This is a genomic window from Bradyrhizobium sp. CIAT3101, assembly GCF_029714945.1.
GTDB lineage: Bacteria > Pseudomonadota > Alphaproteobacteria > Rhizobiales > Xanthobacteraceae > Bradyrhizobium.
Genome location: NZ_CP121634.1, coordinates 6,463,820 through 6,925,192, shown reverse-complemented (window position 1 = coordinate 6,925,192; position 461,373 = coordinate 6,463,820). Strand labels below are relative to the sequence as shown.

Annotated in this window: 363 protein-coding genes, 1 tRNA gene and 3 pseudogenes (2 of these 367 only partly in view); 203 read left to right on the top strand and 164 right to left on the bottom strand. The window is 62.1% G+C overall.

Annotated elements, in window-relative coordinates:
* The 9 genes from QA645_RS32265 to QA645_RS32225 form a co-directional block, all read right to left on the bottom strand.
* Positions 1–218, bottom strand: partial view of a hypothetical protein gene (locus tag QA645_RS32265; protein ID WP_283045313.1) — the 5' end (the start) only. Its footprint begins 250 nt before the window's first position; only the first 218 of its 468 coding nucleotides appear in the window; the start codon lies at positions 216–218; its stop codon lies off the left edge, out of view.
* Positions 219–1,157: 939 nt separating this feature from the next.
* Positions 1,158–1,358, bottom strand: a complete 201-nt coding sequence (locus QA645_RS32260; protein WP_283045312.1) for a hypothetical protein — start codon at positions 1,356–1,358, stop codon at positions 1,158–1,160.
* Between the two features lie 469 nt (positions 1,359–1,827).
* Complete coding sequence (locus tag QA645_RS32255) at positions 1,828–2,568, bottom strand: SDR family oxidoreductase (protein WP_283045311.1); 741 nt, start codon at positions 2,566–2,568, stop codon at positions 1,828–1,830.
* 3 nt (positions 2,569–2,571) lie between these two features.
* Positions 2,572–3,897, bottom strand: coding sequence for an FAD-binding oxidoreductase (locus QA645_RS32250; RefSeq protein WP_283045310.1), 1,326 nt, complete (start codon positions 3,895–3,897; stop codon positions 2,572–2,574).
* Entirely contained in the window at positions 3,884–4,375 is a 492-nt protein-coding gene (locus QA645_RS32245; RefSeq protein ID WP_283045309.1) for a hypothetical protein, read from the bottom strand. The genes QA645_RS32250 and QA645_RS32245 overlap by 14 nt, the downstream gene beginning before the upstream one ends.
* Positions 4,376–4,418: 43 nt before the next feature.
* A complete protein-coding gene (locus QA645_RS32240) occupies positions 4,419–4,607 on the bottom strand; it encodes a hypothetical protein (protein ID WP_283045308.1) in 189 nt (62 codons plus the stop codon).
* A 407-nt stretch (positions 4,608–5,014) separates the two neighbouring features.
* Complete coding sequence (locus QA645_RS32235; protein WP_283045307.1) at positions 5,015–5,308, bottom strand: hypothetical protein; 294 nt, start codon at positions 5,306–5,308, stop codon at positions 5,015–5,017.
* A gap of 655 nt (positions 5,309–5,963) precedes the next feature.
* Positions 5,964–6,581 (bottom strand): NYN domain-containing protein, encoded by a 618-nt coding sequence (locus QA645_RS32230; RefSeq protein WP_283045306.1) that lies wholly within the window; start codon positions 6,579–6,581, stop codon positions 5,964–5,966.
* A gap of 821 nt (positions 6,582–7,402) precedes the next feature.
* Positions 7,403–7,651, bottom strand: a complete 249-nt coding sequence (locus tag QA645_RS32225; protein WP_283045305.1) for a hypothetical protein — start codon at positions 7,649–7,651, stop codon at positions 7,403–7,405.
* 2,105 nt (positions 7,652–9,756) lie between these two features.
* Here QA645_RS32225 and QA645_RS32220 point away from each other — a divergent pair.
* Positions 9,757–10,830: a hypothetical protein gene (locus tag QA645_RS32220; RefSeq protein ID WP_283045304.1), complete on the top strand. Its 1,074-nt coding sequence runs from the start codon at positions 9,757–9,759 to the stop codon at positions 10,828–10,830.
* A gap of 25 nt (positions 10,831–10,855) precedes the next feature.
* Here QA645_RS32220 and QA645_RS32215 read toward each other — a convergent pair whose 3' ends face one another.
* A complete protein-coding gene (locus QA645_RS32215) occupies positions 10,856–17,317 on the bottom strand; it encodes a type I polyketide synthase (RefSeq protein ID WP_283045303.1) in 6,462 nt (2,153 codons plus the stop codon).
* A 441-nt stretch (positions 17,318–17,758) separates the two neighbouring features.
* Here QA645_RS32215 and QA645_RS32210 point away from each other — a divergent pair, with 441 nt between their 5' ends.
* Together QA645_RS32210 and QA645_RS32205 are read left to right on the top strand one after the other, a co-directional pair.
* Complete coding sequence (locus QA645_RS32210) at positions 17,759–23,323, top strand: MupA/Atu3671 family FMN-dependent luciferase-like monooxygenase (protein WP_283045302.1); 5,565 nt, start codon at positions 17,759–17,761, stop codon at positions 23,321–23,323.
* A 429-nt stretch (positions 23,324–23,752) separates the two neighbouring features.
* On the top strand, positions 23,753–26,389 hold the full coding sequence (locus QA645_RS32205) for an Ig-like domain-containing protein (protein ID WP_283045301.1): 2,637 nt from the start codon (positions 23,753–23,755) through the stop codon (positions 26,387–26,389).
* A 3,360-nt stretch (positions 26,390–29,749) separates the two neighbouring features.
* Here the strand turns inward: QA645_RS32205 and QA645_RS32200 are convergent.
* Positions 29,750–29,923 (bottom strand): hypothetical protein, encoded by a 174-nt coding sequence (locus QA645_RS32200; protein WP_283045300.1) that lies wholly within the window; start codon positions 29,921–29,923, stop codon positions 29,750–29,752.
* 485 nt (positions 29,924–30,408) lie between these two features.
* Between QA645_RS32200 and QA645_RS32195 the strand changes: the two genes are divergently transcribed.
* Positions 30,409–31,182, top strand: coding sequence for a 2OG-Fe(II) oxygenase (locus QA645_RS32195; protein WP_283045299.1), 774 nt, complete (start codon positions 30,409–30,411; stop codon positions 31,180–31,182).
* Between the two features lie 1,515 nt (positions 31,183–32,697).
* On the opposite strand, the gene QA645_RS32190 is transcribed toward QA645_RS32195, so the two are convergent.
* Genes QA645_RS32190 through QA645_RS32180 form a run of 3 tightly spaced genes read right to left on the bottom strand, consistent with a single transcriptional unit; the run spans position 32,698 to position 40,814 of the window.
* Complete coding sequence (locus QA645_RS32190; protein WP_283045298.1) at positions 32,698–33,624, bottom strand: alpha/beta fold hydrolase; 927 nt, start codon at positions 33,622–33,624, stop codon at positions 32,698–32,700.
* Positions 33,612–34,385, bottom strand: a complete 774-nt coding sequence (locus tag QA645_RS32185; protein WP_283045297.1) for an alpha/beta hydrolase — start codon at positions 34,383–34,385, stop codon at positions 33,612–33,614. The genes QA645_RS32190 and QA645_RS32185 overlap by 13 nt, the downstream gene beginning before the upstream one ends.
* Before the next feature lie 9 nt (positions 34,386–34,394).
* A complete protein-coding gene (locus QA645_RS32180) occupies positions 34,395–40,814 on the bottom strand; it encodes a non-ribosomal peptide synthetase (RefSeq protein ID WP_283045296.1) in 6,420 nt (2,139 codons plus the stop codon).
* Positions 40,815–41,181: 367 nt separating this feature from the next.
* Here QA645_RS32180 and QA645_RS32175 point away from each other — a divergent pair, with 367 nt between their 5' ends.
* Together QA645_RS32175 and QA645_RS32170 are read left to right on the top strand one after the other, a co-directional pair.
* On the top strand, positions 41,182–42,585 hold the full coding sequence (locus QA645_RS32175) for an oligosaccharide flippase family protein (protein ID WP_283045295.1): 1,404 nt from the start codon (positions 41,182–41,184) through the stop codon (positions 42,583–42,585).
* Between the two features lie 777 nt (positions 42,586–43,362).
* Positions 43,363–43,620, top strand: a complete 258-nt coding sequence (locus QA645_RS32170; RefSeq protein WP_283045294.1) for a hypothetical protein — start codon at positions 43,363–43,365, stop codon at positions 43,618–43,620.
* Between the two features lie 1,456 nt (positions 43,621–45,076).
* Here the strand turns inward: QA645_RS32170 and QA645_RS32165 are convergent.
* The 5 genes from QA645_RS32165 to QA645_RS32145 form a co-directional block, all read right to left on the bottom strand.
* On the bottom strand, positions 45,077–45,391 hold the full coding sequence (locus tag QA645_RS32165; protein WP_283045293.1) for a hypothetical protein: 315 nt from the start codon (positions 45,389–45,391) through the stop codon (positions 45,077–45,079).
* 161 nt (positions 45,392–45,552) lie between these two features.
* Positions 45,553–46,674 carry a GNAT family N-acetyltransferase gene (locus QA645_RS32160; RefSeq protein ID WP_283045292.1) on the bottom strand — a complete coding sequence of 374 codons (1,122 nt, stop codon included), beginning with the start codon at positions 46,672–46,674 and terminating at the stop codon, positions 45,553–45,555.
* 12 nt (positions 46,675–46,686) lie between these two features.
* Positions 46,687–47,514 (bottom strand): glycosyltransferase, encoded by an 828-nt coding sequence (locus QA645_RS32155; protein ID WP_283045291.1) that lies wholly within the window; start codon positions 47,512–47,514, stop codon positions 46,687–46,689.
* Between the two features lie 1,681 nt (positions 47,515–49,195).
* Entirely contained in the window at positions 49,196–50,740 is a 1,545-nt protein-coding gene (locus tag QA645_RS32150; RefSeq protein ID WP_283045290.1) for a hypothetical protein, read from the bottom strand.
* Between the two features lie 295 nt (positions 50,741–51,035).
* Positions 51,036–52,499: an undecaprenyl-phosphate glucose phosphotransferase gene (locus tag QA645_RS32145; protein ID WP_283045289.1), complete on the bottom strand. Its 1,464-nt coding sequence runs from the start codon at positions 52,497–52,499 to the stop codon at positions 51,036–51,038.
* Positions 52,500–52,961: 462 nt separating this feature from the next.
* On the opposite strand from QA645_RS32145, the gene QA645_RS32140 reads away from it, so the two are divergent.
* Both QA645_RS32140 and QA645_RS32135 read left to right on the top strand, forming a co-directional pair.
* Complete coding sequence (locus tag QA645_RS32140) at positions 52,962–54,005, top strand: glycosyltransferase family 2 protein (RefSeq protein ID WP_283045288.1); 1,044 nt, start codon at positions 52,962–52,964, stop codon at positions 54,003–54,005.
* A gap of 385 nt (positions 54,006–54,390) precedes the next feature.
* Positions 54,391–55,584 (top strand): polysaccharide biosynthesis/export family protein, encoded by a 1,194-nt coding sequence (locus QA645_RS32135; protein ID WP_283045287.1) that lies wholly within the window; start codon positions 54,391–54,393, stop codon positions 55,582–55,584.
* Between the two features lie 191 nt (positions 55,585–55,775).
* Here the strand turns inward: QA645_RS32135 and QA645_RS32130 are convergent, their stop codons facing one another.
* The 4 genes from QA645_RS32130 to QA645_RS32115 all read right to left on the bottom strand — a co-directional run bounded on the left by QA645_RS32130 (position 55,776) and on the right by QA645_RS32115 (position 59,475).
* Entirely contained in the window at positions 55,776–56,597 is an 822-nt protein-coding gene (locus QA645_RS32130) for a heparin lyase I family protein (protein ID WP_283045286.1), read from the bottom strand.
* Positions 56,578–57,432, bottom strand: coding sequence for a 4'-phosphopantetheinyl transferase superfamily protein (locus QA645_RS32125; protein ID WP_283045285.1), 855 nt, complete (start codon positions 57,430–57,432; stop codon positions 56,578–56,580). Before QA645_RS32125 ends, QA645_RS32130 begins: the two co-directional genes overlap by 20 nt.
* A 101-nt stretch (positions 57,433–57,533) precedes the next feature.
* Complete coding sequence (locus QA645_RS32120; protein ID WP_283045284.1) at positions 57,534–58,376, bottom strand: hypothetical protein; 843 nt, start codon at positions 58,374–58,376, stop codon at positions 57,534–57,536.
* 175 nt (positions 58,377–58,551) lie between these two features.
* Positions 58,552–59,475: a cupin-like domain-containing protein gene (locus tag QA645_RS32115; RefSeq protein WP_283045283.1), complete on the bottom strand. Its 924-nt coding sequence runs from the start codon at positions 59,473–59,475 to the stop codon at positions 58,552–58,554.
* A gap of 268 nt (positions 59,476–59,743) precedes the next feature.
* Here QA645_RS32115 and QA645_RS32110 point away from each other — a divergent pair, with 268 nt between their 5' ends.
* From QA645_RS32110 to QA645_RS32065, 10 genes are all read left to right on the top strand, one after another.
* Complete coding sequence (locus QA645_RS32110; protein WP_283045282.1) at positions 59,744–60,844, top strand: glycosyltransferase family 4 protein; 1,101 nt, start codon at positions 59,744–59,746, stop codon at positions 60,842–60,844.
* Positions 60,845–61,011: 167 nt separating this feature from the next.
* Positions 61,012–62,325 (top strand): nucleotide sugar dehydrogenase, encoded by a 1,314-nt coding sequence (locus QA645_RS32105; RefSeq protein ID WP_283045281.1) that lies wholly within the window; start codon positions 61,012–61,014, stop codon positions 62,323–62,325.
* Positions 62,309–63,628, top strand: a complete 1,320-nt coding sequence (locus QA645_RS32100; protein ID WP_283045280.1) for a glycosyltransferase family 4 protein — start codon at positions 62,309–62,311, stop codon at positions 63,626–63,628. Before QA645_RS32105 ends, QA645_RS32100 begins: the two co-directional genes overlap by 17 nt.
* 224 nt (positions 63,629–63,852) lie before the next feature.
* Entirely contained in the window at positions 63,853–64,281 is a 429-nt protein-coding gene (locus QA645_RS32095; RefSeq protein ID WP_283045279.1) for a serine acetyltransferase, read from the top strand.
* A 262-nt stretch (positions 64,282–64,543) separates the two neighbouring features.
* Positions 64,544–66,484, top strand: a complete 1,941-nt coding sequence (locus tag QA645_RS32090; RefSeq protein WP_283045278.1) for an amino acid adenylation domain-containing protein — start codon at positions 64,544–64,546, stop codon at positions 66,482–66,484.
* Positions 66,481–74,601, top strand: a complete 8,121-nt coding sequence (locus QA645_RS32085) for a non-ribosomal peptide synthetase/type I polyketide synthase (RefSeq protein ID WP_283045277.1) — start codon at positions 66,481–66,483, stop codon at positions 74,599–74,601. The genes QA645_RS32090 and QA645_RS32085 overlap by 4 nt, the downstream gene beginning before the upstream one ends.
* A gap of 8 nt (positions 74,602–74,609) precedes the next feature.
* A complete protein-coding gene (locus tag QA645_RS32080; protein ID WP_283045276.1) occupies positions 74,610–78,515 on the top strand; it encodes a condensation domain-containing protein in 3,906 nt (1,301 codons plus the stop codon).
* An 80-nt stretch (positions 78,516–78,595) separates the two neighbouring features.
* Positions 78,596–80,113 (top strand): hypothetical protein, encoded by a 1,518-nt coding sequence (locus QA645_RS32075; protein WP_283045275.1) that lies wholly within the window; start codon positions 78,596–78,598, stop codon positions 80,111–80,113.
* Between the two features lie 115 nt (positions 80,114–80,228).
* Positions 80,229–81,035, top strand: coding sequence for a TIGR04325 family methyltransferase (locus QA645_RS32070; RefSeq protein WP_283045274.1), 807 nt, complete (start codon positions 80,229–80,231; stop codon positions 81,033–81,035).
* Between the two features lie 290 nt (positions 81,036–81,325).
* A complete protein-coding gene (locus QA645_RS32065) occupies positions 81,326–82,588 on the top strand; it encodes a lipopolysaccharide biosynthesis protein (RefSeq protein WP_283045273.1) in 1,263 nt (420 codons plus the stop codon).
* 575 nt (positions 82,589–83,163) lie between these two features.
* On the opposite strand, the gene QA645_RS32060 is transcribed toward QA645_RS32065, so the two are convergent.
* On the bottom strand, positions 83,164–85,410 hold the full coding sequence (locus tag QA645_RS32060) for a polysaccharide biosynthesis tyrosine autokinase (RefSeq protein WP_283045272.1): 2,247 nt from the start codon (positions 85,408–85,410) through the stop codon (positions 83,164–83,166).
* 278 nt (positions 85,411–85,688) lie between these two features.
* Between QA645_RS32060 and QA645_RS32055 the strand changes: the two genes are divergently transcribed.
* The 3 genes from QA645_RS32055 to QA645_RS32045 all read left to right on the top strand — a co-directional run bounded on the left by QA645_RS32055 (position 85,689) and on the right by QA645_RS32045 (position 89,442).
* Positions 85,689–87,008, top strand: a complete 1,320-nt coding sequence (locus tag QA645_RS32055) for a hypothetical protein (protein WP_283045271.1) — start codon at positions 85,689–85,691, stop codon at positions 87,006–87,008.
* Between the two features lie 181 nt (positions 87,009–87,189).
* Complete coding sequence (locus tag QA645_RS32050; protein WP_283045270.1) at positions 87,190–87,987, top strand: methyltransferase domain-containing protein; 798 nt, start codon at positions 87,190–87,192, stop codon at positions 87,985–87,987.
* 165 nt (positions 87,988–88,152) lie between these two features.
* Positions 88,153–89,442, top strand: a complete 1,290-nt coding sequence (locus QA645_RS32045) for a hypothetical protein (RefSeq protein WP_283045269.1) — start codon at positions 88,153–88,155, stop codon at positions 89,440–89,442.
* Here QA645_RS32045 and QA645_RS32040 read toward each other — a convergent pair.
* Both QA645_RS32040 and QA645_RS32035 read right to left on the bottom strand, forming a co-directional pair.
* On the bottom strand, positions 89,439–89,837 hold the full coding sequence (locus tag QA645_RS32040) for a GtrA family protein (protein ID WP_283045268.1): 399 nt from the start codon (positions 89,835–89,837) through the stop codon (positions 89,439–89,441). The two genes, QA645_RS32045 and QA645_RS32040, sit on opposite strands and share 4 nt — an antisense overlap.
* 12 nt (positions 89,838–89,849) lie before the next feature.
* A complete protein-coding gene (locus tag QA645_RS32035; RefSeq protein ID WP_283045267.1) occupies positions 89,850–91,307 on the bottom strand; it encodes a UbiA family prenyltransferase in 1,458 nt (485 codons plus the stop codon).
* A 760-nt stretch (positions 91,308–92,067) separates the two neighbouring features.
* On the opposite strand from QA645_RS32035, the gene QA645_RS32030 reads away from it, so the two are divergent.
* Both QA645_RS32030 and QA645_RS32025 read left to right on the top strand, forming a co-directional pair.
* Positions 92,068–98,802 (top strand): heparin lyase I family protein, encoded by a 6,735-nt coding sequence (locus QA645_RS32030; RefSeq protein WP_283045266.1) that lies wholly within the window; start codon positions 92,068–92,070, stop codon positions 98,800–98,802.
* A 66-nt stretch (positions 98,803–98,868) separates the two neighbouring features.
* Complete coding sequence (locus QA645_RS32025) at positions 98,869–100,632, top strand: caspase family protein (protein ID WP_283045265.1); 1,764 nt, start codon at positions 98,869–98,871, stop codon at positions 100,630–100,632.
* Between the two features lie 5 nt (positions 100,633–100,637).
* Here QA645_RS32025 and QA645_RS32020 read toward each other — a convergent pair whose 3' ends face one another.
* Complete coding sequence (locus QA645_RS32020; protein ID WP_283045264.1) at positions 100,638–102,062, bottom strand: HlyD family type I secretion periplasmic adaptor subunit; 1,425 nt, start codon at positions 102,060–102,062, stop codon at positions 100,638–100,640.
* A gap of 250 nt (positions 102,063–102,312) precedes the next feature.
* Here QA645_RS32020 and QA645_RS32015 point away from each other — a divergent pair, with 250 nt between their 5' ends.
* Both QA645_RS32015 and QA645_RS32010 read left to right on the top strand, forming a co-directional pair.
* Entirely contained in the window at positions 102,313–104,454 is a 2,142-nt protein-coding gene (locus QA645_RS32015; RefSeq protein ID WP_283045263.1) for a type I secretion system permease/ATPase, read from the top strand.
* Positions 104,455–104,567: 113 nt separating this feature from the next.
* Positions 104,568–104,966, top strand: coding sequence for an H-NS histone family protein (locus QA645_RS32010; protein WP_283045262.1), 399 nt, complete (start codon positions 104,568–104,570; stop codon positions 104,964–104,966).
* A 680-nt stretch (positions 104,967–105,646) separates the two neighbouring features.
* Here QA645_RS32010 and QA645_RS32005 read toward each other — a convergent pair.
* The gene (locus QA645_RS32005) at positions 105,647–106,102 is read right to left on the bottom strand and encodes a hypothetical protein (RefSeq protein ID WP_283045261.1); all 456 of its coding nucleotides are present in this window, start codon (positions 106,100–106,102) and stop codon (positions 105,647–105,649) included.
* A 276-nt stretch (positions 106,103–106,378) separates the two neighbouring features.
* Here QA645_RS32005 and QA645_RS32000 point away from each other — a divergent pair, with 276 nt between their 5' ends.
* Positions 106,379–107,938, top strand: coding sequence for a hypothetical protein (locus QA645_RS32000; protein WP_283045260.1), 1,560 nt, complete (start codon positions 106,379–106,381; stop codon positions 107,936–107,938).
* 587 nt (positions 107,939–108,525) lie between these two features.
* Here QA645_RS32000 and QA645_RS31995 read toward each other — a convergent pair.
* Positions 108,526–109,692: an acyltransferase gene (locus QA645_RS31995; protein ID WP_283045259.1), complete on the bottom strand. Its 1,167-nt coding sequence runs from the start codon at positions 109,690–109,692 to the stop codon at positions 108,526–108,528.
* A 564-nt stretch (positions 109,693–110,256) separates the two neighbouring features.
* Positions 110,257–111,228: a cupin-like domain-containing protein gene (locus tag QA645_RS31990; RefSeq protein WP_283045258.1), complete on the bottom strand. Its 972-nt coding sequence runs from the start codon at positions 111,226–111,228 to the stop codon at positions 110,257–110,259.
* 1,730 nt (positions 111,229–112,958) lie between these two features.
* On the opposite strand from QA645_RS31990, the gene QA645_RS31985 reads away from it, so the two are divergent.
* From QA645_RS31985 to QA645_RS31975, 3 genes are all read left to right on the top strand, one after another.
* Positions 112,959–113,510, top strand: coding sequence for an NYN domain-containing protein (locus QA645_RS31985; RefSeq protein WP_283045257.1), 552 nt, complete (start codon positions 112,959–112,961; stop codon positions 113,508–113,510).
* Positions 113,511–114,094: 584 nt separating this feature from the next.
* Entirely contained in the window at positions 114,095–114,310 is a 216-nt protein-coding gene (locus QA645_RS31980) for a hypothetical protein (protein WP_283045256.1), read from the top strand.
* 90 nt (positions 114,311–114,400) lie between these two features.
* Entirely contained in the window at positions 114,401–114,643 is a 243-nt protein-coding gene (locus QA645_RS31975; protein ID WP_283045255.1) for a PilZ domain-containing protein, read from the top strand.
* A 78-nt stretch (positions 114,644–114,721) separates the two neighbouring features.
* On the opposite strand, the gene QA645_RS31970 is transcribed toward QA645_RS31975, so the two are convergent.
* A tRNA-Thr gene (locus QA645_RS31970) sits at positions 114,722–114,797 on the bottom strand.
* A 380-nt stretch (positions 114,798–115,177) separates the two neighbouring features.
* Here QA645_RS31970 and QA645_RS31965 point away from each other — a divergent pair.
* Complete coding sequence (locus tag QA645_RS31965; protein WP_283045254.1) at positions 115,178–116,599, top strand: glycosyltransferase family 4 protein; 1,422 nt, start codon at positions 115,178–115,180, stop codon at positions 116,597–116,599.
* A 585-nt stretch (positions 116,600–117,184) separates the two neighbouring features.
* On the opposite strand, the gene QA645_RS31960 is transcribed toward QA645_RS31965, so the two are convergent.
* Positions 117,185–117,535 (bottom strand): VanZ family protein, encoded by a 351-nt coding sequence (locus QA645_RS31960; RefSeq protein ID WP_283045253.1) that lies wholly within the window; start codon positions 117,533–117,535, stop codon positions 117,185–117,187.
* 732 nt (positions 117,536–118,267) lie between these two features.
* Between QA645_RS31960 and QA645_RS31955 the strand changes: the two genes are divergently transcribed.
* A complete protein-coding gene (locus QA645_RS31955) occupies positions 118,268–118,423 on the top strand; it encodes a hypothetical protein (protein ID WP_283045252.1) in 156 nt (51 codons plus the stop codon).
* Positions 118,424–119,026: 603 nt separating this feature from the next.
* Here QA645_RS31955 and QA645_RS31950 read toward each other — a convergent pair.
* Positions 119,027–119,197: a hypothetical protein gene (locus tag QA645_RS31950; protein WP_283045251.1), complete on the bottom strand. Its 171-nt coding sequence runs from the start codon at positions 119,195–119,197 to the stop codon at positions 119,027–119,029.
* 1,624 nt (positions 119,198–120,821) lie between these two features.
* The gene (locus QA645_RS31945) at positions 120,822–121,016 is read right to left on the bottom strand and encodes a hypothetical protein (RefSeq protein ID WP_283045250.1); all 195 of its coding nucleotides are present in this window, start codon (positions 121,014–121,016) and stop codon (positions 120,822–120,824) included.
* Positions 121,017–121,207: 191 nt separating this feature from the next.
* Here QA645_RS31945 and QA645_RS31940 point away from each other — a divergent pair, with 191 nt between their 5' ends.
* Positions 121,208–121,366, top strand: coding sequence for a hypothetical protein (locus QA645_RS31940; protein WP_283045249.1), 159 nt, complete (start codon positions 121,208–121,210; stop codon positions 121,364–121,366).
* 215 nt (positions 121,367–121,581) lie between these two features.
* Positions 121,582–122,427 carry a TM0106 family RecB-like putative nuclease gene (locus QA645_RS31935; protein ID WP_283045248.1) on the top strand — a complete coding sequence of 282 codons (846 nt, stop codon included), beginning with the start codon at positions 121,582–121,584 and terminating at the stop codon, positions 122,425–122,427.
* A gap of 265 nt (positions 122,428–122,692) precedes the next feature.
* On the opposite strand, the gene QA645_RS31930 is transcribed toward QA645_RS31935, so the two are convergent.
* The 7 genes from QA645_RS31930 to mdcA are packed head-to-tail and all read right to left on the bottom strand — an operon-like array spanning position 122,693 to position 128,707.
* Positions 122,693–123,613 carry an acyltransferase domain-containing protein gene (locus tag QA645_RS31930; protein ID WP_283045247.1) on the bottom strand — a complete coding sequence of 307 codons (921 nt, stop codon included), beginning with the start codon at positions 123,611–123,613 and terminating at the stop codon, positions 122,693–122,695.
* The gene (gene mdcB / locus QA645_RS31925; protein ID WP_283045246.1) at positions 123,613–124,461 is read right to left on the bottom strand and encodes a triphosphoribosyl-dephospho-CoA synthase MdcB; all 849 of its coding nucleotides are present in this window, start codon (positions 124,459–124,461) and stop codon (positions 123,613–123,615) included. Before mdcB ends, QA645_RS31930 begins: the two co-directional genes overlap by 1 nt.
* Positions 124,458–125,105: a malonate decarboxylase holo-[acyl-carrier-protein] synthase gene (mdcG, locus tag QA645_RS31920; protein WP_283045245.1), complete on the bottom strand. Its 648-nt coding sequence runs from the start codon at positions 125,103–125,105 to the stop codon at positions 124,458–124,460. Before mdcG ends, mdcB begins: the two co-directional genes overlap by 4 nt.
* Positions 125,098–125,838 carry a biotin-independent malonate decarboxylase subunit gamma gene (gene mdcE, locus QA645_RS31915; protein ID WP_283045244.1) on the bottom strand — a complete coding sequence of 247 codons (741 nt, stop codon included), beginning with the start codon at positions 125,836–125,838 and terminating at the stop codon, positions 125,098–125,100. The genes mdcG and mdcE overlap by 8 nt, the downstream gene beginning before the upstream one ends.
* The gene (locus QA645_RS31910) at positions 125,825–126,739 is read right to left on the bottom strand and encodes a biotin-independent malonate decarboxylase subunit beta (RefSeq protein ID WP_283045243.1); all 915 of its coding nucleotides are present in this window, start codon (positions 126,737–126,739) and stop codon (positions 125,825–125,827) included. The genes mdcE and QA645_RS31910 overlap by 14 nt, the downstream gene beginning before the upstream one ends.
* Entirely contained in the window at positions 126,736–127,053 is a 318-nt protein-coding gene (mdcC, locus tag QA645_RS31905) for a malonate decarboxylase acyl carrier protein (protein ID WP_254129761.1), read from the bottom strand. The genes QA645_RS31910 and mdcC overlap by 4 nt, the downstream gene beginning before the upstream one ends.
* A 7-nt stretch (positions 127,054–127,060) precedes the next feature.
* Positions 127,061–128,707, bottom strand: a complete 1,647-nt coding sequence (gene mdcA / locus QA645_RS31900; RefSeq protein ID WP_283045242.1) for a malonate decarboxylase subunit alpha — start codon at positions 128,705–128,707, stop codon at positions 127,061–127,063.
* Positions 128,708–128,901: 194 nt separating this feature from the next.
* Between mdcA and madL the strand changes: the two genes are divergently transcribed.
* From madL to QA645_RS31880, 4 genes are all read left to right on the top strand, one after another.
* The gene (madL, locus tag QA645_RS31895) at positions 128,902–129,336 is read left to right on the top strand and encodes a malonate transporter subunit MadL (RefSeq protein WP_283045241.1); all 435 of its coding nucleotides are present in this window, start codon (positions 128,902–128,904) and stop codon (positions 129,334–129,336) included.
* Positions 129,333–130,097, top strand: coding sequence for a malonate transporter subunit MadM (gene madM / locus QA645_RS31890; RefSeq protein ID WP_283045240.1), 765 nt, complete (start codon positions 129,333–129,335; stop codon positions 130,095–130,097). Before madL ends, madM begins: the two co-directional genes overlap by 4 nt.
* A complete protein-coding gene (locus tag QA645_RS31885) occupies positions 130,098–130,826 on the top strand; it encodes a GntR family transcriptional regulator (RefSeq protein WP_283045239.1) in 729 nt (242 codons plus the stop codon).
* Positions 130,827–131,076: 250 nt separating this feature from the next.
* Entirely contained in the window at positions 131,077–133,236 is a 2,160-nt protein-coding gene (locus tag QA645_RS31880; protein ID WP_283045238.1) for an exonuclease domain-containing protein, read from the top strand.
* 18 nt (positions 133,237–133,254) lie between these two features.
* Here the strand turns inward: QA645_RS31880 and QA645_RS31875 are convergent, their stop codons facing one another.
* Genes QA645_RS31875 through dinB form a run of 3 tightly spaced genes read right to left on the bottom strand, consistent with a single transcriptional unit; the run spans position 133,255 to position 135,809 of the window.
* Complete coding sequence (locus QA645_RS31875; RefSeq protein ID WP_283045237.1) at positions 133,255–134,133, bottom strand: CoA ester lyase; 879 nt, start codon at positions 134,131–134,133, stop codon at positions 133,255–133,257.
* A complete protein-coding gene (locus QA645_RS31870) occupies positions 134,126–134,659 on the bottom strand; it encodes a redoxin domain-containing protein (RefSeq protein WP_283045236.1) in 534 nt (177 codons plus the stop codon). Before QA645_RS31870 ends, QA645_RS31875 begins: the two co-directional genes overlap by 8 nt.
* 49 nt (positions 134,660–134,708) lie before the next feature.
* Positions 134,709–135,809: a DNA polymerase IV gene (dinB, locus tag QA645_RS31865; RefSeq protein WP_283045235.1), complete on the bottom strand. Its 1,101-nt coding sequence runs from the start codon at positions 135,807–135,809 to the stop codon at positions 134,709–134,711.
* A 155-nt stretch (positions 135,810–135,964) separates the two neighbouring features.
* On the opposite strand from dinB, the gene QA645_RS31860 reads away from it, so the two are divergent.
* The 7 genes from QA645_RS31860 to QA645_RS31830 all read left to right on the top strand — a co-directional run bounded on the left by QA645_RS31860 (position 135,965) and on the right by QA645_RS31830 (position 143,436).
* Positions 135,965–136,717, top strand: a complete 753-nt coding sequence (locus tag QA645_RS31860) for an IclR family transcriptional regulator (protein ID WP_254192483.1) — start codon at positions 135,965–135,967, stop codon at positions 136,715–136,717.
* Positions 136,648–137,748, top strand: a complete 1,101-nt coding sequence (locus QA645_RS31855; protein WP_283045234.1) for an amidohydrolase family protein — start codon at positions 136,648–136,650, stop codon at positions 137,746–137,748. Before QA645_RS31860 ends, QA645_RS31855 begins: the two co-directional genes overlap by 70 nt.
* Positions 137,745–138,668 carry an SMP-30/gluconolactonase/LRE family protein gene (locus tag QA645_RS31850; RefSeq protein ID WP_283045233.1) on the top strand — a complete coding sequence of 308 codons (924 nt, stop codon included), beginning with the start codon at positions 137,745–137,747 and terminating at the stop codon, positions 138,666–138,668. The genes QA645_RS31855 and QA645_RS31850 overlap by 4 nt, the downstream gene beginning before the upstream one ends.
* A gap of 184 nt (positions 138,669–138,852) precedes the next feature.
* Entirely contained in the window at positions 138,853–140,217 is a 1,365-nt protein-coding gene (locus QA645_RS31845; protein ID WP_283045232.1) for an MFS transporter, read from the top strand.
* Complete coding sequence (locus QA645_RS31840; RefSeq protein ID WP_283045231.1) at positions 140,218–141,132, top strand: NAD(P)-dependent oxidoreductase; 915 nt, start codon at positions 140,218–140,220, stop codon at positions 141,130–141,132.
* A gap of 67 nt (positions 141,133–141,199) precedes the next feature.
* Positions 141,200–142,480: an MFS transporter gene (locus QA645_RS31835; RefSeq protein ID WP_283045230.1), complete on the top strand. Its 1,281-nt coding sequence runs from the start codon at positions 141,200–141,202 to the stop codon at positions 142,478–142,480.
* A complete protein-coding gene (locus QA645_RS31830) occupies positions 142,477–143,436 on the top strand; it encodes an amidohydrolase family protein (RefSeq protein ID WP_283045229.1) in 960 nt (319 codons plus the stop codon). The genes QA645_RS31835 and QA645_RS31830 overlap by 4 nt, the downstream gene beginning before the upstream one ends.
* An 87-nt stretch (positions 143,437–143,523) precedes the next feature.
* Here the strand turns inward: QA645_RS31830 and QA645_RS31825 are convergent, their stop codons facing one another.
* The 7 genes from QA645_RS31825 to QA645_RS31795 all read right to left on the bottom strand — a co-directional run bounded on the left by QA645_RS31825 (position 143,524) and on the right by QA645_RS31795 (position 151,708).
* Positions 143,524–144,201, bottom strand: a complete 678-nt coding sequence (locus QA645_RS31825; protein WP_283045228.1) for an RraA family protein — start codon at positions 144,199–144,201, stop codon at positions 143,524–143,526.
* Between the two features lie 155 nt (positions 144,202–144,356).
* Entirely contained in the window at positions 144,357–145,421 is a 1,065-nt protein-coding gene (locus tag QA645_RS31820) for a beta-eliminating lyase-related protein (RefSeq protein WP_283045227.1), read from the bottom strand.
* A 17-nt stretch (positions 145,422–145,438) separates the two neighbouring features.
* Positions 145,439–147,076, bottom strand: coding sequence for an iron ABC transporter permease (locus tag QA645_RS31815; RefSeq protein ID WP_283045226.1), 1,638 nt, complete (start codon positions 147,074–147,076; stop codon positions 145,439–145,441).
* On the bottom strand, positions 147,073–148,134 hold the full coding sequence (locus tag QA645_RS31810; RefSeq protein WP_254129773.1) for an ABC transporter ATP-binding protein: 1,062 nt from the start codon (positions 148,132–148,134) through the stop codon (positions 147,073–147,075). Before QA645_RS31810 ends, QA645_RS31815 begins: the two co-directional genes overlap by 4 nt.
* A gap of 5 nt (positions 148,135–148,139) precedes the next feature.
* Positions 148,140–149,147 (bottom strand): extracellular solute-binding protein, encoded by a 1,008-nt coding sequence (locus tag QA645_RS31805; RefSeq protein WP_283045225.1) that lies wholly within the window; start codon positions 149,145–149,147, stop codon positions 148,140–148,142.
* A gap of 29 nt (positions 149,148–149,176) precedes the next feature.
* The gene (locus QA645_RS31800) at positions 149,177–150,355 is read right to left on the bottom strand and encodes an alanine--glyoxylate aminotransferase family protein (RefSeq protein WP_283045224.1); all 1,179 of its coding nucleotides are present in this window, start codon (positions 150,353–150,355) and stop codon (positions 149,177–149,179) included.
* An 84-nt stretch (positions 150,356–150,439) separates the two neighbouring features.
* The gene (locus QA645_RS31795; protein ID WP_254129776.1) at positions 150,440–151,708 is read right to left on the bottom strand and encodes an ROK family protein; all 1,269 of its coding nucleotides are present in this window, start codon (positions 151,706–151,708) and stop codon (positions 150,440–150,442) included.
* Positions 151,709–151,964: 256 nt separating this feature from the next.
* Here QA645_RS31795 and QA645_RS31790 point away from each other — a divergent pair, with 256 nt between their 5' ends.
* The 5 genes from QA645_RS31790 to QA645_RS31770 all read left to right on the top strand — a co-directional run bounded on the left by QA645_RS31790 (position 151,965) and on the right by QA645_RS31770 (position 156,345).
* The gene (locus QA645_RS31790; RefSeq protein WP_283045223.1) at positions 151,965–152,930 is read left to right on the top strand and encodes a sugar-binding protein; all 966 of its coding nucleotides are present in this window, start codon (positions 151,965–151,967) and stop codon (positions 152,928–152,930) included.
* 74 nt (positions 152,931–153,004) lie between these two features.
* Positions 153,005–154,531: a sugar ABC transporter ATP-binding protein gene (locus QA645_RS31785; RefSeq protein WP_283045222.1), complete on the top strand. Its 1,527-nt coding sequence runs from the start codon at positions 153,005–153,007 to the stop codon at positions 154,529–154,531.
* Positions 154,528–155,568: an ABC transporter permease gene (locus tag QA645_RS31780; RefSeq protein WP_283045221.1), complete on the top strand. Its 1,041-nt coding sequence runs from the start codon at positions 154,528–154,530 to the stop codon at positions 155,566–155,568. The genes QA645_RS31785 and QA645_RS31780 overlap by 4 nt, the downstream gene beginning before the upstream one ends.
* A gap of 169 nt (positions 155,569–155,737) precedes the next feature.
* The gene (locus QA645_RS31775) at positions 155,738–155,953 is read left to right on the top strand and encodes a CCRG-2 family RiPP (RefSeq protein WP_254129780.1); all 216 of its coding nucleotides are present in this window, start codon (positions 155,738–155,740) and stop codon (positions 155,951–155,953) included.
* Positions 155,954–156,156: 203 nt separating this feature from the next.
* Positions 156,157–156,345: a hypothetical protein gene (locus QA645_RS31770; RefSeq protein WP_254129781.1), complete on the top strand. Its 189-nt coding sequence runs from the start codon at positions 156,157–156,159 to the stop codon at positions 156,343–156,345.
* A 151-nt stretch (positions 156,346–156,496) separates the two neighbouring features.
* On the opposite strand, the gene QA645_RS31765 is transcribed toward QA645_RS31770, so the two are convergent.
* The gene (locus QA645_RS31765) at positions 156,497–157,105 is read right to left on the bottom strand and encodes a hypothetical protein (protein WP_283045220.1); all 609 of its coding nucleotides are present in this window, start codon (positions 157,103–157,105) and stop codon (positions 156,497–156,499) included.
* 62 nt (positions 157,106–157,167) lie between these two features.
* On the opposite strand from QA645_RS31765, the gene QA645_RS31760 reads away from it, so the two are divergent.
* The 3 genes from QA645_RS31760 to QA645_RS31750 are packed head-to-tail and all read left to right on the top strand — an operon-like array spanning position 157,168 to position 163,479.
* Positions 157,168–158,433 carry an NHLP bacteriocin system secretion protein gene (locus tag QA645_RS31760; RefSeq protein WP_254192497.1) on the top strand — a complete coding sequence of 422 codons (1,266 nt, stop codon included), beginning with the start codon at positions 157,168–157,170 and terminating at the stop codon, positions 158,431–158,433.
* Entirely contained in the window at positions 158,426–160,585 is a 2,160-nt protein-coding gene (locus tag QA645_RS31755; RefSeq protein ID WP_283045219.1) for an NHLP family bacteriocin export ABC transporter peptidase/permease/ATPase subunit, read from the top strand. Before QA645_RS31760 ends, QA645_RS31755 begins: the two co-directional genes overlap by 8 nt.
* Entirely contained in the window at positions 160,582–163,479 is a 2,898-nt protein-coding gene (locus QA645_RS31750) for an NHLP bacteriocin export ABC transporter permease/ATPase subunit (RefSeq protein WP_283045218.1), read from the top strand. The genes QA645_RS31755 and QA645_RS31750 overlap by 4 nt, the downstream gene beginning before the upstream one ends.
* 111 nt (positions 163,480–163,590) lie before the next feature.
* On the opposite strand, the gene QA645_RS31745 is transcribed toward QA645_RS31750, so the two are convergent.
* Entirely contained in the window at positions 163,591–163,815 is a 225-nt protein-coding gene (locus QA645_RS31745; RefSeq protein ID WP_254129786.1) for a hypothetical protein, read from the bottom strand.
* 124 nt (positions 163,816–163,939) lie between these two features.
* The gene (locus QA645_RS31740) at positions 163,940–164,827 is read right to left on the bottom strand and encodes a hypothetical protein (protein ID WP_283045217.1); all 888 of its coding nucleotides are present in this window, start codon (positions 164,825–164,827) and stop codon (positions 163,940–163,942) included.
* Positions 164,828–165,000: 173 nt separating this feature from the next.
* Between QA645_RS31740 and QA645_RS31735 the strand changes: the two genes are divergently transcribed.
* The 5 genes from QA645_RS31735 to QA645_RS31715 all read left to right on the top strand — a co-directional run bounded on the left by QA645_RS31735 (position 165,001) and on the right by QA645_RS31715 (position 171,563).
* On the top strand, positions 165,001–166,188 hold the full coding sequence (locus tag QA645_RS31735) for a CoA transferase (RefSeq protein ID WP_254129788.1): 1,188 nt from the start codon (positions 165,001–165,003) through the stop codon (positions 166,186–166,188).
* A 416-nt stretch (positions 166,189–166,604) separates the two neighbouring features.
* A complete protein-coding gene (locus tag QA645_RS31730) occupies positions 166,605–169,712 on the top strand; it encodes a DEAD/DEAH box helicase (RefSeq protein WP_283053439.1) in 3,108 nt (1,035 codons plus the stop codon).
* An 81-nt stretch (positions 169,713–169,793) separates the two neighbouring features.
* Positions 169,794–170,435: a glutathione S-transferase family protein gene (locus QA645_RS31725; RefSeq protein ID WP_283045216.1), complete on the top strand. Its 642-nt coding sequence runs from the start codon at positions 169,794–169,796 to the stop codon at positions 170,433–170,435.
* An 81-nt stretch (positions 170,436–170,516) separates the two neighbouring features.
* Positions 170,517–170,801 (top strand): hypothetical protein, encoded by a 285-nt coding sequence (locus tag QA645_RS31720; RefSeq protein WP_283045215.1) that lies wholly within the window; start codon positions 170,517–170,519, stop codon positions 170,799–170,801.
* Positions 170,802–171,041: 240 nt separating this feature from the next.
* Entirely contained in the window at positions 171,042–171,563 is a 522-nt protein-coding gene (locus tag QA645_RS31715; RefSeq protein WP_283045214.1) for an ankyrin repeat domain-containing protein, read from the top strand.
* Positions 171,564–171,719: 156 nt separating this feature from the next.
* On the opposite strand, the gene QA645_RS31710 is transcribed toward QA645_RS31715, so the two are convergent.
* From QA645_RS31710 to QA645_RS31675, 8 genes are all read right to left on the bottom strand, one after another.
* Entirely contained in the window at positions 171,720–172,400 is a 681-nt protein-coding gene (locus QA645_RS31710) for an SDR family oxidoreductase (protein WP_283045213.1), read from the bottom strand.
* A gap of 15 nt (positions 172,401–172,415) precedes the next feature.
* Entirely contained in the window at positions 172,416–173,624 is a 1,209-nt protein-coding gene (locus QA645_RS31705; protein WP_283045212.1) for an exo-alpha-sialidase, read from the bottom strand.
* Entirely contained in the window at positions 173,621–175,048 is a 1,428-nt protein-coding gene (locus tag QA645_RS31700; RefSeq protein WP_254129792.1) for a sodium:solute symporter family protein, read from the bottom strand. Before QA645_RS31700 ends, QA645_RS31705 begins: the two co-directional genes overlap by 4 nt.
* Before the next feature lie 449 nt (positions 175,049–175,497).
* The gene (locus QA645_RS31695) at positions 175,498–176,646 is read right to left on the bottom strand and encodes a caspase family protein (RefSeq protein ID WP_283045211.1); all 1,149 of its coding nucleotides are present in this window, start codon (positions 176,644–176,646) and stop codon (positions 175,498–175,500) included.
* 68 nt (positions 176,647–176,714) lie between these two features.
* On the bottom strand, positions 176,715–177,863 hold the full coding sequence (locus QA645_RS31690) for an amidohydrolase (protein ID WP_283045210.1): 1,149 nt from the start codon (positions 177,861–177,863) through the stop codon (positions 176,715–176,717).
* Between the two features lie 101 nt (positions 177,864–177,964).
* Positions 177,965–179,053, bottom strand: coding sequence for a mandelate racemase/muconate lactonizing enzyme family protein (locus QA645_RS31685; RefSeq protein ID WP_283045209.1), 1,089 nt, complete (start codon positions 179,051–179,053; stop codon positions 177,965–177,967).
* Between the two features lie 121 nt (positions 179,054–179,174).
* On the bottom strand, positions 179,175–180,380 hold the full coding sequence (locus QA645_RS31680; RefSeq protein WP_283045208.1) for a M20/M25/M40 family metallo-hydrolase: 1,206 nt from the start codon (positions 180,378–180,380) through the stop codon (positions 179,175–179,177).
* Positions 180,381–180,479: 99 nt separating this feature from the next.
* Positions 180,480–181,739, bottom strand: coding sequence for an MFS transporter (locus QA645_RS31675; RefSeq protein ID WP_283045207.1), 1,260 nt, complete (start codon positions 181,737–181,739; stop codon positions 180,480–180,482).
* A 291-nt stretch (positions 181,740–182,030) separates the two neighbouring features.
* On the opposite strand from QA645_RS31675, the gene QA645_RS31670 reads away from it, so the two are divergent.
* The gene (locus QA645_RS31670; protein WP_283045206.1) at positions 182,031–182,768 is read left to right on the top strand and encodes a metallophosphoesterase family protein; all 738 of its coding nucleotides are present in this window, start codon (positions 182,031–182,033) and stop codon (positions 182,766–182,768) included.
* A 48-nt stretch (positions 182,769–182,816) separates the two neighbouring features.
* Here the strand turns inward: QA645_RS31670 and QA645_RS31665 are convergent, their stop codons facing one another.
* Positions 182,817–183,101 carry a hypothetical protein gene (locus tag QA645_RS31665; RefSeq protein WP_283045205.1) on the bottom strand — a complete coding sequence of 95 codons (285 nt, stop codon included), beginning with the start codon at positions 183,099–183,101 and terminating at the stop codon, positions 182,817–182,819.
* A 383-nt stretch (positions 183,102–183,484) separates the two neighbouring features.
* On the opposite strand from QA645_RS31665, the gene QA645_RS31660 reads away from it, so the two are divergent.
* Positions 183,485–184,702, top strand: a complete 1,218-nt coding sequence (locus QA645_RS31660) for an efflux RND transporter periplasmic adaptor subunit (RefSeq protein WP_283045204.1) — start codon at positions 183,485–183,487, stop codon at positions 184,700–184,702.
* A 1-nt stretch (position 184,703) separates the two neighbouring features.
* Entirely contained in the window at positions 184,704–187,886 is a 3,183-nt protein-coding gene (locus QA645_RS31655) for an efflux RND transporter permease subunit (RefSeq protein WP_283045203.1), read from the top strand.
* A gap of 66 nt (positions 187,887–187,952) precedes the next feature.
* Here the strand turns inward: QA645_RS31655 and QA645_RS31650 are convergent, their stop codons facing one another.
* The 4 genes from QA645_RS31650 to QA645_RS31635 all read right to left on the bottom strand — a co-directional run bounded on the left by QA645_RS31650 (position 187,953) and on the right by QA645_RS31635 (position 189,647).
* Complete coding sequence (locus QA645_RS31650) at positions 187,953–188,237, bottom strand: hypothetical protein (RefSeq protein ID WP_283045202.1); 285 nt, start codon at positions 188,235–188,237, stop codon at positions 187,953–187,955.
* A gap of 88 nt (positions 188,238–188,325) precedes the next feature.
* Positions 188,326–188,682 carry a response regulator gene (locus QA645_RS31645; RefSeq protein ID WP_283045201.1) on the bottom strand — a complete coding sequence of 119 codons (357 nt, stop codon included), beginning with the start codon at positions 188,680–188,682 and terminating at the stop codon, positions 188,326–188,328.
* 9 nt (positions 188,683–188,691) lie between these two features.
* Positions 188,692–189,054, bottom strand: a complete 363-nt coding sequence (locus QA645_RS31640; protein ID WP_283045200.1) for an HGGxSTG domain-containing protein — start codon at positions 189,052–189,054, stop codon at positions 188,692–188,694.
* Positions 189,051–189,647, bottom strand: a complete 597-nt coding sequence (locus QA645_RS31635; protein WP_283045199.1) for a hypothetical protein — start codon at positions 189,645–189,647, stop codon at positions 189,051–189,053. Before QA645_RS31635 ends, QA645_RS31640 begins: the two co-directional genes overlap by 4 nt.
* 417 nt (positions 189,648–190,064) lie before the next feature.
* On the opposite strand from QA645_RS31635, the gene QA645_RS31630 reads away from it, so the two are divergent.
* The gene (locus QA645_RS31630) at positions 190,065–191,048 is read left to right on the top strand and encodes a tripartite tricarboxylate transporter substrate binding protein (RefSeq protein WP_283045198.1); all 984 of its coding nucleotides are present in this window, start codon (positions 190,065–190,067) and stop codon (positions 191,046–191,048) included.
* 3 nt (positions 191,049–191,051) lie between these two features.
* Here QA645_RS31630 and QA645_RS31625 read toward each other — a convergent pair whose 3' ends face one another.
* The 4 genes from QA645_RS31625 to QA645_RS31610 all read right to left on the bottom strand — a co-directional run bounded on the left by QA645_RS31625 (position 191,052) and on the right by QA645_RS31610 (position 196,791).
* Positions 191,052–193,592 carry a branched-chain amino acid ABC transporter ATP-binding protein/permease gene (locus tag QA645_RS31625; RefSeq protein WP_283045197.1) on the bottom strand — a complete coding sequence of 847 codons (2,541 nt, stop codon included), beginning with the start codon at positions 193,590–193,592 and terminating at the stop codon, positions 191,052–191,054.
* Positions 193,589–194,464, bottom strand: coding sequence for a branched-chain amino acid ABC transporter permease (locus QA645_RS31620; RefSeq protein WP_283045196.1), 876 nt, complete (start codon positions 194,462–194,464; stop codon positions 193,589–193,591). Before QA645_RS31620 ends, QA645_RS31625 begins: the two co-directional genes overlap by 4 nt.
* Positions 194,465–194,492: 28 nt before the next feature.
* Positions 194,493–195,737, bottom strand: coding sequence for an ABC transporter substrate-binding protein (locus QA645_RS31615; RefSeq protein ID WP_254129811.1), 1,245 nt, complete (start codon positions 195,735–195,737; stop codon positions 194,493–194,495).
* A gap of 142 nt (positions 195,738–195,879) precedes the next feature.
* On the bottom strand, positions 195,880–196,791 hold the full coding sequence (locus QA645_RS31610; RefSeq protein WP_254129812.1) for an IclR family transcriptional regulator: 912 nt from the start codon (positions 196,789–196,791) through the stop codon (positions 195,880–195,882).
* Between the two features lie 229 nt (positions 196,792–197,020).
* Here QA645_RS31610 and QA645_RS31605 point away from each other — a divergent pair, with 229 nt between their 5' ends.
* The 3 genes from QA645_RS31605 to QA645_RS31595 are packed head-to-tail and all read left to right on the top strand — an operon-like array spanning position 197,021 to position 199,963.
* On the top strand, positions 197,021–198,820 hold the full coding sequence (locus QA645_RS31605) for a thiamine pyrophosphate-binding protein (protein ID WP_283045195.1): 1,800 nt from the start codon (positions 197,021–197,023) through the stop codon (positions 198,818–198,820).
* 43 nt (positions 198,821–198,863) lie between these two features.
* Positions 198,864–199,568 carry an SDR family oxidoreductase gene (locus tag QA645_RS31600; RefSeq protein WP_283045194.1) on the top strand — a complete coding sequence of 235 codons (705 nt, stop codon included), beginning with the start codon at positions 198,864–198,866 and terminating at the stop codon, positions 199,566–199,568.
* 11 nt (positions 199,569–199,579) lie between these two features.
* Positions 199,580–199,963, top strand: coding sequence for a cupin domain-containing protein (locus QA645_RS31595; protein ID WP_254129815.1), 384 nt, complete (start codon positions 199,580–199,582; stop codon positions 199,961–199,963).
* A gap of 1 nt (position 199,964) precedes the next feature.
* On the opposite strand, the gene QA645_RS31590 is transcribed toward QA645_RS31595, so the two are convergent.
* The 4 genes from QA645_RS31590 to QA645_RS31575 form a co-directional block, all read right to left on the bottom strand.
* Entirely contained in the window at positions 199,965–200,921 is a 957-nt protein-coding gene (locus tag QA645_RS31590) for a lytic transglycosylase domain-containing protein (protein ID WP_283045193.1), read from the bottom strand.
* Between the two features lie 211 nt (positions 200,922–201,132).
* Positions 201,133–201,408 carry a hypothetical protein gene (locus QA645_RS31585; protein ID WP_254129817.1) on the bottom strand — a complete coding sequence of 92 codons (276 nt, stop codon included), beginning with the start codon at positions 201,406–201,408 and terminating at the stop codon, positions 201,133–201,135.
* A gap of 79 nt (positions 201,409–201,487) precedes the next feature.
* On the bottom strand, positions 201,488–202,345 hold the full coding sequence (locus QA645_RS31580; RefSeq protein WP_283045192.1) for a VOC family protein: 858 nt from the start codon (positions 202,343–202,345) through the stop codon (positions 201,488–201,490).
* A 152-nt stretch (positions 202,346–202,497) separates the two neighbouring features.
* Positions 202,498–203,691 (bottom strand): urate hydroxylase PuuD, encoded by a 1,194-nt coding sequence (locus tag QA645_RS31575; RefSeq protein WP_283045191.1) that lies wholly within the window; start codon positions 203,689–203,691, stop codon positions 202,498–202,500.
* A 182-nt stretch (positions 203,692–203,873) separates the two neighbouring features.
* On the opposite strand from QA645_RS31575, the gene QA645_RS31570 reads away from it, so the two are divergent.
* The gene (locus QA645_RS31570) at positions 203,874–205,199 is read left to right on the top strand and encodes a sorbosone dehydrogenase family protein (protein ID WP_283045190.1); all 1,326 of its coding nucleotides are present in this window, start codon (positions 203,874–203,876) and stop codon (positions 205,197–205,199) included.
* Positions 205,200–205,303: 104 nt separating this feature from the next.
* Here QA645_RS31570 and QA645_RS31565 read toward each other — a convergent pair whose 3' ends face one another.
* Genes QA645_RS31565 through QA645_RS31555 form a run of 3 tightly spaced genes read right to left on the bottom strand, consistent with a single transcriptional unit; the run spans position 205,304 to position 207,486 of the window.
* Entirely contained in the window at positions 205,304–206,104 is an 801-nt protein-coding gene (locus QA645_RS31565; RefSeq protein ID WP_283045189.1) for an SDR family NAD(P)-dependent oxidoreductase, read from the bottom strand.
* A gap of 1 nt (position 206,105) precedes the next feature.
* Positions 206,106–206,660 (bottom strand): carboxymuconolactone decarboxylase family protein, encoded by a 555-nt coding sequence (locus QA645_RS31560; RefSeq protein WP_283045188.1) that lies wholly within the window; start codon positions 206,658–206,660, stop codon positions 206,106–206,108.
* A 13-nt stretch (positions 206,661–206,673) separates the two neighbouring features.
* Positions 206,674–207,486 (bottom strand): SDR family oxidoreductase, encoded by an 813-nt coding sequence (locus QA645_RS31555; RefSeq protein WP_283045187.1) that lies wholly within the window; start codon positions 207,484–207,486, stop codon positions 206,674–206,676.
* 232 nt (positions 207,487–207,718) lie between these two features.
* Here QA645_RS31555 and QA645_RS31550 point away from each other — a divergent pair, with 232 nt between their 5' ends.
* From QA645_RS31550 to cyoD, 4 genes are read left to right on the top strand one after another with little or no spacing between them, the layout of a single operon-like run.
* Entirely contained in the window at positions 207,719–208,552 is an 834-nt protein-coding gene (locus tag QA645_RS31550) for a cytochrome ubiquinol oxidase subunit II (protein WP_283045186.1), read from the top strand.
* Positions 208,542–210,542, top strand: coding sequence for a cytochrome o ubiquinol oxidase subunit I (cyoB, locus tag QA645_RS31545; RefSeq protein WP_283045185.1), 2,001 nt, complete (start codon positions 208,542–208,544; stop codon positions 210,540–210,542). Before QA645_RS31550 ends, cyoB begins: the two co-directional genes overlap by 11 nt.
* Entirely contained in the window at positions 210,542–211,183 is a 642-nt protein-coding gene (locus QA645_RS31540; RefSeq protein WP_283045184.1) for a cytochrome (ubi)quinol oxidase subunit III, read from the top strand. The genes cyoB and QA645_RS31540 overlap by 1 nt, the downstream gene beginning before the upstream one ends.
* Entirely contained in the window at positions 211,180–211,569 is a 390-nt protein-coding gene (cyoD, locus tag QA645_RS31535) for a cytochrome o ubiquinol oxidase subunit IV (RefSeq protein ID WP_283045183.1), read from the top strand. The genes QA645_RS31540 and cyoD overlap by 4 nt, the downstream gene beginning before the upstream one ends.
* 218 nt (positions 211,570–211,787) lie before the next feature.
* Here cyoD and QA645_RS31530 read toward each other — a convergent pair whose 3' ends face one another.
* Complete coding sequence (locus tag QA645_RS31530) at positions 211,788–212,576, bottom strand: thermonuclease family protein (RefSeq protein WP_254192523.1); 789 nt, start codon at positions 212,574–212,576, stop codon at positions 211,788–211,790.
* Between the two features lie 197 nt (positions 212,577–212,773).
* Between QA645_RS31530 and QA645_RS31525 the strand changes: the two genes are divergently transcribed.
* From QA645_RS31525 to QA645_RS31510, 4 genes are all read left to right on the top strand, one after another.
* Positions 212,774–214,375 carry a GMC family oxidoreductase gene (locus tag QA645_RS31525; protein WP_283045182.1) on the top strand — a complete coding sequence of 534 codons (1,602 nt, stop codon included), beginning with the start codon at positions 212,774–212,776 and terminating at the stop codon, positions 214,373–214,375.
* 7 nt (positions 214,376–214,382) lie between these two features.
* On the top strand, positions 214,383–214,832 hold the full coding sequence (locus QA645_RS31520; protein WP_283045181.1) for a hypothetical protein: 450 nt from the start codon (positions 214,383–214,385) through the stop codon (positions 214,830–214,832).
* 105 nt (positions 214,833–214,937) lie between these two features.
* Positions 214,938–215,957 (top strand): trypsin-like peptidase domain-containing protein, encoded by a 1,020-nt coding sequence (locus QA645_RS31515; protein ID WP_283045180.1) that lies wholly within the window; start codon positions 214,938–214,940, stop codon positions 215,955–215,957.
* Positions 215,958–216,015: 58 nt separating this feature from the next.
* On the top strand, positions 216,016–217,746 hold the full coding sequence (locus QA645_RS31510; RefSeq protein ID WP_283045179.1) for an FAD-dependent oxidoreductase: 1,731 nt from the start codon (positions 216,016–216,018) through the stop codon (positions 217,744–217,746).
* 161 nt (positions 217,747–217,907) lie between these two features.
* Here QA645_RS31510 and QA645_RS31505 read toward each other — a convergent pair whose 3' ends face one another.
* Complete coding sequence (locus QA645_RS31505) at positions 217,908–221,384, bottom strand: indolepyruvate ferredoxin oxidoreductase family protein (RefSeq protein WP_283045178.1); 3,477 nt, start codon at positions 221,382–221,384, stop codon at positions 217,908–217,910.
* A gap of 165 nt (positions 221,385–221,549) precedes the next feature.
* Here QA645_RS31505 and QA645_RS31500 point away from each other — a divergent pair, with 165 nt between their 5' ends.
* The 3 genes from QA645_RS31500 (at position 221,550) to QA645_RS31490 (ending at position 225,084) form a co-directional block, all read left to right on the top strand.
* Entirely contained in the window at positions 221,550–222,506 is a 957-nt protein-coding gene (locus QA645_RS31500) for a hypothetical protein (RefSeq protein WP_283045177.1), read from the top strand.
* Positions 222,507–222,710: 204 nt separating this feature from the next.
* A complete protein-coding gene (locus QA645_RS31495) occupies positions 222,711–223,409 on the top strand; it encodes an isochorismatase family cysteine hydrolase (RefSeq protein ID WP_283045176.1) in 699 nt (232 codons plus the stop codon).
* Between the two features lie 10 nt (positions 223,410–223,419).
* Positions 223,420–225,084 (top strand): regulator, encoded by a 1,665-nt coding sequence (locus QA645_RS31490; protein WP_283045175.1) that lies wholly within the window; start codon positions 223,420–223,422, stop codon positions 225,082–225,084.
* 32 nt (positions 225,085–225,116) lie between these two features.
* Here the strand turns inward: QA645_RS31490 and QA645_RS31485 are convergent, their stop codons facing one another.
* The 11 genes from QA645_RS31485 to QA645_RS31435 all read right to left on the bottom strand — a co-directional run bounded on the left by QA645_RS31485 (position 225,117) and on the right by QA645_RS31435 (position 236,400).
* On the bottom strand, positions 225,117–227,084 hold the full coding sequence (locus QA645_RS31485) for a S9 family peptidase (RefSeq protein ID WP_283045174.1): 1,968 nt from the start codon (positions 227,082–227,084) through the stop codon (positions 225,117–225,119).
* Positions 227,085–227,255: 171 nt separating this feature from the next.
* Entirely contained in the window at positions 227,256–228,080 is an 825-nt protein-coding gene (locus tag QA645_RS31480) for a carbohydrate ABC transporter permease (RefSeq protein ID WP_254129836.1), read from the bottom strand.
* Positions 228,077–229,015, bottom strand: a complete 939-nt coding sequence (locus QA645_RS31475) for a sugar ABC transporter permease (protein WP_283045173.1) — start codon at positions 229,013–229,015, stop codon at positions 228,077–228,079. The genes QA645_RS31480 and QA645_RS31475 overlap by 4 nt, the downstream gene beginning before the upstream one ends.
* Positions 229,012–230,337: an extracellular solute-binding protein gene (locus tag QA645_RS31470; RefSeq protein ID WP_283045172.1), complete on the bottom strand. Its 1,326-nt coding sequence runs from the start codon at positions 230,335–230,337 to the stop codon at positions 229,012–229,014. Before QA645_RS31470 ends, QA645_RS31475 begins: the two co-directional genes overlap by 4 nt.
* Positions 230,338–230,412: 75 nt before the next feature.
* Positions 230,413–231,192: a sulfur oxidation c-type cytochrome SoxA gene (gene soxA / locus QA645_RS31465; protein ID WP_254192534.1), complete on the bottom strand. Its 780-nt coding sequence runs from the start codon at positions 231,190–231,192 to the stop codon at positions 230,413–230,415.
* Positions 231,189–231,506 carry a thiosulfate oxidation carrier complex protein SoxZ gene (soxZ, locus tag QA645_RS31460; RefSeq protein ID WP_283045171.1) on the bottom strand — a complete coding sequence of 106 codons (318 nt, stop codon included), beginning with the start codon at positions 231,504–231,506 and terminating at the stop codon, positions 231,189–231,191. Before soxZ ends, soxA begins: the two co-directional genes overlap by 4 nt.
* Complete coding sequence (locus QA645_RS31455; RefSeq protein WP_283045170.1) at positions 231,506–231,973, bottom strand: SoxY-related AACIE arm protein; 468 nt, start codon at positions 231,971–231,973, stop codon at positions 231,506–231,508. Before QA645_RS31455 ends, soxZ begins: the two co-directional genes overlap by 1 nt.
* An 8-nt stretch (positions 231,974–231,981) precedes the next feature.
* Positions 231,982–232,431 (bottom strand): sulfur oxidation c-type cytochrome SoxX, encoded by a 450-nt coding sequence (soxX, locus tag QA645_RS31450; RefSeq protein WP_283045169.1) that lies wholly within the window; start codon positions 232,429–232,431, stop codon positions 231,982–231,984.
* Complete coding sequence (locus QA645_RS31445; protein ID WP_283053437.1) at positions 232,424–233,707, bottom strand: NAD(P)/FAD-dependent oxidoreductase; 1,284 nt, start codon at positions 233,705–233,707, stop codon at positions 232,424–232,426. Before QA645_RS31445 ends, soxX begins: the two co-directional genes overlap by 8 nt.
* 44 nt (positions 233,708–233,751) lie before the next feature.
* Positions 233,752–235,938: a molybdopterin cofactor-binding domain-containing protein gene (locus QA645_RS31440; RefSeq protein WP_283045168.1), complete on the bottom strand. Its 2,187-nt coding sequence runs from the start codon at positions 235,936–235,938 to the stop codon at positions 233,752–233,754.
* A 12-nt stretch (positions 235,939–235,950) separates the two neighbouring features.
* Positions 235,951–236,400 carry a (2Fe-2S)-binding protein gene (locus QA645_RS31435; protein WP_254129843.1) on the bottom strand — a complete coding sequence of 150 codons (450 nt, stop codon included), beginning with the start codon at positions 236,398–236,400 and terminating at the stop codon, positions 235,951–235,953.
* A 314-nt stretch (positions 236,401–236,714) separates the two neighbouring features.
* Between QA645_RS31435 and QA645_RS31430 the strand changes: the two genes are divergently transcribed.
* From QA645_RS31430 to QA645_RS31420, 3 genes are all read left to right on the top strand, one after another.
* Positions 236,715–238,331, top strand: a complete 1,617-nt coding sequence (locus QA645_RS31430) for a B12-binding domain-containing radical SAM protein (RefSeq protein ID WP_283045167.1) — start codon at positions 236,715–236,717, stop codon at positions 238,329–238,331.
* 177 nt (positions 238,332–238,508) lie between these two features.
* Positions 238,509–240,014 carry a hypothetical protein gene (locus QA645_RS31425; RefSeq protein ID WP_283045166.1) on the top strand — a complete coding sequence of 502 codons (1,506 nt, stop codon included), beginning with the start codon at positions 238,509–238,511 and terminating at the stop codon, positions 240,012–240,014.
* 57 nt (positions 240,015–240,071) lie between these two features.
* Complete coding sequence (locus tag QA645_RS31420; protein ID WP_283045165.1) at positions 240,072–240,704, top strand: hypothetical protein; 633 nt, start codon at positions 240,072–240,074, stop codon at positions 240,702–240,704.
* Positions 240,705–240,711: 7 nt separating this feature from the next.
* Here the strand turns inward: QA645_RS31420 and QA645_RS31415 are convergent, their stop codons facing one another.
* Entirely contained in the window at positions 240,712–242,100 is a 1,389-nt protein-coding gene (locus QA645_RS31415; RefSeq protein ID WP_283045164.1) for an MFS transporter, read from the bottom strand.
* A 172-nt stretch (positions 242,101–242,272) separates the two neighbouring features.
* On the opposite strand from QA645_RS31415, the gene QA645_RS31410 reads away from it, so the two are divergent.
* The 4 genes from QA645_RS31410 to QA645_RS31395 all read left to right on the top strand — a co-directional run bounded on the left by QA645_RS31410 (position 242,273) and on the right by QA645_RS31395 (position 248,095).
* Complete coding sequence (locus tag QA645_RS31410; protein ID WP_283045163.1) at positions 242,273–243,334, top strand: isocitrate/isopropylmalate family dehydrogenase; 1,062 nt, start codon at positions 242,273–242,275, stop codon at positions 243,332–243,334.
* 215 nt (positions 243,335–243,549) lie between these two features.
* Positions 243,550–244,242 carry a M20/M25/M40 family metallo-hydrolase gene (locus QA645_RS31405; protein WP_283045162.1) on the top strand — a complete coding sequence of 231 codons (693 nt, stop codon included), beginning with the start codon at positions 243,550–243,552 and terminating at the stop codon, positions 244,240–244,242.
* A 15-nt stretch (positions 244,243–244,257) separates the two neighbouring features.
* Positions 244,258–244,878, top strand: a complete 621-nt coding sequence (locus QA645_RS31400; RefSeq protein ID WP_283045161.1) for a peptidase dimerization domain-containing protein — start codon at positions 244,258–244,260, stop codon at positions 244,876–244,878.
* A 316-nt stretch (positions 244,879–245,194) separates the two neighbouring features.
* Positions 245,195–248,095, top strand: a complete 2,901-nt coding sequence (locus tag QA645_RS31395) for an autotransporter domain-containing protein (RefSeq protein WP_283045160.1) — start codon at positions 245,195–245,197, stop codon at positions 248,093–248,095.
* A gap of 135 nt (positions 248,096–248,230) precedes the next feature.
* On the opposite strand, the gene QA645_RS31390 is transcribed toward QA645_RS31395, so the two are convergent.
* The 4 genes from QA645_RS31390 to QA645_RS31375 form a co-directional block, all read right to left on the bottom strand.
* Positions 248,231–249,142: an MBL fold metallo-hydrolase gene (locus tag QA645_RS31390; RefSeq protein ID WP_283045159.1), complete on the bottom strand. Its 912-nt coding sequence runs from the start codon at positions 249,140–249,142 to the stop codon at positions 248,231–248,233.
* 36 nt (positions 249,143–249,178) lie between these two features.
* On the bottom strand, positions 249,179–250,384 hold the full coding sequence (locus QA645_RS31385) for an NAD(P)/FAD-dependent oxidoreductase (protein WP_283045158.1): 1,206 nt from the start codon (positions 250,382–250,384) through the stop codon (positions 249,179–249,181).
* A gap of 47 nt (positions 250,385–250,431) precedes the next feature.
* The gene (locus QA645_RS31380) at positions 250,432–251,421 is read right to left on the bottom strand and encodes an alpha/beta hydrolase (RefSeq protein ID WP_283045157.1); all 990 of its coding nucleotides are present in this window, start codon (positions 251,419–251,421) and stop codon (positions 250,432–250,434) included.
* A gap of 98 nt (positions 251,422–251,519) precedes the next feature.
* Entirely contained in the window at positions 251,520–252,464 is a 945-nt protein-coding gene (locus QA645_RS31375; RefSeq protein ID WP_283045156.1) for an AraC family transcriptional regulator, read from the bottom strand.
* A gap of 503 nt (positions 252,465–252,967) precedes the next feature.
* On the opposite strand from QA645_RS31375, the gene QA645_RS31370 reads away from it, so the two are divergent.
* Positions 252,968–253,897: an AraC family transcriptional regulator gene (locus tag QA645_RS31370; protein ID WP_283045155.1), complete on the top strand. Its 930-nt coding sequence runs from the start codon at positions 252,968–252,970 to the stop codon at positions 253,895–253,897.
* Positions 253,898–253,921: 24 nt separating this feature from the next.
* Here QA645_RS31370 and QA645_RS31365 read toward each other — a convergent pair whose 3' ends face one another.
* Complete coding sequence (locus tag QA645_RS31365) at positions 253,922–254,665, bottom strand: SDR family oxidoreductase (protein WP_283053436.1); 744 nt, start codon at positions 254,663–254,665, stop codon at positions 253,922–253,924.
* A gap of 144 nt (positions 254,666–254,809) precedes the next feature.
* On the opposite strand from QA645_RS31365, the gene QA645_RS31360 reads away from it, so the two are divergent.
* The 6 genes and pseudogenes from QA645_RS31360 to QA645_RS31340 all read left to right on the top strand — a co-directional run bounded on the left by QA645_RS31360 (position 254,810) and on the right by QA645_RS31340 (position 262,315).
* On the top strand, positions 254,810–255,580 hold the full coding sequence (locus QA645_RS31360) for a methyltransferase domain-containing protein (protein ID WP_254129855.1): 771 nt from the start codon (positions 254,810–254,812) through the stop codon (positions 255,578–255,580).
* Positions 255,581–255,797: 217 nt separating this feature from the next.
* Positions 255,798–256,799, top strand: coding sequence for a DctP family TRAP transporter solute-binding subunit (locus QA645_RS31355; protein WP_283045154.1), 1,002 nt, complete (start codon positions 255,798–255,800; stop codon positions 256,797–256,799).
* A gap of 236 nt (positions 256,800–257,035) precedes the next feature.
* Positions 257,036–257,356 (top strand): annotated as a pseudogene (locus QA645_RS43375) (TRAP transporter small permease subunit); the annotation flags it as partial.
* A 288-nt stretch (positions 257,357–257,644) separates the two neighbouring features.
* Complete coding sequence (locus QA645_RS43370) at positions 257,645–258,928, top strand: TRAP transporter large permease subunit (protein WP_349253193.1); 1,284 nt, start codon at positions 257,645–257,647, stop codon at positions 258,926–258,928.
* 179 nt (positions 258,929–259,107) lie between these two features.
* Positions 259,108–260,256, top strand: a complete 1,149-nt coding sequence (locus QA645_RS31345; RefSeq protein ID WP_283045153.1) for a GGDEF domain-containing protein — start codon at positions 259,108–259,110, stop codon at positions 260,254–260,256.
* Between the two features lie 127 nt (positions 260,257–260,383).
* Positions 260,384–262,315: an alkyl sulfatase dimerization domain-containing protein gene (locus QA645_RS31340; RefSeq protein ID WP_283045152.1), complete on the top strand. Its 1,932-nt coding sequence runs from the start codon at positions 260,384–260,386 to the stop codon at positions 262,313–262,315.
* Positions 262,316–262,488: 173 nt separating this feature from the next.
* Here the strand turns inward: QA645_RS31340 and QA645_RS31335 are convergent, their stop codons facing one another.
* Positions 262,489–263,559, bottom strand: a complete 1,071-nt coding sequence (locus tag QA645_RS31335; RefSeq protein ID WP_254129859.1) for a glycosyltransferase family 4 protein — start codon at positions 263,557–263,559, stop codon at positions 262,489–262,491.
* Positions 263,560–263,833: 274 nt separating this feature from the next.
* Between QA645_RS31335 and QA645_RS31330 the strand changes: the two genes are divergently transcribed.
* Genes QA645_RS31330 through QA645_RS31315 form a run of 4 tightly spaced genes read left to right on the top strand, consistent with a single transcriptional unit; the run spans position 263,834 to position 269,739 of the window.
* Entirely contained in the window at positions 263,834–265,597 is a 1,764-nt protein-coding gene (locus QA645_RS31330; protein ID WP_283045151.1) for an ABC transporter ATP-binding protein, read from the top strand.
* 59 nt (positions 265,598–265,656) lie between these two features.
* Positions 265,657–267,861 (top strand): amylo-alpha-1,6-glucosidase, encoded by a 2,205-nt coding sequence (locus QA645_RS31325; protein WP_283045150.1) that lies wholly within the window; start codon positions 265,657–265,659, stop codon positions 267,859–267,861.
* Positions 267,862–267,883: 22 nt separating this feature from the next.
* Entirely contained in the window at positions 267,884–268,405 is a 522-nt protein-coding gene (locus QA645_RS31320) for a PRC-barrel domain-containing protein (RefSeq protein ID WP_254129862.1), read from the top strand.
* Positions 268,406–268,428: 23 nt separating this feature from the next.
* Positions 268,429–269,739, top strand: a complete 1,311-nt coding sequence (locus QA645_RS31315; protein ID WP_283045149.1) for an MFS transporter — start codon at positions 268,429–268,431, stop codon at positions 269,737–269,739.
* 39 nt (positions 269,740–269,778) lie between these two features.
* On the opposite strand, the gene QA645_RS31310 is transcribed toward QA645_RS31315, so the two are convergent.
* The 4 genes from QA645_RS31310 to fixL form a co-directional block, all read right to left on the bottom strand.
* Positions 269,779–270,489: a helix-turn-helix domain-containing protein gene (locus QA645_RS31310; RefSeq protein WP_283045148.1), complete on the bottom strand. Its 711-nt coding sequence runs from the start codon at positions 270,487–270,489 to the stop codon at positions 269,779–269,781.
* A 479-nt stretch (positions 270,490–270,968) separates the two neighbouring features.
* Positions 270,969–271,388: a response regulator gene (locus QA645_RS31305; RefSeq protein WP_283045147.1), complete on the bottom strand. Its 420-nt coding sequence runs from the start codon at positions 271,386–271,388 to the stop codon at positions 270,969–270,971.
* Between the two features lie 73 nt (positions 271,389–271,461).
* On the bottom strand, positions 271,462–272,079 hold the full coding sequence (fixJ, locus tag QA645_RS31300) for a response regulator FixJ (RefSeq protein ID WP_254129866.1): 618 nt from the start codon (positions 272,077–272,079) through the stop codon (positions 271,462–271,464).
* Positions 272,080–272,082: 3 nt separating this feature from the next.
* Positions 272,083–273,600 carry a sensor protein FixL gene (gene fixL / locus QA645_RS31295; RefSeq protein ID WP_283045146.1) on the bottom strand — a complete coding sequence of 506 codons (1,518 nt, stop codon included), beginning with the start codon at positions 273,598–273,600 and terminating at the stop codon, positions 272,083–272,085.
* A gap of 202 nt (positions 273,601–273,802) precedes the next feature.
* Between fixL and QA645_RS31290 the strand changes: the two genes are divergently transcribed.
* From QA645_RS31290 to QA645_RS31235, 12 genes are all read left to right on the top strand, one after another.
* Positions 273,803–274,636: a universal stress protein gene (locus QA645_RS31290; RefSeq protein ID WP_283045145.1), complete on the top strand. Its 834-nt coding sequence runs from the start codon at positions 273,803–273,805 to the stop codon at positions 274,634–274,636.
* Positions 274,637–274,673: 37 nt separating this feature from the next.
* A complete protein-coding gene (locus QA645_RS31285) occupies positions 274,674–275,099 on the top strand; it encodes a CBS domain-containing protein (protein WP_254129868.1) in 426 nt (141 codons plus the stop codon).
* Between the two features lie 310 nt (positions 275,100–275,409).
* Entirely contained in the window at positions 275,410–277,059 is a 1,650-nt protein-coding gene (gene ccoN, locus QA645_RS31280) for a cytochrome-c oxidase, cbb3-type subunit I (protein ID WP_254129869.1), read from the top strand.
* Positions 277,060–277,069: 10 nt separating this feature from the next.
* A complete protein-coding gene (gene ccoO / locus QA645_RS31275) occupies positions 277,070–277,804 on the top strand; it encodes a cytochrome-c oxidase, cbb3-type subunit II (RefSeq protein WP_254129870.1) in 735 nt (244 codons plus the stop codon).
* Positions 277,805–277,817: 13 nt separating this feature from the next.
* Positions 277,818–277,982: a cbb3-type cytochrome c oxidase subunit 3 gene (locus QA645_RS31270; protein WP_283045144.1), complete on the top strand. Its 165-nt coding sequence runs from the start codon at positions 277,818–277,820 to the stop codon at positions 277,980–277,982.
* Between the two features lie 6 nt (positions 277,983–277,988).
* On the top strand, positions 277,989–278,864 hold the full coding sequence (ccoP, locus tag QA645_RS31265) for a cytochrome-c oxidase, cbb3-type subunit III (RefSeq protein ID WP_283045143.1): 876 nt from the start codon (positions 277,989–277,991) through the stop codon (positions 278,862–278,864).
* A gap of 214 nt (positions 278,865–279,078) precedes the next feature.
* On the top strand, positions 279,079–280,545 hold the full coding sequence (ccoG, locus tag QA645_RS31260; protein WP_254129872.1) for a cytochrome c oxidase accessory protein CcoG: 1,467 nt from the start codon (positions 279,079–279,081) through the stop codon (positions 280,543–280,545).
* Between the two features lie 28 nt (positions 280,546–280,573).
* Positions 280,574–281,059: a FixH family protein gene (locus tag QA645_RS31255; protein WP_283045142.1), complete on the top strand. Its 486-nt coding sequence runs from the start codon at positions 280,574–280,576 to the stop codon at positions 281,057–281,059.
* Between the two features lie 9 nt (positions 281,060–281,068).
* Positions 281,069–283,258, top strand: a complete 2,190-nt coding sequence (locus QA645_RS31250; RefSeq protein ID WP_283045141.1) for a cation-translocating P-type ATPase — start codon at positions 281,069–281,071, stop codon at positions 283,256–283,258.
* Positions 283,258–283,428 (top strand): cbb3-type cytochrome oxidase assembly protein CcoS, encoded by a 171-nt coding sequence (gene ccoS, locus QA645_RS31245; RefSeq protein ID WP_283045140.1) that lies wholly within the window; start codon positions 283,258–283,260, stop codon positions 283,426–283,428. The genes QA645_RS31250 and ccoS overlap by 1 nt, the downstream gene beginning before the upstream one ends.
* A 128-nt stretch (positions 283,429–283,556) precedes the next feature.
* Positions 283,557–284,693, top strand: coding sequence for a patatin-like phospholipase family protein (locus QA645_RS31240; RefSeq protein ID WP_283045139.1), 1,137 nt, complete (start codon positions 283,557–283,559; stop codon positions 284,691–284,693).
* Between the two features lie 84 nt (positions 284,694–284,777).
* Entirely contained in the window at positions 284,778–285,728 is a 951-nt protein-coding gene (locus tag QA645_RS31235; protein WP_283045138.1) for an oxygenase MpaB family protein, read from the top strand.
* Positions 285,729–285,893: 165 nt separating this feature from the next.
* On the opposite strand, the gene glgA is transcribed toward QA645_RS31235, so the two are convergent.
* On the bottom strand, positions 285,894–287,309 hold the full coding sequence (gene glgA / locus QA645_RS31230; protein ID WP_254192568.1) for a glycogen synthase GlgA: 1,416 nt from the start codon (positions 287,307–287,309) through the stop codon (positions 285,894–285,896).
* 195 nt (positions 287,310–287,504) lie between these two features.
* Between glgA and QA645_RS31225 the strand changes: the two genes are divergently transcribed.
* The 9 genes from QA645_RS31225 to QA645_RS31185 all read left to right on the top strand — a co-directional run bounded on the left by QA645_RS31225 (position 287,505) and on the right by QA645_RS31185 (position 296,946).
* Complete coding sequence (locus QA645_RS31225) at positions 287,505–288,701, top strand: CoA transferase (RefSeq protein WP_283045137.1); 1,197 nt, start codon at positions 287,505–287,507, stop codon at positions 288,699–288,701.
* 127 nt (positions 288,702–288,828) lie between these two features.
* The gene (locus QA645_RS31220) at positions 288,829–290,373 is read left to right on the top strand and encodes an ABC transporter substrate-binding protein (RefSeq protein WP_283045136.1); all 1,545 of its coding nucleotides are present in this window, start codon (positions 288,829–288,831) and stop codon (positions 290,371–290,373) included.
* A gap of 7 nt (positions 290,374–290,380) precedes the next feature.
* Entirely contained in the window at positions 290,381–291,331 is a 951-nt protein-coding gene (locus QA645_RS31215; protein ID WP_254192571.1) for an ABC transporter permease, read from the top strand.
* Complete coding sequence (locus tag QA645_RS31210) at positions 291,318–292,187, top strand: ABC transporter permease (protein WP_283045135.1); 870 nt, start codon at positions 291,318–291,320, stop codon at positions 292,185–292,187. Before QA645_RS31215 ends, QA645_RS31210 begins: the two co-directional genes overlap by 14 nt.
* Positions 292,184–293,176: an ABC transporter ATP-binding protein gene (locus tag QA645_RS31205; protein WP_283045134.1), complete on the top strand. Its 993-nt coding sequence runs from the start codon at positions 292,184–292,186 to the stop codon at positions 293,174–293,176. The genes QA645_RS31210 and QA645_RS31205 overlap by 4 nt, the downstream gene beginning before the upstream one ends.
* On the top strand, positions 293,176–294,144 hold the full coding sequence (locus tag QA645_RS31200) for an oligopeptide/dipeptide ABC transporter ATP-binding protein (protein ID WP_254196180.1): 969 nt from the start codon (positions 293,176–293,178) through the stop codon (positions 294,142–294,144). Before QA645_RS31205 ends, QA645_RS31200 begins: the two co-directional genes overlap by 1 nt.
* Before the next feature lie 79 nt (positions 294,145–294,223).
* A complete protein-coding gene (locus QA645_RS31195; protein WP_283045133.1) occupies positions 294,224–295,291 on the top strand; it encodes an alcohol dehydrogenase in 1,068 nt (355 codons plus the stop codon).
* A 129-nt stretch (positions 295,292–295,420) separates the two neighbouring features.
* Positions 295,421–296,500 carry an isocitrate/isopropylmalate dehydrogenase family protein gene (locus QA645_RS31190; RefSeq protein WP_283045132.1) on the top strand — a complete coding sequence of 360 codons (1,080 nt, stop codon included), beginning with the start codon at positions 295,421–295,423 and terminating at the stop codon, positions 296,498–296,500.
* 47 nt (positions 296,501–296,547) lie between these two features.
* Positions 296,548–296,946, top strand: a complete 399-nt coding sequence (locus QA645_RS31185; RefSeq protein ID WP_283045131.1) for an ASCH domain-containing protein — start codon at positions 296,548–296,550, stop codon at positions 296,944–296,946.
* 86 nt (positions 296,947–297,032) lie between these two features.
* On the opposite strand, the gene QA645_RS31180 is transcribed toward QA645_RS31185, so the two are convergent.
* The 3 genes and pseudogenes from QA645_RS31180 to QA645_RS31170 all read right to left on the bottom strand — a co-directional run bounded on the left by QA645_RS31180 (position 297,033) and on the right by QA645_RS31170 (position 299,318).
* Entirely contained in the window at positions 297,033–297,320 is a 288-nt protein-coding gene (locus QA645_RS31180; RefSeq protein WP_254192576.1) for a hypothetical protein, read from the bottom strand.
* 143 nt (positions 297,321–297,463) lie between these two features.
* Positions 297,464–298,348: pseudogene (fusA, locus tag QA645_RS31175) on the bottom strand (elongation factor G); the annotation flags it as partial.
* A 223-nt stretch (positions 298,349–298,571) separates the two neighbouring features.
* On the bottom strand, positions 298,572–299,318 hold the full coding sequence (locus QA645_RS31170) for an acyl carrier protein (protein WP_283045130.1): 747 nt from the start codon (positions 299,316–299,318) through the stop codon (positions 298,572–298,574).
* Between the two features lie 212 nt (positions 299,319–299,530).
* On the opposite strand from QA645_RS31170, the gene QA645_RS31165 reads away from it, so the two are divergent.
* The gene (locus tag QA645_RS31165; RefSeq protein WP_254129892.1) at positions 299,531–301,411 is read left to right on the top strand and encodes a peroxidase family protein; all 1,881 of its coding nucleotides are present in this window, start codon (positions 299,531–299,533) and stop codon (positions 301,409–301,411) included.
* 41 nt (positions 301,412–301,452) lie between these two features.
* On the opposite strand, the gene QA645_RS31160 is transcribed toward QA645_RS31165, so the two are convergent.
* The 4 genes from QA645_RS31160 to QA645_RS31145 all read right to left on the bottom strand — a co-directional run bounded on the left by QA645_RS31160 (position 301,453) and on the right by QA645_RS31145 (position 305,541).
* Positions 301,453–302,268 carry an enoyl-CoA hydratase gene (locus QA645_RS31160; RefSeq protein ID WP_283045129.1) on the bottom strand — a complete coding sequence of 272 codons (816 nt, stop codon included), beginning with the start codon at positions 302,266–302,268 and terminating at the stop codon, positions 301,453–301,455.
* Positions 302,269–302,376: 108 nt separating this feature from the next.
* On the bottom strand, positions 302,377–303,726 hold the full coding sequence (locus tag QA645_RS31155; protein ID WP_283045128.1) for a L,D-transpeptidase family protein: 1,350 nt from the start codon (positions 303,724–303,726) through the stop codon (positions 302,377–302,379).
* 364 nt (positions 303,727–304,090) lie between these two features.
* Entirely contained in the window at positions 304,091–304,462 is a 372-nt protein-coding gene (locus QA645_RS31150) for a helix-turn-helix transcriptional regulator (protein WP_020608151.1), read from the bottom strand.
* A 29-nt stretch (positions 304,463–304,491) separates the two neighbouring features.
* Complete coding sequence (locus QA645_RS31145; protein WP_254129895.1) at positions 304,492–305,541, bottom strand: LysR family transcriptional regulator; 1,050 nt, start codon at positions 305,539–305,541, stop codon at positions 304,492–304,494.
* Positions 305,542–306,012: 471 nt separating this feature from the next.
* Here QA645_RS31145 and QA645_RS31140 point away from each other — a divergent pair, with 471 nt between their 5' ends.
* Positions 306,013–306,279, top strand: coding sequence for a hypothetical protein (locus QA645_RS31140; RefSeq protein ID WP_027528892.1), 267 nt, complete (start codon positions 306,013–306,015; stop codon positions 306,277–306,279).
* Positions 306,280–306,487: 208 nt separating this feature from the next.
* A complete protein-coding gene (locus QA645_RS31135; RefSeq protein ID WP_254129897.1) occupies positions 306,488–307,219 on the top strand; it encodes a cytochrome c biogenesis protein CcdA in 732 nt (243 codons plus the stop codon).
* A 9-nt stretch (positions 307,220–307,228) separates the two neighbouring features.
* Here the strand turns inward: QA645_RS31135 and QA645_RS31130 are convergent, their stop codons facing one another.
* Positions 307,229–308,440 carry a 3-hydroxybenzoate 6-monooxygenase gene (locus QA645_RS31130; protein ID WP_283045127.1) on the bottom strand — a complete coding sequence of 404 codons (1,212 nt, stop codon included), beginning with the start codon at positions 308,438–308,440 and terminating at the stop codon, positions 307,229–307,231.
* A 16-nt stretch (positions 308,441–308,456) separates the two neighbouring features.
* A complete protein-coding gene (locus tag QA645_RS31125; RefSeq protein WP_283045126.1) occupies positions 308,457–309,002 on the bottom strand; it encodes a MarR family transcriptional regulator in 546 nt (181 codons plus the stop codon).
* A gap of 176 nt (positions 309,003–309,178) precedes the next feature.
* On the opposite strand from QA645_RS31125, the gene QA645_RS31120 reads away from it, so the two are divergent.
* Genes QA645_RS31120 through QA645_RS31110 form a run of 3 tightly spaced genes read left to right on the top strand, consistent with a single transcriptional unit; the run spans position 309,179 to position 312,065 of the window.
* Entirely contained in the window at positions 309,179–310,246 is a 1,068-nt protein-coding gene (locus QA645_RS31120; RefSeq protein ID WP_283045125.1) for an amidohydrolase family protein, read from the top strand.
* Complete coding sequence (locus tag QA645_RS31115; protein ID WP_283045124.1) at positions 310,215–311,573, top strand: MFS transporter; 1,359 nt, start codon at positions 310,215–310,217, stop codon at positions 311,571–311,573. The genes QA645_RS31120 and QA645_RS31115 overlap by 32 nt, the downstream gene beginning before the upstream one ends.
* A 27-nt stretch (positions 311,574–311,600) precedes the next feature.
* The gene (locus tag QA645_RS31110; RefSeq protein WP_283045123.1) at positions 311,601–312,065 is read left to right on the top strand and encodes a DoxX family protein; all 465 of its coding nucleotides are present in this window, start codon (positions 311,601–311,603) and stop codon (positions 312,063–312,065) included.
* A 13-nt stretch (positions 312,066–312,078) separates the two neighbouring features.
* Here the strand turns inward: QA645_RS31110 and QA645_RS31105 are convergent, their stop codons facing one another.
* The 3 genes from QA645_RS31105 to QA645_RS31095 all read right to left on the bottom strand — a co-directional run bounded on the left by QA645_RS31105 (position 312,079) and on the right by QA645_RS31095 (position 315,382).
* Positions 312,079–313,221, bottom strand: coding sequence for a mandelate racemase/muconate lactonizing enzyme family protein (locus QA645_RS31105; RefSeq protein ID WP_283045122.1), 1,143 nt, complete (start codon positions 313,219–313,221; stop codon positions 312,079–312,081).
* Between the two features lie 16 nt (positions 313,222–313,237).
* Positions 313,238–314,695 (bottom strand): sensor histidine kinase, encoded by a 1,458-nt coding sequence (locus QA645_RS31100; protein WP_283053430.1) that lies wholly within the window; start codon positions 314,693–314,695, stop codon positions 313,238–313,240.
* Positions 314,696–315,037: 342 nt separating this feature from the next.
* Positions 315,038–315,382, bottom strand: coding sequence for a DUF1236 domain-containing protein (locus QA645_RS31095; RefSeq protein ID WP_283045121.1), 345 nt, complete (start codon positions 315,380–315,382; stop codon positions 315,038–315,040).
* 138 nt (positions 315,383–315,520) lie between these two features.
* Here QA645_RS31095 and QA645_RS31090 point away from each other — a divergent pair, with 138 nt between their 5' ends.
* Positions 315,521–315,754, top strand: coding sequence for a hypothetical protein (locus QA645_RS31090; protein WP_283045120.1), 234 nt, complete (start codon positions 315,521–315,523; stop codon positions 315,752–315,754).
* Positions 315,755–315,972: 218 nt separating this feature from the next.
* On the opposite strand, the gene QA645_RS31085 is transcribed toward QA645_RS31090, so the two are convergent.
* On the bottom strand, positions 315,973–317,247 hold the full coding sequence (locus QA645_RS31085) for a serine hydrolase domain-containing protein (protein ID WP_283045119.1): 1,275 nt from the start codon (positions 317,245–317,247) through the stop codon (positions 315,973–315,975).
* Positions 317,248–317,416: 169 nt separating this feature from the next.
* Here QA645_RS31085 and QA645_RS31080 point away from each other — a divergent pair, with 169 nt between their 5' ends.
* From QA645_RS31080 to QA645_RS31025, 12 genes are all read left to right on the top strand, one after another.
* On the top strand, positions 317,417–318,334 hold the full coding sequence (locus QA645_RS31080; RefSeq protein ID WP_283045118.1) for an intradiol ring-cleavage dioxygenase: 918 nt from the start codon (positions 317,417–317,419) through the stop codon (positions 318,332–318,334).
* 345 nt (positions 318,335–318,679) lie between these two features.
* Positions 318,680–319,990 (top strand): CmpA/NrtA family ABC transporter substrate-binding protein, encoded by a 1,311-nt coding sequence (locus QA645_RS31075; RefSeq protein ID WP_283045117.1) that lies wholly within the window; start codon positions 318,680–318,682, stop codon positions 319,988–319,990.
* A gap of 57 nt (positions 319,991–320,047) precedes the next feature.
* On the top strand, positions 320,048–320,944 hold the full coding sequence (ntrB, locus tag QA645_RS31070) for a nitrate ABC transporter permease (RefSeq protein ID WP_283045116.1): 897 nt from the start codon (positions 320,048–320,050) through the stop codon (positions 320,942–320,944).
* Between the two features lie 13 nt (positions 320,945–320,957).
* A complete protein-coding gene (locus QA645_RS31065; protein ID WP_283045115.1) occupies positions 320,958–321,752 on the top strand; it encodes an ABC transporter ATP-binding protein in 795 nt (264 codons plus the stop codon).
* 335 nt (positions 321,753–322,087) lie between these two features.
* Complete coding sequence (locus QA645_RS31060; protein ID WP_283045114.1) at positions 322,088–323,479, top strand: MFS transporter; 1,392 nt, start codon at positions 322,088–322,090, stop codon at positions 323,477–323,479.
* 122 nt (positions 323,480–323,601) lie between these two features.
* Entirely contained in the window at positions 323,602–324,030 is a 429-nt protein-coding gene (locus tag QA645_RS31055; RefSeq protein WP_254129911.1) for a globin family protein, read from the top strand.
* A 10-nt stretch (positions 324,031–324,040) separates the two neighbouring features.
* Positions 324,041–325,258, top strand: coding sequence for an FAD-dependent oxidoreductase (locus tag QA645_RS31050; RefSeq protein WP_283045113.1), 1,218 nt, complete (start codon positions 324,041–324,043; stop codon positions 325,256–325,258).
* Between the two features lie 15 nt (positions 325,259–325,273).
* Positions 325,274–327,979, top strand: a complete 2,706-nt coding sequence (locus QA645_RS31045) for a nitrate reductase (protein ID WP_283045112.1) — start codon at positions 325,274–325,276, stop codon at positions 327,977–327,979.
* Positions 327,980–328,241: 262 nt separating this feature from the next.
* Positions 328,242–329,138, top strand: a complete 897-nt coding sequence (locus QA645_RS31040) for an SMP-30/gluconolactonase/LRE family protein (protein ID WP_283053428.1) — start codon at positions 328,242–328,244, stop codon at positions 329,136–329,138.
* A gap of 18 nt (positions 329,139–329,156) precedes the next feature.
* The gene (locus QA645_RS31035; protein ID WP_283045111.1) at positions 329,157–329,996 is read left to right on the top strand and encodes an aldo/keto reductase; all 840 of its coding nucleotides are present in this window, start codon (positions 329,157–329,159) and stop codon (positions 329,994–329,996) included.
* 188 nt (positions 329,997–330,184) lie between these two features.
* Complete coding sequence (locus tag QA645_RS31030; protein ID WP_254196183.1) at positions 330,185–331,123, top strand: DMT family transporter; 939 nt, start codon at positions 330,185–330,187, stop codon at positions 331,121–331,123.
* Between the two features lie 61 nt (positions 331,124–331,184).
* Positions 331,185–332,264 (top strand): zinc-binding dehydrogenase, encoded by a 1,080-nt coding sequence (locus QA645_RS31025; protein ID WP_283045110.1) that lies wholly within the window; start codon positions 331,185–331,187, stop codon positions 332,262–332,264.
* Here the strand turns inward: QA645_RS31025 and QA645_RS31020 are convergent.
* The 3 genes from QA645_RS31020 to QA645_RS31010 all read right to left on the bottom strand — a co-directional run bounded on the left by QA645_RS31020 (position 332,242) and on the right by QA645_RS31010 (position 335,219).
* Positions 332,242–333,669 (bottom strand): TAXI family TRAP transporter solute-binding subunit, encoded by a 1,428-nt coding sequence (locus QA645_RS31020; RefSeq protein WP_283045109.1) that lies wholly within the window; start codon positions 333,667–333,669, stop codon positions 332,242–332,244. The two genes, QA645_RS31025 and QA645_RS31020, sit on opposite strands and share 23 nt — an antisense overlap.
* 47 nt (positions 333,670–333,716) lie before the next feature.
* Positions 333,717–334,637 carry a polyphosphate kinase 2 gene (gene ppk2 / locus QA645_RS31015; RefSeq protein ID WP_254129918.1) on the bottom strand — a complete coding sequence of 307 codons (921 nt, stop codon included), beginning with the start codon at positions 334,635–334,637 and terminating at the stop codon, positions 333,717–333,719.
* 120 nt (positions 334,638–334,757) lie between these two features.
* On the bottom strand, positions 334,758–335,219 hold the full coding sequence (locus tag QA645_RS31010; RefSeq protein WP_254129919.1) for an Lrp/AsnC family transcriptional regulator: 462 nt from the start codon (positions 335,217–335,219) through the stop codon (positions 334,758–334,760).
* A 131-nt stretch (positions 335,220–335,350) separates the two neighbouring features.
* Between QA645_RS31010 and QA645_RS31005 the strand changes: the two genes are divergently transcribed.
* Positions 335,351–337,714: a transketolase gene (locus tag QA645_RS31005; RefSeq protein WP_283045108.1), complete on the top strand. Its 2,364-nt coding sequence runs from the start codon at positions 335,351–335,353 to the stop codon at positions 337,712–337,714.
* Positions 337,715–337,916: 202 nt separating this feature from the next.
* Positions 337,917–339,347, top strand: coding sequence for an aldehyde dehydrogenase family protein (locus QA645_RS31000; RefSeq protein WP_283045107.1), 1,431 nt, complete (start codon positions 337,917–337,919; stop codon positions 339,345–339,347).
* A gap of 199 nt (positions 339,348–339,546) precedes the next feature.
* On the opposite strand, the gene QA645_RS30995 is transcribed toward QA645_RS31000, so the two are convergent.
* Positions 339,547–340,524, bottom strand: coding sequence for an SMP-30/gluconolactonase/LRE family protein (locus QA645_RS30995; protein ID WP_283045106.1), 978 nt, complete (start codon positions 340,522–340,524; stop codon positions 339,547–339,549).
* 89 nt (positions 340,525–340,613) lie between these two features.
* Between QA645_RS30995 and QA645_RS30990 the strand changes: the two genes are divergently transcribed.
* Positions 340,614–341,438 (top strand): NAD(P)-dependent oxidoreductase, encoded by an 825-nt coding sequence (locus QA645_RS30990; RefSeq protein WP_254129923.1) that lies wholly within the window; start codon positions 340,614–340,616, stop codon positions 341,436–341,438.
* Between the two features lie 65 nt (positions 341,439–341,503).
* Here QA645_RS30990 and QA645_RS30985 read toward each other — a convergent pair whose 3' ends face one another.
* On the bottom strand, positions 341,504–342,334 hold the full coding sequence (locus QA645_RS30985) for a potassium channel family protein (protein ID WP_283045105.1): 831 nt from the start codon (positions 342,332–342,334) through the stop codon (positions 341,504–341,506).
* A gap of 33 nt (positions 342,335–342,367) precedes the next feature.
* Positions 342,368–343,273: a transglutaminase family protein gene (locus tag QA645_RS30980; protein ID WP_283045104.1), complete on the bottom strand. Its 906-nt coding sequence runs from the start codon at positions 343,271–343,273 to the stop codon at positions 342,368–342,370.
* 192 nt (positions 343,274–343,465) lie between these two features.
* Here QA645_RS30980 and QA645_RS30975 point away from each other — a divergent pair, with 192 nt between their 5' ends.
* Complete coding sequence (locus QA645_RS30975; RefSeq protein WP_283045103.1) at positions 343,466–343,726, top strand: GlsB/YeaQ/YmgE family stress response membrane protein; 261 nt, start codon at positions 343,466–343,468, stop codon at positions 343,724–343,726.
* Positions 343,723–344,127, top strand: coding sequence for a hypothetical protein (locus QA645_RS30970; protein ID WP_283045102.1), 405 nt, complete (start codon positions 343,723–343,725; stop codon positions 344,125–344,127). Before QA645_RS30975 ends, QA645_RS30970 begins: the two co-directional genes overlap by 4 nt.
* Positions 344,128–344,169: 42 nt before the next feature.
* On the opposite strand, the gene QA645_RS30965 is transcribed toward QA645_RS30970, so the two are convergent.
* Together QA645_RS30965 and QA645_RS30960 are read right to left on the bottom strand one after the other, a co-directional pair.
* Positions 344,170–344,853: a nitroreductase gene (locus QA645_RS30965; RefSeq protein ID WP_283045101.1), complete on the bottom strand. Its 684-nt coding sequence runs from the start codon at positions 344,851–344,853 to the stop codon at positions 344,170–344,172.
* A 163-nt stretch (positions 344,854–345,016) separates the two neighbouring features.
* The gene (locus tag QA645_RS30960) at positions 345,017–345,694 is read right to left on the bottom strand and encodes a GntR family transcriptional regulator (protein ID WP_283045100.1); all 678 of its coding nucleotides are present in this window, start codon (positions 345,692–345,694) and stop codon (positions 345,017–345,019) included.
* 176 nt (positions 345,695–345,870) lie between these two features.
* Here QA645_RS30960 and QA645_RS30955 point away from each other — a divergent pair, with 176 nt between their 5' ends.
* The 4 genes from QA645_RS30955 to QA645_RS30940 all read left to right on the top strand — a co-directional run bounded on the left by QA645_RS30955 (position 345,871) and on the right by QA645_RS30940 (position 350,719).
* A complete protein-coding gene (locus QA645_RS30955) occupies positions 345,871–347,589 on the top strand; it encodes an IlvD/Edd family dehydratase (protein ID WP_283045099.1) in 1,719 nt (572 codons plus the stop codon).
* A 57-nt stretch (positions 347,590–347,646) separates the two neighbouring features.
* Positions 347,647–348,654, top strand: coding sequence for a TRAP transporter substrate-binding protein (locus tag QA645_RS30950; RefSeq protein WP_254129930.1), 1,008 nt, complete (start codon positions 347,647–347,649; stop codon positions 348,652–348,654).
* 149 nt (positions 348,655–348,803) lie between these two features.
* Positions 348,804–349,382 carry a TRAP transporter small permease gene (locus QA645_RS30945; RefSeq protein ID WP_254129931.1) on the top strand — a complete coding sequence of 193 codons (579 nt, stop codon included), beginning with the start codon at positions 348,804–348,806 and terminating at the stop codon, positions 349,380–349,382.
* Positions 349,379–350,719 (top strand): TRAP transporter large permease, encoded by a 1,341-nt coding sequence (locus QA645_RS30940; protein WP_283045098.1) that lies wholly within the window; start codon positions 349,379–349,381, stop codon positions 350,717–350,719. Before QA645_RS30945 ends, QA645_RS30940 begins: the two co-directional genes overlap by 4 nt.
* A 31-nt stretch (positions 350,720–350,750) precedes the next feature.
* Here the strand turns inward: QA645_RS30940 and QA645_RS30935 are convergent, their stop codons facing one another.
* Positions 350,751–351,332, bottom strand: coding sequence for a histidine phosphatase family protein (locus tag QA645_RS30935; protein WP_283045097.1), 582 nt, complete (start codon positions 351,330–351,332; stop codon positions 350,751–350,753).
* Positions 351,329–352,123, bottom strand: coding sequence for an enoyl-CoA hydratase-related protein (locus QA645_RS30930; RefSeq protein WP_283045096.1), 795 nt, complete (start codon positions 352,121–352,123; stop codon positions 351,329–351,331). The genes QA645_RS30935 and QA645_RS30930 overlap by 4 nt, the downstream gene beginning before the upstream one ends.
* Positions 352,124–352,364: 241 nt before the next feature.
* Between QA645_RS30930 and QA645_RS30925 the strand changes: the two genes are divergently transcribed.
* Complete coding sequence (locus tag QA645_RS30925) at positions 352,365–353,585, top strand: FAD-dependent oxidoreductase (RefSeq protein WP_283045095.1); 1,221 nt, start codon at positions 352,365–352,367, stop codon at positions 353,583–353,585.
* A gap of 167 nt (positions 353,586–353,752) precedes the next feature.
* Here QA645_RS30925 and rbsK read toward each other — a convergent pair whose 3' ends face one another.
* Entirely contained in the window at positions 353,753–354,658 is a 906-nt protein-coding gene (gene rbsK, locus QA645_RS30920) for a ribokinase (protein ID WP_283045094.1), read from the bottom strand.
* A gap of 20 nt (positions 354,659–354,678) precedes the next feature.
* Positions 354,679–355,572, bottom strand: coding sequence for a sugar kinase (locus tag QA645_RS30915; RefSeq protein WP_254129937.1), 894 nt, complete (start codon positions 355,570–355,572; stop codon positions 354,679–354,681).
* Between the two features lie 208 nt (positions 355,573–355,780).
* Here QA645_RS30915 and QA645_RS30910 point away from each other — a divergent pair, with 208 nt between their 5' ends.
* The 12 genes from QA645_RS30910 to QA645_RS30855 all read left to right on the top strand — a co-directional run bounded on the left by QA645_RS30910 (position 355,781) and on the right by QA645_RS30855 (position 369,355).
* A complete protein-coding gene (locus QA645_RS30910) occupies positions 355,781–356,629 on the top strand; it encodes a VOC family protein (RefSeq protein ID WP_283045093.1) in 849 nt (282 codons plus the stop codon).
* A gap of 200 nt (positions 356,630–356,829) precedes the next feature.
* A complete protein-coding gene (locus QA645_RS30905) occupies positions 356,830–357,543 on the top strand; it encodes a TetR/AcrR family transcriptional regulator (protein WP_283045092.1) in 714 nt (237 codons plus the stop codon).
* Positions 357,544–357,845: 302 nt separating this feature from the next.
* A complete protein-coding gene (locus QA645_RS30900; RefSeq protein ID WP_283045091.1) occupies positions 357,846–358,655 on the top strand; it encodes an ABC transporter permease in 810 nt (269 codons plus the stop codon).
* Positions 358,656–358,709: 54 nt separating this feature from the next.
* Positions 358,710–359,702, top strand: a complete 993-nt coding sequence (locus tag QA645_RS30895; RefSeq protein ID WP_283045090.1) for an ABC transporter substrate-binding protein — start codon at positions 358,710–358,712, stop codon at positions 359,700–359,702.
* On the top strand, positions 359,699–360,547 hold the full coding sequence (locus tag QA645_RS30890) for an ABC transporter ATP-binding protein (RefSeq protein WP_283045089.1): 849 nt from the start codon (positions 359,699–359,701) through the stop codon (positions 360,545–360,547). Before QA645_RS30895 ends, QA645_RS30890 begins: the two co-directional genes overlap by 4 nt.
* A 3-nt stretch (positions 360,548–360,550) precedes the next feature.
* A complete protein-coding gene (locus tag QA645_RS30885) occupies positions 360,551–361,948 on the top strand; it encodes a hypothetical protein (RefSeq protein WP_283045088.1) in 1,398 nt (465 codons plus the stop codon).
* Complete coding sequence (locus QA645_RS30880) at positions 361,945–363,096, top strand: Gfo/Idh/MocA family oxidoreductase (protein WP_283045087.1); 1,152 nt, start codon at positions 361,945–361,947, stop codon at positions 363,094–363,096. The genes QA645_RS30885 and QA645_RS30880 overlap by 4 nt, the downstream gene beginning before the upstream one ends.
* 11 nt (positions 363,097–363,107) lie before the next feature.
* Positions 363,108–364,298 carry a dihydrodipicolinate synthase family protein gene (locus QA645_RS30875; protein ID WP_283045086.1) on the top strand — a complete coding sequence of 397 codons (1,191 nt, stop codon included), beginning with the start codon at positions 363,108–363,110 and terminating at the stop codon, positions 364,296–364,298.
* Positions 364,298–365,161 carry a sugar phosphate isomerase/epimerase family protein gene (locus QA645_RS30870; protein WP_283045085.1) on the top strand — a complete coding sequence of 288 codons (864 nt, stop codon included), beginning with the start codon at positions 364,298–364,300 and terminating at the stop codon, positions 365,159–365,161. The genes QA645_RS30875 and QA645_RS30870 overlap by 1 nt, the downstream gene beginning before the upstream one ends.
* Before the next feature lie 454 nt (positions 365,162–365,615).
* Complete coding sequence (locus tag QA645_RS30865) at positions 365,616–367,415, top strand: adenylate/guanylate cyclase domain-containing protein (protein WP_283045084.1); 1,800 nt, start codon at positions 365,616–365,618, stop codon at positions 367,413–367,415.
* A gap of 30 nt (positions 367,416–367,445) precedes the next feature.
* Positions 367,446–367,802 (top strand): hypothetical protein, encoded by a 357-nt coding sequence (locus QA645_RS30860; protein ID WP_283045083.1) that lies wholly within the window; start codon positions 367,446–367,448, stop codon positions 367,800–367,802.
* 71 nt (positions 367,803–367,873) lie between these two features.
* Positions 367,874–369,355: a hypothetical protein gene (locus QA645_RS30855; RefSeq protein ID WP_283045082.1), complete on the top strand. Its 1,482-nt coding sequence runs from the start codon at positions 367,874–367,876 to the stop codon at positions 369,353–369,355.
* A gap of 157 nt (positions 369,356–369,512) precedes the next feature.
* On the opposite strand, the gene QA645_RS30850 is transcribed toward QA645_RS30855, so the two are convergent.
* Positions 369,513–372,377: a hypothetical protein gene (locus QA645_RS30850; RefSeq protein WP_283045081.1), complete on the bottom strand. Its 2,865-nt coding sequence runs from the start codon at positions 372,375–372,377 to the stop codon at positions 369,513–369,515.
* A gap of 1,127 nt (positions 372,378–373,504) precedes the next feature.
* Here QA645_RS30850 and QA645_RS30845 point away from each other — a divergent pair.
* A complete protein-coding gene (locus tag QA645_RS30845) occupies positions 373,505–374,689 on the top strand; it encodes a cytochrome P450 (RefSeq protein ID WP_254135321.1) in 1,185 nt (394 codons plus the stop codon).
* 270 nt (positions 374,690–374,959) lie between these two features.
* Here QA645_RS30845 and QA645_RS30840 read toward each other — a convergent pair whose 3' ends face one another.
* The gene (locus tag QA645_RS30840) at positions 374,960–376,123 is read right to left on the bottom strand and encodes a L,D-transpeptidase (RefSeq protein ID WP_283045080.1); all 1,164 of its coding nucleotides are present in this window, start codon (positions 376,121–376,123) and stop codon (positions 374,960–374,962) included.
* 357 nt (positions 376,124–376,480) lie between these two features.
* On the opposite strand from QA645_RS30840, the gene QA645_RS30835 reads away from it, so the two are divergent.
* A complete protein-coding gene (locus QA645_RS30835) occupies positions 376,481–377,614 on the top strand; it encodes a transglycosylase SLT domain-containing protein (protein ID WP_283045079.1) in 1,134 nt (377 codons plus the stop codon).
* Positions 377,615–377,909: 295 nt separating this feature from the next.
* Here QA645_RS30835 and rocD (QA645_RS30830) read toward each other — a convergent pair.
* Positions 377,910–378,050: pseudogene (rocD, locus tag QA645_RS30830) on the bottom strand (ornithine--oxo-acid transaminase); the annotation flags it as partial.
* A 174-nt stretch (positions 378,051–378,224) separates the two neighbouring features.
* Between rocD (QA645_RS30830) and QA645_RS30825 the strand changes: the two are divergent.
* Complete coding sequence (locus tag QA645_RS30825) at positions 378,225–379,382, top strand: diphosphate--fructose-6-phosphate 1-phosphotransferase (RefSeq protein WP_283045078.1); 1,158 nt, start codon at positions 378,225–378,227, stop codon at positions 379,380–379,382.
* Positions 379,383–379,755: 373 nt separating this feature from the next.
* Here QA645_RS30825 and rocD (QA645_RS30820) read toward each other — a convergent pair whose 3' ends face one another.
* The 3 genes from rocD (QA645_RS30820) to QA645_RS30810 all read right to left on the bottom strand — a co-directional run bounded on the left by rocD (QA645_RS30820) (position 379,756) and on the right by QA645_RS30810 (position 383,031).
* Complete coding sequence (rocD, locus tag QA645_RS30820; RefSeq protein ID WP_283045077.1) at positions 379,756–380,970, bottom strand: ornithine--oxo-acid transaminase; 1,215 nt, start codon at positions 380,968–380,970, stop codon at positions 379,756–379,758.
* A gap of 156 nt (positions 380,971–381,126) precedes the next feature.
* Positions 381,127–381,804 carry a potassium channel family protein gene (locus QA645_RS30815; RefSeq protein ID WP_283045076.1) on the bottom strand — a complete coding sequence of 226 codons (678 nt, stop codon included), beginning with the start codon at positions 381,802–381,804 and terminating at the stop codon, positions 381,127–381,129.
* A 6-nt stretch (positions 381,805–381,810) separates the two neighbouring features.
* Positions 381,811–383,031, bottom strand: coding sequence for a cytochrome P450 (locus QA645_RS30810; protein ID WP_283045075.1), 1,221 nt, complete (start codon positions 383,029–383,031; stop codon positions 381,811–381,813).
* 106 nt (positions 383,032–383,137) lie between these two features.
* Here QA645_RS30810 and QA645_RS30805 point away from each other — a divergent pair, with 106 nt between their 5' ends.
* The 10 genes from QA645_RS30805 to QA645_RS30760 all read left to right on the top strand — a co-directional run bounded on the left by QA645_RS30805 (position 383,138) and on the right by QA645_RS30760 (position 395,610).
* Positions 383,138–383,680: a phosphonopyruvate decarboxylase gene (locus QA645_RS30805; protein WP_254192626.1), complete on the top strand. Its 543-nt coding sequence runs from the start codon at positions 383,138–383,140 to the stop codon at positions 383,678–383,680.
* Positions 383,677–384,267 carry a thiamine pyrophosphate-dependent enzyme gene (locus QA645_RS30800; RefSeq protein ID WP_283045074.1) on the top strand — a complete coding sequence of 197 codons (591 nt, stop codon included), beginning with the start codon at positions 383,677–383,679 and terminating at the stop codon, positions 384,265–384,267. The genes QA645_RS30805 and QA645_RS30800 overlap by 4 nt, the downstream gene beginning before the upstream one ends.
* Positions 384,268–384,404: 137 nt before the next feature.
* Positions 384,405–385,106 (top strand): TetR/AcrR family transcriptional regulator, encoded by a 702-nt coding sequence (locus QA645_RS30795; RefSeq protein WP_254196185.1) that lies wholly within the window; start codon positions 384,405–384,407, stop codon positions 385,104–385,106.
* Positions 385,107–385,108: 2 nt separating this feature from the next.
* Positions 385,109–386,302: an efflux RND transporter periplasmic adaptor subunit gene (locus tag QA645_RS30790; RefSeq protein WP_254135323.1), complete on the top strand. Its 1,194-nt coding sequence runs from the start codon at positions 385,109–385,111 to the stop codon at positions 386,300–386,302.
* 68 nt (positions 386,303–386,370) lie between these two features.
* Positions 386,371–389,466: a MexW/MexI family multidrug efflux RND transporter permease subunit gene (locus tag QA645_RS30785; RefSeq protein ID WP_283045073.1), complete on the top strand. Its 3,096-nt coding sequence runs from the start codon at positions 386,371–386,373 to the stop codon at positions 389,464–389,466.
* Positions 389,467–389,588: 122 nt separating this feature from the next.
* Positions 389,589–390,572, top strand: a complete 984-nt coding sequence (locus tag QA645_RS30780) for an ABC transporter substrate-binding protein (RefSeq protein ID WP_283045072.1) — start codon at positions 389,589–389,591, stop codon at positions 390,570–390,572.
* A gap of 54 nt (positions 390,573–390,626) precedes the next feature.
* The gene (locus QA645_RS30775) at positions 390,627–393,221 is read left to right on the top strand and encodes a cache domain-containing protein (RefSeq protein WP_283045071.1); all 2,595 of its coding nucleotides are present in this window, start codon (positions 390,627–390,629) and stop codon (positions 393,219–393,221) included.
* On the top strand, positions 393,218–393,607 hold the full coding sequence (locus QA645_RS30770; RefSeq protein WP_254129960.1) for a response regulator: 390 nt from the start codon (positions 393,218–393,220) through the stop codon (positions 393,605–393,607). Before QA645_RS30775 ends, QA645_RS30770 begins: the two co-directional genes overlap by 4 nt.
* On the top strand, positions 393,604–394,854 hold the full coding sequence (locus QA645_RS30765) for an adenylate/guanylate cyclase domain-containing protein (protein WP_283045070.1): 1,251 nt from the start codon (positions 393,604–393,606) through the stop codon (positions 394,852–394,854). The genes QA645_RS30770 and QA645_RS30765 overlap by 4 nt, the downstream gene beginning before the upstream one ends.
* A 9-nt stretch (positions 394,855–394,863) precedes the next feature.
* Positions 394,864–395,610: a hypothetical protein gene (locus tag QA645_RS30760; RefSeq protein ID WP_283045069.1), complete on the top strand. Its 747-nt coding sequence runs from the start codon at positions 394,864–394,866 to the stop codon at positions 395,608–395,610.
* On the opposite strand, the gene QA645_RS30755 is transcribed toward QA645_RS30760, so the two are convergent.
* The 12 genes from QA645_RS30755 to QA645_RS30700 all read right to left on the bottom strand — a co-directional run bounded on the left by QA645_RS30755 (position 395,607) and on the right by QA645_RS30700 (position 409,305).
* Positions 395,607–396,491 (bottom strand): ABC transporter permease, encoded by an 885-nt coding sequence (locus tag QA645_RS30755; RefSeq protein ID WP_283045068.1) that lies wholly within the window; start codon positions 396,489–396,491, stop codon positions 395,607–395,609. The two genes, QA645_RS30760 and QA645_RS30755, sit on opposite strands and share 4 nt — an antisense overlap.
* Before the next feature lie 3 nt (positions 396,492–396,494).
* Positions 396,495–397,436 (bottom strand): ABC transporter permease, encoded by a 942-nt coding sequence (locus QA645_RS30750; protein ID WP_254129964.1) that lies wholly within the window; start codon positions 397,434–397,436, stop codon positions 396,495–396,497.
* Positions 397,437–397,446: 10 nt separating this feature from the next.
* A complete protein-coding gene (locus QA645_RS30745) occupies positions 397,447–398,955 on the bottom strand; it encodes an ABC transporter substrate-binding protein (RefSeq protein WP_283045067.1) in 1,509 nt (502 codons plus the stop codon).
* A 22-nt stretch (positions 398,956–398,977) separates the two neighbouring features.
* Positions 398,978–400,084, bottom strand: a complete 1,107-nt coding sequence (locus tag QA645_RS30740; RefSeq protein WP_283045066.1) for a dipeptide ABC transporter ATP-binding protein — start codon at positions 400,082–400,084, stop codon at positions 398,978–398,980.
* A complete protein-coding gene (locus QA645_RS30735) occupies positions 400,084–401,073 on the bottom strand; it encodes an ABC transporter ATP-binding protein (RefSeq protein ID WP_254192634.1) in 990 nt (329 codons plus the stop codon). The genes QA645_RS30740 and QA645_RS30735 overlap by 1 nt, the downstream gene beginning before the upstream one ends.
* A complete protein-coding gene (locus QA645_RS30730; protein WP_283045065.1) occupies positions 401,070–401,780 on the bottom strand; it encodes a DUF1028 domain-containing protein in 711 nt (236 codons plus the stop codon). The genes QA645_RS30735 and QA645_RS30730 overlap by 4 nt, the downstream gene beginning before the upstream one ends.
* 9 nt (positions 401,781–401,789) lie before the next feature.
* Complete coding sequence (locus QA645_RS30725) at positions 401,790–403,595, bottom strand: gamma-glutamyltransferase family protein (protein ID WP_283045064.1); 1,806 nt, start codon at positions 403,593–403,595, stop codon at positions 401,790–401,792.
* An 82-nt stretch (positions 403,596–403,677) separates the two neighbouring features.
* Positions 403,678–404,667 carry an oligopeptide/dipeptide ABC transporter ATP-binding protein gene (locus QA645_RS30720; RefSeq protein ID WP_254129970.1) on the bottom strand — a complete coding sequence of 330 codons (990 nt, stop codon included), beginning with the start codon at positions 404,665–404,667 and terminating at the stop codon, positions 403,678–403,680.
* Positions 404,664–405,650 carry an ABC transporter ATP-binding protein gene (locus QA645_RS30715; RefSeq protein WP_283045063.1) on the bottom strand — a complete coding sequence of 329 codons (987 nt, stop codon included), beginning with the start codon at positions 405,648–405,650 and terminating at the stop codon, positions 404,664–404,666. Before QA645_RS30715 ends, QA645_RS30720 begins: the two co-directional genes overlap by 4 nt.
* Before the next feature lie 13 nt (positions 405,651–405,663).
* The gene (locus QA645_RS30710) at positions 405,664–406,623 is read right to left on the bottom strand and encodes an ABC transporter permease (protein ID WP_254129972.1); all 960 of its coding nucleotides are present in this window, start codon (positions 406,621–406,623) and stop codon (positions 405,664–405,666) included.
* A gap of 1 nt (position 406,624) precedes the next feature.
* Positions 406,625–407,605, bottom strand: coding sequence for an ABC transporter permease (locus QA645_RS30705; RefSeq protein WP_212297955.1), 981 nt, complete (start codon positions 407,603–407,605; stop codon positions 406,625–406,627).
* 101 nt (positions 407,606–407,706) lie between these two features.
* Positions 407,707–409,305 carry an ABC transporter substrate-binding protein gene (locus QA645_RS30700; RefSeq protein WP_283045062.1) on the bottom strand — a complete coding sequence of 533 codons (1,599 nt, stop codon included), beginning with the start codon at positions 409,303–409,305 and terminating at the stop codon, positions 407,707–407,709.
* A 376-nt stretch (positions 409,306–409,681) separates the two neighbouring features.
* On the opposite strand from QA645_RS30700, the gene QA645_RS30695 reads away from it, so the two are divergent.
* From QA645_RS30695 to QA645_RS30670, 6 genes are all read left to right on the top strand, one after another.
* Positions 409,682–409,939 (top strand): DUF6489 family protein, encoded by a 258-nt coding sequence (locus tag QA645_RS30695; RefSeq protein WP_254129974.1) that lies wholly within the window; start codon positions 409,682–409,684, stop codon positions 409,937–409,939.
* A complete protein-coding gene (locus QA645_RS30690) occupies positions 409,939–410,739 on the top strand; it encodes an alpha/beta hydrolase (protein ID WP_283045061.1) in 801 nt (266 codons plus the stop codon). The genes QA645_RS30695 and QA645_RS30690 overlap by 1 nt, the downstream gene beginning before the upstream one ends.
* A gap of 46 nt (positions 410,740–410,785) precedes the next feature.
* A complete protein-coding gene (locus QA645_RS30685; RefSeq protein ID WP_283045060.1) occupies positions 410,786–412,336 on the top strand; it encodes a wax ester/triacylglycerol synthase family O-acyltransferase in 1,551 nt (516 codons plus the stop codon).
* A gap of 22 nt (positions 412,337–412,358) precedes the next feature.
* A complete protein-coding gene (locus QA645_RS30680) occupies positions 412,359–413,354 on the top strand; it encodes an alpha/beta hydrolase (RefSeq protein WP_283045059.1) in 996 nt (331 codons plus the stop codon).
* A 31-nt stretch (positions 413,355–413,385) separates the two neighbouring features.
* Complete coding sequence (locus tag QA645_RS30675; RefSeq protein ID WP_283045058.1) at positions 413,386–416,622, top strand: cytochrome P450; 3,237 nt, start codon at positions 413,386–413,388, stop codon at positions 416,620–416,622.
* Between the two features lie 124 nt (positions 416,623–416,746).
* Positions 416,747–417,421 carry a spermidine synthase gene (locus QA645_RS30670; protein WP_254192643.1) on the top strand — a complete coding sequence of 225 codons (675 nt, stop codon included), beginning with the start codon at positions 416,747–416,749 and terminating at the stop codon, positions 417,419–417,421.
* On the opposite strand, the gene QA645_RS30665 is transcribed toward QA645_RS30670, so the two are convergent.
* Together QA645_RS30665 and QA645_RS30660 are read right to left on the bottom strand one after the other, a co-directional pair.
* On the bottom strand, positions 417,418–417,882 hold the full coding sequence (locus tag QA645_RS30665) for a nuclear transport factor 2 family protein (protein ID WP_283045057.1): 465 nt from the start codon (positions 417,880–417,882) through the stop codon (positions 417,418–417,420). The two genes, QA645_RS30670 and QA645_RS30665, sit on opposite strands and share 4 nt — an antisense overlap.
* A gap of 127 nt (positions 417,883–418,009) precedes the next feature.
* Positions 418,010–418,924: an alpha/beta hydrolase gene (locus QA645_RS30660; protein WP_283045056.1), complete on the bottom strand. Its 915-nt coding sequence runs from the start codon at positions 418,922–418,924 to the stop codon at positions 418,010–418,012.
* A gap of 178 nt (positions 418,925–419,102) precedes the next feature.
* Here QA645_RS30660 and QA645_RS30655 point away from each other — a divergent pair, with 178 nt between their 5' ends.
* The 16 genes from QA645_RS30655 to QA645_RS30580 all read left to right on the top strand — a co-directional run bounded on the left by QA645_RS30655 (position 419,103) and on the right by QA645_RS30580 (position 433,200).
* The gene (locus QA645_RS30655) at positions 419,103–419,483 is read left to right on the top strand and encodes a hypothetical protein (RefSeq protein WP_254129982.1); all 381 of its coding nucleotides are present in this window, start codon (positions 419,103–419,105) and stop codon (positions 419,481–419,483) included.
* A complete protein-coding gene (locus QA645_RS30650) occupies positions 419,480–420,562 on the top strand; it encodes an alpha/beta fold hydrolase (protein ID WP_283045055.1) in 1,083 nt (360 codons plus the stop codon). Before QA645_RS30655 ends, QA645_RS30650 begins: the two co-directional genes overlap by 4 nt.
* On the top strand, positions 420,559–421,152 hold the full coding sequence (locus QA645_RS30645; RefSeq protein ID WP_254129984.1) for a GNAT family N-acetyltransferase: 594 nt from the start codon (positions 420,559–420,561) through the stop codon (positions 421,150–421,152). The genes QA645_RS30650 and QA645_RS30645 overlap by 4 nt, the downstream gene beginning before the upstream one ends.
* Before the next feature lie 244 nt (positions 421,153–421,396).
* On the top strand, positions 421,397–421,852 hold the full coding sequence (locus tag QA645_RS30640; RefSeq protein ID WP_254192645.1) for a phasin: 456 nt from the start codon (positions 421,397–421,399) through the stop codon (positions 421,850–421,852).
* Positions 421,853–422,022: 170 nt separating this feature from the next.
* Positions 422,023–423,309 (top strand): DUF445 domain-containing protein, encoded by a 1,287-nt coding sequence (locus QA645_RS30635; RefSeq protein WP_283045054.1) that lies wholly within the window; start codon positions 422,023–422,025, stop codon positions 423,307–423,309.
* Between the two features lie 202 nt (positions 423,310–423,511).
* A complete protein-coding gene (locus QA645_RS30630; RefSeq protein ID WP_283045053.1) occupies positions 423,512–424,282 on the top strand; it encodes an alpha/beta hydrolase in 771 nt (256 codons plus the stop codon).
* 213 nt (positions 424,283–424,495) lie between these two features.
* Positions 424,496–425,362 (top strand): phenylacetic acid degradation operon negative regulatory protein PaaX, encoded by an 867-nt coding sequence (gene paaX / locus QA645_RS30625; RefSeq protein WP_283045052.1) that lies wholly within the window; start codon positions 424,496–424,498, stop codon positions 425,360–425,362.
* Positions 425,363–425,438: 76 nt separating this feature from the next.
* Positions 425,439–426,431, top strand: a complete 993-nt coding sequence (paaA, locus tag QA645_RS30620; protein ID WP_283045051.1) for a 1,2-phenylacetyl-CoA epoxidase subunit PaaA — start codon at positions 425,439–425,441, stop codon at positions 426,429–426,431.
* 11 nt (positions 426,432–426,442) lie between these two features.
* A complete protein-coding gene (gene paaB / locus QA645_RS30615; RefSeq protein ID WP_283045050.1) occupies positions 426,443–426,730 on the top strand; it encodes a 1,2-phenylacetyl-CoA epoxidase subunit PaaB in 288 nt (95 codons plus the stop codon).
* Positions 426,730–427,506, top strand: coding sequence for a 1,2-phenylacetyl-CoA epoxidase subunit PaaC (gene paaC, locus QA645_RS30610; RefSeq protein ID WP_283045049.1), 777 nt, complete (start codon positions 426,730–426,732; stop codon positions 427,504–427,506). The genes paaB and paaC overlap by 1 nt, the downstream gene beginning before the upstream one ends.
* On the top strand, positions 427,500–428,003 hold the full coding sequence (paaD, locus tag QA645_RS30605) for a 1,2-phenylacetyl-CoA epoxidase subunit PaaD (RefSeq protein WP_283045048.1): 504 nt from the start codon (positions 427,500–427,502) through the stop codon (positions 428,001–428,003). The genes paaC and paaD overlap by 7 nt, the downstream gene beginning before the upstream one ends.
* A 2-nt stretch (positions 428,004–428,005) precedes the next feature.
* Positions 428,006–429,088 (top strand): 1,2-phenylacetyl-CoA epoxidase subunit PaaE, encoded by a 1,083-nt coding sequence (paaE, locus tag QA645_RS30600; RefSeq protein WP_283045047.1) that lies wholly within the window; start codon positions 428,006–428,008, stop codon positions 429,086–429,088.
* A 55-nt stretch (positions 429,089–429,143) separates the two neighbouring features.
* The gene (gene paaI, locus QA645_RS30595; protein ID WP_283045046.1) at positions 429,144–429,593 is read left to right on the top strand and encodes a hydroxyphenylacetyl-CoA thioesterase PaaI; all 450 of its coding nucleotides are present in this window, start codon (positions 429,144–429,146) and stop codon (positions 429,591–429,593) included.
* 32 nt (positions 429,594–429,625) lie between these two features.
* Positions 429,626–430,957, top strand: coding sequence for a phenylacetate--CoA ligase PaaK (gene paaK / locus QA645_RS30590; protein ID WP_283045045.1), 1,332 nt, complete (start codon positions 429,626–429,628; stop codon positions 430,955–430,957).
* Between the two features lie 177 nt (positions 430,958–431,134).
* Complete coding sequence (locus QA645_RS30585; protein ID WP_283045044.1) at positions 431,135–432,139, top strand: zinc-binding alcohol dehydrogenase family protein; 1,005 nt, start codon at positions 431,135–431,137, stop codon at positions 432,137–432,139.
* A 2-nt stretch (positions 432,140–432,141) separates the two neighbouring features.
* Positions 432,142–433,200: a YeeE/YedE family protein gene (locus QA645_RS30580; protein WP_283045043.1), complete on the top strand. Its 1,059-nt coding sequence runs from the start codon at positions 432,142–432,144 to the stop codon at positions 433,198–433,200.
* On the opposite strand, the gene QA645_RS30575 is transcribed toward QA645_RS30580, so the two are convergent.
* Positions 433,179–434,096 carry a DMT family transporter gene (locus QA645_RS30575; RefSeq protein WP_283045042.1) on the bottom strand — a complete coding sequence of 306 codons (918 nt, stop codon included), beginning with the start codon at positions 434,094–434,096 and terminating at the stop codon, positions 433,179–433,181. The genes QA645_RS30580 and QA645_RS30575 overlap by 22 nt on opposite strands.
* Positions 434,097–434,196: 100 nt before the next feature.
* Between QA645_RS30575 and QA645_RS30570 the strand changes: the two genes are divergently transcribed.
* A complete protein-coding gene (locus QA645_RS30570; RefSeq protein ID WP_283053423.1) occupies positions 434,197–435,627 on the top strand; it encodes a PLP-dependent aminotransferase family protein in 1,431 nt (476 codons plus the stop codon).
* A gap of 4 nt (positions 435,628–435,631) precedes the next feature.
* On the opposite strand, the gene QA645_RS30565 is transcribed toward QA645_RS30570, so the two are convergent.
* From QA645_RS30565 to QA645_RS30545, 5 genes are all read right to left on the bottom strand, one after another.
* A complete protein-coding gene (locus QA645_RS30565; RefSeq protein ID WP_283045041.1) occupies positions 435,632–436,855 on the bottom strand; it encodes a bifunctional alpha/beta hydrolase/OsmC family protein in 1,224 nt (407 codons plus the stop codon).
* Positions 436,856–436,881: 26 nt separating this feature from the next.
* A complete protein-coding gene (locus tag QA645_RS30560; RefSeq protein ID WP_254129999.1) occupies positions 436,882–437,541 on the bottom strand; it encodes a sulfite oxidase-like oxidoreductase in 660 nt (219 codons plus the stop codon).
* Positions 437,542–437,559: 18 nt separating this feature from the next.
* The gene (locus QA645_RS30555; protein WP_283045040.1) at positions 437,560–438,882 is read right to left on the bottom strand and encodes an MFS transporter; all 1,323 of its coding nucleotides are present in this window, start codon (positions 438,880–438,882) and stop codon (positions 437,560–437,562) included.
* A gap of 33 nt (positions 438,883–438,915) precedes the next feature.
* A complete protein-coding gene (locus QA645_RS30550; protein WP_283045039.1) occupies positions 438,916–440,136 on the bottom strand; it encodes a cytochrome P450 in 1,221 nt (406 codons plus the stop codon).
* A 71-nt stretch (positions 440,137–440,207) separates the two neighbouring features.
* Positions 440,208–440,417, bottom strand: a complete 210-nt coding sequence (locus QA645_RS30545; protein ID WP_148774408.1) for a ferredoxin — start codon at positions 440,415–440,417, stop codon at positions 440,208–440,210.
* Between the two features lie 155 nt (positions 440,418–440,572).
* Here QA645_RS30545 and QA645_RS30540 point away from each other — a divergent pair, with 155 nt between their 5' ends.
* Entirely contained in the window at positions 440,573–441,220 is a 648-nt protein-coding gene (locus QA645_RS30540; RefSeq protein ID WP_283045038.1) for a TetR/AcrR family transcriptional regulator, read from the top strand.
* Here the strand turns inward: QA645_RS30540 and QA645_RS30535 are convergent.
* From QA645_RS30535 to QA645_RS30520, 4 genes are all read right to left on the bottom strand, one after another.
* Positions 441,217–441,855 carry an aspartate/glutamate racemase family protein gene (locus QA645_RS30535; protein WP_283045037.1) on the bottom strand — a complete coding sequence of 213 codons (639 nt, stop codon included), beginning with the start codon at positions 441,853–441,855 and terminating at the stop codon, positions 441,217–441,219. The genes QA645_RS30540 and QA645_RS30535 overlap by 4 nt on opposite strands.
* Before the next feature lie 238 nt (positions 441,856–442,093).
* The gene (locus QA645_RS30530; protein WP_254130005.1) at positions 442,094–443,107 is read right to left on the bottom strand and encodes an amino acid ABC transporter substrate-binding protein; all 1,014 of its coding nucleotides are present in this window, start codon (positions 443,105–443,107) and stop codon (positions 442,094–442,096) included.
* Between the two features lie 12 nt (positions 443,108–443,119).
* Positions 443,120–444,469 carry an aspartate aminotransferase family protein gene (locus tag QA645_RS30525; RefSeq protein ID WP_283045036.1) on the bottom strand — a complete coding sequence of 450 codons (1,350 nt, stop codon included), beginning with the start codon at positions 444,467–444,469 and terminating at the stop codon, positions 443,120–443,122.
* A gap of 3 nt (positions 444,470–444,472) precedes the next feature.
* The gene (locus QA645_RS30520) at positions 444,473–445,345 is read right to left on the bottom strand and encodes a MurR/RpiR family transcriptional regulator (protein ID WP_254130007.1); all 873 of its coding nucleotides are present in this window, start codon (positions 445,343–445,345) and stop codon (positions 444,473–444,475) included.
* A gap of 87 nt (positions 445,346–445,432) precedes the next feature.
* On the opposite strand from QA645_RS30520, the gene QA645_RS30515 reads away from it, so the two are divergent.
* The 3 genes from QA645_RS30515 (at position 445,433) to QA645_RS30505 (ending at position 448,065) form a co-directional block, all read left to right on the top strand.
* Positions 445,433–446,620 (top strand): ABC transporter permease subunit, encoded by a 1,188-nt coding sequence (locus QA645_RS30515; protein WP_283045035.1) that lies wholly within the window; start codon positions 445,433–445,435, stop codon positions 446,618–446,620.
* Positions 446,621–446,622: 2 nt separating this feature from the next.
* Entirely contained in the window at positions 446,623–447,732 is a 1,110-nt protein-coding gene (locus tag QA645_RS30510) for an amino acid ABC transporter permease (protein ID WP_283045034.1), read from the top strand.
* Between the two features lie 120 nt (positions 447,733–447,852).
* Complete coding sequence (locus QA645_RS30505) at positions 447,853–448,065, top strand: hypothetical protein (RefSeq protein WP_283045033.1); 213 nt, start codon at positions 447,853–447,855, stop codon at positions 448,063–448,065.
* A gap of 106 nt (positions 448,066–448,171) precedes the next feature.
* Here the strand turns inward: QA645_RS30505 and QA645_RS30500 are convergent, their stop codons facing one another.
* Positions 448,172–449,590: an amidase family protein gene (locus QA645_RS30500; protein WP_283045032.1), complete on the bottom strand. Its 1,419-nt coding sequence runs from the start codon at positions 449,588–449,590 to the stop codon at positions 448,172–448,174.
* A gap of 46 nt (positions 449,591–449,636) precedes the next feature.
* The gene (locus QA645_RS30495) at positions 449,637–450,413 is read right to left on the bottom strand and encodes an SDR family oxidoreductase (protein WP_283045031.1); all 777 of its coding nucleotides are present in this window, start codon (positions 450,411–450,413) and stop codon (positions 449,637–449,639) included.
* 156 nt (positions 450,414–450,569) lie between these two features.
* Here QA645_RS30495 and QA645_RS30490 point away from each other — a divergent pair, with 156 nt between their 5' ends.
* The gene (locus QA645_RS30490; RefSeq protein ID WP_254192666.1) at positions 450,570–451,643 is read left to right on the top strand and encodes a tartrate dehydrogenase; all 1,074 of its coding nucleotides are present in this window, start codon (positions 450,570–450,572) and stop codon (positions 451,641–451,643) included.
* Between the two features lie 184 nt (positions 451,644–451,827).
* On the opposite strand, the gene QA645_RS30485 is transcribed toward QA645_RS30490, so the two are convergent.
* Genes QA645_RS30485 through QA645_RS30470 form a run of 4 tightly spaced genes read right to left on the bottom strand, consistent with a single transcriptional unit; the run spans position 451,828 to position 456,036 of the window.
* Positions 451,828–452,901 carry a malate/lactate/ureidoglycolate dehydrogenase gene (locus tag QA645_RS30485; RefSeq protein ID WP_254192667.1) on the bottom strand — a complete coding sequence of 358 codons (1,074 nt, stop codon included), beginning with the start codon at positions 452,899–452,901 and terminating at the stop codon, positions 451,828–451,830.
* An 11-nt stretch (positions 452,902–452,912) separates the two neighbouring features.
* A complete protein-coding gene (locus QA645_RS30480; protein WP_254192668.1) occupies positions 452,913–453,824 on the bottom strand; it encodes an NAD(P)-dependent oxidoreductase in 912 nt (303 codons plus the stop codon).
* A gap of 12 nt (positions 453,825–453,836) precedes the next feature.
* Positions 453,837–455,087, bottom strand: a complete 1,251-nt coding sequence (locus QA645_RS30475) for a Zn-dependent hydrolase (protein WP_283045030.1) — start codon at positions 455,085–455,087, stop codon at positions 453,837–453,839.
* Between the two features lie 31 nt (positions 455,088–455,118).
* A complete protein-coding gene (locus QA645_RS30470; RefSeq protein ID WP_148774422.1) occupies positions 455,119–456,036 on the bottom strand; it encodes a LysR family transcriptional regulator in 918 nt (305 codons plus the stop codon).
* Positions 456,037–456,155: 119 nt separating this feature from the next.
* On the opposite strand from QA645_RS30470, the gene QA645_RS30465 reads away from it, so the two are divergent.
* The 6 genes from QA645_RS30465 to QA645_RS30440 all read left to right on the top strand — a co-directional run.
* Entirely contained in the window at positions 456,156–456,971 is an 816-nt protein-coding gene (locus QA645_RS30465; RefSeq protein WP_254130017.1) for a putative hydro-lyase, read from the top strand.
* Positions 456,972–457,063: 92 nt separating this feature from the next.
* Positions 457,064–458,308 (top strand): ABC transporter substrate-binding protein, encoded by a 1,245-nt coding sequence (locus tag QA645_RS30460; RefSeq protein ID WP_254130018.1) that lies wholly within the window; start codon positions 457,064–457,066, stop codon positions 458,306–458,308.
* A gap of 196 nt (positions 458,309–458,504) precedes the next feature.
* Positions 458,505–459,338 carry a branched-chain amino acid ABC transporter permease gene (locus tag QA645_RS30455; RefSeq protein WP_254135326.1) on the top strand — a complete coding sequence of 278 codons (834 nt, stop codon included), beginning with the start codon at positions 458,505–458,507 and terminating at the stop codon, positions 459,336–459,338.
* Positions 459,338–460,321 carry a branched-chain amino acid ABC transporter permease gene (locus tag QA645_RS30450; protein ID WP_254130019.1) on the top strand — a complete coding sequence of 328 codons (984 nt, stop codon included), beginning with the start codon at positions 459,338–459,340 and terminating at the stop codon, positions 460,319–460,321. Before QA645_RS30455 ends, QA645_RS30450 begins: the two co-directional genes overlap by 1 nt.
* A complete protein-coding gene (locus QA645_RS30445) occupies positions 460,318–461,049 on the top strand; it encodes an ABC transporter ATP-binding protein (protein ID WP_254130020.1) in 732 nt (243 codons plus the stop codon). Before QA645_RS30450 ends, QA645_RS30445 begins: the two co-directional genes overlap by 4 nt.
* Positions 461,033–461,373 carry the 5' portion of an ABC transporter ATP-binding protein gene (locus QA645_RS30440; protein ID WP_254130021.1) on the top strand. The gene runs 364 nt beyond the window's last position, so the window shows 341 of its 705 coding nt (coding positions 1–341); it begins with the start codon at positions 461,033–461,035; its stop codon lies off the right edge, out of view. The genes QA645_RS30445 and QA645_RS30440 overlap by 17 nt, the downstream gene beginning before the upstream one ends.

Here is a 461,373-nt window from a genome sequence, read left to right as displayed (position 1 = left end):
TCAACCGAAGCAAATTGTACTGGCCTCTCGCTGCTCAAAGCGGCGACTTCGAGGCGATCGGCCTTTGCCAACACGCCATGTGACTCTGAAATATCTTGGCTTGGCTTGGGGGGCGGGACGATCGCGATCGCGCTGCACGGTGGAGTTCTGAGCTCCATTGCTGACAACACTCCCATGCATAACGGGATAAGCAGGCCCAACAACATCATCCTCAGCATGATGCGCCTCTAAACTCAGTTTGTGCCGTCAGAGAACTCTCCGCTCCAATGACGCAGCTTCTCGGCGACGCCCGAATCATTTGTCGACAGGGTTAATGTCGGGGATGCCCCCAAAACGTACCGAGACTCCGGCTGCCGATGTCGGTTCGTGGGGCAGACAGTTTCCGGCGAGTGATCTGGACCTGGTTGGGTTCATGGCGCAGGATCTGTTCGTGACCCGTTGCGGTGCTGCGGTGATTGATCACGGTAGATCAATTGCCGCCAAACTTGGATGGATCATGTAGGCAGGAGGGGCGTCGTGATCGATTCGCAGACTTCCCGGGACAGGGTCGCTGCGATAGATGCGCCCAGCACCAGCGCCGCACCGTAGCCGAACCCCAGTCCGGCTGGCCTCTGAAATGGTCTTACTCCTTTAATGAATAACCGGGTTGATCGGAATAATCGGGTTACTAACAAGCGCACAACCGCTTGGGGTGGGCCCCTACATGGCAGGGCGGCGGCATACGCTCCAGACGTGCGGTGTGGCCCGTGGGGCGTTTGAGGGCTTGGTCGGCGCTGGGTGAAGCTCACTGCCAATAACACGCTTTCAGCCCTTCTGACGAAGGCAACGAAACCATTTTCCGCCTCTCACGAAATAAAGCGGAAGCATCCAGGGCGGATCGTAACGGGTAGTGTTAGCTAGGAGGCTGTTCCCATGGATGACTTCCAGCAGGATTGCGCTCACATCGCGAGCAGGCTTCTGCCAGAGCCAGCGAACGGTACGTCTGAAGACAGGGTCACTCGTAAGCGTTGGGCGCGCGGCCTTACCGCATTTTACGCCTGCGTTCTTCTGGCCGGTGCGGTCGCGATTGCGGTCACACAGAACGTAAACTCGCCAGAGCAGCACGCGTCGATTCAGGCTAGCGCGCGGTAAAGGACCGTAACGACCGGCTAGCAGCTTCAGTTCATCGCGAAACCGCTGCACGCCCAGCAATTCCGAGCAGATAACGTCGCCAAAAGCGTGATCGGATAGCTTGCGGCTCTCGCATTTGCCTCCTGCGCAAGCAAGATGTCGTCGGCATCATTCTTGGTGAATTCTGCCTTCAGGTCGACCTTCGGTTTTTCGAGCCGTTCCAGTCGATGCGCTTTCTTCTCTATCATGAGCTAATCGAGCGAAGTGAATCTTCGGGTGCATCGCAATCGCTTCCCAGAAATTTGCGGCTGACAAGCTTGCCTCTCGCCGTCACCGAGCCTGCGTGGAGCTAATAAATGAAACACAGCCGGTATCGTGGTGGAGAATAGCACAAGAACTTCGCAGGGGCCGGGAGGGCCGGACTGAGGTCGGCGGCTAGGTCGCGGCGACCAGTAGAAGGAAACATCCGGCCGGAGTGCAGCGTGAATGACTTCAGGCATGGGCGGCATTTGGCGAGGTACTTCACGGATCACCGCCTCTTCGGGGAGATGGAGTATCTTTCCTCGGTGGAGCCGGACCTAAGCTCCCTACAGTTGATAAGCGCTCGTTATTGACCTCACATGCTGGTTGCGATTTGAAGCTCTGCGAGCTGCAGGATGCAGGACTTTGCAATTTTTAGTGCTATTCGCCGGTTTGAGCGGTTGCGCCGCGCAAAAGTTAGAACTTCAACTTTTTGAACACCGCCTCGGGCAGCGTCTTGATGATCAGCATCACGAGACGCCATTTGCCGCTGACATAGACGACGTCGGCCTTCTTCTCGACGGCGTTGAGGATCGCATCGCCAACCACTGGTGCATCGACGGTGAGCGGGCCGATCAGCTTCATGCCTTCGGTCATCTTGGTGCGGACGAAGCCGGGCTTCACGGTGACGACGTGGACACCGCCTCGGCTGGCGCGGGCGCGCAGGCCGGACAGGAAGGCGGAGAAGCCGGCTTTCGCCGAGCCGTAGACATAGTTCGAGGCGCGGCCGCGATCGCCGGCGACCGACGACACGCCGACGATCGTGCCATTGCCGCGGCTTAAAAACTTTTCCGCGAACAGGCCGAGGATCAGCGACGGGCCCTCGTAGTTCGAGCGCATGATGGTGGTGGCGTGCGCGAGATCGCTCTCGGCGTTCGGCTGCACGCCCAGCAGGCCGATGATCGAGACGACGACATCGGGCAACGCCGGAAGGCCTGCGACAAAGCCATCGAATGAGGCGGTGTCGAGCACGTCGAACGTTCGCGTGCTCACTTCGATATTGTAGCGCGCGCGCAGATCGGCGGCGTCAGGCTCGAGCGCGGCGGCATCGCGGCCGGCGAGGCCGACATCGTAACCAGCCTTGGCAAAGGCGCGTGCCGCAGCGCGGCCGATATCGGAGGAGCCACCGAGCACCAGAACGGTCTTGCGTGACGTCACGGTTCAAACCTCATCGAACAGGCGTTGTGAAAGTTTCGAGCGGATGTTTTGGGCGGGATCGAGCGATTTGCGGATCGCGTTGAAGCGTGCCAGCGCGGGGTAACCGGCCTCGAACGTCGCACGCGACTGGCGCGCATCCTTGGCAAGATAAAGCCGCCCGCCAGCAGCGACGACGAGGCGGTCGATCTCGTCGAGGAAATTCAGGATGTCGCCCTTGACCGGGAAATCCAGCGCCAGCGTGTAACCGGGCAGCGGGAACGACAACAGACCGTCGCCATGGCCTAGCTTCTTCAGCACCGCGAGGAACGAGGCATCGCCGCGCTTCGCAACACGATCGAGGATATCACCGAGCACGGCGCGCGCACTGGCTTGGGGAATCACGCATTGATGCTGGAGGAAGCCGCGCCGCCCATAGATGCGATTCCAGTCGGCAATGCTGTCGAGCGGAAAGAAATACGGATAGAGCGAGACCACATGGTCGCCGCCGGCGCGCCTGGCGCCCATGCGGTAATAGAGCTCGTTGAAGGCGCGGATGCTGATGCGATTGAGCGTCATCGACGGCAGATCGATCGGCACCGCGAGCCCGGGATTTTTACCCACGGGAAAGCGATCGGCGCCCTCGGAGAGCTCGTCGGTGCGGGCGTGCTCGCCGAGATAGATCAGCGAACGGCCGAGATCGTTGCCGCGCGCCACGCAATCGATCCACGCCACCGAATAGGTCGCGGAGTCACCGGCCTCGAGCGCGCGCATCGCAGCGTCGAGATCGGACGCCGAAATCACGCGCTCGCGGATCCAGCCGGTCTCGACCGGGCGCAGTCGCATCGTGGCTTCGAGGATGATTCCGGTGAGGCCCATGCCGCCGACGGTCGCGAAGAAGGCATCGGAATTCTGCTCGCGCGAGATCTCGATGGTCTCACCCTGCCCGGTGCGGAGCAGGATGCTGTCGACATAGCGGCCGAAACCGCCCTCGCCATGATGGTTCTTGCCGTGCACGTCGGCAGCGATAGCGCCGCCAACCGAGACGAACCGCGTGCCCGGCACCACGAACGGCAGGAAGCCGCGCGGGCCAAAGGTATCGATCAGGTCGGACAGCAGCACGCCGGCTTCCAGGCGGATGCGGCCAGTTGCCGGATCGAACGACCTGACCCGGTCGAACCCGGTCATCCCGATCGTCCTGACGGCACCGATCGCGGCATCGCCATAGGCGCGGCCGTTGCCGCCCGCCACGGAACCGGTCACCACGGCTTCGCCCACGGCCTCGAACGACCGCGGCCGCAGCACTTCGCTATCGACGACCGGGAAGCGCCCCCAGCCGCTAACGAGGGTCATCGTTCAGCTCCGCCCGCGGGCCATCCCGCTCCGGAAACTGCCTACCGGTCAAAAGCTGATATTGCGTCGAAGCCCACTTTTCGAAAGTAAACGTCAAACAGAGCAGCGTGGCTGATAGATCTCGTCGAGGAAAGCTCCGCGAGCCGATAACCTCAGTACCCCCGAAACTAGGGGTTTTCCCTTTTGGAAACGGCGGCAAGCTGTTGAAATTGCTAGGGTACATCGTTAGTTTTTCAAAGGACCATTTGAATAATTTGGCAGATTTTAATTCCGCTGTTCTTGAGTTCTCTAAGACAAACGGCGCCAAAATCGGGGAAGGCCGTCCATTGGAAAGGGCGCTCTGGTTGGCATCCGTAGCCATGGCTAACCGTTGCGGCAAGCCGATCAGAACGAAAAAGCTCGCTCTTGGAGGTAGAGGTTCCTGGAGAGAGCGGGCCTTCAGATAGTTTTTGTGCAGGCTTACTTCTACGGTTTTCATGCAGCGGAACTCTCGGAGAGAGGTCAATCCCATAGCTGTTGAACTACGTCCATTCGATCGGCGGCGCATAGAGATTTCGGCGCTCGATTTCTCTGCGAAGGTCCGCAGCTTGTTGTTTGGCTGCTTCACCTAGGAAATGATATCGATCATTGCTGTTGTCGGCAGCGACTTGCTGCCTGATGTTCTCGTAAAGACGAAGAACGCTGATATCGCTTAACTTCTCAAATTTCATGGCGGCAAAAAACGTCTCGAGTAGTAGTCGGATGCAAATGCCAGGACTGTGTCAAGAGAAATAGTGGTGCCGGTTGAGAGGAATTGAGCCTCCGACCTCTGCCATACAGGGACGGAGCTCTACCACTGAGCTAAACCGGTTTTGAATATACTCAGTGAAACAGCTTGCGCGCGGTCTTGCTCTGAGCGGCGTTGTTTTCGAGTTGTCGCTGCATCTTAGTAATTTACACAAGGCGCTCCTAAATCACTTCAGCAGAAACTCAAATGGAAATCACGGCGGATGCGACTTAGTCACCGATTCATCGTATGTGAGTAAGGTTAGCAGGCATGTTCCTTCAGCTGGCGCAAGTTTGCGGTCTAGCGAGCTGGACCTCAGCCAAATTTACGGGTGCATCCGCTGGCTGAGCCTTAGCCGTCACTGCACGGAACGCCGAAGTTGTCGCAGGTCAAGGCGAAGGCTTCCTTCGCCTTTGCATCTTCAAAGCAAAAACGAGTACCGATAACTGCACGATCGGTCCACCAGCCTAACTTGCTGCCATTTGCGATGCGTGCGGCTTCCCCGCGCAGCAGATCCAACTGTCTTCCAGCCGCGCGGACGATTAGGCAATGGTCCTTGGACATTAGGTTAAGTCCTTTAAAATAAATATAGGCGATCAGTAGAAGAAAGGCCGGGTTAAATTGGAAAGTGAAATATTCAGCCAAGCCCGGTAAGAAATCCTACCATAATTCTCCAATGTATTTTAAATCCGCCTGCGTCGTAAAGTATTTAATCTCTTCGTCTGTCGGCGGGCGGATGAAGGAAGGTTAGTTGGCAGCTGCTTGCGGCTCCAACCTTGGAACCAAGGGCGGAGTATTCACTATCCCGCTAAGACTCATGGCATTAACGTTGAGCTGAGCGCACGGTCGCGTTGGCGGACCGTTGTGCTACACATGCCAGAGCGACAGGTGTCCGCCTCTCGCTATCTGCAACTCCCCGTCGGCCCGCAAGGTCGGCGGGTTCTTGTTTTGCAACAGAAGTCCTCGAAGCGTCTGCGTACGCTCTGCGAGATCGCAGGCTCTAACTTATTTTATCTACGATCAAGACTTCACCTTTCCCAACGCCGGATTGTCTCCTTGACGACGCTGCGAGAGTAAAGGCGGAACATTCTCTTCACGATCGCACTTCCTCGACGAACGCTTCCCAAAGGCTGTTGCCGTGACCAGCCGATCGAGCTCGCTGGGAACGCCAGCGTGCCACCACAATGCGATGGCGAAGCGCATAGAATGTTTTCCGGAGCTGCGGCGTGATCGTGGATGACGATGCTTCGATTGAGACCAGTGTATCCGAACTCGCTGACTGGGCGTCCGTCTCAACAGTCTAGCCTGGAGGGTCGTTTCCCTTCGGCTCGTGCATGAATTTCGGCGCAGGTCCTCGCGCTTCACGATTTCGCGGGGCGGGGCGTTCGGACGGGTCGCGGCCAAGCTTGGACTGCAACTCGACGAGGTCGGTGAAGACGTCGGCCTGGCGGCGCAACTCGTCGGCGATCATCGGCGGCTGGCTGGCGATGGTGGAGACCACGGTCACCCGCACGCCGCGGCGCTGCACAGCTTCGACCAGCGAGCGGAAGTCGCCGTCGCCCGAGAACAGCACCATCTGGTCGATGTGCTCGGCGACCTCCATGGCATCGACCGCGAGCTCGATGTCCATGTTGCCCTTGACCTTGCGGCGGCCGGAGGCGTCGATGAATTCCTTGGTCGCCTTGGTGACGACGGCGTAGCCGTTGTAGTCGAGCCAGTCGGTCAGGGGACGGATCGAGGAATACTCCTGATCCTCGATGATCGCTGTGTAGTAGAACGCCCGCAGCAGCGTGCCGCGGCTCTGAAATTCCTTCAGAAGGCGCTTGTAATCGATGTCGAAGCCTAGAGTTTTCGCCGTTGCGTAAAGATTGGCCCCGTCGATGAAGAGCGCGATCTTGTTGGTAGGGTAAGGTGACATTCAGTGCGGTCCTTAGGAGCGGACGTAGTGGCGAAGGCCACCGAGTCGACGACGCAAAGTAATTTGGTACGCAATCAATTTTTTGTAACGGTCTACGTGGTCGCTTTCGCGTAAAGGTTCAACTCTCAATGAAATTATGTCGCAAAATAACATGCTCGTGGAACCTTGCCCGCCGCCACAAGTTGTCAGGGTAAATTTGTCACATATTTTGCTTATTTTAAATAAGCTTATTTCCAGATGCGGGGCATGTCATGACCGCCGACGAGTTTGCTCGTTTTGATTGCGTGGTAATTAAGCGAGGCCGCGTTTGGCGGTGGGCCGTCTCAGACCAAGCGGGAGATTTTATAATGGTCGGCACTGGGCATAGCCGGCTTGAGGCAAATTACAGGTCCACTAGGGCCATGTTCCAATTGCTGCTGACGGCTCCCTATCGCATTAGAACTTCTGCATATTGAATCGGAACGGGTCCGCAGGTTGCTCATTCGCAGCATTGGATCCTGATTACTCCCAATCCCGGCTACATACCTAGACGTAATACTTTGCCGGTAGCCGATTGACACCGCAGTCTCACGGTTCGCGTTGCCGCGCAATATTGGCAGAGTTGGCATCGGCCGCAGCGCAAATAGCTCCAGACGTGGAAGATGCTGCTTTGGCTCTCATCATTTCCACGTTGCTCACCCCGAAAGAGCGATGCGAATATCTATGCCACATCGACGACATGCCACTTGATGAATTCGCTAACAGATTTACTTGCCGAGCACACTGTTCGTCGGCGATGCCAGCGGAAATTGCGTCGACGATACAAATCAGCTTTTTCGAGTTTATGCGGCCTGCGAGGTCGACCTCGAGCGCCTTTCCAAGACCTCGATCGTTGATACGAGATTGTCTCGCCGCGCTCTGAGATTTAGCGCGAGCAGTGAGTACGTCGGTTGGCGCGCATCAAAGACGCCGGCCCGGGCCTCTTCCTCAAGGATGTCGGAGTTCATAAGATCAACGCGCCACCATAGATCCGCAATCAGCGCGCTGAGCTGTAGTTCTCCGGTGATGCCGGATCGGGACACTTCTTGCATCGTTGCCTCAACTTGAAACAGCCCTTCGACCTTGGGGCGTTGTGTTGAGCCATGGAGCAAAGAGAGTGCCAGTCCATTTGGGACCGGGCATTAACCCTCGGTCGGGACATCAAGCTTAATTTCGGAGTTTGGTGGGCGCCAATTGGGTCTCAGAGTAGATTGGCATCACCTGATAATCTTCCTCCGACACCCTTAGTCCGAGTTTACCCAAGACGGAACCGGCGCACCAACATACTTGGGATGTCAGCTTGTTTTTTCGGACCCAATATTCAGTTTGTCGCGGTCGGAAACCATCGGTCTTTTGGGACGTATTTTTCCAACAGGCAGAAAATCGCTTCCGGGCTCAGTGCCAATGAACCTCCGCCGCCGCATCAAGACCAACAAAACACAGACTCGCGGGGACAAGATGAGTGCGGATGTAGCAAACGTGGCACAACCGAGCGGAAACCGCCTCCGGACTGTCCGCGTGATCTGGGCCATCTCATGCGGAGTAGCAATGCTTGGATGGATAAGCGCGCTCGCATGGGTGTCCTGGAAGATGCTGGGCTGGCTCGCAAATTTGGGGTAAGGCCGTTCAAAAGCAAACCTGCGCCAGCTTTATTGCCGCGCAAATTATCATTCCCCAAAGCGCTAGGTTGATTTGTATTGTTTTGACCATGGACCACCTGTGGCGGGACCGCCTGCTTTTGCTGGCTTCAAGGTTGCCATCACAATGTCAATGATTCGATAAAGTTCCGTCATTAAGCAGGTTTGTGCGGTGCACGCACAAGCGGTCGAGCAAAATTTTTCTCGCGCCTCGGCGGTATTCTAGCGGGCGGCGTTTTTAATCCCTGAAAACGTTGGAAGCAGGCGACGAGGCCCTTCCGCGGTCGAGTTACCCAATGCAATTCGTCGCATTCAGTCGTGCCAAGATATTGGTGTCGGCGGCGATGTGTCTCTATTCTTAAGGCCATAATATCGGCGAATCGCGCTTTTTTTGGTCGGTCCAGTCCCTCTCGCCGTTTCAGATGCACAGCGTCCAACACGGTCGTATAGCAAATCATCGGATATCCCAAGGCGGTGTTGAAAGGCGTCGGTAAGCAGTTCGCCAACGATTGACTGGCAATGAGATCCCCAAAGTACCGTTTGTCGGGCATCGTTTGGAGATAAGGCGGTGTTAGGGGCGGAACCTTGCTTCGATTGCCTTCGCCTCGAGCGTGCGGCGCTGGCTTCCGAATCGTTGCCGCCCGGCACGGGCAGCTGCCTGTTCTAGGGCGGCAACTCGAGGGGGGAACTGAGGGCGGCCCATGGTGCGAATTCCGTCTGCCGTGCGCCCCGGATAATTGCGACTCCTTCACAGGGGACACCGCCGCCAATCCTCACGCTGCTTCAGTCCGATGCGCTACTTGCTTTCGGGAGGGGCGATTGGCAGCGTACCAGTGACGCACCCTCGATGGGTTGGGCGGTAACCGGGCGTCAAGCGATTTCGGCGTAGCGTCTTCCATCGCGGATTGGTGACGAGTACCGCGGTACGCATGGGCATTGAGGACCCGCTGGCTGCCGAGCCAGCGGGTTTTTTTGGGGGGCGTTAGCTGCTTGCAGAATAGGCTCCCCGGCGTGAATGACAGGAGTTAGGGGGCACCGGCAGTCGGTCGGCTGTAATCTGCAGTCCAAATGAGATCGCCGATGGCTCGCAAAGTTGGTGGGCGTTTCTTGAGGCCAGGAGGCCTTGCCTTAACCAATTCGTAACAAGGCGTGCTCGGGCGCTCTGGCCAATTCCGAGCCCCAGAAGTCTGGTTTGGATCAGGATTGTCCTGCGGTACTGCCCGGTCGTGACAGAATTAGACGACCCTCAATACTTGCGCTCGATATCAGCGCGCGTCGCGCAGACCGCTTCAGTTGGCGGCTTCCAGCAGTCGGCGGGGATCAAGCCGCCGACCATATCGTGTCGTCATACTCAAACCACGATGAGCGCAACGGGATACGATCAAATTGATACCGCTCGAAAAATGTCACATTTGAAGCGCGTACGCAAAACTGCTGCATTTGTTGTATCTTGGGATCAGGAGTTACATCGCAGAGATATGGCTTGCAGTGATTGCGGCGGCGGCGAGGGAGTTATTGCGATGAGCGAGCAAACGCGTGATGCTGCCGGCATGTCGTCGTGGCCTCGTAGGAATCACGTCCGCGCCTTCTACTCGGGTCATAGTCTCACCGAGGGAATTCCGGAGATCGCAGCGCAGATTGCAGGCTCGCTTGGTAGTCAACTCGATTTCGAGACGCAGGTCTTAAGTTACTCGCTTCTGCGCCAGCGCACTAAAGGAGAGGTGGCTTCGGCTTCCGATTGGCCGGGCTATCGTTCCGGTCAGAACCGCGAAGGCGCCGGTCTGGACGTCGCCGAGGAGTTACGCCAACCCCGACGACTGGCGCCCGGCGACATCTATGACGTCCTTGTCGTCACCGAGCGACACGACCTACCTGCCATCGCGCGCAAAGAGCGCACAGCGTTCTATCTGATCGAGATGGCAAAACACCTTATGGCAGGCAATCCCGACGCGGAGGTATTTCTCTATCAATCCTGGCTTCCCGTGAATCTCGAGGCGCCCCGACGCTGGATCGACTACGAGCGGGCGGTCTTGCCGATGTGGGAATGCATCGCCAGTCGATCGAACCTCGAGCTGCCGCCGCTTGGCAATATGCCGCGCGTTCGCATCCTACCCGGGGGAAGTGCGCTCGCCGAGCTAGCTGCGGCGCTGTGGGAAGGCAGCGTGCCCGGCGTTGCGAGCGTTTCCCCGGCTGAGCGCGTGGGCCTGCTGTTTTCTGACAACGTGCATATGAGCGAATTCGGTCGCTACTTCGTCGCGCTGGTGAACTATGCGGTCCTCTTTGGTGGCTGTCCTGAGGGCGCAGCAATCTCTGAGGGAATATCGCCGGTGACAGGACGGCATCTGCAAACGTTGGCAGGGCAATTTGCTTTCTCATACGGTCGGCGGGCGGATGCCGTCGTGGGTCGAGATATGGCGGCTTGCCGGGAGTTGATGCAGAAGGGCGTCTGCCCGGCCTATGTAGCCTTGCGGCACGGCGACAGTGCGCCGATTCCTGGCGCAATTAAGCGCCTGGTCAAAACCTATTCCTGCTGCCGGGACTACGCTAATGCGTATGATCGTGATAATCCGTTTGCTTCGCTAGAAAAACGATGAAGATTTGGGGTGAGCCGCCAACAGGTCAGACGCTCGAGCGCTCGCTCCGTAGAGACTGTTCAGTCTTCCGCGATCCAGCCTCGTCGAGAGCTGCGTTCAATGGACCCATCAAAACCTTAGCGTTGGCTCCGAGCAGCAGCGTGTCATGATTGCCGGGAATCATGATTGTCTTTAATCCGTCCATGATCACGCTATCCCACCCATAGCACGGCCCTCCGCCACCATAGATGTAAGGAACAGTTTTTGCCCGAAAGAGAATCGCTTTTCCCTGCCACGGCTGGGGCCGATAGCATGCGGCCGCTTGGCCAAAATTGTCAGTAAGCTGGCGATCCCGCAGCGCATGCGGCACGGTTTTGTTTCCACGAACATACATTCTGATTTGCAGCCGCTCGCGCGCCACATCAGCGCGCTCGCTCCTTTTGCGGATGATCTCTTTGATGTACTCGAGGCCTTCGTTGCGCAAACGGAGGAACATTTGGTCCGGTGAAACTTTGCGGATCGGCATCTGAGGGTGGAACGTGTCGAAGAACACCAGGATTGGGACCTGTTCACCCTGAGCGGTCAGTTGCTGTGCCATCTCGAAAGCCACGACACCGCCACCAGAATAGCCAGCCAGCAAATAGGGGCCGTGTGGCCTCAACGTGCGGATCTCCTCAATATAGGCCCGGGCCATATCCTCGATCGATGTATGCAAGCTGCTCGTGCCGTCTACACCACGGGCCTGCAGTGCGTAGAAAGGCTGATCATGGTGCAGTCCCCAGGAGAGATCTCGAAAGTTAAGGACGTTACCTCCAGCGCCATGTACACAAAACAATGGCGGCCGATCGCCGCCGCGCGCGATCTCGACCAACGATCGCGGCGCGATTGGAGGCTTCGTGGAGGAGATATCCGCTGCGAGCCGGACTTCGTGGGCCTCATGCTCTATGGTTGCCAATGCGCCATGTGACGAAGGCAGATTCTGAGCGTCCACCTCTGGGAGCGCTCCGGTACCAACCGCCGAAGGATCGATCGCGGCCAAGCCCTTGGCCTCTCGCAATAGTACCGCGGTGGCAGCAATGGTCGGCGCCTGAAATAACACAGAAAGCGGCAGTTCGACTCCATGCTCTTTGCGGATCCGGTTGAAGAGCCGCATCGCGATGAGCGACTGCCCGCCCAGTTCGAAGAAGTCATCGTCAATCGAGACCCGATGAATGCCGAGCATCTCCTGCCAGATAGCGGCCAGATCACGCTCGGTTGCATCTCGGGGGGCTTTGAGGTCGGCATTTCCCCCAGGGCGAACGAGGCCTGGCTGTCCAATGGACCAATTGACCTCCTCCGCCGGTGTCCCGCGACCGCCATGGTCCAGCCGCTCCAGCCAGAGGTCGAGGTCGAGGGTAGAGGCCACGATTTGCGGCGAAACATCGTAGGCAAGAATTCGATCCAGCGCTTCAAGACCTTCCGCAGTGGTCATGCCCTCGCGCAGGAAGCTTTCTTCGGCCGTCTCGAGACTATCTGGCCGCACTGAAGTGCGCGAAGCCAAAGTGGTAGCAAACGCCTCGACCCGACGCATGACGAACCGTTCGATCGAGACCAGCTCATTGCCTTCATCGTCGAGCAGCGTAACATCGAAAACTGCGCTTTTGCCGTCCGCAGCCTTCAGGCGCACGTGACTGGAGAACGTCGCCGGTACCGGTCGCCTTACCAGCACGCGGCCGAAAAAGAATGGAACATAGAAATCGCTATGGCCTGAAAACCCCGGAATTAGCTGCTGAGCCGCACCAGTCGCCATGTCGAGCAACGCCGGGTGCAGCGAATAGGTTGCGAGATCGGAGGCGAAGGTAGTTGGCAGCGCGAGATCGATTAGCGCTTCGCCATCGCCGAGATTGATCGCCCGGAGGTTGGCCCAACGCGGGCCAAAATCCATGAAATTCTGGACCAGTCGCCCGTTTATCACCTCGCCACGCCCGCGGCAGCGTCCGCGAATGGCTGACACAGACCGTCTCGAAACGGTTGGAAGATCGACATAAGTGGCGCGCGCCGTGACGTAGGGCTGCTCGCTGGAATCACCGTAGATCACGAGGCTATGGTCGCCTTCGCGATTCAACTTAATATTGATCGCGCGGGCTTCGTTAGGCCCAACGACAAACGGCTGGAGGAAGGTAAGGTCTCGAATGTCGATTGGCCGGTCTTCGGCCCGGTACGCAAGCGCCGCGCGAGCAAGCTCCAGAAAGCCCGTGCCTGGAATGACTGCTTGGCCTTCCTTAACGACGTGCTCGCCCAACGGCCAATGTGTTTTGGGATGTAGCAGCGATCGAAACACGGTCTCCTTGATACTGTCGCGCACACAATTGCCAAGTAGAGAGCTGGCGCTGGTGAAATCGCCAACAGCCGTGCCGTGGTGCGCGTGGACCAAGGTCGCGAGCATGCCCACCTCTTTCCAAGCATTCCAATTGATGCTTACGATACGCGTCCGGCTGCCCCGCGCTGTGCGAGCCTTGGCCATCGCGTCCAGAACAGCATTGGCAGCAGTATAGTCGGCCTGTCCAGCCAACCCAAGGATCGAGCTGACCGATGAGAAATTGATTAGGACATCCAGCTCGCCATCGCGGAACAACGATTGCAGGATTAGAGCACCCTTGGCCTTGACCGAAAGCACGGCTGATTGAGGCTCGGGCGCGCGAAGCGCGATCAGCTGATCTTTGAGCACGCCAGCGCAATGGAAAACACCGTTGATGCGGCCGAAGCGTCGCGTCGCGTCGGCCACCACATTGGCCATCGCGTCACGATCGGTGACGTCGGCGGCCGCGAGCATCACTTCGGCACCAAGCGCCCGCAATGCCCGCACCTTCTCGATTTTTCGAGACGTGTTATCGTCCGCGCCGCGATCCTGGAGCCATTGATCCCACGCAGATTCCGTCGGCATTTTCGTCCTGCCAACGCACACAAGGCGAGCTTTGGCGTGCAGCGCTAGATGCTGCATCAGTTCGAGACCTATGCCGCCCAGTCCGCCGGTGACGAGGTACACCCCACCGGGGCGCAGCCAGCTGCGCACCTCCGGTGCGGAATTTAGCACCAGTGGATCGAAACGCTGTACCCAGCGTCCACCGTCGCGCAGGATCACAAGTGGATCGCGTTTGCTGGCGTAGAGTTCGTCGATCAACCGATTTGCCAGAAGCGCTTCCTTGTCAGATCCGGCCTGTGGCATGACCACGTCGAGGACCGAACATGTCGCGCCTGGCATCTCGCGCGGCAACACGCGGCAGACGCCCATCAAATTCGACTTTTCGGGGTGTACCTCGCGTTCGCCGGGGAGCGCCTCGATCGCGGTACCGATCGCGGTAAGGCGGACCCGATCAACCTCAAATGTCAGGGCTTGCAACAGAAACAGAAGGCCGTAAAAATTTCGAACCGCTCCGTCGTCGAAAGCAGCAAGGTCGGCGTCACCCGACGAACCAAAGAATCTCCTCGGCCTCGGAGCGAGCGCCCAAAGGTGAACAATGTGCGCCGGCAGTGCGTCCTGTCTTCGAAGGCCCTCCATCAGTCTGGAGTAATCGGTAGCGCGAGCGGGATCGATCGTGAAACTCAGCGCGCCGTGCTCCGCAAATTGGGATCCGGCGGTGATCGTGGCAACCCGTGCGCCGGACGCACGCAAGCGTTTGACGATTGCGGTGGCCAATGGTGAATTATCGGTGATAACCAGCCAAGGCTTGCGAAGCTCTTCTTCAGAAAGCTTTTCGGAGGGCGCTGAACGCACGAATGTGGGAGCGGAGAACCATCGACCCACTTCAGGCCGGCGTGTAAGAGAGGTGGTCTGAGTGGCCTGCGCTCCCTTTTCGATCCAATATCGCTGCCTTTCGAAGGGATACGTCGGCAGCGGTAGGCGGCGCTGCGAATCCCGCGCAAAAAATTTGAAGGGATTGATCTCGATGCCGACAACCCAGAGTCGGCCAACCGCCTCCTTCAGGAAGGCGACGTCTGACGCCGCTTCGTTGGGATGGCGGAGCGAGGTAGTCACCACCGCGGCTTTGATGGGCTGCTGCCGGCAGAGGCTGGCAAGCGTGCGGCCGGGGCCTACTTCTAACAACGCTCGGCTGCCACTCCCCAGCACTGTCCGGGCGCCTTGGTCGAAGCGCACAGTGTTTCGAAGATGACGGACCCAGTAGCCAGAGTCCATCGCTTCGGCGTCGGTGATCCAGGTCCCGCTCAGATTGGACACGAAAGGTATTGTTGGCTTCTGAAACCGAATAGTTCGGCAGAAGTGTTCGAATTCCGACAGGATCGGCTCGAGCATCGATGAGTGTGCAGCGACGTTGATGTGGATGCGGGTATGGTCGATATGTTCCGCAGCAAGCTCGGCCTCGAGCCGCGCGATCGCATCTACCGGGCCCGACGCGACGCATAGCGAAGGCCCGTTCACGGCGGCAAGCGAAAGCTCGTCACCAAGCCGCGGCCGTACCTGCTCTTCGGATAGCGCGACCGACAGCATAGCGCCGCAGGGCAGCGTTTCAAATAATTTGCCGCGTAGCGCAACCAGCGACATCGCATCCGGCATTGTGAGTACGCCTGAAACACAAGCCGCGGCATACTCGCCGGCGCTGTGCCCGATCAAAGCGGTGGGAACCAGGCCCCACGATTGCAGAAGCGTCGCAAGAGCGTACTCAACCGCGAACAGTGCTGGAAGCGCCAAAGAGGGGGCCTCCAGCTGCTTGTCGGCCTCGGCCACGGTGCCGGGTGACGGGAAGATTAAACTGCGCAGATCGACAGTGAGGCGGGGTTGAACTACGGCAAGGCAGGCATCTATTGCTTCGCGGAAAACCGGTTCCTTCTGATAGAGCTCGGCGCCCATGCCGGCGTATTGCGCTCCGCCGCCTGGGAAAAGGAACACGGTCGAAGCATGTTCGCGCGCGGCCTTGCCAGTGACGACGCGCTGTGGATCGCAGGTGTCCAATTGAGCTGCCGCCGAGGCCGGATCGTAGGCCACCAACGAGCGGCGAGCCTCGAAGGCCTCGCGACCTGCCATCAGAGTGAATGCGACCTCATTAAGCGGCTGACTAGTACTCGTCCGCAGGTGGTTGGCCAAATTCCGTGTCGCCTCGTCGAGAGCTACGCTGGTTCGCGATGACAGCAGAATCAATTGCGGTCCCATGTCCCGACGACTTTGCGAGGACCGGGGCGGGGCCTCCTCCAGGATGAGGTGAGCGTTTGTGCCCCCGGCGCCAAGGCTCGTGACACCCGCGATCCGCTTCCTGCCGAAGGCCGCCGGCCATGGCCGCAAGCTTGCGTTGACGAAGAATGGTGAATCGGAAAAGCCGACCTGCGGATTTGGGGTCTGATAATGCAGCGTGGCCGGCAACTCACGATGCTCGAGCGCGCAAATCGTCTTGATCAGGCTGCACATGCCTGCTGCCTCACCGGCATGGCCGATGTTGGATTTGACCGAACCGATTGCGCATGACTGTCGTTGGGCGTCAGGCCCGAAAGCCTCAATTAGTGCCGCGATCTCGATGGGGTCGCCGATCAGCGTGCCGGTGCCGTGCGCCTCGATATAAGACACCTCTTCGGGCGTGATACCGGCGAGGTCTAGAGCCTCGGAAATGACCCGAGCTTGCCCGCTGACGCTGGGGGCGAGGTATCCGACCTTGTCGGAGCCATCATTGTTGATTGCCGAGCCGCGGATTACTGCACGGATACAGTCACCATCGCGCAGGGCGTCCGAAAGCCGCTTGAGAACGACACAGCCGACGGCAGATGCCATTACCGTACCGCCGGCCTGGGCATCGAATGGACGACAGTGTCCATCGGGAGAGAGAATTTCTCCTGGTCTGTATAAGTAGCCTCGCTGGTCGGGATAAATGGTGGATGCGCCAGCCAGCGCCACATCGCATTCGCCATTGAGCAGACTCTGGCAGGCGAGATGAACCGCAACGAGCGATGACGAGCAGGCCGTCTGCACATTCATGCTGGGGCCGACGAGGTCGAGTTCGTAAGATACGCGCGTTGCGAGGAAATTTGGATCGTTGCCCATGTGACGCAGCAGCCAAGCGCCGATCGAGCGCATGACCTCTTCATTGCTCGCGAGATTGTAAGTAAAATATTCGCTCGCACCTGACGCGGCAAAGACGGCAACGGGCCCGCCGATCTTTCCACTGACGTAGCCCGCATCCTCGAAGGCTTCGGATGAGCATTCAAGAAACAGGCGATGCTGCGGGTCGAACACTGCCGCGTCGCGGGGAGAGATGCCAAAAAATGCTGCATCAAACTGATCGATGCCATCCAAATAGCCGCACGCCTTGACATAGGACGCGTCGCGCAGCAATTCGGGGGACTCGCCGACGGCAAGTAGCTCCTGCTCGGTGAAGATACGAATGGTTTCACGACCTTCGCGGATGTTCTCCCAGAACGTCGCCACGCTGGGAGCGCCGGGAAAACGTCCGGCCATGCCGATAATTGCGATTGAAGACGCTTCGCGCTCGCTCTCGCCTGCACTTGACATCATTTGATCTTGCACTGGGCTCGCTCCAAGAGGCCAAAATCAGCGGCTGAGCACTGAGTAATCAAACTAGAGAATGCGAAGACGATCTAAGTTGACGACTGCTAGGCGACGGCGGCCGAGCCAACTGACGACATTTCGTCAAGATGCATTTTGATCAGGGCTCCGCTGGCTGCGGTGGGATTGCGATCGTTATCTAATGGTCTAAGGAAATTAGAAATTCCATCTTCGCGAAACAATAACAGTAATACAAATGCACTACTGACGCCCTTTTGCCATCAGCGTTAATGCCAATCGAAAACCCAGGCATTTTTTAATTGCATCTGACCATAGCGGATATAACAGTATTGTTGGCTCTGATTTAAAGTATGATTTTTGGTATTTGAGATAACTAAGTATTGAGGCCCTGCCGCTTAAATTTGCGCCTACGCGGTAGCCCGCGATGACGTTGGGAGTACCATGATTCAGGAAAGCTATCCTCTTTCGCCGCTCCAGCAAGGCATGCTGTTCCATTATCTCGAGGCGCGTACCCAAGGCGTGGATGTCGAGCAGCTTGAGATGCGGTTCAACGAGCCGATCGACACCAAATCCCTTTCCGATGCGTGGGCTGTGGTCGCGAACCGGCACCCCACTTTGCGCACCCGGTTTCGATGGGAAGGCCTGGAAATTCCGCTACAGGAGGTTGTGGACGAGGTCGCGGTGCCGTTCGAGACGCGGGACTTGGCGGGGATGACGCACGGGCAACAGGATGAGGCATTGAAGATATTCCTGGCCGCGGATAGATCTCGTGCCTTCGCCCTCGACGTGGCGCCGCTCTGGCGCGTGACGGTGCTGCATTTCGGCGCGGATTGCCACAGCCTCATTTTCACATATTCGCACGCCATTTTGGACTCCTGCTACGCCTTCGTCGTGAAGGAAGTGCTCGAAGTTTATGCAGCTATGGCATGCGGTGCGGAGCCGCTGTTCGAGCAGCGTCCGGCCTATCGCGAACACATCGCTTGGCTCCGACGGCACTTGGCAACGAATGCTCCCGCAGCCGAGGCATACTGGCGCAATATCCTGACCGGCTTCCGGACTCCAACCAATCTCGAGGCGTTGCGGATCGCCGCTTCGGATGCACGTCCCGCCGCAGGTCACGCCACTCTAAAATTTGCGTTATCTCCAGCCGACACGGGCAAGCTACATGATCTCTCCGCGCGAACCTCATTGCGCACGTCCGTCCTTGTGGAGGCGGCCTGGTCGCTGGTGCTTTCGGCGTTTTCCGCCCAGGAGGATGTCGTCTATGGACTGACTAGGGCCGGCAGGCGGTCGTCGATCGAAGGCGCAGATCGCGTTATCGGGCTGTTCATCAATACCGTGCCGATTCGGGTCAAATTACCCTCCGAATTGCCAGTGCTGGAATTGTGCCGCCAACTGGGCGAACAGCACGTGGAGTTGCGCCAGTTCGAACACACGCCGCTCGTCGACATCCTTCGCGTCAGCGAGGTGCCTCGCGGACAGTCGCTTTTTGACTCTATCGTCGTTTTCAATTCGCAAACCGATGATGCGCGACTGAAGTCTTTCGGTCAGGAATGGCAGCGTCGCGACTTCACGCTACACGACCAGACCAATTTCCCGTTCAATGTGATGGCCTATGACGGTCCTCAATTGACTTTCAAATTGTCATACGACGCGAACTGTTTTGCGCTGGCCGCCGTTGAGCGCATCGCCGATTTGTTGCAAGCGATCCTAATCGCGATTGCCGACCGGCCAAAGGCCAATCTCGGCGATCTGCCTCGGCTGCCTTCGCAGGACACCGGTTCGATATTTCAGATCTGGAACAACACTGAGAGACCGCTATCGGGACCGCACTGCGTGCATGAGGCCTTTGAAGCGCAGGTCGACCGTACACCTGATAAGGTGGCGCTGGTCGACGGCTCCCGTTCGCTCACCTACCGCGAACTTGATCGGCGCGCAAACCATGTCGCCCAAGCACTGATCGCTGACGGTGCGAAACCCGACCAGATGGTCGGAATTTACGTCGAGCGATCGGCCGAAATGATGATCGGTTTGCTCGGTATCCTCAAGGCCGGTGCAGCCTATGTGCCGATGGATCCTTCATACCCCGATGAGCGGATCGCGCTCATGCTCGAGGACTCCCGCGCTGGCGTGGTGGTTACCACGACCAATTTAGCTACCGCGCTGCCCCGGCACACACCGATTGTGTGCGTTGACGCGGAGGACGGCGAAGCGGATCGACCGCACGTGGCTCTTTCAGGTGAAAGCCTTGCCTATGTCATTTTCACGTCCGGCTCCACCGGTCGTCCGAAGGGGGTGATGCTCGAGCATCGAAACGTCGCCAACTTCTTCGAGGCCATGGATCAGGCATTGGGGACGGAGCCAGGCGTCTGGCTCGCGACCACCAGCATCTCGTTCGACATTTCTGTATTGGAATTGTTCTGGACGCTGGCGCGAGGTTTTAGGGTGATCATCCAGCATGAGCCCGAGCGGCTGGCGCGCGGAGCGGCGAGCAAAGCATTGAGCGCTAGACCGATCGATTTCAGCCTGTTCTACTTCGCCGCTGATGCGGCCGAAGTTAGCGGCGACAAATACCGCCTGTTGCTCGAAGGCGCGAAGTACGCTGATGAGCACGGCTTCTCTGCCGTATGGACGCCGGAGCGCCACTTCCATCCCTTCGGTGGCCTGTATCCGAATGCAGCGCTGACTAGCGCGGCAGTCGCAGCTGTCACCCGGCGCATAGGCATCCGGGCCGGCAGCGTGGTGCTGCCGCTGCACAACCCCATCCGCGTCGCGGAGGAATGGTCGGTCGTCGACAACCTGTCCAATGGCCGCGTCGGACTAAGCTTTGCATCCGGTTGGCACGCTCGTGACTTCGTGCTGCAGCCGGAGAACTACACGAACCGCCGCGAACTCATGGCCAGTGGCATCGAGACAGTGAAGGCGCTCTGGCGCGGCGAGGCGGTTAAGACCGTCGGCGGGGATGGCCAGCCGGTCGAAGTGAAGACTTTCCCGCTTCCGGTGCAGCGCGAACCTAAAATGTGGGTGACCGCGAGCTCACATCCCGACACGTTCGCGCTGGCCGGTCGGCTAGGCGCCAATGTGCTGACGAATCTGCTGGTGATGAAGTCAGAGGAGCTTGTCGCGAACATTGCAGTCTATCGCAAGGCTCGGATCGACGCGGGGTACGACGGGGCAGGAGTCGTTACGCTCATGCTGCACACATTTGTAGGCCCTGATGCGGAAACGGTCCGCAGCAAGGTGCGAGGCCCGTTCCTGGAATACCTCAAGACATCGACCGACCTCATCTCCAAAATGCGATGGGAGTTAACCGCATTCGCCAAGGGCGACGATCGGCAAGCATCCGCTGTGCAACAAATGAACCTCGCGGAGCTAGACGTCGAGGAACTCAACGTCATTATGGAGCACGCGTTCGAGCGATACTTCAACACCGCGGGCCTTTTTGGGTCGCCGAGCTCGTGCTTGGCGACGATCGATAAGCTGAAGCAGTTTGGCGTCGACGAGATCGCCTGCTTGATCGATTTCGGCGTTTCGGCCGACGATGTGCTGGCCAGCCTTCCCCATCTGGATGAATTGCGTCGCCTCGCCAATCTGCCTTTCACACAGATCCTAACAGAGCCCGATCAGGATATTGCCTCGCAGATTCGTCGTCATGGCGTTTCTCACCTCCAGGCCACACCGTCGCTGGCGAGCATGCTGGTGTCCGACGATGCTTCGCTCGATGCGCTGAGCTCGTTGCGCATGCTTCTCCTGGGTGGCGAGCCATTGCCGCAGACACTGGTCGAGCGGTTGAGGCAGCGCTATCAGGGCGCAATACTCAATATGTACGGCCCGACGGAGACGTGTATATGGTCAACGGTCAGTCCGGTGGAGAGGGCAGGCGACACCATCACGATCGGAAGACCAGTTGCGAATACCAGAGTGTATGTCGTCGATCGTGCGCTCCGATCGTTGCCCGTCGGCGTACCAGGCGAGATCGTGATTGGCGGCGCCGGTTTGGCCCGAGGCTACCTGGAACAACCGCAGCTAACCAAAGAGCGCTTCGTACCTGATCCTTTCAGCGATTCTGAGGCTCGTCTGTATCGAACTGGCGATCTTGGGCAGTGGTTGCCCGATGGCACGCTTGCGCACCTCGGACGTCTCGACCATCAGGTTAAGATCCGTGGTCACCGGATCGAACCGGGCGAGATCGAGGCAGCATTGAACCGTCATCCGTCAGTGCAACAGAGTGTGGTTGTGGCCAAACCAGATGCGACTGGCGTGCAGCAGCTCGTCGCTTACATCGTCGCGCCCACCAAGAGCAATGCTCCAACAATTGGTCACTGGGGAACCATCTGGGATGAGACCTATCAGAATGATGGTAACTCCGAGACTGCGGGGTGGAGGAGTAGTTATACCGGCGATTTAATTCCCGAAGCGCAAATGAGCGAATGGATCGCGTGCACAACCGAGAGAATACTGCAACTGCGGCCCCGCCGGGTACTTGAGGTCGGCTGTGGGACGGGCATGATCCTCTTCCGCGTGGCGCCGAACTGCGAACTTTATCACGGCATCGATCTGTCTGCTGCAGCCTTGGCACGAGTAAAGGCCGAAGCTGAGCGGCGCGGTCTGGTCGGTGTGGTATTGGAGCAGAGGGCCGCCGATACGCTGGCTGCCGTCGAGGGCGACTCCTTCGACACGATCGTCATCAACTCGGTCGCCCAGTACTTCCCGAGTGTGGCATATCTCATGGACGTGCTGGCGGTCGCGCTGAAAAAGTTGATTCCAGGTGGCTCGATCTTCGTTGGCGACGTGCGCCACCGCGCGCTGCTGGAGGTGATGCTCTGCGAGATCGAATTGCAGAAGGCGACCTCCGAGGTTTCGGCAGGCGAACTTCGGGCCCGCCTGCGCAAGCGGCTCGAAGAGGAGCCGGAACTAGTGTTGGATCCCCACCTATTCTTGTCGCTTCGACAGCGACTTCCTGACATCGAGGACGTGCGGGTCGAACTCAAGTGCGGCCGCGAGCCGAGCGAGATGACTCGCTTCCGCTATGATGTGGTGATCAGCAAGCGCGGCGGGATGCCCCGACGGCCGATGGCCGTGGACACCGAGAAGGCGACCGAGCCGTGTGGGCTAGAAAACTTGAGGACGATGGTGCGCTCCAGGATGACGCCGCTCCGCATTATCGGCATCCCCAACGCACGAGTCGCGGGGGCGCTCTCCGCGTTGCTCGAGTTGCAGACACGCTTTCCTTCCGATCGGCTGGGCGAGTTCACTGTAGTCCCGTCGTCGGGAGTTGATCCCGAGGACGTGCGTGGTCTCGACGCAAATTATGACGTGGCGATCGAGTGGTCTGCCGCTGGACCGGGATATTTCGATGCCATCTTCAGACCTTCACAGGTGACAGGGGCGGTCGAGGCGGCTGCGGACGTTGCGGTGACGGACGAGGCTCCCGCCATGGCTGACTTGTCCGCTTACGCCAATAATCCCGTGCTCCGGCTCGAATCAGGAACCAATTTCCTGGCCGTGCTGCGGCAGCATTTGCGAGGCACCTTACCGGAGTACATGATTCCTTCGGCATTCCTGCTGCTGGAAGCGCTACCGCTGACCCCCAATGGCAAACTAGACCGCCAGGCCTTACCTGAATCTGGTGGTTTGCGTCATGAGACCACGACGCCCTTCATTCCGCCGGCGACAGACGTGGAATGCAAGCTTGCAGCCATTTTCCAGGAACTGCTTGGCGTGATCGAGATCGGGGTGGATGACAACTTCTTCGAGATGGGCGCGAATTCCCTGATGATGGTACGAGTGGTCGAGAGGGTCCGTGCGGAGTTAGGACTGAAGATGTCTGTTGTTAGTGTGTTCCAGTATCCAACGCTAGGTAGCTTGGCTGCATCGATCGCCAGGTCCGGGAGCGATGCCGGTCACGTCGCGGGGCCGCCGGAGCAGAGCCGTGGCCAGCTTCGCAGAGACATGATGCAGCGCAGGCGCGAGACGCGGGGCAGCTCCAGGGCCATCCAGACTTGAACGTCATTGATGCGCCGTCAGCTGGCGCCGCGGTGATCAAAGCATTATCGTTGTGCGACGCGGGAGTACTACGAGCGATTAGTTAGGTTCGCCGAGGGCTACCCATCATCGCCTCGCCCTCGCTATCTATCGGCCCGAGCTACTCACCCCATCGGTGCCCAAGCATTACTCCCGGACCTCAGGCATCTTGGAGTGTGTCGGCGTGAAAGCCGATCGAGGAGAAAATGGCCGGCCGATTTATATTCATTATGGTCGGATGCCGCTCACAAGAGCGGCGGTTCCAATTGCACATCTCAGGCACAAATTAATCACAGCACCACCTTTATTGAATCAATTAGTGGTCCCGTAAGGTGATTATGACTGGGACACCGCCACGCTTGCCGTGAAAACGGCGCTTCACTTAATTAAATCTCAGAAAGAGAGCCGTCGATGACAACTCAAGCTCCGACCATTGCACAATTTTCGGCGGACAGCGGTGCGCGCGGTGATGGTGTCACTGATTCCAACGTTATTACGTTGTGGGGGCAAGCCGAGGCAAATACGACCGTAACGATTTATGATGGTACGACACGTTTGGGGACGGTTGTCACGAACAGCTCAGGTTCCTGGGCATTCACGACGCCAAAGCTCGCGGACAGCACCCACAGCCTCACGGCTACGGCGACTGATGCATCGGGCACCAGCGCGGCATCACCCGCCATGTCAATTAAGGTCGTGCCAAGCGTGACGAAATTCGTGTCCGGGACGGACAATTGGAGTAATCCGTCCACGATCGACGGCCAGGGTTGGTACAGCGAAAATGCTGGGCAACCGTGGAGCCTGACAACACCGGACTCTCACACAGTTCGAATGGAGTTGCGCGCTGGCGACTACTGGGCGGACGGAGGCAACAGCTCTCGTTCAGAGATCTTAGCTGCAAATTCGGTGGCCAATGGCGACGTCTTCAACGCCACCTACCAGATGACAATCGAGCCTGGCACCTCGAACGTGAATTCGGGTCTCTCCTGGCTCTCGCTCACTCAGATGTATGGCGCAAGCGGAGCCACATTCTCCATTCAGCTCAAGGGCGAGCAAATGGCGGTCGTGGTCAATCTCAACGAGGCGAGCGAAAAACAAGTATATCTTGATTCGAACCCAATCCAGCGCGGCCACGCCTACAGCATTCAAATCCAAGCGCGCTTTGCCTCGGATTCAACCGGCTATCTCGAGATGTGGCGAGATGGTGTCCAGATCGTCAACTATCACGGGGTGCTGGGAGACCCGGGAGCAAACTACAATCTGAAGCTCGGAATTTATCGGGGAGAGCCGACGGCTGCAAACTACACAATGGCGGCCGATTACAGCAATATCGTCACCTCGACCGACCCCACCTTCCCGACACCCCCCTTCGGCGGGACGGGCACCGGTCAGACGCCTGTGCCTCCAACATCTCCTACGATCAGTTCGTTCTCCAACGACAGCAATGTTGTCGGCGATGGAATCACGAACGACAATACTTTGGTGCTCAGTGGAATTGCCTCCGCAGGCAATACCGTCAAAGTCTATGACGGAACAACCTTGCTCGGTTCTGCAACGGCAAACAGCAACGGAAACTGGACTTTCACGACAGGCACGCTCGCAAACGGAAAGCATAGCTTCTCCGCGTCCGCGACCTCCGCGAGCGGCACCAGCGCTTTGTCGAAATCGCTTGCCGTCACTGTCGATACCGTCGCCCCGGCGGCTCCGGCGATCATTTCCTCCTCTCCCAAGGCTGGCCAGAGTTCGGTGTTGACGCTGACAGGCTCAGCCGAGGCAAACAGCAAGGTGAACGTTTACGATGGAAAGACCCTACTGGGATCGGTAACGGCAAACGGAAGTGGGGCGTGGAGTTTCACCACGACTGCTTTGTCAACCGGGACGCATCAGCTTACGGCGACGGCTTCGGACGCGGCCGGCAACAAGAGCGTGAGTTCGTCTGCCTTCAACGCGACCATCAAGGCGCCCTCGAGCGCGCCAACAGTAGTGTCAGTCTCGACATCCGGTGCCGGAATTTTGTCAGGGACTGGAAATCTTGCCGCCGGGAAGACAGTCACTCTAGCTCTCAAATTGAGCGAGGCTGTGACGGTCACGGGCGGTATTCCCACACTGAAGCTCAACGATGGCGGCACGGCAACCTACAGCGGCGGCTCCGGCACGAATGTATTGTCGTTTACCTATAAGACTGTGGCCGGCCAAAACACCTCTGACCTGACGGTGACAGGCGTCAATTTGGGCACGGCAACCGTGAAGGATAGCGCTGGCGGCACGACCAATCTTGCGGGTGCAGTCTCGAACCCTGCGGGCACGCTGCGGATCGATACGACGAATCCGATGGTGATGTCTGTTTCGGCGTCCGGTGCAGGAATAACGGCAGGCTCGGGCGTCGTTGGGGTTGGTGGGGTTGTCAACCTGACGCTCAAGTTGAGCGAAGCGGTCACCGTAACCGGCGGTACGCCTACGCTCAAGCTCAACGATGGCGGGACGGCGACTTACGTGTCGGGCTCGGGCAGCGACACGTTGATCTTCAAGTACACGGTCGCAGCTGGTCAAAGGACCAAGGATCTTGCCGTGACGGCGGTCAATTCAGGCACGGCAACGGTGCGTGACGGCGCGGGCAACGGCGCCAATCTTGCGGCCGCGATCTCAAACCCCGCAGGCTTGCTGCAGGTCAACACGACAGCCGCGGCAACAAATTCGCCAATTCCGATTGTAGGGAGTGGTGGAAGCCACACGCCGCATGACTGGCAGGGGCATTTTGCTGCCTTCGGCGACGGTGCCCGCACAACAGTCGGCTCGGCCGGTGCGGTTAGTCAAACTGCCAAAGCGCCGGATACATTTGTGGGCGATACGGCGAACGTGATGGGGGCCTCGCTGGATCACCGCCTAGCGCTGTTCGCGCAGCATATCGCGTCGGCTTTTCCGTCTTCGTCATTTGCTGAAACGAGTACATCGCCGATCAGTCAAGCTACATGGAAGGGTTCAGAGTTGCCGCACCTAGCGCAGCCCATCGCAAACCAGCAGCACGCTCCAATGACGGGATCAGTCTAAGCCGTTCGGTGGAGCATTGGCTTTCCCAACAAAGCTGCGACCGAGCGGCTCCAAGAGCATGCTGACGTCGGAGCGATTACCTTCCAATGAGGCAAGCCGATCATTTTCGCGGGGCCGGTTCGCTCGCTACAGCCGGATGTGGACCCGGCGTTACGCCGGTTCCTCGTCGCGTTAGGCGTCGAGGGCGAACCTTTATGAGCTTAAGTTTGCTATCCGACATCGCATCCGCGATACAGATCGACATATCTGTCGGCAACGATCGTATCGGCGAATAGAACCCCCATCGGGACCAAGCGCGCGCGATTGCGCAGGAATGCTGGGGTCGGCAACGAACCGCTGTATCGTCCGTGTGAGACGGGTCTTGTCTTTCTGTTCGACGATGAAGCCGTCACACCGCCATCAATTAAGTTCGTGTGCCGATCGCTGGGAGGTCGAGCATCATATCAGGCCGAGCGCCCGGTTGAGCTTCGCCCCGCTGGCAGATCAAAGGCCGCAGAGGGGCGCGACTACATTCACATAGTTGTCACGACTCATTCATGGCCTTGTCATGCGACGGAAGCCGGCGCACATCTCTCCGTCCGAATTCGGATCGCGATGACTCGTCAAGCTGGCAAGCCATTCATCTTCATTAAATTGTTGCGTCGGCTATTCCGGAAACAATAAAAAACGGCTAACGTGACGCTATTGCCGGGTTCAAAAGTTCTTTTCGTATTCCATTTGTGAGGGCGGACCAATGGATTCATTTAACGTCAGGCGCGAACGTATTTTCGCGGAACGCCAAAAACTGAACGACATCATGATGGAAGTCCAGAGGCTGCGCGGGCTAGTTGCGCTAGCAGAGGCCAAAGCATTAAGAAGACAACAATCGAAGATAGTGTCTACCAAGAAAAGCAATCTTAGGCCTATATTCGGAGCGAGCGCCGAACGGGGCGCCATTCTCGCGTAATCTCAGTTTAGGAGATTCCGATGAGTATGTGTCTGCCATATCTCGGTATTGCGATTTGTTTTACGGTGTCGGCTTGGCTGACATTTGCTTACATGTTTTAGAGCGCCCGGCCAAACGGTGTCGGCGCTCTACGAGGATATTCCTCTTTAGCTTGTGCTATCGCGAGTGCGGTTTCTTGCCCTTCGGGTCAAGTTCCGGACGTGGTGACGGTTCAAGCCAGCATGACGCCGATTCGGACGACCATCGTCGCTCGACCGCATTCCGCAACCAGCATTAGCATCTGCATTGCGGCCTGCCGTTTCGGCGCCGAACGCTTTCTCATCGGCGATACCGTGATGCCCTCGGCGGCATCCAGCAGCGTCTCCGGCGTTCGGTCGTTCGGCAGAACAACGGGCTCGTCAAACCTGCGCGACCAGGTCGTCACTTTGTTGGTCCGTTCGCAACCTAAATCAGCGATATGGGCTCCGTCGCCTTTGGTCAGCGTGTGCTGCTTTGAGGCCGTGCTGCGGACTGGCGCTCTGGCTCGGCAACTGCTTGCGGAGCAGGATGACTTCCTCCGTCAGCCGTCGAAGGTGCGTACGGACGGATGAGAGAGGTTTAGAGCCTACCTTGTTGGCGGGGGCTGTGAGGCTTGCGTTACTTTGCCTCGATACTAACGCGTGCGCGCCGTTGATGACGAGCGCCAAGCACATGCCGTGCAGTTTCGCGCCGGTTCCCTCGGTCTTAAGTTGGGTCGTTGCGCAAGACGCACCACGAAACCGGCAGGGCCTAAGTTTCCCCATCACTTTTTGCAACGACGCGAACCTCTGAGGGGCGTGAGGCATCTAGTTAAGACAGGAGGAAAGGATGCATTTCCTGAAGTTGCCTTTTTTCTCACGTTCTCCGCGGTTGTCGGAGGACGAAATAAAGAAAGCTATGGAAGATCTTCAGAAATTGCGCGTCGAGGTGGCGGTAATTGAGCTGGAGTCTGCGCTTCACCGTTCCAATGTGCGAGTGCTCCGCCCAAGAGATAATTATGGCTCCAGGCCTCATCCACTTCGACCATCCGCAGGTCCCAGAGATAAGTGAAGGTATCGGCACCCGTCGCGGCTGTAGGACGAAGACCGCAGCAGGTACTGCTGCGGTCCGCGCCGTGTCAAAAAACTGCCGGGTGAGAAAAGATCTAGGTGAAATATGCAGCCAGCCCCGGTGAAAGGATCGTAGCGGGCGCTTGAGCGTCTGCAATATGATTTGGATCACAAATCAAATTAGCAATTAATCTAAGCCATGTGCGGCCGAGGGAGAGCGCCGCTGGGGCTGGTTGGCTGGCGGGCTCTCCCGAGCACAAGCGGCACCGGCCCAAGATCCGCCACGACTGATTCGAGCGAATAAGGGGCAAAGATTTCAACCGTTCGGTTGAACGTGTGCAACGCCATGCCGTTCATGGATGTGGAAGAGCCGCCAACTGAAGCGGCGTTATTTTCTTTTGGTCTGTTCGGATGCGTCCATCATGCGGAGCGCGTGCGAAAACTGCTCCAACCTCTTTTGCTGCTCAGGCGGCCAAGATATTCTGGCGCAGTTCAACTGTCGCTAAACCGAACCGATCAGCCCGGTTGGCGGTAGTGCCGGAATATTCGCCAGAGTCGTTTGGCAGGCCGGAGCCCCGATCACCGCGGGCGTTCCTAACGCGCTGGCAGCTAATTAGAACACTTGGAATATTGAATTGGAACAAGTGTTTTGCCACGATTTGGCAGCAATGGGCCGCGCGCAGCGAGTAAATCAGATGTGAAGAGCGTTAGGTTCGCCAGCCCCAGATTGAGGTCCTTTCGCTTATGGCGATTAGAAACGCCGCCTGCTTAAATGGAGCGCAGGCGGCGGCTTACCAGCCCCGAGGGGGATGACGCAAAACCCCGGTAAAGATTAGTCCATTTGGATTAGAAAGGGTTCAATGTTCGGTGATGCCCAAGTGGACGTCCGCCACGATCTCAGCCTGGAATGGGGGGCTTCGACACACGCAACATTAGGTATTTAAATACCGCTTGCCGTCGCGGAAGAGGGCTTTCGGTGTAATCGTCCTAGCATTGCTGCAACTGGCCCTCGACGAGAGAGTTTTGCTCGGAAATCCTCAAGGGGCAACGTCGATGCTAAATCTCCCCTTCAACTTCACCGGTCGGGCAGCAAGTTCGGGCGCAAGAAATCTGGCAAGGGTCACGGGCGAGTACAGCGCTGCGCAGCTAGGCCGGATTCTCGTTCGACGCAGAGCGGTCTCCTCTCGCCTAGCGACAATTTCGCTGGTGCAGAGGGACGGGGGCCCATGGATCGACAGTCGTGGGTGACGCGTCGTCGGTTGGGTGCCGAATACAAGACCTCTCGATACACGCTGGCCGCGCTCGTGTTAAGTTGGCAAGAAATGACCGTGTGGTTTAAGCTTTCCTTCAACTTCCGCCAGCCCTGGGGGGCGGCGGGGTTGTATTTTCACCTTGTGCATCGTCTTTCTGCGCCAGCTCTTCGACGAGCATTATGACTGCACGGCGCGTGCCTCTGCTTCTAATTTCCTTGAAGGCGGTGAGCAATCGAAGCGCTTCACGTTCGGCATCTGAATCAGCCATTGCGCCTCCCGAGACGCCAAAAACGCAGCGAAAGAACTGCTGCGGCCTCGATAAAGCCGGGCAAAACGATTTAAGTGAACTAATGCAACCCCGGTAGGTAACCTTTAAATCGTAACCTGTGTTTTTTTGCCTGCAAGCTGATTATTCGGTATTGGAATTAAACTAATTCTTTTTCTAACGCACCTGGTTCATTTCTGAGGTCAGCGAGGGCGGGTTGGGAGCTGGCCGGCTTTCAACCTCGGGCCCAAGCCGCGAATGTCCTTCCGTCGCTCCCTCCCAAGGCGCCGGTGATGAAACCGCTAGAGGTGCTTAAAAGCCCGGAAGTTCAAGTCCGACTGAGAATAGGCAGGCGGCTGGGGTAGAACAGTAGTTGAATTTAATATTAAATATAAGATCCGCCTTTAGCAGGGGCGGCGCCGCTTGCCATGAATCGAGCCACCATTTAACAGAGGGCTTTACTCGATAATAACCCTGCGGGCGACAGTATGCTTATGCGTTCAAATATTGAGCGATCAGATTTTGCATTAGATGGCAAGCATTTCGCTGCCGCCTATCGGCAAGCTCGCCCCTTCCCGCACATCGCCCTTAAGAATTTTTGGGATCCGGAGCAAATTGCCGAGGTCTCGAGGCAAGTTAAGAGGTTTTCGTTCTTTGACGGGGAAAAGGATTTTTACGCTACGCAGAAAAAGCGATACTGCGGGACGTACGAGAAAATGCCACCCGCTGTAAGGAACCTGATTGATACCTGTCACAGTTCGGGCTTCGTCAAGTTCTTGGAGGACATGACTGGAGAAAGCGATCTGGTCGGCGACCCTCAACTAGCTGGAGGCGGTATTCATAGTTCGACGACCAGCGGGTTTCTGAAGGTGCATGCGGATTTCAATTGGAACGAGCAACTCGGTTTGTACAGACGTCTCAATTTGCTTGTCTATTTGAATTCCGGCTGGGAAGCGGCTTGGGGCGGATCTCTTGAATTGTGGTCGAGAGACATGAGCCGAAAGGAAGCTTCGATCGTTCCCGATTTGAATACGGTTGCGATCTTTTCAACTGACGAAAGCAGCTATCACGGGCATCCGGACCCGTTGAGTTGTCCGGAAGGTGTGACGAGGGACTCAATCGCGCTGTATTACTACAGCCCTGCCAAGCCAACCGATGCGGGGAGAGCCAAACGCGGTATCAGCGAATATCGCTCTAGAGGCATTTCCGACCTTTTGTCGTCTGTCAAATTCAAACTAATCGATAAATTCAGGGGGCTGTAAACGTGAATCTGAATGCGCGAGCCTTAGGAATGAACAGTCAGGAATAACCCAATGGAGATATTTAGAGCCAAGAAAATTGCCGAGACTGAAGCTAGTTCAAGCCGAGATTGCCGCGTTTGCGGCGAAACTCTAAAGTTGATCAAGATCGTCCATTTCCCAGACGAGCAGGCAGTCATTCGAGCGTTCGAATGCAATTGCGGTGAGCGTGTTTGGGACGAGTAAGAAACATCTTAGTCGGCAACTGCTCTTTCTTTTGGAGAGACTACATTGTAATCCGCCTCTGCGGGTAAAAGACGGCCCCGGCGCGCGAGCGCGCAGCAGGGCGACTGCAAGAAAGCTGGGTGAGCGTAGTCATCGAGGTCGCCCGCAGGCCTGCTATACATCGCTCTCGTTAATCCCTGTTTTGCCTATACGGTTTTCCGAATCAAGGAACGCTAGCCTTTGATTGATGCGTCCCTGTTTGTCAGGATGCGTTGGGTCGACAGGGCGGCGACTCTGTCTTTGAGATCGTTCAGGTCGGCGTTCATCTGCGGATATGCTCGGCCGCTGAGCCGTCGGAAGTGCCTGGCGAGCCTTCAGCACTCCGTGCGTTCTTCGAGTATCTGCTGGGCCCGCATGAGTACATCACCTATGCAGCGCTAGCCCCACATCATGTGTGAAACGCCTCATGGAGGCGAAATATCTTCCAAATTAATCGAAGGGGCGGGCATAGGGCTTGTGTGAGTTGACGCTCAACAAGTAAAGGCTCGCCCAAGTGACCACCCCCAAGTTAAGCAATTAATCGATTTCAGTTTGATGCCGCCTTTAAACAAGCGCATTGTTTCACCCACCGAGGCTGGTCTGCATATTCACTTGGAACGTTTTCGCCCGGTAGTTTCTTTTGGTTCGCTGCGGGGTCGCTGAGGCCTACGTGTTTGCGGAGTGACAATGAGTAACGATCGCGACGTGCTCCGGCGGGTGAGCGCGCTTAGTAAAATCAAGACTAAAGGACACGCGAGCGCAATTTTCATGCTGTTGCAGGAGTTCGCCCGGAAAACGGTTCAATATAACCTCTTGAAAAGGTATTGACGGTCGTGTGGTGGTGGCTGGCTCCGATCGCGCTCGTCATTTTTGGCGCCTTAGCGCTCGTCTATTTTGCGTTCGCTTCATTGCCTGAAGACGATAGGTTTTTCCCCTTTGATGAATGAAGTAGGTCTGCCCAGCGGGAGCTATCACCGGTATCGATAACGGCTGGTCCAGTGGTCACGAGCTATATGGATGCTAGCGGTGTTGGAGTCAGTCGAGGAGTTGTGACGATCGAAGGGCATCGATCGTGGTCTTCCAGCTAGCTAACCCGCGACTACTTAAAGGTTTGTCGTTGCTAGCCAAGGATCGTTCATCGACGAAGGCTCGGAGAACTCGCACAATTGCGTGCCGTTCCTGCATCGACAGGGGTGGATGGAGGACATGTCGGCTCCGGCGTCGCCAGTTGTTCCATTTCTCGCAACAGTTGACAAGGAGGGATTCCAAATCGCTCTATGCGCTCCAAAGCGCCGCGATCTCCTCTGTGGTCGACAACTGAAAGGGCGATCGTTCGAATGATGTTGTTTCGCACCAACGCGTCACCGACTCGTCAAGTTCAGTTCTCGATTTCACGGAGCTGAATGTATGATCAGCGTCTTTGAAGAACTCTAGACGTAACGATGTCTCGAAAGAAACTCTTGAAAATGCGCTAACAAATTGCTCGCGGTAGGTCTGGCGAGGCGCGTGATGTCTACCCGTGCAAATGACGAGCATTTTCACCCCTGCCTGCGCAGTCGCCTCGTAAGCCCTCTCGAGCGAGGCCCGCACGTTCATTCCCTGATATACGAGGTGTTGTGGTCCGCCTTCCCTGCGAAGGGTCTGTGACAGATGTTCGAAGAACCGCCGCAGAAGCTTACTCTTATGCAGACGAACGTGTCTCCAGTTCCTCACGTCACGCAAACGTCGAGAAAAATAATCGATGAAATACCGGGTAGTTGGCGGGACATAGGGATCAATCAATACCAGACCGACAATACGGGTATCGGAAAACCCATACAGGATCGCGTGGTCTGCACCCGAGCACAGGCCAATCAGAACGGCCCGAGAAACACCACGCGTCGTCTGAAGCCATTTCAGAGCATGTCCAATATCCGCGAAATTAGATTGGAGGAGGGGCTGATCCGATAGCTGAGACAAGCTGTCGCCGAGACCCGAAAAGTCAAATCGCAGAACAGTGTGGCCGGCGCGAGCGAGTTTTCGGGCCATTGATACATACATGCGGTGATGGCCGACGCGGTGAACTGTGCCAGTGTTGAGTATGACAACGGCGGGCTTGATTTGGTTGGATAGTTCGGCAGGTTCCGCGACGACGCCAACTAGACCCTTCTCGGGGCCAAATTGTGCAACGCGTTCGACGAATTTGCTTCCTATCGTAGCCATTTGAGAATCCGATCAAATACCTCGACAGGCAGGCGCTCTTCCTGTTCTGTAGATTCCTTCCACGGTGAGGGGGCTCTTAAGATTGCCACCTCGCTGCGGGAATCCGGCGAGCAGCCGATTTCAAAGCCTCGATGCTGGTTCTCAGTGAAGATTGTCAGCACATTCGCGGGAATCGTCACTTTGCTCGAAAACAAATCAATGGATTTCAGTTCATCAACGAAAGCGTTCGAAACAAGGAGGCCTCCAAGCTCTGAAGTAAGCGCAATACCTGGCGAAATCGATTCGATAAAACTGGACCCTTCATTTTGGCAGTGTTGCTGATCCAAGAAAATATCGAGATAGCTTGCTCCGTCCAATATTGGGTCCCATAGGACAACGCCGTCGGCCTTGACGGAGAGCCGTTGTGCCGATTGGGCGACGAGCGTAGCACCCAGCCGCAGGCCAATGATGATGAGGCGCGGCTTCCCACTCATGTCCTTCAATTCCTTCAACGCCGTCGAGATATCTTCCCTCCAGCCGTCGAGGTGTGCGTCGACGGTTTCGCCGCCGGAATCGCCCGCGCCAAAATAGTCAAACCTTAGGGTGTCAAAGCCGACAGCGCGGAGGCGCTTCGAGAGAAGACGCATTGCTCGGTGTGCACTGCCATATTCCGTGCCCCACGAATTGCAGAGCAACGCCGCGCCAACGGCCGCCTTGCCCGCTGCCGTCTCATAGATCCCGAACAGGCGCCGTTGGCCTGACCCGAAGAAAAACGGTAACATCCGCAAAACTCACTTTGCACGCCCAACGGTCTCGGCGATCTGTCGCAGGGTCTTGAAATACAGAGTTCGAGGATCCAAGGTCCGTCCCGTGCGTTGCTTGATCATTCCTACCATTCTCACGGCAAGAAGCGAGTGGCCGCCCAGCTCGAAAAAGTTGTCGCTTCTACCGACGCTTCCAATCTGGAGCAAATCTTGCCAGATGTCCGCCACCAGCCGCTCCATTGCTGATGCCGGTGGAACGTATTCTGAAGCCGCTTGAGCCGAAGCGGTGAATGGGTCCGGCAGTGCGGATCGATCGATTTTTTTGTTGGGCGTCATTGGAATGGTATCAATCGCCACGATGACGGCAGGAATCATGTAGTCGGGGAGGTGATTTCGAAGGAAATTTCGCAGTTCGCTCGCTGTTGCTTCCTCCTGCCCATATTGGACGTATGCGATCAAGCGACTATCGGCTGCACTGAGTTCTCGAGCTATAACGACGGCCTCCGCCACAGCAGGATGCTGTCTAAGCACGAATTCAATCTCGCCGATCTCGATTCGAAAACCTCGCATCTTGATCTGACTGTCGATGCGGCCGAGATGAAAGAGCTCGCCGTCAGAACTCCATTTCCCGAGATCGCCGGTCCTGTAAACTCGCCCACCTTGACGGTCAACGAAGTGGTCTAGTTGAAATCGCTCTGCTGTTCGTTCCGGCTGTTCGTGATAACCGATCGCAACACCTTTGCCCGCGATCAAAATCTCGCCAGGAACGCCGATTGGTGCTAGTTCGCCATTTTGGTCTACAATGTAGACACGAGTATTTTCGATCGGTCGCCCTATCGAAATGGGTGACTGGTCGGGTTCGATGCGCGCCGCCGTCGACCAGATCGTAGTCTCCGTTGGCCCATACAAATTCCAGAGCTCACCGACTCGGTCGAGTAAGGCATCTGCCAAATCGCGGGAAAGTGCTTCGCCACCGCTGAGGGCGCGGAGGCGACCGTCACCTTTCCAGCCGCTATCGATGAGTAGACGCCAAGTCGCGGGCGTCGCCTGCATAATTGTCGCCCCGCTCTTGGCAAGCAGGTGGGAAAGAGCGGCGCCATCGGACGCAGTATTTTTGGATGCCAGTTCGACACACGCTCCGACGCTCAGGGGCAGGTAGAGCTCCAGTCCTGAAATATCAAAGGAGATAGTCGTCACCGCGACCATTGTATCCTTGTCCGTTAAGCCGGGACGGCGGGCCATTGACTGCAAAAAATTGGACAGTGACGAATGCCCGACTACCACACCTTTCGGAAGGCCCGTCGACCCAGACGTATAGATGATATAGGCAATGTCCTCCCCAGACGATTTACCACAGAATTCATCATTATGATGCGTGGCTTCGCTTCCGGCAGTCAAAGTTGAAGCATCGATACCGAGAACGCCGTCAGGTGCAACAAGATGGTCCCTCGAGGTCGAATCCGTAGCCACAGCGCGAGCCTTGCTATCGGCCAGCATGTAGGAAAGCCGCGCTTTAGGAAACGAAGGATCAAGAGGAATGTAGTAGAACCCTGCCTTTTGGATGCCGAGCAACAACACCACAAGATCAATTGATCGCGACATGCAAACTGCCACACCTTCACCCGGTTTGATCCCGAGCCCAACGAGGGCTTTTGCCGCGGCGTTGGCGCGCATGTTGAGTGTGGAGTAGGTGACTACTTGTCCATCAAATGATAATGCAGGCGCGTCCGGCGCTCGGGCAACCTGTTGCTCAAACATTGCAATGAAATGAGATAGTTCTCCGGCAGGGGATCCTGTGGCGTTCCAGGACTCCAGGAGCTGGCGTTCGGTGGCTGGCAACATCGGTGTCGATGCGACGCTCTGCGTTGGGTCGCTCACGATCTGCTCGAGAATATAGAGATATTGCTCTGAAAAACGTTTGATCGTTCGACGATCAAATAGATCAGTGTTGTATTCGAAGGTGATGCTGTTCGAGATTTGGGCATCTACAGATAAACTCAATTCGAACTGAGCGCCGCCTCTGTCAAGAGGGATCGGTTCCCACTCCAATCCGTCGAACAGGGCCCCGTAGAACGGAGCGTTCTGCATATTGAACATGACTTGCACAAGAGGCGCCCTGCTGTTGTCTCGCGTCTCCGCAATGTCGTGCACCAACTTGTCGAAGGAAACATCCTGATTCTGGTAGCCATCAAGAGCGACAGCGCGGATTCGCTTGAGCAGGGTGAGAAAGCTCGGCTCGCCAGATAAATCGACGCGTAAGGCTAGCGTATTTACGAAGGTCCCGACGAGAGTTTCAAGGTCGCTATTGGTGCGGTTGGCGATTGGTACGCCAATCGCGAAATCTTCTTGTTGGGTCAAGCGGTACAAGTGAAGGGCGAACGCCGTCAGCATCGTCATGAAGAGGGTGCTTCCCTCGCGCTTGCTCAAATCATCCAGCTTCAAAACCAGCGATGCATCGAGCGGCGCTAGATGGCAGGCGCCATTTAATCCCCGCATTTGCGGGCGGGGGAAATCGCATGGAAGTTCGAGCGAAGCCAGCCCATTTAGTTGCTCTCGCCAGTACGATAGTTGCCTGTCGGAAAGGTGCTGATGTTGTCGTTGCCAAGCTGCGTAGTCTTGGTAACGGAGCTTGATCGGATCCAAGGCGACCTGTTTTCCAGCGCGCAGCGCATTGTACGCCATGGCTAGTTCGCGGGCGACGATTCCTACCGACCACTGATCTCCCGAAATATGATGAACAGTCAATTGAAGCAGATGTTCTTCCTCGGCGATGCGATAGAGCGCTGCTCGAAAGACAGGACCGCGGATCAAGTCGATGGGTGTCCGCGCCTCGGCCTGGGCCATGCGTAGGCCCTCCGAGAATGCCGCATCTCCAAACTGCCGCAGATCGATTGCGATAAGTGGTTGAGGGTGCCACGGCTGGATCTGTTGCAGGACCTCGCCGTCCGACTCATGGAACGTGCTGCGCAAACTTTCATGCCGGCGACGAACTTCATCTAGGGCATTCGAAAAGACATCAGCGTCAAAGTGGCCTAGGAAACGTACCGCACCGCTTAGGTTGTAGGCGCAATTATCGGGGTCGAGAGACTGAATGAGCCACATTCGTTGTTGCGAATGAGACAGTGCCGGCTGAGAGTCCTCCGTACGTGGGGCTATCGGCGCCCTGACTGGCTTTAGCGAATTTTCCCTCGTATGCGCGCGGTCTGGTCGCATTGAGATGTAATCCGCCTGATCGCGTGTCGAAGCGGCGAGCTGCTTGCCAGTTCCGTGAACTTCATCAATTCGCCGCGCCAGAGCTTCCAAGGTTTGGGCCTCGAAAATCGTGGTTAGGGCCAATTCGACGTCGAAAACGCGAGATATGCGAGAGGCAACCTGCGTCGCCAGCAGAGAATGGCCGCCCAAATCGAAGAAGTTATCGAACCTGCCGAAGTGTTCAATCCTCAATACGTCTCGCCAAATCGCGTGAAGAGCTGATTCGGTTCTCCCCAACGGTGCGAAGTCGAAGGCAGCTTGCGTCCTTGGCCAACCGCGCGCAGCAAGCGAGGCTCGATCGACCTTTCCGTTGACGGCTAAAGGAAAGGTTGTGACGGGCAGATATAATGACGGTTGCCATTGATTGGGCAATCTCGCAGATGCGGCCGTCCGCATGTTTGCGATCAAAGCGGAAGTTTGCTTGTTGGACGGATCGAAAGTTTCGCTCGCGGTAAAGTAAGCGAGGAGTTGTGGCTTGGAAGCGGCATCTTCGCATACGACAACCGTGACTTCCTTTACCCCCTCGATCTGCTTCAGGAATAGCTCGATATCGTTCAGGTCGATACAAACGCCATAACACCGTATTTTAAGGTCATGCCGGTGGCCGAGAAACTCTACGCGCCCGTCGGGGCGTTGGCGTCCGAAGTCCCCTGTCCTGTAGAGACGTGCTGCTGGATCGGTCGGATCAAATGGTGATCGAACAGACCCGTCCGCGATGAACTCCGGTCGGTGGGAATAACGACGCGCGATCCCAACTCCTCCTATGTAGATTTCGCCCGAGGTACCCATTGGCACCGGATGCATCGAGTCATCTAGAACGTGAATCTCGGTATTTGCGATCGGGTGGCCGCTCATGACGAGACCGGGCGATTCACCAGGAGAATACTCGCAGTAGGCGGCCTCGAAAGCACCGTTGGTCGGTCCATACAAATAACAAAGGCGCCCGCCCGGCAGACGATCAAGAAGCCGTCGCGATAATTGTGGTGACAATTGCTCGCCACTGCAGAAGACTATACGCAATGAGCGGCACTCATCGATGCTTCTCGTACTAAGCAACGACGGAAGCGCCGATGGAAAAAAGTGGGCGGTGGTGACGCCGAACGCGCCGATTAACTGTGCTAGATATTCCGGTTCGAGGTTTCGGTGAGGTTTAGCTATGACGAGCTTCGCGCCGACTCCAAGTGGCCAGAACAATTCCCATACCGACGGGGAAAGCTGAAATGGGGTACTCTGCAGAACACAATCGTCGCCGGTGAGGGAATATTGGCTCTGCATCCACTGTAATCGATTGACGACACCCCGATGCTCAGTTGGTGTTCCCTTTGGTTGGTCCGTGAGATCCAGGCCGAAGATAACGTAGGCCAGGTTATTGGGAGTCAAGCCGATCGGCTGAACATCAACGTCGGTGCAGACTGTTGGTGCGAGAGTAGCATGTTCGTGGCCTACATGGATGACTTTGCACCCAACGCTCGGTAATCGCGCTCTCGCGACATCGGTGGTCAAGATCAGCAAAGGCTTTATTGTTTGTAGCAGCAGTTCAATTTCGCTCCGTGCCAGAGCAGAATTTATCGGCACATAAGCTCCGCCGGCTTTCAGTACGGCAAGAAGCGCGACTAGCATCTCGACAGATTGATCGAGGAAGACAGGAACAAGTACCTCTGGACCGACACCTTCCGCACTCAGACATCTCGCGAGCTTGTTTGCACGACGGTTCAATTCCGAATATGTCAGGTTGACGTCGTGGAAGGAAACCGCGACCGCGTCAGGAGTAGCTTTCACTTGCTTTTCGAAGAGACGATGAACGAGCATGTCGGGCCGGTCATCGTTGACATGGTTGATGCTGGCCAAAGGCTGCTCGCGATCCGAAGTGGATTCGAGCACGAATCGGCCGCAAATAGTGTTAGGCCTTGTGGCGCACTCGCTTACCAGGGCACATAAGTTGTGCAAATGCTCATCAAGCTGCTCGGGAGCGTATTTCGCGGAGTTTGCGACAGCGTCGATACGATATCCGGCATCGGCCGAACCACCATAGTAGACAAATTGTATGTCCTCTACACGCCAATTGCCCAACGGGAAACGACGAACGGTATGGTCAGAAAAGCGGATGCCGTCATCAAGCGGCATATAGTTCGCAAAGACCGAGAAGATGTCGGGGGTTTGGGGCGATAGTCCTAAGTCGCGGCGTAGGTCTTCAATCCGATACAACTGGTGACGAAAAGCGTCGCGCATTGCGCGAGCGGTTCGGCGCAACAAGGTATCGAAATCTTCATCCGGCGTTACGGTAAGCCGAAGAGGTATCACGTTGGCAGCCATGCCGACCGCGCGTTTTGACGCGTTGCCGATCCTGGCGGAGACCTGCATTCCCAACACGATATCGTGGGATCCGGTCACGCGGTGAAGATACAATGCGATCCCTGCCATCACCACGGCTGCCGCGCTCGATCCGTAAGCGCGACCGAGTGACTCTATTTCGACATTGCCCGGAAGCAAACCGGTGATCTGGCGGACGCCAGCCTTTGATTTAACGGCCGGTGTGGAAATGGAAAGGGTTGAGACCTCGGAGCGATCCTTCAGAACCTGCAACCAATAATTGCGATCCCGCGCGTAGTGCTGCGAACGACGATAGGTTTGTTCCGCTTTGATGAGATCGTCTTGGGATGCAAAACGTTCAAACGCGCAAGATTGTCCATTAGAGAGCCGGCTGTAGCACTCGGCGACGCGCCTGAGCAGGAGCGTCCATCCAAAGCCGTCGTTCACCAAATGGTGGTTTACGGAATACCAGAAATAGCAATTAGCGTTGATACAAAGCAAGGCGAAACGAAACAGCGGGCCGCGAGCAAGATCGAAGGCCTGAGACATATCCTCACGCATCCAAGTCTCGGCGGCTGTGCGCGGGTCACTGTGTGACGAGAAGTCGACAACTGACATTGTCCAGCGATCGTCATTGCCGATATACTGTCGAGGCCCATCAGGGGTTTGGACAACTCTGAGGTGAAGGGTGTCGGCCTCCTTCACCGCCTGTCGCAGAGCCTGCTCAAATCGTTCGTTGTTGAGAGCTCCGCATATTTCGACGTACTCCCCTATATTAAACGCAGGGTCGCTGGAGTCCAGAAGTTGGGCGAGCCAGATGCTGACTTGGCCTAGCGTCAGAGGAAGGAGATTCGGATTTTTCAAATCGGAGGGTTCAAAGTCCAAGGGAAAATCTGCTCCTCACCATTTTCGAAAATATTTTTCTTCAAACTAGGGGTTTGATAGCTAAGCTGTTGCAGTACCACAGATTGCATATTACTGGAATATTCTGGGGCCATATTGGCATCTCTTTCATAGGATTAACGCGCCGCATACGGGGAACCGGGTGGGGTTTATCGAGGCTGCGGAAGGCTTTGGGCTGGTGTGTCGATTTGCCGCCGGCTCCAGTCCGTACGGGCGGCGCGCGCGTCAGGGCAGAGACATCTTGGCAGGGCGATGCCACGACCGGGGCCATGCTCGCGGGTTCCACGGAGGAGGCGGGATGGGCGTGAGGAGGGCGTTTCTCTGGGCCACAGTCGGGCGATATTTCGCCATGCTGATTAATCTCGCGGTGGCGATCATTGTCGCAAGGCTGATAGGACCTGCCGCCTTCGGTGTTTCAGTTCTCGGCAGTTCTACTTTTGCGATCGCTGAAGCCCTGCGAGAGCTCAGCGGGGGAGCGTATTTGATCCAGCAAAATGAACTGACACGGAGGCAAATCCGCACGAGCATCACCGCGAGTGTGCTTGTTTCGATCGTGATATCGCTTGTCTTGTATCTTTCCGCATCTCGGATCGGCGTTTTTTTTAGCCTGCCCGAAGTCGGCCACTACATCAGGGTCGCGGCACTCGGATATCTTCTCGGGCCCTTTATTTTTCCGATCTTTGCACTCATGAGCCGGGACATGGCTTTTGGGTCCCTTGCGATCATCAACACTTCGATGGCCAGCGTCAGTGGGCTTGCAAGCATTTGGCTGGCGCACCTGGGCTTCGGGTACGTAGCGCTGGCTTGGGCGACGGTTGCGGCTGCAGTCGCAGGTACCATCTTGTGCTTTTTACTTTATGCCGATCGCTCAATCTATCTACCTTCATTGAGTGAGTGGCGCGGCGTATTGGGCTTCGGAGCCTTCGATAGTGCAGCAGCGTTGGTTGCTGCGATCGGCGAATATGTCCCCTATCTTGTGATCGGAAGAGCGCTTGATGCCACAAGTGTAGGGATTGCGCAGCGGGCAGTCTTGCTTTCCGTGTTTCCCGAGAGAGTGATACTTGCCGGCGTCGGTGCTATTGCCCTTCCAGTTTTTTCGCGAAGCGTACGCGAAAACTCAGATACCAGGGCCCTCTATCTTAATGCGCTCGAATTGATTTCCGGAGTACATTGGCCCTGTCTCCTCCTGTTGGGGGCACTTTCGACGCCTTTGGTCCGTATTGTGCTGGGGCCTCAATGGCTGGAGGTTGCCCCTTTGGTAAGAATCCTTTGCCTCGCCGCCGTCTTTTCCTTCCCTTGGGCGCTGCAGTACCCGGTTCTCGTTGCGGTTGGCGCAATTAGGTCGCTGCCGCTTCTAGTGGGGGGGCAGGCGATCATGAACACTGCGGTAATAGCCCTTGCTGCAAACCATGGTCTATCGGTGATTGCGTGGTGTTTGGTCGGTGTCGTACCGCTAAACGCCCTGATCGCTGTCGCGGTGGTTCGTCGGTATCTCAACTTTTGTTGGGGCGACTTCTTCGCCGCGCTTCGAAAGAGCGCTTTGCTTTCCTTGATCAGCGCCCTCGGACCATTTTTTTTGATCCATATGAAGGGAGGACCAGATGGGCTCTCCATCGAGGCAGGGCTGCTCGGCGCATTGTTGTCGCTCGCCGGATGGAGCATCGGCTTGGTCGTTACGCGCCATCCGCTTCGTCGTGAATTAGTTCGAGGGGCAAAGGTCGTCAAAAGAAAGATCGATGGGCGAATGTTATGACATCTACAAATGAGCAGCGCGTCAAAACCAAGCTGCTCTCTTGAACATGTAAATCTTTATGCCATGCGAGCTGCCGGAATCTCGCTGGCTGCTGTCGACATCGGAGATCCTTAGGGTCCCCGGTGCTGCAAGTAGACGTTTCTCCACCGGTTATGATTTGCACAGCCTTCAGATTTGTGCAGTTCGCATTTGATTTGTGCAGTTCGCATTTTAGGTTAGGCAACTACAGCCCGGATCTCGCGAGCCAAATACTGCACGGGAGGTGGGCTGCTCATCGTGCCGATCCGCTCGGCTCTCTTCAAGCGCGATGCCAAAGCGGGATTTAAGTCCGGTGAGCTATCCGATGCAACGAATGGGTCGGCTGCGAAACAGACTTTGATGCGCCGGGGTCATCGCCAGGTAACATCGTAACCCGAGCTCTTCGCTCGGCTGGAGCGCGAGCGATCATTGCGCTTGCGTAGATTGCAAGACCAAGGAATGTAACTGCAAAGGCGCCCGCGCCCCCAATGAAGACCCATATGACCGGCATTCGGCTTTCCTAGAATTCTCATTCCGCGACGGAACGCTGCTTATCGAGCGCGTTAAGCGAATCGCGTGCTCCACCATCCACCAGATTGAATCGTGTAGCGAGAATCAGGCAACTTGTAGGCGCGCGCTACTCGCGGCGCTGCCCGAATGATTGGCAAAAGTATGTCGCTTGGAGTGCGCCAGCGCGATTGGCCCGCTTCGGCATAGCAAAATGCGGGAACTGCGGGGCGCATTATACGTTTCGTTAGGATGTCTACCGGCGAATCCAGCAAACTTGCGCAATTGTTGCATGAGGCCCGGCTCGGCTTCGGAAATGGAATTGATTTCGACTTGCTAAAAGAAGCGCGAATTGCGAAGGGCTGGATTTCTCAGCGCGCCGTTATCGAAGAATATTATCGCTTGGTCGCGGCGCAACTTAAGGAGGATCAGCCCCCGCATCCACGCGCGCTGCAGCGCCGAGACATAATGGGATGGCTTGCTTCGTTTATGGGGCGGCGCGCCAACTGATCGTCTTCCCTTCTGATTGTCTTATAGTTCAGTACAATCATAGATTGTATTTCTCTGACGAGACACTCATCGAGCCTCTTGCAATTGCTGGATCGTTATCTGGGATCCGGTCTAACTAGGCACCAGCGGCCGGGCAGCGCGTGCGCAACCGCGCGATAACTCCAATAGCCGAATGCAGTTGATACCGATTGATTGAAAAATGTGCTCGTTGCGGCGACCGGATAGGGGAGGGTATCGTTCTGACAACTCGCGTAGAGTGGTCTGTTATAGTAGTGAAAGTCTGGGCCCCAGGAATAGCCAAAAGTTGCTCCGTACGAGTCCAGGCTTGGAATGCGACGTTCTCGCGCGTCCACGGGAGCCAATGGAGCTAACAGAAGCAGCGCCACCGTGCCGGCCGCAAACAAATGAACGGCGCTTTTCATCCTTGAACTCCCCTGTCGCTTGCTGCGGCCTGCTGTGTCTGATGCAACCTAACACAATTGTCGAGTTGATCTGCCAATTCCCACCGCCATTGCAAAAGGTCGTGGCGCGATCAATGGAACAGTTCATCTGCGGTGAGAGCCGTCAGCTTGCAGATAATTCAATATTTTAATAGGTTGCGATATATTTATTTTATCTTTCGGTCTCGGGCTAAATGTATACTTTAGGGGTTCTCCTCCTGATTGCGGGCTTCCTGCTATGCATTTCGATAGCTTGGGCGGCCGTCGGATTTGTTGCGATGGGCGGAGGCCTCATTTGCCTCATGGTTGCCGAGAATAGTCAGGCTACTTCACGAAGGGACATTAAGAGCACGACAGTTCGGGCGGCGCATTCGGATCCATTGCTCATCCGGCATCGAACTCCCGCGAGCGATGCCCGTAGCGTTGAGCATGAGGAAAGATGGAAACGGGCCGTTGAGTCTGACGCGGAACTTGCCAACGTGGTCACAATTCTAAAGCAATTTGGACCGAGGTACGTAGACCAACTGGCCGAGGTGTACACTGTCTTCGAGAGGAAGGATTTCCTTCCTGTTATACTCGAGATGATCGTTGACGCGGCGAGGCACCATGGCGTTGCGGAGGACGCTGCAACGGGGCTATGCGCGCGATCGCACGACCTTGATGATCGACCCATGGGCATTGGGCGGGAGTTATTGGCAGGCGTTCTACCTCCCCCATCCTTGCCTATAGCATGCACAGATGATGCGAAGGAGAGAGAAGAAACTCTTCTCCGCGAGCGAGCAGGTGCTGACTCTGCTTGTGAGCGAAGGACAGAAGCCGTTCCTGCAATTGACGTCGATGATCAGGAGAGCCTCAAGCGGCTGTTCGAAAGATTGGCCTCAGTTGAGGAGGAGGCTGATCCTCCCCAAACTGTGGGAACAGAAGGATGACTGTGGGGCTCTGAAAAATTACTACCGTGAGCGTCCAGGACTGGAATTCTCCGATGGTCGAGTCCAGGTGCTTGCGAAGCCTGAATCTCATGGCGGGGCAGTCGCAGAAATCAGATTTTCGATCGCAAAACGTTCCTCCGCCAACCGACGTTCGACGAATTCGCTCTCCGCTCTAGTTAGCGATGTCGTCTGTATATCACGATAACGACGAATGTTGTTGTAGTGCGCACACAGCCGCATCGTGCCCTCGTCAATCCTGGCGTCCCTGACCGGGATGCGTTCTCGCCCCTCACCAACTCTCGTCGTCAGATGTCTCCTAACCCGTTCAAGCAGTTCTTGGATGGGTTGTTGCGCCTGGTTCTGATGGAGGGCAAGGGTGCTTGCTTTGTCCTGATCGATCATTTGAGAAAGCTCTCACCGAAGAAAATTGATAGAGCTAGCAGGCTGACGGAGCGAATATTTGGGGTGAGCCGAATATTGCTGTTTGGGAAGTCTCAAAAACTGCGATGTGCGTGCCTTGCGATCTTGAACATGCGGGTGTGCTGCGGCGACTTCCAAAGATCCTAGGACAGCTCTTTGAGTGCGCCCCGCCTCCAAAGTTCAGATCTGGCTATAAGCTGGCTACGTACGGATTCTGTCGACTGAACAATGTCGTGGAGAACCGTCTCTGTCGGTAACCAACGCAACTTTGATTGGTCTCTCCCGGTAGAAAGGTTGAGGGTATTAAAGCCGCGTTCGATTGCCCATTTGATGATCTCTACAACTAGAGTCGTCATCACTCCATATTTCTTCCAACTGGGTTCAAAGCCGGAGAAGTACAGATAAATATCGCGACCTAGACCAAAGGCGATCCGGGACGCTACAATCTCTCCGCTCACCTCGAGCTCGAAAATACGAACCAGTCCGCGCGATCCCATCGTACCGATAACGTCATCGAGAAAACGGCGGCTTTGAGCCGTATGAAAATTGTCACGATGCTGCTTCATATCTTCAGCTGAAGATCGAGCCTGATGAAGGCGAAAGAAGCGGCGCAATATTTCATCATCGCCGGCCAACGATTCGGCCACGCGGAGGGAGGGCTGGTGACCGTCGCGCTCGAGGAATTCATACCCTTTCCTGATGCTCTTGCGAGTGTTGTTGGAAAGAGTTGAGTGGAGGTCTTGCCAGCGTCCGGGCAGATTGACGATGTAATCGGGTAATAGGCGTTCGGTTCTCAGCTTGCCTAGAGGGAGTTGGACGACGGCTTCAGCACGCACGCCGCTCCACTTGAAGACATCCCAATTGTTTTCCTTCTCGCTAAAGTGCTTCGCGAGGGCAGATAATGCGTCACGTTGATGCTCTGCCTTGGAAATGATGCCTCGGATCTCAGTAAGACTCGGATCTGTGCCGAAAAACTGCACCTTGCGCGCACGAATTGGGCCGAGATTGGGTTCGCAAGTGCGCATCAACGGAGCGATCGCGAAAAGCTCCCCATTCGGCTTCCGAACTTCGTGGATGAAAAACTCGTCATGCCGTAACAGGCCCGATCGGGAGAAGTGCTTCCACCACAACTCGTTCCAGATGGGCGATGTAAATGGCGTGCGATTTGTCAGGCCGCTGTCAAGCTCTTCCCATTCTCGCCGCAAGTTCTGAAACGCGGCCGAGTGCGATAGCCTGTTGACTATTAACGACATTAATTCAGCCACACAAAAATCGGTTTACGAAAAATTCAAAATGGTGCGAGCAAAAAGTTTCAGGGCGTAAAATTCGAAACTGCCCCAGGTCGACTTGTACCTTGCATTCGTTCGGCGTTGCGCTGCACGAAGATCGTCAAGGTCGCATTGAGTAAGCTCAGGCGCATGCATAAGCGACGGGCTTCCAATACGGTATTTAAGTCCAACGCGATCGAGAAAGCACACGCCAAATTGTCGCATCGCTCTCGCATACAGATCCACGTCTTCGCGGAGACGGAGCTGGGGGTCGAACCCGCCGAGGTGCTCAAGGCACTGTCGGCGCAACATCGCTGCACTGCAAACTAACAAAGCCCAATGGAACAATAGGCATGCCACGTAGGCACGTGCTGAGCGAAGACGACCACAAAACATTGCCAACCGGGCGGCCTTTTCGAAGTAAAGCTGCTCGTGTTGCAACTGAGAAGGTGAGCAATTGCCGAAGGGCTCAATTCGACAAAACACAACGCCTACATTGGGGTTCTTGGCAAAGGTTTGTTTGACCTCGGCATAATACCCGGCCGGGATTATATCGTCGTCGTCAAGAAAGTGCACAAACTCCCCGCGCCCAGGCGGCCAACCGAGGTTTCTTACCGCACTGGGGAAGCCTCCCGAGGGCCTAGGATTGGCCAGATAAGTGATCCGCGAGTCGTTGATGCTTGCGATGATTGGCTCCGCAGATCGCTCCGGGCTATCATCAACCACAATGATTTCGATCTCCACGTCGTGTTGACCAATCACACTCGTGACTGCCTCGCGCAGTTCGTTTGGTCGACGGAATGTCGGAATTACCACCGTAAAATCAATTGGTTTCACTGTTCATCACCAAGATTCGATAAGCTCAGAAACGCAAATGAAATATGTATTTATTAACACGGCATGCGCCGGACTTGTATGCCTAAGCGTACCGTTGGTTAGCGCCCGCGGTATGGGCTGCGGGCTTGATAGTGTGTTGCGACGCCTGTAAGGGGCCGGCTCTTTGGGGTCGGCGAAGACCTCAGAATCCGGAGGTTTCCTGAGGACTCGCAAGTTTCGCGTAGAAGTGTAGGATTAAGGCGCGTGGAGGATATCATGCGGTTCATTCTTGCGGTGCTGCTAGTATGGGCGTCTTCGGCCCAAGCTCAGAACTGCCAATCTGCCTCTGGGCAGGCCCCTTGTGTATCGGGCGGCCTACCAAGCACACGCAGCGGCGGCATCACCTATTGGAGTGATGGGGATGTCTCGCGGCGATTTGGGAGCACGACCTATAATAGCGACGGAACAAGTTTCCAAAGCTACGGCAACAGCACATATTTCAGCAATGGCGGGACGGCACAGACATACGGGAACACGACGATCTTCAGCGATGGTCGTTCTTGCCAACGATACGGTAATCAATTGTTCTGCTACTAATGCGGTCGGTAGCGTTTTTTGGCTCCCGTGCCCTCGTCCAGGCAGTGTCACAGTCTAGCCGGGCTGACACTTGCCGAGATGTGATCACCCGGAGCAAAGCCTACGACCCACGCCAAGAGATCCACGTGTGAAGAGTTCAGGGGGTTTGACAGGCTTCGATTATGAAGACCTTCCGGCAAGATCTTTGTCGCCTTGGGGCTATGATTCTATCGAGAGTCTAGGAAAAGGGCGCGTGGTGCCATGAACGGAAATGCTTCCCACGACAGATTCCCTTGTATCTATCGTTGGACCAACGGAGGTCGGCAAGGTCAACGATGTCGTGTGCTCGCGGTCGGCGCCATGTACGCCTGTCTTGTCGAGTTTACGGATGGGTTTAAGATGATAAGCACTGTCAACGCCCTGCGAGGAGATGTCTCGGCCGCAAGCCAGATTGACTCCAATCGCGATCCCTACCTGGATTTTAATCAAGATCCAAACGCTCAACGTTAGCAAATTCTAGTTGCTGGTAGCGACCAGCGGCAACGATAAGCTGATTGCGGCGGTATGATCACGGTGAAGTAATTAAATATTTACCATATTGGCATCAGATACAAACCATAATCCGGCAAATCGGGCCGCGCCGCTATGGCCAGATATCTTTTAGTGCTTCTTATGGCCTCAAATCTCTGCGGATGTTGCGGAGACGCTACGAACTTCGTGAAGCAGTCCGTGAATGCCAACTCCAATCAGGACCGGCATTCTCACCTTTCGGGGCGATCTCCCTTTGGCAAACGCCGCAATGCAGATGGCGCGAGGACTCCGGCTGCTACTTCGCCGCGGATGAGTTCGGACGAGGTGCTCACTGACGATGATCTTGCCAAGCTCAGGCCTTATTCGAAGGAGTGGGTGGTTACTCTTGAAGCAATCAATCGTGCCGCCGACGAAAGATTGAACAAGAAACTCATCATTTGCCGTGGCTGTTTGCCCCCTGCGGCCCGCGATCAAACAGGGGCGATTGATCAATCCGACCCTACGAGAAGCGCCCGGAGAGGCTCGGCCGAGCCGTTCGTGTCAAACACTGGCATCGTTCGATGAAATTCGCGGTCGTCGCATCGGTCTTGAAACCCTAGGCTCCGGATCGGGAAGTCTCGACGACGAGCAAATGATTTTGCCGAGTGGTCGACCGTAGCACGTTCCATAGCCAATCCAGCAGCGCCAACAGCAAGAGAACCGAGACTGGTGCGTACAAGGCTGCGCCGTTGAGTTCAATGATGCCATGTCGGAAAAGCATGACGACCAGTACGGCGCATAAATACATAAGCATATTTGCGACCAAAAGCGAAGTTGCAGTCCGGAGCGGATTTATCAACGCCAAGAGTATGAAGAACGAGGCGTAGTAGCAGCCCGGACTTGTCATGATCGTAATTGCGGCAACGCCTGACGCAAATACCGTGACGATATCGCGGGTTAGCCAAGCCACTCGTAAATATGCGGTCGTCATAGCGAGACTTGCCACGATGATGAGCCACAAGTGTTCACGTTCAGTCTTGGCGACGTCTGTTGCAATACGCGTATAAACGTACAAACTCGACGGATCGACCAACTCACCTCGCATGTTGGCGACACTGGAGCTGAAAGGGACTTTAAGCCCGACCGCGTTGGGGCCTATGACACCGCCAAGAAGCCACAGACGGCGCAGCGATTCCAGCCAGCCTTCCGCTCCGCGCCCCGCCAGACAGCCAGCAATAAATAGCAGAGCAGCAACCCCCGCAAATCCCAGCGCAAACTGAACTGCGCGTTCCCCCTCTTTGCGCCAGTGAAAGGCGGCAAAGGCCGTCAAAGGAAGTAGCATGAAGAAGGGAAACACGCGGCAACAAGTTGCATAGGCCAACAATCCGCCGGCGAGCCTCATGCGACCGGTGGCCAAGCTTGCGGCGCATAGCAACAGGGCAGTGATTACATCCTGCCGTAAAAACGCGCCACCGATCCAAAAGTAACGCGAGCAATAGCCCAAGCCAAACGACAGCGAGATGGCTGCCAGGACAACCAAACCGAATGTCCGATATACCACTAACCCTGCCAACGCGAGCAGCAAGAAATCCAGCGACGCATATAGAGCGACGCTAAGTCCTCGGAATGGAAGCCAGGCGGTGAAGAGACGCTCGATTGCCGCCCGGCACGGAGGTGGATTGTAACCGTGGTCAAGGAAGATGTCCTCCCGCATCCGATAGTGTGTTGCATCCTCGCGGAACGCGGCCCACCGAGGATCGGAAAAGCGCATCCGAACTTGTTGTTGCAACTCTGCCAGTTGCTCTCGTGGAACCACGTCGTTTGTTCTTAAGTCGCGGATTCGAGATGGCGGGACAAACGTCGGATCTTTCTCTTCAAACGCCTCGATCGTGGCAACGTAGATACCGTCGTAGCCAAGCTCGGGAAAGTACTTGGAACCTAGCACATAATGATACTGGTCCCAGATGTGGAACGGTGTGCCATCTATATGGAAGCCTCCGAAATTTATGTAACCCAGTGCGCCAATTGCCACCAAGCACCACAAAAGATGCTCCCGAAGCGGCTGCCGCCGATCCCATCGCGCGCGCTGAAGCGCCCACAGAATAAACAGCGACACAGAGATCGCTATGACCTTGATAAGTGCTTCTTTCGGTTCGCTCATGTTGGATCGCAATAGTTGGATCAAGGTGGTCTGGAGCAATACACGTTGTGCCATCACTCAAGCGTATCCGAAGCGCCGCAAAGATTTTTCGGTAGCTGTTTCTCCGTCCTTCCGCGCAGACGCACGCTTTGCGTTTTGCCGTGTTTCTGCGGAGCCCGAGTTTCGGTTACATGTGGCCGTGGATTATTGGGCTTCGGCTCGCCACGAGATCTTGCCGATGCGTGCCCGAACAATGCAGGAGAGCTAAAATTGCTGCGAGCGAAGCCGGCCCAACTGATGATCTGTGGTAGGGGCGCTAATAAGCGTTGCGTTGTTTCAATACCTCGGAGAGCGTCTTGACGAGGATTTTTGCGTCAAGCTTCAGACTCCAGTTATTGATATACCAGAGGTCCAGTCGAACTCTTTCGGCAATGTGATCCACCGATGGAGTGGCGCCCCTTGCGCCGTTACATTGGGCCCAGCCGGTGATGCCAGGCTTGACGTGCTGGCGAACGGAATAGTCGCTCAACATTTGTTCAAACTGATCGTCGTGCGCCAATGCGTGAGGGCGAGGTCCGACCAGCGACATATCCCCCCTCAACACATTGAACAATTGCGGCAGCTCATCCACACTCATCGATCGCAATATTCGTCCGAGCTCCGTCACACGAGGATCGTTCCGTGTAGCTTGTGCTACTGTTGGACCATTTTCCTGCACTGTCATTGTTCGAAATTTGAGGATCGTAAAGCGCCTCTTGTTGAAGCCTTTCCGATCCTGTCGAAAAATGATGGGGCCGGTGCTGTCCAGCTTGATGGCGACAGCCGTGATGAGCATGATTGGCGAGAAGAACAGCAGCGCTAGGGCCGCTAGGATGATGTCAGCCGTGCGCTTGATTAAGCACTGGGTGTCGTTGAGAGGAGCGCTCTGGATATGAACGGCCATGGTGCGGAGGCGCTCTGACGCAGCGTTCTGCGTTAGCGAGCGAACATTGACGTCAGGTAGAAGCCGCGCGGCGATTGGAAGGTTCTTTAGATGGCTTCGGATGAGATCGAGTTGGGCGGCGTCTGTCCAGGGCAATGCGACCAGAATCTCGCGGCAATCGTAGCGTCGAGCGAATTCGCAGGCCGAAATCAGAACGCTTGCGTCGGGATGGACAGTGCCTGAGATGTTCGTGTTGCTCAGCAAAAATATCTTGATATTTCCCTCGTCAAACTGAGGCAGCAAACGTTGTTCTCTCAATGAGGTAACCTCGCTCTGTGAGCCGATCAGCACAACAGGGCGCCATCCAACGACCTTGCGAGAGGCCGCTGCAGCCAGAAATGCTTTCGAGAGACTGCGTGCCGCAAGCAATAGCAGCGGCGCGAGGATGCTGAAGACGATGAATGCGCCGCGGGAGTAACTGGGGCCAATCTTAAGCAGGAAAGCAAGGAGTGCCAGCAGTAAGGCCGTCACGCACCAACAAGAGATTATCGCACCGGTTTTGCGACGTGGTTCAATCGCGTTTGGAAAGCTGTAGTAATCTCTACCGCTCATTCGCAGGACGTATAACAATCCCGCCAGCATCCCGATAGCACAATAAGGAAGCAGATTCGGCGTATCGTGGCCGACCAGAACCTGATAAGCGGCGCCCGCAATCGCGCTCGATAGCAATATCGCGGCCATGTCGAGCATGCAGAGCAAATAGGGAATTACGCTTTCCGAGATACGAAAGGATGTTCCGATGAAGGCTCCGCGCCCTAGCCGATCGATCCGGCCATGAATATCTGAGCTGTCTGCCAAATCAGCACCAAAGCAATTGATTGGGGTTGATAAATTAAATTTCTGGTATTTAATGTGTAATTAACTATCTCACTATAGCTGAAAATATGGCTGCGTAAATATTAAATATCGAAGATCGAGTGCCGGCGCTGTGGTTGGTTGCGGCTGATTGAATGTGTCGGCGTCGCCACGATCGTCTCGGCGTAGCCAGTCGGTGGCAAGAAACGGACAATGTCACGTTGATCATCGGATGCAGTTTGCGATGATTCGATGCCCTGACTTGGCGTAAGTCTTTTGTTGCGCCTTTCGGTCCTTGTTGATGCGGCTTCCGTCGCCCGGACGACATGCGCGAATATGAGGCACCCGATGTCGGTCGGAGGGCGTTTAGGATGTCGTTTGAGAATCCGGGCCTCACGTTGGATTCGAATTGAAACCCTTGCTAGGGTGTTATTTTTGGTCCGGTCTCGGACGCATAGGTCGCAAATGATAAAGATCAGCATTATTATCAAGACGCTCAATGAGGCAGCCAATATTGCGAGATCCATCGAGACGGCGCTGGCTGCGATCGCGGGGTATGACGGCGAGGTCATTATTGCTGATAGCGCCTCGACGGATGAGACGGTGGCTATCGCTAAGCTGTTCCCGACAACCGTGGTGGTACTGGAAAACGTGTCCGAGAGGCGCTGCGGGGTCGGGCCCCAACTGGGCTATCAGTACTGCAAGGGGGAATACATCTACATCCTAGACGGTGACATGGAGCTCGATGCAGGCTTCATTCGCAAGGCTATCGCAATCCTGGACCATCAAAAAGAGGTTGCGGGTGTCGGTGGATACATCCATGAGATGCGTGCCGACAATTTGGAGCTCCAAGGCCGGATCAAGCGCTTCCAGCGGGAGAGCAGGGGTGAATCCCGCGATGTCGAGTGTCTCAATGGAGGGGGTCTTTATCGGCGCGCCGCGATCTCCCAGGCCGGATACCTTTCTGATCGAAACCTTCATGCGTTTGAGGAGTACGATCTCGGGGCACGTCTTCGAGCAAAGGGCTGGCGATTGGTGAAGCTCGAGGACAAGGCCGTGGATCATTACAGCTATGCCATGGGAACGTGGCGGTTACTTTGGCACCGAATCTTGAGCGGTCGTTTTCTAAGTGCCGGCGAACTTTTTCGCGGCGCAATGGCAGGCTCGTACGTTGCACGGGTCATGCAAGAGGTAAGGATTGTCCCAATTTCGATAGGTGTTTGGGCATACTGGGCCTGTGCGATCCTGATAGGTCAATTAACGCTGCCAGTATTGACGCTATTAATGGCTCTGGGGCTGCCAGTCGTCGCGATGGCGATCAGGACAAGGTCATTGAACCTGGGACTCTTCAGTGTTCTGACTTGGCATCTCTCGGCGTGGGGGTTTGCCCTCGGTGTCGTCAAAAGACGTTGCCCTCCGGAGGAGGTTATTCGGAGCAATCTTGTTCATTCAACTGCTCATGATGTTGCTCGTGCTGCAGCCGTGTCCGGAAGCGTACCCGCAGTTTAGGCTGCGCAAAATCGATTGCCCGGATGGTCGCGGTAAAACTATAGAGCTGCCGCCGTGGCTGGCAGTGCGCGCCCGTTCCGCTTAGCCTCGACTTCCCCGCGAGGGTGCGCAAATCTTAGAGCTGGTGATTCGGCCGATCGGCCCGAGCGCCGGGTAGCAAGGCGGGTGGCTATAGGGGACCATTTACTTAAATCGGCTAAAAATCGAAAAGGCAGAGGGCCTGACGCCGGGTCTGAACTGGCCGGCGCCCCCATTCACCGGCGCTTTGGGTTTTTGCTGTGCTTTTCAGGAAACAGTTGTCTGAAAATATTAAATTACCAGCCGCTGGCACATCCTACTCGATTGCTCCGACGTGTTAGAGCGGAAGTAAGACGAGGGTAGGGGCATGCATTTCCGGCTAATATTTTTGACGGCACTGATTTCTTTGCTGGTAAGCGGGTGTGGGCTAATGCCGGTGGCTGGTCCGCAAAGTTGGGACATCACATCCGGTCAAAGCGACTTTCCTTACGCTCTCGTTCGGCTCAGGCCGGAAATGCTCAATGTCCTTGCGGCAAATACACCCAGGATCGCGGGCAGGATCGCCGACAGGCGAGGGCCCCAGCGGGTTGTGGTGGAGATTGGGGATGTTCTGGGGGTAACGGTGTACGAGACGGGCGCTGGCCTTTTTGTGCAGAATGATTTGGGCGTGCGTCCGGGCAATTTCTTTACCGTTCCTCCCCAGATGGTCGGACCAGACGGTAACATCACGGTGCCGTCGGCAGGGCCAATATCCGCTAAGGGACGGACGACGGCGGACATAGAACGCGAGATCGTTGCTGCGCTGAAAAAGCGTTCACTGGAGCCCAATGCTGTCGTAACCCTGCTGGAACAGCGTTCATCGGCATTTACGGTGCTTGGAGACGTCCGCACAGCGGGGCGATATCCAGCGAATGTCGGCGGAGAGCATCTGCTGGAGGCCATCGGGCGGGCCGGAGGCCTCGTGGGGGCCGGCAACGAATCTTGGGTCGTTCTCGAGCGAAGCGGCAAGAAGGCAGTTGCCCCGTTCGGAGCTCTGGTCGACGAACCCGCAAACAATATTTTTGTCCGGCCGCGAGACATGATTTACGTTTATCGGGAACCGCAGACGTTTCTGGCCTTCGGAGCGTCGGGGCGCCAAGGCCAGTTTCCGTTCGACGCATGGCGCGTTTCGATGTCCGAGGCTATCGCTAAGGCCACTGGCTTGAGCGATCAACTGGCCGATCCAGCTTCCGTGTTCCTCTACCGCGGCGAAACCCGGGAAGTTGCTGCTCAACTTGGGGTCGACATTTCTCGCTTTGATGGAGCTGTCATACCGATTATTTATCAGGCAGATCTGCGCGACGCCGGAGGTTATTTCCTTACGTCCAGGTTCGAAATGCGAAACAAGGACGTTATTTACGTCTCGAACGCGGCCGCCGTGGAATCTACCAAGTTCTTGAATTTTGTCCGTACCATTGTGGCAACGGCCCAAGACCCGGTCACGCTGGCAAATTCAGCAAAAGCACTGAGCGCTGGCACAGGGACTACTATCGTGACGCAACCCATATCCGCAGGTAACTGAGCTGCGGTAGCCTGTCGCCGGGCAAGTGGTGAGGACCTGGATTATTTGAGGGGGAGTCGGGTCGTGTGACCCGACTTTTCAGCCTTCATTTGGCTAACTGACGAATGTTTGCGGGCGGCTGCCGACCAAACGATGAAACTAGTCGGCCACGAGTCTACAGAGCATCGTTGTTCCCATTCGCCGGGCTGCTCCTATTTGACGGGCAGCGGAGCCGTTACTCTTGAGGACAACTCGGATGTGCCGACTTCCATATTCGCGAATTGTATTGCAAGCGGCGTAGAGATCGGTCCATAGCCACGGTAAATGCCATATTTCCAGTACGCCTGATTGCCGGGCGCGCCGATCATTCCCGAGAAGTCCACGGCCTTCTTGCCATCTAGCCAGATTTCGAGTTGGCCATCGGGAACGCCCTCACGCAAATGAAATACAAGGTGGTGCCATTCGTTGCGGCTCAATGTTCCATTGTAGAGCGTGCTTGTTTGCGAGCGCGTGCCCAAGGCTTCGGCGTAGATAACTAAGCGCCCTAATTTGAAATGTAAGTGAAAGGGTCTGATCTTGGATCCGTGCATCTGGCTGATGGCCGTCCAGTCGGACTGATAGTCGGCGCCCGGTTCAATCAGAAACGAGTATGCGCCCCAAACATCAGAGCCGTACTCAAAACGGCGCTTGTAACCGTCGAGCTCGGAGCGTTCCTTGTTTTCGCCGGAGGCGCGGTCTTCGCTCCAGATGTCTCCTGCACGGACCTCGAAGCGCACTATGTCGATTGCGCCTGCAGACGCTCGGCGGATGCTCCAGTCACTACCGACGGATTCGGCTACGTACGGAGTGTTTCGTACGACAATAACTTTCCCGGAGTTTGCGACGGCCGCCCAGTCCGGTGGATTGGTGTTTTGAGCCTTAGATGTACAATTCGCGGACAGCAAAGCGGAGACCAATATCGTCGCTGCAGCCGTCCCGACGCTGTCTGCAATTCGCATCTTTGAGCCTTTCCCTTCAAGAAATTGGGTTGCCATTGTCGGAACACTCGGTGAATCCCCGATGGCGGAACTCGAACTGCCGCACCGGCCCTAAGATCACCGGAGCTGCGACCGCTGCCGCATAATCGCCGTCGGACAAATCGGCCATCTGGAAGGTAGACGGAGGGGAGCGATGATTAGGGCGCCATTGAACACTCCACCTTTCAAGATCGTCTATCGGCACCTCGAACTCATTAAGCTTTGTAAGGAGGCCTAATCCAACCGCCTTCAGCAATGCCTCCTTTCGGGTCCAGCAGCGAAGAAAGGAACGTTGCCCGCTTTCCCGCGCCTGCGCCTTGATCGCCTCGGCCTCGCGGTCGCTAAGGAGGCCTTCAACCAACGTACTCACGTCGAGGTTGCTGCAGCTGGCAATGGCTTCAACGTCGATCCCCACTGGCTGGCCAGTCGTGACTGCGAGCATCGCCACATCGCGGCTATGACTCAAGTTGAACTGCAGGTCGTGAGATGAGATCGCTGCATCCAATTGCGGCTTCCCATGTTGTCCCACTACAACGGGTACCTTGTCAGGATATTGTCTGAGATATCCGCCCAGTACACTTCGAAGCAAAAGCCTGCTTTGACAGTAACGCTCTCGATCCGGCATGAATCGAAACGACTCGGCGCGCTTCCGTTCCTCGTCTGTCATCACCTGCCAGCCCTGTTTCGCAAGCCCAGTCGAAGAAAAACACAACTGCCATACATGAACTTCGCCGTAGGCCAATTGGGTCGGTGCGCCGCGCCAAGATTGCGTCGCGCTACATCCGAACGCATCGGGTCCGACGGCCGGAAGCCGCGCCACCTTCGATCCGTTGCAATGCGAGGGTACTCTCATAGCCTCCTCTGCGTCATGGGTATGCGCGACAATGACCTGCGCGGCTGAAACAAGATGCCTCTGGAGTTCGAACTCTTGAAGCTCGCTTCCGCGCTTGAGATTTACCGATGGGGGATGCAAGCACGGTTGGCAGCATTGCCCTCGATCCATCGGCCCACGTCGATAAACTCCACAGCTTCATGTGACCTGAGGAAGTCGAGTATCCCATCTATGGCGTGCCAAACAGGCGGATCGTGCGCTAAGTGGTGCGTCAGCAATCCAATGGGAGAGTCGGAGGGCACAACACCCAGTCTTCTGCCCCGCAACTGTTGGACAAGGAGATCCGACACAACTTTGGTTCGTTGAGCTGTTCCTGCTCTCCAATCTATGACATCCAGATGAACGTCGATCCGAAGGCCATCTTTGAACTCAGGTAGTTTGATCATTCCGCCCCATTGTACCCGAGAATTCAGCTGCAGGAGTTTGCGCTCGAGATAGCTCGGCATGAGGGAAACCCCGGCGAATCCTACGCGCGGCAAGCTTTTGACCAGTGCAGGCGTGATGCGGTTAAAGGGTGGAACAAATATTGGCTGCGATAAGTCAAAACACTCTTTAAACAAATGCAGCGCGGACTTTGTGTCGGCGATCATGCTGGAGATCGGCCGGTCGGGCCCAAATTCAGCAGGTTTTTTTCCGGCGTTATAGTTGATGTGCCTCCACCCGTGACACATCGGATAAAATTGACGAGCATTCTCGGCAAGAAACTCTTGTAGACCTCGGGTGATCTTTCCCGGGATAATCGCTAGCCCGATCCTGGTATCGAACCGAACGGCAACGTCGCGCAGGCGCTCAAGGCCAAGCGATGTCTCAAAGGCATCGTCATCGCGAATCCAAAATCTCGCCTTCAGCTTCGAAGCCGCCCAGATATCCAATTCTTGGCGTGCGTTGTCCCACGAATTTATCACGAGCAGAGTCTCACTCTCTTACCAACCGGCTCTGCGAGAGGCGCGGCGCGAAAACGAAGTAAAGCGCCGCGCAAGGCCCGTACGCCTCGACGCGCCGCTGCGTGAACAGCCTCCCAACAGCGAATAAAGCCACGGTGGACGGCAGCCTGGTGTCGGTTGGTCTCCCGAAAGCACTCTACGCGCTCTCGGCACGAGCGTACGTCGCAGTCTCCTCACCAACCCGTCTTCCCGTCGCACGGTAGGCGACGCGCGTCGCTACACGTGCGGCACGTGCGCCAAGATACAAGGCGCCATCAAGGGCACCTGCGCCTTGCGAAGAGGGGACATTGATGCCGATCTCCGCCAGACGACCTCGAATTTTATGAATCAAACTGTCACGCCGGGTGCTGTCGGTGTAGTAAGTGAAGCTAACCGTCGTTGAAGGTTCGTCTCCGACCTCAACCAGATGCGGACTGGTGGATGGCATGTAGGCTCCTTGTCCCGGGCCGAGCTTGAAACAATGAGCCCTCTCTCGAAACTCTTCTCGCCATGAAATTAGTTCTCGATCATGTCGCGAATGAAAGCGGTCGCGAGCCTGCTGACTGACCACCCGGAGATCGTTGGGCTCCCAGACATAGATCGTTTTCTGCCCTTTGATTTGCAGTATGAAGTTGTGCTCCTTATCGATATGGAACGGCGTGACCGTCATCGGCGAGCTGACAAAAATCCACCCGCCACGGTAGCCCATGCCAGGGTCTTTGAGTTCGACACTTGGGCGCACGCTATCCAGTACCTCGTCGACCAGTCCGCGATAGACGGGGTCGGTCTGGACGTTGAGAAGGGACATCCAAGCCTTTGCGGCCTGGATATGCTCCATCGTGTGCACTAAATCGTCTTTGACCGGATGGAGCTCCGGCGCGTTGGCAAACGAAGTTCCGGCTCCAGCGGCGTTTGTGTGAGCCCGGACCCGTCCTTTACTGCCCAGACGTTTGGCGAGCTCGACGAGTTCCTCGATACGAAACCGCGGATCGTTCGAGATGCGGTGCGTGACCGGCGTAACCGCCCAGGGATCAAACGTATTCCAATCAAGATCGATAAGAGGAGTAGGTTTCGAAGGCATGACGGTCACTCCGCACCTAGTGAAAATTCGTAAAATACGACTGTCTTAATAGCGTAAAAGCGGTCGAATGGAATTATAAAATAACCGCTTCGTGTGTTGACCTTAACGCCTATTTTTATGCCAGCTAGGCGGCGATATAACCCAACTCCGGCGGACGCGGACGGTCGAATTTAACCGTCACTGCAGTTGGTCAATCACTTTCCGCTGAATTTGCCTTGCCTTGCTCAATACTGCAAGGGCATGATTATTAAATGAGTGAGGTGCTTAAATGGTTCTAGCTCGACCGCTCAAAGTATTGATTGCAACCCCTTTCGGGGAGCATCAAAGAGGCGGCATAGACCGATTGACGGATTTAATTGTTGCTGAGATTAACCGAGATCCCTCGGGGCACGTGAGAGCTTCCAGGCTCGTTACGCGCGGCCCCGGCCCTCGAATTTTGGGGCCGTTCTTTTTCCTTTGGTCGTTGTTTCAGCTCTGGATCGCGAAGCGACGCGGTCATGTCGATCTGTTGCACATCAATGTCGCTGCCGACGGAAGTGCTATTCGAAAGGCGTTCCTGGCGCGTTTTGCACGGGGACTAGGCGTTCCCTACGTTGTTCATCTTCACGGATCTCGGTTCCAAGAGTTCTGGCCGGCGGCCGGTCCTCGCGTTCGCGTGTGGGTGGATCGCCTCTTTGCGGAAAGCTCGGCTGTAATCGTGCTCGGAAGTGTTTGGTCGGAGTTGGTCCGAGCTCATGTCCCTCAAATTGAGAACAGGATCATTATCCTCCCAAATGCAACGGCTTCAGCGGATTTCAAGCGTGACACGGCTTCGAACGGGCCTGTCAGGATTTCGTTTCTTGGTGAACTTGGGAAGCGTAAAGGGACGCCCCAACTCGTTGAAGCGCTGGGACAGCTCAACAGCGGTTTGAATTGGACGGCAACGATCGCTGGGAATGGTCAGATTCAGGAAACGAAAGCCCGCGCGGACCAGCTTGGTATCGGGGATCGCGTGAAGGTGCCTGGCTGGCTCGATTCCCAGGCGACAAATGAGGTTCTGCGAACCTCCGACATCTTTGTCCTGCCCTCCTTTGCCGAAAATCTCCCGATGTCAATTCTGGAGGCTTTCGCCTACGGTCTCGCCGTCGTTGCCACGCCGGTCGGGGCGGTTGCCGACGTCATCAGGGATGGCGCGAACGGCATACTGGTGCCGGCGGGAAACGTGGAAGCCCTGGCATCAGCACTCCGGAGGTTGATTGCGGACAGTCAGTTCCGAGCCGCCCTTGGCGCCGCTGCCAAGGTTGAGCATGCGGCAAAATATGAAATCGGTGGGTATATTAGCCGAATAACCGAAATCTGGCAGGGGGCGTTAGTTCCTCGGCAAATGTAAGTTCCCTCGCTGAATTGTGTGCGTTGTTGGGCCAGCCGCGCAATGACTTGGTCTGCCCATCATTTAAAAGGTTCAGTCATTAAACATGTTGCATTAATTGTGTGGCCTGACGTATTTTAAGCGATGTAATTGCAAAGTCGGTTCATTTATTTCAGTGATTTAAAAACATGAGAGTCAGCGTTTTCGGTTTGGGGTATGTAGGTGCTGTTACCTCCGGGTGTTTCAGCTCGTTCGGCCACTCGGTCGTCGGAGTAGATCCCGCAGAGGCCAAGGTATCCCTCATAAATCAGGGCAAGTCGCCTGTCATTGAGAAGGGACTGGGCGAGACGATTTCCGATGCTGTCGCTAACGGTCGGCTTAGAGCTACCCGCGAAGCTCGGGATGCAGTTCTCTCAACTGACTTATCGCTTATATGCGTCGGAACTCCGAGTAGGCGAAACGGTGACCTGGACACATCTGCACTCAAGCTCGTTTGTGCAGAGATTGGCGCAGCACTTAGTGAAAAGCCGTCGCGCCACTCGGTCATCGTTCGGTCTACCGTGCTGCCCGGGACTATCCGAAACGTCATCATCCCGGAGCTTGAGAAGGCGAGTGGGAAGAAAGCCGGTCTCGATTTCGGCGTAGGTTCGAACCCCGAATTTCTTCGCGAGGGAACCGCGCTTGAGGATTTTTTTTCGCCGCCCAAAACGGTGATCGGCGCCGAAGACGATCGAACCGCGAGCGAACTCGAGGGGCTGTACAGCGCGATTAAGGCGCCTCTCGTTCGAACGTCGATCGAAGTCGCGGAGATGATCAAATACTCCGACAACGTTTGGCATGCGGTGAAGGTCGCATTCGCCAACGAAATCGGCGTCATCTGCAAGGGCCTCTCCATTGACAGTCACGAGGTCATGGAAGTCTTCTGCAAAGACACCAAGCTCAATTTGTCCAGCTACTACCTCAAGCCCGGCTTCTCGTTTGGAGGATCGTGCTTGCCCAAGGACGTTCGGGCTCTGGTTCACAAGGCGCGCTCGCTGGATCTGGACCTTCCTCTATTGGCGTCTGTACTGCCGTCCAACGAGCGGCATACCAACCGTGGCCTTGAAATGATCACGCAGTTGGGAAAGCGGAGAGTAAGTATACTCGGCATGAGCTTTAAGGCCGGAACAGACGATCTTCGTGAGAGCCCGATACTTGAAATCGTCGAGCGTCTGATCGGGAAAGGTTACGACGTCCGGATATTTGATCGCAATATTAGCCTGTCCAAGCTCGTTGGGGCGAACAAGGATTATTTGCTGCGCATGATTCCTCACGTGTCGTCGTTGCTTGTGGAGTCTCTGGACGATGCTCTTTCGCACGCCGAGATCGTCGTCGTAGGAAACGGGGATTCCGAGTTTCGGACGATTGGTGATCGCGTACGATCGGATCAGTTCGTGGTCGACCTGGTACGCATCAGGGATCATTCTCGATTGAAGGAAAATTACAATGGTATTAGCTGGTAATCCATTGATACCCAAGCGAATCCTAATAATCGTCGAGAACCTTCCCGTGCCATTCGATCGGCGCGTATGGAATGAAGCCACAACGTTAGTCAGGGCTGGCTACGAGGTAAGCGTAATTTGTCCAGTGGGGCATGGCGCTACTGCTCGCCGCGAAACTATCGATGGCGTTCACATCTATCGACATCCAATCGTTGAAGCGCGTAGCGTCTCCTTCTATTTCGTGGAGTACGCGGTTGCGCTGTTCTGGGAGTTTTTCCTGGCTTGGCGCGTCCTTTTTGAGCGAGGATTCGACGCCATTCACGCATGTAACCCGCCCGATCTTATCTTCCTTATCGGCGGCTTCTTCAAACTATTGCTCGGGAAAAAGTTTGTTTTCGATCATCACGATATCAATCCTGAGCTGTTCGAAGCAAAGTTCGGCAAGCGAAACATACTCTATCGCGTCGTGGTCGCTCTTGAGCGCCTCACCTTCGCTGTTGCCGATATCTCCATAGCGACCAATCAATCTTACCGCGAGATCGCCATTGAGCGCGGTAAGATGGACTCTGGGCGTGTCTTTGTGGTGCGTTCCGGCCCCAATCTCGAGCGGCTCAAGATCGTCCCACCGGACCCGTCTGTGAAAAAGGGGCGGACATACTGCGTCGGCTACGTGGGTGTTCTGGGCGCGCAGGAAGGGATCAATTACCTTCTTGAATCCGTCCGGCACATTGTTCGGGATCTCGATCGCCACGACATTCAATTCTGTATCGCCGGCGGCGGCCCTGAGCTTGAGCGGCTCAGAACACTTGCAGTCGAGTTGGGAATTGCCGACTACGTCACGTTCGCGGGGCGCGTCACCGACGATGAGTTGCTTCGGATACTCAACACCGCTGACGTCTGCGTGAACTCGGACGAGTGTAACCCGATGAACGACAAGTCGACCATGAACAAGATCATGGAATACATGGCGCTCGCCAAGCCAATCGTTCAGTTCGACCTTACTGAGGGACGGTTCACGGCGCTTGACGCTTCGCTCTACGCAAAGCGCAACGATTCGATAGATTTTGCCGCCAAGATTCTTGATCTGCTGGGCGACCCCCATCGTCGGGAGCAACTCGGGATATTCGGTAGGGCCAGGGTCGTTGAGCAACTCGCCTGGCCTCATGAGGCCCCGAAGCTTCTCGGCGCGTATGAGGCCTTGTTTGAGGGAAACCGAGCCGCGCGAGTGCAGCCGAGGGGGCAGGTTACGAGAGCCGAGCGCGCCGATCTAGTGACAGGAAGCCTGGTACGGCGACTCCTGAGCCCGCTAGCATCCAGGAAGTGAGCCCCATGAAGAGCTCGTTCTTGACTAAGATCGAAGCTGACGCTTACCGAGTCAAAGGCGAGAGGCTATCGCTGGGATCAATATTGTTGCTTGCTTTCTCTAATCGCACTTTTCGTCCCGTGTGGACGCTTAGGCTCTGCCAATGGTGTACGGAGCGCTCTTCCTTCCTGAGATTGCTGGCCAGAGGACTACATCGGTACGCTTCAGCAAAGGCGGGGATCGATATGCCCTCGGTCGTCCGGGCTGGGCCTGGTCTTGTGATCGTGCACGGCTGGGGGCTCGTTGTGAACCGGGAAGCCATCATTGGCGCCAATGTAACGTTGTTCAATGGTGTCGTCATTGGCCGCAAAGATAGGATTATGAAGGACGGCCGGCATACCGAATACCCTGTGATCGGGGACGACGTTTGGATTGGGCCGCAGGCCATCGTACTTGGCGGTGTCAAGATTGGAAGTGGTGCTATTATTGGAGCGGGCAGCGTCGTCACCAAGGACGTTCCTCCACATAGCGTGGTCGCCGGAAATCCGGCCAGAATTCTCAAGACTGACGTGCTTCCCGATGTGATGAATAGAGCCCCGCTAGGCTACGACTCTGCAGGGGAAGATTATGTTGCGGTGCGGGATCGGGACGTAGCGTACATTCGACGACCCTGATTTTGCATGGAATAGTGAGCTCTCAAGCTAGAGCATTTTGCCGCGGAATTCCTCCCATTTTCGTCGCCTTAATGCGCGGCATTTGCAGAGGTGGAACGTTCTGTTGATTAACCAACGAAACTAGCAAGCCTTATTGATTCAGTAAATTGGCTGACGATAAACGATCGATTGTTTATACTACCATTTAGAGTTTCTGCAATTTCAGCGTGCCGTCCGACCCGTTATTTATTGTCCAGGGAGGCGCACGGAGGCGATATAAAAGATGGCACAGGCAGGTGTTAATTTGCTGGCCAACGGAATAGGGGCGCAGGCATTGCCGCCAGTTTCCGGCGAAACGTTGAGCCGGTTGTTTGAGCGACAAGCAGCGCAAACTCCTGACAGTGTGGCGCTCCAGCTAGGCCGCGACCGACTGACGTACCGAGAACTAGATGAGCGCTCAAACCAGCTTGCGCGGCATCTTCGCAAACTTGATCTGCAGGCCGATGACTTGGTGGCGCTCTGCTTCGAGCGCTCTTTTGACCTGATCATATCTATGCTTGCTGTCCTTAAAGCGGGCGCAGGATACATCCCAATCGACCCATCATACCCGGTCGAACGTATTGCGATGATCCTGGACGATGCTTGTCCATCCGTGATCTTAACATGGGAGAGTCTCGCCGAGAGGCTGGGGCAGAGATCAAGCAGCTCGATCATCTGTGTCGACCGCGACAGTCAATCGATTGCCTCGCTCGACCCGTCTGTGGTGAATGAAATCGCCTCATCTGAAAGTCTTGCCTATGTGATCTATACTTCGGGATCGACTGGCAGACCGAAGGGCGTGTTGGTGACTCACCAGAACGTTTGCCGACTTCTTTCCGCCACTGCGGATTGGTTCAAGTTCGATCCGACGGACGTTTGGACGCTATTTCATTCGGCTGCTTTCGATTTCTCGGTGTGGGAGATATGGGGATGCCTCCTGAGTGGCGGGCGCCTTGTCTGCGTACCTCAGTGGATCACCCGTTCACCGAGAGACTTCTATAAGCTGTTGGTAGAGGACGGAGTTACGGTACTCAACCAGACACCGGCGGCGTTTTATCAGTTGGTTCAGCTCGAAGAGGCTGGCGCCGTCGGGGCATTGAAGCTCCGCTACGTGATTTTCGGCGGCGAGGCGCTCAATTTCGCGAATCTCCGCCCCTGGTTTGAGCGCCATGGCGATCAGGCGCCTCAACTGATCAATATGTATGGCATTACAGAGACGACGGTTCACGTTACCTATAGGCCTGTTTCTGCAGACGATTCTAGAAATGAGGTGAGAAGCCTCATTGGCATTCCGATTCCCGATCTGCATCTCTACTTGCTCGACTCGGACTTGAAGCCTGTCGCTATCGGCGAAGTCGGTGAGATCTATGTTGGCGGCGCCGGTGTTGCGCGCGGTTATCTTAATCGACCCGAGCTTACCGCGGAGCGCTTTGTTCGGGATCCGTTTGCGAGCGAGCAGTCGATGCGGATGTACAAATCGGGTGATCTCGCGCGAGCCACCGAGCATGGAGATATCGAATATCTCGGGCGGGGCGACTTGCAGGTCAAGATTCGCGGCTACCGCATCGAACTCGGTGAGGTCGAGGCAACGCTCGCCGATCATGCTTCCGTCGCGCAAGCCGTGGTCCTTGCGCGCAGCGACGGGCCCGGCGAGCCAAAGCTGGTGGCCTACATTGTCGCTAAACCATCTGCTTCTCCGACAAGTTACGAGTTGCGCGAGTTTCTCAAGTCTCGGATACCCGAATACATGGTGCCATATGCCTATGAGCAAATCGGCACGCTACCGCTGACGATAAACGGAAAAGTCGATCGCGCCGCATTGCCTGCACCACGAGCGTTGGTCCGGGGCGAGCCGCCGCTTGCATCGACAATATTGGAGAGAGAAATCAAAGAAATCTGGTGCGAGGTTTTGGCAATCGACGCCCTTGGCCTTGACGATAACTTCTTCGATGTTGGCGGTGACTCTCTCCTGCTTGCCAATGTCCATGGGCGCGTGCAGGCGCGATTGAGCCGCGAAATTCCAATCACGGATTTGTTCGAGTTTACGACAATTCGTGGGCTCGCGCGCCACCTGGATGCGCGCGCCGCTATGAAGGCGTCACCAACGGACACAAGCGAGAGGGCGCAAAGACAACGCGCGGCATTTGGCCGGAGGAGATTACTTCGTGGGGGAGATGCTTCGTGACTGATGCGCAAGCCGATAGTGCGGTTACGGAAAGCATCGCGATCGTCGGCATGGCCGGACGCTTTCCGGGCGCGCGCAGCGTCGCTGAGTTCTGGCGCAATCAGCTTGCGGGGATTGAGTCGATCTCCCACTTCCGCGATGTCCCTCCGAACGAGGTCCAAAAAAGCGACGCAGCCGCGGGCGTTCGTCAGGTGTACGCTCGGTCGGTCATTGACGAGATCGAACATTTTGACGCGGAATTCTTTGGAATCTATCCGCGCGAAGCGGAGTTGATGGATCCACAACAGCGACTGTTCCTCGAATGCTGTTGGGAAGCCCTCGAGAACGGCGGCTATGTTCCGGATTCGTATCCCGGGATGATCGGTGTGTATGCCGGGTGCAGCCTCTCCTCGTATTTTCTCTCGCGTCTCTGTGCAACGCCCGGCTTCATCGAGAAATTTACCGCGGGCTACCAGGTGTCGAACTACGTCGAGATGATGGGAAATAGCCTCGACTTCCTATCAACGCGTGTCTCGTACAAGTTGAACCTCCGCGGACCTAGTTTCACCCTTCTGTCGGCGTGTTCTACGTCGCTGTTGTCGGTAACGCAGGCGTGCCAAGCATTGTTGACTTATCAGACCGATATGGCGTTGGCCGGTGGAGTGTCGATCACACTCCCACAGGAGCGGGGCTATCCGTATCAGGATGGGGGGATGGTCTCGCCCGACGGACACTGTCGGGCATTCGATGCGGCTGCGCAAGGAACGGTCTTCGGCAGCGGAGTCGGCGTCGTGTTGCTGAAGCGACTTGACGATGCGCTCCGCGATGGTGATCAAGTCCACTCCATCATTCGGGGTTTCGCCGTCAACAACGATGGTTCGGCGAAGGTAGGCTACACTGCGCCCAGCGTAGAGGGGCAGGCAGCTGTTATCGCAATGGCGCATCAGGCTGCTGGAGTCGACCCGGACACGATCGGCTACATCGAAGCGCACGGCACGGGCACCCCGATGGGAGACCCGATAGAACTCGCTGCGTTGACCAGAGCATTTCGCGCGTCGACTGAACGCCGGCAATTTTGCACGATCGGAACAGCGAAGACCAACGTTGGGCATCTAGATATCGCCGCAGGCATAACTGGACTGATCAATGCGTCACACATTGTCAAACACGGTGTATTTCCGCCGACGCTGCATTTCAAAAGGCCAAATCCTAAGTGCGACCTGGAGAGTAGTCCGTTCCGGGTTGAGACTGCTCGTTCGGAATGGAAGAATGATCAGGGACCCCGTCGTGCTGGGGTAAGCGCATTCGGCGTCGGAGGAACTAACGCGCATCTCGTGCTCGAACAAGCACCGGCGCGAGCTGAGGTGCCGGCGACAAAGTCCAGCCATCTGCTCGTACTGTCCGCACGTTCGTTGACAGCGCTTGAGCGAGCGACCGACAATCTGGCGGAACACCTTCGTTCGAATCCAGAGCTGAACATTGCTGACGTTGCCTGGACGCTCCAGGAAGGCAGGCGGGAGTTCGATCATCGCCGGATCGTCGTCGCCGGTAAGGTCGATGAAGCTGTGCAGATGCTATCGAAACGCGAGAAAGTGCAGACGCGGTCGAGGTCTGGCGAAGCCCCAGAGATCTATTTCATGTTTCCTGGGCAGGGATCACAACACGTTGATATGGCGCGTGAGATCTACGAGTCCGAGCCAGTCTTTCGAACCGCTGTCGATCGCTGCGCCGAGATACTTCACCCGCATCTTGGCGTCGACCTTCGGACGCTCCTCTACCCGCCGGCAGGAGCAGGAGAAGATGCAAGGCGCGCCGTAAGTGACACGATCATTGCGCAGCCGGCAATCTTTACGATTGAGTACGGCCTTGCCCAACTCTGGATGAGTTGGGGTATTCGCCCAAAGGCAATGGTCGGCCATAGCGTTGGAGAGTTCGTTGCAGCATGCCTAGCCGGTGTGATGTCCCTGGAGGATGCGCTGAACCTGGTTGCTTTGCGGGGACGAATGATGCAGCAGCTGCCCGCGGGGGGCATGCTCTCGGTTCGGCTTCCGGAGGCGAGTCTGCGTGAGATTCTGCGAGAGCCACTGTGTATCGCTGCAATCAACTCTCAATCGCTTTGTGTCGTGGCGGGTCCATTCGACGCACTCGCTAGATTCGAAAGCGAATTAGAAGATAAGAAGGTCGTCTGCAGGCGATTGGTGACGTCACACGCGTTTCATTCGTCGATGATGGAACCTCTCATTAATCCGTTGGCTGCGGCATTCGCGAAAATAAAAATCAGCTCGCCACAAATTCCGTACATCTCCGGTGTCACCGGTGACTGGATCACTGACGATGAAGCGACAGATCCGCTTTATTGGGCGCGGCATGCACGCGACCCCGTGCGGTTCGCGTCGGCAGTTGAGTTGATGCGAAGGAACCCTGACGCAATTCTTTTGGAGGTTGGTCCTGGCAATGTGCTGGCCACGCTCTCGCGTCAGAAGCCCGGCGGTTCAAATAATCAGGTAATCGTCTCGTCGCTCTCTGATGGATTTTCCGGCGAACGAGACAGCGAAGCGCTTCTAAGCGCCGTGGGGGCGGTGTGGCTTGGTGGGGGGCGACCGCATTGGAAGAGCATGTTGAATGGTGAGCATCGCCAGCGCGTTGCACTGCCGACTTATCCGTTTGAACGTAAGCGCTACTGGCTCGAGGTCGCTCCAGATGCGAGCGACAAGTCGATCCCGATAGCCGCTTTGTCTCCCACGACGTCGCCGTCATATATAGTGAATTCACAGTCCGGACAAGAAGCGGAAGTCGCGAACATGGCGCCCAACATTAAGTCTCAGTCGGTCTCGAATTCGCGAGAGAATCGTAGGGCAAAGATTCAGGCCGCACTCGCCGATGTATTGCACGAGTTGTCCGGGCTGGACGTTGGCTCCGCCGATGAGACGGCAACATTTCTGGAACTCGGTTTCGATTCCCTGTTTCTAACGCAAGTTGCGCAGGCCTTGCAGCAGAAGTTCGAGATCAAGATCACGTTCCGCCAACTACTCAACGACATATCAAGCCTTGCCGCGCTCACCGATTATGTTGAGGGCAAGCTGCCACAGGAGATGTACGCTGAGCCCCTACACGCACCATCCCACGCTCCCGCGGTCGCCCCTGAGGGTGCGATAGGGACGCCTTCCGCCCCCATCCGAGTCACGCAAGTTGTCTCGGCAGAGTTGCAGGAGCGAAGTCCCGTTGCGGAAAACACATTGGCGCAGCTTATGCGGGAGCAACTGCAGGCAATGAACGAGCTGTTCACCAAGCAGCTTGAGACCATGCAGGCCAAGGTTTCCGGACCATCCGTCTCGTCAGCAGGCACTTTGATAGCCCCAGCGCGACCAGCTCGGTCCGCGGAACCGGTGGTGGCGTCTCCCCAAGTCACTTCGCCTGTTTCCGTGAGCAAACCCCACGGTCCATATAAGCCGCCGCAGGTGGGAACATCGCTGGATTTGACCGATCAGCAACAAAGCCATCTGGCGCGGCTCATCGAACGCGTTACGCGGCGCACCGCGAAGTCCAAAGGACTTACCCAGCAATACCGAAACGTGCTGGCTGATCCAAGGGTCGTCTCGGGCTTTCGCGACCGGTGGAAGGAGATGGTCTATCCAATCGTGACCGACCGCTCAAAGGGGCCGCGGATCTGGGACATTGATGGCAACGAGTACATTGACCTTGTAAACGGCTTTGGCCCAATCATGCTTGGTCATCGCCCGGATTTCGTCGAGAAGGCAATCGAAGCGCAGCTTCATGCGGGATTTGAGACGGGGCCGCAAAGTGCGCTCGCCGGCGAGGTCGCAAAGATGTTTTGCGATATGACGGGCAATGAACGCATGGCGTTCTGCAACACGGGCTCCGAGGCAGTTCTTGCGGCATTGCGCGTGGCGCGTACGGTCACTGGTCGGAGCAAAGTCGTCATGTTTAATGGCGACTATCATGGCTTGTTTGACGAAGTTCTCGTTAAGGGCATCAGGGATAGAGCCGGCGAGCCCGTTGCCGTCCCCATCGCCCCCGGGATTCCACGACAAAACACATCGAGCATGGTCGTGCTGGACTATGGCACCGAAGAAGCTATTGATTGGATACGGAAAAATGCCGACGATCTGGCGGCGGTTCTTATTGAACCCGTTCAAAGCCGTCACCCAGCATTACAACCCACCAAGTTCCTGAAGGATATCCGGGAGATCACGGCAGCTTCCGGCACTGCAATGATCTTCGATGAGGTCGTTACTGGATTCCGGGTCCACCCGGGCGGTTGCCAGGCGTTGTTCGGAATCCGTGCGGACCTCGTGACCTACGGAAAAGTCATAGCGGGTGGCATGCCTGTGGGCGTGCTTGCTGGTACCCGTCGATTCATGGATGCTCTGGACGGCGGCGCGTGGCAGTTCGGAGATGAATCCTATCCTGAGGTTGGTGTCACGTTCTTTGCCGGCACGTTCGTTCGCCATCCGCTCGTCGTAGCCGCGATGCATGCAGTGTTGGTGCATCTCAGGGATCAAGGCGCCGTTCTCCAGGAGCGATTGAACGAGCGGACGGCTGACCTCGTCCAGCGACTCAACAAAGTGCTGAAGTTGGAGAGGGTGCCAACGCAGATTGAGAGCTTTGGCAGCTTCTTCTATTTCAGCTTCGCTGCCTCAGAGCGGCTTGCAAGCCTCTATTACTTCTATCTTCGCGACAAGGGTATTCATATTCGCGAAGGATTTCCTTGCTTCCTCACGACATCCCATAGCGACGCGGACCTGGATCTCATCGTGCGAGCGTTCAGAGATAGCGCCGTGGAGATGCGGCAGGCCGGCTTCTTCTCCGATGTGGCAGGATCACCGTTTTCCGTTGCAGTTCCAGCAAAATCGCCCAACGTCGGTCCGAAGGAGCAGGAGCCGATTCAACTGACCGAAGCGCAGCGCGAGATATTTCTTGCAACCGTTTTGGGAAGCGACGCATCCTGCGCGTTCAACGAATCGTTCAGCATTGGCCTGAGGGGTGAGTTGCAAATCGAAGCGTTGCGCGAAGCAGTGAACGAACTGATCGCTAGACACGAGGCTCTTCGAGCGACCGTCGAATCAGATGGTCGCTTGATGCATGTGAAGCCTAAGCTTGGACTTGAGATCCCAATTCGTGATCTAGCGAGTCTCGAGCCCTCGGAACGCGAAGCAGAGCACTCACGTATTCTTGCTGCGGATGCGCGCGTTCCGTTCGATCTCATCAATGGGCCGCTTATCCGGGCTGAAGTCGTCCGGTTTGAGCCCAGTTATCATCGATTGGCGATTACGTCGCACCATATCGTTTGCGATGGTTGGTCGACCAATGTGCTGGTCGACGAGTTGGCGACGCTCTATTCCGCGAAAATTGAAGACAGAATTCCGGACCTTCCTGAGCTCGTTGGGTTCGGCCAATATGCACGCGCGCAGCACGAACTAGAAAGCTCCGGCAAGAATCGTGATGTCGAGGCATATTGGGTGAGCCGATTTCGGGAGTTGCCTGAACAGCTCGCGCTGCCGATCGATCGTCCGCGATCTTCGGTGAAGACGCACGCGGGTGCGACGGCGCGGTATCAAATTGATATCGATACCTATCGCAAGATAAAGCAAATGGGGGCGAGGAGCAGCTGCACGCTATTTGCGACGCTGCTTGCGGGATTCTACGTGCTATTGCATCGGCTGAGCGGGCAGAGCGATATTGTTGTCGGTGTTCCGGCGGCCGGCCAGAACCTCGCCGATACCGGCAGTCTCGTCGGACACTGCGTCAATTTCCTGCCTTTGCGCGCCCAGCTTGATCCGGACTCCTCGTTCTCACAAGCATTGAGCCATACCAAGCAGCTATTGCTCGATGCGTATGATCATCAATCCTATACGTACGGAACGCTTATACGAAAGCTTGGCGTCCCCCGAGATCCGGCACGAATGCCGCTTATGGACGTCCAATTCAATCTCGAGCGCCTTGGAGCGGGCGCTAGGTTTGCGGGACTTGAGACGGTCGTCGAGCCAAATCCAAAAGCTTCGGTCATCCTGGATCTCTTTTTCAACGTGATCGAGTCGGATCGGGGTCTGGTAATCGATTGCGATTACAATTCCGACCTTTTCGACGAGGCAACAATCTCGCAGTGGATGGAGTACTATAAAGCGATCTTGCTTGACGCGTCCTCCGGGGCAGACAAGGCGATCGGCTATTTGGCGTTGATGAACGAGGAGCAGGTCTCATCAATTCTCGCCAAACTCAATCCGAATCCGATCGAGGTGGCGCCGACGCGTACTATCGTGGAGACGTTCGAGCGTCGAGCCACTTTGTCACCGGACAAGGTAGCTGTGCAGATCGGCGAAAAGCGCCTTACGTATCGCGAGCTTAACGTGCGGGCAAACCAGCTCGCGCGGTACCTGCGACGAATCGGGGTACAGCCTTCCTCGAGGGTGATGACGAGCTTTGAGCGTTCGATCGACATGGTCGTGGCGATGCTGGCGATCCTGAAGACTGGAGCCGCCTATGTGCCGCTCGATTCGTCGTATCCTCTTGAACGACTGAGCATGCTTGTTGAGGACGCCAAGCCTACTGTGTTGCTCACCCAACAATCGCTCGCGGCCGGGCTTCCAACGACTCCGGCAAGGATTATTTGCCTTGACAACGATGGTCCGGATATCGGTCGGGAGGACGTGGAAAATCTGCCCGCTTACTGCGCGCCCGATATTCCCGCATACGTGATCTACACCTCCGGCTCTACAGGCAAACCGAAGGGCGTGGTTATCAGCCATCACAACGTGGTGCGGCTGCTTGAGTCGACACGTAATTGGTTCAATTTTGGCGAGACCGATGTATGGACGCTATTTCATTCCTCGTCGTTCGACTTTTCGGTTTGGGAAATTTGGGGCTGCCTGCTGACTGGCGGACGTCTCGTGATCGTCCCGTATCTCGTCACTCGCTCTCCTCAGGACTTCTATAACCTCTTGGCGGAGGAGCAAGTCACGATTCTCAACCAGACTCCAGCCGCTTTCTATCAACTGATCCAGGTCGAAGAAGCTGGCTTCGTGAAGCCATTGTCTCTCCGATACGTGATCTTTGGCGGTGAGGCGCTGAATTTCGCCAGCCTACGACCTTGGGTAGAGCGACATGGAGATCAGAGTCCGCGGCTCGTCAACATGTACGGCATCACGGAGACGACGGTCCACGTTACCTACCGGCCCCTGAACAAGGACGATATTTTTTCGGAAGCTCGTAGCCTAATTGGAACACCGATCCCGGATCTTCGTCTCTACGTCCTGGATGCGAAACAGCGTCCCGTGCCTCCCGGCGTGATTGGCGAAATATACGTCGGAGGGGCGGGGGTCGCGAATGGCTATCTGAATCTTCCCGAACTGAGTGCGGAGCGTTTCGTCCCCGACCCCTTCAGCAAAACTCCGAATCGTCGGATGTATAAGTCGGGAGACCTTGCTAAAGTGCTTTCGACAGGCGACATCGAGTACATTGGTCGGGCCGACAACCAACTAAAGATACGCGGTTTCCGTATTGAAGCGGGTGAGATCGAAGCTGCTCTGGCTGAGCACCCCGCGGTACAGCAGGCCGTGGTCGTCGCGCGCAAGGATGACGGAGGAAGTCCCAAAATCATTGCGTACTACGTAGCCAAGGAAGGCGATCCAATCGCTCCGGCCGAGTTGAGGGAGCATCTTCAAAACAAGCTGCCGCCGCACATGATCCCGCACGCGTTGATGGCTATCGACTCCGTGCCTCTGACGATTAATGGCAAGGTGGATCAAAAGAGGCTGCCTACGCCAGAATCAGGTTCCGCATTTCAATCCCGCAACTATGTGGCGCCCACGTCTCCGCAAGAGTTGAGCTTAGCCGGGATCGTCCGCGAAATATTGAAGATTGAGAAGATTGGCATCACAGACAACTGGTTCGAACTCGGGGCGGACTCGCTTCATGTGTTCCAAATCACATCACGCGCGGTCAAGGCAGGCCTGCCAATTACGCCAAAGTTGGTACTTCAACAGCGCACGATCAGCCGCATTCTAGCCGAACTGAGCCAAAATCAGCCGGCGGCGCAAGCGCAGGTCATTACTCCGCTAGCACGGGACATGTACCGCGTGAAACGCGAAATAGTCAGAGGCAGGAAGGCTCACGACTGAGAGCGAGAATGACCGTTCTAAATCCTATGCAGGGAGGTCGAGGTGCTCCTGGGGCGTCCGCCAGATCGGACGGCGACGTATTTGCGTTTCCGGTTTCGCCCGCACAAAGGCGAATCTGGATTGCCAATCAGAAGCGACCGGCGAGTTCAGCATACAACGCCTCATTCCGCTGGAGTCTTCAAGGCTCACTCGATCTCTCTGCGCTGCAGCGCAGCTTCAACGAAATTGTCGCCCGGCACGAGGTTCTCCGGGCAACATTTGCGTCCGTTGATGGAGACATTTGTCAGCTGATTGCACCCTCGCTCAGTTTGCTAATTCCGGTGGTCGATCTTCGGCATCTGTCCGGCTTGCGACAAGAGGCCGAGATAGACAGAATCTGTGCGGCAGAGGCGGCGCGTCTGTTCAATCTCGAGAGAGGCCCGCTGATTCGTGTCGGGCTTCTGCGTACCGACGAGTTTCGATATGTCCTGATGTTGACCCTTCATCACATCATCTGTGATGGCTGGTCGATTGGCGTCGTCATGCGCGAGTTGCAGAAGCTCTACATCGCCATTTCTGAGGAACGAGCGTCAGATCTGCCCTCCCTTTCAATTCAGTTTCCGGACTATGTCGTCTGGAGCGACGAACGAGCCGAGGAAGCGCACGAGAGAGAGCTGGGCTACTGGAGCCGCAAGTTTCATGGCTACCGACCATTCAGATTGGAGCCGGATCCGCAGGCGAAAGCTGAGCGCACGATCGATAGCGCGATAGTCTCGCGTCTCTTGCCAAAGAGCATGGCCAGTTCGCTGAAGATGTTCAGCGACCAGTACGGCGGCACGATGTTCAGCACGACGTTTGCTGCATGCCTTGCGATGCTGCATCGGTTCACGGGGGCATCGGACATTGCGATGTGGACACCTCTGGCGGGCCGGAACCAGCCCGAACTCGAGTCTCTGGTTGGGCTATTTGTGAATCAGGTGGCTCTTCGGGCTGACTTATCAAACGACCCGAGCTTGAAGCAATTAGCAGTTCGCGTCCGTGATGATATCTGGGACGCCCTTGCGCACAGTGTGGTTCCGTTCGAGAGCATTATGGAAGCGCTGCCTGACGATGCTAAGCCGCGCGACGGACAGTTTTGCTTCGTCAACTTCGTGTGTCAGCGAGCGTTCGGCGGAGCCGTTAACTCGGAGTTTGATTGGGCGGACGTTCGGGTTGCCCCAATTCCATCAGTGTCACCCGGCGCTCTCTACGATCTTAACTTTTTCTTGGTCGAGCGAGCTGAGGGGTGGCGGTTGTCGCTCGAGTACAGTACCGATCGCTACAGCGCGGCGACAGGTGATCGGCTGATTGATGGTTTCGAACAGACGCTTCGAGCCATTGTTGCAAACCCCGATATGAAGCTCTCCGAGCTGCCTTCCGCAGGGGATCACTCTCAAAACATCTCGGCGTGTCCGCCGTGCGAGTTGACGACTTCCCTCGAACCTTCGACCGCGGATGCGGGTTCGCTTGATGACGGCAGCGAATTTCCGGCCAGTGCCAGTCAGAAGCGATTTTGGAATCTCTCGCGGCTAAGACCTGACGATGCTGCGTTCAACATGCCGTCCGCGGTGCGAATTGCAGGCCCTCTTGTGGCCGAATTGCTCGAGAGAAGTCTGATCTCTCTCGTACAAAGGCACGAAGGTCTTCGTACGACGTTCCGAGAGCAGGATGGCGAACTAAGCCAGATTATTTGGGCCCGTGGAAATTGTGAGCTGCATTTCTCCGATCTGAGCGAGGTATTGCCCCAAGGGAATTCTGATCTGGATAAATTGCTACGTGATGAGACGCAAAAGCCGTTTGACCTCGAGTGTGGGCCTCTGGCGAGAGTACGACTACTCCGCCTCAGCCCGGAGGATCACGTTCTGGTTGTTGTTGTGCACCACATCATCTCCGATGGATGGTCTCAAAGCATTCTGCAGCGTGAGTTCTGGGCCATGTACGAGGCGTTCGCCGGAGATCGGGCTGCCGCCCTTGCGCCATTATCTGTCCAGTATGCGGATTTTGCAGTTTGGCAAAACCAATGGCTTGAGTCTGACGAGGCCAATCAGCACTTGGCATATTGGATCAAGTCGCTCGCTGGACCTCTTCCCGTGCTGGATTTTCCGAGCGATCATCCTCCTGGTCAGCGGCATCAGGTTCGCGGCGCAATCGAGAGAGTTCGATTGGAAGGAAGGTTGGTCGAGCGGCTGAAGGAGCGGAGCCGGTCGGCGAATGTCACGATGTACATGCTAACTTTGGCAGCATTTGCGATTTTGCTGGAGCGCTACACAAATCAGCAAGACTTGACGATAGGATCCCCAAGCGCGAACCGTAGCACACAGACAGAGTCTGTAATCGGCCCGTTCTCCGGACCAATCGCAATTAGGCTTAATCTGGCGGACGATCCGCGGTTGAGCGATGTTCTGGAATACGTTAGCGGCGTCGTTATGGATGCGCTCGATCACGCCGTTTTGCCATTCGAGAGCATACTGGCGCAACTCAAAATGCGATCTGTGCGGGGCAGAAATCCACTGTTTCAGTTCTACTTTCTATATCAATCCGCATTTTTGCAGCGGCGTGAGGCGGGGAATCTCGCCATTACGCCGGTTCCGTCGATCAGCGTCGGAAATCCGTTTGAGCTTCAACTCGCAATCATCGAGCGCGAGGGCGAGGTGTGGTTGACCGTTGAGTATGATCAGGGTCTCTTTGAGCCGGTCTCAATACGCAACATCATATCCTACTATCGATCAATACTCGAGGAAGTTGCAGAGAGGCCAGGCAAGCGAATTTCCCAGCTGATTCCGCCGATTGTCCCGCGGCCCGTCCATCCGGCGACTATTGTCCCGATGCCCTTCCAGGAATTTGTTGGGCCCCGCAATCTAGTTGAGGCGAAGCTAGCGTCGATTTGGGAGAGGCTTTTTGAGCTGCCGAAGGTCGGTGTCCGCGACGACTTCTTCGAGCTCGGCGGGCATTCGCTATTGGCAGCTTCATTAATTGCAGAGATACAGAAGGAGTTTGGCGTTAAGACAGATTTGTCAAAGTTGCTGGTCGATCGTACGATCGAGCAGGTCGCCGTGGCTATAACGGTTGGTAACGATGGCCAGCACTCTTCGCTCGTGCCCCTTCGAGAAGCCGGAACAATGATACCGCTCTTTTGTGTGCATGGTGGCGGCGGCCATGTACTTGCTTATGAAGAATTGGCCAAAGCGTTGCCTCATGATCAGCCTGTGTATGGACTTGCATCACCTGAGCTTGATGGTGCTCAAAAGGCGATGACGGTTGCTGAACTCGCCAAGTTGTATAACAGCGAAATACGTCGCACGCAGGCCAAGGGGCCCTATCGAATATGCGGGTATTCGTTCGGTGGGGTCGTCGCGTTCGAAATGGCCGCACAATTGATCGCGGAAGGGGAGGAGGTACCGATCCTTGTGATGTTGGATACGGGCAATCTCGGGTATTATCGCCATCTGCCGTTTAAGGAGTGGTACCGCTTTTGGGGCGTTCGGGGCCTTGATCGGATCAAGCGATACTACCGTCGGATTGCTGATCACAGAGCCGACGTCGCCGTCTCAAGCGCGGTCTTCTTCTTGCGGAAGAACCTGCGCTTGCAATTATGGAAGTTTGCGCAGCGGGTCGCTCGTTTGGCAGGGCGGCCAATGCCGGTTCAATTGCGAGACAACCTGACGATGTTCAAGGCGGTCGCGAGATCTTATCGGCCAAAGCCCATCTCGGCGCGCATCATTCTCTTCAGGGTAGAGGGACGCGACCCCGAGTACGACCTCAACAAATCCCTTGGGTGGGAGCTAGTCGCGCTAAAAGGTGTCAGCGTTAATTATGTGCCCGGCGATCACTTGTCATTCATGCGCGAGCCGCATGTTTGCAAGGTGGCGGAGCAACTGAGAAGCTATCTTAGTTAGCCTCCGTGAAGTCAGCTGGCTTGGGTTCTGCGGCGAAGTCATGCGTGGCCATGGGGCTTGGTCGCCGGGGAGAGCAAAGGATGCGCATTTTTGAGCTGACAACGACTGTTGTGCTAGTTGCCTATTTAACCTACCAGATCTCGCCGCATCGCGACAACTATTCATGCTTCGCCTGTCTGCCTCTCGTCTGCCTTCCGATCATCATTCTGCATTTGATAATCGAGAGCGCTCGGTGGGAGATGCTTCCCATCTACCTTGTGTTCATTGCCGCGACATATCAGGCAGTCGCCTCGCAATGGGCGATGGATGTACAAACCCACTACATCATAAATGTGCTCGGACTAGGCTGCGTGGGTGTCGGAATTGTCCTGAGCACAGTCTTTCCCGTGTTTGAGCTTCCTTCGCCAACCGGGCCATATCCTGTTGGGACCACAAGCCGTCTCTTCATCGACCGGGGCCGAACAAATCCGGCGGATCTCGGCGGGCCGCGGGAACTTATGGTGCAAATCTGGTATCCGACGGATCGGTCCTCCATGGGGAAGGTGGCCGCCTATCAGCAAAGAGCGACCACGACTGTGTGGGACGCCCGTTTCTCATTGGCAAAGACTCACTCCATAATCGATGCCTCTCTCCGCAAGTCCCAATCACGGTATCCAGTCCTCCTATATGCGCCTTCCTGGAACGGAATGCGGACTGAGAATACCCATCTGGCCGAAGAACTGGCCAGCAGAGGTTATGTCATTGTGGGAATTGATCATCCCTACAGTTCATTTGCGACGGTCTTTCCGGACGGCCATGTGATCAGGAGCAGGTTGTTGGATGAAGACTTCTACTCGACAGAATCCTCGTTCAATCGATTTCTAGAAACCGCCGAAACCGAAATCCAGGCCAGGACCGACGACGTGCGCTTCGTCGTGAATGCGTTGGGGCAACTTGATGAAGCCGATTCGGCCGACCTCTTTGCAAATCGCCTCGATCTGGATCGCCTGGGAATATTCGGCTTCTCGCTGGGCGGAGGTGTTGCTGCGCAGGCTTGTTGGCGCGACAGCAGATTCAAAGCGTGTCTCAATATGGATGGCTTTATGGCCGGTGAATCCTTGAAACAGCGAGGAATAGCCCCGCTATTTTTTATGAGCGAAGCCGATCCGATCGATCCTCAGAGGTCCTCGGAACTCAGCCTACCAAAACGCCGGGAGAAAGCATTGGATTGGGAGCAATTCGTCCAAGCACGGAAACTCTTTTCGACATTCGGAGGATATTGGCTGACGATAAAGCCGGCAAAGCACTTCAACTTCTCAGACTACGCATTCTCATCTCCCATACATTTCTTCAGTCGCTCCGGCGCGATTGATCCCGTGAGAGTCGCCGGGACGATAGATCGATATGCATTTGCGTTCTTTGAATTGTATTTGCGTGGCAACAACCATAAGTGGCTCGAGGAGCCGGTAGGTGATTTGGCGGAGTATCGCTTTGAAAAGGCGGGAAGTGCGTCTGAGGGAAGTAATAGTTCCCCACAGGCGGTTGCTACTGACCCCCATTCCGGCGGGCGAATAGATAACAAACCAATTGACGATCCAGGGTTAACTAAGAAGGATTAAAAATCGCAAGAATTCCGAATGATGTACACGTTTGGCGGGAGAAAGCGTAGTTAGTGAGTGAACTGCCCTTTGGTCGGATAACCGATCTGAGAAAAGCTAAGAGTCTTTCGTCAAGATGTCCAAGTTGCCGGCGACATTACAGCAGACCATTTCGACCCGTCCGATCCTCTTTGTTCGTGGGGCGATCGGCCATTTGCTTGCGCTGCTTCGGTCTTCCTACCTGAGGCACCGTGGCGCCTACGCGTCATTTGGCGAGGCCGTCGCGGCTGTGCGGCCGGGCGCGCTCGTTGGTTATGACAATGACGAAGTGGTTATGCATTCCTTCGAGTACATGTCGGAACTAAAGCTGGAAGACTATCCGGTCATGTTCTGGCTGGATCGGCTCTTACCTTCAGTGGATGTCATTCTAGATGCAGGTGGTCATCTTGGCACCAAGCACCGAGCTTTCGGCCGGCATTTGGAGGTGGATAGAGCGATCAACTGGACTATCTATGATTTGTCGGCGATCGTCCGCGTGGGGCGCAGGTTTCTGGAGGAAGGTAAGCTACTAGGAGTTTCGTTCATTGACGACTTGTCCGATGCTCCCGATGCGGATGTCTTGCTCGCTTCCGGCCTGTTGCAATACCTCGATGCTCCCTTCGATGTGTTCCTCAAGAAGTTGCCGGCGCTTCCGCGGCATTTGCTGATAAACAAGATTCAGACGCGCGAAGGTCCTACAGTCGTAACACTCGAGAACTTCGGATGCGCGGAGATCCCGTACCAGATTCGCAACAGAACGGAGTTTGTTGCGACACTTGGAGAGCTTGGTTACGACATTATAGATGAGTGGTTAATTCCGAGCTTGTCCCGAACTATTCAGACTCATCCACATTTGGGGCGTTCAGTTAGCCGTGGCTATTATGCAAGGCTGCGCGAGATCTAGATATTGCTTCCCGCGACCGACATTGGAGTAAGTACCAATTGCTCCTCCGAACCAGGCCTGGAAGTCGTATTGCGAAATGAATAGTGACAGATTAACGTAAGACGGGTGCTTGGGTAGCTGAGCAGGGACGCGCCAATGGGACGGGCCGGCCCATTTTCAAATCCCTGGTAGTTCTGCGTGCCGTCTCGTTTGCCGCGGCGAGAGGGCGGGCGGTGCCGCGGAGTTCACAATGGCACAGAAAATATTGCAGTATGCCTCGGATTGCAGAGTTCTTCCGGCCGAAGTTACCAATGATCCGGCTCGTTGCTGGTTCGATTGGCAGTTTGTCCATCGGTGTCGTCGCGCAGGCCGTGGCATTTGTACTTCTTGCCCGGTCCCTCGGCGCTGCTCAATTTGGCGAATTGACGACGATCAGCGCAGTGACGGCCCTAGCAAACGCGTGGTGCGGACTTGGTCCCGGCGAGGCGCTGCGCCGCATCGTCAGCCGCGACTCTGGACGATACGCCGAGGCCCTCGGCCATACTCTGCTCATGATCCTTCTTACAGGCGTCGTACTGACAGTATTGGTTGTCGCCAGCATGCTCTTTGCCGCAACAGTGGACAGAGGTGACCCCACGATATGGCTCCAGATTCTGCTGCTTTTCGTGCCAATCAACGTGGTATTTCCTTCATTCCTCAGTTTGGTCGAGAATATCTTTCTGGCTCGCGGGGATTTTAGAACAGCCAATTTTATCAATGGCGGGACCGGGGTGGCGCGCGCGTTAGCTGCGCTGGTCGCCTGTAGCATTGTTGGTATGAATTCGCTGGAGGTCTGGGCGGTATGGTGGGCCGGTATCCACATCGCGATTGGGCTTATGTGCGTCGTGTTGATCTGGCGTTTTGGACGTCCGCACTGGTGTGTGCTTCGTCAGGAGATCTGGCTCGGAGGAAGTCTCGCCCTTTCAAGTTTCCTCATCATGCTCCGCCATAGTGTGGACGTTCTGGTGCTGAGCGCTATCGCGTCGCCCGACTTCGTCGGTGTCTACGGCGCGGGCCGTAGATTGATAGGCGCAGCGCTCGTCGTGCCGGGCGCATTTGATCGCGTCATTTATGGTAGACTCGCAGTTGCCGGCCGAGATGGGCCCCTGGCGAGCTTGGCGCTTGCTACAAAATATCTTCCCTACTCGGTTGGGATCAGCGCGGGAACGAGTGTCTGTCTCTTCCTGATAGCACCGTATATGCCGTTTGTGTTCGGTCACGCCTTCCTGGCAGCTTCAGACGTGGTGAGAACCCTCGCGTGGACGGTGATCCCGACCGCTGTACAATTCCTTGCGTTTGACGCTCTCAACGCGGCAGAGCACCACAGAATATCGACGGTCGTAAGTGGTGTAACGAATGCGGTTGGTGCGATGATGGTTGTTTTGCTTGGCGCAAGCTACGGCACTGCCGGGATCTATGGCGCGCTGTACTTCTCGGACGTCTCGCGCGGAGGGGGATTGTGGGTAGCCCTTCACCTGGCGGCGCGCCGGCAACGGCACGAAGAGGCCTACCAGGTCGCAGTCGAAAAATCGTGAAGCGGGAGTAGGGAACTTTCATGGTGAAAGCTCGCTAAGGCTGCCTGCTTCTAAGCTTAAGCCATCGCGCCAAGTCTGGCATGGCGATTTGAAAGTTCGCGGCTGTGAGGCAGGGGATTGCGGCTAGTGCGGCCGAAGGTCATCTGTCGACGGAGCAACGCCCGGCTGCGCCCATCCAGCACGATAGCTGAAGAACGACGCAAGCACGAGACGGGAGACGCAATCTCGATTGCATAGGAGCTGGCAAGTCCGATGCCACGGAAGCCAGAATAGGACGGTGTTCGATGGAAGCACCAGACGCATCTGAAGCACCATAGAGATCGGTTGATGCAGGAGGCAACCATTCGCTCAACGCATTAGGATGATAGGGTTCGCGACCGCTTAATCCCGATCGGGCACCTCTCATGGATCAAATCAGATGGCAGGCGGACGCAGTGGCCGCTACGGACGTCTGGGCGTCAGGTTCTCTACCCAATCACCACGGAATCTTATCAATCAGACGCAGACTTCGCCATCCAACGCTGCACCCAATTGAGATGAGCGGCGTTGGGAAGGCTGAGGGCCCGTGCGAAACTCTAGTGCGTGTATCCGTACTGCGAGTAGTGCTTGTTGACATAGTAGGTCCGGGTCTCACCGTCGTACTTATGCAGCTTATCCATGTCGACTTTGTTCAGGATAACCCCGAGTGTATTCTCGGAAATTCCGGGCGCTCTGCCAAGCGCGTGTTCGACAACGTCAACCTTCGTGGCACCCCATTCGACAACGAACAGATATGCATCGATCAGGTGGGTTGTTGCCTTTGCATCAATTACAGGTGCAAGGGGCGGCAAGTCTACGATGATGTAGGCATACTCTTCCCGGAGCTTGTCGATAAATGTCTTTGTGAGCTGCGCACCCATGATCTCGTTGCTTTGGACGAAAAGACCATTGGTGATCGTAGGCAGGAACGACAGGTACTTGGTGTGGTCGGACCAAATTGCTTCCGTAAGCGGCGTTCTTCCCGAGATAACGTCGAGAAAGCCGACGTTCGCTTGGGAGGCCAACGTGCGAGTCAGCGCTGGATTTCGGAGATCGAAATCGAGGAGCATCACTTTGGCTCCGGCGGCAGCTATGGTTAGCGCAAGAGAGGCCGCGACAGTCGATTTGCCCTCTCTGGGAAGCGAGGATGTCATACCGATCACCTTGGCACCCTTGCCTGGGCAATTCAGATCAATCGACAACTTTATAGAACGCATGGCTTCAGCGTGGCTCGAAAGCGGAGACTCGATGCTGGCCCAAGCTGGTCCCTTCGACCGAACGAGGCGTCTTTCTCCTGCTACCGTTGGGAGAGGGCGCGCTGGATTGCTGTCGATCTCTTCTTTCCACAGCGGCACCGGTGTGATGCAATCCTTGTGAAGCTTCCGCTCGATTTGGCCAACACTGCGAAACACGTTGTCGGTAAACTCGCGAACAAACGCTATTGCAAATCCCAGAGATATCCCTACGCCGAGAACTGCGACAGCGATCTTGAGGGGCGTTTTAAATTCGCGCTCGAGCGCGGGCGCTGCGCGAGTGATGACCCGGGCTTCTGTAACCGGGAAGGACTTTTGTTCGACGGATTCGAGATACCGCTTGTTCAGATTGTCGTAGAGCTCCTTCGTGCTTGTCGCCACACTCTCAAGTTCGCGCAACTTGACTTGGTTCCGGCTCGACGACTCCGACTGGGATACCGCCTGAGCGACTTCTGTCTCAAGACCCTTTTCCTTGCGGAGCGCAAGATCGTAATCGCTCTTGAACGCTTCGCCGACCCGACGGAGCTCGTCGACCATGCCTGAGCGAACCTGCCTCGCCTGATTGTGCAAATTGATGACCGCGAGATGGTCGCTTCCGAATTTGGCCGACCACTCCCTCTCTTTGGTGGTGAGGTCGATGAGCTGGGCCCGCAATTTGGCGATAGTCTCGTTGATAGGAACGTCGGTTACCAGAGCATTGGAATTGTCTGCAGACAGTGCCGATTGCACGACAGCGTTCACACGCTCGAGCCGCGCCTTAGCTTCTGACGTCTGTCCTCGAGCTGTCAGCAACTGGCTATTTAGTTCGGTGAGCTGCTGCTCGCTCATCAGCCGCCCGCCGGTGTCTACAATATTATTCTTGGCCTTGAATTCCACAACGGCCCGTTGGGCGGTCAAGGTCTGCTCGCGTGTTTCCTTGACTCGGCCTTCCAACCAAGTGCTCGCCTGCCGGGTCGCCTGATACTTCGAATCCAGCTGATCAGTAATATAGGCATCTGCAAACGCGTTAGCGAATCGAGCGGCCTGTTCGGGGTCACGGCTTTCATAACTGATCTCGATAATCCACGCGATTCCGAGGCGTTTCACTGTGAGATGCTTCTGAAGAACAGCGACGAGCTGCCTGGTGTATTCAAACTCAGTCGGCTGTCTTGACGATCCAAACAGGCCGCCCTGCGGCGATGGAACGTCGTCTGCCAGGTGCAGCTTCTTGATGACTTCAAGCGCTAGCTTCTCAGACTTCAGTATCTCAAGCTGGCTTTCAACGGCCGACGATGTGTCGATGATCAGTTCGCCAGCGGGCTGAAACAGCTGGAACTTGGTCGTGTCGATGCCCACTGTAGCGGTGGCCTTGTAGGACGGAGGCGCAACGAGCAGGTAGAGGCCCGTGGTGATTACGGCCAGCAAGCCAGCAAGCCCGAGCACCCACGCCTGACGGCGAAGAAACCCGAGTACCATTTGGATGTACTGAGCTGACGAACCTGAGCTTGAATGGAAATCTGAGGATTCTGTATCGAATGGAGAAACTTGATGATTCTTGCTTACATGAAGCATGAATAAATCCAATTTAATTGCCACGTGAACTGATATAGATTTAAATCTAGCACGCCTGCTTCGCTTCTTCCATGCGGAACCCAGGTCAAAAATAATCCGACGTTGGATATTTATATTAAAGTTAAGATGCTGAAATATAACAATAATATTGCCGATTGTTGCTTTTGCGTTTGGCGCGGCTTAAAGCTGCAGAGTGTCGCTCCTGTAGTGCGCGGCGCGCGCTAGGCCAACACTAGTAGTTTTGGCGGTCGAGACCGAGTAAATTTCGGAAGGTCAAAATGCCTGAATTGCTGACGCGCCCGATGGGCGCTGTTGTTGGTCGAAGATCCTCGTCACCGAACTCTAGCAAGCCGCTCAATGCAATGCGCGCCGTTACACAAGCGTCGCCATTTCCGGTGCGGCTGTTGCTTGGTATTTTTCTCATCTTCTCCTTTCCGGCATTTACTATTCAATTGGCGATGGATGCGACCGGCCGCTGGGTCGGCTCGCCGGTACTTCAAATGATCACGGTTGGCTCCGAAATGTTCGTATTCGCGGCCATCCTCGCGTCGCCGCCCACCAGAGGGCTAGTCTCCCAATCGTGGCAAATCTGGTTGCCAATTATAACCGCTTTCGTCACTGCAGCGTGGTCCTATAACCGCTTTGCCACGATCCAGGCGGCCAATACTTATATGACAACTGCCCTGCTGGGCTTGGTCATCGTTGGGTTGCTGCCCGGATTTCAATCCGTCAGGTTTGTCGTCCGGACCATGGCGGTGGGATGCTTATTGAGTATCCTGTGGGTCATATTGTTTCCCGAGACGGCCATTCATCAACTGACTGACCCATACCAGACCGTTCACGCGGGATTGTGGCGCGGAGTGTTCAGTCACAAACAAGGTCTGGGCTACTTTTCGGGAGTAACGCTCGGGCTTCTGCTTTTCTATCGCACATCGATATTTCCAGCGCCGCTATGGGCTTTCTTTTTGATTTGCAGCCTCGTCTGCCTAATCGGTACGCAATCCGCCACGGGGATTGTGGCTACGGTGATTGTGCCCGCGTTCCTGTCCATGGCATACTTTGTCGCCCGCCTACCGTTTCCGCTCCGCCAGCCGATGTTCGTTAAGTTTGCCATCGGCATCGCAGGTATCGGTCTCGCTTTCAAACTAGGTATCCTCAATTATGTGATCATCGGGATTCTTGGAAAGTCGACGGACCTCAGCGGCCGGGCCGATTTCTGGCCGATCATTCTGCAAAATTTCTATGCTTCGGGATACAGTCTGTTCGGCGGGGGATTCGGAGCGAAAATCGCCGCGGACATGTCGGAATGGAGCGTTGACAACGGTTGGATCGATAAGTTTCTTGAGTTCGGCTACGTATTTTCTCCTGTAATTTATGGAACGTTTGCTGCAATTTTGTGGAGCGGCATGCGGTTGGTGATCGCGAACCCGCGCGGGCAGGCATCAGTCAATATCTTTCCGTTCGCAATTTGGTCCGTTACTCTTATTCTCAATATCACCGAAAGCAATTTTATGACGAAATGTCTAAGCACAGTCCTCACTTCAATGGCTGTTGGACTGATCGTCCAGCAATCGCGATTGTCTTCCCAAAAACGGTAGATCGATTTCTGTCGGGACGGGTGGGTGGCTTCATCCGTCCGAGCTTTGGTCAGCCGCGATCTAGTCGAGGGAGTTCGTGATAAATGGAAGTCCTGCCACGCTCTGGAAGATCGAGTGCCTCTTGCAGAGCGCTCGCGAGTGGTCGCGATGTTCGATCGGCGTTGCTCGGAGGTAGATTGTCATGAGTATAGTGACGGAACGTTCCGCAGACGAGACACCAAACGAGCCGGCGCACGCTCGCCGCAAGACACCAATTATGGCACGCGTTCGCCCCGAGGTAGTTGCGGGCGGAATCGTGAGGGACGATGGTGAGGTTGACTTCCTTGTTCGAGCCAACGCGCTGTTGCAACCTGATATGACCGTGCTTGATTTTGGCGCAGGTCGTGGTGCGATTTTTCTGAGCGGGAAGTGGGAACTGAGAGAGCATCTTGCTAAATTTCAGGGCAAGGTCCGCAAGGTCATAGGCGTCGACGCCGATGAAGGGGTTCTCGAGCATCCTTTCCTTGACGAAAAGCATGTCATCAAGGTCGATCAACCGCTACCCTTGGCGGACGAGTCCGTTGATTTGATCATCGCACATTGGGTCTTCGAGCACATTCAAGATCCATCGCGCTTGGCTGCAGAGTTCTTCAGAGTCCTCAAGCCCGGTGGTTGGATCTGCGCTCGTACACCACATCGATGGAGTTATGTCGGGATCGTGGCTGGTATGCTCCCGGAAGGTCTCCAGCGCGGCCTTCTGAAATGGATTAAACCGGGCTTCGAAGCGCAAGATAAATTTCCAACTGCATACAAGCTGAATTCATTTAGCGCACTGAGAAAGCACTTCTCGGACGCCCAATGGCTCGATTGCTCCTACGGTATAAATTCTGCTCCTCGCTATCACTTCGAGAATCGGTGGATGTTCAAAGGGCTGTCGGCTTATCAATCTTTGGCTTGGCCCAAGACAGATATCATTGTCCTCATTCAAAAACGGGCCTGAGAGGCGCTGTGTCAGCTGGCTTCGTTCGGTCGCCGATCGCCATTGGGGACCAGTTCGAGAAGGTTGTTCAGCGGCGATCTAGTTGACGCGGGAGCTTGTCCAATGACTCAGTCGGGGGGATTACTATATTCGCAGCCACACGAGCAGCGAGGGGACATCGCGGTTATGCGGTGCGGCGTACTGCTGTGCCTGACATTTATCGGCATTCACCTCTGCCTGTTCCTGTTCGACATTGGCGATCCCACCGCTTTCATTCGAGGAGATCGAGCAAGCGAACGCCTCGATCATGTTAATCAGCTTCTCGCGGCCAGACCGTCGGAAGTTTCTAGCATAGTCCTCAACTCGGGTGTTCCGGGCGATTTTCTTCAGCACTGGGCTTTGTACGCGATTGGGGGACGGAAGCTTGTCATCCTCTGCCAGATCGGTCTGGAATTGGTGACCATCATGCTGATCTATCTGTTTGTTGTGCGTGTGTCCGCTAGCGCAAAAATCGCGACAGTGGCAGCCATGATGATCATCTTGATGCCTGGAAGCTTGTTGAACCCGCATTTGCTGGTGACAGAGACTTGGTTCGTCGCGTTCCTTGTCGCCGGTACGATCTGCGTCTGTCTGTCTGTTGGTCCGTCGCGTGAGGTATTGTCGCAAGCGCGCTTATTTATTGGATTCGCTTGCCTTGGGTTGGCATCGTTCATCCGCCCGCAAGGGCTTCTCATTCCGTTGTCATTGGCGACATTACTCGCAACTTGCATTCCGAGCGCACGCAGGACGGCGCCGCTGGCGGCCCTGCTTTCCTACGCCATTTTTCCTATTTCGTGGATGACGTTGAGATTTTTACTGGTGGGAGACTTCGGCTTGGGTCCGTCCAATGCGGATCTTCAAACAAATCTGGCGCTTCGCGCTGATCGCATTCTGTCTTTGCCGCTAGATAGTACTGGTCGTCTTGGGTTGCTGCCGTTTCTTCAACTGGCTGCAGATCACCCGCGATCACTTCTAAATACATTTTATACTGACGCGTTCAATCTGATCTTAAATCCCGGCGCCAATCATCTCTTTGGCAACTACCTCGGTTTGGGGGAGACGCCGGATGGCTTTTCCTGGCTGAAAACGAGGGATCAATTCGGAATCGCAGGTGTTATTGCCGAATTGCTAAGGCGAAACGGAACGCTGGTAGCTCTGTTCGCTGTCTGGACAGTCATCCACGCGGTCGTGCTTTTCGGAGTTGGCAGGGCCGGCGTGATGATCTCCCAAGCGGGACGGCGTACGCCTATGTGGATGTGGATCATGATTATAGTCATCGCAACGACGCTCCTTTCCGCGTTTGCGGCGGGGCTCGTCAGGTGGAATCTTCGATCTGGTGTTGAGCCGTTGCTCGCGGTCTTGGCCGCCTACGGCCTGTTGAGTGAGAGACCGCAAGCGCAGTTGACAGTGCGCGGAAAGGCCGGCGATTTGCATTAGGCGACTTTTCGAAACACGAAGGATTTGTCCAGCGCGTATTTTGAAGCATAGCCGACGGCTAGACCCAGCCCGGCACCGCCATACTTTGCGAGGTCTGATTGCCAAATATGGAAAAAGGATAGTTCGGTCGCCCAAAATAGGGCGGTAGTGGCCACGCCGGATGTGCCGTAAAGGACTATCTTCTTTAACTCTGCTGTGGATGCTGCGTATCGGTCGTTGAATATCCACCGCTTATCGAGAACGTATTTGATCACGAACCCTGCGGCAGTTCCTGAGATCATCGAGACCATAAGGGCCGCTTGGGACGTCGATACCTCGATGACAAGCTTTTGCACCGCAAGATTGGCGACAATCGATAGCATCGCAAACAGAAGATAACGTGTAGCGACAGTCATCGTTGATTACTGTCACATGGCGCACAGAATAAGTACGCCGACCACCAAGCCGGCCACGAGGCTGTTTTTGTCACGTAGTGCAAATGCAATCGGGTCGTCCTCCATGTGTCTGCGGTGGGCCATCATCAAGGCTCGGCTTATCCAATAGAGCAGCACTGGGCAAATGAGCCAAAGGAATTGAGGGTGTCGATATAGCGAGTGGACAGCGTCGGACGAGATATAAAGCGCGAAGACGGTGATAGCGTTAAAGCCGGCGGCTGCAGCGAGCCCCGCGACGACGTCGAGATCAGCGAGCTTATAGTTACGGTTCTCCGGCTCTGGTAGACCCGAGTCCGTCCTCACGGCGAGTTCGACGTAGCGTTTGATCAGCGCAAGTGAGGTGAAGAAGAACATTGAGAATGCGAGGAGCCATTCGGAGAACATGACGTCGACGGCGGCTGCACCGGCGACGAGGCGGACAACATAAAGCATTGCTAACGCAATGACATCGACAAGCATCTTTCGCTTGAGGATAAACGAGTATGCCGTGGTCAGAGCAAAGTAGCCGAGAAGGACGCCGAGGAACTCCAGCGAAACGAGCGCTCCAACCAGCATGGATGATGCGAATAAAACGGGGACGGCAAGGATGCCTTGCGAAGGCGGAATAGCTCCACTCGCGAGAGGGCGATTTCTTTTAGTCGGATGTCGCCGGTCCGCCTGCAAATCAGCAAGATCGTTTACGACATACACACTCGAGGCACATAGTGAAAATGCCATAAAGGCAAGAACCGCTTCTGTGATACTCGCGAGCGAGAATCTATGTGCGAGCAGGAGCGGAACAAAAATTAGTGTGTTCTTGGCGTACTGGTGAACGCGCAGCAACTTTGCCCAGGTTCTCCAAGTCGGTTGTTGAGACGATAAATGCTCTGGCTCCGCCCCTTGTTGGTCGAGAGCTCGTCTGACTGCTGCTGGAGTTCGGATCGAGATGGCTCGGGCGGCCTTAGCCCAAACAGGAAGATCTGCTCTGTCGTTTCCGATGTAATCGTAGCCACCTTCGCCAAATTCGGCTACGAGGCGCGCTGCTTTCGTATCTGAGGCCAGATTTTCGGTTTGGTTCGACGCGAACCAACCTGAGAAGATTCCGAGGTGGTCCGCGACTGCTTTTACTAAGCGCTCGTTGCTTGCGGATGCGAGGTAAACTGGACGCCCCTCATCTCTTGCGCTTTCGATGCGTGCCAGCACTGCCTGCTCGTAGGGGAGGGTCGCGGGGTCGAGCGCGGCAGACTGGGCGAGCCGGTGCTTCAGCGCAGCTTTGCCCTGCGACAGAGCGGTGCAGAGGCCTAGAAGAGACCAGGGATTTCTTCCAAGCTCGGAAAAGCCGGTTTCAACTAGAAGATCTGTTCTTATCAAGGTGCCGTCGAGGTCGACCACCAAAGGCCTGCGTAGGACGTCGGAAACGGCTTCGGTTGGATGCGGAACGGTCGTCAGCATTTCGGGCAACCTTCAAAAGAACGCAATGAAAACGATTTGAAATAGTAGTCTCCAACTCTAGGCCGGGTCGGTTGGCGAGGCGAGTCCACTCGAAAGGTTATGTAAACGCGCAAATCAGGTTGCGTAGGGAACTCCAGGTTAAGAGCTCTAAAATGGGGCCCATAGTTAGTGAACCGAAGTCCTTGAGGCGTCGCGGCCGGCCGAATTCCGTGGGGGCGCGCTTCCGTATCACCAGCAACTGGATGATTGATTCCCGATGTACTCATTCCCGCACCTAATCCGGACCGGGCAGCGTTGGGTGTAGGGTTATTTGATACCACAAAGATAATTGTAGGTAACCGGGTGCGGATATCCGGTAAAAAGGGCCAAAGGTTTCACATTTTGAACAATTTGGGTTCCCAGCGCCGCCTCAATAGGCAATTAACCATATTTTGTTGCGTTTGGGGGCAAGATAAGGTGCCGCGGGCATGCAGCCGCGGCATCGGAGTCTTCGATTTAATAAGGGGACGACATTGGTGGATCCGATCTATTCGGGGGCAATAGTAGGCGGCGGTTATCAGATCGCACGCGTCGGGTCGGGTAGTGTTCGATTGAGCCAATTAGTAATTCAATCTTCGCCGAATAATCAAATTAAATGGCGCGATGGTTTCGTAAAACTCTACGGTTCCCAAAAGCCCGATCTTTATAAGTGTTCCTTAGTTTGAACCAGTATTTTGATCTCATCCGTCGCAGTGCTGGCCATCCAAGGGGACTAATCTAAATGGTTGCGCAGAATAATCCGCCCGTCATCTTGACGGCATCTCCCAGTAACATCGTTTTGGACAATGATCCTGGCACAAGCTACTCGGACGAGCTTACGCTGGTCGGGACGGCTACGCCTGGCAGCACTATTACCATTTACGACGGCAGTACTGTGTTGGGCACCACGACGGCCACCAGCGCCGGTGTTTGGTCTTACGCGACCCAACCGCTGACGGACGGAACACATAGCTTCACGGCAACTTCGACGGTTGCCGGCGCCACGAGTGGGCAGTCCTCTGCGCTGGTGCAAACTATCTCGGGAGAGATGACTAAATTCTCGCCGTTGACCGATCAGTGGTCGGCCCCGATCTCGGTCGGAGGCATGCCTTACTATGTCGAAAATGCCAACGTTAACGGGAATGCTCCTTGGGCGATCACGCAGCTCGACAGCCATACGCTGCGATTCGAGTTGCGTCCCAACGATCTCTGGGCGGACAACGATAGTCATCGGAGCGAAATCAGCGGTGGCACCGTCTATTCCGCAACGTCGACCATAGATCTGTCCTATCAATTCACAGTTCAGCCCGGCTTCAACGACACCAGTAACAATCTGGCGTGGCAAATCCTCGGGCAATTTCATGGGGATGACAATGACCCAACATACCAATCAATTGACGGCGGAAGCCCACCGCTAGCAATCCACCTGACCGGTGCGAATGGATACGGGGAGGGCGATTATCTCGCCATCCAGGCATTTTATGCACTTCCCGGCCAGAAAGAGTGGACCGCTGCGACGCTGCCCGGCGATCCCTTGAATGGATATTTGTGGGTTTCGCAGACGCCGATCGTTCGCGGACAACCTATTGACGTCCAAATCGAAGCGAACTTCCAGAACAATTCGAGCGGATTTCTCGAGGTCTGGATCAACGGTCAGCAAGTCGTTGATTATCACGGTGCGCTCGGATACGGCGGCGGCGTCTACTGGAAGGAAGGAGTTTACGAGGGGTGGTCCAGCAACCAGACCATCACCGTAGACTATTCAAACACAGTCATCACCACGAAGCCCGGTGCACCGCTCATTCTTGGGAATGCGGTGAATGGCAATCAAGTGATGCTGAATGGCACGGCCCAGGCCAACAGCTTTGTCTCTATCTATGATGGCGGGACCAAACTCGGCACGGTGACCACCTCATCCAGCGGCTCGTGGTTTTACGAGAGTAGCGCGCTGTCGACGGGCAGTCATACCCTTACCGCGACTGCTACGGACAGTGCCGGGAATACTGGAGCGGCATCGACCGCGGCAAACGCGACGATCGCTGCGTTTACGGGCCCGATTATTACCACGGTTGTCACATCTGCTTCGACCGGTGAAACGGTGACGGGGAGCACCATCACGTTCACGCTGAAGATGAGCTCAGCGGTATCCGTGACCGGAACTCCGACGCTGAAGCTGAACGATGGGGGTACGGCGGTTTATAGTAGTGGATCTGGCACCAATTCGCTGACCTTTACCTACACTGTTGGAGCCAACGACAACAGCGTTAAGGGGCTTGCGATCACTGGCGCAAATCTGCCCAACGGGGCATCTATCACGGATAGCAGCGGGAATGCGGCGATCTTGACAGGTGCGGAGGTTCAGTTCCCCGGGGTCATTATCGACACGCAGCCGGTCAAGACGCCAGTATTCGGTGACCCCGTGGATAATGGCAATGGGACCTTTACGTTTACCGGAACCGCCGGCGCAAATACGACAGTCTATTTTTCGACGCCATACGGCACAGTGCTGGGCAGTACATCAGTCGACAGCACTGGACACTGGACTTTCACATCCCCGACGTTCGCTGACAATACTTGGAATAGTATTCAGGCCTACGACGTTAATTCGCTTGGCGACATCAGCGCAATTGGAAGTGAAAATGGAAGCGGGTTCGGCAACGATTCGAATCTACCCCCTTCTCCGACCATTACGGGCAATGCGTTGGTTGGAAACGTCGTTACTCTCTACGGATCGGTGCAAGCTGGTTTCTCGATTACCAAAATCACGATCTTCGATGGTACAACGAAAATCGGCACGGCTACTGTAAATAGTGACAACACGTGGTCGTTCACGACAGCCACTCTAAATAACGGCGTCCATATTTTCTCTGCTCAGGGAACGAGTTCGACGGGTACCAGTGCCGGGTCGGTGCCGGATTCGATTTCTGTCGGCACTGTCGCATCCGCAGCGGATACGACGGCTCCGACGGTATTGTCGGTGGCGGCTTCAGGCACCGGGATCGCCTCGGGTAGCGGAGATCTGAATGCCGGCAGCGTCGTGACGTTGACGGTGAACCTGAGCGAAGCGGTGACGGTGGCGGGCGGTACGCCGACGCTGACGTTGAACGACGGCGGCACCGCGACCTATGCCAGCGGGTCGGGCACCAATGCCCTGACCTTCAGCTACACAGTGGCGGCCGGCCAGAATACTTCCGACCTCGCGGTGACGGCGGTGAGCCTGAACTCGGCGACGGTGAAGGACAGTGCGGGCAATTCGGCCAATCTAGCCGCTGCAGTCACCAACCCGTCCGGCACGTTGCAGATCGATACGACGGCAGCCACGGTGTCGTCGGTTGTGGCGTCGGGTACGGGAATCATCTCGGGAAGCGGCACAATCGGCGTCGGCAGCATTGTGACGCTGACGGTGAACCTGAGCGAGGCGGTGACGGTGGCGGGCGGTACGCCGACGCTGACGTTGAATGACGGTGGTACAGCGACCTATGCCAGCGGCTCAGGCACCAATGCCCTGACCTTCAGCTACACGGTTGCTGCTGGCCAGAACACGTCGGACCTCGCGGTGACGGCAGTCAACCTGAACTCGGCGACGGTAAAGGACGGTGCGGGCAATTCGGCTAATTTAGCCGGTGCAGTCGCCAACCCGCCCGGCACGTTGCAGATCGATACGACGGCACCCACGGTATCGTCGGTTGTGGCGTCGGGGACGGGAATTAGTTCAGGAAGCGGCACAATCGGCGTCGGCAGCATTGTGACGCTGACGGTGAACCTGAGCGAGGCGGTGACGGTGGCGGGCGGTACGCCGACGCTGACGTTGAATGACGGCGGCACCGCGACCTATGCCAGCGGGTCGGGCACCAATGCCCTGACCTTCAGCTACACAGTGGCGGCCGGCCAGAACACCTCCGATCTTGCGGTGACAGCGGTCAATCTGAACTCGGCGACCGTAAAAAACGGTGCGGGCAATTCAGCCAACCTCGCAGGTGCCGTGTCGAATCCTTCCGGCACGTTGCAGATCGATACAGCGGCACCCACGGTATCGTCGGTTGTGGCGTCGGGTACGGGAATCAGTTTAGGAAGCGGCACAATCGGCGTCGGCAGCGTTGTGACGCTGACGGTAAATCTGAGCGAGGCGGTGACGGTGGCGGGCGGCACGCCGACGCTGACGCTGAACAATGGCGGCACGGCGACGTATGCCGGCGGCTCGGGCAGCAATGCACTGACCTTCAGCTACACGGTTGCGGCCGGCCAGAACACGTCCGACCTTGCGGTGACAGCCTTCAACTTGAACGCCGCGACGGTCAAGGACAGCGCAGGCAATATTGCTACCCTCGGCGGCGCGATGTCCAATCCGTCAGGCACGCTGCAGATCGACACGACCACGCTGACAGTGTCTTCCGTGGCGGCGTCGGGCACCGGGATCACCTCGGGCAGCGGCACGCTCGGCACGGGTAGCGTCGTGACGCTGACCGTGAACCTGAGCGGCGCGGTGACGGTGGCGGGCGGCACGCCGACGCTGACGCTGAACAATGGCGGCACGGCGACATATGCCGGCGGCTCGGGCAGCAATGCACTGACCTTCAGCTACACGGTGGCGGCTGGCCAGAACACGTCCGACCTCGCTGTGACGGCCTTTAACCTGAACGCCGCGACGGTCAAGGATAGCGCAGGCAACGCAGCCAACCTGGCCGGCGCAGTGTCCAATCCGTCCGGCACGCTGCAGATCGACACCACGGCGCCGACGGTATCGTCGGTGGCGGCCTCGGGCACCGGGATCACCTCGGGGAGCGGCATTCTGAATGCCGGCGACGTGGTGACGCTGACCGTGAACCTGAGTGAGGCCGTGACAGTGGCGGGCGGCGTGCCGACGCTGGCCCTCAACAACGGCGGTACGGCGACCTATGCCGGAGGCTCGGGCACCAACGCCTTGACCTTCAGCTATACAGTGGGCGCCGGCCAAAACACCTCCGACCTCGCGGTGACGGCCCTCAACCTGAACTCGGCGACAGTGAAGGACAGCGCCGGCAACGCTGCCAACTTGGCGGGCGCCGTGGCCAATCCGTCCGGCACGCTACAGATCGATACCACGGCGCCGACGGTATCGTCCGTGGCGGCCTCGGGCACCGGGATCACCTCGGGGAACGGCATTCTGAATGCCGGCGACGTGGTGACGCTGACGATAAACCTGAGCGAGGCGGTGACGGTGGCGGGCGGCACGCCGACGCTGACGTTGAACGACGGTGGTACAGCGACCTATGCCGGCGGCTCGGGCACCAACGCCTTGACCTTCAGCTATACGGTGGGCGCCGGCCAAAACACCTCCGACCTCGCGGTGACGGCCCTCAACATGAACTCGGCGACAGTGAAGGACAGCGCCGGCAACGCTGCCAACCTCGCCGGCGCCGTGGCCAATCCGTCCGGCACGCTGCAGATCGACACCTCGGCGCCGACGGTATCGTCCGTGGCGGCCTCGGGCACCGGGATCACTTCGGGGAGCGGCACTATTGGTGCCGGCAACGTGGTTACGCTGACCGTGAACCTGACTGAAGCAGTGACGGTGGCTGGCGGCACGCCGACGCTGGCCTTGAACAACGGCGGCACGGCGACCTATGCCGGAGGCTCTGGCACCAACGCCTTGACCTTCAGCTATACGGTGGGCGCCGGCCAAAACACGTCCGACCTCGCGGTGACGGCCCTCAACCTGAACTCGGCGACGGTGAAGGACAGCGCAGGGAACATTGCCAACCTGGCCGGCGCGGTAGCCAATCCGTCCGGCACTCTGCAGATCAACACTGCCGGTTCCGGCATCACGCTCGAGTCGGCGGGATCAACCAGCTTGCTTCTGATCGGCAAGAACTACTATCTGAACTCCATACCGGCCGCGTCGGGAGGAAACTCTTCTAGTGCAATTGCTGGCACGGGACCGATGCTGAAATATCAGGGGGCTGCTGTAACTCCTGGGGAGTTCGGCGGCTACACGCCGATTGGCGTCGAGGCTGTCTCGAACGGCTACGAGGTGGCCTGGAAGAATGCGACCACGGGGCAGTATTCGGTGTGGAGCACGGACGCGAACGGCAACTACACCGGGAATTTCTATATGCCGGGGTCGGGCAACAGCACCGCCTTTGAAACGCTGGAAACCAGCTTCCACCAGGATTTGAATGGCGACGGCACGATCGGCATCGTCCAATCCGTGATCGAGGCGATCGGGACGACCGCGCTGGTCGCATCGGGAGACAACTATCTCCTCAACCCGGTTGCCGGCGGTACGGGACCGACGCTGAGATATCAGGGGGCAGCGGTGACAGCCGGCCAGTTTGGCGGCTATACGCCGATTGGCGTCGAAGCAGTCGCGGGCGGTTACGAGGTGGCCTGGAAGAATACGATCACAGGTCAGTATTCGGTGTGGAGCACGGACGCGAACGGCAACTACACCGGTAATTTGTATATGCCCGGGCCGGGCAACAGCACGGCCTTCAAAATGCTGGAAACCAGCTTCCAACAGGATTTGAATGGCGACGGCACGATCGGCGTCGTCCAATCCGTGATCGAGGCGATCGGAACGACCGCGCTGGTCGCATCGGGAGACAACTATCTCCTTAACCCGGTTGCCGGCGGTACGGGACCGACGCTGAGATATCAGGGGGCAGCGGTGACAGCCGGCCAGTTTGGCGGCTATACGCCGATTGGCGTCGAAGCAGTCGCGGGCGGTTACGAGGTGGCCTGGAAGAATACGATCACAGGTCAGTATTCGGTGTGGAGCACGGACGCGAACGGCAACTACACCGGCAATTTCTATATGCCTGGGCCGGGCAACAGCGCGGCCTTTGAAGCGCTGGAAACCAGCTTCCACCAGGATTTGAATGGCGACGGTATTCTCATTTTGTCAGGGACAGCCACGATCGGCAACAATTCTCTGGTGATCGGGAGCGGTGCGAGCGTCGAGATCACGGGAGCCTATTCTGGATCCATCAGGTTCGCGGGATCGACGGGTACGCTCGTCATCGATGATTCTTCGACGTTCAAAGGCTCTTTCCGCGGCCAGCTTGCGATCGGTGACGTTATCGACCTCACCGACATAGCTGGTGGCGCTAACGCGTCCTTGACCTATTCCGGCAACGGCTCGCCAGGAGCATTGACGGTTACTGACGGGACGCATACTGCCAAACTTGCTATGCTCGGCAACTATTCGCTTGGTAACTTCATTGCGTCGAGTGACGGAAGCGGCGGGACGTCCATCGCCGATCCACCCTTGCCAAACCAGTCTGCCGATAGTCCTTCCGCCAATGAAACGGACGAGAATTCGCGCACATGGATGGCTGCGGTAGATCAGCGGCTAGCTCTATGGACCCAACACATGGCATCGGCCTTCGCAACACCGGCGATTGATGGCAGCCTCAAGTCCGCGCCCGAGCTTGGTGGACCGCCACCGAATTTGACGATGCCGCATCAGGCTGGTCCGTCCACTCCGCAGTGGGGATAGAGCTTCGGTCCATGATCGGCACAATTTGTGGAGGGATCGACGATCAGAGTAGTTTGCTTCCTTCTTGTGCTGCTCACGCTCATCTTTCCGGCAGACGCTTCTTCGTCCGAGGAGCGTCTGGCCCTTGTTGTCGGGAATGCATCGTATGGGGCTCAGAAACTCGAGATCGCAGCCAATGATGCCGGCTTCATTGCCGGCAAGTTGCGGAGGGCGGGGTTTGGAGTAACGCATACCAGTGATCTGGACAGTAAGAGCCTCAAGGGGGCCTTTTCTGATTTTGTAGAGAAGGTGAGGGAGGCCGGCCCCGATACGCTCGCCATCGTATACTTCAGCGGCTATGCGCTGCAACTTGAGGGAGAGAATTACCTGCTACCGGTCGACGTCGATAACGACGTTGAAGACGTTTCAGATTTGCCTCGGCTTGCTGTGCGCGTTTCTGACTTGACCCGCGCCCTTTCGGCGCTTCGTGCAAAGGGTGCTTTCGTCGTTCTGGATGCGGCGCGTCGAAGTCCGTTCTTGCTCTCGGGGCAACCATCAGCCCGCGGATTCGCATGGCACGAGACTCGGCCAGACGTTCTTGTCGCATTCAATGCGGCACCAGGCATGGTCTCGCCTGATCCCAAGAACGGCGATGGTTACAGCCCCTACGCCAGGGCCATTGCCGAGATGATGGGCGATGAGAATTCCACGCTCGCTGATGCTTTTGTGCGTGTCCGCATACGCGTCAACGAAATGACGCGCGGGGAGCAAGTGCCGTGGCATAGCTCGGGGATCGGATCGCAACTCGCAACGTTTGAGCGCGTGGCGCCAAAGGGATCGGAATCCCAGGAACTGGACCGGTTGCGCTCGCGACCGATGTCGAGTCTTTCCGCGGAGGATGCCTACTTCGCGGCGATCCTGCGCGATACACTCGATTCCTACGCAGACTATCTGGCAGATCATTGGCGCGATCCGACGGCAAAGCGCATTCGTACCCTTTTGGCAGTTCGACGCGAGGTGCTCCTCTGGCAGCGGGCGTGCCGTGCAGGTGCGCCGGAGGATTTTTGGTCGTACCTGGAGCGCTATCCAGAGGGACCCCACGCGGGTGAAGCGCGCAGCGTTCTGCAGAGACTTAAGGCGTCCGCCATTCCTCCACCTGCGTTCAATAGACCAGAGTACGACATTCCCTCGCCTCTGCCCGGCGAAGCAGAGTCTTTCGTCAGCCAATCGCTCGGATTCCAATCTCCTCCACCGACGCCCGCTGAACTCTTAGGGCCAACTGTCGTGTCCTCTCAGAACGATGCTTCTACGAAGCAGGGTGCCACAATCGCCAACGTGGATACTTCACGCCGATCACGGCTCTCGAACGCCGAGGAGGTTGGGCTGTTGCATTCTGAGGGAAGAGTTGCAGAAGATCTTGGTGCAGGACTGTCGGGGGAAAAAATTCCGTATTGGACTCATTCGGATCTGGCCTCGCCTCCGTTCGAAGCCGCTTTGATCGCCCCTAAATTATCTCAATTCCCCTACTGGGCTACGCTTGGTCCTTCATTGCGCACTGGGAGTATATTGCCGCCGAGTGAGCCTGCGTTGACAGGGGCCCTGGGTTCGCTTGCCAGAAGTGCTGTCGAAGGCCGCGCAGAACCAAACGATATGTCGCTGACCGCGCTCCGTCCATCTTTCTCGGACGCTCCAGCCAATCCGTCAGAAATCTTGCGCGGTCGAGTTCCGCTGCCAGTGGCCCGCTCAACGGCGCTCGCGCGGCGCCAAGGACCGCCTAATCGCGCCTTGCTGTCGCCTCAAGTGCAGCCATCGTCCGTCAGCCCTCGCCAGGGTATTCCTTCGAATAGATGAACGCATCAGCGTTCACGCATACTCTCTTGTCTATATTTCATGAGAGGCGAGAGCAGATAGCCAATGAGCCTCCTCGATCCTGTTTTGATCTCGGCTGTGACTGCCATGCCTGGTGCGAGGCTCACGATCCGATCATCGATCTGAATATGCGGGTTCGAAACGGCGATGCGTGCGACATAGGTCATTTCCTGACCTTTGGGCTCGCTCGTTGTGCTCGTAGATCCGGTCCCCTGCCTTTCTGACGATTTTTCGCCGGGAACATCGCGCGTAATAGAATCCGACGAGATGCTGAGTACCTTCCCGTGAAGTAGACCATACCTGGTAAAATCGAAGGTATCGACCTTGATCGCGACCTCATCACCGGTATGAACAAAGCCGATGTCCCGATTGTTCACGGCGGCCTCGATCTCCAGCTTGCTATCGAGCGGAACGATAACCATGAGCGCTTGCGCCGGAGTGACCACACCACCAATTGTATGGACAGCCAACTGCTGCACCGTGCCGGAAACAGGTGCAGTCAGCGATTGAAGCTTGGCGCGTTGTTCGGCTTTCGAAAGATCTGCTGCAAATCCCGCGGCCTTCCTCTCTGCTTCAGTGAGGTCAGAGAGCAGGGTTCGACGATATTCGGCTTTGGTCTGGGAACGCGTTTCCAATATGGTCGCGATTGCTGCTTGCATTTCAGTTGCGTGGCTCTTTTGAACCAACCGCTCTTGCTGACTCTCGGTCAGTTGCTGCAAGACCTCGAAATATTGAAGCTTGGAGCCGAACTCATTAAGGGTCTTACGAATGTTGACACGTTCTTCAATGGTCGGAATCACCGCATCAAGTTTGGTGATCGTCGCAGAAATGGTCGCCAGCGCGGCTTCCTTTTGCGCTCTCTGTCCGTCCAGTGACGCGATTTTGGCGCGATGCTCGGCAACTTGTGCGATCAGGAACTGACGCTGCATGGCGATTAAAGCGGCGTTCGCCGACTCCGGAGGGTGAAACGCTCCCAAGGGATCATCGGTATCAGACAGTGCTGCTCTCAAGCGGGCAATGTCGAGTTGCGCCGATTGCAGATCGCTCTGCAAATGATTGATTTCGCCATCATTGATCGTGGGGTCCAGCTCAATCAACGTCTGACCTGAGTTGACGAATTCACCCTCCGATACACGAATCGAACGCACGACCCCCGTCTCGAAGGGCTGAATAACCTTGCTGCGCCCGCTTGGAATGACCTTTCCAGTCGCCGTTGCAACGATGTCTACTCGACCAAAACTTGCCCATAACAATCCGAGAACAACCATAGCGAGAATCGTTGCACCTATTGCGCGTCCAAGCGGTGAGGGCGGGGTTTCAACGATTTCAAGGGCAGCCGGAAGAAACTCGAGCTCTTCGGCTGGACGCGGGTTCGTGCGCGGAAATGGTATTATTCTTGATGTTGCCTTCATTTCGCAGCTAACTCACTGAAATTGTTGTCAAATTACATATTGCACTCAGCGGATCGTGAATTCAGATTTCCGGTCGAGCATTCCTTTATCAACGATACCCAATCATCGTTATTATTTCGGCCGATTAAGGACATTTTCTGGATCAGGTGTGCCAAATCGCCGCCCGAATATCGCTATAAGTTTACCAATAAGAAATATGATTCACCAGGCAGACGCTGAATTTCGGCGCGGCCTGCCAATAGGGCAAATAATGACTACAGATTCAGACCTGCCCGGAGCAAACGATCCTGGGCTCATAGCACTTGCCATGCTCCTACGCTTTCATGGCGTCAGTGCGGACCCAGCGCAGATTCGCCATCATTGCGGTATGGCGACCATCGGCACAGCGGAGATGGTTCGATGCGCCAGAGAATTGGGCCTCAAGGCTCGCGAGCTCAGAAGCGATTGGAATAGACTTCTTAAAACGCCGCTGCCGGCGATCGCTGCGCTCAAGGATGGCAGTTTTCTACTTCTGGGGAAGGTAGGAGACGACAAGGTCGTCGCTCAATCGACAAAAACGCCGCGACCAGAATTGATGGCGAGGGCGGATCTGGAAGCTATCTGGGATGGCCGCCTTGTCCTGATGACCAAGAGGGCAAGCTTAACTGAGCTGACACGCCATTTCGATCTGTCCTGGTTTCTGGGCGCAATTCATAAATATCGCGCGCAATTGGCTGAGGTGCTGATCGGATCTTTTTTCCTGCAGCTTCTTGGTCTTGCGTCACCGCTATTCTTTCAGGCCGTTATTGACAAGGTCCTGGTACAGCGAAGTCTCAGCACACTGGACATCCTAGCGATCGGTCTGATTGGAATAGGTCTCTTTGAAACCATTCTCGGCATTCTGCGCACTTACCTCTTCTCCCATGCTACGAACCGCATCGACGTCGAACTGGGAGCCAGGTTGTTTCAGCATCTGCTCGCACTGCCGACCGCGTATTTCCAAGCTAGGCGAGTGGGCGATTCAGTGGCTCGAGTACGAGAACTCGAGAACATTCGAAACTTCCTTACCAGCTCCGCATTGACGCTGGTGATTGACCTGTTCTTCACCTTTGTGTTTCTCGGAGTGATGCTTTGCTATTCGCCGCTATTGACCGGAATCGTACTTCTCGGATTCCCGGTTTACATAGCTATCTCGGCCGGAGCTACGCCGCGATTTCGTCGGTTGCTTGACGAGAAGTTCAAACGTGGAGCGGAGAACCAGGCATTTCTGGTGGAATGCGTCAACGGCGTCGACACGTTAAAGGCAATGGCCATTGAGCCTCAAATGCAGAGGCGCTGGGAGGAGCAGTTAGCGGGTTATGTGGCTGCCAGCTTCAGAGTCCTGCGGTTGGGAAACTACGCCAGCAACAGCGTCCAATTCGTCAGCAAATTGGTGACGGCTGGTATCCTGTACTTCGGTGCTCGCCTTGTAATCTCAGGAGACCTGACTGTCGGCGAGCTTGTCGCGTTTAATATCTTAGCCAGCCGCGTAAGCCAGCCGGTTCTGCGTCTTGTGCAGATATGGCAAGACTTTCATCAGGCTCAGATTTCGGTTGATCGTCTCGGAGACATTCTCAACACGCCTCCTGAACCGAGGTTTAATCCAGCGCGAACCGCATTGCCCTCGATTAGGGGCGACGTTTCTTTTGATCGCGTGCTGTTTCGATACCGTCCGGATGGACCGGAGGTGCTTCACGCTGTGAGCTTTAATGTTTCTGCGGGACAGGTCATCGGGATCGTCGGTCCTTCAGGTTCAGGCAAGAGTACGATAGCAAAGCTGGTCCAGAGGCTGTTCATCCCCGAGAGTGGCCGAATACTAATTGATGGCGTTGATATATCCATGGTCGACACGTCGTGGCTGCGTCGACAGGTTGGTGCCGTGTTGCAAGAGAGCGTCCTCTTCAACCAATCCGTTCGCGATAATATAGCTCTATCAGATCCCAGTATGCCCATTGAGCGCGTCATCGAAGCGGCGAAACTCGCGGGCGCTCACGAGTTTATCCTCGAGTTGCAGGAAGGGTATGACACCGTCGTTGGCGAGCGTGGCACAAGCCTATCGGGCGGACAGCGTCAGCGTATTGCGATTGCGCGCGCACTGGTGACGAACCCGCGCATTCTAATTTTTGATGAAGCTACGAGCGCGCTCGACTATGAGAGCGAGCGCATCATTCAGGACAATATGCGCCGGATTTCACAGGGACGGACTGTTTTCATTATCGCTCATCGTCTCTCGACGGTGCGGCGCGCAAATCGAATCTTTACCATCGATCGCGGCCGGTTAGTCGAGGACGGTACTCATGACGAATTGATCAAGAGCGGGGGGCGCTATGCTGCTCTCCATCGGATGCAAGCAGACATCCAGGAAGTCTTCTAACTCATGCCAGCGGGCAGAGACGCCCGACAAGCCTTGCGGTATTACTCGAAATGCGGCATTACAGTTCCTTAGCTGTCTACCCGGCGGCAACGATTCTGGATAGAGACGACCTGATGGCCAACAAGTTGAATTTCGATAGTATGTCGGTCGATGAGTTGTGGCAGTTGCATGAGGAACTTGGCCGAGTTCTATCGACGCGTTTGACGACGGAAAAGCGGGAGTTGGAAAAGCGTCTCTCACAACTTCACCGTGAAGATCAGGCGCGTTACACGGAGATGCAGGCTTCCTCGGGGATTTCGCGCAGCCGGCGTAAATACCCCGCAGTTTTGCCAAAATATCGCAACCCAAATACCCCGGGTGAGACTTGGTCCGGGCGAGGGAAGCAGCCGCGCTGGTTGGTTGCGGCTCTGAAGACTGGCCGCCGTATCGAAGAGTTCGCAATCGCCCAAGCTGGCGCCAACAAGCGGAAATCCGGGGAGCGGCGTCAGAAGGGCCACGCCTCGCGAGTCTGATTAATGGGCCAGTTCGACTCGGCAATTGCTATATCTTGACGCCGGATTGACGCAAAAGTCGCGGCTTGTGCCGTTGTCCATATTATGCCTGCACTATTGAGACAATGTCCTGTGGCATCAAATTGCTGACAGCACTCGAGGCGTCGCGCATTCTCGCTGTAACAGCCTCGATTTGCATCCTCGGCGTGCCGTTGGACTCGTTTCAAGATCGCTGACAAACGCAATCGCACCCCCAGCCCGTTTGGGTCCTGAAGACGGCTTGTTCAAGTGGCTACTGTAGCAGGAAGATGGGCGGTGGCTCAACAGTCGACGGAGCGGAAATACTTCGAAGTCTACGTCCGCATTCTGCAATTCTAATTGTCTGTCTTAATCTTATTAACTCGAGATAACTGTCGGCAAGTTCCTGATCAGTCATCCTTTCACAATTCTTTTGAGGGTCTCGACTAGACCTACTCATGAACACTCCTCGCAATACTTTCACACCAGCAACGGCTTATGCGTTCATCTCTAAAAATGCCCGCGCCAATCGTCGCGGCCCTCAAGTTCGTCCGGTGAATCCCTTCGGATTACGATGGCTTCAGTCTGAAGGTTAATTTTTCAACTATATAAAGCAATTCGGAGCAGTCAATCGCGTTTCGTGCGGCGGCGCACAATCCGAAGCAATGGTATGTGCCCTCAAGTCAAAGCTCTGCGCTGAGCAGTTCAAGATTTGACACGCAATCTCTCAGGTTTTTCCAATCCGGTAGCCGTTCGGGTGGGACGCCGGCGCTTTCGACATCGGTCCCCTCACAACGGCTGCGGAAACGGTCGACATACAGGCGACCGAATTCGTTCTGGAGAAACTCTTCGACTTGGGCTGTCCAAGCCTGCGCGTAGGAACGCGATGCCTCCGCGTCCTTCATCGGATCGCGAAGACGCGCAAGAACTAGTCGCCCTTCATTCATAAGGCGACCGAGTGTTTCGCGTGCCCGCGCAATTTCCAAATTGATCGTCCGTAGCTTTTGCCGGTGCGCGTACCTGACTATCGGGGCGGCGCCAAAGTTCAGCAGGCTTCGCGTCGTCTCTAACGGAAAGTGAGCCACGGCCAATACCGTCACCGCAGTCAGGATTTCGACAGCGGCTAGGAGAACATCCATGCGATATCTCAAACATGCAAGTAGTCACTGGCGCGTGAAGTGAGAGAGGCCGGTTTGAGGTCGGGATGGCCGACCGGCCGTCAAACTACCGGATTATACTACTTTTGCCGGGATGGATCTAAGTGTCTATGATGACTTAAAATTATAGCTTCAATTAAACCGATTGTCCGATAAAATATGGATTATGGAATATTTTTTGCTCGGCAGGTCATTGCGAGGGCTTTTCGCCGTCGCCTCTATGTCCGCGGCCGTTCTGAGTTCAACAGGGGGTTGGGAATGCCTGAAATCAACCCAGTCGACTGGAACGTTGAAGAGTTTCGACGGTTGCTTGATGAGCCCCTCAAATTGGCAAGCGGAGCAACCTCAGCTGACTTCGACCAGGATGTGCATGATAGCCACCGATCGTTCACCGCGCCAAACGAACCTTTTGCCCCGATGCGCGAAGAACTGGCGGCTCCGGCCCTCGGTCGGTCGATCGCTGAGGTTCGATCACCATCTGAGTTGATTCCGGACCCGGACACAAAATTTGTTTCGCAGGAAACCGGTCTCGACTCGCCGATCAACAATACAAAGGCCGTTCTGGTTCTCAACATCGAAGTAGCGTCAAGACCCGGAGTTAACGCAGCGGCTGAGACTGAAAGCGCGGTCCAAGGGGACACGGCAGACGCCCGGATCGGTGGAGGCGATACTGAGTTGCTGGCGGAAAGCCAGACGAAGGATCCGTCATCGCACGACGGCCTACACCGAAACGTCGAAACCTGCCTCCCTCATGACGAAGCCGGAGACGTTTCTGTTGTTCCAAAGCCAGCTACCACAGAAGAGAAGTCGTTGCCGTACCAGCAGGTGGCCTTATCCCGGGGCGTTGATGCATTGCTCTCTTCTTCTGACCAATCTGCGCAATCCAATGGCGATGTTTACATTACATCTGCGGATTATGAGCTCGAAGACGGCCGCCTCCCGGGCGCCGGTCAAACGCCTTCAGCGACCGTTGCCGAGCCAAATCCTAAAACGGGGTTGACTGCAGAAACCGGTTGGAGCGCAGCGGACGATCCGTCAGAATCCAACATCTCCGGTCGGCAGATGGTCTTTTTTGAGCCGGACAGGACTAGCTTAACGAATCCAGAACCTACAGTTGGAACTCCTGAACGCGGTTTCGATGCGATCGACGCCTCGATGGAGCCCGTCGAGAGTGACTTTGTGGATGGCCCACCCGAAGCCCTAGCGGAGCATTCCGCAAGAATTTCTCTCCTGCTGGCGCAGCACCTGCGCACAAACGACCGATCGTCGTTCCCATCGGATCAGCCGGCGGCTGAGCAAAGCCTTGATGCGCCTTTGGAGGCGGACGCCGCTGAAGCGAAAGAGCCTGAAACAACCGCTGCCGATGTTGAGGAGCTCTTGTCCGGTTCAACTTACAAGCGGTTACTATCGGACCCATTTTTTGCGGTGCATGCGCGGCGCTCGGGAAAGGCAGTCGAAGCCAAAACGAATGTTCTTTCGGAGCTCCGACCTGGCCGACCCTATCTGGGACCCCCCAAATTGCCACCAGCGAGTCTGCGCACCATCGATGACGAGAAGGAGGCCTCCAGCCCAGCGACGGACTCGAGTCTGGCGCTGTTCAAAGCGATTGTCGAACCGAACATCTGGACGGCGCCCGTAGATAGAGAGCGCGGGATCATCTTGAGGTGGGCGTTGAGGGACATTAGAGGCAATCGGCTCGGATTGCTGCCGGTCGACCCGACTACACTGCAGACGCTCGTTGAATTGAGCTTAATAGAGATATCGGACGGGAAACCGCTCTTAACCAGCAGGGGATTTGATGCGATCGCCTCGACTTGAAGCTAATGGTTTGTCGGTTCCGTTTTCTCGAGAACCGTAGATCTGCGGGAACCGTGATCACTCGCCCGTGCATCAAGCTTAATCCACGAGTTCATTTGCCTGCGCGGCGAGTTTTCGTATCCTTCGTGTGCTGCCTGAGTGCCGCCAATGTGACCGACGATTGCCTGATCGTATTTGCACTGGCATTGATGCGTAGACATAGGACATCTCTCGATGAAGATCTCTGTGAAGAGAGCAGAAGATTTGGATATCGCCTCAAGCCAAGATGACCTGGAACAGCGGTATCGGGAGGTTTGCTGTCTTCGGCGGCAAGTCGCCCAGTTTGAGACATCGTTGTGCGAGAGGGGGCCGCGAGCCGAAATCGAGAAGTTCATCTCTCACTTCCAAGCCGCGGCGCGCACAGCTAATCGCCGCGCAAGAACGCTCCACTAACGGGAAGCGGCATTAACGATCGGAGAGGATGCATCCTGTCTATTGTGAACGCCGATGAAACATTCGCAAAGCAGAGTTCGGTCAGGTCGCCAGGGCGCGTTCGGCATTGCGTAAATCTTCGTGCTGCCCCGACAGCCGGTCAGCCTTCGGCGCGCTCAGGGAGAAGCTTTCTTCTTTAGCCTGTCATTCGGAGCAGTCCGCGCAGCATGGTTGGCAACTGCGCTGTATCCGCGCCTGAACTTTGTCTTGAGGCTCGCCGCCGGCTTCTCGATGAGGTTCCAGGAAAGCGCTGCGAAGGCGAAAGTTGCCGGCAAGCCGGCGAGCAAAATAATCGATCCGTGCCTGTATTCGAGCGGCAGAAGATAGACCAGTGTCTGCTGTATCGGGAATCCGAATAAATAGATTCCATAAGAATAATCGCCATCTCGTAGAAGTTGTGGGATTGCAAATTTTCGCATGCCGACGAAGACGACAACGTAAACCAGTGCGAGCAATCCGAGGGTAACCAGGAATGGCTGCATAGCCGCAACGACCGCGACAAGAAGGGCTAGCGAGAACTTGCTGCCCGATAGGACTAGGCGGTCGTTCCAATGGAAAGCGCAGGAGCCAAGGATGAAAGAAGCGATGAGTATTTTCCAATCCGGAACGTCGACGAAATTATAAACTTGTCCTCCCCGGAGCACGTATAAAGTGATTAAAGCTATTGTTAGCAGCGCCATGAGTGAGCACAAGTTCTTGCTAAATACTGCCTTTGTTGCGATCATGCATGCGATGAAAAGATAGCAAAAGAACTCGGGTTTTAGCGTCCATAAGTTGAGATTTACGACGCCAGCTACGGGGTTCTGGAGAAATAAACCAGGCAAGAAAAATTGAACATGACCAACCGTGTTTAGGAAATACTTGGCAAATAACGGGTCAGAGAAATATTGGCCTATCGGCTTCTCCGTTAGCAATGGTCCGAGAATTAGCGCGCTAAGCGCAATCTCCGCAAACAACGCTGGCAAGATCCTCAGCGCGCGGAACAGGAGGAAGACTGAAACATCTTTTGTGCGTACGGCGCTGCCGGTGACCAGATAGCCGCTGACAATGAAGAACATTGGCAGCACAGGTTTGACAAGCAATCCATGTACCGGATCGGCTGCGAACGCTTCCGCGGCGTCCGGCCCGTCGCAGATGAACATGGCATGTATGGTAAAAACCCATATCGACAGTAAGAGCCGCAGCACATCAAAGCCCGGGCCTGTTCCCTTGTTGAACGTCAGGATGTCAGCCGCACGTGGAGTATGCCTCTCGCTAGTTGGCCTCCTGAAATTTTCAGACATTTCGACTCGCGGGCGTGAAGAAACTATGAACTGAAGGTGATGTCACTGATGAAATAATAACTTGTGCGATGTCAATGCGCCAATTCAATATCGGTTCGTTCGCAGTTCACAAACTCCGATTTGGAGGCTACGAGCCTAGCATGGTCGATTGCTAAGTCGATTTGCAGAGCTTTTATAATGCAAAGTTGTCGCGGTTCGGTGTCCGCACGGATCGGAGCTGGTGGTTGCGGCTTCCTACATTCGTCGGTATCGAACGGCTGCTTTCATGGAATCGGAAGGGACGTGCGCAACCGGGGCGCCGATATAGGGTTTGAACCGAGTGCCCCGTTCAGTTGACCAAAGTGACGGGCAGTTAACCAGCGTGACGAGTACTATGTCCCAAGTTGTACAGGAAGACGTGCGCCATAGACATGCATTGGCCGTCAAGATTGGTTGGATCGTACTGTGCTCAATCTCCATGATCGGGTGGACGATGGCCCTGGCTTGGGCCGCCGTGCGGTTCGCCCAATGGTTAGTCGTCTGAACGAGCACGTCAGTCGGCATGCACGGCTGTTATGTTGGCGACTACCGGACTGACCGAGGTAAGAGTTTTCTTGCCAAACGGTAGGGTGCTCGCAACCTGTCGAGGCCGGAGAAGACCGCCTCTCGATAGTTCTTGGGCCGAGAAGTATTTACGAGTTCCATTGCTCCGGCTTTGATCACGTCACCCGTGACCGATCGGCCAGGGGGTAACGGGTGCAGTCCAATCTTCCTCATCAGCGCGTTGACTTGATAGATGTGCGCTCGTCTATCCAACTCTCGCATGCAAAAGTTTATGCTAACGCTGATCGAGACGTTCGCCCCATTCCGTACCCAATGCGGCGCCAAGGGAGGATGGTGTACGGCCACGCCCGGGGTTAGGCGAAAAAGCTTTCCTCGCTCTCCCAAATCGTCCCGGTATTTCGCGCCGTTCAGATCGCCAAGGTAAAAGTGCTCGATCTCAGCATCTGGTAGAAGCTCCCGATCGTTCGGATCAAAGAGCCAAACGTCTTTCTCTCCCGCAATCTGGCAGAGGAAGTTCGCTTCATGATCAATATGGTACGGCGTTACGATGTTGGGAGAAGATAGGAAGACCGTCATCTGGGCCCAAGTTGTTTGCGAGACAATTGGCGTACCGAGCACGTCCTCTACTTCCAGCAATGCCTGATGCAAGATACTTTGATAACCGGCGTTGACCGCGTTGATGTTGCTGATCTTTACGTAGCTACAAGAATGGGGAAGGGTGCGAATAGCTGTTGCTATGTGATCTCTCTCGACCATTTCAGAGAACTTCGCGTTGGTTCTCGTCTGGCCTCCCGAAACTGAAAACCGGTGCGATTGACCACGCTGCGTCCAACAAGCCGCAGCATCCTCCAACGCCTCGAGTGAAAACAGGGGATTCGCAGCGAGATTGTGCATTAGCGGGAATGCACGTTTACCAAAGTCCCGCCGAAAGTCGGCTGCGGGTGCGAGCAAGATGGCTGGCCTGCTTAGATCACGGGCGTCTGAACCTTCCATGGCAGCAACCTCGACTGAATCCAAAAATGTCGATCCGGCGTAGTGGCCGGTGCTTGCGGAGGGTGAAATTAACTAAATAATTAGCTTTTAAATCATTTGTTCTACCGGTATTATATCAGTTGATTTAAATCATGGGTCAGTTAATTTGTTTCGGAGTGTTGCTGGCGCGGGCGCTAAAGGCGCTTACGAAATTTCATGTCGACCAAGCTTACGCCGCCCCTCCTTGCCTTGGAGGGAGTCTGGTGCCTCTAGGATGCTTGCCCGCGAAAATTCGTCAGAGTTTATTTGAGTAGTTGGAATTTGATGTCTGGGGACTTGGACCGCCGCTATCATGAATTGAAGCGTTTGCGAAAGGTCGTAGCAGATCTCGAGCTCCGCCTTTCTTCGCGACGCCGCAACGAATCGGAGGAGGAGAGGAAGGTCGAACGTCGGGAGCCCGACCTTGAGCTCAAGAAGCACGAGAAGTGAAAGTGCTTGGCGTGCGGTCCGGCAGAATCATATCAGCTGCATTTAACTAGTCGATGCGCATCTTTGAAGGCCAGATGGCGGCTGCTTTGTTGATGCAATGTCGGTGCATTTAGAGGCAAGGTTCCTGTTGCGTAGCTTGGATGGCCCAGCGCTAAGCTACGCGGCCATGTCAGAAGAGCGGCTAGCGAATTGAAAAAGCCCAGGAACGGGCCGCGATGCCGGCATTCAGCGCATGCGCTTTGTCGGACACCCCATCCCATCGTGCAACGGCACGAGGCCCAGCAATTTATGATTTTCCAGCTTTCCAGATCTAAGTCAGGTGTCCAGCTGAATTGCTATGATTTTTGATTCCCGCGGCACACTCCTAGAGGCGTCCGAGCCCAGCGGTATGAGGGCTTGCGGCCATTGCGCGTGATCACGGCCTGGCAGGAAATCACAAGCCCGGAGGTGTCTTGCCTAATCCTCCGTTGCCTCGCAATTATTCGCGGTGGGCGAGGCTGTGGGGACATAGGTTGCGCTATAAGTACTTCAAATTCGCTGCACTGCGATCTTGCTTTACACAACGCGCTACGCCTCGATGGATTGTGCAACGAGACAACCGTCGGGAGGTCTGTGCAACTGTTCGGACTGCATGGCGAACTGTAGGGTGGTTCTTCCCGAACGACCGTGTTCTCATTCTGCGCATGCTTCGGCTAAGAAGAATCGAGGACGATGAACGCTTGCTTTATCGAGTGCGCGGCGTAGTCTTTCGAAGAAGTTTTTAGGTTTAGGTATTTTGGTGATCGCAGTGATGAACGATGCCGCCGTGTATGACGCTGTCCGTCTGAACGAGGCGACTGGGCAGCGGGAGTGGGTCGACCGTATGGGAAGGCGAGATGCAATTGCGCGAGATGGGCTTGAGGTCGATCCTCTGTCTCTCGCATATTGCCCGCACGAGTGGATTGGCCCTGACGGCTACGTCGATATCAATCTAGCCAAGCGACATCCATACGACCTAGCTCTATGATCGAAGTGTCGCGCCAAGAAGCGCGCAGGCTCGTTTGATCTGCCTGATCTTTTTGCGATGAAGTTGTCGGGACGCTTTCGTGCACAGGCTCGGCGTTGCCATTCTCGTTGGAGCGATGGCGCTAGTTTGCGCGCGCGATCTTTCCAATTCTGCAGTCGCGGAGCGTAGGGTCGTCTCGACCATCTCTGGAGCCGAAGTGGATATCAAGCGTCATTTGCGCGAGATCGGAGCGTAACGCTCGCGAGAGGTTATAAAGATGTCGTGCTCATCAAACAGGCTTGCAATCTTCATCGATGGACCAAGCCTGCGTGCCGCGGCAAAGAGTCTGAAATTCGACATCGACTACATGCGCTTGTTGAGGGAATTTCAAGGGCATGGGGGCCTCCTACGAGCCTTTTACTATACCGCGCTCGTTGAGGATCAGGAGTACTCGTCAGCCCGTCCTTTTGTCGATTGGCTTGAATATAACGGGTATACAGTTGTCACCAGGACGACAAGAGAGTTCATTGACAGTTCCGGTCGCCGCAAAGTCAAAGCGAACATGCTCGTTGATCTTACGGTGGACGCCATGGAAATCGCCAAACACATAGATCAGATGGTGTTGTTCTCGGGCGATGGCGATTTCCGATCGCTCGTTGAGGCGATGCAGCGTCGTGGTGTGAGGGTAACTGTTGTCTCAACCGCTGCCAGCGTGCCGTCGATGATTGCCGATGAATTGCGGCGACAGGCTGATGTCTTCACGGATCTTGTCGAGCTGCGTTCCGCGCTTGACCGAGTTTCTTCTGAACGCGTTGTTGCTCGCAGGTAGACTGAGCGATCGCACCTGGGTTCGAGGGAATAGCTATCGTTTCTTACGACCTGGAAGGACGAACGCAATTCCTACAACGATAATGAGGTGATCGTGTTCGGCAGGCAGATCGACGTCGAGCTGGATCCGCGCCCGTGTAGGCCTGACATAGGTGCCGGGCGGAATGACAAGGCGGCCTCACGCAAGGCAAGCTTACGCGGGTGCTCGTTTGCAGTTTGGCTTGATCGACAACGCGATCGTGCGCCCCTCCGGAGAGAGGACACCCCGCACGGTACTTCGCCAGGGGCGCCGGTCGGTGAGATCGGGTAGTATCTGACGTGAAACCGTTAGACCAGTCTACGGCGAGTTCAACGCGCGCGTGAGCGGCTTGGACGCACGGGTCGCGAGCCCGAACCGCTTTAACGCGGTGAGTAGACGACGGAGCTTAGTGGGATATTCGATACGCCAAGTCTCGAAGACCCACCCTATAGATCGACGCCGAATTTGTCTTGCTGTAGACTTCGATTCGAAGTGATCTGAAAAGATTCGCGTAGGCATTTCGAACTACCGTCGTGCTTCATAATGGCGCCGATCAGAGTATTGCGATGAGCTCGGCAATTGAACATGATTTATCTGAGCTGGCTCGAGAAATCGCTCAGCGCCAGCAACTCATCGAAGATCAACTGGCGTTGATAGAAGTGCTTGAACGTGACGGCCACGATGTGGGTGAGCAAGAGATGGCTTTGCAGAAGGAGCGATCCAGACTCGCTTTACAAATTGCTCGACAGTTCGAGCTTTTGCAGAAGCGGTTACCTACGTGAAGTCGCGGATCTACTCCGGGGGCCGCCAAATGCTGTCGCTTGCAGTCAGCTCGCCAAGTCAGTTCACATAGGCGACGGGGCGGAGATCTGATGCACGAGCGTCGCAGACAACAGCGAGCTGACATCGATGAGATTGGCTATATCTCTGGCGATGGATCCAGTTTGCAGTGTCGAGTCCTGAACATTTCTGCAAGTGGGGCCGCGATCGAGCTGCCGGAGAAGCGTTTCATAGAATCGCGCTTCAAATTGATGCTTGGGAGCGATCGCGTCATCAGAGAGTGTCGTCTGATTTGGTCCAGCGAGAACCGAATCGGGGTTGAATTCGTGGAGTAAGATTCGCGGGGCCCAACGCATCAGTTGAGTATCCGGCCGAAGCCGAGACGGGCATACGAATGAAGCCTGCGCCACAATTGGTGCCGGTTGAAGAGACTTGAACTCCCGACCTCCGCCATACGATGGCGGCGCTCTAACCCTGAGCTAAACCGGCATTTAACAGACGTATACTAGCGCCTACCGCCGGATTGCCGATAGGGGGAGATCGAAACACGGTAAATCAATTTTACGATATAATGACCGCGACGCGGCCGCGATTAATTGCATCTTGCGACGCTTCGAAGTGTTGATGCTTACAAGCCGATGGCGGGCGGCGCGGAGAACTGGTTCCATAACTTAGGGTCAAGCGACGGTATCCCGCGGCTTGCCTACTCGCTTTGGTTGAAGTGAATTTTCGGGTGCGTGGTGTTTCGTTCGACGCGCTGGCTGCTTGCGACGTTGTAATTCGCCCTTTGCGCCATTAAGCCGCAGCGATGCTTTCGGTTGATCGGTTATGCTTGAATGTTGACCATTTCAACCTGAGAGCAATCGGTTTTGAAACTGGCTGGATTAGCGATATTTATCGCCTGTTTTTCGGGCTTGATAGTGGGAGGGCTGTTTTTATCCGACCTGACGGGCGTCATTGCGCTACTTGAGATTGATTTTGCCGATCAACCGTCCTTCGTAAGGGCCGATGGCGTCTTTTTAGGACAACTCGCCTCAGTTGGGCTACCCGCGATGCGTTTGACGTGTGGGGCTCGGTGGGAGCACCGCCGAGCGGTTCGTGTTCTACACTACATGGGCACGAATTTCGGCATGACAGGCGTTGAGACGTTTATTCTGCAACTCGTCGCCGCGCAGAAACGTCGCGGATTTACTCCGTCGATTGTCATGGAGCTCAGCAATCGACTGGAAGTCCGAAGGATTGCGGGTGAACACGGCGTGGTCGTGCACGATCTTCCAAAACGGGAAGTCGTCTCACGCCGCGTTCCACGAAAAGTCGCGACTGCGATGTTGCGTATTCGACGAGTTCAGGCGCTCTATGCGTTGCTTAAGGACAATGACGTTCTTCACATTCAGGCGGTCGGACTTTCGGGCCTTGACGGATTCGTTGCTGCTGCCCTTGCCCGCAAGCCGGTTGTCGTTACGCATCATGGCACCTTGAGCTGGTTTGCGCCGCAGCGTGATTTGCTTGCAGAGGTCACGTTCTGGATGGAGAGACGAATAGCTTCGAGAATTGTTATGCCGTACGAGGCCGCTCTAGCTGAGATGACCGCCGAGGGGGTCCCTGCGGATCAGTCCAAGGTCATTCCATTCTGTGTCGACGAAGAGCTCTTCTCTGGCGCTTCAATGCCTTCGGCTGAGGACGAATTTACGCTCGTGTTGGTCGCGCGTATGGTGGCCGGCAAAGGGCATGGCGAGTGTCTACGTGCGCTCGCCAAGCTCTCGCCGCGCTATCCGAAAATTCGTGCGGTATTCATTGGTGACGGGCCGACGCGTGACGAGATCGAACAAGAAATTGACCGCCTTGGTTTGCGGAAAATTGTCTCATGCAAAGGCAAGGTTGACCACCGAGAGGTACCTAGGCTTCTACGTGACGCAAAAGTGATAGTTTTGCCGACCTATGAGCCCGGAGAAATGTATCCTCTTTGCCTTCTTGAGGGGATGGCTCTGGGCCTACCGGCAATTGGCACGCGATGGTCAGGTGTCCCTGACATCATTGATGACGAAGTAACAGGTATCATTGTAGAGCCGAAGGACGAGGATGGCTTGGCCTGGGCGATCGAACGCTTCGTCGCTGACCCTGAGTTCCTTGCTCGAGCCCGCGAGAAATCCCTAGCTCGAATACGGTCACGCTTCACAGCCACCATCGTAGCTGACAGCTACGCGGAGTTATATCGCGATGCGATCGCTGAGCGCTCCCACCAATTGTCGTCGCACGAGATACGAATTCGGCCACCTCGCAAGTTGAGCTGAAAGACGCCCCGTGAGACGTCCGGTACCTCCCGCTGCCCGCGAAGCCTACCAAGTGGGTCGTTGGCTACACTTCCTGCGCGGCGATCAATTTACACTATTTTGGCCGGATCTGGCCAGCGCTCGACCACCGAGGCTGGCGAATACTCCACTTCCCTGAATTCGGCATGCCTTAGTAGCTCCGCACGTTGCGGCCAGGTTGCGCATAGTCGTCTTGGCGTGACTAGGTCAAGTAACCCGCGAACGCTCGTCGCGCCAGTCGACAGAGAAAGGGCGAGTGGAAACGAAGACCCGTGATGCCGCGGTTGCAATCGGCCGCGTTAGCTCGGGAGAACTCAAACCGCCGGATACAGGCTGCAGCTCGTGCGAGCTTCGTCTTGGTTATCGCAGAGCATGAAATCGCTCGCGAAAGGCTCGATGACGACCTTCCAGCTTCCTATGCGCGTCGTCAGTCTGTTTAACAATCGTGCAATTTTCGTCGATTTCGGATGCTTGCTTACGTCGATCTCGACGAAACTCAGACCTTTTCGATCGTTGCTCTGATGCTTACTTTTGAAGGTCAAGCAAGCAATCGGAGGCGAATGTTCCTCAAGAGTGTGGCGGTTGACCTCGAGCGAGAGTTTGATAGAGCCGAGCAAAACCGCAGCCCACCAACGCGCCGACGATCTTCTCTATTGCATCAATCAAATGCCCATGACGATCTGGAGTCAGGTGTTGCAGCAACTCAAGCGTGAAGGCTGCCGCCGGAACGAGCGCTATGATCTGGACGAAGCGATGAGGGTAAGCTGCAACGTATAGTGTTCCAAGCGCGCAAAAAGCTGCAAAACGTTCGATGCCGACGTGACCCGTCTGCGGACGAAGTCCGATTGGTGAGAGTGTTGCAAGGACAATTAGCCCAAATACAGTCCAGGCGGCGACAGGAAACAGCTTTTGTTGCATTGACCTAAACACGGACAGGGACCGTAGTGGCCGAGATCTCAGCGAGGCCGGTCCACCCCTTGCGTGAATAGAAGCGAGGCGCGCGTGGCCAGTAGCCGAGTATGGGCATGAAATTGACCATCCTTGATAAATAATTCGATGTCATTTAATTTAGCGCGCAAATTAAATATGCCATTGCGGCTCTCGAATTGTCAAAGGTGCCATTCGACTCCAGTGGAGTTCCAGTCTTCCTCGGGGCACCGAGCAGCCCCTTGCTGGAATTCGCTCTGAATTCGGTTGATATTTGAATCTCGACAGGATCTTCGCTCTGCCTCATCGGTTCGAGCGCGATGATACCATTGATGTCAGGGAGGCGCCGTCTCGCGTTGGTCACTTGGGCGGCCCTATCCCGCACAAGGTGGCACTCCAACGGGCTCCACGCGTAAATGTTTGTTAAATCAAGTGGATTTCCTGCTGCAGCCTTTGTCCTCGCATCCCCATGGTTCCAGGTCGCAGCATCCGATCGCGATCCAGATTGGTCAGCCATTTCTCATTCTGCGCTTTGAAGTGTCGCCACAGCAACATTTGCGCTGCCTATTAAAGTAAACGCACGTTTTGAATTGCTTGAGATGTGGTGCGGCTATAGGCCTAAGTGCACCGGGGCTGGCGATATTTCACCTACAGATTTTTGATTCCCGGGGGCCGCAAGACAGTGCCGTCTTGCGGCCCATTTCAAATAAATACGAGGGAACAATGAAAAGAACAGTCGAGAGCCGCAAAAACAATTGCCGCCTGACTTCCATTGAAGCGATTGAAGAACGGATTGCCATAATTGAGAACATGCAACGTCGTCTGGAGCAAGCGTTCGGTCGCAGAATTCCTGCTGACACGCAATATTGGATCAATTGAGGACGACATCGCGCCAGTTGGGCTCCTGCGCTGGCGCTTGAACGCGCGCGAGGTGTTACAGGGAAGGGCCCTCGACCGGCACGGGCAAGCAGTTGAAGAGTCAAAACCACTGAAAAAGAGGAGCTGCTGAATCCCGATAGCGCGTGTTCGTGCGATCGAGAAAGGCTCGTCCGACTGAATCACGACGTCGGCGCCGTATGGGCGTACAGTAATAGTCAGTCGGTTAGCTCCAGTAGCCAGCAAATCAGCCGGTTGAAGGCTCCAGTCGCGCCAGCCCCGGACTGGGGCCTTTGCGGTTGCGGGGGGCAAAAACGCCGCCCGCTTAAAAATGTCGCGGCCGGCGGCATCCAGCCCTGGGGGCGATGCATAGTCCGGGCGACAGTTAGTCTTATTGGAACTGGCTCAAGCCAATCGCGACCCAAGCGCCATTTAGCCTGAAACCATTTCAGCGAGCGTGCGTATTGATTCTCATGGCTGGCGAGACTGAAAAGTACGTGCGGTTTGCGGAAGAGTGCCAGAGTCGCGCCGCCAGTGCACGTAACCGTGCAGATGAGGAAGCTTGGCTGGCGCTCGCTGACGAATGGCTGAAGCTTGCGCGCCTAGCTACCGGTGATGCATTCGACCAACCGCTACAATAAGATCAGGGCGCTCCAAAACTTCTACCAGTTGGTCGAGAATGGCGCGCTCGTTGTTGCGGGGCTGCGGCTTCAGGTATTCTTCCAAGATCCGCTGCGCATCGCTCACCGCCTTAAGAGCCAGTTCTTCGTCTTGCATGGAACCAAACTCCGGTTCAATCCGCATATAATCGAGAATTGGCTAAATTTGTTCCACTTAAATTAAGATCCGGGATTTATTTCCCAAATTTATTGTCGCGGTAGGGGACGGGCGTAACCAGAAAGGCTTCTTTTGCAGCCAATGCTCGAATTGTTTGGGGTGTTTGAGCGCTTTGCCATCCACGCCCTTCAACTGCGTGGATAGATGCTGAGTCTGGCCGAAATTGTTCAAGAGGATGCAGTAACAATGTGTTCGGATCGGGGTCCATTCTCGGGGGAGCGGGCCGTGCTGGTGGTGAGCGAATGCGCGAAGCTAGCCAAGAAGTCCCAAGATCAACTGGCGCACCGGGCGTCTTGCCAAGGGCGGCCCGCCGGATATCTCGCGGAGTTTCCCTGCGTATGCGGTAATCTTTGCACAGGGCCTCGCGATGGAATACGAATGCGATCAAAGCTAATCGATGCTCAAGTGCGAATTACTGTCGCCGATTAATTGCAACGGTAGCCCCGTTGGCCGTTCCCATTGGTCTCGGATTATGCCGCTATTCAAATTTCGCGACGTCAGGTTTAAGATCGACATGATCGGCGACGACCTTTGGAGGTGGACCATATTCCCCATTCGAGAGGGCGGGATCACGTTCATAAATTCAGTTTGCGGTTCGCGCGAGCAGGCGATTTCCATATGCCGCGACGAAATCGACAAGCTCATCGGAACGAACTCCGACCTCGGCTCCCCCCAAGACAAATAGCTTCTAGGGCCCGCCATATAGGCCGCTTCACGTTCCGCGCATCGATGAAGCGGGCGTCAATAGGCGTCGCATTTCCAGAAACCTAGTTTTCGGCACCGGAGAGTCGATTACACCGATCCGGCTAGCGATCGGAATATAGGGGCTCGCGCGTTGTGACTAAGGTCGATATCGGCGCGAAAGAATACTTGCGCGTGAAGTTGGCAATGGCGATTTTGGCGAAAGGCATTCGTATAGGCCTAGTCCACGGGTTGATTGCGGTCTCCGTGGCTTTAGGCAGCGAAAGCGGCATGCAGAAGACTGTGCGCAATATGCCCCCGGTCCCTACCGCCGACATTGCCTTGAAGCCAACAATCCGAAGTTGGCTGCAAAGAGGGAACGATGTGAGGATCAAGTCCGAGGAATGGGTCTCTACGCTGGTAGAGGTGACGGGGTGGCACCAAGGGATACATGCAGGCGTGCATACACCGTCGATAGTTGAACAACCCAACCCCCTCCGTTTGAGGCGCTAGGCGGGATCCTATCGGGCTAGTGCTCCGTCCGTCGCGACTTCTGCTGAGCGAATTGTTGTTCGAGCGCTGCCTCCGCCTGCAATACGATCGATCGCCGCGTGTCCTGGTTAGTCAGTTTCTGGAACGCCCTGATCAGGCGAAGTATCTGCAGATCTTCGACGCCGTTTGGCATGGCAAAGGCCCTCTCGATAAAACCGCATCCTTAAATACGAAAACTATGCAGCGTCCTTGTTCGTAGTGGAACAGGGAACTCCGGCCAGGGTTAAATTCTGCCGGCTCGCTGCCAGAGCTGGCGGAGCGGCCCCGGCCCATATCCCCGCTGCCCCTGCGAGCCGGGGCCGTCTCTCCGCCGTTGCGTCGGCGGCAGTCCTTATTCGTTCCAAACACGCTCGCCGCAATCGCACTCGAATGCACGAACGACCGCTTGTCTGTCCGGAAAATGCACGGCTCCAACCAACTTCATCGTTGCACCGCAAGCATCGCATTCCCGGTTCGAATTGTCTTCAATCTCAGCAATTTTCTCTGCTCTGTAAATTTCCATCAGGCAACTCTCGATACCGCCCATCTGAAATCCGGGCAGAACAGAATAAAATGAATCGTGATCCAATTTAAATGGTCTATCATTTAATTTAGAATATTTCCAGATCCGCCGAGTCTCGATGGCGGCTCCGTACGGCCCCCTGTTTTGCTGGGATTGAACCTTTTCGCGAGTGTCGAAGACACCCTTTGGGCCGGGGACTATCTGAGGGAGCAAAGATGCCAACTTCGATTTCGGCGGCAGCGACGCATGCAAGAAATTCCGCCATGTCCAATGATGATAGCGACTCCGACCAATTATTCGCGGTTTCGCTGTTTACCGGCATCGGCTTGTTGGTATCGATAATCGTCGCGCTTTCCAGCATTCAAGGACTTTAGCCTAAGCGCCAACGAAAAGCCGGTAACCTCCAGCAAGCCGGCAGGTTCTCGACGCGAACTGGCGCACGCTTTTGCGGATAGTTTCGTGCACGGAAAGATCATGCCGCCATGGATGCTGCACACTGTGGCCTGGGCGCTGACCGCCGCCGGCTTAATTCATCGTCCTATCAATAATGGTGATGGGCAGCCTAGCCAAGCCCCGGGTCTGGGACCCAGTGCTGGAGACGCTCGCCGAGCGCGGCGCGCTTCACGAACAGGGCTACATCGAGCATCTCGAGCCGGCTGTTTCGGATACCGAGGCCGAAAGCGCCTATCCGGACCCGATCGAGCACTGCGATATTTGCCGATGGCGGCGCCGCTGCGAGGAGAAGAGAAGGGGGGATGACCACATGTCGCTCGTCGCCGGCATCAGCAAGTCCCAGATCGGGGAGTTCGAGAGGCACGGCATCGGCACCACCGCCGCGCTCGCCGCGATGCCAATACCGACGAAGTGGAGGCCGGATCGAGGCGCGGCCAAGAGCTTCGAGAAGGTGCGCGAGCAGGCGCGAATTCAGGTGGCTGAGAGGGACGCAGGGAAGGTTCTGTACGAGACCCTTCCTCTGGTGCCAGGGTTCGGATTGTCGCGGCTGTCGACCCCTTCACCGGGCGACATCTTATTCGACTTCGAAGGCGATCCGTTAGTGGACGAGGGAGGTCTGGAGTTCCTGTTCGGCTACGTCTTCGCCGACGAGGGCGGTGCGGACAGGTACGTCGGCGATTGGGCCTCCAATCGGCAGGAGGAGAGGGAGGCGTTCGAGCGCTTCGTCGACTTCGTGATCGAGCACCTGAAGAAGCATCCGGATCTTCATATCTATCATTTCGCGCCCTACGAGCCGGCCGCGCTGAAGCGCCTGATGGGACGTTACGCGACGCGCGAGAACGAAGTCGACGACCTGCTGCGTGCGGAGATCTTTGTCGATCTGCTCTCGGTCGTGCGTCACGCGGTCCGCGCCAGCGTCGAGAGCTACAGGTGCTTCCCGTCTGGCATCATTCCCTTTCGCCTGCTTCAACAACGGTTGTGAGGTGCTTCAAGTCTATAAGGTCGTGTCTCGGGCTGGTTGCAACTTTTCATTTGGAAATAGCTGCCAACCTATTGATATCATTAGATGCCGTCTCTGCCATTTTTTCCAAATGCATGTTGAAATCGTTAGATAATCGAGCTGATTTTGATTCCGCCATTCGGAGGTTCGATCCCTCCCGCCCCAGCCAGATTTTCCGCTCAGCCTGAAATATCGCGCGAAACCGGCTTGGTTGGGGGCTCCTGCGAGCGTGCTCGGCCGGCCCGCCTCATTCCGAGGTGATCCATGCCCGCAAACCGCCCGCTGAGCGGAATCCGTCGGCAGCGTAGCAGCGGATCGAGGGATAAGGGCCTTGCATCATCTCGGCCAGCGCGTGTCCCGGACCGAGGTCCAGCACGCGATCGACGCCTTGCTCTGCAAGAGCCTCCAGCGTCGCCGCCCAGTCGATCGGGCGTGCGATCTGCTCGGCGAGCTTTGCCGTCGCATCGGATGCGGAGAAGATGCGTTCGCCGCCATCACCGGCGAGGAGGAGCCGCTGATATGCGACGGGCGCGCGCGTGCTTGCCGTGAGTGCCTGATGCAGGGGGGCGCAGGCCGGTTCGAGTCGCGACGTGTGCGAGGCGATCCTGACGGCGAGAAGGCCGGCGCGCGCCGCGCCTTGTGTCGACGCCTCCTGGCAGAGATTGATGACATCCTGCTCCATGCCGCCGATCACATCGAGACGATCGGGGTTCCTGATCGCGATCTCGCAGCCGTGCTTGTCGAGCAACGGTTGCAGCGTGGCCCGATCGAGGCCGCGGACATAGCCGAGCCGGCCGTCCGGGCCTGCCACGCGATCCATCAATCGCGCGCGAATATCGGTCAGTCGCAGGGCTTCGGCGGCGGTCCATATTCCCGCAACACTCCAGGCTGCCATCTCGCCGACGCTGTAGCCCGTGACGGCGGTCTCTTCGGTCAGGAGGTCGGCAATGCAGGCGTGGATCGCGAGCGCCGATGTGACGGTCAGGATCTGGCTGATTTGGTTGATGGACAACTCGTCCGCGCTGCGCGTCCTGGCGAACTCCCGCGGATCCTGGCCGAGACAAGCGGTTGCCGCGACGAAAACCGGCTCCGCAGCAGGCTGGTCCGCGACAAGATCGAAAATCTTGTCCGAGAGCGTCCCTTGTCCGCCGCAGAGCAATGCAAGCATCAGTGTTCTATCCGGTCGATGAAGAGCGTCATGGCGAGCAGGTCCGCCGAACCGCCGGGACTGAGATTGCGTGCGACGAAAGCCTGGTGGATTTGAGCTGCGCGGTCGCGCCAGTCCGGGCAACCGATTCCGCCCGTGGCCAGAAATCCGGACGCACTGGTTTGCGCAAAGCGCAATCCGTCGGCTCCGCCTCGGTGCAACAAATTGGTGTCGGCAACATCTGCGATCAGCGCCATGCAGGTCTGAACGCGAACCGCCTCTTCGTCGAGAGGTACAAGCTTGCGCGCCGCGTACAGAGCGGGAAGAGCGATGTCATAGACGGAGGGGAAGCCGCAAGCGGCTTCCGCCCTCGCGCCGCCGGCGCCATAGCGGCGCGATGCCATCGCGCCATGACTGCGCAGTGAGATCGGGCCGTCGAGGATGGCCTCGCCCCAGCGTTGCGACACCAATTCGCCGACCGGCTTGCGGATACCGAGCGCGCTGCGATAGCCGGCTGCAGCGCAGAGCAGACCCAGCCCGAAGATCGCCCCGCGATGCGTGTTCACCCCGGAGGTCGCTGCCAGCATCGCGCGCTCGGCCGCTACCCCGATCGCGCGCAGCCGGTCCATGCCGGCACCTTCGGCGCCCGCGGCGGCGAGCTCGCCGAAAAACGGCGCCAGCGTGTCCGCGCTCAGGCACAGCAGGGCGGCGTCCATATCGCGATGCGCGCCGTTGTCGACATGACTGACGAGGCCCGGCTTCGGATAGGTCTCGACCTCGAGCTTCAGGCAGAGCGAGGCGAGATGACCGAGCTGCTCCGCACGGAATGCGCGTTGCGGCAGCGCCTGCCATCTGAGCGCAAGGTTCATGACACTGCCCCCGCCAGAAACGCTGCGCGCGCCATGCTTGCGACGCCGGTCGGACTTTTCACGAGGACTTCGTCCTCGTCAGTGCCGGTCAGCTCGCGCCATTGCACGCCGCCGGCCGGGCCTGTGATCTCGCCGTCCAGCCGCATCGGCGCCTGCTTGGCAATTCCGGCGATCGCGGACGGCAGGGTCTTTGCTTGCGCCATTGATGACAGCGGCCAGAGCAGGTCGAGGTCCGAACTCTCCGTCAGATAGGGAAGGCCGGTGAGGTGTTGCCAGGCCAGACTGCCGAACGTGCGCGTCTCCGGCAGAAGTTGAAGCAGCAGGTCGATGGTCGTGCGCCAGTGCGCAGGCGCCGCCGCGGCGGCATCGGCCAACAAGGGAGGAGGGGCGGATGCAACGATATCGGCGGCGGCGAGCGAGACTGCGATGCGGCGTTTGCCGTGGCTTGGCGGCAGTGGCAGGCCGAGCGGAATCATGCCAGCGACGTCGCTGCAAGCCGGCCGGCGAACGATGAGGGGACGACCGGCGTGCGCCCAGCCTGCGACGATGGGCTCGCTGGCGAGCTCGGGATAACGGTTCATCACAGCGGTCCAGGCGGATGCGGCAGCCTTCACCATGCTGTGGCGCGCAAGAGCTTCAGCCATGTCGCGCCTCCCGACGTCGGGGCGCCGCAAGCGCGACAACGCGATCGGCGATCTCGGCCGCCTTGCGCCGGCCGCCACGCTCGGCGCCGAGCCGGCTGCGATCATCCTGTCCCTGCGGCTGTTGCAGCACGGCGGCAAGCTGCGGCGCCAGCGGTGCAGCTTCGTCCCAGACGGCATGAATCCCGCCTGTCAGCACGATGTTGTCGAGCCCGGGCGCGAACACCGGCGTTGCCTCGGCCTTGGCTTTCAGCACGTCGATCGGCAGCTTGGTGACGCGCGCCATCGAGGGCAGGTCCATCACCGCGGGATGGGCGCCGGGCAGCGCCACCAGCGTGCCGGTGGCGAGCGCCGTTGCGATGAACGCGCCGGCCGCGCTGCCACCATAGAGCAGGCCGATGGTGCGGTGTCCTTCGGTCTCTGCCAACAACAGCGCCTTGGCGAGATGCGCGAGATACTCGCTGAGGCCGAGCAACTCGTCGCGCCTGCTCATGCGCTGACTGGCGGAATCGACCAGGACCAGGATCGGTGCGCGATCGCCTGACTTGACGATCTCGATGACGCGCCGCGCGAGCACGATGGCTTCGTCCACGCCCAGCGGTTTGCCCTCGATGATGCCGAGCACGTGGATCAGTCCGCCGTCAGGCAGCACCGCTTGTCCCGAGATCATCGCGCCGTTGACTTCGATCTTGCGGCCGTTCGGGAACAGGCCGGCCAGGATGTCATCGAGCGTCATCGGCGTTCTCCCTGTCATTGGCGGCGCGAAGGAACGCGCCGGTTGGAAGTGCGGGAACCTCGGTCGGATCGCCGATGCCGAGCGCCTGCCAGATCTCGACCGCGTCCTCGCTCTCGCCAAAGCGCTGCAACCGCCGCTCAAGACGCGCCTGTTCGGCTTCGAGAACAGTGACGTCGCATCGCGTGCCGAGGTCGAGTGCATCGATCGCGGCTTGCCGAAAAGCCAATGCGTCGTCGTCGACGAATGTATCGGCGCCGCCGATGAGGTAGCGGTGCTTGCCGCCCATGGTGCGCCAGACCAGCGCGCGGTCGCGCGAGTCGAATTCCTCGATGCCCTTGTTGGTCTCGATCACTTCGGGGCCGCTGACGCTGAGCCGGCCCTGCTCGGAGATGATCAGGCGCGAGCAAGTGCCGGCGATCAGGCTGCCGCCGCCATAGCAGCCGGCGCGTCCGCCGATCAGGCCGACGATTTTGACGCCGGCACGGCGCGCCTCGATCACGGCGCGCATGATCTCGGCGATCGCCAGCTCACCGGCATTGGCTTCCTGAAGCCGCACGCCGCCGGTGTCGAACAAGATCAGCACATCCTGCTTGAGCGCGCGTGCCGCGCGCAACAGGCCAGTGAACTTGGCGCCATGGATCTCGCCGAAGGCGCCGCCCATGAAGCGTCCCTCCTGCGCGGCGACGAAAACCGGCGCGCCGTCCAACTGGCCGCGTCCGATGACCATGCCGTCATCGAACTGCTCCGGCAGGTCGAAGATCGCCAGATGCGGGCTGATCTCGCGCAGCTCGGGGCCGATGAATTCGGCAAAGCTGCCGGCATCGACCAGCGCGTCGATGCGCTGCCGGGCGCTCGCCTCGTACCAGCTCAGCGAAACATTGTTGGCTGCCACCTGTGTCATCGTTCCGGCTCCTCGATCTTGCGGACGCCTTGTGCCAGCCGCAGCGCAACCGTGTCGGGCCGCGCGCCGCCGTCATTGACGGAGATGTGCAAGCCGCCGGCCGAGCGGCGGGCGACGAAATCGCGAACGACGGCGTCCCACACCATGCCGAAGCCATGGGCTGCCGTTGCGATGTCGATGGTGCAGACATCCGGCGACGCGCTGCGCTCCAGCAGCACTTCGAGATTGCCGGAGGCGACGACGCCGACGATCGCCTGCGTGCGGGTGCCGCCGGCGCGCCTGGGGGCAGACAGTCTGAAGCTGAGCTTTTCCATGCAAACCTCACCAATTGCGGAAGCGGCTGGGCGGGCGGTAGAGGCCGCCGGAAGCCAGCATGAGATCCTTGATCGAACGGGCCGCGAGCAGATTGCGGTCGGCGTCGAGCGGGTCGATGCCGAGATCTTCGGGGCGCTGAATCACGCCGCGCTGCCGGAGCTGCTCGACCAGCTTCGCGTCGCGCGCGCGGCCGATCTCGGTGTATCCGGCAACGCCGCGGATGGCCTGTTCGCGCTCGTCCTTGCTGCGGCACATCAGGAGGTTGGCGATGCCTTCCTCGGTGACGATGTGGGTGACGTCGTCGGAGTAGACCATCACCGGCGCGAGATCGAGCTTGAGCTCGCGTGCCAGATCGAGCGCATCGAGCCGCTCGACGAACAGCGGAGCGTTGCGCTCGCCAAAGGTCTCGCCGATCTGCACCACCAGCTTGCGGCCGCGACGCAGCGCGGCGTTGGTATCGGGATCGGCCTCGGCGCCGGCCTTGAGCCAGGGCTCGCTCGGATGGCGGCGGCCACGCGGATCGGAGCCCATGTTGGGCGCACCGCCGAAGCCGGCGATGCGGCTGGTCGTTACCGTCGAACTATGACCCTCCAGATCAATCTGAAGCGTCGATCCGATGAACATGTCGCAGGCATAGAGGCCCGCCGTCTGGCAGAACGCACGGTTCGAACGCAGCGAGCCGTCGGGGCCGGTGAAGAACACGTCGGAGCGCGCCGCGACGTAATCCTCCATGCCGACTTCCGATCCGAAGCAGTGGATCTGCTCGACCCAGCCGGCTTCGATCGCCGGAATCATCGTGGGATGCGGGTTGAGCGCGAAATGGGTGCAGACCTTGCCCTTGAGGCCGAGCTTCTCGCCGTAGGTGGGCAGCAAGAGCTCGATCGCGGCGGTGTTGAAGCCGATGCCGTGATTGAGCCGGCGCACGCCGTAGGGTGCGTAGATGCCCTTGATGGCGAGCATTGCCGTCAGGATCTGGGTCTCGGTAATGGCGGCGGGATCGCGCGTGAACAACGGCTCGACATAGAAGGGACGGCCGGCCTCGACCACGAAATGCACGAGGTCGCCGGGGATGTCGACGCGCGGCACCTTGTCGACGATCTCGGTGACCTGGGCCACGACGAGACCGTTCTTGTAGCTGGTTGCCTCGACGACGGTCGGCGTGTCCTCGGTGTTCGGCCCGGTGTAGAGATTGCCGTCCCTGTCGGCGCTGACGGCCGCGATCAGCGCGACGTTCGGCGTGAGGTCGATGAAGTAGCGCGCGAACAGCTCGAGATAGGTATGGACGGCGCCTAGCTCGATCTTGCCGCCGAACAGCATGCGCGCGATGCGCGCCGATTGCGGGCCCGAATAGGAGAAGTCGAGCCGCCGCGCGATGCCCTTCTCGAAGATGTCGAGATGCGCGGGCAGCACCACGCCTGACTGCACCATGTGCAAATCATGGACGTCCGCGGGCTCAAGGCTGGCGAGCGCCGAGGCGAGGATATCGGCCTGCTTCTGGTTGTCGCCCTCCAGGCACACCCGATCGCCCGACCGGACCACCGCCTTCAGGAACGCACCCAGGTTCGGGATCGGGACGACCTTGCCCTTGGCGTGCTGTCGGCCGGCCGCCAGGCGCTCATCGAGTGCGGCCTTTTGCATACCCCAATCGCTCATTTCGGCTCCTTGGCATGCGGGAACTGGCTTTGATGTCGCTTAATGTATGCGTATTGCCTTCCGTTGTCAATTAATGTATACGCAAATTTATAAGCGATGGATATTCGCATACACAGGAGGAAATTTATGGTGCGAATGCATACAAAGCGCCCCTGCCGGGGGAACCGCACTTCGCGCACCGAGGGGAGGCGCCCGTGACCATTTCCGGCGTTGCGCTCCTCGCGATCTGCACGCTCTTGGGTAGCCTGCTCGGCGACCTGCTGGGCGTCGCCCTCGGCGTAAAGGCCAATGTCGGCGGCGTCGGCATTGCGATGATGTTCCTGATCGCGGCCCGGCTCTGGCTGGTGCGGCACGGCCTGCTCAGCCACGGTCTCAAGACCGGCGTCGAGTTCTGGGGCAGCTTCTACATTCCGATCGTGGTCGCCATGGCCGCGCAGCAGAACGTCGTTGCTGCGGCAAAGGGCGGTCCGGTCGTCGTCATTGCCGGCGCCGGCGCGGTCGCGGTGTGTTTCGCGATGGTAGCCCTGATCGGCCGGCTCAGTGGCCCCGTCGAGACCATGGACGAGATCGAGGCCCGAGAGGCACTCGAGGCCAGCGTACCTCACTTCAAGTCCGGGAGGGTCGCATGACCATGATATCTCACGTTCTCGCCGCCAATTCGCTGATCACCGCGTTCGCCGCCGTCGGGATCCTGATGTGGATTTCCGGAGCGATCTCGAAATACCTGACCTTCGGACGCATCCACGGCTCGGCGATCGCGATCATGCTGGGTCTATTGCTGGCCTTTTTCGGCGGCATCGCCACTGGCGGTGAAAAGGGCGTCGCCGACTGGCCTGCGCTGACCGGGATCGGCCTGATGGGCGGCGCGATGCTGCGGGACTTCGCCATCGTCGCCACCGCTTTCGAGGTCGATGTCGTGCATGCGCGCAAGGCGGGATTGATCGGTGCGGTCGCGCTCGGATTGGGGACGGTCGTTCCGTTCATTCTGGGCGTTCTCGTCGCCGCAGCGTTTGGCTACACTGATGCCGAATCGCTCACGACGATCGGCGCCGGTGCGGTCACCTACATCGTCGGTCCGGTTACGGGGGCCGCGATCGGCGCGTCATCACCGGTCATTGCTCTCTCGATCGCGACCGGTGTATTCAAGGCGGTGATCGTGATGATCGGCACGCCCTTCGTTGCCGGGATGATCGGCCTCAACAATCCGCGCAGCGCGATGGTGTTCGGCGGCTTGATGGGAACGGTCAGCGGCGTTTCCGGAGGACTTGCGGCGACCGATCGTCGCCTCGTGCCCTACGGCGCATTGACCGCGACGTTTCACACGGGCCTCGGATGCCTGGTCGCACCGTCCATCCTCTACTTCGCGGTGCGCGCAATCATAGGAAGCTGAATGGCAGGTCTGTTCAAAGTTGCAGCCGAAGCAGAAGAAGACGGCGGGCTTCTCTCCGATCGCATCCGCAATGCGCTCACGGACGAGATTGCCTCCGGTGCGCTCGTCGCCGGTTCGGCTCTGGAAGAGCAGCAGCTTGCCGATCGCTTTGGAGCTTCCCGCACGCCGGTGCGGGAGGCCCTGCGCCAGCTCGTCGTCAGCGGGCTGGTCGAGGTCCGCGGCCGTCGCGGAGTTGTGGTGGCGCGGATGACGCCCGAACGCATCATGGACATGTTCGAGACCAGCGCCGAGGTGGAGGCCATGTGCGTCCGCCTCGCGACCTATCGCATGACGCCGCTCGAGCGCAGTCGTTTGATCGAGCTTCACGAGAGCTCGCTGGCGATGGTCGAGGCCAATGACGTCGATGCCTATGACGCCTTCAACCGCACCTTCCATGAATGTATCTACAGCGCGACGCACAACTCGTTCATGGCCGAGCAGGCGCAGGATGTTCGTGCGCGGCTCAGCGCGTTCCGCCGCACCCAGTTGCGGCAGGGCGATCGCATTCGCAAATCTCGCGACGAGCATGATGCCATCATGCAGGCGATCGCGGAGGGGGACGGCGACACTGCAGCGCGGCGCATGCGCGCTCACATGCTCAACGCGGCTGCCGCGCTCCGGCGCTATATCGATGATCGCCTGGGCACGGACGAGCCGATTGGTCCGACGGGTGGCTCAGGGCAGGGCTGATGAAGGCTCATCTGTTTGAAGTTCCCCGAATATCTTCGCGATGGTTCTCGTCGGGCCATCGGATGGTCCCGAGAACGCAACGCTCCGTGGATGGCGCTCGGTCGTGAAGTTCCGAGCTTGACACTGTCGAGCGAAAAGAACAGAAGTCGAACATGGCCGCCCATCACCCAGCGGCGAGCGGTGTCTGTGCCGCCCGCGCAAATCTGACCCAAGCGGGATCTCGCTGCGCCGCGCCGAGGGCTGCGCGCTGATGACGTTGCCTGTCCTGCCGCCCTACTACTACCACGACCATTTCACGGAGATGCTGAGCTTCGTCTGCGAGACCTACGGTCCGGTGCTGACCGAGGAGCATCGGGCGTTTGTCGCTCGTTTCTCGTCGTTGTCGAAAGACGCCCAGTGCCTGTTCATCCGGATGGTCAACCGCAACGGCACGGTCTTCAATCCCTCCACGTTCAAGTACACGGAGATCGCCGACCCGGTTGGCGCATTGGGGGAGCTTGGTATCGCCGGTTATGTCCGGGGCCTGATCGAACAGGATTACGCGGCGTTCATGGCCTGCCTTGCAAAGCCGGTGCTGTTCGATGGCGCCAAGGCGGCCGGCGTGAGCGATGTCCGGGCCTCATGGCCCAAGGGCAAGCTGACGGAGTATTGGCTCGCCAATCTGTCGTTCGGTACCGCATTCCAGCGCTGCGGTGGTGAGGCCTTCATCGCGCTCGGTGATACCGAGCCGCTGGAGTTTCTGCTCTATCTCTATTTCGGCAAGACCGAGAACAACCTCAAGAATTTTGCGCTACGCGACCTCGGCATCCTGCGCACCAACGATCAGGCGGATTTCAGCGCCCGGTTTGCCGACGCGGACGAGGCGAGGGCGTGCTTTCACTACGCCCGTCTGCTGCGTCACTTCGAGACCAAATCGGACGAAGCGTATCGCAATTCCGTGGCCGGCGTTCTCGGCGGTCCTGCCTGCCCGACGGATTACGCCTCGGATCTGCGGAGCCGCGCGGCCCACCGAGCGGGTCTGCACTTCGAGAAGAAGGGCGAGGCCGCGCTGGCGATCCAGCTCTACCGCGCCGGCTCCTCCGCAGAATGTCACGAGCGCCTCGCCCGTCTGCTCTACGCGGAAGGCGACAAGGACGCCGCCGAGGAGCTGCTGCGTCGCATGATCGACGATCCCGCCAGCGACGACGAATTCGTCTTCGCGAGCGATTTCTATGCCCGCAAGTTCGACGGACGCCGGACGGGACTCTGCACCGAGCTGCTGCGAGCGGGGCGAACGCTCCGGGTCGACGATACCTGGCGCGGCAATCCGGAAGCAGGACTTGCGGGCGTCTTGCGCCGGCAAGGCGTTGAGGTCTTCCACGCCGAAAACACGCTCTGGCATTGCCTGTTCGGATTGCTGTTCTGGGACGAGCTGTTCGAATCCGGACAGCTGCACAGCGGCTTCGACTGGATGCCGCATTGCCTGAAGGACAGGACCTTCGCGCAGCTCTTTGCCGGTCAAATCGAGACCAGGCTCGCAGCCGTCGCGTCGCAAGCCGCGCTCCCCCAGATTCTGCGGATCGTCGCCGCAAAGTGGGGGAAGCCGAACGGCGTGTTCGCCTGGGACCATGTCGATATCGATGCGCTGCGCGCGCTGCTTGCAGGCGCGCGTGCAACTGGCCTCGCCACGATCCTTCGCCTGATGTGCGAGGATTATCGGGCGATGCGCGATGGCTTCCCCGATCTCATGCTCGTGGCCAACGGCGCCGTCTCGTTCATGGAAGTGAAGGCCGAGGGTGACGTCATCAGGCGCAACCAGCTGACGCGGCTTCGCCAGCTCGGCAACGCCGGCATTCCCGCGGAGATCGGCCGCGCCGATTTCCGTTTCGATCCGGATCAGGACTACGTCGTCGTCGACATCGAGACCACCGGCGGCTGGACCGGCGGGGATCGCATCACCGAGATCGGCGCCGTCAGGATCCGCAATCATCAGGTCGTGGCGGAGTGGCATTCGTTGATCAATCCCCAGCGGTCGATCCCGGCCAAGATCGTCGCGTTGACCGGCATCACCAACGAGATGGTGCGGGACGCGCCATTGTTCGCGGACGTCGCGGACAGTTTCATGCAGTTCATGGGCGACGGCGTCTTCGTCGCCCACAATGTCAATTTCGATTACGGCTTCATCGCCGCGGAATATGGACGCCTCGAACGCCGTTTCCGCTTTCCAAAGCTCTGCACCTGCGCGGCCATGCGCCGGCACTACCCCGGTCACAAGTCCTACGGGCTTGGCAAGCTCACGAGGGCGTTCAATATCGAGCTCAAGAACCATCATCGCGCGCTGTCCGATGCGCGCGCTGCGGCTCACCTCCTCAATTTGATCAATGCAAAGCGTGATGAGGCGGGAAGCAGGTCAGAAGAGATTGCGGCCTGATCCCGGACCGCGAGGGCCTTACTCACGGCTTCCCAATCGTTGTGCCCGCTCGATCAGTCTGCGTGCGTTACGATAGGTCGGTACTTCGACCCAAAGCCCGTCGACCAGGGCGCGGTCTTCGCCGCGCTTGCGTGCGGCATCGAAGCCCGCGACGATCGCGCGCGCACGTGCAAGCTCCTCCGCGCGAGGGGTAAAGACTGCGTTCAACGCCGTCGCGTGCGCGGGACGCACCAGGGACTTGCTACGATAGCCCAGGCGACGCGAGAGCGCCGCCTCGCGGACCGCGCCTTCGACGTCGCTGAACGTGTAGGGAGCATCGATCGGCTCGATGCCGGCGGCGCGCGCCTCCAGGATGAAGCGGCGGCGGGCGTAATCCAGTTCGACCGCGTCGGTGCTGCGTTCGGCGCACAGATCGTTGGCGAGGTCTTCCGCTCCCAGCAAGGCGCACCGGATGCGGGGGCTTGCCGCGGCGATCGCGCGGACCTCGACCACGCCGAGCGCCGTTTCGCAGACCGGCAGGATTTCGGTGCTGCCGGCCGTCATGCTGAGCTCTCGCTCCCAATGCGTGATCGCTGCATCGAGCGCGTGCATCTGCGCCGCCCTGTCGCTCATCGGATAAGCGATCACGTCGGGCTGCGCCTTCATGGCGGCGGCGAGATCGATCGTGCCGTCCGTCTCCAGTGCATTGATCCTGATCGCCGCAATGCAGCCGCGGTTGCGACAATCCCCGACAAAGCGCGCCAGCAGGTCGCGCGCGTCGCTGCGTCGCTCCGGCGGCGTAAAATCCTCGAGATCGACGATGAGGGCATCGGCCCCGGCATTCAGCATGCTCTCGTGGGCCGCGCGATCGGCGCCCGGGCCGAACAGCCATGTGCGGCGAAGGTCCGGATCAAGCATGGCATCCGCCTGTCGCGCAAACGCCGTCCTGCCCGGATTCCAGCGTCGTATCCGGCGGCAAGCCCTCGCAGACGAGCGCCATGATCTCGGCGCCGAGCTGCAAGTCCTGGATATGCCCAAACACATGCCGACGAAGCTGGCCGTCACGATCGAACAGCAACATCGTCGGTGTTCCCTGGAATCCGTAACTCCGCATGGTCCGCGGGACGTCGGTGCCGTCGGGTGCATCGACGGCAACGGGAAACCGGATCTGGTACTCGTGCAGGAAGACGCGCAGCGCGTTCGGCCCCATGGCATCGTGGTGCTCGAACACGCTGTGCAGGCCGATCACGGCGACATCCGACGATTTGAACGTCGCCGCGACGCGCTGAGCCTGCGGAAGGCTGTTGGCAACGCAACCCGGACAGAGCATCTGGAAGGCGGTCAGCATCACGATCCGGCCACGCAATGCGGCGAGCGACAACGGCTCGGGCGTATTGAACCACTCCGTGGTTTGCCATTCCTTCGCCGGTTCGGCGCTCGCCATATGATCTGTCCTCGTCATCAGTCCCGTATGTAGCACGATTTGGGTCGTATCAGATGCCGAAGGTCAGTTGCGGCTCCGCGTCGTCGCCGAGCTGGAGGGACGACAGCGATACGCCGAGCAGCCTGACGCGCTTCGGCAGCGGCATCTCGACTTCGAGCAGGCCGCAGGCCAGCCGCTCCAGCTCGTCCCGGCCTGCGACCGGCGTAGGGGCGGACCTGCTGCGTGTGATGATCTCGAAGTCGGCGAACTTGATCTTCAAGGTGACGGTGCGGCCGCGGCTGCCGGTGGTCTCGCAATGGCGCCAGACCTTGTCGACGAGGGGCCGAAGCTCGGCGACCAGCACGTCGAATTCGCCGAGATCGGTCGAGAATGTGGTTTCCGCACCGATCGATTTGCGGATCCGGTTGGCGCGCACCGGCCGTTCGTCGACGCCGCGCGAGATCCAGTAATAATAGGCGCCCGACTTGCCGAAGTTCGCGTTCATGAACTCGAGCGTCTGGTGGCGGATGTCGAGACCGGTGAACAGGCCGAGTGCGTTCATCTTCGCACCTGTCGCCGGTCCGATCCCATGAAACTTGCCGACGGGCAGCGTCTCGACAAAGGCGGGTCCCATCTCCGGCGAGATCACGAATTGTCCGTTGGGCTTGCGGTGATCGGAGGCGAGCTTGGCCAGGAACTTGTTGTAGGAAATGCCCGCCGAAGCGTTGAGGCCGGTCTCGGCCTTGATCTTCTCGCGGATCCGCAGCGCGACGTCGCGTGCGAGCGGGATGCCCTGCAGGTTCTCCGTCACGTCGAGATAGGCCTCGTCGAGGGACAGGGGCTCGATGATCTCGGTGTGCTCGGCGAAAATCTCGCGGATCTGCCGGCTGATCGCCTTGTAGACCTCGAAGCGCGGCTTCACGAAGATCAGGTCGGGACATTGCCGCTTCGCGGTCACCGACGCCATTGCGGACCGAACGCCGAATTTGCGCGCTTCATAGCTCGCCGCGGCAACCACGCCGCGCTCGGCCGACCCACCGACGGCGACGGGCTTGCCGCGCAGCTCCGGATTGTCGCGCTGTTCCACCGATGCGTAGAAGGCATCCATGTCGATGTGGATGATCTTGCGGACGCGCGTCGCGTCGCCTTCCACGGTCCCGGATTCTCTCATGCGCGGATGATACAATCGGCTCGAGGGAATCGCGAGGTGGCGCGGCCCGTTTCCGGTGACAGGGTTGGCCGCTCCTTCCCCGTGACGATGAGGACACATCTGATGCTTCTACCCGCCGCGATATTGACGTAAAGACTGGAGGGAGAGGATTTAAGATGGCAAAGACGACCGAGAAGAAGCTTCCCGCCCTTGAGGGCGTCTCCGCGGCTGAACGCGCGCTTGCCGTGCTCACGGCTTTCCGTCGCGGCGATGGAGCCCTGAGCTTGGCTGAACTGGCCGAGCGGACGGGTCTGGTCAAGAGCACCATCATGCGGCTTGCTTTGTCTCTCCAGCGCTACCGGTTGATCGCGCGCCTTCCGGATGGTTCTTACCGATTGGACGCGGAAACGCTTCGCCTCGGGACTGCCTATCAGCAGGCCTTTCGTCTCTCTGATCATATCATGCCCGTGCTCGAGCATTTGACAGCGAAGACCGGCGAAACGACCTCCTTTTACGTCCGGAACGGCGACGAGAGACTTTGCCTGTTTCGTGTCGAGAGCACGAACCGAATTCGAATGACGGTGCAACCTGGCGATAGCCGCCCGATGGACAAAGCCGCCATCGCGCAGACATTGCGACGATATGAATCCGGACCACCGGGGCCCAACGACGAACTGCCGCTGTTCACGTCGGGAGTGACGGACCTTCACGCTGCAGCGCTGGCCATGCCCGTCTTCGGTGTCGGAGACAAGCTGGTTGGTGCGCTGGCTATCTCCGGTCCGGTGAGCCGGCTGACATCCGCGAGAGCGGAGCAGGTCAAGGGCGCGCTGGTCGAGGCGGCAACCAAGCTGACGATTGCATGCGGCGGAACCGTGCCGCCCGCCTTGGCGAAGAGTTCTCGCAAACGGGTCGCCGACGCGTCATCGTAAAACGAAACGCCATTTCATTTTACTTGCGACTGGCCGCCCCGCCGGCTTATAATTCTCCCAACAAGACGTGGGAGGATGACGTCGTGCCTTCAGCATCGCTTACGCGAAGGGCCGCTTTGATGGGCCTGTCCGTGGCTGCTCTTTCAAGGGGAATGGCGCGGGCGGACGAGGTTCGCTGGTCGAGCGGCGCCGAGAAGCCGCGATTTCTCGCGCCGCCGGGGGCAACGGACTGCCACTTCCATACCTATGACAAGAATTATCCCGTCATAAAGAATGCCACGCTCCTGCCCGACGACGCGCTGCCCGATGACTATCGCGCGCTTCAACGTCGTATCGGCACCAGCCGAGGCGTGATCATTCAGCCGTCGACCTATGGAACGGACAATCGGTTACAGATCGCATCCCGAAAAGCGCTCGGCACGGAAAACTTCCGCGTCGTTGCGGTGGTGGCGGAGGACGTTTCGGACGCGGATTTGAAGCAGCTTGGCGAGCAGGGTGTCTGCGGCGTCCGTTTCAATCTCGCCTATCCCGGCGTGCTGACGTTTGCCTCATTGAAGATCCTGGCGCCGAAGCTTGCTGATCTCGGCTGGCATTGCCAGTTCAACATCCGGCCCGATCAGCTCGAAGACAACGCCGCGCTGCTTCAGTCGCTGCCGACAAAGCTGGTGTTCGATCACCTGAGCCAGGTGCCGCAACCGGCGGGCCTTGACAGCAAGGCCTACAAGATCACGCGCGAACTGATCGATCGCGGAAAAACGTGGGTGAAATTGTCCGGGCCCTACGTGACCACGAAAAAGGGGCCACCTATGTTTGAAGATGCAGGGGCGGTGGCCGCTGCGTACGCAAAGGCTGCGCCCCAGCGAATGGTGTGGGGCAGTGACTGGCCGCATCCCTCGGAGAAGGAGCACAAGCCAAATGACGCGCAGCTCTTCGATCTCTTCCACGATTGGGTCGGCGGCGATGCCGTCTTCAAGCGCATTCTCGTCGACAATCCCGTCGAGCTTTACGGCTTCGCGCCGTTGTCAAAATGACGTTCTTCAGCCCGCCGCGCAGAATTGAAACGACCGTGTTCACCCGACTTCCGGAGCATTTCCGGAAGCCTCGCCGCACCGTCTGGGCAGACGCCAATCAGGGTGGTCGGGCGATCGATTCGTTTCTGGAAGGTCCATCGTTTGACCGCCAAGGTCGTCTCTACGTCACCGATATTCCATACGGGCGCGTCTTCCGGGTGTCTCCGCAAGGAGATTGGGAGCTCGTGTCCGAGTACGATGGATGGCCGAACGGATTGAAGATCCACCGCGACGGAAGGATCTTCATCACGGACTACAAGCGCGGGATCATGCTGCTCGATCCAGCGAGTGGTGCCGTGACGCCGTTCATGGAGACGGCCGCCAGCGAGAGCTTCAAGGGTGTCAACGATCTCGTCTTCGCGCCATCCGGCAATCTCTATTTCACCGACCAGGGCCAGACCGGGATGCACGATCCGACGGGGCGGGTCTGGAAACTGACGCCTGACGGTCGGCTCACCTGCCTGGTCAACACGATCCCCAGTCCGAACGGGATTGTGGTCGATCAAGAGGAAAGCTTCCTGCTCGTCGCGGTGACGCGCGCGAACCAGATCTGGCGTGTGCCATTACCCGCAAGTGGCTTGACCACCAAGGTCGGAATATTCTCGCATTTGCATGGAGGCCCGGGAGGCCCCGACGGACTCGCTTTGGACCGCGGCGGCAATCTGCTGATCTGTCACACCGGTTTCGGTTCCGTATGGCGGCTTTCACCTCTGGCTGAACCGCTGGACAGGATTGTGTCTTGCGCGGGTGTCGGCACGACCAATCTCGCTTTTGGCGGACCCGGGCAAAGCAGCCTCTTCATCACCGAGAGCCGCACCGGAACGCTGCTACGCGCTGAGCTCGAGCTTCCCGGCCAGCAAATGTTCTCGCACATCGAATAGGGGCCGCGGGCGCCCCGGGGCGCCAGCCTCGGGTTCCCGTCACGCGCAGCATCGCGGCGACAGCATCTCGGTGCACATGAATAAAATGAAACGCCGTTTCAAAATTCTTGATCCCTGGCCGGGATTGAGGTATCCAGCCAAAAAATAAGAGCCGCGACAGACCGGCGATTTTGGAGGACCCCGAATGGCAATGGCCCCCGCGGCGTCGGTTGGCACCGAGTTCACAGTTGAGCAGCAGCGGATCCTTTCCAAGGTTCTTTGGCGGATCGTTCCTTTCCTGCTGCTCTGTTACTTCGTGGCCTATCTCGATCGGGTGAACGTCGGCGTCGCAAGCCTGACGATGAACCAGGACCTCGGCATCTCCCCATCGCAATTCGGCTGGAGCGCCGGCCTGTTTTTCTTCGGCTATTTCCTGGCCGAGATTCCGAGCAATCTGGCGCTGCAAGCGCTTGGCGCCCGCAAGTGGATCGCCCGGATCCTGATCACCTGGGGCATCATCTCGGCTGCGACGGCATTCGTGGTCGGCCCCGTGAGTTTCGGCGCGATGCGTTTTCTGCTTGGTCTTGGCGAGGCGGGCTTCACGCCGGGCGTGTTTCTCTATTTCACCTACTGGTTCCCGGCGCGCGTCAGAGGTACCGCAACAGCCGCTTTCCTGCTCGGCATCCCCATCGCCAACATCATCGGTGCGCCGATTTCGAGCTCGCTTCTGACGCTTGACGGCATCGCCGGCCTGCATGGATGGCAGTGGCTCCTCATCATCGAAGGTCTGCCCGCGACCCTTCTCGGGTTCGCATGCCTTTTCACTCTCACCGACAGGCCGGAGGAGGCGAAATGGCTGACCGCGGAGGAGCGTAGCTGGCTGGTCCAGGTGCTTGCGGCAGAACGCCAGGCGATCGCGGCCAGGCACTCGTCTACGCTGAAGGATGCCTTCACGAACTGGCGCGTCATGGTCTGCGCGGTTGTCAACTTCTGTGCCATCATCGGCTCGGTCGGGCTTGGCCTGTGGATGCCGCAGATCATCAAAGGGCTCGGCTTCGGCATCGTTGCCGTCGGATTCATCGCCGCCATTCCCTATGTGTGCGGTGCTGTAACCATGATGTTGTGGGCACGTCTCTCGGATCGGGGAGGCGACCGAAGCTGGTTTGTCGCTTCTGCGCTGCTGTTCGGTGCGTTGGCACTGGTTGTCTGCGGCTATGCGACGTCGTCGGCGCTGATCTCCATCCTCGCGCTCTGCGGCGCCGTGATCGGGATCATGTGTTACCAGTCGACGTTCTGGCCGATCCCGTCGAGCTTTCTCACCGGCCGCGCGGCCGCCGGCGGGCTCGCGATCATCGTCTCGGTCGGCAATCTCGGCGGCTTCGTCGGACCCTATCTCATTGGCGCCATCAAGCAGTCGACGGACAGCTTTTCATGGGCGCTGATCTCGGTCGCGGCGTTTCTAGCATTGGCCGCCATCCTCATCCGGGTGGTCGGCATCTCTCTCCAGCATCAGGTCGGGGCGGCCGATACCTGCGTCAGTCCGGCCGCAAGCCTCTCGAAGGGAACTTAAATGAGCGATCAGCAGCAATTCCGCCTGGGTCTCGTCGGCTACGGCGAGATCGGCAGCACCATCGGCAATGGGCTGCGCAAAGCGGGCCTCGAGCAGGTCTTCAGCTACGACAAATATGCCTTCGATGGTCCCTACGCCGATCTGATCCAGAGCAGGGCCAGAGCAGCCGGCGTCACGCTGGTCAAGTCGAACAGGGAATTGGCGGATGCAGCCGAACTGATCTTCAGCGTCACGCCTGGCTCCGCGTCGCTGGAAAGCGCGGCGTCGTTCGCGCCCGTGCTCGATGGCCGCCACACCTTCCTCGATTTCGCATCCGCTACGCCGAAAGTGAAGTACGGCGTGGCAGAGCGGCTCGCCAAGACAGGGGCCGTGCTTGGCGACGGGTCCATCATGGGAACGTCCCAGATGGGTTACACCATGCACATGCTGTCGAGCGGTCCCGCCGGTCGGCGCGTCGTCGACCTGCTCGTGCCCTGGGGCATGAGCATCGAATATGTCGGCGAGAAGCTGGGCACGGCGTCGGGCATCAAGATCCTTCGCTCGGTGCTCATCAAGGGCATCGAGGCCCTGATTGACGAGATGTTGCTCGCCGCCGGCTCCTACGGTCTCGATGAGGCGGTGCTGGCGTCAGCCTCCAAGACCTTGACCCGCCCGTTCATGGACACGGTTGCAAGTCTGATCCCGTCCGGCGTGATTCACGCGAAGCGACGGACCGAAGAGGTCGAGATGGCCGCCGAGGCGGTCGCCGACGCCGGTATCGAGCCGCTCATGGCGCGCGCGACGGTTGAGCGTCTTCGCTGGAAGCAGAGCCTCGGTCTCAAGGAACATTTCAACGGTGTCATTCCGGCCAATTACAAGATCGCGGTCGAAGCGATGGTGGCCAAGATGAATGCCAATGCGAAAGCGGCAGAATAGCCGCGCGAAAAGGGAGACGACCGTGACGGGAGTTGTTTCAAGCGTTGAGGATATTGAGAAAGTCACGATGCGCAGGGTGATCCTGCGCCTCGTTCCGTTCCTGATGGTCTGCTACTTCTTTGCGCTGCTCGATCGCGTCAATGTCGGCTTCGCCGCGTTGCAGATGAACAAGGATCTTGGGCTTACGCCGTCGATGTTCGGTTTCGCTGCGAGCCTGTTCTTCGTCTCCTATTTTCTGGTTGAGGTGCCAAGTAACCTCGCACTGCAAAAGGTCGGCGCGAGACGCTGGATCGCCCGCATCATGATCAGCTGGGGCCTGATCACGGCCTGCATGGCCTTCGTCGTCGGGCCGTACTCGCTCTACGCCATGCGCTTCCTCCTCGGTGCGGCGGAAGCAGGCTTCTTCCCCGGCGCGATCCTGTATCTGACCTACTGGCTCCCGTCTCCGTACAGGGCGCGTATCCTCGCCATTTTCACGATCTCGATCCCGCTAGCGACCTTCCTGGGGTCACCTCTGTCGGTTGGTCTGCTTGAGCTCGATGGCGCTCTCGGCCTCCGCGGATGGCAATGGCTCTTCATTCTTGAGGGATTGCCGACCGTGCTGCTCGGTCTGGCGTGCTTGTTTATGCTGACCGATAAGCCGGCGCAGGCGTCATGGCTCACGCCAGAGCAGCGCGACTGGTTGAACGGACGCATGGAGGCGGAGGCCGCGACGCGCAAGCCCATCGGGCATCTCTCGCTCTGGCAGCTCGCGACCAACAAGTATTTCCTGATCATGGCCTTGGTCTGCTCGAGCGCTTCGGCGACAGGGAGCGTGCTGTCCGTGTGGCAACCGCAGCTGCTGAAGTCGTTCGGCCTCACGAATCTTCAGACCGGCTTCGTCAATTCGATCCCCTATGGCGTTGCCATCGTGCTCATGGTGCTGTGGGGACGACACTCGGACAAGACCGCCGAACGCCGTTGGCACACGGCGATTCCGTTGCTGCTTGCCGCCGCTGGATTCACCGGTTTGGGACTGTCCGGCGCCGCCATCGTGCCGACGGTCGTCATGGTTTCGTGCTGCCTGGTGGGGGCCTATGCGTTCAAGGGGCCGTTCTGGGCGCTTTCGGCAAGCTGGTTGTCGAGCAGCACACTCGCAGCCGGGCTCGCCGGCATCAACGCGATCGCCAATCTCATCGGTGGCGGTTTGATGGTGAACGTGGTCGGCGTCACCAAGGAGTGGACCGGCAGCTTTGTGCTCGGGATGTTGCCCCTGGCCTTGCTTTGTGCCGTAGCGTCAGTCTGCGTGCTTATGCTTGGCCGCGGCGCGACGCGCTCGGCTGCGGATATGGCGACGGTGAAGCCGTGATCGCGCCAGGCAATCCACGCGAACACGTGCTGACGCGGCGTGGCGTGCTCGCCGGGATGCTGGTCTATGGCACGGCTGCCTGGGCCGGCGGCGTCGAGCAGGCTGTCCCCAACACCACGGGATCGGCGCCGCCACGTCTGAATGTGCCGGCGGACGCCTGTGACTGCCATCATCACATCTACGACGGGAGATTTCCGGTATCGCCGCACTGGAAACAGGGCTTTCCGCCGGGAGCAACGGTCACCGATTATCGGTTGCTGCGCCGCCGCCTTGGCACGACGCGCAGTGTCGTCGTGCAGCCGTCGACATACGGTATCGACAATCGCTGTCTCGTGGATGCGCTGGGTCAGCTCGGCTCTTCCTCCCGCGGTGTCGCTGTCGTCGACACTGACGTCAAGGACGAGGAACTGCAGGCGCTGGCGGACGCCGGCGTCCGGGCGATCCGTGTCAATTTCGTATCGCCTCAAACCTGGGGGACCACAACTCCGGACATGCTGGCGACCCTCGCGAAGCGGGTGGCCGCATTCGGCTGGCACGTCCAGATCCTGATGACGGCGGATCAGATTGTCGCGCACGAGAGCGTGATCCGCGTGCTGCCGACCAAGGTCGTTATCGACCATCTCGGACGCATTCCTCAGCCGGACGGCGTCCGGCATCCGGGTTTTGCCGCGGTGCGCCGATTGCTGGACGAGGGGCGCACGTGGGTGAAGGTCACCGAGCCCTATGAAGACAGCAAGCTCGGGCCTCCATATGCCGATGCGAGCGAAGTGGCGCGCGCATATGTGCAGGCGGCGCCGCAGCGCATATTGTGGGGCACCGATTGGCCGCACCCGACCCAGCGCGGGACCAAGCCGGATGATGCCCTGCTGGTCGATCTGTTGGCGGAATGGGCGTCGGATGATGCAACGCGCCAGCGTATCCTGGTCGAAAACCCGGCCGAGCTGTTCGGTTTCTAGAGCCGGCTCCGAGGCGCGAGCAGGGGCGTGCCATTGGGATCATGATCCGAATGTCGCATCATGATCCCGCCAACAGCCGGCGAGCGCTCAGTCGAGACCTTCGCACTTCAACTCGCGCAGCGCCTTGTCGACCCAGGAAGCGTCGTGCGTGCCTGCCTTGATATTCGCCATCTGCTTCTGCTCGGCTTCAAGCTTCGCCGCGGAGGCCTTGTACACCTCGTCCACTTCGCTAAACGGAACGCAAAGCAGTCCATCGTCGTCGCCGATGATGAGGTCGCCGGGCTCGATCACCATGCCGTCGATCGCAATCGGGACGTTAATTTCGCCCGGCCCATTCTTGTAAGGTCCGCGATGGGTCACGCCAGCCGCAAAGACCGGAAAATTCTGGTTGCGAATGAACGCGGCATCACGAATGGCGCCATCGATCACGACACCGGCAAGGCCGATCTGAATAATCCGGGTCAGCATCATTTCGCCAATCAACGCGTTGGTCAGATCGCCTCCTGCATCGACCACGATGACATCGCCGGGCTCTGCCAGGGCCATCGCCTTGTGGATCATCAAATTGTCGCCGGGCCGCGTCTTCACCGTGAAGGCGGTGCCTGCCATCCCGCCGCCCTGGTGCATCGGACGCAATCGCGCGCCGGCCGCGGTCATCCGGGACATGCTGTCGCTGACATTGGCGACCGGCAAGCGCGAAAAGCGCTCGACGATGTCGGCGGACACTTTGCGCTGCCGCTTCTGAATTCTGAATCCTACGGTCATGAGCCTTCCCTTCGGCTGGGGCGCCAATTCGAGCGCCGTTTCGCTATCGGTGTCGCGGGAAATTGCAGGCGGGCTTGCTGCACGGCCTGAAGGGGAACTCCCCTGAAGCAACGTCTCACTTGAAAATGAAACGGTATTTCATTTCTGTTATCGCTTCAGCGACTGACTTTGTCAATTGCCGCATCGCGAACGAGCGCGATGACCTCGTCGGCTTCCTGCTCGGTGCTGTCGAAGCGGGTCACGAAGCGGACGATATCCTGGCCCCGTCGCGCGAATGGCAGGCCGGTCGCGGCGAGCCGGTTGATGGCCGAGACGGGCAGGTTGATGAAAACCAGATTGGCTTCCACCGGTGCAACGAGCCGAACGCCGGGCAGCGCGGCGAGACCCGCGCCAAGACGTGTGGCCACGGCATTGGCCTTGGTCGCGAGCCGCAGATAGAGGCCGTCCTCGACATAGGCGAGCAGCTGTGCAGACGCATAGCGCATCTTCGACCAGGTCTGGCCGGCGCGGCGAAGCCGATAGGACAGGGGTTCGACGAGGTCGCGGTCGAACACCACGATCGCATCCGACGACATGGCCCCGTTCTTGGTTGCGCCAAAGGACAGGATGTCGACGCCTGCGCGCCAGGTCATCTCCGCCGGGCTGCAGCCGAGCCGCGCCAGTCCGTTGGCGAAGCGGGCGCCATCCATGTGCACGGACAGATTCTTGTCACGGGCGATCGCACTGATCTCCGCGATCTCGGCGAGGGAGTAGACGGTGCCGAATTCGCTGGCCTGGGTGATCGACACTGCGTCGGGTTGCGAGCGATTGCGAACTCCCCAGGCCGTCCCGGCGAGCGCCTGGCGCAGAAGTCCCGGCTCGATCCGAAAGTTCGGGCCGGGCAGGGTGAGGAGCTTCGCGCCGCCCGTGAAGGCTTCGGTCGCGCCGCCTTCCGCCGTGTGAACATGTGCCTCTTCGTGGCAATAGATCGCGCCGTATGGTCGCGCGCACGCCGCGAGCGACAGGGCATTGGCAGCCGTGCCGGTCGCGACGGGGAAAACCGTGACCTCAGCCTCGAACAGCGCCGAGAAACGCTGGTTCAGCAATTTCGAATAATCGTCGTCGCCATAGGAGGCGGCCGGTCCGCGATTGACTTCAGTGATCGCCTGGAGAATTTCGGGCGCGACCGGTGCGACATTGTCGCTGCGAAAGTTCGGGAGCGTCCGGGGTGTGTCGTTCATAACGTCCTGTCCTGCCGTCATATGACGGTCGCTTCCTGCTTGTTGACGCGCCGGTTGATGAGAAGCAACGGGATCGCGGTGACGAGAATGAGGACGGCGGCTGCGGCGGCGGCTAGGCCTGCGCCGGTGCCTTCGATCGCATGGTACATCACGACGGTCGTGGTCGCCCAACGGCTCGAATAGAGCACGATGGTCGCGCTCAGCTCGGATGCGGCCGTGATCCAGACGAGGACGAGGCCGCCGACCAGACCGCTCGCCATCAGCGGCACCGTCAGGCGCGCGAATGTCTGGCTTGGCGACAGGCCGAGATTGATCGAGGCTTCCTCGAGCGAGGGATCGAGCTGGTGCACGATCGCCGAGGACGACCGGATGGCGAAGGGCAGCTTGCGGACAACATAGGCGATCACCAGGATCAGCCAGCCGCCGGTCAGGACGAGCGGTCCGTTGTTGAAGGCAACGATCAGGCCGATCGCAAGGATCGTGCCCGAGACCGCGAACGGCACCATGCCGACGAAGTCGAGCAGCCCGGACAGGCGGGAGCGATGCCTGGCGACGACATAGCCGATCGGCGCACCGATCAGCATCGTCGCGACAGCGGCGATGCTCGCAAGCGTCAGCGTGTTGAGCAGCGGACGATAGGACCCGGACAAGAGCGTGGCGTAATTGTCGAGGCCCAGCTCCCAGGTCAGGACCGGGCCGCGGAAGCGCAGCACAGAAACCATCAACACGGCCGCGAAGGGCAGCAGCGAGACGATCACGATGCCCCAGCTCATGATCGCAGCAAGCAGCCGCAATCCCGGCGACAGCGCCAGCTTTGCGGGCGCGCTCCGCGCATTGGTCGAGAAGCGGCGCTTGCCGAGATAGTGCCGTTGAACGAGAAGCGCGAGCGCGGTGCAGGCGATCAGCAGCACGCTGAGTGCGCCCGCAGCGGCGGGGTTGGCGTCGGACTCGCCGGCGAACAGCTTGAAGATGTCGACGGCGAGAAACGGCCGGTCTTCAGCCAGCACCGCCGGCACGCCGAAATTCTCCAGCGCTTCGATGAAGACCAGGAGGCCGCCGGCGAGGATTGCCGGCATCACGATCGGCAGCAGGACGGTGCGGACCGCGTAAGACGGCGAACCGCCGAGATTGCGGGCGGCTTCCTCCATCGAGGCGTCGACGGCCTGAAAGCCCGCCAGCACGGGCATCACCACATAAGGATAGAGCGTCAGCGTGAACACGATCACGATGCCGGGCATGCCGTAGATCGAGCCGATCGGAATGCCGATTCCGCGCAGGGCCGTGGTGATGACGCCGGCATGGCCGAACAACAGCACCAAGGCGTAGGCGCTGACGAACGAGGGAAGCACCAGCGGCAGCGAGGTCAGCGTCAGCAGCAGCGCGCGGCCCGGCACATCAACCCTTGCGAGGCAGAAGGCGAGCGGGATGCCGATCGCGCATGCAAGGCCTGTTGCGAGAGCCGCCGCGAGCAGAGAGTTGCCGATCGAGCCGAGGTAATAGCGGCTCTTCACGATCGCCGCGTAGTTGCCGACGGTGAAGGCGCCGGTGCCGTCGATCCGGACGCTGGCATCGAGCACGAGCGCGAGCGGGTAAAGCAGGAAAACCGCGAGCAGCACCAGCGACACCAGGGCCACGATGGTCGCGAAGCGTTTCATGGCGCGGGAAACGCAATGATCTGGGCGGGGTCATAGGCAAGCACGAGCGATGCGCCGGGCGCAGCGTCGAACGTCGCGCCGCCGAGCGCCGCGACCCGAAGCTGGGTGCCGTCAGGCAGCGTGGCGTGAAGCCGTTGCACCGGCCCGAGAAACTCGCGCAGCGCCAGCCGGGCCTGAACGCGAGGACCGTCAGAGCTGTCCGCTAGTCGTAAAGCCTCCGGCCTGAGCGACAGCAAAACCTTTGCGCCCGGCTTCCCGACCTCGCCCCGAACCGAAAACTCCGTTCCGGCCGCCGCCACTTGCGTGTTGCGGCCGTCGAAGGCCTTTGCGACGCCCGGCACCATGTTGGTCGAGCCGAGGAATTCGGCCACGAAGGCGGTCTGCGGCATCCGGTAGATGCGCTCGGGCGTGTCGACCTGCTCGACCTTGCCGTGCCGCAAGACGGCGATGCGGTCGGAGATGGCGAGCGCCTCCTCCTGGTCATGCGTCACATAGATCGCGGTCAGGCCGAGCGCCTGCTGCAACTGGCGGATCTCGATGCGCATCTCGGTCCGCAGCTGCGCGTCGAGATTGGACAGCGGCTCGTCGAACAGCAGCACCGCGGGCTCGATCACGAGCGCACGCGCAATGGCGACGCGTTGCAGCTGGCCGCCCGAGAGCTGGTGCGGCGAGCGCGGGCCATAGCCGGCGAGGCGCACACGCTCGAGCGCCTTGTCGACCCGCGACTTGATGTCGGCCGCCGGAATCTTTCTCGCCTTCAGTCCGTAGGCGACGTTTTCGGCCACGGTATGGTTCGGAAAGATCGCGTAGTTCTGGAACACCATGCCGGTGTCGCGGCGATGCGCGGGCAGATTGTCGATGCGCCGGTCGCCGAAGGAAATCGATCCGGATTCGACGTCGACGAAGCCGGCGATCATGCGCAGCAACGTCGTCTTGCCGCAGCCCGAGGGTCCGAGCAGCGTGAACAACTCGCCATGCGCGATGGCGAGCGAGATGTCGTCCACCGCGCGCACCGCGCCGAAGGTGCGGGTCAGCCGTTCGATCCGGATCGCGGTCATGGACGTTAGCGCGTATCCTGGATCGTCGTTTTCAGCCGCGCGAGGGTGTCACGCCGCGCCGCTTCCCATTTGGCATCGTCGTAGGGCAGCACCTTGATCGCCGAGAAAGGCAGCATGCCGGGTGCGACGGCGCCGAGATCGATATCCTGACGCGCGGGCCGCCGGAACGTCGCCTTCAGCAGCATCTCCTGCACGTCCTTGCTGGCGAGATAATCGATCAGCTGCCTGGCCGCGTCGGTGTTCGGTCCGCCCTTCAGAATGCCGGCGCCCTCGACCACGGCATGCGTGCCCTCGGCCGGATAGACGACGTTCACGGGCGCGCCGTTGTGGGCCCACAGGAAGCCGGCATATTCGAGTGTGATTCCGAGCGGATATTCGCCGCTACCGACACCTTCGAAGACCTGCGTCGAACGATTGAGCACTTTTGCGTTCGCAAGCAGCTGGCCCATCTTGGTCCAGGCTGCGTCTCCTTCGCCCCATTGCGACAGAAGCAGCGTGGCGGCCGCATATGAGAAGCCGGAATTGCTGGGGTCGGTGAAAGCGAGCTTGCCCTTCAATTTCGGATCGAGGAGATCGGCCCACGATTTCGGCCCGCTGTCCTTGTCGATCGCCTTGGTGTTCTCCCCGATCACGACGACCTGGATGTTCGTGCCCAGCCAGAGGTCCTTTGGATCGCGAAACTGCGCCGGCACGGCTTCGCGGTCCTTGGCCGGGTAGGCCTGGAGATACGGGCTCGCCAGCCGCAGGATCGTGGCGCTGACGCCCCAGATCACGTCGCCTTGCGGATTGGCAGCCTCGGATGTGATGCGGCGCACAAGCACGCCCGATCCCGTCGACACCACGTCGACCTTGATTCCGGTCGCCTTGGCGAAGCCGTCGGCGACCAACTTGTTCACGGTGTCGTCGTTGGCCGAATAGAGCACGACATGCTGCTCGGCCCAGGCCGATCCGGCCGCGAGGAGCGAGACCGCCAGCGCGACGCCGCGGGCGAGGATCGAGGCCGGAGTTCTCATCGGGGTCGCCTTTTCGGTTCTGTTGTTGCTTATTTGGTTTTGGCGAGATGTTCGGTCGCCGCCTTGAGCCCGGCGCCAGCTTCGACCGGGAGGCCGAGCTTGGTCAAGACGTCTTCGAGATGAAGCAGGTCTGTCAGGATGGTTGCGGCGCTGAATGCCCCCATCGTGCCAAACCGGATGACGCGGCCGGAGAGGCGGTTGCGCGCCCCCGCGATCACCGTGCGATGATCCGCATAGAGCCGCCGCACGATCGTTCCGCCCTCGAGCCCGTCGGGCACATTGAACACGACGACGGTGCTCGAGCGCGGTCCGCGCTCGCAAAAATCCGCAAGCCCGAGCGCCGCGCCGCCGGCGCGCAGCGCTCCGGACAGCTGCTCATGGCGCGCGAGCACGTTCGGGAGGCCTTCCTCGTGCATCATCATCAGGGATTCACGCAGGCCGTAGAGCAGGCTGACCGGCGCCGTGAACGGAGTCTCGTTCAGCTCAATAGACTTCAGCGCCCGGCGGAAATCCCAGAAGAAGACCGATCGCCGCTCGTCCTGCTCGATCACGCGCCACGCCTTCGGGCTCACGCTGGCAAGCGCGAGGCCCGGCGGACACATCAGCGCCTTCTGCGATGCCGAGACGACGATGTCGACGCCCCATTCGTCCTGCCGCATCGCGATGCCGCCGAGGCCACTGACGGAGTCCGCGATCAGCAGCGTGGGCCGGTCGCGCACCAGCGCGCCGAGGGCGGCAAGGTCGGCCACCATTCCGGTCGAGCTCTCATTGTGGACGACGACGATGGCGCGATAGCTGCGCTCGCGCAGGCGTGCCTCCACCGCGGCAACGTCGACGGCGTGGCCCCACTCGTTCGCAACCGTGTCGACCGAGATGTTCATGGCCTTGGCGATCGAGGTGAAGCGCTCGCCGAACTGGCCATGCTCGATCACGAGGATCCGGCTATCAGGCCCGACCACGTTGACGAGCGCGGCTTCCATGACGCCTGTGCCCGAGCTCGCAAAGAACATCACGCGGTTCGTCGTGCCGAGGACCGGACGGATCATCTCCTCGGTCTCGCCGATCGCGGCTTTGCACTCGGGACCGCGGTGGTTGACGATCACCCGTGCTGCGGCCTGCCGCACCCGTTCGGGCACTTCAGTGGGTCCGGGAAGCCGGAGACGATATCCCGTCGCGGGAATGGCGGATGGCGTGTCTGTCGTGGTCATAGCCTGAAGTCACCGTTCTGACGCTTATTGGGAACAAGACCGCTGCCCTCAGGATCGTCGTGATGATCGGGGCCGTTCCGTTGCTTATTCTGTTGCGTCCATGTGGTTTCGGTCAACGTCCCGCAGCGTCCGTCGCATCATGCCATCGACGATCGCCGCCGACTCGCTTGGACGCAGATGGATCGTCGTGGACTTGAGCAGCCATGGCAATACCGCTTGCTCGAGCCGCTCCTCATAGGCGGGCCGCATCATGTCGAAGGCCTGCAGGCCGGGCCCTGCCAGGACGACATGGTGCGGGCGCAGCACGGATATCGTTGCCGCGACCGCCTCGGCGAGCGCGCGGCCGGCCTGCTGGAAGACGTGCTCGAGGCGGGGATCCCCGCTTCGTGCCCGCTCGTGCAGCAGGCTCATCTGCGCCTCGGAGGGCTGCTGCGACGCCGCCGGCGGCAAGTCGAGGAAGGTGCGTGCGTCGCGGTAGAGCGCATAGTCGGCGAGATGGGCCTCGATGCAGCCGCGCTGGCCGCAGCGGCACTGCGGCCCGTTCGATCCCAGCTTGGTATGGCCGATCTCGCTGCCGGCGCCGGCGCCCAAACGCGCTTCACCGTCGACCACGATGCCCATGCCGACGCCGTGACCGATCAGGATCAGGGCCATGAGGCCCTGGGCCAGTGACGGCTCGGCGGCCGCGAGCGCGAGCGCGACCGCGACGGCATCATTCGCCATCACGACTTCGGTGCCGAATGCCTGACGCACCGGCTTCGCCAGGTCGATGTCGGTGACGGATAGCGCCGGGCTCCACAGATGCCGGCCGGTGTCCGCGTTGACGATACCCTGGAGGGCGATGCCTATTCCCAGCAGCCGATGGCGCGGTGTCGCCGTCGCCTCCAGCATCGCATTGATTTGCGTGATCACGAGGTCGCACAACGCGCCGGCGTCGAGTGCCCGGGTCGCGATTTCGAGGCGCGACTGCGCCAGGCTGAAGCCGCTGAAATCCGCAATCAGTGTCTCGATCAGATTCATGCGCAGCGAGACCGCGACGACGCGGCCGAACTCCGGGTTCAGGGTCAGCAGCACGGCCGGCCGGCCACGGCGGCGGGCATTCAGCCCATCCGGATCGTCTTCGTCGGGATCGTCCGACCATGGGGGTGCCGCCGTCTCGGTCTCGCACAGCAACTCTTCCGCGATCAGCCTGGAGGTCAGGCCGGAAACGGCCGGGAAGCTCAGTCCCGTGCTGCGGGCCAGCTCGACACGCGGCAGCGGTCCGTGACGTCGCAGCACTTCCACCAGGCGGCCCCGGTTAGAGCCGCGGGCCATGCCTGAAATTCGTCTCGGCAACTCAGTCTGGTCAGTCATGCTGTCCTATTTAATTCAGGGCATGAATTTAATAAGCGCCCATCGCCGCGGTGTAACTAGAGAAACACAGCGCACGATGTGTAATGGCGAGGCATATTTACTAATACCATGCCTCATGTACTATTTCCGCTTGAAGAAGTGGCCAGTGCATCTTGATTTCGATGTTCTGCTCTGCAACATTTCTTCGCTACGTGAATAAAATAGAGCGCAAAAGCGCTGTAAGCCCCGCATCTGGGGTGCCCAAAGGGAGGACCACATGAACGGATCAATGAAGAAATTGCTCGTGCCGTTGCTCGCGACCGCTGCTGCGTTCGCGTTTGCGACCGGTGGGGCGCAGGCCCAGCAGAAGAAGACCATCGCGCTGGTGACCAATGCCGCGGCCGACTTCTGGGTTATCGCAGGCCGCGGGCTCGAGAAGGCTCAGAAGGAGCACCCGGAATACGATATCCAGTTGATCGTCACCAACGATGCGACCGCGGCGGGCCAGCGGCGCGAGCTGGACGATCTGCTGGTGCGCGGCGTCGCCGGCATCTCCATCTCGGTTGACGATGCGCCGCATGCGACCGAAGAGCTCAACAAGGTCGCGTCTCAAACCATCCTGATCACGACGGACAGCGACGCGCCGCAGAGCAAGCGTCTCGCCTATATCGGCACCGACAACGTCGCGGCCGGGCGGCAAGCAGGCGAGGAGTTCAAGAAGGCGTTGCCGAACGGCGGCAAGATCGCGCTGTTCGTCGGCACGATGGACGCGGACAATGCCCGCGAGCGGGTGCAGGGTATCAAGGAAGCGATCGCCGGCACCAAGATCGAGCTGGTCGACGTGTTCACCGACCAGGTGGACTCCGCCAAGGCCAAGGCGAACATGGAGAACGTGCTCGTCAAATATCCCGACATTGCGCTGCTGTCCGGCCTCTGGAGCTACGAGACGCCGTTGATCTATGATGCGGTCAAGGCGGCGGGCAAGGCCGGCAAGGTGAAGATCGTCGGCTTCGACGAGGATCAGCGCACGTTGCGGGGAATTTCCGACGGCACGATCGAGTCGACGGTGGTGCAGCAGCCTTTCGAATTCGGCTATCTCTCCGCCACCAACATCATCAAGACGCTGAACGGCGACAAGTCCTGGATTCCCGCTGACAGCAAGCTGATCGTGCCGACCCAGGTGATCAGCAAGACTAACGTCGCGGAGTTCACCGCTAAGATGAAGGATCTGCTGAAGAAGTGACTTTGAGTGCCTTTCGACACCTGGCGGCCATGACCAGCGAGCTTGGCCGTCGGGTGTCGAGCAGGAGGAAGTGAATGGCGGAAATCCTGTTCGAACTCGCAGGGATCAGCAAGTCCTATCCCGGCGTCATGGCCCTCAACGATGTCAGCCTGCGCGTGCACCGCGGCGAGGTGTTGGGCCTGATCGGCGAGAATGGCGCCGGCAAGTCGACCTTGATGCGCGTATTGGGCGGCGTGATTGAGCCCAGTGCGGGCGTGATCCGCATCGGCGGCACGGACCACGCCCACATGACGGTGAACGAGGCGACGCAGGCCGGCATCGCCTTCGTGCATCAAGAACTGAACCTGTTCGAGAATCTCGACGTTGCCGCGAACGTCTTCATCGGACGCGAGAAGCTCGTCGGCGGCCCGCTGAAGCTGGTGAATAGCGCGCAGATGCGCGCCCGCGTGACGCCGCTGCTGGAGCGGCTGGGTGCCGATTTCGGCCCTGACACGCTGGTCGACAATTTGTCGATCGCCGAACGTCAGATGGTGGAGATCGCCAAGGCGCTCTCGATCGACGCCCGCGTGATCATCATGGACGAGCCGACCTCGAGCCTGACGATCTCGGAGACCGAGCGGTTGCTGGAGGTGATTGCCGACCTGAAGGCGCACGGCATCGCGGTGATCTATATCTCCCACCGGCTCGGCGAGATCATGACCTGCGCCGACCGCGTCGTGGTGCTGCGCGACGGGCGCACGGTGGGAGAGCTGGCGCGAGACCAGCTCAGCCATGGCGCAATGATCCGGCTGATGATCGGCCGCGACCTGAAGACGCTGCATACGCCGCCGAAACGGCCGCCACAGCCGGGCGGCTGCGACATCGCCGGCCTCGTGACGTCGGCCTTCCCCGACCGGCAGATCGATCTTTCCGTGCGGCATGGCGAGATCCTCGGACTGGCAGGACTGGTGGGCGCTGGTCGCACGTCGCTGGCCCGCGCGGCCTTCGGCATCGATCCGGTGCTGGGCGGCGAGATCAGGATCGACAACGCGAAGGTCCATGTCGGATCGCCCCGGGACGCGATCAGGCAAGGCATCTATCTGGTGCCGGAGGACCGCAAGAAAACGGGGCTCGTGCTGGAGCTGCCGATCTGCGAGAACGTGACGCTGGCGAGCCTGCTGAATTATGCGCGGATGTGGCTGATCAACGGCGCGTCCGAGCGCAACGTCGCGAAGGAGCAGGTGAGGCGGCTCTCCATCAAGGTGCCCAGCGTCGACATGGAGGCCGTGACCCTCTCCGGCGGCAACCAGCAGAAAGTCGTGCTCGGCAAGTGGCTCTCCATGCAGCCGCGCGTGATGTTCTTCGACGAGCCGACCCGCGGCATCGATGTCGGTGCCAAGAGCGAGATTTACGCGCTGATGCGCGAACTCGCCGATCAGGGCGTCGCGATCGTGATGATCTCCTCGGACATGGAGGAGGTCATCGGCGTCTCGGACCGGGTCGCGGTGATGCATGAGGGACGAGTCAGCGGTGTGCTGGAGCGTTCGCAATTCAGCGAATACAACGTGCTGCGGCTTGCAATAGGCCAGGCGCTGGAACCCGTGGAAGCCGCTGCGCAATGAACAAGAAAGAACTCGGCCTCGGCCTGCTGCTCGTGGTGATTTCCGTCATCACCGGCATGATCAATCCGGCTTTCCTGTCGGTGGTGAACCTGTTGAACCTGGCCAATCTGATCGGTCTGTTCGGTGTGTTTGCGCTCGGCGAAGGGCTCGTGATCATCACCGGCGGCATCGACCTTTCGCTCGGCTCGATGTTTGCGCTGCTCGGCGTCGTCTTCGTCGATCTTCTGACGACGTACCAGGTTCCCTGGCCCTTGGCGCTGCTGGCTGTGTTGCTGGGCGGACTGGTGCTGGGGGCCATTCAGGGGGTCCTGATCACGCGGCTGAAGATGCAGCCCTTCATCGTGACGCTGTGCGGATTGCTGATCTATCGCGGCGCCGCCCGTTATTACACGACCGACTCGACACGCGGCTTCGGCTACGGCGACGAGGCCGCGACCCTGAGCAACCTTGCCTCCGGCCATGCAGTGGCGGGCATCCCGAACACCTTCATCCTCCTGATCATCCTTGCAATCGTCCTCGGCGTGGTGCTGCACCGCTCGGTCTACGGACGCTGGCTTTATGCCGTCGGCAAGAACGAGGAGGCGGCGCGCTTCTCGGGCATCAACACGAATATGGTGATCGCAACGGCCTACATCATCAGTGGTGGCCTCGCCGGCGTTGCGACGGTGTTGTTCGTGTTCTACACGAACTCGGTGTCTCCGAGCTCCTTCGGCAATTTCTATGAACTCTACGCGATCGCGGCGGCTGTGCTGGGCGGGTGCAGCCTGCGCGGCGGCGAGGGTTCTATTCTCGGTATCGTGCTGGGGACTGCGCTGCTGCAGGTGCTGCAGAACCTCGTGAACATCCTGGGCATCCCCAATTCCCTGAACTTCGCGGTGATGGGAACGGTGATTTTGATCGGCGTGTTGGCGGATCAGCAATTGCAGGCCCGACGCAAACGCAAGCTGGCGCTGGCCGGCCTCGCCCGCACGGCGCCGAAGTCGACGCTCCCGCATGGCGTAGAACCGGTGCCGGCCAGAACGAGTGACCAGACATGACGAATCCGGGCTTGGGCTGACGCAAGGCCGCCTCTACAACGGGCTCGCTCGAGCGCCGTTCGACCAAGAGCCCGGACGAGGTGACCCCCGTCACAGCAACTCCCATTGCGCGCCGACATGTTGCCCGTGATTGCGGGATCGGCTCGCAGCGCCAACAGGAGATGTGACGATGACGGTTTCGACCAAGCCTGACTTTGCGAATTGCGAGCTCTCCATCGACGAGCTCGAGGCCGTCGCCGGCGGCGGTCTGTGGGGCTGGATCAAGCACGAAGCCTCCGACGCCTTGCACTGGGTCGAGAAGAACGCGGGGAGCGTGGCGTCGGTCATTGAGAAGGTTCTGGGCGGGCCGGTCTACAACTCCCATCCGCCGCACAAGATGTCCTGACGACCTGCTGGTTCCAACGCTCGTCGCACTTGTTGTTCCCGGGCCTTCGGCCCGGGACAGTCGTTTGATGGCCGAAATCCCGTCGCGCGTTCCAGTGCGTGTCCCTCTGTGACTGGCCTCACAGCTTCGATGCATGCCGGATCCTATACCTGTGAGCACTGACCGAGAGGGGCAGTCCCTCCCAAGGCAAACAGGAGATGGCAATGAGCGAATTCAAGACGTCCGCAAACGAACAATCTGCGGTTCTGCTCGATGATGCGGTGCTGGAGAACGTGGTGGGCGGTAGTGCCGACAGCGACTTCCAGAGCTTTCTGGATGCGCACTCGGTCGGGGGCTGGACGATGCGAGACGTCTTCGCCAAGCCGGTGCTGGGACGTTACACCCCGCGATAATCCTGAGCCTTGCCGGGCAGCATTCCGGAAAGTGCGGAAAGGTCATCCGTTCGGATGACCTCTTTCGATCCATCGCCCGGTAAGCTGCGAAGACGATGTGCCGGTGAGGCTGCAAGCGCTTGTCCGGCATCGCAACCGTCGATCAATCCCCTCAAAGTCGAGAGCGAATAGAACTCAAAATTCCGGTCGTCGCGTCGACGACTTGCAGAGCCTGCTGGGCCTTGGCCAGGGCGAGAGGCGACCTCGCGCATTGATCGGGCAGTTGGGCGATCTTCTTGCGCTGGCTGGTCAGGAGATTGGTAGACTGCTCGACGGCAAATTTCACGACGTCGCGGGTCGGGTCATTCTCACCGACATTGGTCAGCTCTTTCTCGATCGTGATCAGATATTCGAAACTGGACAGCTCTTGAGAAATCTCGACAAGATTTTGAATCGTGGACTTCACGCAATCGGCGTCGACGGCGGAGATGTCGGGCCTCTTCGATGTCTGCACGAGATCGCCCATCAGGCCCGCGAACATCGGCTTGAGATCCTCGACCCTCTTCAGATCGGCCTGGCTCAGCACACCGGCAAGGCACACATTCGTGGCGACCAGCAAGGCAAGGCATGGCCACGCCAGCCGGGCGATGAGAGCGCGAGCCGTTGCAGTGAGCGTGATGCGATCCGCTTGCCAATTCATCTGATGGGTCCGATGTCCTCTGCCTTGACAATTGCAGCTGGTTCTCGTTGCGAGCTTAGCTCCGCTCACAATTTCGCTCAATCCCATTCTCGGCGTCGTCCGCGCGGACGATGGCGCTGCAAGTTTTCGCGCGGGAGCGAAGCGTGACCGAGGGCACTGACAAAATCTTTCGCGCCAGCGCGCTGCAGCGTGCGGCCTCGCCGGAAGAGCTCGATCATCTCGTCGCGATCACCAAGCCGGCCGACTGGATCCTTGCCGCGATCGTGACGGTCGCGCTTGTCGCTGCGCTCGTCTGGGGCATTTACGGCCGGATCCCGTCGCGCGTGTCGGGGCAGGGGATTCTGGTCGGCAGCGGCCGCGTCGTCGATGCGGTCTCGGCCGCCGAAGGCAGGCTCGCCTCGCTCGGTGTCTCCGTCGGCGATCATGTCGAGCGCGGACAGGTGATCGCCCAGATCTCGCAGACCGAGATCGAGCAGAAGTACGGCAACGCCGTGGAAACCTACCGGGAGCGTCAGCGCGAGCACGACGACATGGCCGCGAAAGTCACTGCGGAGCTCGCGATCAAGGCCTCCAACTTCGACAAGCTCGAAGCCGCCTTCAACAAGGTCATCGAGGCGACCGGGCAGCGCGTCCAGTCCCTGGATGTCGACGTGAAGAACCTCGAGCAGCTGATGGCGAAGGGGCTGACGACACGAAAGACGCTCGAGGACCGCCGTCTTGAATTGACCGAGGCGCAGCAGCGCCGCACGGATTCGCAAAACGAGATTCTCAAGCTTCATGCCCAAAAGACCGATCTCGAAACCCAGCGCGAGCGCGAGCTGCAGCAGGCCGAGTTCGCCTCGAACAATGCGCGCCGCGAGATGCAGGCGCTGGCGGGAACGCTGGGGCGCAATTCGCAGGTGCTGAGCCCGATCGCCGGACGCGTGCTGGAGATCAAGACGTCGTCCGGCTCGGTTCTCGGCGTGGGCACCCCGGTCGTCCTCATCGAAGACGAGGGCGCCCGGCTGGAAGCGGTGGTCTACATCCCCGCCGAACAGGGCAAGAGCGTCAAGCCGGGCTACCAAGTGCGCGTCGCCCCCAGCACCGTCAAGCGCGAGGAATTCGGCACGATGATCGGCGTAGTGTCGAGCGTCTCGGAATTTCCGGTGACGCCGCAGGGCATGACCGCCGTGCTGCATAACGATCAGCTCGTGAAGGTGTTTTCCCATGACGGCGCGCCCTATGCGGTGGCGGTGTCGCTGAACCAGGACGCGTCGACCGCAAGCGGCTATCGCTGGGCGGTGGGTAAGGGACCGCAGATTCATCTCACCAGCGGTACGCTGGCGCAGGCCGAGATCACCACGCGAAGCCGGCGCCCGATCGATCTCGTTGTGCCCCTGCTCAGGAAGTGGACGGGGATCGATGGATAGTCCCGCTTCGCCCGCTGCAGGCATCAAGCACACGCCGACCATTTTGCAGATGGAGGCGGCGGAGTGCGGCGCGGCGTGTCTTGCCATGGTGCTTGCGCATTATGGCGCGTGGGTGCCGCTGGAGCAGCTTCGCGTCGAATGCGGCGTCTCCCGCGACGGCAGCAAGGCCAGCAACATCGTCAAGGCGGCGAAGCGCTTCGGGCTGTCGGCGAAGGGATTTCGGCTGGACCTCGCAACGCTGGGCTCGGCGCCGACACCTTGCATCATCCACTGGAACTTCAACCATTTCGTCGTCCTCGAAGGCATCAAGGGCAAATCCGCATCGATCAACGATCCCGCCTTCGGACGCCGGCAGATCGGCGTCGACGAGCTCGACCGCAGTTTTACCGGCGTCGTCCTCACCATGCAGCCGGAGCCCGGGTTCGCGCCAACCGGCGGCAAGCCGGCCGGATTGAAACTGCTGCTGCGGGAATTGCGCGGCTCCAAGGCCGCGGTCGGCCTGCTCATCCTGCTCAGCTTCGTCATGGTCGTCCCCGGCCTCGTGGCCGCGAGCTTCTCCAAGATCTTCATCGACGACATTCTGATCCAGCACCTGAACGGTTGGCTGCGCCCGCTGCTGGTCGGCATGGCCGCGACCGCGCTGATCCGCACCATCCTGACGCTACTGCAACAATCCCTGCTGCTGCGGCTGCAGACAAAACTTTCGGTGGTGATGATCAGCCGCTTTCTCTGGCGGGTGATGGCCTTGCCGATCGAGTTCTTCACCCAGCGTCACGCCGGCGACATCGCGGCGCGCGTGGGAGCCAATGATCAGATTGCGCGGCTGCTGGCGGGCGGCATTGCGGCGAACGCGCTCAGCCTCACCTCGGTGGCGTTCTTCGCGTTCGCGATGATCGTCTACGATCACTGGCTCGCCGTGGTCTGCATCGGCCTGTCGCTGCTTAATGTTCTTACCTTGCGGCTGTCGATGCGGCGCCGGGAGGATCTTAGCCGCGGGCTCTCGCTGGAGCGCGGCAAGCTGCTCGGTGCCGTCGTCAGCATCGTCAGGTCGATCGAGACGATCAAGGCGAGCGGGCTCGAGGACGAGGCGTTCGGGCAATGGTCCGGCATCCAGGCCAAGGTGCTGAATGCCGAGCGCGAGCTGGCGTCGTCGTCGATCATCCTCGACATGATCCCGACCCTGATCGCCGGCATGACCGTGACCGCGATCCTGATCCTCGGCGGCTTGCGGGTGATCGAGGGCTCGCTCACGCTCGGCAGTCTCGTCGCCTTCCAGGCTCTGATGGCGAGCTTCTCCGAGCCGGTGGCGATGCTGGTCAATCAGGCGGGCTCCTTTCAACTGATCAAGGGCGCGCTCGACCGCCTCGAGGACGTCTACAATTATCCGCTCAGTGAGCCCGCGCGCGCATCGGACAAGACCTTCCCAGCGCGGCTCGACGGACGGATCGAATTCAGGGACGTGCAGTTCGGCTATTCGCTGCTCGAGCCGCCGCTCATCTCCGATCTCTCAATGACCGTGGTTCCAGGATCGCGCGTGGCGCTGGTCGGCGCTTCCGGCAGCGGCAAGTCCACCCTCGGTCGCCTGGTCTGCGGGCTCTACAAGCCCTGGGCCGGCGAGATCCTGATCGACGGGACCAGGCTTCAGGATGTTCCGCCCAACATCCTCGCCAACTCGATCGCCTATGTCGACCAGGACATCTTCCTGTTCGAGGGCTCGGTCCGCGACAATCTCACGCTCTGGGACCGCACGACGCCCGACATCGATCTCACCCGGGCGCTCAAGGACGGCGAGATCCAGGACGATATCGCGATCCGGGCCGGCAATTACGATTCCTATGTCAGCGAAGGCGGCACCAATTTCAGCGGCGGCCAGCGCCAGCGTATCGAGATCGCCCGCGCACTGGTCGGCCGTCCGTCCATCGTCGTGCTCGACGAGGCGACCGCGGCGCTCGACCCCGTCACGGAGAAGGCCATCGACGACAATCTGCGCCGTTGCGGCTGCACCTGCATCATCATCGCGCATCGCCTGAGCACGATCAGGGATTGCGACGAGATCGTGGTGTTGCGGCAGGGCAAGGTCGCCGAGCGCGGCACCCACGAGACCCTTCTCGCCCTGAACGGCGAATATGCCCGCCTGGTGTCGCAGGAATGAGTGTTGGCATCGACAATATCGTGTCCGGGGCAGGCCTCGTCGCATCGCTGGGATTGCCGGGCGAAATGGCGCTCGATGGCCGCCGGCCGATCCTGCTCGATCACCATGGCCATGTGTTGGAGGTCGTTGCCGGTCACGCGGACATCTTTGCCGTCGACATCAGCGATGGCAGATCCGGCAGCCGGCATCATCTGTTCCGCATCGAACGCGGCGACATCATTCCCGATCTCCCGGGGTTTCCCGCGTCATCCCCGGACGGTCTGCGCTTCATCGCGGTGGGCGCACAGGACACGCTGGTGTCGGTCGTGCCGAGGGGCGGGCTGGCATCCGCGGATCGGGCGGTGCGCTGGATCGAGCGGCTTGCACGCTTCGTCGCGGGGCCGGCGCCGCTGTGGCAGATGACCGAATTGCCGGAGGGCGAGGTGACGCTGACCGCGGGCGAACCGCGTCGCGGCCCGATGCGCGGCCTGCTCTGGCTGACGGTAGAGCGGGGGGCGCTGAGCCTGATCGGGACCGGGACGAGCTACACCGCGGGAAGCCCGCCGCTGCCGCTGACATCGGGCTTGTGGGTCGAGGCGGGCGCAGACGGCTGTGCCGCGCGCGCGACGGCGCAGGCACCGGCGCACGATCTGATCTGGCCGGCGATCGATCAATTCCATCAAAGCTTCGTTCAATGTGTCCAGGGCATCCTGGTCCGCGACACGCAAAATGAGAGCGCGCGGCTGGCGAGCCGAACAGGGCTCGCTGCCACGCAGGCGGTGGAGGCCTTCGACCGCCTGTCCGGCATCATCGTGCGACGCTTCGATCACGATGCGGTCGATGCCTCCTGGTCCGACAGGTTGGTCGGCGCATGCCAGATCGTCGGCAACGCGATGCGGGCGCCGATCGCGATCTCCAGCCGCGGCGAAGGCAGCGCGCAGGATTTTGCCGGGCTCACCCAGATCGCGCAGGCCGCGCGCCTGCGGCTGCGCGAGGTTCTGCTGCGCCAGGACTGGTGGAGACTGGATGCAGGCCCGATGGTCGGCTGGTATGGCGAAGCGCGGGTCCCGGTCGCGCTCGTCTACGAGCCTCGTCGCGGATACCTGATGATCGACCCGCTCACGAAAGTGCGCCGGCCGGTCGATCGGACCATCGCGGCGCAAATCGCGCCGGAAGCGGCCACGTTTTATCCGCCGCTGCCGTCGCGGGCGCTGACATTCAAGGATCTTCTGCGATTCTCGCTGCGCTATGCCCGTGGCAGCGGGCTGCGCATCGCGCTGTCGGTGGTCATGATCGGCCTGTTGTCGCTGGTGACGCCGTTCGTCACCAATCTCTTGATCAGCTCGATCATCCCGCGATCGGAGCTGGACCAGCTTGCCTTCTGCGCGCTCGCGCTGATTTTGGCGGGCCTGTCGGTGGCCGGCGTCCAGGTCATGCAGGCCTTCGTCATGCTGCGGATGGAGGCCTCGATCGACTGGCGGCTGCAATCGGCGTTGATCGATCGTCTGCTCCGGTTGCCGACCGCCGTTTTCCGCGAGTTCACCGCCGGCGAGCTGGTCGACCGCGCCATGGGCATCGATGCGGCGCGGCGGGCCCTGACCGGTCACGCCCTGCGCGGCATGATCGCCGGCCTGTTCTGTGTCTTCAGCCTCGGCTTGATGCTCTATTACAGCCCCAAGCTGGCGCTGGTCGCGATTGCGCTGACCTTCGTCCGCGCGGTGGCCATCATCGGCACCAACCTGGTGCGGCTGCATTTCGAGAGCAAGCACTTCAACCAGCAGGGCAAGGTCTCGGGCTTCGTGCTTCAGCTCCTGACCGGCGTCGGCAAATTGCGCGTCTCGGCGGCGACGTCCCGCGCGCTCGCGATCTGGTCGAAGCAGTTCGCAACCCAGAAGCAGTACTTCGTGTCGTCGCAGGTGGCGGGCAACGGCCTCGGCGCATTCGAGACGGCGTTTCCCACCATCGCGACGCTGATCATCTACGCCTACGCGTCCTATTCGAGCAGCGGCTTGCTCTCCGACATCGGCGCGTTCTTCGCGTTCTTTTCCGCGTTCGGCCAATCCATGGGCTCGGTCGGCTCTTGGGCAGCGGGTGTGAGCGAGGCGCTGATTGCCATCCCGCCGCTGCTGCGGCTGCGGCCGCTGATTGCGAGCCCGACGGAAATCCCCGACGACCGGCAGCCGCCGGGGGAGCTGTCCGGGTCGGTCGAGCTCGCGCGCGTGTCGTTCCGGTATCTGGCGAACGGACCGCTGGTGCTCGACAATGTCACCTTGAAGATCACGCCCGGCGAATATGTCGCGGTGGTCGGGCCGTCCGGCAGCGGGAAATCGTCGCTGTTCCGGCTGCTGCTCGGGTTCGAGCGCGCGGAATCGGGTGCGGTGTTCTACGACGGCAAGTCGATCGAAACGCTGGATGCGAGCGCGCTGCGGCGCCAGCTCGGCGTGGTCCTGCAGAACGCCAAGCTCGCCAACGGAAATCTCTACGAGAACATCTGCGGCGGAATCCGGCTGCCGCTCGACCAGGCCTGGGAGGCCGCGCGCCTCGCCGGCATCGAGGACGACATCGGGGCGATGCCGATGGGGATGCTGACCCAGGTGTCCGAAGGCGTCAGCACGCTGTCCGGCGGCCAGCGCCAGCGCATCATGATCGCGCGGGCGATCGCACGGCGTCCGCGCATTCTCTTGTTCGACGAGGCGACGAGCTCGCTGGACAATCAATCCCAGGCCATCGTCAGCGATGCGCTGGAAAATCTCAACGTCACCCGCATCGTGATCGCACACCGGCTCAGCACCGTGAAGCGCGCCGACCGGATCATCGTGCTGGTCGACGGCAAGATCGTCGAGACAGGGACGTTCGCCGAGCTGAACGCCGCCTCCGGCATGTTCGCCTCGTTCGCGCGCCGCCAGATGCTCTGAGCGCTTCGTCCGTCCGGTCATCCCAAAAGAAAACTCCCGGACGGCTTTGTCCGGGAGCTTCCTGATCGAGTTGTCAACTCGGCGGCTGAGAGGCCGCCCTGCGGGCTGGCCTTAGTTCAGCCTCTGGGGCGGGTTGCCACCACCGGCGCCGGTGACGATACCGCCGACCACGATGATGCCGGCGGCGATCCCAGCCACGACCGGGTTGGTGAAGAACGACTTCAGGCCGTGCTCGACGGAATGCACGAGGCTGCTGAACCAGCTGCCGCCGGCAACACCGTCGAGCTGCTCCATCGAGAGTTCGCAATTGGCGTTGTCGTTAATCTGATGGGTCATGTTGTCTCTCCTGTTCACGCTGCGGGATCATCCCTGCAACTGTTGACAGCATGCCGCATGCATCACGCGAGCGCCGTGACCGGTATCACGTTGCTCTCCTGTCGCGAATTTCGTCGCCGGAGTCCTATCCCTCGTATTGGTCCGGGCCCATCGCCCACGAGGCCTGATCGTGGCTGTAGGCGTAGTTGCGGTTGTTCACCGCCGGATTGCGATTGACCATCGGCCGCATGAACATCGGATGCGTCGCGCTGCGCACCTCGTGCTCGACGGTGAAGAGAGGCTTGCCGCTGTCGAGATCGACGATGTCGCAGAAGCGGTACTGATACTGGTTGTCCTCGCGGGAGATCAGATCGCGCGCCAGCAGCTTGCGGTAGGGGCCGGAGAAATCGGTGATGTACATCTGCACATGGTGGCCGTCATAATCGGGCTGTGCCCGGTCGGTCTCGCGGAACAGCAGATGCTGGTCGCGGCCGGTCTTCACCGCCGCAACCTTGCCGTCGCCGTTGCGCAAGGCCGCGGGCATGCCCATGATCTCCGGATAGAAGGCGCAGATCGCCTGCGCCGATCCGGCCGGCACCTCGAACTCGACATAGGGAATGCCGAGCGTGATGCGTCCGAAGCGCGCCGCGTCCGGCTCGTGGACGCGGATGCGGTTGCCCCAGGGGCAGGTCGCTTCGACATGGTCGTTATGCTCGGCGTATGCGAAGGCCGTGCCTTCGAGCTTGCTTTTGACCGAGGCCAGTCGCGCCAGCAGCGCCTCGCGCCCCTCGATGACGAGCCCGGTATGGCCGCGCAGCACCTGCGCCTTGCCGCTCGGCAGATGAAACTGGCTTCGTCCGGCATTGATCCACATGTTGGTGTCGGACACCATCAGATAGGGATCGCGGGTCAGTCCGAGGCCGGTGACGTAGAACAGGGTGGCAAGGCGCTGGTCCGGAACCTGGATGTTGACGTGCTCGAAATGGATGGCGTTGCCGAGATCTTCTGCGGATCGATCGAATTGTTGCGGCATGGATGTGAGCTTCTCGCTGGAGGGACGACTGGCTCCATACTAGAGCAGAATTTCCGCCAGCCGAAACGGTTGAATGATCACATCTTGGGAGCGCGGCAACGTGTGCGCTGCACCTTGCCGTGGCACCCATTCCCTGTAATCTGACCGCAAATCGCGAGCGAAAGAAGAGGTCGATGGGGGGAGTTCTGGAAGGCGTGCGCGTCCTCGATTTCGGGCGCTATATCGCGGGACCGTATTGCGCGACATTGCTGGCCGAGTTCGGCGCCGAGGTCATTCGCGTCGAAAAGCGCGACGGCAGCGAGGATCGCTTCGTGGCGCCGGTCGGCGAAGGCGGCGAGGGCGCGCTGTTCCTCCAGGTCAACCGCAACAAGAAGTGCATCACGCTCGATCCGATGACGCCGGAGGGGCAGGAGGTGATGCGCCGGCTGGTGGCGACGGCAGACGTGGTCGTCGCCAATCTGCCGCCGCAGACGCTCCGCGCCATGAAGCTCGATTACGACTCGTTGAAGGCGATCAAGCCGGACATCATCCTGACGACCGCCACCGCGTTCGGCGGGCCGGGGCCGTGGTCCGACCGCGTCGGCTTCGATGGCGTCGGACAGGTCATGTCGGGCTCGGTCTACATGACCGGCGCCGGCAATCCGCCTTACCGCGCGGCGGTGAACTGGGTCGATTTCGGCACCGCGCTGCATTGCGCGTTCGGCACGCTCGCAGCCCTGATCGAGCGCGGCAAGTCCGGGCGCGGGCAGATCGTCGAGGGCGCGCTGCTGGCGACCGCATTGTCCTTCACCAATGCGACGCTGATCGAGCAGGCCGTCATCAACGTCAACCGCGTTCCGACGGGCAATCTCGGCCAGACCGCGGCGCCAGCGGATATCTACCGCACCAAGGACGGCTGGGTGCTGTGCCAGGTCACGGGGCATCCGCTGTTCAAGCGCTGGGCGAGACTGATGGGCGAGGAGGAGCTTTGGCTGAACGATCCGCGCTTTGCCGACGACATCAGCCGCGGCAATAACGGACCCGTCATCAGCGAGCGGATGGCGCGCTGGTGCGCCGAGCGCACCACGCAGGAAGCGGTCGATACGCTCGGCAAGGCGATGATTCCAACCGGGCCTGTGCTGAGCCCGCAGCAGGCGCTGGATCATCCGCACATTCGCGCCGCCGGCTTCTTGCAGGACGTCGACTATCCCGGCTTGCCGAAGCAGGCGCCGGTTGCCCGCGCCGCCATCCGGTTGTCGGAAACACCCGGCGAAATCGCGGCGCGTCCGCCGACGCTCGGCGAGCATACTGATTCTGTGCTGGCGGAACTCGGCTACGACAAGGCCGCTATTGCAGCGCTGCGGCAGAGCGGCATCATTTAGCCGCGGCAATCGAGACAGGAGTGGAAATGAGCCGGCGCGTCTGCTAGACGACTGGCGGCTCATCCTCGCGCTTTTTGCGTTGGCCGGCGACCTCTGCGTCGCACGAGGTTGTTTTGGGGAGGCGTGCCTTCGCACGCCTCGTCCCATTTGCATGACCAACCGCGACCGAATCGAGACGAACTCGGCTGCGCGTGCCATTAGCGACTGCCTACGACGAGAAACGGATTCACGTGCGTCATTCCAAGAAATTGCGGCCAGCCAAGATCTCTCCGAAGAAGGGCTCGCTCAAAAAGCGCTCACTCGCCAAGAGCCCACTCGTCAAGAGCTCGACAAGCAGGCGCTCACTGAGCAAGAGTACTCCCAAGACGAGCAAGGGCGTGCAGCGCGCCACGATCGCGTCGTCGTCGCCGCTGGGCATGATGGCGCTGCACCTGCTGGCGCAGTGGAAGGACTCCGGGCGCAGCGGTCTCGTCTTCCTCGCCGAGAGCGAGAACAGGGCCGAGCGGCTCGGCAGCGTGATTCACGCGCTCGACCCGTCCTGCGAGGTCCTGGTCTTCCCGCGGCTGAACACGCTGCCGTTCGATCAGTTGGAACCATCGCGCGAGATCGCCGGCCGCCGCGCCTCGGTGCTGCGTCGCCTTGCGAAATCCAGGCAGCCGATCTTTCTGGTCTCGACGGCGGAAGCGGTGATGGAACGCCTGCCGCCGCCGGCGAGCCTGCTGCGCCTGAACACGGGTTTGAAGGTCGGCGGCAGTTTCTCCGAGAGCGAGCTTCGCGTCCGTCTCGAAGAGCTGGGCTATGATCTCGACGACGAGCCGGATTATCCAGGCGGCGCGCTGTTTCACGGCCAGACCTTTGAGATATTTCCCGCAGGCGCGCTGGGGCCGTTCCGGGTGGAGCATTCCGGGCGCATCATCAAACGGATCGTGGCGTTCGATCCGCAAGAGCACGACATCATCTTCGAGACCAAGGAGCTTCTCGTCGATCCCATGTCGGAGCGGCTAGCCATCACTGGCGCGCGGCCTAAGCGCGCGACGCTGTTCGACTATTGCGGCAAGGCCAAATGGATCGCGGATGCCGGCGTTGCCGTGCATGCCGATGCCTGGCTGAGCACGATCGAGGAGGCCGCGGGCCGCGCCGACCGGGAGCGCGAATATCTGGCGCGGGGCGACTGGAAGCAAGCGACCCGTGGCATGAAGGTGCTGCCGCGGTCCGCTCCATTCCAGCCGACGCCGGAATTTTCCAAGCTCTCATCCGCCAGGAAAGCGCTTCGCGCCTTCGTCGATGAAGCCAGGCGCGCCGGTTCGCGTCTGATCCTCGCTGCCGCGATCGAGGAGGATCTGCGCACGATGGAGCGGATGAGCGGCGTCAAGGCGGAACGCGTCGCGGATTGGGCCGAGGCCGAGGACGCGCGCCCTCGCGACGTGGCGTTGCTCGCCGATCTCGACGGCGGCTTCGTCATTCCCGGCAAGAAGCCTGCTGTCGTCCTGACCGCGACCGACGTGCTCGGCAGCCGCGCGCATCATCCGCAGCCGATGGCGCGCAGCTGGAGCGCGGCGTTCGATCATGCCGACGTGCCGGAGCAGGGCACAGTGGTGGTGCATCTCCAGCGCGGCATCGGCGTGCTCGATGGCTTGCAGACCGTGAACACGGGCGGCGGCGCCATGCGTGAGATGGTCCGGCTGTCCTTCGCCGGCGACAACGCAGTGCTGGTGCCGCCGCCCGATCTGGCGCAGATGTGGCCCTACTCGACGGAGCGTGGCAAGCTCGCACTCGACAAGGCGGATGGCAGCACCTGGTGGGCCCGCCGCAGCGAGGCAGAGCAGGAGATCCAGGCCGCCGGCAAGGTGCTTGCCAAGCACATCAGCCAGCGCAAGCGGCGCAAGGCGGAAAAGCTGGTCCCGCCGGGATCGGCCTACGAAAAATTCGTCGCGCGCTTTCCCTATTTCACGACGATCGATCAGGCCAAGGCGATCCACGACGTGCTGGACGATCTCGCGTCCGGCCATCCCATGGACCGCGTGATCTGCGGCGATGTCGGGTTCGGCAAGACCGAGGTGGCGCTGCGGGCGGCGGCAGCCGTCGTGCTGTCCGGCAAGCAGGTGGCGATCGCGGTGCCGACGACCGTATTGGCGCGGCAGCATGTCGCGACCTTCCGCAAGCGGTTTGCGCCGCTCGATATCGAGGTCGGCAGCCTGTCGCGCGCCACCTCCGGTGCCGAGACGCGGGAGACCAGGGAAGGCTTGCGCAGCGGGCGGATCAAAGTCGTGGTCGGAACGCAGGCGCTCACCTCGAAGGACGTGAAGTTCGACGATCTCGGGCTCGTCATCATCGACGAGGAGCAGCATTTTGGCGCCGCCGAGAAGGCAAAGCTGTCCGGGCTCGCCAAGAATGCGCATACGCTCTGGATGAGCGCCACGCCGATCCCGCGCACGCTCGCCGCGGGTCTTGCCGGCTTCAGGGATCTGAGCGTCATCGCATCGCCGCCTGTGCACCGGCTTCCGGTCGCGACCAAGATCGCGCCGCTGTCGGATGCCGCCATCGCCTCGGCCCTGCTGCGCGAGCAGCGGCGGCACGGGCAGAGTTTTCTGATCTGCCCGCGCATCCAGGATCTGGAGCCGATGCTGGCGCGCGTGCAGGCGGTGGCGCCCGATCTCAAGATCGTCTGCCTGCACGGCAAACTGCCGGCCGACGAGATCGACGAGCGGATGATGACGTTCGTCGAGGGCAAGGCCGATGTGCTGCTTGCCACCAACATCGTCGAGAGCGGCCTCGACATCCCGCGCGCCAACACCATCGTGGTGTGCTGGCCGGAAAATTTCGGTCTCGCCCAGCTGCACCAGCTGCGCGGGCGCGTCGGCCGTGGCGGCATCCGCGCCTTCGCCTATCTCCTCACCGAGTCGGCCTCGGTGCAGTCCGAGAAGCGGCTCGCCGTGCTGGAGGAGTTCAGCCGGCCGGGCGCGGGTTTTGCGATCAGCGAGCGCGACCTCGATCTTCGCGGCGCCGGCGATCTGTTCTCGGAGCTGCAATCCGGCCACGTCCAGGTGTTCGGCCCCGTGCTCTACAGTCATCTTTTGAAGATGGCCTCGGAGAAGGTCGACGACGGCATGTCCGTGGTGTGGGTGCCCGACCTCAATCTGCCGGTCGCGGACATGCTGCCCGCAAGCTACGTGCAATCGGCGCCCGTGCGGCTGGAGCTCTATGCCCGCGCCGCGCGCTGCGCCAACGAGGACGAGCTGGACGATCTCGAGGAGGAAACCTCGCGCCGCTTCGGACCGTTGCCGCCGGCTGCCCGCGATTTCTTTTCGGCGGCGCGGTTGAGGCTGGACTGCAAGCGCAGAGGCATCATCCGCCTCGACGTCGGGCATGCCGCTGTCGCCGCGACGTTCCTGCCGGGACGGTTGCGGAAGTCGAAGGGGAAGACCCTGCAGCGCGACGGCGATCGCGTCGTCTATCACAGCCCGATGCGCGATGCCCCGTTCGAGCGGGTCGAGGAACTGCTGGAGCTGCTCGACGAGTCCTGACCTCGATTGCAACCCCACGAAGTGGGAACTGTCTTACCTCTGCGAATTGGTACATCTCGCCCAATCCTGGAGTGCTCAACCATGCTCACCGTCTATGGCGAAGGCCGGGGCTTCCGTGTTGTCTGGCTGCTCGAGGAATTGGGATTGGCTTACCGGCTGCATCCGGTCGATCTGCTCGCAGCCGAGATTGATCGCGATTTCCTAGCGATCAACCCCGCCGGCTTCATTCCCGCGCTGCAGGACGGCGAGACGATCATGGTCGAATCGATCGCGATTCTCGAGTATCTGCTCGCCCGCCACGGTTCAGGTTCACTCGCCGTCGCCCCGGACGATCCCGCCTTCGCGTCCTATCTGCAATTTCTCCACTTGGGCGAGGCCGGGCTCGCCGGGCCTATGAACGCCGTCATCGTCGGCCGCCAACTGGCGCCCGAAGCCGAGCGAGAGGTACGGGTGACCCGTTGGGCGCACGAGACCTTCGAGAGCCGGCTGGGGTTGGTGATCCGCCGCCTCGCGGATTGCCCCTATCTCGCCGGCGACCGATTCACGGCTGCCGATATCTCGGTGAGCTACGCCCTCCTGCTCGGCCTGCGAACCGGCAATTACGTCCCGGGTTTGACCGAGCGGGATTATCTCGCCCGCACGACGGCACGCCCTGCCTACATGCGAGCGATGGAAAGCTGTCAGGCCACCAAGGCCTGGGCGGCGAGATCGCCGGGATTGTAGCTCAAAGCGAGCTGCCGCCGCAGATCACGAGCTGCCGGCCGGTGATCGCACCGGCATCGGCCGAGAGCAGGAACGCAACGGTTGCTGCAATCGCGGCTGGTCGCGCCCGATGCCGTGCGGCTACCGATGAAGACGATGCCCGCCCAGCGTCAGGCGCGGTGCCAGCGCGTCGGCGATCGCGTCGTCTATCACAGCCCGATGCGCGATGCCCCGTTCGAGCGGGTCGAGGAGCTGCTGGAGCTTGAGCTTTACCGGATTTGCCCCAAAGCCGACTACGAATTGAGCGTCGCATGCTTCCGGATGGACAGTTGGCTCAAGGTTGTGTCATATTTTCTGCGCAACCGCCAAAATGGGGCCGCTCTATGAAGCGTTTGCCGTGTATCCTGTACTTTATTCTTGTGACTGAGTTTGGCTTCGTTACGGTATCGCTTTTGCAAGGGAAATCTGCGAACGACACTTTCCTTTGGGGACTGTTCGCATCCGTTGTCTCGATACTAATCTCGGTCGGACTGTTGCGGTGGACAGGGTTGCCACTCAATGCAACCATTGGCGAATACAATGAACGAAGAAGATTTTTGCGCAACAAGGTGACACGAATATCGACCAATGATGATGTCGCTTCTGGTTGAAGCTCACCAACTGCTTGCCGCATCACTTGATGTACCAACGGCATCAGCGATGTCTGGCAAGTGGAGTGGAAGGACGGAAGTGGTCGGAAAGCATCCAATCGATCGGGCCGGCCGCTCGCCGCTTCACTATGCGGCTGCCAACAGAGCAGTCGCGGAAGTGACCCGATTGGTCGAGACCGGTGCCGATCCCAGTGCGCAGGACAACAATGGGTGGTCACCACTGCACTTTGCGGCGCAGGCGAATTCTGCGGAGGTTACGCGCGTCCTTATCGCCGCCGGAGCGATCATTGATCCGCGGGACACCAACGGGAATACTCCGCTCGGAAAGGCGATCTTCTCGTCACGCGGCGATGGCGCGGTCATCAAGCTTTTGCGAGATGCTGGTGCCGATCCTTACGCAGAGAACAGCAGCGGCGTGACGCCGCTGATGCTTGCCCGTACGATCGCCAACTACGATGTTGCCCAGTTCTTCGGCGACTTGCCCGGCGCACAGGATTGAGTGAGTCTCCAGCCGTCATGAGGCGACGACGCAACGGAGCTGGATGACTTCCGCTTCTGGCCTAACTGCGACCTCTGGGAATGCCTCGCCCTTGTCCGGTGTCGGAAGTTGACCGGATATCAGTCGGCCCGTCGCGTTATGAGTGAAGGCCCTCGCTCAGAGCGAACTGCCGCCGCAGATCACGAGCTGCTGGCCGGTGATGGCGCCGGCATCGGCCGAGAGCAGGAACGCGACGGCTGCTGCAACTTCGTCCGGTTGAATGAAGCGGCCGATCGGCGGGAGTTTTGGCGTGACGTTAGCCCGTGTCGGGTCCTTTAGCATCGGCGTTTCGGTCGCGGCGGGTGCGACGACATTCACCGTGATGCCGCGCGGAGCGAGCTCGCTCGCCCAGGACCGCGCCATTGCGACCAGCGCCGCTTTCGTCGCCGCATATTGACCGCGGCCGGCCGCTCCCGCTGCGGTGCGGCTGCCGATGAAGACGATGCGCCCGCCCTGCGGCAGGCGTGGCGCCAGCGCGTCGGCGAGACGCTCGGCGACATCGACATGCAGCCGCCACATCGCAGCACCGTCGTCATGGTCGAGCGATCCGAGCGGGCCGACCTTGAGCAGGCCGGCGGCATGAACGAGCGCGGTCGGCGCGAGATCGGCGACGGAGCTCGCGATGGTCTCGACCTTGCCGAGATCGAGCGCCAAATGACCGAACGCCGGATGGTCGAATGAGGCAGGCCGGCGGCTGATGCCCGTAACGCGCCAGCCGTCGCGCAACAGGCGCTCGACGATCGCAGCGCCAATCCCGGAACTGGCACCCGTGACGAGCGCGTGCGGCCTCTTGTCCATCAGTTCAGCCCTGCTTCACCCGGTTCTTTTCACCCAAGCCTCGGTCACGCGGACATATTTAATGGCGCGGCGATGGAAGGTGAAGGCCGTGTGGATCGCGTCGTCGGCGGTCTGCTTGACGCTGGGATAGGACAGCTCGCGATTGGTCTGGTCGCGCGAATTGTTGGTCATGCAATAGCCGTCGCCAATTTCCACGTTGCGCTTGGTCCAGCTCTTTCCGCCGTCGGTCGAGATCGCCAGCGTCATCGGCGCCCGCGGTGCGCCCCAGAACGCGGTGCGCCCGTCCGACTTGCTGCCGTCGCCGGCGAGCACGGGCGGGAGATCGTCCTCGATCTCGTCATAGAGCGAGAGGCGGCGCCCGGTCGCATCCTTGGAGCTGGAATCGTTGAAGACCAGCGCGAGATGACCGTTGCCGAGCCGAGTGAGCTGGATCGAGGAGTTGTTGTTGGGCAGCGCGGTCGCAACCGGCGCCGACCAGGTGCGGCCATGGTCGGTCGAGCGGCTCTGATAGATATTGTCGGCCCAGCGGCTGCGATACACCGCGATCAGCGAGCCGTCGTCGAGGCGTTCGATGCACATATGCACGCAGCCACGGCTGCCGGGAACATCCACATCGCGCCAGGTCGCGCCGGCGTCGGACGAGATCTTGACGGCGCTGGTATCCTCGTCGCCGTTCCATTTCTTGCCCGGCGTGCTGTGGCAATAGAACACCGGCAACAGCCAGTCGCCATTGTCGAGCACGACGATCGGCTGCCGAATGAAGGTGCCGCGGCCGCGGTGCTCGGGAAACAGCGTCTCGATCGGACCCCAGCTCTTGCCGTGGTCGCGCGAGAGGCGACGGCGGATGATGGCGGTGTCCTGGTTTCCGGCGAGTTGCGCCGTCCACATCAGCCACAGCGTGCCGTCAGGGGCCGGGAATAGCACCGGGTTCTGTTCCGAGCGGCCGGAATCGTCCGACAGCTTCTCCGCGCGTGACCATTGCGTCGTGCCGCGGGGAAGCCGCGAGAAATACACCGAGATATCCGACATGCCCTCCTGCGTGCCCCCGAACCAGACGCAAGCCAGATCGCCATTGGCGAGCGGCATCAGATTGGCGGCGTGGTTCTGCACACAAGGCGAAGGAATGAAGGCGTCGAACCTATCAGGGTCGCCGGCCGCCTGGCGCACGGCGCCGTCGGCCGTGATCTCGAGTTCGGCCATCGCGACCTCGGTACCGATGGTCATGTCGAAGTCCTTTCAACGAAAGCGGTGGGTTGCGCGGTCTGCGGCGCCGCGGGTGTGCGGCCCATCACCAGCCGCTCGATCGCCATCACCAGAAGCGGCGTCACGGCGGCGATGTACATGTTGTCGATTCCGAAGGGATTGCCGAGCAGGTACCAGACCGTGGTCGAGACCGCTGCGCCGATCAGGCCGGCGGTGGCGCCACGGTTGCTGGCGAACAGCGGCAGATAGAAGCCCATCATCGCCACCATCGTCACCGACAGCCGCAGGGCACGCGTGAAGAACGACAGCTTCAGGATCTCCGGAATGAAGAACACGAAGATCAGCGGCACGATCGCGATCACGATCGAGAACACGCGCGTCATCTTCAGCTCGCGCTCCGGCGTCGGCTTCCAATAGGGCACGTAGAAGTCGCGCACCACCAGCGAGGCGATCGCGAGCGCGACCGTGCAGACGCTGACGAAGATCGAGGCCACCAGCGAGGTCGTCACGAAGGCCGAGGCCAGCGGCGGCATCTTCTCCAAAAACACCGGCAGCGCGTAGAGGCTGTTCATGTCCGGGTAGAGATATTTTGCGGCAACCCCGATCAGCGCGAGCAGGAAGCCGAGCGGGAGGCAGAACGCGGCCGCATAATACGTCGCCTTGCGGGCGTCATCGGCGCTCGGCGTCGACGAGATCGCCTGCACGATGAATTGCGTCGAGAAGATCGCGCCGACCGTGCCGAAGGTCCAGGCGAAGATGGTCGTGAAGCCGATCTTGCCGTCCCAGGAGAAATAATAAGCCGGCAGCTTGGCCTGGATCGGCGCAATGCCGCCGGTCAGCGACATCGCGACCGTAAAGATGATGATGATGCCGACGACCTTGAAGGCGCTGTGCAGGATAGTCACCCAGGCGACGCCCTTCAATCCGCCGAACACGTAGTAGAAGGTCGAGACCACAGCGATGATGCACATCGCAACGGGCAGGCTGACATGCAGCGCGGTGGCGATCGCAGCGGCGCCGCTGACATAGTTGCCGACATTCACCAGCAGCAGCGCATAGATCATGATCACGGAGACCGTCAGCATGGTCGACTTGCCGTATTTCTGCGCGATCGCGGCCGAGATGGTGTATTCGCCGGAACTGTAGAGCTTCTTCACCATCAGCATGCCGAACAGCAGGAAGCCGATCGAGGCGCCGAGCACGGCCCATCCGGCCGCCATGCCGGACTGGAACGCTTCCTGCGCGGTGCCGACGGTCGACTTGGCGCCGACGAATTCGGACATCATCAGCACGCCGACGACGACGGCCGGCATCGCGCGGGACGCGGTCATGAACTGATCGCTGGTCCGGCTGCGCAGCTTCAGCGTGAGCCAGGAGGTGAAGGCGATGTAGGCGACGATCATCGTGACGACGAGCGTGCTTTCGCCGGAAAGGATGGCTTGCATCGGTGACGTTTCCTCTGATGGCCCGGGACGCGGTGTTGTGGCCCCGCTTCTGCCCGACGGCTGAATGTTCGGAATGCGAACAAATGTTGTTGAAATCCATTAAACCTGTCCGGGCGCCGTGCGTCAAGCACGCGCCTCGAGGCATCGTGGAAATCCGGGTTCCAGGGAGCGGGCGAGCGATCGCATTTGGGAGGGTTTCACCTGTGGCCATCCTTCGAGACGCCCGCCGTTGATGGGCCCTCAGGATGAGGATGGAGTGTGCGGCCGCAGTTTTGACGAGCGCCGACGCCGCTTAGCCTCATTCTGAGGAGACCGCGAAGCGGTCGTCTCGAAGGACGAGGCGCGTGCTCTGGTCGCGCAAAATGCCATTTGCGATCGCTCTGCAGCGAGCATGATGGGGCGCTATGACGCGGCCCTTCAGCGAGAGGGCTTCAACGCGCGTGCGCCATCTATTCGGCGCTGCGCTTCCAGGCGCCGGTGCCGAGCTTGCCGGTGATCACAGCCAGCGCATCGTGGATTTCGTAGGCGCCGCCGTCGCTGTAGCCTGACAGGCCCCTGGTTGCATGCAGGGACCAGCGGCCGTTCGTCGCCGTCATCGTGCCTTCGTGCGGACGTGCCGAGCGCTGTGGCTCGGCGTGGAACCTGTAGGTGCCGTCGCCCATGATCTGCCAGATCCAGCGCGACTGGCCACGGCCGCTCGGCACCATGATCTCCCAGGTGCCGACCAGCGCGGGATCAATCGTCAGCGTCTGCGGCGGAGCAGGGGAGACGACGGCCGGAAGCGGGCTGGGCGGTGCTGCTGGCTCGCTGCCTGCCGCTGGCCGACCGGCGAGATAGATCGCCTTGCGCGACAGCGAACCGTAGACGAACGGCTGCTGTTCGTTGCGGGTTGCCTCCATCACGTCGTCGCGGACATTGCGGAACATGAACGTCACCTCGACGCCTGATACTTCGATGTTGCGCAGCAGCGCCGCTGCAAACGGGCTGTTGCGCGCATCGCCGTCGAGCGCCGTGGTGCCGTCGCGTGCGGCATAGGCGACGAGAACGTTACCGACGGGTTCGATGCGGCCGAGCCCGCTGGTGGGGGCCGCCCGCGTGGCGATCGATCGGTTCATCCGGGCCGCAAACGGATTGTTGCGGCAGGCATCGAGGATGACGAGGCCAAGGCTCGTGGTGTTCGACACCTGCAGCATCACGCTTTGCAGGTTGATGGCTTCATTCGCGGCGTCCGTATCCCGCTTCAGGTCTGCGTCGACAGGGATCAGCCAGTTCTCGCCATTGATCTCCATGCCATGGCCGGCGAAATACACAGCCGCCATGTCGGCACCGGCGGCGTCGCGCCCCAATGCGATCAGGCCGCGGCGCATGTCGTCGAAGCCAGCGTTCGTCGCCAGGAAGACGGTGAAGCCAAGTCGCTTCAGCGCTGCGGCGATGTCGCTGGCGTCGTTCGGCGGATTCGTCAGCGCGGGCACGTTCCGGTAGGCGCCGTTGCCGATCACGAGCGCGACCCGCCTGCCTTCCGCGGCTGCGGCCGTCGACGCCACGCCTGCCAACGCGGTTGCCGCCGTCAGTCCCGAAACGAATTCGCGCCGGTTCATCCGGATCTCGCTGGCTCGAACGCGTTCCTATCCTAGCGCAACCGATCCGGGGGAGCCACGGGCCTGTCTCAGTTCGCCGACAGCGCCGTTTTGGCGACTTCGGCCATCCAGCTCGATGCCACGGGGAGGATCGCGTCGTTGAAATCGTAACGCGGGCCGTGCAGCTCGGCGCCGTCGCGCAAGGGCCCGTTGCCGATCCACACGAACGCGCCGGGACGCCTCTGGAGGTAGAAGGCGAAGTCTTCGCCGGCCATGCTGGGTGCGAGGTCGCGCCGCACCGGCGCACGGACCTTGTCTGCGGCCATGCGCGCGAGGCCGGCTTCCTCCGGCGAGTTGATGGTCACGCCGACGCCCATGACGATGTCGGGCGTGACCTTGACGTCAAAGCTCGTGGCGATGCCCGCGCAGATCTCGCCGATCCGCGCGAGGATGATGTCCTTTACCTCGTTGCGGTGATGCCGCAGCGTGCCGCGGATCACGACCTTGCCCGCGATTTGATTGGGCGCAGTGCCGCCCTCGATCGTGCACAGCGACAGCACGGCGGTGTCGAGCGGATCGACGCCGCGCGACACGATCGATTGCATCGCCACGATCAGGTGGCCGGCCGCCATCAGGGGATCGCGGGTCAGATGCGGCATGCCGGCGTGCCCCGCATGGCCCTCGATGGTGATGGTGACGCGCCCGCCGGAGGCCATCACCACGCCGTCGTGCACCGCGATGGTGCCGGCTTCCAGGCCCGGCCAGTTGTGGAAGCCGAACACGCGATCCATCGGGAACCGCTCGAACAGCCCGGCCGCGACCATCGCGCGCGAGCCGCCAAAACCCTCCTCGGCCGGCTGGAAGATGAAATCGACGGTACCGCTCCAGCTCGTATCCGCCACGAGCAGCGCCGCTGCGCCAAGCAGCGAGGCGGTGTGACCGTCATGCCCGCAGGCATGCATCACGCCTGAAGTCTTCGAGGCATAGGCAAGCCCGGTGTCTTCGGTGATGGGCAGCGCGTCCATGTCGGCGCGCAGGCCGACGCGCCCCTGCGCCGATCCGCGCGTCAGCGTTGCGACCACGCCGTGGCCGCCGATGCCTGACACGAAGGGAATGCCGAGCTCGGTGAGCTTTTCCTGCACGAAGGCGGCGGTCGCCTTTTCCTGCAGGGAGAGCTCGGGGTGGGCATGCAGATGCTGGCGCCAGGCGGTCAGTTTCTTGTGCAGTTCAGGGGGCAAGGCGCGGCTCTCTCGCATGATGATGGCTAGCCGCCACTCTAGCCGATTATCCGTGCCCCGCATCAAGCCCCTTGGAATGCCTCGCGTGCAGCAATGCGTCCCTACGGCGCCAGCTTCGCCAGCCCCTTCCAGTCAAAATTGATGCCTTGGCCCGGCCGGTCCGGCGCCAGCGCCTTGCCGTCCTCGAGCACCAGCGGATGCTCGATGTACTTGTCGAGGCCGAAGCCGTGGGCCTCCAGATAGGAGCGGTTCGGGCAGGCCGCGAGCAGATGCACGGTGATGTCGTGCGCGCCGTGGCTGGTGACGGGCAGGTTGAAGGCCTCCGCCAGCCGCGCGATCTTCATGAAGGCGCTGACGCCGCCGCAATTGGTGACGTCGGGCTCGGGATAGGACACCGCGCCCGATGCGATGTAGTTCTTGAACTCCCACAGCGAACGCAGATTCTCGCCCGCGGCGATCGGCACACAGCCCTCCTGCATGATGCGGGCGTGTCCCGCGACATCGTCGGGGATGATCGGCTCTTCCAGCCAGGTCAAATCGTACGGCACGAAGGCGCGGGCGGCGCGGATTGCTTCCTCCACCGTCCATTTCATGTTGGCATCCGCCATCAGCGGAAAGCCGTCGCCGAGATGGTCTCGCATCGCCGCGACGCGTGCGACGTCGGATTTGAGATCGGGCCGGCCGACCTTCATCTTGATGGCGCGAAAACCCTTGGCGAGATTGCCGTCGGTCTGCCTGAGCAGCGCCTCGACCGAGAGATCGAGATCAATGCCGCCGGCGTAGCACGGCACGCGCGCGTCGAACCCGCCGAGCAGCTGGTACAGCGGCAATTTCGCTCGCCGCGCCTTCAGATCCCACAGCGCGATGTCGAGCGCGGACAGCGCCAGCATCGCCGGCCCGCCGCGTCCGCCATAATGCAGGCCCCACCAGACGTGATGCCAGATGCTTTCCGTGTCGTCCGCCTCGCGTCCCTCGACCAGCGGCGGGATCTCGCGCTTGAGGATATCGGCGGTCGCGCCGCCATTGCGCCCGACGGTGTAAGTATAGCCTGTGCCTTCGGCACCATCGGCATCGCGGATGCGACAGGTGATCAGCTCGAACGCGGCGATCTCGCCATGGGTGGAATCGGACAGCGTGACGGGCAGGGGAATCCAGTAGAGCGCGGATTCGATTTTCGCGATGCGTGGCATGTGGCCTCCCTGCGTTTTCTTCTTGGTTCGTAGGATGGGTAGAGCGCAGCGAAACCCATCATTGTCATCGCAAGCGTAGCGATGGGTTTCGCTGCGCTCTACCCATCCTACAAATCGTGCCTCACCGCATCGTCGCGAGCTGCACGGCCAGCGCGCAGGCGCGGTCGTATTCGTCGAGATTGATCCACTCGTCGATGGTGTGCGCCTCGTTCTGGCCGGCGCCGAAGGTCACGGTCGGAACGCCGTGGCGGACCATCCAGTTGGCATCGAGGCCGCCATTGGCGGTGCGGACGTTCGGGGTGCCGCCGACCGCGGACACCGCTTCGACCGCGCGCTTGATGACGGGCTGGCTGTCCTTCATGCGGAACGGATAATAGTCGGTCTCGGCCTTGAACTTGACCTTGCCGGACTTGCCTTGCGCATTCGTGACCTTCTTCGCCGCCTTCTCGAATGCGGTCTTGTAGGCCTTGGTGATCTCCTTGAAGAACTTTCCGTCATGGCTGCGGCTTTCGCCGCGCACATGCACGTAGTCGGTGACGACATTGGTGGCATCGCCCGCGGGCCGGCCTTCGCCGCCGGTGACGGGGCCGACATTGCTGGTGCCCATCCGCGCGCTCGCGCCCTTGCCCTTCACCACCTTGCCGAACCAGCCGCCGGCCTTCACGTCGGCAAGCGCGAGCGCCATGATCATGGTCGAGGAGATGCCGCGCTCCGGTGCGACGCCGGCATGCGAGGCGCGGCCCATGATCTCGACGGTCCAGCGGTCGGCGCCGACCGCGCCGATCACGACGTTTGAGGCCGAGCCGCCGTCATAGTTGAACGCCATCAACGGCGAGCCGAGCTCGTCGAGCTTGACGTGGCGCGCGCCGTAGAGCCCGCTCTCCTCGCGCACGCAGAACAGCAGCGTGATCGGCGGATGGTCGAGCTTCTGCTTTTCGAGCTCGGCCGCGAGCGTCACCAGCACACCGCAGCCGCAGCGATTGTCGCCGCCGAGCGCGGTCTTGGCCTCGTTGACGATCTTGCGGCCGGATTTCTTCGGCTTGGCGCCGGCGCACAACGGCACGGTGTCCATGTGGGTCATGAACATGATGCGCGGCTGGTTGTGCAGCGCGCCGCGGCCGGGCAGGTCGACGATGAGATTGCCGGTCTCGGTCGGCACGGGAATGCGGGTGTTGGCGTCGTCGAGCCGGATCGCTTTGGCCGGCACGCCGCTCTCCTTCAGCGCGGCGGTGAGCTCACGCCCGATCGCCGCCTCCTGTCCGGTGACGCCTTCCACGGCGAGGAAGCGCATGAGGCGGTCGGTGGCGGCTTTGGTGTCGACAGGCATGATTGTTCCTCAGGTGCACGATCTTGTAGGATGGGTAGAGCGCAGCGAAACCCATCATGTCTCGATGAGAACGATGGGTTTCGCTTCGCTCACCCCATCCTACGAACGCGGTGACGTATAAGTCAAAAAGATCATCACGCCCACGAGCAGCGCAGCCGCCATGAACAGCAGCACCGCCGGCAGCCCCGCGAATGCGGCGACGGCGCCGGTGATTGACTGCATCAGGGCGGTGCCGAGGAAGAAGGCGAGGTTCACCGCCGCAAGTGCCTTGCCGGCGACTTGCGCGTCCACCAGCTGCCGGCACATGCCGAACAGCAGCGGCTGCGCGGAGGTGGCAAGGCCGATCAGCACGAACAGCACGAGATCGTATTGCGGCGGCATGACCGGCACGCCGAACAGCCATGCAACCGCACAATGCGGCGCACCCAGCGCCATCAGCGCCACCAGCAGCGCGGCAACCGTGTGCGTGCCGGCGACGAGCTCGCGGCGGCGGCCGATCCGGCGGTCGATCATGCCGATGCACAGGGGGCCGGCGATCATCGCCAGCGTATAAGCGCCGAGCTGGTTGCCGGCCTCGACCCGCGACAGGCCCTTGATCTCCATCAGCCACGGCCCGCCCCACAAGCCCCGCAGCACCAGCGAGGTCGCCAGCGACACCATCGCCAGCGCGATCAACCCGCGCAGCGGCCGCGACAGGCCGAGCCTGAGCACCTCGATCATCTGCGACAGCGGCGAGGACTCGTCCTTGTGCTCGGCCGGCTGGTTCGGCACCAGCGCGAACACGGCGAGCGCCACCGCGACGCCGCCGGCTGCTGCGATCCAGAACCCGGCGCGCCAGCCATATTGATCGACCACGAAGGCGAGCGGGCTCGACGACAGCAGCATGCCGATATTGCCGATCGAGAGGATCGCACCCGACCACAGCCCGAACCGCGCCGCCGACAATTGCTTGGCCGCCAGCGTCATCGGGCACATCAGCATGCCCGAGGTGGCGATGCCCAGCATCAACTGCCCGAACGCAAAACTCTCAGGTCCGGTCGCGAAGCCCGATGCGATCGCGCCGACGATCGTGCCCGCGAGCAGGCTCAGCGACACCGGCCGCACGCCAAAGCGATCCATGGCGGCGCCGACCGGGATCTGCGCGGCCGCAAAAGCGAAATGATAGACCGAGGTGAGGCTCGCCAGCGCCTGCGGCTGCACGTGGAAATCAGCCGCCATCAGATCGAGGCTGAGCGCCGGGATGGTGCGCAGCAGGGTCGACAGCATGTGCCCGCAGGCGAGCGCCACCAGCGCAAAGATCAGCGCGCGGGTGCCATGACTCACATCATGTCCCGCTTCATCGTTGGCAACCGCACTCATCAGCGTCCCGTCCCGGCAAGGGCTTTTGGCCGGGTTACACGATTGGGGGGAGGGTGCCAATGGCGGGAAATCGCATGGCCCGCCAGCCGTGGTGGCACAGCGCCGCGGCTCGGTTTCACCTCATCCGAGCCGCCGCTTGCCTGCCCGCGCTTGGCGGTGTTAGCTTTCGCACAGCGCCGATTTGACCCTCAGCTTGCGGGCGCTTCTCCAAATGCAGCTAAAGCGAACCGCCAGTTCTGCATCGTTCCCGCAATAGCAGTGTCGTCGGCCGTCCCGAATTGGGAGGGCGAGATGAAGTTTGCCGCGATCGCGGATATCCACGGAAACTGCCCGGCGCTTGAAGCCGTGCTCGCTGATATCGCCGCGCTTGGCATCAGCGAGATCGTCAATCTCGGTGATCACGTCAGCGGCCCGCTCGAGGCGGCTCGGACGGCGGATCTGCTGATGGAGCGGGGCTTTCCCTCGGTGCAGGGCGACCAGGATCGTATCCTCGTCGATCTATGGCGGGCCGGAACATCGGCCAGGAGCGATTTCCGGCAGCTGGAGCGCAGGCATTTCGACTGGATGGCCGGCATGCCGCCAACGCTCGTCTATCGACAGGACGTGTTCCTCTGCCATGCAGCCCCGAAGGATGACGCCGCCTTCTGGCTCGATCGCGTCGCCGCCGACGGCAGCGTCCGCGCCAGCCCGATCGACATGATCGAGGCCGGCGCTGACGGCATCGACGCAGAACTCATTCTCTGCGGGCATACGCACATCCCGCGCGTGATCCGCCTGAGGGACGGACGAATGATCGTCAATCCCGGCAGCGTTGGATTGCCCGGTTATGATGGACGAGCGCCGGTTCCCTATGTGGTCGAGGTGGGTACGCCTCACGCCTGCTACGCCATTCTCGAACGCGCCCGCGCGGGCTGGTCCGCCACGATCCGGTACGTGCCCTACGACAGCACGGCCATGGCTGAACTCGCCCGCAGCAAAGGCATGCCGATCTGGGCCAGTGCGATTGCCAATGGTTGGGTCGAACGGTGAGAGTTCGCGCGTCGGTGCGCTGCGCCGCCGATCGACGACGAGCGCCATTCAATTCATGCACTCCCACTGGTGCAGGCACAAATTCGATTGCTCTAGTCTGTAGAAGTCCTCTGTCGCAATGAAGACGAGGATCCCGAGCAGAACGATCGCGGCGATGTTCGAGCGCATGTTCGCGCCATTCTCCGCGTTGCGGCGATCCCGTTCGAACTTCGAGAGGTCGAGCATGCGCAGGATGTTTTCGGACCGGACATCGTCAGCGGGAGTTCTCTCGTCTCCTGATCGCTTGCGAAACGGGATGACATTTCCTCCGAAGTCCTGCTGAACGTCCCTCATCTTGCGCCTCGAATGACAATTCGCGTTGCCATCAACGTGTCGATGATAAGGCCCGACTTGAAACGAGCGTTCGTTAAATTTCCTGATCGCTGGCGCAATTCGGCGTGATGCGGGCTGCGATCCTTAACGCCTGTCCATATCGTTTCTGTCTGTTTCTTCTGCTGTTCGTCTCTTCGCGTTGATCATTTGCAATTCCTCGCTGCATTCGGGCGATTGCTTTGTCGCGACGCGCGAACATGACGAATTGTACAGAAAGTCGCACGCGATCGTTATTTTGCGGGCGCGAACCTGTCCGCGATACTTCGGCACGAACGAGTGCGTTTCACGTGCAAGCAGTCGCTTCACCTGAAGACAGGCACAGACAACAATAGATGGCCACGGATATGACAAGGCGACCGAAGCTCAGCCTCACGCTGTTTGGAATGCTTGCAACAGCCGCAGTCGGCTACGGCGCATGGTATGAGCTCGTCGGGAGTGTGAAGCCTGTCGCAGCGGCCGCTCAAGGCGCTTCCAATCAGGCCGCCGTCAAAATTCCCGTCACCTCGTTCGAGGTGAAGAAGGCCGACTTTCCCGTGCACACCTACGGTCTTGGAGTCGTCTCGCCGTTCAAGACGGTGACGATCAAGAGCCGCGTCGATGGTCAGATCACGAAGGTGTTCTTCAAGCAGGGACAGATGGTGAAGGAGGGCGATCCGCTTCTGGAGATCGATCAGCGCCCGTTTACCGCGGCTCTGGAACAGGCGGTGGCGAAGAAGGCGCAGGACGAGGCCAATTTGCGCAACGATCAGCTCAACCTGCAGCGCTTTCAGACACTCGCGAAGCAGCAATTCGAAACCCAGCAGAATCTCGATACCCAGCAGGCACTGGTCGATCAGGTGACCGCGCAGCTGAAGGGCGACCTGGCCGCCATCGACAATGCGCAGACCAATCTCGGCTACACCTCGATCAAGGCGCCGATCAGCGGACGCATGGGTTTCCGGTTTGTCGACCCCGGCAACATCGTGCATGCCGCGGATACGAACGGGATCGTCACCATCGCGCAGCTGCAGCCGATTGCCGTGCAGTTCACCGAACCGGAAGATCAACTGCTCGCCATCGACAAGGCCTTCCAGACCGGCGACGTGCCGGTCGAGGCGCTGAGCTCGGACGGAACCAGGACGCTGTCGCAGGGCAGGCTCGCGATCATGGACAATTCGGTGAACCAGGCCACGGGCACCATCGGCCTGAAGGCCCGCTTCGACAACAAGGACAACGCGCTGTGGCCGGGATTGTCCGTCACCACGCGCATGCTGGTCGACACGCTCAAGCAGGTCATCGTCGTGCCGCAGGATGGTGTGCAACACGGGCCGGCCGGCCTGTTCGCTTATGTCATCGGTGACAATGGCAAGGTCAGCGCCAGGCCGATCAAGGTCAGCCAGAGCGGCGATGCAAGCGCCGTGGTCTCCGAAGGTCTCAATGTCGGAGACAGGATCGTGGTGGCCGGGCAGTCGCGCCTGTTCGATGGCGCGCTGGTCGACGAGAAGCCGCTGGTTGCGTCAGCAGCGCCGGCGCCGGACTCAGGCACCATGGCCAAACAGGCCAAAACCGGATCGGCTGACTGACATGGCTGGCGGTATCTCGGCTCCCTTCATTCGCCTCCCCATCGCGACGTCGCTGCTGATGGTCGGCATTCTCTTCGTCGGGATCATCGCCTATCCGCAATTGCCGGTGGCGCCGCTGCCCGAGGTCGATTTCCCCACCATCCAGGTCTCGGCCAGCCTTCCCGGCGCGGATCCCGAGACGATGGCGTCCTCGGTGGCGCAGCCGCTGGAATCGCAGTTCGCCCTGATTCCCGGCGTGTCGGAGATGACGTCGTCGAGCCAGACCAGCTCGACCCAGATCGTTCTCCAGTTCGATCTGGGCAGGAACATCGACGGTGCCGGGTCCGACGTGCTCGCCGCCATCAATGCCGCGAGCGGGCAATTGCCCAAAAACATGCCGAGCACGCCGACCTACCGAAAGGTCAATCCGGCGGACTCTCCCATTCTCCTGCTCGGGGCCACGTCGACGACGCTGCCGATGACGCAGGTGTCGGACGAGGCCTACACCAAGCTCGCGCAGGCGATCAGCCATATCGGCGGCGTCGGCCAGGTCAGTGTCGGCGGCCAGCAGGCGCCCTCGATCCGCGTTCAGATCGATCCCGCCAAGCTGGTGGCGAAAGGCTTGTCGCTGGAGGACGTGCGGACCCCGCTCTCGGTGATCACCGTCAACAATCCCAAGGGCACCCTCAACGGCGACACCCGCACCTACACCGTCTATGCCAATGACCAGTTCACCAACGCGGACGCGTGGAACGACATCGTCATTGCCTATCGCAACGGCAGCCCCGTCAAGGTCGGAGACATCGGCCATGCCGTCAGTGCGCCGCTGGACAATACCCAGTATGGCTGGGCCGACGGCAAGCCCGGCGTCTTCCTGGTCATCTTCAAGCAGCCCGGCGCCAACGTCATCGACACCGTCGACAACGTCATGAAGCAGCTGCCGCATCTGCAGGCGGGCATTTCGCCGGCGATCAAGATCTCGGTGCTGTCGGACCGCACGCAAACCATCCGTGCCGCCGTGAAGGACGTGCAGTTCACGCTGTTGCTGACGATCGGCCTCGTGGTGATGGTGATCTTCGTCTTCCTGCGCAGCGTCTGGGCCACCATCATTCCGTCGATCACGGTGCCGCTCGCGCTGCTCGGCGCCTGCGCGCTGATGTGGATGGCCGGCTACAGCCTCGACAATCTGTCGCTGATGGCCCTCACCATCGCGGTCGGATTCGTGGTCGACGATGCCATCGTGATGCTGGAGAACATCACCCGCTACATCGAGGAAGGCGAGACGCCGATGGCCGCCGCGGTGAAGGGCGCGGGCGAAATCGGCTTCACGATCATCTCGATCTCGGTTTCGCTGATCGCGGTGCTGATTCCGCTGTTGCTGATGAGCGGCATCATCGGCCGCCTGTTCCGGGAATTCTCGGTGACGCTGGCGATGACGATCGTCGTGTCGGCCTTCGTGTCGCTGACGTTGACGCCGATGATGGCATCGCGCTTCCTCAAGTCGCACGGCGAGGAGCATCACGGCCGGCTCTATATGCTGAGCGAACGGATGTTCCAGGCGCTTGTCGACGGCTACGAGCGCGGCCTCGATCTCGTGCTGCGCTTCCGCTTCGCGACCCTGATGGTGTTCTTCGCGACGATGGCGCTCACGGTCTATCTGTTCGTGATCATCCCGAAAGGCTTCTTCCCGCAGCAGGACACCGGCCTGATCACCGGCATCGTCGAAACCTCGCAGGATGTGTCGATCGCGGACATGGCGAAGCACATGCAGGAGATGGGCGAGATCGTGCTGAAGGATCCGGCGATCGACCACATGGCGATGCGGATGGGCGGCAGCGGCAGTACGCTCAACGACGGCAATATGTACATCACCTTGAAGCCGCGCGATGAGCGCACGGCCTCGGCGGACCAGGTCATCCGCCGCTTGCAGGTGCAGACATCGAAGGTTCAGGGCGCGCGCCTCTACCTCCAGTCGGCGCAGGATGTCCGCGTCGGCGGCCGCGCCGCGCGAACGCAATATCAGTTCACCTTGCAGTCGACCGACATGGACCAGCTCAACACATGGGCGCCAAAGCTGCTCGGCAAGATGAAGGAGATGCCCGAGCTGCGCGACGTCGCGTCCGACCAGCAGATGTCAGGGACCACGCTGACGCTGTCGATCGACCGCAACCAGGCGGCGCGCTTCGGGATCACCCCCGACGTCATCGACGCGACGCTGTACGACGCCTTCGGGCAGCGGGAGATCGCGACCTACTCGACCCAGTTGTCCACCTATTATGTCGTGCTCGAGGTGTTGCCTTCGCTGCAGAAGAATCCGTCGACGCTGGAGCAGATCTATCTGCATTCCCCGACGACGGGGGGCGAGGTGCCGTTGTCGGCCTTCACCAAGTGGACCACGGCGCCGGTGCGGCCGCTGGCGATCAATCATCAGGGCCAGTTTCCGGCGGTGACGATCTCGTTCAATCTCGCGCCCAACGTCGCGCTCGGCCAGGCGACGCAGGCGATCGATGCGATGGAACGGCAGATGGACGTGCCGGCCACCATCACCTCCACGTTCCAGGGCACGGCGAAGGCATTCCAGGAGTCGCTCTCCTCCGTGCCCTTGCTGATCGTGGCGGCGCTGATCGTGGTCTATCTCATTCTCGGCGTGCTCTACGAGAGCTACATTCACCCGCTGACGATCCTGTCGACCTTGCCGTCCGCCGGCGTCGGCGCGCTCGCGACATTGCTGCTGTTCCATTTCGACTTCAGCCTGATCGGGTTGATCGGGCTGGTGCTGCTGATCGGCATCGTCAAGAAAAACGGCATCATGCTGGTCGATTTTGCGATCGTGGCGGAACGCGATCAGGGAATGTCGCCGCTAGAGGCGATCCGCCGCGCCTGCCTGCTGCGCTTCCGTCCCATCCTGATGACCACGATGGCCGCCGTGCTGGGCGGCGTGCCGCTGATGCTCGGCCACGGGACCGGCTCGGAGCTGCGCCAGCCGCTCGGCTATGCCATGGTCGGCGGCCTCCTGGTCAGCCAGGTGCTGACGCTCTTCACCACGCCGGTGGTTTATCTCTATCTCGACCGTGTGTCCCAATGGCTCAGCCCGAAACCGCACGCGGAACGGGATCGTCAGGACGCGGACGTCGCCGACGACGGCGATCTGGACATCGTCGACGAGATGGAACGGAAGAAATCCAGGGTCCTTGCGGCAGAGTGATTGTTCGGCAGCGGGAGCGATGTTGCGGGACGTGAGGCGATCAGTTCGTACCGCGCATCGGGCGTATCAGGCCGCCGCCTTGGAATGTTTGCGGCCGACCAGCACATGCGCGCCGTCGGCCTCGATCCATTCGTCGTGCAGTTCGCCCTCGGCGACGGAAAAAATTTGCCCTGTGCGGTAGACGACGGGCTCGTCCGTTTGCCTCACGACGAAGGTGCCGGAGATGACCAGTCCGCGGATTTCGAAATGATGCCGGTGCCGTCCCTTGCCGGGGCGAGGATCGAGCTTCTGATACTCGATCTCCTGAAAGCCATCATCCTTGAGCTGCTGTTCGAAATCGCGTTCGTTCATGCACCCCTCCCGTCGCGCGGCGGCGCCGATCGCCTGCCGCCTGACAGGTTTGAGGATAACGCCTTCGCCGGATGCCAGTAAACCTCGGCTATCGTGCCGCTTCCGCCAGCAGTGCCGTCGGATAAACCGGCTTGGTGAAGAATTTTGCGCCGGGCGGCAGAGGGCGGGGCAGCGGACGGCCCGAGATCACGATGATCCGCATATCGGCATTGTGCTGCTGGGCGAAGTGAGCCAGATCGACGCCGTCCATCTTCCCGACCAGATTGATGTCGGTGACCATCAGGGTCGGGTGCTTTGCCTTGAGCGCCAGGGCCGCGGTCTCGGCATCTTCGCACTGCAGGACTTCGAAGTTCCGCTCTTCGAGCAGAAGCGCGAGCATCTCGCGTTGAATGTCGTCATCCTCGACGACGATGGCGGTCGGGCGAAGCGGCTTTGATTGGCCCATGATTGCACCTCACTTCCTATCATTTGTTAAGTGCGAAGGGGGTGAATCTGTTCCCGGTAGGGTGTGTTGGGTTCCACCCTCGCGGGAGTTGCCGATTGTTTCTGACGCCGCGGGCAATGTGCGCAGCAGGCTCTCCGCTTCGCTGAGCATGGTGCGGACGAACTTCCGCTCGTCGATCGCTTCGCTTGTGAAAAAGCCGTGCTTGACGGCGTTGCCGTTTCCAAGCGGCGCGCCGGATCCCCATGCGCCGCCGTGCATGCGGCAGCGCGCCTTGCCGCGCAGTGCCGGCGCGCGGCAGGTTTCACTGTTTCGTGTTTGCGCGCCGCAACGCTGGCTCGCCCGCATCGGGCCGGTGTTGCGGGGGTGGCTCATGCGGGGACGGTCGCGTCCACGAGGCCCGGCTGGGCCGTGATCAGGTTCGCGTGCTGCGTGAAATGGCCGACGACGGCCTTGCCGCCGTCCTGCACCGACAGGTTCTGCACCGTGATCGCGCACGTGCCGTTGCTGCGATGGCGGCTCAAGGCCTCCATCTGGGCCGCGTAGGTGCGGGCCAGCCGGGTCAGTGCGCGGGTGAGGCTCTCCTGCTGCGGCACGTCGTCGGTGCAGGCGAGGCGGCAGGCGCAGCGCATCGAGGCGACGTGAATGCCGACCATCTGCGCCGACAGCATGGCTTCGAGCGAATCCTTCGGCGCGATGCTCTTGAGCATCGAGACCATGAAGGAGAGATTGCCCTGGTCCGGCTTCCGCGCAACCACGCTGGCTTTCACCAACTGGCTCAACAGGCCATGCAGCGCGTCGCGGTCGACGGCGCCGATCGCCTCGGCCAGCAGCCTTTCGCCGGTGTGCGGATCGGGATGGTCGATCACGATGCGCCTGCGCCGGAGCTTGACCTTCGGGCTTGCGATGATCGGGGTGAGTTCGTTCGCCGCGATGGGCGTCTCGGTCAGTGTCGGCAATGTCGTCATGCGCTGTCCTTTGCCGGCGCAGGCACGCGGGCTCGCGGCAAGCGAAGCCGATCGCGCGCTGGGCGGCGGTTGAAGTTTTTCAGATGTCGATGAAGCGTGTTCGCGCGGGCCAAGTCGCGCGCGCCTGTGAGCGGGCGGGCCTGGACACGGGCTGATATCGCGATGATGCCACCGTGCGCCTGTTTTGCCCGACGTGTCAAACGGAATATTCGGGATATGCGAAGTCAGCTCTCTGAAGCCGGCTACTGTGCATGGGGTTGTTTTCGCAGTTTTGTCTGGATTAGCGGCGCCCGCCTGCCGTGCGACGGAATGCCTGACGGAAACCCGATTGCGAAATCCGATGTGGCCGCTATTCATGACCGGCGAACGCGCCGCACCGACAACAAGCAGAGGCGCCGTGGTCCGGGGAGAGAACCAATGCAACGAACGGCCCGCCTGCTGGCGCTCATTGCCGGACTTTGCGCGTCGGCGCTGTCGACAGAGGCCATCGCGCAAAAATATCCGGTGCGGCCGGTGAAGGTCATGGTCGGCTTCAGCGCCGGCGGTCCGGTCGACGTGGTCGCGCGCATCATCGGCGACCGGCTCGGCGCCAAGCTCGGGCAGCCCTTCGTGGTCGAGAACCGCGCCGGTGCCAACGGCATGATCGCAGCCGAAGGCGTCGCGCATGCGGAGCCCGACGGCTACACCGTGCTCGCCTGCAACTCGTCCACGATCACGCTGAACAAGACGCTGTTCAAGGATATCCGCTACGATCCGGTCAGCGACTTCGCGCCGCTGACCACCGTCGTCTCCGCGCCGCTGGTACTCGTGGTCAATCCGGAGAATCCCAGGACCGCCGACATCAAGACCGTCGCCGATCTCGTTGCGGCTGCGAAGGCGGCGCCCGGCGCGCTCGCCTACGGCTCGGGCGGCAACGGCAACCTCGCTCATCTCGCCATGGAGCTGCTCGGCCAGCGCGCCGGCATCAAGATGATCCACGTGCCCTATCGCGGCGGGGCCGCGTCCGAGGTCGGCATTCTCGCGCAGGAGGTGCTCGCGGTGTTCGATCCGCTCTCCGCTGTGCCGCTGGTGAAGGCCGGCAAGCTGCGCGCGCTGGCGGTGTCCTCGGCCGAGCGGCTGCCGTCGCTGCCGGACGTGCCGACGGTTGCGGAGGCCGGCTATCCCGGCTTCGACCTGTCGTTCTGGGTCGGCTTCTTCATGCCGAAGGCGACGCCGGCGCCGATCCTCGAGACGCTGCACCGGGAGATCGTCGCAGCCGCCAAGGATCCGACCGTCGAGGAGCGGCTCGGCTCGCAAGGCGTGGTGAGCGTGCTCAGCCCCGCCGATTACGCCGCCAAGATCGCGAAGGAGACCAAGGAGCTCGCCGAGGTGGTCGCGGCCGCGAACATCAAGGCGGAGTAGGAGCTACAGCCACAGGATCTGCTTGCGATAGCCGAGATCGTTCAGCAGCGGCGCCGCCGGTCCCTGGTGGAACACGGCGCCGCGCTCGAGTGCGAAGACGCGATCGGCCAGCGCCAGCACGAGATCGAGATTGTGCTCGACGATCACGATCGACATGTGGCGGCGGAGCGCATCGAACACCTTGAACAGCTCCAGCGTCACCGCCGGCGCGAGGCCCTCGAACGGCTCGTCCAGCAGCAGCAGGCGGACATTGCCGGACATCGCGCGCGCCACCGCGACCATCTGCTGCTCGCCGCCGGAGAGATAGTCGGCCGCGATGTTCATGCGCTCCTTCAGCCGTGGGAAGTATCGCAGGATCTGCTCCTCGTCCCAGACCACGCCGTCGCTGCCGTCGGTCTTGCGGGCGAGACGCCCGAGCGCGAGGTTTTCGCGCACGGTCATGCCGGCGAACAGGCCGCGGCCCTGCGGGACATAGCCGATGCCGCGGCGGGCGATGTCGGGCGCGGGCAGGCTTGCGATATCATCGCCGCGATAGGCGATGCTGCCGGACGCCGCCGGCACGAGACCCGCGATGGTTTTCAGCAGCGTCGACTTGCCGGCGCCGTTGCGGCCGAGCAGCGCGACGATCTCGCCCTCGCGCACGTCGAGCGCGGCGTCGTTGAGGATGTGGCTCTTGCCGTAGAACGTGTTGACGCGATCGAGCCGCAGCACGGTCTCGTGCGCGCCGAATGCCTCCTCGTTGCGTCGATGCTCGACGGCGGGAATGCCCTTGCCGGTATAGATCTCCTGCACCCGCAAATCGGCCCGCACGGCGGCGGGGCAGTCGGACATCAGCACCTCGCCCTGATTCATCACCGTGACGGTTTGCGAGAAGCCGAGCACGCGGTCGATGTCGTGCTCGACGATCAGAACGGGGATGTTGGCCGCGATGTTCTTGACGAGGTTCGACACGCGCTCGCGTTCGGCCGCGGCAAGGCCGGCGAGCGGCTCGTCGAGCAGCAGCACCTGCGGTTTTGATCCGAGCGCAATGCCGAGATCGACCAGCCGCTGCCCGCCATAGGAGAGCTCGCCGCCCTCGATCTCCTCGATGCCTTCGAGGCCGAGGAATTTCGTCAGTGCGGCCGTCTCGGCGTGGATCTCCTTGTAGAAGTCGATGTCGTTCCAGATGTTGAAGCGCATCGGCCGCCGCGCCTGCAGCGACAGGCGCAGATTTTCGTAGATCGACAGTCCGCGAAACAGGTTCGTGATCTGGAACGAGCGCGCCAGCCCCTGATGGCAGATCGCATTCGCCGGCACGCCCGCGATGTCGCGGCCCTGCAGGCGGATCGTGCCTTGGTCCGGCGCGTAGAGCCCGGAGACCAGATTGAACAGCGTGGTTTTGCCGGCGCCGTTCGGCCCGATCAGCGCATGGATCTCGCCGGCGGCGACCGTGATGCTGGCGTTCTCGACCGCGCGGATGCCGCCGAATTTTCGGGACACGTGGCTGACTTCCAGCACCGTGCCCTTCAACGCTTCCGGCCGCAGGAAGTCCGGCAGCGGCAGGCCCTCATAGATCTTGCGCCGGCTCATCGCCGCCGTCTCTTCCGCGGGCGGACGAAGGCGGCGCATGATGAGCGAGCCGATGCCGACGAGGCCGCCGGGCGAATACATCACGAAGGCCACGAAAGTGAGGCCGAACCAGAACAGCCAGTCCGACGTCCAGATCGAGAACAGCTCGCGGAACAGGATGAAGAACACCGCGCCGAGCGCGGGGCCGAGCAGGCTGCGCATGCCGCCGATCACGACCATGGCCAGCAGCTCGCCGGCGAACGGTACGGAGACGGCTTCGGCGGAGACGAGATAGTTCAGGAATGCGATCAGCGCGCCGGCAACGCCGGTGACGACGGCCGAGATCACGAACACCGCGAGCTTGTAGCGTTCGACCGGATAGCCCTGAAAGCTCGCGCGCAGCTGGTTCTCGCGGATCGCGACCAGCACATGCCCGAATGGCGAACGCAGCAGGCGCATCAGCACATAGAGCACGGCAAGTCCGATCGCCGCGACCACGATGTAATAGTTGAGCGCATTGTCGAAGCCCACGGGGCCGATGCCCCCGCGCTTCAGTCCGCCGAGCCCGTCCTCGCCGCCGGTGAGGCTCGTCCAGCGGAACGCGGTGGTGTAGACCAGGGCCGCCAGCGCCAGCGTCAGCAGCGAAAAGTAGACGCCGCGCCGGCGCAGGATCAGCATGCCGATCAATGTCGAAGCGATCGCGACAACGACCATCGATCCCAGCAGTGACAACCAGATCTCGCCGGGAAACAAGCGCAGCTGGATCAGCCCGGCGGCATAGGCGCCGATGCCAAACCAGGTGCTGTGGCCGAACGAGACGAGACCGGTCGTGCCGATGCAGAGGTTGAGCCCCATCGCGGCGATCGCCAGCCCGACCATCCAGGTGCCGGTGTTGAGCGAGAGGCCGAGGGCGCGCAGGAGCAACGGCAGCGCGATCACCGCGACTGTCGCGATCAGCAGCGGCCTCAGCCGATCGATGGTCGAGGTATCCCTCATTCGAACTTCTCGATGCGTTCGCCGAGCAGGCCGCGCGGGCGTACCAGCAGCACCAGGAACATCAGGATGTAGATCGAGGCCTCGCCGGCCGCAGGCTCGAAATGAATGGCGATGCCGCGCACGACGCCGACGAGGAGGGCCGCGATGACCACGCCCCAGAAGCTGCCGAGCCCGCCGATCACGACCACCACGAAAGCGATGGTCATGATCTCGGCGCCCATGGCGGGATGCACGGTCGTGATCGGCGCAAAGAACGCGCCGCCGAGCGCGGCGAGGCCGACGCCGAGCATCACGATCGCGGTCATGTAGGGCTGCAGGCGAATGCCGAGCGCCGCGACCATGTCCGGCCGCTGGATGCCGGCGCGAACCACGCGTCCGAACGAGGTTTTTTGCAGGAGCCACCAGACGCCGAACAGGATCGCCGCGACGACGGCGAGGATCAGCAGGCGGTAGCGCGAGAACAGGAAGTCGCCGACGATGACCGAGCCGCGAAAGCTCTGCGGGATCTCGGTCGATACGGGCGCGGCGCCCCAGATGATGCGGATCGCCTGCTCTGCGACCATCGCCAGTCCAAAGGTCACGAGCAGGCTGAGGATCGGATCGGCCGTGTAGAAGCGGCGCAGGATGAATCGCTCGAACAGGATACCGAGGAGCGCAACCGCGAGCGGGGAGATCACCACCGACGGGCCGAAGCCGATGCGGCGGGTCAGCTCGACGCAGATGTAAGCGCCGAGCGCATAGAACGCGCCATGGGCGAGATTGACGATGCCGCCGACGGAGAAGATCAGCGACAGCCCGAGCGCGATGAGCAGGTAATAGCCTCCGAGCACGAGGCCATTCACCACCTGTTCCAGCAAGAACTCGAACTGCATGTTGCGTGCGCCTTGCCGGGTGCGGGCGTCAGGCCTTCATCTCGCAGGGGTTCTGCTCTTTGGTCGGATAGATCGTCTCCAGCGGGTCGTTCGCTGCCGGCACCGCATCGCCCAGCACCAGCATGTCCCACTGGTCCTTCATCTGGTCCTTCGGCTTGACCGTGAACGGATAGGCTTCCTGCACCAGCTGGTGATCCCAGGAGCGGAAGTAAGCCTTGCGCGCCTTGCCGATGTCGAACTGCGCCTGCTTCTCGAAATAGGCGATGAGCTCGCCGCTGTCGGTCGACTTGGTGGTGTTGATCGCTTCCGCCAGGAGCTTCAGCGTGACGTAGTCGATCCAGGCATGGTTCTCCGGCGGCTTGCCGTATTTCTTGGTGAAGGCGGTGACGAAGGCCTGCGACGTCGGATTTTGCAGCGTGTGATACCAGACCGTCGGCCAGGTGCCGCTGAGATTGCCCGCGCCCGCGGCCCAGGCATCACCGGTGTTGAGGTTGAAGCCGACCAGCGGGTAGGGGAAGCCGAACTCGGCATATTGCTTGACGAGGTTGGTCACCTGGTTGCCGGCGAGGTTGCAGCAGACCACGTCGGGTTTTGCCTGCCGTACCTTCAGCAGATACGGGCTGAAATCGGTGACATCGGTTGCGATCAGCTCGTCGCCGATCAGGTTGGCATCATGTGCGCCGAAGAAAACTTTCGCGGCCTTCAGCAGGTCATGGCCAAAAATGTAGTCGGCCGTCAGCGTGAAGAATTTCTTGCCCTTCACCATGCCCTGCTGCGACAGCGCGGTGCCGACCGCGTTGACCATCACGGTGTTCGGAATGTCGCAGTGGAACGAGTATTTGTTGCAGCTCTTGCCGCGCAGTGCGTCCGAGCGGGCGCCGGTCGAGAAGAACACCTTTTTGTTGCGCTCGGCCACCTGCATGATGGTGAGCGAGGACGCCGACGAGATTTCGCCGAGCAGCACCACCGCGCCGTCCTGTTCCAGCATGCGCTGCGCCTTGGTGGCGGCGGTCGCCGGGTTGATCGAGTCTTCCGAGAGCAGGTCGACCTGCTTGCCCAGAATGCCGCCTGAGGCGTTGATCTCCTCCGCCGCGAGCTTCGCACCCAGCTGCGCGTAGCTGCCGATCACGCCGAGAAAGCCGGTGAGCGGCGTCAGGTGCCCGATCCGGATCTTTTCGGCCTGAGCCCTGACGATCGCGGGAAACCCGAGCGCGGCCGCGCCAGCGAAGGCTGCGCCCGCCCGTAACAACGTCCGTCGTGGGTAGCGGATCATCTCTGTCTCCTCCCGGGTGCATCGCGTGCCTCCCTTCAAAACCGGATATCCGGTATTGTGAGAGAGCTTTTTCTAATGCTGGAGGATAATCCCGAACGCCATTGCCGGTGTCAACCGGCAAAATCGCCGCTCGGGTTGCGGCTCAGGCTTTCTGCGTGAGCGCCTTGTGTGCCCGGTCCTTGGCGCCGAATTCGACCGACAGGCGATCGGCGGCGGCCTGCACGATTTGCGCGCCGGCATGCAGGGCCTGGTTGGACAGGCGCCAGATCGGCCCGGAAATGCCGAGCGCGCCGATCACCTGACCGGTGAAATCGGTGACGGGGACGGCGACGCAGCGCACTTCCGGATTGAACTCGCCATCGTCGAAGGCAACGCCGGTGCGCTGCACTTCGGCGATCTCGCGCATCAGCGCGCCGGCATCGCTGATGGATTTCGGCGTCGACGGTTTCAGTTCGACGCGATCGATGAAGCGCTTGAGCTGCTCGGGGCGGAGCGAGGCCAGAATGATCTTGCCGAGCGCGGTGCAATGGGCGGGCCGCACCACGCCGACGCGATCGGTGAGCTGGAACGCGCCCGGGCCGCTGGTGCGGGCGATCACAACCACCGCGTCGCCCATTCGCACAGCAAAATGCCCACTTTCGCCCGTCTGGCGTGACAGTTCCTCCAGCACGGGCGTTGCGACGTTGACCATCTCGATCTCGTCGAGCGCTGATGCGGCGAGTGCAAACAAGGGACGGCCGATGCGGTAGCGTTTGCTGTCCTTCTCCTGGCGGAGGTAGCCGAGCGAGACCAGCGTCTTGGCCAGATGAAACGTCGTCGAGTTGTGCAGGCCGACCAGCTTGCTGAGCTCTGCAAGCCCGATACCCTCGCGATGGCGCGCCACCTCTTCGAGGATCGAGAAGGCGCGACCGAGCGATTGAACGCCGCCGCCGCGCTGCTTGTCCTCGGCCTCGTCGTCGCCATCCGCCTTGGGTGCAGGGACCAGTTTGGCAATCGCGGCCTTGCGCGGGCTTGCAGGCTTCTCGCCGGTGGTCGGCTTGGTACGCGATCTCAAGGACTGGGCTCCCTCAGGTGAATCGATATGGCTCCGCATCTGCGACAGTAGCACGCAACCAGCGCAGCCGTCGGCGCGGAGCTTCGCGTTTCCTCAGCGAGAAAGCCTATCACAATATAAATTGACGTACAGCATTATGAGAAATAGGCTTCCGGCGGCCCCATGATGACCGGCCGCGTTCTCCGCATCGGTACACAAGAAGTCGACGGGCCGAGAGGGAGACCGGTTGATGTCGAAAAACATGCTCAATGGCGCCCAGGTCATTGTCGATTATCTGATCCAGGAGAAAGTGCCGCAGGTGTTCGGGCTCTGCGGCCACGGCAACATCCAGTTCATCGACGCGCTGTACGAGCGATCCTCCGACATCAAGACGATCTCCGTGCATCACGAGAGCGTCGCCGGCTTCATGGCCGACGTTTACTACCGCGTCTCCGGTCGGCCGACCGCGACCTTCACCTCCTGCGGGCCGGGCTCGGCTAATCTGCCGATCTCCCTGGCGAACGCCTACCTCGATTCCGTGCCGTTCATGGCGATCACCGGCAATGTACCGACCAGCCAGTTCAACCGCGGTGCGTTCCAGGAAATGTACCGGCACTATCAGGCCGACTTTCCCTCCACCGTGCGCACCATGTGCAAGAAGGTGTTCCAGCCGACGCGCGGTGAGATGGTGCCGCTTGCGGTACGACAGGCTTGGAAGACGATGGTCACGGGGCGGCCCGGGCCGGTCGTGGTCGACGTGCCCTTCGACGTCTTCATGGAATCGGCGGCCGAAGAGGCGCCGAAGGCTGCCGAGTGGAGCGCCAACATCTCCAGCCGCTGCGGCGCCGATCCGGAAGGTGTCGAGAAGGCCGTCGACATGCTGCTTGCGGCTGAGCGGCCGGTGATGCTGGTTGGACAGGGCGTGCGCTATGGCGGCGCGGCGGAGGAGTTGCGCAAGCTCGCCGAGCGGCTACAGATTCCGGTTGCGGCGTCCGCAAGCGGTCTCGGTGCGCTCGACGTCAATCATCCGCTGGCGCTCGGCCTCGTCGCACGTGCCGGGCACTATCAGGCCAATCACGCCGCGCGGCAGGCCGACGTCCTGCTTGCGCTCGGCGTCCGCTTCGATGACCGCACCTCGAGCTCGTGGATCCCCGGCTATTCCTTCACGATCCCGCCGACGCGGTTGATCCATGTCGACATCGACCCCGAGGAGATCGGCCGCAACTATCCTGTCGCGCTCGGCTTGATGGCTGACGTCCGTACCTTCCTGCGGCAGGTGCATGCCGAGCTTGATCGCCGCGACAACCTTTTCAAGAAGTCGGATGCGCGCAAGAAGTGGCTGGCGCAGATCGATGGTTATCGCAAGGAGTGGGACAAGTTCGTCGCGCCCGGCTTCTCCGACGACACCACGCCGATCAATCCGCAGCGCGCGGCGGCCGAGATCGACAAGGCGTTGCCGGAGGATGCCATCCTCGTGTCCGACATCGGCGTGCACCACAATTGGCTGCTCGGCTTCTGCAAGCCGAAGCGGCCGGATTCGCTGATCGGCTCGATGGGGTTCGGCCCGATGGGCTTTGGCGTGGCCGGCGTGATGGGCGCAAAATTCGCCGCGCCCGATCGCCCCTGCGTGTCGGTCTGCGGTGACGGCGCCTTCTTCATGCATGCCAACGTGTTGGGGACGGCGGTCGAGTATAATCTGCCGGTGGTCTGGGTGGTCTGGAACAATTACGCCTATGCCTCGATCCGCGGACTGCAGCGCGGCTATCTCGGCGGCCGCGAGCTTGCGACTGACTTCAAGCATCCGGAGACCGGCGAGCGTTACAACCCTGACTTCGCGGCGATGGCGCGCGCCTGCGGCGTCGAAGGCGTGCGCGTCGATCGCGCCGGCGATCTCGGAGAGGCGATCCGCAAGGGCATCGCCGCCAACAGGCCCTACCTGATCGACGTCGATATCGCCGCGGACGTCAATCCCTCGGGCGCCGGTGTCTGGGAGTTGCCGGGCCTCGGCCAGAGCAAGGCCGGCATCGGCACGCGCTTCCAGCCGGGCTGATCGCGGTTCGCAGAAGCAATCAACAAAATATCGGGAGATGGGAATGACGCTCGCAGGCAAAAAAATCGTCGTGATCGGCGGCTCCTCAGGCATTGGCCTCGCCACGGCGGAGCTTGCAAAATCACAGGGGGCCGACGTCGTCATCGCCTCGCGCAGCGCTGCGAAGCTCGATCCGGTCGCCGAGCGGCTGAAGGTGACGGCGATCCCGACTGACGTCACCAGCGATCAGAGCGTGGCCGAACTGTTCAAGCGCATCGGCGCTGTTGATCACGTCGTGCTGACGGCTGCGCAGCTTCGCACCGGGCCGTTCAAGACGGTTGCGATGGAGGATGTGCGGGCCACGATGGAGGGAAAATTCTGGGGCGCCTGGCGGGTGGCACGTGAGGCCGCCATCAGGCCCGGTGGCTCATTGACGCTGGTCACCGGTTTCCTCAGTGTCCGGCCGCGGCCGAACTCTGCGATCGTCAGCGCGGCCAACGGCGCGCTGGAGTCGCTGGCCCGGGCACTGGCACTCGAGCTTGCGCCGGTGCGTGTCAATGCGGTCTCGCCCGGCGTGATCGACACGCCGATCCGAGCTTCGATGCCTGAGGCTGCTCGGAAGGAAATGCTGGCCAAAACGGCGGCAGCACTTCCGGTCGGCCGCGTCGGCATGGCCGAGGACATCGCCCAGCAGATCGCGAGCTTCATGAACAACGGCTTTGCCACCGGCTCGATCGTCTATGTCGACGGTGGTGCGCTGGTGAATTAGGGAGCACTGGCATGACCGAGGAAAGCAATGGCGCCTTCATCCGCAACATCGCGGAAGTGCCCTGGCGCGAATTCCCCAACCACTTTGGCGGCGCGCTGTCCAAGCCGCTGGTGATGCCGGAAACGGCGGGCTCGCGCCGCATCGACTACCGCATCTCGATGTACCAGCCGATGGCCTATGTGGCACGGCATCACCACAAGGTGCAGGAGCAGGTCTATCACGTGCTCGACGGCGAAGGATTGATGGAGATCGCCGGCAAGAACCATGTCGTCCGCAAGCACGACGTGATCTTCCTGCCGCCCGGCGTCGAGCACGCGATCTCGAACTCCGGTCTGACCGATCTCGTTTTCCTGGTGGTGACCTCACCGGTCACCGACGACGAGAAGCCGGTCTAAGCTAGCTCGAGGAGCGCTCGCGCGCCGCAACGCGGATGGCGCGAGCCTTCGCACCCTTCGCGCCGGCCGCGATCATTCCGCGCCCCTTGCCGTGGGCCGCACCGCTCTTGCGGAGCAGGACAACGAGGCGCTTGCGGGCGCGGTTCGCGGATAGCCGCGCCGCCAATTGCTCGGCCTTGCGAATGATGGTGGCGGTCGTAGGCGCGAGGTTGGCGGGTACCCAGGCGATGTCCTTGGTCTTGGACAGGCTTCCGATGCCTTCGCAAGGCGCCTCGCGCGGGAGGTCGATCCGAATCGCGAGCGCTTCCGACCGCTCGATCCAGTCTTCGGCCTTGGTGCCGGTGATGATGCGAACATAGTCGCGGGTCTCGCGCGGCAGCTCGCTCTCGCGAGCGAGCCATTTCTGGATGCGACCGGGGCCCGCATTGTAGGCGGCCGCGGCAAGGCCGAGATTGCCGAAATCGTCGCGGAGCTTGCGCAGGAATTTTGCCGATGCCGGCAGCGCCTTCATGGCATCGAAGGGGTCATCGAGCCCGACCTCGGCGGCGGTCTCCGGCATGAATTGTGCGACTCCTTGCGCGCCGGCCTGGCTGACCTCATTGGAACGGAAGCGGCTCTCTTGCCAGAGCAGGCGGGCGAAGAACGGCACGGGAATGCCGCTCTCCTCGGCCGCTTGCTTGAGCGCGCGGCAAAACTGTTCAGTCGGTGACGCCGGAGCCTGCAAGGCGGTTTCGACGGCGCGCGGCGGCTCGATCGTCTCCTCGTACGATGCGCGTGCATTGGCGAGCTCGATGGCCTGCACGCTTGCAACAAACAGCTCGACAAGGGGAACCAGTGAGGGTGCGCGATCGGCCTTGGGTGTTGCGTTGTCGAAGCTGGAAGCTTGCCAGGTCGGCGGTGTGCTGACGTCGCACATCAGAATCAGGAACGCAGCGCAAGCCGCGACGAGAAATCGCATCTCGGTAAAAGTCCTCGAACTGTGGGGGAACGACCAGCGCGCGCCGGTGACAAGGACTTCTTAACCGTAATTGCGGCGAAGCTGCGATTCCGCGAGACGGCAGGTGTTAGTACGGTGTTCCCATCGCAGGAACGCGACATCGCTCCCGCGGTTCTGATGGAACCGCAGGAAACTCTGGACGGCTAACGGTATTGAGGCAGGCCCGCAGCGCTTATGCCTTGGGGAAATCCTTGCGCATTGCGATCTCGGCGGCATCGCCGGGCGACAGCACGGTCTGCTCGAAGGCCGGCTGCGGCTTCGTCATGATGTCGTAGAGCGAGATGCCCTTGATCGGCTTGTCCATGAGGACACGAACGCAATCCGCCAGCGTGCCGTTGTAGACGAGATAGGGCGGACCACGGTCCTTCTGCCGCTCGCCCTTCAGCGATGGCCACTTCTTCAGTTCGGCCGGCGCGTCGTATGCGATCGGCGATCCCTCTTTGAACATGCGCGTGGCCCCGGGCGGCTTGGACTATCGGGGAATCCTAGAGCCGCCCGGTAAACGCGCGTTAAAGAATTAGTTCAAATCAGCCGGCAATGAAGGCGAGCAGGGTGCCGTTGGCTTTGGCTGGGGGCACGACGATCGCGGCTCCGCTGCGAACAGCCGCCGAACCCAGCGCCTTCTCCGTGGCCGCGAGATCGCCGCTGACGAGCACCAGCGCCGCGCCGCCGCGCTCGGAGAGGCCTGCGAGTGGCACGCCGGGATAGCGTTTGCCGAGCTGGTCGAGCGTCAGATAGACGAAATCGGCGCGGTCGCCGCCCGACGTCACCGTCACCGCGCCGTCGGCCTCTGCCTTCGCCTCGCGGTCGATCAGCCGCGCCAGATGGGCTGCTTCCTTCGCCGGCTCGGGCGTCGCGATCAGCACCTCGCTGATCCGCTTCGCTGCATTGGCGTGCCTCATCAGTTCGGGGATCCACACCGTCTCGCGGGTCTTGTGCTGGCAGGCGAAGATGCGCACGCCGCCTGGCGCTTCCGCGGTCGGCCACATGAAGGTACGGAATTTGGCGGCCGAGACCGTGCCGTTCGGCAGCGTGACCGGCCGCTCGAAATCGGTTGGGCCGATCGGCGTCAGGCCACGCGCGCGGATCTCTTCGGCGCCGGCGGCGCTATCGACCGCTGTGAACGCGATGCGTTCGATGCCTTCACCCTGCCGCTCGACGAAGGCCCGTGCCGGGGCGTTGTGTTCGGTTGCCACCAGCACGCCGAGCAGCTCCATATAGTCCGGATCGAACATGATGGTGTAGTTGCCGGTACCCATATGTGCGCTGTGGGTGCCGCGCGGTGAAAGGGTGAAGCCGAGCTGCCTGTAGTTTTCGGCGGCCTTGTCGAGGTCCTTCACCATGACCACGGCGTGGTCGATACCGATGACGTTCTTGAGGGCCACTGTGATTTCCCCGGCAATTGTAAACTGACTTTGGACGGCTCGCGGCCGCTGGTCCTGTCTACGCCGGATGGGCGATCAAGTCATTTTCAAATCGGCGGGGGATACGGAATTTCGTTCCGCGAAAAGCGCGATCGACGCAAAGGTCGAGGGTGTCAGCGATCCTGCTCGCTGATATAGGCGGCGAGGATGGCGCGCTCCTCGCTGGTCATTTCCGTGATGTTGCCCGGCGGCATCGCATTGGACCATGCCGCCACGCGCCCGATCAGGCGGATGTTGCGGTGGATGTGCTCGGGCGCGTCGAGCAAAATGCCCTTTGGCGCGGTGACGATGCCGGCCCAGACCGGCTCGGCGGCATGGCACATGCTGCAGCGGGACATCACGATCTCCTCGACATTGGCGAGTGTCGGCGGTGCCGACAGCGCGCCCGTCTTCACCTCGCGCGGGCCGGCCGCGGACAGGAAGAGGATCGCGATCGCGCCCGCTGCTGCGACGCCCCACACCCACCACGGCGATTTACGCCCGGCATGGCCCTCGTTGAAGAAATGGCGGATCACCGGCCCCAGCGCCAGCACGATCGCAACGATGATCCAGTTGAAGCGGGTGGCGTAGAGCAGGGGGTAATGGTTGCTGATCATCAAGACGACGACCGGCAGCGTCAGATAATTGTTGTGGACCGAGCGCTCCTTGCTGGTCTTGCCGAGTTTCGGGTCGGGCGCCTGGCCCGCGATCAGGCTCGCGACGATCTTCTTCTGGTTCGGGATAATCACCGCAAAGACGTTGGCGACCATGATGGTGCCGATGAGCGCGCCGATCTGGTTGAAGGCGCCGCGACCACTCAGGACATGGGTGAAGGCGTAGGTCAGCGCGACCAGGAACAGATAGCCGCCGATGGCAAAGGGCAGCTCGCGCTGCGCGAGCCCGGTGCGACAAGCGGCCTCATAGAGCAGCCACGCCAGCGCGAGGCTACCGAAGCTGAACAGCCCGGCCTGGATCGGCGTCAAATCGAGGATCGACTTGTCGACGAGGAATAGATCGGCGTCGAGATAGTACACCACCACCATCAGTGCGAAGCCGGACAGCCAGGTGGTGTAGGCCTCCCATTTGAACCAGGTGAGCTCGTCCGGCATCTGGCTCGGGGCCACCAGATATTTCATGATCCGGTAGAAGCCGCCGCCATGGACCTGCCAGGCCTCGCCCTGCACGCCATCAGGCAGATCACTCTTGGGCTTGAGGCTGAGGTCGAGGGCGATGAAATAGAACGAACTGCCGATCCAGGCGATCGCGGCCACCACGTGCAGCCAGCGCAGCAGCAGGCTCGCCCATTCCGATAAGATCGATCCCCACATGATCACCCCATCAATCGCGACGTCGATGCCGCAGCTTTGATGACCGCAACCGGCGGTCGCGCCCTTACAATCTGTCGCACCGATCCGCGCCGTTTTCCAGTACGATGGGTCATACCAAATGCACATCGTGCGGGCATGAGCTGACGTGGGATTTGGCAGAAAAAGTCCGGGAGGAAGGCGACGTGATATCTCGTGTTTCGCAGATGATGGCGCCCGCATGGCTGTTGGTGGCCTGCGCCGGCGCGCAAGCCGAACCCGTGCTGCAGGGCAAGGATGCCTATGGCAGCTGGCAGGCCGACAAGCCCGGCGTGGTCAGGCTGATCCGCCCGGAGGATTTGCCGAAGCCCGGGGCCTCGCCGTCGGTCTCCAATGCCACGCGGGTGACGTCGCGTGGCAGCGCCACACCATTCGTGCCTGCGGGATTCAAGATCGAGCTGTTGACCGACGGCCTGTCCGACGCGCGCGTGCTGCGCGTCGCACCGAATGGCGACATTTTCGTTGCCGAGACCGGGCCCGGGCGCATCCGCGTGCTGCGTCTTGGGGAGGGCGGCAAGGTCGTCTCGAACGAGGTCTTTGCCAGCGGACTCACTCGCCCGTTCGGGATCGCCTTCTTCCCGAACGGTGACAATCCGCAATGGGTCTATGTCGCCAATATCGGCAACGTCGTCCGCTTTCCCTATCACGCCGGAGACATGAAGGCGTCGGGCAAGCCGGATGTTGTGGTGGCAAACCTGGCGCAAGGGTCAGGCCACTCAACCCGCGACATCGTGTTCACGCCCGATGGCAAGCGCATGCTGGTGTCGGTCGGCTCCGCCAGCAATGTCGCCGAGGGTATGGGGAACCCGCCCGGCGGGCTCGAGGCCTGGTCCAAGGCGCAGGCGGTCGGCGCCTCCTGGGGCTATGAGGTCGAGCGTGCCGCGGTGCTCTCGTTCGATCCCGAAGGCAAGGACCGCAAGCTTTACGCCACCGGCATACGCAACTGCGTCGGCCTCGCGATCCAGCCGCAGACCGGCCTGCCCTGGTGTTCGACCAACGAGCGCGACGGCCTCGGCGACGATCTCGTGCCCGACTACGTCACCAGCGTGAAGGAGGGCGCCTTCTACGGCTGGCCGTGGTTCTACATCGGCAGCAACGAAGACCCGCGCCATGCCGGCGCGCGGCCGGACCTCAAGGACAAGGTGACGGTGCCCGATGTGCTGGTGCAGCCGCATTCGGCCTCGCTCGGCATGACCTTCTATCAGGGCACGCAGTTTCCATCCGAATATCAGGGTGACGCCTTCGCCGCCGAGCACGGCTCCTGGAACCGCTCGAAGCGCACCGGCTACAAGGTGATCCGCATCAGGATGAAGGACGGCAAGCCGACCGGCGAGTACGAGGACTTTGCCACCGGTTTTGTCGTGAACGATACGCAGGTGTGGGGCCGGCCGGTGGGGATCGCGGTGGCGAAGGACGGTGCGCTGCTGGTGTCGGAGGATACGGGCGGCACGATCTGGCGCGTGACGCATTAGTCTCCCGGCGATGAAGGTGCACCCTCGCCCCTTGCGGGAGAGGGTGGCTTCGCGCCACCTTCTCCCACAAGGGGAGAAGGGAAGTGGGCATCGTGCTCGCGTCGCTACCCCCGCCGCACGCTTGCCCCGCCATCCACCGGCAGCGTCACGCCCGTAATGAAATTCGCTTCATCCGACGCCAAAAACAGCGCGGCGTTGGCGACGTCCCAGCCCGTGCCCATCTTCTTGCGCAGCGGCACCTTGCTGTCGCGTTCGGCTTCGACTTCGGCGCGCGTCTTGTGCCATTCGCGGGCGCGGGTGTCGACGGCCATCGGCGTGTTCATCAGGCCGGGCAGGATGACGTTGGCGCGGATGCCGTATTCGGCGTTCTGATAGGCGAGCTGCTCGGTGAAAGCGATCATCGCCGATTTCGTCGCCTTGTAGGCGACATAGGGATAGGTGGTGATCGCGGCCATCGAGGAGATGTTGATGATGGCGCCGCCGTTCTGCGCGCGCATGATCGGGATCACCTCCTTGGCCGCGAGGATGCAGCTCTTCAGATTGATGGCGACGACGCGGTCGAATGCTTCCTCCGTGATCTGAAGCAGCTCGGCATCGCCGCCGGACAGGCTGACGCCGACATTGTTGTGCAGCACGTCGATCCGGCCCCAACGCGATTTGGCGTCGGCGACCATCGCCTTGATGTCGGCGGACTTGGTCACGTCGGCCTTGAAGGCGGCCGCGATGCCTTGCTTCGCCGCAATCAGGTCGACCGTCTCCTGCGCAGACTCCAGGTGATGGTCGACGCACAGCACCTTCGCGCCCTCACGTGCGAAGGTCAGCGCGGTGGCGCGGCCGTTGCCCATGCCTTCGCCGGGGCTCTGGCCGGCGCCGACGATGATCGCAACCTTGTCCTTCAGGCGCATGTCACTTCACTCCCGGGATCGGGTACTGCTGGAGTACCTCTTTGTAATAAGGCTCGTTGTCGATCTTCATGGTGGCGAGTACGCGCACCACGCCGCAATAGAAGGCGATGGTGAGCACGAGGTCGACCATGTGCTCGTCTGAGAGATGTGTCTTGATCTCGGCGAAGGTCGCATCCGACATTGCGAGCTCGCGCACCATCTCGCGGGCGCCTTTCAGGATCGCCTTCGCCAAGGGCTCCAGCTTCGACGGTTTGCCCTCGGTCTCCGCCATCAGGCCGGCGATGTCCTCGTCGGTGACGCCGAACTCCTTGCCGATCTTCACGTGATGGGTGAATTCGTATTCCGATTTCTCCATCCAGCCGACCTGCAGGATCGCAAGCTCCCGCAGCCGCGGGTCGAGCTTGCTCTTGAAGCGGATGTAGCCGCCGACGCCGTTGAAGGCGCGCGCCATCTCCGGCGAGTTGACCAAGAGCTTGTGCAGATTGGTATTGCGCTTGAGCATGTCGCGATATTCGGGCGCGACCTGGTCGGCTTCGAGATAGGGCAGGCGGGCCATTTCCGTGTTTCCTCTAGTGTTCTTGTGACTCGCGTTCGGGCGCTTGCAACGTCACGCCGCCGTCGACCACCAGCACCTGGCCGGTGATGTAGCGCGCGAAATTGCTGAGCAGGAATTTGACGGCATGGCCGACGTCCCAGCCGGTGCCTTCGGTCTTGAGCAGCGAAGCCCTGGCGCGGTTGGCGCGAGCCTGCTCGCTCATGCCGCGGGCATAGACCATCGGCGTGTACATCGGTCCGGGGCAGATGCAGTTGACGCGGATGTTGTCGCGGCCGTGATCGACCGCCATGGCGCGCGTCAGCCCGATGATGGCAGCCTTCGAAGTGGTGTAGGTCGTGAGCCCGCGCGGGCGCAGCGCCGAGATCGAGGAGATATTGACGATCGCGCCGCCCTTGGCGGTCTTGATCATGGCGGGGATCGCGTGCTTCGAGAGCAGGAACATGGTTTCGACATTGACCTGCATGACGCGGCGGTATTGCTCGGGCGCCTCGTCGACGACGCTGCCGCGGCTGCCGATGCCGACATTGTTGTCGAGGAAATCGAGCCGGCCCCAGCGGTCGAGCGCGGCTTCGACCAGCGCCTTGCAATCGGCTTCGCTGGTGACGTCGCCGCCATGGGCCGCGGCCGTACCGCCTTCCGCCGTGATCATCTCGACGGAGCGCTCGGCGAGCTTGAGGTCGCGATCGGCCACCAGCACTTTTGCACCGGCGCGGGCGAGCAGAATTGCTGCAGCGCGGCCGTTGCCGATGCCGTCGCCAGCGGCCCCGCCGCCACTGATCAGCGCCACCTTGCCGGCGAGGCCGGCATCGTCCTCAGGGCCCTGCATGTCGTTTCATCCCGATATTTTCGTGCAAACTAGCAATGGACCGCAGAGGTGAGAAGGCCGGCCGTCCCGCGCCGATGTCATTGACATCGCACGGAATTGCATGCCGCCGGGCGAGATGAGCCGCGATTGAGCGACGACGGTGCGGAACCCTCTTCACGCAACTGCGTTTGCGGCGGGGGAGTTTTTCGCGTTAGCTTCCCCTCGGGGTCTCCCAATCGCCAGTGGCTTGCCGATGAATCTGCTCGATCCACAAGGGCCGGTGGCTGCCGCCAACAGCACCATCCTGGTCGATTCCGTCGTCATCATGCTCGCGATCGTGGTGCCAACCATTTTCGCGATCCTGGCTTTTGCGTTCTGGTTTCGCGCGTCCAATCCGAAGGCGCGCTTTCAGCCCGACTTCGTCTATTCCGGACGCGTCGAGATGGTGGTGTGGGCGATCCCCGCGCTGACCGTGATCCTGCTCGGCGGCGTCGCCTGGATCGGCTCGCATAAGCTCGATCCCGCAGCGCCGGTGCCCGGCACGGGCAGTCCGGTGCGCATCCAGGTCGTCTCGCTCGACTGGAAATGGCTCTTCATCTATCCCGACCAGCGCATCGCCACCGTCAACACACTGACGGTGCCGGCCGGCGCCGAGCTGAACTTCCAGCTGACGTCGTCGAGCGTGATGAACGTGTTCTTCATCCCGCAACTCGGAAGCATGATCTACACCATGAACGGCATGGTGACGCGGCTGAACCTGCGTGCTGACAATGAGGGTAAGCTCCAGGGCCTGGGGGCGCATTTCTCCGGCGACGGCTTTCCGGAGATGATGTTCGACGTCAACGTGATCTCGCCGCTGTCATTTCCGGATTGGGTCACGTCCACGGCGAAGAGCGACGCCGTGCTGAACGAGGACAGCTACAAGAAGCTGATGCAGCAGGGCGTCGAGAGGGGCAGGCCGATCTATCGGCTCGAGGACCCGCGCCTGTTCGACCTGATCGCAACCCAGCACATTCCGCCGGGGCCGGGGCCCGAGCTCGTCTCCGATGCCGGCCGTCCCCACAGTGGAGGCCACGATGCTCGGTAAGCTCGACTGGTCGGCTATCCCGTTCGATCAGCCGATTCCGCTGATCGCGGGCGGCGTGGTGCTGGTGGGAATTCTCGCGGTCCTGATCTGGGTCGTGGTGAAGGGCTATCTGCCCTATCTCTGGCACGAATGGATCACCAGCGTCGACCACAAGCGGATCGGCGTCATGTACATCCTGCTGGCCTCGGTGATGCTGCTGCGCGGCGGCAGCGACGCCATCATGATGCGGATCCAGCAGGCGATCGCCTACCAGTCGCAGGGCTACCTTCCGCCGGAGCACTACAACCAGATCTTTTCGGCGCACGGCACCATCATGATCTTCTTCGTGGCGATGCCGTTTGTAATCGGGCTGATGAACCTGGTCGTGCCGCTGCAGCTCGGCGTGCGTGACGTCGCTTTCCCGACGCTGAACTCGGTTGGCTTCTGGCTGACCGCAACCGGCGCTCTGCTGGTCAATCTGTCGCTCGTGATCGGCGAGTTCGCGCGCACCGGCTGGCTCGCCTTCCCGCCACTGTCCGAGCTGTCCTATTCGCCCGGCGTCGGCGTTGACTACTACGCGTGGTCTCTGCAAATCTCCGGCGTCGGCACGCTGGTCGCCGGCATCAACCTGGTGACGACGGTGCTGAAGCTGCGCACCAAGGGCATGAACTATCTGCGCATGCCGATGTTCTGCTGGACCACGCTGGCCTCGAACCTGCTGATCGTGGCGGCGTTCCCGATCCTCACCGCGACGCTGGCGATGCTGCTGCTTGATCGTTACCTCGGCTTCCACTTCTTCACCAATGAAGCCGGCGGCAACGTCATGATGTTCATGAATCTGATCTGGGCCTGGGGCCATCCGGAGGTCTACATCCTCGTCCTGCCGGCTTTCGGCATCTTCTCCGAAGTGGTCTCGACCTTTTCCGGCAAGGCGCTGTTCGGCTATCGCTCGATGGTGCTCGCGACCATGGCGATCTGCGTCATTTCCTTCATGGTCTGGCTGCATCATTTCTTCACGATGGGCGCCGGCCCCGACGTCAACGCCATCTTCGGCATCGCCAGCATGATCATCGCGGTGCCGACGGGGGTGAAGATCTATAACTGGCTGTTCACGATGTATGGCGGCCGCATCCGCTTTGCGACGCCGATGCTGTGGGCGGTCGGTTTCATGGTCACCTTCATCATCGGCGGCTTGACCGGCGTGCTGGTCGCAGTACCGCCAGCCGACTTCATGCTCCACAACAGCATGTTCCTGGTCGCGCACTTCCACAACGTCATCATCGGCGGTGTGCTGTTCGGCGCGTTCGCCGGCTTCGAATACTGGTTTCCGAAGGCCTTCGGGTTTCGCCTCGACGAGCGTTGGGGCAAGCTGGCGTTCTGGTTCACCTTCACGGGCTTCTACATCACCTTCGTGCCGCTCTATGTGGCCGGCATGCTCGGCATGACGCGGCGCATGCAGCACTATGATGTCGCGGAGTGGCAGCCCTGGATGATCGTCGCGGCCGTCGGCATGGCCGTGCTGTCGATCGGCGTCATCTGCCAGATCATGCAGCTCGTGGTCAGCATCAGGAATCGCGAGGCCTTGCGCGATCGCACCGGCGATCCCTGGGACGGGCGCTCGCTGGAATGGGCGACCTCATCGCCGCCGCCGGTGTTCAATTTCGCCTTTCATCCGGACGTTCGTGGCGAGGATGCCTATTGGGACATGAAGATCGCGGCCCAGCAGCAATCGCTCGAACACGACGTGCCTGAGTATCACGACATCGAGATGCCCAGGAACTCGCCGACCGGCTTCGTCTGTGCGTTCTTCGCCACCATCATGGGCTTCGCGCTGATCTGGCACATCTGGTGGATGGTGATTTTGGGCGGCATCGGTGCGTTCGCGACCTTCGTCGTGTTCGCCTGGCGTGACCACGACGAATACGTCATTCCGGCCGCGGAGGTCGCCGCGATCGACCGCATCAATCTTGAGGAACGGCGCAGTCTCGTCAGCATGGCGGGAGCGATCTGATGGCGATGACCGCAACCGTCGGCCACGCGCACGCGGATCCCCACCACATCGGCGTCGTTGTCGAGCATCCCGGGCCCGCGTCGAAGCGGATCGTCACCGCTTACGGATTCTGGGTGTTTCTGCTCTCCGACATCGTGATGTTCTCCTGCTTCTTTGCGGCTTATGCGGTGCTGGTCAGCCAGACCGCCGACGGCCCCAAGGGCTCGGAGATCTTTGAGCAGCGCAACGTTGCGATCGAGACGGTCTGTCTGCTGCTGTCGAGCTTTACCTGCGGCATGGCCAGTATCGCGGCCGACGTTCGCAACCGGTTCTGGTTCTATCTCGGCATGGCCGTGACCTGTGTGCTCGGGCTGATCTTTCTGGCCATTGAGTTCAAGGAATTCGCGGACCTCGTCGCCCGCGGCTATGGCCCGTCACGCAGCGCCTTCCTGACTGCGTTCTTCTCGCTGGTCGGGTGTCACGGCCTGCATGTGTCGGCCGGCGTGCTGTGGCTGCTCACCATGATGGCCCAGGTCTTCGCCAAGGGCTTTCGCGCCGACGTCCTGCGCCGCATGATGTGCTTTGCGCTATTCTGGCATGCGCTCGACATCATCTGGGTCGGCGTCTTTTCCGTCGTCTATTTGCTTGGGAGTGGCGTATGAGCGATCAGGCGCACATGCATGCCGAGCACGACATCGCCCCCGGCGATGAAGAACAACACAGCGTCGGCGAGCGCATCATCGGCTATGTCGTCGGTCTCGTCCTCGCGTTGCTGCTCACGGCGACCTCGTTCTTCATCGCCGGCACCGATCTGGTCTGGCAGCCGTCGATCCCGGTTGCGCTGATCGTGCTCGCGATCGCGCAGATGGGCGTGCACCTCGTGTTTTTCCTGCACATCACCACGGGCCCGGATAACACCAACAACGTGCTGGCGCTGGCCTTCGGATTGCTGGTCGTCTTCCTGGTGGTGGGCGGAACCGTCTGGATCATGTCCCATCTCAACCAGAACATGCCGCCGATGGATCAGTTCATCCGGATGCACAGCTAGCGCCGCGCAAAAAAGAAGAGCCGCTTGTTTGTGACAAGCGGCCCAAGTCTAGGGAGGAAACGCCCGAGCAAAGCAATCGGACCGAAGCCGGATTGCCGCCAAGGAAACGCTCGCGCAAAGCGCTTGCGTACACATATAGGTGTAGCAACTCCCCTTTGAGTTCAATCCCGGATCAATACTGTCTCGGACTACCACTCACGGCTGCGTGAACCAAAAGTTCACTTTGGCCGGCGGCAGTTATAGGCCTTGCGGAAGCCCGAGGCCTGCGCGTCGTCCTCCGAGCAGAACCAGCGGTCCGGCCTGGTGGTCGCGGCGTAGCTCGGGCAGCCCCGCAGATGGTAGATGCCGATATTGCCGGTGACGCGCGCGCGCACCGCAAGCTTGCCCTTGATGGCGCAGCTCGGCGGCGCCGTCAGCTCATCCGGAAACAGCACCGCGCGAATCTCCTTGTCACGGTCGGCGCGGCAGGCGGCGCCGAGCAGGGCACCGTCCTTCTTCCCGGTGCGGAATTCTTGCGGTGCAACAAAGCAGCCCTTCCAGATCCCGGCCGAGGCCGTCTTGGCTTCGGCCGCCGCCGGTTTGACGTTGGCCTTGAGGGGCTCGCGCGCGATGGCAAAGCCCAGTTTGACCAGTTGCTCGTTCAACGAGACCTTGTCGCCCTCGACCGTGCAGATCGCCCGGTGGCGCTTGCCAAAATTCTTCTCGGGACCGACATCGTCGCAACGCACGGACTTTCCGCCGATCAGCTTGGTGAGCTGGTCGCGAGCCTCGATGCCACAGGTCCAGGGATCGGCGTGGTCGTCGATGCAGACCTGGTCCAGCTCGGGCGCGTCGACGCCGTCGAGCCGGTAGGTGACGTCGCCGAGCTGGATCGAATTGGCGTCCCGGACCGTCGCGGCCGCGGTCAGCGCGCTGGCGGGGCTGGAGGTCCCCAGAAATCCGGACAGAGCGAGAAACAAGACAAGCGCGAAGGCGCGGGTGGCGGCAAATGAATTCTCGACGGACATAATTTCTCGCTATCGATTGCGCGTGCCCCTCGTTCCTAGCATCCGGATAGGACGATACCAATGGTCTGCGCTGTGCGAAGTGCGACATTCGCCCGCCAGCCTTTACTCGCCGGCCGGTCTGCCCCTATCGTTTGTCGGCCTTGCGAGCCGTGATGGCCGAATCGCCCGGGAAGCGGCGAGGGCTGGAGGAAGACATTTTGACGAAAGACCCCGTGGACGTCCTGATCATCGGCGCCGGCGCTTCGGGCGCCGCGGTGGCGTGGTCGCTGGCCGAGACCAAGATGCACATTCTCTGCCTCGAGCAGGGCGGCTGGATGAACCCGGCGGAATATCCCAGCACGGGCCGCGACTGGGAGGCCAAGTTCTACGGCGAGTGGTCGTCGAGCCCCAATGTCCGCGGCCGGCCCGAGGACTACCCGATCAACGACGACAATTCGCCGATCAAGGTCGTCAACTACAATGCGGTCGGCGGCTCGACCGTGATGTACACCGCGCACTGGCCGCGGCTGCATCCCTCCGATTTCAAGGTGAAGACGCTGGACGGCGTCGCCGACGACTGGCCGATCGACTACGACGCGCTGACCCCGTTCTTCGAAGAGAACGACCGGATCATGGGCACGTCCGGTCTATCGGGCGATCCGCTGTCGCCGCTGACGCATCCGCCGATGCCGCAGCAGCCGCTCGGATTGTCCGGCGCGATCATCGGCAAGGCCATGAACAAGCTCGGCTGGCACTGGTGGCCATCGGATACGACGGTCGCGACCACCGATTATGAGGGCCGCGCCCGCTGCATCAATCTCGGCCATTGCACGCCGGCCTGCGCGCAAGGCGCAAAATCCTCGACCGACATCACCTATTGGCCGCAGGCGGTCCGCGCCGGTGTCGAGCTGCGCACCCATTGCCGGGTGCGCGAGATCACGACCGACGAGAACGGCATGGCCTCGGGCGTGGTCTATTACGACAAGGACGGTGTCGAGCAGTTCCAGCCGGCGCATGTCGTCATCATCGCCTGCAACGGCGTCGGCACGCCGCGGCTGCTGCTGAACTCGAAATCCGATCGCTTCCCGAACGGGCTTGCCAATTCGTCAGGTCTCGTCGGCAAGAATTTGATGTTCCACCCCTATGCGCAGATCTACGGCTACGTGAAGGAGCCGACCGATTCGAACCGCGCGCCACCGACCTGCCTGTGGAGCAAGGAATGGTACGACACGGATCTCTCTCGCGGCTTTGTCCGCGGCTATGGCGTCCAGTTCGTGCGCGGGGCAGGGCCGGTGTTCGAGGCCGTCGTCAGTGAGCAAAAGGGCATTCTGCCCTGGGGCGCGGATCATCACCGCGTCTTCCGCAAGCTCAACGGCCATCGGCTCGGTTTCTCCGCGATCTGCGAGGACCTGCCGGAGGAGCACAACCAGGTTACGCTCGATCCCGTGCTGAAGGACAGCCACGGCATACCCGCGCCGAAGATCAACTACACGATCTCTGAGAACAGCCAGAAGATGATGGATCATGCGCTCGCCCGCGGCCGGGAGATCCTGGAAATGGCGGGGGCGACCGACATCTGCGTCAATTCGCCGATCCCGTGGGGCGGCTGGCATCTGCTTGGCACCGCGCGGATGGGCACGGATCCCAAGCGCTCCGTCGTCAACGAATGGGGCCGCACCCACGACGTGAAGAACCTCTTCATCGTCGACGGCAGCATCTTCGTCACCTCGGGCGGCGTGAATCCGACCTCCACCATCCAGGCCCTCGCGCTCTACATCGCCGATCAGATGAAGCAGCGCCTTGCAAACTTGTTCGACTGAGGCCGTCATGTCCGCAGACACTCAACTCACGCGCGCCCAGCGCGACGACCTCCGCGCCATCGCCGGCATGATCGTGCCCGCAAGCGACGAGTACAAGGTGCCGGGCGCCGACGACGGCGCGATCCAGGCCGACATCCTGGCAACGCTCGGCCGCGACACCAGATTGGTGATAGCGGCGCTGGACCATCTGGCACGGCTGGCAGGAGGTCAGCTCGCAGAGCTCGATGCCGCGAAGCGCGATGCGGTGGCGCAGGAGTTTCGCAAAGACGGTGGCGCGGCTGCAGCGACGCTCGTTCGCGTGGTCCTGCAATGCTACTATCGCGATGACCGCGTGTTGCGTTCGCTCGGGCTCGAGCTGCGCGCGCCATTCCCCAAAGGCTATGTGCTGCCGGATGGCGACTGGTCGCTGCTCGATCCGGTCAAGGCGAGGGCCGGCACGCTGCGGCGGGCGCCCTAGCCACCTGGGTAGTCAAGCACTGGCAGTCCAGCCTTGCGCCCCGGGCGGGTCACTTGCGCGGCACGGAACAGGCCACCATCTGTGTGAGCCTCAAGGACTTTTGCCATGCTGGATTTTACCTCAGATATCGTCGATGACGCTGCGTCATCGCAAACGACGGCGGCCGCTCCGGTCGATGACCGGGCGCTGCTGGACGCCTATTCCAATGCCGTGATCGATGTGACCGACCGCGTCGGTCCTGCGGTCGTGCGGGTCGAGACGGGGCCAAAAACGCCGAGCGGTCGCGAGCGCGGCGGGCTCGGCTCCGGCATCGTGATCTCGCCGGATGGGCTCGTGCTCACGAATAGCCATGTGGTCGGCTCTTCCAAGGAGATCCGGCTGCGCGATGTCGAGGGCCATGTCGGCGATGCCCGGGTGCTCGGCGTCGATCCTGATACGGATCTGGCACTGCTGCGCGCCAACGGCGTGCGTGACTTGCCCTATGCCGCGCTTGGCAATTCGAAGACGTTGCGTCGCGGCCAGCTGGTGATCGCGATCGGCAATCCGCTCGGTTTTGAATCGACTGTCACCGCCGGCGTCGTCTCGGCGCTCGGACGCTCGATCCGTTCGGTGAGCGGGCGTACCATCGAGGATGTGATCCAGACCGATGCCGCGCTCAATCCCGGCAATTCCGGCGGACCGCTGGTGTCGTCGAATGCGGAGGTGATCGGAATCAACACCGCCATCATCAATGGCGCGCAAGGCATCTGCTTCGCGGTCGCCAGCAATACTGCGCAATTTGTGCTGTCGGAGATCATCCGCCACGGCTATGTCCGCCGCGCCTTTATCGGCGTCGCCGGACAGACCGCGCCGGTGCCGCGACGGCATGCGGTGCTGGCCGGCGTCGAGAACAAGATGGGCGCACTGTTGATGCAGATCGAGCAGGACGGCCCAGCGGCGAAGGCGGGACTGCTCCCCGGCGACGTCGTGATCAGGCTCGATGGCGTCGACATCAACGGCGTCGACGATCTGATCCGCGTGCTCGACCGCGACCGGATCGGCCGGCGGCTCGCCATGGACGTGCTGCGGCGTGGCCAAATGAGGGCGTTCGATATCGATCCGACCGAGCGGAAGCCGCAGCGCTAGCTGCGAGCCCGCGGGCGGGGTATGACGGTGTCATGCCTCGCTTTCGGACCTTTGCGGCATGATGCCGGCGCATGAGACCTACGACGTCGTTGTCATCGGCGCTGGTGCCGGCGGCATGACGGCTGCGGCGGTTGCTGCCGCCGAAGGTCTGCGCGTGCTGGTGATCGAGAAGACCGCCTTTGTCGGCGGCACGACCGCGTGGTCCGGCGGCATGGTCTGGATCCCGGCCAATCCAAAGATGAAGGACGCGGGGCTGTCCGATAGCATTACGGATGCCGTCCAGTATCTGTCGAGCACCGTGCCTGAGCCCGCGAATGCGGGCCTGCGCGCAGCTTTCCTCGCGCGGGGGCCCGAGGCGGTGGCCTATCTCGAAGCCAACACGGACGTGCGTCTGCAGCCGGTGAAAGCCTATCCGGATTATTATCCGGAGCGGCTCGGTGCGACGCCGGGCGGGCGCGTGCTGGAGCCGGTTGCGTTCGATGGCACCCGGCTGGGTGCGCAGTTCGCGCGGCTGCGCGCCCCGCTGCCGGAATTCACGCTGTTCGGCGGAATGATGGTGAACCGCCTGGACATCCCGCATCTGCGCCGGATCGGAAAATCGCTGCGTTCGACCTTGCGTGCGGCGCGGCTGGTTTCGGAGTACGCGCTGCAGCGGCTGCGCTGGCCCCGCGGCACGACATTGCATCTCGGCAATGCGCTTGCTGCGCGGCTTTATGCCTCGCTCCTGGCGCGGCAGGTCGACATCCTCTTCAGCACGGATGTCGAGGATTTGTCGATGCAGGGCGATCGCGTCGGCGGCGTGGTCATCCGCCATGGCTCACGCGACCGTTCGATTGCTGCGCGCCGCGGCGTTGTGCTCGCGACCGGCGGCTTCTCGCACGATGCGATTTTGCGCAAACGTCTTTTCCCCGTGGCGGCCGGCTTCGTCTCGGCCACCAACACGGCAGGCACGGGCGATGGGCTTCGCCTTGCGATCGCTAGCGGCGCCGCGCTCAACACGGACGCAACGAGCCCGGCCTATTGGGTGCCGGCCTCGCTATTCCGGCGCGCCGACGGCAGCCGCGGCGTGTTTCCGCATACGGTGACCGACCGTGCCAAGCCGGGTGTGATCGCCGTGAATGCTGCGGGCCGGCGTTTCGTCAATGAGGCGCTGTCCTACCACGAGTTCGTGCTTGCCATGCTGCGCGATGGCCAGGGCGAGCCGGATCGGCCGTTCTATCTGATTTGCGACTGTCAGTTCCTGTGGAGCTATGGCCTTGGTCGCATCAAGCCCTTTGTGCGCAGCGTGCGGCGCTACGTGGCGAGCGGCGAGTTGATCGAGGCGCCCGATATCGCGCAGCTCGCGGCGACGATCGGCATCAAGTCGTCTGTGCTCGGCGCGACGGTTGCGAGCTACAATTCCGATGCGAAGGAGGGCCGCGATCCCGAATTCGGGCGTGGCAGCACCATCTATCAGCGGCACCTCGGCGATAACGACCACAAGCCCAACCCTTGCGTCGCGCCGATTGTCCGCGCGCCGTTCTTCGCGATGCGCATCTACCCGGCCGATCTCGGTACTGCCATCGGTATGAAGGTGGACGCCCAGGCGCGGGTGTTGCGCGAGGACGGTACGCCGATCGCTGGCCTTTACGCCTGCGGCAACGACATGGGCTCGATCATGAACGGCAATTATCCGGGCCCGGGAATCACGCTGGGGCCGGCGCTGACGTTCGGCTACATCGCGGGGCGGCATCTGGCGGAGAGGGCGGAGATGGTGGTGACGCCAAGCGCAGCCACGACGTCACTCTAACCATCTCCACCGCTGTCATGCCCCGCGAAGGCGGGGCATCCAGTACGCTGGGGCCTATCGGCTCAACCACAACCGTCTCGCGGAGTACTGGATCGCCCGCCTCAGTGCGCAAGTGCGCACAAGACGGGCGATGACACCGAGAGTGTGTTGCCAGCCTGCTCCTACTCCGCCGCCGCAGCAAACCGGCTGTTCTCTAGCTCCGCCTCCAGCCTCGCCTTCTCGGCTGCCGCCAGCTTGATGTTGGCCTCCTTGACGTGGCCAAAGCCGCGGATGCTCTCCGGCACGCGTGCGAGCCGCGCCAGCAGCGGGATCTGCTCCGCCTTCAGCCCAGCCACCCGTTGGTCAATCATCGCCAGATAGTCCGCGACCAGCTTCCGCTCGGTCCGGCGTTCCTCGGTGCGGCCGAACGGGTCGAGCGCGCCGCCGCGCAGAAACTTGAGCTTTGCCAGCACGCGGAAGGCGTGGAGCATCCAGCCGCCGAATTCCTGCTTCTGAAGCCGTCCCGTCGTCTTGTCGCGCTTGGCGAAGATCGGCGGTGCGAGGTGGTACTTCAGCGTGAAATCGCCGTCGAATTTCTCAGACACCTTTTTGGCAAAGCTGCCGTCGGTGTAGAGCCGCGCGACTTCGTATTCGTCCTTGTAGGACATCAGCTTGAACAGGTTCTTTGCCACGGCCTCGGTCAGCTCTGTGGACGCGGGCGAGGCGGCGTTCTCCGCCTTGCGCACCTTGGCCACGGCTGCGAGATAGCGGTCGGCATAGGCCTTGTCCTGATAGCCGGTCAGGAATTCGGCGCGCGTCGCGATGATGTCGTCGAGCGACTTGGTCGTTGCGGACGCCCGGTTCTTGAACTGCAGCACGCTGCGCACCCGCGACATGTCGTGGGCGGCCAGCCGCCCCCAGGTGAAGGCGAGCTTGTTCATCTCGATTGCCGCGCCATTGATCTCGATGGCGCGCAGCAGGGCCTCCAGCGACAGCGGGATTGCGCCTTTCTGGAAAGCGAAGCCAAGCATGAAAGGATTGGTTGCGATGCTGTCGCCCATCAGCGCCGCGGCAATGCCTGTCGCGTCGATGATGTCGAGGTTCTTGTCGCCGACGGCATCGCGCAGCACGGTCTGCATCGTGCCCATCTCGAAATCGATATCGGGGTTTTGCACGAAGCTGGCGGTCGGCTGCAGATCGGCGTTGATATAGGCCTTGGTCACCCCGCGTTCGGCGCGGCTGAGCGCGGTCGGGCCGGCCGAGACGATCATGTCGCAGCCGAGGATGACGTCGGCGCCGCCGGTGGTGATGCGCACCGCGGAAATATCTTCAGGCTTTGGCGCGATGCGCACATGGCTCATCACGGCGCCGTTCTTCTGCGACAGGCCGGTGAAGTCCAGCGCCGAGCAGCCGCGGCCGTCGACATGAGCGGCCATGCCGAGCAGGGCGCCGATGGTGATGACGCCGGTGCCGCCGATGCCGGTGACGAGGATGTTGTAGGGGCCTTCCAGCTCACGCGCCGGCGGCAGCGGCAGATCGGCGAACAACTGGCCGGAATCCACCGCCGAGGTCTTCATGCGCTTCAGCGAACCGCCATGCACGGTGACGAAGCTCGGGCAAAAGCCCTCGACGCAAGAATAATCCTTGTTGCAGTTCGACTGGTCGATCTGGCGCTTGCGGCCGAACTCGGTTTCCAGCGGCTGCACCGAGACGCAGTTGGAGGCCTGCGAGCAATCGCCGCAGCCTTCGCAAACGAGCTCGTTGATGAAAGCGCGCTTGGCGGGATCGGGATAGAGACCGCGCTTGCGGCGGCGGCGCTTTTCCGCGGCGCAGGTCTGGTCGTAGATCACGACCGTCAGACCCTTGATGTCGCGCAACTCGCGCTGCACGGCATCGAGCTCGCGGCGGTGATGGATGGTCGCGCCTTGCGGAAAGTAGTTGCCGTCGGGATACTTGGTCGGATCGTCCGAGACGATCGCAAGCCGCTTCACGCCCTCGGCCCAGACCTGGTGCGCGATCTGCGCGACGTTAAAAGCGCCCTCGGCCGGCTGGCCGCCGGTCATCGCGACGGCGTCGTTGTAGAGGATCTTGTAGGTGATGTTGATGCCGGCGGCCGATGCCGCACGAAGCGCGAGAAGCCCGGAATGCGTGTAGGTACCGTCGCCGAGGTTCTGGAAGATGTGCTTCTCGGTGGTGAAGGGCGACTGGCCGATCCAGTTCACGCCCTCGGCGCCCATATGCGAGATCAGGTCGGTGCGGCGGGTCGGCATGCTCAGGGCCATGCCGTGACAGCCGATGCCGGCCATGGCGCGGCTTCCTTCCGGCACGCGCGTCGAGGAATTGTGCGGGCAGCCCGAGCAGAAGAACGGCGTGCGCGCGAGCTTGATCTGCGACGTCGTGGTGACGGGATTGTCGAAGGCCTCTAACCGGGCGAGGCGCTGCTCCAGCACCGGGCTGTGATGGCCGAGCTTGCGCAAGCGCGCCACCAGCGCGCCGGCAACGATGGTCGGTGTCAGCTCGCCCTCGCTCGGCAGCAGCGGCGCGCCGCTCTCGTCGCGTTTCCCGGTGACGGTCGGGCGGCGGGACGCATCGATGTTGTAGAGGATGCGCATGAGCTGGTCTTCGATGAAGCCGCGCTTCTCCTCGACCACCAGCACGTCCTGGAGGCCTTCGGCAAAGCGCTTGGCGCCGCTTTCCTCCAGCGGCCAGGTCAGCGCGACCTTGTAGATGCGAAGTCCGAGATCCTGCGCGTCCTTGTCGGTGATCCCTAAGTCGGCCAGCGCCTGACGCAGATCGAGATAGGCCTTGCCGGTCGCGACAATGCCGAGCCGCGCGGGCTTGGAATCGAGCACGATGCGGTCGAGCTGGTTGGCGCGGGCAAAGGCCTGCACCGCGGCCATCTTGGGGCCGAACAGCCGGCGCTCCGCGTCCAGCGGCGGATCGGGCCAGCGAATGTTGAGGCCGCCGGGCGGCATCTCGAAATCATCGGGCAGCTTGATCTGGATGCGTTCGGGATCGCTGTAGATGGAGGCCGAGCTCTCCACGGTCTCGCTGATCGCCTTGAAGCCGACCCAGCAGCCGGAGAAGCGCGACAAGGCGAAGCCATAGAGGCCGAGGTCGAGATAATCCTGCAGCGTTGCCGGATTGATCACGGGGATCAGGGCCGCCGCGAACACCTGCTCGCTCTGATGCGCCAGCGTCGAGGACTGGCAGCCGTGGTCGTCGCCGGCGAGCGCAAGCACGCCGCCATTGAGCGAGGTACCGGCCGCATTGGCGTGCTTGAGCGCGTCGACGGAGCGATCGACGCCGGGGCCCTTGCCGTACCAGATGCCGAATACGCCATCGACCTTGGCGCCGGGAAACAGGCCGACCTGCTGGCTGCCCCAGACGGCAGTCGCCGCAAGGTCCTCGTTCAGACCGGGCACGAAGGCGATGTCGTGCTGCTGGAGGTGCGACTTCGCGCGCCACAGCGCGTGGTCGTACATGCCGAGCGGGGAACCGCGATAGCCGGAGATGAAGCCGCCGGTGTTGAGCCCCTGGAGCCGGTCGCGCTCGCGCTGCAGCATGGGCAAACGGACCAGGGCCTGGGTGCCGGACAGGAAGATCCGCTTCGATTCGAGCCGGTATTTGTCGTCCAGCTCGACCTGCATCAGCGTCATTTCGAAAGTCCTTGTTTTTCTTGGTTAGGCGGGGATTTTGCGCCGCGGAAAAAGTTGCGGCTTGCGAAGCGGGTCTTTGCAGTCAAGAGCATGGGTGGCCGAAGTCAATACGGCTAGCCGCATCCGTGGCGCTCCTGCTAGTCATGGCTTCGACCGGAGGACACCATGACTGCAAGCGCATTCGACACCGAGATCACCGACACCGCCGAGGCCCTGATCGGGCCATGGCGCCAGCCGCGGCAGATGCTGCATGCGCAGGTTTACGACGCGCATGCCTCCATCCACGACGATGCCACCGCGCAGAAGCTCGGCTTCAAAGGCGGGACCATCGAGGGGCCGACGCATTTCAGCCAGTTCGCGCCGCTCGGTGCCCGGCTGTGGGGACAGGCGTGGTTCGAGAGCGGCTGTCTCTCCGCGCATTATCGCAATGCCTGCTTCGAAGGTGAGGATGTGCAGGCGATCCTCTCAAAACCTCTGCCTGGAACGAGCCAGTGCCAGATCCAGATGGTCAAGCGCGATGGCACCGAAGTGCTGCGTGGCTCGGCGTCGGTCGGCGAACCCCGCGCAGCGACCGCGCTGGAGACGCGCCTGACCGAGCTCAAGCCGCTCGCCGATCCCGTGATCCTGCGCGACGTGAAGGTGGCGCAGACGAGCAAGCGGCAGTCGGTGCGGATGGCGTTCGACCAGAACATGGGCGACCTCTATCCGTTCTCGCTGCGGCAGAAGCTCGCAGTCATCACCGAGAACTCGCCGTACTATTCAGGCTCCGACAATCCATGGGGGAAGGCGATCATCCCGGTGGAGATGTTGAGCGTGCTCTTTCAGTACCGCTCCAAGGACGATCCGCTGCCGGCCAAGGGGCCGGCCGTCGGCCTGTTCGCGGACCAGGAGATCCGGCTGGTGAAGGGGCCACTGTTCGTTGACGAGGCGTACGACGTCGAGCGCGAGGTCGTTGCGCTGTCCGGCAGCCGCCGCACCGAGAGTGCCTGGATCAAGACGCGTGTGTTCGACAAAGCGGGTGCGATGGTCGCGACCATGTTGCTCAACATGGCGACCCTGAAGGATTCCTATGCGCCGTATGAGGAGGAGTATAGGCGGCTGTATGGAGATACTGGCCGCTGACAAGCGAGCTTCACGGCCGCTCATCCTTTGAGCAAATGCACGCCGCAAAGCCGTCGCACAGCGAATAAGCAGACGCGATCTCTTCCGATAACAGTCTGATAGCGCAGCGAATTTCTCCATGCTGCGCGGCCAATTGCTATTGTACACAATGGCACGGCGCTTGCAGAACTCCTCGCAAAGAGAGTTCTCGCGGGGGCCTGCGTCATGTTGAACTCAACCAAGTCGACACTGGGCGTCATCAGCGCCGAGCCCGAGCCGATCAAGCTCGACTGGTCGTCGACCGCGCTCGTCATCATCGACATGCAGCGCGACTTCATGGAGCCTGGCGGCTTCGGCGAGACGCTCGGCAATGACGTCAGCCAGCTTGCGCGCGCGGTGAAGCCGATCGGCGCGCTGCTGAAGGCCGCGCGCGACACCGGCATGCTCGTCGTCCACACCCGCGAGGGACATCTGCCTGATCTCTCCGATGCGCCGCCGGCGAAAGTCGAGCGTGGCGCGCCGTCCTTGCGCATCGGCGATCCCGGTCCGATGGGCCGCATTCTCATTCGCGGTGAAGCCGGCCACGACATCATCCCGGAGCTTTATCCGCTCGACAGCGAGGTCGTGATCGACAAGCCGGGCAAGGGCGCGTTCTACGCCACCGAGCTGACCGACGTGCTGGAGAAATACGGCATCGAGAATCTTCTGGTGTGCGGCGTCACCACCGAAGTGTGCGTCAACACCACCGTGCGCGAAGCCAATGACCGCGGCTATCGCTGCGTCGTCATCTCGGATGGCTGCGCATCCTACTTCCCCGAGTTTCACGAGATGGGCCTGAAGATGATCAAGGCCCAGGGCGGCATCTTCGGCTGGGTCGCGGACTCAGCCGCAGTACTGGAGGCGATGAAGGCTTCGACCACATAGGGGTAGCATCATGAGCACATTGACGGGGACGGCCGGCAAATCTGAGAGCGATACGTCCGAGTTCAAGCCGGCACTTTGGACATCGGGCGACTGGAACGCGTTTTTCGGCTTCGGCACCAACATCCTCGTCAACATGCTGGTGCTCACGGGCCTCTTGCGCTTCGTGTTGAAGATGCCTGACTCACTCGTGTTCGGCCGCATCCTGCCCGCGCTGGGGCTGATGATGTGCCTTTCCACCTTCTACTATGCGTTCCTCGCTTATCGCCTAGCGCAGAAGACCGGCCGCACCGATGTCTGCGCACTGCCCTCGGGCGTCAGCGTGCCGCATATGTTCATCGTGACCTTCGTGATCATGCTGCCGGTGACGCTCAAGACCGGGGATCCCCTAAAGGGATGGTCGGCCGGCCTGGTCTGGGTGTTCTTCCAGAGCTTCATTCTGATGATCGGCGGCTTCATCGCACCGTTTATCCGCAAGATTACACCGCGCGCTGCACTGCTCGGCACGCTTGCAGGTGTCTCGCTGACCTTCATCGCGATGCGCCCTGCGCTCGAGATGTACGTGACGCCGCAGATCGGCCTGGTCTGCTTCGCCATCATTCTGGTGAGCTGGTTCGGCGGCGTGAAATATCCGAAGAGTATCCCGGCCGGTCTGGTCGCGATTGTGGTCGGCATGATCATCGCCTGGGGCTCGAACCTGTTCGGTCTCGGCCTTGGCGGATTGAGCATCAAGGGCGTCGGGGATGCCTTCGCCAATTTCGGCTTCTCGGTGCCGATCCCGGCGGCGGGCTACGTGTTCTCTGGCTTCGAATTTCTCGGCGTCATCCTCGTCACCGCCATTCCGTTCGGCATCTATGACCTCGTCGAGGCCATGGATAACGTCGAGAGCGCGGAAGCCGCCGGCGATGAATATCCGACCACGCGGGTGCTGACCGCCGACGGCGTCGTTAGCCTGATCGGCTGCCTGATGGGCAATCCCTTCATCAACGCCGTCTATATCGGTCATCCCGGCTGGAAGGCGATGGGCGGCCGGATCGGCTATTCGGCCGCGACCGGCATCATGGTGGTGGTGTTGTCCTGGTTCGGCGTCATCTCGGTCCTGCTGGCGCTGGTGCCTGTCGTCGCGATCTCGCCGATCCTGCTCTATATCGGCATGCTGATGACTGCGCAGGCATTCCAGACCACGCCGTCGAAGCACGCGCCCGCCGTGGCGCTCGCCTTCACGCCGCATCTCGCCGCCTGGGCCAAGCTGCAGATCGACACCATGCTCGGCTCGACCATGAATGCGGCAGCAACCGTCGGCGGTATGGCGGCTGACAAGGCCGATGCGGTCAAGGCGGCGGCCATCGCGGCGTTGCCGCAACAGGGTGTGATCTATCACGGGCTTGAAGTGATGGGTGGCGGCTCTATCCTCGCGGGCCTCATCCTCGGCGCAGTCGGTGTCTTCATCATCGAGCGCGACTTCGAGAAGGCCTCGGCCTTCGCGCTCGTCGGTGCCGTGCTGACCTATTTCGGCTTCATGCACGGCGAAGCCGTCGGCATCGGCGGCGGCTTTGGCGTCACGCCCGCGGTGGCGTTCGCCTATGCCGTGATAGCAGCAGGTCTCTACGCGCTCAGTCGGCGTGGCAGCGAGCACTATGCGCCGCATCCGGAGATGCACGCTGCACCGGCGGAATAGGACTGTTCGGCATGGATGCTGGCCGGGCTTCGTCAGGTCGCCCGGCCATTTTCTTTCTGACTGGTCTCTCTGGCCACGCCCAGATCGGCCAAAATGTCTGCGCCGGCGCGAACCTCGTGGCTTGATCCGTCGAAGTCAGTTCCGATGGGCTCGCAGGCGCCGCCGAGATGCCGGGCAAAAAACGCCTCGGCGATCGCGATATAGGACAGCCGATTGGCCGGCTTCTGGAATCCATGACCCTCGTCCGGATAGACGACGTAGGTCACCGGAATGCCCCTGGACTGCATCGCGGCTGCGATGGTGTCACTCTCGGCTACTTTGCACCTGACGTCGTTGAAGCCATGGAAGATCAGCATCGGCTTCTTGATGTTGTCGACCTTGTTGATCGGCGACCGCTCGGCGAGCAGCTTGCGGCCTTCCTCCGTTCGGGGGTCGCCATAGCTGCGATACATGAACTCCGCAAAACCCGCCCAGTAGGGTGGCATCGATTCCAGCAGTGTTTGCAGGTTGGAAATGCCGACAACTGGAACGGAGCAGCAGAAGGTGTCCGGCGTGAATGTGGCGCCGACGAAAGACGCCAGGCCCCCATAGGACTGCCCGAAAATCGCGACCTTGTCACTCTGCGCAATCTTCTCCGCGATCGCCCACTCGACCATGTCGATCAGGTCGTCATGCATCTTGCGCGCATGCTCCTTCTCGCTCGCGGCCACGAAGGCCTTCCCGAAGCCGGTCGAGCCGCGATAGTTCACGGATAAGACGGCGTAGCCCCGATCGGCAAGCAACTGATGATAGGAACTATAGCCATAGATGTCGCGGAACCACGGGCCGCCATGAACGACCAGGACCATCGGCAACGGCCGCGGCGGGCGATCGCCGTCGATATCCGCCGGCAACGTCAGGTATGAGACGAGGGTGAGGCCGTCGCGCGACTTGCCTTGCACCGTGTGCATCGGCGCCAGGCGGTACGGTTTCAGCTCCGGCCGGGCCGTGAACAGCTCGGTCAAGGTCTGATTGTCCCGGTCGAGCAGGTGATAGGTGACGGGTTGCTCCGCGGCAAAGCTTGCCACGATCCATCGGCGCGCGTCGTCGCTCTGGCTCTCGACATGGAAAGTTTGACCGGGAAGCCGCGCCTTGATCAGCTCGAGCTCGGTTGCGACCGCGGGGCCGAGCGCGGTCCATTCCTGACGGCCGGGATCGACGCAAGCCGCTTCCGGCGCAAAAGTCCGGCCGTTGAAGATGGCACCGATCACGTCGGCGCGTTCGCTCTCGAACAGGACCGTCTCCTCGCCGGTCGACCAGTCGATCCGCACCAGCGCCGCCTTGTCCTGCGACATGCTGGTGGTCATGTGCAGCGACTTGCACGCGTCATCGAACATCCAGACGCGCGTGCTGATATAGGCCTCGTACGGAACGTCACGCCAATGCGTGGTCTTGCCGTCATCGAGACGCCACATCCGCGCGCCTCCGTCGGCTGCGTTGCCGCGGGCGTGGCGCGGCCTCAGTTGCCAGTCGACCCCGACGAATTCGAACTCCTGCCTGTTCTCCCAGAGCAGCGTGCGCTCGCCGGTTGCGAGGTCGAGCTGGTAGACATCGTGCCATCGTGGATCGCGATCGTTGAGATTGATCGCGATCTTGTCGGGGACGACGTGCGACCAGCAAATTGGAACCGCGCGAACATTGTCGTAGGGAGTGAGATCGCGGATCTCAGGATTGTGCGGATCGACGACGAAGAAGTGCAGGTTCTCGTCCCCGTTCTCATCGTTGAGAAACATGATGGAGCGCCCGTCCGGGCTCCAGTCCTGCCAGGTGATCGGCCGACCTCTGGTGCGCGTGACGGGGTGTCCCGCCGCCACATCGTCGACGGGAGCCAGCCAAATGTTCAAAACGCCGTCGACAGGTGCGAGCCAGGACAGAAGCTGGCCATCCGGTGACAACTTCGCCCCGAAAAAGGTCGGATTGTCGAAAAGCTTGCGACGCGGGATCAGGGGACGAGCTGACATTTGGCGTCTCGCTGGCTTTTCGTATGCAGGCGCGCTTTTGGTCACGTTGTTAATGCTACGATTTGTAGCGTATGTGCGGGAAACCCTCGCGTCAACCCCAAGTAGAGTTCGGGCGCACGTTGAGGTGGGAGGCACGAAGAGCGCCTCCCACGCGAATTGAAAACAGCGTGACTACCCGCCCTTGACCGCACCCGCCGTGAGACCGGCGACGATCTGCCGCTGGGCGAACACCGTCAGCAGCAGCACCGGGAGGGTGACGATCAGCGCTGCGGCCGCCAGCGGGCCCCAGCTCAGCTGGTCGAACGAGATCATGTTGTAGACGGCGACCGGCAGCGTGCGGGTCTCGCGCCCGGCCAGCACGATGCCGAAGACAAAATTGTTCCAGGAGAAGATCACCGCGAGGATGAAGGCGACCGCGATGCCGGGCTTGGCGATCGGCAGCGCGACGTGGCGGAACACCTGCCAGCGGCCTGCACCGTCGATGAGGGCGGCTTCCTCCAGCTCCAGCGGCGTCGTTTCGAAATAGCCGATCATGATCCAGATCACGATCGGTACCGTCACCACGAGATGGATGATGATCTGCGGCACCAGCGTGCCGAGCAGTCCCAGCCACTGGAACAGCAGGAACAGCGGGATGAGGTAGGACAGGCCGGGCGTGATGCGGGCGATCAGGATCACGATCGCGGATTTATGCGCGGCCATGCGGGCGATGCCGTAGCCGGCGGGGACGCCGACGATCAGCGCGAGCGCCGTCGCGCTCCCGGTCACGATCAAGCTGTTGAAGAAATAGGTCACGAAGCGGTTGGAGGCGACCACGTCGGCATAGTTCTTCCATGCGAAATGCTCGGGGATGAAGACCGGCGGGTAGGCGGCGTTATCGACCTCGAATTTGAGCGAGAGCGACAGCATCCAGAGGAAAAACAGGATCGCCGGGGACACGATGACGAGCACCGCGAACCACAGGCTGATCTTGCCGATGATTTGCTTCGGGGTCATGCGTCGCTCGCGATCTCAGTCCACAGCATGCGCTGGCGGGCATAGAGCATCACCGCCGCAAGCAGGACAATCAACAGGAAGAACACGACCGCGATCGCCGAGCCGTAGCCGAGGTCGTAATAGGTGAAGGCGACGCTATAGAGATAGATGTTGATCGTCTCCGACGCCGAGCCTGGTCCGCCCTGCGTGATCGCGAAGATGATGTCGAAGCTCTTTACCGCGTCGATCATGCGGATCATGCCGGCGATGAACAGGAAAGGCATGATCAGCGGCAGGGTGATGAATCGGAACACCTGCCACATATTCGCGCCGTCGATCTGCGCGCTCTCATAGGGTTCGGTCGGGATCGCGGCGAGGCCGCCAAGCACGATCAGCATGACGAGCGGCGTCCATTGCCAGGTTTCGACCAGCACCAGCGAAGGGATCACCGTTCCCGGGTGAAACACCCAGAGCTGCGGAGGGATTCCGACCAGCGACAGCAAATAGTTCAGCACGCCGAGCTGCGGGTGGAACATCATGGTCCAGACCAGCGCGATCGCCACCGGCGTCGCCATCATCGGCATGATGAAGATGCCGCGCAGGAAACCGCGGCCGGCGAATTTCTGGTGAAACACCACGGCCGAGAACGTGCCGAACACGAGCGGCAACAGGACGGACAGCACGGTGTAGACCAGCGTATGTCCGATCGCCTCGATGAAGCGGGGATCGCTGGTCAGCCGTAGATAGTTGGAGAACCCGACGAAGGTGGTCGACGAGCCGACCTTCCACTCGTTCAGGCTCATCCAGATGGTGAAGACCCACGGGAAGATGATGATGGCGAGCACGACGACAAGCGCCGGCACCACGAACGGCCAGTAGGACGGGGGCCGCAATTCCTTCTCCGGCGCGGCATCAGACTGTGCCGCGACCGGAGCCGATTGTGTCAACGCACTCACGCCTTTTCGCTACGCTCCAGGATCGGCCGGTACTGATCGTTGGCCTTCTTCAATTCAGTCGCGGGATCGGCACCCGACAGGGTCGCCGTCAGCGCCGCGCCGACGATGTCGCGGAATTCAGCGACCGGGATCACGACGGGCAGGCCGAGCTTGCTGATCTTGCCGGAATCGATCACCGACTGCAGCCATTCCTTCGGCATCTTGACGCCGCTCTGGACCTCCGCATCGTTCAGGATCGAATTGCGGAACGGTACGCCGCCACCAGCCTGCAACAGCCGCGCGCCTTGTTTCTTCGAAACGATCCACTGGCAGAGCAGATAGGCGGCTTCCTTGTTCTTGCTCGCCGCGGCAATGCCGATGCCGTCGCCATAGGTGGCCGAATATTGGCCTTTCGGTCCGGCGGGCACCACGGTGTAGCCGACCTTGCCGACGACGCGCGAGGCCGCCGGATCTTCCAGCGGCGGCGCCCAGCCGACCCCGTCGATCCACATCGCCGAACGTCCTTGCGTGAACGAAGCCATCGACTCCATCCAGTTGAAGCCGGCGACGCCGGGCGGGGCGACTTTCGTCAGCAGCGTCTGATAGAGCTTGGTCGCCGCGATTGCTTCAGGACCGTCCGTCAGGATATTGCCCTTCGCATCGAGGAATTCGCCGCCATAGTCGAGGAAGAAGTTGGTCCACAACGTCATGTTGGCGTTGCGCAAGCCGCGGCCGACGAAGCCGAAGGTGCCTTCCTTGGGGTCGGTGAGCTTCTCCGCGGCCGCGACCATCTCGTCGAGGGTCTTGGGCACGGCAACGCCCTTCTTCTGGAAGAGCTCCTTGTTGTAGTAGAGGATGAAATAGTCGACCGACCAGGGCAGCGACAGCATCTGGCCCTTGTCGTTCTTGGCGTATTTCAGGCCCGCGGCCGAGAAATCGCTCTCGACAAGGTCGGGCGCGGTCAGCGTCGGATCCTTCATGAAGGGCGTCATGTCGGCAAGCCAGCCGGCTTTTTCGAACTGCCGCTTCTGCACGTGATAGCTGATATGAACCACGTCGAAGCTCGGCCGGCCCGAGGTGAGCTCGATGACGCATTTCTGGCGCTGCTGCTGCTCGGGAATCTGCTCGGACTCGACCTGGATACCGGTGAGCTCGGTGAATTCCTTTACGTATTTTTGCAAGTTATCGCCGCGCGGTCCCTTGGCGAGGATCACCTCCAGCTTGGTCCCGGCATATTTCTTCCAGTTCACCTCAGCGCGCGCCGGCAATCCCGTCAGGCTGAGCGCGCCAGCTGCGGCAGTGCCGGTCAAAAGCGTACGGCGCGAGATTTTGTGGTCAGCCACTTTAATTCCTCCCTGTGACTCAATTTGGGGGGATACTAGCGACCGTTCCACGCCTGCCTAGCCCTAATTTGGGCGTTACGGTCGCACCGCCGGCGTTTCCATCGGCATTCCGCGGGCCCGCGACATCAGATACAGCTCGAGCGCGACCAGCTCGGGCGCGCCATACTCGTAGGCCTGGGCGCGGACGCCGGTCATGCAGCTGCGCAGGCGCCGCTCCAGCGATCCCAGCGTCTGCCATTCCAGCCGATAGAGCGGATATCCGGTCGGCTGCGCTTGCGTGATCGGCGAGCCGGCGAGGCGCTTCTCAAAGTTGTCGTCATGGCAATTGGTGCAGGCCAGGTTGAGTTGCCCCTCGCGCTGCATGAAGAGAGTGCGGCCCTGTTCGACGAAAGGTTTTAGTTGTGGGTCATCGCCCGCGGTGATCGCAATGCCGCGCGACTGGTGGGCAACGAAGGCGGACAGCGCCAGGATGTCGCGGCTCTCGTAAGGCAGCGGGTTCGCCTGCTGATGATTGGCGCGGCAGAGGTTGATGCGCTGGTCGAGCGTGACGGGGCGTGCGAGGGTCTTGTCAAAGGCAGGGTAGCGTGCCGCGACGCCCTTCATGCTGCTCTTGGCATCGCCATGGCAGTCCGCACACGCCTTGTTCGCGCTGCCGGTCTTCTTTGTCCACAGCGCCTCGCCGTCGAGCACGAACAGCATGCCCGGATTGGAGGTATCGTCATCCTGCATGGCGCGGGTGTCAGGGCCCATGAAGGAATAGCCGGAGCGGCGCGCATCGGGCGGGATTTCACCGGCGAGCAGGGCAGGGGCCGTGGCGACAAGCGCCGCCAGCACTATCGCGCGCCACAAATTCATTCGACCGTGATCGATGCCGACGCGGTGGACGAATAGCCGTTGTCGCCGATCCATTCGAACTCGAACTTGCCGCTCTCCTTGGCGACCGTGAAGAAGGACAAATACGGATTGGCGGCGATGGCCGGAAACAGATCGGCACGAAAGATCTCGGCGCCGTTGTAGCGGCAGGTGAAGCTCGTGATGATGTCGCGCGGCACCAGCGCGCCGTCCATGGTGTGGCGAAAGCCGGTTTCCATGATGTGCGAAGTCAGCGTGCGAATCTCGATGACGTCGCCGCGCTTGGCCTTTGCGGGAACATTGATGAGGGCGGCCATCAGTTCACCTCCTCGGTGCATGCGGCCAGCGTCACGACAATATCCGCCGAGACCTGCCAGAAGCTGTCGTCGGAGAGGCGGGCGATCGCGACCACCTTCTGGGTGTCGGCGAGCCGGATCCGCGTCGAAATCTGGGCGCGGCCCGAAGACGGGTTCAGATAGAAATTACCGATGTTCGGCTGCGGGTTCTTCTCGTTGAAGACGTGGATGCTCTTGACGTAGTCGTCCGCTGTCATCGGGCTCGCGACGGTCACTGTCATCGGCACGGTGTTGCCGTTCTCGACCAGCGGCGGAATGTCGAGCTTGACCTTGCCGGTGCGAATTGGCGCTTCGCCGACGACGTTGCGGATCGCGGTGTTGAGCATCGCCGGCGTTGCTTCGACCGGCCGCAGCGTGACGATCGGAATCGCGCCGACGGCCGTGACGCCGCCGGCAAGGCTCAGGAAATGTCGTCGCGTCGTTGGCATAAACAATCCTAGTCCCGAAGCGTTGCAAGAAAGGCCACGATGTCCTCGATCTCCGCAGCCGACAATATCGGTTTGCCCGCGAAATTGCGTCCGACGCGGACGAGACCATCCGCACGATAATAGGAGGGCATGATGGTGTCCGGGTTGAAGCGCGCGGCGTCAACCATCCGAAGCCGCAACTGGCTCGCCGTCCAGCGGTTCCCGGCACCGGTGAGATCCGGCGCGAGGTCGCCCTGGAACCGCGTTTCCGGGAAGGGGCCGGAATGGCAGAGGATGCAGGTCGTCGTGCGCGCCAGCACCAATGCGCGTCCGCGCGCGGCATCGCCGGGCGTGCCCGTCAGCGAATTCGCGATGCCATCGCCGGTGATCTGATAGGGCGCCAGTCCCTCGGCGCGCGCGCCGGAGACCAACACGAGACTGGCGATCAGTGCAGCGATGTAGACCCTCGATCTAGCCAAAGGTGTCCGCCGTGATGGTTTGAAACCAGCGCTCCGCCTCGGCCGCCTCGCGAGCGCGCAGTTCGCGCGGCGCATCGACCGGACTTGTCGCACCGCCCTCGACTTCGGCAAAGATGTCGCCCCTGGGCTGATAGTTGCCGGCGAGCGAGAAGCCGTAACCGGGCGCGACCGTATTGTAGCAGACGCCGGTCAGCCGTGGCGCTTCCGGCGTGCGCCCGGCGAGCAGATTGACGACGGCCGCAGCGCAGGCCTTGCCTTGTGCACTCGCGGCCGATGCCGATTTGGGAATGCCGCCGCCGAGGCAGGCGTCGCCGATGACGTGGACGTTGCCGACGAGCTTTGACTCGAAGGTGACGGGATCGATCGGGCACCAGCCGGTGGCGTCGGTTGCGCCCGCAATCTCGGCAATGTGGCCGGCGCGCTGCGGCGGGATGACGTTGGCGACATCGGGCGCGTAGTTGCCGAACTCGGTGACGATGGTTTTGGTCGCGGGATCGACCGAGGTCACGCGGCCGCCTTGCGACAGGCCGATGCGCTCGATCATGTCGCCGTAGAGTTCCTTCCACGCCTTCTCGAACAGCCGCTGTTGCGAGAAATTGTCCTTGGCATCGAGGATCAGCACTTTGGAGCGCGGCTTCCTGGTCTTCAAATAATGCGCGATCAGGCTGGCGCGCTCGTAAGGAGCCGGCGGGCACCGCGAGGGATTGGGGGGAATCGCGATGGCGACCGTGCCGCCGTCATCCATCGCCTCCAGCTGCCTGCGCAGCAACAGCGTCTGCGCGCCGGCCTTCCAGGCGTGCGGCATCTTTTCCGATGCGGCCTCGTCATAGCCGGGCAGGGCTTCGAAGCGGAAGTCGATGCCGGGCGAGAGCACGAGGCGGTCATAGGGCAGGGCGACGCCATCGGCCGTCAGCACGCTACGCAGCTGCGGTTCGATGGTGGTCACGGCCTGGCCGATCACGGTGACGCCCTCGGCAACCAGCTTGTCGTAGTCGAACTGCTGCGCGTCGATGTCGCGCAGGCCTGCGATCACCTCGTTGCTGAAGGGGCAGGTGGTGAAGACCGCATTGGGTTCGATCAGGATGACTTGCAAGTCCGCTTGCGCGCGCTTGAGCGCGCGGGCGCAGGCCGCTCCGCCGAAGCCGCCGCCGACCACGACGATGCGGCTTGTCGATTGCGCGCGCAGGACTGACGGCCGCGCCAATGTCGCGGTCGCGGCGGTGATGCCGAGCACGGCAGTTCGCCGTGTCATCGGTCGCGTTGTCATGCGGATCATCCAGGCAAATGCCGCGGCGGCCGTCATGGCCGCCGCGGCGTCTCTTACGCGAAGCTGATGTTCTGGTCGCGCAGCGGCACCGAGCGGATGCGCTTGCCGGTCGCCGCGAAGTAAGCGTTGAGCACCGCCGGCGCCGCAACGCCGATGGTCGGCTCACCGACGCCGCCCCAGAATCCGCCGCTCGGCACCATCACCGATTCCACCTTCGGCATCTCGTTGATGCGCATCGAATTGAACGTGTCGAAGTTGGTTTGCTCGATGCGGCCGTCCTTGACGGTGCAGCCGCCGTAGAACAGCGCCGAGAGGCCATAGACGAAGGAGCCCGCGATTTGCCGCTCCACCTGCGCCGGATTGACGACGTAGCCGGGATCGGTGGAGGCGACGATGCGAAGCACCTTGATCTTGCTGCCGTCGGTCACCGAGATCTCGGCGGCGCCGGCGACATAGCTGCCATACCCCATCACCTGCGCAATGCCGCGATAGACGCCTTGCGGTGCCGGCGTGGTCCAGCCGATCTTCTCGGCCACGGCATTGAGCACCGCCAGATGCTTGGGGTTCTTGCCCATCAGCTTGCGGCGGAATTCGAGCGGGTCCTGGCCTGCGGCATGGGCGAGCTCGTCCATGAAGCATTCCATGTAGATCGCGTTGTGATTGACGTTCACGCCGCGCCAGAAGCCGGGCGGAACGTGCGGGTTGCGCATCGAATGCTCGATCAGGAGGTTCGGCACCGAGTAGCCGATCGCGGCCTCGCCGGATTGGGCGACGCCCTGGAACGCAGCCGGATCCATGCCGTTCTGCAGTGCTTCGGGGCGCACCGAGAACAGGATCGATTGCCCGGACAGGCGGTAGTGCAGAGCGATGAGATTGTTGTCGGCATCGAATGCGCCGGTCAATTTGCACTGGGTGATCGGGTGATATTTCCCGTGCGTCATGTCCTCTTCGCGTGACCACAGCAGCTTGATCGGCGTGCCCGGCATCTGCTTGGCGATCGCGACGGCCTGGCGGACATAGTCCGTCATGCCGCGCCGGCCGAAGCCGCCGCCGAGCATCACCTTGTGCACGTCGCACTTCTCCGCGGGCAGGCCGGAGGCCTCCAGCACTGCCGCGAACGCCGCCTCGCCATTCTGCGTCCCGCACCAGACCTCGCATTTGTCCGCGGTGTAGAGCGCGGTGGCGTTCATCGGCTCCATCGTGGCGTGGTTCTGGTAGGGATAGTTGTAGACGGCCTCGACCTTTTTCGCGGCGCCGGCAATTGCCGCCTTCACGTCACCGTTCTTGTTGCCGACATAGGCCGGCTGCGAATCGTCGAGGCCCTCGGCCAGCCACTTCGCAATCGTCTCGCTCGAGACCTTGGCGTTGTCGCCTTCGTCCCAGACGATCGGCAGGGCTTCCAGCGCGGTCTTGGCGTGCCACCAAGTGTCGGCAACGACCGCGACCGCGGAATCGCCGACCTTGACGACCTTCTTGACGCCTTTCATGCCGGCGACCTTGGCCTCGTCATAGCTCTTCACCTTGCCGCCGAACACGGGGCAATCCTTGATCGCGGCGTTCAGCATGCCCGGTAGCTTGATGTCGATGCCGTACACCATCGTGCCAGTGGTCTTGTCGGCGGTGTCGAGCCGCAGCAGGCCCTTGCCCGCGATGGTCCAGTCCTTGGGATCCTTGAGCTTGACTTCGGCCGGCGGCGTCAGCTTCGCCGCGGCCTCGGCAACCTTGCCGTAGGTCGTGGTCTTGCCCGATGCCTTGTGTGTGATGACGCCCTTGTCGACGGTGCATTCGGACGCCGGCACCTTCCACTCGTCGGCGGCGGCCTGGATCAGCATTACGCGCGCGGTGGCGCCGCCCTTGCGGACGTAGTCCTGCGAGGTGCGGATGCCGCGGCTGCCGCCGGTCGAGAAATCGCCCCAGACGCGCTTGCGGGCGACGCTCTGGCCGGGGGTCGGATACTCGGTCGTGACCTTCGACCAGTCGCATTCGAGCTCCTCGGCGACGAGCTGGGCGAGGCCGGTGAGCGAGCCCTGGCCCATCTCGGAGCGGGCGATGCGGATCACCACGGTGTCGTCGGACCTGATCACGACCCAGGCATTGACTTCGGGCGAACCGTCGGCCGCGCGGACCACGGCGGGGCCGCCGAAGGGGATATCGAGTCCGATGGCCAGGCCCGTGCCGACGGCGGCGGTGCCGATGACGAAAGCGCGGCGGTTCATCTTGGGGGAAACGTGCTTGTTCATGTGCCGGCTCCTTTAGGCGCTTGCGATCGTGTGGATCGCTTCGCGCACCTGCTGGAAGGTGCCGCAGCGGCAGATGTTGGTGATGGCCTCGTCGATATCGGCGTCGGTCGGCTTGGGCTTCTCGCTCAGCAGCGCCGCCACGGCCATGATCATGCCGCTCTGGCAATAGCCGCACTGCGGAACGTCCTTGGCGATCCAGGCCTGCTGCACCTTGTGCAGCGTGCCGCCGGAGGCGAGGCCCTCGATCGTGGTGATCTTCTTGCCCTCGGCCTCGGCGACCGAGATCCCGCAGGAGCGGGTGGCGACCCCGTCCATGTGAACGGTGCAGGCGCCGCATTGTGCAATGCCGCAGCCATATTTGGTGCCGGTCAGGCCGGCATTTTCGCGGATCGCCCACAGCAGCGGGGTGTCCGGCTCGACGTCGAGCGTGAAGGTTTTTCCGTTGATTGTTAGGTTTGCCATCGCAAGTCCCCTGATTGGCCCATCCACCGATGGACTCAGGCGCGCAATGTGTCCGGCAAATTGGAACCTTTCAAATCAATAGTCCGAGGGGCAGCTATCGAAGATTCTCGCATCTGCGGGAAGATAATGGACCAGGCGGTGTTGTGCGCGTCTTGAGAAGGGCGGCCCGGCGCCCAAATCGCGCCATCTCCCTGAACGCCAGCGGCATGGTCTGAGGCGACGTCGGAACTGAAGTGTGAGCGACAGTTTGTCCCTTTTGCCGGGGTGCAAGGCGGAGCCGCTTTGGTACACTGGAGCAAAGCGAAAGGGGTTCCATGAACGCGCCGCGCCCTTGCAACGTGCTGATGCTCTACCCGCTGTTTACGGCGGAGTCGTTCTGGAGTTTTGGTGAGTCCTGCAAGCTGATGGGCGTCCGGCGTCCTGCTGCGCCGCTGGGCCTGATCACCGTCGCGGCGATGTTGCCGGAGAGCTGGACGGTGCGGCTGATCGACTGCAACACGCAAGCTCTCGGCGACGATGATCTCGCCTGGTCCGATGTGGTCTTCACCGGCGGTATGCTGCCGCAGCAGGCCGATACGCTGCGACTGATCGACCAGTGCCGCGCTGCGGGCAAGCCGGTGGTGGTCGGCGGACCCGATCCGACGTCGAGCCCGCACATCTACGCAAATGCGGACTTTCAGGTGCTCGGCGAGGCCGAGGGCGTGATCGACGAGTTCATCGCGGCCTGGGAGAGCGGCGCGCGCGCCGGCGTCTTCACCGCGCCGAAGTTCCAGGCCGATGTCACCAAGACGCCGGTGCCGCGCTTCGACCTGCTCAAATTCGAAGACTATCTTTATCTCGGTGTGCAGTATTCGCGCGGCTGTCCATTTACCTGCGAATTCTGTGACATCATCGAGCTCTACGGCCGCGTGCCGCGGACCAAGACGACCGAGCAGATGTTCGTCGAGCTCGAGCGGCTCTACCAGATGGGCTATCGCGGCCATCTCGATTTTGTCGACGACAATTTCATCGGCAACAAGAAATCGCTGCGCCAGTTCCTGCCCCAGCTCGCCGAATGGCAGCGCGCGCACGGCTACCCGTTCGAGCTGTCGACCGAAGCCTCGGTCAATCTCGCCGACGATCCCGAACTTTTGGCGCTGATGGGGGCTGCGAATTTCTTTGGCATCTTCGTCGGCATCGAAAGTCCGGATCCCGCGACCCTGGTCGCGATGCGGAAGAAGCAGAACACGCGGCGCAACATCGCCGAGAGCATCCACAAGATCTACGGCGCCGGCATGCTCGTCACTGCCGGCTTCATCGTCGGCTTCGACAGCGAGAAGGTCTCGATGGCGGAGGCCATGATCGATTTTATCGAGGAGGCCGCGATTCCCGTCGCCATGGTCGGTCTGCTCTATGCGTTGCCGAACACGCAGCTCACGCGCCGGCTCGCGAAGGAGGGCCGGTTGCACGCGGACCATGACCTGGCGTCCACGACGGGCGGCGATCAGTGCACCGGCGGCATCAATTTCGATCCGGTGCGCCCGTTGCGCGACATCCTGATGGACTACAAGACGGTGCTGGAGCGCGTCTACAGCCCGGCCGCCTATGCGGGTCGTGTCGACAAGCTGATGACGCTGCTCGATCGGTCGAGACAGCGCCACGAGCTCGCCGAAGGAGATATCCGTTCGCGGGTCGGCGCGATGGAGACCGTGCATCGCGTGGTATCCGCCATTCCGGACGGGCGCCCGCTCTGGCAGACCTTCATGAACTGCGCCAAGCGCGACACCTCCTCGGCGCGCATCGCGGTGCAGATGATCGCGGCCTATGCGCATCTCGGGCCGTTTTCGCGCAAGGTCATCGATGCCATCGACGCGCGCCTCGCGGCACTGGATGAGCAAGTGCCGGTTCCGGTCGTCGCCGACGGTGCGACCGTGGCGCGAAATCTGGCCTGACATTCCGCCAAATTCAGGATTGCGAGTGTGAGCCCCTCGCTTGACAGCACAACAACCTGGGGGCGATCGTCGTCGGATTAACACCGGGGTGTCATCGATTGCGGCGACTCGGCGAATTTCCAAGTTCATCGGTCATCCAGACCGGCATTGCGACGAACGGCTTTAGCGGAGTGGGGCATGTCCAGGAAGGTGATCGGCTGGTCGATCGCGGCGATCGTCGCGGTCATTCTGCTCCTGAATTATCTTCCTTCGTTCGTCGCTGACTCCCTCTACAAGAATGTCGACGACATTACCGACGGGGAGATGCCCGCCACCGTCACCTCCTTCGAATCCGGGCCGGAGGTCGTCAGCACGATCGGCGGCAGCGGCGAGGGACTGAATTGCAGCCTTCCCGCGCTGACCAACATCTTCTTCGACGGAAGCAGGGACGACAAGGGCAGACGCCACCTCGTCCTGCAGCGCTTCCGGCAGGCCTGCGTCTTTCACGATCTCTGCTATCGGCACGGCCTCGCCACCTACGGCTACAATCAGAACGATTGCGATCGCATCCTGCAAAATGCGGCGTTCCGGCTGTGCACCTATATCCGCAACGGCAGCGGGACCGGCAGTGCGACGCGCTGCCAGACCGATTCGAAGATGGTCCTCGCCGGCGTCAGCATGGGCGGGTACAATGCCTTTCGCGGCTGGGATCGATCGACCTATTTCGAGTTTGAATCCGATCCGTTCCGCTCGGACGGTTTTCAGGCCAGCCGCGTGGTCGATCACCCGTTCAAGGCCGTCGATCCCGCCAAATATCGCAACGATCCCGATCAGGTCATTTTGTCCTTCGAGAACGTGCGATCCGATATCGCCGTCACCTGCATGACTTGCGGAAAGCTGCCCGTGTTCGAGTACACGCAGGATCCGAACGAGGTCGACGCCGAACTGCGCTCGGTCGGCGTGACCAGGCTTCCGGAGGCACTGCTCAAGCGCGAGCCGATGCTGTCGGAAACCGTTCCGATCTGGCTGCCGCCGCGCCGCCATCATGCGGCACCGCATTTGCTGGTCGATGCTGCGGGCAAGGATCATCTGATCTGGATGAGCCGGAACAATACGCAGGACACCATGTCCTGCATCGTTGGTGGCGACGCCGCGCGGCTGCTGACCAATACGCTGCCGCGGCGGGATCTGTGCTCAAAGGATTCCGGCTCGTCGCTGAGCATGGTGGAGGTCGACATGTTCGCGACGTCTCCGCTGCCGATGGAAATTCCAGGCGCGCCGGAGCCGATCTATGCGACGGCCATCAGTCCGCAGAAGACGACCAGCCACGATCTCAGCTTCTGCTCGCGTTCGGCATCCCGCGCGGTCGAACAATCCGGCAATGACGATCGCTCCAGATGCATCAACTTCACCGGAGAGGCCGTCAGCAAGGGCGCAGCACTTGGCGCATTCCAGAATTTTCCGGTCGTTCGCCGCGGACAGCAGATCGTCTTCGCGCGGGACGTCGACCAGCGGACGAGTTCGTCGCTGACGGCGCTCTGGCAGCGCGTCTTCGGCGATACCTATTCACCGGGCGGCTCGCTGCTTGTGATCGACGTCGCGCCGCCGGCCACGCCCAAGGCGGCCGCGTCCGCCACGCTGAAGAAGATCGTCCGGTTCAACATCGATGATCGCTTCGATCCGATGATGCCGATCACCCGCTAGGTCGACGATCTGCGTTTCCTGAGCCTGGAGGCATCGAAGCAGAGCGCTCACCTCCGCATGATCGATTTCGTCAAGGACAATCCCGCGGTCGGCAATGTCAGGCTGACGATGGGCGACGCTGACGTGGAGTTGGATCGTTCCTGGGCCGCAAGACCCCCGATGGTGCTGGAGACCAGGGATGCTCGGCCCACGACCAAGCTGGTGTTTTCGCGCGGTGACATCGCGATCAATCCCGACAAGCCCGTCTCGCCGGATGCGACGACGGAAACATTGACATTGCAGACCCTGGTGTTCGAGCGCGATGCCGCAGCGCCTTCGGATGCGCCGTTTGTGAAATCGGCCGGTGCGGCTTGCAGGATCACCTATGAGTTCGCGCCCGGTCATACCGACTGGCCATGCTATCGCGCCTTCGATGCGGATCGTTCGATGCGGGCCTCGCCGGCCGCGCGGATGCAGGCGTCGCAGATGCTGGTCGGGCATTTCTCGAAAGGCGCCGGACACGGCATTGCGTTTCCCGACGCCTGCCTGAAGTCGGAGCCGATCATCCTGGCGCCGCAGGGGGCTACGTTCACGCCCGTGAGCGACACCGCCGGTTGGGACGGTGCGTGGAAGCTGAGACGGACGGTCAAATGCGATCCGCTCGATGCGGCAGCCATCGTCAGCCGGCCGATCGCGCAGACGGCGCAATAGAGCCGGCCTACTTCACCGCGAGCCGCAGGAAGCTCATCACGCTGCCGAGCGCGGCAAAGCCTGCACCTAGCGCCAGTGCGACGGTGGCGCCGTTGTGGCCGGCGAGCGCAAAGCACGCCGCGGCAAGCGCCGCGCCGGTGGTCTGTCCGGTCAGGCGCGCGGTCGCGACGATGCCGGAGGCGCTGCCGCCACGGTGCGGCGGCGCGCTTCCCATGATCGCCTTCATGTTCGGCGCCTGGAAGAAGCCGAAGCCCATGCCGCAGATCATGATCCGCCAGACGATATCGGGAATACTCGGGCTTGCCGGCAGCAGGGCCAGCAGTGCCATGCCGAGGCCGAGCAGGATCAGGCCGATGCCGCCCAACAGACCGACCGGATGACGATCGGAGAGGCGGCCGGCGATCGGCGCCATGATGCCGACCACCAGCGGCCACGGCGTCATGAAGAAGCCGGTCTCGACCTGCGAGCGACCGAGCACGTCCTCGAAATAGAACGGCAGCGAGACGAAGGCGAGGCCCTGCACCGCGAAGGAGCAGACCGCGGTCGCCGCCGACAGCGCGAACATCGGCCGGCTGAACAGGTCGATCGGCAGCATTGGCGCCGGATGGTCGGCGTGACGCCGCGTCAGGATGAAGCCGAGCGCGAGCGCCGTGACCAGCTCGATGCCCACGATCACCGGCGACAGATTATGCGCGGCGCTGCCGATGCCGGTGATGAACAGGCCGAGGCAGACGGCGGCGAGGAGCGCGCCGAGGAAATCAAAGCCGTGATCGGCCCGCGGTGTCTTCGGCAGCATCGCAAAGCCGATGCCGGTGGCGACGAGGCCGAACGGGATATTGACGGCGAACAGCCACGGCCACGGGCCGACCGCGAGGATGGCGGACGCGATCGAGGGCCCGAAGGTGAAGGCGGTGGCGACCACCAGCGCGTTGTGGCCGAAGCCGCGGCCCTGCATCCGGCCGGGATAGACGAAGCGCACCAGCGCCGTGTTGACGCTCATGATGCCGCTGGCACCCAGGCCCTGCAGCGTGCGCGCGACCAGCAAGCTGTCCAGCGACCAGGCCACCGCGCAGAACAGCGAGGCGACGGTGAATAGGACGAGGCCGCCGAGATAGATGCGCTGGTGCCCGACGATCTCGCCGAGCGCCCCCAACGGCAGCAACGTCGCCACCAGTGCGATCTGGTAGACATTGACCACCCAGACCGACTGCTCCGGGCTGACATGCAGATCGGCGGCAATGGCAGGCAGCGCGATGTTGGCGATCGCGGTGTCGAGCGAAGCCATCGCCAGCGCGGTGAAGATCGCGGCGATCGCCCAGCGCCGCTGCTCGGCCGGCAGGCCATCGGCTTTGGGGTGATCGGGCTCGCGCGCAGCGGCAGGTAACGTGATTGTCATTGCCTCTGCGCTTTGCTCCGGCGGCCTGGCTTCGATGATCTCCGGCATGTACTACGCTTGAGGCCGCTTCCACAGGCATATGCTTGCATGCATTGTATGCGCGAAGGTCAGGCGATGAGCCTGCGCCCTGGCGTATGATCGCGCCAGCTGCCGCTCTCGGAAGGGGATCACCATGCAAATCGTCGTTCTGCCGGGGGACGGCATCGGACCTGAGATCACGGCCGCGACAACGGGCGTGCTGCGCGCGGCGTCCGAGCGCTTCCAGCTCAATCTGCGGCTGGAGGAACATGCGGTCGGCCACGCGAGCCTCAAGCAGTTCGGCACCACTGTGCGGCCCGAGCTGCTCGACACCGTGCGCGCCGCCGACGGCCTGATCCTGGGGCCGACCGCGACCTTCGACTTCAAGGACGAGGCGCATGGCGAGATCAATCCATCGCGCCACTTCCGCAAGAGCCTCGACCTCTATGCCAACATCAGGCCCGCCCGCACCTATGCGGGGCGGCCCGGTCGCCTCGGCGATTTCGATCTCGTTGTCGTCCGTGAGAACACCGAAGGGTTTTACGCCGACCGCAACATGGAGCAGGGCAATGGCGAGCTGCTGGTCACGCCCGATGTCGCGATCTCGCTGCGCCGGATCACGCGGCTGTGCTGCGAGCGCATCGCGCACGCCGCCTGCCGTCTGGCGATGAAACGACGAAAACATCTCACCATCGTGCACAAGGCCAATGTGCTGAAGATCGGCGACGGCATGTTTCTCGACATCTGCCGCGAGGCGGCGAAGGCGTACCCGGGCCTCGCCGTCGACGACATCCTGGTCGACGCGATGATGGCGCATGTGGTGCGCAACCCCGATCGTTTCGACGTGATCGTCGCCACCAACATGTTCGGCGACATCCTGTCCGATCTCACCGCGGAGCTCTCGGGCAGCCTCGGTCTCGGCGGCTCGCTCAATGTCGGCGACCGCTACGCCATGGCGCAGGCCGCGCACGGCTCGGCGCCCGACATCGCAGGGCGGGACGTCGCCAACCCTATCTCGCTGGTCCTCTCGACCGCGCTGCTGCTCGGCTGGCACGGCGAGAAGAGCGGCGCGGTCCGCTACGAGGAAGCGGCGCACGCGATCGAGACGGCGGTGGCGAAGGCGCTTCGTGAGGGCCGTGCGACGCGCGACGTCGGCGGCAAGCTCGGCACCATCGCTGCGGGTGCTGCGATCGCGGAGATCCTGCAGGCGGAGTGAACTTTTTCTGCTTTTTCTTTCAGGTTCGGACCAAACGGCCCGAAAACAACCCCATGCACAGTAGAAGGCCCCTTGTTCGACAAGGCGTTTTTCAGCTGACCTCGTCGCGACCTCTGGCGCGTCCGAAAAGTTGACACGTCGGGCAAAACACCGGCACGATGTCATCCTGGTGGTGATCCGGCTAAGCGAGAGAAAAACGCAAGGAGGGTCGGACCATGCAGTTTGCAAAGCCCTTGTTCGCCGCTTTTGCTCTGGTCCTGCTTGCGCCGGGGGCGCATGCCGAGCTTGACGTCGCGAGCCTGAAGCAATCGATCGAGGCTTCGTTCGAACGGGATTATCCAAAGCTCGATGCGCTCTACAAGGACATCCACGCCCATCCCGAGCTCGCTTTCCAGGAGGAGAAGACCGCCGCAAAGCTCGCGAGCGAGATGCGCGCGGCCGGCTTCGAGGTGACCGAGAAGGTCGGCCGGACCGGGCTGGTCGCGCTCTACAGGAACGGCGCTGGTCCGACCATCATGGTCCGCACCGAGCTTGATGCGCTCCCGATGGAGGAGAAAACCGGCCTGCCTTATGCAAGCCACGACAAGACCAATTGGCAGGGACGCGAAACCTTCGTCGCCCATAGCTGCGGCCACGACATCCACATGGCGAGCTGGATCGGGACGGCGAAGACGCTGATCGGACTGAAGGACCGATGGAAGGGAACGCTGATGTTCGTCGCCCAGCCCGGCGAGGAAGTGGGCGCCGGTGCGATGGCGATGCTGAGCGACGGCCTGTTCGTTCGCTTTCCCAAGCCGGATGCCGCCTTTGCGCTGCATGACCAGCCGTTTCCCTACGGGACCGTCAGATACCGGGTCGGGGCTGGCTCTTCCAATGCCGACGACCTCTTCATCAGGTTCAAAGGCTGAGGCGGTCACGGCGCGGTGCCACAGGTAACCATCGATCCCGTGATGATGGCGTCGCGCTTTGTGGTCGATGTGCAGAGCGTCATCAGCCGCGAAAAGGACCCCACCGAAACCGGCGTCATCTCGATCGGCTCGTTTCATGCCGGCACCTCGAGCAATATCATTCCCGACGAGGCCGTCCTGCGCGGCACCATCAGGACCTTCAAGCCGGAGGTGCGCGCCAGGATGCGCGATGGAATCGAACGGACCGCCAGGGCTGTTGCCGCCATGGCGAACGCGCCGGCACCTGACATCGTCATCACCGAGGGCATCAAGGCGGTCATCAATGATCCCGCGCTGGTCGCGACCGCCGAGAAGGTACTGAAGCCGGCGTTTGGCGAGAAACTGAGCCTGTCGCCGGCGAACACCACGAGCGAGGATTTCTCCGAGTTCGGTGACTCCGGCGTGCCGTTGATGATGTTCAATATCGGCGTGTACGAGGAGGATGCGTGGGCGGCGGCCAACAAGAGCGGGACGCCGCTTGCCGGCAATCATTCCCCGCTGTTCGCGCCGGTGCCGAAGCCGACCATCCAGACCGGCGTCACCGCGATGACGCTCGCCGTGCTCAGCGCGTTCGACCAGAGGGCGGGGGCGCCGTAACGACACGCCCGTTGCTTCTCCAGCCGGCTGCTGTTTCGCCTCACTAGACGCGCAGCAAATGCTTGGAGCCAGGCATCGCTTTGCTGTTGGCTGCTTCTGCCGCTCAGCGCTTCCTAATTGATGTATTTCTGCAACGCCACCGGCGAAAAACAATCCGGTATTCCGCATATCGCGCTGATATTGGCGAGCCTCAACCGAATGGTTGAGGCCGTGTTGCGGTCCGCTCGATATCCTTTTCCCTTGAACTCTCGTGCCGCTGTGGCCGGGAGGATTCGGCACGACCGCCGATCTCCGATAGCATGTTGATGTTGCCGCAATGAGCTTTGCGACCAGTGGTAATGCCGGCACCAGTTTCCGGCGGCGGCTTTTCGGCGCGACGGCGCTGGTCGGTGCGGCCACTATGATGGTCACCGGCGAGGCCACGGCGCAAACCTGGCAGGTCAATGCAGGCAATTGGGGGACGGCGGCAAACTGGTCGCCGGCCACGGTGCCGAACGCGATCGACGTGACGGCGACTTTCATTGCGACGCAGGCGGCGTCTTCCTACAATGTGAGCCTCACCGGGGGACCGTTCACGGTCGGCACGCTCAATTTGAATGCCACAATTGCTGGCAGCGGCTATGTCTTTGGCGGCGGCACGCTCAATCTGCAGACGAGCGCGGGCACGGCCGCGATCAATGTTCAGACCAGCAACCCTGTTGCGGACTTTCAGGGCGCCACCCTGTCCTTGAACGCGAACACGGTCATCACGACGGAATCGTCGGCGGCCACTCTTGGGTTCGATGCGGCTTCGGTCATCACGGGCACGGGATCGTTGACGATCGCGGGCTCCGGCACGGTCAGGATCCAGAGCGCAAATACGTATACCGGCGGCACGATCATCAATGGTGGAACGCTCGTGCTCTCCGGGGCGGGGAATCTCGGCGCCACGGCAAATAGCCTGACCGTCAATGGCGGAACGCTCGATCTCGGCGGCAGCACGCAAACCCAAAACGGTGGTGTCACCCAAGCCGGTGGTGCGATTCAGAACGGCCTGCTGACGACCACGATTTATCAGATGACAGGGGGCACGCTGGCCTCATCGGCGACGGTCAATGCCTCGACCGTGCTGGACATGCAGGCGGGAACGGTGAGCGGCGTGCTCACCGGCACTGCGGTCCTCGTCAAGACGACGGGCGGTACCGTCACGCTGGCCGGCTCCAATCTTTATACCGGCGGAACGACGGTCGATGCGGGATCGCTGGTCATCTCTGCCGGCGGAATGCTTGGCACCGCGGCCAACAGCGTTGCTGTGGATGGCGGCACGCTCGATCTCGGAACCACCACGCAAACCCAGAACGGCGGCGTCACGCAGGCCGGCGGTACGATCCAGAACGGCGGATTGATCACGGCGACGTACCAGATGAGTGGTGGCACGCTGGCCTCGTCGGCGACGATCAATGCGACCGCCTTCGACGTCCGCGCCGGTGTGATCAACGGCGTGCTTTCCGGTGCTGGCGATCTGACGAAAACGACAAATGGCACGGTGGTTCTCGGCGGGGCCAACACCTACACCGGAGCGACCATCGTCAACGGCGGCACGCTGGAAGTCGATGGTTCCATCGGCTCGACGTTGGTGACGGTGAACGCGGGGGGAACGCTATCGGGCGTCGGTAACGTCGGTTCGGGGGCAACGACAACGATTGCGAGCGGCGGAACGCTCGCGCCCGGCAACACGGCTAATCCGACCGGCACCCTGACGATGAACGGCAATCTCGCTTTCGCCTCCGGTGCGATGTATCTCGTCCAGATCAACGGCCCGGCCGCATCTTCGACCAGCGTCACGGGGACCGCGACACTTGGCGGTGCGACGGTGGATGCCGTGTTTCTCTCCGGCTCCGTTTCAAGGCAATACCGGATCCTGAGCGCAGGCAGCCGATCCGGCACGTTTGCGCCGACGGTCGTCACCAACATGTCCAACCTTCAAACGTCGTTTAGCTACGACGCTGGCAATGTCTACCTCGATATCGCGCTGAACTACTCAGCGGCTGGCAATCTGAACATCAATCAGCAGAATGTCGCCAACAGCCTGACCGGTGCTTTCGCGAGCACCGGCAGCCTCCCGGTCAGCCTTGCGCAGCTATCGCCGGCCGGATTGACGCAGGCCTCCGGCGAGCTCGCGACACGATCGCAGCAGACGACGTTCGACGCCATGGACATGTTCCTCGGTCTGTTGACCGATCCTTTCATGGAGCGCCGCGCTTCTTCGGCGGCGAGCGCATCGGCCTCTGGCTTCGTCGAAAGCGGCGAGGGTGCCGCAAGCTATGCCGCGACCAGGCGATCCGACGCATTCGCGATGTTCGCCAAGGCGCCGCCTCGCCCGTTTGAGCAACGGTGGAGCGTTTGGGGCGCTGGCTTCGGCGGTTCGCAGACCACCAGCGGCAATGTTGTGACCGGATCGAATGATGCGGCGAGCCGTATTTTCGCGAGTGCGGTCGGTGCCGACTATCTGGTCTCACCGGACACGATCGCGGGCTTCGCGCTCGCCGGCGGCGGCACCAATTTCAGCGTGACGGGGTCCGGCTATGGCCGTTCCGATCTGTTCCAGGCCGGCGCTTACGTTCGCCACACCAGCGGCGTGGCTTATGCTTCCGCCGCGCTCGCCTATGGCTGGCAGGACGTGACGACCGACCGCACGGTGACGGCAGCCGGGCTCGATCGCCTGCATGCGGAGTTCAAGGCAAACGCCTATTCCGGTCGGCTCGAAGGCGGCTATCGATGGGTCTCGCCCTGGATGAACGGCGTCGGCGTGACGCCCTATGCCGCCGCGCAATTCACGACCTTTGATCTTCCGGCCTACGCCGAAACGGTCACTGCCGGCGCTGGCGCGTTCGCACTTGCCTACGGCGCAAGGAGCGTCACGGATCCGCGAAGCGAGCTTGGCGTGCGGATCGACAAGTCGCTGGCCATGCCGGACGGCGTAGTGACACTGCGAAGCCGCGTCGCCTGGGCGCATGATTTCAATCCGGATCGCGCGATTGGCGCGACCTTCCTGGCGGTCCCGGGCGCCAGCTTCGTGGTCAACGGCGCTGCGCAGGCATCGGATTCCGCGTTGGTTTCCGCGTCGGCCGAAAAGCGGTGGCTGAACGGCTGGTCACTGGCCGCGACTTTCGAGGGCGAGTTTTCCAACGTCACCAGCAGCTATGGCGGCAAGGGCGTGGTTCGCTATGCTTGGTAGATCGACCGTGTCTTAGGGGTGTTTCAGCGGATTGATGAGGGATTGCCGGCAGGCAGATGTCTACTTCTCAAATTGGGAGCGCGAGCTCACGTCTTCCGTAAGCTCGCGCCCGAGTTCGATCTCGCTCCAGTGCGCTCAGTAATCCCAGAACACCGGCACCCAGCGGAAGGCGTCGCCGGCGACCGCGACGTGGCCGACGGACGGGAAAGGCATGTGCGTGGCGACCAGCAGCTCGCCGCTCTTTGCGATCTCGCGCAGGAGACGGACACGTACGCGCGCCGCTTCTTCGGGATCGTGCTCAAAGCCATTGTGCCACTCGGGCTGGTCGAACCCGACGGCGAACACGGCGTCGCCGGCAAATGTCAGCGCTTCGTTGCCGGATGCCACGCGAACCACGCTATGTCCGGGCGTGTGGCCGCCGGTACGGCGGACGACGACACCCGGCGCGACCTCGTGCTGCTCGTCGAAGGGACGAATCTGGCTGCCGTACTCCTTCACGAACCGCTTGGCGGCGGCGCGGAGCGCATCCGGGAATCCTTGCGGCATGTTGGTGTGCGTGAAATCGGGCGCCTCCCAGAACTTGAGCTCGGCGGCCGCCACGTGGATGCGCAGGTCCTTGCGCAGCCGTTCCTTGACGCCGTCGACGAGCAGGCCGCCGACATGGTCCATGTGCATGTGGGTCAGCACCAGGTCGGTCACGGACGCGAGATCAATCCCGGCGGACTCCAATCGCTTGATCAACTGACCCGCCCGCGGCAGGTGCAGGTCCGGGTCGGATCCCAGTCCGGCGTCGATGAGGATGGTCTTGTCGCCGCTTCGCACCATCACCGCGTTCAGCGCCCAGTCGAAAGCATCCGGCGGCAGGAACATGTCGTGGAGCCAGTTGGCCCGGACGGCGGGGTCGGCGTTGTGCGCCAGCATCGTGGTCGGAAGCGGCAGCACGCCGTCGCTGACCACCAGAACGTCGATGTCGCCGATGCGCACCGCGTAGCGTGATGGGACGAGCTCTTCGGATTTCGAGGCAATGGACGTGTTGTGCAGATTCATCTTCGTCTCCTGTTGAAGGTCGAGGGTGGTGGTTGCTCAGAGAGCGGTGACGCGCTCGGGATCGGCCGAGGCGAGCGCTGCGGCACGTTCGGCCTTGGGCGGGTAGATCCAGACCGTGTTGATTTCCTGCTTGGTCTTCTTGGCGACGTCGCCGACCATCTCGACCGTGCGCTCCCAGCCGCGGGTAAAAAGCGCGCCGGCTTCGCCGAGGTCGAGACAGGTGACGTAGGCTTTCTGGTGATAGGGTCGTGTCGAAACGCCGAGCAGTTCGGCGGCGGCGTTGTTGCCGGCGAAGGCACCCATCCGGGTCGCATGCTGACACGACATCAGCGCGTAATTGCCGTTGTCGTCACACGCGGCCCGCGCGGCATCGCCGGTGGCGAAGACGCCACCGACCGATGGCACGCGAAGATCGCGGTCGACCAGCAGCCGGCCGAACTGGTCGCGCTCGGCGGGGATCTGCGCCGTCAGCGGGGCCGCGCGGATGCCGGCGGCCCAGATCACGGTTTCGCATGCGATGTGCTCGCCGCTGGAGAGCGTGACGCCGGATTTGTCGAGCGAGGCGACGCCGACACCGAGCCTGGTCTCGACGCCGAGTTTGCGCAGGGCCTCCTCGATGATCGGGCGGGGGCCTGCGCCCATGTCGGGAGCGATTGCCTGGTTGCGGTCGACAATGACCACGCGCAACTCCGCGTCCTTGCCGAGAATTTTGCGCAGGCGTGACGGCACCTCGGTTGCTGCCTCGATGCCGGTGAAACCGCCGCCGGCGACGACAACGGTGTTGCGCGCCTTCGAGGCCGGGCGGTTCGACAGGCTGTGCAGGTGACGATCGAGCGCGATGGCGTCATCGAGCTGGTCGACGCTGAAGCCGTGCTCGGCAAGGCCGGGAACATTCGGGCGGAACAGGCGGCTGCCGGTGGCGACGACCAGCCGGTCATAGGCCAGCTTCTTCCTGGCGCCTTCCGCGGCGGCGATCTCGACGACCTTGGACTTGGTATCGATCGCCTCGGCGCTGCCCTTGATATAGACGACGTCGATCGCCTTCAGCACATCCTGCAATGGTGCCGTCAGGGTTTCGGGCTTCGGTTCGTAGAGCCGGGGGCGAACGACCAGCGTCGGCTCGGGCGAAACGAGCGCGATCTCGAGCTTGTCGGGCGAGACGCCCTGGATGTCGCGCAGGCGGGCGGCGGACAGGGCGGCATACATGCCGGCGAAGCCGGCACCGATGATGACGATACGCATGTGGGGGGGTGACTCCTTGGTTGAGATGTTTGCGATGAAGGCGCGGGCTACGCCGTCACGAATTTGAGCAAGTCGGCGTTGATGATGTCGGGATGCGTCGTGCAGAGGCCGTGCGGCAGCAGGTCGTAGATCTTCAAGGTGCTGTGCTTCAGAAGCCCGGCCGACAACAATGCCGAGTCCGTGACGGGGACGATCTGGTCGTCGCCGCCGTGCAGGACCAGCGTCGGCACGGTGATGGCCTTCAGGTCTTCGGTGAAGTCGGTCTCGGAGAAGGCCTTGATGCCTTCGTAATGGGCCTTGGCGCTGCCCATCATGCCCTGGCGCCACCAATTCCAGATCGCGGCCTGCGACGGCTCCGCGCCCGGACGGTTGTAGCCGTAGAAAGGTCCGCTCGCGAATTCGAGATAGAATTGCGACCTGCCGGCGGCGAGCTGCCGGCGCAAGCCATCGAACACCTCGCGCGGCAATCCGCCGGGGTTGGACTCGGTCTTGAGCATCAGCGGCGGCACGGCGCCGATCAACACCAGCCTGGCGACGCGATCCCGGCCGTGACGCGCGACGTAGCGCGCGGCCTCGCCGCCACCGGTGGAGTGGCCGATGTGGATGGCGTTGTGGAGATCGAGATGCTCGACGAGGGCCGCGACGTCGGCCGCATAATGATCCATGTCGTGGCCGTCGCTGACCTGGCTCGAGCGGCCATGGCCGCGGCGATCATGCGCGATGACGCGAAAGCCCTTGGCCAGGAAGAACAGCATCTGGGCGTCCCAGTCGTCGGCGCTGAGCGGCCAGCCGTGATGGAAGACGATCGGCTGCGCGGATTTCGGTCCCCAGTCCTTATAGAAGATCTTGACGCCGTCGCTGGTGGTGACGGAGGTCGCAACGTCGTTTTTCGCGGTCGAGAGCGCCGCGGTTTTGACATCGCTGCCTGCGGCCGAGGTGGAGCGGACAGTCACCGAAGCCGCGTACATGAGTGTCGTTGCGAGAATCTTTCGTCGTGAGGTGGTTGCGATCCGGCTGACAGAACTGATCAAGGCCATTTGAAATTTCCATTCCAGGAGTGGGGGCGCCATGATTCCTAGCGAACCGCATGTGCCGATGCCCCAGCGCGATTGACGCGATTGCAGCGCTATTGCTGCTAACGCGCGCGCCGCCGCCAATCGCGCGGCGATTCCCCGGTCAACTTTCGAAACGCGGCCGCAAAGGCGGTCTGCGAGGAATAGCCGAGCGTGGCCGCGACCGAGACGACGGATTCGTCGGTGTCGCGCAGCATGTTCATGGCCTGCTCGAGCCGGTGCTGCCGCAGCCAGGCATGAGGGGAAAGCCCGGTGCTGTCCTTGAATGCGCGGCAGAAGTGAAAGCGCGACAGACCGGCTTCGGCGGCAAGTGCCGCGAGCGAGACATCGGCATCGCTGTCCGAGCGCAGCCGCTCGATCGCGCGCAGCAGCGTCTTCGGCGCCAGGCCACCCCTTGCCGGTGCGATCATGTTCGGCGTGCCGCTATGCGCGGCGAGAAGGCGTGTCGCCAGCAAATCCATCAGCTGCTGCCTGAATAGCGTGTCCAGCGCCTCATTACCTTCCAGGACATCCGCCGCGCTCAGCAGCAATCGGGACGTCACGGGATCGGGATGCGCGGTACGTTCCAGCAGATCGGCCGGCGCGGCGGCTTCGTCCGCGACACGCTGCAGCGTGGCCTGCGGAAGATAGAGCTGAACGACGTCGACGGGCTTTGGAATGTCCCACCGTGAGCTCGATCCTTCCGGAATGATGATCACGGCGCCGGGGCGAAAGGTCCCGATCGCGACGGATCGTCCGGACCGCCGCTCCATGCGCTGGACCGCGCCGTTGTAGGCCATGATGACATGATGGTTCATGGGTTCGACGACGTCGTGTAGCGGCTCGTGCTTCCAGTGCGCGATCCCGGCGCCGGAGGAATCCAGTGCCATGCGAAACGGCACCGTTCCGAGCACGCGCGCCATCTCCACATCGGCAGCGGGCCGGTCGCCGGCCGGCGCTGTGTCGCGCTGCGCCGGAGAGGCGGCGGGGATTTCATTCGGAGACTCGCGCAAGACAACCTTGCTCATGGACTTTCGCTCGTGTGGGGGTGCGTCGCTGGGGGCGCGACGTCGTGATCATGGCGTCGGCCGCCGCATGGCGGGGCGGAACGGGCCGGTCTGGTGATCCCTGCGCAACGGTTGAACCGAAGGTTCGAAGGCGATCCGTCGCAGTTCCGTCACCGTTGATTTGCGGGTTTTAGGCGGCGCGAGAATCCGCGTCTTTCCTGAAACTGCCCTGCGTTGCCTGATCCTGCTCCGCGGACGCCGCATGCGTGCAGCCCGCGTGCGTTTGTGAAAAGTCGTGATGTCCTGTTTCGGTTCGACGACACCCGCGCGTCGTCAGGGGATTCATCGGATCGTATTGAAATAATTGCTGAATTTCGATGTGGGTCGACCGGAGGCGAAGGTCCACGCCCCGCCGGGTGCGACGTCGTCGGTCGTGGACAGCAGGGGGTGGATGGCCGATATACCGGTCTCGAACTGGCGGGTTGCTGTGGCCTGCTCTCGGACCATCACAGAAGAGACAGACGATGACCAGGACAGGCGCTTACGGTGAACGGCTCGGCGAATTCCTCCGCCTCGAGCAAGCGCCGCCCACGCTGGTGACCCGATCGCTGCGCAGCACCGAGATCGCGGTCACCGAAACCCGCAACGACAACCCCGTGCCCGGTCTTTCCGGCTCGTTTGCCGCGGAAGATGCCTATCTCGTCGGCCTGAAGCTGCGCGACTACCCGGAGTGCGAGATCTGGGAGCAGGGCCGTCACCTCAAGAAGACGGATGTTCACGCCGGCACGACCTATATCTACGATCTCAAGGCCGATCCGCGCTACGTGATCGACAAGCCGCTTCACTCGCTGCATTTCTACGTGCCGCGTTCGGCGCTCGACGGCCTTGCCGATCAATCGGGCGCACGGCGCATCGATACGCTCGACTGCAGCCTCGTCGGGCACGATGATGCCATCGTCCGCCATATCGGCGCGTCCTTGCGCCAGGCACTGCGCCGGCCGGATGAGGCCAACCAGATCTTCATCGATCACATGATGATGGGGCTGACCGCCCACGTCGCGCAGGCCTATGGAGGCTTTCGACACAAGGCCGAAACCATCCGCGGTGCGCTTGCGCCATGGCAGCTGGCGCGCGCCTGCGACAAGCTCGAAGCGGATCTCGGCGGCAAGCTGCCGTTACAGGCCATCGCCGCCGAACTCGGCCTCTCGGTCAGCCATTTCTCGCGCGCGTTTCGCGCGTCGACCGGCCTGCCGCCGTATCGCTGGCTGCTGCATCACCGCGTGCGCACCGCCAAGAGCTTGATGAGCGTGCGCGGCCTGTCGCTGTCCGACGTTGCGATTTCGGCCGGCTTCGCCAACCAGAGCCATTTCACGCGGGTGTTCTCCGCGATCGCCGGCGTCAGCCCGGGCGCATGGCGGCGCGATGCGCTGGGAACAGCAAGCCGCGAGGGGTGAGCGTACTTTGGTCGGGCCCGCGCGCTAGAACTGATATCGCCGCAAGCCGCCATCGACCGGGATCACCGTTCCCGTGATGTAGCGCGCCACGGGTGAGGCCAGGAACACCGCGAGCGCGGCGAGATCTTCCGGCTCGCCCCAATAGCCGACCGGAATCTCCTCCTCGGCAAAACGCTCGCGATAATCCGGCGGATAGTTGCGGCGGATCTGCTCGCTCATGATGCGGCCGGGCGGGATGCAGTTGATGGTGATGCCGTGCTCGCCGATCTCGCGCGACAGGCCCTTGGCCCAGGCGTGCACGGCGGCCTTTGCCGCGAAGGCGGCGTTGAGGCCTTCCGGCTCGGACTTGCCGGTGATGTTGACGATGCGGCCCCATTTGCGTTCGATCATCTGCGGCAACAGCGCGTGCGCGATGCGGCGGTAGCTGGTGAAGTTCAGCGCGATCGCCTCGTCCCATTTGCTGTCGGGCGCATCGACGGGCAGGGGGCGGCTGCCGCCGGCATTGTTGATGAGGATGTCGACATGGCCGAGCTCTTTCAGCGCGAACGCGGCAATCTGTTCGGCTGCGTCCTTAGCCATCACGTCCTGCTCGAGCGGCGTGACCAACCCGCCGCCGACCTCCTTCACCAACTCGGCCAGCAGGTCGGTGCGGCGCGCCACGCCGACCACGCGCACGCCTTCGGCGGCCAGGCCCTTGGCAATGGCGCGGCCGATGCCGATGCTTGCTCCGGTAACGACAGCGGTTTTCGATTTCAGCCCGAGGTCCATGGTCACACGCTCTCTTGATTGCTTCTTTGGTTTTTGGTGTTCGTTTTCCGCCCTGTCCCGGGTGCGGCGATTTGCCCGACCGGGACGAGCAGTGGTAACCAAGGCCGACACCGAAGGAAACACGAAAAAGAAAAGGCGTGAGTGATGGTCTGGGATCCGCAGCAATATCTGAAATTCTCCGGCCACCGGCTCCGGCCCGCAGTGGACCTGTTGATGCGGATTCCCGATGTCGCCCCGCGCACGGTCGCGGACCTCGGTGCCGGCGCCGGCAATGTCACGAAGCTGATCAAGGAACGCTGGCCCACCGCCGCGGTGACCGGCGTCGAAGGCTCGGCCGAGATGGTTGCCGCCGGGCGCAAAGCCGCGCCGGACGTGGAATGGTCGCATGAGGACCTCGGCCATTGGCGCCCGGCCAAGCAATATGACGTCGTCTATTCCAATGCCGCACTGCACTGGTTGCCCAATCATGCGGCGCTCTTCCCCTCGGTGATGGAGAAGGTCGCGCCCGGCGGCATGCTTGCGGTGCAGATGCCGCGCAACTTCCTGGCGCCGTCGCATGTGCTGATCGGCGAGACCGCCCTGAACGGGCCGTGGCGGTCCAAGGTCGAGCACCTCGTCACGCCGCCGCCGGTCGAGGGGCCGGCCTTCTATCACGACGTCCTCGCGCCGCTGTCACAGAATATCGACATCTGGGAGACCGAATATCTCCAGGTCCTCGAGGGCGAGAATCCCGTGAAGGAATGGACCAAGGGCACCTGGCTGACGCGCTATCTCGACGTGCTCGCGGGCGACGAGAAAGCCGCGTTCGAAGCGGCCTATGGCGAGCGAGTCGCCAAGGCCTATCCCAAGAATGCGGCGGGCCAGACGCTGTTTCCGTTCCGGCGGCTGTTCATGGTCGCCCAGCGCAAGGGTTAATGCTCTTCGGCGATGCGACATAAGCGCTCGCTTCGCGGGGCCGGAGCGGGCGCCGGGTTGCGCATGCGACGGCCGCCAAGATAGCCTCCCTGCGGCATAGCTTCGCTGCGGCAAATTGGGCTTAGGTCTAGTTGTTCGGGGTTGGGATTGCTGCCACTACTGAAACCGTAAAACAAAAAAGAACCCGGTTTCCGAGGTTGTTGGGGAGGTCCTTCTCATGCGCAAACTGCTCTTCGCGGTCGCTGCGGCCGCGTTTGCTTTGGCCCCGGCTATTGCTCAAGCCCAGAGCCCGATCGTCATCAAGTTCAGTCACGTCGTCGCCAACGACACCCCGAAGGGCAAGGGCGCGCTGAAGTTCAAGGAGCTTGCCGAGAAGTACACCGACGGCAAGGTCAAGATCGAAGTCTATCCGAACTCCTCGCTCTACAAGGACAAGGAGGAGATCGAGGCGCTGCAGCTCGGCTCGGTGCAGATGCTCGCGCCCTCGACCGCGAAATTCGCGCCGCTCGGTATCAAGGAATTCGAGGCGCTCGACCTGCCCTGGCTGTTCAAGGACGACGCGACCTATTCCAACGCGATGAAGGGCACCGTCGGCAAATGGCTGTTCCAGAAGCTGGAAGCCAAGGGCATCACCGGTCTCGCTTATTGGGACAATGGCTTCCACATGGTGTCGTCGAATCGTCCGCTGACGAAGCCGGAGGATTTCAAGGGCCTCAAGTTCCGCATCTCCGGCTCCAAGATCGCTGACCAGTATTTCCGCCTGATGGGTTCGATCCCGCAGATCATGGCGTTCTCGGAAGTCTACCAGGCGCTGCAGACCGGCGTGGTCGACGGCTGCGAGAACACGGCGTCCAACTATCTGACGCAGAAATTCTACGAGGTGCAGAAGGACATCACCGTGTCCTATCACGCGCATCTGCAATACGCCGTCATCGTGAACTCGAAATTCTGGTCCGGCCTGCCGCCTGACATTCGCGCTCAGCTCGACAAGGCGATGGCGGAAGCGACCGAATACACCAACCAGATCGCGCATCAGGAAAACGAGGACGCGCTGGCCGAGATCAAGAAGGCGGGCAAGACCACGCTGCATTATCTGACTGACGCCGATCGCAAGGCATGGCAGGAAGCGATGCGGCCGACTTACACCTGGGCCAAGGGCCGGGTCGGGCAGGAAGTGCTCGACCTCGTCGCCAAGGAACTCGACGTCAAGATGAACTGACGCGGTTTCCGGGAGAATAATACCAACGGTCGGGAGTGTGCGCACTCCCGACCGTTTCGCATCGATAGGGGGGCTTTGATTTGCTTCGCGTGCTGAACCAGGGGCTCAACCATCTCGAAGAATGGTTGATCGCGACGCTCATTGCGGCTGCAACCGGACTGATCTTCATCGCCGTCGTGCACCGTTACGGTGCGGGCGAATCGATCGTGTTCTCGCGATGGGCCGCCGCGCACGGCATGACCTGGCTGGCATCGGCATCGATGGCCGTGTTCACCTTCCTGTCCGAGCTCGATCTGTCCTGGGCGCAGGAGCTCTGCATCTACATGTTCATCTGGATGGCGAAGTTCGGCGCGGCCTATGGCGTGCGCACCGGCATCCATGTCGGCGTCGACCTGCTCGTCAACCGCCTGCCCGAGCATTCGCGCAAGCATGTCATCCTGTTCTCGCTGCTGTGCGGCGCGCTGTTCACCGGCATGATCGCCGCCTTCGGCGCCTCCTTCGTGCGCGAGATGTTCCACACCGGGCAGCAGTCCAACGATCTGGAAGCGCCGATGTGGTTCGTCTATCTGGCGATCCCGCTCGGCTCCGGCCTGATGTGCTTCCGCTTCCTCCAGGTGTCCTGGTCCTACTACTGGACCGGCGACCTGCCGCATCATGACGAGACCCATGTCGAGGGCGTCGAAGCCGATGGCTCGCCGGCGCTGCATCCGCAGCCCGCCGGTGCGGCAACGAGGGCTGCTGCGCGAAAAGTCTCGCCACTCGGCGTGATCCTGATCATGGCGCCGATCCTGATCTTCATGCTCTGCCTCGGCGAGAAGACCGGCTTCATCGTGCTGCCGCACTGGATGCGCGCGGCGACCGTATTCGCCTTGCTGATCGCGCTGATGCTGACCGGCATTCCGGTCTCGATCGCGCTCGGCCTCACCGTGATGACGTTCCTGTTCACGCTGACCGCGGTGCCGATCGAAGCCGTCTCGATGAAGCTCTTCACGGGCATCGAGGGTTTCGAGATCATGGCGATCCCGTTCTTCATCCTCGCCGGCAATTTCCTCACCCATGGCGGCGTGGCGCGGCGCATGATCAATTTCGCGACCTCGCTGATCGGGCACTGGCACGGCGGCCTTGGTCTCGCCGGCATCGTCGCCTGCGCGATGTTCGCGCTGGTGTGCGGCTCGAGCGTGGCGACGGTCGCCGCGATCGGCGCCATCGTACTGCCCGAGATGGTCCGGCACGGCTATCCGATGCGTTTCGGCGCCGGCATCATCACGGTCGCCGGCTCGCTCGGCATCCTGATGCTGCCGTCGATCCCGAAGATCGTCTATGCGGTCTCGACCAACACCTCGATCGGCGCGCTGTTCGTCGCGGGTCTGTTGCCGGGCATCCTGCTGACGACGATGCTCTGCATCGTCACCTGGTGGCTCGCGCGCAAGCGTGATTATCCGCGGCTGCCGAAGGCGACCTGGGCCGAGACCCTCCACGCCTTCCGCGAGAGCATCTGGGGATTGATGCTGGTCGTCATCATCATCGGCGGCATCTATAGCGGCCTGTTCACGGCCACCGAAGCCGCCGCGATGGCCGCGGTCTATTCCTTCATCATCGCCGTGTTCGTCTACAAGGCGATCAAGATGGCCGACGTGCCGCGGGTGCTGCTGCGTGCCGCCAACACCAGCGCGATGCTGCTCTACATCGTCACCAACGCGGTGCTGTTCTCCTTCGTGCTCTCCAACGAGAACCTGCCGGCGACGCTCGCCGACTGGATCGCGGCGCAGAATCTCGGCTGGGTCGGCTTCCTGCTCGTCGTCAACGTGCTGCTGCTGCTCGCCGGCAATTTCATGGAGCCGAACTCGATCATCCTGATCATGGCGCCGATCCTGGCGCCGGCCGCGAAGAAGCTCGGCATCGACCTCGTTCATTTCGGCATCGTCATGGACGTCAACATGGAGGTCGGCCTCTGCCATCCGCCTGTCGGCTTGAACCTCTACGTGGCCTCGATGATAGCCCGAATGCGCATCACCGATCTCGCCGGCGCGGTGATGCCGTGGCTGCTCACCATGCTCGGCTTCCTCGTCATCGTGACCTATTGGCCCGATCTGACGCTGTGGCTGCCGCGGGTGCTGGGGATGCACTGAGCTTGATCCGGAAAAGTGTGAAGCGGTTTTCCGAGAGGATCATGCTCGAACAATAAGCGGGGCCGGCGCGCGACATGGCTAACGCGCGGTAAACCCGCGCGCTCTAATGCTATCGGTGCGCTGGGAACCGATCTTTACGGGTCTGCGGTAGAAACATGCCCGCGAGGATCGGTGCTGGCATGTTGTTCAACAGAATGGAATCCGGACGGGCGTCGATTTCCGACGCCGTCTATGTGGAAGTCATCACGGGCCTGCACGGCACGACGATGCCCAACATTCTCGCGGCCGCCTGCCTGGCGATGGTGGGCGCCATCACGACCTACGAGACCGGCGACCTGGTGACGGCGGCCCTGACGGTCGCCGGCATCGTGGTGGCCATTGTCCGACTGTTCGAGATTTTCGCATTCCGTCGCCGCCTCGCCCGTGCGCCGCAGCTCGGTCGGAGCGAGGGCGCGCGCTGGGAGCGGCGCTATGTGGCCGGCACCGTGGTGACGGCCCTGATCCTCGGCCTGTTTGCCGCGCGCAGCATCGTGCTGGGCGATGCGCTCTGCTGCGTGATGGCGATCGGCATCGGCTTCGGCTTTGGCGCCGGTGTGGTGGCGCGGCTGGCGCTGCGCCCGGTCGCGGCGCTGCTCGATCTGATCGCGATCGCCGCGCCCGCCGCGATCGTCACCTTCATGCAGCCTGATCTGCGCCATGTCGGGCTCGGGCTCCTGATCCTGATGTATGTGGTCGCGAGCTTCGAGATGGTGCGGCTGAGCTTCAACGCCTCGATCAGCCAGATCACGCTGAAGCGTCAGTTCGAGCAACTGTCGCGCGTCGATCCGATGACCGGTGTGGCCAATCGTTCGGTGCTGGCGACGGACCTGCCCGCCATGCTCGCGGTCGGGGCGATTGCCGTCCATACGCTCGATCTCGACCGCTTCAAGGAAGCGAATGACCGCTTCGGTCATCCCGTCGGAGACGCGCTGTTGAAGCAGGTCGCCGGACGGCTTGGCGCGATCGCCGCCACCGACGACCTCGTGGTGCGGATGGGCGGCGACGAATTCGTCCTGGTTCAACGCACCGCGCGTGATGCGGAGGCGATGGCACAGCGTATCGTGCAGTCGATCAGCGCGCCTTATGACGTCGATGGACAGGCCATCGAGCTCGGCGTCAGCGTCGGCGTGGCCGTCGCGCCGGACGATGGCCGAACCGCGGAGGCGCTGCTGTCGCGCTCCGACAGGGCGCTCTACCGGGCCAAGCAGGATCGCGGCGGCTATGTGCTGGCGCGAGAATTGCGGATGGCGGATCCGACTGTGCCTGCCGCCGAAGGGCTCGCCGCGTAGACGGCGCACCCTCTCCCCCAAGGGGAGAAGGAAGAGTGCACGTTCCTTGCCGCTGCACAGACTCCTGCCGATGGCAATCGACCGCGAGATGCGGTTAGATGCCGCGCATCAGGCCGGGAGGATAAAAATGACCGAGATTTCCAGCAATGAGCCGAAGGACGCAACGCCGTCCGTCATTGCGCAGCAATCGGCGATGCTGAATGCGCTGCCGTTTTCCGACACACGGGATTTCGACGACGCTGCGCGCGGCTTTCTCGGCACGATCGACAACGCGAAGATTACAAACCCGCAGGGGCGGACGGTCTGGAGCCTCGAGCCCTATGGCTTCCTGTCCGCCGAGCAGGCGCCGCCGACGGTCAACCCGAGCCTCTGGCGGCAGTCGCGGCTCAATATGCAGCACGGCCTGTTCGAGGTCGTGCCCGGCGTCTACCAGGTGCGCGGGCTCGACATCGCCAACATGACGCTCATCGAGGGCGACAGCGGCGTCATCGTGGTGGATACCCTGACCTCGATCGAAGGCGCGCGCGCCGCGCTCGATCTCTACTACAAGCACCGCGGCCTGAAGCCGGTCGCGGCCATCATTTTCACCCACACCCATACCGACCACTGGGGTGGCGCGCGCGGTGTGCTGGAAGAGGATGCGCTGGCGACAGGGCGCGTGCCGATCATCGCGCCGAACCTGTTCATGGAGCACGCCGTCTCCGAGAACATCATCGCCGGACCGGCGATGCTGCGGCGGGCGCAATACCAGTTCGGGCCGTTCCTCGCCAAGGGCGTGCGCGGGCAGGTCGATTGCGGCCTCGGTAAGACCATGGCAGCGGGGGCGGTCGCGCTGCTGCGGCCGACCGACCTGATCATGGCGACCGGCGACAAGCGCGTCATCGACGGTGTCGAATTCGAATTCCAGATGGCGCCGAACAGCGAAGCGCCGGCGGAGATGCACTTCTTCCTCCCGCGCTACAAGCTCTTGAACCTCGCCGAGAACTGCACGCACAATTTCCACAATCTGCTGCCGTTCCGCGGCGCCGACGTGCGCGATGCGCTGGCGTGGTCGAAATATCTCAACGAGGCGCTGCAGTTGTGGGGCGGCAGGGCCGAAGCGATGTGCGGCCAGCATCACTGGCCGGTGTGGGGACGCGAGCGCATCGACACCATGATCCGCGAGCAGCGCGACCTCTACAAATTCGCGCATGACCAGACCATCCGGCTGATGAACCACGGGCTGAACGCGGCGGAGATCGCCGAGGCGATCCAGCTGCCGAAGAGTCTCGAAGGCGCATGGCACGGCCGCGGCTATTACGGCCATATCCGCCATAACGTGAAGGCGATCTACCAGAAATATCTCGGCTGGTACGACGCCAACCCGGTCAATCTCGATCCGCTGCCGCCGGTCGAGTCGGGCAAGAAATATGTCGAGTACATGGGCGGGGCCGACGCGATCCTGACGCGCGCTGCTGCGGATTTTGACAAGGGCGAATTCCGCTTCGTGGCGCAGGCGCTCGGCCATCTCGTCTTCGCCGAGCCGGACAATCAGGCCGCGCGCGCATTGCTGGCCGATACGCTGGAGCAGCTCGGCTATGCCGCCGAGAGCTCGACCTGGCGCAACGCCTATCTGTTCGGTGCCCAGGAATTGCGGCAGGGCATGCCGAAGACGCCGCCGCGCGCACCGATGCCGCGCGAGACGCTGGCCGCGCTGCGGACCTCACAGCTCTGGGACGTGCTCGGCATCCGCCTCAACGGCCCGAAGGCGGAGGGCAAGCATATCGTGCTGAACTGGAATTTCTCGGATACCGGCGAGACCTTCGTGCTCAATCTCGAAAACTGCGCGCTGACCTATACGGAAGGCGTGCAGGCCGACAACGCCGATGCCAGCTTCACGCTGGCGCGGGCCACGCTGGATGAGGTGATCGCGAAGCTGACGAGCTTTCCGGAAGCAGTCGCGGCCGGCAAGGTCAAGCTGTCGGGCAACCCGATGAAGCTCGCCGAGCTGATGGGATTGATGGATGAATTCCCGCGGATGTTCGAGATCGTGGAGCCGAAGCGGGCGGTGGTGGGGTAGCGATCTGTCACAACAATCTCGGTGTCGTCCCGGCGCAGGCCGGGACCCATAACCCCAGAGAGAAGTTTGGCGCGAGACTGGTCACTCCGAGTCTTCGCCAAACTATTGCTGCGGCGTATGGGTCCCGGATCTGCGCTTCGCTTGTCCGGGACGACAGCTGTGGATGTCGCTAGCTACTCCGCGCTGCTCACCAGCTTGATCCGCGGCGCGGTGGCCTCGGTCAGGCTGCGATAGGCGGCGAGATAGTCGAGTGCCATGCGCCGTGCCGTAAAGCGCTTCTCGAACTGCTTGCGGATGGCGGTGCGGTCGAGCTGCGCGAGGCGGTTGACGACGCCGGCGGCGCTGAGGATGTCCTCGACCACGAAGCCGGTGAGCCCCTCGTCGATGATCTCCGGCACCGAGCCTCGGTTGAACGCGACGACCGGCGTGCCGCAGGCCATGGCCTCGATCATGACAAGGCCGAACGGTTCCGGCCAGTCGATCGGCAACAGCAGGCCGAGCGCGCCGCTGAGGAAATCGGACTTCTCGTGATCGCTGATCTCGCCGATGAAATCCACCAGCGGGTTGTTGACGATCATCGGCTTGATCAGCTCGTCGTAATAGTCCTGATCGGCACGATCGACCTTGGCCGCGATCTTCAGCGGGATACCGCAATGCATCGCGATCTTGATGGCGCGATCGACGCCCTTCTCCGGCGCGATGCGGCCGAGCACGGCGAGATATTCCTGCTTCGCCGGCTTCGGCGTCAGCAGGGTCTCCGGCAGGCCATGGTGGATCGTCGTCACCCAGTTCGCCTGCGGCACCGGCCGGCGCTGAGCGTTCGAGATCGAGATGACAGGCATTTTGGAGAATGTGTTGAAGACAGGCTGATGCTCCGGCAGATCGAGCCGGCCATGCAGCGTGGTGACGAACGGCGTCGGCTGCCGGTGGAACAGCGACCACGGGTAATAGTCGAGATGGAAGTGGAGGAAGTCGAACTCCTCGTCGTCACATTTTTGCCGCACGCGCTCCAGGAGCACCATGTGCAGCGCGTTGGGATCGCGCACGGAACCGTCGAGGCGAAGCGCCCGCGGCCATAATGCGTCCAGCTTCGCCGACGTCTGCGAGTCGCCGCTGGCGAACAATGTGACGTCGTGACCAAGGGCAACCAACTCTTCCGTCAACCAATGCACCACCCGCTCGGTGCCGCCATACAGCTTGGGTGGAACAGCCTCCGTCAACGGAGCTACCTGCGCGATGCGCATCTCACCATCTCCTTTGTGCGATCATGGAAGTTTAAGCCCCTGCCGAGTTCGGCACCGGCATGCCGGGGAGGGAACGTTCTCGCATTTGCGAAGTTCCTTCTCCCGAACGTTACTTCTTCGACACACTGCAGCGTGGCCGCGATGATGCCATCACCTCATCTCACATCGTCCGCATCCGCATGTCGTGATGGTTTCGCCCGGGAACCGAGGCGAAGCGGTCGATGTTCAATCGGCTAAGAGAAAAATTGAAACCATCACGACGGGGTCGCAGCGAATGGATCATCTCTCTGGATATGCGCGCAGGCCATTTGCCTTTGTCTTGCGCTATCTACGGCGTCGATTGGCGTCACATCTGGTGATCCTTGGCGCCGTCGTTGCAGCCGTTGCCTGCTCGGTAGGCACGCAGTATGGCGTCAAATCGCTTGTCGACGCCTTGTCCGCGGGAACCTCTCATGGCGGAAGCGTATGGCTGGCATTCATTCTGCTCATGTCGCTGATCGCCGCCGACAACTTCCTGTGGCGGATCGCGAGTTGGACAGCGAGCTTCACCTTCGTGCGTGTCACGGGCGACTTACGCCGTGACATATTTCGTCATCTGACCGGACACGCGCCGAGCTACTTCTCGGACCGCATGCCAGGCATGCTGACCAGCCGCATTACCGCCACATCCAACGCCGTGTTCACCGTCGAGAACATGTTCGTCTGGAATGTGTTGCCGCCGTGCATTGCCACAATTGCGGCAATCATGCTGATTGGAACCGTGAGCCCTTATATGGCCGCGGGCCTGATCGTGATCGCCGGCGGCATGGTGATCGCCATGTTCCGTCTGGCCGCGGCCGGCAAACCTTTGCATGACGACTTCGCCGACAAGGCGGCCGCCGTCGATGGCGAGATGATCGACGTCATCAGCAACATGCCGCTTGTGCGTGCCTTCTGCGGCATCGGCCACGAGCATGAGCGGTTCGATGCCACAGTGAACCGGGAAGTCAATGCGCGCGGGCGTAGCCTGCGTTATCTGGAGAAGCTGCGGTTGTTCCACGCAGCCGTGACCGTGCTTCTGACCGTCGCGCTGATGGCTTGGGCGGTCACGCTCTGGCAGCAGGGCGAGGCGACCACCGGCGACGTCGTGCTGGTCTGCACCCTCGGCATTTCCATCCTGAGTGCGACGCGCGATCTCGCGGTGGCGCTGGTCGACGTCACGCAGCATGTCGCGCGCCTGACCGAGGCGATCGCCACGCTGCTGACGCCGCATGAACTGAAGGATCACCCCGAGGCCGAACCGCTGGTCAAGAGCGGCGCTGCGATCGCGTACAACAATGTCACCTTCGGCTATCCCGGCGCGGAGAAGATCTTCGAACGCTTCAGCCTGCGGCTGCAGCCCGGCCAGCGCGTCGGCCTGGTCGGCCAGTCCGGCGGCGGCAAGTCGACCCTTTTCACGCTGCTGCAACGTTTCTACGATGTGGACGAGGGCAGTGTGACCGTCGACGGCCAGGACATTTCCATGGTGACGCAGCAGAGTCTGCGCGAGGCGATCTCGGTGGTGCCGCAGGACATTTCCCTGTTCCACCGCTCGATCCGCGAGAACATCCGTTACGGCCGTCCCAACGCGACCGACGACGAGGTGCTGCGGGCGGCGATTGCCGCGCGCTGCGATTTCATCGACAGCCTGCCGGACGGGCTCGACACCATGGTCGGCGACCGCGGTGTGAAGATGTCCGGCGGCCAGCGCCAGCGTATCGCGATCGCGCGCGCCTTCGTCAAGGACGCGCCGATCCTGCTGCTCGACGAGGCGACTGCGGCGCTCGACAGCGAGTCGGAGGAGGCAATCCGCGAGGCGCTGGCGCGCCTGATGCGGGGCCGCACCGTGATCGCGATCGCGCATCGCCTTGCGACGCTGCGCAATTTCGACCGGGTGATCGTGCTCAAGCACGGCAAGATCATCGAAGACGGCGCGCCCGACCGGTTGATGCAGGGCCACGGTCCGTACCGTGAACTGGTGACGCAGGAAATGAGCCGGCTGGCGAAGTTCGCCGCGTAAACCCAACAGTTGCGTTTGCGTTGGTCGCGTTCGAAACACAGGCCGCAGGGGAGCAGCTCATGGCAGCCGAAGCCGCAACCAAGATCGTCCCGGCATCGCAGACGATGGAGACCGTCGCGGAGCAAGCGTTCTACATTCCGATGACGGGGCCCGCCGCGCGGCCCCGTCGCTCGCTCAAGCACGACGATACGTTCATCGTGCTGGACAGCCATGGCGACATCGGCGCGTCGGCCGGCGGGCCGGATGGCCTGTTCAACCATGACACGCGCTATCTGGCGCGACTGGAGCTCGTGCTGGATGATCTCCAGCCGCTCCTGCTCGGCTCGAACCTGCGCGACGACAATTCGGGATTGACGGTCGACCTGACGAATCCCGACATCTATCGCCAGGGTCGCATTGTCCTGCAGAAGGACCTGCTGCACATCGTGCGCACGATCTTCCTGTGGCGCGGCACGGCGTATCAGCGCATCGGGCTGCAGAACCACGGCGAGCAGCGCGCCAGTTTCGAGCTGACGCTGCTGTTCGATAACGATTTTGCCGATCTGTTCGAGGTGCGCGGCGAGCGGCGGCCGCGCCGCGGCACCGGCACCAGCAAGCTGCTCGGGCCGACCGACGTCCTGTTCGAATATCGCGGTCTCGACGAAGCCGAGCGGACCACGGGGCTCCATTTCGATCCGCGTCCGACACGGCTCTCGGTCAATGCGGCGACCTGGCAGCTCGAGCTGGATCCGCATGAGTCCAAGTCGCTGTTCGTCGCCGTATCCTGCAACCGTCCGATCGCGGAGAAGCCGGCGCGCTTCTTCAGGGGCCTGCTGGCGCATCGCCGCGAGATGCGGCAGTCGACGGTCGGCGCGGCCAGCATCGAGACATCCAACAACATCTTCAACGAGGTGCTGTGCCAGGCCATGGCCGACCTCAACATGCTGATGACGGAGACGCCGCAGGGGCGCTACCCCTATGCCGGCATTCCCTGGTACTCGACGACGTTCGGCCGCGATGGATTGATCACCGCGCTGCAGATGCTGTGGGTCGATCCGCGGGTGGCCAAGGGCGTGCTGCGGCGGCTGGCGCATTTCCAGGCCAAGGCCGTCGATCCGCTCGCTGACGCTGCGCCGGGAAAGATCCTGCACGAGATGCGCGGCGGCGAGATGGCGGCGCTGCGCGAGGTGCCGTTCTCGCAATATTACGGCAGCGTGGATTCGACCGCTTTGTTCGTCCTGCTCGCCGGACGTTATTTCGAGCGCACCGGCGACGAGAAGACGTTGACCGAGCTGTGGCCCGCGATCGAGGCCGGGCTCGCCTGGATCGACGGCCCCGGCGACCCCGACCAGGACGGCTTTGTCGAATACCAGCGCGCGACCGAGAAGGGGCTCGCCAACCAGGGCTGGAAGGATTCCTTCGACGCGATCTTCCATGCCGACGGCAAGCTCGCGGAGGGCAACATCGCGCTCGCCGAGGTGCAGGGCTATGTCTACGCCGCAAAGCAGCTCGCCGCGCGATGCGCGCTGCGGCTCGGCAAGCCTGATATCGCCGGGAAGCTCGAGGCGGAGGCCAAGGCGCTCGCCGAGCGTTTCGAGGAGGCGTTCTGGTGCGAGGATCTCGGAACCTACGCACTTGCGCTCGACGGCAAGAAGCGGCGATGCGAGGTCCGCACCTCGAATGCCGGGCAGGTGCTGTTCAGCGGCATGATCCGCGAGGACCGCGCCCGTCTTGTGGCTGCCGATCTGATGCGGCCGCACTTCTTCTCGGGCTGGGGCATCCGTACCGTCGCGCGCGGTGAGGTGCGCTACAACCCGATGTCCTATCACGACGGATCGATCTGGCCGCACGACAATGCGCTGATCGCGCTTGGGCTCGCCCATTACGGGCTCAAGCACTCGGTCGCACATGTGTTCAAGGGCCTGTTCGATGCCGCAACCTATATGGATTTGCGACGGCTGCCGGAGCTGTTCTGCGGCTTCCGCCGCGAGAAGCGGCGCGGCCCGACGCTGTATCCGGTCGCCTGCGCCCCGCAGGCCTGGGCCAGCGCAACGCCGTTCACGCTGCTGGAGGCGGCGCTCGGCATCGAGTTCGATGTCGCGCGCGGCGAGATTCGCCTGCGCAATCCGCATCTGCCGCCGTTCCTGAACGAGGTCATCCTGCACGATCTTCAGCTCGGGGAGTCCAGCGTCGATCTGCGGGTTATCCGCCACGGTCACGACGTGGCGCTGGAAGTGTTGCGCACGCGCGGCCAGATCCAGGTGTCGATCGTGCTGGCGCGCTAGCGAGCCGCGGCAAGGAGGGTTCATGCGTAGCGCCGGATGGTTGGCCTTGAGCGCCGCGATCGTCGCGGGATTGACGGTTGCGGTATCGCGCGCCGCGGAAGATCCGCCCGCGGCCGCGACCGAGGCGAATGCACCGCCGACGGCGCAGCCGCCGGCTTCGGTGGTGCCCGTCACGCCGAAGGATGCGGCGCCGCCGCCGTCGGTGACGATCATCGGCGCCAGCGACGCCCACGGCGTGCTCGGCCGTGACGTGCGCAGTGCTGCGGATGAGGACATGGGCCATATCGTCGACGTCATCGTCGATCTCACCGGCCATGTGCGCGCCGCCGTGATCGACTTCGGCGGCTTCCTCGGCGTCGGCAGCCGCAAGATCGTGGTGGATTGGAACGCGATGCGGTTCGGCAAGATCGTCAACAAGAAGGACAGCATTACGCTGGAATTGACCAAGGCGCAGGTCGCGGCCGCGCCGGAATACAAGGAGGACACGCCGATGGTCGTGCTCGGCGCGTCCGGCAGCCTTCAGCCGCTGCAAGCCATCCAATGAGGAGGGGGGAGGGCTGACCACCTGTGCTGTTGTCCAGGAAGCCGAACCATGCAGATCGCGAGGGACGCGTTGAACACGACAACGTCGCCGCACCCGTCCTTGCGGCCATTCCGGAGCCGTCGCGCCGGAGCCTGCGCGGCCTCGACTGGTTCATCTTCTTCCTCGCCGACGTGCAGACCGGTTTCGGGCCCTTCATCGCCGTCTACCTGACCACGCAGAAATGGACGCAGGTCGAGATCGGCTTCGTGCTGTCGATCGGCGGCATCGTCGCGCTGATCGGGCAGATGCCGGGCGGCGCCATCATCGATGCCGCGAAATCCGAGCGGCTGGTCGCGGCGCTCGCGATCGTGACCATCGGCTGCTGTGCGCTCGCCTATGCGGCGATGCCGATCTTTCCCGTGGTGGTGGCCGCCGCCACGCTGCACGCCGCGGCGAGCTGCGTGCTGGGGCCTGCGATCGCGGCGATCAGCCTTGGTCTGGTCGGTCCACTCAAGATCGGCGAGCGGCTCGGCCGCAACGCGCGCTTTGCCTCGCTCGGCAACGGCGTCGCCGCCGCGGTGATGGGGACCGCCGGATATCTTCTCTCCAGCCGATCGGTGTTCCTCGTCACCTTCCTGCTCGCGATCCCGACCCTGATCGCGCTGTCGCGCATTCGCGAGGAGGAAGTCGATATCGCGCGCTGCCACGGCGAGATGCCGCGTGAGGCGCCGGTTCCGGGCGACACCAATATCTGGCACCTGATCCGGCAGAAGCCGCTGATCGTCTTCGCGCTCAGCGTCCTGCTGTTGCAGCTCGCCAACGCCTCGATGATGCCGCTGATGGCGAGCGCGGTGACGGCGCGGTCGAGCCAATGGGCGACGGTGCTCGTTGCCTTCTGCATTGTCGTGCCCCAGGCGATCGTTGCGTTGTTGTCCCCGACGGTCGGGCGCAAGGCGCAGCTCTGGGGCCGGCGGCCGCTGCTGCTGATCGGGTTCGGCGCGCTGACGATCCGCGGCCTGCTGTTCGCGACCGTGCGCGATCCGTATCTGCTGGTGCTGGTGCAGGTGTTCGACGGTTTCACCGCGGCGGTGTTTGCGGTGATGATCCCGCTGATCGTGGCCGACGTCGCCTTCGGCAGCGGGCACTTCAATCTGGCGCAGGGCATTGTCGGCACGGCAACCGGCATCGGCGCGTCCTTGAGCACCGCGCTCGGCGGCTATGTCAGCGACCAGTTCGGCAATGCCACCGCGTTCTTCGGGCTGGCGAGCATCGCGGCGACAGGGCTGTTGCTGATCCTGTTCGTGATGCCGGAGACCCGGCGCACGGGCATCGCGGCCAAAGAAATGGCCGGCTGAACGCGATCAGCCGGCCACAAGTGGGGGAAGAGAAGACGATCAGGCGTCGAGATTGTGCAGGCGCTGGCGGTTGCGCAGCACGATCTGGCGGGCGCCGGAAAATCCCAAAATACCCTGGGCGTGAAGCTGCGACAGCGCGCGCGACACGGTTTCGAGCGTCAGGCCGAGATAGTCGCCGATGTCGCGGCGGCACATCGGCAGCGCCATCATGCCGGCAACGGCGAGGCGACGATCCATTTCCAGCAGGAAGGTCGCAACCCGCTCCATCGCGGTCTTGCGGCCGAGCAGCAGCATGTGGTCTTCGGCATGGCGCAACTCGCCGGCCGTCATGGCCCAGAGCTTGCGGGCAACCTGCACGTCGGTGCCGGCGGCCTTCTCGAGGCTCGCCCGCTTCACCAGGCGCACATTGGTGTCGATGATGGCTTCGGCGGCGAGGCGGTGGCTGGCGCCGGATTCGAGGCCGAACACGTCGCCGGGAAGGTGGAAGGCGCCGATCTGGCGGCGGCCGTCGGAGAGCAGCTTGTAGGTGCGGACCGCGCCGGAGACGACCTGGTAGACATATTCCGCCGGCTCGTCCTCGCCGTAGATCTCCTCGTCCTTGCGGTAGCAGAACTCGGTAGCGACCAGGCCGACATGACCGGTGATCGCACCGAACTGGTCGGACGCGGGACGGGCAGGGGAATGTGCAGGTGCAATCTTGCCGCGAATTTGCGTGTTGATCGCCTGGGTGTTGAGCGTCTCGGTCAGCATCTGCGCCATCTCCGTTGTGATGACGCCTTGGTACGCGGTATCGGGTGCTTCGAAAATTTCGCGAGATATCTTAAGGGGAGCCCCTTACGTAGAATCCCGTAGGTCGGGGCCCCCGCAGAGCCGGGGATACCCGGATCTTCACACTTCGGTGTCCGGGAAATATCTGGTCTCCAGGGCAAGTCATGTCATCGGAAGCGTTCACGCCAGCGGAGATGCCCGATGACAGCGAGATTTATCCCACTTCTGGCCGCCTTGTTGCTGCTGCCGTCGCTGGCCACGGCAAGGACAGCCCGGCCGCGAATCGACACCGTCGCCGGCCGTTTGCATTCAAATCCGATCGAAGGCCGCCAGGTCGCAGCTCCGCCATGGAGCGCGGCCTGCACGACCGACCACGGTCCAAGCGAGTGCGGCGAGCCGATGTGGATTTACGGTCCCCACAGCGAGCTCTCGCAGTATCGGAGCGCGTTCTAAGGCTATGCCTAGTTTCCGCGTCTGTTCTGGATGGCATGGCGAATGCGTTTGACCAGGTTTTCGTCGAGAAGCGGCTTCAAGATCACGTCTTTCACGCCTGCCGCTGCAGCCCGGGCCGAGATGTTGCCGTCGGGATAGCCGGTGATCAGGATCACCGGGGTGTCGCCGTCGGACTGGCGCAAGCGGCAGGCCAGCTCGATGCCGTTGATATCGGGCATCTTGTAGTCGATGACGTAGCAGTCGGCGCCGGGCGGGCTCGTCGCGTTGAGCAGCGCGGTGGCGTTCCGGAAGGTCCGCACCGCAAAGCCGTCGGTTTCCAGCAGGAAGCGCAGCGATCCCAGCACGGCGTCGTCATCGTCGACCACGTAGACGATGGGCTGTGCGGATGGTGCCATTGGCCGCTGCTGGTGCGAGACGATCTCGATCATCCCACCTGGCTAGCACAGCCGGGCCCGCCCGTTTTGACTTAGCTCAACCGGGCCTGTCTCAAGCCGGTTTGCCTCAATCCTTCAGCATGCCGGCGCGCATCGCCAGCCGCACCAGCTCCGACAGGCTACCCGCCTGCATCTTGGTCATGACATTGGCGCGGTACACCTCGATGGTGCGCGGGCTGATGTCGTAGTCGCGGGCGATCAGCTTGTTGGAGAGGCCGGCGACCAGCCCTTCCATCACCTGTCGCTCCCGCGGACTCAGCGAGGCGACGCGGGCGGCGATGTCGTGGGCAATGGCCTCGTTCTTGGCGGCAGGCTCCGCCTGGCGGATCGCGGTCTCGATCATGGTGGTGAGACGGTCGTCCTCGAACGGCTTTTCCAGGAAGTCGACGGCCCCTAACTTCATCGCCTCCACCGCGAGCGGCACGTCGCCGTGGCCGGTCATGATCAGGATCGGAAACGGCGAGCTCTGTGCCTTCATCCGCTTCAGCAGCTCGATCCCGTCGAGGCCCGGCATCCTGATGTCGGAGACGACGCAGCCGAAGGCGAGACCGGGCAGGGCGTCGAGAAAGCTTTGCGCGTTGTCGAACAGCGTGACGCCGAAGCCGGACGAGTCCAGCAGGAAGTTCAGCGAGTCCCGCATCGCCTCGTCGTCGTCGATGACGTAAACATGTCCCTTGGTCGTCATGGCTCAGGTCTCGTCGGCTGCCGGCAGGGTGAAGCGGAATGTCGCGCCGTCCGATGCGTTGCTCTCGGCCACCATGCGGCCGCCGTGAGCTTCGATGATCGAGCGGCTGATCGACAATCCCACGCCCATGCCGGTCTCTTTGGTGGTGAAGAAGGTCTGAAACAGGTTTGGAATGACGTCGTCCTGGAAGCCGGAGCCGGAGTCCGACACCTCGACCTCGATCATGTCGTCATCGACGCGCTTGTTCGTCACAACGAGTTCGCGCCGCGACGACTGCGCCATCGCTTCCAGGGCGTTGCGGAACAGATTGACCAGCACCTGCTGGATCTGCACCCGGTCGGCGAGGACGAGGTCGGCGCCGGGATCGAGATTGAAGCGCAGCTCCACGCTCTGCTCGCGCGCGCCGGCAAGGCCGAGCGCGCCGGCTTCCTCGATCAGCTTCGACAGGCGCTCGACCCGCTTCTCGGATTCGCCGCGGGAGACGAAGTCGCGCAGGCGACGGATGATCTGGCCGGCACGCAGCGCCTGTTCCGAGGCGCGGTCCAGCGCGCTCTCAATCTTCGCAGTGTTGGGATCGGTGCTGCCGGCGAGCAGCCGCCGCGATCCCTTCATGTAATTGCTGATCGCCGCCAAGGGCTGGTTGATCTCGTGGGCGAGCGCGGAGGCCATCTCGCCCATCGCCGTCAGCCGCGAGACGTGGACGAGCTCGGACTGCAATTCCTGCAGCCGAGCCTGGGTCTTCTGATGCTCGGTGAGGTCGCGGACGAAGCCGGTGAAATAGGGTTCGCCGCCGGACTGCATCTCGCCGATCGACAGGTGCATCGGGAAGGTGGTGCCGTCGCGACGTTTGCCGGTGACGATGCGGCCGATGCCGATGATGTGCGGATCGTTGGTCGAGCGATAACGCGCGATGTAGCTGTCGTGGCGGGTGCGGTCCGGCTCCGGCATCAGGATGCTGACGTTCTGGCCGATCGCCTCCTGCTCGGACCAGCCGAACAGGCGCTCGGCGGCGGTCGAGAACAGCTGCATGATGCCGCGACCGTCGATGACGATCATGGCGTCGGGAATGGTATGCAGGATGGAGCGGAGGTGGGTCTCGCGCGTGCGCAGCGCTTCCTCGACCTGCTTCTCCTCGTCGATGTCGAGGAAGATGCCGCTGAGATGGCGCGCGAGGCCGACCTCATCCCTGATCAGGCCGGCGCGGGCCCTGATCCATTTGCCCCGGTCGGAGGTGCCGGCGATCCGGAAAGAGACGTCGAAGCCGCCGCCATGCTCGGAGACCTGTTTGATCGCGGTCTCGACGCGCGCGCGGTCGTCGGGCGCGAGACGCGAGAGGAACAGGTCGTAGCTCGCAGGTCTGCCGCGCTCGACGCCGAGCAGCATCCGCGCGGTTTCCGACCATTCCAGCTCGCGCGTCGTGAGGTCGAGATCCCAGGTACCAACGCCGAACCCCTCGATCCGGACCCGGAAATGCTCGCCGCGATGATCGTCTGGCGGATGCGTCACGCGGGTCGGCGACAAGCAAGGGCTCCATTCTGTTGCGTGACGAGGTGTTGCGAACGTCTCGACAATTTCGCCCAAGGGCGGCTCCGAAGCAAGTTCGGATGTCTGATTCCATTGGCGGATTTGCCGCTGAATCGCGTGGGGCGATTTGATCTATCTCATCTTGCTCCGCGCCGGCGAGGCTAGATTTCGCGCCAATCGATTTGGTTCGGAGACTCCCATGACATATGCCACCGTGATGGTCAGCCTCGCGCTCGATCAGCCGAACGAGCCGCGCCTTCGGGTCGCGGGCGAGCTCGCCGAGCGATTCGGGGCCGCACTCGTCGGGGTCGCCGCGGCAAAGTTCGCGCCGCCGCTTTTTTTCACCGATGGTGCCGAGGCCCAGCGCCTGCTCGATGAGGAGGAGGATTCCGTCAAGCGGTGCCTGGCCGATCTGGAGGCGGAATTCCGCGGCGCGACCAGCACGCGCGGTGCGCGCGTCGAATGGCGCAGCGCCACGGATTTTCCGGCACGATACGTCCTGGCGCAGGCGCGCTGCGCCGACCTCATCGTCAGCGGCGGGCAGAGTCCGGTCTTCTCCGATGCCTTTTCGCTGGTAAGCCCCAGGGATCTGGTGATGCAGGCCGGCCGGCCGCTGCTGTTCGTGCCCGACCGGATCGACTGGCTCGATCTGCGCAGCGTGCTGGTGGCCTGGAAGGACACGCCCGAGTCGCGGCGGGCGGTGGCCGATGCGCTGCCGTTGCTGCGCAAGGCGAAGGACGTCGCCATCGTCGAGATTCCGGAAGAGGGCGACGACCGGTCGGCAGCGATGGCGCGTGTGGGCGATGTTGCCGCCTGGCTTGCCCGCCACGGCGTCACCGCGACAGCGCGCGTCCCCGAAGCCACGGGGAACGAAACCGCTGCCGTGCAATTGGAGCGGGTTGCCGGCGATGTCGGTGCCGGCCTGATCGTCGCCGGCGCGTACGGTCATTCCCGCTTCCGCGAGCTGATTCTCGGCGGCGTCACTCAATCTCTGGTCACGCAAACCGCCCGCTGCGTGCTGCTGTCGCACTGACGGCCTCGCACACAGACACAATCGATGAGGATGCGCCGTGTACAAATTCCTTGAGCAGACCGCCAGCGGCTACATGACCCGGAACGTCAGGACGGTGCAGCGCGACCATGATCTGCTTGCGCTCAGCGAGATGTTCGAGCGGGACGATTTCAACTCCTATCCGGTCGAGGACGACGGGCAAATCGTCGGCATCGTCACCAAATTCGACATCCTGAAGTGCTTTGCCTTCACGCCGAGCCAGATGCTGCCGCGCTATCACGACCTGATGAGCCGCAAGGTCGGTGACGTCATGACGCCCGAGTTCATCTATGTCAGCCCCGACACGCGCCTGACGCGCGTGCTCCAGATCATGGTCGAGCACCGCATCCGCAGCATCATCGTGCTCGACGGCACACAAAAGCTGGTCGGAATCATCGCGCGCGAGGACGTCATCGCGGCACTGAAGGCGACCGCGAGCGAGTGATAGCGGTGCTTCTTCCCTTCTCCCCTTGCGGGAGAAGGTGGCGCGAAGCGCCGGATGAGGGGTCTCTATCCTCGGAGAGACTGCTTCTGAGGAGCATACCCCTCACCCAAGCGAGTCTGCCGCACCGTCCTCGCGGCCCTCTCCCGCAAGGGGAGAGGGCACTGCAACTGGCTGCGCGGCAAAAAATTCGGGGCCATCCCCAAAATGGGCGTCAGATACGAAAAACTGAACCGCAAGTCTTGATTTCAATCAATTCCCCGCGAGGGTGAATGTGGTTTCTGGCGGCGTGTTCTTTCAGAGAGAATCCGCGATGCCCCAGCCCACCATCACCAAAACCATGACGACAGGCGAAGCCGGCCTGGCGCTCGTCTTCGCGGTCTTCGCCTTCCTGTGCCTGGTCGCCTCGGCCAAGGCGCTCGACGCGCCATTCGCCTTCCACGCCGGGCTCAGCGCCGCCGCGAGCCTGGCCGCGGTGTTCTTTATCATCAACCGCTACTACGATCGCCCGGCGGCGCTGCCGCCCGCGGAGATCAACGGCCGCCCCAACTACAATATGGGCCCGATCAAGTTCACCGCCGTCATGGCGATGGTCTGGGGTATCGCGGGCTTTCTGGTCGGCCTCATCATTGCCTCGCAGCTGGCCTGGCCCGCGCTGAACTTCGATCTGCCCTGGATTCAATTCGGCCGGTTGCGGCCGCTGCACACCTCCGCCGTGATCTTCGCCTTCGGCGGCAACGTGCTGGTCGGCACCTCGCTCTACGTCGTGCAGAAGTCCTGTCGCGCGCGGCTGGCCGGCGATCTCGCGCCCTGGTTCGTCGTGCTCGGCTACAATTACTTCATCCTCGTCGCGGGCACGGGCTATCTGCTCGGCGTCACCCAGTCGAAGGAATATGCCGAGCCGGAATGGTACGCCGATCTCTGGCTGACCATCGTCTGGGTCACGTATCTGCTGGTCTTCCTCGGCACGATCATGAAGCGCAAGGAACCGCACATCTTCGTCGCGAACTGGTTCTATCTCGCCTTCATCGTGACGATCGCGGTTCTCCATCTCGGCAACAACCCCGCGCTGCCGGTGTCGTTCTTCGGCTCCAAATCCTATGTCGCGTGGGGTGGCATCCAAGACGCCATGTTCCAGTGGTGGTACGGCCATAACGCGGTCGGCTTCTTCCTGACCGCCGGCTTCCTCGCCATCATGTACTATTTCATTCCGAAGCGCGCCGAGCGGCCGATCTATTCCTACCGGCTCTCGATCATCCACTTCTGGGCGCTGATCTTCCTCTACATCTGGGCCGGCCCGCACCATCTGCACTACACGGCACTGCCGGACTGGACGCAGACGCTCGGCATGACCTTCTCGATCATGCTGTGGATGCCGTCATGGGGCGGCATGATCAACGGCCTGATGACGCTGTCGGGCGCCTGGGACAAGCTGCGCACCGATCCCGTGCTGCGCATGCTCGTCGTCTCCGTCGCCTTCTACGGCATGTCGACCTTCGAAGGTCCGATGATGTCGATCAAGGTGGTCAACTCGCTCAGCCACTACACCGACTGGACCATCGGCCACGTGCATTCCGGCGCGCTCGGCTGGGTCGGCTTCGTCTCTTTCGGTGCGCTGTACTGCCTGGTTCCGTGGGTCTGGAATCGCAAGGGGCTCTACAGCCTGAAGCTCGTCAACTGGCACTTCTGGATCGCGACGCTCGGCATCGTTCTCTACATCTCGGCGATGTGGGTGTCCGGCATCCTGCAGGGCCTGATGTGGCGCGCCTACACCTCGCTCGGCTTCCTCGAATATTCCTTCATCGAGAGCGTCGAGGCGATGCACCCCTTCTACGTCATTCGCGCCGCCGGCGGCGGTCTGTTCCTGATCGGCGCGCTGATCATGGCCTACAATCTCTGGATGACGGTTCGCGTCGGCGAGCAGGAAGTCCAGATGCCCGTCGCTCTTCAGCCGGCGGAATGAGGAGCTTTCCATGTCGTTCTGGACACGCCACCAAATCTTCGAAAAGAACTCCATCATCCTGATCGTCGGCATTCTGCTGGTGATCGCGATCGGTGGTCTCGTCGAGATCACGCCGCTGTTCTACCTCAAGAGCACGATCGAGGTGGTCGACGGCGTCAGGCCCTACACGCCACTGGAGCTGGCGGGGCGCAACGTCTATGTCCGCGAGGGCTGCTATCTCTGTCATTCGCAGATGATCCGTCCCTTGCGCGACGAGGTCGAGCGCTACGGCCACTTCTCGCTTGCCGCCGAGAGCATGTTCGACCACCCGTTCCAGTGGGGCTCGAAGCGCACCGGTCCCGATCTCGCCCGTGTCGGCGCGAAATATTCCGACGACTGGCACGTCACCCATCTGACCAATCCGCGCGCGATCGTGCCGCAGTCGGTGATGCCGGGTTATCCGTTCCTGAGCTCGACCGAGGTGGATCCCGCGACGATCGCCGACCACATGCGTACGCTGCGGGCCGTCGGCGTTCCCTACACCGACGACCAGATCGCCAACGCGGCCGCCGACATGAAGGCCCAGGCCGATCCGGACAATGCCGGCACCGATGCCTTCGCCAAGCGCTACGCCAAGGCGGCTGTGCGCAATTTCGACGGCAAGACGGGAACGCCGACCGAGATGGACGCGCTGATCGCGTACCTGCAGATGCTCGGCACCCTGGTCGACTTCAAGCTCTACAACGAGAAAGCCAATCTTCGCTGAGAAGGCATCACCGATGAAAGCCATCCTGACACTCGACAATCTCGCATCCAGTCTCGTGACCACCATCTGGACGCCGGTCTTCGTCGCGATCTTTCTCGCGATCATCGTCTACGCGTTTTGGCCCCGCAACAAGGCCGCGTTCGACGAAGCGGCCAGCCTGCCGCTGCGGGAGGAGTGAGAGATCATGACCGATCATCATGGCGAATTCGATTCCGTCACCGGCAAGTCCACGACCGGACATGAATGGGACGGCATCAAGGAGCTCAACACGCCGCTGCCGCGCTGGTGGGTGATCTCCTTCTACCTCACCATCGTCTGGGCGATCGGCTACTGGATCGTCTATCCGGCCTGGCCGCTGATCGCGAGCAATACGACGGGCCTGTTCGGCTACTCCTCGCGCGCCGACGTCGCGGTCGAGCTTGCCAATCTCGAGAAGATCCGGGGTGAAAAGATGGCCGCCCTCGGCGCGGCCTCGCTCGCCGACATCGAGAAGGACCCGGCCTTGCTGGCGCTCGCGCGAGCCAAGGGCAAGACCGTGTTCGGCGACAATTGCGCGCCGTGTCACGGCTCGGGCGGCGCCGGCGCCAAGGGCTTTCCGAACCTGAACGACGACGACTGGCTGTGGGGCGGCACGCTCGACCAGATCATGCAGACCATCCAGTTCGGCGCGCGCTCCGGCCATGCCAAGACCCATGAAGGCCAGATGCTCGCCTTCGGCAAGGACGGCGTGCTGAAGCCGGACGAGATCGTCACGGTCGCCAATTATGTCCGCTCGCTGTCGGGCCTCCCGACCCGAAAGGGTTTTGACGCCGCCAAGGGCGAGAAGATCTTCGCGGACAATTGCGTCGCCTGCCATGGCGATGGCGGCAAGGGTAACCCGGAGCTCGGCGCGCCCAATCTGACGGACAAGATCTGGCTCTATGGCTCGGACGAGGCGACCCTGGTCGAGACGATCAGCCAGGGCCGCGCGGGCGTCATGCCGGCCTGGGAAGGACGGCTCGATCCCTCCACCATCAAGGCGATGGCGGTCTACGTCCACTCGCTGGGCGGCGGCAAGTAGAAGTGGTGAGGAGCTTGTCCTTTGTGCGCGCTCTTTCTGTTCCCTCCCCCTCAAGGGGGGAGGGAACGCACCTTCTTCGGGGGACCAGTCGAGTCTCATCTCAGACTTAGGCCACGCAACCGCGCGAACAAAAATGCCCCTGCTTGAGCTGGATCAATCGACGCGGCGGCGCCGGGGCTAGGTTTAATCGCACCTTTTCGAGACGCCTCAAGCGATGAACAAGACCGTGAACCCGAACGAGCTCACATCGGACGACGATAACGGGCCGCTCTATGTGGCCCAGAAGAAGGTGTATCCCCAGAGCATCTCTGGCACCTTCCGCCGGATCAAATGGGGCCTGATGGCGTTCTGCCTCGGCGTCTATTATTTCCTGCCCTTCGTGCGCTGGAACCGGGGCCTTGGCGCCCCGAGCCAGGCGGTGCTGATCGATCTTCCCAACAGCCGCTTCTACTTCTTCTTCATCGAGCTGTGGCCGCAGGAGATCTATTACTTCACGGGCCTGCTGATCGTCGCCGCGGTGGCGCTGTTCCTGATGAACTCCGTCGGCGGCCGCATCTGGTGCGGCTATCTCTGCCCGCAGACGGTCTGGACCGATTTGTTCTACGCCGTCGAGCGCTTCGTCGAAGGCGACCGCCGCGAGCGGATGCGCAAGGACAAGTCGGGCGGCGGGCTGACGCTCAGGCGCGTCTCCGAGATCGCGTTCAAGCATGCGATCTGGCTGATGATCGCCTGGTGGACCGGCGGCGCGTGGGTGCTCTATTTCAACGATGCCCCGACGCTGGTGAAGGAGCTCCTGACCTTTCAGGCGCCGATGATCGCCTATATCTGGATCGGCATCCTCACGGCGACGACCTATTTGCTCGCCGGCTTCATGCGCGAGCAGGTCTGCACCTATATGTGCCCCTGGCCGCGCATCCAGGCCGCGCTCACCGACGAATGGGCGCTCAACGTCACCTACCGCTACGACCGCGGCGAGAAGCGCACGTCGGTGAAGAAGGCCGCCGAGCTGCGTGCGCTTGGGCAGCCGGTCGGCGATTGCGTCGACTGCTATCAATGCGTCGCGGTGTGCCCGACCGGCATCGATATCCGCAATGGACCGCAGCTCGAATGCATCCAGTGCGGGCTCTGCATCGACGCCTGCGACAACGTCATGACCAAGATCGGCCGGCCGAAGCGGCTGATCGGCTATGACAACGACATCAACATCCAGCGTCGCCAGGAAGGCAAGGCGCCGATCTATCGCATCGTCCGCGCCCGCACCGTCGCCTACAGTGCGATCATCGCGGCCGTCGGCGGCATCATGCTCTACGTGCTGGCGACCCGCACTCTGCTCGACATCAACGTGCTGCACGACCGCAACCCGGTCGCGGTCAAGCTCAGCGACGGCTCGATCCGCAACGCCTATACGGTGCGGCTGCTCAACAAGAGCGGTTATGACCGCGTCGTTGCGATCGACGCGGACGGCCCGGTCAATCTGACCACGCACGTCGTCGGCGTCGATTCCGTGACGCCCGACAGGCCGATGATCGTGATCCCGCGCGATTCGACCAGCGAGCTGCGGCTGCTCGTCACCGCGCCGGCCGACAGCAATCCGGAGAAGTCGATCCCGGTGCGCATCCACGTCACCGATATCGGGCTCGGCGAGGTCGCCACCACCACCGACAATTTCGTCGCGCCGTAAGAGTCGCATGTAGGATCTGGAGACTGAAATGGCCGTCAAGCCGCTGACCGGAACCAAGGTGTTCCTGATGCTGGTCGCCTTCTTCGGCGTCGTGATCGGCGTCAATGTCACCATGATGAAGCTCGCGATTGCGACGTTGCCCGGCACCGACGTGGACAGCCCCTATGCCGCGGGCCTCGCCTACGATCGCGAGATCTCGGCGGCGCAGGACCAGGCCGCGCGCGGATGGAAGGTGAGCGCGCACATCGAGCGACGCGCCGACGGCAATGCCGTGCTTCAGGTCGAAGCGCGCGACGCCGTCGGCCAGCCGCTGACCGGGCTGAAGTTCGGCGGCCGCCTGGAGCGTCCGACCGACAAGCGCGCCGACCTCGCGGTCGCGCTCGCGGAGGCCGGTATCGGCATCTATCGCGGCAATGCCACCTCCGTCGCGCCTGGCCAGTGGGATCTCGTCATCGAAGGTGACGCCAGGGGCGAGCGCGTATTCCTGTCGCGCAACCGCGTGATCCTGAACTGAGGTCTCGCCATGCAGGTGACACGCGATTTCTCTCACTACGTCCGCGCCGCGGGCACGGGCCTCCGGCACATCGATCTCGCGGTCGAGGGCGTTCACTGTGCGGGTTGCATGGCCAAGATCGAGCGCGGCCTCTCCGCCATTCCCGACGTCACGCTGGCGCGCGTGAACCTCACCGACCGGCGCGTCGCGCTGGAATGGAAAGAGGGCGCGCTCGATCCCGCACGCTTCATCGATCGCCTCGAGGAGCTCGGTTACAAGGCCTATCCCTATGAGACCGAGAGTGCAGAGGCGAGCGAGGTCGCGGAATCGCGCTTCCTGCTGCGCTGCCTCGGCGTTGCCGCGTTTGCCACCATGAACGTGATGATGCTGTCGATCCCGGTGTGGTCGGGCAACGTCTCGGACATGCTGCCGGAGCAGCGCGACTTCTTCCACTGGCTGTCGGCGCTGATCGCGCTGCCGGCGGCGGCCTATGCCGGCCAGCCGTTCTTCCGCTCCGCCTGGCACGCGCTGTCGAACAAGACGACCAACATGGACGTGCCGATCTCGATCGGCGTGTGCCTTGCGCTCGGCATGTCCGTGGTCGAGACCATCCATCACGCCGAGCACGCCTATTTCGACGCGGCGATCATGCTGCTGACCTTCCTGCTGGTCGGCCGTTTCCTCGACCAGAACATGCGGCGGCGGACGCGTGCGGTCGCGGGCAATCTCGCCGCGCTGAAGGCGGAAACGGCGGCAAAATTCGTCGGGCTCGACGAGATCTCGCAGGTTCCGGTCGCGGCGATCCATCCCGGTGACATCGTGCTGCTGCGGCCCGGCGAGCGCTGTGCCGTCGACGGCACCGTGATCGAGGGCCGTTCCGAGATCGACCAGAGCCTGATCACCGGCGAGACGCTCTATGTCACGGCCGAGCAGGGCACGCCGGTCTATGCGGGCTCGATGAATATTTCCGGTGCGCTGCGGGTGCGGGTCTCGGCGGCGTCGGAAGCGACGCTGCTTGCCGAGATCACGCGGCTGCTGGACAATGCTCTGCAGGCGCGCTCGCGCTACATGCGGCTCGCCGACCGCGCCTCGCGGCTCTATGCGCCGGTGGTGCATGCGACCGCGCTGATCACCATCCTTGGCTGGGTCGTGTTCGGCGCGAGCTGGCATGATGCGATCGTCACCGGCGTCGCGGTGCTCATCATCACTTGTCCCTGCGCGCTCGGGCTCGCGATTCCGACCGTGCAGACGGTGGCCTCGGGTGCGATGTTCAAGTCCGGCGTGCTGCTCAATTCCGGCGATGCCATCGAGCGCCTCGCCGAAGCCGATCACGTCATCTTCGACAAGACCGGCACGCTGACGCTGCCCGATCTCGACGTGACCAATGCGGCCGATATCCCGGCCGACATCTTCGGGCTCGCCGGCCGGCTCGCGCTGTCGAGCCATCATCCCGTCGCCGCCGCGGTCGCGCAGGCCGCCGGCGCGAAATCGCCAATCGTCGGCGCGGTTGAAGAGGCGGGGCAGGGCGTCCGCGCAACTGTCGACGGCGTCGAGATCCGTCTCGGCCGACCGTCCTTCTGCGGCGCCGAGGCATTGGTGGTCGGCGCTGATCTTGATCCCGAAGCCTCCGTCGTGGCCTTCAGGAGGGGCGACGAGAGATTCATCCTGTCGGTGCGGCAGGGCCTGCGTCCGGATGCGCAGGCCGTGATTGCCGCGCTCAGGGATCGCCACATCGGCATCGAGATTCTCTCCGGCGACCGCGAGCCCGTGGTGATTGCGGCGGCCCACGCGCTCGGCATCGCCGAATGGCGCGCCGGCGTCACGCCGGCCGACAAGATCGCGCGGATCGAGGAGCTGAAGCGGCGCGGCGCCAGGGTGCTGATGGTCGGCGACGGCATGAACGATGCGCCGTCGCTCGCGGCCGCGCATGTCTCGATGTCGCCGATTTCGGCTGCACATCTCAGCCAGGCCACCGCCGATCTCGTCTTCCTTGGCCGGCCGCTGGGCTCCGTCGTCGCCGCGATCGATTCCGCGCGAAACGCGCTGCATCTGATGCGGCAGAACCTCTGGCTTGCGATCGGGTACAATATGCTCGCCGTGCCCGTCGCGATCAGCGGCGTGGTGACGCCCTTGATTGCCGCGGCCGCCATGAGCGGATCCTCGATCCTGGTGATGCTGAACTCGCTGCGGGCCCGCAGCCGCACGCGGGAGATCATGTGATGGAGATACTCGTCTTCCTGGTGCCGCTGGCGCTGATGCTCGGTCTTGCCGGCCTTGCCGCCTTCCTCTGGTCGCTCCGAAGCGGCCAATACGACGATCTCGACGGCGCCGCCTGGCGCGCCATTGCGGATGACGAGCCGCCGCCACAGGACGTGCCGGCAAAGCATTAACGCTTCGCCGGTTCCGCCGGTATCTGCACCCCGTTCCGGGCGATGGTCGCTGGACGGCCGACGGTTGCCGGGCGTAACAATGCCGGAGGATTTTGCGTAAGGCTCTCAGGAGCAGGAGTGCGACGGGCATGCAGGATAGCGCCAAGGCGAGCAGGGACCTGCCGGGACAAATCGTGCTGGTGCTGCAGGGCGGCGGTGCGCTCGGCTCCTACCAGGCGGGCGTCTACCAGGCTCTGCACGAAGCGGGCATCGAGCCGGACTGGGTGATCGGCACCTCGATCGGCGCCATCAATGGGAGCCTGATCGCCGGCAACGCGCCGGAAAACAGGCTTGCGCGCCTGAAGGAATTCTGGAAGCGGATGGAGCAGGCTCCGGCCTGGCCGCTGCGCACCGGCGTTCCCGGCTTCGACGACAAGCTGGCCTATTGGTCGACGGTTACCAACGGCATTCCCGGCTTCTTCGAGCCCAATCTGGCGGCGCATGCCGGCGAGTCCTATCCGCTCGGCGCCGATCGCGCCGGCTATTATTCGACTGCGCCGCTGGAGACCACGCTGCGCGAGCTCGTCGATTTCCGCCTCGCCAATTGCGGCGCGCCGCGCCTCACGGTTGGTGCTGCGCATGTCGGCTCCAGCCAGATGCGCTATTTCGACAGCCGCGACTGCGCGCTGACGGTGAAGCACGTGATGGCCTCGGGCGCGCTGCCGCCGGCCTTTCCGGCGGTGCGTATCGACGGCGAGCTCTATTGGGACGGCGGCATCCTGTCGAACTCGCCGACCGAGGCCGTGTTCGACGACAATCCGCGCCGGAATTCGCTGATCTTCTCCGTGCATCTCTGGAATCCCGCCGGCGCCGAGCCGACCACGATGGGCGAGGTGCTGACCCGGCACAAGGACGTGCAATATTCCAGCCGGATCGCGAGCCAGATCGAGCGCCAGCAGCAGGCTCATCGCCTGCGTCACGTCATCAACCAGCTTGCGGCACGATTGACCGCGAGCGAGCGCGATGATCCCGCGGTGAGAGATCTGATCGGCTATGGCTGCTCGACGCGCATGCACGTGGTGCGGTTGCTGGCGCCGCAGCTCGATCGCGAGACCCATACCAAGGACGTCGATTTCAGCCCGTCCGGCATCATGCAGCGTTGGGACGCCGGCTACGCGCATACAAAGTCTGTGTTGGCGCGCCAACCGTGGGTCGGCGAATTCGATCCGCTGGCGGGCGTGGTGCTGCACGAGCATATCGACCAGATGCCGCTGGCCGCGGAATAGCGCCACGGCCATCGTCGGCTTCATCGAATTGCCACAGGCCTTGGGGATCGTCGGCTTTCGCCCGCAATCGATGAGGCCCTGCAAGTGGTGACTGGGAACGATCTGGAATTGGCCCTCGATCAGGTCCGCGCCAATGCGGCGGGACCGGCGCCCGGCGTGTTCGGCCCTGACACGGTGACCTGGCGGATTGATCGCGAGGCCGTCATCTTTCTCGGTGCCGGCCGTGCGTTGCTGTTGCAACTCGCGCATCCCTGGGTCGCTGCCGCCATCGCCGAGCATTCCAAAACGTTTGCCGATCCGATCGGCCGTTTCCATCGTACCTTCGACATCGTCTTTGCCATGGTGTTCGGCTCGCTCGACCGCGCCATGCTGTCGTCGCGCCAGCTGCATCGGCGCCATGCGATGATCGTCGGCGAGATGCCGGAGACGGTCGGTCCCTTCGCGGCGGGCTCGCGCTACTCTGCCAACGACATCCCCTCGCTGCGCTGGGTTCACGCGACGCTGGTCGAGACTGCACTGATGGCGCACGATCTGGTCCTGCCGCCGCTCGCGACGGAGGAGCGCGAGCGCTACTGGACCGAGAGCCGGGCCTTTGGCGCGTTGTTCGGACTGACGGGCGATGATCTGCCGGCGGATTGGTGCGGCTTTGCGGCTTACAATGCAGCGATGGCGCGGTCGGATACGCTGACCGTCAGCCCGGCCGCACGCGAGATCGCCACGCAGATTTTTGGCGGGGCGCGTCCGTGGCTGCGGCCGCCGCGATGGTACCGCGCGCTCACGGCGCGGATGCTGCCGGAACGCCTGCGCACAGGCTTCGGGTTGGAGCTCGATGCGCGCGACAAGAGGTCAGCCGACAACGCGTTGCGATGGATACGGCGCGCTTATCCAAGATTGCCGGAACGGCTGCGCTATGTCGGTCCCTATCAGGAAGCGCAGGCCCGGCTCCGCGGCGAGCCACAGCCCGACTGGATGATCCGCTGTCTCAACCGCGCCTGGATCGGCCGGCCCCAGATGGATGTGCGCGGGAAGGGGTGAGGGCTCTAATCTACCATCCGTGTCCCGGACAAGCTGCAACGCGTAGCGTTGCGGCGCAGAGCCGGGACCCAGGGGCCACGAACTCCGCCGCGACATAGGCCCCGGCTCTGCAGCGCACCGTCAAAGAGACGCTGCGCTGCGTCCGGGGCACGAAACCCGTGTCCCTCACACCGCCGCCAGCCTGCGATACAGCGCGCTATAGCTCCCCGCCGAGATGCTCCACGAAAACGATCGGCCCATGGCGCTGCGGCGCATGGTGTCGAGCTGGTCGTGGGCCATGAACGCGGAGAAGGCGCGGCGGACGCCGCCGAGGAAGGACTCGTGCGAGGGTCTGGAGAACAGGAAGCCTGTCTCGCCGTCGGTGATGGTCTCGGCGAGGCCGCCGGTCTGGTGGCCGATCGGAAGCGAGCCAAAACGCTGGGCGTACATCTGGCTCAACCCGCAGGGCTCGAAGCGCGACGGCATCAATGTGAAATCGCTGCCGGCGAAGATGCGGCGCGCCTGCGCGTCGTTGAAGCCGATGGTGACGCCGATGGCGTCGGGGCGGCGGCGATGGGCATCGATCAGCGCCTGCTCGAGCGCGGGTTCGCCCGAGCCGGTGACCACGATCTGCCCGCCGGCATCGATGATCTCGTCGGCGGCCGACAGCACGAGGTCGATGCCCTTCTGGTGCACGAGGCGTGCGACGATCGCGAACATCGGCCCGCGCGAGACCGCGAGGCCGAATTGCTTGCGGACATAATCCGCATTGGCCTTCTTGCCGACCCAGTCGCCGGCGCCGAACTGTTGTGCGAGCTGGGCGCAGGAGCGCGGGTCCCAGCTCTCGTCGATGCCGTTGAGGATGCCGGTGAGCTCGGACGCATCGGAGCGGACGCGCAACAGGCCTTCGAGGCCGCAGCCGAATTCCTCCGTGGTGATCTCGCGCGCATAGGTGCCGCTGACGGTGGTGAGGTGCGAGGCATAGACGAGACCGGCCTTGAGGAAGGAGAGCTGGTCATAGAACTCGACGCCGTCGATGTGGAAGGAGCTTTCGGGAACGCCGATCCGTCGCAGCGAGTCCTTCGGGAAGAGACCCTGATAGGCGAGATTGTGGATGGTCAGGATCGACGGCAGCTTGGCGCCGCGCCAGGCGAGATAGGCCGGCACGAGCGAGGCCTGCCAGTCGTTGGCATGGACCAGGTCTGCTGCCCAATTCTTGTCCAGCTTGCCCATGGCAAGCTCAGCGGCGGCCGAGGCAAAGCGCGCGAAGCGGATGTCGTTGTCCGGCCAGTCGCGCCCGGACTCGTCGCCGTAGGGGTTGCCGGGACGGTCGTAGAGTTGTGAGCACAACAGCACATAGACCGGCAGGCCGTCCTTGGTGGCGGCCCGGCCGAGCGAGCAGGGGGGCATTTCCGCGAATGCCGGGCAGCGGCCAACGATCTGTATATGCGTCAGTTGCTCGATGATGTCGCGATAGCCGGGCAGCATGATCCGGATATCGGCGAAGGGGCGGAGCGCGCGGGGGAGGGCAGCGGAAACGGCACCGAGTCCGCCGACGCGGACGAAGTCGTCCATCTCCGTGGTGACGAATAAGACCCTCAAGAACGATTGCCCTCTTCCGATCCCGATTGCTGCTATGCAAGATCGGGTCCAGTTGCCCCTGGATATCTCAAGCCCCCCGCGGGACGCGTTCGTTCGGTAAAGACTTTCCTACTCAGCCGCCGCCATCTAGGGTCGGCGCACCAACAAGAGAGAACATCGATAGTTCCTAAGCGGCGGGCCAAGGACTAAGCAGGGATGCAGCTACCAGATAAGCACGAAGACACGACGACAAAGGCCTTCGCAGGCCTGCGTGTCCTGGATTTTTCGACCACGATCGCCGGCCCCCATTGCGCGCGGATGCTGGCCGACATGGGCGCCGAGGTCATCAAGATCGAGACCGATGGCGGCGAGACGATGCGGACGCGGCCGCCGCTGCGCAACGGCTGCAGCACCGTGTTCGGCCAGCTCAATGTCGGCAAGAAGAGCGCGGTGCTCGACCTCAAATCCGAGGACGGCAAGGAGGCGGTCCGCCGGCTGGTTGCCACCGCCGACATCCTGGTCGAGAATTTTCGTCCCGGCGTGATGCGCCGGCTGCGGCTCGACTACGACAGCCTTCGCCCGGTCAATCCCAGGCTGATCTACTGCTCGATCTCCGGCTACGGCCAGACCGGTCCCTCGGCCGAGCTGCCGGCCTACGCGCCGGTGATCCATGCCGCCTCCGGCTACGACATGGCGCATCTCGCCTATCAGCCCGGCCGCAACCGTCCGGACTATTGCGGCATCTACCATGCCGATGTCGTCACCGGCACCTACGGCTTCGGCGCGATTGCGTCTGCGCTCTATCAGCGCACCATGACCGGGCTCGGCCAGCACATCGACGTCTCCATGCTGGAATCGATGCTGACCTTGACGGTGATCGAGCTGCAGAGCTCGCAATTCGCGGTGAAGCCGCCGCCGCGTCCGATGTTCGGGCCGACCGAGACCGCCAACGGCTATGTCATGATCACGGTGGCCAGCGAGAAGACGTTCCAGGCCCTGATGGGCGTGATCGGCCGGTCCGAATGGATCTCCGATCCGCGCTTCTCCTCCTACGCCCCGCGGCGCGAGAACTGGGCCGACATGATGGACGGCGTCGAAGCCTGGTCGAAGCTGCTCACGACCGATGCCTGCCTTGTGGCTTTGAGCGCAGCCGGCGTGCCGGCCTCGGCCTATCGCACCATCAAGGAAGCTCTCGCCGATCCGCAGCTCGCGCACCGGCAGGCGCTCTCGTCGGTGGAAGACGGAGGCGGCGCGTTCAGGGTGATCAACCTGCCGTTCCGGATGACGGGCGCCGACACCACACCGGGCAAGACCATGGCCGAGCTCGGCGAGCATACGAACGAACTGCGCGAGGAGATCGGCCTTCGCGACGCCGCGCCAATTCCGTCAGGCAAAACACAAGCAGCGAACTGAGCGCATTGCGCTGCGCGTGCGGCATCGAACCTCGCGTGTTCCTCTTGCCGTCGCGTGCATTTGTCGCCAATCTCGCCCCCGAGTCATTCACGATCCGAAACATCGGACGAGGATCCCGGGAGGAACCATGACGAACATTGCTGCCGCGGCGTGCAAGCGCGCGCCGATTTTCCTTGTTGCGGCATTTGCGTTCCTTCCGCTGGCTCATCCGGTGCAGGCGCAGAAGGCCGGCGGCAGCATCACCGTCGGCCAGGAGCTGGATATTCCGGGCTTCGATCCGCTCAAGGTCGGCGTCTTCGATTCCTCCGGCTACACCGCGGCGGCCTTGATCTTCGACACGCTCACGACGCTCGACGACAAGGGCGAGGCTGCGCCGAAGCTTGCGGAATCCTGGACGCATTCCGACGACTACAAGAGCTGGACCTTCAAGCTGCGCAAGGGCGTGAAATTCCACGACGGCACGCCGTTCAATGCGGAAGCCTTCAAGGCGAATTTCGACCGGCAGAAGGATCCGGCCAACAAGTGCCGTTGCGCCTTCTACATCACCACCGTGAAGGAGGTGCTGGCGCCGGACGAATACACCATCGTCTACAACCTGAGCGATCCGTCCGTGAACCTGCCGGCGACGATGAGCATCCAGAGCACCAACAACGTGGTGCAGTCGCCGACGGCGTGGAAAACCAAGGGCGACGACTATAACCGCAACCCTGTCGGCACCGGTCCCTACATCCTGAAATCATGGACCGCCGGCGATCGCATGGTGCTGGAGAAGAACCCCGACTATTGGAACAAGGGCCATCCCTATCTCGACCGCATCGTCCTGAAGCCGCTGCCCGACGCGCAGTCGCGCTTCGCCTCGCTGCAATCGGGCGAGGTCGACATCATCTGGGACGACGAAAACGACTCCGACAATATCCTGAAGGCGCAGAAGGACTCCAAGCTGACCGTGCACACTTACAAGGGCTCGGGCGCGCAGGTCTACGCCTTCAACACCAAGGTGGCGCCGTTCGACGACGTCCGGGTGCGGCAGGCGCTGGTGATGTCGATCGACCGACCCAAGATGTCGCAGGCGATCAGCAACGGACTGAGCCGTCCGGCGACCAACCCTTACGGCGACGGTTCCTGGGTTAAATGCAAGGACGACGGCGCGCTGCCTTACGACCTCGAGAAGGCCAAGGCGCTGCTCAAGGATTACGGCAAGCCGGTCGACTTCAAGATGCTGGCGACGGCAACGCCGCGCGGCCGCGTGATCGGCCAGGTGCTCCAGCAATTCTGGAAACGGGCCGGCGCCAATATGGAGATCGACCAGGTCGACCAGGCGACGATTCCCTCGCGCGCCTTCTCGCGCCAGTTCCAGCTGACGCCGTGGCGCATCGTCGATCTCGCCGACCCCGATCCGCAGATGTACGCGAATTTTCGCACGGGCAGCCCGGTCGCGCTCGCCGGCTTCTCCAATCCGGAGCTCGACAAGCTGCTCGACCATTCGCGCGTCACCGCCGATGTCGCTCAGCGTACCGAGGATTATTGCGCGATCAGCCGCCTGATCAACAAGGAGGCGATCTGGTTCTGGACCTTCCAGAACACCTACTATGCGCTGTCGAGCGCCAGGCTGAAGGGCTTCCCGAAGATCTATAACGGCGTGATCGACGTCTCGAACACCTGGCTGGAATGACCGCGCGATGCTGAACTTCGTCGTGCGGCGGCTGCTGGCCATCCTGCCGGTCCTGCTTGCCGTCTCGCTGCTCACCTTCCTGATCGCCTCGCTGCTGCCTGGCGATCTCGCCTTCGTCATCCTCGGCGATCAGGCGACACCTGAGAATGTCGCGGCGCTCCGTCATGACATGGGGCTCGACCAGCCGATCTGGTGGCGCTACCTGAGCTGGCTCGGCCACGTGCTGCAGGGCGATCTCGGCCGCTCGTTCCGCACCGGGCAGACCGTGCTGCAGGCGGTGAGCGAGCGCATCCCGGTCTCGCTCGAGCTGATGCTGATGGCTGAGTTCATCGGCCTCCTGATCGGCGTTCCCCTCGCGATCGCCTGCGCCGCGCGCGCCGGCGGTGCGTTCGACCGCTTCATGACCGGCAGCGCCTTTGCGATGCTGTCGATGCCGTCCTTCCTGATGGCGATCCTGCTGATCTACCTGTTCGCGGTCGAGCTGCACTGGCTGCCGGCGACCGGCTATGTGCCGTTCACCGAGGAGCCGCTCGCCAATTTGCGCTTCTTCGTGCTGCCGGCGCTGACCTTGGCGCTGGCGGAATGGCCGGGCATCATGCGGGTGCTGCGCTCCGACATGATCGCGACCTTGCAGGAGGACTACATCGCCCTTGCGAAAGCAAAAGGCTTGAAGCCTTCGCGCATCCTGTTCGTGCATGCGCTGAAACCGTCGTCACTGACCCTGGTGACGGTGACGGGCATCAATATCGGCCGCCTGCTCGGCGGCACGCTGATCGTGGAATCGATCTTCGCGCTGCCGGGCATCGGCCGGCTGCTGGTCGGCGCGATCTACACCCGCGACCTCGTCATCCTCCAGGGCGTGGTGCTGCTGGTCGCCTGTGGCTTCGTCATCGTGAACTTCATCGTCGATATGCTCTACGCCGTGCTCGATCCGAGGATCCGCCATGGCCACGCTTGAGCTTTCGATGCAGGACGAGGTGTCGGCGCCGGTTCGGCGCAAGCGCAAGCTCGGGCTGCTGTTCTGGATCGCGAGCCTCTGGCTCACCGCTATCATTGCGCTCGCGATCCTCGCACCGGTGCTGCCGCTGCAGAATCCCGTCGACATGGACATGCTGGAGCGCCGCGCCGCGTTCTCGACCGAGCACTGGCTCGGCACCGACGGCCTTGGCCGCGACGAGCTTGCCCGGCTGATCTTCGGGGCGCGCGTCTCGCTGACCGTGGGGCTGATCGCGCCGATGATCGGCCTTGGTATCGGCGGCGCGCTGGGCCTGCTCGCCGGCTATTTCCGCGGCCGGTTCGAGACGCTGGTGGTCGGCAGCATGGACGTGCTGCTCGCCTTTCCGCCGCTGATCTTCGCGCTCGCGGTGACCGCCTATCTCGGCCAGTCGATTCCCAATCTCACCATCATCCTCGGCGTGCTCGGCATTCCCGCCTTCATGCGGGTGGCGCGCGCGGCGACGCTGACACTGGCGCGGCGCGAATTCGTCATCGCGGCCGAGGCGCTCGGCGCCAGCCATGCGCGCATCCTGCTGCGCGAGTTGCTGCCGAACGTGATCTTGCCGCTGCTGGCGTTCTTCCTGCTTGGCGTCGCCGTCACCATCGTGGTCGAGGGTGCACTGTCCTTCCTCGGGCTCGGCGTACCGCCGCCGATGGCGAGCTGGGGCAGCATGATCGGCGAGGGGCGCGACAGCCTCGACGTCGCGCCGCGGCTGGCCTTCCTGCCGGCGGTCGGATTGTTCCTGACCGTGCTGGCATTCAACCTCGTCGGCGACACCATGCGGGCATTGACCGACCCGCGTCAGGGGGCGCTGTGAGCACGCCGCTGCTGACCATCGAGGACGTCGCGGTCGAGCTGCCGACCCCGCGCGGCAATTTGCGCGCGGTCGATCATGTCGACCTGTCGCTGGAGCCGGGCCGCACGCTCGGAATCGTCGGTGAATCCGGCTGCGGCAAGACCATGCTGTCGCGGGCGATCCTCCAACTGCTGCCGAAGAAGGCGAAGCTCTCCGGGCGCGTCATGTTCGACGGCCAGGATCTGGTCCGGCTCGCGCCTGAAAGCTTGCGCCGCCTGCGCGCGCGCGACCTCGCGGTGGTGTTCCAGGATCCGATGACCTCGCTCAATCCGGTGCTGACGATCGGAACCCAGTTGATGGAGACGATCCAGGAGCACCTCGAGCTCGACGCGCCGGCCGCGCGGAAGCGCAGCATCGAGCTGCTCGCCGCCGTCGGCATTCCTGCGCCGGAGCAGCGGCTCGCGCAATATCCGCATCAATGCTCCGGCGGCATGCGCCAGCGCATCGCGATTGCGATCGCGCTGTCCTGCGAGCCGAAACTTCTGATCGCGGACGAGCCGACCACGGCGCTCGACGTCACCATCCAGGCGCAGATCCTCGATCTGCTGGCGCGCGAGCAGCGCCGCCGCCACATGGCGATGATCATCATCACCCACGATCTCGGCGTGGTCGCCGGTCGCGCCGACGAGGTCGCGGTGATGTATGCGGGCAGGGTGGTGGAACGTGCGCCGACCCAGGCGCTCTTCAAACGCATGCACATGCCCTACACCGAGGCGTTGCTGGCGGCGATCCCGAAGCTGGAGACCGCGCCGCATACGCCGTTGCCCGCCATCTCCGGCCGTCCGCCCGATCCGACACGGCCGCTCAAAGGCTGCTCCTTCGCGCCGCGCTGCCGCTATGCGGCCGGGCGCTGCCACGAAGCCAAGCCCGAGTTGAAGAGCGCCGAGATGCCGGGGCATCTCTACGCCTGCTTTCACCCGATCCAGATGACGGAAGGGATTGGCGCGTGATGCAGCTCGCCGTGCAGAAGCAGCCGTTGCTGAACGTCGACAATCTCGTCGTCGAATATGGTCTTGGCAACAAGACGGTGCACGCGGTCTCCGGCGTCAGCCTTCACGTCGCGCGCGGCGAGACGCTGGGGCTGGTCGGCGAGTCCGGCTGCGGCAAGTCGACGCTGGGCCGCGCGGTGCTGCAATTGCGGCGTGCCAAAAGCGGCCGCGTGCTGTTCGACGGCGAAGACCTCACCGCGATGGAGGGCGATGCGCTGCGAAAGATGCGCCGCCGCGTGCAGCTGATCTTCCAGGACCCGATCGCCTCGCTCAATCCGCGCCGGCGCATCGGTGACATCGTCGCCGAGCCGCTGATCATCGCTGGTGTCAAGGATGCCGCCGAGCGCAAGCGGCGCGTTCACGAGGTTCTCTCCGCGGTCGGGCTCGATCCCGATCTCGTGGCGGGGCGGTTACCGCACGAGTTTTCCGGCGGCCAATGCCAGCGCATCTGCATCGCGCGATCGCTCGTGCTCAACCCCGAGTTCATCGTGTGCGACGAGCCGGTCTCCGCGCTCGACGTCTCCATCCGCGCGCAGATCCTCAACCTGCTGGAGGAGATGAAGGCGCGGTTCGGCCTGACGTTGCTGTTCATCGCGCATGACCTTGCCGTGGTCAAAGCGGTCAGCGATCGCGTCGCGGTGATGTATCTCGGTCGGCTCTGCGAGGTCGGCCCATCGGAGCAATTGTTCGCAAAACCTGCGCATCCCTATACCGGGCTGTTGCTTGAGGCGATCCCGGTACCTGATCCGGACGTGCGTCCCGCCGAGAGCGTGGCGATCGGCGAGCCGCCATCGCCGATTGCGCCGCCATCCGGTTGCCGCTTCCGCACCCGCTGCCCGCGGGCGGACCAGCGATGCAGCGCGGAGATACCGGAGTTGCGTGAGGTTGCGCCCGGCCAGTTCGCCGCTTGCCACCATCCGCTGGGCTAAACTAAGACAGCTCCCGGGTTTGTCTCGCCCTGCCGGCCGTGGCATGGTGGCGCGACGAAGAGTATGCCGGGAGGACGCCATGAAGAGTTTCAAGGTCGCCGATTTCAAGGCGCCGCTGCAGGAGTTCGACGAGGCGACGCCGCAACCCTCGGGCACGCAGGTGCTGATCAGGGTGAAGGCCGCCGGCGTCTGCCACAGCGACCTCCACATCTGGGAAGGCGGCTACGATCTCGGCCACGGCCGCAAGCCGCTGTCGTTGAAGGATCGCGGCATCAACCTGCCGCTGACCATGGGCCACGAGACCGTCGGCGAAGTTTTGGCGTTCGGGCCCGACGTGAAGCCGACCGATCAGGGCGGCCTCAAGCTTGGCGACGTCGGCCTGGTCTATCCCTGGATCGGCTGCGGCAAATGCGCCACCTGCCTCGCCGGCGACGAGAACATGTGCCTGACGCCGCGCTCGCTCGGCGTCTATTGCGACGGCGGCTATTCAGATCACATGCTGGTGCCGCATCCACGCTATCTGCTCAACCTGAAAGGCCTCGATCCCGCGTCGGCTGCGCCTTACGCCTGCTCGGGCGTCACCACCTACAGCGCGCTGAAGAAGGTGGAGCAGCATTTCGATACGCCGATCGTGATGTTCGGTGCCGGCGGTCTCGGCCTGATGGCGCTGTCGCTGCTGAAGGCGATGGGCGGCAAGGGCGCGATCATGGTCGATATCGACGCGAAGAAGCGCGAGGCCGCCGAGAAGGCCGGCGCACTCGCGACCGTCGATCCCAAGGCGGGCGATGCGCTGGAGCAGCTCGCGAAGAAAGCCGGCGGGCCGATCCGCGCTGTGATCGACCTCGTCGGCAATGCCGCGACGACGCAGCTCGGTTTCGACTGCCTGACCAAGGGCGGCAAGCTCGTCATCGTCGGCCTGTTCGGCGGCGGCGCGACCTGGGCCTTGCCGCTGATCCCGATCAAGGCGGTGACGATCCAGGGCAGCTACGTCGGCAATTTGCGTGAAACGCAGGAGCTGCTCGACCTCGTCCGCGCCAAGAACGTGGCGCCGATCCCGGTGACGAAGGCGCCGCTCAACAAGGCCAACGACGCGCTGCTGCAGTTGCAGCAGGGTGCCGTGGTCGGGCGCACGGTGCTGACGCCGTAATTCGCCGCCGTTTGTTTCTCGTCATGGCCGGGCTTGTCCCGGCCATCCACGCCTTCCCGTGGAAATGGCATTAAGACGTGGATGCCCGGGTCAAGCTCGGGCATGACGGAGAGAGTAGGAAATCCTTAAATGTCCGCAAACAACGCTTTCCATATCGCTGTGCTCGCCGGTGACGGCATCGGTCCCGAAGTCATGGCGCCCGCGCTCGAGGTGCTGCGCAAGATCGAGTCAAAATCCGGCTTGAGCTTCCGCTTCACCGAGGCGCCGGCCGGCGCGAATAATTATCGCGCCACCGGCAAGTCGATGCCGGATTCCACGATCAAATTGTGCGAGGAAGCCGACGCGATCCTGCTCGGAGCCTGTGGCCTGCCGTCGGTGCGCTACCCCGACAATACCGAGATCGCGCCACAGATCGAGCTGCGCTTCATCTTCGATCTCTACGCCGGCGTGCGCCCGGCGCGGCTCATTCCGGGCGTGCCGAGCCCGATCGTCGGCGCCGACAAGCGCGGCATCGATCTCGTGGTGATCCGCGAGTCCACCGAAGGCCTGTTCGCCTCGATGGGCAAGGGCGTCGTCACCCATGAGGACGCGCGCGAGACCATGGTGATCACGCGCAAGACCTCCGAGCGGCTGTTCGACTTCTCGTTTCGCCTGGCCGAGCGGCGCAAGGCACGCGGCAAGCCGGGCTCGCTCGCCTGTGTCGACAAGGCGAATGTGTTCAAGGCCTTTGCGTTCTTCCGCGGCATTTTCGACGAGATCGCGAAGAAGCATCCCGACGTGAAGACCGATCGTCTCTATGTCGATGCCTGCTCGGCGATGCTGGTCAAGCGCCCCTGGGATTTCGATGTGATGGTGATGGAGAACATGTTCGGCGACATCGTCTCCGACATCACGGCGAGCCTGATCGGCGGCCTCGGCATGGCGCCGTCGGCCGATATCGGCGACAAATACGCCGTGTTCCAGCCGTGCCACGGCACCGCGCCCGACATCATGGGGCAGGGCAAGGCCAATCCCACCGGCATGATCCTGTCGGCGGCGATGATGCTGGACTGGCTCGCCGACAAGCACGGCGTCGAGAGCGCGGCGGAGGCCGGTGAGCAGATCGAACGCGCGGTCGATCAGGTCTATGCCGGCGGCCTCAAGCCGATGGAGTTCGGTGGCAGCAACGGCACGGCCGATATCACCAAGGCGGTGCTTTCCGCGTTGTAGGAGGGGATCGCGCCGCAAGGCGTCGGCCCTGAAGGGCTTGGACCACCATGAACAAGCCGGTGCCCGAACGATATCGAGATCTCCGGACGTTTGCCTTCGGCGACAGTCCGGCGCTTGCCGATGAACTGCTCGAACTCGTCGTCAAGGGCATCAAGACGGCGACCTGCAGCACGGAAGACGAGCCCAACACGTCGACGCCCGGTGAGCGCTGGGTCGTGCTCGACGGGCGGGGAGAGCCGCGCTGCGTCATCGAATCCGTCGAGATCGCCTACCGGCGCTTCAATGACGTCGACGCGGCCTTTGCCTACGATGAGGGCGAGGGCGATCGCAGCCTCGCCTATTGGCGCAACGCCCATCGCACCTATTTCGGCCGGCTCGGACGGTTCAGCGAAGACATGATGCTCATGTGCGAGCGCTTCCGCCTGATCGAGGTTTTCGGCGATTGATCGCGTACGACGTCTTCCAGGAATACGACGTCTTCCAGGAATACGACGTCTTCCAGGAAAAAGGGGCCTCGCGGCCCCTTCGTCATCTACCAGCGGTGCCAGTGGCGATAGCCACCGCCCCACGGACGCGGGCCGTAACCGTAGAAGCGGCGCGGGCCGCCGTAATAGCCGTAGGCGCCGTAATAGTTCGGGCGCCACCAGCAGCGGCCCCAGGCGTTGCAGACCATCCGCACCTGGTCGACATGCGCGGCCGGTCCGCCGGCGACTTGATCGGCCTGCGGAATGCCGTTCGGCATCGCCGCGAGCGCTTGTCCCGACGCCAGCGCAGCACTGCCAAGGGCAACCAGGCCAAGAACAGCAAGTTTGAGTCTCATCGCGATCTCCCTCGTTGGTGGCGGGAGAACTTGCGGCGGATCAATTGGTTGCTATCGCAGCGCAGGGCCGTGAGGAATTTAATCTTGGTGAACAAGTGTTCAGAGGAACGACGTCGTCGCGATCCTGGTCTGTGGGGCGTTGTTCAAGCACGCATCCCCATCGCAGGCCGAAATGGCGGGTCATGCTCGGGCGATGGTGCCGGGGCATAATGATCGAATTCCATTGTGAAGGTCGCGCGCCCCTGGCTCATCGAGCGCAGGTCCTTCGCGTAACCGAACATGTTCATGAGCGGCACCATCGCTTTGATGGCGGTGGCGCCGCCACGCATCTCTTGCCCCTGGATCTGCCCGCGCCGCAAATTCAAGTCTCCGATAACGAGCCCCACACAGTCCTCCGGTGTCACGACCTCCATCTTCATGATCGGCTCGAGCAGCACCGACTCCGCCTTTTGGAGTGCCTCGCGGAATGCGGCACGTGCGGCGATCTCGAAGGTCTGTGCCGAGGAGTCGACGTCATGATACTTGCCGTCGATCAGCTCGACTACGATGTCGACCACCGGAGCGCCGGCGACCACGCCCGAGGGAAGCACGCTCGCGATCCCGTTCTCGATACCGGGAATGTATTCTTTCGGCACCGCGCCGCCGGCGATCCTGGACTCGAACCGATAGCCCTGGCCGGGCCCGTTCGGCGCGACGCGCAGCTTGACGGCCGCGAACCGGCCCGAACCGCCGGACTGCTTCCTGTAGGTAAATTCCACCTCGGCCGGCCGAGTGATGCGCTCACGGAACGCCACCTGCGGCGCCCCAACTCTGAGACCGACGTCGTAGGTGCGCCTGAGGGTTTCGAGCTTGGCGTCGAGATGGAATTCGCTCACGCCCTTCAGGATGATCTGTCCCGACTCGTGATCGATCGACATGTCGAAAGCAGGGTCTTCGGCCGCGATCTTTGCCAGCGCAATGCCGAGCTTCTCCGCATCGGCCTTCGACTGCGGCTCGATTGCGATCTCGACCAGCCGCGGCTGCGAGAACATTTCGTTCGCCGTGACATACGGATTGATTCTGGGACTGCCGGACTTCCAGTTCATCCATTCCTGAGCTTCGCGGAACGAAACAAAGTCGGCGATCGGCAGATCGGTGAGATCAGCCCGCCGGTGAATGACGCGCCAGCCGCCTTCTTGAAGGCGCTGGATAATGAAAGATTCCATGGGCAAGCCGGTCATTGGCGAACATCAAACCCCAAGCAGGCCGGTTTCAGAGCGCTAAGTCGTGGGTCGCGTGCTTCGCAAAGAACGTCGTCTGACGCGTAATTGCAACCGTGTGCCCCGTAATCGCTCGCAAGATCGCCGTTAGCGCAAACCACCGGTCAGACGGCGCGCTTTCGTTGTTCTCGATGATCAGTTTCGCAAAGCTGACGCCAGCCGCTTCTCGCGCCAATTCGCCGATCGTGAGAATGCGACGCGGAATGGTCCGGAAGATCAGCCACCCCAGGCAGCCAAGGCCAATGTCGAGGCAGAGTGCGCCCGCCATGAGCATGAAAAGCCGATAGTCCCATGGGATTCCAAAGGCCATCCATAGGCACATGAGCGTTCCCCACACAAAAAGGGCCCGCCAACGAACGACGCGCTCCGAACACTGGAAAGAGGTTTCCAGACTTGGAAGATCAAGGCCTGAATTCTGCGCAAGCCGGCGCCATTTCGGAGCTATCGAACGAGGCTCGATTTGCTCAAGAATTGAAATGGGTGTTTGGGGCGTGATCTCGCCCGCAATTCCCATGATCTTAAGTGCGCGGCGCAGGCGGTAGAATGCCATTTGAGACAGGCACGCTTGCGTCCTGGTGCCGGCATTCGGACGCTTCAATTCGATCAGATCGTAAAGCTGGCCGACGGTGCGTGTCTGCTCCGCTTCCGCGTCGGTCAGCTTGATCCCAAAGGTTCGTTCGACGTCGAAGATGACGTCCACATCGTCACCATCGCCGACGAAGTTCAGCGTGTTTTTCATGTTGCGTCCAACCGACGGGTTGCACTGATTGTAGCATTGCCGCGACCGCGCGCCAGAGCCCATTGTTCCGGTCCCGCTCGCTTCAGCGACCCCAAAAATGCTTCCACATCGTCGCTCAACGACCGCACGAGCGTCACAATGAATCATCAAAGCGCCGTTTCGAGAGCGGTCAATGAGGCAGGAGCTGGGTCTACTCTGTACGGAGGGAAACCATGGCGCTCCATTTCCGCACCATCGACGGTTCAGACAACAACCTTGCGGACCCGGCCCTCAATCAGGCCAACACGGACTTTGCACGCGTGGGGCCGGCGAATTTCGCCGATGGCTTTGACGCCATGCAGCCTGGTCCGAACCCGCGCGAGATCAGCAACATCGTGGTGGCGAACGCGCCGGACACCCATCTTGAGGTCAACGGCGTCGCGCTGTCCGGGATGATGTATGCATGGGGTCAGTTTGTGGATCATGACCTCGATCTGGAAAAGAGCGGGGTCAACACGGCGGATATTTCGATTCCCGTTCCGGCGGGCGACACGCTGCCTCAAGGCACCGTGATTCCCGTGACGCGGGTGGCGATCGATCCGGCGACCGGCGTGCCCGGACATCCCGCAACTGCCATCAACACAGTGACCGGCTGGCTCGATGGCTCCCAGGTGTATGGCTCCGACCCCGTCACCGCGGCCAGCCTGCGCACCGCGGATGGTCACATGAAGGTGTCGGCCGGGGACAATCTGCCGATCGTCATGACCGCGCAGGGACCCGCCTTTGCGGCAGGGGATGTGCGGGCGCAGGAGAATCCCGATCTGACGGCGCTGCAGACCTTGTTCGTTCGCGAACACAATTACCAGGTCGATCAATTGCAGCAGGAGCATCCGGGCTGGAGCGGCGACCAATTGTACGAGATGGCCAGGGCGATCACGACCGCGGAAATGGTCAACATCACCTATAATGAGTTCCTGCCGCATTTGCTGGGAAAGAATGCGATTCCGGCCTATCACGGCTATGATCCCAACGTTAACGCCCGCATCACCGAGGAATTTGAAGGAGCGGCCTATCGTTTCGGTCACTCCATCGTGTCGGCCGACATCAATGGCATCAGCAATCTGGGCGCGACCACAGCCGAACAATCGCTGGCGGACACCTTCTTCGAAGCGCCGGCGGCGTTCATTGCCAATGGCGGCGCCGATGGACTGTTGCGGCATCTTGCCAGCGATACCGCGCAACCGCTCGATACTCATATCGTTGAGGAGCTCCGCAGTTTCCTGAGTGATCCTCCGGATGCAATCGATCTGGCCGCGACCAACATCCAACGTGCGCACGATCTGGGTCTCGGGACACTGAACCAGACGCGGGAGGCGTTGGGACTTGCTCCCTACAAGAGCTTCGACCAGATCACCTCGGATGCGGCCACGGCTTCGGCGTTGAAGCAGGCTTATGGCTCGGTCGATGCCGTAGACCTGTGGACGGGCGGGCTGGCGGAGGATCATACGGCGGGAGCGGCCATCGGTCAGACCTTTGGCAGGATCATCGCTGACCAGTTTACGGCGTTGCGCGATGGGGACCGGCTGTATTTCGAGAACCAGGGTTTCGATCGGCAAACCCTGCAGGACATCAAGTCGACCACACTCTCGGACATTATCGAACGCGATACGACAGGTACGACCGCCATGCAGGCGGATGCGTTCGTATCAACCGAGCGACATTCCGGCACGCTTGGTGGGGTTGATCCGACCGGAGCGAACGCCGTGAGCGGTCAGGCTCAGCTGGTGGTGGGATCTCCAGGCAAGGACACGCTGACCGGCGGTAGCCTGGACGACACCTTGGTGGCGGCAAGTGGTCACATGACGATGACCGGCGGCGCCGGCGCCGACACGTTTGTTTTCGATCTTGGCAACCTCACGGGACAACACAACACGGCGGTCATCACCGACTACGATCCCAAGGTCGATAAGCTGCAACTGCTGCAGAACGGTGGCTTTGCTGCCGTCAGAGTATCCTCCGATCATCACGGCGGAACCCTTTTGCATCTCCGCAACGAAACGATCGACCTGCTCGGCGTGAACCCCAACGAATTGCACCATCACGATTGGGCCTGAGTCCAAAATGCCGCGTCGCTCAAAGCGAGCGACGCGGCAGATTACTTCCCCGAAAACTGCGGCTTGCGCTTGTCCATGAAGGCCTGCCGGCCTTCGCGGAAATCCGCGGAGTCCATGCAGGCCGTGCCGACAGCCTTGATCGCGTCCATGTCGCGCTGGCTTTCGTCCTTCAGCACTTCTGCGATGGTGACCTTGGCGGCCTTGATCGCGAGCGGCGCGTTGTGCGAGATCGTCTCGGCAATCGCCATGGTCTCGCCCCAGAGTTGATCGTCCGGAATCAAGCGCTCGACGAGGCCGATGCGCAGCGCTTCGGTGGAATCAATGCGCATGCCCGTGTACATCAAGAGCCGCGCCCAGGACGGGCCGACCAGCGACACCAGGTGCCGCAGGCCGTCATAGCCATAGGCGATGCCGAGCTTCGCGGCGGGGATGCCGAACTGGCTGTCATGTGCTGCGATGCGGATGTCGGCGAGCATTGCGACCTGCATGCCGCCGCCGAGGCAGAAGCCCTGGATGCAGGCAATCGTCGGCTTCGGGTAATCGGCGAGCAGCGCGCGCTGGGCGGCGCTGCGCTTGCCGTACTGTTCGGAGGCGGCCGCGTTGTGGCGGGTCTTCTCGAACTGGCTGATGTCGGCGCCCGAGACGAACGCCTTGCCGCCGGCACCGCGCATGATCACGACGCGCACCGTCTCGTCGTCGCGCAAGGCGGTCAGCGCCTCGCCGAATCCCTCCCACATCTCCAGCGACATCGCGTTGCGCTTGTCGGGATTATTGAAGGTGATCACGCCGACGCCGTCGGTGACCTGCTTGAGGATCTTGCCGTCGGCGTAGGGAGTTTCCTGGGATAGATCTGGCATCGCGCGCTCGCTTGTCGTTTGGCGAGCGCAATGTGCGACCGGGCGAAGGCTCCGGTCAACCGCGGCGGGGGATGCAGCCTTGCATCCGCCCGTGCCGCGATTGCATGCCTACTGCGCCATATGCGCGGTCAGCGGATGGCTGCCGGCATTGCTGAAGAAGGCGGCTTCTTCGGCGGTCGCCTCCAGCAACTGCTCGTCCTGATTATAGACGTCGTTGCGGAACTGGATGGTCTGGTCCTTGGTCATCCACGCCGTCAGGTAGATCCAGGCCACGGGCACCTTCCTGGCCATGGCGACCTCCTGATGCTGCCCGGTCGCGATCTCGGTGTCGATCGCGGCACGGCTCCACTTCGGCTGGTCCTTGAGCAGCCAGGCGGCGAGATCGCGCACATTGTCGACGCGGGAGCAGCCGTGGGAATCGAAGCGGTAATCGTCGCTGAACAGATTACGCTGGTTGGTGTCGTGCATGTAGACCGAATAGGAGTTCGGCATGTCGATCTTCACCGAGCCGAGCGCGTTGAACGTGCCGTTCTGCTGGCGCACGGTGAAGTTCGGCGTATGCGTACCCGACCAGTCGACCGAATGCGGGTCGATCGGATTGTCGTGCCCGTCGAGCACCTCCATGTGCATGCGCGACAGATAGGTCGGGTCCTTGCGCATATGCGCGGAGATCTCGGTCTTGGCGATGGAGGAGGGCACGGTCCAGGTCGGGTTCAGCACCACGGCGGTGATCTGGGCCGTCAGCGTCGGCGAAGGTTTTTCGGTCTTGCCGACGATGACGCGATAGCGCCGCACCACGACGTCGTTCTCGACCGCCTCGGCAAAGGCGGCGGGGATGTTGACCACGACATAGCGCGGGCCGAAGCTGAAATTGGTGTTCTCGAGCCGCTCGAGCGACGCCTCGAGTTGCTTGATGCGCTTTTGCACGGTGACGTTCATCGCCGCGAGCGTGCGCGGCGTCATCGTGCCCGTCGGCGCAAGGCCGTGGCGGGCCTGGAAGCGCTTCACACCGTCGGCGAGATCCTGGTCGAAAGCGCCGCTCGCCTTCTCCGCGGCGAGATCGCCCGAGAGGATCAGCCGCTTGCGCAGGAGGTCGTCGTTGGCGCCTTGTACGCCGAGCGCGAACTTGGCGTCCGCGGGAATCGTCGGCCAGCCGCCGCGCACCGCGAGATCGGAATAGCTCAGCGCCGCATCCTTGATCCGTTGGGCGCTGCCCTCGTCATAGGTCGGCTCATGCGTCAGCGCGAGCGCTGCGGCCGAGCGGCTCTCGGCGGTCGAAGCCGGTGCCGCAGTGGCGGCTTTGGGGGCCGCGGCGTGAGCCGGGTTGGCGGCTGCGGGCACCGTGCCGGACGGGACGGCGGGCTTGGACCCGGCCTGGCCCGTGGTCTCGGTCTGCGCGAGCGCGGAGGCACTGGCGAGGAGGCCCATGGCAATGATCACGGCATGGCGTTTCGACATCTGTCTGGTTTTCCCCATGAGGCAATTCCCGGCCGCTTGCTGCGTGCGCCGATTCGCGAAATCGGCGGGAAGCTAGGGCATCAGGGTTGCGGTCCCATTAAGCGCATCGAGGCCTCCGCGGTCCACGCGGCGGCTCTCGATTAGGTCGCAACAAGGTTGGGGCGGGTTCGCGTTACCGGCGACGAATGCCAAAAAAAGAGGGCGGCTAGGCCGCCCCAAAAACCGAAGGCCGCGCGCGTAGGGCGCGCTAGCCCTTATCCTGCAAGTCAGGTCTCATCCTGCCAATCGGGCCCCGCCCAATCCAGCCGCGCCCCCGCGACGCGGCGGATTGAACATTGGCCTGAAGGCCAGACCGTCGACCGGCTCAGCTCTCGTTGGCTGCGATCGATTCCATCAGCGAGACGAGCTGACGCTGCACCGTCTGATCCTTGATCTTGCTGTAGGCGCGCAGCAGGCGGAGGCTGAAAGCCGAGTCCAGGAACAGGAGGCTTTCGACTTCGCGGGCCTTGTTGTCGCCGTCATAGAAGAAGGTCACGGGCACATCGAGGGCGGAGGCGATCTGCTGCAGCCGAGCCGCGCCGACGCGATTGACGCCCTTCTCGTACTTCTGGACCTGCTGGAAGCTCACGCCGAGCTTTTCACCGAGCTCGGCCTGCGAGATCTTCATCTCGACGCGCCGCAAGCGAATCCGCTTGCCAAGCTCGATGTCCGGCTTGCCGGCACTGCGCTGCTTCATTCTCTTCGCCGCTGCTTTCATTTTATTTTTCACCTTTGTTCTTCGGTTGAAAATCCCCCGAAGAGCTGGGTCAGGGGTTCGCCCATATACGAGTCCTTGAATTCATGCGGGTGCACGAATTCTTCCTTAAACCACGGGAAGCGAGCTGGATTGAAAGCTTCGATCAGCCAGTCAATCATGTGCCGCACGCGGGGAATCCGGCCGCTACCAGGGTGGTAGGACAACCAGATATCCAGCGGTCGGTTCAACTCGACCTCCAGTGGAATCAACTTCCCGCCCAGCGCAATGGCATAGCTCGGGAATACGCCGATGCCGGCGCCATTCGCGACGGCCCAGTAGTTGGCGCTTGAGACGTTGGTCTTCATGACCAGAAGGTCACGTTCCGGAATGCCCGGGAAGAAGCTCTCAAAGGTTTCCTTGGCGGCGAGCTGGTCGGCGAATTGCAGCACCAGGCGGTGCTTGATCAATTCGAGGGCCGAGCGCGGCGTGCCGTATTTCTCGAGGTATTTTTCCGAAGCCCAGAACATCAGATGCATGCGGCCGAGCCGCACCAGCTTGACGTCGAGTGCCGACGGCCGCGACAGATGGATGGCCACGTCGGCCTCGTGGCGGGAGACGTCGGCCGAGCGCATCGCGCAATGCAGATCGACGATGATCTTCGGATAGGCCTGCTGGAATTCGACCAGCCGCGGGGCGAGCCAGAACGTGCCCAGTCCCTCGGTGACGGCGACGCGGACCTCGCCGGTGAGGGCGTTGGCGGTCGAGTCGCTGGTACGCAGCACGTCGAAGGCGGCCGCCTCCATGCGCTCCACGGCGGAAACCACCAGCGCACCTTCGTCGGTGAGATGGGTGCCGTGGACGTCGCGGGTGAACAGGGTGGTGCCGGTCTGGCGCTCGAAATCATCGATCCGGCGGCGGACGGCGTTGATCGACAAAGACAACCGTTCGGCCGCCGAGCGGAAACTGCCGCATCGAACGACTTCCAGGAAAATGCGGGCCGCATCCCAATCGGAGAGGCCGCTGATATTTGTCTTTAGGCGTTCCTCCAGTGGAACGCCCCTTTCCGCCAAGGAGTGCATACAAGTCCTTTCGGGTCGCTAAACTGGCAGAATCTAGCGCAAACCACAACCACGACGGGTTGGGGATTGGTGAGTTTTGAACGCCATACTTACCGCGCCCGAGGTGGTATTTTAGTGTGCTTAGGTCTGGGAATCGGGCAAATTGTTGCCCGGAAGAGGGGTTAGTCGTGCGTTCCGTTGCGAGCCTTACCGTGGCTGCGGGATTGCCGGGTCCATGTGGACCGGAGGGTAGCGTGCGAAATGCCGCGTGCGCTCGCGGGATGGATCGATCGCGCAGGCCCAAACGTTTCAGCTTTGATCGCTCCGACCTGCGTCGCCTGGCGATGCCGTCTGGAACAGTGGTTTCGGCGCAGAAACACATTGAAATCATCTTCGAGGGCGCGGACTCCCCATGTTATCCTCGGCTCGCTTTGGGGGCGAAGGGGATCGTTTCAAGCACGTCTCGTAGCCCGAACTAACGGAAAGAACGCCGTGTCGCATTCAGACGAACAGTTGCAGTCGGTGCTCGAGACGCTCGAGGAGTGCCGCAAGGTTCTCAATGAGAGCAACAGCCGTGAGTCGGCTGAGCTGCTCTCGATCGTCATCCTCGATGTCAGGATGAAGCTCAAAGGAATTGACAGTGCCGACCTCAAGGCGCTGTGCGACGAAATGCTGCGGAGCGCTGCCAGCGAACCGCTGCCCCCCTCCAAGCAGACGCAGGACCAGCCCCGGCGTCCGCTGCTCCGCGTGGTGAAGTAGCCGCGCCGCCGAATCTCGCTTTTTGGCGAGGTTTGTGCGCGTCCCGATGCCGCATCTGTGATCGCAGACGGCATCGGGAGGAGCCCTGGTTTGATCGCGCCTCTGTTGCGCATTCCCCGGCATCGGCTACACCAGAGCCGGTTCGGCTCCGGTTGTGTGCGCATTTCCCGCGCGCTGCCCGAGGGCCCGGGATGGCTCCGACTGCATCATGCAAAATGTTTCGATTACGGCCGCGCTGATTGCCGGCCTTGTCAGTTTCCTCTCGCCTTGCGTCCTGCCTCTGGTTCCGCCCTATCTGATCTATCTCACCGGCGCCACGATCGAGCATGTCGAGAGCGGCGAGCCTGACAGGGCCTCCAAGCGCGCGATCATGATGGCGGCGCTGCTGTTCGTGCTCGGCTTCTCCACGGTGTTCGTGGCGCTCGGTGCCAGTGCCTCGCTGATCGGTGGGCTGATCCGCGCCTGGTCGGCGGAGCTGTCGATCCTGGCCGGCATCGTCATCATCATCATGGGCCTGCATTTCCTCGGGCTGACGCGGATCGGCCTGTTGATGCGCGAGGGGCGCCTGACCGCGCCCAGGCCTGTCGGCCTCTGGGGCGCTTATGTGATGGGGCTCGCCTTCGCGTTCGGCTGGACGCCCTGTATCGGCCCGATCCTCGCCGCGATCCTCTCGATTGCCGCGGCCGAGGCGACCGTGACGAAGGGCGCAGGGCTGCTGGCGGTCTACTCGGCCGGTCTCGGCATTCCCTTCCTGATCGCGGCGCTGATGATCGAGCAGTTCTCGAAACTGTTCGCGCGCATGAAGGGCCAGCTCGTCAATGTCGAGCGTGCCATGGGCGTGTTGATGGTCATCACCGGAATCGGCTTCCTCACCGGCGCGGTCTCCAATGTGAGCATCTGGTTGCTGGAGACATTTCCGGCGCTGCAGACGATCGGGTAGCGCCGAGGGCTACGCGATCTTTCTTGTCACGTCCGACGGCCGTTCCGCGAACGGATCCTGATAGAGCCAGGCGAGGTTCTCGCAGAAGCGCTCAAGGCTGGTCTCGCGCATGAGCTGATTGCGCAGCAGCGCATGGACGCCCGAGGGATGATAGACGTGGTCGCCGAGCTCGCGCGCCCCAAGCTGGACGCGTGCGGTGCGCAGCAGTCGCGCATTCCTGTATCGCTCGAGCGCGTGGGCGGGGTCGCCTTCGGCGGCATCGAGTTCGTCGGCGAGAGCGACGGCATCCTCCAGCGCCATGCAGGCGCCTTGCGCGAAATATTGCAGCATCGGATGCGCGGCGTCGCCGAGCAGCACGACGCGCCGGTCGATCCAGCGATCGGTCGGATCGCGATCGCAGGTCACCCAGGCCTTCCAGTCCTTGCCGTGATGGATAATCGCCTTGGCGCGGGGATGCACGTCGCGAAAACCTTCGAGCACCTCGTCATGGGTCACGGGTCTGGCCGCGAACGCCTCCGCCGGATCGTTGTGGCAGGTGATTGCAAGATTAAATACCTTCCAGCCTGACAGCGGGTAGTGCACGAGGTGGCATTTGGCGCCGGCCCACAGCGTCGCGGCGTTCCAGCGCAGGTCCTCCGGCATCTCTTCGGTCGGGATCACCGAGCGATAAGTGGTGTGGCCGGCGATCCGCGGCGCGCCGTCGCCGACCATCTGCTGGCGAATGCGGGAACGCAGCCCGTCGGCGCCGATCAGCAGGCATCCCGAGATGCGCTCACCGGACTTGAGCAGGGCCGTGGCGCGTGTGCCAATCTGCTCGTAGCCGACCACATCGCAGTCGGTTCGCAGTGTGATGTTCGCATCCGCCTCGCAGGCACGGACGAAGATGCCGTGCAAATCGCCGCGGTGGACCACGGCATAGGGATTGCCGAAGCGCCGGCGAAAATAGCTGGTCAGATCGATATTGGTGATCTCCTCCGCCGAGATCGCGTCCATCAGGCGGAGCTGATCGATGAAAACGGCAATCGCGCGCGCGGCATCACCGAGCGCAAGACGATCGAAGGCGTGAAATGCATTGGGACCGAGCTGAATGCCGGCGCCGATCTCCTGATAGCGCGATGCGCGCTCGAGGACCGTGACCGGGAAACCCTTTTGCGCCAGCGCGATTGCGGCTGCAAGTCCGCCGATGCCGCCGCCCGCGATGATGATGGGATCCTGTCGCATGTCCTCTCCTGTTTCTCTATTTCCTTGATGTCTTTCCGCGCGGCAGGTTCACCTTGCCGCGTGTCTCGGCGCGCTCGTCTTTCGACTTGGCCGGCGGCGCGACGCTGATCAAACCGGCTTCGACTTCCTGCTCGAGCCGATCGATGTTGTGATAGAGATCGACCAGCACGCGCTTGAGCTCGGCCGCCTCCTTGGCGGACATGCTGCCGGTGACGACCTCTTCATAATAGGCGGCGAGCGGCATCAGCCGTCCGGCGAGCTCTGCGCCCTTGGGCGTCAATGCGACTTGAAGGCTGCGCTGGTCATTCTCCGGTCGGTCGCGCGTCAACAGGCCCGTGCGGCTCATCTCCGCGACGATGCGCGACAGCGTGGATACGTCGGCCGACGTGAGCTCGGCGATCTCGCCGAGGCGCAACGGATGGCCCTGCTCCGACAGCGCGGCCAGCACACGGTACATCGGCAGCGTCAACTTCTCGTGACGTATCACACGCGTGAACAGATCGCCCATGCGGACGCCCAGCCGGGCGAGCAGATAGGGAAGCGAATTCGAAAATCGATACATGAGTTTAGGTCCGGGCTTGGGTCCTGGCAGGAGAGCTCCGCCCGGATTAAGCGCCAACCTTCGCATGTGCAATATTTGCATTTCAATCATTTGCAAATGCAACTTTCTCATTGACAAGTATTTGGATCAGGTGCTTTGCATTGTCAACGCCGAAAGCAAGCCGAAGGAACGACGTCATGCAGGGCAAGATCGCGCTCGAAGAGCATTTCGCGATGGAGGACACCGTCCAGGACAGCGCGGGCTTCGCGCCGGCCCAGGACTGGATCGAGCTCAAGGCGCGGCTGCTCGACATCCACGAGCGGCGTCTCGCCGAGATGGACGCTCACGGCATCGAGCTGATGCTGCTGTCGCTGAACGCACCGGCCGTGCAGGCGATTCCGGACCGCAATCGTGCTCTGGACCTGTCGCGCCGAGCCAACGACTTTCTCGCCGAGCAAGTCGCAAGGCGGCCGGACCGCTTTCAGGGACTTGCGGCGCTTCCGATGCAGGATCCGGAAGGCGCCGCGCGCGAGCTCGACCGCTGCGTCAGCACGCTCGGCTTTCGTGGCGCGCTGGTCAACGGCTTCAGCGAGCTCGCGGGCACCGATCACGCGATCTATTACGATCGCAAGGAGTTCTGGCCGTTCTGGGCGGAAGCCGAGCGCCTCGGCGTTCCCTTTTATCTGCACCCGCGCAACCCCCTGGCGAAGGACGCGGCGATCTACGAGGGACATCGCTGGCTGTTGGGGCCGACCTGGGCGTTCGGTCAGGAAACCGCGGTGCATGCCTTGCGCCTGATGGGCTCCGGCCTGTTCGACGCCTATCCGAACCTGCAGATCATCCTCGGTCACATGGGCGAGGGGCTGCCTTACTCGATGTGGCGGGTCGACAATCACAACAAGTGGATGCGGACCCAGAACGCCTATCCGGCGCAGCGCAAGATCGCCGACTATTTCCGGGAGAATTTCTACATCACCACGTCGGGCAATTTCCGCACCCAGGCGCTGATCGACGCCATGCTCGAGATCGGTGCCGACCGCATCCTGTTCTCCGCCGACTGGCCGTTCGAGAACATCGACGACGCCGCCGACTGGTTCGACACCGCGACGATCTCCGAAGGAGATCGCATCAAGATCGGCCGCGACAACGCCCGCGCCTTGTTCGGGCTCGGCGAGACGACAATTCAATCTGCCGCAGAGCAGAAGACATCATCAGTTTCAATGGAGGCAACCCGTGAGCATCTCGTCCGAAATCGACGTGCATGAGGAGCTGTCCGGCGCCGCGATCGGTCCATTCCACAAGCTGCTCGGAATCCTGATCACGCTCATCACGTTGTTCGATGGCTATGACACCTTCAATCCGGCCTATGTCATCCACTATGTCATGCAGCCCTGGGGGCTCGCGCCAAGTCAGGCGGGGCTGCTGGTGAGCTCGGGTCTGTTCGGCTTCCTGTTCGGTGCAATCGGCCACGGCAGCATCGCCGATCGCTTCGGCCGGCGCGGCACGCTGCTGGCGGGCCTGTGGATCGTCAACGTCTTCACATTGCTGACCGCGATGCTGGCCAGCGATTTCTGGAGCTATTGCGCCTTGCGCTTTGCCACGGGGCTCGGTCTCGGCGTGCTGCTGCCGCTCGGGACGACCTTCATCAACGAGCTCGCGCCGAAGCGCGTCAGCAACACGTTCTCGCTGTGGGGCGTGACGCTGGGCTGGTCGCTCGGCGGCGTCGCGGCCGGTCTCGTCGGTGTGTTCCTGACGCCGCAACATGGCTGGCAGATTCTCTATTATGTCGGTGCGCTGTCGATCCCGTTGACTTTCGTGGCCCACGCCATTCTGCCCGAGAGCCCGCGCTTCCTGGCTTCGCGCGCGCGTGTCCCGGAGCTGCGTGCCTTGCTTGCGCGACTGCGACCGGAGCGGGCGGCGATCTATCGGGACGCGACGTTCGCAGCCGTCGACAGCGAGGTTTCCGGGAGCACGATCCGTGCGTTGCTGGGCCCGCGCTATCGCCGCGTCTCCCTGACCATCTGGTTCACGGCGTTCCTTACGCTGTTTGCGATCTTCGGCCTCACCGGCTGGATTCCGACCGTCATGCTGAAACGCGGCGAGACTTTTGCGGCTTCCTTCGGCTTCGGCGCGCTGATGCAGGCGATGTCCTTCATCGGCGGTCTTACGCTTGCGATGCTGGCCGACCGCAATTTTGCGCTGACGCCCCGCTACCTCGCGACCTGGTGGATCACCGGTGGCATTGCCGTGCTGGCGCTCGTCTTCGTCAGCGGTCACGGCGTCAATCTCGCCATCGTCGCGATTGCCGGCTTCTGCATCATCGGCGCGCAGCATGTGCTGAACAATTTCACCGCGGGTTCCTACGAGACCTGCTTCCGCGCCAGCGGCGTCGGGATGGAGTTGGGCATCGGCCGCGTGGGCGCGATCCTCGGGCCTTATGTGATCGGCCTGCTGCAGCAGGTCACCGGCGGCCCGGATGCGGTGTTCTGGGCGATCGGCGGCGCGTCGATCGTCGGTGCGCTGGCGATCGGATCGCTCAGCATCGCCGCGGCCAACCGCCTGCCGCGCGCGGATGTTGCGCCGGCGGAATGACAAGATATTCACCACAGGAGACAGGACATGCCGACTTCGACCCGTTCCGCTGATACCGCAGGCCCGCTCGAGAGCTGGGTGCTTCTGTTCGCACGCGTCGCGATCGCGCCACTGTTTCTCTATAGCGGCGTCGGAAAGGTGATGGCATTCACCGCGACGGCGAGCCGGCTGCCTGGTGGCGCCGACGGCTTCGGTGCGTTGCTCGCCGCGGGTGCACTGACGGTTGAACTCGGAGGCGGCGCGGCATTGCTGCTCGGCCTGTTCGCGCGGCCTGCCGCGGCGATCCTGATCCCGTTCACCATCGCAGCCACGCTGATGTTCCACAATTTCTGGGCCGCGCCGGAAGCTCAGGTCGTGATGCAGACCATCAACTTCCTGAAGAATCTCGGCCTGCTCGGGGCTCTCGCGATGATCGCGACTTACGGACCGGGGGCCTATAGCGCGCAGGCCGCCATGAAGTCCGGACCCAATGGTGTTCCCGGACTGTCGTGATCTCCACTGGACATTAAGTCGACGAGCCGACCGCGAAGCGCGCCAGCGCCTCGCGGTCGATCTCGATGCCGAGCCCAGGGCCCTCAGGCACGCGAACGACGCCGTTTGCGTGTTCGATCGGCTCTTTCAAGATCGCCTGCCGGATTGGATGCTCGGTGCGGTCGAATTCCAGCAGCGGCTCGAGCGGCGCCAGCGATGTCGGCGTGTGCGACGGCAACACGGCGAGGAGCTGCAGCGAGGCCGCGATCGCAATCCCGGTGCCCCAGACATGTGGATTGTAGCGGATGCCGAACGCCTCGCTCATGTCGGCGATCTTCTTGCATTCGGTGAGGCCGCCGGCCGCGCAGGTGTCAGGCTGGGCGATGTCGAGCGCGTGCGAAGCAAACAGGTCGCGGAAGCCGAAGCGCGTGAATTCGCACTCGCCGCCGGCGATCGGAATTGTCAGCGCGGATTTCACGGCGCGATAGCCCGCGACATCCTCCGGCGGTACCGGCTCCTCGAACCATCCGATGTCGTGGGGTTCGATCAGACGGCCGAGCCGGATCGCGGCGACCGCGTCATAGGCGTGGTTGGCGTCGACCATCAGCGCGACATCGTCGCCGATTGCCTCGCGCACGGCGCGCGTCACGGCGGCGTCCTCGGTGATGCCGAAGCCGACCTTCAGCTTCACGGCGCGGAAGCCTTCCGCGGCATAACCGGCCGCTTCATCCGGCAGATATTTGAGCGGATCGCCCGATCTTCGCCGGTAGAGCCCGGTCGCATAGGCCTGCACTTCCTTGCGCGCGGCGCCGCCGAGCAGTTGATGTGCGGGCACGCCGAAATGCTTGCCCTTGATGTCCCACAGCGCGATGTCGATGCCGCTCAGGCCCTGGATCACGACGCCCTTCTGGCCGTGATCGCGCAGGCGGGCATAGATCTTCTGCCACAGCACGTCGGTGCGCAGGGGATCTTCGCCGACCAGCCAAGGCGCCACGCTGTTGACCACGGCCGCCGTCATCCGTGCCGGCCCGTAGCACTCGCCCCAGCCGGTCAGGCCGGCGTCTGTCTCGATCTCGACCAGCATCGCGGTGCGGCTGTCGTACCAGGCACGCGAATAAGCGAAGGGCTGCGAGAGCTTTGCCTCGAGGATGTGCGTGCGAATTTTTGTGATCTTCATCGCCGATGTCCCCCGTTCAGCGCTCCTCATCCAGCGCGCATGTCACCGTGCAGACCACGCCGCGCGGCAGAAAGTCGACCGTTGCCTCGCCGCCGAGTTGATCCCGCGCGCTGCGCTCGATCAGGCGCGAGCCGAAACCGCGCTGCACCGGCGCCGTGACCGGTGGGCCACCGATCTCGGTCCAGATCAGTCGAAGCCGCGGCTTCGGCGCGTCGGCAATGATTTCCCAGTCCAGTGTGACCCGGCCGGTTTCGTTGGACAGCGCGCCGTATTTCGCGGCGTTGGTCGCGATCTCGTGCACGATCATCGAGAGCACGACCGCAAGCCGCGGCGACAAGGGGACCGCAGGTCCCGCCATCCGGATGCGGTCGGGATTGGCCAGCAGGAATGGCCGCAGCGCGCGGGCGATCACGTCCCTCAGCTCCGAGCCTGCCCACTTTTCCTGGCTGAGGAGATTGTGCGCTTCTGCGAGCGCGCCGAGCCGGCCCTCGAACTTGGTCCGCTCGTCGCGGCTGGCGCTGCGAAACGTCTGCACCGCGATGGCCTGCATCAGCGCCAGCGTGTTCTTGACGCGGTGATTGAGCTCTTCGATCAGCAGATTGTGTAGCATGTCGCCGCGCGCGATCGTGGTCGCCATCCTCACTGCAAAGGTGAGGCCGACCAGCAGCAGCACGCCGCCGATCAGGCTGGTGATCGCGATGTTGCGCCAGAGCGGCGCGATCAGCGAGCTCTCGGTGACACCGGCCGCGACGGTCCAGCCGGTCAACCGCGAGCGCGTATAGGCCGAGGCGAGGGCGACGCCATCGAGCGACACGCTCGACAGAGCCGCCTCGGGTGAGCGGAACATCGCCTCGTACAGCGACGGCGAGGCCTGCTTGCCGAAAGTTTCATTCGGGTTGGGAGTGCGGGCGAAAACGACGCCCTTGCTGTCCAGCAGCGACACGGTCCATTGGTCGTCGGGACGCTGCCGCTCGACCAGATGCTGGAAGATGTCGATCGGCGGGCTGAAGGACAGCGTGTAGACGACCTCGCCGTCGCGCAGCACCGGGACTTCGACCGTGACGATCGGCCGCTTCTTGGACGAGCCGGTGAACAGATCGGAAAATTGCGGCGTCTTGCTCGCGAACACCCGTTCGACGATGTCGCGGTTGTTGCGCGGCGGCAGGCTCGCCGTGTCGGTCGTCAGCGTCGAGAACAGCTGCTGCCCGGACTTGTCGGCCAGCAGCAGGACGCTGTCCTCGCCATACTGGTTGATGAACCCGACTGCGGAGCGGCGGAAACTCTCGAAGTCGCCCCTGCGCAAGGACTCGCTGAGCGCGAGCACCTGCAGGCCGCCCGTCATCCGCTGCACCTCGGAATCGAGCACGAGGCGCATGCTTCGCACCGTCTCGAGCACGCGGCGTGTCGCGTCGCTGCGGTCCTGGCGATAGTTGGAATAAGCGAGGCCGACGGCGAAAACGATCAACGGCAACATCGTTCCCGTGACCAGGAGAGCGAGCCGGACCGGCAGGGTGAGCTTTGACAACGCGGGCGTCCCGGTTCCGGCGCTCTGGCGCCGGATTTATGATTTTGTCGAACCATACGGGCAGGACCCGCGCCGCGCCATGGTTTTCGCATCCGGCGGTGCCGACCTGGGGCATGGGATTTTGCAGCGCAGCCGTCAACGCGTCAGCTCATGCTGATGGCCGTAAGCAGCAGGCATACGGCGTAGACGGCCGCCAGGCTGAGGCCGGCGATCCGGGCTTCTCGATGCGATGTCATGTGATCAACTCCGAGAGGGCGACCGCTGTCGAGGCGGCCGCCCATCCGTTACGTCTCAGTCGATTTCCTGCACGACCGTCCGTGTGCCGGGATCCACCAGCATCACGCGTTCGCCGGAGTAGACGTAGCGATATTGCGTAAGCGAGGGCCCCCAATCGGCCGGGACCGTCTCGAGCTCGACATCACCTGGAACCGTCGCGCCGACGATGATCTTCTCCTTCGTCGTCACCGGCCGCAGGTGATGCTCGGTGACGTAGGACTTGATCCGCGTCCGGTATTGCGGCTCGATTTGAATCGCCGCGGCGTGACCGGTTCCGGTCGTGGTCACCACGGTGGATTGCGCGAACGCGCCGGTCGAGATCATCAGCGCCGCAGCAGATAGCAGGAACAGCTTCTTCATTTTGTCTTCCTCCTCGAGATAAGCGCGGCGTCAACCTCTTACGTCGGACAGCGTTCCTGCTGCTTAGGAACAAATTGCCAGTTGTTCCCGTTCGTGTTTCGACCGGGCGCGGAAGCCCGGCAATCGGAGGAGGAGAGAATGAAGCTGAGGATCGCAACCGCAGCATTGATGATTGCTGCGTTTTCCCTGCCGGCGTTCGCTGCCGACGAGTTTTACGTCGTGCAGGACGTCAAGACCAAGAAGTGCACCGTCGTCGACAAGAAGCCGATGGACACGTCGATGACCGTCGTCAGTCCCTCGGGCACGATCTATAAATCGCGCACCGAGGCCGAGAGCGGCATGAAGACCGTCAAGGTCTGCTCGTCAAACTGAGGAGGACGACAAATGCCGGTTCTGATCTTGTGGGCCGTGCCGGCTGTGCTGGTTGTCGGCGGCGGCATCTATCTGATCGGCCACTTCCACTGAACCAAAACGAACGTCATGGCCGGGCTTGTCCCGGCCATCCACGCCTTGGCTTAGCTGCGCGAAGAACGTGGATGCCCGGGACAAGCCCGGGCATGACGACCTTTCGTGAATAGTTGTCAGGAACGTCAGAGATTGCTCTCGGTGATCGCGGCGTAGACCATGCTGCGCAGCTCACGGCGGAGCGGGTAGGCGCTCGACGGCAGCACCTGCGTCATGAAGATCGTGATCAGCTCTTCGGCCGGGTCGATCCAGAACGAGGTCGTGGCGGCGCCGCCCCAATTATATTCGCCGGGGCTGCCGGCAATCAGCGTCTCCGCCGGGCGCATTGTCACGGCAAAACCGAGACCGAAGCCGATGCCGTTGTAGCTTGCCTCGGAGAACAGCGAGCGCGACATTTCCGGCAGCGACTGTCCGCCCGGAATGTGATTGCTCGTCATCAGCGCCAGCGTCTTCGGTCCGATCAGGCGGACGCCGCCAAGCTCGCCGCCGTTCAGCAGCGCACGGCAGAAGGTGAGATAGTCCGCCATCGTCGAGCACAGTCCGCCGCCGCCGGAGATGAGGGAAGGCGGTGACAGGAACGAGCTCTTGGTCGGGTCGTCCTGGAGCGTCAGGCCCTCGCGGCGCTGGCCGGCGTGGAAGGTGAATCCGCCGGCGGGATCGGCGTTGTAGCAGGCGGCGAAGCGGTGCGCCTTCGAGGCTGGCACGTAAAAATCGGTATCGGTCATGCCGAGCGGATCGAGGATGCGTTGCTTCAGGAACTGCTCGAAGGGCATCCCTGAGATCTTGCCGACGAGATAGCCGATCACGTCGGTCGAGACCGAGTAGTTCCAGGACTCACCCGGCGAGAACTCCAGCGGGATTTTGGCGAGGCTCTCGATCATGCCCTGGAGCGTGCCTGACTTCTCGACTTCGCCGATTTTCTCGGCGCGATAGGCCGCATCGACATTGGAGCGTTGCTGGAAGCCGTAAGTCAGCCCCGAGGTGTGGCGCAGGAGGTCGACGATCAGCATCGGCCGGATCGGCGGCCGGGTCAGGAAGTTCGGCGAAGTGCCGGCGACGAACACGCCGAGATTCTTCCATTCGGGAATGTATTTCGCGACGGGCTCGTCGATCGCGACCAGGCCTTCCTCGACCAGCATCATGAAGGCGACGCTGGTGAGCGGCTTGGTCATGGAATAGATGCGGTAGATGGTGTCGTCCTTGACCGGCACCTTGCGCTCGACATCGGCAAGGCCCTGCAGCGAACTGTGGGCGATCTTGCCGCGGCGGTAGACCAGCAGATGCGTGCCCGGGAAGCGGCCGGCGTCAATATAGCGGTTCTTCAGATGGGCATCGACGCGGTCGAGCGCGGCCTTGGACATGCCCACGGATTCGGGCGAGGCGGGGGTAGGGGCGAGCATCGGTTCCTCCGGGCAGTTTTGTCGGCAAGTTGATAGCCGAAATGACGCCCTCATTCCAAGCGGGTCGCGCTTGGGCCGGCGGTTGGTGTAGGCTCCAGTCTGGAACGCCTCCAGGGAGCCCCCGAGGATCTCTTGTGGGCCAACGAGAAAAGCCAAGGGCAAACGCACCATGACCCAGTTCAATGAGACCGAACTCACCGAAGCCGTCGTCAAAAGCTTCGACAACACGCCAAACCCGCGTGCGAAATTCCTGCTCCAGGAATTGGTGAAGTCGCTGCACGATTACGTGAGCAAAACCGGTCTCACCTTCGAGGAGTGGGAATACGCCATCGATTTCCTGACCCGCACCGGCCAGAAATGCACCGACACCCGCCAGGAGTTCATCCTGCTCTCCGACGTGCTCGGCGTCTCCATGCTGGTCGATGCGGTCAACCACCGTGACCGCGATGGTGCGACCCAGACCACCGTGCTCGGCCCGTTCTATGTCGGCGAGCACAAGATCACCGCCCACGGCACCGATATCTCGCCGAACAATCTCACGGGCGAACGGATGTTCGTGCAGAGCCGCGTCACCGATCTCAAGGGCAAGCCGCTGGCGAATGTCCCCGTCGACGTCTGGCATGCCGACGATGACGGCTTCTACGATTCACAGAAGGCGAACTATGATGAGGTCGGTGCCTCGGCGCGGGCGCGCTTCATCACCGATGCTGACGGCCGCTTCTTCTTCCGCACGATTTTGCCGTGCAGCTATCCGATCCCGACGGACGGCCCGGTCGGCGAGATGATCGTGCAGACCAAGCGCCATCCGATGCGGCCGGCGCATGTGCACTTCCTGGTCAACGCCAAGGGCTACGAGCCGCTGATCACCCACGTCTTCATGGACGGCGACAAATATCTCGATTCCGACGTGGTGTTCGGGGTCAAGGACGACCTGGTCGCCAAGGTTGAGCCCCGCAACGACCGCGAGATGCCCGACGGCACCAAGGCGAGCGGGCAATGGCACCTGATGACCTATGAATTCCACCTCAAGCCGGGCGGTGGCATCGCGCCGAAGCCGCTGGGGACGAAGGCGGCCGAGCCGGCCTAGCATCATCCGAAAGGCGCCTGCCTAGTTTATGTGCGGCGCACAAAAATTGAGCGAATCGCAAATTTGGCGTGCGCGCCGGGAGCTGCGACAACCCGGCGCGGGCGGTCTAACCATATAATTCTAAAAGACTTTTCTGCCTCTCTGGCTTGGCACGAAGCTTGAATTGTTCCAGCTGACGCCATTGATGCCGTCCCGCGAGACTTCTCATCCGATTTGCTGACGCCACCAGACGGGGGTCTCCCCGTCGCGCGTCCGCATGCGCCAAAGCCGGCGCAACGGACGGACGGGCCGCTCGCGCGCACTGACGCCGACAATTCTGCAACGATGCAAAGGACGACACCACCTATGACCAAGCGCACCCGCCAGCCCTCGGGCCTGAGCCGCCGGCAATTGTTGAAGGCGACCGGCTCAACCGCTGCTCTTCTCGCCGCCGCCAAGCTGAACTTCCCCGCCGGCGCCTTCGCGCAGGATGCAGGCCCCGAGGTCAAGGGCGCCAAGCTCGGCTTCATCGCGCTGACCGATGCGACCCCGCTGTTCGTCGCCAAGGAGAAGGGCATCTTCGCCAAATACGGCATGCCCGATGTCGAGGTGCAGAAGCAGGCGTCCTGGGGCACCACGCGCGACAATCTCGTGCTGGGATCGGAAGGCAACGGCATCGACGGCGCGCATATCCTGACCCCGATGCCGTATCTGATCTCCTCCGGCAAGGTGACGCAGAACAACCAGCCGACGCCGATGTATATCCTGGCGCGGCTGAACCTGAACGGTCAGTGCATCTCGGTCTCCAAGGAATACGCCGACCTCAAGGTCGGAATCGACACCGCGCCCTTCAAGGCGGCGCTCGACAAGAAGAAGGCCGGTGGCAAGGCCGTGAAGGCGGCGATGACCTTCCCTGGCGGCACGCATGATCTCTGGATCCGCTACTGGCTCGCCGCCGGCGGCATCGATCCCGACAAGGATATCGAAACCATCGTGGTGCCCCCGCCGCAGATGGTCGCCAACATGAAGGTTGGCACCATGGACTGCTTCTGCGTCTGCGAGCCCTGGAATCTGCAGCTCATCCACCAGGAGATCGGTTACACCGCGATCACCACCGGCGAGCTCTGGGACAAGCATCCCGAAAAATCGTTCGGCATGCGCGCGGCCTGGGTCGATAAATATCCGAAGGCGGCGAAGGCGCTGCTGATGGCGGTGATGGAAGCCCAGCAATGGGCCGAGAAGATGGAGAACCGCGAGGAAGCCGCGGTGATCTGCGCCAAGCGCCAGTGGATCAACTGCCCGGTCGAGGACATCACCGACCGCATGAAGGGGAAGTTCGACTACGGCACCGGCCGCGTCGTCGACAACTCGCCGCAGCAGATGCGCTTCTGGAAGGACCAGGCCTCCTATCCCTTCCAGAGCCACGACCTCTGGTTCCTCACCGAGGATATCCGCTGGGGCAAATACGAGCCCGGCTTCGATACCAAGGCGTTGATCGCCAAGGTCAATCGCGAGGACCTCTGGAAGGATGCGGCCAAGACGCTCGGCGTCGCGGCCTCCGACATCCCGACGTCGACCTCGCGCGGCAAGGAGACCTTCTTCGACGGCAAGGTGTTCGACCCCGAAAATCCGGCTGCCTATCTGAAGTCGCTCGCGATCAAGCGCGTCGAAGTCTGATGGAGCCTGCGGCCGCCTCCGGGCGGCCGCATCCTTTGAAGCCGGAGAGGGATTTCGATGAACATGCCTGCCACGAAGATTGAGGTCGAGACTGCGGCGCCCGCGTTGATCGCCGCGCCGGTCGTTGCGATGACGCCCAAGCGTCCCCCGCATGCTGAAACCTACGCACGGATGGCGCGGGAGACCGCGGTGCGCGTCATCCCGCCGCTAGTCGTGATCGCGCTGCTGACGTTGGTATGGGAGCTGATCTGCCGCCGCGCCGGCTCCGCGCTGCCGCCGCCCTCAAAAGTGTTCAAGGACACCAAGGAGCTGATCTTCGATCCGTTCTTCGACCATGGCGGCATCGACAAGGGACTGTTCTGGCACCTCTCCGCCAGTCTCCAGCGCGTCGCGCTCGGCTACTCGCTCTCGGCGATTGCCGGCATCGCGCTCGGCGTGCTGGTGGGGCAGTCGGTCTGGGCGATGCGCGGGCTCGATCCGCTGTTCCAGGTGCTGCGGACCATCCCGCCGCTGGCCTGGCTGCCGCTGTCGCTCGCCGCGTTTCGCGATGGCCAGCCCTCGGCGATCTTCGTCATCTTCATCACCTCGATCTGGCCGATCATCATCAACACTGCGGTCGGCGTCCGCAACATCCCGCAGGACTATCGCAACGTCGCCGCGGTGGTGCAGCTCAATCCGCTCGAGTTCTTCGCCAAGATCATGATCCCGGCCGCTGCCCCCTACATCTTCACGGGGCTTCGCATCGGCATCGGCCTGTCGTGGCTTGCCATCATCGCGGCCGAAATGCTGATCGGCGGCGTCGGCATCGGCTTCTTCATCTGGGACGCCTGGAACTCCTCGCACATCAGCGAGATCATTCTGGCGCTGTTCTATGTCGGCATCGTCGGCTTCGTGCTCGACCGCCTGATCGCGGGCCTCGGCAAGATCGTCACCCGCGGCACGGCGCAGAATTGAGAGGAGGGGGCACATGACCGCCTATCTGAAGCTCGACCACATCGACAAGATCTTTACCCGCGGCGCCGCCACCACGGAGGTGCTGAAGGACATCAACCTGACGATCGAGAAGGGCCAATACGTCTCGATCATCGGCCATTCCGGCTGCGGCAAGTCGACCCTGCTCAACATCATCGCAGGATTGACCACCGCGACCACCGGCGGCGTGCTGCTGGAGAACCGCGAGGTGAATTCACCGGGACCCGATCGCGCCGTGGTGTTCCAGAACCACAGCCTGCTGCCGTGGCTCACGGTCTACGAGAACGTCAGGCTCGGGGTCGACAAGGTCTTTGTCAGGGCCAAGACGAAGGCTGAACGCGACGCCTGGGTCATGCACAATCTCAACCTCGTGCAGATGGCCCATGCCAGGGACAAGCGGCCGTCCGAAATCTCGGGCGGCATGAAGCAGCGGGTCGGCATTGCCCGCGCATTGGCGATGGAGCCGAAGGTGCTGCTGCTCGACGAGCCGTTCGGCGCACTCGACGCGTTGACGCGCGCCCATCTTCAGGATTCCGTGATGGCGCTGCATCAGAAGCTCGGCAACACAATCCTGATGATCACCCACGACGTCGACGAGGCCGTGCTGCTCTCCGACCGCATCGTGATGATGACGAACGGGCCGAGCGCGCGCATCGGCGAGGTGCTGGAGGTGCCGCTCGCGCGCCCGCGCAAGCGGCTCGAACTCGCGACCAACGCGACGTATCTGAAGTGCCGTCAGCGCGTGCTCGAATTCCTCTACGAGCGCCATCGCTTCGTCGAGGCGGCGTAACGCATCGTTAACGCGTGACAACGCTGCGCCTAATTTTGAATCACGAAGCTCAATCCTTGTGCGCCGCACAGGGATTGAGCGAATCGCAAAATTTGCGTGCGAAATAGCCCTGCAAAAATTTCGGGCAATTCGAATAAGCTGCTGAATTCCCTGTATTTCCCGATCGTGGCGAGTTGGCACGGAAGTTGAATTACCTTGTTCGACGCCAACGACGACGTCCCTCAACATCATCAATCAGCATCGTGAACTCGCCACCGGGGCTTGGCCTCGGCGCGCGCCTCCATGCGGGGGCAAAGCCTGCAACGACGCAGCGGTGAGCCTAGAAGGGATTTGCAATGACGAAGGATCCGACTCTTAGTCAGACCTGGATTTCTGACTGGCGCCCCGAAGATGAGGCGTTCTGGAATGCGGGCGGCAAAGCCGTTGCCCGGCGTAACCTGATCTGGTCGATTGTTGCCGAACACATCGGCTTTTCGGTCTGGCTGATCTGGAGCATCGTCACCACCAAGCTGCCGCAGGCGGGCTTCCACTACTCCACCGACGAGCTGTTTCAGCTCATCGCGGTGCCAGGGCTGATCGGCGCATTGATGCGCTTCCCCTATACCTTCGCCGTCACGACCTTCGGCGGCCGGAACTGGACCATCTTCAGCGCAGCCGTGCTGTTCATCCCGACGCTGTCGCTCGCCTATTTTGTGAGCCAGCCCGATACGCCGTTCTGGCTGATGCTGCTGGTTGCCTCGACCGCCGGTCTCGGCGGCGGCAATTTCGCCTCCAGCATGACCAATATCTCGTTCTTCTTCCCCGACCGGATGAAGGGCTGGGCGCTCGGCCTCAACGCGGCCGGCGGCAATATCGGCGTCTCCAGCGTGCAGCTCTTGACGCCGATCCTGATGACGCTTGCCGTCATCAACCTGTTCCAGGCGACGCCCGTCGACGGCATCTTCCTGCAGAACGCCGGCCTGATGTGGGTGCTGCCGATCGCGATCGCGGTGTTTGGTGCGGTGTTCTTCATGAACAACCTCACCACGGCGAAGTCGTCGATCAGGAACCAGCTCGCGGTGGTCAAGCGCAAGCACACCTGGATCATGGCGTATCTCTATATCGGCACGTTCGGATCCTTCATCGGCTACTCGGCTGCGTTCCCGCTGCTGATCAAGACGCAGTTTCCGACGGTGACGATCTCGATCGCGTTCCTGGGGCCGCTCGTCGGCTCGCTGTCGCGACCGCTCGGCGGTCTGCTCGCCGACAAGATCGGCGGTTCGGTCCTCACCTTCTGGAATTTCATGGCGATGGCTGCTGCGACCGTCGGCGTGCTCTATTTCGTCGGGCACAAGGACTTCACCGGCTTCCTGGCGATGTTCCTGATCCTGTTCGTCACGACGGGCATCGGCAACGGCTCGACCTACCGCATGATCCCGTCGATCTTCCGCGAGCAGAATTTGTTCAAGGTGCGCGGGCAGGGCGATGCGGCGCGCGCGGGCGCACTGAAGACGGCGAGCATCGAGAGCGGTGCGGCCGTCGGCTTCATCGGCGCCATCGGTGCGGTCGGCGGCTATCTGATCCCGAGCGGTTTCGGCAAGTCGATCGCGTTGACCGGCGGGCCGCAGCTGGCGCTTGCGATCTATCTCGGCTTTTACGCCTCCTGCCTCGCTCTGACCTGGTGGTTCTATCTGCGTCGCAGCCCGCAGGGTGAAGGCGCGCCAAGCCTCGCGGAAGCGCGAGTCTGACATTTGGCATGAAACACGCTTCTCCCCGTACGCGGGGAGAGGTCTCTCTGATGACGTTTGACCCATGAACTTTTTCCGCAACGGCGCGGACAAAGGCAGACCGAAACAGACAGGAGAACATCATGACGCCCCAGCAGATCGCCCTCGTGCAGCAAAGCTTTTCCAAGGTCGCGCCGATTTCAGAAGCAGCCGCCGTGCTGTTCTACGATCGCTTGTTCGATGTGGCGCCGTCCGTGCGTGCGATGTTTCCCGAGGACATGACCGAGCAGCGCAAGAAGCTGATGGGCATGCTCGCCGCTGTCGTCTCTGGCCTGTCGAACCTCGAGACGATTCTTCCCGCGGCCTCCGCGCTCGCCAAGCGTCACGTCGCCTACGGCGCCAAGGCCGAGCACTATCCCGTGGTCGGCGCGACCCTGCTGTGGACCCTGGAGAAGGGGCTCGGCGAGGCCTGGACGCCCGAACTCGCCACCGCCTGGACCGACGCCTATGGCGTGCTGTCCGGCTACATGATTTCCGAAGCCTACGGCCCGCAGGCGCAGGCCGCCGAATAGGAGATGCCTTGTGAGTGAACCGCTCGTCATCGTCGGAAACGGTATGGCGGCAGCTCGTCTGGTCGACGAGCTCGCCAAGACCGCGCTCGGCCGCTATGCGGTCGCTGTGATCGGCGAAGAGCCGCGGCTCGCTTACAATCGCGTCTTGCTCTCCTCGGTGCTGGCCGGCGAGACCGGCTCGCACGAGATCGAGCTCCGTCCGGCAGACTGGTGGCGCCATCGCGGCGTCACCGTGCGCTACGGCTATCGTGTCACCGAGATCGACACCGGCCGCCGCGAGCTGAAGATCGCCGGCGAAGAGAGCATGGAATATTCAAAGCTCGTGCTCGCCACCGGATCGACGCCGCTGCGGCTCAACGTGCCGGGCGCCGATCTCGCCGGCGTGCACACGTTTCGCGACACCCGCGATGTCGACCTTCTGTTGACGCTGGCGGCCGCCAAAAAGCGCGTCGTCGTGGTCGGCGGCGGCCTGCTCGGGCTTGAGGCAGCCTACGGCCTTGCCAAGGCCGGCGCGCCCGTGACGCTGCTGCATCTGATGGACCGGCTGATGGAGCGCCAGCTCGATGGGCCGGCCGCCGATCTGCTCAAGACGCTGGTCGAGCGCAAGGGCATCCGCATCCTGCTCAATGCCTCGACCGCACGCATCCATGGCGAGCGCCACGTCGAAGCCGTCGAGCTTGCCGACGGCAGCCGCATCGAGGCCGATGCCGTGATCTTCGCCGCCGGGATCAGGCCGAACATCGCGCTGGCCAAGGGGGCCGGCATCGCCGTCAATCGCGGCATCGTCGTCAATGACGAAATGCAGACCGCATCGCCCGACATCTACGCGCTCGGCGAATGCGCCGAGCATCGCGGCACCTGTTACGGCCTGGTCGAGCCGGCCTACGAGCAGGCCCGTGTGCTGGCGCGGCATCTCGGCGGCCGCCCGGCCTCCTATCAGGGCAGCGTGGTCTCGACCAATCTGAAAGTCTCCGGCGTCAGCGTTTTCTCCGCCGGCGACTTCATGGGCGGCGAGGGCAGCGAGAGCCTCGTGCTGACCGACCGCCGGCGCGGCACCTACAAGAAGCTCGTGATCGCTGACGGATACCTCACCGGTGCCGTGCTGATCGGCGATACAGCCGATGCGCTTTGGTATCTCGAGCTGATCCGCACCCGCGAGAAGATCGCCGGAATCCGCGCGGACATGATGTTCGGCCGCGCGCTCGCGCTTCCTTCCAAAGCGGCGTGATGGAGGCAGCTTGATATGACGGCGATCGACCCGAATCTCCGCGCCACCAAGACGACGTGCCCTTATTGCGGCGTTGGCTGCGGCGTGCTCGCAACGCCCGATGGCGCGGGTGGCGCGGCGATTGCGGGTGATCCCGATCATCCCGCAAATTTCGGCCGGCTCTGCTCGAAGGGTTCTGCGCTCGGCGAGACGGTCGGGCTTGAAAGTCGTTTGCTCTATCCGATGATCCGCTGCAAGGGCGTGCTGGAGCGCGTTGCCTGGAGCGATGCGCTCGATCACGTCGCCCATCGCATGCAGCACATCGTTGCGCGCGACGGCGCCGATGCGGTCGCGTTCTATCTCTCGGGTCAGCTCCTCACTGAGGATTATTACGTCGCCAACAAGCTGATGAAGGGCTTTGTCGGCACGGCGAACGTCGATACCAATTCGCGGCTCTGTATGTCGTCCTCGGTCGCCGGCCACCGCCGCGCCTTCGGCGCCGACACCGTGCCGGGCTGCTACGAGGATCTCGACCAGGCCGATCTGCTCGTCTTCGTCGGCTCGAATGCGGCCTGGTGCCATCCGGTGCTGTTTCAGCGCATGCTGAAAAATCGCCAGGAGCGCGGCGCGCGGATGATCGTGATCGATCCGCGCCGCACGGACACCGCGAGCGACGTCGATCTGTTCCTCGGACTCAAGCCCGGCACCGATACCGCGTTGTTCTCGGGCCTGTTCGTCCATCTCGCCGACAGCGGCGCACTGGATCAGGCGTATATCGCTCAGAACACGTCGGGCTTTGATGATGCGCTGGCGCGCGCGCGCAACATCGCCGGCAGCGTCACCGCGACTGCACTGGCGACCGGTCTCTCCGAGCAGGACGTCGCCGCCTTCTTCAAGATGTTCGGTGATACCGAGCGGGTCGTTACGCTCTATTCGCAGGGCGTGAACCAGTCGGCGCAGGGCACCGACAAGGTCAACGCGATCCTGAACTGCCATCTCGCGACGGGCCGTATCGGCAAGCTCGGTGCCTCGCCGTTCTCGCTCACCGGCCAGCCCAACGCGATGGGCGGCCGCGAGGTCGGCGGCCTCGCCAACCAGCTCGCCGCGCACATGAACTTCACGCCGCCCGACATCGACCGCGTCAGGCGGTTCTGGAAGGCGCCGCGCATCGCCACCCATGAGGGGCTGAAGGCGGTGCAGCTGTTCGAGGCGATCAACCGCGGCGAGGTCAAGGCGCTCTGGGTGATGGGAACCAACCCCGCCGTGTCGCTGCCCGATGCCGACTTCGTGCGCGAGGCGCTGAAGAAGCTCGAGCTGTTCGTCGTGTCCGAAAACGTGCTCTCCAACGACACGGTCGATGCGGGCCCGCATGTGCTGCTGCCGGCGCTGGCCTGGGGCGAGAAGTCGGGCACGGTGACCAATTCCGAACGCCGCATCTCGCGCCAGCGTTCGTTCCTCCCTGCACCCGGCGAGGCGCGGCCCGATTGGTGGATCCTCAGCGAAACCGCCAAACGCCTCGGTTTCGGCGACAGCTTCAACTACAAATCCGCAGCCGAGGTCTTTCGCGAGCATGCCGCGCTGTCCGCCTTCGAGAACGACGGCAGCCGCGATTTCGACATCGGCGCGCTGACGTCGCTGTCCGACGAGGATTTCGACGCCCTGAAGCCCGTGCAATGGCCGGCGCGCGAGGGCGAGGCGTCGGGCGAGCGTTTCTTCGCGCGAGGCGGTTTCTTCACCAATGACGGCAAGGGCCGCTTCGTCGCGCCGGAAGTGCCGGCGCTCCGCAGCGAGACCGGACCGTCGCGTCCGCTGCGGCTCAATACCGGACGCATCCGCGACCAGTGGCACACCATGACGCGCACGGGCCTGAGCAAGCGGCTCGGCGCGCATCTGCCCGAGCCGTTCGTCGAGATTCATCCCGACGACGCCAATAAATACGGCATCGTCCATGACGGCTATGCCCGTATCACCACCGATTACGGCCAGTGCATTCTGAAGGCCATCGTCAGCGAGCGGCAGCAGCGCGGTGCGCTGTTCGCGCCGATCCACTGGAGCGCCATGAATGCCTCGCACGGCCGCGTCGGTGCGCTGGTCGCGCCGTTCACGGATCCGTTCTCCGGGCAGCCGGAGTCGAAGGCGACGCCGGCCGCGATCGCCCCGTATGAGTACGTCTTCCGCGGTTTCGCGCTGTCGCGAAAGCAGCTGGATCTGCCGCCTAACCTGCTGTGGACTCGCGCGACTGTTGCCGGCGGCTTCGGCTATCTCTTCGCCGACAATGCGGACCTCGCGCGCTGGCCGGCCTGGCTCGACGGGCTCGCCGGCGAGGACGTCGCCGACTACCGCGATTTCAGCGGTGGCGTCTATCGCGCGGCCTCGTTCACGGGTGATCGCATCGAGACCTGTCTGTTCGTCGGCCCCGCGCACGATGCCGGCGATTGGGAGGTGGTGAAGAGCGTGTTCGCGGCCGATCGCGTCACCGATGATCAGCGCCGCATGCTGCTGTCAGGCAAGTCCAGCGAAGGCGCTGCTGCAACCGGCCCGATCGTCTGCGCCTGCTTCGGCGTCGGCCGTGGCACCATCTGCGACACCATCGCGGCAGGCGCACGCACGGCCGCCGAGATCGGCGCCAAGCTCAAGGCCGGTACCAATTGCGGTTCCTGCATCCCCGAGCTGAAGCGGCTCATTGCGACGACCGAGGTGGCGCCGGCGAAGCAAGCCAAGCTCGCGGGCGCGGCCGGGTAGGGCTCCACTTCTCAAGACAGATAAGACGGTCTCGTGCCCCGGACGCTGCGCAGCACGAAGTGATGCGCAGCAGAGCCGGGGCCCATCTAACAGCTGAGTGTTTGGCCTTTCTGGGTCCCGGCTCTGCGCAGCAGCGTTTCACGCTGCGGCGCGTCCGGGACAAGAGAGTGGTGTGGACGCGACCACGCACCTCCCCAATCGACGCGCCCGCGATTGTGGCCTATGTTGCCGCGCGCTCCCCTCAACAATCATAAAAACCATGATGTACCTGGAAACGCCGCCGCGCCTGATCGAAACCACAATCTTTTCCGCGATGCCCGACAATTTCCGCCGCAAGGGCGTGCGGACGGATTGGGCCGATGCCAACCGGCCGGGCGTGCCGACGGACAGTTTTATCGAAGGGCCCTCGTTCGACAAGGACGGCAATCTCTACATCGTCGACATCCCGTTCGGTCGCATCTTCCGCATTGCGCCGGATGGGACGTGGTCGCTCGTGATCGAGTATGAGGGCTGGCCGAACGGGCTGAAGATCGGCGCTGACGGTCGCATCCTGGTGGCCGACTACATGCACGGCATCATGGAGCTCGACGCCGGCGCGGGGCGCATCAAGCCCATCCTGACCGCGCGCAATTCGGAATCGTTCCGCGGCTGCAACGATCTGCATCTCGCCTCCAACGGCGACATCTATTTCACTGACCAGGGTCAGACCGGCCTGCATGACCCAAGCGGCCGCGTCTACAGGCTGGCGCCGAGCGGCCGGCTCGATTGCCTGATCGACACCGGCATCAGCCCGAATGGACTGGTGCTTGATCCGACCGAGACCGTGCTGTTCGTCGCGATGACGCGCGACAATGCGGTGTGGCGGCTGCCGTTCATGAAGGATGGCAGCGTGTCGAAGGTCGGCCGCTTCTGCTCGCTGTTCGGCACGTCGGGCCCCGATGGCATGACCATGGATGCGAGCGGCTGCCTGTTCGTCGGTCATGCCTCGCTTGGCCATGTCTTCGTGTTCGCGCCGAATGGCGAACTGATCGCGCGGATCAAGTCGTGCGCCGGGCCGAATTGCACCAATGTCGCCATCGGTGGCGCGAGCAAGGATCGGCTCTATATCACGGAGTCGGCGACCGGCAGCGTGTTGGTCGCTGACATCGGTGGCCTCTAAGCATCTGAGGGAACAGCCATGAACACAAAACCCTTCGGCAAGACCGGCGCCAACGTCTCCGTGATCGGGCAAGGCACGTGGTATCTCGACCATGGCGATCGCAAACGCGCGGTCGGGGCGCTGCAGCGCGGGCTCGATCTCGGCATGACACATATCGACACCGCCGAGATGTATGGCGATGCCGAACTGGTCATTGCGGACGCGATCGCCGGCCGGCGCGACGAGGTGTTCCTCGTGTCAAAAGTGCTGCCGAGCAATGCCTCGCGCCGTGGCACCATCACCGCCTGCGAGCGCTCGCTGAAGCGGTTGAAGACGGATCGTCTCGATTGCTATCTGCTGCACTGGCGCGGCTCGTATGACCTCGAGGACACCGTCGCCGCGTTCGAGGAATTGGTGGCATCAGGCAAGATCAAATCCTGGGGTGTCTCGAACTTTGATGCCGACGATCTCGACGAAATCCTCGATGTCTCCGGCGAAGGCAAGATCGCTTGCAATCAGGTGCTCTATCATCTGAAGGAACGTGCGATCGAGCACGCGGTCATCCCCTGGTGTGAGAAGCACGGCGTTGCCGTTGTCGCTTATTCACCGTTCGGTCACGATGATTTTCCCGATGAGCGCAGCAAGGGCGGCGCGGTGCTCGGGCGCATTGCGGAGGCGCGTCGTGCAACGCCACGTCAGGTCGCGCTGAGCTTCCTCACCCGTGCGACTACGGTGTTCGCGATCCCGAAGGCGTCGTCCGCGGAACATGCCGGCGAAAATGCGGCCGCCGGTAATCTCGTGCTGACGAAAGAGGAGATTTCAGCACTGGATGCGGCGTTTCCGCGCGGTCCGAAGCCGCGCGGCCTGCCCATGCTGTAGTGCACAAAGGCCTATTATTAATGGAGTATTGACGCGCGCGGACGTGAGCGCATATCGGCATCCTGTTTTCGGAAGTTGTGAAAGCGGCGTATTTGTCGTTTTTTAGGGCTGCACTCGATTCGCATTTTTCCCAGGTTCCAGCCGTGACACCGCCGCCCGCCGCAGCCGCAAGGCTCGACAGTATTCCTATGCCCGTGCCGGAGAAGAAGCAGACGCGCCGCGCGCCTGCGCGGGTCGATCATCCTTTCAAGGGTATCGCGCTGGTGCTGCTGTCGACGGTGTTTCTCGGCTGTTCCGACGTCACCGCGAAATATCTCTCGACCAGCCTGCCGTCGATCGAGATCACCTGGATCCGCTTCCTCACCTTTGCGCTGATGTTCACGCCGGTGATGCTGCCGGGCTCGCCGCTGCATGCGATGCGCACCGAACGTCTCGGATTGCAATTGATGCGCGGCGTCGCGCTGCTCGGCTCCTCGCTGTTCTTCATCACCGGTTTGCGCTTCCTCCCCATCGCGGAAGCCTCTGCGACCGGCTTCGTCTCGCCGCTGTTCGTCACCGCGCTGTCGATCATCTTCCTCAGCGAGAAAGTCGGCATGCGCCGCTGGATCGCGACCGGGATCGGCCTCGTGGGCGTGATGATCATCCTGCGGCCGGGCTCGAACGCGTTCCACGTCGCCGCATTCTTCCCGATCGTCTCGGCGTTCTGCTGGGCCGCCGCGCTGATCCTGACGCGCCTGATGAGCGGCCGCGAAGCCGTGCTCACCACGATGGCGTACTCGGCTCTCACCGGCGTTGCGATCCTCACCGTGATGGTGCCGTTCGTCTGGGTCACGCCGAGCTGGACCGCAATCGGTCTCGGCATCGTGATCGGTGTCGCCTCCACCGTCGGCCAGTGGATCATCGTGCTCGCCTATCGCTACGGCGATGCCTCGGTGCTGGCGCCGTTCTCCTACACGCAGCTGCTCTGGGTCAGCATTCTGGGCTTCTTCCTGTTCGGCGAGCTGCCAGACGTCTGGACCATCACCGGCGCGGCCTTCATCGTCGCCAGCGGCCTCTACATTGCCCATCGCGAGCGTATCCGCCGCGCCCAGCTGCTGGTGCAGGCCGCGCGTTCTCCGAACCCCTGACGCAAGTCTGCGCGCCCTGAACCGTGCTATCAACGGCTCCAACAAGCATGGGAGGAGCCGGATGCGCGCTGCGATCTTCAGGAACGGTGAGATTGTCGTCGACCGGATAGCCGAGCCGAAGCCCGGCCCGGGCCAGGTGCTGGTCAAGACACTCGCCTGCGGCATCTGCGGCTCCGACCTGCATGCCCGCCAGCACGCGCCGCGGATGGTGGAGATGGCGAAGAAGACCGGACGACCGCCGATGGATCTGTCGCGCGACGTCGTCTTCGGCCACGAGTTCTGCTGCGAGATCCTGGACTACGGCCCCGGCACCGCGCGAAAACTCAAGCCGGGCACGCATGTGTGCTCGCTGCCCGCATTGCTGACGCCGGAGGGCATCAAGGGCATCGGCTATTCCAACGACTTTGTCGGCGGCTATGCGGAGCAGATGCTGCTCAGCGAGCCGCTGCTGCTGGAGGTGCCGAACGGCCTTGCGCCCGAACATGCCGCGCTGACCGAGCCGCTCGCGGTCGGCGTTCACGCGGTCGAAAAGGCCAACATCCGCGGCGGCGAGGTGCCGCTCGTCATCGGCTGCGGCCCGGTCGGGCTCGCCGTGATCGCCGCGCTGAGGATCAAGGGCCTGCATCCGATCGTGGCTGCCGACTATTCGCCGGCGCGGCGCGCGCTCGCCGCAAAACTCGGCGCCGATATCGTCGTCGATCCCAAGGTGTCGCAGCCCTATGCGACCTGGGCCGAGCACGCGCAGATGTCGGAGGCGGAGAAGGCGGCGCGGCCGCCGCTCCAGGCCATGCTGCCGGCGCTGAAGCCTGCGGTGATCTTCGAATGCGTGGGCGTGCCCGGCGTGCTGCAGCAGGTGTTCGAAGGCGCGCCGCGCGATGCCAAGATCGTCGTCGTCGGTGTCTGCATGGAGAGCGACAAGAGCGAGCCCATGCTCGGCATCATGAAGGAGCTCAACGTCCAGTACGTGCTGGGCTACACGCCGGATGAGTTTTCGGCATCGCTGCGCCTGATCGCGGAAGGGCAGGTGGACGCGGCTGCCATGGTGACGGCGGAGGTCGGCATCGATGGCGTTGCAAAGGCGTTCGCCGATCTCGCCAATCCGGAGGCGCACACCAAGATCATCGTGCAGCCGTGGAAATAGGGAAGGGCTGAAGCACGGCGCCGTCGGATTTTTGCGCGGCGTCGGCATAGCCGATCTGGGCGATCACGGCCCGGCGGTCGACGATCGCCTGATGGAATTGCGCCAGCACGAGGCCGAAGGCGGCGAGATCGCCGTCTTCGATGGCGCCGTCTTCGTGACAGACCAGCGTTTCGCGCAGGATGTCGTCGGCGGCGCTCTGCATGGCGGCGAGATCGTCGAGCGAGGTCGCCTCGCGCACGCTGGAGATCGCGGTGAGCAGGCGATCGCGGTGCAGCGCGTTCTCGCTGCGCTCCTCGCGCCGCAGATAATGCCGCAGCCAAGCGGCGACCGAGCCAAGGCCGGAGAGCAGCAGCACCACGCCCCAGATATAGTCGCTGTACTTGTCCATGAAGCTGCGCTCGTTGCCGTCGATATAGGCGGCGGCTCCCGCATGCGCAGGCAGCGCGGCGTCCTTGTCGGTGTCGGGCTTCTGGATGTGGCTCGCGCCGGGGAGCTCCTTGACCAGCGACGGCTTGACCGCGAACAGGTCGCGGGTAAAGGCGCCGACCGTGTCGTCGGACAGCGTGCTCGGCGCCACGATCAGATGGTTGACGGCAATGGTCTCGATCTTGTCGTCGGGCCGCTGCGGTGAGGCGGCGAATGCGCCCGCCGGGATCTCCTCGGACTCGTAGAGCGGATGCCGCTCGGCGATGGCCTCGGAGACATCGACGGACAGGAATTTCGGCTCGCCGCGCAGGCGCGTGGTGGCGGCAATCGTCTCGGCGATGACCTTGTCGTCGAGCGCGCCGACCATCATGAAGGCGTCGAGCGCGGTGTCCTGGGTCATCTCGGAGATGCGGTCGGTGCCGAACTGGGCGATCGTCACCTTTTGCGGGTTGACGCCGGATTCGCCGAGGATGACGCGCAGCAGATTGGGATTGGCATCACCGAGGCCGACGATGCCGATGCGGCGACCGCTGAGCGAGGCAATATCCGTGACCTTCGACCTGGGCACGCCCTTGCGTCCCGTCGGCGCCCACATCACCACAAAGTTCCGGCGCAGGATCGCGACCGAATTGGCATCGGGCGGCATGGTGAGATCGCCGCGTGCGACGGCGAGGTCGGCCTTGCCGGAGCCGAGCAGATTGAGGCTTTGCAGCGTGCCGTCGGTTTCGATCGGCGTCAGCCGCACCGCGCTACTCTTTGCCTCGATCGCCTTGGCGATGGCCAGCACAAGCGTCTGGTCATCGCTCCCGGCCGGGCCGACCGCGATGCGCAGCGTCGCCGGCTGCCAGAGCCAATAGGCAAGTGCGAGCGCGACCGTCAGAAGCGACAGCAGGCTCGCCACCGCGAGCCACGGGCCGAGGCGATTGCGGCGGCGGGAGGGAACGCCCCTCGTTACGCTCAGATCGCTCGGCACGGGCATCTCGCTTTCCTCGTCCGGAAGCTCGCCCGCCAACGCGGCGGGTGCCGTCAGTATTTCGAAGGAACGTACATCTCCGACGGGATCGGGCCGCGGTGATAGTCGGGATTGCGGACGCGCGCCGGCAGCACCACGGGAACGTGCGCCACATCCTGGTACGGAATCTGGCTCAGGAGATGCGAGATGCAATTGAGGCGGGCGCGCTTCTTGTCCACGGCATCGACGATCCACCATGGCGAATCCGGCAGATGCGTGTGCTCCAGCATCGTCTCCTTTGCCTTGGTGTAGGCTTCCCAGCGGCTGCGGGCTTCGACATCCATCGGACTCAGCTTCCACTGCTTGAGCGGATCCTTGATACGCATGGTGAAGCGGAACTGCTGCTCGTCGTCGGTGATGGAGAACCAGTATTTGACGAGGATGATGCCGGAGCGGATCAGCATCCGCTCGAACTCGGGAACTGTCTTGAAGAACTCCTGATACTGCTCGTCGGTGCAGAAGCCCATCACGCGCTCGACGCCGGCGCGATTGTACCAACTGCGGTCGAACAGCACCATCTCGCCGCCTGCGGGCAGGTGCGAGACATAGCGCTGGAAATACCATTGCGTGCGCTCGCGCTCGCTCGGCGCCGGCAGCGCCGCGACGCGGCAGATGCGGGGATTGAGGCGCTGGGTGATGCGCTTGATGACGCCGCCCTTGCCGGCGGAGTCGCGCCCCTCGAACAGAACCACGACCTTCTTCTTCTCGCTCTGCACCCAATCCTGGAGCTTGACCAACTCGCCCTGGAGGCGGAGCAGCTCCCGGAAATAGAGCCGGCGATCGACTGTCGGACCGACGGCGTCGGTCTCGTCCAGGAGCTCGTCGAGACGGGCGTCATCCAGCTCCATCTCCAGCTCCTCGTCGAGATCGTCGGTCATTTCCCGGATGATGCGCTCGCGTTTGGCCATCTCAGGGGTGCGGTCGGATGCAGTCATGGGTCTCTCTCTCGGGCCGGAATGCCTGTCACCCGGGACCATCGACGGGGTTTATTGCGTCCATGTGACACCGGCGGCCGGCCGGGCCGACCGGCCCGAAAATCGCCCGGCGCGGGTCCGTCAGACCGGCAGCGCGATCGAATATTTGACCTGGCTGAGCGCAAAGCTCGACTCGATCGAGGCAATGCCGTCGAGCCGGGTCAGCTTGGTCTTGAGGAACGTCTCGTAGGAGGCGAGGTCGGCCGCGACCACGCGCAGCAGATAGTCGCGGTTGCCGGTCATCAGATAGCACTCCAGCACCTCGTCCCATTTCGAGATGGCGCGGGCGAAACGGTTCAGATCCTCCTCCTTCTGCCGCGCCAGCTTGATCGAGATGAACACGCTGACATGCAGCCCCAGCGCCTTCTGGTCCACCGTTGCGATGTAGCGCGAGATGACGCCGCGCTCCTCCAGCAGCTTGACCCGGCGATGGCAGGGGGAGACCGACAGTCCGACCTTGTCGGCGAGCTGCTGCATGGTCAGCCGGCTGTCGGTCTGCAGCAAGGCGAGGATCTTGCGGTCGATGGCGTCGAGCTCAGGCATTGGGATGAAACCTCTATTTCAGGGCCAGTCATTGGTACGGTATCCCAATATTGGCGGGTATGGCGCGAAAGATTGAGAAATCTGGCGCCGCCCGCAGGCGTATGATCCGCCTTATTTCCCGGAGCATCGCCATGCCCGCTGATTCCGCGCGTCTCGATACCCTGACTGCACTGGCCGGCAAGGCGTTGTGGCTGTCGTCATGGACCATCCACCACGCCAACCACGTCCGATCGAACACGGATGGATTGAAGGTCGGCGGTCACCAGGCCTCGTCGGCCTCGCTCGCCACCATCATGTCGGCGCTTTATTTCCATGTGCTGCGCCCCGAGGATCGCGTCGCAGTGAAGCCGCATGCGAGCCCGGTGTTCCACGCCATCCAGTATCTGTTCGGCCGGCAGACCCGCGAGAAGCTGGAGAATTTCCGCGGCTTCAAGGGCGCCCAGTCCTATCCGTCGCGTACCAAGGACGTCGACGACGTCGATTTCTCGACCGGCTCGGTCGGTCTCGGCGTCGCGCAGACGCTGTTCGCCTCGCTGGTGCAGGATTACGTCAAGGCGCATGGCTGGATGAAGGATCGCCGCGAGGGGCGGATGATCGCGCTGGTCGGCGATGCCGAGATGGACGAGGGCAACATCTTCGAAGCCCTGGCCGAAGGCTGGAAGCACGGCCTGCGCAACACCTGGTGGGTGGTCGACTACAACCGCCAGTCGCTCGACGCCGTCGTGCGCGAAGGTCTCTGGGAAAAGTTCGAGACCATGTTCCGCAATTTCGGCTGGGACGTGGTCATCGTGAAATACGGCCGCCTGATGCGCGAGGCCTTCGCCGAGCCCGGCGGCGAAGCGCTGAAGAGCTGGATCGACAATTGTCCGAACGCGCTTTACGCGGCACTCTGCTTCCAGGGCGGCGCGGCGTTCCGCAAGCATTTGCACGACGAGATCGGCGACCAGGGGCCGATCACGAAGCTGATCGACAAGCGCAGCGACGAGGAGTTGCTGGCGCTGATGTCGAATCTCGGCGGCCACGACATGGCGAGCATGGTCGAGGCGTTCGAATCGATCGACCACGACCGCCCGGTCTGCTTCATCGCCTACACCATCAAGGGTGTCGGCCTGCCGTTCCAGGGCCACAAGGACAACCATGCCGGCCTGATGACGGTCGCGCAGATGGAGAAATACCGCGAGAGCCAGAACATCCGTCCCGGCCACGAATGGGACAAGTACGAAGGCCTGACGCAGGACGCAGCCGAGCTCGACGCGTTCCTCGCGCGCGTGCCGTTCAACAAGGATGGCCGCCGGCTGACCGCGCCGGTCGTCGAGGTGCCGCAGCAGCTCGCCTTCAAGCCGTCGCCGCAGATGTCGACGCAACAGGGCTTTGGCCTCGTGCTGAACGAGATCGCGCGCGGCGACAGCGAGCTGGCGCGACGCATCGTCACGACCTCGCCCGACGTCACGGTCTCGACCAATCTCGGCCCGTGGGTGAACCGGCGCGGCCTGTTCGCGCGCGGCGAGAAGGCGGATTTATTCCGCAGCGAGAAAATTCCATCCACCTTCAACTGGGACTTCTCGCCCAAGGGCCAGCATCTCGAGCTCGGCATTGCCGAGATGAACCTGTTCATCATGCTCTCGGCGCTCGGCCTGTCGCACCAGATCAACGGCGCGCGGCTGCTCCCGGTCGGCACGCTCTACGATCCCTTCATCGAGCGCGGCCTCGATGCGCTCAACTACGCCTGCTACCAGGATGCGCGCTTCATGGTGGCGGCGACGCCATCAGGTATCACGCTCGCCCCGGAGGGCGGCGCCCACCAGTCGATCGCGACACCGCTGATCGGCATGGCGCAGGACGGGCTCGCCTCGTTCGAGCCGGCCTTCGTCGACGAGCTCGCCGTGATCATGGGCTGGGGCTTTGAGCACATGCAGGGCGATCCGGGCGAGGGCGGCTCGGTCTATCTCCGCCTCTCGACGCGCAGCATCGAGCAGGCGCAGCGCATCATGACGCCCGAACTGCAGCAGGGCATCACCGACGGCGCCTATTGGCTGCGCAAGCCGGGCCCGAATGCCGAACTCGTGATCGCCTATACCGGCGCAGTCGCACCGGAGGCGATCGAGGCGACCGGGTTCATCGGCGAAAGTCGGCGCGACATCGGCCTGCTTGCAATCACCTCGGCCGATCGCCTCCACACGGGCTGGACCGCCGCGCGAAAATTGCGGCGTGACCGGCGCGGCGTGCAGCATCTCAGCCACATCGAGAAACTGCTGGCGCCGCTGCCGCGCGACTGCGGCATCGTGACCGTGATCGACGGCCATCCGTCCGCGCTCGGCTGGCTCGGCAGTGTCCGCGGCCATCGCGTCGAGGCGCTGGGTGTCGAGCAGTTCGGCCAGACCGGCACCATTGCGGACCTCTATCGGCACTATGGCATCGACGCGAATGCGATCATCGATGCGGCGGAAAGCCTCACCACCGGCGCGCCGATCGTCCATCGCAAGATGGCGGTTTAATCGGGGTAACCAGGCCGTGATTCCGGAGCGATAATGCGCGCCCCGGAATGCGGCCGTGCCACCTTGCCACGTTCCCGCCATCGGCTCATATAACCTCCGTCCGCCGCAACGCTGGCCCCGCATATGGCGGGTTCAATTGCCGGCGCTTTCGTGCAAGGATGCCTGCCGAAACGCCCCCCAAGCCCCCAAGAAGAGGTTAACGATGGTCAATCGCATGCAATTCTACATCGACGGCGCCTGGGTCGATCCCGCCGTCAAGAAGTCCACCCCGGTCGTCAATCCGGCGACGGAAGAGGCGATGTACGAGATTGCGCTCGGCTCCAAGGCTGACGTGGACAAGGCGGTTGCCGCCGCCAAGCGCGCTTTTGCGACTTTCTCCCAGACCAGCCGTGAAGAGCGCGTCGCGCTGCTCACCAAAGTCATCGAGGTCTACAAGGGCCGTCTCAAGGAGATCGGCGCTTCCGTCTCCGACGAAATGGGCGCACCGCTGCCGATGGCCGAAAAGCTCCAGGCCGGCGCCGGCCTCGGCCATCTCATGACCACGCTCGACGTGCTCAAGAACTATCATTTCGAGGAGCCGATCGGCACCGCCATGGTGCTGCGCGAGCCCGTTGGCGTGGTCGGCATGATCACCCCCTGGAACTGGCCGCTCAACCAGATCGCCTGCAAGGTCGCGCCCGCGCTTGCCGCCGGCTGCACCATGATCCTGAAGCCGTCGGAATTCACGCCGACCTCGGCTTTGATCTTTGCAGAAATCCTCCATGAAGCCGGCGTGCCGAAGGGCGTCTTCAACCTCGTCAACGGCCTCGGCCCCGAGGTCGGTGCCGCCATGAGCGAGCACCCCGACATCGACATGATCTCCTTCACCGGCTCGACCCGCGCCGGCATCGACGTTGCGAAGCGCGCGGCGCCGACCGTGAAGCGCGTCAGCCAGGAGCTCGGCGGCAAGTCGCCGAACGTCATCCTCGAAGGCGCCGACCTCACGAAGGCGGTGACCGGCGGCGTGATGCACATGTTCAACAACTCCGGCCAGTCCTGCAATGCGCCCTCGCGCATGATCGTGCCGTTGTCGAAGATGAAGGAAGTCGCCGCGATCGCGAAGGCCGTCGCCGACAAGACCAAGGCGGGCGATCCGCGCGCCGAAGGCACCACCATCGGCCCGGTCGTCAACCGCGGCCAGTGGGACAAGATCCAGGCGCTGATCAAGAAGGGTATCGACGAGGGTGCAACGCTCGTCGCCGGTGGCCCGGGCCTGCCCGAAGGCGTCAACAAAGGCTTCTATGTCCGTCCGACCATCTTCGCCGACGTCACCCCCGAGATGACGATTGCGCGCGAAGAAATCTTCGGACCGGTGCTGACCATCCTCGGCGCCAAGGACGAAGCCGAAGCCGTGCACATCGCCAACGACACGCCGTACGGTCTCGCTGGTTACGTCTCCGGCGCTTCGGTCGACGACGCCAAGCGTGTCGGCCGTCAGATCCGCGCCGGCAACGTCAACCTGCAGGGCGTGCCCAACGATCGCACCGCGCCGTTCGGCGGCTACAAGCAGTCGGGCAACGGCCGCGAGTGGGGCAAGTACGGCCTCGAGGACTTCCTCGAAGTGAAGGCGGTTGCGGGCTTCAACGCCGCGTAAGCGTCAGCGATTGAACAGAATGACGCCGGAGCGGGAAACCGCTCCGGCGTTTTTGTTTTTGCTCAGGTGTGTCGACAACGCGAGGTGCCGTAGGGTGGGCAAAGGAGCGAAGCGACGTGCCCACGATCTCGCGCGACGAACAGGCAGTGGTGGGCACGCTTCGCTTTGCCCACCCTACGAGACCGTCATCGCGGCGAGACTATCCCCCCATCGCGCCCTGCGTATTCACATACAGCGCGTAGATCGACTGGCTCGCCGCCATGAACAGGCGGTTGCGCTTGACGCCGCCGAAGCAGAGATTGGCGCAACGCTCGGGCAGCGCGATGCGGCCGATCATGATGCCGTCGGGTGCGAACGCCACGACGCCGTCGAGCTCGGGATCGCCCATGCCCCAGCCGCACCAGAGATTGCCGTCGATGTCGCAGCGCATGCCGTCCGGCGTGCCGGGACCTGCATCGATGTGGACGCGTTTGTTGGAGATCGTGGTGCCATCCGCCGAGACGTCATAGGCGAGGATCTTGCGGTTCGGCACACCGCGCGATTCCACCACGTAGAGAATCTTCTCGTCCGGCGAGAAGCACAGCCCGTTCGGACCCAACACGCCCTCGGCGACGACGCTCGCCTTGCGGGTCACGGGATCGAGCCGGTAGACGTTCGGTTCGATCTCGGGCTCCGCCTTGTAGCCCTCGTAATTGCCGAGCAGGCCGAAGGTCGGATCGGTGAACCAGATCGAGCCGTCCGATTTGACGACGACATCGTTCGGCGAGTTCAACCGCTTGCCGTTGAATTGATCCATCAGCACCGTGATCTCGCCGTCATATTCGGTACGGGTCACGCGGCGCCCGCCGTGCTCGCAGGTGACGAGCCGGCCCTGCCGGTCGCGCGTGTTGCCGTTGGCGAAATTGGAGGGTTTTCGGAAAACCGAAACAGCGCCGGTCTCTTCTTCCCATTTGATGATGCGCTGGTTCGGAATATCGCTACAGAGCAGATAGCGCCCGTCGCCGAACCAGACCGGCCCTTCCGCCCAGCGCAGGCCGGTCGCCAGTCGCTCCACGGCCGAGAGTTTCAACCAGTATTTTTCGAAACGGGGGTCGAGGACGTGAATGGCCGGATCGGGGTAATAGGTCGCCGGTCGCCAGCCTGGCCGTTCCTGGGTGTGGGACGATGCCTCATTCATGTCGGTTCTCTCGTTTCGTTCCCTCTGGACATTCCTGCTATCATTAGAGACACGTGACCGCAAATTGGTTGCCAAAGACGAGGAAAGACATGCCGCGCATCTTGATGACGGGAGCTTCGGGCGGAATCGGAACGCGCCTGCGAAAACTGTTGCCGCCGATCTATCCGGACCTCCTGCTCAGCGACATCAAGCCGCCTGCCGATCTCGCGCCGAACGAGCAGTTCAAGGCGGCCGACCTGTCCGACCTTGCCCAGTGCGAGGCGATCTGCGAGGGCGTCGACGGCATCCTGCATTTCGGCGGCTATTCGGTCGAAGGCCCCTGGAACGACATCCTGCAGGCCAACATCATCGGCGGCTACAATCTGTTCGAGGCGGCGTATCGCAAGGGCGTCAAGCGCGTGGTGTTCGCGTCCTCGAACCATGCCGTCGGCTTCTATCCGCGCCACCACAAGATCGGCACCGACGTCACCCCGCGCCCGGACGGCCGCTACGGCGTCAGCAAAGTATTCGGCGAAGCGCTCGGCGCGCTCTATGCCGACAAGCACGGCCTGAAGGTGACGTGCCTGCGCATCGGCAATTTCGGTGATGTGCCGCTGGACCTTCGCCGGATCTCGATCTGGCTGAAGCCGGAAGATCTTGTGCAGCTCTGCCAGATCGGGCTCGAGCATCCCGGCATCCATTTCGAGGTGTTTTATGGCGCCTCGCTCAACGAGCGCGCCTGGTGGGACAACCACCGCGCCTACGAATTCGGCTATCGCCCCACCGGCCGCTCCGAGGATCACGTGGCGCACGCGATGGCCGAGCAGGCCAAGCTGAAGCCCGATCCGGTCGGCGACCACTACCAGGGCGGCGCGTTCTGCAGCAACGAGTTCGACGGCGACGAGAGCCGGATCATCGACTGGAACAAGCGGTAGGACACAATGTTCTCTCTCGTCCCGTTTTCGGGGCGAGAGAGCCCTTGGCAGCAAGCGCCTGCCGCCTAGTCCATTCCCTCATCGGGAATGTTCAAAATGGTCCCGCAGGCCTTGCAATGCACTGCGTCCACGTCGTGGCGCTGCAGGCCGCAGACCGGGCAGGGGAAGCGCACCTTCGAGGGCGCGAGCAGCGCCTTGGCAAGATTCAGGAACAGGGTCACGCCGAAGATCATGATGACGACGGTGATCAGGCGTCCGACGGTGCCGGGCAGGGTGATGTCGCCGAAGCCGGTCGTGGTCAGTGCGGTGACCGTGAAGTAGAGCGCGTCGGCATAATTGCCGATCTGCGGGTTGTGCGACTTCTGGGTCTCGTAGACCACGCCCGTCATGATGAAGACGAACACGCCGAGATTGGCGACGGCAAAGATGACCTCTTCGTTGCGTCGGAAGAAGGCGCTGTCGATCCGCAGGCGCGCCACCATCTGGTTGTCGCCCAGAAGCCGCAATGTTCGAAATGCGCGCAGGAAGCCGCCGGCCTCGCCCGCGAGCGGTGCAAGGAACGAGATGATGACCACGACGTCGGTCCAGGTCGATAGCCGCGCGAGGTCGTGCAGCGGGTGGCGACTGATGATCATCCGTGCGGAGAAGTCCGCCAGGATCAGGACACCGAACACGACATCGAGGGACTCGACGATCCCGCCGCGCGGCAGGAACGACGTCGCGATGATGAACAAGACCGTGACGATGTCGAGCACGAGCAGCGCGTAGCGGAATCGGATGCAGCCGAAGGTGTCGCCTTCGTAAAGCTGCCGAAGCCTGCCCTTCAGGATCTCGAACGGGACGCTGGTGGCGTCGAGCGGCCCATGTCCCTTGGTGCTGTCGTGATCAAGTGCCATGGCCAGCGATCGGCGCGCGGATATTCCGGCGGCCTATCCCTCCGAAGGATCGAGCATTTCGCCGATCTTGTGAACGGCAACATTGATCGACATGCCCAAATAGTCGCCGGCATCGCCGAACCACGAGCCGGCCAGCGGCACGGCCTGGCCCGGGTGCCGCGCGATGGCGACCGGGATGAGATCAAAGCCCGCGTTCAGGCTGTTGGTCGGATCGTAATCGAGCCAGCCTGCACCGGGCAGGAACACCTGCACCCATGCGTGGGTGGCGCCAGAGCCGGTCATGCCGACAGCGCCGCCGTCGAGTGCCGCATCGTAGAGATAGCCACTGACGAAGCGGGAGGCGAAGCCGAGCCGCCGGAGCGTTTCGACCATCAGCCAGGCGAAGTCCCGGCAGGTGCCTGATTTCATACGCAGCGTGTCGCCCGGAGACTGGGTGCCCTCGGCGTCTCTGCCGTGATATTTGAACTCGCTGCGAAAGATGCCCAGCATGCGGCGCAGCACATCCGCGGTCCGGTCCTGATCGCCGGCGACGAAGCTCTTGGTCCACGCCGCGTGGCTGCCATCCGGATCGTCGGCATGCGGACGCAGATAACCGGCAAGGTCGGTCCATTCGTCCGGCGTATATTGCACGGGCACTTCCTCGGCCCGGGCTTCCAGCGGAAATGCCTCCAAGCCCTTGATGCCGAAATAGACGCCGCGGACCTTGAAGGTGAACGTCAGTTCGCTGGCAGGTTCGCTGAAATCCATCACCGTGACGGCGTTGGAGCGGGAGTCGCTGATCCACAGCACCTTCGACGGCACGCTGGTGTGGGCGGACCAGCGCAGCAGGCGGGTCGAAGCGCCGCGCCGCGGCAGGAACATGGCGCGATGCGTGCCGAACGTCACCGGCTTTGCATAGCGGTAGGTCGTGGTGTGCGTGATCTCGCCGATGATCGCCATGTATCGATCCGCTATGCGCTTGCGGACGGGTCGAGCGCCGGTCCGCACGGGAGGGGCGGCCGCCAGCTTTCGGTCTGGCCACATCCGCCCGTTGATCTAGATCAACATTGCCCCCGGCATCGTCTGGCTCTTCAGGCGATCATGCATTCCTTCAGACGTTGATGCGCGAATTGGCCGAATGGAGCGGTGGACATGGGTATCCTTTGGACGATCATCATCGGATTCATCGTTGGACTGGTGGCGAAATTCATCATGCCTGGCGGCAACGAGCCCAAGGGGTTCATCTTGACGACGGTCCTGGGAGTTGTCGGCGCGTTCGTTGCGACCTGGCTCGGTCAGGCCGTGGGATGGTATAAATTCGGCGAGGGCGCGGGCTTCATCGGAAGCGTGGTCGGCGCCATCATCCTTCTCTTCCTGTACGGGCTTGTGTTGGGTCGTCAGGGGCGCGCTTGAAGATCGCGCTGCTCGTCATTGCGACGATCGTGTCGGGACCGGCGCGGGCCGCCACGCTCAGCGATGCCGAGGCGACGTTCCTCGATCAGCTCGTGACCGCATCCGCCGTGCTCGAACAGCGATGCGATGGTTACGAGGCCGATGGCGCCGGTGGCGTTCAGCTCGGCGCGCGGCTGCTCGGCAGCCCCAACGCGGCGATGGCGATGATCGACGCCTTCTCCGCGGCGATCAAGGCCCATGACGGCGAGAGCTACGATCCCGGCAAGTTTCGCCCCGAGGTGTTCGAAGCGGCCAGCAAGACGATCAAGCGCGTCCTGGCGGATCTGGTGAGGGATCCGACAAACGCCTGCGTCAGCTATGGCGATGCCAGCGTGGATAGCGGCCTGCTGCGGCGTTACTGAGCGGGCCCCCGAAAATCCCGCAGCGATGAGCTCCGACTGGTTCTAGCCTCCACTCGCAAATCCTACGAAAGTCGTCGCTTCATCGACTGACTTGCGCTCGGAGATGACGGCATTGGCGGGAAAGCTGTGATCAGGCCAGCCCAACGCGATGCTTTTCATGATCACCTGGTCATCCGCGATCCCGGCATGTTCGCGCACAACAGGGGATTGCATGATGCCCTGGCTGTTGATCACGGCGCCAAGCCCCCGCGACCAGGCCGCGTTGACGAGCGCGGTCGCCACGGCGCCACAGTCGAAGGCCGTGTCGTCGCTGGAGGCCAACTGGCGATCGTATGTGATGATCACGCATACAGGCGCGTCGAACTGACGAAAGCCCCGCAGGACCCAGTCTTGCCGCTGCTGCCTGTCATCTCGCGCAATTCCCATTGCGCTGAACAACTGCTTGGCAACGCCAATCTGGCGTTCGCGATGCACGCCCTCAAATGCTTGGCCGGTTCGAAATTCGCGCGAATGCGGCACGCCCGCCAGATTGCGCTCGGTATTGCCCTGACGGATACGATCCAGCGGCGCTCCGGTGATGACGTAGAAATTCCACGGCTGGGTATTCATTGACGAAGGCGCGCGCATCGCCAGCGCCAGGATTTCCTTGATCAATTCCGGCGGGACAGGGTCGGGCTTGTAACCGCGAATGCTTCGCCGCCCGAGAATGACATCATCAAATTCCATTTTGCGGTTTCCTGAAATTGGCATGATGCTGCGTTCTCGCTCACGGTTCTGATGATGTCCATCGCTTTCCGATAGAGCAACGGGTCCGGCCTTTTCCCCTTTTGTCACCGTCAGGCACGTACCGGATTTGCGAGGACACGTCCTGGCCCAGCGAACTCGATCGCTAGCTCTCCCCCGCAATCCTCGCCAGATAATCTGCCTTGCTGAACTGCATGTGATCCACGCACAGCTGCGCCAGCGCCCAGCCGTCGCGGCCCTTCAACAGCTCGATCATCAGCTCATGCTGGCGGCGTGATAGCGCGAGCCCGTCGCGGTCGGCGAGGTTCTTTGCGCGCATCGGCAGCGTCAGGCTCATGTAGTCCTGGAGCGAACGCACCAGATAGGGATTGCCGCAGGCGGCGAACAGCGCGACGTGGAAGGCGTCGTTGGCTTCGTGAATGCCACGCAGATCGCGGATGTCGGCCTTCGCGCAATAATCGCGCTGCAGGGCGGTCAGCTCGTCGATCAAGGCTTGCGGTGCGGGCAGGGGGATCATCAGCGCGGCCTGCCGCGTCAGCATCTCCCTGACTTCGTAGATCTGCCGAACCTCCTCGGCTGAATAGAACCGTACGGTGGCGCCGACATTCTTCTCACGGCGGACGATGCCGCGGCGCTCGGCATCCACCAGCGCCTGCCGCACGAAGTGCCTTGAGGTGCCGTAGCGCGACATCAGCGCGTCCTCGGTGAGGCGCGCGCCCGGTGCGAGACGGCCGAAGATGATGTCTTCCTCCAGCCGCGCGACGACGTCGTCCGGATCGTCGCGCCTGATAGCCATGGCATCTGCGGTGCGAATGTCGGACATGCCCTCAAGCCTCCGGCGCCTCGCCGGTCCGCCTTGTGGAGCAGGGCAGGCTCCGATTGTCAATAATTTGTGTCCGCGGGCGGTGCCCGGAGCAGAAAGAACGGCGATCCGGCCCTATCTTATTGACAATCAGGGGGCAGGCTGTAGCACAATGGCAAGCGAGAAGGAGTGGTCTGATGACGAGTGGTTTGCGCAAGGGTCTGACGAGCTATGGCGATGCCGGCTTCTCGCTGTTCCTGCGCAAGGCGTTCATCAAGGCCATGGGCTATTCCGACGACGCGCTGGAGCGCCCGATCGTCGGCATCACCAACACCTACAGCGACTACAATCCCTGCCACGGCAACGTTCCGCAGATCATCGAGGCCGCCAAGCGCGGCGTGATGCTGTCGGGCGCGATGCCGTTCGTGTTCCCGACCATCTCGATCGCCGAGAGCTTTGCGCATCCGACCTCGATGTATCTGCGCAATCTGATGGCGATGGACACCGAGGAGATGATCCGGGCACAGCCGATGGATTCGGTCATCGTGATCGGCGGCTGCGACAAGACGCTGCCGGCGCAGGTGATGGCGGCGATCAGCGCCGATCTGCCGACCGTCGTCATTCCGGTCGGCCCCATGGTGGTCGGCCATCACAAGGGCGAAGTGCTCGGCGCCTGCACCGATTGCCGCCGCCTCTGGGGCAAGTATCGCGCCGGCGAGATCGACGATGCCGAGATCGAGGCCGTCAACGGTCGACTCGCGCCGTCCGTCGGCACCTGTATGGTGATGGGTACAGCGTCCACCATGGCCTGCATGATCGAAGCCATGGGCCTGTCGCTGCCGATGAGCGCGACGATCCCGGCGCCGCATGCCGAGCGCTTTCGTCTCGCCGAGGCCAGCGGGCGGGTTGCCGCCGAGATGGCCAAGACCAAGGGGCCGAAGCCGAGCGAATTCCTGACGCCGGCCTCTTTCAAGAATGCGCAGGTCGTGCTGCAGGCGATCGGCGGCTCGACCAACGGCCTGATCCATCTGACTGCGATGGCGCATCGCTCGCCGCACCGGCTCGATCTCTCCGTGTTCGACCAGATCGGCCGCGAGGTGCCGGTGCTGGTCGATCTCAAGCCGTCCGGCGAGCACTACATGGAGCATTTCCATCACGCCGGCGGCGTGCCGAAACTGCTGGCGCAGCTCGGTGATCTCGTCGATCTCGATGCAAAGACGATCTCGGGCCAGACGCTGCGCGATGTCGTCGCGAACGCAGAGGACGTGCCCGGCCAGGACGCGATCCGGTCGCGCGACAATCCGATCAAGAAGGAAGGCGGTCTCGCCGTCCTGCACGGCAATCTCGCGCCGCGCGGCGCCGTCATCAAGCAATCGGCCGCGAGCCCGAAACTGTTGCAGCACACCGGGCGCGCGGTGGTGTTCGAATCCGTCGAGGACATGACCTTGCGGGTCGACGATCCCGATCTCGACGTCACCGCTGACGACGTGCTGGTGCTGCGCAATGCCGGCCCCAAGGGCGCGCCGGGCATGCCCGAGGCGGGCTACCTGCCGATCCCGAAGAAGCTCGCGCGCAATGGCACCAAGGACATGGTGCGCATTTCGGATGCGCGCATGAGCGGCACCGCGTTCGGCACCATCGTTCTGCACATCACGCCCGAGTCCGCCGTTGGCGGGCCGCTGGCGTTGGTGAAAAACGGCGACAAGATCAGTCTCGATGTGGCCAAGCGCAGCATCGAGCTCTTGGTCGATGCCGCCGAGCTGGAGCGCCGGCGCGCCGCCCTGAAGCCGACTGCTGCGCCCGACGAAGCGCGACGCGGCTATGCCTGGCTGTTCAACGAGACCATCATGCAGGCCGACGAGGGCTGCGACTTCGACTTTATGCAGAGGACTGGGAAGAAGACTGAAAAGGGCTGATCACTAACTAGCGCCTAGACCGCTAAAAGCGGCGGGCGATAAAAACAGGGGGAGACGATGATTGTACGATCCATGCCAGGATTCCTACACGGCCTGGTGGCTGCGGCCGCCGTGCTGTTCGTCACGAGCGCCGGGGCACAGGAGGTGAAGCATTATCGCTTCGCCTATGACCAGCCCCGCAACACCGGCTATTCGATCGCCGGCGACCTCTTTGCCGACAAGCTCAAGGAATTGAGCAAGGGCACCATGATCATCGACCAGTATCCCGGCGCGCAGCTCGGGCAGGAGCCGCAGGTGCTTCAGCTCGTGAAGGCGGGGGACGTCGAATTCTCCATCGTCTCCTCGGCCAACACCGCGACGATCTCGCCGCAAGCCGGCGTGATGTCGCTGCACTATCTGTTCCGCGACGAACAGCATGTGATCAAAGGCCTCGCCGACCCCAAGGTGTTCGAGGCCCTCAAGGCCATGATCGATGAGACCACGCAGGGTCTGCATCTCATCGGCACGGGCTCGCAGGGCGTGCGCCACATGTACTCCAAGAAGGAGATCCACAATGTCGGCGATATCAAGGGCCTGAAGGTCCGCGTGCAGGCGACCGCGACCGAGGACACCATGTTCCCGGCCTATGGCGCCCAGACCGTGCACATGCCATTCGGCAGCGTCTACACGAGCTTGCAGACCGGCGTGGTCGATGTCGCCGAGAACAGCATCAACGTCTACCTCGTCAACAAGCATTACGAGGTCGCGCCGGTGCTGAACATCACCGAGCACGAGGCCAACAACGCGCTGGTGTTCGTGTCCGACAAGCTCTGGCAGAGCCTCTCGGCCGAGCAGAAGGGCTGGGTCCAGGCCGCGGCGAACGAGATCAGCACGAAGGAGCCGGCGAAGGCGTTCGACCTCGAGCGGGCCGCAGCCGAGAAGCTGAAGAAGATGGGCGTCAAGGTCGTCGATAACGTCGACAAGAAGAGCTTTTCGGCGATCGCCGATCCCTATCTCGACAAGCTCGCCAAGGATCTCGGCCCGCATGCCGAGAAGATCAAGGATCTGATCCGGTCGATTAAGTAGCCTCCGTCGCCTCCACGCGTCGTCCCGGCGAAAGCCGGGACCCATAACCACAGGATTGAGTTTGGCGATGACTTGGAGTCGCCAGCTCGCGCAACAACTCCCTTTGGGGATTATGGGTCCCGGCGTTCGCCGGGACGACGGAGAGGTCAATGGCCATCGCCGACAAGCTCGTACTCCAACGCCAGCGCCATCTGAAATGGCGCTGGCTCGACTGGCTCGAGCTCGCGCTCATGATCCTCTGCGGCGTGTTGTGCTTCGGCTTCTCGCTGTCGGTCACCGCCGACATCGTCACCCGCACCATCGGGCATCCCTGGCTGTGGTTGCAGGAAGTCACCTCGACGTTGTTCATCTACGCGATCTTCATCGGGACGGCGGTTGCGACCCGCCGCAACGATCACCTCTACCTCACGGCGATCTCCGAGGCGATGCACGGCACGCCCAGGATCATCGTCGAAATCATCATCCGCCTCGTCGTCCTCGGCGTCGCCTTCTGTCTGATCTGGTACGGCTACCAGAATTATCTGCGCGGCTTCGGCAGCTTCCGGCTGCCGTCGGGCACGCCGATCGCATCGCTTTACGCCATCATCCCGCTGTCCGGTATCCTGGTTGGCCTGTTCACCATCGAGCAGCTCGTCAACGGCCTTCGCAACGGCTTCGACCATCGCGAGCCGCCCGACGAGGAATCGGCGCCTGTCGTGACCGAAGCACAGGTGAGGGCGCAGCCGTGAGCGCACCCATTGTCCTGGCGTTGATGTCGATCTGCTTCCTGTCGTTCGGCTATCTCGGCGTGCCCGTGCCGTTCTCGCTGATGGCCGGAGTGTTCATCGGCGCGATCCTGTCCGACGTCTCGCTCGCCGCAATCATCCAGAAGATCTTTGACGGCGTCGATTCCGAGGCGCTGCTGGCGATCCCGTTCTTCCTGCTGGTCGGCGAGCTGATGAGCTCGGCCAATGTCGTGGTGCGAATAGCCAATCTCTCGGTGTCGCTGGTCGGGCATATCAGGGGTGGGCTGTCGCAGGTCGTCGTCGTCTTCAGCATGTTCTTCTCGGAGATGTCGGGCTCGACCACCGCCGACGTCGCGGTGATGAGCCGCGCGCTCGGCGGTCCGATGAAGCGCGAAGGCTACGAGCCTGCCTTCATCGCCGCGATCATCGCGTCTGCCTCGACCATCGCGGCGCTGGTGCCGCCGAGCATCACGGCGGTGGTCTATGGTGCCGTCGGTAACGTCTCGATCGCGGGCCTGTTCATGGCGGGCGTGGTGCCGGGTCTGATGATCGGCTTCGGGCTGATGATCTATTGCTATTTCTTCGGCCCGTCCGGCTTGCGCAAGCCGCGCGCGCCGCTACGGCAGGTGATGTTCGCGGCCGGCGACGCGGCGTTGCCGCTGATGATCCCGGTCATCCTGCTCGGCGGCATCCTGACCGGCTGGTTCACGCCGACGGAAGCCGGCGTCGTCGCCGTGGCCTGGATCATCCTGGTCGTGATCCCGGCGCTCAACCGCGGCCATTTCAGGAAGATCCCGTACGATTTCTGCCTCGCAGGCCTGATCTTCTCGCTGCCGCTGATCACGATCGGCGCGGCCAACGCCTTCGGCTGGATGCTCGCATACCTGCGCGGCGCCAGCTACATCGCCGACATGATCACCTCGATCGCCGGCAACGATCCGCATCTGATCATGCTGCTGATGGTGCTGCTGTTCACCGTGGTCGGCGATTTCATCGAGCCGGTGCCGACCATCATCATCTTCATGCCGCTGGTCAACACGCTGACGGAAGCGGGCGACATCAACGGCGTGCACATGGGCGTGGTGCTGATCGCGACCCTCGCCTTCGGCCTGATCACGCCGCCTTACGGGCTGGTGCTGCTGATGGCCTCGAAATTCGTCGGCATCAGCTTTGCGAAGGCGTTACGCGCGGCGCTGCCGATCTATGTCGTGTTCTTCGCCACGATCGCATTCGCGATCTATTTCCCGAGCGTGGTGCTCTGGCTGCCGCAGCACGTGCTGCCGGAATCGGTCGGCTGCTTCAAATCGCCGGCTGGGACAGGCTACATCTGTCCCAAGTGATCTCTTCAAGTGATCTCTTCAAGTGATCTCGTCACGTGACGATCTGCTCAATGCGCCAGCCGGCTCCGTCGCGGGCATAGCGAAACGGCGTGCCGTGGCTGTTCTTGAAGTAGCTGCCGGAGAGCGCCTTGGCCATGCCCTGCATCACCGCGTCATGGCAGACGAACAGCAGATGGTCGCCGGGATAACGGTCGAGCGACGCGGAAACGCAAGCCAGCGCGCGCTCGGTCATGGCGTCCCAGTTCTCGCCATCGGCGGGCAGGATCGACACGAGGCCGGTTGCCGAGTTGACGCCATGCTTGATCATGAGATCGCGGACGGGCAGGCCCTCGAAACTGCCGAAATCGAACTCGATGATGCCGGTGTCGATCGTGAGCGGCACCGCGATCGCGTCCGCGATGATCTCGGCCGTTCGGGCCGCACGCACCAGCGGGCTTGCGACGATGCGGCTGATGCCGGCACTGCGCAACAGGTCTGCGGCCTCATGCGCCTGGCGCAGGCCGTCCTCGTTCAGCGGGTTGTCGGTCCGGCCCTGGAACAGTCCCTGCCGGTTCCAGTCGGTCGCGCCGTGGCGCAGGCCGCAGAACGAACGCGATGGCGTCGTCGCGCTCACTTGCTCTTGCTCGTGAACTTCTTCACGGCCACACGAAACTCCTCCGTGTTCATCGCCATGATGATCTTGTGTTCCTCGGCATCGAGCTGCTGCTTCACCGGCGTGGTGGCGGCCGCATAGACCAGCGACTTGGTGCCGGCGATGGCCGCGGGCGGGTTCTGCGCCAGCCGCTCGGCGAGTTTTCGCGTAGCTGCCTTCAGCTCGGCCGCAGGAACGGTCTTGGCGACGAGGCCCCATTCGTAAGCCTGCTGCGCCGTAAAATTGTCCTCGGCGAGGAAGATCTGCAGCGCGCGGCGCGAGCCGACCGTGCCGACGATCCCGACCGTCGAGCCGCCATCGGGCGACACGCCGATCTTGGCGTAAGCGGGTGTGAACTTCGCATCATCGGCGGCGATGCAGAGGTCGGTGACGAAGGCGAGTCCCATGCCGGCGCCGGCCGCGGAGCCGTGCACACTCGACAGCGAGATCTTCGGCATGCGTCGGATGATCTCGATGAAGGAATGATAGTGCTTCAACAGCTCGCCGACGACCGGCGTCACCGTGTTGGCTTCGGCCGCAGCCCCAATCGTCTGCAGATCGCCGCCGGCGGAGAAGGCCCGGCCTTCGCCCTCCAGCACGACGACGCGGATGGCATCGTCGCCTTCGATATGGGCCGCGAGCTGTTCGAGCTTCTGCGCGATCGCAAGGTTGATCGAGTTGAAGCCGGCGGGGCGGTTGAGCGTGATGGTCGCGATTGAGCCGTCGATCCGCAGCAGCGCGGGATCGTCGGGTTGGGAGACGGGAGCTGGCATTTTGAAATCCCCGGCATGAGGTTCGTTGCTGCAACTAAATCGCAGAAGGCGAGGGGTGACAATCCCCGGTCGCCAGTGCCCCGCGGACGGGCCTTGCGTCGCGCGGAATGTTCGGCTCAAATGGGTCCGCCTTCGTTTAGGGACGGACACGAGCGCCGGCTCCTCCTAGGCTAGCCAAGCCAGATTTAGCGAGAGGAGACGACATGGGTGACGCTCGTGTCTTGCGGAAATGGGCTGTCCAATGACGGATGGACCCGTGATCATTGTCGGTGCCGGCCATGGTGGCTACCAGGTCGCAGCATCCCTGCGCCAGGCGGGCTTTTCGGACCGGATCTGCCTGATCAATGACGAAGCGCATCTGCCCTATCAACGGCCGCCGCTGTCCAAGGCCTACATCAAGGGCTCGGCCGGGCCGGAAAGCCTGATGTTCCGGCCGCAGAAATTTTATCACGACCAGGCCATCGAGCTGATCGCCGGCCGCGCCCTATCGATCGACCGCGCGGGGCGCAAGGTGCTGCTCGCGTCCGGCGAGATGCTGCCTTACGGCCATCTCGTGCTGGCGACGGGCGCGCGCAACCGGCTGCTCGATCTGCCCAATGCCAATCTGCCCGACGTGAAATATCTGCGCATCCTCGACGAAAGCGAGGCGCTGCGGACCATCATCCCGTCGAAGACGCGGGTCGTGGTGATCGGCGCCGGTTTCATCGGCCTGGAATTCGCGGCCACCGCGCGAATCAAGGGCCTCGAGGTCGACGTGCTCGAGCTCGCACCCCGCGTGATGGCGCGCGCGGTGACGGCCGAGGTCTCGGAGTATTTCCAGGCGCGGCACCGCGAGGCCGGTATCCGCATTCACCTCGGCGTGCAGGCGACCTCCATCGAGGCCGAGAACGGCAAGGTCACCGGCGTCTCCCTGAGCGACGGCCGGCATCTGCCCGCCGACCTCGTCGTGGTCGGCGTCGGCGTGCTGCCGAACATCGAGCTTGCGGCCGAGGCCGGGCTGCCGGTCGCGGCCGGCATCATCGTCGACGAATATCTCGCGACGGCTGATCCGAACATCTCCGCGATCGGGGATTGCGCGCTGTTTGCCAGCCCGCGCTTCGGCGGATCGCTGCGGCTGGAATCGGTCCAGAACGCCACCGATCACGCCCGCTGCCTGGCGGCACGGCTGACCGGCGACAAGAAGGTCTATGACGGCCATCCCTGGTTCTGGAGCGACCAGGGCGACGACAAGCTCCAGATCGCGGGCCTCACCACCGGCTACGACCGCGTCGTGCTGCGCGGCGATCCCGTTAGGAAAGCGTTCTCGGTGTTCTGCTATCACGGCGACAAGCTGCTTGGCATCGAGTCGATCAACCGCGCCGGCGATCACATGTTTGGTCGTCGCTTGCAGGCCATGGACCGCTCCATCACGCCGGAGCAGGCCGCGGACGAGAGCTTCGACCTGAAGAGCGCGCTGGCCTGAGGATTTCTCCCTCTCCCCGCTTGCGGGGAGAGGGGCGGGGTGAGGGGGACTCTCCGCGGGGACGGTTGCAATTCGACTCGCGGAGACTCCTCCTCACCCGGATTGCATCTGCGATGCAATCCGACCTCTCCCCGCAAGCGGGGCGAGGTGAAGAAAGCAGCTCCGTCTTACAGCACCGCCGCAACCTCCGCGGCCGTCGGCATCGACGGCCCGGCTCCCATGCGCTGCACGCTGATCGAGGCGGCGGCGTTGGCGAAGGCGAGGGCGGCGCGCAAAGGCTGGCCATCCGCGAGCTGCGATGCGAGCGCGCCCACGAAACAATCGCCTGCGCCTGTGGTGTCGACCGCCTTCACCACGCGGCCAGGCACCGCAAACTCCTCGCGACCTGCGAGTGCGAGCACGCCGCGCTTGCCGAGCGTGACGCAGATGGTCTGGTCCGCGCGCGCCTGAAGTTTTCGCGCCACCGCGATGATCTTTGCAGTCTCATCGTCGTCGGTGAGCTCGGTGCCTGCAAGGAAACCAAGCTCGGTCTCGTTCAGCACCAGGATGTCGACCAGCGCGAGCAGCTCGCTCGACATCTTTTGCGCCGGGGCGGGATTCAGCAATGTGGTGGCGCCCGCCGCGTGCGCGCGCTGGAAGAACGCGGCAATGGTCGGCAGCGGGATTTCGAACTGGCTGACCGCGACATCGCCCTTCGCCAGCGGCGCATCCGCGACGTCATCCGCGCCGACCAGCGCATTGCTGCCGGGAATGACGACGATGGTGTTGTCGGAGGCCGCCACCGTGATGATCGCGGTGCCGCTATGCGTGTCGGCTTCGCGGACGGAACCGAGATCGACGCCCTGTGCGCCGAGAAACGCCCGAAGCTCCGCTCCGAACGCATCCTTTCCCAGCCGCCCGATCAGCGTGGTCTTCGCGCCAAGTCGCGACGCGGCCACGGCCTGGTTCGCGCCCTTGCCGCCCGGAAAATACAGCACCTCGCGGCCGGCGACCGTCTCGCCGACCCTGGGGTGGCGATCGGCGGTCGCCACCACATCCATGTTGATGCTGCCGGCGACGAATACACGCCCCATGATAGTCCCTTACAAAATCCCTAGACCCTGACTTCGAACTCGTGCCTGACTTTGGCGATGTCCACAAGGGTCGGCAGGCCGGCTTCGTTGCCGAGCCGCTGGATCTTGAAGGTCGAGGCGGCGCGGGCAAAGTCAAAATGCTCGCGCCAGCTTTTCCCGGGGTGCGCGAGGTAAGAATAGACATAGGCGCCGTGGAAGACGTCGCCGGCACCGTTGGTGTCGATCACGCGCTCACGCGGGATCGGCATCGCCGGCATGATCTCGACTGCGCCGGTCTCGTTGTACCAGAGCAAGCCCTTCTCACCCATGGTAACGCCACCGATCTTGCAGCCGCGGCCCTTGAGGTAGTCGAGCATCTTCTCCGGCGTCAGGTCCATCTGCTCGCACAGCCGCTCGGCGACGATCGCAACGTCGATGTATTCAAGCAGCTCATGCGTGTTTGTGCGCAGGCCGCCACCATCGAGCGAAGTCAGGATGCCGGCCTCGCGGCAGACCTTTGCGTAATGAATTGCCGCATCGGGCTGATGGCCGTCGATATGCAGCGCGCGGCAGCCGCCGAGATTGAGCATCGGAAAGGGGTGGATATGCTCGTCGTCGCGGCAGCGAACGATGGCGCGCTTGCCGTCCTTCGGCATGATGAAAGAGAGCGACGACTGGTTCACCTTTCGCCCGTGCAGCGAGATCGCGTATTTCGCGCACATGTCCTGGAACATGCGCCCCAGCCAGTCATTGGCCGCGGTAGCGATCAGGTCCGGCACGATGCCGAGCTTGGCGCAGCAGAATGCGGCCGTGACCGCGTTGCCGCCGAAGGAGACTGCGTAGTCAGTTGCCACGTGCTTCTCGTCGCCGGTCGGCATGTGGTCGGTGATGAAGACGACGTCGATATAGGTCTGTCCGATAAAGAGAGCCTGCATTGGTTGTCCGTAACTGCGCTGGGTGGTCCCGGCCGGCGATCTTACTCTAGCACCGGTTCCGCGCGGAGGACGCGGAAATTATTCGCAAAACCGTCACGAGGCGCTTGAGGTCGGCGGGGTGCCGGAATACGACCATGACAGGGCAAAGCCAAGCCCGGACAAATGCCGTATTTCGGCCGGTTGTTCCAGATCCATAAAAGGGGGGAATATGATCACCGGCCTCGATCACATCGTCGCTCTGGTCCAGGATATCGGTGCTGCCAAGGCGGCCTATCAGACGCTGTTGGGGCGCGCGCCGGCCTGGCAGAATTCCGGCGAGGGCGCCGACCGCGTGCTGTTCACCCTCGAGAACATGACGATCGAGCTGATGGCTCCGAGCGGCTTCAGCGTGGCCGCGGACCGGATGCGCGCGCTGCTCGATGACCGCGAGGGTGTGCTCGCCAGCCTGTGCTTTCGTGTCGCAGACATGAGCAAGATGCACCGGCGGCTGGACCGGGTGGCGCTGAAGCCGGATCCCGTCGCCGAGGTCGAGAGCAGCGACGATGCGAGCGGTGCTGCCCTGCACTGGAAACGCACGCGGGCCGCGACCGAGCTGACGCGCGGCGTGCGCATGTTCTTCCTCGAGCTGGCCGAGGAGCGTCCGAAGTCGGTTGCTTCAGACGTCGCGCCGATCGACGGGCTCGATCATGTCGTGATCACCACCGAGGATTCCGATCGTGCCGCCGCGCTCTACGGCGCGCGGCTCGGGCTCGATCTGGCGTTGGATCGCTCGCATCACGATTGGGGCCAGCTGATGTTCTTCCGCTGCGGCGATCTCATCGTCGAGGTGGTGCGCCGCCCCGTGGCGGGCGGAGATTCCCTGCATGACCGGCTCTGGGGCCTGAGCTGGCGCGTGGCCGACATCGAGGCCACCCGCGCCCGCCTGCTCGCCGCCGGCCTCGACGTCACCGAAGTGCGAAACGGCCGCAAGCCGGGCACGCGCATCATGACGGTGCGAAACGGCACCTGCGGGATTCAGACCGTGCTGCTGGAGCGTTCGCCGAAGCCGGTGGAGTAGGCGACGCTCTCTCTCCCCAAGACTCCCGCAGGGTGGGCAAAGCGCAGCGTGCCCACGTCCCGCGAAATAGATGAAAAGACGTGGGCACGGCGCAAGTGCGCCTTTGCCCACCCTACGAGACCAAGTCCGCGGCACGAGATCGTTCTCAAATGCCCGCCCGCATGTTACATGCGTCTTGACACACCCAGCGAGCACCCGGTTTGGCGAAGACAACGGCAAAGCGAACTCTGAAATGGCAGCGCGATCCCGAAGGGATGCGGCTGCGCATTCTCGAGGCGGCCAAGCAGGAGTTTTCCGCTCACGGGCTCGCGGGCGCCCGAGTCGACCGCATCGCGGCGAATGCCGGCGCCAACAAGCGCATGCTCTACTACCACGTCGGCAACAAGGACGACCTCTATCTCGCCGTGCTCGAGGGCGCCTATGACAAGATCCGCAGCGAGGAGCGGGGCCTCGATCTCGAACATCTCGATCCGCCCGAGGCGATCAAGCGGCTGATCGAGTTCACCTGGGGTTATTTCCTGCGCAATCCCGAGTTCCTGTCGCTGCTCCAGACCGAGAACCTCGCGCGCGCAAAGCACCTCAAGCGCTCGACCAAGGTCAAGTCGATGCACTCGCCCTTCGTCGAGATGATCCGCACCGTGGTGCGGCGCGGCGTCGAGAGCGGTGATTTCCAGGTCGCGGTCGATCCGGTGCAGCTCTATATCTCGATCGCGGGCCTCTGTTTCTTCTATCTCTCGAACTCGGCGACGCTGAGCGTGATCTTCGGCCGCGACCTGCTCGCCAAGGACGCCAAGGACGAGCGGCTCGCGCACATGGTCGGTCTCGTGCTGGCCGCGCTGACGGGCCAGTCGGCCGCGTTGTTCGAGATGGCCAAGGCGCCGAAATCGCGGAGCGTGGTGGCACAGACGGTGTAGCCCCCCGTCGTCGTCCCGGCGGAAGCCGGGACCCATACCGCGTGATCTGTCGATTGCGCACGGTGCTAATCCCGAACGACCATTCTTCGCCAAACCACTCCCTGTGGCTATGGGTCCCGGCCCCCCGTGCGCAATAGCGCACTCGGCCGGGACGACACCTGAGTTCTTGGTGCGGTCCCCAATTCCCTGACGACACGGGCCCCCCGCAACCGCCGCAAAACGCCACAGGGAAACCTCTGGACAGTATTTATCCAACGGGTTAATTTCTCCCCCGAAACGAAAAAGACGACCGGGAGTGAGACGTGGCTGAGTTGAAGCCGCAGAGTGCGGTGTCCAAGATGCTGAATGCGGCCTGGGTGCGGCCGTTTCTGTTCCTGGTCTTCATCGTCGTGGCCTGGGATCTTGCGATCCGGCTGTTCAAAATCCCCGCCTATCAGATCCCGTCGCCGGCCGACGTCGTCGCGGTGCTGCGCTCGGATTGGCCCGAACTGCTGCGCCAATGCTGGCCGACGACCTATGCGACCGTCTGCGGCTTCCTGCTGTCGGCGCTGTTCGGCATCCCCGTCGCGATGTTGATTGCGGGCTCGAAGACGGTGGAAAGCTATGTCTACCCGCTGCTGGTGTTCTCCCAATCCGTGCCGAAGATCGCGATCGCGCCGCTGTTCGTGGTGTGGTTCGGCTTCGGTATCATCCCCAAGGTGATCTCGGCGTTCCTGCTCGGCTTCTTCCCGGTCGTGGTGTCGGCGGTGCAGGGCTTCAAGTCGGTCGATCCCGACATGGTCGATCTCGCCCGCGCCATGCAGGGCAGCCGTTTTCAGGTGCTTTGCGCGGTGAACCTGCCGCATGCGTTGCCGGCGATCTTCTCCGGCCTCAAGGTCTCGGTGACGCTCGCCGTGGTCGGCGCGGTCGTTGGCGAGTTCGTCGGCTCCAATTCCGGCATCGGCTATGTGATGCAGCGCTCGATCGGCACGTTCGACCTGCCGACGATGTTCGCGGCGCTCGTGATCCTCGCGCTGCTCGGCGTCATCCTGTTCTGGATCGTCGACCGGATCGAGAAGCTGGTCATTCCCTGGCACGTCAGCCAGCGCGAGGACGTGATTTTCGCATCTTAACTCAAGCAACGAACGGCCACTAACGGCCGAAACATAACGACAGGGAGAGTGACGATGAAGCGGTGGATTGGGGCTGCAGCAGTGGCGCTCATGACGTTTGCGGTTGCACCGGCGCAGGCGGCCGACAAGGTCGTGCTGATGCTGAACTGGTACGTCTACGGCGAGCACGCGCCGTTCTATTACGGCAAGGCCAAGGGCATTTACGCGGCCGAGGGCATCGATCTCGAGATCCAGGAAGGCCGCGGTTCGGCCGCCACCACGCAGGCGGTTGCCGCCAAGACCGCCGATTTCGGCTATGTCGACGTTCCCACCATGATGCGCGCCGCGATCAAGGGCGCACCGGTGATCGCGACCGGCGTGCTGCTGCAGACCTCGCCGATGTCTGCGATGGGCTTCGTCGACAAGAACATCAGGAAGCCCGAGGACATCAAGGGCAAGACGGTGGCGATCACGCCGGCCGATTCCATGACCCAGATCTGGCCGCTGTTCCTGAAGAAGACCGGCCTGAAGGAGAGCGATTTCACCACCGTTGCCGGTGATGGCCAGACCAAGCTCAACGCCGTCATCAACGGCCAGGCTGATCTCTTGCTCGGCTACGTCATGGACCAGTCGATGAAGATCAAGGACGCCACCGGCAAGGACGTGTTCCCGATCAAGTTCGCCGACTACGGCATCGACATGGTCTCGTCAGGCATCATCGCCAACTCCGACTATGTGAAGGCCAACGCCGATCTCGTCCGCCGCTTCATGTCGGCGACGACGAAGGCTGTCGAAGCCGCCGAGAAGGAGCCGAAGGCGGCCGCGCAGTCGATCCTCGATGCCAATCCCAAGGGCGGCAAGATCGACACGCTGACGCAGGGATTCGAGCTGACCATTCCGCTGTACCGGACCGCCGAGACCAAGAGCAAGCGGCCGTTCCAGGTCACCGACCAGAACATGACCGATAGCGTCAACCTGATGGTCGAATATGGCGGGCTCGACGCCAAGGCCAAGGAGAACCCGAAGGCCTTCTACACCAACGATTACCTGCCGAAGAGCGGCACGTGAAGCAAGCCGCGATCGTGAGTGAAGCCGTGCAACCGGCCGCGCATCTGAGACTGGTGAGCGACCGGGCGGCCGGCGATGCGTCGGGCATCACACTGTCCGGCGTGTCGAAGACCTATCGGACGCGCGACGGCGATGTGCCGTCGCTGCGTCCGCTCGACTTCCACATCAATGACGGCGAGTTTTTTGTCGTGGTCGGCCCAAGCGGCTGCGGCAAGTCCACGCTGCTCAAGCTGATCTCGGGTCTGCTGCCGCCGACCACGGGCGAAGTGTTGGTCGAAGGCGAGAAGGTGACCAAGCCGCACGGCAATGTCGGCATCGTCTTCCAGAACGCACTGCTCCTGCCCTGGCGCAACATCCTCTCCAACGTGATGCTGCCGATCGACATGAAGCGGCTGCCGCGGGATGAATACCTCGTCCGCGCCAAGGCCCTGCTCAAACTGGTGGGCTTCGAAGGGTTCGAGAAGAAGCTGCCCTGGCAGCTCTCCGGCGGCATGCAGCAGCGGGCCTCGATCTGCCGCGCGCTGGTGCACGACCCGAAGATCATGCTGATGGACGAGCCGTTCGGTGCGCTCGACGCACTAACGCGCGAGCGCATGAATGTCGAGCTGATGCGGATCCAGCGCGAGACCAAGAAGACCGTGCTGCTGATCACGCATTCGATTCCCGAGGCCGTGTTCCTCGCCGACCGCGTGCTAGTCATGACCGAGCGGCCCGGCGCAATCGCTGCGATCTACGACGTGCCGCTGCCGCGCCCGCGCTCGCTCGATGTGATGGCCGACCCTGTCTTCACCGAGCTGGTGCAGCGCATCCGCAAGCATTTCTTCTCGCAAGGTACGCTGGATTAAACCATGGCGCCGCGCCTGAAGCTGCGAGATATCGCCTTCTTCGAACGCCCCGTGCATTTCGCGCGGCCGTTCCGCTTTGGCGCGATCACGATCAACGCGACGCCGCAACTGTTCGTGCGGGTCGAGATCGAGGTCGAGGGCAGGGGCGTTGCGGTCGGCGCCAGCGCGGAATTGCTGGTGCCGAAATGGTTCGACAAGCGATCGGAGCTGTCGCCGGCGCAGACGGTGGACGACCTGCGCAGAGCCTTGGAGATCGCGCGCGGTCTTTATCTGGCGCGAACCGGATTCCAGACGGCATTCGATCTGCATGCCTCCTGCATCGGTGCGCAGATCGCGACCTGTGCGAAGAAGAACATTCCAGCGCTGGCGGCGGCCTATGGCCCGGCTGAGATCGACAAGGCGATCCTCGATGCCCTGCTCCGCGGCGTCGAGACCAGCTTCTTCGAGGGCATGGCCGGCAATATTGCGGGCATCGATGCGCGGCTCTCGCCCGACCTGAAGGACGCGGACCTCACGACGTTTCTCGCCAGCCGCAAGCCCCTGCCGCGTGTCGCCGTCAGGCATACCGTCGGCCTCGACGATCAAGTCGAAGGCGAGGGCGGCGTTGCCGATACGCGCGAAAACGCCGGCGCGAATTACTTCAAGCTGAAACTATCGGGCGATCCCATGGCCGATGCCGCGCGCCTGGCGCGCATCGGCAAGGAGCTCGACACGCTCGGTCGTGACTACAAGGTGACGCTCGATGCCAACGAGCAATATGCAGATATCGCCGCGCTGCAGGCGCTGATCGGTCGGCTCGATCGCGAGCCCGCGCTGCGGTCGATCGCATCATGTCTGCTCTATGTCGAGCAGCCCATGCCGCGCGACATCACCCGGCAATCGCCGCTCGGCTCGCTGGCGGCGCGCGGCTTCATCATCGACGAGGCCGACGATTCCTACGACGCATTCCCCGCGGCGCGGGCGCTCGGCTATCACGGCATTTCCTCGAAATCCTGCAAGGGGCTCTACAAGTCCATCGTCAACGCAACGCGCGCGGCGAAATGGAGCGCGGAGGGCGAGAAATTCTTCGTCACCGGCGAGGATCTCACCTGCCAGGCAGGCCTTGCCGTGCAGCAGGATCTCGCGCTCGGCGCCTTCATCGGCGTCGCCCACGCCGAACGCAACGGCCACCACTATGTCGACGGCTTTGGCGACACCCCGACCACTGAAGCGCAGGCCTTCGCCGCCGCGCATCCCGATCTCTATGCCGATGCCGGGCAGGGAATCCGGCTTTCCATTCACAACGGCGATCTCCTGACGGGATCGCTCAACACAGTGGGCTTTGCGACGTCGGTCCATCCGGACTGGTCGGCGCTCCGCCCGCTCGAACAGCCAAAATCACTTCAGGAGCAAACGGCATGACCACGCAACGCCTCGGCCTCATCATGAACGGCGTCACCGGCCGCATGGGGCTCAACCAGCATCTGATCCGCTCGATCGTGGCGATCCGCGACCAGGGCGGCGTCCGCCTGAAGAATGGCGACCGCATCATGCCCGACCCGATCCTGGTCGGCCGCAGCGCCGAGAAGGTCGAGGCGCTCGCCAAGCGCTACAACATCACGCGCTGGACCACCGACCTCGATGCCGCGCTCGCCGACAAGAACGACACCATGTTCTTCGACGCGGCGACCACGCAGGCGCGGCCCGGCCTTCTCACCCAGGCCATCAATGCCGGCAAGCACGTCTATTGCGAGAAGCCGATCGCGACCAACTTTGAAGAGGCGCTCGAAGTCGTCAAGCTCGCCAATGCCAAGGGCGTCAAGCACGGCACGGTGCAGGACAAGCTGTTCTTGCCCGGCCTGAAAAAGATCGCCTTCCTGCGCGATAGCGGCTTCTTCGGCCGCATCCTCTCGGTGCGCGGCGAGTTCGGCTATTGGGTGTTCGAAGGCGGCTGGCAGGAGGCACAGCGGCCGTCGTGGAACTATCGCGACGAAGACGGCGGCGGCATCATTCTCGACATGGTCTGCCACTGGCGTTACGTGCTCGACAACCTCTTCGGCAATGTCCAGAGCGTGGTCTGCATCGGCAACACCGACATCCCCGAGCGTTACGACGAGCAGGGCAAGAAGTACAAGGCGACCGCGGATGATTCCGCCTACGCGACCTTCCAGCTCGAGGGCGGCGTCATCGCTCACATCAATATGTCCTGGGTTACGCGCGTCTATCGCGACGACCTCGTCACCTTCCAGGTCGACGGCACGCACGGCTCGGCGGTCGCGGGCCTCACCGACTGCATGATCCAGGCGCGCCAGGCGACGCCCCGTCCGGTCTGGAATCCCGACGAGAAGCGCCTGCACGATTTCTACGGCGACTGGCAGAAGCTGCCCGACAACGTCACCTACGACAACGGCTTCAAGGAGCAGTGGGAGATGTTCATCCGTCATGTCTACGAGGATGCGCCCTACAAGTTCACACTGCTCGAAGGCGTCAAGGGCGTGCAGCTCGCCGAATGCGCGTTGAAGAGCTGGAAGGAGCGGCGCTGGATCGACGTCGCCCCGATCAAGGCCTGAGGAGGGACAAGATGAACAAGCCCGTCCTGCCAATGTCGTCCCTGTCGCTCAAGCTGCCGAAGGCCGATCGCTCGATCGAGACCTACCGGCTCGCGGCCTCGCGCACGTTTCCCGCCAAGCTCGAGGGACCACTGAACCGCATCGCCTTCTCGGCGGTGCATACGGTCGCCGATCCCTTCGCGGACAACGACCCCTGGCTGTCGGCGGCCGTCGACTGGGACAAGACCATCGCCTTTCGCGAACACATCTGGGATCTCGGCCTTGGTGTCGCCGAAGCCATGGACACCGCGCAGCGCGGCATGGGGCTGGACTGGCCGACGTCGCTGGAGCTGATCACGCGTTCGGTGGCGGCTGCCAAGCGGCGCAATGCGCTGGTGTTCTCCGGCGCCGGCACCGATCACCTCGCGGTGGAGGACGCCAAACATCTGGATGACGTGATCCGCGCCTATGAGGAGCAGATCTCGGCGATCGAGAAGGTCGGCGGCCGCATCATCCTGATGGCCTCGCGCGCGTTGGCAAAACTTGGCCAGGGCGCCGACGATTACGCCAAGGTCTATAACCGCGTGCTGTCGCAGGTCCGCGAGCCCGTCATCATCCACTGGCTCGGCGACATGTTCGATCCGGCGCTGACGGGATATTGGGGCACCAAGGATCTCGACAAGGCGATGAACACGGCTGTGGCCATCATCAACAACAACGCGGCCAAGGTCGACGGCGTCAAGGTTTCGCTGCTCGACAAGCAGCGCGAGATCGATGTGCGCCGTCGTCTGGACAAGCGCATCAAGATGTACACCGGCGACGATTTCAACTACGCGGAGTTGATCGCCGGCGACGAAAAGGGCTTCTCACACGCGCTGCTCGGCATCTTCGATGCCATCGCGCCGGCGGCTTCCTACGCGCTGTCGCGGCTTGCGGCGGGCGACGATGCCGGTTTCCACGATGTGTTGGGCCCGACGGTGCCGCTGTCGCGCCACATCTTCAAGGCGCCGACGCGCTTCTACAAGACGGGCGTCGTCTTCATGGCGTATCTCAACGGTCATCAGGATCATTTCACCATGGTCGGCGGTCAGGAGAGCACGCGCTCGATGCTGCATCTGGCCGAGTTGTTCCGGCTCGCCGATCAGGCCGGCCTGCTCGCCAATCCGGAATTGGCGGCGCAACGGATGAAGACGGTGCTCGCCTCGCACGGACTGGAAGACTGATGCGCGATTTCTCGTCCGACCATCGTTGGCTGTCGTTGAACACGGCGACGGTCCGCAAGCAGGGTGACCTCGTTCAGATCATCGATGCCTGTGCGAAGCATGGCATCCGTGCCATCGATCCCTGGCGCGATCAGGTTGCGACCGTCGGCCTCGATCGTGCCGTACGCGCCGTGCGCGACGCCGGTCTCGATCTCTCGGGCTATTGCCGCGGCGGCATGTTTACCTCCGACGCATCGCGCCGAGGCGAAGTGCGTGACGACAACCGCCGCTGCGTCGACGAAGCCAAGGCGCTGGGTGCGCCCTGCATCGTCCTTGTCGTCGGCGGCCTGCCGCAATATTCGCGGCCGGGCAGCGAGGCGTCGAAGGATATCGCGGGCGCGCGCGGGCAGGTCGAGGAAGCCCTGGCCGAGATGCTCGACTACGCCAGGCAGGCAAACCTTCCGCTGGCGATCGAACCCCTGCATCCGGCATATGCTGCTGACCGCGCCTGTGTGAACACCACCAAGCAGGCGCTCGACCTGTGCGATCGTCTCGATCCGGCCCGCAGCGGCATGCTCGGCGTCGCGCTCGACGTCTATCACATCTGGTGGGACCCGGAATTGATGGATCAGATCGCGCGCGCAGGCAAAGACCGGTTGCTGGCGTTCCACGTCTGCGACTGGCTGGTGCCGACCAGGGACATCCTCAACGACCGCGGCATGATGGGCGACGGCGTCATCGACATCAAGTCCGCGCGCGCGGCCGTCGAGGCGCAAGGTTTTGCCGGCTATTCGGAGATCGAGATCTTCTCCAACGACTGGTGGAGCAAGCCGATGGACGAGGTGCTGCGCACCTGCATCGAGCGGCATAAGACGGTGGTGTAGCTCCCACCAACGTTGCCTCACGAGCTCGCGAGTTGTGGCAGCGTGTCGAAGCGCGCCTTCGGAGCGCTGCTCGGCGTGGCATAGAGGTCGTCCAGGGCAGGTTCGGCCAACCCGACGGTTGTGATGGACCTGATGCTCTACTCCCGCTTTTGGCGGCGGAGCGGACATGGTCGGACTGTTGCCGCTCGACCCGGTCCCGAATGCCCGAGGCAGATGTTGGCATTTCTGCAGGGTAATGCCGGCTTTTTTGGCAGGGGACGGACGCAAAATCTGGTTTGAGGACCACCTCGTCGTTCGGCCCTGCATGTCGCAAGACACTGGCCGGACAACGAGTTGCAAGCCGTCGGCTCAATGATGGTCGCGCGGGTCAACCAAATGTTGTAGGGTTCAGAGATCGCGCGTCACTGCTCGGAAGGTGTCCGGGTACTTGTTCCTTTAAAATGACAAGGTGCGCATGAGTCAGGCCGAGCAAGCGACAGAGGCGCCGTCCATCGCAACGTCGATGATTACGAGGCGGCTTGCGGCCATCGCCTTTGCCGATGTCGCCGGCTTTTCCCGGCTCATGGGTCTGAAGGACGTCGACACCGTCATGCGCTGGAAGGCGTTGCGGACCGAGATCATGGAGCCTCACATGGCTCGCCATGGTGGGCGGATCGCCGAGATCGCGGGCGACGCCGTGCTGGTCGAATTCCCGAGCGTCGTGAACGCGGTGCGTTGGGCGACCGACGTTCAGCGTGTTCAGGAGCGCGCTGTCGGCGACAAGGATCCGTTCGCGCTGCATCTTCGCATTGGCATCAATGTCGACGATATCATCGACGAAGATGGAATCTTGCAGGGCGATGGTGTCAACGTTGCGTCTCGTATCCACCAGGCCGCTCAGCCCGGCCAGATCGTCGTCACGGCGGCCGTCCGCGACTACGTCATGAATCGATTACCACTGACGTTTCATCACCTCGGCGCGCCTGTGATGAAAAATATCATGCGAACCGTTCACGTCTATTCCGTCGAGTGGACCGAGGGAGACGGAGACCGCCAGATCGCGCAGCCATACCTGCAATGGGCGTCGCGGCCGACGCTCGCCGTGCTGCCGTTCCGGACGATCGGCGGGACCGACGACGACAGCTATTATGGTGAGGGGATCACGGACTCGATCATTACCGGCCTCTCCAGAAATCGATCACTCTACGTCATCGCGCGCAATTCGACCCTTCGTTATAGCGCCGGCGGAAAAGACCTGCGACAGATTGCCACTGAGCTCGATGTTCGTTACCTGCTGGACGGCAGCGTGCAACGCCAGGGCACGCGACTGAGAATCAACACGGAGTTGACCGACATTTTGGGGAATGTCTCGATCTGGGCCCAAAGGTACGAGGGGTCTACCGACGATCTGTTTGAATTTCAGGATCGAATTGCCTCGAGCATGTTGTCCTCGATTGAGCCGCGCGTGCGTGCAGTCGAGATGGCTCGCGTCGCTGACCGTCCGACCGAGAGTCTGGATGCATTCCATTGCGTCCTCCGCGCGATGTCGCTTCTGTATCTCCTGACCGAAGAAAGCCACCGGGAAGCGGGTCAACTCCTGGAACGGGCGATCGAGCTCGATCCGTCCTATGCTCAGGCCCATGCCTACCTTGCGTGGTGGCTGAACTTCCAGCTTGGCGAAGGTTGGTCGCTGGATCCGGACCGCGACCGGGCGCGCGCCCTCATCGTGTCGCGGCGCGCCATCGAACTCGATCCCGAAGATCCGTTTGCGCTGGCCGTGGCCGGGCACATCCTCTCCTTCCTGGGAAAATCACCAGGAGAAGCGATGGAGCTGTTTGGGCGGGCGCTGGCCCTCAACGAGAACCTGGCGTTCGCCTGGGGGTTGAGCGCCCTGACGCTCGCCTATTTGGGGCGGCCCGACGAGGCGCTGGAGCGATTACAGAACGTGTGGCGTCTTAGTCCCTTTGATCCCTTGAACTTTTATTTTTGGATCGTGGCGGGAATTGCCGAGTTCGTCGCTGGGCGATACGATGAAGCGATCGTTTACCTGAACAGGTCACGGCGGGCTAGTCTGCTTTTTCGTCCGTGTATACGAACGCTGGCCGCCGCGCTTGCCCTTTCGGGTGATGAAGCTGGAGCTGAATTGGCAGCTCGACAGCTTCTCGAAATTGAACCGTCGTTTAGAGTCTCGACTTTCGTGTCCTGGTATCCGCTGCGTAAGGATGATCTGGATCGTTTAGCGAAGGGATTGCGCGCCGCGGGGTTGCCGGAATAGCCGCATGTAAATTTTTGGCGTCAGGGAGGCTTGTCATGGGAGCTGGAGCTGGTGCAGGAGCGGGGGCAGGTGCTGGAGCGGGCGCAGGTGCTGGAGCGGGCGCAGGTGCCGGAGCGGGCGCAGGTGCCGGAGCGGGCGCGGGTGCCGGAGCGGGCGCGGGTGCCGGAGCGGGCGCGGGTGCCGGAGCGGGCGCAGGTGCTGGAGCAGGTGCAGGTGCCGGAGCGGGCGCCGGTGCAGGAGCAGGTGCGGGCGCAGGAGCCGATGCGGGGCCCGGCACGGGGCGCAGTTTTTATGCGACCCCCTCGGACCTGGGCTTTCGACCTTGGGCACTCGACTTCACTCCAGATGACGCCGGGTATCCGCCGTATCCGTGGGCGGAAATCGTAAATCCCTATCAGGTCGACGCAAGCGGACAGGATGCGTTCCTCGAATGGACGACCGATGATTGGGACCCGGCATTGCGGTTCTGGACGCTTCCATTCGACCGTCATCTCACGCAATGGCTGCAGGCAGTCGATCCCTCTCGACCATCAATCATGGTGGCGCGGGAATTCGGCGGCCAGAAGAAGCAATGGCAATTCGGTCGGGCTAAGCTGCTGGCGATGAGCTGGCTGGAGCGCCTCGATCTGGCGTGGCAACCCGACCCCCAGCGGAATCCTCAAAATCCCGATCACTACACCGGCGCCACAGATCTCGATTGGACCAACGCGAAAGACGACGCCTTCAAATCGATCCTCGGCGAAATCGAAGAACTGCAAATGTTGATGCAGGACGATCGCGATCGCTACATGGCCGAAATCATCGAGCAGGCGGATGGCAGTGGCGGCTATATTACTGCCTTCATCGATACGAGTGAAGCACGGCGCCCGTGGACTATGGAGCTCATCAACTGCGGGTACGCCATCGGCAACGTCGCATATTTTTTTTACAAGCAGCAGTTCAGGCGCGTTCGCCCATCGACGTTGTGCCCGGGTCTGGCGCCTCCGTTCGGTCCTCCCGCTCATCCGTCATTTACCAGCGGGCATTCCTTCATCGGTCATTTCATCGCGCTTCTGCTCCTCGAGATACCGGCGCTTCGCCAGCGCTACGGCATGTTCGCCGCTCCATACAACGGAATGCCGGGAAAGCTGGGAACGGCAGTCGACCCCAATCCGGCCGTGATGATTTCGCTCGCCAACCCCGCCGTCGCCACCTTGAGTGCGTTGACCGCGCACGGGCTGAGCGCCGGAGATCCGGTCCAGTTTCAGCAGGTGTCTCCTGCGCTGGGGGTGACGATTTCGCAAGCCAACCCCGGAGTTGTTAAGGTAAGCGTGTTGAATGCGCACGGGCTCAGCGCCGGAGACCGGGTCCAGTTTCAGCAGATCCAAGGTGCGCCTGCGCTGCCGGCGCACATCGGACCACCACCTGACACCTATTACGTGCTACCCGCCAACTTGACGGCCAACAGCTTTGAAGTTGCCGCCACCCTCGGCGGCAACCCGATTGACACGACCCCCATGGGTGGGGGAACGCCGCCACCTGTGCCGGCCGTGCTTCTGCGAAACCCGCCGCCGGCGCCGATCATCGTGGACACAACCTATTTCGTACTGGAGGCCGGCTTGACCGCCAACAGCTTTGGAATTGGCGATGCCGCCGGCTTCCCGATTAACACCACCGCGGGTGGGGGGGCGCCGCCGGCTTTGCCGGCCTTACTTCTGGCAAATCCCTTGATGGGGCGGGGCGAACTCACATCGCCGCTGCTTTGGCTTGCCGGGCGTATCGCCAAGAACCGCGAACGTCTTGGCGTCCACTATGCTTCCGACTCGGCTGGAAGTCGTCACCTTGCAGCCGGTATTTGGCGAGCGCTGCTTCACGACAGCACGCCGAGCCGCATCTATTGTCCAACGCTCCGTTCGGTGCTCGCCCACGCAACCGCCGAATGGCCGACCAAATGGCCCTGACCGGGCCTTGTACGTGACCTGACAACGAAGCGCACGCCAGACCATCGGGCTTGCCGCTGGAGCATGATCCGGAAAAGTGCGAAGCGGTTTTCCGGAAAGATTATGCGCAGACAACAACCTGAAGCGCGATGACGATTCATCCGAATCTCATCGCGCCTTAGGGGCTGCCAACCACGATAAGACCAAGGTTGTTGTCATTGGGTACGAGGTCAATGAGTTCCGTGGGCAATTCGCTGCACGGCAACGACGTTGTTAGATCCGTGTTGGCGGCATCGTCCCCGCAGGTTGCGATAGCCAGCACGAGATAGCGGGTGCCGGATGGCGGTGGGTTGAACGTGAAATCAAATTCGACAGGCGGCGCATCTGGGCCAATGGTTTGACCGGAGGAGCCTGGTGACGGGTCGCACGGTGTCCATGTCGTTGACACTGGTGATGTCCATTTCGGCGGATCACTGCCACCGGGCCATGCCTGCCACCAAACGGTGACTACAACATTCGTTGCCTGTTGACCGCCGCGGTTTCCGACCTTCACGGAGATATTGCCCCCCGAGACAACGATCGCGCTTTGGTGGGCCTGCCACAAGGGCGGAGCATCTGAACCGGACTGTTGGGGATTCCAATCGAGCGAGACCGGATTGTAACTGCCCGGGCCATACGCGATAGCGCCGTACGGCGAAACTTCCGAAAGTGGTCGCCGGTCCAGGATGTAGATGTCGACCGGCGGTGGAAGGCCTGGGGCGTTGGTGATCGTTCCGGCAACGGCATACAGGCCCTGGACTTCGAACGCCCAGCGAATGACCTTGTGCACACAGCCGCCGATCCTGTGGAACGGGAACGATTGGATGCTGTACGACGGGGGTGGAGGAAAGGTCACCGTAACGTTGACGTCCCAGAGAATGGTGCCGATGTCGGCGTCGATCAGCGCCGAGACGAGCTGATCCGGCTCGTTGGTCAACACGGTGGTCGATGTCGGCAGAAGCTGAATCCCCCTCATGATGAGGTAGACGGAATAGTGCGAAGCCGACTCGCGGGCGGATCGGTCAGGCTGGTCTTGCAGGCCCACCAGCTTCGTGTCGCCGCCAATAGCGCGGTACAGCCGGAACAGTGATGACGAGAGGATCTGTTCGGTCCAGTAACCCTTGCGGCGGGGCGGCGTTGAATCGGGCACCTGGGACATCGCATAGTGCAACGTGCCGCCCCAGCTCCATCCATGCGACACGCATCGGTCATGGCGACGCGGCGTAAACACCCACGGGAATGTCGCGCCGCGCCAATTGCCGTCTCCCGCCAACTGCGATTGCGGGTCCGAGACGATCGCTGCGAGCGCGTCTCCGGCGCTGTGTGCGAAACGGAATTCCAGCTCACCGACCGAGCACATCAAAAGCACGTGCCCGATCTCGTGCCAGATCCAGCGCGCGTCGGCCGCGATGCCGAGAGGCTCCGCTTGTGAGCGGTTGGTTCCGTCCCACGGCTTGCGTGCACGGGTTGAAAGGTCGGCCAGCGCCAAATGCAGTTGCAGGATCGGACGATCGCTTAGCTTGGTCTGTGCCACGTAGTCGACCGGCCAGCCCTCCGGAAGAACACGCGCATTGACGGTCTGGCCGTCCTTGCCGGGGCCTGGCCTCACCCCGGAGCGATAAAAGACCTTGAGCGGCAGTCTGGCGATCCGAAAGTACGAAACCGCATCAATTCCATACGCCTCGAGCCGATGAAAGAATTGCCTGACATTGTTGTAGGCGCTGATTGCCGAGAAGTCGTTCGATCGAACGAGAGGTATCGTCAACGTGTCGGGCAGATTGACTGTCTTCGGATCTCCTGGGTTGGGGTAATGCGGCGGGGGATAGGGATAGGGAGGGGGAGGGCCGTCGGCGAGAACAAATCCGGGGCAAACCAGCACCTCCTCTTCGATGGATCCGGCTGATTGGTAAGTCAACGGATCCGCCTGATGCGCGGTGATTTGTTCATTGTCGCGATAATACTCGAGTGCTTCTTCGCTGCGTGTCGGACGCCGTTTGCGAAGATCGGTCGGCGGCTTCTGCGACGCGGGATCAATCGGAAATACCCACGCGTATCCAGGTGTCACCGCATCGGCGACGAGCTCAACCCTGCTGACAAGAGCGCCAGCCTCCGTCGGCGTCCCCGAGAACACGAGCGAATACGGTGTAGCTCTGGTTCGGCCGCTCTCCGTCCCGGGCTTGCTCGCGGCTTGCCACTGGACACGCGGTGATTTTCCGTCGGGTGTGGTGGCGATCCGGGCGCCGCGAATGGAGACGGATTGATTTTTCAAGCCAAGCTGACTCGACATCTGGGTCTTGACCCGAGAAAGCCTGTCCACTTGGAAGATCGGTGCGAACGCGTTGTTCTTGTCCTTCTCGTCCTCCCCTAACAAACTGAACACTGCCGCGGTGCTGTAAAGGCCGAACGGAAGTGACGCGGTCATCCCGGTGATGCGTACTTCGTATCCTCCGTTCTTCGGCCGCACGTGCGCAACCACGCGGATGCCGAACCCGGAGCCCAGGAAATGGCCGGGCGGTGGACTGTCGGGGGCGGCATCGACGTTCGGGTCGGGAATCCACTCGGAAGCCACCAGGATCACGGTCTGATCGAAAACTTCGCCCGTCGGCGACTTACGCTCAACTCGGAACGACACGAACGGGTTGCCGGCATCGCTGTCGGCATCGTCGTCGTGCGGATTCGCGGGAGGCCAGCCAAGGAGCATCCACCGGATCAAACCCGAAAAGTCACGCTTGAATAAGTCTCTCGAGTCGGTTCGGAGCACGTGCGGCAGCTTAATGGGCGGATCGATATCGAGTTTCGCTACCTTTTCGAGATAGTCATTTCCCACGCCCTGCATATAGTGATCATTAATTGCGGGGACGGTACGGAGAAACGGAGCCGTTGGATGACGCAACAAAATCGAGGTCGGTGCGTTGGCCGCGTCGCCCCAGCGCTCGTTCCAGAGCGCATATTTGCTGGGATTCCACTCCGCTGAATCGCGCGGGCGAGCAACTTCATCTGCCATCTGCCACCCCTCCTGCTTGAGGCTTCCGCCACCCTGTGACGGACCTCAATGGTGTACGGAACGTGTGCCTGGCGTCGTTGTCGATGAATTCTACTCCATGCCGGCATCTCGCGATAGCCAATCCGTTCCAGCTGGTATGGCCTCATAACGGTGGCGGCGTGTTGCAACCTGCGAGCTGAACGGCCGGCCGAATGAGGCGCGATCGCGTGCTCGAGCGTCGGCAAGCCAGCACCAATCAAGCTCGGTTTATGAGCCCGTAGGGTGGGTTGAGCGCTTGCTAAACCCATCGTTTTGATAACCAGTGCAGTGTCCAGCCCCTCTTGTTCGTCCCGATTGCAAAGATGAAGTTTGATTTGTTTCGCTTCCGCTCTAGCCATCGTACGAGCTCGACGTCCATCCCATCTGGTGGGACGCGGAGCTTCCGTTTTTCGCGTCGCCCCAATCACGTGCGTCACGCCCGCTGATCGCCATGAAAATCGCGTCTGGCAGCGCGCTGGTTGGGGTACCCCCAATGACGAGGTGGACAGCCATCGGCTTTCCGGCAGAATGTCATCATCCCGATGCCGCAGCCTCGCCACAGTCAGTGCAAGATCGGATGCGGTCATCAGTGGCATCAACGATCAGCAGGCACGGCGGATGTACCTATGCCCGATGATCTTGAATGGCCCCGACGTGCAATCGTCGGGGCCATTGCCGTAATCAGCGTGGCAAAGCTGGCGACTTTTACCAAAGGCCCCGGCGTGGTCCAGCGCTCCCTCAAGAGAAATCCTGCGTCAGGATCGCGGCGAACTGCTCGAGTGCCCAGTCAGTGGCGGCGTGCGCGGCCGGCCTCGGGATGCAGTTCGACCGCCAGCATGGCCATCTGAATTGACTTTTCTTTCAGCGGCAGAACGGACGTCGGTCGGACTTGCCGCTGGCTCGACCCGCTCACGCGGATGGCAAAAGGTAACGGCTCCTGCCTCAAATCCCGTTACGGAGCGGGGGCGTCGCCTGCATGCATGACCTGCAACGGCGCGATTGTCCCGCCGATGGTTCGGCGGACGCCGTGGTTGCGCCGTTTTCCGCCTGCTCATTGCGCTTGCCGCGCCTTGGCTCATACTGACGTGTTGCCAACAGGACCACCCGTCATGTCGACTGCCGCCTTGAGCCCCCTGGACGAGACGATCACGATCGCTGACCTCACGCGCGACCCCTATCCGATCTACAAGCGCCTGAGGCGCGAAGCGCCCGTATTGCGCGTCAGATCCGTGGGCCGCACGTTTCTCACCAAGGCCGCCGACACCAAGTTCGTGAAGGACAACGCGGCGTTGTTCAGCTCCGACGATCCGAACACACCCATGAAGCGCGCCTTTCTCGCGCATACGCTGATGCGCAAGGACCACGACGAGCACCGGGCCGAACGCATGGCGATGATGCCGGCCCTCATGCCGAAGACGATCGAGTCCGTATGGGGCCCGCTGTATGCGAAACTGGCGGTGGCGTATCTCGATCGGCTGCCGCGCGGCGAGGTTGTCGATCTCTTTCCTGCCCTCGCGGGACCGCTTGCCGCGCGGATACTGGCGCACGCGATCGGCGTTCCGGACGCGAGTGATGAGGAGATGCAGCGGTGGTCGCAGACGTTGATCGACGGTGCCGGCAATTTCGGCTGGACGCCAGGGCCTTTCCAAGCGACCGACATCGCCAACGGGGAAATGGACAAATGTATCCGCGCCAACGTCGAACGCGTGCGGGCCGAGCCGGACTCCTCGGCACTCTCCTTCATGGTGAACGCGAAGAATCCTATTTTGGAAAGCCAGATGATCGCCAATGTGAAGATCGCGATCGGCGGCGGCATCAACGAGCCGCGCGACGCCCTGCTGACGATCCTCTACGGCCTGCTCACGAATCCCGATCAGCTCGATTCAGTGCGCGCAGACGGCAAATGGCGCGCCGCCTTCGAGGAAGGGGTCCGGTGGGTGGCGCCGATCCAGGCGAGTTCACGGCTTGTCATGGAGGACACGGAGTTGCGCGGCTGCTTCATCCCGAAGGGCGACACGGTGATGACGATCCAGGCCTCAGCCAACCGAGACGAGGACGTCTTCGAAGATGGCGAGAACTACAACGCGCTTCGCGAGCCCAATCCTCACCAGGCCTTCGGTAATGGCCCGCATCATTGCGCGGGTGCGCATCTGTCGCGGCGAACTGTCGGCGAGATACTGCTGCCGATGCTGTTCGAGCGCTTCCCAAATATGACCTTACCTGATCCCGCGAGCGTGCGCTGGCACGGATTCGGTTTCCGCGGCCCGCTCAATCTGCCGCTGCTGCTGCAATAGGATCGGCGCGAGGGGCGACCTCCTCAAACCGCACGTGCGATTTCGCTTCTTGGCCCTCAGCGTCTGTTGGCGCATTGCAGCCGCATGTCCGGATCTGGGGGTAGATCGGAAGTCCCGAACTCTGGGGCGGACCGACGCGATTGACCCAGAACGAACCTCGCGCCGCTTTGGCTTAGGTGCGGACTTCAAGAATTTTGCACCAGAATTGCGGTCGAACAATTCCAGCAGGTTGCGCAGCGGCTTAGTTTGTTGGCGGGTTGCGTCGCCGCATCAATGCGTTACCACGATGAAATCCGTGTCTTTTCCGGTCTCATGGCTAAATCCGTTGTCGGAAATAATCAATGAAGAGGCCGGCGTCAAAAGTTGAGAGATCCTCTCAACCGTATCCTGAGGTATTTCGATGCGGTTGAGGACAGCGTTGGCCTGATCGGGCGACGGTACCGATAGGGCGGTTTGCTTCACGGGCGTCTCGCGCCTCTTCGTGGCACCCTCGATGCGAGGAAATTCGTCCGGAATCGACACGACGGTCCAGCGAATAGCCGTTCCCTCGTTCTGGAATTCCATTGCGGTAAACACGTGTGTTCCCAGCGGCTCCTCCGGATTTTCGATCTTGACCGGGACATCAAACAACGGCGTGAAGCCCTGACGCACGAACAGCTTGCTCAACTTACGACTGACGAAGATGGAGATTGGGACGATCTTTTTGGGCGCGCTTGCAGCGGGAACCGAGCCCGGCACCTGGAGGCTGGCGGCTTCCGGAGTCTCAGCGTTTGACACCGGGGATCCCTGCGTTGCTGCGGCTGTACCGATGCTCTTGGTTGCGACGGTGGCAGTCTGGAATTCCGACGAAGCGGACGCGGCTTTCGGTTGAAAAAGATGCGGATTGGTTATCTCGACCGGCGGCTGGACATCATCGTGCGCAATGATCACGCGCGTGCCGCGCTTCGTGAGATGCCAGAGTCGAACGGCAAAATCATTTTTCAAACGGATGCAGCCGTGTGAGGCTGGATGCCCAGGCACGACACCGGCGTGCAACGCTATCCCTGACCAGGTGATGCGTTGCATGTAGGGCATGGGGGCGGCGCTATAAATATTTGAACGGTGCCATCGTTCTTTGCTGATAACGCTGAACACGCCGAGGGGCGTAGGATGCCCCTCCATTCCCGTGGACACCGAAGAGCGTGCAATCAGGGCGCCGTTGTCAAAAAGCGAGACTCGTTGGTCTGCTATTGAGATGATGATCTGGAGCGGGCCCTTCGGAAGGGGCTCGGGCGCGGTTTCAGAGTTTGTCTGCCGGTGGTGGTGCTTGTGTTTGTGGGGAGCGTATTGACCCGGCCAGAACGTGTGTTGGGGTCCAAACAGAAATTGAGCGTGTGCGATCCCCGCAGGGAGCATGAAAATGGCGAATACAGCCGTTGTTATCGCGCGCTGCATTGCTAGTAATCCCCTAGCGAACTTCGTCCGGTCCCATAGGCGCGGATCCATCGTTTCCAAACGATGCGCGAAGCCGACGCCTGTTGCGTCATCCCGACCAGCGCGCCAAGCCTCTGCTTCAAATCTGGTCGCAGTGGGTCGAAAATTGGACCGTACTCACAATTGCGGTGGGAGTTGCCGTTGTAACGGGCGCAATCGCTTGTCATCGACGCGTTGCAATCGAGCAACATGTTTTGAAGAAATTGACGAGCGGCCGTTTGCGCCATTGCGCGACCCACATTGATCCCAAGAATAAGCCTCTTCGCATGCTTGGCTTTTCTACACGGCTCCGGCGGAGCCCATAGAGGCGACGGCATCATGAACCCGTGGCGACTTGCGATAGTGGCGCCAACGATTTGCGGAACGGTCGTTCTCGCGGGGTGGATCGTTGGCTGGTTGGCCGGCTTCGGTTCGGCCGGCACCGAGAACGCCCACGCAGTGTCAATCGAGGACCGCGCAGCATCTCTCTCCGTCACCGCTAGGCTCGCGGATGAACTGCAGGCGATCGCAATGGCCGACGCCGTTGTCGCTGACACCGTTTTCGCGAACGCCCCTGTCGCTAGCGTCGAAGTGGCGACGGCCGCCGAACCCGCGGCAGGGACGACCACCGACACGACGGCGGCATCGGATAAGCCGGAATCGATCGTCGCGTTGCCCGGTCCGTCGCAGATGCTGTTGGCCGATTTATCGCCTGTGCAGGAATCGGTGGACTTGGGCCACCGTGCTGTCGACCAACCGGCGCCGACAACGTGCGGTGCATCCGGCGGTTCCTCCAACTCGGGGCCGCAGGATTTCCGGTATCTCATTTGTTATGTCTGGTCCGAACTGCCGCCTGCCGAGAAGCCGGCTGCGATCGTCTTGCGTTCGTTCAAGGACATCCCGGTCGGAACGCCGGTGGAGGAGATCAAGCGCGCGTCCGACGCTTTCGGTCTGGATTTCACTTTCATGAAGGCGGTGGCTAAGGTCGAGTCCGGTTTCAACCCCAAGCAACGCACCGGGTCGTATATCGGGCTGTTCCAGCTGAGCAAATACGAGTTCGGCAAATTCGGCTCCGGGGACATTCTCAATCCCCGCGATAATGCCGTTGCGGCCGCCTACAAGGTCATCACCGAGGGCATTCTGTTTCAGTGGGTGACGCACAGGGAGCCGGACTTGAACGATCTCTACCTGATCCATCAGCAGGGCTGGGAGGGCGCCGCGGAACACCTCAGCCAACCCAATCGCATCGCCTGGAAATCGATGTGCGCCACCAGCGAAGGCAGGGAGAAGGGCGAAAAATGGTGCAGGCGCGCGATCTGGGGCAATACGCTTCCGGCCGTCAAAGAGGCGTGGAAATCGGTGGAGAAGCTGACGTCGGAGGCGTTCGTCGGAATGTGGCGCGAGCGGGTTGCTCATCTCTATTCGAAATACATGACCACCGCCACCGCCGATGCCGAGCGGGCGCACCAGTAAATTTCCGTTGAGTGGTTGGCAGGAGTTGCAGCAGCCGCGGGCCGAGCGGGGCCTCACCGCCGCTGGTCGCGCGGATGCACGTTACGTCGTCAACGACGCGCTCCGGTCGTTCCTGCTGCGCGCTAGACTAGCGAGGTGATCGATCAGGTGGCGATGTCTGTTTGTGGCCCATCGCGTCGTTTCGCTGCGGTGCGGAATTCGATTCGCTACCAAGCCCTGACGGACATTGGGCAAGCCTGATTAATGGTTCGCCGTTGGTCGCAGCCGGGATTGCGATCTTCCGGAGCAGGCAACCTCACGACAAATCCTGTGTCAGGGTCGTGGCGAACTGCTCCAGCGCCCAGTCGACCTGGTCGCTGGTGATCACCAGCGGCGGGGCGATGCGGATCGTGTGCTCGTGGGTATCCTTGGCGAGAATGCCCTTGCCCTGGAGCGCAAGTCTCGGCCCGGTAGGAAGCTAAGCTATTAATGATGCTTAGGCCTGTAGCTTTTCCGCGTCGCGATACGATACTGCAGGGCAGGCCGGTCGTTGCAGCATTGGCCAATCTTCGCTTCAATCGTCTCTCACATTCCACGGGCGGCATAGCCAGAAACAAGTCATAGAGGATCCATGCCATCAATCGTCATTGCCCAGGGCGGCGGCCCCACCGCCGTGATCAACCAGACCCTGTGTGGCGCCATCCTTGCCGCGCGCAGGCATGATCCGTCGTTGCGCATTCTGGGCGCGCGCTATGGTGTGCGAGGCCTCACGGCGGGGAACGTCGTCGACCTGACCACCATGCCCGAGGCCGAACTCCGCCGCCTCGGCAACACGCCCAATTCGGCTCTCGGATCGACTCGCGACAAACCAGATTCCGGCGCATGCTCTGATATCCTCGCGGCCCTGGACCGGCTAGTCGCCCGCGCCTTTGTCTATATTGGCGGCAACGACACCGCCGGAACGCTCGAACTGCTGCGGCAGCAGTCAAGTGGCCCCTGCCATTTCGTGCATGCCCCCAAGACCATCGATAACGACCTGATGGAGAACGATCACGTCCCCGGCTTCATCTCGGCAGCCGCCTTTGTCGCCAATGCCCTTGTCAGCATGGATCTCGATTTTCGCGCCTTGCCCGGCATCTATGTGGCCATCGTCATGGGCCGCCATGCCGGTTTCCTCTCCGCCGCGGCCACAGGCTGGCAGCAATCGCCCGACGATGCTCCGCATCTGATCTACACGCCGGAAAAGCCGTTCTCGGTGGTTCAGTTCCTCGACGACGTCGATGCGGTTTACACGCGGCTGGGCCGTTGTATCGTCTCGATGTCCGAGGGAGTGCAGGACGAAGCCGGCCGGCCTCTCGCCGGGGCGCTGGCGGGCGCGGCCGTCGAGCGCGACGCCCATGGCAATCTGCAATTGACGGGCGGTGATCTCGGCATCGAGATCCAAAAAGCACTGAAATCGCGTTTTCCCAAGGCAAGAGCGCGTGTCGACACGCTGGGCTATCTGCCACGCGCATATATCGGCGTAATCGACGAAACCGACCGCAAAGAGGCTTTCGACGCTGGCGCATTTGCCGCGCAAAGCGCCTTAACCGGCAGCGGCTCGGTGGTGCTGCATTATGACGGCGAGCGTATCGAACCTCTGCTCGTGCCGCTCGATCGCGTGGCTGGCAAAACACGCCATATGCCCGACGATTTCCTTTTCGGCAGCAATACCGTTTCGGAAGAAGGACGGCGCTATTTTCGGCGGCTTCTACCCAAGCGGCCCGATATCTTCCTGCCGTTCGTGTGAAATGGGCGGAGAGACCATTCTCAACGTGAGGCTCTTAGCCCGCAGGATGGGTTGAGCTGTTGCGAAACCCATCGCGCAGACAACCAACGCAGTGTCTAGTCCCTCTTGTTCGACCAACTGCTAGGATGAAGTTTGATGGGTTTCGCAAGAGCTCAACTCATCCTACGAGCTGCTGCCGATGCTGTTCGAGCGCTTCCCAGGCATGACCTTAACTGATCCCGCGAGCGTGCGCTGGCACGGATTCGGTTTCCGCGGGCCGCTCAATCTGCCGCTTCTGCTGCAATAGGATCGGCGCGAGGGAGAGGCGGTTTTTGGTGACCAATAGTTCGCCGTTGACCGTGGCCGGCGTTGCGATCTTCCGACGCAGGCCTCCTCACGACAAATCCTGGGTCAGGATCGCGGCGAACTGCTCGAGCGCCCAGTCGACCTGGTCGCCGGTGATCACCAGCGGCGGAGCGATGCGGATCGTGTGCTCATGGGTGTCCTTGGCGAGAATGCCCTTGCCCTGGAGTGCCTCGCAGTAGCGGCGTGCGTGGCCGGCCTCGGGATGCAGCTCGACGGCCAGCATCAGGCCGCGCCCGCGCACGTCGCGGATCGTGTTGGCACGAATGTCCTTCAAGCCTTGCAGAAAGCGCGCGCCCTGCGCGGCCGCGTTCTCGATCATGCCTTCCTCCACCAGCACGCGCATCGCCGCGCGCGCCACTGCGCAGGCAAGCGGGTTGCCGCCGAAGGTCGAGCCATGCTGCCCGGGTCGCAATGTCCCGAGCACGTCGTTGTTCGAGAGCACGGCCGACACCGGATAGAAGCCGCCGGACAGGGCCTTGCCGAGCAGGGTCACGTCCGCCTCGATGCCCTCGTGCTGCTCGGCGAGCAGCTTGCCGGTGCGGCCAAGCCCGGTCTGGATTTCGTCGAGCACCAGCATGACGTTGTTGGCGGTGCAGAGCTCCCGGACCGCTTTGAAATAGCCGGCCGGGGGAATGATGACACCGGCTTCGCCCTGGATCGGCTCGACCAGAAAGGCGACGGTGTTCGGCGTGATCGCCGCGTCCAGCGCCGCGGCGTCACCGAACGGGATGATCTTGAAGCCCGGCGCGAACGGCCCAAAGTGTCCGCGTGTCTCGGCGTCCGTCGAGAAGCCGACGATGCCCAGTGTGCGTCCGTGGAAATTGTCGGCGCAGACGATGATCTCGGCCTGGCCGTCAGCCACGCCTTTCACCTCATAGCCCCATTTGCGCACTGACTTGATGGCGCTTTCAACCGCCTCGGCGCCGCTGTTCATCGGCAGCACCTTGTGGGAGCCGGTCAGCGCCGCGATCTCTTCGTAGAACAAGGCGAGCTGGTCGTTGTGGAAGGCGCGCGAGGTCAGCGTCAGCCGGCCTGCCTGTTCCACCATCGCCGCCAGGATCTTGGGGTGGCAGTGGCCCTGGCTGACCGCGGAATAGGCGGAGAGGCAATCGAGATAACGGTTGCCTTCGATGTCCCAGACCCAGACACCTTCGCCGCGCGTCAGGACGACCCCGATCGGCTGGTAATTTTGGGCACCAAACCGTGCTTCGGTTGCGAGGAGATCAATGACCGACGAGCTCATTTTTCGTCACTCCCATTGGGCCGCCCGGGATGTGCGCGATGCTGCCGATTTGCTCCGGCGTGTCAAATGGTTCTGCGTATCCACCTTGCATTTTCAGCTGCGCGGCCGGCTACTGTGCATGGGGTTGTTTCGACTTTTGGGGTCGGCCGAGGCTAGTCAGGAGTCCTGCCTGCGGTGCTCGATCTCCAGCGTGACCAGGCGCGCCAACAATGTCGCCGGAAACAGCTGGCCAAAGATGGCTTCCATGTTGCACAGGCTGCGCGCAACCGGATGCAGCGGGGCGACGTCGCCGTATCCGGTCGTGGTCATCGTCGCGAAGCTGAAATAGATGACGTCGCTTGCGAGCCTCGGACTGTCTTGCACCTTCATGCTCACAAAGGCGTCCTGATCGAGCGAGCCGATGAAGGTGTAGAATGCGGCGAAGATCACGGCGACCGCCAGATACAGCAGCACGGCGCCGATCACGCGATGATAGGTCACGCGGCCCGGCGCGAAGGTCTGGCGCGCCACCGCCCAGGCCATGGTCGTTCCCACGATGAGCCACGAACCGGCAAACAGATTGAGGTCGAGAATGGATGGCGATCTGATCCGGAGGATCGCACCGACCGTGATCATGACGAGCGCGATCAGCATCGCGACAACAGCGACCGGACTGCCTGATATCACGAAGATGCCGCAGACCAGCAGCAACGCCAGCACAAGCTCCGACACCTGGAATGCAAAAAGTCCCAGCGCCTGCAACGGCGAGATCACGAACATCATGATCGCCAGCAGGACTGTCAGGACGGTGAGGGCCGGATCGGCCCAGCGTTCGCGCAATTGGTCGATGTTCATGACGCCTCAGCCGATCGAGCAGGGGACGCTCAGGAAGCCGCGGAACCGGACGCGGCCGCCACGCACGGGCTGGCCGCTCACGGCATAGTCCGGGAAGCGTGCCAGGAAACGCGAGATCGCAATCGCGCCTTCGAGCCGCGCCAGCGCCATGCCGGCGCATTGATGCGCGCCGGTGGCAAACGCAAGGTGCCGGTTCGGCGTTCGCGCAACGTCGAAGCGTTCAGGATCGGGAAACTGCGCGGGGTCGCGATTGGCTGCGCCGATGCAGAGCGTCACCGACGTGCCGGCCTCGAGCAGCACGCCGCCGAGCTCGATCCGCTCGGTCGTCATGCGGTTGCCGAGCTGGTTCGAGCTTTCGTAGCGCAGGATCTCCTCGACGCCGGTCTTGATGAGATCCGGATTGTCGATCAGCCGCTGCTTCTGCTCCGGATTCCGATGCAGCGCGACGAGGCCGTTGCCGATCAGATTGGTGGTCGTCTCGTGGCCGGCATTGAGCAGGAAGATGCAATTGTGCAGCAGCTCCTTCTCGGTCAACCGTTCACCGTTGTCTTCTCCCTGGATCAGGCGCGTCAGCACGTCGCGGTCGGGGTTGCCCGGTGTCTCGCGCCGGCGTGCAACCAGCGTCTCGAGATAGGCAAGGAAATCCGTCACCGCCTTGTTGCCGCGCGCGGCGACCTCAGTGGATACGACCGGCTCCAGCGCGCCCAGGATCGCCAGCGACCAGTCGCGCAGCGGCGCACGTTCGTCATGGGGGACGTCGAGCAGATTGCCGATCACCTCGATCGGGATCGAAGCGGCAAAATCCTCGATCAGCTCGCAATCGCCCTTGTCGGCGATGGCGTCGAGCAGGCCGTCGACCAGCCTGACGATATCGCCCTCCATGCCCGCGATCGCGCGCGGCGACAGCGCGCCCATGATCAGGCGCCGCACGCGGGTGTGTGCAGGAGGATCGTTGAAGACGAGGCTCGTGGTGTGGTGCTCGTAGAGCGGCGTGTCGCCATATTTCGGCGCGAACTCGCGCTTTTTGTCCGAGCTGAACGATTTGGTGTTCTTGTAGGTGGTGACGAGGTCGTCGTAACGGGTGAGGAACACGGTGCCGCTCGGCAGACGCTTGACCGGCTCGTTCTCCCGCAGTGCACGATAAGTCGGGTAGGGATCGTCGTAGAATTCACTCGTCAGCTTCGCCAGATCGAAATTGGCCGCCAATTCTTTCGCATCTGCGTTCATGCGCCATACTCACCGGTTGAGACCGATATGCCGTTTTCGCTCTTTCGAGCTTTGCCGGTCACCGTCTACAGTCGTGCCGTGATTTGCAAGCCGACCGGACAGGAAAATGCACGCCCGCGCTGACGCTTCCGACACGGCCCCGAACTGGCCGGACGATATCTTCGCGACCTTGCAACGCTTCGACGTGCGGCAGGTGCCTTACGTGCCCGATGCCGGTCATTCGAAGCTGATCCAGCGCGTGCTGGGGTCCTCCACGATGCGCGGCATTCCGCTGACGACGGAGGAGGAGGGCGTCGCGCTGCTCGCCGGCGCCTGGACCGGCGGCCAACGCGGTGTGCTGCTGATGCAGTCGAGCGGCGTCGGCAATTGCATCAACATGCTGTCGCTGATCCCGATCCTGCGCTTTCCGTTCCTCACCCTCGTGACCATGCGCGGCGAATGGGGCGAGTTCAATCCGTGGCAGGTGCCGATGGGGTCGACCACGCAGGGCGTGTTCGAACTGTCCGGCATCAAGGTGCTGCGCGCCTCGAACGCAGCCGAGGTGCCGGCGGTGTTGGAAGCAGCCGCAGCGCAAGCCTACAACGCGCTGACGCCCACCGCCGTCCTCTTGTCTCAGCGCCTGATCGGCGCCAAGGTTTTCACCAAATGAGCAAGGCCAATCTCCTCGACCGCCGCCAGGTCGTCGCCGCGCTGCTCGCAAACCGCAAGGACGTCGTCGCGATCGGCGGCCTCGGCGCCTCCACCAACGACATCACCGCGGCCGGCGACCACGCCCGCAACTTTTATTTGTGGGGAGGCATGGGTGGCGCCGCCATGATTGGGCTTGGCCTCGCCCTGGCGCAGCCAAAATTGCCGGTGCTGGTCATCACCGGCGATGGCGAGATGCTGATGGGGATGGGCAGCCTTGCCACCATCGGGCTGCAGAAGCCGTCCAACCTCTCGATCGCAGTTCTCGATAACGAGGCCTATGGCGAGACCGGCGGCCAGACCAGCCACACCTCGGCAGCCGCCGATCTCGTCGGTGTCGCCAGGGCCTGCGGCATCGCCGACAGCGGGGCAATCTCGACCATGGCCGAGGTCGAAAGCTTCGCCAAAGCCATCCACGACCTTTCGGCCGGGCCTCGCTTTGCCAATGTGAAGATCGACAGCGCCAGCGTCGAGCGCATCCTGCCGAGCCGGGACGGAACCTACATCGTCAACCGGATCCGCGGCGACCTCGGGTTCCAGCCGATCTGACGCCAATCCGGATTTGCGGACGGCATTCGCTCCCGCGGGCGGTAACCTGTGACCAATTTCCAACAGATTCTCACGCACTTAGGTTGCGTCGCAGCAATTTGCTTGACTTTGGCGTGGGTGAGTGCTTACTCACTAACATGAGCTCATTGCGTATGACGAGCGACCTGAGGCGTCAATTGATCCTCGGAGCCGCGAAACGCTGCTTTGCCCGACACGGCTATAACGGGACCACGACGAAGAGCGTGGCGGCCGCTGCTGCCATTTCCGAGGCGCTGCTGTTCAAGCACTTCCCGTCCAAGGCGGCACTCTATGCCGAAATCCTCAGCGACGAGTGCGAGGCGGACCCGGCGCTGACCGAACTCCTCGAGCGGGAGCCGTCGACGGCCACCCTGGTCGAACTGATCCGTGGCATGGTTCAGCACTTCCTGCAGATCGCCGACGGCCCCGACCAGGAGGAGGCCCAACGCTTGCGACTGATGGCCACCAGTCATCTGGATGACGGCGAATTCGCGCGTTTGCTATATGCCAAGATCGAGACGCTGATCGGAGCCGTCTTCGTCGCCTCGCTCGAACGCGCGGTCGCCGCCGGCGATGCGCGGGCTTGTGGCAATGAACCGCTCAACCTGTTCTGGTTTGCGCATCACACGGTGATGACCGCTGCGCTGACCAGGCTGCCGTCCGTGCCTTGTCTCGCTTATGGCAGGGCCAACGAGTTGGAGCGGCAGCTCTGTGAGTTTCTCCTGAGAGGCATCGGACTTAACGACGCCGCAATTGCTTCGCATCTGGGCCGCGATCAGGCCACGGGTGCCGGCAAGACGGCGATTGCAGAAAGCGCATGACAATGAACATCGTAGCCGAAAACAAGATTTCGGGCGAACCGATCGACAGCAAGGCTCCCAAGCGCCCGGTCCGGCCGGTGCTCTGGTTCATCATCATCGGCACGCTCCTCGGCGCGCTGGTCGGTGGCCTCGTCTGGTTCAATTATTTCCGTGGCCAGATGATCAAGCAGTTCTTCGCCAACAACAAGCCGCCGCCGACCGCAGTCAGCGCGGCGGAAGCGAAGTCGGAGGTGGTGCCGAACCTGCTGACCGCAGTCGGCAGCCTCGTTGCCGTGCATCAGGTCGACGTCAGCGCCGACGTCAACGGTCGCGTCACCGAGATCAAGTTCGAGCCGGGTGCCCATGTCGAAGCCGGCATGCCGCTGGTGCAGCTGTTCGACGCGCCGGACCAGGGCGACCTCGCCAACTTCAAGGCGCAGGCGACCGTCGCGCAGCTGTCGCTCGATCGCGCCAAGCAGCTGGCCTCGCGCCAGTTTGGTCCGCAGGCGACGGTCGACCAGGCACAAGCATCTTATGACCAGGCGCTGGCAGGCATCGCCAAGACCGAAGCGCTGATCTCGCAGAAGCTGGTGCGCGCACCGTTCTCCGGCGATCTCGGTGTCCGCAAGGTCGAGGTCGGACAATATCTCACGGCAGGCACGGCGATCGTCTCGCTGACCGATCTGTCGGAGCTGTGGGCGAACTTCACGGTGACGGAAAAGGACTCCGCCAACCTCAAGGTCGGACAAGTGGTCCGGTTGAAGGTCGACGCCTATCCGGGCCGTACCTTCGACGGCAAGATCACCACGATCGAGCCGCAGATCGCGACCGACACGCGCAACATCCGCGTGCAGGCAACCATCGCCAATCCGGAGAAGATCCTGAAGCCGGGCATGTTCGTGAGCACCACGGTGGTGCTGCCGGAGAAGCCGGCCGTGATCACCGTTCCGGAAACGGCCGTTGACTACACGCTGTATGGCGACTCCGTATTCGTGATCACCGAGAAGAAGGAAGAGGACGGCAAGACCAGCCTGAGCGCGGTGCGCACGTTCGTTCAGACTGGCAACCGGGTGAACGGTCGCGTCGAAATCATCAAGGGCGTCAAGCCTGGCGACAAGGTCGTCGCCGTCGGTCAGCTCAAGCTGCAATCGGGTGCTGCCGTTGCGATTTCGACCGACCCGTCTCCGCAGATCCCGGCGCAACCGCCGCGCTACTGACAATACACTCGCGTGATCCGGCCTGGCCGGATCACGTTTCTTGAGACTTAGAAATCGAGATCGCCGCGATGGCCTTTACTGATATTTTCATCAAGCGCCCGGTTCTGTCGGTCGTCGTCAGCCTGCTGATCCTGCTGATCGGTCTGCGCGCGGCGATGGTGCTGCCGATCCGGCAGTATCCGAAGCTTTCGAACACGGTCATCAACATCACGACCGTTTATCCCGGCGCGTCCGCGGACCTGATCCAGGGCTTCATCACGACGCCGATCGAGCAGGCGGTCGCCTCGGCTGAAGGCGTTGATTACATGACCTCGTCCTCGGTGCTCGGCACCTCGACGATTCAGGTCTACATCAAGCTGAACTTCGATCCGAACCAGGCGCTCACCGAGGTGCTCGCGAAGACGAACTCGGTCAAGTACCTGATCCCGAAGGAATCGAACGACCCAATCGTCACCAAGACAACCGGCCAGACCACGGCCGTGATGTATCTTGGCTTCTCCTCCGAGGAGCTATCGGGCTCGGCCATCTCCGATTATCTGACGCGCGTGGTGCAGCCGGTGCTGTCGACCGTCGATGGCGTGGCCTCGGCCGACATTCTGGGTGGCCAGACCTTTGCCATGCGGCTGTGGCTTGACCCCGTGAAGATGGCCGGCCGCAACGTATCGCCGGGCGATGTCGCGACCGCGATCACGGCCAATAACTTCCAGTCGGCGGCGGGACAGACCAAGGGCTATCTCATCGTTTCCAACATCTCGACGAACACCAGCCTGACCGACGTCAACCAGTTCAGGAAGATGATCGTCAAGGCCAAGGACGGTGGCTTCGTCCGGATGGAGGATATCGCCACGGTCGAACTCGCGGCGCAGAGCACCGACGCGAGCGTCGCCTTCAATGGCGAGCATGCGATCTTCATCGGCGTGAACGCGACGCCGCAAGGCAATCCGCTGACGCTGGTCAAGGGCGTGCGCGCGCTGTTCCCGGAGCTCGAGCGCAATCTGCCGCCCTCGATGAAGATGAAGGTCGCCTACGACTCGACCAAGTTCATCCAATCGTCGATCGACGAGGTGGAGAAGACGCTCGGCGAAGCGATCATCATCGTGATCGTGGTGATCTTCCTGTTCCTGGCGTCGTTCCGCTCCGTCATCATTCCGGTCGTCACCATCCCGCTGTCCATGATCGGCGTCTGCACGCTGATGTTGGCGCTGGGCTTCAGCTTCAACCTGCTGACCCTGCTCGCGATGGTGCTTGCGATCGGCCTTGTGGTCGACGACGCCATCGTGGTGGTGGAGAACATCCATCGCCATCTGGAGGAGGGCAAGACGCCTGTCCAGGCTTCGCTCGAAGGTGCGCGCGAAATCGTCGGCCCCGTCGTCTCGATGACCATCACGCTCGCGGCGGTGTATGCCCCGATCGGCTTCCTCGGTGGCCTCACCGGTTCGCTGTTCCGCGAATTCGCCTTCACGCTCGCCGGCTCGGTGATCGTGTCGGGCGTGATCGCGCTGACGCTGTCGCCGATGATGTGCTCGGTGCTGCTCAAGAACACCGAGGAGGGCCGTTTCGCCAAGCTCGTCAACAAGGTGTTCGGCGCGCTGACGCGCTGGTACGGCCGCAGGCTCGACCGCTCGCTCGACTACAAGGCGATCACCGGCCTGTTCGCGATCACGATCCTCGGGCTCGTCGGCTTCCTCTATATGCACACCTCGAAGGAGCTGGCGCCCGAGGAAGATCAGGGCATCGTGTTCGCGGTGACCAAGGCGCCGAAATACGCCAACATCGACTATGTCGATTTCTACGGCGACAAGCTCGACAAGGAGTTCCAGAAATTCCCCGAGACTGATCTGCGTTTCGTGCTGAACGGCATCAACGGTCCGCAGGGCGGGATCGCCGGCATGCTCCTGAAGCCGTGGGACGAGCGCAAGCGTTCGTCTATCGCGCTGAAGCCGCTGGTGCAGGCCGAGCTCTCCAAGATCGAGGGCGTGCAGGCCTTCGCGTTCAACCTGCCGCCGCTGCCGGGTGGTCCGGGCGGTCTGCCGGTGCAGATGGTCATCAACTCCACCGCGGGCTACCAGACCGTCTTTGAGCAGATGGAGAAGCTGAAGGACGCTGCCCGCAAGAGCGGCATGTTCATCGTCTCCGACAGCGACCTCGCCTACAACCAGCCGAACGTGGAGGTCACGATCGACCGCACCAAGGCGCAGGATCTCGGCGTCAACATGCAGAACCTCGGCTCTACGCTCGCGGTTCTGCTCGGCGGCAACTACATCAACCGCTTCAATCTCGAGGGCCGGTCCTATCAGGTGATCCCGCAGGTGCCGCGTAGCGATCGCCTCTCGCCGGAATCGCTCGGCGGCTACTATGTGACCACCACCACCGGACAGCAGCTTCCGCTGTCCACCGTGGTTTCGATCAAGACCAAGACCGACCCGAACTCGCTGACGCACTACAATCAGCTCAACTCGGCGACGTTCTCGGCTGTGCCGATGCCCGGCGTGACCGTCGGCGCTGCGGTCGACTTCCTCGAGGGCGAGGCCAAGAAGCTGCCGCAGGGCTTCAGCCACGATTATCTCGCGGATAGCCGGCAGTATGTTCAGGAGGGCAATCAGCTCGCGATCACCTTCGGTTTCGCGCTGGTCATCATCTTCCTGGTGCTGGCCGCGCAGTTCGAGAGCTTGCGTGATCCGCTGGTGATCATGATCTCGGTGCCGATGGCGATCGTGGGAGCGCTGATCCCGCTGTTCTTCGGTGTGGCGACTATGAACATCTATACCCAGGTCGGCCTGCTCACCCTGGTTGGCCTGATCACCAAGCACGGCATCCTGATGGTGGAGTTCGCCAACGAGCTCCAGGTCAACGAGCGGCTCGACCGCCGCTCGGCCATCGAAATGTCGGCCCGTATCCGCCTGCGGCCGATCCTGATGACGACGGCCGCGATGGTCACGGGCCTGATCCCGCTGCTGACGGCAACCGGCGCCGGCGCGGCCAGCCGCTTCTCGATCGGCCTCGTGGTCGTCGCGGGCATGTCGATCGGCACGCTGTTCACCCTGTTCGTGCTGCCGGCGGTCTACGTCGTGCTGGCGACCGACCATCGCGCTGCGGCCGATTCCGAGCGTAACAAGCAGGTCAATGAACTCGACGTCGGGGCCAAGGCGCTGCGGCCGACCTGACCCAAGCCCGATTTGCGTGCGAAGCGGCAACAGCCATCGCTGTTGCCGCTTTTTTTTGTCGCGCGATATCCGGTAATATGATGGCTGGAGCGCCCGGAGTGGGCGTCTGGGCAGGTCGTCGGATGAAAAGACGCGAATTTCTGGCGGTGCTCGGCGGGACGGCACTTGCGCGGTCGGGCATGGCACTGGCGGATACGCCGGGCCGCATTTTTCGCCTTGGCACGGTGACGCCGATCGCGCCGGTTACGGCGGAGAGCCGGGGCGGCAAGATCCTGATCAAGGTGCTCGAGGAGCGCGGGTTCAAGCTCGGTCAGAATTTGACCTTTGAAGCGCGGGGCGCGCTTGGCGACGTCACGATGCTGCCCGCGCTGATCGCAGAGCTGCAGGCCAAGAACGTCGATGTCATCGTGATCATCGGCTACCCGACGGCAATGGCCGCCAAAGCGGCCGGCATCGCGACGGTCGCGGCCAGTGGCGTCGGTGATCCCGTCGAGACCAGGCTGATCGAGAGCCTCGCGCATCCGGGCGGCAAGATCACCGGCATTTCGGACGTCGCGGCGACACTCGGCGCCAAGCGGCTGTCGTTGCTCAAGGAGGTGTCGCCGAAGCTGACCAAGGTCGCGATGCTCTGGAACAAGGACGACCTCGGCATGACCATGCGCTATCAGGCGTCCGCGAAAGCGGCCCAGGCACTTGGGCTAACCGTGCAAGCGCTCGGCGTGCGCGAGCCCGACGATTTCGACGAAGCCTTTTCGGCGATGAACAGCGATCCGCCCGATGGCATTCTGATGGTGGCGGACGCGCTGACCATTCTCAATCGCGAGCGCGTGTTCGAGTTCGCCGCCGTCCGGAAGCTGCCGGCGATCTACGAATTCGACGAATTCGCCCGCGACGGTGGTCTGATGTCCTATGGTGCGGATTCGTCGGAATCTTTCGAGCGCGCGGCCGCGCTGGTCGCTCGGATTTTCAACGGGGCAAATCCCGGCGACCTGCCGTTCGAGCTGCCGACCCGCTATCCCCTGGTGCTCAATCTCAAGACGGCGAGGGCGACCGGACTTGAAATTCCCCCGACCATGCTGGCACTTGCCGATGAGGTGATCGAGTAACCTTGTGCGCTGCAGCGAGAGACAAGGTCCGGCCTTCTTGCTAGGCTTGGGGCAATGAGCATTTCGGTCCATCCCGATACCCCACAAACCAGGCCGCTGCCGCGCGCGGCTGCGGACGGCGTCGCCTCCGGCGAGGCGGGACGGGGGATCAGGACCCGGCTGTTCACCAAATATGTCGCGTTGTTTGTGGTCGTGGTCGCCGTCGCCCTGCTGGCCAATGGCCTGTTCGAGGTCTTCTTCTATTATCGGGAGCACAAGGCCTCGCTGATCCGGGTCCAGCACGAGCAGGCCGAGGCGGCAGCCGCCAAGATCAGCCAGTTCGTCAAGGAGATCGAGAGCCAGCTCGGCTGGACCACGCAACTGCCATGGTCGGCGGGCTCGATCGAGCCGCGCCGGTTCGACGCGCTGCGGCTGCTGCGTCAGGTGCCGGCGATCACCGAACTCGCCCAGGTCGACGCGTCCGGCAGGGAGCGGTTGCGGGTTTCGCGGCTGGCGATGGACGCGATCGACAGCGGCATCGACCTGTCGAACGACCCGAAGTTCACCGAAGCCGTCGCACACAAGGTCTATTACGGGCCGGTCTATTTCCGCCGGGAGTCAGAGCCCTACATGACGCTGGCGCAGGCCGGTGCCCGCAAGGATGCGGGCGTCAGCATTGCAGAGGTCAATCTCAAGCTGATCTGGGATGTCGTGTCCCAGATCAAGGTCGGCGAGCACGGACATGCCTATGTGGTCGGCCCGGAGGGGCGACTGATCGCGCATCCCGATATCAGCCTCGTTCTGCGCAACACCGACCTGTCGGGGCTGGCGCAGGTGCGCGCTGCGCTCGCCGGCGGCGGCGTCATGCCGGACGCCTTGCAGGAAGCGACCAACATCCAGGGGCAGAAGGTTCTGACGGCGTCAGCGCCGATCGCCCCGCTCGGCTGGACCATGTTCGTCGAGCTGCCGGTCGAGGAAGCCTATGCGACGCTCTATGCCTCGCTGGAACGGCTGGCAATCGTGCTGCTCGCGGCCTCGATCTTCGCGGTGCTCGCTGGAATATTCCTCGCGCGCCGCATGGTCGGGCCGATCCAGGCGCTGCGCAGCGGCGCCGAACGGATCGGCGGCGGCGACTTCGCCCAGCGGATCTCGATCAAGACCGGCGACGAGCTCGAGGAACTCGCCGACCAGTTCAATCACATGGGCGAACGGTTGCAGGAATCCTATGCGGATTTGGAAAAGAAGGTCGAGGTCCGAACGGCTGAATTGAGGGAGTCGCTGGAGCAGCAGACGGCGACTTCGGAAGTCCTGCAGGTGATCAGTTCGTCTCCCGGCGAACTCGGGCCGGTGTTCGACAAATTGCTCGAGAATGCCACGCGCGTCTGTGGCGCGAGTTTCGGGATCATGAATCTGTGGGACGGCGAAGGCTTCACCATCGCGGCTGACTACAACGTGCCGCCTGCGTTCGCCGCTTCGCGACGGGATGTGGCGATCCGTCCTCATCCGGAGAGTGCGCTCGCGACCGTTGTCAGGACACATCAGGTCGTCCACGTTCACGATGTCCAAAGCACGCCTGCCTATATTGCCGGAGGACCCAGCATCCGCGGAATCTCCGATGTGGCCGGTGCCCGCACGATCGTCGTCGTGCCGATGCTGAAGGAGAGCGAGCTGATCGGCACAATCGCGGTCTATCGCAAGGAAGTCCGTCCGTTCACCGACAAGCAGATCTCCGTCGTCGAGAATTTCACGAAGCAAGCCGTCATCGCCATCGAGAATGCGCGGCTGCTGAACGAGTTGCGCAAGCGCACGATGGAGCTCTCGCAATCCCTCGATGAGTTGCGCGCAGCTCAAGGCCGGCTGATCCAGACCGAGAAGCTCGCGTCGCTTGGCCAGCTCACGGCCGGCATCGCCCACGAGATCAAGAACCCGCTCAACTTCGTCAACAATTTCTCGTCGATCTCGACCGAGCTGATCGACGAGCTCAACGAGGTCCTGCAAACAGCGTCGCTCGACGGCAAAACAAAGGACGAGGTGGACGAGCTGACCGGCATGCTGCGGGGAAATCTCGAGAAAGTGGTGCAGCACGGCAAGCGCGCCGATTCCATCGTCAGGAATATGCTGCTGCACTCGCGCGAGGGCTCCGGCGAGCATCGCCTCGCCGACATCAATACGATCGTGGAGGAGAGCCTCAATCTCGCCTATCACGGCGCGCGCGCCGAACGGCCGTCGTTCAACGTGACGCTCCAGCGTGACCTCGATCCGACCGCCGGGATGGTTGACGTCTATCCGCAGGAAATCACCCGCGTCTTCCTCAATCTGATCTCGAACGGCTTCTATGCCGCGACCAAGCGCAAGGAAGGCAGTGCCGATGGATTCGAGCCGACGCTGAGCGCCGCGACGAAGAATCTCGGCGGCAAGGTCGAGATCCGGATCCGCGACAACGGCACGGGCATTCCGCAGGACGTGAAGGAGAAAATGTTCAATCCCTTCTTCACCACCAAGCCGGCCGGTGAGGGCACCGGGCTTGGTCTGTCCATGAGCCATGACATCGTCGTGAAACAGCACGGCGGCACGATCGACGTGACCACCGAGCCCGGTGTATTCACCGAATTCATCATCACCCTGCCACGCGTCATGTCGGCAGGCAGTACTTCCGGAGGCAAGACGTGAACGTTTACATCCTGGTCGTCGATGACGAGCCCGATGTCGAGGCGCTGTTCCGGCAGCAATTCCGGCGCGACCTGCGCGCCGGCCGTTTCCAGATGGAATTCGCGCCCTCGGCGCCCGATGCGCTGAAGCTCGCGGCCGAGGTTCGCGACCCCTCGTTGATCCTGATCCTGTCCGATATCAACATGCCCGGCATGAGCGGGCTCGACATGCTGCCCAAAGTGCGCGCCGAGCATCCGAATGTTCCGGTCATCATGATCACGGCGTACGGCGATGCCGAGACGCGCCGCAAGGCGATCGAGCGCGGCGCCACCGGGCTCCTCACCAAGCCGATCGATTTTGCGTTGCTGCGGCAGCAGATCGACACGAGGCTCGAGCAGGCGGCATGACTCCGACCATCCTCTTCGTCGACGACGAGCCCGACCTCGAGGCGCTGATCCTGCAAAAATTCCGCAGGAAGATTCGCGACGGGGTTGTCGCCATCATGTTCGCGCGCGACGGCCTGGAGGCGCTGGAGTCGCTCGAGCAGAATCCCCAAGTCGATATGGTGGTCTCCGACATCAACATGCCCAGGATGGACGGGCTGTCGCTGCTGCAGAAGCTGCAGGAAGCCGAGGAGAAGAAGTCGACCATCATCGTGTCGGCCTACGGCGACATGAGCAACATCCGCACCGCGATGAATCGTGGCGCGTTCGATTTCCTGACCAAGCCGATCGACTTCGCCGACCTCGAGACCACGATCGACAAGACCCTGCGTCACATCGAGATGTTGCGCGAGGTGAGGCGCCGCCAGGCGGAGGCCGAGCGGGCTCATGCCGCATTGTCGCGCCATTTCTCGCCGGAGCTTGCCAAGCGTCTAGCGGCCGGCGGCGAGGGTGAGGGGATCGCGGTGCAGTGGCGCGATGTCGCGACCATTTTCACCGATATCACCGGCTTCACCTCGCTGGTCGAGACCGCGCCGCCCGAGACGTTGGGCGCGCTCCTCAACGAGTATGTCGGCGGGATGACCGAGGTGGTCTTCTCGCATGACGGGACGGTCGCAAAAATCATCGGCGACGCGATCCAGGTGCTGTTCAATGCGCCCGGCGATCAGCCGGACTTCGCGACGCGTGCCGTTGCCTGCGCCCATGATCTCGATGCCTGGGCGCAGGACTTTTGCGCACGGCAGGGCGCAAAGGGCGTGAACTTCGGTATCACCCGCATCGGCATTCACGCCGGCTCCGCGCTGGTCGGCAATTTCGGCGGCAATCGCTTCTTCGATTACACCGCATATGGGGACACGATCAACATTGCGGCGCGGCTGGAAGCTGCGAACAAGCAGCTTGGTACCCGCATCTGTGTCAGCTCCAGTGTCGCAGAGGCAGCCGAGAATTTTCAGGGGCGTCCCGTCGGCGATCTGATGCTGCGCGGGCGCAGCGAGCCGCTGCGCGCGTTTGAGCCACTGCAGCGGGAAAGGTTCGAGGCGCCCGGGACGGCCCAGTATTCCGAGGCCTTTGCCAGGATGGAAGCCGGTGACGCCACGGCCATGCCGGCCTTTGCCGCGCTGGTCGGCGCGCACGCCGATGATCCTCTCGCCGGATTTCACCTGAGGCGCCTGCTCAACGGCGGCAAGGGCGTCCGCATTCAATTGGATTAGGAGTCCGTCATGATTCGTGAATTCTCCGCCGGCAACTATCGGTTCATTCCCTCCGTGTTCCAGTATTCGGCTGGTGCGGCCGCCGACGATGGCTATGAGATCGAGCGCGTCCGGTTCGATCGCCTCGTGCCCCTGGCCGAGGGGTTTGCGCTTGCGGCAAAGTTCATTCAGGAGGCGGGGCGGCCGTTGACGGCCTTCTGTGCCTGCGAGCTGCGCTCGCCGGCTGCCTTCAGCGAGGAGGGGTTTCGCGCGTTCAACCTGCATTACGTCAAGACGCTCTCGGAGTGGGGCATCTTCGACGGCACCACCAATCCGGTGGCGCGCAGCAACGTCTGTCCGGAACTCGATCCTCCGGTCGAGCCGTCGTTCTACGCGTTCTCCTTCACGCGCCCGACAAACTCCAAGGCGCCGTCCTTCGTCATTGCCGGCGGCGCCGAGGCGCGCGAGGGCAGCGGCACCTATGTCGAGCGCACGGTCCGCTACCGCGACCTCAGTCCGGAGGGTTTGCGCGAGAAGGTCCGGTTCACCACGACGTCCCAGATGGAGAACCGGATGACAGCGTTCGGATTCGGCTGGAAGGACACCACCGGCGTGCAGGCCTATTCCGTGCACGACTTCCATCACGCGCTGGTCGACGAACTGGTTCGGCGTGGCGCGTTGCGCTCGGGCCTCACCTGGCATTTCGCGCGGCCGCCGGTGGTCGATCTCGAATACGAGATGGATTGCCGCCGCGTGATGCGCGAGACCGTCATTTAGCGCTGGCGCGGATCGAGCGCGTCACGCAGGCCGTCGCCAAGCAGGTTCAACGACAGCACCACGAGGAAGATCGCCAGCCCCGGCCAGATCGCCATCCAGGGCGCCTGGGTCAGGAAGCGTTGTGCCGCGTTGAGCATGCTGCCCCAGGATGGCGCCGGCGGCTGCTGGCCAAGGCCGAGGAACGACAGCGCCGCTTCGGCGATGATCGCGGCCGCGATCGAGAGCGTCGCCTGAACCAGCAGTGCGGGCAGGATGTTCGGCAGGATGTGCGAGACGGCGATGCGCCAGGACGGGTTGCCGAGTGCACGCGCCGCTTCGACATAGTCCTCGGCCTTGACGCTCAGCACCTGGCCGCGGGTCAGGCGGACAAAGATGGGTGTCGCCGAGATGCCGATCGCGATCATGGCGTTGCCAAGGCTCGGACCGAGGAACGCCGCCAGCGCAATCGCCAGGATCAGGAACGGACAGGCCAGCATCGCGTCGGTGATCCGGCTGATCAGCGCATCGACGAAGCCACCGCGATAGCCGGCGACGAGGCCAAGCGGCACGCCGATGCCGAGCGCGATCGCGACCGAGATCAGGCCGGCCAGCAGCGAGGCGCGCGCGCCGTAGACAACGCGGCTAAGGATATCGCGGCCGAGCTCGTCGGTGCCGAACCAGTGCGCCATCGTGGGCGGCTTGCGCACCAGGCTCCAGCTCGTCGCGATGGGATCGTAGGGCACGATCAGAGGCGCCAGCAACGCGAGCAGGATGAAGATGACGAGGACCACGAGGCCCGCGACCGCCGCCTTGCGCTTGAACAGGCGGCGCCGTGCGCGGCGTGCCGGGCTGTCCAGCTCGTCGGCATGCGCAAGGGGGCCGGACAGGGCGGCGTCGGTCATGGCCTAGCCCCTCAGCCGCGGATTGACGAGGATATAGGCGACATCGGCAACCAGATTGAGCGTGATGTAGACCGTGGCGGTCACCAGCACCACGCCCTGCACGACGGCATAGTCGCGGTTGAACACCGCGTCCACGATCAGCTTGCCGAAGCCGGGAATGGAGAAGATCTGTTCGGTCAGCACGGCGCCGGACAGCAGCGTGCCGAGCTCGAGCGCGCCGAGCGTGATGATCGGTGTCAGCGCGTTGCGCATGGCATGTTTCAGGATCACGGACCGCTCGGAGAGACCCTTCGCGCGCGCGGTACGGACGTAATCGCTTTCCAGCACCTGGAGCATGGCGCTGCGGGTATGGCGCATCAGGACCGCGGCAATCGCGTTGCCGAGCACGAAGGCGGGCATGATGGTGGCAGCCAGGCTCGCGCGCCAGTTCTCGGTCAGCGGCACATAGCCCGAGGCCGGCAGCCAGCCGAGCTCGATCGAGAACAGGAAGATCAGCATGATGCCGAGCCAGAAGTTCGGCGTCGAGATGCCCCATAGCGCGAAGAAATTGGCGCCGTAATCCCAGGCCGTTCCCTTCTTCACGGCGGCGACGATCCCGGCGGGAATGCCGATCAGGAAGGCGATGATGATCGCCATCGAGCCGAGCTGCAGCGTCACCGGCAGCTTTTGCGCAATCAGCTCGCGCACCGGCATCTTGTTGCGCAGGGATTCGCCGAAATCGCCTGATAGCACGCCCTTCATCCAGTAGGCGTACTGCACGGGGACCGGCTGATCGAGCCGGTATTGGTGGCGGATCTGCTCGATCACGGCCGGATCGCGCTCTTCGCCCGCCATCACCAGTGCGGGATCGCCCGGCAGCAATTGCTGCAGCGAGAAGATCAGCACCGACACGAAGAACAATGTCGGTACGATCTGCGCAAGCCGGCGGGCGAGGAAGTTCAGCATCGCTGCCGCGTCACTTCAGCTTGAGGCCGACGACGCGCACGAGGCCGTCGGGCATCTGCTTGTAGCCCTCGAGCTTGGTGGTGTGCGCAATGATGATGCGGCGGTGGTAGAGGTAGAGGATCGGCTCCTCGTCCTGGGCCAGCTTGGCCAGCACTTCATAGCTCGCCTTGCGCTTGTCGAGGTCGGTCACGAGCCGTGCGTCTTCCAGTGCCTTGTCGGCCTGCGGATTGTTCCAGTCGCCGTAGTTCTGCGGCGCTCCGCTGTGCAGGAAGACGAAGGTGTTGCCGTCAGGATCGACGCGGCCGCTCCAGGCGAGCATGAAGGCCTGGTAATCGCCGGATTCGGCCTGCTTGAGCCCGGTTGCGAATTCGGTGACACGGATCTTCATGTCGAAGCCGGCTTCCGCGGCCATCGACTGGATGACCTGCGCCGGTGTCTCCGTCTCCGCGCCCTTCGGCACCAGGAAGTCGACGCTGACCGGCGGCGTCACGCCGGCTTCCTTCAAGAGCGCCTTGGCCTTCTCCAAATTGCGGGGGCGGACCGGCAAGCTCTTTTGGTAATAGGGATGATCGGGATTGACCCACTGATTGCCGATCTGGAACTCGCCGTTGAAGACGACCTGGTTGATCGCCTCGCGGTCGATGGCAAGGTCGAGGGCCTGCCGCACCTTGGCGGACTGGCTCAGCGGTCCCTTGGCCTTGTCCTTGCCGATGTTGAGCGTGATGCCCTGATAGCCGAGCTCGATGGCGGTGGCGACCTTCAGCCGTGAATCGGCTCGCACTTCCTTGAGGTCGGTGGCGAGCACGCGCTCGATCAGATCGAGGCCGCCGGATTTCAAATTCGCCAGCCGCACGGTGGCGTCGACGATGGGCTGGAACACGATTTTGTCGATGAAGATTTTGTCCTTATTCCAATAGTCCGCGAACTTCTCGAACACGATGCGGTCCTGCTGCACGCGCTCGACGAATTTGTAGGGGCCGGCGCAGACCGGGTGCAGGCCGAACTTGTCACCGGCTGCCTTTGCCGCCTTCGGCGACATCATCATGCCGGCGCGATCCGTGAGCTGGGCTAGCAGCGGCGAGAACGGTGATTTCAGCACCAGCTTGACGGTGAGGGGATCGACGACATCGATGTGGTCGACCGAGGCGAGCTCCGGCTTGCGGAACGAGCCGGGGAGGGTCAGATGGCGCTCCAGCGAGAATTTGGCGGCCTCCGCGTCGAACGGCTCGCCGTCGTGGAATTTCACGCCGGGACGCAGCTTGATGACGAGCGCCTTGCCGTCGTCGGCGGTCTCGCTCGACAGCGCGAGCTGGGGCACAATGTTGAGCTTCTCGTCGATGTCGAACAGCTTGTCGCAGAATGCCGCGAACACGATGCGGCCGACATAGGTGCGCGCCATCGAGGGATCGAGGATGTCGGGGTCCTCGGCAAGGCCGATGCGCAACGTGGTCTGCGCCTGGGCGGCCCCAAGCGACAGCAGGAACGCAGCCGCGGTTGCGGCCAGGCGAAACATCTTCATCGGACAGTCCCCATTGCTTCGGCTACGGCGTTGTAGGCCTTGCACTCTGTATACCAACCCCGACCGGGCTTGCGCCTTCCGTCTTTCGGCTGAAGGCTGCGACTAATTTTGCCAGTTCCGGCGTGAATCCGCCCACGGTGGGCAGGATGCTGTCGGCCGGAGGCAGCTCGCTGGCGCGATGGCAGGCGGTGGCGTGGCCTGCCTCGTCGGCCACCAGCGCCGGCGCTTCGGTACGGCAGCGGTCGATCACGAAGGGGCAGCGGGTGTGGAAGCGACAGCCGGCCGGCGGATTGAGCGCGCTCGGGATCTCGCCTTGCAGCACGACCTTGGCCCGCCTCGCGCGAGGTTGCGGCAGCGGGATCGCGGACAACAGGGCGCGGCTGTACGGATGGCGTGGCTCGGCGAACAACGCGTCCGCATCGGCCTCTTCGACGATGCCGCCGAGATTCATCACCGCGACGCGGTCGGCGATGTGCTTGACCACCGCGAGATCATGCGAAACGAAGATATAGGCCAGACCAAGCCGGTCCTGCAGCTCGCGCAGCAGGTTCAAGATCTGCGAGCGGATCGAGACGTCGAGCGCCGAGACCGGCTCGTCGCAGATGATCAGCTTCGGCTCGACCGCGAGCGCGCGGGCGATGGCGATGCGCTGGCGTTGGCCGCCGGAGAATTCGTGCGGATAGCGCCGGGCCAGCCGCGGCTCGAGCCCCACGAGCCGCAAGATTTCCGCGACACGCTCGCGCCGTTGCTCTGGCGGCACGAGATCGTGCAGCACGAGCGGCTCAGTCAGGATCTGGCCGACCGTCATGCGCGGGTTGAGCGAGGCGTAGGGGTCCTGAAAGATGATCTGCGCTTCGCGGCGGAATTTGCGGAGCGCATCGGCATCGAGCGAGAGCAGGTCGCGACCGTCGAACCGCACGCTGCCCGCATCGGGCTCGATCAGCCGCAGCACCAGGCGGCTGACGGTGGATTTGCCGCAACCGGATTCACCGACCAAAGCGAGGGTCTTGCCGGCTTCGAGCGTGAAGCTGACCCCATCGACCGCTTTGACATGGGCCAGCGCCCGGCCGAACAGCGACCGCTGGGCGACGAAATGCTTGACCAGGCCGTTGACCTCGAGGAGCGCCATCACGACACCAACAGTTCGAGCGGCGCACGGATGCAGCGCGAGAGATGGCCGGGGCTGACTTCCACCAGCGGCGGCGGCGCCCTCGTGCAGGCGTCCAGCACGAACGGGCAACGCGCGGCAAAACGGCAGCCCGCGGGTGGCTGTGCCATGTTCGGCACCATGCCTTCGATCGTGGCAAGCTGTTCGGCGCGATGGTCCAGGCGCGGGATGGAGCCGAGCAGTCCGACCGTGTAGGGATGCTGCGGCGCGGAGAACAATTCGTCGACCGGCGCGCGCTCGACGATCTCGCCGGCATACATCACCGCGACTTCGTCGCAGACTTCGGCGACGACGCCGAGATCGTGGGTGATCAGGATGATCGCGGCGCCGCTCGCGGCCTTCAGCTCGCGCATCAGTTCCAGGATCTGGGCCTGCAGAGTGACGTCGAGCGCAGTGGTGGGCTCGTCGGCGATCAGGAGCTGCGGATCGCAGGCGAGCGCCATCGCGATCATGACGCGCTGGCGCATGCCGCCGGAGAGCTTGTGCGGATATTCGTCGATCCGACGCTCGGGCGAAGGGATGTGCACGCGGCGCAACAGCTCGATCGCGCGGTCCCGCGCGCCGCGGCGCGAACCGCCGCGATGGCGCAAAATGGTCTCGATGATCTGGTCGCCGATGGTGAAGCTCGGGTTGAGCGAGGTCATCGGTTCCTGGAAAATCATCGCGAGCCGGTTGCCGCGCAGATCGCGCAGCCTCTGGTCCGTGGTCTTCAGCAGATCGAAACCGTCGAAGCGGATCGCGCCCGATATCTCCGTCGTCTGTTTCGGCAGCAGGCCCATGATCGCCAGTGAGGTCACGCTCTTGCCGCAGCCGGATTCACCGACGAGGCCGAGCGTTGCACCATTGGCGACGCTGAGATCGACGCTGTCGACCGCGTGGGTGACGCGGCCGTCGTCACCGTGAAAGCGGATGCGCAGGTCCCTGATCTCGATGAGAGGGCTTGCGCTCATGTCTGTCTTGCCCGTGCCGCGGCGATGCTGGCGTCGATGACGCGGCGATCGGTATTGCCGGCCGGGTTCCGCCGGGTCGGCATGGACGGGCGGAAGTGGACCCAGAGTTCGTGGCTGACCCGTTCGAGCCGCTCGAGCTCGCCGAGCGGGTCGGCATGATCGTCGGCGCGGATGTCGAGCGCGGGCCATTCCTCCTCGCCGTGGATCAGCAGTGCTGCGGACTGCTTGCCGCGCTTGTCGCCGCCGGCGGCTTCGCCGGCGCGCATCGCCGCGAGCAGCCGGCGCGGGAACGGCAGGCTGTCATTGGCGATGTAGGTCTTCGCCGTCTCGGCAAGCACGTCGGCGCCGGCGAGCATGTTGCCCGCGATCGAAAAGCCGCTTCCTGCGATGTTCCCGCACCAGTCGACGCAATCGCGCCCGGTATGCGCGGCGATCGCGCCACTTGCATCCATGATGTGGATCTGGCGGCTCTCGCGGCCATCGTCGGTCGCGAGCAGGGCGGCGAGCACGTCATGAGCGTTGAGACCCTCGCGCAGCAGCTTGACGCCGTCGATCCCGTAATAGGGATTGACGAAAGCTTGGGTTGCAATGGCGCCAAGTCCCGCCGCGATGTAGGGCACGCGTGCCCCGACGGCGAAGAAGCGGGTCGCGACCGCAATGCCGAACTGGCCGGTGGCAGAATCTCGCGCAATGATCGACCAGGTCATGTGCTGCCTTCAGCGTCCCGCGGCGTAGCCCTGCATGCCGCGCGGATTGGCGGCAGCGCGTCGACGTACACCGACGCGCGAGGCTGCGGTGAGCCGGCCCTCGGACCAGTCGGGACCGACCTCGACGATATGCCCACGCTCGCGCAGGTTGTCGATCGTCGCCTTGGGCACGCGGTTTTCGACCACGAGCACACCGGGACGCGCGGTGCGCGGCCAGAACGAGATCGGGAAATGCTCGGAGTGCCAGGCGGGCGCGTCGATCGCCTCCTGGAGATTGAGGTTGCAATGGACGTGGCGCAGGAAGAACTGTGTGATCCACTGATCCTGCTGGTCGCCGCCGGGCGAACCCCAGGCAAGGTACGGCTCGCCATCGCGTAGCGCCATGGTCGGCGACAGCGTCGTGCGCGGCCGCTTGCCCGGCGCGAGCGAGCCAGGGTGGTTTTCCTCCAGCCAGAACATCTGGGCGCGACTGCCGAGGCAGAAGCCGAGCTCCGGAATGATCGGCGAGGATTGCAGCCAGCCGCCCGATGGCGTCGAGGACACCATGTTGCCGGCCTTGTCGATGATGTCGAAATGCACGGTGTCGCCGCGCACCTCTCCGAAGCGTCCTACCGTCGGCTCGCCGGCGCCGAGCGCGCCGACCGCCTCGCGCTGTCCCTCGGCGCGGCGCAGCTTGACAACGCCGCCGAAGCCTTCGACCGTGCCGGGGACGAAATCGAGCGACGCCTTGTCTGTGACGAGCTTGCGGCGTTGATCGTTGTAGGCATCCGACAGTAGCGTCGCGATCGGGATCTCGCTGAACTTGGGATCGCCGTAGAATTTTTCGCGATCCGCGAAGGCGAGTTTTGCGCATTCGATCTGGAGATGGATGAACTCCGGCCCGGTCGGATCGAGGCCGTCGAGCGCAAAGCCCTTCAACAGCGCGAGCTGTTGTAGCGTTACCGGACCCTGGCTCCAGACGCCGGCCTTGCAGACGGTGTAACGGCCGTAATCGTAGGTGAGGGGGGCCTCGATCGTCGGCTGCCAGCGTGCCATGTCGTCGGCGGAGAGCACGCCGCGATGCGGCGAGCCGCTGACGTCCATCACCTCCTGCGTCCGGCAGAACTTGTCGATGGCTTCCGCGACGAAGCCCTGAGACCAGGCCTTGCGCGCGCGCTCGATCTCGGCGTCGCGGCCACCGCCGCCGCTTTCGGCTTCGTTCAAGATCCGGGTGTAGGTCGCGGCGAGCGTTTTGTTGGTGAAGATCGTGCCGGGCTTCGGCACTTCGCCGTTCGGCAGATAGACCGCGGCCGAAGTCGGCCAGTGCTTGCGGAACAATTGCTCGACGGTCTGGATCGTGGCGCAGGCGCGCTCGACCAGCGGATAGCCGTCGCGGGCGTAGGAGATCGCAGGCTCCAGCACATCGCGCACGCGCATCGTGCCGTAGTCGCGCAGCAGCATCATCCAGGATTCGAAGGTGCCGGGAACGCAGGCCGCGAGCAGGCCGGTGCCGGGGACCATGTCGAGGCCCTCGCTCTTGTAATGCGCGATGGTGGCGCGTGCCGGCGCCGGGCCCTGGCCGCAGATCACCTCGGTGCGGCCGCGCTTCACGTCATGGACGATAACAGGTACGTCTCCGCCGGGGCCGTTCAGATGCGGCTCGACGACCTGCAGCGTGAACGCGGTGGCGACACCGGCGTCGAAGGCATTACCACCCTTTTCGAGAATAGCCATGCCGACAGCGGTTGCGATCCAGTGCGTGGTCGCGACGACACCGAACGTGCCTTCGATTTCTGGGCGCGTCGTGAACGGATCGGGATTGACGTTGCTGGCCATGGGCTACCTCATTTGCGGCGCGCGCAATTGATCACATCCGACGCTGGGATGCCAAATGCACAGGCCGCATGGCACGCGCGCGTTATGCCGGGACCGGCGCGGTGTTGACCGCGTGACAGGCGACACCGTCGATCAGTTCCGGGGCCTCCTTGCGGCAGAGGTCGTACGCCAGCGGGCAGCGCGGATTGAAGGCACAGCCGGACGGCGGATTGATCGGGTTCGGGATCTCGCCCTTCACCGGAATCCGCTGGCGACCGGACATCGCGAGATCAGGCACGGCGCCCAGCAGCATCTTGGTGTAGGGCATGCGGGGCCGGGCGAACAGCTCGCGCCCCTCCGCGATCTCGACGATCCGGCCGAGATACATCACGCCGACCCGGCTCGCCATGTGGCGGACCACGGCGAGGTTATGGCTGATGAACAGATAGGTCAGGCCGAACTTGTCCTGCAGGTCGCGCATCAGGTTCAGGATTTGCGCCTGCACGGACACGTCGAGGGCCGAGGTCGGCTCGTCGCAGACGATGAATTCGGCGTCGGAGGCGAGCGCCCGCGCGATTGCGATGCGCTGGCGCTGACCGCCGGAGAACTCATGCGGAAATTTCAGGCGGTCGTCGGGATGCAGGCCGACGAGGCTGAGCAGCTCGCCGACGCGCGCCTGGATGTCGCGTTCGCCCTGAATCAGGTCGAAGGCGCGGATCGGCTCGGAGATGATGGCATCGACGCGGAAGTGCGGGTTGAGACTCGCATAAGGATCCTGAAAGATCATCTGGATGCGGCGGCGCAGCTTTCGGCGTGCCTGCGCTTGCCGCGGATTGGTCATCGAGACGCCGTCGATCAGGACGTCGCCCGCGCTCGGCGGCAGCAGGCCGACCACCATCCGCGCCACCGTGGTCTTGCCCGAGCCGGATTCGCCGACCAGCGCAAAGGTCTCGCCCTTCTTGATGTCGAAGGTGACGTGATCGACCGCCTTGAGATATTCGAGATGTCCGCCTTCCAGCAAGCGGTTGAGCCAGGGCTTCGAGACGTCGAAGACGCGGCGGAGGTTTGTGGCCTGGACGAAGGGGGCGCTCATGCCGCGGTCTCCGCCGGCGCGTTGTCATAGAGATGGCAGGCAACCGACTGCGTGCCGCGCGAGAGCGGCTCCGGCCGCTCCACCCGGCAGCGATCGAAGGCGGACGCGCAGCGCGGGTTGAACGAGCAGCCGCGCGGGATCGCCGACAGGCGCGGCATCGAGCCTGGAATCTGCACCAGACGTTTGTCGTCGCCGGCAAGCGTCGGGATCGCGCCCATCAGACCCTTGGCATAGGGATGCAGCGGATTCCTCACGACGTCCTGCACCGGGCCGATCTCGGCGACGCGGCCGGCATACATCACGGCGACGCGGTCCGAGGTCTCGGCGATTACGCCCATGTCGTGGGTGACCAGCATCACGGCGGTGCCGTGGTCGCGACCGAGCCGCTTGATCAACGAGATGATCTGCGCCTGCACGGAGACGTCGAGCGCGGTGGTCGGCTCGTCCGCGATGATCAGCTCCGGCTCGGCGCAGATCGCCAGCGCAATCACCACGCGCTGGCGCATGCCGCCGGAGAATTCATGAGGGTAGCCGTCGATGCGCTTTTCCGGGGCGGGAATGCCGACCTCGGCGAGGAGGTCGATGGCACGGCGGCGGGCCGCCTGTTCGGACAGATTGAGGTGGGTCCGGATGGTTTCCACGATCTGGTCGCCGACCTTGTACAGCGGATTGAGCGAGGTGAGCGGATCCTGGAAGATCATGCCGATGCGCTTTCCCCTGATACGGCGCATCTCCTCCGGCGGCATATTGTCGATGCGCAGGCCCGCGAGGTGGATCTCGCCACCGGCGATGCGGCCGGGCGGATCGATCAGGCCGATCACCGAAAGCCCGGTGACGGATTTGCCGGCGCCGGATTCGCCGACCACGCCGAGCACTTCGCCCTTGGCGATGTCGAAGGAAACACCGTCGATCGCGCGCAGCGTGCCGCGGCGGGAGGCGAACTCGACCTGGAGATTACGGACGGAGAGAACGGGTTCGGTCATGAACGCTGCACACTCATCGGAGTTTCGGGTTGAGCGCGTCGCGCAGCCAGTCGCCAAGCAGGTTGATCGACAGGATCAGGGCCGCGAGTGCGATTCCCGGGAAGGCGACGATCCACCATTCGCCTGCGAACAGATATCCGTTGCCGATGCGGATCAGCGTACCGAGCGACGGCATGGTCTCGGGCATGCCCGAGCCGAGGAACGACAGCGTTGCCTCTGTGATGATGGCGAGTGCGAGGTTGATGGTGGCGATCACGAGGATCGGTCCGGTGGTGTTCGGCAGCACGTGGCGCAGCATGATCACGGGGGCGGGCAGCCCGATCAATTGCGCGGCCGCGACATAATCCTTGTTCTTCTCGACCAGCACCGAGCCACGCACCGTGCGGGCGTACTGCACCCAAAAGCTCAGCCCGATCGCGAACACCAGGACCGCCAGCATGCTCATCTCGTCGAGCTTGTTGCCGAAGACCGACTTGGCGATGCCGTTGATCAGGAGCGCGATCAGGATGGCCGGAAAGGAAAGCTGCACGTCGGCGATGCGCATGATCAGCCCATCGACGGCGCCGCCGAAATAGCCGGCCGTCAGCCCGAGCAGGATGCCGATTGCGCCGGAGAGGACCACGCCGAGCACGCCGACGAGCAGCGAGATGCGCAGGCCGTAGAGGATCGCGGACAGCACGTCGCGGCCCTGCTCGTCGGTGCCGAGCAGGAACGGGCTCTGGCCGTCGGCGGTCCAGAGCGGCGAGATGCGCGAATTCATCAGCTGGAGCTGCGCCGGGTCGAACGGGTTTTGGACCGATAGCACCGAGGCGAAGATCGCGACCAGGAAGAACAGCAGCGTCACCCCCGCGGCGATCATGGTGATCCTGGAGCGGCGGAACGAATAGAACAGGTCGCTGTCGAGCGCGCGCCGGAACCAGCCGGGTGCGGCGGCGCGCTTCTCGGTGCTGTGTGGAACGACGGCTTCGCTCATGTCAGTGCGCCCGGCTGACCGTCGAGCGCAGCCGCGGATCGACGATGGTGTAGAGGATATCAACCACGAGATTGATGGTGACGAAGATCAGCGACACCATCATCAGATAGGCCGCCATGATCGGAATATCGACGTTCTGAACGGCCTGCACGAACAGGAGTCCCATGCCCGGCCACTGGAACACGGTCTCGGTGATGATTGCGAAAGCAATGACCGAGCCAAATTGCAGGCCGGCCACGGTGATGACGGGAACCAGCGTGTTGCGCAGCGCGTGGCCGAAATGGATCGCCCGCGTGGTCAGCCCGCGGGCACGGGCGAAGCGGATGTAGTCGGTCCGCATGACCTCGAGCATCTCCGCGCGCACCAGCCGCATGATCAGGGTCATCTGGAATAGGCCAAGCGTGATCGAGGGCATGATCAGCGCTTTCAGGCCTGACAGCGTCAGGAGCCCCGTCGTCCACCAGCCGATATGGACGACGTCGCCCCGCCCGAACGAGGGCAGCCAGCCGAGCGTTACCGAGAACAGGTAGATCATGAGAATGCCGATCAGGAAGGTCGGCAGCGAGATGCCGATCAAGGAGACGGCCTGGAATATGTGCGTGAGCCAGCTGTCACGGCGCAGCGCCGAATAGACGCCCATCAGGATGCCACAGATCATCGCGAAGATGGTGGCGCAGATCGCAAGCTCCAGCGTCGCGGGCATCCGCTCCATCAGCAGATTGGTGACAGGCAGACGGAACTGGTAGGAGACGCCGAACTTGAACTGCGCGGCGTTGCCGATATAGCGGCCGAACTGCACGATCACGGGATCGTCGAGGCCGAGCGATTTGCGGATCGCGGCGCGTTCGGCGCCGGACGTGTCCATCCCGACCATCTGGTTCACGGGATCGCCGGCGAAGCGAAACATCGAGAACGAGATGATTCCGACGGCAATCATGACACCGATGGCCTGGATGGCTCGGCGCAGTGTGAAAGCGAGCATCTGTTCCTTTCACATTTTTTCAGCAGCACGCATCATCGCGTTAGCCCGAAACAGCAAGTCCCGGAAGCCAGAGCTTCCGGGACTTCACAACTTGTCGATACCTACTCTTCCTGCTTGGTCGCCCAGTAGAGCATGACCATGTTGTCAGCACGCTGGGTCAGCTTCACCTTTTTCGACACGCCCCAGGCGAGCGCCTGCTGGTGCAGCGGGATATAGGCCCAGTCTTTCATCGAGAGCTCGAACGCCTGCTTGATCAGCTGATCGCGCTTGGCGGTATCGGATTCCACGAGAACCTTGTCGGCGAGCTCGTCGAACTGCTTGTTGCAATAGCCGGCAAGATTGGCTTCGCCGCGGTTGGGATCCTTGGGATCATCCCGACAGCCCATGATGTCGTGCAGGACGTTCTGGGAGTCGACCGTATCCGGGGTCCAGCCCAGCATGTACAGCGAGGTCTTGTAGCCGCCGGGCTTCAGCACCTTGGCGAAATACTGGGCCTTTGGTTGCGCGAGCAGATCCACCTTGATGTTGATGCGGGCGAGCATGCCGACGATCGCCTGGCAGATCGCTGCGTCATTGACGTAGCGGTCGTTCGGGCAGTCCATCGTCACTTCGAAACCGTCGGCATAGCCGGCGTCGGCCAAGAGCTTCTTGGCGGCATCGGGGTCGAACTTCGGCCGGGTCAGGTCCTTCGCGGAAAAGATCTCTGGCGCGACCATCAATGCGGACGGCGTGGACAGCCCGCGCATGACGCGATTCTTGATCAGGTCGACATCGATCGCCCGGTAGACCGCTTCGCGGACGCGAACGTCCTTGAACGGGTTCTTGCCCTTGACGTTGGAGTAAAGCAGCTCGTCGCGGGCCTGATCCATGCCGACGAAGATGGTGCGGAGCTCGGGTCCCGTCAGGGCGGTGGCGTTGGGGCTCGCTTTGACGCGCTCGATGTCCTGCACCGGAACCGGCTCGATCACATCGACCTCACCCGACAACAGGGCCGCGACACGCGTGGCGGGGTTGGCGATCGGCGTAAACACGATCTCCTTCAGATTATGCTCCGGCTTGCCCCACCAGTTCGGGTTCACCTTGAAGACGGTCTTCACGCCCGGCTGATGGCTTTCAATGGTGAAGGGTCCGGTGCCGTTTTCATGGAGCGAGGCATAGCTCGGGGTCGTCGCAGCTGCGGGCGTCGGTGCCACCGCATCGTTCGCCTCCGCCCATTTTTTGTCCATGATGTACCAGGTCGCCCACAGTGCCGTCAGGATGGGATTGGGCGAGGTCAGGACGAAATCGACGGTGTAATCGTCGACCTTGATGGCCTTGGCGTCGGCGGGAACGCGGCTCTGGAAATTCGAGCCCTTCGCCCGCACGCGCTCGGCCGAGAACACCACGTCATCGGCGGTGAACGGGTCACCGTTGTGGAATTTCACGCCCTTGCGCAGGTGAAAGCGCCAGCGCGTCGGCTCCGGCGTCTCCCAGCTTTCGGCGAGCGCCGGGACGATCTTCAGGTCCTTGCCGCGGGCGACCAGGCCCTCATAGACGTGGCCGAGATGCGCACTGGTGGTCGATTCATTCAGGGTGTAGGGGTCGAGCGACTTAAGCTCACCCTGGTTGGCGTAGCGCAGCGTCTGGCTCGACGCCGGCGACACCGCCAATGCGAGCACACCGGCGAGCGTCGCCGCAAACAAACTTCGTCCGACTGACATTCTTGACCCTCTCCACTCGCCCGCACCGTAATTTTTGATTGTTCGGCGGGGCTGATTGATCCATGTTGCCCAGAGTTCTCGACCCGTGCAAGCGCCATTCCAGCAAGGAACGCGCCAAGTTGCACCGCTGTGCAGCAATGCTGACCGGCAATTTATGGGGCGAAAGGCGCACGGGCGACATTGGACTTTCGGCCGGTGAGGCCGCGAAAATGAGGGTGGAAACGGCCCGCCGGCGCCCATTCGCGCCGACAATTTGATTGACCATATCCGCCGATTGCGGAAGCCCGTGTCCGGCCCCAGGTTTCAGGTCGCTTGCGTCGCACACCATGTCGCGGCGATACTGTGTGACGCCGCTCGAATCTCATCCGGAGGGGACATGAAAGTTAATATCGAAATCGACTGCACCCCCCTTGAGGCCCGCCAGTTCTTCGGATTGCCGGACGTGATGCCGATGCAGACCGCTGTGATGGACAAGCTGCAGCAGCAGATGATGTCCAACATCGAAAAGGTCTCGCCGGAATCGCTGATCCAGAGCTGGTTCACCTTCGATCCCAAGATCGCGGAACGGTTTCAGGATATGTTCGTGACCATGGCCGGTCTCGGTAGCCCGCGCAGCAGCGACAAGAAGAAGTAATGCCCGCCACGCGCGACGGGGCGCCAGGCAAGGGCCGGCTTCGTCCGCCGGCCCTTGGCCTGCTTCTCGCAGAAGCGCGCAGCCTGTTCGAATTCAACGCCAGCGTCCTGCTCTCGCCGCTGCTGATGCGTGCGCCCAGGGGCGACGGCCATCCCGTGCTGGCGCTGCCGGGCTTTCTCGCCAGCGATCTGTCGATGGCGCCGATACGGCGCTATCTCGGTGAACTCGGCTATGAGCCGCATGCCTGGCGGATGGGCCGCAATCTCGGCGGGCTGGCGCGAATGCGCGAGGCCCTGCGCACCCGCCTCACCGACATCCACGCTGCAAGCGGACGGAAGGTCAGCCTGGTCGGATGGAGCCTCGGCGGCGTCTATGCGCGCGATCTCGCGCTCCACGCGCCCGACATGGTCCGCTCCGTCATCACGCTCGGCAGCCCCTTCGCCAACGATGTGCGGGCCACCAATGCGACGGCGCTCTACGAGGTGCTGTCCGGCGAGCGGGTCGAGGATCTCGCCGAGCTGCGCGAAGCGATCGCCGGCGATCTTCCGGTGCCGGCGACGTCGATCTATTCGCGCACGGACGGCGTCGTGAATTGGCGGACTTGCCTGCTACACCCCTCCGATCGGGCCGAGAATATCGAGGTGCATCTGGCAAGCCATATCGGGCTCGGGGTGAACCCGGCTGCGCTATGGGCCGTGGCGGATCGCCTTGCGCAACCGGAGGGGGAGTTCTGGCCATTTGACCGGGCCGGTCCGTTTGCCATTGCATATGCCCCGCCGGAGCGGGCAGTATCGGCCTGACGAGAAGCGCCGGCAAGGCGCCCGTCGAATATGAGCGGAGGGAACTATGGCTGACGGTAAGAAGCTGTCGTCGCTGGACGCGTCATTTCTGTATCTGGAAACGCCGGAAATGCCGATGCATGTCGGCAGCATGGCGATCTTTCGCCTGCCCGACGGTTACCAGGGCGACTTCTTCGAAGACTTCAAGGCGATGATCGTCTCTCGGTTGCACATCGCGCCGATCCTCAAGGCGCGCCTGGAGAAGGCGCCGCTCGACATCGATCATCCGACCTGGGTCGAGGACGACCAGTTCGACATCGACCGTCACATCTTCCGCGCCAGCCTGCCGGCGCCGCGCGATCGCGCCACGCTCGAGCGCATCGTTGGCTGGATGCATGCCAAGCTCCTGAACCGTGCTCGCCCGCTCTGGGAGTTCTACGTGTTCGAAGGCATGAAGGACAACGAGGTCGGGCTCTATTCCAAGATGCACCATGCCGCGATCGACGGCGGTGCCGGTGCTGCCCTGACCAACATGATCTACGACATCTCGCCGATCCCGCGGAAGGTCGATCCGCCCGTGGGCGGTGCAAAGCCGGGACAGGAGCCGCGCGACATCGCGGCGAACCTGCTCGATTCCTATCAGCAGCTCTTCACCCAGCCGCTCGATGCCTCGGCGGCGGCGAAGAACCTGCAACTGCCGCGCACCGGCAAGAGCGACATCGGTTCGATCCTGTTCGACAACGCGATGTACCAGATCGAGAGCGCGGTGCGTTTTGCCGGCAATATCCCGACCATGGTCAAGAGCGTTTCCGACGTGCTCGGCAAGATTTCCGATCCGAAGTCGCGCGAGAGCCTCGCCAGCATGGTGTCGCCGCCGACCATGCTCAACAAGTCGATTTCGTCGGAGCGCAGCTTTGCCGGCGTATCGATCTCGCTGTCCCGCTCCAAGGCGCTGGCCAAGCAGGCCGGCGGCAAGCTCAACGACGTGGTGCTGGCGCTCGCCTCCGGCGTGGTCCGCCGCTATCTGCAGCAATACGGCACGCTACCGGCAAAATCGCTCACCGCCGCCGTGCCGATCTCGCTACGCGAGGAGGGCAACACCGAGGCCAACAACCAGGTGTTCGGGATGATCTGCTCGATCGCGACCAACATCGATGATCCCAAGGCGCGGCTGGAGGCCATCATCGCGCAATCGACGAAATCCAAGGAGATGTCGCATCCGCTGCGGGCGCTGATGCCGCAGGTGTCCAACATCTCGATGCTGGGGGCGCCGATCATCGTCCAGATCCTGGCGCTGCTCTACAGCCGCTCGGATTTGTCGGACGTGCTGCCGCCGGCGGCGAACATCACGGTGTCCAACGTACCGGGGCCGCGCCAGACGCTCTATGCCGCAGGTGCCGAGCTGCTGCACATCTTCCCGGTGTCGATCTCGACACATGGGCAGGCGCTCAACATCACTGTGCAGAGCTACCGCGACCAGCTCGATTTCGGCTTCATCGTCGGCGCCAACATCATTCCGCACGTGCAGGTGATGTGCGACATGCTGCCGGAGGAGTTTGCCGCGCTCGAAGCGGCCTATGCGCCACCCGCGGCCGACGTCAAGGGCGCGGCCGAATAGGAAGCTTGCCAGGATTTTTGCAATGATCGAAATGCCGCCGCTCAAGTTCGCGCAGACGAACGGAATCCGCATGGGCTATTACGAGGCGGGGCCTCTCACCGACAAGCCGCCGGTGGTGCTATGCCATGGCTGGCCCGAACTGGCCTTCTCCTGGCGCCATCAGCTCAAGGCGCTGAGCGAGGCCGGCATTCGCGTGATCGCGCCGGACCAGCGCGGCTATGGCGCGACCGACCGGCCCGAGCCGGTCGAAGCCTATGACATGGAACATTTGACCGGCGATCTCGTCGGCCTGCTCGATCATCTCGAGATCGAGAAGGCGATCTTCGTCGGCCATGATTGGGGCGGCTTCGTCGTCTGGCAAATGCCGTTACGGCATCCCGCCCGCGTTGCTGGCGTCGTCGGTGTCAACACACCGCATTGGGACCGCGCGCCGATCGACCCGATCGCACTGTTCCGGCAGCGCTTCGGCGACCAGATGTACATCGTCCAGTTCCAGGATCCCGCGCGCGAGCCGGACAGGATCTTCGGCAGCCGCGTCGAGCAGACGTTCGATGCCTTCATGCGCAAGCCGCTGGCGCGACCGCCGGCGAAATCAGACGAGGAGCCGGTCGCGGGCGTCGGTGCCTCGTCGAAGACCAATCTGGCCTTCCCGCAGATGATCGCGGCCTATGACGCCAAGGTCGATCCGCGCACGCCGATCCTGTCGGCGGACGAGAGACAAGTGTTCGTCGACACCTTCACGAAGACCGGCTTCACCGGCGGCATCAACTGGTATCGCAACTTCACCCGCAATTGGGAGCGGTCGCAGGGGCTCGATCACCACATCAGCGTGCCGTCGTTGATGATCATGGCCGAGAACGACGCGGTGCTGCCGCCGTCGGCGGCCGACGGTATGGAGAAGCTGGTGGCGGATCTCGAGAAGCATCTGGTGAGGGACAGCGGCCATTGGACGCAGCAGGAGAAGCCGGAAGAGGTCAGCGCCAAGCTGATCGAATGGCGTAGAAGGCGGTTTGGCTAGCTCGTCATTGCGAGCGGGGGGAAGCGTAGCAATGTCATCGAAGAACCGTCTGGACCCGATTCCGCATCCGCCGACCAAGCCGGTGGTCGGCAACATGCTCTCGCTGGACTCGGCCGCGCCGGTGCAGCACCTGACGCGGCTTGCCAAGGAGCTCGGCCCGATCTTCTGGCTCGACATGATGGGCTCGCCGATCGTCGTCGTCTCCGGCCACGATCTCGTCGACGAACTTTCCGACGAGAAGCGCTTCGACAAGACCGTGCGCGGCGCGCTGCGGCGCGTGCGCGCGGTCGGCGGCGATGGCCTGTTCACGGCGGATACCAAGGAGCCGAACTGGAGCAAGGCGCACAACATCCTGCTGCAGCCGTTCGGCAATCGCGCCATGCAGTCGTATCACCCGAGCATGGTCGATATCGCCGAGCAGCTCGTGCACAAATGGGAGCGGCTCAACGCCGACGACGAGATCGACGTCGTCCACGATATGACCGCGCTGACGCTGGATACGATCGGGCTGTGCGGTTTCGACTATCGCTTCAACTCGTTCTACCGGCGCGATTACCATCCCTTCGTCGAGTCGCTGGTGCGCTCGCTCGAAACCATCATGATGACGCGCGGCCTGCCGTTCGAGCAGCTCTGGATGCAGAAGCGCCGGAAGACGCTGGGCGAAGACGTCGACTTCATGAACAAGATGGTCGACGAGATCATCGCCGAGCGCCGCAAGAGCGCGGAAGGGATCGACGACAAGAAGGACATGCTGGCCGCGATGATGACCGGCGTCGACCGCTCGACCGGCGAGCAGCTCGACGACGTCAACATCCGCTACCAGATCAACACCTTCCTGATCGCGGGCCACGAAACCACCAGCGGCCTGCTGTCCTACACGCTCTATGCGCTGCTCAAGCATCCGGACATTCTCAAGAAGGCCTATGACGAGGTTGACCGCGTCTTCGGGCCCAATGTCGACGCCAAGCCGACCTACCAGCAGGTCACGCAGCTCACCTACATCACGCAGATCCTGAAAGAGGCGCTGCGGCTGTGGCCGCCGGCGCCGGCCTACGGCATCTCGCCGCTGAAGGACGAGACCCTCGGTGGCGGCAAGTACAAGCTCAGGAAGGGCACATTCACCACGATCCTGGTGACGGCGCTGCATCGCGATCCCTCGGTCTGGGGACCCAATCCCGATGCGTTCGATCCAGAAAACTTCAGCAAGGAAGCCGAGGCCAAGCGGCCGATCAACGCCTGGAAGCCGTTCGGCAACGGCCAGCGCGCCTGCATCGGTCGCGGCTTCGCCATGCACGAGGCCGCGCTCGCGCTCGGCATGGTGCTGCAGCGTTTCAGGCTGATCGACCATCAGCGCTACCAGATGCATCTGAAGGAAACGCTGACGATGAAGCCCGAGGGCTTCAAGATCAAGGTGCGTCCGCGCGCGGATCGCGAGCGCGGCGCCTATGGCGGGCCGGTCGCGGCAGCGGCTTCGGCGTCGCGGGCGCCACGTCAGCCGACCACGCGGCCCGGTCACAATACGCCGATGCTGGTGCTTTACGGCTCCAATCTCGGCACCGCGGAAGAACTCGCGACGCGCATGGCCGATCTCGCAGAGATCAACGGCTTTGCCGTGCATCTCGGTCCGCTCGACGACTACGTCGGCAAGCTGCCGCAACAGGGCGGCGTGCTGATCATCTGCGCCTCCTACAATGGCGCGCCGCCCGACAATGCGACGCAGTTCGTCAAATGGCTCGGCGACGATCTGCCGAAGGATGCCTTTGCCAACGTCCGCTACGCCGTGTTCGGCTGCGGCAACAGCGACTGGGCCGCGACCTATCAATCGGTGCCGCGTTTCATCGACGAGCAATTGTCGAAGCATGGCGCACGTGCGGTCTATCCGCGCGGCGAGGGCGATGCGCGCAGCGATCTCGACGGCCAGTTCCAGAAGTGGTTCCCGGCCGCCGCTCAGGTCGCGACCAAGGAATTCGGGATCGACTGGAATTTCACCCGCACCGCGGAGGACGATCCGCTCTACGCGATCGAGCCAGTCGCGGTGACCGCCGTCAACACCATCGTTGCCCAGGGCGGCGCTGTGGCGATGAAGGTGCTGGCCAATGACGAGCTCCAGAACAAGTCGGGCGCCAATCCGTCGGAGCGCTCGACGCGTCATATCGAGGTGCAGCTGCCGGCCAACGTCACCTACCGCGTCGGCGATCATCTGAGCGTGGTCCCGCGCAACGATCCGACCCTGGTGGATTCGGTTGCCCGCCGCTTCGGCTTCCTGCCGGCCGACCAGATCAGGCTTCAGGTCGCCGAGGGCCGCCGCGCGCAATTGCCGGTCGGCGATGCCGTGTCGGTCGGTCGCCTGCTCAGCGAGTTCGTCGAGCTGCAGCAGGTGGCGACGCGGAAGCAGATCCAGGTCATGGCCGAGCACACCCGTTGCCCCGTCACCAAGCCGAAGTTGCTGACCTTCGTCGGCGAGGAGGCCGAGCCGCTCGAGCGTTACCGCAGCGAAATTCTGGCGAAGCGCAAATCGGTGTTCGACCTGTTGCTCGAATATCCCGCCTGTGAATTGCCGTTTCACGTCTACCTGGAAATGCTCTCGCTGCTGGCGCCGCGCTACTACTCGATCTCGTCCTCGCCATCGGTCGATCCAGCGCGCTGCAGCGTCACGGTCGGCGTGGTCGAAGGGCCGGCGGCGTCGGGGCGTGGCACCTACAAGGGCATTTGCTCAAACTATCTCGCCAACCGCCGCGCGGGCGATACGGTCTACGCGACCGTGCGCGAGACCAAGGCCGGCTTCCGGCTTCCGGATGATCCATCCGTGCCAATCATCATGATAGGCCCCGGCACGGGACTGGCACCGTTCCGCGGCTTCCTTCAAGAGCGTGCCGCGCGCAAAGCCAAAGGCGGCGCGCTCGGTCCGGCCATGCTGTTCTTCGGCTGCCGCCACCCCGATCAGGACTTTCTCTATGCGGATGAGCTGAAGGCGCTCGCTGCAAGCGGGATCACCGAGCTGTTCACCGCGTTCTCGCGTGCGGACGGACCGAAGACCTATGTGCAGCACGTCCTCGCTGCGCAGAAGGACAAGGTCTGGCCGCTGATCGAGCAAGGCGCGATCATCTATGTCTGCGGCGACGGCAGCAAAATGGAGCCCGACGTGAAGGCGGCGCTGGTCGCGATCCATCGCGAGAAGAGCGGTAGCGATGCGGCTGCCAGTGCGCGTTGGATCGAGGAGATGGGCGCGAAGAACCGCTATGTGCTGGACGTCTGGGCCGGCGGATAGCTCGGGTCGTAGGGTGGGTTAGCGAAGCGTAACCCACCGTCCTTCGGCCAATGCAGAACGAAGTAGGTGGGTTACGCCTTCGGCTAACCCACCCTACGAATTGCGATCGTGCTAAAGCACTCCCATGATTCCCTGGGAAAAGATCGACACCGCCAAAATCCCCGGCTCCGACGAGGAGCTCCGCCTGATGCGGCGGGGCAAGGAGTTTTCGATCAAGCTCGGCACCAACGAGCTGATGAACAACCGCCTGTCGGGTTCCGAGGCCGCGCTCGCAACGCTTGCGGCGAAACAGCTCGAGACGGTGGCAAAGCCCGTCGTTCTCATCGGCGGCCTCGGCATGGGTTTCACGCTGCGCGCGGCGCTTACAGTGCTCGGAAGCAAAGCGAAAATCGTGGTCTCCGAGCTCGTGCCGGCGGTTGTCGCCTGGGCGCGGGGGCCGATGGCGGAAGTGTTCGGCGACAGTCTCGATGATGCCAGGGTGAGCATCCGCGAGATCGACGTCGGCGAAATCATCCGGGCGAAGAGCGCGGCCTTCGACGCCATTCTGCTCGACGTCGACAACGGGCCGGAAGGTCTGACCCGAAAGGGCAATGACGCGCTCTACAGTGCAAGCGGTTTGGCGGCGGCGAGGACGGCGCTACGGCCGGGTGGCGTGCTTGCGGTCTGGTCGTCGGGGCCCAACCCCGCCTTCACCAAGCGCCTCGGGCGTGCCGGCTTCGATGTCAATGAAGTCGCTGTCCGCGCCACCGGCCGAGGCGGTGGCGCGCGTCATGTGATCTGGATTGCGAAGAAGAGCTAGAACATCGTGTTGTTGTTCGCCGGATTGTCCGGGATCGGCTGAACGACGTCCCAATGTTCGACGATCTTGCCGTTCTCCAGCTTGAAGATGTCGACGATCGCGTTGCCTTTGGTGCCGGGTTCGCGAACCGCGTTGACATGAAGGATGACGTAGTCGCCATCGACGAATGAGCGCTTGATCTCGCTGTGCGAGTTCGGGAACTTTTCACGCAAGAAGCCGATGAACTTTCGGAAGCCCTCCGGTCCATCGGCAGCGTTCGGATTGTGCTGGACGTAACGGTCGCCAACATAGGCGAGCGCGGCATCGACGTCCTTCTGATTGAGACCTTTCTCGTAGAAGGCCAGCACGGCTTTGCGATTGGCCTCTTCCTGCGCGCTGCCGGCCATCGCGGCGGCGCTGGTGAGGGACAGCATGAGAGCCGAAGCGGCGACCATTGCCGCGGACCGAACGATGAGATGCATGTGAGCTCCAAGAGGCCGCGGCCCCTGTCTTGCGATTGAGGGAGGCTTCTATAGCCCTCGTGCCGTCTGACGTTAAGAGAGTAACCGTCAGCTCACATGGTCACCGCAAGGAGACCGGTGGTGTGGTTTACGCCGCTTTCGCCGCCGCACCATGCGCATGTTTGTCGATGGCGTCGATGATCTCGGGCCAGAACCGCATCGGCAGCGCATGACCCATACCCTCGATCATCAACAGCTTCGCACCCGGAATTGACTCGGCCGTGTCCTTGCCGCCCTCGGGACGGACCAGCGGATCGACGGTGCCGTGGATCACGAGCGTCGGCGTCTTGACGCCGTGCAGTCTCTCCTTGCGGCTGCCGGAGGCGAGCACGGCGCGGAGCTGCCGGCCGACGCCGGCCGGATTGAGGCCGCGCGCGAAGACCCGTTCGGCGCGGCCGGGATCGAGTGCTTCCTCCTCCGGAAAGGATCCGGCGCGCAAGACCTTCCAGGTCTGGCCGAAGCGGGTGATGAACTCTTCCTTGCTGCTCGGCGGCGGCGCCATCAGCATGGCGGAGGCCTCCCGCGTCGGCGGCGGCACGCGCGGATTGCCGGTGGTCGACATGATCGAGGTCAGCGAGCGCACGCGCTGCGAAAACGACAGCGTCACCTCCTGTGCGATCATGCCGCCCATGGACGCTCCGACCAGATGCGCCGACCTGATGCCCAGCGCGTCCATCAGGCCGACCGTGTCCTTGGCCATGTCGATCAGCTTGTAGGTTGCGGCCACGGGAATCCGGAGGAAGCGAAGCTTGAGCAGCTCGAGCGGCGTCAGCCGCTTGCCGCCGGTGAGATGGCTCGACTTGCCGATGTCGCGGTTGTCGAACCGGATCACGCGAAAGCCGTGCGCGGCGAGCTGCTCACAGAACGCATCGTCCCAATGGATCATCTGCGCGCCGAGCCCCATGATCAGCAGCAGCGGCTCGGCGTTGTCGTTGCCGAAAATCTCGTAGCAGATGTCGATGCCGTTGGCGCGGAGGGTCTGGGGCGGCTGATGGGCGTTCACAGGCGTGTTCCCTTAACTTTGACCAATTTGGCTTTTGATCAATGCTGTATCGCACGGTTTCCCGCGGCAAAGAAGCCGTGTGCGCGGCACCCGCCGCTAGCCGGTTGACCGGCACCCCGCAACGGTGTGGTATGGCGGGAAAAGAAGGGCACAAGCCCTCCACATCGGGAGGATGCTGATGACCGACAAGATCACCGATCCGGTCGCCTTGTGGCAGAAGATGGTCGGCGACATGGAGAAGGGGTTCAACTCCTTCGCCACCAAGGCGATGGAGACGCCCGAATTCTCGCAGGCGATGAACCGTGCCGGCGGCGCTGCTGCGGGTGCTCAGAAGCAGTTCGGCGATCTTATGGAGAAGTACCTGCTCTCCATGAACCTGCCGAGCCGCGAGCAGATGACCGGCATCGCCGAGCGGTTGCAGTCGATTGAGGGGCAGCTCGGCGAGATCAGGTCGATGCTGAGCCAGATGTCGGCTCATTCAAGTGGATCGTCGATCGATGCCGCACCGCGGCCGCCGCGCACAAAACGTCCGCCATCTGAAGGCGGAGAGCAAAAATGAACGCGCCGACGGGACTTGATTTTGCAGCGATCCCGGAGCGCATCCAGTCCGAGGTGCAGCGCGCGATCCAGCGCAGCATCAAGGGCGTCGAATATTTTTCGACCTCCGGTCCGACGCTCGGATCGACGCCGAAGGACGTGCTGCACTCGCGCGGTACGATGAGCCTCTACCACTATCGGTCGATGTCGGACGAGATCTACCGCGTGCCGGTGCTGGTGGTCATGGCGACCACCAACCGCGGCTACATCCTCGATCTCGTGCCGGGCCAGAGTTTTATCGAGTTCCTGCTCAAGCGCGGCTACGACGTCTACATGCTCGACTGGAGCGCGCCGCGGCCGGAGGAGAAGAGCCTGCGGATGGAGGACTATGTCCTCGACTTCATCCCGGATTGCGTCCGTCGCGTGCAGGCCGATTCCGGCGAGCAGGACGTCTCCGTCATCGGCTATTGCTTCGGCGGCGTGCTGTCGCTGCTCTACGGCTCGATCTTCCCGGACGGGCCGATGAAGAATTTGATCTGCTTCACCACGCCGATCGACTTCCGCGAGATGAAGCTGTTCTCGAATTTCTCCGACCGCCGCTATTTCGATGTCGATCGCCTTGTCGACAGCGTCGGCAACGTGCCGCCTGAGATGATCCTGTCGTCATTCGAGATGCTGCGTCCGGCCTCGCGCGCAGTGAGCCAGATCCAGCTCTGGGAAAACATCTGGAACGATGAGTTCGTGAAATCGTACCGGATGTTCGACCGCTGGGCGACCGACACGCTGCCGCTCGCGGGCGAATATTTCCGCACCATCACCAAGGACCTGATGTGGGACAACAAGCTGTTCAACGACACCATGTCAGTCGGCGGCCGCGCGGCGAAGCTCGAGGACATCAAGGTGCCGATGCTGCACGCGGTCGCCGAGCACGATCACATCGTCCCTTATGAGGCCGCAAAGCATCTGATCGCGAAGATCGGCTCCGCGGACAAGGAAGAGGTGATGCTGAAGGGCGGTCACGTCTCGCTGGTCGCCGGCGCCAACGCGGTGAAGCGGCTGTGGCCGAAACTGGATTCCTGGCTGGGAAAGAGATCGACATGAGTGAACAGCGTGCCTATCCGCGTCGCGTCAAGACGGACGCCGGCGATATCGAGATCCGTCTGATGTCGCCTGCGGACGAAGCCGCGGTGCTCGCGTTCGGCAAGGGCCTGCCGACGCATGACCTGCTGTTCCTGCCGCGCAACATCAGCGAGCCGAAGGTCCTGTCCGCCTGGGTCAAGGAGATCGAGCGTGGCGCGATCCAGAGCCTGCTCGCGGTGAAGGACGGCAAGGTCGTCGGTTGCGGCACGCTGGTGCGCGATCCCCACTCCTGGTCGCCCCATGTCGGCGAGATCCGCATGGTGGTGTCGCAGGACGTCCGCGGGAAGGGGGTGGGGAAGGCGCTGTCGCAGGAGACCTTTGCGCTTGCGCTCGGGGCCGGGCTGGAAAAGCTCTCGGTCCAGATGACGGTCGACCAGCAGGCGGCGATCGCGCTGTTCGAGAGCCTCGGCTTCAAGGCCGAGGCGCTGCTGCGGGACCATGTCCGGGATGTCGCCGGCAAGACCCATGACATCGTCGTGCTCGGCCACAACATCGCGCAGGTCCAGGCCCAGATGGAGGCCTATGGGCTGCCAGGCGCCGTCCAGCACTAGAAGCGCCGTCCAGCACTGGGTCATCATCCGGCGACCAAAAACCGGAAAACAACCCCATGCACAGTAGGGGTTGGCTACGGAGGCATCAGAATGCCTCCCGTTAAGGCTGTTCACGGTTTCGTGATATCGCAGTGCAATAAGAATATTGCATCGCACAATTAACTATGCCATATAAGCCGTGCCCCGGGCCAAAACCGGACGGGGTGAGCCCATAGCTCAGCCCAATGAGGATGGAGAGACCCCAATGACCACCGAAACCAACACCGCTTTCGAAGGCTTCAAGGACGCGTTCAAGAACATCCAGAACCTGGAAGTTCCCGAAGCGGCCCGTGAGTTCGTCAAGAAGACTGCCAACACTGCCAAGGACCGTGCTGCCGAGGCTTTCGCTGGCTCCGAGCGCGTGACCGCCGCCGTCGAGAACGCGGTGACCGAGTCCGTCGCCGAGGCCGGCAAGATCAGCCGCAACATCCAGCAGGCGATCTATGACGACGCCCAGGCGTTCTTCGCCGGCATCGACCAGCTCGCGTCCGCCAAGTCGTTCAGCGAAGCCGTCGAGATCCAGTCGAGCCTGCTCCGCGCCCGCGGTGAAACCTTCGTCTCGCGCGCCAAGGCGACCACCGATTATCTCGGCAAGCTCGCCGCCAACGGTGCGAAGTCCGCTCAGGACAACTTTGCCAAGGTCTACACCAAGACCGCCTGATCCGGCGCCCTGAGTCCAAACTGAAATTTGAGGCCCGCTTCGGCGGGCCTTTTGTTTTTTGCGCTGCCGTCATCGCGAGGTTCGAAGCGCCGAAGCAATCCAGAGGCTTTCTGCGGAAAGAGCCTGGATTGCTTCGCTTCGCTCGCAATGACGAGTAGGGTGACGCAGTGATGAATCCACCCGCCAGCTTCTCCTTCGATACTCCGGGCGATGCCGAACGCGCGGCCGAGTTGCGCCGCGTCAAGGCGCTGGCGACGCTGGTGCTGGCGTCGACATTGGCACTGTTCATCGTCGCGAAGTGGTTGTTGTCCGTGCACCCCGTGTTCGGCTTCATCGCCGCCTTCGCGGAGGCTGCGACCATCGGCGGGCTCGCCGACTGGTATGCCGTGGTCGCGCTGTTCAAGCGGCCGCTGGGCCTGCCGATCCCGCACACCGCGATCATCCAAAGTAACCAGGCGCGCATCGCCGACAAGCTCGGCGAGTTCATCCAGGTCCACTTCCTCGAGGCCGGCCCGGTCGAAGCCAAGTTGAATGAAATCGACTTTGGCTCCTTCGTTGCCGACTGGCTGCGCGACCGCAAGCGCAGCGACGACCTTGCGCGCTTCGCGTTGCGCCTTCTGCCGGAAGCCGTCTCTGCAACGGAAAGCTCCGGCCTGATGACCTTCATCATCCGGCGCATGTCCTCGCAACTCCAGGCGATCGATCTCGCGCCGCTCGTCGCCGGCACGCTGCGCGGCTTCGTTGCGGAGGGGCGGCACCAGATCCTGTTCGACGATCTCCTGCGCGTGATGCACGAGACGCTGAACCAGAAAGAGACGATGGCGATGATCCGCGAGAAGGTACGCGCGGAGTTGCCGACCCTGCTCAAGCTCTACCGCGCCGACAAGTTTCTGGTGACCAAGATCGTGTCGTCGGCGACCGCCTTCTTCAATGAAGTGCGCAGCGATCCCAAGCATCCGTTCCGCGGCGAGTTCGACCGCATGGTGCTGGGCTTCGTCGACCGGCTCGGCACCGACCAGGCCTATGTCGATCGCATCGACGGATTGAAGCGCGATCTGCTGGCGCGTCCCGAGCTTGCCGATCTGGCCCGCACCGTCTGGACCAACACGCGCTCCTTCATCGAGCGCAGTGCGTCCGGCGAAACGCAGGTGCTCCAGCATCATCTCGCCGGGATGTTCGTTTCGGCCGGCGATGCGCTCGCCGGCGATGCCGAGTTGCGCGGCGAGATCAACAAGGGCCTGGTGACGGTGCTGCGCAGCTTCGTCGCCGACCAGAAGAGCGGGGTCTCGACCTTCATCTCCGACCAGGTCAAGGCATGGGACATGGCGCAGCTGATTTCGCTGATCGAAATCAACATCGGGCGCGACCTGCAATACATCCGCTTCAACGGCTCGCTGATCGGCGGGCTCGCTGGTCTTGTGCTCTACTCCGTAGAATTCCTGCTCCGATTGTTGTGACTTTTGCGTCACGCCCGTTAGCATTAACGCGCAGGCCTATTGTGGCGTCGTGCTGCAGCGGGTTGAATGTCGGGAACCGGCCGCCTAGCTGATTCATGTTGCGCTGCGGAACGTTCAAGAAGCCGGCGTATTGGAATCCATGCCCATTGCCGGCATCGCGGCCGGCGGGCTCTTCAGGAATTCTTGCCCAAGGGATCCATTGATGACCGCTACTGCCCAGACGCTGCGTCCGCCGTCCCGTACTCTGATGTTTCTGGAAGGGCGCGCGATCCACGAGTTCGGTGCATTCCTCGGCGCGCTGCCGCTCTTGAGCCTCGCACCGCGCGGCGATGGGCATCCGGTGCTGGTGCTGCCGGGCCTGGTGGCCTCCGACGTCTCCACGCGTGCACTGCGCTCGTTTCTGACCAGCAAGGGCTATGCGGTGAGCGGCTGGCGTCAGGGCCGCAATTACGGCCTGCGCGAGGGCGTGCAGCACGCGATGGTCGATCTGGTCGAGGAGCTCAGCGACAAGCACGGTCGCAAGATCAGCCTGGTCGGCTGGAGCCTGGGCGGTCTCTATGCGCGCCAGCTTGCCAAGATGATGCCCCAGCGCGTGCGTCAGGTGATCACGCTCGGCAGCCCCTTTGCCGGCAATCCCCGGTCGACCAATGCATGGCAGGTCTATGAGTGGGTAAGCGGGCAGAAGTCTGATCGGGTCGATCCTCAGTTCGGCGGCGAGCTCGCCGTGCCGCCGCCGGTACCGACCACCGCCGTCTTCAGCCGCACCGACGGCGTCTGCGCCTGGCAAGGCTGCATGGAGAAGGCGGGCGCGCAGACCGAGAGTATCGAGGTCGAGAGCAGCCATTGCGGCATGGGCCATCATCCCGCCGTCGTCTATGCCGTCGCCGACCGTCTCGCGCAGAAGGAAGGCCAGTGGCGGCCGTTCGACCGCAGCGGCTGGCGCAGCCTCGTGTATCCCGATCCGCATCGGTAGCGCGCTTCTTCACCTCGCCCCGCTTGCGGGGAGAGGTCGGATCGCATCGGAGATGCGATCCGGTGTGGGGAGTCTCCGCGAGTCCGTCTCTCAGCGAACCCGCGGAGACTCCCCCTCATCCCGACCTTCTCCCCGCAGGCGGGGAGAAGGAGAAGACGCAGCCGTCGCTCCTGTCCATTGTCGCGCCTGCACCAAACGCGCTATGCCTCGCGCATGGCGCATCCGCTCTCTCGCATCATCGACCAGCTCAAGCGTGAGCCGTCACGCACGGGCTCCATCGTCATCACCATGTTCGGCGATGCCGTCGTGCCGCGCGGTGGTTCGGTGTGGCTTGGCACGCTGCTGGCGTTCTTCGAGGGCCTCGATATCGACGGCAGCGTGGTGCGCACCGCGATGTCGCGGCTCGCTGCCGATGGCTGGCTGACCCGCGAAAAGGTCGGCCGCAACAGCTTTTATCGTCTTGCCGAGAAGGGCCGCGAGACGTTCGAAGCCGCGACGCGCCACATCTACGATCCGCCGCCGTCGGACTGGACCGGTCGCTTCGAGCTGCTGCTGATCGGCAATGGCTGGGATCGCGATGCCTCGCGCGAGGCGCTGCGCAATGCCGGCTTCGGCAGCCCGTTGCCGGGCGTCTGGGTCGCTCCGTCGGGTGTTCCGGTGCCGGAGGAGGCTGCGGGCGCCATCCGGCTCGAAGTCTCGGCTGAAGATGACAGCGGGCGCCGCCTGCTCAGCGCGAGCTGGCCGCTGCAGCGCACTGCGGATGCCTATCTGAAGTTCATGAAGACGTTCGAGCCGCTGCGCGCCGCGATCGCGCGCGGCACGGTGCTATCGGAGGCCGATGCCTTCACCGCGCGCATCCTGCTGATCCACTATTACCGCCGCGTCGTTCTGCGCGATCCGCTGCTGCCGGAGAGTCTTCTGCCGGCGGATTGGCCGGGCAGAGCTGCCCGCGAGCTCTGCGGCGAGATCTATCGCGCGCTGCTGGCGCCGTCCGAACAATGGCTTGATAGCCATGGAACCAACGAGAAGGGGGCGCTTCCGCCGGCGAGAAAGCTTCTGGAGAGGAGGTTCGAGGCCTGATTTATATGTTACAGAAATATCTTGCATGAAGTAATTTTTGTTATATATTGCCTCCCAATAAAACGGGAGGATGCGCATGTATACCCAGGCGCTGAATACGGCCGAGACCGACGATCGCGGTCTTGAGGACGCGGCCAAGGCCGCGCAGTTCCAGGCTCGCATCGATGCCGAAGAGCGCATCGAGCCGAACGACTGGATGCCGACCGCCTATCACAAGACGCTCACCCGCCAGATCTCTCAGCACGCTCATTCCGAAATCGTCGGCATGCTGCCCGAAGGCAACTGGATCACGCGCGCGCCGACGCTGCGCCGCAAGGCGGCGCTGCTCGCCAAGGTGCAGGACGAATGCGGCCACGGGCTCTATCTCTATGCGGCCGCCGAGACGCTCGGCACCTCGCGCGAGGAGCTGGTCGACGCCATGCTGGCCGGCAAAGCCAAATATTCCTCGATCTTCAACTATCCGACGCTGACCTGGGCCGACATCGGCACCATCGGCTGGCTGGTCGACGGCGCCGCCATCATGAACCAGATTCCGCTGTGCCGCTGCTCCTACGGTCCCTATGCGCGCGCCATGATCCGCGTCTGCAAGGAGGAATCGTTTCACCAGCGCCAGGGCTACGAGATCATGCTGACGTTGTGCCGCGGCTCGGACGAGCAGAAGGCGATGGCGCAGGACGCACTGGACCGCTGGTGGTGGCCGGTGCTGATGATGTTCGGCCCGCCGGACGCGACGAGCCAGCACAGCGACACCTCGACGAAGTGGAAGATCAAGCGCTTCTCCAATGACGAGCTGCGCCAGAAGTTCGTCGATGCCACGGTGCCGCAGGCGCAATATCTCGGCCTCACCATTCCCGATCCCGGGATGACCCAGGATGCCGATGGCCACTGGCGCTACAGCGAGATCGACTGGACCGAGTTCAAGCAGGTGCTCGCCGGCAACGGCCCCTGCAATCGCGACCGCATGGCCGCGCGCCGCAAGTCGCACGCCGAAGGCGCCTGGGTGCGCGAGGCCGCTGCGGCCTATGCAGCCAAGCGCGCGCAGCGCCAGACCGCGCAAGCTGCGGAATAGGGAGATCAGGAATGGCCACGCCGAATACGCCGCTGTGGGAAGTCTTCATTCGCAGCCGCAACGGGCTCGCGCACAAGCATGTCGGCTCGCTGCATGCGAGCGATGCCACCATGTCGCTGCAGGCCGCGCGCGACATCTACACCCGCCGCGGCGAGGGCCTGTCGATCTGGGTCGTACCGTCGACCGCGATCACCGCGAGCGACCCCGCCGAGAAGGGCATGATGTTCGAGCCTGCGGAATCGAAGATCTACCGGCACCCGACGTTTTATGAGGTGCCGGAAGAAGTGGGGCACATGTGATGCCCGCCGCCAACATCCAGGTCTCCGAAACGCCACTCGTACTCTACGCTCTGCGTCGCGCCGACGATGCGCTGATCCTCGGGCACCGGCTGTCGGAATGGTGCGGGCACGCGCCGATGATGGAAGAGGACATGGCGCTCTCCAACATCGCGCTCGACCTCATCGGGCAGGCCCGCGAGCTCTACAGCTACGCCGCCAAGACCGAAGGCAGGGATAACGACGAGGACAAGCTCGCCTATTTGCGCGACGTCAGGCAGTACCGAAACCTGCTGCTGGTCGAGCAGCCGAACGGCGATTTCGCCCAGACCCTGGTGCGGCAGTTCTTTTATTCAGCCTTCGCCGATCTCTACTGGCGCGCCATGATGACCTCGCGCGACGCGACGCTCGCGGCGATCGCCGCCAAGTCGGAGAAGGAGAGCGCCTATCATCTGCGCCATGCCTCGGAATGGATCATCCGGCTTGGTGATGGCACGGAAGAAAGCCACGTCCGCGCGCAAGCCGCGATCGATCACCTCTGGGCCTTCACGGGCGAAATGTTTGCCGTCGATGAAGGTGAGCGTGCCTTGATCCATGCCGGTATTGCCGTGGATCCCGGCACCTTGCGTGGCCGCTGGCTGACGACACTGTCTGACGTCGTTGGTGAAGCATCGCTTCACTTGCCCCAAAATGACTGGATGCAGCAGGGTGGCCGTGCAGGCCGCCACAGCGAGCATCTCGGTCATCTCCTGTCCGAGCTGCAATCGATGCAACGCACTTTCCCGGGGCAGACATGGTGACGGTGCTGGAACACGACAGCGAGTTGCACCGGCGCGCCTGGGACGCGGCGGGGAGCGTTGTCGACCCCGAAATTCCGGTGCTGACCATCGCCGATCTTGGCGTGCTCCGCGATGTCGTTCTCGACGGCGATCACGTCGAGGTCGCGATCACGCCGACTTATTCGGGCTGTCCGGCCATGAACATGATCGCGCTCGAAATCGAGATCGCGCTGGAACGCGCGGGCTTCCGCGAGCCCAAAGTGCGCACCGTGCTGTCGCCGGCCTGGACCACCGACTGGATGAGCGAAGAGGGGCGCCGGAAGCTGCACGCCTACGGCATCGCGCCGCCGCAATCGTCACACTCGCGTCGCGCGTTGTTCGGCGAGCAGGTCATCACGTGCCCGCAATGCAATTCGAGGGAGACCGAACTGCTGTCCGAATTCGGCTCGACCTCCTGCAAGGCGCTATGGCGCTGCAAGTCCTGCCGTGAACCCTTCGATTATTTCAAGTGTCATTGACCATGTCAGCAGCCGCACCGCGCTTCCATCGCCTGGCCGTCAACGATCTCCGCCGCGAGTCGTCGGACGCCGTTTCGATGACGTTCGCCATCCCGCGCGAACTTGCCGACGACTATGCCTTCAGCCCCGGCCAGTATCTCACGCTGCGCACCACGCTCGACGGTGAGGAGGTGCGCCGCTCGTATTCGATCTGCTCTGGCCCCGACGACGGCGAGATCCGCATCGCCGTGAAGAAAGTCGACGGCGGCGCGTTCTCGAGCTGGGCTGCAGACGAGTTGAAACATGGCGACGAGCTCGACGTCATGACGCCGACGGGCCGTTTTGGCGTCGTCTCTCCGGCCGAAGCCGGGCGCATCCATGTCGGCTTTGCCGCAGGCTCCGGCATTACGCCGATCCTGTCGATCGTCAAAGGCGTGCTGGCGCGTGAACCGGACAGCCGCTTCTTCCTGTTCTACGGCAACCGCGCGACCGACAACATCATGTTCCTCGAGGCGCTCGAGGAGCTGAAAGACCGCTTCATCGACCGCCTCTCGATCTTCCACGTCATCTCCGGCGAGGAGCAGGACATCCCGATCCTGCATGGCCGGCTCGATGGGGACAAGGTGAGGGTGCTGTTGCGCTCACTGGTGCCGGCCGAAAGTGTCGATCATGTCTTCGTCTGCGGTCCATCAGGCATGAGCGACGAGATCGAGGCGACTTGCCGCGACCTCGGCATCGCTGACGATCGCATCCACGTCGAACGCTTCGTGTCCGAGTTCGGCGGCAAGCCGCGGCCGAAGAAGGCCGTCGCCGCCGATGCGCCGCCGAAGGCGATTGCTTCCCTGATCATCGATGGCAAGCGGCGGGATGTGCCGGTTGCCGAGGGCGAGGCGATCCTCGATGCTGCGCTGCGCGCCGGCGTCGATCTTCCCTTCGCCTGCAAGGGCGGCATGTGCTCGACCTGCCGCGCCAAACTGGTCGAGGGCGAGGCACCGATGGACCTCAATTATTCGCTGGAGCCGTGGGAGCTGAAGGCCGGCTTTGTGCTCACCTGCCAGGCCAAGCCATCGTCGGAGCGGGTCGTGGTCGACTACGACCACGTTTGACAGTGTTGGCCAACCAGCAGAACATCATGAGCAAGCAATTCGCCGGGAGAAGCGCGTGAACGTCAAAGCCGCCCTGTCGCCTGAAGATGTTGCCCGCGCCTGCGCCGATGCGATGTGGGCGGAGGACGATGCCTCCAAGGGCCTCGGCATGGAAATCGTCGAGGTCGGCCCGGGCCATGCGACGCTCGCCATGACGGTGCGGCCGGACATGGTCAACGGCCAGCGCATCGCACATGGCGGCTTCATCTTCACGCTCGCCGATTCCGCGTTCGCTTTTGCCTGCAACTCCCACAACGATCGTGTGGTCGCCGCACAAGGCCAGATCACGTTTATCAAGCCCGGCAAGCTCGGCGATCGTCTCGTTGCGAAGGCGCGCGAGGTCACCCGAAGCGGCCGCTCCGGCATCTACGACGTGCGCGTCACCGCAGGCGACACCGTCATCGCAGAATTCCGCGGGCATTCGCGTGTCATTCCCGGCACGTGGTTGCCGGCGCAAGACCAATAAGCAGAAGAACACATCAATGTGGGGAGACGAAGATGGCTTCGACGAAGCCCAGGGAAGGCGGCCACGTCTATAGGGCTGAGCTGGATGCGCAGGAGCGCGCGTCACGCGACGAGATCATGGCGTTGCAGAAGCAGCGGCTGGCCTGGTCGCTGAAGCACGCCTACGACAACGTCGCGCATTATCGCAAAGCGTTCGACAAGGCCGGCGTGCATCCGTCCGACTTTCGCGAGTTGTCCGATCTCGCAAAGTTTCCGTTCACGGTGAAGACGGATCTCCGCGACAACTACCCCTTCAACATGTTCGCCGTGCCCCGCGAAAAACTGGTGCGCGTGCATGCGTCCTCCGGCACGACGGGCAAGCCGATCGTGGTCGGCTACACGCAAGCCGACATCGACACCTGGTCGCAGGTGATGGCGCGCTCGATCCGCGCCGCCGGCGGCCGTACCGGCATGATCATCCACAATGCCTATGGCTACGGCCTCTTCACCGGCGGCCTCGGCGTGCACTACGGCGCCGAGAAACTCGGCTGCACGGTGGTACCGATCTCCGGCGGCATGACCGAGCGGCAGGTGCAGCTCATCAACGACTTCAGGCCTGACATCATCACGGTGACGCCCAGCTACATGCTGGCGATCCTCGACGAGTTCAAGCGGCAGAAGCTCGACCCGCGCCAGTGCTCGCTCAAGGTCGGCATTTTCGGCGCCGAGCCCTGGACCAACGCCATGCGCGGCGAGATCGAGGATGCCTTCGATATGGATGCGACCGACATCTATGGCTTGTCCGAGGTGATCGGCCCGGGCGTCGCGCAGGAGTGCATCGAGACCAAGGATGGCCTGCACATCTGGGAGGATCATTTTTATCCCGAGGTGATCGATCCCGTGACCGGCGCGGTGCTGCCGGATGGCGAGAAGGGCGAACTGGTGTTCACCTCGCTCACCAAGGAAGCCTTTCCGGTGATCCGCTATCGCACCCGCGACCTGACGCGGCTGCTGCCTGGCACGGCGCGACCGGGCATGCGGCGCATGGAGAAGGTGACGGGCCGCTCGGACGACATGATCATCCTGCGGGGTGTCAACCTGTTCCCGACCCAGATCGAGGAGGTGCTGCTGGCCACCGACTGGTGCGGCGGCCACTTCATCCTCGAACTGACCCGCGAAGGCCGCATGGACGAGCTGACCATCATCGCCGAGGCACGCCCCGAAAGCTGGGATGGTAGAGGCCTCGTCGACCACGCCGAGCGAATCTCGACCCACATCAAGAACACGATCGGCATCAGCTCGCGGGTGCAGGTGGTCGCGCCTGCGACGCTGGAGCGCTCGCTCGGAAAGGCCAAACGGCTCTACGACAAGCGGCCGAAGGATTAAGTCTCGACCCTCATGGTGAGGAGGCGCGTAGCGCCGTCTCGAACCATGCAGGCCCGGCTGCTGCGGGGCCTTCATCCTTCGAGACGCCTGCCTCGCAGGCTCCTCAGGATGGGGGGAGGCGGTTGACTTGACCGGCCCCAAAGGCGACAAGGCCGCGAGAAATCGCGGGTCTTTTCCATGTCGCCAGCCGATACAAAAACCGTCGAGGCGCGCTGTGTCCGCCTCAATGCCAAGGCCGAAAACGCCGCTGCGATTGCGCCCGGCGTCGAGCGTCATACGCTCACGCACGGCCCGAACGATCTCCTGATCGAGGTTAAGGCCGCCGCCGTCAACCCGTCCGACGTCAAGGCTGCCACCGGGCTGATGCCCTATGCCGTGTTCCCGCGGACGCCAGGTCGTGACTACGCCGGCGTGGTGATTGACGGGCCGGCCGGCACGATGGGGCGCGAAGTGTTCGGCTCGTCCGGCGATCTCGGCATTCGCCGCGACGGCACCCATGCGAGCCACCTCGTCGTCGAAGCTGATGCCGTGGTGGAGAAGCCGAAGACGGTGTCATGGGAGGAAGCTGCCGGCATCGGCGTGCCCTTCGTCACCGCGATGGAAGGCTTTCGACGCGCCGGCCTTCCGAAGGCCGGCGAGACGGTTCTCGTGTTCGGCGTCAACGGCAAGGTCGGGCAATCAGCGGTGCAGATCGCGACCTGGCAAGGCGCGCGCGTGATCGGCGTGGTACGCAAGGCGGAAGCCTATGAGGGCCATAGCAACGCGCCGATCGAGGTGATCGACGCCTCCGCAATCGACGTCGCCACACGCGTGCGCGAACTGACCGGCGGCAAGGGCGCCGACATCGTCTTCAACACGGTCGGCGATCCCTACTTCCAGGCCGCGCACAAGTCGCTCGCGCTTCGTGGCCGCCAGATCCTGATCGCCGCGATCGATCGCATCGTGCAGTTCAATATCCTCGAATTCTATCGGGGCCAGCACACCTATGTCGGCATCGACACGCTGGGCCTGTCGTCGATCGCGACGGGCGGCGTGCTGCGCGATCTCGGTCCGGGCTTTGCGAGCGGTCACCTCAAACCGTTCCCGATCAAGGCGAATGCGGTCTATCCGCTCGAACGCGCCAGGGAGGCCTACGTCGCGGTCGCCGGCTCCTCGCGGGATCGCGTGATCCTGAAGCCGTAATCATGGAGTCATCCACCCAACTCGTCATCCTCGCCGGCCTCGTCATCGGCCTCGTCTACGGCTCCGTCGGCCTGCTCAGCGGCTTCTGCCTGATGAGCAGCATGCGCGGGTGGCTGGCGGAGGGGGACGGGCGGCTGGTTCGGAGTTATGCGTTGGCAATTGCCGTTGCGGTCGCCGCGAGCCAATTGCTCGCCGGCAAAGGCATGGTCGATTTCGGCAAGTCGATCTACCTGCAGGCAACCTTCTCGGCGCCGGTGCTGTTTCTCGGCGGCCTCCTGTTCGGCTACGGCATGGTGCTGTCGAACGGCTGCGGCTCGCGCGCGCTGGTGCTGCTCGGGCGCGGCAATCTCCGCTCCTTCGTCGTCGTGATCGTGCTCGCCATTGCGGCGCAGATGACGCTGAAGGGGTTGATTGCACCGGCACGTATTGCGTTGGTTCAGGCTTCCCAAGCGACGTTCAGCGCCAATTCGCTGCCCACACTGCTCGCGATGCTTGGTCTCGGCGAAGCCGTTGGGCGCGCGCTGGCCGCTGCCGCGATCATCATTGCGTTGATCCTATTTGCTTTCGCGCATCCGGCGTTTCGCCGTTCGCCGGGCCAGATCGCGGCGGGCGTCATCGTCGGCCTTCTCGTCGCCGGCGGCTGGTACGCCACCGGCTATCTCGGCGCCGATGATTTCAATCCGGTTCCGGTGACGTCGCTCACTTTCATCGCGCCGATCGCCGACAGCCTGCAATACGCGATGCTGTCGACCGGCCTGACGCTGAATTTCGGCATCGCAACGGTGGCCGGTGTTTTCTGCGGCAGTCTGGTGACGGCGCTCGCGACGGGCCGCTTCCATCTCGAAGGCTATTCATCGCCACGCCATATGCTGCGCTCGGCCGGTGGCGCTGCGCTGATGGGGATCGGCGGCGTGATGGCATTCGGCTGCTCGATCGGGCAGGGGCTCACCGGCATCTCGACGCTCGCAATAGGCTCGTTCATTGCGGTCGCCGGCATCCTGCTCGGGACAGGTGCAGGCTTGCGCGGTGTACTGCGCGTTCAGCCACTCGCGGTGGCCTGACGGCGCAGCAGCCGGTCGCCCAGCGTGGCCAGGCCAATGCCGGTCACGATCAGCGCGGCTGCAATGACAAGGCTCATCTCGATCGGCTCACCCAGCAATATTGCCGCGCTGGCGATACCGACGAGCGGGGTCCCGGTGGTGCCGAGCGCCGTGGTCAGGGCCGAAATGCTCTTGTTGACCATCGACATCGCCCAATAGGCCAGCGCTGTTCCGATCAGGCCGGAATACAGGAACAGCAACACAAGCTTCCAGGACCATTCCGCATGCGGCACGCCGTCGGTGACCAACGCCGAGCCGGTCAGGATGATCGTTGCCACCAGCACCTGCCAGATCAGAAGCTGGAGCGGGGACGCGATCCAGCGATGCGCGCGGATGTAGATGATGTTCGCGGCCCAGGAGATCGCGGCCAGGATCACCATGCCTGCGCCGAGCACGACGTTGGCGTTGGTCCAGTCGATCGACGTCGGGTTCAGGATCACCGCTAGCCCGATCAGTCCGAGCAGGGCACCGGCGAGCTTCGGTGCGGTCAGGGTCTCTTTTCCCAGCAAGGGTGCCGCGATCGCCACCCAGAGCGGCGTGGTGTAACCGAGCACGATGGCCTTGCTCGCAGGCAGAAAGCGTACGCCGGCCGCAACCAGGACCGAGAAGATCGTCATGTGCAGCAGCGCCACACTCAGGACCACGGGAATGTCGCGCCGCTCGGGAATCACCAGATTGTTGCTGAGGCCAAGGATCACGAACAAGCCAGCGAGCGCGATCCAGCTCCGGATCGCCGACGTCCAAAGTGGCGGAAGGAATTGCACGAGCTGCTTGGTAATCGACCAGTTCACGCCCCAGGCCAGCACGACGATCAGGAACAGGCCGATGGCCGTGCGCGGGGCGAGGGACGAGTTCATCGCAGAATCCTTGAAGCTGAGCGGACTGCGGGATAGCATCCTGTCTGGCACCTGAAAAAGTGCCAGATCGGAAAGGAATAAGGTGCCAGTTTCCGAAAGCATGATCGCTGGTCTGATCGACCTGAATCGGGCCGACGATGACGGGCTGGTGGCTCAGCTCACCGGCCAGCTCCGAAGCCTGATCGCAACCGGCCGACTCGCCAAAGGCCGCGCGTTGCCGTCGAGCCGCCGGCTTGCGAGCGATCTCGGCGTCTCCCGTAACACCGTCACCTATGCGTTCGAGCAGCTCGCCGCCGAAGGTTATCTCGAGGCGTCGCACGGCCGTCGTCCTGTGGTGACGGTCGACGGCGGGGAACGCATCGAAGGGACGGCCGCGACCGCATCCGGCATTCGTGCCGCCAAGCCGCAGCTCTCGGCCTGGGCAGCGAAGCTCAGGCAGACAGATTGGCCGATGTCTTATCAGGCGCCGCTCAAGCCGTTGCGTCCGGGACATGGGGATGCGCGGGAGTTTCCGAACGAGGTCTGGGCGCGTTGCCTGCGCCGCAGCGCTGTACGCGCGGGCAAGCGTGAGCTCGGACCGGTCAATCGAACGCGCCTGCGCGAGGCGCTGGCGCATTATCTGGCGACCAGCAGAGGCGTTCGCGCGACGGCCGACCAGATCCTGATCCTGCCGAGTGCGCAGGCTGCGCTGACCTTGATCGCGGCTGTTCTGATCACGTCTGGCGACGAGGTCTGGGTCGAGGATCCCGGTTATCCCGGCGCCGCAGCCGCCTTCCTTGCGTCAGGGGCGCATGTCACCGGCATGAGACTGGACGAGCAGGGCATGCAGCGGATGCCGGGGACAGCCGCGCCAAAACTCATCTTCATGACGCCATCGCATCAGCATCCGACCGGGCGGTTGATGTCTCTTGCGCGCCGCACCGAGTTCCTTGGCATGAGCCGCCCCGGCAAGACCTGGATCGTCGAGGACGATTACGACGGCGAATTCCACTATGACAGTCGGCCGGTGCCGGCCCTGCAGGGGCTCGATGCGCACGGTCGCGTGTTCTATGTCGGCACGTTCTCGAAGGCGATGACGTCGGATATCCGGCTCGGCTATCTCGTCGTTCCACCGGCGCTGGTCGGCACTCTGGAGATTGCGCAGCGGCACATCGGCCTGATCGCGTCCAGCCACATTCAGGAGGCGCTGGCCGAATTCATCGCGGACGGGCATTTCCTCGCGCATCTCCGCCGGATGCGCCGGCTCTATCACGCACGGCGCGATCACCTCGTCGCGGGACTGGAGCGTCATCTCGGCGAGGTCCTCTCTGTCGAGGCGCCCTCGGGCGGCATCCAGCTCGTCGCCCGCCTCAAGCGCGGTCGTGCCGATCAGGCGGCAGTGAAACGGTTGGTCGACGCAGGCGTTGAAACCCGCGCTCTATCCAGCCTGGCGCTGGGTAAGCCGCGCGATCATGGTCTCTTGCTCGGCTTCGCGGCCTGGCGCGAGAGCGAGATCAGCGGGGCGGTGCGAACGATGGCGTCGTGCTTCTAGCGTCCTAGTCTACGGCCTTGGTCACGATGCGGATCTCCGAGGTCAGCGTCCGGTGCACGGGGCACTTGTCGGCAATCTCCATCAGTTTCTTGCGCTGCTCGGCATCGAGCGCGCCGTCGATCGCGATGTCGCGCTCGATCTGGTCGAGCATGCCGTCCTGCGTCTCGCACTCCGCGCAGTCCTTGGCGTAAATCTTCGAATGCTTCAGCGTGACGGTGACGCGGTCGAGCGGCAGCGATTTGCGGTCGGCATAGAGGCGCATGGTCATGGAGGTGCAGGCGCCGAGGCCGGCGAGCAGGAAGTCATAGGGGCCGGGACCGGCATCCTCGCCGCCGGCGGCGACCGGCTCGTCCGCCACAAGATGATGCGGGCCGATCGTGACGAGCTGGTTGAACTTGCTCCTGCGGGTCTCCTGCACCACCACCCTCCGCGGCTGATCCGCGGCATCCGTCGTCTTTGCAGGAGTTGTCGCGTCGATGTAGCGGCTCGCCCAGGCCGCAATCACATCGGCTGCGTAGAGCGCGTCGGCTGGTTTGGTGAGCAGATGATCGGCATGGTCGAGCGAGACGAAGCTCTTGGGATGCTTCGCTGCCACGAAAATCTTCGTTGCATTGTCGATGCCGACGGTGTCGTCGACAGGTGATTGCATGATGAGCAGCGCCTTGTGCAGGCCGGTGATATCAGTCATCAGCTCGTGCTCGGCGATGTCGTCGAGAAATTCGCGTTTGATCCGGAACGGCCGCCCTGCGAGCGAGACTTCGACCTCACCCTGTGCGCGGATGTTTTCAATATGCTCTTTGAAAAGTCCGGTAACGTGGGCCGGATCCGATGGCGCAGCGATGGTTACGACAGCCTTGGCCTCGGGAACCTTTCCGGCCGCCGCCAGGATCGCTGCGCCGCCCAGGCTGTGCCCGATCAGGAGCGTTGGCGCCTTCCGCTTCGTACGGAGATGATCGGCCGCATGCACGAGATCGGCGACGTTGGAGGAGAAGGTCGAATTGGCAAACTCGCCTTCACTGGAGCCGAGCCCGGTGAAATCGAAGCGCAGCACGGCGATACCCTTGGTGGCGAGCGCAACCGAGATGCGCTTGGCCGCGAGCGTGTCCTTGCCGCAGGTGAAGCAATGCGCGAACAGCGCGTATGCGGCCGGCTCGCCGTCCGGCAGCTCCAGCGCGGCCGCGAGTTGATGGCCGCCTTCGCCGGTGAATTGGAAGCGTTCCGTCGGCATGGGCTCCCCCTTGTCGTTGCTTGACCTTAGTCGGCCGAATAGCGCTGCTCGGCCCAGGGATCGCCGCGGTTATGATAGCCGCGCACTTCCCAGAAGCCCGGTGCATCCTCAGTGACGAATTCGATGGCCTGGAGCCACTTTGCGCTCTTCCAGAAATAGAGATGCGGCACGACAAGCCGCACCGGGCCGCCATGCTCGTCGGACAGCGGCTGGCCCGACCAGCTATGGGCGAGCAACGCGTCCTCGGCGGCAAAGTCCTCAAGCGCGAGGTTGGTGGTGTAACCGTCATAGGAATGCAGCACAACGAAGCGCGCATCGTCGCGCGGCTGGCAGGCTGCCAGCAGCTCGCGGGTCGCGAGCCCTTCCCATTCATTGTCGTAACGCGACCAGGTCGTCACGCAATGGATATCGGACGTAAATTGCGCCTGCTTCTGCGCGGCGAACTCGGCATAGGTCCAGAATATCGGAGTCTCGATCGCGCCATAGACATCGAGCCGCCAGCGCTCGCGCGAAACCGGCGGCAACACGCCGAGATCGAGCACCGGCCAATCTTTCGTCAGATGCTGGCCGGGCGGTAGCCGCTGGTCCTCAGGCCGTGTGACTTTGCCCGTGAGAAAGCGACCCTCGCGCGCCCATTTCGCCTTGGTGCGCGTCAGCTTGCTGTCGGGTGGCGTCTCGTCGACCATGATCTGCTCGTAGATCGGCTACTCGTGGCGATGCATCGCGGAGGCATGCTTGGTGTCGCGCATGGTGGAATAGATGATCAGCGACAGGAAGATGACGCCGGCGAGATAATAGTAGAACCACTCTTCGTGTCCGATGCTCTTGAAATAGAGCGCGATCGCCGGCGCCGTGCCGCCGAAGATCGAGACGGTGATCGCGTAGGGCAGGCCGACACCGAGCGCGCGGACATTGGTCGGGAACAGCTCGGCCTTCACGACTGCATTGATCGAGGTGTAGCCGGCGACGAACAGCCAGGCGGCGCAGATCAGGATGAAGGCCATGAAGGGCGACTTGGTCTCCTTCAACGTCATCAGAAGGGGCACGGTCGCGAGCGAGCCGGCGACGCCGAAGAAGATCAACAGCGGCTTGCGGCCGATCTTGTCGGAGATTGCGCCATAGATCGGCTGCAGGATGGTCGCGAAGATCAGAGAGCCGAAGATCACGAAGGTGGTCTGATCCTCGGTCAGCCCGACCGAAAGTTTCACGAAGGTCTGCATGTAGGTTGTGAAGGTGTAGAACGCCGCGGTGCCGCCGGCGGTGAGGCCGACCACGAGGAGCAGTTCGCGCGGATAGCGCAGCAGATTGGTGATCGAGCCGGTCGGCTTGACCACCTTCTTGGCTTCCTCGAACGCCTCGGTCTCCTGCAGATTGCGCCGCATCACGGCGGCGAAGATCGCGAGCGCGGCGCCGATCGCGAACGGGATACGCCAGCCCCAGGCCTTCAGTTCGTCGGGCGTGAGGAAGACCTTTTGCAGGAGCAATAGCACGATGATCGCGGTGAGCTGGCCGCCGATCAGGGTCACGTACTGGAAGCTCGAATAGAAGCCGCGATGCTTGGGGTCGGCGACCTCGCTGAGGTAGGTGGCGCTGGCGCCGTACTCGCCGCCGAGGCTCAGACCCTCGATCACGCGGGCCAGCGCCAGGATCACCGGTGCGGCAAAGCCGATCGTCGCATAGGTCGGCGTCAGCGCGATGATCAGCGAGCCGAAGCACATGAAGACGACCGACAGCGTCAGCGAGATGCGTCGGCCGAAATGGTCGGCGATGTAGCCGAACAACCAGCCGCCCAGAGGACGCATCAGGAAGGTCGCCGCGAACACCACGGCGACATTCAACTGCTGGACGACGGGATCGCTGCCCGGGAAGAACGCCGGAGCGAAATAGAGCGCGAACGCCGTATAGGCGTAGAAGTCGTACCATTCGACGAGATTGCCGATCGAGCCGATCAGGATCGCCTTGATCCGGCGCTCGGCGTCGGCGATGTCGATGTGGTCGGAGGCCGGTTTGATTGCTTGCTCTGTCACGTCCGGCCTCCCAGAAATCCTTTGTCTGGGAGCCTACATCGCCTTTCCAAGCAAAAATGGCAACTGGCGGGGGCCCCTGACCGTGCCCTGCGACCAGGTCACGGTGCCTGCCGGGTCGAGCCGGAAGTCCGGAATCCGCTTCAGCCATTCCTCCAGCGCCACCTGCATCTCCATCCGCGCCAGATTGGAACCGACGCAGCGGTGGATGCCGAGGCCGAAGGCGGCGTGGCGGTTCTCCCGCCGGTCGATCACGACCTTGTCAGCATCCGGAAACATCTTCGGGTCGCGATTGGCGGCCGGGAAGGACAGCAGCACCATGTTGCCCGCTTTGACCGGGCAGCCCGAGACGGTGGTCTCCTTGACCACCTCGCGCGCCATGGTCACCGGCGAATAGGCCCGCAGCAGTTCCTCCACGGCGATCGGGATCAACCCAGGCTCGGCGACCAAGCGCTCGCGGTCGGCCGGTGTCCGGGCGAGATGCCAGAGCGAGGAGCCGATCGCGCTCCAGGTCGTGTCGATGCCGGCAATCAGGAGCAGCCGCAGCGAGCCCAGCACGTGCGACTCCTCCAGCGGCTGGCCTTCCTTGTCCTTGGCATTCATCAAATATGAGATCAGGTCGTCAGTCGGCTTCGACCTCCGCTCCTCGATATGCGTCCTGAAATAGGCGCTCATCTCCTGCACGGCCTGGAGCAGCTTGTTCTCGTCCTTGATCCCAAGCTCCAGGATCATGTGGATCCAGTTGATGAAGAGATCGCTGTCGCTCTCGGGAATGCCGAGCATGTGCGCGATGGCCTGAACCGGGATGTATTTGCTGTATTGCGCTGCGGCATCGACCTTGCCGTCGGCGATGAACCCGTCGATCAGCTCGTTGCAGATCGCGCGCATCCGCGGCTCGAGCTTCTTCATCGCATCCGGGGTGAAGGGAGGCAGCAGCAATTGCTTGGCCGGCTTGTGCACGGGCGGGTCGGAGGTGATCGGCGGTGCCGCATTCCTGGCGACCTCGGGTCGGACGTCGCGGACGATGATGCGGCGCGACGAAAAATGCTCGGTGTCGTTGGCGATCTCGCGCACGGCCTCATAGGTCGTCGGCATATAGCAGCCGAGGAAGCGATCGGTATGCACGACAGGGCTCGCGGCGCGCAGCTCTTCCCAGATCGGGAAGGGATCATCCGTCCATTGCGGATCGGTGTGGTCGAAATCGTTGACCCAGTCGGTCACGGGCGGATGGGCTGTGGGCTCGCTCACGTCGGACATGACAAAAAATCCCTCGAATGTTTCTTGGGGCTCGTGTTCGCTGAAGGCACGGGGAACGCGGGCAGGCCGCGCTACTCCTCGATCACATCGATCGCGATTTCCGGGCAGTTGGATTTGGCAAGCCAGGCCTTGTCTTCGAGGCCCGGTGGAACCGTGCCGTCTCCGGCCTCATGGGCATTGCCGTATTCGTCGAGCTCGAACAGCTCTGGCGCCAACGCCTTGCAACGCGCGTGGCCCTGGCATTTGTCGGGATCGACGTGAACTCTGAGTCGTTCTGCCATTGCGGCTCCCTCGGTCGTATGCGCGTGGCCCGAAGGCCGGCGCGTTCCTCTTGTCAATGTTGTCTGCGACATTTGCCGCTTATTCTAAGTTATATGCTATTACATTCGCGACAGGCTTCCCCTGTCAAGCGCAAACTTATAGGCTCCGCCGTAACATGCGTTCACAACTCGCTCGCAAGCCCGAGAATACCTACCACCATGGCGATCTCCGCGACGCCTTGATCAAGGCTGCGTTACGCGAGGCGGAGCAGGGCGGGGCGGAAGCGATCAGCATCAAGGCGCTGGCCAAGCAGCTCGGTGTGTCGCAACCGGCGCCGTACCGTCATTTTGCCGACCGCGAGGCATTGCTCGCCGCAGTGACGGCGGAGGCGTTCCGGCAGCTCACCGCGCTTCTTCGGGAGGCGATGGCGAAGCCGTCGAAGCAATCAAAGCTGTCGCGGCTGGCGCAGGCGACGCTCGATTTCGGCCTGCGCCGCAACGGCATCTATCGGTTGATGTTTGCCTCGCGCACGGTGTCCTGCGCAGCCAAGGACAGCGAGCTGCACGAGGCCACCCGCGAGACGTTTGCGCTGGTCATCGAAGCACTGGAAGCGCCTGCGGTCGGCTATTTGCGCGAGCGGCAGGCCCTCAAGATCTGGGCCGCGCTGCACGGCGTGGTGATGCTGGCCGAGCAGGGTCTGTTCACCGGCGAGGCGGCCCACGCCACGCGCGAGGAACTGGTCGAGGATTTCGTGAACGAGACCAAGGCTGCGCTCGCCGTCGCGATCAAGGACGCGCAGCGTCGCAAGAAGGCCGGCGCTTAAGCGTTCGCTTTCAGCAGCTTCATCAGCTTTTCGACCGCGCTGTCCGGCGTCGTCACGACGGGGCGGCCGGTCGCTTGCGCGACGAGCGGCGCGGTTGCCGCGATGCTGAATTGCGCCAGCGCGATGACGTCGCAATCGCGAAGGCCCTTTGACGCCTCGACGATCAGCCGGTCATGCGTGGCGCGATCGCCGCGGTCGAGTGCGGCCAGCGCGCCGTCGGCAAGCTTTGGCACGATGTGGACGGAGGCCGGAAACTCCGGCGGCATCGAAACCAGCGTCGGCGGAAAGGTCGAGAGCAGGCCGATCTTCTTGCCCATCGTCACGGCCCGTTCGATCATGGCTTCGTTTGGCTTCAGGACCGGCATCGGCGCATGCGCCCGCGAGACGGCCTCGATGCAGGGGCCGAAGGCCGAGCAGGTGAACAGGATCGCATTCGCGCCGGTCGCGGCCGCATAATCGCCGAGCGCAAGAAAGCGCTTGGTCATGGCATCGTTGAGCTTGCCGTCGCGCGCGAGATCCGCCGACAGGCTGTCGTCGAGCAGGTTCATCAGCCGGGCCTCCGGCCACGCCTGCGCGAACGCCGCCTCGATCGGGGCAATGGAGTGCTTGAGGGCGTGGATCAGGGCGATGCGCATGGGATGTCTCTTCTCCCTCGCCCCGCTTGCGGGGAGAGGGCATAGGCGGCCTGCAGCCGCCGTTGGTGAACAAGAACGCCGATGCGACGCATCGGCTACGGTGAGGGGGAGTCTCCGCGAGGACGGTGAGAGTTGGATGCGCGGAGGCTGCCCCTCACCCGGATTGCTGCCGGACGATGCTTCGCATCGCCGGGGCAATCCGACCTCTCCCCGCAAGCGGGGAGAGGTGAAGCATCGTTTACTTGAACGGCACGGCGTACATCAAGCCGCCCTTGCTCCAGAGGCCGTTGAGGCCGCGCTCGAGTTTGAGCGGGCTCGCCTTGCCGACATTGCGCTCGTAGATCTCGCCGTAATTGCCGGTGGCCTTGAGCGCCGTGACCAGCCATTTGTTGTCGAGACCGAGCCGCGACCCGAGATCGCCGGAGGCGCCGAGCAGGCGCTGGATCGCGGGGGTCTGCGACTTCGTCATTTCGTCGACATTGGCCTGGGTGACGCCAAGCTCCTCGGCCTCGATCAGGCCGTAATGCAGCCAGGTGATGATGTCGCTCCAGACTTCGTCACCATTGCGGGTGAAGGGTCCGAGCGGCTCCTTGCTGATGGTCGTTGGCAGCACGACGTAATCGGCCGGGTTCGGTGCGGCGGTCGTCACGGCGCCGGCGAGCGCGGAGGCGTCCTGGGTCATGGCATCGCAGCGGCCGCCGAAGAATGTCTGGTACATGGTGTCGACGCGGTCGAATACCAGCGGCTTCCAGTCGATGCCGTTGGCGCGGCCGTAATCGCCCAGCGTGACCTCATGGGTCGTGCCCTGCGCGACGCAGACGGTGGCGCCCTTGAGGTCCTTCAGCTCCTTCACGCCGAGGTCCTTCTTCACGACGAAGCCCTGGCCGTCGTAGAAGTTGATCGGTCCCTGCCGCAGGCCCAGCGTGACGCCGCGCAGATAAGTCTGCGTGGAGTTGCGGTAGAGCACGTCGATCTCACCCGATTGCAGCGCAGTGAAACGGTTCTGCGCGGTCAACGAGACGTAACGCACCTTGTTGGGATCACCGAGCACGCCGGCCGCGAGCGCGCGGCAATAATCGACGTCGAGGCCCTTGTAATTGCCTTGCGAGTCCGGCGCTGAGAAGCCGGCAAAGCCTGCGCTGACGCCGCACACCAGTGTGCCGCGGCTCTTGACCGTGTCGAGCGTTGCCGCCGACGCCGCAATCGTCGATGCCGCGAGCACGCCCGCTGCGATAACCACGTTCCTCATCATGATACTCTCCCCTCAGTGATTGACACTACGCAACACGTTGTCGACGGCCGTGCCGAGCTTGTCGACGATCTGATCGATCTCGTCTGCCGAAGCGATATAGGGCGGCGCCAGCAGCACATGGTCGCCACGGACGCCGTCCACGGTGCCGCCGCCCGGATAGCAGCCGAGCCCATTGGCAAAGGCTTCCGTCTTGATTTTCTGGTTAAGCTTGAGCGCCGGGTCGAACGAGGTGCGGCTGGCACGATCAGCGACGAGCTCGATCGCCCAGAACAGCCCGCGGCCCCTGATATCTCCGACATGGCGGTGATTGCCGAAGCGCTCGGTCAGCCGATGCTCGAGCTGCTTGCCGCGCTGCTTGATCTGCTCGAGCAGATTGTCCTCCCGGATCACGTCCTGCACCGCAAGCGCAGCCGCGCAGGCGAGGGGGTGCGCGAGATAGGTGTGACCGTGCTGGAACGCGCCCGAGCCCGAACGGATGGTGTCGATGATCTTGCCGCTCGCAAGCATGGCGCCGATCGGCTGGTAACCGCCGCCGAGACCCTTTGCGATCGCCTGGATATCGGGGGCGACGCCTTCTTGTTGCCATGCATGCGTCGTGCCGGTGCGGCCCATGCCGCACATGACCTCATCGAGGATGAGAAGCGCGCCGTGCCGGTCGCAGATCTCTCGCACGGCCTTGAAGTAGCCGTCCGGTGCCGTCACCGCACCGGCGGTGGCGCCAACGACCGGCTCGGCGAGGAACGCCGCGACGGTGTTGGGGCCAAGCCGCTGGAACTCGGCTTCGAGCTCCGCGGCGAGGCGCGCCACGAATTGCGCGTCGGACTCGCCGTCGTGCTTTTCATGATAGGCAAACGCCGGCGTCACGTGGCTGAATGCGGCCGAGAGCAGCGGTGCGTAGGGCGCGCGGCGCCAGGCGTTGCCGCCGGCGGCGAGCGCGCCGAGCGTGTTGCCGTGATAGCTCTGCCGCCGCGCGATGAAATGCTGCCGCTGCGGCTCGCCGCGTTCGATGAAATATTGTCGTGCGAGCTTGATGCTGGCTTCGATCGCCTCCGATCCGCCGCTGACGAAATAGGCGTAGGCGAGGCCGCCGGGCTCGTGGCCAACCAGCGTTTCGGCAAGCCGCTCGGCCGGCTCGGAGGAGAAGAAGGCGGTGTGTGCATAGGCGAGCGTCGAAGCCTGCTTCGCCATTGCCGCGATCACGCGGGGATGCTGATGCCCGAGGCAGGACACCGCCGCGCCGCCGGAGGCGTCGATGACGCGGCGGCCGTCCTCGGCAAACAGATAGACGCCTTCGCCGCCGATCGCCTTGGGCGGAGTCTCACGCAACGAGCGGTGCAGCACGCGGCTGGTTCGGGTGCTCATGGATCAACCTTTCTCTGAAACGTAGGTGGAAGCCGTGGCGAGCCGTGCCTCGGTGTCCTGGAGCCGCTTCTTGGCGGCGCTGCCGCCCAGTGAGAACGTCACTGCGGCGAGCGACTGCGCGATCGCGAGCGCGCCGGTGAGGCTCGGAAAGAAGCCGGGCGAGGAGGCCGCTTCGAACAGCAGAACGTGGTCGGCCCCCTCGGCCATCGGCGCGGCCACGCTGTCGGCGATCGCGATCAGCGTTGCGCCGGCGCGATAGGCGGCTTGCGCGACCCGGACGCTGGCATTGGTATAGGGCATGAAGCCGATGACGATCACGGCCTCGCCGGGGCGGAAGGCGCCGAGATCGAGATCGTCAGGGCCGGAGCTGCCTACGATCTGCACCTGTTCGGGCCGGAATAGCCGGAGCTCGTAGTTGAGCAATTCCGCGACGCTGCGGCAGCTGCGATAGCCGGTGATCCAGATCCGCTTTGCATCGTGCAGCGTGCGGGCCGCGTCCGCGATCGCGTGGGCGGAGATGCGCGGCAGACCCGCGGCCTCGGCCTCGAGCTTGTCGGTGATGAGCGTGACGTCCGCGTTCGGGCCGTGGCGGCGGCCTTTGGCGCGCGCCGAAAAAGGCGAGATCTGCGACGGCCGCCGTGCCTCGGTCAGCGCAGCGCGCAATGCGTCCCAGCCGGAATAGCCGATCGCCTTGGCAAGGCGCGTGAATGCGGCGGGATCGGCACCGGCCTCGGCCGCGAGGTCGCGCATCGAACGGGTGGTGGCATCGTAATCGTTGGCCGCGACAAAACGCCCGACCTCCTGCAAGCGCAGGGGGAGCGATGGCAACGCAATGCGCAGTTCGCTCAGGGGCGAGGATTTTGCGGGCTCGGCCATGAAACATTTGTTGCACGGTTCTTGAATTGGTGCAACAGTTGACGCGCGCCGCCGGAAATCGCTGTTTTCAGGAAGGATTTTTGTGCCGTGACCTCAGATGACCCCAGGCCGCCGCCGCGCCGCAGCTTTTTCGGCGCGCTCGGGCCGAACGAACTGAAGGGCCTGTTCTGGCAGGTGCTGGTGGTCGGCATCGCGGTTGCCGTCATCGTCTTCCTCTGGTCCAACACGGTCACCAACCTCTCGGCGCGCCGCATCACCACCGGCTTTGCATTTCTCGGCCGCGAAGCGGGCATGCCGATTGCCGACAGCCTGCTCGCCTACAGTCCGAGGGACAGCTACCTCTGGGCCTTCGTTGTCGGCATCGCCAACACCCTGCGTGTCGCTGTGATCGGCATCGTGCTTGCGACCATTCTGGGGACACTGATCGGGATCTCGCGGTTGTCGGCGAACTGGCTGCTGTCGCGGCTTGCCGCCGTCTATGTGGAAGTCCTGCGCGACATTCCGCTGCTGCTTCAGCTATTGTTCTGGTACGTGCTGATGCAGGCGCTGCCGGCGGCGCGCGCCGCGTGGCGGCCGGTCGACGGCATTTTCCTGTCCAATCGCGGCCTGATCCTGCCGGCGATCCCGGTGGGCTCGCCGCAGCTCTGGGTGCTCGGCACGGCCGCGCTCGGGCTCGCCGCGTTCCTTCTGATCAGGCGATGGCTGATCGCGCAACAGATGCGGGACGGCAAGCCGCGGCCGGCCTGGCCGTTTGCGGTTGGCCTCATCCTCGCCCTGCCGACGGCCGTATCGGTGGCGCTTCGCGTGTCCTGGACGATCGAATGGCCCCAGCTGCGCGGCTTCAACTTCGTCGGTGGTTTGACGCTCGCGCCGGAATATTTCGCGCTGCTGATCGCGCTCGTCACTTACACCTCGGCCTTCATCGCCGAGATCGTGCGCAGCGGCATCCAGTCGGTGCCGCGCGGGCAGTGGGATGCCGCCAGTGCGCTCGGCCTGCGCCGCAGCTTCATGCTGCGGCAGATCATCCTGCCGCAGGCGCTGCGCGTGATCGTGCCGCCGATGACCAGCCAGTATCTCAACCTGACCAAGAACTCCTCGCTCGCGGTTGCGATCGGCTATCAGGACGTGGTCTCGATCGCCAACACCACGCTGAACCAGACCGGGCAGGCGATCGAGGCGATCTCGCTGATCATGGCCGTCTTCCTCACCATCAGTCTCGGCATCAGCTTCTTCATGAACTGGTACAATGCGCGCATCGCGCTGGCGGAGCGCTGAGCATGACGGCGATCACTGACATGCCCGACCTGCCGCGTGCCGCCCGGCGCCCGCAAATCGGCAATCCGGTGCTGCGCTGGCTGCGCACCAATCTGTTCTCGTCGATCCCCAACGGCATTCTGACGGTCGTTCTGCTGGCAGTGCTGGCGAAAGGCGTGATCAGCTTCGTGCAGTGGGGCATCGCGAACGCGGTCTGGTTCGCGCCGGCCAACGATTCCAGCGCCTGCAAGGCCGTGCGCGGCCTCGGCGCCTGCTGGGCCATCATTCCCGAGAAGTACCGCTTCATCCTGTTCGGCACCTATCCGTTCGACGAGCAATGGCGGCCGGCGCTGTCCGTCGTGCTGTTCATTGCGCTGTTCTTTCTCTCGACGCGCCGCGCGCTATGGCGGCGGGAATTGGCTTACCTCTGGATCGGCGCGCTGGCGCTGATCAGCGTCCTGATGTGGGGCGGCGTGTTCGGGCTGTCCTTCGTCTCGCAGGACCGCTGGGGCGGGCTGCCGGTGACGCTGATCCTGGCGACGTTCGGATTGGCGTTCGGCTTCCCGCTCGGCATTCTGGTCGCGCTCGGTCGACGCTCAAAGCTGCCGGCGATCCGCTCGCTGAGCGTGCTCTATGTCGAACTGATCCGCGGCGTGCCGCTGGTGAGCCTTCTGTTCATGGCGAGCGTGATGTTTCCGCTGTTCATGCCCAGCGGATTCAACATCGACAAGCTGTTGCGCGCGCAGATCGCGATCATTCTGTTTGCGGGCGCCTATCTTGCCGAAGTGATCCGTGGTGGCCTCCAGGCCGTGCCGCGCGGGCAATACGAAGCGGCCGATGCGTTGGGGCTGTCCTATTGGCGGAAGCACCGGCTGGTCGTGCTTCCGCAGGCGATCCGCCACGTCATTCCGCCGCTGGTCAACACCTTCATCGCATTCTTCAAGGACACCAGCCTGGTGCTGATCATCGGCATCTTCGATCTGCTGACGACCGCCAAGACCGCGATCATCGATCCGGCCTGGCAACAGTTTTCGGTCGAGGTCTACATCTTCGTCGCCGCGATCTATTTCGTGTTCTGCTTCGCGATGTCGCGCTATAGCCGCGGCCTGGAGGCCCAATCCGCCTCGAGGTAAACCGGGAGCCCGACGTTTATGCCGCGCCTATAGCAGGAGCCCAGATCCAGACTGGGAATCCTACGTGACGAACTCCACCTTTAATTTGCTGGTGGGCTTCAACACGAGGCACGTCAAATCATGATGAAATCTGTTCTTGCTGCGTCGGCCATTCTGGTCGCGCTCTGCTCCGCTGCCGCTGCCCGCGACGTGGCGCATCACGCATCCATGGCGTCGGAAGCGACCGCCCGGATGTCACAGCCCCATCCGGGCTTCATGGCCCACGCGGCTATGACGGAGGATGAGGGCTACGACGCGCATCAGTATCACGGCGGTCCGAAAGCCAACGATTAAGATCTGACCGGGACGCCGAGGCCTTGGTAACGGGCCGCGCAGAGACGGCCTGATGGTGAATGTGCCGGCACCGGGGGACAGCTAAGGTCCCCCGGCGCGGCCCGCATCATGCCCTGATCTTCGGGTCGATCGGCGTCTGCCCGCGCAGGCCCAGAATATCCTCCAGCACCTTCGCGCCGGCGAGCACCTGCGCATCCGCGCGCGGCGCGCCGACGACCTGCACGCCGACCGGCAAACCGGAAGCCGTGAAGCCGCAGGGCAGCGACAGTGATGGGCAGCAGGCCAGCGTGATGGCGTAGACGATGCCGAGCCATTCGACGTAGTTCTCGAACCTCTTGCCGGCGCATTCCGCGACATAACGATTCTCGATCGGGAAGGGCGGCACGATCGTTGTCGGCGTCAGCAGCAAATCGTAGGTCTTGAAGAACTCGATCGCGCGTGCGGTCATGCCGACGCGCTGGGCTTCGGCACGAGCGAGCTGCTCGACCGAGAGCTTGAGGCCCTCCTCGATGTTCCAGATCACCTCGGGCTTGAGCAGGTCGCGCTTGGTGCGCAGCAGATTGGCCTTGGTGATCGCGAAGTCGAAGGCGCGCAGCACGTGGAAGCATTCGTGCGCTTCGCGCCAGTCGGGATGCGCCTCCTCGACGATGGCGCCGGCCTCCGCGAAGCGTTCCGCCGCCTTGCGCGTGATCGCCTTGACCTCGGGATCAACCGGCGTGATGCCGAGATCGGGCGAATAGGCGATGCGCTTGGGCTTCCTGCCCGACTGTGCCGCCGACAGGAAGGAGGTCGTGGGCGCCGGCAGCGACAGCGGATCGTCCGCAAAGTCGCCGCTCATGGCGTCGAGCAGCAATGCGAGATCCTTGACATTGCGCGCCATCGGACCGACCACGCCGAGATTGCGGTCGATACCCGATTTCGGGGTATGCGCGACGCGGCCGATGCTCGGCCGCATGCCGACGACGCCGCAGAAGGCTGCGGGGCTGCGCAAGGAGCCGCCCATGTCGGAGCCCTGCGCGAGCCAGGCCATACCGGTCGCGAGCGCCACCGCTGCGCCGCCGGAAGAGCCGGCCGCCGACCTGGACGTGTCCCAGGGATTGAGCGTCGCACCGAACACCTCGTTGAAGGTGTTGGCGCCGGCGCCGAATTCCGGCGTGTTGGATTTTGCGTAGACGACCGCGCCATTGGCCTCGAGATTCTCGACCATGAGGTCGGACGTCGCGGAAATGTTATCCTTGAAGATCGGCGAGCCCTGGGTGTTCAACACGCCGGCGACGTCGGTCAGGTCCTTGATCGGCAGCGGCAGACCCGCGAGCAGCCCGCGCGCACCGGCCGGCTTCTGCATCAGCGCTTTCGCATTGGTCCGCGCGCGATCGAAGCACAGTGTCGGCAGCGCGTTGACCTTGCCGTCGACCTCGCCGATGCGCTTCTCCACCACGTCGAGCAGCTCGAGGGGCGAAACGTCGCCGGAGCGCAGCTTGTCGACGACGGTGCAGGCGGTTTCGCGGATCAGGTCTTGAGACAACTATTTTGCTCCTAAGGCTACTCTTGGTTCGCTTCGACAGAAAAGTCTAACCCCATCCGGCGCTGATACCGCCGTCGACCGTGTAGATCACGCCGGATGTGTAGCCGGCGCGATCCGACGCGAGGAAGGCCATGAGGTCGCCGATCTCGCGCGCATGCGCGGGGCGGCCCAGCGGCAGGCCCTTCTGGAATTCCTTGTAACGGTTCTCATCGCCGAACTGGTGCTTTGCCCGCGTCTTCAGCAGTGTGACGTGGCGGTCGGTGCCGACGGGGCCGGGATTGATGCCGACCACGCGGATGTTGTCGGCGAGGCTCTTGCCGCCGAGCGCGCGGGTGAAAGCCATCAGCGCGGCATTGCCGGCGCTGCCGCAGATATAATTGGCGTCGAATTTTTCACCGGCCGCGCCGATGTCGTTGACGATGACGCCGCCGCCTTTGGCCTTCATCTGCGCGTAGATCTGCCGCGTCAGGTTGATGTAGCCGAACACTTTCAATTCCCAGGCGTGGCGCCAGGTGGCTTCATCGATCTTGTCGATCGAGCCGCCGGGGATGTCGCCGGCATTGTTGACGAGCACGTCGATATCGGCAGCTTCCTTGGCGAGCCGGGCGATGTCGTCGGCCTTGCGCAAATCCACGATGCTGGTCGCAGCGTCGATCTGGTGCGCCGAGCGCAGCCGGTCAGCCAGCGCCTTGAGCTGATCGCCGTTGCGGGCGGCGAGCAGGAGATGAGCGCCTTCCTCGGCAAACGCCTCGGCGGCGGCTGCGCCGATGCCCTTGGACGCGCCCGTGATCAGGACGCGCTTGCCACGCAGATGCAGATCCATGGAGTGTACTCGCTCGGTGGGAACTGAATGAAATCAGTAGGCGGTCGGCTGCGCCATGGTCAACATTGCAGTGCAGCGTTGCACTGCCGCCGAGTTTGGTCCATTGCAGTGCGGTCAAAAAGACGGCGGCTGCCGGACCAAAAAGGGACGTTCTCGATGAGCAAGAAACAATACCGGATCGCAGTCATCCCCGGCGATGGCATCGGCAAGGAAGTGATGCCCGAGGGCCTGCGCGTTTTGGAGACGGCGGCCAAGAAGCACGGCGTGTCCCTGCATTTCGATCATTTCGACTTCTCGTCCTGGGATTATTACGAGAAGCACGGGCAGATGATGCCGGATGATTGGAAGGAAAAGATCGGCAAGCACGACGCGATCTATTTCGGCGCGGTCGGCTGGCCCGCCAAGATTCCGGATCACGTCTCGCTGTGGGGCTCGCTGATCAAGTTCCGTCGCGAGTTCGATCAATATGTGAACCTGCGCCCGGTGCGGCTGATGCCCGGCGTGCCGTCGCCGCTGGCCAATCGCAAGCCCGGTGACATCGATTTCTGGGTGGTGCGCGAGAACACCGAAGGCGAATATTCCTCCGTCGGCGGACGCATGTTCCCCGACACCGACCGCGAGTTCGTGACGCAGCAGACGGTGATGACCCGCACCGGCGTCGATCGCATCCTGAAGTTCGCCTTCGAGCTCGCGCAGTCGCGGCCGAAGAAGCACCTGACCTCGGCGACCAAGTCCAACGGCATCTCCATCACCATGCCCTATTGGGATGAGCGCGTGGAGGCGATGGCCAAGAAGTTTCCGGGCGTGAAGTGGGACAAGTACCACATCGACATTCTCACCGCGAACTTCGTGCTGCATCCGGACTGGTTCGACGTCGTGGTCGGCTCCAACCTGTTCGGCGACATCCTGTCCGATCTGGGCCCCGCCTGCACCGGCACGATCGGCATCGCGCCATCGGGCAACATCAATCCCGAGGGCGATTTCCCCTCGGTGTTCGAGCCGGTGCACGGCTCGGCGCCCGACATCGCAGGGCAGGGCATCGCGAACCCGATCGGTGCGATCTGGTCGGGCGCGATGATGCTGGATCATCTCGGCGAGAAGGTTGCCGGCAAGTCGATCGTCGATGCGATCGAGCGCACGCTGGCCGAACGCACGCTGCGTACCAAGGACCTCGGCGGCAATGCCGACACCACGGCGTGCGGCAAGGCCGTCGCGGATATGGTGGACTAAGGCACGTTCGCGCAACAGATCACGGTGTCGTCCCGGCGAAAGCCGGGACCCATACGCCGCTGCCGCTGTTGCTGCGCGAGAAGGTCATTGCCTGTCTTCGTCAAACGCCTGCTGCGGCGTATGGGTCCCGGATCTGCGCTTCGCTTGTCCGGGACGACACCGTTTGTGGTGGCTTCGTTCTCGTTCAGCCCGCGATCTTCTCGATCGCCGCCTGATCCAGCCCGAACTTCTTCCCGGCTTCCAAAATTTCCTGCCAAGTGGTCGGATCGACCGGAATGCCTTCGGCAAGGCGCTTCTTCTTGGTCTCGCGCTCGGGCTCGCCGGCAATCTTCACTTTCTCGACGCCGGGGCCGGGAGGCGAGCCGGTGTGCCAGGCAACAAAACTCTCGACTTCACTTGCCAGGTTCTCGCCTGTGCCGAGCTTGCCCGGATCAATGACGATCGAGAGCATGCCGTTGAGCACGTTGTACTTGCCGTCGGACGGGCCCTTGACCACCTGCCCGCCGGAGAGCGCGCCGCCGAGGATTTCGCACACCAGCGCGAGCCCCGAACCCTTGTGCTCGCCGAACGGCAGGATGGCGCCATACGGCGGGATCACGGTGTAGCGCGGATTGACGGTGGGCTTGCCTTCATTGTCGATGATGGTGCCGGGCTCGAGTTCGACGCCCTTGTTGTGGGCGACGCGGGTCTTGCCCTGCGCGATCCGGCTGGTGGCGAAGTCGAGCACGATCGGCTCCTTGCCCCGGCGCGGGATGCCGACACAGAACGGGTTGGTGCCGTGGCGCGGATCGCTGCCGCCCCAGGGCGCCACGATCGGGCGCGAGATCACGTTGACGAAATGGATCGAAACCAGCCCATGGTCGATGCACTGCTCGGCCCAGTGGCCGATGCGGCCGATGTGGTGCGCGTTGGAAAGGCCGACGAGGCAGACGCCGTTGCGCTTGGCGCGTTCTGCCGCCAGCTCCATCGCTTCATGGCCGATCACCTGGCCGTAGCCGGTGAGACCGTCGAGGGTGAGAAGCGGACCGGTGTCGAGCACGGTCTTGACGTGAGCATTCACCGCCAGGCCGCCGTTGACGACGCTCGAGACATAACGCGGGATCATGCCGACGCCGTGGGAATCATGTCCCTTGAGGTTGGCCTCGACGAGATTGGTGGATACGAGTTCGGCTTCACGGTCGGAGGAGCCCCCGGCCTTGACGATGGCGCGGATGGCGTTGGTAAGCGGCTCTGCCTTGATGGTGCGATAGTCGGCCATTGTTGTTGCTCTTATCCTTTCACGATCCGGCGGCAATGGACCCATGCCGCCTCAATCAGGTTTTCGCTGGCTTCCGGCGTGCGAAACGCCGAATGCGCCGACAGCGTCACGTTCGGAATCTTGGTCAGTGGATGATCCGCGGGCAGCGGCTCGATGTTGAAGACGTCGAGGCCGGCATGGCGGATGTGGCCCGACTTCAACGCATCGATCATCGCCTGTTCGTCGACGATGGCGCCGCGCGCGGTGTTGATGAAGACGACGCCCGGTTTCATCTTCGCGATCTTTTCGCGCGTGATCATGCCGCGCGTCTCGTCGTTGAGCAGCAGGTGCAGCGACACCACGTCGCTCCGCGCCAGCAACGTGTCGAGATCGGTGAACTCGATGCCGGGATGGGTCTTCGGCGAGCGGTTCCACGCGATCACCTTCATGCCGCTGCCGGACGCGATGCGCGCGACTTCGGCGGCGATACCGCCGAAGCCGATCAGGCCCAGCGTCTTGCCGGTGAGCTGCATGCCGTCCTCGCGCAGCCAGTTACCGGCGCGCATCTCGCGGTCCATCATCGCGATGACGCGCGCGGAGGACCACATCAGCGCGATCGCCGACTCAGCGACGGCCGTATCGCCATAGCCCTTGATCAGATGCACGGAGATGCCGAGCTCGGCGAGCTCCTCCGGGTTCATGTAGCTGCGCGCGCCGGTGCCGAGGAATACGACGTGCTTGAGGCCTGCGCACTTCTTCGCGACCTCGGTTGGCAGCGCCGTGTGGTCCACGATCGCGATCTCGGCGCCGTCGAGGATCTCAGGATATTGCTCGGGCTTGATATCGGGGTCCCGGTGAATCCGCACCTTGGGGTCGCCGGGCTTCTCCAGCCGCTCCATGATCACGGCGAGCGCTTCATTGGCGTCGACGAAAACTCCGCGCATGTCTGTCTCCGATCAGGATGCGACGCCGGCGATCGCCAGCACGGTGTGCATCAGCACGTTGGTGCCGGCAGCGCAGTCGGGCTGCGTGGCGTCTTCGAGCTCGTTGTGACTGATGCCGTCCTTGCAGGGCACGAACACCATCGCCGCCGGCATGACGGTGTTGAGGTTGCAGGCATCGTGGCCGGCCCCGGAGGTGATACGGCGGGAGGAGTAGCCGAGCGTCTTGGCCGCATTCTCGACCGCCGCAATCAGCTTGGGATCGAAATGGGTCGGCGGCTTGCGCCAGACGAGATCGATCTTGACATCGACCTTGCGGCGCGCGGCGATCTCCGCGATCGCGGCACGCAGGTCGCGATCGAGCGCATCCATGATCGCGCCGTCTGCGCTGCGGCAATCCATGGTGAAGGCGATCTCGCCGGGAATGACGTTGCGCGAGGGATTCGCGATCACGGCCTCGCCGATGGTGCCGACCGCGTTCGGCCCGTGCCTCCTGGCGATGGCTTCCATCGCCAGCACGATCTCGGACAGCGTCGCCAGCGCATCGCGCCGCAGCGGCATCGGCGTCGATCCCGCATGGCTCTCGAAGCCGGAGATCTTGCCGTCGTACCACAACACGCCCTGGCCGGAATCAACCACGCCGATGGTCTTGCCCTCGGCTTCCAGGATCGGGCCCTGTTCGATGTGGAGCTCGACGAAGCAGCCGAGCTTCTGGAAGCCGACCGGCTTGTCGCCGCGATAGCCGATGCTGTCGAGCGCCTGGCCGACCGTCGTGCCCTCGATATCCTTGCGTGAGAGAATGTCGTCGGTGGTGAAATCGCCGACGTAGGCTGCGGACGCCATCATCGCCGGCGCGAAGCGCGAGCCTTCCTCGTTGGTCCAGTTGACGACGCAGATCGGCGCCTCGGTCTCGATGCCGGCATCGTTCAGCGTGCGGATCACCTCGAGCGCGCCGAGCGTGCCGAGAATGCCGTCATATTTGCCGCCGGTCGGCTGGGTGTCGAGATGCGAGCCGATGCCGACGGGCAGCTTCGACATGTCGCGGCCCTTGCGGAGGCCGAACTGCGAGCCGAGCGCATCGACATGCACCTCGAGGCCCGCGTCCTCACAGGCCTTTCGGAACCAGTCGCGAACCTGCTTGTCTTCGCTGCTCAGCGTCAGCCGCCGTACACCGCCCTTGGCCGTCCCGCCGAATTGCGCGGTCTCGTGAATGGAGCCCCAGAGGCGGGCGGAATCGATTTGCAGGTTCGTCGCGGCTCGGCTCATGCGTCAGTCTCTCGTTTGTCCGGCGCCTTTTTCAATGACGCGCCAGCGCGGGCGCGTCAACCGCGAGGCTGCTCTGCGCAATCTGACATGCAAGCTCGGCGACGCGCTCCACCGCGACGACGTCGGGCGAGGCGAGCCAGCTTGCCGTAAACGTCAGCGGCGCGATCTCCAGGTCGGTGTCGAGCAACTGCAGCCGGCCATCGGCGAGCTCGTTCTCGACGATGGCATCGGGGATCACGGCGATGCCGAGGCCTTCCACCGCCATGTGGATCACGGTCGCAAGCGAGGCAGAGGCGTGGAGACGGATCGGCGGCAAGTCGGGCCGGTCGAACACCTCGCGCACGACCTCGTAGGGCCTGGTCTTGCGCGGAAAGGTGATGATCGGAAACCGCGCGAGATCGGCGGGCGTCACCGGGCCGTGTCCGAGCCCGAGCGACGGGCTTGCGAGAAAGCCGATCGGATAATCGGCCAGCACGCGGTTGTGCACGCCCGAGGCCGACAGCGGTCCGACCACGAAGGCCAGTTCGATCTCCTGCGCGAGCAGGCGCGCGGTGAGGTTCGGCGTGATGTCGACCTCGATCTCCAGCGACAGGTTGGGATAGATCTGGTTCATGCTCTTCACCAGCCGCGGCAGCCAAGTGTGCACGATGGTCTCGGCGACGCCGAGCCGCATCACACCGCGCATCGCCGATCGATCGCCGATCTCGGCCATCATCTGGGCGCGCAGGCCGATCAGCTTTTCCGCATAGACCATCATCTGCCGGCCGCTCGGGGTGGGCGAGGCCACGCGATGGTCGCGGTTGAGGAGCTTGACGCCCATCTCGCGCTCGAGCTGGGCGATGCGCTGGGAGATCGCAGGCTGGGTCGTATTCAGCCGTGCCGCGGCGCCGCGAAAGCTGCCGAGCTTCACAACCCAAAGGAAGGTTTCGATCGACCTGAAGTCCAGCATCGGAAGGATTTTCCCAATCGATAAATTATATTTATCGATATTGATTAGAAAGGAAGATTAGACTTTATAGCACGCTTGGTGTTGGCTGTCTTTGTCGAGTTTATAGGCAGGTCAATCACATGACTGTTTTGGTGGCAGCGCAGCAAACTGAAACACCCGACGCCCTCCCGAGCCGCCAGGCGCGGCTGGCCTATCGTGGCGGCGAGGTCGGTTCCACCGCGGGGGTCGCCCCCGGCTTCGTCCAGGGCAATCTGGCGATCCTGCCGGCGGAATATGCCGGCGCCTTCCACCGCTTCTGCCAGCTCAATCCCAAGCCGTGCCCGATCATCGGCATGTCCGATGTCGGCAGCCCGTACATCCCCGCCCTTGGCGCCGATCTCGACATTCGTACCGACGTGCCGCGCTACCGTGTCTGGCGCGACGGCGAAGTCGTCGACGAGCCGACCGACGTGACGAAGCATTGGCGCGACGACCTCGTGACCTTCGTGCTCGGCTGCTCCTTCTCGTTCGAAGAGGCACTCCTCGACGAGGGCATGCCGATCCGCCACATCGAGCAGAACGTGCGGGTGCCGATGTACCGCACCAACATCGCCTGCGGTGAGGCCGGCCCGTTCGCAGGTCCGATGGTGGTGTCGATGCGCCCGTTCAAGCCGGCGGATGCGATCCGCGCGGTGCAGATCACGTCGCGCTATCCCGCCGTGCACGGCGCGCCCGTGCATCTCGGCCATCCGCATCTGATCGGTATCAAGGACATCGCCAAGCCCGACTATGGTGATCCCGTACCTGTTGCCGATGACGAGATTCCGGTGTTCTGGGCCTGCGGCGTGACGCCGCAATCGGTGATCAATGCCGCCAAGGTCCCGTTCGCGATTACGCATTCGCCCGGCCTGATGCTGGTGACCGATCTGAAGAACAGAAACATGGCCGTGATTTAGTAGGCAGCGTTTGCTGCTTCTTCGGGCTTTACGCAGTTTGCCAATCGTTTCATTCGATACGCGCAAAATTCGGATAACAGGGGACTTTGCCTATGACGATCACTCGCCGCGACGTTCTGCTCGGAGCCACCGCCGCTGCCGCGCTGTTGCCGCTAGCCGCGCGCGCGCAAACCTCTGAGGTGGTGATCGGCGCGACCTATCCCCTGTCGGGCGCCGGCGCCCAGGTCGGCGTCGACGCGCAACGCGCGTTCGAGACCGCGATCGACATCATCAACAACGACCAGGACTTCGATCTTCCGCTGGCAAAGGGCGTCGGTTTGCCGGGTCTCGGCGGCGCCAAGATCCGCATGGTGTATGCCGACCACCAGGGCGACCCGCAAAAGGGACGCGCCGAAGCCGAGCGACTGATCACCCAGGAGAAAGTCTGCGCGGTGCTCGGCTCCTATCAGAGCGCGGTCGCGGTCACGGTCAGCCAGATCTGCGAGCGCTACCAGATCCCGTTCCTGTCGGCGGACAATTCCTCGCCGAGCCTGCACCGACGCGGACTGAAGTACTATTTCCGCGCCTCGCCGCATGACGAGATGTTCTCGGCCGGGATGTTCGATTTCCTCGACTCGATGAAGAAGAAGGGCGTCAAGGCCGACACGCTGGCGCTGTTCCACGAAGACACGATCTTCGGCACCGACTCTGCCAACGCCCAGACCAAGCTCGCGACCGAGCGCGGCTACAAGATCGTCGCCGACATCAAGTACCGCGCCAACTCGCCGTCCTTGTCTGCCGAGGTCCAGCAGCTCAAGGCCGCCAATGCCGATGTGCTGATGCCCTCGAGCTACACCACGGACGGCATCCTGCTGGTCAAGACGATGGCGGAGCTCGGCTACAAGCCGAACGCGATCCTGGCCCAGGCAGCCGGCTTCTCCGAAAAGGCGCTATACGACGCCGTCGGCGACAAGCTCGAAGGTGCGATCACCCGCGGCAGCTTCTCGCTCGATCTTGCCGCCAAGCGGCCGATGGTCGGCAAGATCAACGATCTGTTCAAGGCGAAATCGGGCAAGGACCTCAACGACAACACCTCGCGCCAGTTCATGGCGATGATCGTGATTGCCGACGCCATCAACCGCGCCAAGTCGACCGACGGCGAGAAGATCCGCGACGCGATGGCTGCGACCGACATTCCGGGCGAACAGACCATCATGCCCTGGAAGCGGGTCAAGTTCGACGACATGGGCCAGAACAACGACGCCGACCCGGTGCTGCTGCAATATATCGGCGGCAAGTTCGTCACCGTGTTCCCGTCGCAGGCGGCGGTCGCCGAAGCTGTCTGGCCGATGAAGTGAGGACTGCATCGGGAGCGTGGACGTTAGCTCCCGATCCTGATCCTGCGGAGTAAAACGGAGCCCGCGTCGGCACAGGCGAGGGCGGCCCGTCGTTGCGAAACGCGTTCGATGACGCCCCTCGGGGTGAGGGCTTTTTCTGGGGGACAAGTTGCTGACAGTCGAAACAATTGTCCAAAGTCTCGCAAGCGGCCTGCTGATGGGCCTGCTCTACGGACTGATCGCCGTCGGCCTCGCGCTGATCTTCGGCCTGATGGACGTCACGAACTTCGCCCATGGCGAGTTCCTGATGATCGCGATGTACGCATCCTTCTTCCTGTTCGCGTTCTTCGCCATCGATCCCTTGCTCTCGGCGCCGCTGGTCGCGGCGGCGATGTTCGTGTTCGGAGCAGTGGTCTACCTGTTGATTGTACGCTTCGCCATGCGGGCCAAGGCCAATGCCGGCATGGTGCAGATCTTCACCACCTTCGGCCTGGCCATCGTGATGCGCGGACTGGCCCAGCTGTTCTTCACGCCGGACTATCGCAGCATTCCGCAATCCTGGCTCGGCGGCAAAACCGTCTCGATTGCAGGCATTTTCCTCCCCGAGCCGCAGCTGGTCGGTGCGCTGGTCTCGATTCTCGCCTTTGCCGGCCTCTACTTCTTCATCCACCGCACCGATTTCGGCCGCGCGCTGGAAGCCACCCGTGAGGATCCCGGTGCGGTCGCGCTCGTCGGTATCGACAAGAACCGCGTGTTCGCGTTCGGTTGGGGCCTGGGCGCTGCGCTTGTCGGTCTCGCGGGCGCGATCATGGCGGTGTTCTTCTACATCTATCCCGACGTCGGCGCGTCCTTTGCGCTGATTGCCTATGTCACGGTGGCGCTTGGCGGCTTTGGCAGTGTGTTCGGTGCCTTTGCCGGCGGCATCATTGTCGGCCTGGTCGAAGCGGTGACCGCGCTGATGCTGCCGCCTTCGCTGAAGTCGGTCGGCATCTACGCGGTGTACCTGCTCGTTGTCTTCATCCGGCCGCGTGGCCTGTTCGGGTCGATGTGATGGACAAGAATTTTGCCGCGCGGCGTCGCCGCGATCTCATCATTGCCGCAGTGCTGACCGCACTGGCCGCGCTCGCGCCGCTGTTCGTCAAGAATGTCTACGTCCAGAACATCCTGGTCCTGACCTTGATGTATGCGGCGCTGTCGCAGAGCTGGAACATCCTCTCCGGCTATTGCGGACAGATCTCGCTAGGCCACGCTCTCTATTTCGGCATCGGCGCCTACACCACCGAGCTTCTGTTCACCAAGTTCGGCGTGCTGCCCTGGTTCGGCATGCTCGCCGGCGGTACGATCGCGGCGCTCATCGCGATGGGGCTCGGTTATCCCTTCTTTCGGCTGCGCGGCCATTACTTCGTGATCGCGACCATCGTCATCGCGGAGATCGGGTTGCTGCTGTTCCAGAACTGGGAATGGGCGGGGGCTGCGATGGGCATCACCATTCCCGTGCGCGGCGACAGCTGGCTGAAATTCCAGTTCATGCGCAGCAAGCTGCCGTATTTCTATTTCGCGTTGGCGCTTTGCTGCCTCGCCTGGTTCGTCACCTGGTGGCTTGAAGACTCCAAATGGGGTTTTTGGTGGCGCGCGGTGAAGGACAATCCGGAAGCGGCCGAGAGCCTGGGCGTCGTCGTGTTCAACTCCAAAATGGGTGCGGCAGCGGTCTCTGCGTTCCTGGTTGCTGTCGGAGGCGCCTTCTACGCGCAGTTCCTCGCCTATATCGATCCCGAGAGCGTCATGGGCTTCCAGTTCTCGCTGCTGATGGCGCTGCCGGCCGTGCTCGGGGGCATCGGCACCCTCTGGGGTCCCGTGCTCGGGGCGGTCATCCTGATCCCGATGACGGAGCTGACGCGCTCCTATATCGGCGGCTCCGGTCGCGGCGTCGACCTCATCGTCTATGGCGCGCTGATCGTGGCGATCTCGCTGGCCTTGCCGCAAGGCCTGGTCAGCCTATTCTCCCGTTCAAAAGCAAAAGGAGCCACGCGATGACCGCGCTCCTTGAAACCCGCGGCGTCTGGCAGCGCTTCGGCGGCCTCGTCGCCAACAGCGACGTGTCGATCTCGGTCGGCCGCGGCGAAATCGTCGGGCTGATCGGTCCGAACGGTGCAGGCAAATCGACGCTGTTCAATCTGATCGCCGGCGTCCTGCCGCCGACGCAAGGCTCGATCTGGTTCGACGGCGAGGACGTGACGAAGATGCCGGCAGCCGAGCGCTGTCAGCGCGGCGTCGGACGCACCTTCCAGGTCGTCAAGAGCTTCGAGACCATGACGGTGATCGACAACGTCATCGTCGGCGCCTTGGTGCGCAACACCGTGATGCGCGAGGCGCGCCGCAAAGCGCATGAGGTGCTGGAGTTCACCGGCCTTGCCGCCCGCGCCGACGTGCTCGCAAGCGACCTCGTGCCGGCCGAGAAGCGCCGCCTCGAGGTTGCCCGTGCGCTCGCGACCGAACCGAAACTGCTGCTGCTCGACGAGGTCCTCACCGGCCTCACCCCGACCGAGGCGCAGACCGGTGTGGCGCTGGTGCGGAAAGTCCGCGACGCCGGCATCACCGTTCTGATGGTCGAGCATGTCATGGAGATCGTGATGCCGCTGGTCGATCGCGCCATCGTGCTCGATCTCGGCAAGGTTCTGGTCGAGGGCAAGCCCGCCGACGTGGTCCGCGATCCCAAGGTGATCAAGGCATATCTGGGAGATCGTCATGCTGTCGGTGCATGAAGTCACGACCGCCTATCAGGGTCTGGTTGCGATCTCCGCGGTCTCGATCGAGGTCCAGAAGGGCGAGATCGTCTGCGTCGCCGGCGCCAACGGCGCGGGCAAGTCGACCCTGCTCAAGACGATTGCCGGTGCCGAGCGTCCGCGTTCGGGCTCCGTAACGTTCGACGGCAAGCGCCTCGATGGCATGGCGCAGCATCACGTCACCGCCACCGGTATTGCCTACGTGCCGGAGAACCGCCGTCTGTTTCCGCGCCTGTCGGTGCGCGACAACCTTCGCCTCGGCAGCTATCTCTATCGTGGCGAAGCGGATCGCGAAGCACCGCT

Excerpts from the sequence above, each read along its gene's own strand:
- QA645_RS32260 (WP_283045312.1), bottom strand. The coding sequence starts at position 1,358 with ATGATAGAGAAGAAAGCGCATCGACTGGAACGGCTCGAAAAACCGAAG.
- QA645_RS32250 (WP_283045310.1), bottom strand. The coding sequence starts at position 3,897 with ATGACCCTCGTTAGCGGCTGGGGGCGCTTCCCGGTCGTCGATAGCGAA.
- QA645_RS32245 (WP_283045309.1), bottom strand. The coding sequence starts at position 4,375 with ATGAAAACCGTAGAAGTAAGCCTGCACAAAAACTATCTGAAGGCCCGC.
- QA645_RS32240 (WP_283045308.1), bottom strand. The coding sequence starts at position 4,607 with ATGAAATTTGAGAAGTTAAGCGATATCAGCGTTCTTCGTCTTTACGAG.
- QA645_RS32230 (WP_283045306.1), bottom strand. The coding sequence starts at position 6,581 with ATGTCACCTTACCCTACCAACAAGATCGCGCTCTTCATCGACGGGGCC.
- QA645_RS32225 (WP_283045305.1), bottom strand. The coding sequence starts at position 7,651 with ATGCAAGAAGTGTCCCGATCCGGCATCACCGGAGAACTACAGCTCAGC.
- QA645_RS32220 (WP_283045304.1), top strand. The coding sequence starts at position 9,757 with ATGAGCGAGCAAACGCGTGATGCTGCCGGCATGTCGTCGTGGCCTCGT.
- QA645_RS32210 (WP_283045302.1), top strand. The coding sequence starts at position 17,759 with ATGATTCAGGAAAGCTATCCTCTTTCGCCGCTCCAGCAAGGCATGCTG.
- QA645_RS32205 (WP_283045301.1), top strand. The coding sequence starts at position 23,753 with ATGACAACTCAAGCTCCGACCATTGCACAATTTTCGGCGGACAGCGGT.
- QA645_RS32200 (WP_283045300.1), bottom strand. The coding sequence starts at position 29,923 with ATGGCTGATTCAGATGCCGAACGTGAAGCGCTTCGATTGCTCACCGCC.
- QA645_RS32195 (WP_283045299.1), top strand. The coding sequence starts at position 30,409 with ATGCTTATGCGTTCAAATATTGAGCGATCAGATTTTGCATTAGATGGC.
- QA645_RS32190 (WP_283045298.1), bottom strand. The coding sequence starts at position 33,624 with ATGGCTACGATAGGAAGCAAATTCGTCGAACGCGTTGCACAATTTGGC.
- QA645_RS32185 (WP_283045297.1), bottom strand. The coding sequence starts at position 34,385 with ATGTTACCGTTTTTCTTCGGGTCAGGCCAACGGCGCCTGTTCGGGATC.
- QA645_RS32175 (WP_283045295.1), top strand. The coding sequence starts at position 41,182 with ATGCTGATTAATCTCGCGGTGGCGATCATTGTCGCAAGGCTGATAGGA.
- QA645_RS32170 (WP_283045294.1), top strand. The coding sequence starts at position 43,363 with ATGTCTACCGGCGAATCCAGCAAACTTGCGCAATTGTTGCATGAGGCC.
- QA645_RS32165 (WP_283045293.1), bottom strand. The coding sequence starts at position 45,391 with ATGATCGATCAGGACAAAGCAAGCACCCTTGCCCTCCATCAGAACCAG.
- QA645_RS32150 (WP_283045290.1), bottom strand. The coding sequence starts at position 50,740 with ATGAGCGAACCGAAAGAAGCACTTATCAAGGTCATAGCGATCTCTGTG.
- QA645_RS32140 (WP_283045288.1), top strand. The coding sequence starts at position 52,962 with ATGATAAAGATCAGCATTATTATCAAGACGCTCAATGAGGCAGCCAAT.
- QA645_RS32135 (WP_283045287.1), top strand. The coding sequence starts at position 54,391 with ATGCATTTCCGGCTAATATTTTTGACGGCACTGATTTCTTTGCTGGTA.
- QA645_RS32130 (WP_283045286.1), bottom strand. The coding sequence starts at position 56,597 with ATGGCAACCCAATTTCTTGAAGGGAAAGGCTCAAAGATGCGAATTGCA.
- QA645_RS32125 (WP_283045285.1), bottom strand. The coding sequence starts at position 57,432 with ATGAGAGTACCCTCGCATTGCAACGGATCGAAGGTGGCGCGGCTTCCG.
- QA645_RS32115 (WP_283045283.1), bottom strand. The coding sequence starts at position 59,475 with ATGCCTTCGAAACCTACTCCTCTTATCGATCTTGATTGGAATACGTTT.
- QA645_RS32110 (WP_283045282.1), top strand. The coding sequence starts at position 59,744 with ATGGTTCTAGCTCGACCGCTCAAAGTATTGATTGCAACCCCTTTCGGG.
- QA645_RS32105 (WP_283045281.1), top strand. The coding sequence starts at position 61,012 with ATGAGAGTCAGCGTTTTCGGTTTGGGGTATGTAGGTGCTGTTACCTCC.
- QA645_RS32100 (WP_283045280.1), top strand. The coding sequence starts at position 62,309 with ATGGTATTAGCTGGTAATCCATTGATACCCAAGCGAATCCTAATAATC.
- QA645_RS32095 (WP_283045279.1), top strand. The coding sequence starts at position 63,853 with ATGCCCTCGGTCGTCCGGGCTGGGCCTGGTCTTGTGATCGTGCACGGC.
- QA645_RS32090 (WP_283045278.1), top strand. The coding sequence starts at position 64,544 with ATGGCACAGGCAGGTGTTAATTTGCTGGCCAACGGAATAGGGGCGCAG.
- QA645_RS32080 (WP_283045276.1), top strand. The coding sequence starts at position 74,610 with ATGACCGTTCTAAATCCTATGCAGGGAGGTCGAGGTGCTCCTGGGGCG.
- QA645_RS32075 (WP_283045275.1), top strand. The coding sequence starts at position 78,596 with ATGCGCATTTTTGAGCTGACAACGACTGTTGTGCTAGTTGCCTATTTA.
- QA645_RS32070 (WP_283045274.1), top strand. The coding sequence starts at position 80,229 with ATGTCCAAGTTGCCGGCGACATTACAGCAGACCATTTCGACCCGTCCG.
- QA645_RS32065 (WP_283045273.1), top strand. The coding sequence starts at position 81,326 with ATGATCCGGCTCGTTGCTGGTTCGATTGGCAGTTTGTCCATCGGTGTC.
- QA645_RS32060 (WP_283045272.1), bottom strand. The coding sequence starts at position 85,410 with ATGCTTCATGTAAGCAAGAATCATCAAGTTTCTCCATTCGATACAGAA.
- QA645_RS32055 (WP_283045271.1), top strand. The coding sequence starts at position 85,689 with ATGCCTGAATTGCTGACGCGCCCGATGGGCGCTGTTGTTGGTCGAAGA.
- QA645_RS32050 (WP_283045270.1), top strand. The coding sequence starts at position 87,190 with ATGAGTATAGTGACGGAACGTTCCGCAGACGAGACACCAAACGAGCCG.
- QA645_RS32045 (WP_283045269.1), top strand. The coding sequence starts at position 88,153 with ATGCGGTGCGGCGTACTGCTGTGCCTGACATTTATCGGCATTCACCTC.
- QA645_RS32040 (WP_283045268.1), bottom strand. The coding sequence starts at position 89,837 with ATGACTGTCGCTACACGTTATCTTCTGTTTGCGATGCTATCGATTGTC.
- QA645_RS32035 (WP_283045267.1), bottom strand. The coding sequence starts at position 91,307 with ATGCTGACGACCGTTCCGCATCCAACCGAAGCCGTTTCCGACGTCCTA.
- QA645_RS32030 (WP_283045266.1), top strand. The coding sequence starts at position 92,068 with ATGGTTGCGCAGAATAATCCGCCCGTCATCTTGACGGCATCTCCCAGT.
- QA645_RS32020 (WP_283045264.1), bottom strand. The coding sequence starts at position 102,062 with ATGAAGGCAACATCAAGAATAATACCATTTCCGCGCACGAACCCGCGT.
- QA645_RS32015 (WP_283045263.1), top strand. The coding sequence starts at position 102,313 with ATGACTACAGATTCAGACCTGCCCGGAGCAAACGATCCTGGGCTCATA.
- QA645_RS32010 (WP_283045262.1), top strand. The coding sequence starts at position 104,568 with ATGGCCAACAAGTTGAATTTCGATAGTATGTCGGTCGATGAGTTGTGG.
- QA645_RS32005 (WP_283045261.1), bottom strand. The coding sequence starts at position 106,102 with ATGGATGTTCTCCTAGCCGCTGTCGAAATCCTGACTGCGGTGACGGTA.
- QA645_RS32000 (WP_283045260.1), top strand. The coding sequence starts at position 106,379 with ATGCCTGAAATCAACCCAGTCGACTGGAACGTTGAAGAGTTTCGACGG.
- QA645_RS31995 (WP_283045259.1), bottom strand. The coding sequence starts at position 109,692 with ATGTCTGAAAATTTCAGGAGGCCAACTAGCGAGAGGCATACTCCACGT.
- QA645_RS31990 (WP_283045258.1), bottom strand. The coding sequence starts at position 111,228 with ATGGAAGGTTCAGACGCCCGTGATCTAAGCAGGCCAGCCATCTTGCTC.
- QA645_RS31985 (WP_283045257.1), top strand. The coding sequence starts at position 112,959 with ATGTCGTGCTCATCAAACAGGCTTGCAATCTTCATCGATGGACCAAGC.
- QA645_RS31980 (WP_283045256.1), top strand. The coding sequence starts at position 114,095 with ATGAGCTCGGCAATTGAACATGATTTATCTGAGCTGGCTCGAGAAATC.
- QA645_RS31975 (WP_283045255.1), top strand. The coding sequence starts at position 114,401 with ATGCACGAGCGTCGCAGACAACAGCGAGCTGACATCGATGAGATTGGC.
- QA645_RS31960 (WP_283045253.1), bottom strand. The coding sequence starts at position 117,535 with ATGCAACAAAAGCTGTTTCCTGTCGCCGCCTGGACTGTATTTGGGCTA.
- QA645_RS31955 (WP_283045252.1), top strand. The coding sequence starts at position 118,268 with ATGAAAAGAACAGTCGAGAGCCGCAAAAACAATTGCCGCCTGACTTCC.
- QA645_RS31950 (WP_283045251.1), bottom strand. The coding sequence starts at position 119,197 with ATGCAAGACGAAGAACTGGCTCTTAAGGCGGTGAGCGATGCGCAGCGG.
- QA645_RS31945 (WP_283045250.1), bottom strand. The coding sequence starts at position 121,016 with ATGGGCGGTATCGAGAGTTGCCTGATGGAAATTTACAGAGCAGAGAAA.
- QA645_RS31940 (WP_283045249.1), top strand. The coding sequence starts at position 121,208 with ATGCCAACTTCGATTTCGGCGGCAGCGACGCATGCAAGAAATTCCGCC.
- QA645_RS31930 (WP_283045247.1), bottom strand. The coding sequence starts at position 123,613 with ATGCTTGCATTGCTCTGCGGCGGACAAGGGACGCTCTCGGACAAGATT.
- mdcB (WP_283045246.1), bottom strand. The coding sequence starts at position 124,461 with ATGAACCTTGCGCTCAGATGGCAGGCGCTGCCGCAACGCGCATTCCGT.
- mdcG (WP_283045245.1), bottom strand. The coding sequence starts at position 125,105 with ATGGCTGAAGCTCTTGCGCGCCACAGCATGGTGAAGGCTGCCGCATCC.
- mdcE (WP_283045244.1), bottom strand. The coding sequence starts at position 125,838 with ATGACGCTCGATGACATCCTGGCCGGCCTGTTCCCGAACGGCCGCAAG.
- QA645_RS31910 (WP_283045243.1), bottom strand. The coding sequence starts at position 126,739 with ATGACACAGGTGGCAGCCAACAATGTTTCGCTGAGCTGGTACGAGGCG.
- mdcC (WP_254129761.1), bottom strand. The coding sequence starts at position 127,053 with ATGGAAAAGCTCAGCTTCAGACTGTCTGCCCCCAGGCGCGCCGGCGGC.
- mdcA (WP_283045242.1), bottom strand. The coding sequence starts at position 128,707 with ATGAGCGATTGGGGTATGCAAAAGGCCGCACTCGATGAGCGCCTGGCG.
- madM (WP_283045240.1), top strand. The coding sequence starts at position 129,333 with ATGACCATGATATCTCACGTTCTCGCCGCCAATTCGCTGATCACCGCG.
- QA645_RS31885 (WP_283045239.1), top strand. The coding sequence starts at position 130,098 with ATGGCAGGTCTGTTCAAAGTTGCAGCCGAAGCAGAAGAAGACGGCGGG.
- QA645_RS31880 (WP_283045238.1), top strand. The coding sequence starts at position 131,077 with ATGACGTTGCCTGTCCTGCCGCCCTACTACTACCACGACCATTTCACG.
- QA645_RS31875 (WP_283045237.1), bottom strand. The coding sequence starts at position 134,133 with ATGCTTGATCCGGACCTTCGCCGCACATGGCTGTTCGGCCCGGGCGCC.
- QA645_RS31870 (WP_283045236.1), bottom strand. The coding sequence starts at position 134,659 with ATGGCGAGCGCCGAACCGGCGAAGGAATGGCAAACCACGGAGTGGTTC.
- dinB (WP_283045235.1), bottom strand. The coding sequence starts at position 135,809 with ATGAGAGAATCCGGGACCGTGGAAGGCGACGCGACGCGCGTCCGCAAG.
- QA645_RS31860 (WP_254192483.1), top strand. The coding sequence starts at position 135,965 with ATGGCAAAGACGACCGAGAAGAAGCTTCCCGCCCTTGAGGGCGTCTCC.
- QA645_RS31855 (WP_283045234.1), top strand. The coding sequence starts at position 136,648 with ATGCGGCGGAACCGTGCCGCCCGCCTTGGCGAAGAGTTCTCGCAAACG.
- QA645_RS31850 (WP_283045233.1), top strand. The coding sequence starts at position 137,745 with ATGACGTTCTTCAGCCCGCCGCGCAGAATTGAAACGACCGTGTTCACC.
- QA645_RS31845 (WP_283045232.1), top strand. The coding sequence starts at position 138,853 with ATGGCAATGGCCCCCGCGGCGTCGGTTGGCACCGAGTTCACAGTTGAG.
- QA645_RS31840 (WP_283045231.1), top strand. The coding sequence starts at position 140,218 with ATGAGCGATCAGCAGCAATTCCGCCTGGGTCTCGTCGGCTACGGCGAG.
- QA645_RS31835 (WP_283045230.1), top strand. The coding sequence starts at position 141,200 with ATGCGCAGGGTGATCCTGCGCCTCGTTCCGTTCCTGATGGTCTGCTAC.
- QA645_RS31825 (WP_283045228.1), bottom strand. The coding sequence starts at position 144,201 with ATGACCGTAGGATTCAGAATTCAGAAGCGGCAGCGCAAAGTGTCCGCC.
- QA645_RS31820 (WP_283045227.1), bottom strand. The coding sequence starts at position 145,421 with ATGAACGACACACCCCGGACGCTCCCGAACTTTCGCAGCGACAATGTC.
- QA645_RS31815 (WP_283045226.1), bottom strand. The coding sequence starts at position 147,076 with ATGAAACGCTTCGCGACCATCGTGGCCCTGGTGTCGCTGGTGCTGCTC.
- QA645_RS31810 (WP_254129773.1), bottom strand. The coding sequence starts at position 148,134 with ATGACCGCGATCCGGATCGAACGGCTGACCCGCACCTTCGGCGCGGTG.
- QA645_RS31805 (WP_283045225.1), bottom strand. The coding sequence starts at position 149,147 with ATGAGAACTCCGGCCTCGATCCTCGCCCGCGGCGTCGCGCTGGCGGTC.
- QA645_RS31800 (WP_283045224.1), bottom strand. The coding sequence starts at position 150,355 with ATGACCACGACAGACACGCCATCCGCCATTCCCGCGACGGGATATCGT.
- QA645_RS31795 (WP_254129776.1), bottom strand. The coding sequence starts at position 151,708 with ATGACTGACCAGACTGAGTTGCCGAGACGAATTTCAGGCATGGCCCGC.
- QA645_RS31790 (WP_283045223.1), top strand. The coding sequence starts at position 151,965 with ATGAACGGATCAATGAAGAAATTGCTCGTGCCGTTGCTCGCGACCGCT.
- QA645_RS31785 (WP_283045222.1), top strand. The coding sequence starts at position 153,005 with ATGGCGGAAATCCTGTTCGAACTCGCAGGGATCAGCAAGTCCTATCCC.
- QA645_RS31780 (WP_283045221.1), top strand. The coding sequence starts at position 154,528 with ATGAACAAGAAAGAACTCGGCCTCGGCCTGCTGCTCGTGGTGATTTCC.
- QA645_RS31775 (WP_254129780.1), top strand. The coding sequence starts at position 155,738 with ATGACGGTTTCGACCAAGCCTGACTTTGCGAATTGCGAGCTCTCCATC.
- QA645_RS31770 (WP_254129781.1), top strand. The coding sequence starts at position 156,157 with ATGAGCGAATTCAAGACGTCCGCAAACGAACAATCTGCGGTTCTGCTC.
- QA645_RS31755 (WP_283045219.1), top strand. The coding sequence starts at position 158,426 with ATGGATAGTCCCGCTTCGCCCGCTGCAGGCATCAAGCACACGCCGACC.
- QA645_RS31750 (WP_283045218.1), top strand. The coding sequence starts at position 160,582 with ATGAGTGTTGGCATCGACAATATCGTGTCCGGGGCAGGCCTCGTCGCA.
- QA645_RS31745 (WP_254129786.1), bottom strand. The coding sequence starts at position 163,815 with ATGACCCATCAGATTAACGACAACGCCAATTGCGAACTCTCGATGGAG.
- QA645_RS31740 (WP_283045217.1), bottom strand. The coding sequence starts at position 164,827 with ATGCCGCAACAATTCGATCGATCCGCAGAAGATCTCGGCAACGCCATC.
- QA645_RS31735 (WP_254129788.1), top strand. The coding sequence starts at position 165,001 with ATGGGGGGAGTTCTGGAAGGCGTGCGCGTCCTCGATTTCGGGCGCTAT.
- QA645_RS31730 (WP_283053439.1), top strand. The coding sequence starts at position 166,605 with ATGATGGCGCTGCACCTGCTGGCGCAGTGGAAGGACTCCGGGCGCAGC.
- QA645_RS31725 (WP_283045216.1), top strand. The coding sequence starts at position 169,794 with ATGCTCACCGTCTATGGCGAAGGCCGGGGCTTCCGTGTTGTCTGGCTG.
- QA645_RS31715 (WP_283045214.1), top strand. The coding sequence starts at position 171,042 with ATGATGATGTCGCTTCTGGTTGAAGCTCACCAACTGCTTGCCGCATCA.
- QA645_RS31710 (WP_283045213.1), bottom strand. The coding sequence starts at position 172,400 with ATGGACAAGAGGCCGCACGCGCTCGTCACGGGTGCCAGTTCCGGGATT.
- QA645_RS31705 (WP_283045212.1), bottom strand. The coding sequence starts at position 173,624 with ATGACCATCGGTACCGAGGTCGCGATGGCCGAACTCGAGATCACGGCC.
- QA645_RS31700 (WP_254129792.1), bottom strand. The coding sequence starts at position 175,048 with ATGCAAGCCATCCTTTCCGGCGAAAGCACGCTCGTCGTCACGATGATC.
- QA645_RS31695 (WP_283045211.1), bottom strand. The coding sequence starts at position 176,646 with ATGAACCGGCGCGAATTCGTTTCGGGACTGACGGCGGCAACCGCGTTG.
- QA645_RS31685 (WP_283045209.1), bottom strand. The coding sequence starts at position 179,053 with ATGCCACGCATCGCGAAAATCGAATCCGCGCTCTACTGGATTCCCCTG.
- QA645_RS31680 (WP_283045208.1), bottom strand. The coding sequence starts at position 180,380 with ATGCCTGTCGACACCAAAGCCGCCACCGACCGCCTCATGCGCTTCCTC.
- QA645_RS31675 (WP_283045207.1), bottom strand. The coding sequence starts at position 181,739 with ATGAGTGCGGTTGCCAACGATGAAGCGGGACATGATGTGAGTCATGGC.
- QA645_RS31670 (WP_283045206.1), top strand. The coding sequence starts at position 182,031 with ATGAAGTTTGCCGCGATCGCGGATATCCACGGAAACTGCCCGGCGCTT.
- QA645_RS31665 (WP_283045205.1), bottom strand. The coding sequence starts at position 183,101 with ATGAGGGACGTTCAGCAGGACTTCGGAGGAAATGTCATCCCGTTTCGC.
- QA645_RS31660 (WP_283045204.1), top strand. The coding sequence starts at position 183,485 with ATGACAAGGCGACCGAAGCTCAGCCTCACGCTGTTTGGAATGCTTGCA.
- QA645_RS31655 (WP_283045203.1), top strand. The coding sequence starts at position 184,704 with ATGGCTGGCGGTATCTCGGCTCCCTTCATTCGCCTCCCCATCGCGACG.
- QA645_RS31650 (WP_283045202.1), bottom strand. The coding sequence starts at position 188,237 with ATGAACGAACGCGATTTCGAACAGCAGCTCAAGGATGATGGCTTTCAG.
- QA645_RS31645 (WP_283045201.1), bottom strand. The coding sequence starts at position 188,682 with ATGGGCCAATCAAAGCCGCTTCGCCCGACCGCCATCGTCGTCGAGGAT.
- QA645_RS31640 (WP_283045200.1), bottom strand. The coding sequence starts at position 189,054 with ATGAGCCACCCCCGCAACACCGGCCCGATGCGGGCGAGCCAGCGTTGC.
- QA645_RS31635 (WP_283045199.1), bottom strand. The coding sequence starts at position 189,647 with ATGACGACATTGCCGACACTGACCGAGACGCCCATCGCGGCGAACGAA.
- QA645_RS31630 (WP_283045198.1), top strand. The coding sequence starts at position 190,065 with ATGCAACGAACGGCCCGCCTGCTGGCGCTCATTGCCGGACTTTGCGCG.
- QA645_RS31625 (WP_283045197.1), bottom strand. The coding sequence starts at position 193,592 with ATGAGGGATACCTCGACCATCGATCGGCTGAGGCCGCTGCTGATCGCG.
- QA645_RS31620 (WP_283045196.1), bottom strand. The coding sequence starts at position 194,464 with ATGCAGTTCGAGTTCTTGCTGGAACAGGTGGTGAATGGCCTCGTGCTC.
- QA645_RS31615 (WP_254129811.1), bottom strand. The coding sequence starts at position 195,737 with ATGATCCGCTACCCACGACGGACGTTGTTACGGGCGGGCGCAGCCTTC.
- QA645_RS31605 (WP_283045195.1), top strand. The coding sequence starts at position 197,021 with ATGTCGAAAAACATGCTCAATGGCGCCCAGGTCATTGTCGATTATCTG.
- QA645_RS31600 (WP_283045194.1), top strand. The coding sequence starts at position 198,864 with ATGACGCTCGCAGGCAAAAAAATCGTCGTGATCGGCGGCTCCTCAGGC.
- QA645_RS31595 (WP_254129815.1), top strand. The coding sequence starts at position 199,580 with ATGACCGAGGAAAGCAATGGCGCCTTCATCCGCAACATCGCGGAAGTG.
- QA645_RS31590 (WP_283045193.1), bottom strand. The coding sequence starts at position 200,921 with ATGCGATTTCTCGTCGCGGCTTGCGCTGCGTTCCTGATTCTGATGTGC.
- QA645_RS31585 (WP_254129817.1), bottom strand. The coding sequence starts at position 201,408 with ATGTTCAAAGAGGGATCGCCGATCGCATACGACGCGCCGGCCGAACTG.
- QA645_RS31575 (WP_283045191.1), bottom strand. The coding sequence starts at position 203,691 with ATGTGGGGATCGATCTTATCGGAATGGGCGAGCCTGCTGCTGCGCTGG.
- QA645_RS31565 (WP_283045189.1), bottom strand. The coding sequence starts at position 206,104 with ATGCGCCTGAAGGACAAGGTTGCGATCATCGTCGGCGCCGGCCAGAGC.
- QA645_RS31560 (WP_283045188.1), bottom strand. The coding sequence starts at position 206,660 with ATGGCCCGCCTGCCCTATCTCGAAGCCGACCAGGTCGCGCCCGAATAT.
- QA645_RS31555 (WP_283045187.1), bottom strand. The coding sequence starts at position 207,486 with ATGCAGGGCCCTGAGGACGATGCCGGCCTCGCCGGCAAGGTGGCGCTG.
- QA645_RS31550 (WP_283045186.1), top strand. The coding sequence starts at position 207,719 with ATGAATCTGCTCGATCCACAAGGGCCGGTGGCTGCCGCCAACAGCACC.
- cyoB (WP_283045185.1), top strand. The coding sequence starts at position 208,542 with ATGCTCGGTAAGCTCGACTGGTCGGCTATCCCGTTCGATCAGCCGATT.
- QA645_RS31540 (WP_283045184.1), top strand. The coding sequence starts at position 210,542 with ATGGCGATGACCGCAACCGTCGGCCACGCGCACGCGGATCCCCACCAC.
- cyoD (WP_283045183.1), top strand. The coding sequence starts at position 211,180 with ATGAGCGATCAGGCGCACATGCATGCCGAGCACGACATCGCCCCCGGC.
- QA645_RS31530 (WP_254192523.1), bottom strand. The coding sequence starts at position 212,576 with ATGTCCGTCGAGAATTCATTTGCCGCCACCCGCGCCTTCGCGCTTGTC.
- QA645_RS31520 (WP_283045181.1), top strand. The coding sequence starts at position 214,383 with ATGTCCGCAGACACTCAACTCACGCGCGCCCAGCGCGACGACCTCCGC.
- QA645_RS31515 (WP_283045180.1), top strand. The coding sequence starts at position 214,938 with ATGCTGGATTTTACCTCAGATATCGTCGATGACGCTGCGTCATCGCAA.
- QA645_RS31510 (WP_283045179.1), top strand. The coding sequence starts at position 216,016 with ATGATGCCGGCGCATGAGACCTACGACGTCGTTGTCATCGGCGCTGGT.
- QA645_RS31505 (WP_283045178.1), bottom strand. The coding sequence starts at position 221,384 with ATGACGCTGATGCAGGTCGAGCTGGACGACAAATACCGGCTCGAATCG.
- QA645_RS31500 (WP_283045177.1), top strand. The coding sequence starts at position 221,550 with ATGACTGCAAGCGCATTCGACACCGAGATCACCGACACCGCCGAGGCC.
- QA645_RS31495 (WP_283045176.1), top strand. The coding sequence starts at position 222,711 with ATGTTGAACTCAACCAAGTCGACACTGGGCGTCATCAGCGCCGAGCCC.
- QA645_RS31490 (WP_283045175.1), top strand. The coding sequence starts at position 223,420 with ATGAGCACATTGACGGGGACGGCCGGCAAATCTGAGAGCGATACGTCC.
- QA645_RS31485 (WP_283045174.1), bottom strand. The coding sequence starts at position 227,084 with ATGTCAGCTCGTCCCCTGATCCCGCGTCGCAAGCTTTTCGACAATCCG.
- QA645_RS31480 (WP_254129836.1), bottom strand. The coding sequence starts at position 228,080 with ATGACCCCGAAGCAAATCATCGGCAAGATCAGCCTGTGGTTCGCGGTG.
- soxA (WP_254192534.1), bottom strand. The coding sequence starts at position 231,192 with ATGAATTTGTGGCGCGCGATAGTGCTGGCGGCGCTTGTCGCCACGGCC.
- soxZ (WP_283045171.1), bottom strand. The coding sequence starts at position 231,506 with ATGGCCGCCCTCATCAATGTTCCCGCAAAGGCCAAGCGCGGCGACGTC.
- QA645_RS31455 (WP_283045170.1), bottom strand. The coding sequence starts at position 231,973 with ATGCCAACGACGCGACGACATTTCCTGAGCCTTGCCGGCGGCGTCACG.
- QA645_RS31445 (WP_283053437.1), bottom strand. The coding sequence starts at position 233,707 with ATGATCCGCATGACAACGCGACCGATGACACGGCGAACTGCCGTGCTC.
- QA645_RS31440 (WP_283045168.1), bottom strand. The coding sequence starts at position 235,938 with ATGAACAAGCACGTTTCCCCCAAGATGAACCGCCGCGCTTTCGTCATC.
- QA645_RS31435 (WP_254129843.1), bottom strand. The coding sequence starts at position 236,400 with ATGGCAAACCTAACAATCAACGGAAAAACCTTCACGCTCGACGTCGAG.
- QA645_RS31430 (WP_283045167.1), top strand. The coding sequence starts at position 236,715 with ATGAACGCGCCGCGCCCTTGCAACGTGCTGATGCTCTACCCGCTGTTT.
- QA645_RS31425 (WP_283045166.1), top strand. The coding sequence starts at position 238,509 with ATGTCCAGGAAGGTGATCGGCTGGTCGATCGCGGCGATCGTCGCGGTC.
- QA645_RS31420 (WP_283045165.1), top strand. The coding sequence starts at position 240,072 with ATGATCGATTTCGTCAAGGACAATCCCGCGGTCGGCAATGTCAGGCTG.
- QA645_RS31415 (WP_283045164.1), bottom strand. The coding sequence starts at position 242,100 with ATGACAATCACGTTACCTGCCGCTGCGCGCGAGCCCGATCACCCCAAA.
- QA645_RS31410 (WP_283045163.1), top strand. The coding sequence starts at position 242,273 with ATGCAAATCGTCGTTCTGCCGGGGGACGGCATCGGACCTGAGATCACG.
- QA645_RS31405 (WP_283045162.1), top strand. The coding sequence starts at position 243,550 with ATGCAGTTTGCAAAGCCCTTGTTCGCCGCTTTTGCTCTGGTCCTGCTT.
- QA645_RS31395 (WP_283045160.1), top strand. The coding sequence starts at position 245,195 with ATGAGCTTTGCGACCAGTGGTAATGCCGGCACCAGTTTCCGGCGGCGG.
- QA645_RS31390 (WP_283045159.1), bottom strand. The coding sequence starts at position 249,142 with ATGAATCTGCACAACACGTCCATTGCCTCGAAATCCGAAGAGCTCGTC.
- QA645_RS31385 (WP_283045158.1), bottom strand. The coding sequence starts at position 250,384 with ATGCGTATCGTCATCATCGGTGCCGGCTTCGCCGGCATGTATGCCGCC.
- QA645_RS31380 (WP_283045157.1), bottom strand. The coding sequence starts at position 251,421 with ATGGCCTTGATCAGTTCTGTCAGCCGGATCGCAACCACCTCACGACGA.
- QA645_RS31375 (WP_283045156.1), bottom strand. The coding sequence starts at position 252,464 with ATGAGCAAGGTTGTCTTGCGCGAGTCTCCGAATGAAATCCCCGCCGCC.
- QA645_RS31370 (WP_283045155.1), top strand. The coding sequence starts at position 252,968 with ATGACCAGGACAGGCGCTTACGGTGAACGGCTCGGCGAATTCCTCCGC.
- QA645_RS31365 (WP_283053436.1), bottom strand. The coding sequence starts at position 254,665 with ATGGACCTCGGGCTGAAATCGAAAACCGCTGTCGTTACCGGAGCAAGC.
- QA645_RS31360 (WP_254129855.1), top strand. The coding sequence starts at position 254,810 with ATGGTCTGGGATCCGCAGCAATATCTGAAATTCTCCGGCCACCGGCTC.
- QA645_RS31355 (WP_283045154.1), top strand. The coding sequence starts at position 255,798 with ATGCGCAAACTGCTCTTCGCGGTCGCTGCGGCCGCGTTTGCTTTGGCC.
- QA645_RS43370 (WP_349253193.1), top strand. The coding sequence starts at position 257,645 with ATGCGCGCGGCGACCGTATTCGCCTTGCTGATCGCGCTGATGCTGACC.
- QA645_RS31345 (WP_283045153.1), top strand. The coding sequence starts at position 259,108 with ATGTTGTTCAACAGAATGGAATCCGGACGGGCGTCGATTTCCGACGCC.
- QA645_RS31340 (WP_283045152.1), top strand. The coding sequence starts at position 260,384 with ATGACCGAGATTTCCAGCAATGAGCCGAAGGACGCAACGCCGTCCGTC.
- QA645_RS31335 (WP_254129859.1), bottom strand. The coding sequence starts at position 263,559 with ATGCGCATCGCGCAGGTAGCTCCGTTGACGGAGGCTGTTCCACCCAAG.
- QA645_RS31330 (WP_283045151.1), top strand. The coding sequence starts at position 263,834 with ATGGATCATCTCTCTGGATATGCGCGCAGGCCATTTGCCTTTGTCTTG.
- QA645_RS31325 (WP_283045150.1), top strand. The coding sequence starts at position 265,657 with ATGGCAGCCGAAGCCGCAACCAAGATCGTCCCGGCATCGCAGACGATG.
- QA645_RS31320 (WP_254129862.1), top strand. The coding sequence starts at position 267,884 with ATGCGTAGCGCCGGATGGTTGGCCTTGAGCGCCGCGATCGTCGCGGGA.
- QA645_RS31310 (WP_283045148.1), bottom strand. The coding sequence starts at position 270,489 with ATGCTGACCGAGACGCTCAACACCCAGGCGATCAACACGCAAATTCGC.
- QA645_RS31305 (WP_283045147.1), bottom strand. The coding sequence starts at position 271,388 with ATGATCGAGATCGTCTCGCACCAGCAGCGGCCAATGGCACCATCCGCA.
- fixJ (WP_254129866.1), bottom strand. The coding sequence starts at position 272,079 with ATGACGACCAAGGGACATGTTTACGTCATCGACGACGACGAGGCGATG.
- QA645_RS31290 (WP_283045145.1), top strand. The coding sequence starts at position 273,803 with ATGACATATGCCACCGTGATGGTCAGCCTCGCGCTCGATCAGCCGAAC.
- ccoN (WP_254129869.1), top strand. The coding sequence starts at position 275,410 with ATGCCCCAGCCCACCATCACCAAAACCATGACGACAGGCGAAGCCGGC.
- ccoO (WP_254129870.1), top strand. The coding sequence starts at position 277,070 with ATGTCGTTCTGGACACGCCACCAAATCTTCGAAAAGAACTCCATCATC.
- QA645_RS31270 (WP_283045144.1), top strand. The coding sequence starts at position 277,818 with ATGAAAGCCATCCTGACACTCGACAATCTCGCATCCAGTCTCGTGACC.
- ccoP (WP_283045143.1), top strand. The coding sequence starts at position 277,989 with ATGACCGATCATCATGGCGAATTCGATTCCGTCACCGGCAAGTCCACG.
- ccoG (WP_254129872.1), top strand. The coding sequence starts at position 279,079 with ATGAACAAGACCGTGAACCCGAACGAGCTCACATCGGACGACGATAAC.
- QA645_RS31255 (WP_283045142.1), top strand. The coding sequence starts at position 280,574 with ATGGCCGTCAAGCCGCTGACCGGAACCAAGGTGTTCCTGATGCTGGTC.
- QA645_RS31250 (WP_283045141.1), top strand. The coding sequence starts at position 281,069 with ATGCAGGTGACACGCGATTTCTCTCACTACGTCCGCGCCGCGGGCACG.
- ccoS (WP_283045140.1), top strand. The coding sequence starts at position 283,258 with ATGGAGATACTCGTCTTCCTGGTGCCGCTGGCGCTGATGCTCGGTCTT.
- QA645_RS31240 (WP_283045139.1), top strand. The coding sequence starts at position 283,557 with ATGCAGGATAGCGCCAAGGCGAGCAGGGACCTGCCGGGACAAATCGTG.
- QA645_RS31225 (WP_283045137.1), top strand. The coding sequence starts at position 287,505 with ATGCAGCTACCAGATAAGCACGAAGACACGACGACAAAGGCCTTCGCA.
- QA645_RS31220 (WP_283045136.1), top strand. The coding sequence starts at position 288,829 with ATGACGAACATTGCTGCCGCGGCGTGCAAGCGCGCGCCGATTTTCCTT.
- QA645_RS31215 (WP_254192571.1), top strand. The coding sequence starts at position 290,381 with ATGCTGAACTTCGTCGTGCGGCGGCTGCTGGCCATCCTGCCGGTCCTG.
- QA645_RS31210 (WP_283045135.1), top strand. The coding sequence starts at position 291,318 with ATGGCCACGCTTGAGCTTTCGATGCAGGACGAGGTGTCGGCGCCGGTT.
- QA645_RS31200 (WP_254196180.1), top strand. The coding sequence starts at position 293,176 with ATGCAGCTCGCCGTGCAGAAGCAGCCGTTGCTGAACGTCGACAATCTC.
- QA645_RS31195 (WP_283045133.1), top strand. The coding sequence starts at position 294,224 with ATGAAGAGTTTCAAGGTCGCCGATTTCAAGGCGCCGCTGCAGGAGTTC.
- QA645_RS31190 (WP_283045132.1), top strand. The coding sequence starts at position 295,421 with ATGTCCGCAAACAACGCTTTCCATATCGCTGTGCTCGCCGGTGACGGC.
- QA645_RS31185 (WP_283045131.1), top strand. The coding sequence starts at position 296,548 with ATGAACAAGCCGGTGCCCGAACGATATCGAGATCTCCGGACGTTTGCC.
- QA645_RS31180 (WP_254192576.1), bottom strand. The coding sequence starts at position 297,320 with ATGAGACTCAAACTTGCTGTTCTTGGCCTGGTTGCCCTTGGCAGTGCT.
- QA645_RS31170 (WP_283045130.1), bottom strand. The coding sequence starts at position 299,318 with ATGAAAAACACGCTGAACTTCGTCGGCGATGGTGACGATGTGGACGTC.
- QA645_RS31165 (WP_254129892.1), top strand. The coding sequence starts at position 299,531 with ATGGCGCTCCATTTCCGCACCATCGACGGTTCAGACAACAACCTTGCG.
- QA645_RS31160 (WP_283045129.1), bottom strand. The coding sequence starts at position 302,268 with ATGCCAGATCTATCCCAGGAAACTCCCTACGCCGACGGCAAGATCCTC.
- QA645_RS31155 (WP_283045128.1), bottom strand. The coding sequence starts at position 303,726 with ATGTCGAAACGCCATGCCGTGATCATTGCCATGGGCCTCCTCGCCAGT.
- QA645_RS31150 (WP_020608151.1), bottom strand. The coding sequence starts at position 304,462 with ATGAAGCAGCGCAGTGCCGGCAAGCCGGACATCGAGCTTGGCAAGCGG.
- QA645_RS31145 (WP_254129895.1), bottom strand. The coding sequence starts at position 305,541 with ATGCACTCCTTGGCGGAAAGGGGCGTTCCACTGGAGGAACGCCTAAAG.
- QA645_RS31135 (WP_254129897.1), top strand. The coding sequence starts at position 306,488 with ATGCAAAATGTTTCGATTACGGCCGCGCTGATTGCCGGCCTTGTCAGT.
- QA645_RS31130 (WP_283045127.1), bottom strand. The coding sequence starts at position 308,440 with ATGCGACAGGATCCCATCATCATCGCGGGCGGCGGCATCGGCGGACTT.
- QA645_RS31125 (WP_283045126.1), bottom strand. The coding sequence starts at position 309,002 with ATGTATCGATTTTCGAATTCGCTTCCCTATCTGCTCGCCCGGCTGGGC.
- QA645_RS31120 (WP_283045125.1), top strand. The coding sequence starts at position 309,179 with ATGCAGGGCAAGATCGCGCTCGAAGAGCATTTCGCGATGGAGGACACC.
- QA645_RS31110 (WP_283045123.1), top strand. The coding sequence starts at position 311,601 with ATGCCGACTTCGACCCGTTCCGCTGATACCGCAGGCCCGCTCGAGAGC.
- QA645_RS31105 (WP_283045122.1), bottom strand. The coding sequence starts at position 313,221 with ATGAAGATCACAAAAATTCGCACGCACATCCTCGAGGCAAAGCTCTCG.
- QA645_RS31100 (WP_283053430.1), bottom strand. The coding sequence starts at position 314,695 with ATGTTGCCGTTGATCGTTTTCGCCGTCGGCCTCGCTTATTCCAACTAT.
- QA645_RS31095 (WP_283045121.1), bottom strand. The coding sequence starts at position 315,382 with ATGAAGAAGCTGTTCCTGCTATCTGCTGCGGCGCTGATGATCTCGACC.
- QA645_RS31090 (WP_283045120.1), top strand. The coding sequence starts at position 315,521 with ATGAAGCTGAGGATCGCAACCGCAGCATTGATGATTGCTGCGTTTTCC.
- QA645_RS31085 (WP_283045119.1), bottom strand. The coding sequence starts at position 317,247 with ATGCTCGCCCCTACCCCCGCCTCGCCCGAATCCGTGGGCATGTCCAAG.
- QA645_RS31080 (WP_283045118.1), top strand. The coding sequence starts at position 317,417 with ATGACCCAGTTCAATGAGACCGAACTCACCGAAGCCGTCGTCAAAAGC.
- QA645_RS31075 (WP_283045117.1), top strand. The coding sequence starts at position 318,680 with ATGACCAAGCGCACCCGCCAGCCCTCGGGCCTGAGCCGCCGGCAATTG.
- ntrB (WP_283045116.1), top strand. The coding sequence starts at position 320,048 with ATGAACATGCCTGCCACGAAGATTGAGGTCGAGACTGCGGCGCCCGCG.
- QA645_RS31065 (WP_283045115.1), top strand. The coding sequence starts at position 320,958 with ATGACCGCCTATCTGAAGCTCGACCACATCGACAAGATCTTTACCCGC.
- QA645_RS31060 (WP_283045114.1), top strand. The coding sequence starts at position 322,088 with ATGACGAAGGATCCGACTCTTAGTCAGACCTGGATTTCTGACTGGCGC.
- QA645_RS31055 (WP_254129911.1), top strand. The coding sequence starts at position 323,602 with ATGACGCCCCAGCAGATCGCCCTCGTGCAGCAAAGCTTTTCCAAGGTC.
- QA645_RS31045 (WP_283045112.1), top strand. The coding sequence starts at position 325,274 with ATGACGGCGATCGACCCGAATCTCCGCGCCACCAAGACGACGTGCCCT.
- QA645_RS31040 (WP_283053428.1), top strand. The coding sequence starts at position 328,242 with ATGTACCTGGAAACGCCGCCGCGCCTGATCGAAACCACAATCTTTTCC.
- QA645_RS31035 (WP_283045111.1), top strand. The coding sequence starts at position 329,157 with ATGAACACAAAACCCTTCGGCAAGACCGGCGCCAACGTCTCCGTGATC.
- QA645_RS31030 (WP_254196183.1), top strand. The coding sequence starts at position 330,185 with ATGCCCGTGCCGGAGAAGAAGCAGACGCGCCGCGCGCCTGCGCGGGTC.
- QA645_RS31025 (WP_283045110.1), top strand. The coding sequence starts at position 331,185 with ATGCGCGCTGCGATCTTCAGGAACGGTGAGATTGTCGTCGACCGGATA.
- QA645_RS31020 (WP_283045109.1), bottom strand. The coding sequence starts at position 333,669 with ATGCCCGTGCCGAGCGATCTGAGCGTAACGAGGGGCGTTCCCTCCCGC.
- ppk2 (WP_254129918.1), bottom strand. The coding sequence starts at position 334,637 with ATGACTGCATCCGACCGCACCCCTGAGATGGCCAAACGCGAGCGCATC.
- QA645_RS31010 (WP_254129919.1), bottom strand. The coding sequence starts at position 335,219 with ATGCCTGAGCTCGACGCCATCGACCGCAAGATCCTCGCCTTGCTGCAG.
- QA645_RS31005 (WP_283045108.1), top strand. The coding sequence starts at position 335,351 with ATGCCCGCTGATTCCGCGCGTCTCGATACCCTGACTGCACTGGCCGGC.
- QA645_RS31000 (WP_283045107.1), top strand. The coding sequence starts at position 337,917 with ATGGTCAATCGCATGCAATTCTACATCGACGGCGCCTGGGTCGATCCC.
- QA645_RS30995 (WP_283045106.1), bottom strand. The coding sequence starts at position 340,524 with ATGAATGAGGCATCGTCCCACACCCAGGAACGGCCAGGCTGGCGACCG.
- QA645_RS30990 (WP_254129923.1), top strand. The coding sequence starts at position 340,614 with ATGCCGCGCATCTTGATGACGGGAGCTTCGGGCGGAATCGGAACGCGC.
- QA645_RS30985 (WP_283045105.1), bottom strand. The coding sequence starts at position 342,334 with ATGGCACTTGATCACGACAGCACCAAGGGACATGGGCCGCTCGACGCC.
- QA645_RS30980 (WP_283045104.1), bottom strand. The coding sequence starts at position 343,273 with ATGGCGATCATCGGCGAGATCACGCACACCACGACCTACCGCTATGCA.
- QA645_RS30975 (WP_283045103.1), top strand. The coding sequence starts at position 343,466 with ATGGGTATCCTTTGGACGATCATCATCGGATTCATCGTTGGACTGGTG.
- QA645_RS30965 (WP_283045101.1), bottom strand. The coding sequence starts at position 344,853 with ATGGAATTTGATGATGTCATTCTCGGGCGGCGAAGCATTCGCGGTTAC.
- QA645_RS30960 (WP_283045100.1), bottom strand. The coding sequence starts at position 345,694 with ATGTCCGACATTCGCACCGCAGATGCCATGGCTATCAGGCGCGACGAT.
- QA645_RS30955 (WP_283045099.1), top strand. The coding sequence starts at position 345,871 with ATGACGAGTGGTTTGCGCAAGGGTCTGACGAGCTATGGCGATGCCGGC.
- QA645_RS30950 (WP_254129930.1), top strand. The coding sequence starts at position 347,647 with ATGATTGTACGATCCATGCCAGGATTCCTACACGGCCTGGTGGCTGCG.
- QA645_RS30945 (WP_254129931.1), top strand. The coding sequence starts at position 348,804 with ATGGCCATCGCCGACAAGCTCGTACTCCAACGCCAGCGCCATCTGAAA.
- QA645_RS30930 (WP_283045096.1), bottom strand. The coding sequence starts at position 352,123 with ATGCCAGCTCCCGTCTCCCAACCCGACGATCCCGCGCTGCTGCGGATC.
- QA645_RS30925 (WP_283045095.1), top strand. The coding sequence starts at position 352,365 with ATGACGGATGGACCCGTGATCATTGTCGGTGCCGGCCATGGTGGCTAC.
- rbsK (WP_283045094.1), bottom strand. The coding sequence starts at position 354,658 with ATGGGGCGTGTATTCGTCGCCGGCAGCATCAACATGGATGTGGTGGCG.
- QA645_RS30915 (WP_254129937.1), bottom strand. The coding sequence starts at position 355,572 with ATGCAGGCTCTCTTTATCGGACAGACCTATATCGACGTCGTCTTCATC.
- QA645_RS30910 (WP_283045093.1), top strand. The coding sequence starts at position 355,781 with ATGATCACCGGCCTCGATCACATCGTCGCTCTGGTCCAGGATATCGGT.
- QA645_RS30895 (WP_283045090.1), top strand. The coding sequence starts at position 358,710 with ATGAAGCGGTGGATTGGGGCTGCAGCAGTGGCGCTCATGACGTTTGCG.
- QA645_RS30885 (WP_283045088.1), top strand. The coding sequence starts at position 360,551 with ATGGCGCCGCGCCTGAAGCTGCGAGATATCGCCTTCTTCGAACGCCCC.
- QA645_RS30880 (WP_283045087.1), top strand. The coding sequence starts at position 361,945 with ATGACCACGCAACGCCTCGGCCTCATCATGAACGGCGTCACCGGCCGC.
- QA645_RS30875 (WP_283045086.1), top strand. The coding sequence starts at position 363,108 with ATGAACAAGCCCGTCCTGCCAATGTCGTCCCTGTCGCTCAAGCTGCCG.
- QA645_RS30870 (WP_283045085.1), top strand. The coding sequence starts at position 364,298 with ATGCGCGATTTCTCGTCCGACCATCGTTGGCTGTCGTTGAACACGGCG.
- QA645_RS30865 (WP_283045084.1), top strand. The coding sequence starts at position 365,616 with ATGAGTCAGGCCGAGCAAGCGACAGAGGCGCCGTCCATCGCAACGTCG.
- QA645_RS30850 (WP_283045081.1), bottom strand. The coding sequence starts at position 372,377 with ATGGCAGATGAAGTTGCTCGCCCGCGCGATTCAGCGGAGTGGAATCCC.
- QA645_RS30845 (WP_254135321.1), top strand. The coding sequence starts at position 373,505 with ATGTCGACTGCCGCCTTGAGCCCCCTGGACGAGACGATCACGATCGCT.
- QA645_RS30840 (WP_283045080.1), bottom strand. The coding sequence starts at position 376,123 with ATGCAGCGCGCGATAACAACGGCTGTATTCGCCATTTTCATGCTCCCT.
- QA645_RS30835 (WP_283045079.1), top strand. The coding sequence starts at position 376,481 with ATGAACCCGTGGCGACTTGCGATAGTGGCGCCAACGATTTGCGGAACG.
- QA645_RS30825 (WP_283045078.1), top strand. The coding sequence starts at position 378,225 with ATGCCATCAATCGTCATTGCCCAGGGCGGCGGCCCCACCGCCGTGATC.
- rocD (WP_283045077.1), bottom strand. The coding sequence starts at position 380,970 with ATGAGCTCGTCGGTCATTGATCTCCTCGCAACCGAAGCACGGTTTGGT.
- QA645_RS30815 (WP_283045076.1), bottom strand. The coding sequence starts at position 381,804 with ATGAACATCGACCAATTGCGCGAACGCTGGGCCGATCCGGCCCTCACC.
- QA645_RS30810 (WP_283045075.1), bottom strand. The coding sequence starts at position 383,031 with ATGAACGCAGATGCGAAAGAATTGGCGGCCAATTTCGATCTGGCGAAG.
- QA645_RS30805 (WP_254192626.1), top strand. The coding sequence starts at position 383,138 with ATGCACGCCCGCGCTGACGCTTCCGACACGGCCCCGAACTGGCCGGAC.
- QA645_RS30800 (WP_283045074.1), top strand. The coding sequence starts at position 383,677 with ATGAGCAAGGCCAATCTCCTCGACCGCCGCCAGGTCGTCGCCGCGCTG.
- QA645_RS30795 (WP_254196185.1), top strand. The coding sequence starts at position 384,405 with ATGAGCTCATTGCGTATGACGAGCGACCTGAGGCGTCAATTGATCCTC.
- QA645_RS30790 (WP_254135323.1), top strand. The coding sequence starts at position 385,109 with ATGAACATCGTAGCCGAAAACAAGATTTCGGGCGAACCGATCGACAGC.
- QA645_RS30785 (WP_283045073.1), top strand. The coding sequence starts at position 386,371 with ATGGCCTTTACTGATATTTTCATCAAGCGCCCGGTTCTGTCGGTCGTC.
- QA645_RS30780 (WP_283045072.1), top strand. The coding sequence starts at position 389,589 with ATGAAAAGACGCGAATTTCTGGCGGTGCTCGGCGGGACGGCACTTGCG.
- QA645_RS30775 (WP_283045071.1), top strand. The coding sequence starts at position 390,627 with ATGAGCATTTCGGTCCATCCCGATACCCCACAAACCAGGCCGCTGCCG.
- QA645_RS30765 (WP_283045070.1), top strand. The coding sequence starts at position 393,604 with ATGACTCCGACCATCCTCTTCGTCGACGACGAGCCCGACCTCGAGGCG.
- QA645_RS30760 (WP_283045069.1), top strand. The coding sequence starts at position 394,864 with ATGATTCGTGAATTCTCCGCCGGCAACTATCGGTTCATTCCCTCCGTG.
- QA645_RS30755 (WP_283045068.1), bottom strand. The coding sequence starts at position 396,491 with ATGACCGACGCCGCCCTGTCCGGCCCCCTTGCGCATGCCGACGAGCTG.
- QA645_RS30750 (WP_254129964.1), bottom strand. The coding sequence starts at position 397,436 with ATGCTGAACTTCCTCGCCCGCCGGCTTGCGCAGATCGTACCGACATTG.
- QA645_RS30745 (WP_283045067.1), bottom strand. The coding sequence starts at position 398,955 with ATGAAGATGTTTCGCCTGGCCGCAACCGCGGCTGCGTTCCTGCTGTCG.
- QA645_RS30740 (WP_283045066.1), bottom strand. The coding sequence starts at position 400,084 with ATGGCGCTCCTCGAGGTCAACGGCCTGGTCAAGCATTTCGTCGCCCAG.
- QA645_RS30735 (WP_254192634.1), bottom strand. The coding sequence starts at position 401,073 with ATGAGCGCAAGCCCTCTCATCGAGATCAGGGACCTGCGCATCCGCTTT.
- QA645_RS30730 (WP_283045065.1), bottom strand. The coding sequence starts at position 401,780 with ATGACCTGGTCGATCATTGCGCGAGATTCTGCCACCGGCCAGTTCGGC.
- QA645_RS30725 (WP_283045064.1), bottom strand. The coding sequence starts at position 403,595 with ATGGCCAGCAACGTCAATCCCGATCCGTTCACGACGCGCCCAGAAATC.
- QA645_RS30720 (WP_254129970.1), bottom strand. The coding sequence starts at position 404,667 with ATGAGCGCCCCCTTCGTCCAGGCCACAAACCTCCGCCGCGTCTTCGAC.
- QA645_RS30715 (WP_283045063.1), bottom strand. The coding sequence starts at position 405,650 with ATGACCGAACCCGTTCTCTCCGTCCGTAATCTCCAGGTCGAGTTCGCC.
- QA645_RS30710 (WP_254129972.1), bottom strand. The coding sequence starts at position 406,623 with ATGAGCGAAGCCGTCGTTCCACACAGCACCGAGAAGCGCGCCGCCGCA.
- QA645_RS30705 (WP_212297955.1), bottom strand. The coding sequence starts at position 407,605 with ATGCTCGCTTTCACACTGCGCCGAGCCATCCAGGCCATCGGTGTCATG.
- QA645_RS30700 (WP_283045062.1), bottom strand. The coding sequence starts at position 409,305 with ATGTCAGTCGGACGAAGTTTGTTTGCGGCGACGCTCGCCGGTGTGCTC.
- QA645_RS30695 (WP_254129974.1), top strand. The coding sequence starts at position 409,682 with ATGAAAGTTAATATCGAAATCGACTGCACCCCCCTTGAGGCCCGCCAG.
- QA645_RS30690 (WP_283045061.1), top strand. The coding sequence starts at position 409,939 with ATGCCCGCCACGCGCGACGGGGCGCCAGGCAAGGGCCGGCTTCGTCCG.
- QA645_RS30685 (WP_283045060.1), top strand. The coding sequence starts at position 410,786 with ATGGCTGACGGTAAGAAGCTGTCGTCGCTGGACGCGTCATTTCTGTAT.
- QA645_RS30680 (WP_283045059.1), top strand. The coding sequence starts at position 412,359 with ATGATCGAAATGCCGCCGCTCAAGTTCGCGCAGACGAACGGAATCCGC.
- QA645_RS30675 (WP_283045058.1), top strand. The coding sequence starts at position 413,386 with ATGTCATCGAAGAACCGTCTGGACCCGATTCCGCATCCGCCGACCAAG.
- QA645_RS30670 (WP_254192643.1), top strand. The coding sequence starts at position 416,747 with ATGATTCCCTGGGAAAAGATCGACACCGCCAAAATCCCCGGCTCCGAC.
- QA645_RS30665 (WP_283045057.1), bottom strand. The coding sequence starts at position 417,882 with ATGCATCTCATCGTTCGGTCCGCGGCAATGGTCGCCGCTTCGGCTCTC.
- QA645_RS30655 (WP_254129982.1), top strand. The coding sequence starts at position 419,103 with ATGACCGACAAGATCACCGATCCGGTCGCCTTGTGGCAGAAGATGGTC.
- QA645_RS30650 (WP_283045055.1), top strand. The coding sequence starts at position 419,480 with ATGAACGCGCCGACGGGACTTGATTTTGCAGCGATCCCGGAGCGCATC.
- QA645_RS30645 (WP_254129984.1), top strand. The coding sequence starts at position 420,559 with ATGAGTGAACAGCGTGCCTATCCGCGTCGCGTCAAGACGGACGCCGGC.
- QA645_RS30640 (WP_254192645.1), top strand. The coding sequence starts at position 421,397 with ATGACCACCGAAACCAACACCGCTTTCGAAGGCTTCAAGGACGCGTTC.
- QA645_RS30635 (WP_283045054.1), top strand. The coding sequence starts at position 422,023 with ATGAATCCACCCGCCAGCTTCTCCTTCGATACTCCGGGCGATGCCGAA.
- QA645_RS30630 (WP_283045053.1), top strand. The coding sequence starts at position 423,512 with ATGACCGCTACTGCCCAGACGCTGCGTCCGCCGTCCCGTACTCTGATG.
- paaX (WP_283045052.1), top strand. The coding sequence starts at position 424,496 with ATGGCGCATCCGCTCTCTCGCATCATCGACCAGCTCAAGCGTGAGCCG.
- paaA (WP_283045051.1), top strand. The coding sequence starts at position 425,439 with ATGTATACCCAGGCGCTGAATACGGCCGAGACCGACGATCGCGGTCTT.
- paaB (WP_283045050.1), top strand. The coding sequence starts at position 426,443 with ATGGCCACGCCGAATACGCCGCTGTGGGAAGTCTTCATTCGCAGCCGC.
- paaC (WP_283045049.1), top strand. The coding sequence starts at position 426,730 with ATGCCCGCCGCCAACATCCAGGTCTCCGAAACGCCACTCGTACTCTAC.
- paaD (WP_283045048.1), top strand. The coding sequence starts at position 427,500 with ATGGTGACGGTGCTGGAACACGACAGCGAGTTGCACCGGCGCGCCTGG.
- paaE (WP_283045047.1), top strand. The coding sequence starts at position 428,006 with ATGTCAGCAGCCGCACCGCGCTTCCATCGCCTGGCCGTCAACGATCTC.
- paaK (WP_283045045.1), top strand. The coding sequence starts at position 429,626 with ATGGCTTCGACGAAGCCCAGGGAAGGCGGCCACGTCTATAGGGCTGAG.
- QA645_RS30585 (WP_283045044.1), top strand. The coding sequence starts at position 431,135 with ATGTCGCCAGCCGATACAAAAACCGTCGAGGCGCGCTGTGTCCGCCTC.
- QA645_RS30580 (WP_283045043.1), top strand. The coding sequence starts at position 432,142 with ATGGAGTCATCCACCCAACTCGTCATCCTCGCCGGCCTCGTCATCGGC.
- QA645_RS30575 (WP_283045042.1), bottom strand. The coding sequence starts at position 434,096 with ATGAACTCGTCCCTCGCCCCGCGCACGGCCATCGGCCTGTTCCTGATC.
- QA645_RS30570 (WP_283053423.1), top strand. The coding sequence starts at position 434,197 with ATGATCGCTGGTCTGATCGACCTGAATCGGGCCGACGATGACGGGCTG.
- QA645_RS30565 (WP_283045041.1), bottom strand. The coding sequence starts at position 436,855 with ATGCCGACGGAACGCTTCCAATTCACCGGCGAAGGCGGCCATCAACTC.
- QA645_RS30560 (WP_254129999.1), bottom strand. The coding sequence starts at position 437,541 with ATGGTCGACGAGACGCCACCCGACAGCAAGCTGACGCGCACCAAGGCG.
- QA645_RS30550 (WP_283045039.1), bottom strand. The coding sequence starts at position 440,136 with ATGTCCGACGTGAGCGAGCCCACAGCCCATCCGCCCGTGACCGACTGG.
- QA645_RS30545 (WP_148774408.1), bottom strand. The coding sequence starts at position 440,417 with ATGGCAGAACGACTCAGAGTTCACGTCGATCCCGACAAATGCCAGGGC.
- QA645_RS30540 (WP_283045038.1), top strand. The coding sequence starts at position 440,573 with ATGCGTTCACAACTCGCTCGCAAGCCCGAGAATACCTACCACCATGGC.
- QA645_RS30535 (WP_283045037.1), bottom strand. The coding sequence starts at position 441,855 with ATGCGCATCGCCCTGATCCACGCCCTCAAGCACTCCATTGCCCCGATC.
- QA645_RS30530 (WP_254130005.1), bottom strand. The coding sequence starts at position 443,107 with ATGATGAGGAACGTGGTTATCGCAGCGGGCGTGCTCGCGGCATCGACG.
- QA645_RS30525 (WP_283045036.1), bottom strand. The coding sequence starts at position 444,469 with ATGAGCACCCGAACCAGCCGCGTGCTGCACCGCTCGTTGCGTGAGACT.
- QA645_RS30520 (WP_254130007.1), bottom strand. The coding sequence starts at position 445,345 with ATGGCCGAGCCCGCAAAATCCTCGCCCCTGAGCGAACTGCGCATTGCG.
- QA645_RS30510 (WP_283045034.1), top strand. The coding sequence starts at position 446,623 with ATGACGGCGATCACTGACATGCCCGACCTGCCGCGTGCCGCCCGGCGC.
- QA645_RS30505 (WP_283045033.1), top strand. The coding sequence starts at position 447,853 with ATGATGAAATCTGTTCTTGCTGCGTCGGCCATTCTGGTCGCGCTCTGC.
- QA645_RS30495 (WP_283045031.1), bottom strand. The coding sequence starts at position 450,413 with ATGGATCTGCATCTGCGTGGCAAGCGCGTCCTGATCACGGGCGCGTCC.
- QA645_RS30490 (WP_254192666.1), top strand. The coding sequence starts at position 450,570 with ATGAGCAAGAAACAATACCGGATCGCAGTCATCCCCGGCGATGGCATC.
- QA645_RS30485 (WP_254192667.1), bottom strand. The coding sequence starts at position 452,901 with ATGGCCGACTATCGCACCATCAAGGCAGAGCCGCTTACCAACGCCATC.
- QA645_RS30480 (WP_254192668.1), bottom strand. The coding sequence starts at position 453,824 with ATGCGCGGAGTTTTCGTCGACGCCAATGAAGCGCTCGCCGTGATCATG.
- QA645_RS30475 (WP_283045030.1), bottom strand. The coding sequence starts at position 455,087 with ATGAGCCGAGCCGCGACGAACCTGCAAATCGATTCCGCCCGCCTCTGG.
- QA645_RS30470 (WP_148774422.1), bottom strand. The coding sequence starts at position 456,036 with ATGCTGGACTTCAGGTCGATCGAAACCTTCCTTTGGGTTGTGAAGCTC.
- QA645_RS30465 (WP_254130017.1), top strand. The coding sequence starts at position 456,156 with ATGACTGTTTTGGTGGCAGCGCAGCAAACTGAAACACCCGACGCCCTC.
- QA645_RS30460 (WP_254130018.1), top strand. The coding sequence starts at position 457,064 with ATGACGATCACTCGCCGCGACGTTCTGCTCGGAGCCACCGCCGCTGCC.
- QA645_RS30455 (WP_254135326.1), top strand. The coding sequence starts at position 458,505 with ATGGGCCTGCTCTACGGACTGATCGCCGTCGGCCTCGCGCTGATCTTC.
- QA645_RS30450 (WP_254130019.1), top strand. The coding sequence starts at position 459,338 with ATGGACAAGAATTTTGCCGCGCGGCGTCGCCGCGATCTCATCATTGCC.
- QA645_RS30445 (WP_254130020.1), top strand. The coding sequence starts at position 460,318 with ATGACCGCGCTCCTTGAAACCCGCGGCGTCTGGCAGCGCTTCGGCGGC.